Source organism: Lawsonibacter celer, from assembly GCF_014281125.1.
Classification (GTDB): Bacteria; Bacillota; Clostridia; order Oscillospirales; family Oscillospiraceae; genus Lawsonibacter_B; species Lawsonibacter_B celer.
The window spans coordinates 1-327,120 of the sequence record NZ_JACOEA010000003.1; the positions used below are offsets into that span (position 1 = coordinate 1).

Genomic DNA, 327,120 nt, shown 5'->3' on the forward strand with positions numbered 1-327,120 from the left:
GGCCTTCTCAGAGGCCAGCCGGATGTCGCAGGACATGGCCAGCTCGCAGCCGCCGCCCAGGGCAAAGCCGTTCACCGCCGCAATCACGGGCTTGCTCATATTCTCCAGCTTGAGGAACACCTCGCCGCCGTGCACTCCGAACTTCTTGCCCTCGATGGAGGAAAAGCCCTTCATCTCACCGATGTCGGCGCCAGCCACAAAGGAGCGCCCCGCGCCCGTCAGAATGACCACATAGATCTCCTGGTCCGCTTCCACTGCGTCCACGGCCGCTCCCAAGTCCGCCAGTACCTGGCTGTTCAGCGCGTTCAGGGCCTCCGGACGGTTCACCGTCAGAATCCCCACGTGCCCCTGCTTTTCCAGTTCCACAAATGCCATGCCTGTTTGCCTCCTTATATTTTGGCTTTATTTTGATCGCTCAAAGCAGCGCGGTCACTTTGTTATTTTTTTAACATTTTTCCTCCTGAAAAAGCGCAACTGCCCGCGAAAATGCCTTTGCAGTTGCGTTTCCAGCTAAGTTTTCCCTGTCAAATACGCTATTTCCAAAGACAAGTATACCTCGTTTTCTCCCCCCGTGCAACCCTTTTTTCTTGGCGGCCTTCGTATATATTTCCAGCGGCTCAGGCGTGCTTTCTTGTCTGTTTTACACAAACCCTCTCCCTGTTTTTCCCTGCCCGTACGCAACATATCAACAACGGTCTCCAACCGGCGTATTTTCACCAAAATTTCATGGGACCCGGTCCCTCTGCGGCGGCAGGGGGCCTGCGTGCAAAAGGGATTCCCGGCCAAATTGCATTTGGCCGGGAATCCCTTTCTTCTTTGGCCTGCGGTGCAGCACGCCGCCCCGCTGCGCGGGGCCCCGTGGGCAATATGCCCTAGCCCATTAGTCCGCTCAGCCACTGGGACAGCGGCAGGTACAGCAGCGGCAGGAAAATCGCGGGCAGCATATTGCCCACACGGATTTTTTCTTTGGTCATGCCCAGCATATTGATGCCGATACCCACGATGATGGTACCGCCCACGGCGCTCATCTCCGCCACTACCGCAGGGGCGATCCCCTGCCCCACTACAGAGAAGAGAAGGGTCATCCCCCCCTCGTAGATCAGGATTGGAATCACAGAAAACGCTACCCCCACACCCATGGCCGCGGCAAAGGTGATGGAGGTCACCCCGTCGATCACCGCCTTGGAGATCAGGATATCATACTTCTGGCTCATACCCGCCTCCAGGGAACCGTTGATGGCCATGGCCCCCACGCAGAACAGGACCGAAGCGGTCACAAACCCCTCCACAAAGCGGTTGTTTCCCTCGCCTTTGATCATCTTCCGGCGGAGTACTTCCCCGATCCCGTCCATGCGGCGCTCAATGTTCAGCGCCTCTCCCGCCAAGGTCCCTACCACCATGCACACAATCACGCAGAGGGTGTCGTTGGTCTTGATCATGCTGGAAATTCCGATGCCCAGCACACATAGTCCAAGGGCGTAATTCAGGCCCGAGGCAAAGCGCGTGCTGATGCGGTTTTTGAAAATCAGCCCCAATATGCTGCCCGCCAAGACCAGAACCACATTTATGATCGTACCAAGCACAGCGACCACAACCTCCCTGCCAAACCGTTTTCACCACTGCAAAAACGCGCTAATGGAAACATGATACTTCTTTCGACCTGTTTTGTCAAAGGCTTCTTATGTATGCCGGCCCCTCTCCCCGAATAGATTGGAAATAGACGCGAAGGGGGGCGCTGTTTTGAAATTTGACCGCACATCCATGCTCTACGGTACAATTGTCCTCACCGGCACCAGTATCGTGTCCCAGCTGCTGGGTTTCGTATACCGCATCCTGCTCTCCCGCCTGATCGGTGCGGAGGTGATGGGGCTTTACCAGCTGATTATGCCGGTCTACTCCGTCATTATGTCCATCACCGCGGTGGGTCTGACCGTGGCTGTGTCCACGCTCTCCTCCAGCTATCACGCACAGGGCAATCACACCGCCATTGTGCAGGTGCTCCGCCGCTGCCTGGCGCTCTTTTTCCTTCTCTTTGCCTTGGCGGCGGGAGCGACCCTGTTTTTTTATGACCCCATCTCGGTCTCCCTTCTGGGGGACGCCCGTACCCAACTAGGGCTGCTGCTCCTGCTGCCGTGCATTCTGCTCACCGGGGTGGAAAATCTGCACAAGCATTTTTTCTATGGCACGGGCCGCATCCGCCCGCCCGCCGCGGTGGAGCTGTGCGAGCAGTTTATCCGCACCGGGCTGGTTCTGGGTCTGCTGGTCTGCTTTCTCCCCCAGAACCCAGAGCGCACCGTGGGGCTGATCGTGCTGGGTATGACCGGGTGCGAAATTTTTTCCGCCGTCACCCTCGCCCTTCTCTTTCGCCGGCAGGTCCGTCGGGACGGACTCCGGTCCGGCGCGCCGATGGAGCCCAGACAGCTGGACCGGCGGATTTTTTCCATCGCGCTTCCCATCGGCTGTACCTCTCTGCTGGGCAATCTGATGGGCTCCGCCACCGCAGTACTGATTCCCCGTCGCCTGGTATCCGCCGGAGCGGCTGTCTCCGAAGCCATGAGCGCGTTCGGAATCCTGTGCGGCATGACCGTACCGATGCTGTTCATGCCCACCGCCTTTATTGGCGCGCTGGGCCTGGTTCTGGTCCCCAAGCTGGCCCAGAGCGTGGCACTGGGCCGAAAAGGAGAAATCCAGCGGCGAGTGGACCGGGTCATGTTGGCCACCTCGGTCATTCTACTGCCCGCCATGGCCTTTTGGGTGGTGCTCGGCCCCTCGATCGGAGAGGCCCTCTTCCGTGAGCCTACCGTAGGCGACTTTATGCTTCCCCTGTCCATTGGTGTGGTCCTCTCCTGTTATCAGTCCGTGCTCTCCTGCACTCTCAACGGGGTGGGCAAACCCAGCGCCGCCGCCCGCAGCGCCATTGTCAGCGACGCAGTGCAGTTGGGGTGCACCTGGTTTCTGATGGGCCTGCCCGGTGTGGGGCTCAAGGGCTATGTGGTCGGCTTTGTGGCCAGCGCCGGAGTGGGCGCTCTTCTGAACTGGCGCGCCGTGCGCCGGGCCACCGGGCTGGTCCCCCGTGTGTTCCAGTGGTGCACTGCCCCCGCCCTTTCCGCCCTGTTGATGGGCCTGGTCATCAACCTGCTCTTCCAGGTCCTGCAGGATGCGGGTCTGGGTGCTCTGCCGGCCATTCTGGCCTGTCTGACCTTTGGCATAGTGCTCTACCTGGCCGCCCTCTCCGCCCAGGGGATCTGGCCCGGGCGCCTGTTCCGTCTGCGGAAGCGCTGAGCCGGCGCCATCCTCCTTTCCGCCAAAACCGGCTTCCATCCATTTTAACATCGGTCTCATTCTTTTTCACTTTCGTTGTTAAAACAACGGAAGTGTTGCTTTTATTGTATTATAGTGAGGCCATAGCCCATCCAAAACCGAATGACTGGGACATCGCGCTCCCACGCAGAGCGCTTCCCGGAGAGCCTATAAGGAGGAAACAAAAATGGAACCGAAGATGTTTTGCTACCAGTGCCAGGAGACCGCTGGGTGCACCGGCTGCACCCAGGCGGGCGTGTGCGGAAAAAAGCCGGATGTGGCGGCAATGCAGGATCTACTGGTCTATGTGACCCGAGCCCTCTCCGCCGTGACCACCCGGCTGCGGGCGGAAGGTCGGGAGATATCCCCAGAGGTAAACCACCTAATTACGCTGAATCTGTTTACCACCATTACCAACGCCAACTTTGACAAGGAGGCCATCACCGCCCGCGTCCGTGACACCCTGGCGATCAAGGCGGAGTTGCTTGCCCAGGTGGCCCAGCCCGAATCGCTGCCCGAGGCGGCCCGCTGGGCCGGAGGCGAGGCGGAATTTGAATCCAAGGCCGCTCAGGTGGGCGTCCTCTCCACCAAGGACGAGGATATCCGTTCCCTGCGGGAACTCATCACCTACGGTCTGAAAGGTCTGTCCGCCTACTCCAAGCACGCCAACGCCCTGCTCCAGGAGGACACCGAGGTGGACGCTTTTTTGCAGCGCGCCCTGGCTGCCACTCTGGACGACCGCCTGACGGCGGACGATCTGGTGGCCCTGACTCTGGAGACCGGAAAATACGGCGTCAGCGGCATGGCGCTGCTGGACAAGGCCAACACCGGGGCCTACGGGAATCCCTCTGTTACCCGCGTTCCGATCGGCGTGGGCAAAAACCCCGGCATTCTGGTCTCCGGCCACGATCTGAGGGATCTGGAGATGCTGCTGAAGCAGACCCAGGGCACCGGAGTAGACATATACACTCACTCGGAGATGCTGCCGGCCCACTACTATCCCGCCTTTCAGAAGTACCCCAACTTCGTGGGCAACTACGGCAACGCCTGGTGGAAGCAGAAGGAGGAGTTTGAGACCTTCAACGGTCCCATTCTCATGACCACCAACTGCATCGTGCCCCCGAAGGACAGCTACAGGGACCGGCTGTACACCACCGGCGCCGCTGGCTACCCCGGCTGCAGACACATCCCCGGCGGAATCGGTGAGGAGAAGGACTTTTCCGCTCTGATCCGGCATGCCAAGGCCTGTCAGCCGCCTCAGGAAATCGAGCGCGGCGAGATTGTGGGCGGCTTTGCCCACGCCCAGGTGCTGGCGCTGGCCGACCAGATTGTGGAGGCCGTAACCTCCGGCGCCATCCGGAAGTTCGTGGTCATGGCCGGCTGCGACGGCCGGGCCAAAAGCCGGAACTACTATACGGAATTTGCCAAGGCGCTCCCCCGGGACGCCGTCATTCTCACCGCCGGCTGCGCCAAGTATAAGTACAACAAGCTGGATCTGGGAGACATCAACGGCATCCCCAGGGTGCTGGACGCGGGTCAATGCAACGACTCCTACTCGCTTGCCGTCATCGCCCTGAAGCTCAAGGAGGTCTTTGGTCTGGAGGACATCAACGACCTGCCCATTGTCTACAATATCGCCTGGTACGAGCAGAAGGCGGTCATCGTGCTGCTGGCCCTGCTGTACCTGGGCGTAAAGAACATTCATCTGGGTCCCACCCTGCCCGCCTTCCTCAGCCCCAATGTATCCAAGGTTCTGGTAGACCGCTTTGGCATCGCCGGTATCGGTACTGTGGAGGACGATCTGGAGCTCTTCTTCGGCCCGGAGCGCTCCGCCGGCTGAGCACCGCCGCCCAGGTACACATAAAAAATCCCCGCTCTCCCAATCGGGAGAGCGGGGATTTTCTTTTTTATCTTACAACAGGCAGATGATAAACGTGATTACCATAAAGCCGATGGCCACCCACTTGGTCATCTTGGCCAGCCTGGCGTCCCAGCTCTTGGCCTTGTTCTTGGCCAGGAAGGTGTCGGCTCCGCCGGCGATGGCGCCCGACAGGCCGGCGCTCTTGCCGGACTGAAGCAGCACCACGGCGATGAGAAATACAGCGGCGATCACATCAATAATACTCAAAACCAGCTTGGCAATTTCCACGCTACATCGTTCCTTTCGATCCCTTGGTTCGGGGCATAATCTCTATCAAATGGGCGCAAGACACCCTGCGCACTTCAAACGTGGAGTTTACTATAGCATACTTGCCGGCCGATTTCAAGGCTTTTTTCAAGATTTCTCCCCCAAGGCCTTACCTTCCCCGCACAATCCGGCGGCTGCCCGCACAGGTGGCCAGGAAATACGCCCCATAGACCACCAGGATAAAGGCCGCCGTGGCAACGCTGGAGGACACTGAGTCCACATGTCCCACCTCGGCAATAGCCGCGTTGGCCGCAGTCATTCCCACAATGGAGTGCACCACCGCCAGGGCCAGGGGCAGGAAGAAGTAGAGGAAAATCTGCACATAGATGGACCGGTCCCGCATGGACTCCTCCACCCCCAGCCGGGCCAGAATGCGGTAGCGCCCCGCGTTGTCCGCCGCCTGGGAAAGCTGCTGGAGCGCCAGCACCGCCGCGCTGGTCAAAAGGAAAATAATCCCCAGATAGATGCCGATAAAGAGGACGAGGATCTTGCTGCCCATGGTGTCCATATACACCCCAAGCCGGGTATCCCAGCCGTAACCGTAGCCGCCGTCCCCGCTCTCGTAGTCCCGGGGGACCAGGCTGTGCATGGCCTCCTCCAGGCGCGCGTCGGCGGCCTGCACGTCCGCCCCGGCGGGGTAATTGCCCACCAGCACCACGCTGTCGGCAGGCCTGCCCTCCAGGAACTGGTCGGGAAGGATCAGCATGCTCTCATACCGGCTGGTTCCGGTTCGGATAATGGCGCTGGTCTCCGCGCCGGGCTGGGGCGTCAGAGTGGTCCCCGCCACGCTCAGGGTGGGCTGGTCCTCCCACAGGGCCTTGACCAGGCTGTAATCCGCCTCATAGGTGCCCCACAGCAGGCCGTACTCATCTTCCCCCAGCTCCAGAGGCGGCAGCCCCTGGAGGGCCAGCAGGGCGTTGCAGTCGGACAGGGAGAGTGCGCTCAGACTGCTCAGCGGGACCTCCCGGCCGCCCAGCTCATAGCGGACCGGTTCAAACTCCACTTGGGCGGTCTCGTAGACCATGCGTTCCTCCAGCTCCTCTTCCGGATCAAAGCCGCCCGCGGCCAGCCACTGCTCCAGCTCCGCCGGGGCCCCGCCCTCGCTGGGCCAGAAATAGACGCTCACATCATAGGGAGACTTCCCGCTGCTTAGGCCCTCCACCGTGTTGTTCAGCCCCAGGGAGGTGGCGGTGATTCCAATGGCCAGCAGCAGCATCAGGCAGATCACCGTCATGGAGACATAGGTGGTGTTGATTTTGGAGTTGAACTGCCGGAGGATAAACATGTTCAGGCCCCGGTAATAAAGCTTTTTGTTCCGCTGGCACACCCGTAGCAGGAAGCCGGACAGGGAGCGGAAAAACAGCAGCGTCCCCAGCGATCCCAGCCCCAGCATCAGCCAAAACAGGCCGTCCACCCGGAAGAGGCCCCGCTGGAGCAGCATGGCATAAGCGATGATCAGCAGCGCCACGCCCACCAGGAACATCACCACGGATGCCCCCACGCTCTTCAGCTTCAGGTCCTGATTGGACCGCTCGGCCTGCATCAGGTCCAGCAGCCTGCAGCGGGATACGGACAGGGAGTTGAACATCATCACCAGTACAAAGATGACTCCAAAGTACAGGCAGGTTTTCCCCACCGCTTTGGGTGAAAACACAAAATGCCACTCGGTCATGTGGATGGAGAACAGCCCCGCAGTGAACACCGAGATAAACTGGGAGAGGAACACTCCCAGCAGCAGCCCTGCCGCCAGAGCCAGAAGGCCGATGCACAGGGTCTCCAGAAACAGGAGGATGGACACCTTCCCCCGCTCCATCCCCAGCAGCAGGTAGGTCCCCAGCTCCCGCTTGCGCCGGCGGATCATAAAGGTGTTGGCGTAGAGAATCAAAAAGGCCAGCACCACGGACACAAAGACCGAGATGACGTCAATCAGCATCAGAATGGTCTGCACATAGGGGGACGTCCCGCCGCCCAGGTACCCCATAACCGTCTGGGACTCCATGGAGTTGAACACGTAAAAGACGCACACGCCGAAGAGCAGGGTAATGAAGTAGACCGAGTAATCCCTTACGCTGCGCACGACGTTTTTGACGGCCAGCTTAGAGAACATCGTCGCACGCTCCTCCCAGCAGGGTGACCACCTCAATAATCTTGCCGAAAAAAGCCTTCCGGCTGTCATTGCCCCGCACCAGCTCGGTAAAGGACTTGCCGTCCCGCAGGAACAGGATACGCCGGCAGTAGCTGGCGGTAAAGGCATCGTGGGTCACCATGAGGATGGTGGTCCCCCGGGCCTCATTCAGGGCCTCAAAGCGCTCCAGCAGCAGCCGGGCGGATTTGGAGTCCAGGGCGCCGGTGGGCTCGTCCGCCAGCACCAGCGCCGGGTCTGTGATGATGGCCCGGGCCGCCGCGGTTCTCTGGCGCTGCCCTCCGGAGAGCTGATAGGGATATTTGTTCAGGCAGTCGGCAATCCCCAGCAGTCCGGCGGTTTTCTGCACCCGGCCCTCAATCTCGCCCGCCGGGGTCTTGAGAATCGTCAGAGCCAGGGCGATGTTCTCAAAGGCGGTGAGGGTGTCCAGCAGGTTGCAGTCCTGGAACACAAAGCCCAGCCGTTCCCTCCGAAAGCGGGAGAGCTCCCTGCTCTTCAGGGTGGTAATGTCCCTGCCCTCCACGAAAATCCGCCCTGAGGTGGGGGCGTCGATGGTGGAGATGCAGTTGAGCAGGGTGGTCTTGCCGCTGCCCGACGCCCCCATGATGCCCACAAACTCCCCCGGCTCCACCCGCAGGTTCACGTCGTCGATGGCCCGGGTCACGCTGCCCCGGCTGCCGTAATATTTTTGCAGATGCTCTACTGTTAAAATCGCGTCCATTTGCCGTTCCTCCTTTTCCCACCCTATTTTATCAGGCGTTTCTGTCCGCTGCCATAAGAAGGCCTTACGCTTTTCTTACACTTTTGTAAGAATCGGGTTCAAAAAATTTTTTAGTTTTCCTTGCATTTTGTTTGGCATTCGCTATAATGGATGCCAGAACAACCGCCATTTTCAATTCATCAGGAGGAATTGCCATGAATCAGACCATTTCCGCCCCCAACGCCCCCGCCGCTGTTGGGCCCTACTGCCACGCCAAGCTGGCGGGCAATACCCTGTATACCTCTGGCCAGCTGGGCCTGATCCCCGCCACCGGCGAACTGCCCCAGGGGGTAGAGGCTCAGGCCCGCCAGGCCCTGACCAATCTGGGCGCCGTGCTCCAGGCCGGCGGCATGGGCTTTGCCGACGTGGTAAAGACCACCGTATTCCTGGCCGACATGGGCGACTTTGCCGCCATCAACGCTATCTACGCCGAATTCTTTACCGGCGAGGCGCCCGCCCGCTCCTGTGTGCAGGCCGGCGCGCTGCCCAAGGGCGCGCTCTTTGAGATTGAGGCGGTCGCCGTCAAATAATCGCCCCAACCGGACACAGATTTTTGTAAAAAGCCGCCGGATTTGAAAAATCCGGCGGCTTTTTACATGGTTTATTGTTATTTTGCACAAAAATCAACTCTATTATTTTACATTCCGGCGGCATGTTTCTCTTGCAGTCCGCCTCAAAAAGGATTATAGTTTCATTGTGCTAAAAATTTTTTGATATAAAAATTTTTTGTGAGGTTTTGCCATGAGTCACTTTTCCGTCAGCGGCAGCGCCGCCGTGTTCCAGTGGAATGGAATCCCTCCCGCCGGGCAGCTGCTCCCCCTGGGCCTCCAGCATGTGGTGGCTGCAGTCGTCGGCATCATCACGCCCGCCATTCTCATCGCCAACACCTGCGGTCTGTCCGAGGCGGAGAAGACTCTGATGATTCAGGTCTCCCTGATCCTCACCGCCGTGGCCACCCTGCTGCAGCTCTTTCCCATCTTCCGCCGCATCGGCTCCGGCCTGCCGGTGGTTATGGGTATCAGCTTTGCCTACATCCCCACCCTCACCGCCATCGGCGAGCAGTTCGACCTGGGCACCATCCTGGGCGCGGAGATCATCGGCGGCATTGTGGCCATTGTATTCGGCGTATTCGTCAAATGGATCCGCCCGCTCTTTCCACCCCTGGTCACCGGCACCGTGATTTTTACCATCGGACTGTCCCTCTATCCCACCGCTGTGCGCTACATGGCGGGGGGCAGCGCCTCCAGCCCCTGGTTCGGCAATCCCCGCAGCTGGCTGGTGGCCCTCATTACCCTGGCGGTGGTGGTGTTTCTCACCAACTTCACCAAGGGCATCTTCAAGCTGGGCTCCATTCTCATCGGCATGATCGTTGGATACGCGGTGGCCTATTGCTTTGGGATCGTGGATCTGTCCGGCGTGGGAACGGCGGCTTGGTTTTCCCTGCCCCGGGTCATGCCCTTCCAGATCAAATTTGTCCCCGCCGCCTGCGTGTCCCTGGGGATCGTGTACGTGGTCAACGCGGTACAGACCATCGGCGACCTCTCCTCCACCACCATGGGCGGCATGGACCGGATGCCCACCGACCGGGAGCTCTCCGGAGGCATCATCGGTCAGGGCGTCATGAGCGTGGTCGGCGCCTTCTTCGGCGGGCTGCCCACCGCCTCCTACAGCCAGAACGTGGGCATTGTCACCGTCAACCGGGTGATCAACCGGGCGGTCTTTGCCCTGGCCGCCCTGATTCTGCTGGTGGCCGGCCTGGTGCCCAAATTTGCCGCTGTCCTGACCACCATTCCCCAGTGTGTCATCGGCGGCGCCACCATCTCAGTGTTTGCCACCATTACCATGACCGGCGTCCGCATGATCACCGAGGGCGGCTTCTCCGCCCGCAAGAGCTCGGTGGTGGGCCTGTCCGTGGCCCTGGGCGTGGGCATCACCCAGGTGAGCGGCTGCCTGTCCGGCAGCGGCTTCCCCGATTGGGTGGCCACGGTGTTCGGCTCCTCCTCCGTGGTGGTCGCCACCATTATGGCGATCCTGCTCAATCTGATTCTTCCGAAGGAAAAGCCGTCCCCGGACTGCTGATATGCAAAACGGGCGGCGCGGAACTGCCCGCGCCGCCCGTCTGATCAAACCGGCTTACTCCTTGGCCTCATCAATATAGCTGTACAGGGTATATTTGGAGATCCCAAAATATTTGCAGACCTTATCCCCGCTCTTGGTAATCAGGAACGCACCTGTCTCATTGAGGAACTGGATGGCCTTCACCTTGTCCTCCTTGTTCATCAGGGCCACCGGCTTGCCCACCAGCTTGACGCTCTGCTCAATCAGCTCGTCCAGCAGGTCGGAGACATTACGGGAAATCGGCTCCGGCTCGCTGGTCTCCTTCTCCGTGGCGGTAAACTGCCTGAGGGTCTCCTCCATGGCCAGCATCAGGGTAATGTCGTAGTTGATGCCGAAAATGCCGATGGTCGCCCCGTCATCATCGCGGATGTAAATGGTCGTGGACTTAAGAATCTTGCCGTCCTTGGTCTTGGTGAGATAGCACATGTGGTCCCGCAGCTTCTCCGGCGCGCCGTTCAGGGCCTCCAGCACCACATGGGAAGGGCCGTCCCCCACCTTGCGGCCGGTGACATGGCCGTTCTCGATGGCCACAATGGAACGCTCCGGGTCATTGGTGCCCAGATCGTGCACCACCACCTCGCAGTTGGGCCCGAATTGTTGTGAAATTCCTTTGGCCAGTTGAAATAAGAACTGCAGCTTGTATGCGCTGAGCATGGCTGTTCCCTCCCGGTATCGCTCTTTTTGCATCGCTCTTATCATACCATAAATCCCGGGGATTTCAAGAAAAATTGTATGACCTAAAAATTTTTCTGTTTATCACAAGAATGGTTGCATCCCTGTTTTTCTTATGATAAAATAAAAAAAACAAATGATCCTGACGGCATGGGCCGCAAGGGTTACAACCACATATACACGATAGCTGCAACGGAGTGCTCCGCGCACGGGCTGAATGGACCGTACCGACGGCCTGCTCCGCTGTATCCTGCAGGCCGCGTCCATTCGAAGGAATGGGCGTTTTTATTTTTGAAAACCGATTCCCCCCATCATCCCAATATTTATCAAGGAGGTCAATGCCATGCTGCTGGTTGGAAACGGAAGACTGATTACCCGCGACGCCGCCCTCCCCTACCTGCCCGACGGGGCAGTGGTCCTGGACGGGGACGCTGTCCGGGAGGTGGGGACCCTGGCCGACATGAGGACCAAATACCCCCAGGCGGAATTTGTGGACGCCCGGGGCGGGGTCATTATGCCGGGACTGATCAACGCCCACACCCATATTTACTCCGGTCTGGCCCGGGGTCTGGCCATTGAGGGCAACAACCCCACCAATTTTCTGGAGGTGCTGGAGGGCATGTGGTGGAACATCGACCGCCATCTGACCCTGGACGGCACCCGGGCCAGCGCCTACGCCACCGTGCTGGACTGCATCCGGGACGGGGTGACCACCATCTTCGACCACCACGCCTCCTTCCGCCAGATCCCTGGCTCCCTCTTCGCTATCAAAGACGTGTGTCAGGAGCTGGGCATCCGGGCCAGCCTGTGCTATGAGGTGTCCGAGCGGGACGGCGCGGAAAAAACCGCCCAGGCCATTCAGGAGAACGCCGACTTTGCCAAGTGGTGCAGAGAGCGGGATGACGACATGATCCGCGCTATGTTCGGCGGCCACGCCCTGTTCACCATCTCGGATCAGACCTTTGAGGCCATGGTCAAGGCCAACGACGGCATGACCGGCTTCCACATCCACGTGGCCGAGGGCATGAACGACGTGTACGACTCCCTGCGTAATTACGGCTGCCGCCCCGTCAACCGCCTGCTATACAACGGTATTCTGGGGGAGCGCACCCTGCTGGGCCACTGCATCCACGTCTCCCCGGCGGAGCTGGACATTATCAAGGAGACCGGCACCATGGTGGTCAACAACCCGGAGTCCAACATGGGCAACGCCGTTGGCTGCTCCCCGGTGCTCCAGATGTTCCGGAAGGGCATTCTGGTTGGCATGGGCACCGACGCCTACACCCACGACATGCTGGAGAGCCTGAAGGTGTTCCTCATCATCCAGCGGCACAACGCCGCCCTGCCCAATGTGGGTTGGTGCGAGGCCATGGACATGCTCTTCAAAAACAACGCCGCTATCGCCGCCAGATTCTTCAAAAAGCCCCTGGGCGTGCTCAGGCCCGGCGCGGCGGCCGACGTGATCGTGATGGACTACAAGCCCTTCACCCCCCTCTCAGAGGAGAACATCGACGGGCACATGCTCTTCGGCATGATGGGCAAAAACTGCCGCACCACCATCATCAACGGCAGGGTGCTCTACAAGGACCGGGAATTCGTGGGTATCGACGAGGAGCGCATCAACGCATGGACCATGGAGCAGTCCAAAAAACTCTGGGGAGAATTAAATCACCGGACCTATTGAAAGCACAGCGCCCCACAGGCGTTGACGCGCTCTTCTCCAAGCGTTTTGCCGCAGGCAAACCCTTGACGCCGAGGCAATTCACTTGCCCCGCGCAGATCAAAGCCCTGGGGGCCCCGCACGGCGTAAGCCGGGTGGGGCGCGCATCAACACCTGGACTATGGAGCAGTCCAAAAAGCTCTGGGGCGAGCTGAATCACCGGAGCTACTGAGAAACTCCTTTCCCGGCCGCGCCCGCTCGGGCGCGCAGCCGGTCCCGCCGCGGGGCGCCCCCGCACAACTCTTTTATATCGGGAGGTCACAAATAATGAGCGACATCATGCGTCCCATTCCCTTTGCCCAGCTGATGGACTGGGCGCTGACCGAATACCGCACCCAGGGCAGCATCTTCGGCGTGTCTAAGCTGGTACGCCATAAGAACGGCCAGGCCATGCCCATGTTCCGGGAGAAGATTGAGTCCCCCTTCGGCCCCGCCGCCGGTCCCCACACCCAGCTGGCCCAAAACCTGATCGCCGCCTACGCCGCCGGCTGCCGCTTCTTTGAGCTGAAAACGGTGCAGATCATGGACGGCGAGGAGCTCTCCAAATGCGTGCCCAAGCCCTGCATCACCGCCGCGGACGAGTGCTACAACTGCGAGTGGTCCACCGAGCTGACGGTGCCCCAGGCCTATGACGAGTATGTGAAGGCGTGGTTTGCCTGCAAGCTGCTGGCAAGGGAGCTGGAGCTGGGCGACCCGGAGGGCTTTGTGTTCAACATGTCCGTGGGCTACGACCTGGCGGGAATTCAGAGTGAGAAAATCGACCGCTATATCGAGAGCATGAAGGACGCCTCGGGCAGCGCCATCTGGGCGCAGTGCACCGCCTGGGCCCAGGACAACCTGGGCCGCTTCCAGCATGTGGACGGGGACTATGTGAAGTCCATCTCCCCCAAGGTGTCCGCCTCCATTACCGAGTCCACTCTCCACGGCTGCCCGCCGGACGAGATCGAGCGCATCGCCTCCTACCTCATCACGGAGAAGGGCCTGCACACCTACATCAAGTGCAACCCCACCCTGCTGGGGTACGAGTACGCCCGCAGGACCCTGGACGGCCTGGGCTTCGACTATATCGCCTTTGACGACCACCACTTCAAAGAGGATCTGCAGATGGAGGACGCCCTGCCCATGCTGCGCCGCCTGCAGGCGCTGGCGGATGAACATGGCGTGGACTTCGGCGTGAAGCTGACCAACACCTTCCCGGTGGACGTGGCCGCCGGGGAGCTGCCCAGCCAGGAGATGTATATGTCCGGCCGGTCCCTGTACCCCCTGACCCTCTCCGTGGCCTCCCGCCTCTCCCACGAGTTCGGTGGCAGGCTGCGCATCTCCTACTCCGGCGGCGCGGATATTTTTTCCGTAAAGGACCTGTTCAGCGCGGGCATCTGGCCCATCACCATGGCCACCACCGTGCTCAAGCCCGGCGGGTATGAGCGCTTTTCCCAGATGGGCGAGGCCCTGATGGACTGCGGCTGCGCCCCCTGGGGCAGTGTGGACCCGGCGGCGGTGGACACGCTGCTCTCCCAGGCCCTGGAGGGCGAGCGCTGCCGCAAGCCCATCAAACCCATGCCCTCCAGAAAGCTGAACGCCCCGGTGCCCCTGGCGGACTGCTTCACCGCCCCCTGCCGGGAGGGCTGCCCCATCCACCAGGACATCCCCGCCTACCTGTCTCTGGTGGGGGCTGGTAAATATGAGGAGGCCCTGGAGGTTATCCTTCAGCGCAATCCCCTGCCCTTTATCACCGGCACCATCTGCCCCCACCACTGCGCGGACAAGTGCATGCGGGGCGCCTATGAGGAGAGCGTACATATCCGTGACCAGAAGCTCACCGCCGCCCAGGGGGGCTATGACACCCTGCTGCCCAGGCTCCGGCCCAAGGCGCGGCGTGACGACCGGAACGTGGCCGTGGTGGGCGGCGGCCCTGCCGGTATGGCGGCCGCCTTCCTGCTGGGCCGGGAGGGGGTCCCGGTCACCATCTTCGAGGCCACCGGCAAGCTGGGCGGCGTGGTGCGCCATCTGATCCCCGAGTTCCGCATTCCCTCCTCCGCCATCGACAGGGATGAGGCCCTGGTGCGCGCCATGGGGGCGAAGGTGGAGCTGAACCACCCGATCTCCTCCGCGCAGGAGCTGGAGGGCATGGGCTTCACCCATGTCATCTTCGCCACCGGCGCCCAGAAGGCGGGGAATCCCCGGCTGAAATACGGGGACTATGTCAACTTTACCGAGGTGCTCTCCGCCATCAAGGCGGGCGCGGCCCCCAATTTGGGGACCGACGTGGCGGTCATCGGCGGCGGCAACTCCGCCATGGACACCGCCCGGGCGGTGCGCCGCCTGCCCGGGGTGGAACATGTGAGGCTGGTCTACCGTCGCACCAAGCGCTACATGCCCGCCGAGGAGGAGGAGCTGCGCCTGGCCCTGGATGAGGGCGTGGAATTCCTGGAGCTGCTGGCCCCCATCGGGGTGAAGGACGGGGTGCTCACCTGCTCGGTGATGGAGCTGGGCGCCCCCGACGCCTCTGGCCGCCGCAGCCCGGTGGACACGGGCAAGACCCTGGAGCTGCCCTGCACCACGCTTATCGCCGCCGTGGGCGAGGGCATTGACGAATCCGTAGACGTGGGCGGCTGGCCGGTCATCGGCGACCGGAAGCGGGGCCCGGCCACGGTGGTGGAGGCCATCGCCGACGCCGCGGAGGCTGCAAACGCTATTGTGGCCTTGAATTGCGACGCCTTCGCGGACAGAAACCGCCGCCCGGAGCGCTATGAGGCCCTCCTGTCCAAGCGGGGCGACCTTTGCGCAGACTGCGGCAGCTGCGCCGACAACCGCTGCTTGGGCTGTGCCACGGTGTGCGAGACCTGCGTGTCGGTCTGTCCCAACCGGGCCAACATCGCTGTGAAGGTACCTGGCATGGCCATGCGGCAGATCGTCCATATGGACGGCATGTGCAACGAGTGTGGCAACTGCGCCGAGTTCTGCCCCTACGACTCCCGCCCCTATCAGGACAAGTTCACCCTGTTCTGGAGCCGGGAGGACTTTGACCACAGCTCCAACGCTGGCTGGCTTCCTCAGGGGGACGGCAGCGGCGTGTGCCTGGTCCGCCTGGGCGATCAGGTGCGGGAATACGACGTCACCAACCCCTCCTGCGGCCTGTATGAGCCTCTGCGTCAGATCATTCTGGCGGTCCGAACCGACTACGGCTATCTTGTGAAGCCGTGCTGACAAGGAAGTGAGTGCCATGACCTGCGGTGAGACTGCCCGGCGATACGGCGTCTTTGCCGCAGGGGCGCTGGTGTGCGCCACCGGAATCGCCTTCATTACCCGGGCTGGGCTGGGGACCTCCCCCATCTCCAGCATCCCCTTTGTTCTCAGCCTCTTCACGCCCCTGTCCATGGGGGTGTACACCTTTGCCTTCAACCTGCTTTTCCTGCTGTGCGAGGCGCTGCTGCGCCGGCGGTTCACCCCGGCGCTGAAGGGGCTGCGCCGGTGGATGGAGGGAGCGGCGGACGCCACGGCGCCCCAATAACAAAAAGGATGCCGGAACGGGCAAACCCGTTCCGGCATCCTTTTTGTTCGGAGAATATCCCCTCAGTCCGCGGCCTTCTCAAAAACCAGATCCATCTGCACAATCTCCCCACGGCTGATGTGGGTGGGCACAAAGCCCACATACCGCCATCCCTCGGCGGCGTAACGGTCGATCAGCTCCCGGTGTTCCCGGAACTTTGTGACTGATACGCCCTCCCCGATCACGGTTACGTATTGATACTGGTACATTGTACGGCCTCCTTTCTCCGTTGCGAGCCTCTTACCGCTTCTTTCTGCTGTAAGGCGTGTTCTCCAGGGGCAGCGAGGTGCGGAAGGTTCCGTCATAGTTGTAATAGGCCAGCTGGACCGCGGGCGGGGTGGGGATGGAGCAGATCTCCCCGATTCCCTTGGCCCCGCAGGCCAGCTCACTGTCGTTCTTCTCCACGATCAGGGCCTGCACGTCCGGGGTCTGGTCGGCGCGGAACAGGCCCAAGGTGGCGTACCTGGCCGTGGGCCGGCCGTCGGCCAGGGGAAAGTCCTCGGTGAGGGCGTAGCCCAGGCTCATGACCACGCCGCCCTCGATCTGGCCCTCCACGCTCACCGGATTGACAGCCCTACCCACATCGTGGGCGGCCACCACCCGGCGGACGCGCCCCTCCTCGTCCAGCTCCACCAGATGGGTGGCGTAGCCGTAGGCGATGTGGCTGACCGGGTTGGGCACGTCCGCGCCCATCTTGTCGGTGATCCCGGTGTACTCCTGGTGGAAGTCCACCCCCTCCACGGCGGACAGGTCCCGCCCCTCCAGGGCGCTGCGCAGCTCCACGGCCGCCCGGCGGGCCGCCTCCCCGGTGAAGAGAGTCTGGCGGGAGGCGGTGGTATTGCCCGAGTTGGGGGCGATGGAGGTATCCGGTGCGTCCCACACCACTTGGTCAGGCCGCAGGCCGGTGACCTGGCAGACGATCTGCACCGTGACGGTACCCATGCCCTGGCCGATGCAGGCGGCGGAGGTGCGCACATGCACGCGCCCGCCCTCCACGTGGAGGGTGACCCGCCCGGTATCCGGGATGCCAACCCCCAGGCCGGAGTTCTTCATGGCGCAGGCAATACCCGCCTTCGGGTTGGCCTCATAATAGGGCCGCACCGCCTCCAGGGTCTCCGCCAGGGCGGTGTCCGGCCCGGCAATCTGGCCGTTGGGGAGCACCTGGCCGGGGCGGATGGCGTTGCGCCAGCGGATCTCAAAGGGGGAGATGCCCACCTTTTCAGCCAGCAGGTTCAGATTGCACTCGGCGGCAAAGCAGCTCTGGGTCACGCCGAAGCCCCGGAACGCGCCGCAGGGCGGGTTATTGGTGTAGTAGGCCCTGCCGTCAATGTCGATGTCCTGGAAGTTGTAGGGCCCGGCGGCGTGGGTGCACGCCCGCTGGAGCACCGGCCCGCCCAGGGAGGCGAAGGCCCCGGAGTCGGTGAGCAGGGTGGCCTTCATCGCGGTGAGATACCCGTTCTCGTCACAGCCGGTGGTGACCTCCATCTCAAAGCCGTGGCGTTTGGGGTGGCAGAGCATGGACTCCGCCCGGGTCATGGCCACCTTCACCGGCCGGCCGGTGAGCTGGGACAGCACGGCGGCGTGGTGCTGGACGGACATGTCCTCCTTGCCGCCGAAGCCGCCGCCCACGCTCTTGGCCGCCACCCGTACCAGCTCCTGGGGCAGGCCGGTGGCGTCGGCGCACTCCCGGCGGGTCTGATAGATGCCCTGGTCGGCGGAGTAGACCACCAGCCCCTCCCCCTCCGGAGCGGCCACCGCGCACTCCGGCTCCAGGAAGGCGTGCTCGGTGGGCGGGGTGTGGTATTTGGTGGTAACCACGTACCTGGACTGCCGGAGCTTTTCCTCCGCATTGCCCCGGACTAGGTGCTCATGGGAGAGGAGGTTGCCGTCCTCCTGGATCTGAGGGGCGTCCGGAGCCATGGCCTCCCACACGGAGAGGACGGGCTTCAGAGGCTCATACTCGATCTTCACCAGGGCCTTGGCTTGGTGAAGGGTCTCCGGGTCCTCGGCCGCGATCAGGACAATGGCGTCCCCCCGGTAGTGGACCTCGCCCCCCACGGGCACCAGCACCCACTGGTCCCGCTTCAGGTGGCCCACCTTGGCTGTGCCCCGCAGGTCGGCGGCAGTCACCACCCGTACCACGCCGGGCAGGGCAGCCGCCTCGCTTACATCGACGCCCCGGACGATGGCCCGGGGATAGTCGGAGCGCACCGCGCCGCCGAAGAGCATCCCCTCCATCCGGATATCGTCGGTGTACTCCGCCGCACCCACCGCCTTGGCCGGGGCATCCACCCGGGGCAGGTTCTCCCCCACCCGGCCGGTGAACTCCTCCCGGGGCGCCGGTGCATTCTCCCGGAACAGCCGGGCGGCCAGCAGCACCGCGTCCTCGATCTTCTTGTAGCCCGTGCAGCGGCAGATGTTGTTGCGCAGGGCAAATTTGACCTCCTCCCGGGTGGGGTCGGGTTTGGCGTCCAGCAACCCTTTGGCTGAGACGACCATGCCCGGCGTGCAGAAGCCGCACTGGACCGCTCCGCAGTGGGTGAAGGCGTAGGCATACACGTCCTTCTCCCGTCGGGTGAGCCCCTCACAGGTGAGCACGCTTTTGCCCTCCATCTTGGAGGTCTTCTGCACGCAGGCCTTGACGGCCTTTCCGTCCACCAGAATCATGCAGGTGCCGCAGGCCCCCTCAGAACAGCCGTTTTTCACCGAGGTCAGCCCCAGGTCCTCCCGCAGAAAGGTGATCAGCCTCACATCCCGCTGTGTGGAAACCGCCTTGCCATTTACTTGAAAGGTAAACATACGCCTGCGCTCCTTTTCCCGGTCCGTCTGCGCGGATCGCACCGTCTTTCTTACAGAATATCATCAATTCTCAGGAAAGGCAATCAAATAAACACCGTCACTTTTCACAAATATCTAAAAAATTTTTAGGCAGTAGAAAAATTTTTAAGGAAACCCCTTGACTTGTTGCAAACCCGTGCTATGATGGGTGCAGAACAAAGAAAATCGGAGGCGCAGCGCGATGAAAGAGGCGATCAAATGGGTGGCCAACACTATGCCGAAGAGCGAGGACCGACGTTTGTCCGTCATGTCCCTCTCCAGCGTGGCCAAGGCCCGCTTTTTCCACAGCACCTTCCCCCAGTATTCCATCACCCCGCTGGACCGGCTGGACGGTATGGCCCAATACCTGGGTCTGGCCGGGCTGTATGTGAAAAACGAGTCCTTCCGCTTCGGTCTGAACGCCTTCAAGGTATTGGGCGGCTCCTTCGCCATGGCCCAGTATATTGCCAAGGAGATGGGCCGGGACGTGTCTGAGATGACCTACGACTACCTGACCAGCGAGGCCTTCCGCAAGGAGTTCGGCCAGGCCACCTTCTTCACCGCCACCGACGGCAACCACGGCCGCGGCGTGGCGTGGGCGGCCAACAAGCTGGGCCAGAAAGCCGTGGTACATATGCCCAAGGGCAGCTCCAAGCCCCGGTACGACAACATCGCCAAGGAGGGCGCCGCCGTCACCATCGAGGAGGTCAACTACGATGACTGCGTCCGTATGGCCGCCGCCGAGGCCGCCCGGACCGAGCACGGTGTGATCGTCCAGGACACCGCCTGGGACGGCTACGAGGAGATCCCCTCCTGGATCATGCAGGGCTACGGCACCATGGCCAGTGAGGCCGCCGAGCAGCTCCGCCAGATCGGCGTCAACCGCCCTTCCCACGTGTTCGTGCAGGCGGGCGTGGGCTCCCTGGCCGGCGCGGTGGTGGGCTACTTCACCAACCTCTTCCCCAATGACCCGCCCAAATTCATCGTGATGGAGGCCCAGGCGGCTGACTGCCTCTACCGCAGCGCCCGGGCCGGGGACGGCAGCCCCCGCACCGTGGACGGCGATCTGCAGACCATTATGGCGGGCCTCGCCTGCGGCGAGCCCAACACCATCGCCTGGGACATTCTGCGCAACCATGTCAGCGCCTTTGTCTCCTGCCCCGACTGGGTGAGCGCCCGGGGCATGCGGATGCTGGGGGTCCCCGTGAAGGGCGACCCGGTGGTCATTTCCGGCGAGTCCGGCGCGGTTGGCATGGGTCTCATCGCTGCTCTGATGGAGACCGACGAATACAAGGATCTGCGGGATGCTGTCGGCCTGGATCGCTTCAGCCAGATTCTTATGTTTTCCACCGAGGGCAACACTGACCCGATGAAATTTCGTAAAGTTTTGTGGGATGGGGAATATCCCACCATATAAAAATGTGATAGAATAAGCGACGGACTGATTGAGGAGGATATTACAATGGATTTTGAACGGATCAAAGGCACCGCCGAGCGCTACCGAGGAGACATGAGCCGCTTTCTGCGGGAAATGATCTCCCACCCCAGCGAGAGCTGCGAGGAAAAAGAGGTCGTCATGTGCATCAAGGCCGAGATGGAACGTCTGGGCTATGACAAGGTGGAGATCGACGGCCTGGGCAATATCATCGGCTGGATGGGCGAGGGGGACAGGATCATCGCCATTGACTCCCATATCGACACCGTGGGGGTGGGCAACCGGGCCAACTGGACCGCCGACCCTTATCAGGGATGGGAGGACGAAGCCGTCATCTATGGCCGGGGCGGCTCCGACCAGGAGGGCGGCATGGCCTCCGCAGTCTACGGCGCCAAAATCATGAAGGATCTGGGCCTCATCCCCGAGGGCTACAGGATCATGGTGGTGGGCTCCGTGCAGGAAGAGGACTGCGACGGCATGTGCTGGCAGTACATCGTCAACAAGTATTTCCCCGCCAATGGCATCCGGAAGGAGCAGGTGGAATTCGTCATCTCCACCGAGCCCACCGACGGCGGCATCTACCGGGGCCACCGGGGCCGCATGGAGATCCGTGTGGACGTGAAGGGCGTCTCCTGCCACGGCTCCGCCCCCGAGCGCGGCGACAACGCCATCTACAAAATGGCCGACATCCTCCAGGACGTGCGCGCCCTGAACGAGAATCCCGCCGATGACAGCGTGGAGATCAAGGGTCTGGTGAAGATGCTGGATCCCAAGTACAACCCAGAGCACTATGAGGACGCCCGTTTCCTGGGGCGGGGCACCTGCACTACCTCCCAGATCTTCTACACCTCCCCCAGCCGCTGCGCCGTGGCCGACTCCTGCGCCATCTCCATCGACCGCCGCATGACCGCCGGCGAGACCTACAAATCCTGCCTGAAGGAGATCGAGGACCTGCCCAGCGTGAAGAAGTACGGGGACGATGTGAAGGTGTCCATGTATATGTACGACCGGCCCGCCTGGACCGGCGAGGTGTACGAGACCGAGTGCTACTTCCCCACCTGGATCAACAGGGAGTCCGCCGCTCACGTGCAGGCCCTGATCGACGCCCACCACGCCCTCTTCGGGGACGAGCGCCAGGGCTACAGCGACGCCGACTCCTACCGGGACGCCATGCACCTGCGCACCGGCCGCCCCCTGACCGACAAGTGGACCTTCTCCACCAACGGCGTGGCCATCCAGGGCCGCTACGGCATCCCCTGCGTGGGCTTCGGCCCCGGCGCCGAGAGCTGGGCCCACGCCCCCAACGAGATCACCTGGAAGGACGACCTGGTCCGCTGTGCCGCCCTGTACGCCGCGGTGCCCGGCCTGTACAAGAGCGAGAACAAGACCGCCGACGTGACCCAGTTCCGCGCTGAGCTGACCGACAACGATATTAAATAAAAAGGAGAACGCAGACCATGGACAAGACGCTGCAGATGTATATTGACAAGCTCAACAAGCTGAACTTCAAGGAGATGTATGAGGGCGACTTCTTCCTGACCTGGGAGAAGTCCGACGACGAGATCGAGGCCGTGTTCACCGTGGCCGACGCCCTGCGCTACATGCGGGAGAACAACATCTCCACCAAGATCTTCGAGTCCGGCCTGGGCATCTCCCTGTTCCGGGACAACTCCACCCGCACCCGCTTCTCCTTCGCCTCCGCCTGCAATCTGCTGGGCCTGGAGGTCCAGGACCTGGACGAGGGCAAGAGCCAGATCGCCCACGGCGAGACCGTCCGCGAGACTGCCAACATGATCTCCTTCATGGCCGACGTCATTGGCATCCGGGACGACATGTACATCGGCAAGGGCAACAGGTACATGCACGACGTGGTGGACGCTGTGACCCAGGGCCACAAGGACGGTGTGCTGGAGCAGAAGCCCACCCTGGTCAACCTGCAGTGCGACATTGACCACCCCACCCAGTGCATGGCCGATATGCTGCACATCATCCACCAGTTCGGCGGCGTGGAAAACCTGAAGGGCAAGAAGGTCGCCATGACCTGGGCCTACTCCCCCTCCTACGGCAAGCCCCTCTCCGTGCCCCAGGGCGTCATCGGCCTGATGACCCGCTTCGGCATGGACGTGGTGCTGGCCCACCCTGAGGGCTATGAGGTCATGCCCGAGGTGGAGGAGGTGGCCCGCGCCAACGCCGCAAAGTCCGGCGGCACCTTTACCAAGACCAACTCCATGGCCGAGGCCTTCCAGGACGCTGACATCGTCTATCCCAAGTCCTGGGCGCCCTTCGCCGCCATGGAGAAACGCACCGACCTGTATGGCAAGGGCGACAGCGAGGGCATCAAGGCCCTGGAGAAGGAGCTGCTGGCCCAGAACGCCGAGCACAAGGACTGGTGCTGCACCGAGGAGCTGATGAAGACCACCAGGGACGGCAAGGCCCTGTACCTGCACTGCCTGCCCGCCGACATCAACGGCGTGTCCTGCGTGGACGGCGAGGTGGAGGCCAGCGTGTTTGACCGCTACCGCGATCCCCTGTACAAGGAGGCCTCCTTCAAGCCCTACATCATCGCCGCCATGATCTTCCTGGCCAAGTGCAGGGATCCCCAGTCCGTTCTGAAGGCCCTGGAGGAGCGGGGCGAGAAGCGCCAATTTGCCAAATAACATACCCTTCCGTCTTTCGCGTGGGGCGCGACGATTCGCCGCGCCCCACATTTCTTTTCCCTTTCGCCTCACCTTTTGAATCCAGGAGGTATTTTTGATCAATGGGTAAACGAATTGTAATTGCCCTGGGCGGCAATGCCCTGGGGAACAATCTGCCGGAGCAGATGATTGCTGTGAAGCAAACCGCCCGCGCGATTGTGGATCTGATCCAGGAGGGCCATCAGGTCATCATCGCCCACGGCAACGGCCCCCAGGTAGGCATGATCCAGAAAGCCATGGCCGAGCTCACCCGCTCAGACCCGGACAAGTACATCCCCTGCCCCCTGTCGGTCTGCGTGGCCATGAGCCAGGGCTATATCGGCTATGACCTGCAGAACGGCCTGCGGGAGGAACTGCTGGACCGGGGCATCGCCAAGGGGGTGGCCACCGTGCTCACCCAAGTGGAGGTGGACCCCAACGATCCCGCCTTCGCCCACCCCTCCAAGCCCATCGGCGCCTTTATGACCCGCGAGGAGGCCGACAAGATGGTGGCCGAGCGCGGCTATGACGTGATTGAGGACGCCGGCCGTGGCTACCGCCGGGTGGTGGCCTCTCCCCGGCCCGTGTCCATTGTGGAGATAGAGTCCATCCGGGATATGGTGGAGGCCGGTCTGGTGGTGGTGGCCTGCGGTGGCGGCGGCATCCCGGTCTTCAAAACCGACGGCCATCACCTGAAGGGTGCGGCCGCTGTCATTGACAAGGACTTTGCCGCCGGTCTGCTGGCCCAGCAGGTGCAGGCCGACACCCTTATCATCCTCACCGCCGTGGAGAAGGTGGCCATCCGCTTCGGAAAGCCCGACGTGCAGTGGCTGGACAGCCTGACCCCCAAGCAGGCGGAGGGCTACATCGCCGCCGGGGAGTTTGCCCCCGGCTCCATGCTGCCCAAGGTGCAGGCGGCGGTGGAATTTGCCCGTTCCGCGCCCGGCCGCACCGCGCTCATCACCCTGCTGGAAAAGGCCAAGGACGGCGTGCAGGGCAAAACTGGCACCCTGATCCGCCAATAAGCAGAGAGCGCCCGACGCAATGCGTTGGGCGCTCTCTGCTTCAGCACAGCGTGTGCTCCTTTTGGAAATAGGCCCTGGTCTCCCGCGCTACCACGCCGGAGAGGGCAAGAAGAGCAATGATATTGGGAAACGCCATCAGTCCGTTGACAATATCCGCAATGGTCCACACCGCCTTAACGGTCAGGTAGGGCCCTACAAACACAGCCGCAATATACACCCAGCGGTACGCCTTCACCAGGCCCATCCTCCCGCCGCTGAGATACTCCAGGCAGCGCTCCGAATAGTAATCCCAGCCCAGAATTGTGGTAAAGGCGAAGAACACCAGGCAGAGCATCAGCAGAAAGGCGCTCACCTGACTGGGAAATGGCAGCGCCGTCTGGAAGGCATACATGGTAATGGCCGCGCCCTCCAGGCCCAGGGCGGGCTCCCATGCGCCGGTAATCACAATGGCTAGGCCTGTCATGGTGCAGATGATGATGGTATCAATAAAGGTGCCTGTCATGGTCACCAGCCCCTGCCGTACCGGCTCCTTAGTCTGTGCGGCGGCCGCTGCGATGGGGGCGGAGCCCAGTCCCGCCTCGTTGGAGAAAATGCCCCTGGCCATTCCCTTTTGAATGGCGTCCTTAATGGTGATGCCCACAATTCCACCGGCCACCGCCTGGGGATGAACCGCCCCGCAGACAATTTGGTACACAGCGCCCGGAATACGGGGCAGGTTAAGCAGGAGAATCAAAACGCCGCAGGCCACGTATATCACGGCCATAAAGGGCACCACCACCTCGGACACCTTGGATATGCGCTGAATGCCGCCGATGACGACCAGCGCCACAAAAAAGGTGACGGCGAGCCCCGCGATCACGGTGGTCACGGTAATCGGAACAGCGCTCTCGCCAGAACCGATGGTAAACACCACATAGGCCCGTTCGGGGTCGAAAAAGTTCTGCACCGCAGAGGCAATTCCGTTGACCTGCGTGATAGTGCCGATGCCCATTAGGCCTACCAGCACGCCGAACAGGGCAAAGAGTTTGGCCAGCCATTTCCAGCTTCGCCCCATCCCCTTCTCAATGTAATAGAAGGGCCCGCCCAGCACATGGCCGTCCGGCTCAATGGTCCGGTATCGAATGGCCAGCAGGCCTTCGGCATACTTGGTTGCCATGCCGAAAAATGCGGCCAGCTCCATCCACAGCAGCGCCCCCGGCCCGCCGGAGGCAATGGCGGAGGCTACGCCCACAATATTGCCCGTTCCGATGGTGGCGGACAGGGCAGTGCACAGGGCGCCGAAGGAAGTCACTTCGCCGCGACCTCCCTCTTCATTTTTTACCATAAAGCGCAGGGCCTTGCCCAGGTGTCTCACCTGCAGCAGACCGGTGCGTATGGTCAGCCATACGCCGCAGGCCAGGATCAGCACAATCAGGGGCACGCCCCACACCATGTCGTCCACTTTGACTAGAAATTCTGTAATCATTCGCTGCTCTTCCTCTCCATAGCGCGGTTTCACAGGGTGGCTCAACAGACAAAAGCGGACGCAGCCTTAGGCTGCGTCCGCTTTTTGCAATAGGACAAAAACTCCCCTCCGCCCGCCGCTTCCTTTGGGGGAGTGAAATCAAAAACCCTGTCCTTTTGCCTGAGAGATTGCTTTCGCTTGCACCTTCGGCCCCCGCGCAGTACGCGGGCTTCTCCAGAGCGCCATCCATCCACAGTCTTTCTGCCTGAGAGCGTTACACCTTCGGCGGGCCGCATGGGCCGCTTTCCTGCGGATATCGTCTGGCGTAATTCAATTGTCTGTTCAGCTTCCCTGCTGTACGGACTATTATACGCAGACAGCGTACAAAATGCAAGTGTTTTTTCCAGAGGAAGTCCCGTCCGGATTTTCTCAGCACTCTCCTGCCAAGTGAAACCGGCCCCTGGGAAAGATAATGGAGACCTGGGTCCCCTCCCCTTCCCGGGAGGCAATCTCCAGTCCCAGGCCCAGCTGGGTGCACAGCTTTTTGCACAGATAGAGGCCCAGGCCGGTGGAGCGGGTGGACAGCCGCCGGCCGTTTGCTCCGGTAAAGCCCTTGTCCCACACCCGGGGCAGGTCGGCGGCGGGGATGCCCACGCCGTTGTCCTCCACCGTCAGGACAACGGATTGCTCCTCCAGGCGCTGAACAAACGCCAATGTGGGCGGCCGGTCGCCGCGATACTTCATCGCGTTGGACACCAGCTGCCCCAGAATAAATTGCACCCACTTCTTGTCCGAATACACCACCGCGTCCAGCCCGGACAGGTCGATCCGAAAGCCCGCCTCAATGAGGGGGCGGGCATACTGCTTCACAGTATCGGCCGCCGCATCCCGCACCGGCATGGCCCGCACCAGGTAGTCCCGGTCCACCGCACCGCTGCGGGCGTAGTAGAGCGCCTGCTCCACATAGCGGTCGATCTGGAACAGGTCCTCCTCCAACCGGGCGGACAGGGGACCGGGCCGGTTCTCCAGGGCCAGCCGGGCGGAGGCGATGGGGAGCTTGACCTCATGGACCCAGGCTTCGATAAACTCCCGGTATTCCCCCATGTCCCGCCGGGCCTCGGCCACCGCGTCGTTCATCGCCTTGGCTGTGACCGCCAGGGCGTCGCAGAAGAGCGCCCCCTCTAAAAAGCCGGGCCGCTCCAGCAGCTCGGGCAGCAGATACTTCTCTCCCAGATGTTCCAGCACCTCGTCCACTTGCCGGTAAAAGGCCCGCCGGCGCAGATATTCCGCCGCCAAAGGCCCCAGGCCGCATACCAGGAGCACCAGGCACAAAAAGGCCACCGCCCCGGCTGGCGCGCCCAGGACAGCCGCCAGAGCCGCGGCAAATCCGGTCCCCAGCGCCGTCCCCAGCAGCTGGGGCAGTCGGTCCCGGCAGAAGCGTCCCCAGCTCACAACTGGTACCCCTGCCCCCGGCGGACCGTGAGCACCCCGACACACCCCAGCCGCTCCAGCTTCCGACGCAGGCGGGCCACGTTGACGGTAAGGGTATTGTCGTCCACAAACTCGTCTGACTGCCAAAGGGCATCCATCAGCTCGCTGCGGGTGACAATACGCCCCGGATTCTTAAGCATCACCTGGAGCAGACGGGCCTCGTTTCGGGTGAGCTCCTCTTCCCCACCCTTGGCCTGCACGACGCTCCGGCCCAGATCCAGAGTGATGCCCTTGGCCGACAGGGTGGGGTTGGGGGCGGATGGATAGGCCCGCTGCAGCAGGCGGGTAATACGTGCCAGGAGGATCTGCGTATGATAGGGCTTGGTCAGAAAATCGTCCGCCCCCAGGTTCATGCTCATCAGCTCATCCAGCTCAGCGGCCCGGCTGGTAACCACGATGATCGGCACATCGCTGCGCCGGCGCAGCTCCCGGCAGACATGGTAACCATCGTATCGCGGCAGGTTCAGATCCAGCAGCACCAGATGCGCGCCGGAGGCCAGCACCTGCCCGGCCACATCTTCGTAGTCGTCGGTGGTAGTCCAGGCATACCCGTACCGGGTCAGCAGGGTGCCCAGCTCTTCCCGCAACCCCTGGTCGTCTTCCACCAGAAAAACGGTATGTGCCATGCGATCCCCTCCTTTCCCTCTATCATAACAGAAAAAGGCGGCTCGTCCAAGTATCCGGACGAGCCGCCTTCCCTTTTTTCCGATACAGGCGGACTATGTCTCCGCAGCCTTCCGCTCCTCTTCGGCCGCCAGCCCCATCAGATGGAGGATTTTTGAAAAATAGCGGCCCCCTTCCTTCTCTAAGTCAAAGGTGTTCTTGTACATGCACCAGTCATAGATCAGCCCCCGGGCCGAGCGCATGAGCAGCTCCACCATCTCCTTGGAGTCCTCTCCCTTTGGAAACTCGCCGCTGACTTTCCCCCGCTCCACACAGTCCTCCAGGATGCGGTAAACCACCCGGTCGTTGTTGTTGAGAATCCGCACCGCGTCGGGAGAGGTAATCTGGTTTGCGTAGATAATCTGCAGGGGGACCATTCCTACAATATTTGCGCAGTAATCACACATGGCGCTGATTAAAATCAGCACTCGTTCCGAGGCGGAGGCACGCTCCTCCACCGCCTGAAAGACCTGCTCATAATGCGTATCAATCATCCGGAAATGCTCCAAAAAAACCGATTCCTTTGAGGGGAAATAGGCATAAAAGGTGCCCTTGGAAAAGCCCGCCTCCCGGGTAATCTCTTCCACGGTAACGGTATTGTAGCCGTGCTGCGCAAACATCATCAGTGCCGTCCAAAACAGTTTGTTTTTGGTCTCCTGCGCGTTAAGCGCCCTCTGGGACAGTTTTCTCTTTGCAGCCGCCATAGTTACCTCCAAACGCAACTATTTCTGGTTTATGCGTATCATATCACATCTTCTCGCCGCAAATCAACTTCAAAAGAAACATTTTAGGCAACAAAATCTCCTCTTTGTCCCTTTCATTGCGGCCTTCGGCTGGCCGTACCCACACACCGGCTGCAAAAAGAGGTTCCAGCCCCATAAGGGCTGGAACCTCTTTTACCCCTGCTCCAGCAGCAGGCGGTACACTGCGTCCTGCACGTAGTCAAGCTCTTCAAAGGTGGTAAACGGTCCGACCGAAAAGCGCACCGCGCCCTGGGGAAAGGTCCCAAGCGTTCTGTGGGCCATGGGGGCACAGTGAAGGCCGCAGCGGGTCTGCACGCCGTATTCCCGTTCCAGCCGGAAAGCCAACTCTCCGTTATCTCCGTTGAGCCAGTCCACCGAGACCACGCCGGTACGGCGGGCCGGGTCGCGCGCGCCCAGTACCCGTAGGCCGTCCTCCTCCAGCTCCATCAGCCGGGCCCACAGGTGGCCGGCCAGCCTGTGTTCCCGCCGGCGAATCGCCTCCCCTTCCCGATCCAGGTACTCCAGGGCGGCGCCCAGGCCATAGATGCCTGGCAGGTTCAGGGTGCCCGCCTCCAGGCGGTCGGGCAGCAGGGCGGGCATGTCCAGGGAATCGGACGCGCTCCCTGTGCCGCCGGACACCAGAGGCTCCAGCTGCCCGGCCAGAGCCTCGCGCACCACCAGGCCGCCGATTCCCTGGGGGCCCAGCAGGCCCTTGTGCCCGGGGAAGGCAAGGGCGTCAATACCCATTTTCTCCATGTCCACCGACACCGCGCCCAGGGTCTGGGCCGCGTCCACCAGCAGGAGAGCCCCCCGCTCCCGGCAGAGCCGGCCCACCGGCTCCAGCGGCTGTATGGTGCCCGCCACGTTTGAGGCATGGGCAAGCACCACCGCCCGCACACCGGGGACGATGAGGCGCTCCGCCTCCTCCAGCTGGAGGGCCCCTTCATTGTCACAGGGCAGAAAGTCCACCGCCACCCCCTGCCGCTCCAGCTGCCTCAGCGGACGCATGACCGCGTTGTGCTCCACCTGGGAGGTCAGCACCCGATCCCCCGGTCTGAGCAGCCCTTTGAGCAGGAAATTGAGGGAATAGGTGGCCCCCGGCGTAAAGCCGACGCAGCGCGGGCCAGGGCCGCCCACCAGGGCGTTGAGCCTCTCCCGCACCTCCAGCACCCGGCCGGCGGCATCATAGGCCTGGGGATACCCTCCCCGGGCGATGTTGCAGCCCACGCGCTCGATATAATCCGCCATGGCCCTTCCCACACCGGGCGCCTTGGGAAAGGAGGTGGCGGCGTTGTCCAGATAGACGCTTGACATAAAAGACACCTTCTTAAAGCTCCGTCTCCACCGGCAGTCGGATCCGGTAGCGATCCGCTCCAAACTGGGGCAGCAGGCGGGAGAGCGCCCCGGCGGAAACCGCGCTGTCATCCATGGTAATCATGGCCAGGCTGCGCTTGGCATCGGTGGCCTCCAAAATAGTCTGTGCCAGCCCCGCCGCGCTGCGGCCGCTGCTGGAGACCTCCACATTGGGCGTCCACAGCGCCCAGCCCTGTTCCTCCAGGCCCAGCCCGGACAGGCCCTGCCCGCTCTCCTCCGCCATCAGGATATGGGGCCGCAGATGGGCGATGCGGGAGAGCAGCCGCTCCCCCTCCGCCAGATACTCCCCTGCCGTCTGCTCCTCCACATATGAGGGCACCAGCAGTCCCACCGTATGACCGCTGCCCACAATGCGGCGGATCTGATCGTCGTGCTCCGCCAGGTCCTCCGTCCGGAAGCAGAACAGGGCGTGTACGCCGTATTGTTCCAGCGTGTCCAGCACCGTGTCCAGGCTCTCCCCCGTGCCGCACCGGAAGGACAGATAAAGCCGCACATCCCGTTTGTCCGGCTCCTCCGATCCTGCGGGGCTGGTGGGCGATACACTGGGCGATGGGGACGGGCTGGGGCTAGCGGGTGTGACCACCGGGGCCGGGGTCAGGCTGCGGACGTACTCGTTGTACCGCTGTTTCATCAGGCTGGTGGCCGCGTCCACAAAGCGCTCGGTGCTCAGCACGGCCTGACTGCTGGTGACGCGCACCAGAGTGCCGTAGGGGGTCGCGGTATAAGACGCCTTGAGGCCAAAGAAGCTGCATACCCCGCTGACGGGCACATAGACCTTGCCGTTGCGCAGGATCGCCCTCAGGTTTCGGCTGACGCCGCTGCCGTCGGTACAGGTGCCCGCGTTGACGTCAAAGGTCAGCAGCCCACTCAGGCTGTAGATGGTGAGGGTGTGCGCCGTATCGGTCTTCCACTGGCCGTAGGACACGCCCAGGTTGACCCCGGTGACATCCCGGTCAAAGACGGTATAGGGCACATAATAGCTGCCGCCCACCAGGGCGGGCATGGTTTCGCTGTTCAGATCCAGGAGCTTGTCGTTCACTGCGGTCTGATAGACAACCACCTCATCCGCCGATGCCGCCACGCCGGGCAGCAGCAGTCCCGCCACCAGCGCCACGGCGCACAGCAGGGCAAGGATTCGCCTGTGCTTCATTTCATCACCCTCCCTTTCGTCTTTTCACAGTGCTTCCGCTTCAGACGAGGGTATTGTATCACGAAACAACTGCCCGGTAAAGGGGCGGAATCCACCCCTTGCGCCGGGGGCGCGGGCCATTGTATAATCAGTTTAATGGGATTTTAACAAAGGCTAAATGCCCTTTTGACGGCAGGCGGCTATACTGAAAAAAGAAAAGAAGGGCGGTGATGGAATGCAGATCACACAGGAGCAGGTGGAGCGGCTGCGGGCGCGCACCGGTCTGTCCTATGAGCGTGCCCGCGCGCTGCTGGAGCAGGCCGGCGGCGACCTTCTGGAGGCATTGATCCTGCTGGAGCGGCAGGGCGGGACCGGGCAGGCGGCCGGCAGCTTCTACTCCACCCGGCCGGACAGCGGGGCGGAGGCTCCGCCCGCTTCGGCGGCCTCCGGCGGCCTGCAGAAGACCCGGGAGAGCCGCCCCGGCTTCTGGGACTGGCTGACCCAGCTTCTGGACGCCGTGTGGGATCTCCTGCGCCACAGCGTGGTAAACCGCCTTGAGATCTGGCGCAGGGGGGAGATGATGAGCTCCATGCCGGTGCTCATTCTCGTCCTGCTGGTGATCGTGGCCTTCTGGCTGACTGCCGCGCTGCTTCTGTTCGGCCTGCTGTTTGGCTGCACCTACCGTTTTTCCGGCCCCGACCTGAACCGCGACGTTCTCCGGCAGGCATCCTCGGCGGTCCACCGCGCTGTGGATCGCCTTTGCCGGGAGGTGCACCGCGCCGTCGAAAAGGGAAAAAATAAAAAGCATTAGGAGGCCTGCCCTTATGGATACTAAAATTCTTCTGGTGGAAGACGAGGAAAAGCTGGCCCGCATGGTGGAGCTGGAGCTGCAGTACGAGGGCTATCAGGTGGAAAAGGCCTTTGACGGCCGCAGCGGGCTGGAAAAGGCCCTGGGCGGAGGCTTTGACCTGATCCTGTTGGACATTATGCTCCCCGCCCTCTCCGGCATGGAGGTGCTGCGCCGCCTGCGGAAGGAGAGCCAGGTGCCGGTGATTATGCTCACCGCCCGGGACACGGTGGTGGACAAGGTGTCCGGCCTGGACTCTGGGGCGGACGACTATATTACCAAGCCCTTCGCCATTGAAGAACTTCTGGCCCGCATCCGGGCCGCCCTGCGCAAGCGGCCGGGCCAGGAGGGTCCCGGCCAGGGCGTGCTCACCGCCGGGGTGCTGAGCATGGACACCCAGCGGCATGAGGTGAGTGTCTCCGGCGAGAGCGTGGAGCTCACTCGCCGGGAGTTTGACCTGCTTCGCTATCTGCTGGAGAACAAGGAAAAGGTCATCTCCCGGGAGTCCCTGCTGGACCATGTGTGGGGCTTTGACTTTGTGGGAGAGACCAACGCGGTGGACGTGTACATCCGTTTTCTGCGTGCCAAGATTGATGAGCGCTTCGGCGTTAAGCTGATCCACACCGTGCGCGGCGTTGGCTATGTCATTCGGGAGGAGTGAGCGTATGAAATCAATTTCCGCCATTGTCTACACCAGCAATACAGGCTATACCCAGCGCTACGCCGCCATGCTGGGGCGCGCAGCCGGACTGCCTGTCCACCGCCTGGGCGACGCCGCTCTGCCCCGGGGCACGGCGGTCGTTTACCTGGGCTGGCTGTGCGCCGGTGGGATCAAGGGTCTGAAAAAAGCCCGCAGCCACTACAACGTGCAGGCGGTGTGCGCGGTGGGAATGGCCCCTGCCTCGCCGGAGTATGCCTCCAAGCTCTCCGGGCAGAACCGTCTGAAGGGCGCGCCCCTTTTCTACCTGCAGGGCGGCTACTCGCCCGCCCGGCTGACCGGCATATACAGGCCCATGATGGCCCTCATGGGAAAAGTGGTCTCGAGAGCCCCCGCAGAGTCGGAGCGCGAGCGGGCCATGCAGGAGGCCTTTTCCAAGGGCGGGGACTGGGTAAGCGAGGCTCAGCTCGCCCCCGTGCTGGAGTGGCTGCAGGTATGACGTGAAGCGGCCCGCAAAGGCGGGCCGCTGGTACCGCGCGGGCACAGGCCGCAAGGAGGGATACGATGTCTCAACCAAACAACCACCCGCCCGGCCGCATCAAATCCTCCATCGTGGCCCGGCTGAACACCCAGCTTTTCTTTCGCCTGCTGGGCATCTATTTCTGCACCGATCTGCTGCTCACCCTGCTGTTCTGGGGCGGCGTATTCCTCTGGTCAGAGGGCCGGGCGGCAGAGATCTGCCAGCTGGTGGCCGACCGGGGCGTGCCAACGGCAGAGGCCACGGAGTGGATGACGGCGGGCGACTATGTGGTCTCCGCAGGCCCCGCAGGGGAGGAGGCCGGTCTCGCTCTGCCCGATTGGCTGCCCGCCCCGGCGGAGACCGACCAAGCGCGCCGCTGGTTTCATCCGGGTGATCTGGATCTATTTTTTCTGGTCACGTTCCGTACAGGGGGCTCCACCGAATATACGTTGGAGCTGCCCAATCAGGGCGAGCCATATACCATTCGTCTGGACCTGTCCGCCCAGGCCGCCTTTTTTGTGTACGCCTCCCGTATTCTGGTGGTCTGCCAGGTCATCAGCCTGATCTCCAATTTATTTAAAAACGCCGGGGCGATCCGTAAGGTACTCCGCCCCATTCAGGATCTGGCGGCCGCAGCCGCGCAGCTCAATCAGATGGAGCACATGTCCCCGGAGGAGCTGAAGATCCTGGCGGGCAAGCTGGATCAGATCAACGCCACCCATCTGGACCAGCGCATCTCCGTGCCGGGCACGCAGAAGGAGCTGCAGGCCCTGGCCGCGGCCATCAACGCCATGCTGGACCGCATCAACGAGGCCTATCGTTCCCAGATGCGCTTTGTCTCCGACGCCAGCCATGAACTGCGCACCCCCATTGCGGTCATTCAGGGATACGCCAATCTGCTCAACCGCTGGGGGAAGGACGACCCAGCCACCCGTCAGGAGGCCATCGACGCCATCCGGCAGGAGGCCGACTCCATGAAGGAACTGGTGGAGCAGCTTCTCTTCCTGGCCCGGGGGGACAACGACTCCATGCAGATCGACATGCGGGACCTGGACCTGACTCAGATTGCCGCCGAGGTCCTGCGGGAGACCGAGATGATCGACCAAACCCACGCCTTTGCCGCACGGTGGGACGGCGCGGTCTGGGTCTATGCGGACGACGGACTGATGAAGCAGGCTCTGCGCGTGCTTGTGGACAACGCCATCAAATACAGCCCCTCCGGTGGGCGCATCACGCTCTCCGCAGAGATTCTGGGCGGACGAGCCCACCTGTCGGTACAGGACGAGGGCCAGGGCATTGCCCCGGAGAGCCTGCCCCACATCTTTGACCGCTTTTACCGCACAGATGAGAGCCGGGCCCGGGAGACCGGCGGCACCGGCCTGGGGCTGGCCATTGCCAAGTGGATTGTGGAACGCCATGGGGGCTGGTTTGAGGTGCGCTCCTTCGTAGGAGTGGGCACCCGCATGACCATCGTCCTCCCTCTGGCTCCGGCGGCCGCGGCACACATACAGGAGGACTCGCCCTCCGTCTGAGTTTCAGTCGGGCAAAAATTTTGCTTTCCCGCGGAACTTTTTCCTTCCTCCCTCCGTCAAAAGCAGCAGTAACCCCCCAAAACAGAAAAAGGAGTACTGCTATGACTCGTCATTTTCTCGCCCTGGCCCTGGCCGGGACGCTGGCCCTAAGCCTGCTGGCTGGCTGCTCCGGCGGCAATTCCGAGCCCGCACCTGAGACCTCCACCCCGCCCGCCACGGAGTCTGTCACCCCCTCGCTGCCCGGCTCCACCGAAACCCCCGCCCCAGGCGTTGAAGAGACCGACACGCCTGACGACACCCCCGCCCCGGAGGAGAGCGATGTGCCGGATACCACAACGCCTGCACAGAAGCCTTCCCCCACTCCCTCCGCCCAGCCCTCCCAGACGCCGGCGCCCAAGCCCACCCCCGCGCCCTCCGCAAAGCCCACTCCCGCGCCGACGCCCACCCCTCAGTCCAATGTGGTTCAGTCCGTCTGGAATGAGATCTCCGCTCTGGACATCCCGTCCCTGTCCGACGTGGACGCTGATACCTTCTCCACCCTGTATGGCATTGACACCGGCGACCTGACCAGATTTGTCTGCAAGATGCCTATGATGAATGTCCAGGCCACCGAGTTCTTCATTGCCGAGGTAAAGGAAGGCAAGATGGATGCGGTCAAGGCCGGGGTTGAGGCCCGCCAGGCCGACCTGGAGGAGCAGTGGAGCCAGTATCTCCCTGAGCAATTAGAATTAGTGCAGAACTATAAGCTGGTCACTAACGGCAATTACATCCTTTTTGCCATCTCCGACCAGGCAGACAAAGCGGTCGAACTCTTTAACAGATATACAAAATAAGGCGAATCGGGTATAATACCGTAGCAGGACGCCCGGCGGGTGTGCCCCGCCGGGCGCCTTTCTGACTGCGAAACAAGAAGAAGGTGACTTTTTGGTTTTTTCCAGCCTGTATTTTCTATTTTTGTATCTCCCCATTGTATTAATTGCATACTATATTACTCCTCTCAAATGGCGCAACCTTGTGCTTCTGGTATTTAACCTGATCTTTTATGCCTGGGGCGAACCAGTTTACATCCTCATCATGTTTGTCTCGATCGGCATTGACTATACGCACGGCATGCTGGTGGACCGCTGCAAGCGCAGCGGAAATGACAGGGGCGCCCGGATGGCAGTGGCCTCGTCGGTGATTTTTAATCTGGCGCTTCTGTTTTTCTTCAAGTACTGGGACTTTATTGCGGGCAGTCTAGCCGCTGTCGGCCTGAACATCATGCCCAAGCTGGGGCTGAGCCTGCCCATCGGCATCTCCTTTTACACCTTTCAGACCATGAGCTATACCATCGACGTATACCGGGGGGATGCCAGAGTACAGAAAAATATCGTCAATTTTGGCACCTTTGTGACCCTGTTTCCCCAGTTGATCGCGGGTCCTATCATCAAGTACAAGGACCTGGACGAACAGATTGACTTCCGTACCCATTCCCCGGAGCAGTTTGCCTCCGGGGTGCAGGTATTTGTGGTGGGCCTGGCCAAGAAAGTGCTGCTGGCCAACAATCTGGGGATGTTGTGGGACGCCTACAAGGCCCTCCCGGTGGAACAGCTCACCACCGCCGGTGCGTGGCTGGGGGTGGCGGCGTTCTCCCTGCAGCTCTATTTTGACTTCTCCGGCTACTCGGATATGGCCGTTGGCCTGGGCCGCATGCTCGGCTTTGAGTTTATGCGCAACTTTGACTACCCCTATATCGCCAAATCCATCACGGAATTCTGGCGTCGCTGGCATATCTCTCTGGGCACCTGGTTCCGGGAGTATATGTATATCCCCCTGGGCGGCAACCGAGTGAGCAAGCCCCGTCTCTTCTTTAATCTGCTGCTGGTCTGGGCTGCCACCGGCATCTGGCACGGGGCCAGCTGGAATTTTCTCCTCTGGGGCCTCTATTTCGCCGCCCTTCTGATTCTGGAAAAGGCCTTTCTGCTCAAAGCCCTGCAGAAGCTGCCCGCCCTTCTCCAGCACCTGTATACCCTCTTTCTGGTGGTGGTCAGCTGGGCCATCTTCGCAGTGGAGGACTTCGGCCACATGGGCGGCTATCTGAAGGCCATGTTCGGAATGGCCGGCGGCGGGGCCGCAAACGATAACTTTCTGTATTATCTTCTTTCCTATCTCCCCATGCTTATCATCTCCTGCGTGGCCTGCACCCCCCTGGCCGCCAGATTGTGGAGGCGCCTGCCGGAGCGGTCCATGCGGCTGATCCTGCCCGTTTTACTGCTGGCCGGGCTGATTTTCTCCACCGCCTATCTGGTAGACGCCACCTACAATCCCTTCCTCTATTTTCGTTTTTAAGGAGGTCCAACTATGAGCAAACGCTACTGCATCTTCATTACCGCCCTGTTCTGCGCCTTTATCGGGGTATTCCTGGTGGCCAACGCCGTCTCCCCGGATCGGGAATTTTCCCAGATGGAAAATCGGACGCTGGCTCAACTCCCCGTGCCGTCTGTGAAAACCCTGGTCAACGGCAGCTTTATGTCTGACTTTGAGACCTATGTCACCGACCAGTTTGTGGGCCGGGACGGCTGGATCGCACTCAAGTCCTCCACCGAGCGCGCCCTGGGCAAGAAGGAAAACAACAACGTCTATTTTTGTGACCAGGATACCCTCATCACCAGATTTGACGAGCCAGACGGGACCAAGGTGACTAATAACCTGAATTATGTGAACAAGTTTGTGGAAAATGTGGATATCCCGGTGTACTTCTCCCTGATCCCGACCCAGGCCTGCATCTGGGCCGACCGTCTGCCCGCCGGTGCCCCCAACGCCGACCAGACCGCGATTCTGGAGCAGGCGGCGGGCGCAACCGCCGCCCAGTGGTATGACTCCTATTCCTCCCTGTTCGCCCACAAGGATGAGGATATCTTCTACCGGACCGACCACCATTGGACGAGCCTAGGCGCCTATTACGGCTATACCGCCCTGTGCCAGGCCATGGGGCTCACCCCCGTCCCCCTGGAGCAGTACGACAAGACCACCGTCAGCGAGTCCTTCTACGGAACGGTGTTCTCCTCCTCCGGCGTGCGCTGGGTGCGCCCCGACCGCATCGACACCTATGTGCCCGAGGACGGGATCACCGTGGTCTCCCACACCTATGACGCCAAGGGCAATCCGGTGGAGGAGCCCCGGCAGCTCTATGACGAGTCCTATCTGACGGTCAAGGACCAGTACTCCATGTTCCTGGGGGGCAACCAATCCTTGGGCGTGGTGACCAATACCAATAACCCGGACGCGCCCAAGCTTCTCATCATCCGGGACTCCTACGCGGATTCCTTGGTACCCTTCCTCACCCCCCACTTCTCCGAGATTCATCTGATCGACCTGCGCTACTACAAGCTCTCGGTCTCTGAGTATGTCCAGCGCAACGGCATTGACGAGGCCCTGGTGCTCTACAGCGTGCCCAACTTTACCTCCGACTCCAACCTGGTATGGCTGAAGTGACCGGAATACAAAAGGCCCCGCCCGTATGGGCGGGGCTTCCAATCCGGAATTGTAGGGAGGCAGCAGGATGAAGCAGGACGAGTTCTTTATGAAAGAGGCCATCCGCCTCTCCCGGGAGGCGGCGCGCCACGGAAACGAACCTTTCGGCGCGGTGCTGGTCAGGGACGGCCAGATTGTCCACACAAATGAAAATCAGATTTACAGCCGGCACGATTTTACCGCTCATGCAGAGCTGGGATTGATCCAAGCCTTCTGTGCGGAGACGGGCGTCACCGATCTGCATGAATACACTTTATATTCCAGCTGCGAGCCCTGCTTTATGTGCAGCGGCGCCATGGTATGGGCCAGGCTGGGCCGGCTGGTCTACGGCGCAAGCGATCTGGAGCTGTGTAGCCTCCTCTCCTCCAGAGGCAGCCCATGCAGCAGAATCGTATTTGAGCATTCCCATTACAGTCCCCAGGTCACCCCCGGCGTGCTGCGGGCGGAGAGCCTGGAGGTCCTCAGGGAGTATTTTTCCGCCCATGGGAAGCACTGATCGGAGCATCCATAGAACCCAAAAAAGCTTCGGGGCTGAGAACCGCTCAGTCCCGAAGCTTTTTTGCTTTTATGCGCCCCCTAGCGGGCAAAGGGGCTTTCTGTCTCAGCCCGCCCGTCCGGGTGCGGCGCGGCCGGACGCCTTCTTCAGGATCAGCAGAACTGCCGCCATCAGCACCACGCCGATGGCCAGGTTTACAAACACATTCTGGATAAATCCGGCAAACAGATAGGACACAAAGCACACTGCCGCCACGGTAAGCACATAGGGGAGCTGTGTGGCCACATGGTCCAAATGGCTGCACTGGGCACCGGTGGAGGACATAATTGTGGTGTCGGAAATGGGGGAGCAGTGGTCGCCCATGACCGCCCCCGCCATGCACGCGGAGATCCCGATGACCTGGATGGTGGAGCCGTTGGGGAACACCTCCACAATGATGGGGATGAGGATGCCGAAGGTCCCCCAGGATGTGCCGGTGGCAAAGGCCAGGCCGCAGGCAATGAGGAAAATAATGGCGGGCAGGAAGCTGCTCAGCCCTCTGGCATAGGTGTAGATGAAGCCGGCGACAAAGTCGGCCGCACCCAGGGAGCTGGTGATGCCGCTGATCGTCCAGGCAAAGGTCAGGATCAGGATGGCTGGCACCATGGCCTTGAAGCCCGCCGGCACAGAATCCGCAAAGGACTCAAAGGAGATATTGCGCCGGATCAGTACAAAGTAGACAAAGGCGAACAGAATGGCGACAAAGCCCCCGTACATCAGTCCGCTGGTGGCCGAGCAGTTGGCGAAGGACTGCACCAGGTCCATATAATACTCGCTGGCTGGATCAAAGAAGCCGCCGGTATAGATCAGCCCCAGAATACAGGCCGCGATCAGCACCACCACCGGCAGAATCAGGTCCATCACCCTGCCCCGGGAGGAGACCTCCTCCTCCTCTGAGTCCGCATAGGGCCGCTCAGGCGTGGTGTACAGGTCATCTTTATACCGTGCGTTGTACTCAAAGGTACGCATGGGGCCGAAGTCAATGTTGAGGGCCGAGATCAATACCACGGTGAGCAAGGTCAGCAGGGCATAATAGTTGAAGGGGATGGCCCGGATAAACAGAGCCAGGCCGTCGGTGCCCTCCACCATGCCGGCCACTGCGGCTGCCCAGGAGCTGATGGGCGCGATGATGCACACAGGCGCGGCCGTGGAGTCAATGATATAGGCCAGCTTGGCCCGGGAGATCTGATGGGCATCGGTGACAGGCCGCATCACGTTTCCCACGGTCAGGCAGTTGAAGTAGTCGTCCACAAAGATGACACAGCCCAGCAAGAAGGTGGACAGCTGCGCCCCCCGGCGGGTCTTGATGGCCTTTCTGGCCCACTCGCCATAGGCACGGGAGCCTCCGGACTTGTTCATCAGTGCCACAATGATCCCCAGGATCACCAGGAAAATGACAATGCCCAGGTTATCGCTCACCTTCCCGATCATGGTGTCAAACAGATGGACCGTGGCGTCCACCGGCTGCCCCAGGCCGTAATAGAGCGCGCCCACGGCGCAGCCAAAGAACAGGGAAACATATACTTCCTTGGTAATCAGCGCCAGGCCGATGGCCAAAATGGGCGGCAGCAGTGCCCAGGCCGTCCCCACCAGCCCCAGCGCCTCGCCGGTGGCGGGGTCCACATTGCCGCGGCCCCAGGAGATTCCCGCCGCGAGCAGGGCCACTGCGGCGATCAGAAATACGCCCAGCACGATCCGTGTGAGCTTACTCTTTTTCTTCGCTTTCATTTCTTCCTCCCATTTTTCTTTCTGGAACAGACACACATTCGGTCGAAACCTGTTCTAGTATAATATATTCGGGAGAAAAGCTCAACACTTTATTCCGCAGTGCCCCTTTTACGGCATATGGAACAGAAAGCCCTCCCGCTCGAGGGCCTGGATCACTCTGCGGCAGGCCGCCTCGTCCGGCGTGCGGATCGTATGCAGATGAACCCCGCCGGTCAAATTGGACAGGGGCTTGGCTCTGTTTTCGGCCACCCGGCGGATAAACTGCGCCACGTCGGACCGGCTGCGGACGTGCAGCGCGCCAGTGAGCTGGCCATAGACCGGGTGCTCCACCACCACGTCCACCGCCTCGCCGCCCGCGTCCACAATGGCGTTGAGCTCCCGCTCCATATCCTCCGGGGCGTGGACGCAGGCCACGGTGCGCTCCACCATACCCCGCTTCCGGTTGACTAGATAGCCCCGGGGCGTGGCGGAGATATCCGCCCCCGCCGCCCGCAGCAGCGCCACGTCTCCCACAATGATCTGTCTGCTCACGGAGAACTTTGCCGCCAAAGCCGAGGCGCTCACCGGCCCCTGCGCCGCCTCCAGCAGGCGGGCCACCGCCGCCCTGCGCTCCGCCGCGCTCAATGCCTGCATATCCATTCCTCCCATTTCCCTTGTATTCACTAAGCTATTGTACCATATGTGCGCACAATTTGCCTTGCTTTTTTCCCTCTGACAAGGTAAAATTTTTTAACAGCAGCGTTTCTTTTATCATTGGCACAGAAAGGGGCATGTCCGCCATGACGCGCGCAGAGGCTTTTGAATTTTTGGACCGCACCGCCCGTGGGATCGCCGAGATGTTCGGCTCCTCCTGTGAGACACTGGTCCACGACATGGAGGACCCCCGGCACCCGATTCTGTCCATCTACAACGGACATGTCTCCGGCCGTGAGGTGGGCTCCACCATGGACATCCTGGGCACGGCCCGGGAGCTGGACGAGAACGCCCTGGTCACCGACTTTGTGAATCTCTACGCCACCACCCCCTCCGGTCAGCAGATCAAAAGCAGCACCTTCCATCTGATCGGCGAGGCGTACAACCTGGCCTTGGGCATCAACTTTGACTACACCTCCCTGGTGTATGCCAACCGCATCCTGGTGGACCTGATGAGCGCGGAGGCCGACCTGCAGAGCGCCATGTGGCAGGGCGGCGGGGAGCAACTGCTCGCCGAGCTTTTCGACAAATGCCTGGCCGCTGTGGGCAAGCCGGTGGCCAGCCTGAACAAGCGGGACCGGCTGAAGATCATCGCCCTGTTGGACCAGAACAGTGCATTTTCCTACCGCAAATCTGTGCCCTTTGTGGCCAAGCGGCTGCAGGTCTCCCGGTACACCGTGTACAAGTACCTGGGTGAGCTGGAGCGTGGCGAGAAGGGCGACGAGGAACTGGAGTGACGTTTGATGTACGAACACGAGATTGACGCCTATTTTGACGACCCCGCCCGCCGCGCAGAGCTGGTGGAGCACATCTCCCGCCTGGTGCGCATCCGCAGCGTCCGGGAGGAGGCCCGGCCCGGCATGCCCTTCGGCCCCGGCCCCGCCGCCGCCCTGGCGGAGGCGCTGAAGCTGGCCGGTGAGCTGGGCATGGACGTGCGCAATTATGAAAACTACGTGGGCACGGCGGATCTGAACGATCAGGAGACCGCCTTGCACATTCTCTGCCACCTGGACGTGGTGGGCGAGGGCACGGGCTGGACCGTCACCGCGCCCTATGAGCCCAGGCTGGTGGACGGGATGCTCTACGGCCGCGGCACTGACGACGATAAGGGCCCCGCCGTGGCCGCGCTGCTGGCCATGAAGGCCCTCCGGGACCTAGCCATCCCCCTGAGCAAAAACGCCCGCTTGATCCTGGGTACCGACGAGGAGAGCGGCTCGTCCGACATCGCCTACTATTACGCCCGGGAGCCCTATGCTCCCTATACCTTCTCCCCGGACGCGGAGTTCCCCCTCATCAACACGGAGAAGGGCAGCTACAAGCCCACCTTCACCAAGACCTGGCCGGCGGAGACTGCCACCCCCCGGGTGAAGGAGCTCCACGGCGGCTTCCGCATCAATGTGCTGCCTCCCGAGGCAGAGGCCCTGGTGGCCGGCCTGTCCGCCCAGGCCGCCCGGCCCTATTGCGACCGGGCCGCCGCCGATACCGGCGCCGCCTATGAGCTGCGGGAGGAGGGGGATGACCTGCGCATCTTGTGCCACGGCAAGGGTTCCCACGCCTCCCTGCCCGAGGGTGGCAACAACGCCGTCACCGCCCTGCTGCACCTGCTGCGGGCCCTGCCCCTGGCCAAGACGGGCAGCACGGCGGCCATCTGGTCCCTGAACACCCTCTTCCCCCACGGGGACTGCACCGGCGCGGCCCTTGGGATCGCCCAGGCGGACGCGGTTTCCGGCGCGCTCTCCCTGGCCTTCTCCCTGCTGGAGGTGGGCGAGACCGGCCTGGAGGGCCGCTTCGACAGCCGGGTCCCCCTCTGCGCGGACGAGGCCAACTGCAAGGCCGTGGCCGAGGCCGCCTTTGCCCGCCTGGGCTTTACCGTGCAGGGCGAGATGGAGCCACCCCACCATACCCCGGCCGACTCCCCTCTGGTCCAGACTCTGCTGGCCTGCTACGAGCAGTATAGCGGCCGGAAGGGCGCGTGCCTGGCCATCGGCGGCGGCACCTATGTGCACCATATCCCCGGCGGTGTGGCCTTTGGCTGCGGCATGCCCGGTTTTGACGGCAACATGCATGGCGCGGATGAGCACACCTGCGTGGACGACCTGCTCACCGCCTGCAAAATCTTTGCCCTGGCCATCGCGCGCCTGTGTGCGTGAGCGCCCGCTTATTCAGTCGGTTTTCTCTTCGGAGTGAATCAATAATAAAGAAAGGGAGAATAGTGAGACCCATGAGACGATTGTTCAAACGCGCCTGCGCCCTGATTCCGGCGCTGGCCCTGGTGCTGAGCCTGACCGCCTGCGGCGGCGGAGGGGTCAGCGCCTTTGACGCCACCAAATACATTCAGGGACTGCTGAACAAGACCTACCTGGGCGAATTTGACGAGTACATGAATGTGGTGGACATCACCGAGAACGAGTGCGAGGACGACTACATCTCCGGCCTGGAGTCCGAGGCGGAGTATTTCGCCAGCGTGTTCCAGATCGACAATCTGACCGACGACATCAAGGCCGATATTGTGGACCTCTATAAGGAGATCTACTCCTATTCCAAGTACACCGTCTCCGCCGCCACCAAGCAGGACGACAAGACCTACAGTGTCAAGGTGACGGTGGAGCCCATCGACATCTTCCACCTGGTGGCCGACGCTCTCAACGGCGGGGCTGCGGACGACTTCAACGCCCAGTATGACGACGTTGACGTGGCGAGCATGTCTGACGACGAGTATGATACCTTCTACGCGGCCTACGACGCGGCCTGGGCGCAGCTGATTATTGATCTGACCCGGGAGAAGCTGCCCGAGCTGGGCTATCTGGACAGCTCGTCCCTCCTGGTCCAGGTGGCCGAGGACGAGGACGGCCTCTGGGGCATTCCCCAGTCCGACTTTGACAACCTGGATTGGCTGATTATTGACTATAATTTCTGAGAAAAGCAACCTGCGCGGGCCCAAATCTGAAGATTTGGGCCCGCGCACTTTTTTGCGGTTTAATCCGGCGTGTGTCCGGAGGCCGCCGCCGCGAGAATGGAGACAAACTCAGCGGTGGTGGGCCTGTCCTGGAGCGGCCGGTCGGCCAGCTCGGAGAGCAGCCCCGGGTTGCACAGCCAGGCGCGGCTTACCGCGGTGCGGATGTTGCGTTCAACCGCCTGCCAGGTGGTCCTGTAGTGCTTCGCCACATCCGGATAGAGCCATTTTGTGACCAAAAGCAGGCGCTCCGGCCGGCCCATGACCAGTTCAGCCGCGTGGGTAGCGTGGAAAAAGCCGGTATAGTTCGGCGTAACGCCGAGGCGGAACAAAAGCGTGTGGATTTTTCCCTCGGCGGACACTTCGTTAGTCAAGTTCATCTTCTTCATCCTCCAGTGCAGCCAGTTCTCTTAATCTCTCCTGCATTCCAAACAATTCCTCCCGTGTTAAAAGGATGATAAGGAAGATCAGGGATGTTCCGGAAAAGCAGCTTTTCTCCCGTTCCAGGTCGGAGTAAGAACGCGTGGTAATACGCAGCTGCTCCGCCATCCGTTCTTGAGTACTGCGGCGTCTGGTCCGGAACTCTTTAGTAAAGGGCGCCAGATAGGACTGAAACCGAAGTTTCTACTTTTTCATCATGTAAACCTCCCTATATTCGACAGAAGATAGGAAAAGTTTACCGGCCCGACAGGCGTCCTTCCATGAGGCGCGCTTCGGATCACCGTGTGAGAGAAACAAAATACTTTATTATTGTGTGTAGGTGCTCGGCCGGCTAAGCCGGCAGGGGCGGCGCCGATCAGGGCCGCCAAAGCCTTTCCCTCCCCTCTGTCCTCAAATTTCTTACAAGAGAAGCGGCGCCCACCCGGGCGCCGCTTCGGGGCCTTTACCGGTTACGCGGTCACGTAGACCACTCTCAGTCTGGAGTCATACCCAGAGGAGTTCTCGGCAAACAGGGTGACTTCGATCATATATTCTGTTCCAGAAGTACCATTGTGATAGAGTGTTGCAGCATGTACAAATGCATTGCTGGATGTCATTCCGGAATCATCACGGTCGTAGGTCTCTACAACTCTCCATACGCTTCCGGATTTCTCACGTATCACAATACTTTCTGCACCAAGACAGGTCATCTTTCCGGTTCCATATACGTTAAAATAAACCTCAAATGCGCCTCCTCCTGTTGCAACAGCCTCTACGTTATGAGAACTTATCTGATCACTGGCTCTATAAGTATTGGCCAACGCGGGGACAGAGAGTACAATCGAGAGTGCCACCAACAGGGCACAGATTCTGGAACAAGATTTACGCATACTTTCACTTACCTTTCGTACATAGAGTCAATTATTTTCTCCATGTCGCTCATCGGCAAGTCAGCCCGTATAGTACATTCAAATGAATCATATGTCCAGGCCGCAACGTACTGCTTATTATTTTCGAAAAGGTAATGCACTACGTCGCCAACTCTATAAAACTGAACTGGTACTCCATCCTTCTCATAAACAGGAGCATTTTCTCTATCCCGGTACCAAATGTAGGTAATAGAAATTGTCGCATCACCATTCAAGTAAAACGCATCAAATTCTACCTTTTCTAGGCTAGAGAGTTCCCGAACTAATATAGAATTCAGTTCAAAGCCTTCAGGAACCCACCTAGGCGCACTTACAACTTTAATGTTATATGTGTCTAGAGCTTCCTGCAGACTGTCATATGTACCATCTGTTAACATCGGTTCAACTTTATTCGTATGAGCGACAGGATTTTGAGAGGGGATCCCGTTGGGTCCGAATTGAAACGAGTCGTCAGTCCATACGCCGATCATAGTCAAAAAGTTTTCATGGCCCGTTGCCGCGGGAAGCGCAAATACAACCAGGCAGGCCACCACGGCCGCGATAACCAAAATACGGCGCAGCGTGGGGCGGCCGCGGCGGGCTGCGGCGGACGGCTTGTCCTCCCGCACTTCCGGGGCCTCCGTGGAATAGAGAGACAGATTCTCCCCTTCCGGTGTGTTGTATAGCGTCTGGAATTCCTCCCAGGCCTGTTTGGTGTCCGGCAAACGGCCGTCGGCCCGTGCCTTCTCCCGCTTTTCCATCACCTCCAATATTGCCAGAATCATTTCTTCATTTTCGTTTTCATGTTCCATTAATTCCATGTCCGTACGCAGCAGCTCTACCAGCTCCTGCGTACTCAATTGGTTCAGATAGGCGTATTCCTTCGACGCGTCGTTCCGGGCCATACGCTGAACCCCCCTCACTTTATATATTGTCGTTCAGGACGAATCCTGACATAAAAATCAAAATTTTTTCAAAAAAATTTTTTCACGCCCCGGGTGCGGCTCTATTCTTCCTCTTCCCGCTCCCGGAAATAACCTTTCAGCTTTTCGCGGATGCGTTGGAGCCGCTTATAGCTGGTCCACAGCGTGATCCCCCATTCTTCGGCGACCTCCGCATGGCCCCTGCCCTCCAAGGTCAGCTGTTTTAGAAACCGAAATTCTTCCGGCGTCAACGCCCGCTGTGTGCGTTCCATCACGCCGGGGGATTCTCCACAGGTCAGGCGCTCATCCATGGACGCCTCCGGCGAGGCGATTGCTTCCTCCATCTCCCGGTTCAGTTCGATACAGCGCTTGAGGTCGCGCAGGTATTTTCTCTTGCAGTCCCTCGCCTTGTTGCGCGCGGTAGTATACAGCCACGCGGGCGGGTTGGGATGATGGATGACTTCGTCGATTTTCCGGACCGCTTCATGAAACGTGTCCTGTGCAACCTCATGTGCTCGCTCCTCATTGGGAATCACGCTTTCGGCATAGAGCCTGATTTTGTTGAAATATTTCGAGTACAGCTCTTCGAAAAATTCTTCTTGTTCTACTGTCACTGGCGCATCCCTCTTCCTACTAATCCGCTCTGTATGCTCCCGATTTCCTGTGTTTTGGTTCTTTCTGTGTACCGCTTTGCCTCCGTTCTGCGTTTGGGCAAGATTATATGGCCGAACTTTGCCGATATAGAAGCAACAATTGCTTCATTCTGCTCTACTACCGCTTGTTGGAGGGCATGCGCCCTGCAGCATGCAAAATACCCCCGGCGTCTGCTTCCGAACGCCGGGGGTACTGCTCCGCCGGGCCTTGCCCCGGCTTACTGTCCACTGTACTTTTTTGCTGCGCCGATAAAATCTCGGAACAAGGGGTGAGCCTTGTTGGGACGGCTCTTGAACTCGGGGTGAAACTGCACGCCCACAAACCAGGGGTGCCCGGGCAGCTCCACAATCTCCACCAGCCGCCCGTCCGGGGACAGGCCCGCCAGCTGGAGGCCCTTCTCGGTCAGGGCCTCCCGGTAGTCGTTGTTGAACTCATAGCGGTGGCGGTGCCGCTCACTGATGTCATCCGTGCCGTAGGCACGCCTTGCGGGGCCGTCGGCCGCCATATGGCAGGGATAGGCCCCCAGACGCATGGTGCCGCCCTTGGCGGTAATGCCCCGCTGGTCGCTCATCAGATCGATGACCGGATGAGCGGTGGTCTGGCTGAGCTCGCTGGAGTGGGCGTCCGGCATGCCGGCCACGTGGCGGGCGTATTCGATGACCGCCATCTGCATGCCCAGACAGATACCGAAGAAGGGCACCCCATTCTCCCGGGCGTACCGGACGGCGGAAATCATGCCCTCAATGCCCCGATCCCCGAAGCCCCCGGGCACCAATATGCCGTGGGCTCCGGCCAGGCGCTCGGCGGCGTTCCCATCGGTGACCGTCTCGGAATCCACCCAGCGGATTTTTACCTTCACGTCGTTCTCAATGCCGCCGTGGGTCAGCGCTTCCACCACGCTGAGGTACGCGTCGTGCAGACCCACATATTTGCCCACCAGGGCGATCTCCACCTCACCATGGGGGTGCTTGGCCCGGTGGACCATGGTAGCCCACTCGGTCAGGTCCGGCATGTGGCAGATCAGCCCCAGGCGTCGCACCGCCACGTCGGCCAGGCCCTCCCTCTCCAGCATCAGGGGCACCTCATAGAGGATGTCCGCCGTCAGGTTGGGAATGGCGTTTTCCTTCGGAATGTTGCAGAACAGGGAGATTTTATCCAGAATCTCCTGGGACAGTGGGTAGTCGGAGCGGCACATGATCACGTCCGGCTGGATGCCCAGGCTCAGCAGCTCCTTGGCGGAGTGCTGGGTGGGCTTGCTTTTGAGCTCCCCGCTGCCGGGGATGGAGACGATCAGGGACACGTGGATGAACATCACATTCTGGCGGCCCCGCTCGGCGGCCACCTGCCGAATGGACTCCAGGAAGGGCTGGGACTCAATGTCGCCCACGGTGCCGCCGATCTCCACAATGGCCACGTCGGTGTCCGGCGTATCCAGGGAGTAGATGTTGCGCTTGATCTCCCCAGTGATGTGGGGGATGATCTGCACGGTGCCCCCCAGGTAGTCCCCGGCCCGCTCCCGATTGAGCACGTTCCAGTACACCTTTCCGGAGGATACCGAGGAATTGAAGGTGAGATTCTCGTCAATAAAGCGCTCGTAATGCCCCAGGTCCAGGTCAGTCTCCGCGCCGTCGTCGGTGACGAACACCTCGCCGTGCTGATAGGGGCTCATGGTGCCCGGGTCCACGTTGAGATAGGGGTCCAGCTTCTGCACCTTTACCCTCAGGCCGCGCTGCTTCAGAAGCCGCCCCAGGGATGCCGCCGTAATGCCCTTGCCCAGCCCGGAGACCACGCCGCCGGTGACGAAAATATACTTCACTGCCATCCGTATTTCCCTCCCATAACACATGGGACGCCATTGTCCGGGGACGTCTTTGCCCCTTTTTGTTCCTTCTTCCAAAAATCTTCCTTATTTTACGGCGATCCCCCGCCGCCGTCAAGGGGCTTTTGCAGGTTTTTTCCCGCCTGCGGCAAAAAACGGCGCGGCCCTCCACCGGGCCGCGCCGCAACGCTTTATTTGTGGTAAAGCTTATTGGTCTCGTACTGGGGCTCACAGGTCAGGCGCAGCCCCAGCTTGCTATAAGTGCCCGAGTCCGCCGGTGAGAGGATGACGCTGGAGTGGGCCTCGCACCCGCGCAGGCGGTCCAGCTGCGCCAGGGCCCGGGCCGCCAGCGGGTTGGCCGTGGCCGAGCTGGCCAGGGCGATCAGGGTCTCGTCACTGTGCAGGCGGGGGTTCGTGGAGCCCAGGTGCTTTACCTTGACCGTCTGGATGGGCTCCAGCGCCTCCGGGGAGATCAGGTGCAGCCCGTGGTCGATGCCCGCCAGGCGTTTGAGGGCGTTGAGCAGCGTGGCGGAGGAGGCCCCCATAAGGGCGGTGGTCTTGCCGGTGACAATCTCCCCATCGGGCAGCTGGATGGCCGAGGCCGGGTTGCCCGTCTCCTCCGCCACCCGCTGGGCCGCGGCGGCCACCGTGCGGATAGAGGTGTCCACCTTGGCCTGCTGCATCAGCAGCTCCAGCTTATACACCAGCTCATCGTCCGCCAGGCCCACCCGGCGGTCGCACAGAGCCGCGTAGTACCGCCGGACGATCTCCTGCCGCGCGGCGGCGCATACCGCCTCGTCGTCCACGATGCAGTATCCGGCCATGTTCACCCCCATATCCGTGGGGGATTTATAGGGGCACTGCCCCATAATCTTCTCAAACATGGCGGAGAGCACCGGGAACACCTCCACATCCCGGTTGTAGTTCACCGTGGTGGCTCCGTAGGCGGCCAGATGGAAGGGGTCGATCATATTCATATCCCCCAGGTCCGCGGTGGCGGCCTCGTAGGCGAGATTCACCGGGTGCTGAAGGGGCAGGTTCCAGATGGGAAAGGTCTCAAACTTGGCGTAGCCCGCCTTCACCCCCCGCTTGTACTCGTGGTAGAGCTGGCTCAGGCACACGGCCATTTTGCCGCTGCCCGGGCCGGGGGCCGTGACCACCACCAGGGGACGGGTGGTCTCCACATAGTCGTTTTTCCCATAGCCCTCGTCGCTGACAATCAGGGGAATGTTGTTGGGGTAGCCGGCAATGGGATAGTGCAGAGCCACCTTCATGCCCAGGCTCTCCATCCGGCGCTTGAACGCGTCGGCGGCGGGCTGCCCGGCGTAGCGGGTGATGACCACGCTGCCCACATACAACCCATGGCTGCGGAAGGCGTCAATCAGGCGCAGCACCTCCACGTCGTAGGTGATGCCCAGGTCGCCCCGGATCTTATTCTTCTCAATGTCACTGGCACAGATGGCGATGACGATCTCCGCCTTGTCAGCCAGCTCCTGCAGCATACATATCTTGCTGTCGGGCGCAAAGCCGGGCAGTACCCGGGAAGCATGGTGGTCGTCAAAGAGCTTGCCGCCAAACTCCAGGTAGAGCTTGTTGTCAAACTGGCCAATCCGCTCCTGGATATGGCTGGACTGAAATTCTCTGTATCTCCCGCTGTCAAAGCCGATCTTGTCCATATAGTCCCATGCTCCTTTGCACACAACAATCCATGTCAGTATAGCACAAAATCAGGCGCTTGCAAAGGGGGCACAGACAAACGGCACATCTACCCCTGGCCGGCCGATTTCGCAGCCGGAGCGCGCTTTCTCCTCCTGGGGAGCGCCAGTCCATACTTCTGCAGGCGGCGGATCACCTGGGACTGGTCCACCTTCAGCGCCCCGGCAATCTGGTAAGAGTTCCCGTAGGTCTGCAGCATGGACTCCAATATCTCCTTTTCAATGGAGGATAAGTATCCTTTCAGGGAAAATTCCTGCTCACTGTAGCACATCAGGCTGCCGCCGTGATTAATAAAGATAAACCGCCCATCTTGACGGGCGGGGCCGCCGGCGGCCCCAACCTGGTTTCCCCTGAGAATGTGCTCCGGCAGAGAGGTAATTTCAAGGGAGTCGCCCACCGTGGTAATCAGGATCCGCTCCACACAGTTTCGTAGCTCACGCACATTGCCGGGCCATCGGTATTCCAGCAGCTGCCGGCAGCACAGGGGGGAAAACACCCGATTTTTCCCGTATTTGGTGCAGTACTTCTGTAAAAAGAAGTTGGCCAGGGGGATGATGTCCTTGACCCGCTCCCGCAGGGGCGGGATACAGATGGGCATTAGATTGAGCCGGTAATACAGATCGGTTCGAAACTCTTTGTTCAGGCACATGGTATACAGGTCCTGATTGGTGGCCGCGACGGCCCGGAAGTCCACCGTCTTCTCCTGACTCCCGCCCAGGCGCTTGACTGACTTGGTTTCCAGCACCCGCAGCAGCTTTCCCTGAAGCGCCAGAGGAAGGGAGTTGATTTCGTCCAGAAAAAGCGTGCCTCCCTCAGCCGCCTCCACGCTGCCGGTCTTGCCCCCCCGCTGTCCGCCGGTAAAGGTCCCCGGTTCATAGCCGAACAGCTCACTTTCCATCAGATTCTCCGGAATGGAGGCGCAGTTGACTACCACAAAGGGGCCCCCGGCTCTGGGGCTGTGGTCGTGAATATAGCGGGCCACCACCTCTTTTCCGGTACCGGACTCACCTGTGAGCAGACAGGTGGCGTCCGTAGACGCCGCCTGCCTGGCCTGGGTGAGCACATCCCGCATCTGCGGACTGGCGTTGACCACCATACGATCCTTCGGGTGGTCGGCGGCTGCGGCAGGTGTTGAGGTGAGTTTGGAGATTTCGTTGTTCCGCGCGGTCTGCAGCTTGCGTTCAATGGTCTCGATGGCGGAGATGGTAACCACAATGTAGCTCACCTCACCCTGTGTGTCAAACACAGGCGTGGCGGTTACCAGCTGCCGGAAGGTCTTCTGAGCCGCATTGATGATGTCCTGAAACATAATCACCTCGCCCTTGGTCTCTAGCACCTTTTCCGAAACGCAGGGCTTGAAGGTGTGCTTGATCTCGTGGATATTCTTCCGCAGGAGAATATGCCTGGGGGTCGCGGTGTAGCGCACAAATGCGCTGTTCACATAGATAAACCTCCCTGTGCGGTCCAGCACATAAATACACTGGGCCAGGCTGTCCAGCAGTGAGATGATCAGTTCGGCCGGAACCGATTCCGCCCCCTCCTCACCCGGATGGAGGCCTGCGTCAAAATCACTCATACGGATCCCCCTTTTAATGCAACATCACATGAACATTTTTTTACAGACGGCGGTTTGCCCCCCTGAACAAGCTGGAATCCTGTCGTATTTTGCTCAAAAAGAGACAAAGCCCATCCTGTCATACAGCCGCTTTTGCCGCTACGCTTTTGGTTAATGTGATTTTACATGAAGGGTTCTGTCAATTGCAAGCTCTTTTGGTTTTTTCTTAATGTGAAATTGCATTTTTGTTTTATGGAGCCCGTTCTGATTCTATTTTCCCACCCCCGCTCCAGGAGCGGCATCACCCTGATGTGGGGGAAAAGGACGGTTTAAGAAAATAATTTCTCGGAAAGGGGGGAAATTTTTTCTCAATTTTTGATCTTGGCACGCGGTATGCATAGCAATTGGGTTGTCAACGTGCAGATATGCAAGGCGTGATCCATCCGATGCAAATTTAGAAAGGAGAACTGACATGAAAACGATCACCGTCATCGGGTCCGGCGTCATCGGAGCCAGCTGGGCCACCAACTTTGCCTTTCGGGAGTGTGAGGTCCGCCTCTACGACACCGCAGAGGACGCCCTGGCCAACGGCAAAAACGCGGTCCTGCGCAATCTGAACAACTTTGTCCAGTATGGAGTCATCCGCCAGGACGACGTGGCTCCCATCGCGGCGCGCATCACCTACACAACGGATATTGCCCAGGCCCTGGAGGGCGCTTATCTGGTCCAGGAGGCCGGTCCGGATCAATACCCCATCAAACAGGCTATTCTGGCTCAGGTGGATGAATATGCGCCTGACGCGCTGTTTCTGAGCAGCACTTCCGGCTTGTCCATTACCGAGATTGCCAAACATTCAGCGCATCCGGATCGCTGCATGGGCGGTCATCCCTTCAACCCTCCCCACCTGATCCCCCTGGTGGAGATCTCCAAGGGTGAAAAGACCAGCCAGGAGGCGGTGGACAAGGCTGTCGCCTTCTTTGAGAGCATCAACAAGGTGCCCGTGGTCTGCAAAAAGGAGAAGCTGGGCTTTATCGCCAACCGTATCCAGTGGGCCCTCTATCGGGAGGCCATCGACCTGGTCATCACCGGCACCTGCACCATTGAGGATGTGGATAAGGCTGTCACCTATGGCCCCGGCCTGCGCTGGGCCATCCTGGGGCCCAATATGATTTACGAGCTGGGCGGCGGCAAGGACGGCATACGGGGCATGAACAAGCTCTCCGGCACCACGGCCAAAGGCTATGCCGACCTGTGCACCTGGGGTGCCAAGCCGGACGACTGGTTTGACAACGCCCAGGCCGGCGTGGACGAGGAAAAGGCCAAGCTGCCCGATTTCATCGGCCACACGAATGAGGAAATCGCAAAGTTCCGGGATTCCATGCTCATTGAACTGCTGCGCCTGCACCACAAGCTTTAATCGCCCCTTCAACAATTGAACAAGCGGCATAGGTCCGCATATTTTGAGGAGGAATTTTTAATGGGTAAGAAGTTAATTGTACAGGTCTGTGTCTGCGGCGCTGGCACCACTAAGAAACAGACCCCTCACGTCCCTATTACTCCGGATGAGATTGCCAGGGATGTGGTGGCCTGCGCCAAGGCGGGCGCCGCCATTGCCCACATCCACGTGCGCGACAAGGACGGGGTCAACTGCATGGATACGGCGGTCTTTGAGGAGACCTGCGCCAAGACCCGGGAGGCCCTGGCCAGAGAAAATCTGGATATCGTACTGAACCTGACCACCTCCGGCTCCAAGTTCTCTGACGATCTGCGACTGGCGCAGCTGCACTCCTGCCTGCCGGAGATGTGCTCCTATGACCCAGGCACCTTGAACTGGGGATATAAATCCGTCTTTCTGAACACCCCCGTCTTTCTGGAGCGTCTGGGCCGGGAAGCCCAGGAGCTGGAGATCAAGCCGGAGGTGGAGATTTTTGACGGCGGCATGATGGGTGCGGTGGACTACTATGTCAAAAACGGCTTCCTGAAGGCCCCAGTCCACTATCAGTTCGTGCTTGGCGTGGCGGCCGGCATACCGGGCGACATCAGCAGCCTGTCCTATCTGCTGCCCAGGATGCAGCCGGGCTCCACCTGGTCCATTACCGGCATCGGCAAAGCCCACATGCCCATGATGCTGGCCGGTCTGGCTGAGGGTGCTGACGGCCTGCGCGTGGGGCTGGAGGACAACATCTACTATGAAAAAGGCGTGCTGGCCACCAACCCGCAGCTGGTGGAACGTGCCGTACGCCTGGGTGAGATGGCCGGCCGCAGCATAGCCACCGCCCAGGAGGCCCGCGAGATCCTGGGGCTGAAAAAGCATGTCGCCTTTTGACCGTTCCCCCGGCGCGGTCCGGCAATCGAGAGAGTGGATTTGATTCAGACAGAAAGGACGGAGTCTATGAGCCCTGAAGTGTTAAGTTTGATCGGTATCCTGCTGGGCCTGGTGATCCTGATCGGCCTGGCCTATAAAAACTGGCCCATTCTGATTGTGGCACCTATCGCAGTTGTGGTGGTGGCAGTTTTCTCCGGCGTGAATCCCTTTACCACCCTGACCAGCACCTACATGGAGAAATTTGTAGTCTTTGCAAAGAACTATTTTCTGATTCTGTTTTTCGGTGCGGTCTTTGGAAAGCTGATGGGAGAGTGCGGCGCGGCACGCACCATTGCCATCAAGGTCTCCAAGCTGGTACGCAAATTCCCCGGCAAGGAAAAACCCATGGCCGTAATTTCCCTTATCCTGATCTGTGCCATTCTGACCTATGGCGGCGTCAGCTCCTTCGTGGTGGTGTTTACCCTGGTGGCTATTGCCAAGGATCTGTTTCAGGAGCTGGATATTCCCTGGCACATGTACACCTGCAGCGTGGCCGGCTCAGGGCTGTGGACCATGACCATGCTCCCCGGCACCCCCTCGGTGCAGAACCAGGTGCCCATCACCTATCTGGGCACCACGGCCATGGCCGCTCCCGCCCTGAGCATGTTCGCGGTCGCTGTCTCCGCCGTGATGGTATTCGGCTATGTCTTTTGGATGTGCGCCCGCTGTACCCGCAGGGGAGAGCACTTTGAGCCCTCGGGCACGGAAATTCTGAAGGTACAGCTGGGTGAGGATCTGTCCTCCGACCACCTGCCCAATCTCTTTCTCTGCCTGCTGCCCTGCATCATCCTGTTTGTGGTTATGAACTTCTTGAATCAGGGCGCCGTGGTGGGACTGATTGCCGGCTGTGTCTCCTGTATTGTCATCTTCCACAAAAAATTCAACATTGTCAAGCTGAAAAGCTGCATCGGCGCCGGTGGCACCAACGCCACCAGCGCGGTGATGGCCGCCTGTGCGGCCTCCGGCTTCGGCGGCGTAGTGGCCACGGTTTCCGGTTACACCATGGTGCTCAATTCCCTCGCCAGCATTCCGGGCCCCGAGATTTTCCAGCTGATTGTTGCGGTCAACGTGGCTGCCGGTATCACCGGTTCCGCCTCCTCCGGGCTGAACATCGCCTTTGCCAGTCTGACCGACCGCTTTCTGGCCAGCGGACTCAATCCGGAAATCATCCACCGCATGGCCTGCATCTCTTCCGGTGGCCTGGACACGCTACCCCACTGCTCCACTGTGGTCAATACCCTGAACGTGACCAAGCTGACCTACGCCCAGGGCTATAAGCACTACGGCGTAATGACGGTCATTATCCCCCTGATTACTGTGGTTATCTGCGGCGTCTTTGTGGGCATAGGTGTCTTTACCTAAAATTTAGAACTCCACGGGAGACCCGGCAAAACGAAAGGCAAGGTGTTTTTTTGGCAACGTCTAAAATAGTCTCTCTGGAAGAGGCGCTGGCCAGGTTCCACGATGGCCAAACCGTCATGATCGGCGGCTTCACCAACGTGGGCTCTCCCAACCAGTTCTGCCGCGCTCTGGCCGACACGGGTATCCGCCGGCTGCACATCATCGCCAATGATGCCGGCAACGACTGGCAGGACGGAATTGGCACCTTTATCGTGGAGCGGCGGGCCGTCCGTCTGACCGCCTCCCACGTTGGCCTCAACCCTGTGGTGGGCCAGCTGATGAACGAGGGCGTGCTGGAGGTAACACTGGTTCCCCAAGGCACCCTAGTTGAGCGAATCCGGTGCGGAGGCATGGGGCTAGGTGGTGTCCTCACCCCTACCGGCGTGGGCACGCTGGCAGCCCAGGGCAAGCAGGTGATCTCGGTGGGCGGCCGGGACTATCTGCTGGAACTGCCTTTGCGGGCGGAGATCGCCCTGATCAAGGCATGGCGGGCGGACACCGCCGGAAATCTGGTCTATCGCCGCACAGCAAAGAACTTCAACCCCGTCATGGCCATGGCTGCCGACCTGGTAATCGTCCAGGCGGAGGAGGTTGTGGAAGTGGGCGAGCTGGACCCGGACCAGGTGTGTACGCCGGCGGCCTGCGTGGACATGGTCGTCCCGCTGTAAGGAGGTAGCGGCAAATGGAACACAGAGAACGAATTGCCCGGCGGGCAGCCCGCTTTTTTCGGGACGGGGGCCTGGTAAATCTGGGCATAGGCCTGCCCACTCAAGTGGTCAATTATATCCCAGAAGGGATCCATGTCCAGCTCCAGTCAGAAAATGGCTTTATCGGCATTGGGCCTATACCCGATGCCGATGGGTGGGATCACGACGTGGTCAACGCCGGCGGCCGCCCCGCCTCCATCCTGCCCGGCGGCTGTACCTTCGACAGCGCGATGAGCTTCGGCTTAATCCGCGGCGGCCATGTGGACGCCACGGTGCTGGGCGCCCTTGAGGTGGACCAGGAGGGCAACCTGGCCAACTGGATCATTCCCGGCCGAAAAGTGCCCGGCATGGGCGGTGGAATGGACCTGGTGGTGGGTGCCAGGCTGGTAATTGTCGCCATGGAGCACTGCACCAAGGCAGGTGCACCCAAAATTCTCCGCCGCTGCACCCTGCCGCTGACAGCCCCCCACAGCGTGGACTATATCGTCACCGAGCTGTGTGTGCTTCACTACAATGGAGCGGGTCTCATTCTGGAGGAACTGGCTCCGGGTATTACGGTGGAAGAGGTGCGCACTAAAACGCAGGCGGAACTCATTCTTCCGGAACAGATTGGGCGCATGGAGTGAACATAGCCCTCGAAGGGAAGTGGCAAATATGGCAAAACAGCCGGGGGAATCCGGACGGCGCACCCTGCTGTGTGAACAGTTTTGGGTCTACGCGCTCCTGATGATAGTAGGCGGCTATTACGGAGGGTATACCTACAGCGTTCGGGGCGGCGTTTTCTGCAACGCACAAACGGCTAACTTTGTACTCCTGTCCCTGGCTTTGGGGCACGCGCAGTGGCGGCAGGCACTCTATTACATTATCCCCATCACCGCCTACCTCATGGGCTCCGTGGTCTCAGAGCAGCTGCCCCCCACTCTGCGGCGGCTGGGCGTGCGCTGGGAGACCGTCCAGGTCCTTCTGGAGGCCGCCGTTGTGCTTCTCCTGGGACTGCTGCCCGATTCTGCGCCCCACCCGATCGCTCAGGTAAGTATCAACTTCGTGTGCTCTATGCGTTATAACACCTTCCGTTCCACCCGCGGGATCTCCATGGCCACTACCTTCTGCACCAACCACGTCCGGCAGACCGGGATCGCGTTGGTGGGGGCGCGGCGATGTCCGGAAAATCCCTTCTATCTGCGCAAGCTGCTCACCCATCTGCCTATGCTGGCGCTGTTTGTTGTGGGTGGCGTGGCGGCCACGGTGCTCAGCGGCCGCTTGGCGGGCCGCGCCATCTGGGCTGTGCTTCCCATACTGATTTTTCTCTTTCTCCGTCTGCTCCACGCGGACCTGTTCATCGAACGGGACTTGCGGGACCAGACACCCGCCGGACACTAGACCTGCGCTATACCATTACAGAAATGAGGCCTGAAACATGGAACGAACACTCAAAGAGGCGGTCGTGGTCGCCTATGGCCGCACCGGGATTGCCAAGGCGAAAAAGGGCGGTCTCCGCTTTACCCATCCTGTGGACTTCGCCGGCCAGCTGTTGGAAGGCGTGCTACAGAAAATCCCCCAGCTGAATCCAATGGAGATCGACGACGTTATCGTGGGCTGTGCCCGTCCGCAGGAGATTCAATGCTCCAACATCGGGCGGCTCATCGCCCTGCGTGCGGGGTTGAACCCCTGTGTCCCGGGATACACCCTGACGCGGCTTTGCTCCTCCGGTCTGCAGGCAATTGCAGACGCGGCCCACGCCATTATGGTGGGCGAGATAGACGCGGCGGTGGCCGGCGGTGTGGAGTATCTGACCGCGATTTTTTCCGGTACGCCGGAACAGTACCAATGTATTGAGCTGCAGGGATTGGCCCCCGGCGCGTATATGCCCATGGGTCTAACCGCGGAAATTGTAGCCCGGTACTATGGCGTCACCCGGGAGGAAATGGACCGTCTGGCCGTGCTCAGCCATCAGCGGGCCGCCAAGGCCCATGCGGAGGGCGTTTTTGACCGGGAAATCCTTCCCATCTGGGCGAAGCAGGAGGACGGAAGCCGCTTCTGTTTTCAGACCGACGAGGGCATCCGGCCGGGCACCGATCTGGAAAAGCTCTCCTCATTGAAGCCCTGCTTCCAGGAGGATGGCTTAGTGACAGCCGGGACCTCCTCCCAGTTGAGCGACGGGGCCGCCATGGTGGTGCTGATGAGCCTGGAAAAGGCCCGACAGCTTGGTTTGAGGCCCATTGCCCGCTTTGTGGGCTTCGCCGTGGCCGGTGTGGCGCCCGAGGTCATGGGGCTCGGCCCCATCCACGCCGTTCCCAAGGTCCTGTCGAAAGCGGGTCTGACTATGGCGGATATGGACGTCATAGAGCTCAACGAGGCCTTCATGGCTCAGGCGATTCCTTGTATCCGGGAGCTGGGCATGGACCTGGAAAAGGTCAATCCCAACGGAGGTGCAGTGGCCCTGGGCCATCCCCTGGGCGCCACAGGCGGCATTCTGACCTGCAAGCTGCTCAATCAGCTGGAGCGCAGCGGCGGTACCTACGGTATGGTGACCATGTGTGTGGGCGGCGGAATGGGCGCAGCCGGTCTTTTCGAGATGTGCCGATAACACCTTTCAGGCAGGGAGAGCGGGGCGCCGAATCCGGCGCCCCGCTCTCCCTGTTTCTGTTTCACCTTTTATCTCCGGCTGCGCAGGTTGAAAAAGGCATCCCTGCCCAGGTACTGCGCCGCGCCGCCCAGGTTCTCCTCCACGCGCAGCAGCTGGTTGTACTTGGCCACCCGGTCGGTACGGCTGGGCGCGCCGGTCTTGATCTGCCCGGCGTTGACGGCCACACACAGGTCGGCGATGGTGGTGTCCTCCGTCTCACCGGAGCGGTGGGACACGATGGCGGTATAGCCGGCCCGGTTGGCCATCTGGATGGCGTCCAGCGTCTCGGTCAGGGTGCCGATCTGGTTGACCTTGATGAGGATGGAGTTGGCCACGCCTTGCTCAATGCCGGTCTTGAGCCGCTGCGTATTGGTGACAAACAGGTCGTCCCCCACCAGCTGTACCCGGCCGCCGAGGGCTTTGGTGAGCATCTGCCAGCCCTCCCAGTCGGTCTCGGCCATGCCGTCCTCCAGGGAGAGAATGGGGTACGTGTCCGCGAATCTTTTCCACAGGTTTACCAGCTGCTGCCGGGTCATGCGCCTGCCGGACTTGGGCTGGATATAGAGCTTCTGCTCCTCATCCCACCACTCGGAGGAGGCAACGTCAATGGCGATCACAAAATCCCCGCCGGGCTGAAAGCCGGCTTCCTCGATGGCTCTGACAATGAGCTTCAGGGCATCCTCGTCCCGCTTCAGATTGGGGGCGTAGCCTCCCTCGTCCCCTACGCCGGCGGCAGGGGTGCCGTTCTCCTTCAGGGTGTCCTTCAGCACGTGAAATACCTCGGCGCACATGCGCAGCGCCTCCCGGAAGCTGGCGGCACCCACGGGCATAATCATAAACTCCTGAATCTCCACATTGTTGGCCGCATGGGCGCCGCCGTTGAGGATGTTCATCATGGGCACGGGAAGCACCTTGGCGTTGACCCCGCCGATATAGCGGTAGAGGCTGACGCCCAGATGCCCGGCCGCCGCCTTGGCACAAGCCAGAGAGGCACCTAGGATGGCATTTGCTCCCAGGCGGGTTTTGTTGGGTGTGCCGTCCAGCTCAATCATGGCCCGGTCAATGGCGGTCTGCTCCAGGGCGGTCCTGCCGGTCAGACATGGGGCAAGTTCTGTGTTGATATTGCGCACCGCCTTTTCCACCCCCTTGCCCCGGTAGCGCGCCTGGTCGCCGTCCCGGAGCTCACAGGCCTCGTAGATCCCCGTGGAGGCCCCTGATGGCACTGCTGCCCGGCCCATGGTCCCGTCGGCCAGGGTTACCTCCACCTCTACCGTGGGGTTCCCTCTGGAATCCAGAACCTCCCGGCCGGAGACCTGTACAATCTGACTGTTTTCTCTCATGCTGTTCTCCTTTCACGCTGCGGGCGGCCCGCACCCATCTCTGGAAAAAGTTTGCCCAATCTCCAGGTAAAAAAATCAGCACAGGCCCGCTGTTGCAGGCCTGTGCTGTCAAATTCACAGGATCAGGGTCTCCCCGTCCATCTCCTCCGGCTTGTTCAGCCCCATCAAGTCCAGCATGGTGGGGGCGATATCGGCCAGGCGGCCGTCCCGGAGCTTCACGTCCGCGCCCACGATGCAGAAGGGTACCAAATTGGTGGTATGGGCGGTAAAAGGAGAGCCGTCCGGCTCGGTCATCTGCTCGGCATTGCCGTGGTCCGCGGTAATGAGCGCCACCCCGCCCATCCGGGCCGTAGCCTCCACCACCTGACCCACGCAGGCGTCCACCGCTTCCACCGCCTGGACCGCGGCCTCATACACACCGGTATGCCCCACCATGTCGCAGTTGGCAAAGTTGAGGATAATCACATCGTAACTGCCGCTTTCAATGCGCTTGACGGCCTCGGCCGCCACCTCAAACGCGCTCATCTCCGGCTGGAGGTCGTAGGTGGCCACCTTGGGGGAGGGGATCAGGCAGCGGTCCTCCCCCTCAAAGACCTTCTCCTCGCCGCCGTTGAAGAAAAAGGTCACATGGGCGTACTTCTCCGTCTCCGCGATGCGAAGCTGGGTCAGGCCCAGGCGGGAGATATACTCGCCGAAGATATTTTTCAGCTCCCGGTGGGGGAAGGCTACCAGCACGTTGGGCATGGTGGCGTCATACTCGGTGGTGCACACATAGGTGACCCCAAGGAAGCCCTTCTTGCGCTCCACATCGGCGAAAGCGGGGTCCACAAAGCACCGGGTGATCTCCCTGGCCCGGTCGGGGCGGAAGTTGATAAAGATAATCGAGTCGCCCTCCCGCACCATGCCGTGCCGGTCGCACACCACGGGCTCCACAAATTCATCTGTCACGCCCGCGTCGTAGGACTGCTGCACCGCGTCCGCTGGGTCGGGGTTCTGCACCCCCTCGCCGCAGGTCATGGCGTCATAGGCCCGCTGTACCCGGTCCCAGCGCTTATCCCGGTCCATGGCGTAGTAGCGGCCCATGACCGTGGCGATGCTTCCCACGCCCAGCTCCCTGCATTTGGCGGCCAGGGCCTCCACAAAGCCCTTTCCAGAGGTGGGGGGCACGTCGCGCCCGTCCAGGAAGCAGTGCACATATACCTTCTCCAGCCCCTGCTCCTTTGCCATTTTCAGCAGAGCATACAGGTGGTTGATGTGGCTGTGCACGCCGCCGTCCGACAAAAGCCCCATCAGGTGCAGAGCGCCCCCCCGCTCCCGGCAGTCGTCCATGGCCTCCAGATAGGCCTCATTGCGGAAGAAGTCCCCGTCCGCGATGGACTTGGAGATCCGGGGCAGGTCCTGGAACACCACCCGTCCGGCGCCGATGTTGGTGTGCCCTACCTCAGAGTTGCCCATCTGCCCCTCGGGCAGGCCCACGTCCAGCCCGGAGGCGGACAGCCTGCACTTGGGGTTGTGTGCAAAGAGCCGGTCCAGATTGGGGGTACGCGCGTTTTTGATGGCATTGCCCACCACGTCGTCTCTCAGGCCAAAGCCATCCATGATGATCAGGGTGGTTGGTGTCTTACTCATAAAAAACCTCGATCCTATCCGTTTGGAAAATCAGTTACTCCTGATTGGCCGCGTTCACGATCTGCACAAAATCCGGGGCTTTCAGGCTCGCCCCGCCGATCAGGCCGCCGTCCACGTCGGGCTGGGCCAGCAGCTCTGCGGCGTTCCTGGCGTTCATAGAGCCCCCATACTGGATGGTGACGGAACGGGCCACACGGGCGCCGTACAGCTTGCGGACCACCGCGCGGATGGCCTCGCACACCTCTCCCGCCTGTTCGGCGGTGGCGGTCTTGCCAGTGCCGATGGCCCAGAGGGGCTCATAGGCGATCACCACATGGCGCATCTTGTCCGCGGGCACGCCGGCCAGAGCCACCTTCACCTGATAGGTAATCAGCTCCATGGTCACACCCAATTCCCGCTGCTCCAGGCTCTCCCCCACGCACACGATGGGATACAGGCCGGCGTCCAGGGCGGCGCGCACCTTCTTGTTGACGGTAAAGTCAGTCTCATTGTAGTACTGGCGCCGCTCGGAGTGGCCGATAATCACATACTTGACCCCCGCCTCCTTGAGCATTTCCACCGTCACCTCGCCGGTATAGGCCCCATGGGATTCAGAGTGACAGTTCTCCGCGCCAATCGCCACACGGCTGTCCTTAAAAGCGCGCACAGCGGCGGGAATGTTCACATAGGGCACGCACAAAACCACTTCGCACCACTTGGGCTTGCCCAGCAGAGGCTTGAGCTCCTCGGCAAAGGCCTTGGTCTCTGAAATGGTCTTGTTCATTTTCCAGTTTCCAGCAATAATGGTCTTTCTATAGCGGCGATTCATCGCAATTCAATCCTTTCGATTCTTCTCTTCTTTCGCAGGTGGGAGATCTTGCTGCGCCGGGCCCCCGGTCTTACCGGTCCAGCAGACAGGCCACTCCGGGGAGTTCTTTACCTTCCATAAACTCCAGAGAGGCGCCGCCGCCGGTGGAGATGTGAGTCATCTTGTCGGCATAGCCCAGCTGCTGCACGGCGGCCGCGCTGTCTCCGCCGCCGATGATGGTAATGGCGGCGGTCCCGCTCAGAGCCTTGGCCACAGCCTCGGTGCCCTTGGCAAAGGCGGGGAACTCAAACACGCCCATGGGCCCGTTCCAGATGATGGTGCCGGCATCCTTCACGGCCTCGCTGTAGGCGGCGATCGCCTTGGGGCCGATATCCATGCCCATGCAGTCATCGGGAATATTCATGCTGTCCACGGTAATGGGCTCGGCGTCGGCGGAAAACTCCTTGGCACATACGGTGTCCTCGGGCAGCAGCAGCTTGACGCCCTTGTCCGCGGCCTTCTTCATCATTTCGTTGCAGTAATCCAGCCAGTCGGCCTCCAGCAGGGACTTGCCCACGGAGCCGCCCTGGGCCTTCAGGAACGTATAGGTCATGCCGCCGCCGATGATGATGGTATCGGCGATCTCCAGCAGGTTGTTGATCACGCCGATCTTGGAGGACACCTTGGAGCCTCCCAGGATAGCCACCAGGGGCCGCTTGGGATTGGCCAGGGCGCCGCCGATGATCTCCAGCTCCTTCTGGATGAGGAAGCCGGACACGGCCGGCAGATAATCGGCCACGCCGGCGGTGGAGGCGTGGGCGCGGTGCACAGCCCCGAAGGCGTCGGACACGTAGACCTGGGCCATAGAGGCCATCTTCTTGGCCAGCTCAGGGTCGTTCTTGGTCTCCCCCTTCTCAAAGCGGGTGTTCTCCAGCAGCAGAATCTCCCCGGGCTTCAGCGCGGCGGCCTTGGCGGTGGCGTCGGGGCCCACCACATCGGCGGCCATAATGACCTCCCGGCCCAGCAGCTCACCCAGGCGCTTGGCCACAGGGGCCAGGGAGAGCTTCTTCAGGGACTTTTTCCACTCCTCCTCCGTAAGGGAAGCAGGGTCCTTCCCCTTCTCCGCCTGCTTCTTCACGTAGGACTCAAAGGTGGCGTTGGGCTTGCCCAGATGGGAGCAGGCAATGACAGCCGCACCCTGGTCCAGCAGATACTGGATGGTGGGCAGGGCGGCGCGGATACGCTTGTCGTCGGTAATGGCGCCGGTGGCCTTGTCCTGAGGGACGTTGAAGTCGCAGCGCAGCAGGACCTTCTTGCCCTTCACGTCCACGTCCTTGACAGTCTTTTTGTTGTAATTCATACAGATACCTCTCCTTTCGCCTGTGCCCCGCAGGATGGCTCCGCCATCTCGCCCACCCCGGTCAGGCCGGGGAAATCCAGCTGCCGCAGGGCCTCGTATGCTAAAATAGCCGCAGAATTCGACAGGTTTAAACACCGGGCCTCCGCCCGGATGGGAATGCGGATACAGCGCTGGCGGTGCTGCTCCCGAAAGGCCTGGGGCAGACCGGCGGTCTCCTTGCCGAAGATCAGGTAGCAGTTGTCCCGGAACCGGGCCTGGGTATAGTCCCTGGGAGCCTTGGTGGTAGCCAGCCAGATGTCCTGGGCGCCGGTTTTCTGGAAAAAGTCCTCCAGATCTTCGTACACATGCAGGTCCACCAGGTGCCAGTAGTCCAGGCCGGCCCGCTTCACCGCCTTGTCGCTGATATCAAAGCCCAGGGGTTTGATCAGGTGCAGCCGGCTGCCGGTGACCGCGCAGGTGCGGGCGATATTGCCGGTATTCTGGGGGATCTCCGGCTCAAAGAGCACGATATTGATCATCTTCCCTGCACCTTCCCTTCTCTCCCATAGTCAGCGCAGGCTATTGTACTCCAAATTTAAGAGAATTTCAACACCAAAACGGTGAAAAAGAGCTAAAATGCTCAGTTTTCTTTCGTCAAAGGGTTGAAATATCAGGATTTCCAAAGTTTTATTTTCTTACTTTCCCAGCGGCGAAAAATGTGCTATGATAGGCACGGCTAAAGAAAAGCGTCCGCGCCCAGCGCGGGTGCGGACAGGAGCGTGAGTCAGTTGCATCAGGAAACCCAGTGCCGCCGCATTGTGGTCAAGGTGGGCACCTCCACCCTGACCCGGGACAGCGGCAGCTTGAATCTGCACAACATGGACCATTTGGCGCGGGTCTTATCCGACCTGCAGGGCACTGGCCATGAAATCGTCCTGGTATCCTCCGGCGCCATCGCCATCGGCACCAAAAAGCTGCGTCTGCCGGAGCGCCCCACCGAACTGCGCGCCAAACAGGCCACCGCCGCCGTAGGGCAGTGCATGATGATGCATGTCTACGACAAGCTGTTCTCCGAGTATAACCGCACGGTGGCCCAGATCCTGCTCACCGGAGAGGATGTGGACGCCCCGGTCCGGTCGGAGCACCTGCATAACACCTTTGAAGCCCTGCTGGAGCTGGGGGTCATCCCGGTGGTCAACGAAAACGACTCCGTCTCCTCCGCCGAGATTGAGACCGGCCACTGCAAGGTGCTGGGTGACAACGACACCCTCTCCGCCATTGTGGCCCGCCTGTGCGGCGCGGATCTGCTGATCCTGCTCTCCGACATCGACGGCCTTTACGACGCCGACCCCCACAAGGACCCCAATGCCAGGCTGATCCGCCGGGTGAGCGCGGTCACACCCGAGCTGCGGGCCATGGCCGGCGGGGCGGGTACCTGGCGGGGGACCGGCGGCATGGCCACCAAGCTCAACGCCGCGGAGACCGCTCTGGCCGCCGGCATTGAGATGGTCATTGCAAACGGCAACAATATGGACGCCATCTATGACATCGTAGCCGGAAAAGACGTGGGAACACGCTTTGCACTGGAAGAACGCCGCTGAGAACAGGAGGGACTGACATGACTATTTTGGAAACCCAGGGGCTGAGCGCCAAAAATGCGGAGCGAACCCTCTGCGTCGCGGGCAGCGCCAAAAAGGACGCCGCGCTGGAGGCCATCGCCGCGGCCATTGAGACCCGGCAGGAGGAAATCCTCGCCGCCAACGCCCAGGATGTGGCCGCCGCCCAGGAGGCTGGCATGCGCGCGTCTCTGGTGGACCGCCTGTCCCTGGACGCCGGGCGCATCGCCGGCATTGTGGAGGGGGTCCGCCAGGTCAAGGCCCTGCCCGACCCCATCGGCCAGGTCATCCGGGAGAGCCGTCGGCCCAACGGGCTGATCATCGGCAAGCGCCGGGTCCCCCTGGGCGTCATCGGCATGATCTATGAGGCCCGGCCCAATGTGACCGTGGACGCCGCCGTTCTCTGCCTGAAGGCTGGCAACGTGGTCATCCTCCGGGGCGGCAAGGAAGCTTTCCGCTCCAACAAGGCCTTTGTGGCCATTATGCGGGACGCGCTGGAGTCCGCGGGCCTGCCCCGGGACTGCATCTCTCTGGTGGAGGACACCAGCCGGGAGAGCGCCCGGGAGCTGATGAACCTGACCGGGTATCTGGACGTGCTCATCCCCCGTGGTGGCGCAGGCCTGATCCGCACGGTGGTGGAAAACGCCAAGGTGCCGGTCATTGAGACCGGCGTAGGGGTGTGCCACATCTATGTGCACGGCGAGGCCGACCTGGACATGGCCGCCCGCATTCTGTTCAACGCCAAATGCTCCCGCCCGTCGGTGTGCAACGCCGCCGAATGCCTGCTGGTGGACCGGGCAGTGGCCCGGGACTTCCTGCCCATGGTCTGGCAGCTGCTCAAGTCCAAGGATGTGGAGCTGCGGGGCTGCCCCCTCGCCCGGGATATTCTGGGCCAGGCCGTCAGGCCCGCCGCCACCGAGGACTGGGACACGGAGTTCGGCGACTATATTCTGGCCGTCAAGGTGGTCTCCGGCTATGAGGAGGCGGTGGACTTCATCCGGGAGCACGGCACCGGGCACTCGGAGGCTATCGTCACCAACAGCTATTTTACTGCCCAGCGCTTTCTGGATGAGGTGGACGCGGCGGCGGTCTACGTCAACGCCTCCACCCGCTTCACCGACGGCTTTGAGTTTGGTCTGGGCGCGGAGATCGGCATCTCCACCCAGAAGATGCACGCCCGGGGCCCTATGGGCCTGGAAGAGCTGACCTCCAGCAAATTCGTCGTTTACGGCACCGGCCAGGTGCGGTGAGCATAGGATAGAGCGGCTCCCCCCTTCCTCACCCCGGTACATACGGCGGGCCGGTCGGCCCGCCGTATTTTTTGATGGGAGGCGCCAGTGATGGAATGGATGCAGGAATTGACGCTGGACAGCGGCGGCCTTTTGGTCTGCCGCCCTGCAGCGCTGACACCGGGTGACGGCGGCCAGGTGGTGGATGTGTTCCTCTGCCTGAAAGACGTCCAGCCTGAGCGGCGGGTGGCCGCAGCCGTCAGCCTGGACGAACTGGATGCGGCCGGAGAGGCCCACCCCAGGGGGCTGCGGGTTTTAGCCCTTCCCGCCCGTCATGGGCGGGAGCCGGGGGAATTGACCGCCCCGCCGGTGCGTTTTGTCCTTCCCGACGAGTGGAGCGAGAGCGGCGGCGGCCCCCGGCGGCTGGTTCTCCGGATCGACGCCCACTACATGGACCGCGGCGAGCGCTGCCCCCTGCCGGAAGCATAAGAAAAGGACCTGCCGCAGAATGTACGATTCTGCGGCAGGTCCTTTTCTCACAGTAATCAATATATACAAAATTTAAAAACATAGAATCTGTTGATATTTGTAAAATGGCATGATAGATTAATTTGAAGAGACAGCCGCAATGACCGCCGAATCACGGCATTGAGAGAGGAGAAAGCCCCTAGGCTAAATTCGTTTTAAACGCTGTTTTGGAACATAATAACACTTATTCTATAGCAGGGGGCAAACATTATGCTAAAAAAGTATTCGCCTTGATTTTGTACTTATCTATGATAAACGGACTGTTTTCCAGCACAGATATTACAGCCAGAGGTTTAGATACTTTCTGCTGAGAAAGATAATTACGGGCAAATTATAAAGGAAGTTACCGTCCTTGGAGATACCATCTTTTCGTATGAATACTCAGATGAAAGTATTTTAGACTCATTGGACAGAGGGATGCCTTATGAAGAAGCGATATGAGGTTTCCATGGCATTATCCGCAGTGGGGATTTTTCTGATGCTCGGGGGGATCATTTACAGTCTTGTTTTTCAGATCGGCCGCGATATTATTCCATTGTACATCATTCTGCTGGTGGGCCTGATTGCTAACTATGTGTCCGTCCACTCCAAATCAAAATAAGCAATGAAAAAGCAGGCGCCCACACTTTTGTGGGTGCCTGCTTGTCATGTAAATTTGTTCCCGTATGTCCTTACAGCTTGAACACAATGCCCGCCACGGCGGACAGAGCGATAAAAACGATGGGGTGGACCTTCTTCAGGGGCTTGAGCTGCAGGCAAATGAACACCACGCAAGCCAGGGCGATGGCGGGCCAGTAAAACAGCTGCGTCTTGGGGACAACCGACCCCGGCGCCATCTCCGGGCCCGCCGTCTCATGGAACATCAGGGCGATTGAGCACACCTGAGCCAGGGCGGCGGCGATCAGGGCCGTGGAGGCCGGACGAAGGCCGTAGAACACCGCGTCCACCGCCCGGCTCTCCCGAAACTTTTTCAGGAAGCCCGCGATGATGGCAATGACGATAATGGCGGGACAGATCAGCCCCAGGGTGGCGACGATTCCCCCAAGCACGCCGCTGGTGTGAAAGCCCACATAGGTGGCCATATTCACCCCCATAGGGCCAGGAGTGGACTCGGAAATGGCGATCATATTGGCTAGATTGCCCGCAGTAAACCAGCCCGTCCGCGCCCCCATGTCACTAAGGAAGGGGATGGTGGCCAGGCCGCCGCCGACGGAAAAAAGCCCCACCTTGAAGAATTCGAAAAACAGCCGCAGGTAAATCATTTCCTCAGCGCCCCCTTTGCCCCACGGATACAGAGCCCAGCCACGCCGGAGGCCACCACCAGCACCACCGGGGACAGGAGGAAGTTGAGGACCCGGCCCCAGAGCGTCCCGGCGTCAAAGGCAACAAAATTCCCGATAACGGCCAGCACCAGAACGATGGCAAAGATGATCACTGTCGGCTTATCCACCAGAGCGTTTTTGCGCAGCTTAAGCACACTGGAGAGAATCAGGGCGCACACGCAGGCCCGCACCCCGGCAAACGCGTGAACCACCACCGGCAGGTCCGCAAAATTCTGCAGGAAGGCCGCGATAACCATAATAATGATAATGGACGGGAATACCAGCCCCAGGGTGGCCGCAATCCCGCCGGGAATGCCCTTAAGCTTCTGCCCCACAAAGGTGGCGGTATTGACGGCAATGACGCCGGGCGTACACTGGCCGATGGCAAAGTAGTCGGTCAGCTCCCCGTCCGTTGCCCAGCCCCTTTTCTCCACAATCTCACGCTGGAGAATGGGCAGCATGGCGTAACCGCCGCCGAAGGTGCACACCCCGATTTTGGCGAAGGTAAAAAACAAATCTAGATAGAGATTCATACGCTTACTCCAGCCCCTCCAATTCCTCCAGCCAGAGGGCGGCCGCCGCATCGCTGGGCATTCTCCAGTCGCCCCGCGGGGAGAGGGTCACAGAGCCCACCTTGGGCCCGTCGGGCAGGCAGGAGCGCTTAAACTGCTGCGCAAAGAAACGGCGGTAGAAGGTGCGCTCCCACTTGAGTATGGCGGCCCGGTCGTAGGAGCGGCCGAAGGCGTGCTCCGCCAGACGGAGCACCTTCCGGGGTGGAAAGGCCCAGCGGATCGCGTAGTAGAGGAAGAAGTCGTGCAGCTCGTAGGGCCCCACCAAATCCTCGGTTTTCTGGCTGATCTTGCCCTCGATGGCAGGCAGCAGCTCCGGGGAAACGGGGGTGTCCAGAATGTCCTCCAGCACCAGAGAAAGCTGCTTGTCCTCCTCCGCCTTGTCCCCGGCCACGAAGGAGACCAGGTGGCGCACCAGGGTTTTGGGGATGGAGGCATTGACGCCGTACATGCTCATGTGGTCGCCGTTGTAAGTGGCCCAGCCCAGGGCCAGCTCGGACAGATCGCCGGTGCCCACCACAAGGCCCCCGGTCTGGTTGGCGATGTCCATGAGCACCTGGGTGCGCTCCCGGGCCTGCCCGTTTTCAAAGGTCACGTCGTGGTTGTCCATGGACTGGCCGATGTCCCGGAAATGGCTCTTCACGGACGCGCCGATGTCAATGCGCTTTAGGGTCGCGCCCAGCCGCCCGGCCAGCTCCACGGCGTTGTCCCGGGTGCGGTCGGTGGTACCGAAGCAGGGCATGGTGACCGCGATGATGTCACTGGCGGGCCGGTCCAGCAGGCGCATGGCGATACCGGTAATCAGAATCGCCAGGGTGGAGTCCAGCCCGCCGGACAGGCCCACCACGGCGGTCTGGGCTCCGGTGTGCTCCAGCCGCTTTTTCAGGCCCAGGGCGGCGATTTTCAAAATCTCGTCGCACCGCTCCGCCCGGTCGCCCGCGTCCTCGGGCACAAAGGGGGTGGGCGAGATGTAGCGGGTCAGGGTGGTGGTGGCCGGCTCCAGGGCAAAGGAGAGCTCCATCACCCTGCCGCCGGTGTCGGAGCGGAAGGTGGTCAGGCGCCGCCGTTCATAGCACAGCTTTTCCAGGTCCAGCTCGCTGACGGTCAGTCCGCAGGCAAAACGCCGCTCGGCCAGCAGGGCGCCGTTTTCCGCAATCATATTGTGCCCTGTGAACACCAGGTCCGTGGTGGATTCCCCCTCGCCCGCGTCCGCGTACACATAGCCGCAGACCAGCCGGGCGGACTGACCGCAGACCAGCTGGCGGCGATAGCCGGACTTGCCCACCACCTCGTTGCTGGCGGACAGGTTAAGGAGCACCGTGGCCCCCGCCTCGGCCAGAGCCACCGACGGCGGCGTGCTGGCCCACAAATCCTCGCACAGCTCCACGCCCAGGATCAGTCCGGGCATGCTCTCACAGGCGAAGATCACGTCGGGGCCGAAAAGGGTCTCCTGTCCGCAGAAGAAGAACAGCCGGTCCGCCGGGGCACCGGGCTCAAACCAACGCTTCTCGTAAAACTCGCCGTAGTTGGGCAGGTAAGTCTTGGGCACCAGGGCCAACAGCTCCCCTTTATGAATCACGGCCGCGCAGTTGTAGAGCTTGTTCTGATACCGCACGGGCAGGCCCAGGGCGGTCACCATGTCCAGGTGCTTGGTGGCCGCCAGGATGGTGCCCAGGGCCTCCTCCGCCCCCCGCAGCAGGGTGTCCTGCAAAAACAGATCCCCGCAGGTGTAGCCTGTCACGCACAGCTCCGGCAGGGCCAGCACCCGCACCCCCTGGTCCGCCGCCTGGCGCATCAGGGTAAAAATCTGCTCGGCGTTGTACCGGCAGTCGGCCACACGGATCTTGGGCGTGCCCGCAGCCACCTTAATCAATCCATCGCGCATCGCTTTTCGCCTCCTTTGGAAAAGTCCGGGTCATTGTTCAGATACAGCAGGAATATGATACCCCAATCCGCCCGGAATTGCAACGTGCCAAAAGGCCCAAAAAACCCCGGCCTTCCGGTCGGGGTTTTTTGGGTGTGTGTTGTGTGTTCTGCAAAGGTGTTGGAGAGGGATAAGAGAGGAATTGGTTTGGGAGGATGGATTCAGATTCATCTCTGAATCTGTCTGTATCATAAAAGATAAATAAGGCTAAATCGTGAAGGCTTTATGAATAAACTGTTAATTCTAGTTTTTTTCAAAAATTCTCCTGTTCCCGCAGCCAGGTCAGAAAGCTCTGCGCCAGCTCCAGCCGTCTGCCCTCCATCCCGCGCAGCAGTTCCGCCGTGTTTTTCCACGCCTCGCCCCCCTCCCGCCGGATGGTTCCCACCAGGAACTCGTCCGGGGTCGTATCCAGAATAGCAGCCAATCGCATAATGACTTCCGTGGAGGGAATCGAAACCGCCCGCTCGATGTTGGAAATATACTGTTCGGAAACATTGCATAATTCCGCCAGCTTTTCCTGCGTCATCTGACATTGGTTTCTGCGCCGTTTAATCCGTTTACCAATTGTATGATAATCCAATGTCATGCTCTTCCCTCCTGTCTTGGATTATCATACCCGCCTTCCCCTCCAAACTTAATGTATTATAAATTTGAATTACAACTTGACATTCTATTTCCTTATATTTATAGTTTATTTATATCTTTATAGTTGAAAATGAGGTGCTTTTTATGTATCAAAAAATGTATACCGTGCTCTTCAACGCTATCACCGACAGCCTGGAGCAGATGGGGGAGCTCAATTTTGGCGCCGCCCAGCATATCCTGCGGGAGGCCCAGAAAGCGGCGGAAGAGCTGTACATGGAGACCGAGTCGGAATAAGCCCGCCTCTTGACACCCGGACGGTTTGGTGATACACTACCTCTGTTCAAAATGGCTTTGACGGAGAGCAAACCGTTGGGCGGCGCACAGAGAGGGGCATCACGGCTGGAAGTGCCCTGCGTCCGCGGCGGGGAGACCGCTCCCGAGCCGCCCGGCCAAAACCGGGACGGGCCCTCCCGTTACAGAGGAAACACGAGCGGCAGCGGCTTTGTATCCCGTTGCAAGCAGGGTGGAACCGTGGGACGCATGCTTGCGCCTCACCCCTGAATCTGGTCAGGGGTGAGGCGTTTTTTCATTCTCCCCCAACTACAAGGAGGAATTTTTATGGCAGAAGAAAACAATCAGTATACCTTTGAGAACGAAAGCTACCGCAAAACCTATTGGCACACCTGCTCCCATATTCTGGCCCAGGCGGTCAAGCGCCTGTACCCGGAGGTGAAGCTGGCCATCGGCCCCTCCATTGACGAGGGCTTTTATTACGACATGGACTCCCCCTTCGCCTTTACTCCGGAGATTCTGGAGAAGATCGAGGCGGAGATGCGCAAGATCTGCAAGGAGAAGCTGAAGCTGGAGCGCTTCGAACTGCCCCGGGAAGAGGCGCTGAAGTTTATGGAGGAGAAGGGCGAGCCCTTCAAGGTGGAGCTCATTCAGGACCTGCCTGAGGACGCGCACATTTCCTTCTACAAGCAGGGGGAGTTTACCGATCTGTGCGCCGGGCCCCACCTGGACTCCACCGGTCGGGTGAAGGGCAACGGCATCAAGCTCACCGCCTGCAACGCCGCCTACTGGCGGGGGGACTCCAACCGGGAGACCCTGCAGCGCATCTACGGCATCGCCTTCCCCAAGAAGGAGGAGCTGGACGCGTACCTGGCGCGCATTGAGGAGGCCAAGCGCCGGGACCACCGCAAGCTGGGCAAGGAACTGGGATTGTTCATGCTCACCGACGAGGGCCCCGGATTCCCCTTCTTCCTGCCCAAGGGCATGGTTTTGAAAAACACCCTCATCGACTACTGGCGGCAGGTGCACAAGAAGTACGGCTACGTGGAGATCGCCACCCCCATCATCCTCAACCGCCGGCTGTGGGAGCGCTCCGGCCACTGGGACCACTACAAGGAAAATATGTACACCACCGTCATCGACGGGGAGGATTACGCCATCAAGCCCATGAACTGCCCCGGCGGCATGCTGGTCTACGCCAGCGAGCCCCACTCCTACCGGGACCTGCCCCTGCGGGTGGGCGAGTTGGGCCTGGTCCACCGGCATGAGCTCTCCGGCGCGCTCCACGGCCTGTTCCGGGTGCGCTGCTTCACCCAGGACGACGCCCATATCTTCATGACCTGGGACCAGATGAAGGACGAGATCAAGAACGTGGTCAAGCTCTTTGACGAGGTATACTCCGTCTTTGGCCTGAGCTATCAGATCGAAGTCTCCACCATGCCCGAGGACCACATGGGCGACAAGAAGGACTGGGATTTCGCCACCGAGACCCTGGAGGCCGCCATTCAGGAGCTGGGCAAGGACTATATCATCAACGAGGGCGACGGCGCCTTCTACGGGCCCAAGCTGGACTTCCACCTGGCCGACTCCCTGGGCCGCACCTGGCAATGCGGCACCATCCAGCTGGACATGCAGCTGCCCGAGCGCTTCGAGCTGGAGTACACCGGCGAGGACGGCCAGAAGCACCGCCCCGTTATGATCCACCGGGTGGTGCTGGGCTCCATCGAGCGGTTCATCGGCGTGATTACCGAGCACTTTGCCGGTGCCTTCCCCGCCTGGCTGGCCCCGGTGCAGGTGAAAGTGCTGCCCATCACCGACCGCGCCGCCGAATACGCCAAAGAGGTGGCCGCCCGGCTGGATGGGGACGGCTTCCGTGTGGAGACTGACCTTCGCAATGAGAAGATCGGCAAAAAGATCCGCGAGGCCCAGCTGCAGAAGATCCCCTATATGCTGGTGGTGGGCGACAAGGAGGCCGAGGACGGCACCGTGGCGGTCCGCACCCGCGCCGGCGGGGACCAGGGTGCCATGTCTCTGGCCGAGTTCTCCGAGATTCTCCGCGCCGAGGTGGACAGCAAGATCATTAAATAACCTGTCCCGGGCAGACGTGGCGGCGGTTTGAGCTTTTCCGTTCAAACCGCCGCTCTTTTTCGGCCGCCCCAGGCCGTGGGAAGAAGGGAATGGACCAATGAACTACAAGCTTACCATCCAATATGACGGCACCCGCTATGACGGCTGGCAGCGCCAGGGCAATACCACCAACACCATCCAGGGCAGGCTGGAGGAGACTCTCTCCCGCCTGACCGGGGAGACGGCGCAGGTCCACGGCGCGGGCCGGACGGACGCGGGGGTACACGCCCTGGGACAGGTGGCCAGCGTGCGCCTCTCCGGCGGCTGGGCCCCCGGGGAGTTGATGGACCAGCTCAACCGCTACCTCCCCCAGGATATCGCCGTGGTGGACGCCCGGGAGGCGGACGGCCGCTTCCACGCCCGGCTGAGCGCCGTTGGCAAGACCTACCGCTACTCCATCCGCCTGGGCTGCGTGCCCGACGTATTCCGCCGCCGCTATCAGCTCCCGGTGGAGGAGCCCCTAGACCTGCCCGCCATGGAAGAGGCCGCCCGGCTGCTCACCGGCCGGCACGACTACCGCTCCTTCTGCTCCAACCGGCGCTATAAAAAGTCGACAGTGCGCACCGTGGATACCATCGCCCTGCGCCGGGAAGGGGCTGTGCTGACCATTACCTACCATGGGGACGGCTTTCTGTACCATATGGTGCGCATACTCACCGGCACCCTGCTGGAGGTGGGCCTGGGCCTGCGCCCGGCGGGCTCCATGCCGGACATCCTGGCCGCCCTGGACCGGCAGGCGGCGGGCCCTACCGCCCCCGCCCAGGGCCTCACCCTGGTCTCAGTGGACTACCCCGCCCTGTGACCCGACAAAAATAAAAGGAAGCGCCCGGACTTTTGTCCGGGCGCTTTTGCCTGTCAACTGGGTCCCCGCAGCCCTTTGGGCGGAGCGTCACGCTTTCTTCTCTTTTTCCTCGGGCTCCTCCGTCTTGGGGAGCACCACAACCTTAATCTCCAGCACGCGCCGGTGGTCCACCTTGGTGACCGTCACGTCCAGCCCGTCCGCCTGGAAGTGGTCCCCCTCCACCGGGATACGGCCGATCTGCTCCATCACCCAGCCGGAGACCGTGTTGGCATCGCACTCGTCCTCCATGGAAAACAGATCGAACAGGTCCGTGAGGTCGGCATTGCAGGAGATCAGATAGCTGCCGTCCTCCTGCTTTTTGAACTCCTCAATGACCTCGTCGTGTTCATCCCAGATTTCGCCCACCAGCTCCTCCACGATGTCCTCCAGGGTCACCAGTCCCTCAGTTCCCCCGTACTCGTCCACCACGACCACCATATGGGCCTTTTCCCGCTGAAGAATCCGCAGCAGATCGGAGATCTTGGTGTTCCCCGTGGTGTAAAGCATGGGGCTGATGATACTCTTTACATCGCTTTTTCCGCGGTAGCGGGCGGCGTGGAAATCCTTTTCGTGGATAACGCCCACCACATCGTCAATGTCCTCATGGTACACCGGCAGCCTTGAATAACCGCTCTCGGCAAAAGTCCTGGCGATCTCCTCCATGGAGTCAGTGTCCTCCACCGCCACAATGTCCACCCGGGGCGTGAGGATCTCGTCCACCTCCATGTCGTTGAACTCAATGGCAGAGCGGATCAGCTCACTCTCGTGCTGGTTGAGGCCTCCCTCGTCCTCCGCCTGGTCCACCATGGTGATCAGCTCCTCCTCTGTGATGCCGTCGTCTTCATCCCCGTGGAACACCTTGGAGAGCAGCTTCTTCAGCTGCCGGAAGAGCAGGTTCAGCGGCGTGAGAACGGTCACCAGCACCCGCATGATGGGGGCGGAGAACATGGCGAAAGTCTCCGGGAATTCCTTGGCCAGGCTCTTGGGGGAGACCTCGCCGAAGATCAGCACCACCACCGTGATTACCACAGTGGAGATTACCGCGCCATTGCGCAACTTCAGCCCCTCTGTAAAAAGAATCGTGGCCAAGGAGGAGGCAGACAGGTTGACAATATTGTTCCCCACCAGGATGGTAGATAGCAGGTTGTCGTAGTCATCCACCATGCGCAGAGCCAGGGCCGCGCGCTTATTCCCCCCGTCCGCCTTGCTTTTGAGGCGGATGCGGTTCAGAGAGGTAAAGGCGGTCTCGGTTGCCGAGAAAAAGGCGGACAGGATCACCAGAACGACTAACACTGCGATCATCACAATACTGGAACTCTCCATAACGGAATCCATCAACTCCAAAATCAAAAATTCCCACGCATTTTACGCGCAAAAGGACAGCCCTACACCACCTCGGCTAAGGCTGCCCATCCTTTTTTCCCTTTATGTAATTTCTAGGCGGAGGTTCGTCCACGCGGGCTCACCGTCTCCCTCATCATAGATAGTTGGCTGGATTATATCACAGCTTCCCCCAAAAAGCAAGCACCAGAAATCTCCGAATTGTACAGCTGACAAAAAGGCCCCTGCCCGGCGGGCAGGGGCCTTTTTTCAGTGTTTTACACCAGCTGAACGATGGCCATCTCGGCGGCGTCGCCGCGGCGGGGGCCAATCTTGACCACGCGGGTGTAGCCGCCGTCGCGGGTGGCATACTTGGGCCCGATCTGGTCAAAGAGCTTCTTGGCCACATCCTCCTTGGTCAGGAAGGAGAGCGCCTGGCGGTAGGCGGCCAGGTTATTCTTCTTGGCCAGGGTGATCATCTTCTCAGCCAGAGGAGCGACCTCTTTGGCCCGAGTGACGGTGGTCTTGATCTGGCCGTTCTCCAGCAGATAGGTGGTCATGGCGCGGAGCATCGCCCTGCGCTGATCGCTGGGCCGGCCCAGCTTACGGTATCCGGACATGTGACACAACTCCTATTTCGGGAGGTCGCCTCTGCGAACTCCACTGTTCAATTCGTCCTGGGGACCGGGGTCCCCTGAAAGACGGCCCGCCGGAGCGGGCGTCGGCCTCAGCCGGGTCCGGGAGGGGACGTTACATGCCCCCGGACCGTCTTTCGCAGATGCTTGGGCGCTCAGCCGTTGTCGTCGTCGGCCAGGTGCAGTCCCATCATAGCCAGCTTGTTGATGACCTCTTCCAGACTCTTGCGGCCCAAGTTGCGTACCTTCATCATCTCATCCTCGGTCTTGGAAATCAGATCCTCCACCGTGTTGATGTTGGCACGCTTGAGGCAGTTGAAGGAACGGACGGACAGGTCCAGCTCCTCGATGGTCAGCTCCAGCACCTTGTCCCGCTGGGCCTCCGCCTTCTCCACCACCGTGGACTTGGAGCCCATGGTCTCAGAGAGATCGGTGAAGAGGACGAAGTGGTCGCAGAGGATGCGGGCGCCCAGGCTGACTGCGTCCCGGGCGGTAATGGTACCGTTGGTCCAAACCTCCAGGGTCAACTTGTCATAGTCGGTGGCGTCGCCCACACGGGTGTTTTCCACCGTATAGTTGACCTTGCGCACCGGTGTATAGATGGAATCCACCGGGATCACCCCGATGATGGTCTGGGCAGGCTTGTTCCGGTCAGCCGGCACATAGCCCCGGCCGTGGGACAGCGTCAGCTCCATATTCAGGCTGGCGTCCGGGCCCAGGGTGGCAATGTGCAGATCGGGGTTGAGCACCTCAACCTCACCGTCTGCCTTGATATCGCCGGCGGTGACTTCGCACTCCCCATTGGCCTCAATATAGACGGTCTTAACTCCCTCGCAGTGAAGCTTGGCAATGATACTCTTCACATTGAGGACGATCTCCGTTACGTCTTCTTTGACACCGGGGATCGTGGAAAACTCGTGCTGCACGCCGGCGATCTTAATCGAGGTGACCGCCGTACCGGGCAGGGACGAGAGCAGAATCCGGCGCAGAGAATTGCCCAGAGTGGTGCCGTAACCCCGCTCCAGAGGCTCGACCACGTACTTGCCGTAGGAGCCGTCCCCGGGATTCTCTACACATTCGATGCGCGGCTTCTCAATTTCTACCATGTGTTACCCTCCTTTTCGCGGCCGCGGGCAGTTGCGCCCGCGGCCCTATACAGCTCACCAATAATCGAGGGCACGCTATAATTACTTGGAGTACAACTCGACGATCAGGTGTTCCGCCACGTCGAAGTCAATATCGTCGCGGACGGGCTTGGCGACAATCTTGCCCTCAAAGGGGGTATTGCCGGCCTTCTCGATCCACTTGGGAACGGAGTGGGGGCCCGCCTCGTTGAGCTGCTTGAACCGGGTGGTGGAGCGGCTCTTCTCACTGACGGAAATGACCTCGCCCGGCTTAACCAGGTAGGAGGGAATGTTCACGCGCTTGCCGTTGACGGTAAAGTGGCCGTGGCTCACCAGCTGACGGGCCTCGCGGCGGGTATTGGCAAAGCCCAGGCGGAAGACCACGTTGTCCAGGCGGCGCTCCAGCAGGGAGAGCAGCTCCTCGCCGGTGTTGCCGCTGGAACGGGCGGCCTTCTCATAGTAGGCGCGGAACTGCTTCTCCAGCATGCCGTAGACAAACTTAACCTTCTGCTTCTCGGCCAGCTGCATGGCATACTCGCTTTTCTTGCCCCGGCGCTGAGGGCCGGGATTGCGGATGGAGTCCCGCTTGCTGTTTTCGGTGTAACCCATGACGGCGGGAGAAAGGCCCAGAGCGCGGCAGCGCTTGACAATGGGCTGCATGTTTTTAGCCATAGTTTCTCAAATCCTCCTTCTTCGATTACACGCGGCGGCGCTTCGGCGGACGGCAGCCGTTGTGGGGAATGGGGGTCACGTCCTTGATCAGGGTGACCTCCAGACCTACGGCCTGCAGGGCGCGGATGGCGGCCTCACGGCCGGCGCCGGGGCCCTTCACGTACACCTCGACGGTCTTCAGGCCGTGCTCCATGGCCGCCTTGGCAGCGGTCTCAGCGGCGGTCTGCGCGGCGAAGGGGGTGGACTTGCGGGAACCGCGGAAGCCCAGGCCGCCGGAGGAGGCCCAGGACAGGGCGTTGCCGCCCATGTCGGTCACAGTGACCATGGTGTTGTTGAAGGAGGAGCGGATATGCACCTGGCCCTTTTCAACGTTCTTGCGCTCACGGCGCTTGCGGATAACCTTTTTGCCTTTGGTAGCAGTAGCCATGTGAATCTCCCTCCCTTACTTCTTCTTATTGGCGACGGTGCGCTTGGGACCCTTGCGGGTGCGCGCATTGGTCTTGGAACGCTGGCCGCGGACAGGCAGGCCCTTGCGGTGCCGCATGCCGCGGTAGCAGCCGATCTCGGTCAGACGCTTGATGTCCATCGCCACGTCACGGCGGAGGTCGCCCTCCACAGTGTAGCTGTGGCCGATGATCTCACGCAGCTTCGCCTCGTCAGCCTCGGTCAGGTCCTTTACGCGGGTGTCGGGGTTGATACCGGCCTCGGCCAGGATCTTGTTGGCGCTGGTGCGCCCAATGCCGTAAATATAGGTCAGGCCGATCTCAATCCGCTTGTCCTTCGGCAAATCAATGCCAGCAATACGTGCCATACTGTTTCAGCACCTCCTGTTAACCTTGTCTCTGTTTATGCTTGGGGTTTTCGCAGATAACCATGACCTTGCCCTTGCGCTTGATGATCTTGCACTTCTCGCACATGGGCTTCACGGACGGTCTTACTTTCATGATAAACCTCCTTGAATGCCTTTATGGCCCCGGCGTGGACGGGGGCAAGGCCCCGCATCCCCATGCCGGTCGTTTTTACTTGCTGCGCCAGGTAATCCTGCCGCGTGTCACATCGTAGGGAGACATCTGCACCGTAACCTTGTCGCCGGGCAGAATACGGATGAAGTTCATCCGCAGCTTGCCGGAGATGTGGGCCAAAATAATATGGCCGTTGCCGATGTCTACGTGGAACGTGGTATTGGGAAGGGACTCTGTTACGACGCCCTCCACCTCAATCATATCGTCCTTTGCCAAAGCGTCATACCCTCCTAGACTGCGCCCGGAATGCGGCCAGCGCCTTCCGGATCTCACTATCAGACACTTCTTCTCCTGCCTGGATTTTCTCCAAAACCGGATGCTGAAACTCCCCCGCGCCGGCCACATGTATGGCCTTTTTCCGCTTGGGGCGAGCCGTCCGTCTCCGCTTGCCGTCACACAGCAGCAGGCATCCTCCCTCCGCGTCCAGGACACAGAAGAAGTCACCCTTGTCGTGCCCCGCCAGGGATTGGACAATCTGGGCCTTTGCGTACTCCATCCTATTCACCCGTTACGGTGAGGATTTCAGGCACACCCTCGGTGATCAGAATGGTGTTTTCGTAGTGGGCTGCCAGACTTCCGTCGGCAGTTACCGTGGTCCATCCATCCTTCAGGACGCGGACATGCCAGTCTCCGGCGCACACCATCGGCTCCACCGCCAGGGTCATGCCGGGCTGGAGCCGGGGACCGTGGCCCGCAGGGCCAAAATTGGGGACCTCGGGTGCTTCGTGGAGCTTATGCCCCACGCCATGCCCTACGAAATCCCGCACCACAGAGCAGCCATGGGCTTCCACATACTGCTGTACGGCATGGGAGATGTCGTAGACCCGGTTACCGGCGCGGGCCAGCTTGATGCCCTCCCAGAAGCTCTGCTCCGTCACCTGGATGAGTGCCATGGCCTCCTCGCTGACCTGTCCGCAGGGGAATGTGGCGGCGCAGTCGCCGTGGACGCCGTCGATAAACGCGCCCACGTCCACGCTGACAATGTCCCCCTCTTTCAGCACACGGTGGTCGGGGATGCCATGGATGACGATCTCGTTGACTGAGATACAGGCGGAGCCGGGATATCCGTTGTAGTTCAGGAAGGACGGAACCGCTCCCTGCCCCTCAATGAATTTGCGTACTTGAGTGTCGATTTCTAGGGTGGTCACGCCGGGGCGGACCAGTTTTCCGGCCAATGTCCGGGCCTGGGCCGTAATTCGCCCAGCCCGGCGCATCAGCTCAATCTCTCGGGAAGATTTCAGTGAGATCATTTCCATTGGCTCACAATCCCAGCGCTTCCATAACCGCCTTGCTGGTCGCCTCGATGGTGGGCTGATTGTCCACCGGTTTGAGAATACCGCGGGCAGCATAGAAGTCCTTCAGGGGCTCGGTCTCCGCGTGGTAGACCTCGAGGCGGTGCTTGACGGTCTCGGGCTTGTCGTCCTCGCGCAGCAGCAGCTCGCCGCCGCACTTGTCGCACTTGCCCTCCACTCTGGGGGGTGCGGCAACCACATGATAGGTGGCTCCGCAGTCATGGCAGGCGCGCCGACCGCCCATGCGGGTGACGATCTCCTCGTCACTGATCTCCAGAGAGAGCACCACGTCAAAATTCACGCCGTCCTTCTCCAGAAATTCCGCCTGAGCGATGGTGCGGGGCACCCCGTCCAGAATGTAGCCTTCCTCGCAGTCGCTCTGTGCCAGCCGCTCCTCGACGATGCCAAGAATGACATCGTCGGGGACCAGCTTGCCTGCGTCCATGAAGGCCTTGGCCTTCATGCCCACGGGCGTGCCGTTCTTGACGGCCGCCCGGAGAATATTTCCGGTGGAAATCGTGGGGATGCCCAGTCTGCTGCTGATAATATCCGCCTGTGTGCCTTTTCCGGCGCCAGGCGCCCCTAAGAAAATGATCTTCATTCGCCAGCCCTCACTTACTCCAGGAAGCCCTTGTAATGCCGCATGAGCATCTGGGCCTCCATGGCTTTTGTGGTCTCCAGAGCGACGCCCACCACAATGATGATGGAGGTCCCGCCCACGGCCAGATTGCTGGCGCCGATCACGTTGCCCGTGATGATGGGCGCGATGGCGATCACAGCCAGATACAGCGCGCCGAACATGGTGATCTTATTGAGCACCTTGTGGATGAAGTCCGCGGTGGGCTTGCCCGGGCGGAAGCCGGGGACGAAGCCGCCGTTCTTTTTCAGGTTGTTGGCCACCTCCACCGGATTGAACTGCATGGTGGAGTAGAAGTAGCTGAAGCCCACAATCAGGAGGAAGTACACCACGATATACAGGATGCTGCTGGTGTCAAACACCTTGAGCACGGTACCCCAGGCACCTTCGCTCTGCGCGCTCTTGCCGAAGAACATGCCCACGGTGGCGGGCAGGGAGGCGATGGCCTGGGCAAAGATAATGGGCATCACGCCGGCCATGTTCACCTTCATGGGGATGTGGCTGGATTGACCGCCGTACATTTTGCGGCCCACCACGCGCTTGGCGTACTGGACGGGAATGCGGCGCTCGGCGTTGGTGATAAACACAATGAACACCACGATGGCCAGCATACCCACGATGATCAGAGGCACACCCCAGGCGGGGAGCACGAAATAGGCGTTCTGCTGGGCCTCGGTCCAGGTGGCGAAGACGTCCGCATCCACGGGGTTGAGCCAATGGCTCACGCCGTCAATCATGGTCTTGACCATGGCCGGGCCGCGGGACAGGATGCCCGCGAAGAGGATGATGGAAATGCCGTTGCCAATGCCGAACTCGGTGATCTGCTCACCCAGCCACATGACAAAGGCGGAACCGGCGGTGAAGCAGAGCACGATCACGATACCGGCCCAAATTCCGCTGATGGAGCCGATGTCCAGCAGGCCATAGCTCTTGATCAGCGTGTAGTAGCCAAAGCCCTGCAGCAGGGCAATGGCCACGGTGACGTAACGGGTAATGGCCGCAATCTTCTTCCGGCCTTCCTCGCCGCCGTCCCGCTGCAGCCGCTCCAGCGCGGGAATGGCCACGGTGAGCAGCTGGATGATGATGGAGCTGTTGATATACGGCTGTACACCCAGGGCAAAGACGGCGGCCATGGAGAAGGCGGTTCCGTTCATGGTGCCCATCAGCGCAAAGATGCCGCCCAATCCGTTCAGCGTCGCGCCCAGCGCGTCACTGTTGATATAGGGGACCGGGACAGCCGAACCAAGCCGGAAGATGAGCAGCGCAAAGACCGTAAAGAGGATCTTCTTGCGCAGCTCGGGGAGCTTCCAAGCGTTACGGATGGTCTCGATCACTTAGACCACCTCGTACTTTCCACCTGCCGCAACAATTTTCTCCTTAGCGGAGGCGGAGAAAGCGGAGGCACGCACGGTGAGCTTCTTGGTCAGAGTGCCGTTGCCCAGCACCTTGCAGCCGTACTCACACTTGGAGAGGATTCCCTTTTCCAGCAGGTCGCACACATTCACTGTGGCGCCGTCCTCAAACTTCTCGAGTGCGGAGACGTTGATGGTCTCCAGGGGCTTTGCAAAGATATTGTTGAAGCCGCGCTTGGGGATGCGGCGGGCCAGAGGCATCTGGCCGCCCTCAAAGCCCACGCGCACGCCGCCGCCGGAGCGGGCCTTCTGGCCCTTGTGGCCGCGGCCGCCGGTCTTGCCGTTGCCGCTGCCGTGGCCGCGGCCCTTCCGGAACGCCTCCTTGGTGGAGCCGGGGGCGGGAGAGAGTTCATGCAGATTCATTTCGCGCACCTCCTTACTGCTGTTCGGTGACCTGGAGCAGATAGCCGATGTGGGCAATCTTGCCGCGGGTCGCCTCGTTGTCGGGCTGTACGGTGGTGTCGCCGATCTTGCGCAGCCCCAGGGCCTCGGCGGTCGCCTTGTGCTTGGCGATACGGCCGTTCAGGCTCTTGACCAGTTTAATGTTCAGATTCGCCATGTTCAACGGCCTCCTTAACCTACGATCTCGCTGACGCTCTTGCCGCGGGTACGGGCGACCTCCTCAGGGCCACGGAGGGACTTCAGGCCCTCGAAGGTGGCGGAGACCACGTTCTGCGGATTGTTGGAGCGCAGGCACTTGGCGCGGATGTCACGGATGCCGGCGGCCTCCATGACGGCGCGGACAGGGCCGCCGGCGATGATACCGGTACCGGGGGCGGCGGGCTTGAGCAGCACGCGGCCGGCGCCGAACTCGCCGATGACCTCATGGGGAATGGTGGTGCCGGAGCGGGTGATGGTCACCAGGTTCTTCTTGGCGTCCTCGATGCCCTTACGGATGGCCTCGGGGACCTCGGCGGCCTTGCCGGTACCAAAGCCCACACGGCCCTTCTCGTCGCCCACCACCATCAGGGCGGCAAACTTCATGACGCGGCCGCCTTTTACGGTTTTGGAAACGCGGTTCAGAGAGACAAGCTTCTCAGTGAACTCGCTGGGTTCTCTTTCAAAACGAGCCATTTATCTTTTCCTCCTCCCTTAGAACTGCAGGCCGCCCTCGCGGGCGCCCTCGGCCAGAGCGGCGACGCGGCCATGGTACACATAGCCGCCGCGGTCGAACACGACATTCTCGATGCCGGCGGCCTTGGCGCGCTCGGCGACCGCCTGGCCAACCTTCTTGGCGGCCTCGCAGTCGGAGCCCTTGCCCTCGAAGCCCTTCTCCAGGGAGGAAGCAGACACCAGGGTCTTGCCGGTCACATCGTCAATGATCTGGGCATAGATGTTGGTGTTGCTGCGGAACACGTTCAGACGGGGACGCTCGGGCGTGCCGGAAATCTTGCCGCGCACTCTCTTGTGGCGCTTAAGCCGCTGAGCGTTGGTATTGGGTCTGTTGATCATAGTGGCACACCTCCTTATTTCTTCTTGACGCCGGTCTTGCCTTCCTTGCGGCGGATGACCTCGTCAGTGTATTTGATACCCTTGCCCTTGTAAGGCTCAGGCGGACGTTTCTCTCTCACTTCAGCGGCAAACTGGCCCACCTTCTGCTTGTCCAGGCCGCTGATGACGATCTTATTGGGGGTAGGCACATCAATGGTGATGTTCTCAGGCTCTTCCACCGTCACCTGATGAGAGAAGCCCAGGTTCATGACCAGCTTCTTGCCCTCCTTAGCCACACGGTAGCCTACGCCGTTCACGTCCAGCTCCTTCTTGAAGCCCTCGGTGACGCCCACCACCATGTTGTGCAGCAGGGTGCGGGTCAGGCCGTGCAGGCTGCGGTTGGTCTTTTCGTCGTTGGGGCGGGTCACAAGCAGCTCGTCGCCCTCACGGGTGATCGCCATATTGGGATGCAGCTGCTGGGTCAGCGTGCCCTTGGGGCCCTTCACGGTAACCAGGTTACCGGCTTCGATCTTCACGTCCACACCGGCGGGGATGGAGATCGGCATTCTTCCGATACGAGACATTTTCTATTCTCCCTCCTTACCAGACAAACGCCAGGACCTCGCCGCCGACATGGGCCTCACGGGCCTTCTTGTCGGTCATGACGCCCTTGGACGTGGACACGATTGCGATACCCAGGCCGCGCAGAACGCGGGGCAGCTCGTCAGCGCCGGCGTAAACACGCAGGCCGGGCTTGGACACGCGGCGCAGGCCGGTGATGACCTTCTCTTTGCCGGAGTTGTACTTCAGGGTAATGCGGATGACGCCCTGAGTGCCGTCGTCAATCAGCTGGAAGTTCTTGATATAGCCCTCATCCAGCAGGATCTGCGCGATGGACTTCTTCATGTTGGACGCGGGGACGTCCACGGTGTCATGCTTGGCGCTGTTCGCGTTGCGGATACGGGTGAGCATATCCGCAATAGGATCGGTGATATGCATGATGTTTACCTCCTTTTAGAATTACGGGCTTTGCCCGTATCAGCGGCAAGGTATCGCAGTTAGGCAGCTGCGACCTATTGCACGCCGGCTGGGGAAATTTATCAAATTACCGGCCAAGAGGCGGGCTGGTTTTACCAGCTCGCCTTCTTGACGCCGGGAATCTGACCCTTGTAAGCCAGCTCGCGGAAGCAGATACGGCAGATGCCGTAGTCCCGCAGGTAGGCGTGGGGGCGGCCGCAGATCTTGCAGCGGTTGTAGCGGCGGGTGGAGAACTTGGGCTCCGCCTGCTGCTTCAGGATCATAGACTTCTTAGCCATTTCGTTCTCCTCCTTTAGCGGGCAAAGGGAGCGCCGATCTGAGTCAGCAGTTCCTTGGCCTCTTCGTCGGTCTTGGCGGTGGTGCAGATGACCACGTCCAGGCCGCGGATCTTGTCGATCTTGTCGTACTCAATCTCGGGGAAGATCAGCTGCTCTTTGATGCCCAGGGCGTAGTTGCCGCGGCCGTCAAAGGCGTTGGGGTTGATGCCCCGGAAGTCGCGCACGCGGGGCAGGGCCACGTTGAACAGGCGGTCCAGGAACTCCCACATGCGGTCGGCGCGCAGGGTGACCTTGGCGCCGATGGGCATGCCCTCACGCAGCTTGAAGTTGGCCACGGACTTCTTGGCCTTGGTAATGATGGCCTTCTGACCGGTGATCTTGGTCAGATCGCCCACGACGGCCTCCAGCACCTTGGCGTTGTCCCGGGCCTCGCCGCAGCCGCAGTTCACGACCACCTTGACGATGCGGGGGATCTCCATGGAGCTTTTGTAGCCGAACTTCTGCATGAGAGCAGGAGCGACCTCGGCCTGGTACTTTTCCTTCAGGTTGGGCACTTTCTTATCAGCCATTGGTTTCGTTCCTCCTCTCGTTAGATTTCAGCGCCGCACTTCTTGCAGACGCGGACCTTCTTGCCGTCGGCCAGCAGCTTGTGGGCGGGCCGGGTGGGCTTGTTGCACTTGGGGCAGACGCGCTGCACCTTGCTGGCATACAGGGGGGCCTCCTTCTGGAGAATGCCGCCCTCCTCACCCTGCTTGCGGGGCTTGGTGTGGCGGGAGACCACGTTGATCTTCTCCACGATGACCTTGCCGTCCTTGGGCATGACGGCAAGGACCTTGCCCTGCTTGCCCTTGTCCTTGCCGGACAGGACGATCACAGTGTCATCCTTACGAATGCTCATCTTATTCATGTCTTCTCCTACCCCCTTACAGCACTTCGGGAGCCAAGGACAGGATCTTCATGTAATCCTTGTCGCGCAGCTCGCGGGCCACTGGCCCAAAGATACGGGTACCGCGGGGATTCTTGTCGTCCTTAATGAGAACGGCGGCATTGTCGTCAAAACGGACATAGCTGCCGTCGGCGCGGCGGACACCCTTGGCGGAGCGGACGATAACGGCCTTCACGACCTCGCCCTTCTTCACGGTGCCGCCGGGCTGAGCCTTGCGGACGGAGGCCACGATCACGTCGCCGATGTTGCCGAACTTGCGGCTGGAGCCGCCCAGCACGCGGATGGTCTTGATCTCCTTGGCGCCGGTGTTGTCGGCCACCTTCAGATAAGTTTCCTGCTGAATCATACCGACACCTCCTTACTTCGCCTTCTCGAGAATCTCAACGACGCGCCAGCGCTTGTCCTTGGACAGGGGGCGGGTCTCCATGACCTTGACGCGGTCGCCCACGCCGCAGGCGTTGAGCTCGTCGTGAGCCTTGAGCTTATAGGTCCTCTTCACGATCTTCTTATACAGAGGGTGGGCCACACGGTCGGCGATGGCCACCACCACGGTCTTATCCATCTTGTCGGAGACCACCAGGCCGACTCTGGTTTTCCGGGAAGAAGTTCTGTTTTCCATGTTCTATTTCCTCCTTCTTATCGGCCTGCGAGCTGCTGCTCACGGATAATGGTCTTGACGCGGGCGATGTCCCGCTTGACCTCGGCGATCTTCACGGGATTGTCCAGCTGATTCGTGGCGTGCTGAAGACGCAGCTGGAAGAGATCCTTCTTCAGGTCGCCCAGCTTGCTCTCCAGCTCGCTGGCGCTCATCTTACGGATTTCAGTAGCCTTCATCTTCATTCACCACCATTCTCGGTCTCGGCGGTCTCTTTCGCCACAATCTTGCACTTGACAGGCAGCTTGTGGGAGGCGAGACGCAGGGCCTCGCGGGCGATCTCCTCGGAGACGCCGGCGATCTCGAACATCACGCGGCCGGGCTTGACCACGGCCACCCAGTACTCGGGGGAGCCCTTACCGGAGCCCATGCGGGTCTCGGCGGGCTTCTCGGTCACAGGCTTGTCGGGGAAGATCTTGATCCACACCTTACCGCCGCGCTTGGTGTAGCGGGTCATGGCGATACGGGCGGCCTCGATCTGGTTGCTGGTGATCCAGCTGGGCTCGGTGGCCTGCAGGCCCCAATCACCATAGGTGACGGTGTTGCCGCGCATGGCCTTGCCCTTCATGCGGCCGCGGTGGACACGGCGGTATTTCACTCTCTTAGGCAGCAGCATTAGTTGGAGCCTCCTTCCTTGGGAGCAGCGGGCGCGGCAGGACGGGGCGCGCCGCCGGCGGGACGGTTAAAGCCGCCCTGGGGACGATTGTTGTTGAAACCACCCTGAGGGCGATTGTTGTTAAAGCCGCCCTGACGGTTGTTGTTGAAGCCACCGGGACGACGGTCGCCGCCCTGGCGATTGAATCCGCCCTGACGGCGGTCGCCGTCGCGGCGGCGGGGGCGCTGCTCGCGCTCCTTAAAGTTCTTGGTGTCCAGGGTGCGGGGGGTGGTGCGCAGGGTCTGGGTGAGCACCTCGCCCTTGTAGATCCAAACCTTCACGCCGATGCGGCCATAGGTGGTGGCGGCCTCCGCGAAACCGTAGTCGATGTCGGCGCGCAGGGTCTGCAGGGGAATGGTGCCGTCGTGGTAGTGCTCCACACGGGCAATCTCAGCGCCGCCCAGGCGGCCGGAGCAGCAGGTCTTGATACCACGGGCGCCCATGCGCATGGCGCGGCCCATGGCGTTCTTCATGGCCCGGCGGAAGCCGATGCGCTTCTCCAGCTGCTGGGCAATGTTCTCAGCCACCAGCTGGGCGTTCATGTCGGGGCTCTTCACCTCAACGATGTTCAGGGCCACGGACTTGCCGATCATCTTCTCCAGCTTGACGCGCAGGGCCTCGATGGCCTCGCCGCCCTTGCCGATGACCACGCCGGGACGGGCGCAGTGCAGGTAGATGCGCACCTTGGCGTTGTCGCGCTCAATCTCAATCTTGGGGATACCGGCGGAGTACAGGGTCTTCTTCAGGTACTCGCGCAGCATGTGGTCCTCCACCAGCAGATCGCCCACCTTCTCGTTGCGGGCATACCAGCGGGAGTCCCAATCCTTAATGACGCCCACGCGCAGGCCGTGGGGATTTACTTTCTGTCCCATATACTTCCTCCTCCCTTAGCGCTCGCTCACGCAGATGGTGATGTGAGAGGTACGCTTGTTGATCCGGTAGGCGCGACCCTGAGCCCGGGGCATCATCCGCTTGATGATGGGGCCGGGGTTGGCGTAGGTGGCGGACACATACAGCTTCTCGGGGTCCATCTGGTGGTTGTTCTCCGCGTTGGCCGCAGCGCTCTTGAGGAGCTTGAGCAACAGCTCGGAGGCCGCCTTGGGGGTGGCCATCAGGATCGCGGTGGCCTGGGGCACACTCTTGCCGCGGATCAGGTCGCACACGATCTGAACCTTACGGGGAGAGATACGGGCATATCTCAGATGTGCTTTTGCTTCCATGTTCTCTCTCCTCCTTACTTACCAGTCTTGCTGCCGGCGTGGCCGCGGAAGGTGCGGGTGGGGGCGAACTCGCCCAGCTTATGACCCACCATGTCCTCGGTCACGTAGACGGGCACATGCTTGCGGCCGTCATGCACGGCAAAGGTGTGGCCGACGAAGGAGGGGAAGATGGTGGAGGCGCGGCTCCAGGTCTTCAGGACCTTCTTGTCGCCTTTCTGATTCATTTCGTCGACCCGCTTGAGCAGCTCGGGGGCGCAAAACGGGCCTTTCTTGATGCTTCTAGACATGTTTTACTACCTCCTTACTTGCTGTTGCGATGCTTGACGATGAACTTCTCAGTGCGGTTCTTCGTCTTGCGGGTCTTGTAGCCCATGGCCGGCTTGCCCCAGGGGGTGACCGGGCCGGGACGGCCGACCGGGCTCTTGCCCTCGCCGCCGCCGTGGGGGTGGTCATTGGGGTTCATGACGGAGCCGCGGACGGTGGGCCGCCAGCCCATGTGGCGCTTGCGGCCAGCCTTGCCCAGCTGGATGTTGGCCCAGTCGGTGTTACCCACCTGGCCGATGGTTGCCTTGCACTCCTCGCGGATATAGCGCACCTCGCCGGAGGGCAGACGGACCTGAGCCATACCGTTCTCCTTGGCCATCAGCTGCGCAGCCTCGCCGGCGGCGCGCACCAGCTGTGCGCCCTTGCCGGGGTAGAGCTCCACACAGTGGATCATCTCGCCCACGGGAATCTTGCTGATGGGCAGGCAGTTGCCGGGCAGGATGTCGGCATCGGGGCCGGTCATGATCTTGTGGCCGGCCTTCAGGTTCACGGGGGCCAGGATATAGCGCTTCTCGCCGTCCTCATACTGGATGAGGGCAATGTTGGCGGAGCGGTTGGGGTCGTACTGCAGGTTGATGACCGTGGCAGTTCCCTCTTTGTCCCGCTTGAAGTCGATGATGCGGTACTTCTTCTTGTTGCCGCCGCCGCGGTGGCGGACGGTGATGCGGCCGTAGCTGTTGCGGCCGGCATTCTTCTTCAGGTTTTCCAGCAGGCTGCGCTCGGGCTTGGCCTTCTTGTCGATGCCCTCGAAGGCGCTCACCGTCATGTGGCGGCGGGAGGGCGTCGTGGGCTTATAAGTCTTAATCGCCATTTCTCGTTATCCTCCTTACACCATGCCTTCGAAGAACTCGATGCTCTTGGAATCCCCGGTCAGAGTAACCATGGCCTTCTTCCAGGAGGGGCGGCGGCCGGCGGGATAGCGGCCGGTGCGCTTCTCCTTGCCCTGCATGTTCAGGGTGTTGACCTTGGCGACCTTGACTCCGAAGATCTCCTCGACCGCCTTGGCGATCTCGATCTTGTTCGCGTCCTTGGCCACCTCGAAGGTGTACTTCTTGTGCTCGGTCTCAGCCATGGACTGCTCGGTGATGATGGGGCGCTTAATGATGTCGTAAGCGGTGGTAGCCATTACGCGAACACCTCCTCGATGACGGCCAGGGCCGCCTTGTCTACAATAAACTGCTTGGCGTTCACGATGTCGTAAACGCTCAGGATCTTGGCGGTGGTGGTTACCACGCCGGGGATGTTCCGGGCGGACTTGATCACATTGTCGTTCACCTCAGGGGTGACCACGACCGCCTTGCCGGCTCCCACGGAATCCAGGAAGCCCTTCATGGCCTTGGTCTTGATCTCGGGCAGCTCCAGGCCGTCCACCACAATGACGTTCCCCTCGGCCGCCTTGGCGGACAGAGCGGACTTCAGGGCCAGGCGCTTGAGCTTCTTGTTCAGGGTGTAGCTGTAGTCCCGGGGCTTGGGAGCGAACACGATGCCGCCGTGGGTCCACTGGGGGGCGCGGGTGGAACCCTGACGGGCGTGGCCGGTGCCCTTCTGGCGCCAGGGCTTTTTGCCGCCGCCGGAGACCTCGGCGCGGGTCAGGGCGCTCTGGGTGCCCTGACGGCAGTTGGCCAGGTGATTCTTAACCACGGAGTGCACCGCAGTCTGATTGGGCTCGATCCCGAACACAGCTTCGGAGAGCTCAATCTCGCCGACCTGCTGGCCGGCCATGTTGAATACATTTGCTTTAGGCATGATCTATACTCTCCTTTCCTTACTTGTTGCGGGCGGAAGCCTTCTGGGGATTGACGCGGGCGGAGGCCTTCTGCGGGTTGATGCTCGCGTTGGCGGCGGCGCCCTTCTCCTTGACATTGATCACGCTGTTGCGCAGGTACACAATGCCGCCCTTGGGGCCGGGGATCGCGCCGCATACGGCGATCAGGTTGAGCTCCGGATCCACGCTCACCACATCCAGATTGAGCACGGTAACCTGGTCGGAGCCCATGTGGCCGGCACCGTCGCGGCCCTTAAAGATGCGGCCGGGATAGGTGCCGGCTGCCAGGGCGCCCTGGTGACGATGGACCGGGCCGCCGCCGTGGGTCATTCTCTTGATCGCGGCGCCATGGCGCTTGACCACGCCCTGGAAGCCTTTGCCCTTGCTCACGCCGGTCACGTCCACGCGGTCGCCGGCGGCGAACACGTCAGCCTTGACCTCGTCGCCCACATTCAGGGCGTCGGCATTGTTCAGTTTGAACTCCTTGAGCACCTTCTTGAAGGCGACCTCAGCCTTTTTCAGGTGGCCCGCCTCGGGCTTGGTGAGCTTCTTCTCGGCTACGTCCTGGTAGCCCAGCTGAACGGCAGTGTAACCGTCCTTTTCCTCGGTCTTCTTCTGCACCACGGTGCAGGGGCCCGCCTCGATGACGGTGACCGGGATGACCTTGCCGGCTTCGTCGAAGATCTGCGTCATGCCGACCTTCTTGCCGATGATGGCCTTTTCCATGTGTTTTCCTCCTTAATAAGGTTATTGGTTGACGTAGGTGGGCATTGGCTCCCATTGCTCCGCCAACTTGACCCGCCTATCTCAAAAACGCGATAGGCTGCGGTACTGACTTCGTCACAAAGTCCGCTTCGTTCCGTTTCCGCCTGCGGCGAAAACTGCACTGCGCTGCCTTGTTCCTCGTCTCCAAATCAAACCCGCTGCGCTGGGCTTTGATTTGGCAGGACGGGGGATGGGGATGCGAAAGACTTACAATTTGATCTCGATCTCTACGCCCGCCGGCAGCTCCAGGCTCATCAGGGCCTCCACGGTCTTGGGGGAAGGCTTGAGGATGTCGATCAGGCGCTTGTGGGTGCGGCGCTCAAACTGCTCGCGGGAATCCTTATACTTGTGGACGGCGCGCAGGATGGTGACGACTTCCTTCTTGGTGGGCAGGGGGATGGGGCCGGACACGGAAGCGCCGGTGCGCTTGGCGGTCTCCACGATCTTCTCCGCGCTCTGGTCGATGAGCTGGTGATCGTAGGCCTTCAGCCGGATACGAATCATTTCTTTCTGTGCTGCCATGGTTTTTCCTCCTTAAAACATACGAAGTGGGGTTTGGGTCTCCTCGCACGCTTCGTACGGTGAGAAATCTTCAGCACACGTTTCCGTGCGTATCACTCCGTGACATGAAGAAAACCGGCACAAGCAGGCCGGTTTTATCCACACGCGGCGATATACGCCGTGTACAGATTCCTCAGCCGCCCGATTCTAGCTCGGACATACTCCGCGGAAGTTACCTCATTGCTGAGCAATCTCCCGCATCATCGCAGACTGCGCCCATACAGGCGCTTGACTATGATATAGCAAAAAAAGCCCTGTGTCAAGGCTTTTTTTGCTTTTTATCCGCTTTTCCCCCCAAGGCCCGGGCAATCACCGGCTTCATCGCCCCGGCGTCCAGCCCAACGCCGGTAAAGTGCTCCAGGGAGAGCACCGCCTGATGGACCAAAAGACCCATTCCATTGGCTGTCCGGTGTCCCCGCGCCCTGGCCTCCGCCAGCAGCCGGGTCTCCTCCGGGGCATAGATCAGGTCCACCACGCTCACGCCCTCTTTCAGCCCGTCCAGGAAGGAGAAATCCTCAAACTGCCCGGCTGTACCGCTCATGCCCAGTGAGGTGCAGTTGATCAGCAGATCGCATCCCTCCGCCGCCCGGCGCAGCTGTGCCGGGGTAAAGCCCGCAGTGCGGATCTGTTTCGGTCTGTACCGGTGCAAAAGCCTGGCCTTCTCCTCCGTCCGGTTGCACACGGTGACCTCGGCTCCGTGCGCCATCAATTTGAGCACCACCGCTTTCGCCGCACCGCCCGCGCCCAGCACCACAACCCGTCGGCCCTCCGGAAAAATCTCCTCGTCGGCCAGCGCGCGGAGGAAGCCCTCCCCGTCGGTGTTATGGCCGTAAGCTCTGCCATCCCGGAGGCAGACCGTATTCACAGCGCCGAAGAGCCTGGCGTCCTCATCCAGCTCATCCATCAACGCCACCAGCTCCTGCTTGTGGGGCATGGTGGCGTTAAATCCGGCATAGCCTGCAAAAGCCGCCAGCTCCAGCCACTGCCGGCACGCCCCCCGGGGGACCGGCTGACAAAGATAGATATAGTCCAGCCCCAGCGCCTGAATCATGGCGTTCTGAATGACCGGCGACTTGGAGTGGAGCACCGGCTCGCCAATGACGCACAGCTTTTTTGTGGTGTTTTTCAGCTCAACCTGCATGGCTCCTCCTCGTGCATCAAGCGCACAAATTCCTCCGCCACCCGCTCGGGGGCATATACCCCCTCCAGCATCAACCCGTAGTAGTCCTCAAAATGAGCCCATTCCCATAGCGTGTCATCGGTCTTTGGCCGTCCCAGTCCACACTGACGGGTCAGAAGGGACATCCGAACAATCGCGCGCTCCATGGTCGTCTCCCCGCTCTGCCACTGTGCCCGAAGCTTCCGCCGCAGCGCCCAATAGATATCCATCGAGATGGGCGCGCCATCCACCCAGCCCACTCCCAGGTCCAGCAGGCTCTCCCGCAGCACCGCCGCCAGAGGGGTCTCCCCCTTGGTCGCAGCCAGCGCTGCGTCCAGAATGGCATTGGGTAGATCAGCCCCCGCTGTCAGAATAATACCGTCCAGTTCCGCCGAAATCCCGTCCGCCGTCAGTGCGCCGCACCGCAGTCCGGCCAGCCAGTATTCCAGAAGCTCCGACTGCTCCTCTCGAGTCACGGCTCAGCCTGCTCCAGGAAATAGTCCATGGCCATGGTATAGCCCCTGAGCCCTTGGCCGTAAATCTGGCCCACACAGGCGGGCCGGGTCACCGACACGGCCCGAAAGGACTCCCGGCTGGTAATGTCGGAAATATGTACCTCGTAGGCCGGCACGGAGACGCTCTTCAGCGCGTCGTGGATGGCGTAGCTGTAATGGGTATAGGCGCCCGGATTGATCACAATGGCGTCGTATACGCCGTCGGCGGCCTGGATAGCGTCGATGATGGCCCCCTCGTGGTTGGACTGGAAGCAGTCGGCCGTACTCCCATGCTCGGAGGCATGCTCCTCCACCATCCGGCAGAGCGCCTCATAGTTCTCTGTGCCGTAAATGCCCGGCTCCCGTTTCCCCAGCAGGTTCAGGTTGGGGCCATTCAGAATCAGAAATTTCATGTGTTCAGCACCTCCAGTATCCCCCGGGCGGTCTCCGCGGGGGTGGGCTGTACGTCCACCACCCGGTCGGCCCACTCCAAGTAAATCGGCTCCCGGCCGGCGTACCGCTCCAGAAAGGCCTCCCGGCCCTGCTGTCCCAGAGGCCGCCCGCCCATGGAGACGTGGTCAAAGATCTCCCCCGGGTCCCGGCGGAGAAAGACCACCGTGCCGCTGCGCTTCAGGCAGGCTATGGAGTCCCTCCGGGTGGGCAGGCCGCCGCCGCAGGCCACGACCAGCCCCTTCCGCCCGGCCAGCTCCCGGGCCGCGGCCAGTTCCTGCGCCCGGAAAAAGTCCTCCCCCTCCCTGGCAAAGAGCTCGGGGATAGAGCGGCCCAGGGCCGCCTCAATATATTGGTCCGTATCCACGAAGGAGAAGCCCATCGCCCGTGCCAGAAGCCCGCCCACGGTGGTCTTACCACAGCCCATCATGCCGATGAGCACCACATTTTCCTTCATCCCTCGTACCCCTTGAAGTTGCCCAGCACCCGGAACTGGGAGGCCAGCTGGCTCAGCTCATGGAGCACACCGTCCATGCCCGGGGCGGTCAGGTCGCCGGAAAACTCCAGAAAAAAGAGATACTCCCAGTTCTTCCCCGGAATAGGCCGGGACTCCAGCTTCAGCAGGTTCAGCCCCTGGACGGCGAAGATGGTTAGGATCTCATGGAGGGAACCGCTCTGGTGGGGCAGGTGAAAAAGGGCGCTGATCTTGTTGCGCCCCTCCCGTAGCTCCACCACCGGTGAGACCACCACAAAGCGGGTGCGGTTGGCGGCGTTGTGGTTGGTGCCCTCCACCAGAATCTGCAGGCCATAGAGCTCCGCCGCCCGCTTGGAGCAGATGGCCGCCGCCGTCCGGTCCCCCGACCGGGCCACCTCCCGGGCGGCGCCGGCGGTGTCCAGCGTCGGCACCTGCCGCCAGTCCCGATGGCTCTCCAGGAATTTGTCGCTCTGCATCAGCCCCTGCTCATGGGAGTAGACCGTTTGAATGTCCTCCATCCGCACGCCGGGCAGGGCCATCAGGCAGTGGCGCACCTCCACATCGTACTCCCCCACCACATAGCAGTCGTACTGGGCCATCAGATCATACACCTGGCGGATGGAGCCGGTGGAGCTGTTCTCAATGGGGAGCACGGCGTAGTCGCCCTCCCCCCGGCTGAGGGCGGCAAACACGTCGGTGAACCAGGGCAGGCCCCTGGCCTGCACGTCCGCCCCAAAGAAGCCGATGGCCGCGCTCTCACTGTACGCCCCCGGCTCCCCCTGATAGACCACCCGGGGGCGGTCCACCGGCTGCCGGTCGCGCTCCACGGCGCGCGCCCAGGCGGCGTAGCCCGGATCCTCCTCCCCCTCCCGCACCAGCTGCCGCTGCTGCCGGCGGGAGATGGCCATAATGGACTCATACAGGGCCGCCAGATCGGCCCGCCGGGCCGGGTCGTCCGTCCGGGCGGTCTTGGCCGCGATCACCTGCCGCTCCCGCTGGGCGTCCAGGACGGGGAGCCCCCTGGCCTGCTTGTAGCGCCCCACCCGGCCGGTAATTTCCATCCGCTGCAAAAACAGGTCCGTCAGCTGGGCGTCGATGGCGTCGATCTGCCGGCGGTATTCTTCCAATTCGGTCATGGCGATCTCTCCTAAATCGTTTTTGGGGAATCTCCCCGCCAGGAGAACGGCGACTCCTTCGGCGGCTCAGCCGCCTTCCCTGGCGGTGAATCAGGCTTGGTAAACCCCACATCCCCCGGCAGGGGACACCCCCCATCCCCAGCGAAAAAAGGCCGCGGAGTGACGCTCAGATCCCCAGCACCTCACAGGCCGCCAGCGCAGCAGCCGCCTCAATCACCGGAACAGCCCGGTGGACGATGCAGGGGTCGTGGCGGCCCTTGATCTCGATCTCCACTTCCTCCCCGGTGCGCAGATCCACGCTCTCCTGGGGCAGGGCGATGGAGGGCGTTGGCCGCATGATGACCTCAAAGAGCACGGGCATCCCGTTGGTAATGCCGCCGTTGACCCCTCCGGAGCAGTTGGTCCTGGTGACCACCCTTCCGTCCCGGACGGCAAAGGGGTCGTTGGCCTCGCTCCCCCGCATGAGGGAGAAAGCACTCCCCGCGCCGAACTCCACCCCCTTGACGGCGGGCACGGCAAAGAGGTGCTGGGCAAAAATCCCCTCCACATTGCATCCGAAGTCCGGCGCCCCCAGCCCGGCGGGCAGGCCCACCACCGCACACTCGATGGCGCCGCCCACGGAGTCCTGCGCCTGCCTGGCCTCCAGGATGGCGGCCTTCATCGCCGCGCCGCGCCCATCGTCCAGAACGGGAAATTCCTTCTCCGCCACGGGCCGCAGCGCCTCCACATCCTCCAGCGCCGCGTCGGTGATCCCGTAGATAGAGCTGATGTGGGCCCCTGCCCATATCCCTCTCCCGGCCAGGATCTGCTTGGCCACCGCACCGGCGGCCACCAGAGGGGCGGTCAGCCGCCCGGAGAAATGCCCGCCGCCCCGGTAGTCCAAGCACCCCTTGCTGGCCACAAATCCGGCATAGTCCCCATGGCCGGGCCGCGGGGTGTAGCGGATGGCCTCATAGTCGGAGGAGTGCTGGTCGGCGTTGGCGATGACCATGGCCAGCGGGGCGCCGGTGGTCTTTCCCTCAAAAAGCCCGGAGAGCACCTCCACCCGGTCCGCCTCCTTCCGGGCGGTGGACAGGGCGCTTTTCCCCCCGGCCCGGCGGGCCAGCTGCTTCTGCACCTGCTCCAGGTCCAGTGCCAGCCCGGCGGGCACCCCCTCCAGCACCACGCCGATGGCCGGTCCGTGGGACTCTCCAAAAATCATGTGCCGCATGTTATCCCTCCCGGCGGATCACACCGCCCAGCGCTTCATAATCCTCCCAGAAATTGGGGTAGGACTTGGCCACGCACTCCGCTCCGGTAATCGTCACCGCCTCCTGGCAGCGGGTGGCGGCAATGGCCGCCATCATGGCGATACGGTGGTCGTTGTGGCTGTCCACTGTCACGCCGCCGGGCAAGCCATTGGGTTTTCCAATGATGACCAGCCGGTCCGGCTCCTCGTGGACTTCCGCCCCCAAGGTGCCCAGCACATCGGCCACGGCAGCCAGCCGGTCGCTCTCCTTCATCCGCAGCCGGGCGGCATTTTCCAGATAGAGCGCCCCGTTCATCAGCGCTCCCCAGGCCGCCAAGGGTGGCACCAGATCGGGGGCCTGGGACACGTCCAGGCTGACAGAACAGGCTCTGGAATCTGGCGCGATCGGTGCCGCCTTCTCCCGCGCCGCTTCCTCAGATACTTCCTTCCATACAAGCACGGTAATTCCGTCGGTCCACGGCTCGTTATTGATCATCCGCCCCCACTCCAGGATCACCCGGTCCCCCTGGACGGACTTCAGGTTCATGCCAGTCACTTCCACATCGCTGCCGGTGCCGGCGGCCGCATACCAAAAGGCGGCCTGGGACCAGTCGGCCTCCACCGCCGCATCGCAGGCCCGGTAGCTCTGTCCGCCGGGGACATACCAGCCCTCGCCAGTGCGCCTCACATCGACACCGAAGCGCTTCAGCACGTCGATGGTGAGATACACATAGTCCCGGCTCTCCAAAGGCGTGGTCAGCACAATCTCCGAATCCCCCTCCAGCAACGGCAGGGCATAGAGCAGACCGGTGATGAACTGGGAGGACACATCCCCCCGCAGGGCGTACCTGCCGGGCATCAGCCGTCCGGAGACGGTGAGCACGCCGTCCTTCTGCTCATAGAAGATGCCCTTTTCTGCAAAGAGGTCAAAATAAGGCTTCTGGGGCCGCTCCATCAGCCGCCCCCGTCCGGTAAACCGCCCGCCGCCCCGCAGCGCCAGAGCCACGGGTATGAGAAAGCGCAGGGTGGAGCCGCTTTCCCCGCAGTCCAGCAGGGGCAGTTCCTCCCCGCTCTCCCGAAGGGCCGCCATGCAGCGCCGCGTGGCCTGGATGTCCTGGGAGTCAGCCAGGTTGGAAATGCTCCCTCCCCCGGCCAGCTCGGCGGCGATGATCAGCCGGTGAGACTGGGATTTGGAGGGGGGCGGCGTGATGGCGCCCTTCAGCAGGGTGGGTGTAATGGTCACATTCATACTCTGGTCACATTCCTTTACAACAGGGCCATCAAGGCGTTCTTCCCCATGGGGTGGGGGACGGCACGGCCCAGACGCTCCAAGAGAATCAGCGAAATGCAATCCCCCGCCCCCTTCTTGTCCAACCCCACGGCGGCCGCATAGTCCCTGTGGGCGCAGGGGATGGACAGGGGCAGGCCGAAGCATCCCAGAAGCGCGCCGATGCGCTCCGCCGTCCCTGCGGGGGTGATCCCCAGGGCGGTCCCCAGCTGGGCGGCCTTTACCATGCCGGCGGCCACCGCCTGGCCGTGGGTCCAGGTCTCGTAGCGCCCCGCCAGCTCATAGGCGTGACCCAGGGTGTGGCCGAAGTTGAGAAGCATCCGCAGCCCGGTGTCCCGCTCGTCCTGTGTCACAACTCCGCGTTTTAAATCGCAGCAGGTATACAAGACGTGTTCGATATCCGCCATAATCTCTCCCCGGGAGGGGCGCTGCTCCAGAAAGGTGTAGAACTCCGCATCCAAAATACAGCCGTATTTGATGACCTCCGCCATGCCGTCGGCAAAGGTCCGGTCCCCCAGCGTGCCCAGGACCTGGGGGTCCATCAGCACCAGGCGGGGCTGCCAAAAGGCGCCCGCCAGGTTTTTGCCGTGCTCCAGATCCACGGCTACCTTGCCCCCCACGGAGGAGTCCACCTGGGCCAGAAGGGTGGTGGGAATCTGGACAAAGTCCACCCCCCGCAGGATGGTGGCGGCGGCAAAGCCCGCCAGGTCCCCCACCACGCCGCCGCCCAGGGCGGCCACCGCGTCGGTCCGGGTCAGGCCGAAGTCCATCATGCTCTCCCATAGCCGGGCCAGCTCCCCCGGCGATTTGGAGGCCTCCCCGGCCGGGACTGTGTGGAATACCGTCCGGAATCCGGCCTCTGTCAGGCTGTTCCGGACCCGGTCTTGATACAGCGGCCCCACGGTGGAGTCGGTCACCACAAAAAGGCGGACCGCTTTGGGGCAGGCCGCCTTCACCCGCGCCCCGGCGTCGTCCAGGATCCCCCGCTGAATCAGGATGTCGTATTCCCGCCCGGGCAGGCGGACTGTAAGCTGTTTCATCCCTTGGCCTCCATTCCATCGGCGCTCGCCGCGGCAGGGTCCGCGGCTTTTTGTCTTTTATTTTACCAGCTTCTTCCCCATCAGGTCAACCAGAGCGCCCACTTTCCCCATCAGGCGGTCGAAGTTCTCCGGCGTAAGGGACTGCTGGCCGTCGCATTTGGCGTGGGGCGGGTCGTTGTGCACCTCGATGATCAGTCCGTCCGCGCCGGCGGCAATGGCCGCCATGGCCAGCGGTTCCACCATCCAGTACATGCCCGCAGAGTGGGAGGGGTCCACAATAATGGGCAGGTGGCTCATGCGCTTGACCGCCGGAATGGCGGACACGTCCAGGGTGTTTCGGGTATAGGTCTCAAACGTGCGGATGCCCCGCTCGCACAAAATCACGTTTTCATTGCCCCCGGCCATGATGTATTCGGCAGACATAATCCACTCCTCATAGGTGTTGGACAACCCCCGCTTGAGCAGGACGGGCTTGGACATCTTGCCCACCTCTTTGAGCAGTTCAAAGTTCTGCATATTGCGGGCGCCTACCTGCACCACGTCCACCTCCCGCTCAAACAGGTCGGCCAGGCGGGGGTCCATAATCTCGGTCACAATGGGCAGTCCCGTCTTTTCCCGGGCCTCCATTAGCAGATCCAGGCCCGCGGACCCCATGCCCTGGAAGGAGTAGGGCGAGGTGCGCGGCTTGAAGGCGCCGCCACGGAGCATGGCCGCGCCGGAGCGCTTCACGTCCTCGGCCACGGCGCAGATCTGCGCCTCGCTCTCCACGGAGCAGGGGCCGGCGATGACGGCAAAATTCCCACCGCCGATGGGAACGCCGCCCACCTCCACAACGGTATCCTCCGGGTGGAATTTGCGGTTGGCCTTCTTATAGGGCTCCTGGACCCGCATCACCCGCTCCACATGCGGATTGATGGAAATTTTGTCCATGTCCACCGCCGTGGTGTCGCCCACCAGGCCCAAGATGGTGCAGCCCACGCCGTTGGTAATGCCCACAGACAGGTCCATCTCCTGGAGCTTTGCCACCAGCTGGTCGATATCCTTCTGCAGGGTGCCAGGTTTCATCACTACTACCATATTTTATCTTCCTTTCTGAAAACAAAAAGGGCGCCCATTGATGAAATCAATGAGCGCCCCCCCTAAATACGGATACGCTGGGCCCCCTTCGGCCCGATCATTCATTCCATCCCTCTGTTTACCCCAACCCAAAATAGCCGGCGCCCATAAATCGAGCCCAGCCAAAGGTAAAAAAGAAGGATGCAGTTGTGAGGGAAAAACGTCTCATGGTACACCCCACAAATTATATTGGCCTTATTGTACCCTTCTCCTCTCGAAAATGCAAGCGCAATTTACAGCTCCAGGCGACATTTTTCTGCAAATTTCCCCTTCTTCACCGGCTTATAATGATTCAAACGACAAAATTATAATAAAGGGAGGGGCTCGCCAATGACGAACTCAAGGAAACGAATCCTGGCGGCTGTGGTCGCGGCAGTCATCCTGGCTGCCGCGGCTGCGCTTTACGCGCTTCGTCCACCGGCTGTGCAGGCGGCGGATTTCACGCTGCCCGCACTCAGCGGAGAGACCGTCCGCCTCTCCGATTACGAAGGGGAAAGCCCCGTGGTGGTGACCTTCTGGGCCAGCTGGTGCCCTGATTGCCGGGAGGAGCTGCCCGCCGTGTACCAGGTAGCCTCCGAGTACGATGAAGCCGATGTAACCTTCCTTATGGTGAACTCCACCAGTGGAGTAAAGGAGAGCCGGGAGGCCGCGGTCGCATATCTGGACCGTACGGGAATGGATTTTCAGACCGTCCTCTTCGATGAAAAGGGTGAGGCCGCAGAGGCCTATGGCCTCTTTTTCATCCCCTGTACGCTTTTGATCGACCGGAACGGAACCATCATCAAGCGGTATGACGACATCATCACCGAGGCGGAACTGCGCCGCGAAGTGGAATCCCTGCTGCTGCGGGACCGGTATTTTACATAGCCGGAGGGCGCATCGGCTTCCTCCAGAAATGGAATGGACGGGGTGGCGCATCCGCCGTGGGAGACAGGCGCCGCCCGTTACATAATCAGTGAGGAAGGAGGATCGTGTCCCCGCATACGGAAGAAATCAACCGTATGGTCCCATCAGAAAAGGAGGAACGAAATTGAGCAGAACTCATTTCCGCAGATCCATCACCGCGGCCGCCCTGGCGGTCATCATGGTCTTTGCTTTTGCTGTTTCCGCTCTGGCACCGAAGGCGGCGGCGGCCGGCACCTTTACACAGCACTCCTCCGGCGGTCTTACTTACAAGCTCTATGTTCCCAGCAGCTATTCCTCCAGCAAGGCGGCACCCCTGGTGGTAATGCTCCACGGCTGCACCCAGGACGCGGATCAATTTGCCGCAGGCACGCAGATGAACGCTCTGGCCGAGCAGGAGGGCTTTCTGGTGCTCTACCCCCAGCAGTCCTCCGCCCGCAATCAAAACAAATGCTGGAACTTCTTTGAGACCTCCAATCAAAGCCGCGGCTCCGGAGAGCCCGCCATCATCGTGGGCATGGTGGACCAGGTGAAGGGAAGCTACCACATTGATGACGAACAGGTCTTTGTCACCGGTCTCTCCGCAGGCGGCGCTATGACAGCCATTCTGGGCGCTACCTACCCCGATGTGTTTCAGGCGATCTCCGTAGGCTCCGGCTTGGAGTACAAAGCGGCTACCAGCATGATGGGCGCCTTTACCGCCATGAGCAGCGGCGGCGCCGATCCGGTAAACTGCGGCCAGGCGGCCTATCAGGCCATGGGGAGCAATGCGCGGGTCGTACCCACCCTGATCTTCCACGGCTCCAGCGACGCCACCGTGGTGCCTAAAAATGCGGAGCAGCTGGTTACCCAGTGGCTCACCACCAACGACTATGCCGATAACGGTAAAAAGGACGGCTCCATCAGCTCCAGTCCGGCCTCCACGCAGCAGGGCCAGGTAAGCGGAGGCCGGGCCTATACGGTTACCACCTATCTGGACTCCGAAGGTCAGGTCTGCGTTCAGAAGTATTTGGTGACCTCCATGGGGCATGCCTGGTCCGGCGGCAGCACGGCGGGCAGCTACACCGATCCCAATGGTCCGAACCAGAGCGCCATTACCTGGGCCTTCTTCCAGGCCGCCGCCGGCGTAACAGACCCGGATCCTGATCCCGATCCTGATCCCACGCCCACCCCGGACCCCGATCCTGATCCTGATCCGGTTCCGCAGTACCAAAGCGTAACTGCCACTGCGACCGAACACTATCTGGCCGGACGGCTGGATGCCACAGGCTATAACACGCTTGGCCTCAAGTATGGCTTTACCACTCCATTCACCCTTTATCTGGTGGAAGGCTCCTCTGTCTGGACCGACGTGAACCCCGACCCCAATCCAGACCCGGATCCCGACCCAGATCCTGATCCCGACCCAGACCCGGATCCCGACCCAGATCCTGATCCCGACCCAGACCCGGATCCCGACCCAGATCCTGATCCCGACCCAGACCCGGAGCCTGATCCAACTCCGACCCCCGACCCCGATCCAGAGCCCCAATACGAGACCATTACCGCGACCGCCACAGAGCACTATGTGGCAGGTCGGCTCAACGTCACCCAGTATAACGCCATGGGCGTCAAATACGGCTACAACACCCCATTCCCTCTTTATCGGGTAACAGGCTCCAGCACCTGGACCGATGTAAAGCCGGAATGAAAATCAAAAACCGTCCCCCTGCCAATGCAGGGGGACGGTTTTTGATTTTCATATATTAATAAGCCACGCCCCAGTAGATCATGTGCCTGGCGGGCTTTCCGCAGATGGGACACACGTCCCCAAGGTGCTCCTGTGCGAAGGGAATGCATCGGGAGGACATCCCCGCCTCCTCCTTCATCTTCAGCTCACACTCCAGCTCGCCGCACCACATGGTCTTGATAAAGCCGCCCTTTTCCTGCTGAATGGCCTTGGCCTCCTCCAGAGAGAAGGCGGGATAGGTGTGCTCCTCCAGATTCTTCTTGGCCTTTGCATACAGCCCGTCATGAATGGCATCCAGCATGCGGGCCACGGTCTCCTCAATGCCGTCCAGGGAGACAAAGCTCTTCTCCCCGGAGTCCCGGCGTACCAGGACACATTGGTTCTTCTCCATGTCCTTGGGTCCCAGCTCCAGGCGCAGGGGCACGCCCTTCATCTCATATTCCGCGAACTTCCAGCCCGGGGACTGCTCAGAATCGTCCATCTTCACCCGGAAGCCGGCGGCGCACAGCCGCTCCAGCACGGCGCGGTTGGCCTCCAGCACGCCCTCCTTGTGCTGGGCCACGGGGATCACAATCACCTGGATGGGGGCCACACGGGGGGGCAGCACCAGGCCGTTGTTGTCCCCATGGGTCATGATGATGCCGCCGATCATGCGGGTGGACACGCCCCAGGAGGTCTGGTGGGGATAGTGAAGCTGGTTGTCCTTCCCGGTAAAGGTGATGTCAAAGGCCCTGGCAAAGCCGTCCCCAAAGTAATGGCTGGTGCCGGCCTGGAGCGCCTTCTTGTCGTGCATCATGCACTCCACGGTATAGGTCTCCTCCGCGCCGTTGAACTTCTCCTTCTCCGTCTTTTGGCCCTTGACCACAGGCATGGCCAGCACATTCTCCATAAAATCCGCATAAATGCTGAGCATGCGCTGGGTCTCTTCCCGCGCCTCCTCGGCGGTGGCGTGCATGGTATGGCCCTCCTGCCACAGGAACTCCCGGTGGCGCAGGAAGGGGCGGGAGGTCTTTTCCCAGCGCAGGACAGAGCACCACTGGTTGTACAGCTTGGGCAGGTCCCGGTGGGAGTGGATCACACTTTTATAGTGCTCGCAGAACAGGGTCTCAGAGGTGGGACGGATGCAGTAGCGCTCCTCCAGCTTGTCGCTGCCGCCATAGGTCACCCAGGCGCACTCAGGGGCGAAGCCCTCCACATGGTCCTTCTCCTTCTGGAGCAGGGACTCAGGGATGAGCATGGGCAGATACACGTTCTCATGGCCGGTCTTTTTAAACGCGGCGTCCATAATGCGCTGAATGTTCTCCCAAATCGCGTAGCCGTAGGGGCGGTAAATAAACATGCCCTTGATGCTGGAGTAGTCGATCAGCTCCGCCTTTTTGCATACGTCGGTGAACCACTGGGCAAAGTCCACTTCCATATCGGTGATCTGCTCCACCTGCTTCTTATCCTGTGCCATATGGTATCTCAATCCTTTTCCTCTGGTTTTGTTTCTTTGACGGTATAACAGAAGTATTTTATGCATTCATGGGGCAAAAGTCAAGGGCTGCCGCTCGGCCTTTGCCCCTATCCTGCATAAAATGCCAGGTTGCGCACAAACTGGCATTGTAAGGTGGTGCTTTTTGTTGGTGTGTGTGGGTATCTGGGAGCGAGGGGAAGGCATTCTCTCCGCCGTAGCCGCCGGAGCGGACGGAATCGACCTGAAACTGATCGGCGGGCGCCATCCGGCGGAACTTGCGTCGCAGCCCCTGGATCTGCTGGTGGTCTCCCCCGGGGCCGCGGGATGGGCCGGGGCCGGGGCGGTGGACTGCCGCTCGGTCCTGCTGCCGGGGCGGGCCGGCCCTCTTTCCCAACTGCTTCGGGGGGAATATGCCGTCAGCTATGGCACCTCCCCCAAAGACACGCTTACCCTCTCCAGTCTGGAGGGAGATCAGCTCTGCCTGTCCCTCCAGCGAGAGCTGGTCACCCTGGAGGGCGCAGTGGTAGACCGGCAGGAGCTTGTTCTCGCCCTGCCGCCCCAGGTCTCTCCCTTGCCGGTGCTGGCCGCCGCCGGTGCCCTGCTGATGCTGGGGGTGCCGCCGGAGCGGCTTATGGAGCGCTGGTCTTTCCAGCCCTGACGCAGGGTGTTCGGCCCCAAAAACCGGGGGGCAGATGCCGTGCATCTGCCCCCCGGTCTGTTCCGGTTCTCTGTCATCTGTCCAACCGCCGGACCGATCATGTGCGCACCACCAGAGTGGCCTTAAACTTGGCCCCCGAGTAGCTGCCGTACACTGTCACAGCGTCGTCGCCGGACAGTCTGCTCAGGGAGAGGGAGCCGCCCGCCGCGTCCACAAAGCTCGCGGAAGAGACGTCCACAGTCACCACATTCCCGTCGCTGAGCAAAATCATCAGGGTCCTTTCCGTAGTATTCTTGGTAAAGACCGTGCCGGTAAGGACCGTGCCGGAGGCAGAGGACTTGGAGACCTCAATGGAGATCACCTCTCCACCGCTGACCACCAGCCCCACCTTATCGTTGACCCGCAGGGCCCACACGTTGCTCACGGTGCCCTCCTGGGTGACCGACACTCCCTCGGAGACGGTGTAAGTAACGCTCTCCCCGGTGATAAGCATCAGTTCCAGGGTTACGCCTGTGCTGCTGTCCTGCACCACTTTTGTGATGGTCCCGGTGACATTGGCGCTCTGGGAGGTGGCCTCAATCTGGCTCACCTGGTTGTAGCGGACTGTTACCTCCACCGTATCGCCGCTCTTGAGCTTATCAACGGAACTTGTCTTTCCGTCCCGGTAGATGGTGGGCAGGTTGTCCAGCGGCAGCTCATAGGACAGCACGCTGTTGTCCGCCTGACGCACATAGAGCAGGGTGGGCGAAGCATAGGTGATGCTTTCAATGGTGCCCTGCGCAGTGGTGGAGCCAGGATAGGCGTCCACCAGCGCAATTTCTCCAGAGGAAAGCCGCAGCGTTGCAAAGGTGTTCTTCTCCAGCTTGGACAGGGCAATGGTCTCCCCGTTAAACCGAATCACCGCGCTGGAGAGCAGGTTATAGGTGGTGCTCCTTCCGCTGGTCAGGTCCTCCAGCACCAGGGTATTGGTGGCCTTCGCGGTTGTGTAAGAACGCACAGACCCCTGCACATACTGCGTGACGGTGTCCACATTCATGGAATAAACCTTGCTGCTGTCGTCGTTGGATACACGCAGGCTCACATAGTCGCCGGCATGACTGGTCTGAAGCGTGCCTACCAGGCCGTTGACGGTAATACCTGCGCCGGCAGGCACCGTATAGCGGGTGGTCACGCCATTAAAGGAAGCGACCTGAATGGTCTGTCCCCCGCTGGCCGAAGTAACACTCACCAGAATTCCCTCTTCCGCCCGGGTGCCGCCGGTCAGCTGCACCGCGGCCAGATGGCCCAGCTCATCCACCTGACACACGGCCGTGGTGTAGCCCGCCTCCACGTCGATCAGGCTGGCGTCCCCTACCGTCTTGCCCACCTGAACCTGGGTAAAGCGGTCAATCTCCCACCGCTTGGACGTTCCGTTGACGCTGATCGCCAGGGCATCCTCCCTGATGTCCGTGACGCTCCCGGTGTAAGACTGCAGCGTGCCGCCCAGCCGGACCGACTCGGCCGCGCCCTTGCTGTTGAGATTGACTCTGGCGTATTTTCCGACCTTAAGGGCGTCACTGTCGGCCAGCATGTTGCTCTCATAGATCTCCACGTCCGCGGGCAGGGACACGGAGAGCGCGCCGCTCATCGCATTGTCCAGAGTCAGCAGGATAATGCCGCTGCTGCTGGTGGTAACGGCTGCGATGGTGCCGCCTGTCCAGTCGTAGGAGGTGTAGGCGGGCAGCTCGGCATAGATGCCCCGCTCGTCCATAAAATCAATCGTCCGGCGAAGCATGGTGGTCATCTCCGCCCGGCTGAGGGTGCCCTGGGGCATAAATTGGTTGCTCTCGTTGCCCTTGACCACGCCGTACATATTCAGCAGATATACATAGGGCTGCATGGCGGCGGAGACGGCGTCCGCATCCGCAAAGGTCAGGGGATAGGTGGTCAGATTCTTGGCCAGAGCGTCCAGCTGCATGGCGCGCACCAGGTACATGGTCAGATTCTCCCGGGTAATAGTCTTTTTCAGGGCGCCTGACTCATTCAGGGCGGCCAGCTCCGTGGCAGAGATGATCCCCGTCTCCAGACAGACCGCCATCTCCTTACATGCCCAGGAATACATATCCTCGGGCAGCAGAGTCTTCAGTTCCTCCGCCCAGGCCTCGGCAATCTTGGCCTTATCGCCGGAGGACACCCCCGTGGTACGGGAGCAGAAGAGCAGGGCCTCACAGGCCGTCATCTTCCGGTCGGGCGCAAATTTGTTGTCGCCCACACCATTGACCACGCCGTCGGTGGCCAGCGTCTCAATGTCGGATTTTGCCCAGTGCCTGGTGATGTCGCTGAAGGTGACGGCCGACGCCGAGACCGTCAGCAGGGACAGGGCCATCGCCAGCGTCAGTGCCAGTGCCGCAAATCGCTTGCCTCTCATAAAAGGTGCCTCCATTCGCGTAAATTGGTTTCCATAACTCGCTTAAATTATACTGGTATTCCAGGCAAAAAGCAACAGGAATTGTGTCTGGCCCCGGTCAAAAAGGCAAAAAGGCCGCACGGCAGTGCCGTGCGGCCTTGAAAGCGGATTACTGCTCCACCTTGACCACGGGGAAGCGGTCGGGCAGCTTGATGCCGGCCCGGTCGTAGATGGCCGCGCCACGCTCGCAGGCCTCCTTGAGGATGGCCTCCTCGTCCAGCACCAGAATCTTCCGATCCCGCATGAGCCACTTGCCGTCGCACATGGTGGACTGCACATTGGCAGAGTGCATGGCGGTGACCAGAGCGGCGATCTTGTCGTTCACCGGCATCATGGAGGGGCCGTGGGGGTCAATGACGATCAGGTCGGCCTTCTTGCCAGCCTCCAGGGAGCCGTACAGCTTCTCGTCCATCAGAGCCCGGGCGCCCCACTTGGTGGCCATCCGCAGGATGTCCTGAGCGGGCACCACGGTGGGATCCAGCCGCCAGCCCTTGTGGATCAGGGAGGTGAGCCACATCTCATCCACCATGTCCATGTGGTTGGAGGAAGAAGCGCCGTCGGTGCCGATGGACACGCAGATGCCCATGTTCAGCATCTTGGGGATGCGGGCGAAGCCCAGCACCCGCATGGCGGAGGCGGGGTTGTGGGACACCTTCACGTCCCGCTTCTTAAAGAGCTCCAGCTCTTCGTCGTTGAGCCACACGGTGTGGACGGCCAGCAGGTTCTTGTCCAGCACACCCAGGTTCTCCAGGTGCTTGACGGTACCCTCACCCCAACGGGCGTAGGTGTACTCCTTCTCCTCCTTGGCCTCGGCCACGTGCATGTGGATGCCAACGCCGTACTTGTCGGCCAGCTCCTTGGTGCGCACGCACAGCTCGTCGGTGTTGTTGAAGATGGTACGCAGGCCGAACCACACCTGGACGCGGCCGTCAGCGGTGTTGTGGTACTTCTCCAGGTCGACCACCTGCTGCTCCAGCTCCTGCTCCATGGTGCGCTGCCAGATCTTGGGCAGGCCCTCGCCGCAGTCCATGACGGACTTGGCCAGCTTGCCCCGCAGGCCGGACTCCTTGGTGGCCCGGGCCATGCCGGAGACGAACTGTCCGCCGGGCTCGGCAAAGGAGGTGACGCCGGAGCGGATGAGCTCCAGGGAGGTCATCAGGGTGGAGACGTAGGAGTCCTCCTCGGTCATGTTGCTCTCATAGGGCCACATCCGGTCGTGGAGCCAGGTGATGAAGTCCACATCGTCACCCACCCCCCGGCTGATCTGCTGGGAGGTGTGGACGTGGGTGTTGACAAAGCCGGGCAGGACGTACTTGCCGTTCAGTTCGATGACCTCAGCGTCGGGCTTCACCAGGGCGGGATCCACCTTGCCCACGGCCACGATCTTGTCGTCCTCTACCAGCACGCCGCCGCCGTCGTATACGGTATCGTTTGCGTCCATGGACAGGACGTAGCCGTTTTTCAGATAGGTCTGTGCCATGTACTTCTCCTCCTCAGTTGAGTTCGACCACTGGGTCGATGATCTGGAAGCTGGCCACGTCAAAGAGCCCCTGGTCGGAGATGGCCAGCGCGGGAATGAAGATCAGGGTAATGAAGGACAGGGTCACGTTGGGGGAGGGCACGGTGCAGCCCCGCTGGGCCATGGCGGCGATGAGGGCGCGCAGCTTCTCTGCCACCACCTCGCCCTCCTCGTCGGCCAGCAGGCCGCAGATGGGCAGGGCGATCTCCTCAACCACCTTGCCACCGTCCACGAACACCAAGCCGCCCTGAAGCTCCTGGATGCGGCTGACCGCCAGGGCCATGTCCGCCGGGTCAATCCCCACCACGCTGACGTTGTGGTGGTCATGGCCCACGGAGATGGCGATGGCGCCGGACTTCAGGCCGAAATTCTTGATAAATGCCTTGCCGATGGAGCCGTTCTTGCCGTAGCGCTCCACACAGGCGATGCGCAGAATGTCGTTTTCCACGTCGGGCTGCACCACGCCGCCGGACACGGGCAGGTCCACGATCAGGTCCTCGGTGAGCAGGGACACAGGGGAGGCGCCGATCACGTGGACCTTGGCGGACTTGGCAGAGGGATCCACCTTGAGTACCAGGTCATCCCCGGTCACGGCGGGCAGGTGCACGGTGCCCCGCAGGCGGCCGCTGTACTTGGGCTCTGGCAGCTCGCGGGTGAGCTTGCCGCCGTCCACGATCAGCTCGCCCTTGGACACCACTTGCTCCACGGCACACTTCTCCAGGGAGGAGAGGAGCACCACGTCGGCGTACTTGCCCGGGGCGATGGACCCGCATTCCCCGTCGATGCGGAAGCTCTCGGCGGGGTTGAGGGTGACCATCTGGATGGCGGTCACCGGGTCCACGCCCTCGGCCACGGCGATGCGCACCTTGTGATCCAGGTGGCCGCAGTCCTTGATGTGCAGGGCGTCGATGTCGTCTGAAACCATGGAGCAGTGGCGGGCGTCCACCTTGTTCTCGGTGAGGATTTTCAGGCAGGGGCGCAGGTCGGCGGAGGCGGAGCCCTCCCGCATGAGTACCCGCAGGCCGGCGCGCAGCTTCTGGAGGGCCTCTTCCTGGTTGGTGGACTCGTGGTCGGAGTTGACGCCGGTGGAGGCATAGGCGTTCAGGGGGCCGTCGTACATGGCGGGGGCGTGGCCCTCAGCGGTCTTGTGGTACTTCTTTGCCAGCTCCAGCATGTGGGCGGAGGCGGGGCTGCCCGCCAGGATGGGGGGCGCCAGCACCTCGGCCAGGCCCACCGCCTGGGGCAGCTGGATCAGCTCGTCCATCATCTCGGCGTGGAGGGTGGAGCCGGTGGTCTGCAGGCCATTCTCCTCCATAAAGGCGGGGACGGGGTAGTAGAGCTTCACCGGGGTGTGCTCAGACTCGTCAAGCACTTCCTTCATGCCCTCCACCCCGGAGACAATGGTGATCTCCATCAGGTCGCTGGCCACGGCGGTGGTGCCGTGCTTGACCACCATCTTGGCGAATTCGGTGTAGGTGAGCATGCTGCTCTCAATGTGGATGTGAGCGTCGATAAAGCCGGGGGCCAGGTATTTTCCGGCCGCGTCGATGACCTTGGTGTCCGGGCCGACCACCCCCTCGGGCAGTTCGCCCACGGCGGCGATACGGTCTCCGGCGACGGCCACGTCGGCTTGGTAGACCTCGGCGGTGTGGACGTTGACCAGCTGGCCGTTGCGGATGACCAGGTCGGCCGGTTCCTTCCCCAGCGCCACTGCGATGAGCCTGTTATCCATCATAGCGTTTTCTCCTTTACAAGCAGGTTGCGGACAACCAAAATAGTTCCTTGTCTCATTATACAACGCCTCCGGCGGCAAAGTCTACCTCCACTTTGGCCGGAACGCGCAGATTATCCAGCACCGGGCAGCGGAGCAGCACCTGCTCCCGCCAGCGCGCCTGCAGCTCCTCCGGGGCGTCGGTGTCCGCGGTGACGGCGGCCCGGATGGTCTGGAAACCCGCCCGCTCTTCAAAGGACTTGCCGAAAAAGCAGTCGGCATTGCACTCTCCCTCGATCTGGATGTCCAGGCCCCGCAGGGGCATGGACATCTCCTTTGCCGTATACTGACCGATGGCATTGAGCGCCCCGGCCAGGGCGGCCAGCAGCATCTCCACCGGGCTGGGGGCCCCGTCCTCCCCGCCAAAGAGCACTGGCTCGTCAATGAGGAATTCGTGCTTTCCCGCCTGGATATGGGTTTTGGTGGAGGCGCCCGCCCGGGCGTGTACCTTCAGCGTGGCCATTTATTTCCCTCCCAGCCGGGCTGCCAGGATGGACGCCAGCAGGCCCGCGCCGAAGCGCAGCCCCTCCTCGTCCATCCGGTAGGCCGGGTTGTGGTGGGGCTTGTCCGTCCCCTTGGCCGCGTCCCGGGTACCGATCTCCACAAAGCAGGCGGGGCAGTCCTTCTGCAGGGCGGAGAAGTCCTCCCCGGGCATCACCGGCTCGATATGGAGTATGCTCTCCGGGCCGAACCAGCCGGCGAGGCCCTCCTCCACGCCCCGGGTCAGGGCCTCATCATTGACCACGGTGGCGTAGCCGTATTCGTAGGAGAACGCACAATCCGCCCCATTGGCGGCACAGACGCCCCGGGCGATCCGCTCGGCCAGCACGGGGATCTCCCGCCGCACCTGCTCGGAGAAGGTGCGCACGGAGCCGGTGATGGTCATCTCCTGGGGGATAATGTTGTAGGCGTCCCCGGCGGACACCTGGCACACCGTCAGCACCGCCGGGTCCAGGGCCCGGATGTTGCGGGCGATCACGGTCTGCAGGCCGGTGATGATCTCCGCGCCGGTGACGATGGGGTCCACGCACAGCTCCGGCATGGAGGAGTGCCCGCCCTTGCCCAGCACTTTGATGTCAAAGCGGTCGGTGGCAGCGGTGAGGGCCCCGGCGCGCACCCCAAAGGTACCGGTGGGGAAATTGCTGGACAGGTGGCAGCCGTACAGCTCGTCCACCCCCTCCATGACCCCAGCCTCATAGAGCTCGGCGGCCCCGCCAGGGGGCAGCTCCTCCGCGTGCTGGAAGATGCACACCAGCTCCCCCCACAGCTCCTCCCGGTGGCGGGAGGCCAGGGTCACCAAGGCCATCTGCATGGCCGTGTGCCCGTCGTGCCCGCAGGCGTGCATGACGCCCGGGGTGTCGGAGACAAACTCCAGGTCGTTGCACTCGGTGATGGGCAGTGCGTCGATGTCCGCCCGGAAGGCCACCCGGCGGCCGGGATGTCCCCCCTTAATGCGGACCACCAGCCCGGTTTTGGTGGGTCGGGAGAGCTCCACCCCCGGAAGATCCTTCAGCTGCGCCTCAATATAGGCGGTGGTGGCCGTCTCCTGGAAGGAGAGCTCCGGATGGCGGTGGAGATGCCGCCGCCACTGGACGATCTGGGGGAAAAGCTGGTCTGTCTCCTGCTTGAGCGCCTGAATATTCAAACTGCACACTCCTGTCTCCGGCGGGTTCCCGTTGCGCCCCGCGGAATTTTATTTTATAATGGCTGTAGCTATTTTGTACGTGTGGAGGGTTTCTTATGGATGTGAACGTGACCGCACTCATTGAAAATCGCTCGGCAAACCCGGAGCTGGCCTTTGAATTCGGCCTGTCCCTGTTGGTGGAGGCCGGGGGCCGCCGCATTCTCTTTGACGCGGGCAGCTCCGGCGCCTTTGCGGATAACGCCGCCCGACTGGGGGTGAATCTGGAGGGCGTGGACGCCGCCGTGCTCTCCCACGGGCACTACGACCACTGTCTGGGCCTGTGCCGTCTGGTAGAGGCGGGCGGACTGAAGGCCCCCCTGTATGTCCACCGGGACTTTTTCACCGACCGCTGGTGGGACAAGGGCGACAGCGACGGCTATTACTACCCCACCTCCAGCGGGCTGGACGCGCCCTATCTGCTGCGCCACGGCGTACTGCTGCGGGCCCTGGCCCAGCCTGTGTTCCAGCCCTTCCCCGGGGAGGAGCTCTACCTGCTCAGCGGCTTCCGGCGGGCCTGCCGGTTCGAGCCCATGGACCCCGCGGACCTGGTCTTTACCGGCTCCGGCTTCCGGGTGGACGACTACCGGGACGAGCTGGCCCTGGTAGTTAGGGGGGAGACGGGCCTAGCGGTCTTTACCGGGTGTGCCCACAGCGGGCTGGTCAACATCTGCACCCACGCTGAGGCGCTGCTGGGCCTGCCGGTTCTGGCCTATGTGGGGGGCACCCATCTGGCCCCCTCGCCCCTGACCCGGGCGGAGCGCACCGCGGAGTACGTAAACGCCTCCTCCATCCGCACCCTGGCCGCCTGCCACTGCACCGGCCCCAGCGCCATGGAGCTGTTCGCACGCGCCTGTCCGGCCTACACGCCCTTTTCCACCGGGGACCGGCTCACCCTCACAGTATAGCACAAGTTTCCCTGTCAAAAAAGAGCCGCCCGGAGCCGGGCGGGCTCCATCCCCCACGACCTAAAGAGGGCTGCCGGTCTCCCGGCAGCCCTCTTTTGCGCTGCAAATGGATCAGCCGGTGGTGACGTTCTTCTGGAACAGCTCGATCCAGTCGGCCTTGACGGAGTTGATATAGCTGAAATCAAAGGTCTTCAGGTTGGCCACCTCGTCCTCGCCGTACACCATGTAGGCGTCCTGCTCCTCGGTGATGGTGGCGTTCTTGTTCACGGGCGCCTCGCTGACCTTCTCGGCCACCAGGGCCTGGGTCTCGGGCTCAAGCATATACTTGACCAGCTTCTGGGCCAGCTCCGGATGGGCGCAGCCCTCCACCACGTTGATGGTGGTCATGTTGGAGAAGTTACCCTCCTCGGCGTCCACCCACTGGACGTTGACGCCGGAGGCCTGCAGAATGGGCAGGAACATATCCATAAACACGGCGATGTCGCACTCGCCGGTGGTAAAGCCGTTGATCACGTCGGAGCCGCTGGCGTAGAACAGGCCGATGTTCTTCTTGTTGGCGGCCATAAAGTCAATGGCCGGGGTGATGTCCTCCTGGGTGCCGCCCAGATCCTCCACCAGGGCCACGGCAATCATGGGGCCGGCGGTGCCGGTCATGTCGGGCATCATCACGCGGCCCTCATAGTCGCCCTCAAAGAGCTCCTTGTAGCTCTTGGGGGGATTCTCCACCGTGTCGGCGTTGTACATGATGCCGTAAGAGGTGACAGAATAGGCGGGGCCGTAGCCCTCGTCCACAATGGCGAAGTCGTACAGCTGGTCCAGGTTGTCCACAATGGAGGTGTCGATTTCCGCGAACAGCCCTTCCTCGTTGCCAATGACGGCAAAGCTGTCGTTCAGAAAGGCCACGTCGATCTCGGGGGCGTCCTTCTGGGCGCGGATCTTGTTGAGGCGGTCGGAGTTGCCGGCGGTTTCGTCAATGATGATGGTGCAGTTGTTTTCCTCCTCAAAGGGGGCGACGATCTCCTTCAGAGCGGCGCCGGTAGTGCCGCCCCAGGTGGCCACAACCAGCTCAGTGGGCTCGCCAGCGGGTGCGCCGGAGCTGGGCGCGGGGGTATTGCTGGAGCCGGCGGGCTCCTTGCTGTCGCTGGAGCAGCCGGTCAGCAGCATGGCGGCCATGGCGGCCGCCAGAATCAGAGAGAGCAGCTTTTTCATATTCTTTCCTCCTAAAAATACGTTCGTTTTGCCTGTCAGTTCTTATATATGAGCAGCTTGTCCGCAGGCAGCTTCGCATCCATGCGTGCGCCCGCCTTCCCGCTGTCATAATTGTGGATATTGATATGGAGCAGCGCGTCTTTTAAAACGCCTTCCACGTCAATGCGGCTGACCACGCCCTTATAGGTCACGTTCTGGATGGTGCCCGTGACCACATTCTCCCCAGGGCCGTCCGCCGGAAGGATGTTGTCGGGCCGGATGGCCAGCTGCACCGCGTCCCCGGCGGCAAAGCCGGTATGGAAGCGGTCATGCGCCCGGAACTGGTTCCCGTTGGTGTCCGTCACGGTAACGGTCTCCCCGTCCACGGCGGCCACCGTGCCGTCAAAGAGGTTGGTAAAGCCCATGAAGTCGGCCACATAGGGGTTCTCCGGGTAGTCAAACACCCCGTCGGGGGTACCGATCTGCATAATATGTCCGGCGTTCATCACCACCACCCGGTCCGCCAGGGAGACCGCCTCCTCGTGGTCGTGGGTGACGATAATGGTGGTCACTCCCAGCTCCCGCTGGATACGCTTGATCTCCACCTGCATCTCCACCCGCAGCTTGGCGTCCAGATTGCTCAGCGGCTCGTCCAGCAGCAGCAGGGCGGGCTCCATCACCAGGGCGCGGGCCAGGGCCACCCGCTGCTGCTGTCCTCCGGACAGCTCACGGGGGAAGCGCTTCTCCATGCCGGTCAGGCGCACCAGCTCCAGCATGCCGTTGACCTTGGCCGAGATCTGCTCCCTGGGCAGCTTCTGCAGCTTCAGGGAAAAGGCCACGTTGTCAAACACCGTCATATGGGGGAACAGCGCGTAGTTCTGGAAAAAGATACCCACGTTGCGCTTGTGGGCAGGGATGCCCGCCATGGATTTCCCGTCAATGGCGATGGAGCCGGAGAAGGGCGCCGTAAACCCGGCGATCATCCGCAGAATCGTGGTCTTGCCGCAGCCGCTGCCCCCCAGCAGGGCAATCATCTCGCCCCGCTCCACATCCAGGGTGACGTCATGGACCGCGGTAAAGTCGCCGAATTTTTTGGTCAGATTTCGTATTTCAAGATAAGCCATGCTCTTGTGCCTCCAGCGTCAGGTTTTCAGGAACATATCCAGGCCTACTACCCGTTCCATAATCAGCATCAGCGCCAGAGAGCCCAGAATCAGAATGGTGGAAATGGCGGCGATGGTGGGATCAAAGGAGAACTCCATATAGTTCAGGATCCGCACAGGCAGGGTGGAGAATTTGGCGTTGGTGAGGAAGGAGCTGACCACCGCCTCGTCAAAGGAGTAGAGGAAGGCCAGCAGGGCCCCCGCCATGACGCCGGGCTTGATCACCGGCAGGGTCACCTTGAAAAAGGTGGTCACCGGGCCCGCGCCCAGACTGGCCGCCGCGTCCTCCAGCGTCCAGTCGAAGCTGGAGAGGATGGCCAGTGTGTTGCGCACAATATAGGGCAGGATAATCACAATATGGCCGATGAGAATCTTGCTCCAAGCGGGCATTCCCTTGATGCCGGAGAACAACTGCAGCAGTACAAAGGCGAAGGTGATGGAGGGAATGAACATGGGCGAGGTAAAAAAGTTGACCAAGACGTTTTTGAGCTTGAAATTGTATTTGCTCACGCTCAGGCATGCAGTCACACCCAGAAATATATCAATCACCGTGGCCACCAGGGCGATGACAATGCTGTTGACAAACCCGCTGACAAATTTCCCTGAGGTGCTGAAAATATTGGCATACCACTTAAATGAGATCTCCTCCGGCGGGAATTTGAGCACCGGCGTGGGGCTGAAGGAGGCCAGGATGACCACCACTAGGGGGAGCAGGATAAAGAAATAGGCCAGCACGGTGACCACCACGGGCAGCGGGCTCACCCGCCCTTTTTCTTTCTTACGCATTCTTGGCACCTCCCAGGCGCTTGAGGGTCCCGCTGGTGGCCATGGTGGCCACAATCTGGAATACCAGGATGCAGAACAGCAGGATATAGCTGATGGCTGAGGCAAAGCCCCAGTTAAAGTTGACGTTGACCTCCTGGTTGACCATGGTGCTCATCATGCGGAACTTGACGCCGCCCAGCAGCTTAGGGGTGACATAGGAGGTCATGGACAGAGTAAACACCAAGATACAGCCGGAGACAATGCCTGGGGTACTCAGGGGCAGCGTCACCTTCAGGAAGGTCTGCACCGGGCTGGCCCCCAGGGAATTGGCGGCATACTCAATATTCTCGTCAATGCTCTGAATCACGCTGGTGATGGAGAGGATCATATAGGGCAGCAGCAGGTGCACCACGCCGATGAGCACCGCCTTGTAGGTGTACATGATCTCCAGGGGCTTGTCGATCAGCCCGACGGCCTGGAGAAACTGGTTGAGCAGCCCGTTCTGCCCCAGCACCACCATCCAGCCGTAGGCACGCACCACGGCGCTGACCAGAAAGGGAAACACAGTGGCGATCAGCAGAAGATTTTTGATCTTCGATTTGGTACGGGCCAGGAAATAGGCCACCGGATAGCCCACCAGCAGGCAGATCGCCGTGGCCTCCACGGAGATCAAAATGGTGTCCCACAGGATCTTCAGATAAAAGGTATCGGTCAGAAATTTGACAAAATATTTCAGGCCATCCTCCCGCAGCGTACTCACCAGCACGTAGACCATTGGGATGATGAACAGGACCAGCAGCACAATGGCACACGGCGCCGCCAGAAGTAAAATTCCCTTTTTCCGCTGCACGTTTTTAACCTCCCGCGGGCAAATGTCCCCTTCTCACATACACATTACTTGCAGCAAATATTGTATGCCATCCGTCTCTCCCAAGTCAATGCCTTCATTCTACAATTTTTACTTTGGAAACCAAGAGCGACACTGCCATTCTGTCAAATCCGGCAAAGTTCGGATCTCCGGCCGGAGTTCCGACGTCATTTTACGGAAAGCAGGGTCTGCCCTCACGAGGCAGGCCCTGCTGTTTTATCCTATCTCTCCTCCCGGGACGGCTGTCCTTCCCCCTGCTCCTCCGGGGGCAGCCTGGAAACCAGCGCCCACTCTACCCGGTGATCGGCCAGTGTCTCCACCCGAATGTGCAGGCCGTAGGCGTCCACCTCCGGGTGGCTCCCGTTCTCCGGAATCATGGGCAGCTGGGCCAGAACCAGGCCGCTGAGGGTTTCGCTCTCCTCGTCCTCCGGAAATTCCAGCTCCAGCGCCTCCGCCACGTCCTCCAGCTCGGCGGAACCGGCAATGCGCCACAGGTTTTCCCCCGCAGGGATGATCTCCTGATCCTCCTGAGGGTCAAACTCGTCGTAGATATTGCCCACGATTTCCTCCAGCAGGTCCTCCATGGTCACCAGTCCGGCGGTTCCGCCATATTCATCCACCACAATGGACAGATGCACCTTTCGGCTCTGCATATCCCGGAACAGCACGTCCGTGCGCACCGATTCGGGCACAAAATAGGCCGGACGCAGCAACTCCCGAAGGGGCTTGGGGGCGCTGGCGCGTTCATTCAGCAGCCAGTCCCGCGTGTTTAAAATGCCGATAATATCGTCCGCGTCTTCCTCATAGACCGGGAACCGGGAGAGGCCGGAGGCCTCAATGGTCCTGGCAATCTCCTCCGCTGAGTCCTCCGCCCAGAGCATGACCATGTCGGTGCGATGGACCATAACATCCTCTGCGTTCATATTGTTGAACTCGAAGATGTTTTCAATCATCTCCTTTTCCTCTGTCTCAATCGCGCCCCGCTCCTCGCCGATGTCCACCATCATACGGATGCCCTCTTCCGATACCTTATCGTCCTGTGCGTTTGGATCGATATGTATCAGGCGCAGCACGCCGTTTGTGGAGATGGTCAGCAGCCAGATCAGCGGGCGCATGGCCGCAGCAAGGATATTTACCACGCCGCTGGCAAAGCGGGCCACCTGCTCCGCCTTCTGCATGGCCACCCGCTTGGGCACCAGCTCGCCAAAGACCAGGGTAAAGTAGGAGAGAATGATGGTGATCAGGATCACGGAAAGAGTATGCACAGCGGATTCTGCCGGGGCTGCAAGCTCATACCGCCCAGCCGCCCACGCAGTAATCCGGCCGGCAAAGTTGTCCGCCGCAAAGGCGGAGCCCAGAAATCCAGCCAAGGTAATGCCGATCTGAATCGTGGACAGGAATCGGGTGGGCGCCTGCGCAATCCTCACCAGCCGGGCGGCCACCCGGTCTCCCTCCTCTGCCTGACGGCGTACTGCCGCCTCGTTCAGGGAGAGCACGGCGATCTCTGCGGCAGCAAAAAAGGCATTAAGCGCAATGAGCACCACCTGTAAGAGCAGCTGCGGCCATAATGGGGGTTGCAAAAAAATTCCTCCTTAAAATAAAAATACGGAATTTGGAAATTAGTAATTAGTATATCACAGCGCAGGAAAAAATCTACCAAAATGCAGAAAAAAGTTTTTAGGTATGCTATAATATCCATGCTTGTCCCATGCCCTGCAGGTATTTTACAATGGAGTGTGTCAAAGCAATGGATACGACCCAAGAACGAAACAGCCGGCTGCGCGCCCTGCTGGCCCATCCGGGCACCTTTTTGAAATGGCTGCTCTTCGCCGCTGTTATCGGCCTGGTGGTCGGCTGTGTGGGCACCGGTTTCTCTTATGCCCTTACCGCTGTCACTAATCTGCGCACAGCCCGCCCCTGGCTACTCGGTCTGCTGCCCCTGGGCGGCGTCTCCATTGTGCTGCTCTACCGGGTATGCGGCATGGAGAAGGACCGGGGCACCAATTTTGTCCTAGCGGCGGTGCGGGAAAACGCAGCCCTCCCGCTGCGCACAGCGCCGCTGGTCTTTCTCTCCACAGTCATCACCCACCTGGTGGGCGGCTCCTCCGGCCGGGAAGGCGCCATTCTCCAGATCGGCGGCTCTATCTCCTCCTCCATCGGCCGGTGGATGCGCCTGGACGACAAGGACAGCCGAATTATTACCATGTGCGGCATGGCCGCCGGTTTTGCCGCTCTGTTTGGCACCCCCCTTACCGCCGCCATGTTTGCCATGGAGGTGGTAAGCGTGGGCGTGCTCTATTATGCGGCCATCGTCCCCTGCGTGCTCTCTGCCGTCATCGGCGTCTGGGTGGCCCAGCTGTTCGGCGTGGCGCCCACGGTCTTTACGCTGAGCGGCATCCCCGGCCTCAGCCCCCTGACGCTGCTGCAGGCGCTTGCGATGGGGGTCCTGTTCGCGCTGCTGTCTATTCTGTTCTGCCGGATCATGCACGCCGCCCCCAGGCTCTATGACCGCTTCCTCCCCCACCCCCTGGTGCGCGCCGCCGTAGGCGGGGGCCTGGTCATCGCCCTGACGGCGCTGGTCTGGCTGTGGAACCCGGGCACCTTTGATTACAACGGTGCGGGGGCCGGTGTGATCCACACCGCTGTGGCCGGCCAGGCCCGGCCCGAGGCCTTTGTGCTGAAAATGCTTTTCACCGCCGTCACCCTGGGCGCGGGCTTCAAGGGGGGCGAGATTGTCCCCGTGTTCTTTACCGGGGCCACCTTCGGCTGTACCGCCGCCCCCCTGCTGGGGCTCTCCCCCTCCTTTGGGGCGGGTCTGGGCATGGTAAGCGTGTTCTGCGGCGTGACCAACTGTCCCCTCACCTCTCTGCTGCTGGCCCTGGAGCTCTTCGGTGGGAGCAGCAGCGGCATGCTCTCCGGACAGAGCCTGTGTCTCTTCGCCGTGTCAATCGCCGTATCCTACATGCTCTCGGGCTACTATGGCCTCTACAGCGAGCAGAAGATCGTCTACTCCAAGCTCCGCCCCGAGTTTATCGACCAGAAGGCCAACCAGCACAGGGAGCCCTAGCCAGGTCCCGCCGGGGCGCGGTCCCCCGGGGAACACCTTTTTAAGGAGGTCGGCATGAACATTTTTGACATTATGGGTCCCGTTATGGTGGGCCCCTCCTCCTCCCACACGGCGGGGGCGGCACGGATCGGGCTGATTACCCGCCGGCTGCTTGGCGTTCAGCCGGTGGCGGCCCAGCTGCTGCTCCACGGCTCCTTTGCCGCCACCGGCGCGGGGCACGGCACCGACCGGGCTCTGGTGGCGGGACTGCTTGGCATGGGGCCCGACGACCCCCGTCTGCCCGCCAGCTTTGAGCTGGCGCAGGAGGCCGGCCTCTCCCTGGAGCTGGGCAAGACGGTTCTGCGGGGCGTCCACCCCAACACGGTGCTTTTGCGGGTGACCGCCCCGGACGGTCGGGCTCTGGAAGTGGTGGCCTCCTCCCTGGGGGGCGGCCGGGTGAAGGTTTGCTCCATTGACGGGTTGGAGGCCTCCTTTACCGGCGACCTTCCCACCCTCATCATCCGCAATGAGGACCGCCCCGGCCATGTGGCCGAGGTGGCCAACCTGCTCAGCCACCACGGGGTCAACATCGCGGCCATGCAGCTCTACCGGGACCGCCGAGGCGGGCTGGCGGTCATGGTGATTGAGAGCGACCAGCCCATCCCCGCCGCCCTGGTGGACTGGCTGCGCCGCTGCCCGGGGATTGTCCGGGTGGTTTATCTGAACATGGGAGAGGAGAGCTGAGTCATGGCCTTTCAATCTGTGGAGAGCCTGTTGCTGGCCGCCCGGGACGCGCCGGTGTGGCAGGTGGTGCTGGAGGACGACTGCCGGGACCGCGGCTCGGAGCGGGAGGAGAGCTGGGCAAGAATGGCCGGCCTGTGGTCGGCCATGCAGTCCGCCGCCGCTGACTACGATCCCGCCCGGCGCTCGCCCAGCGGCCTGTCCGGAGGCAACGCCGCCAGGCTGGAGGGCCCCGGTCCCGGCCTGTGCGGCCCCTTTGTGCGGGAGATCATCGCCGCCGCGGTCCGGAACGGGGAGTGCAATGCCTGTATGCGCCGCATTGTGGCCGCCCCCACGGCGGGGGCCAGCGGTGTGCTGCCCGCCGTGCTTCTCCCGCTCCAACGCAGGGACGTACTGCCGGATGAAGTGATCGTTCAGGCCCTCTATGTGGCCGCCGGCTTCGGGCAGGTTATTGCCACCCGGGCCTCCATCGCCGGGGCGGAGGGGGGGTGTCAGGCCGAGGTAGGCTCCGCCTCCGCCATGGCCGCCGCAGCCCTGGTCCACATCATGGGCGGCACGGGTGAACAGATGGCCCATGCCTGTGCCATTGCCCTGTCCAATACCCTTGGACTGGTGTGCGACCCGGTGGCCGGTCTGGTGGAAGTCCCTTGCGTCAACCGCAACGTCATGGGCGCGGTCAATGCCCTCTCCTGTGCGGAGCTGGCCCTCTCCGGCATCAAAAGCGCCATCCCCTGCGACGAGGTTATCGACGCCATGCGTGCCGTAGGCGACGCCATGCCCGCCGCGCTCCGGGAGACAGGCAACGGCGGATTGGCCGCCACCCCCACCGGCCGCAGAATCGCAGAATCCATGTAGGCGGGCAGGGGGACGCCCCGCGCCAGGTGGCGCGTCCAAGGTTTTTGCCCGCAAAACCTTGGCGCAAGGCGGAATTTATTTCCGCCGCGCAGGTCAAAAGAAAAAGGGGCCCCGCGGAATGGTGCACTCCATGGAGAACGACACCCCGCGCCAAACGCAATTGGAAGCCGCAGGCCTCCTCGTTTGCGGGGGCTTGCCTGGGCCCCGGAGCGCATGGTATACTCACGGAGAGTATTGATGAGGTGATCTTATGCTGCGTTTCAACCATTTTAATTTCAACGTGCTGGACCTGTCCCGCTCGCTGGCGTTCTACCGGGACGCTTTAGGCCTGCAGGTGGTCCGGGAGAAGGAGGCCGGGGACGGCTCCTTCCGGCTGGTGTATCTGGGCGACGGGGAGAGTGGCTTCTCCCTGGAGCTGACCTGGCTGCGGGACCGGACCGAGCCCTACGACCTGGGCGACGAGGAGTTCCACCTGGCCTTTGCCGCGAACGACTTTGAGGCCGTCCACGCCCGGCACCGGGACATGGGCTGCATCTGCTTTGAAAACCCGGACATGGGCATTTATTTTATCCAGGACCCGGACGGCTATTGGATCGAGATCGTCCCCGCAGAGAAGTAAGCCATGGCCAAAACCATTGACGGCCGTCTGGCCTATGCCGACCTGCTGCGCTCCGTCGCTGTCATCGCGGTGATCGTTGTCCACATCGCCGGCTCTCAGATGGAGAGCGTGGGCGTCACCTCCTCCGCGTTCCGGGTGTTCACCGTATATGACGGGCTGGCCCATTGGTGTGTGCCGGTGTTTATCATGCTCTCCGGCATGTTTCTGCTGGACCCCAAGCGGGAGCTGACTCTGGGCAAGCTGTTTTTCCACCATATCCTGCGTATTTTTGTAGCTCTGGTGGTATGGGCGGTGATCTATGCCCTAGTGGCGGCCGTGGCCGCCGGCGGTCCTCTGGACTGGCCGGCCGTCAAGGCCGCCCTATACCGCGTTCTGCTGGGCAACACCCACTACCACCTGTGGTTTCTCTACATGATTATCGGGCTGTATCTGGTTACGCCCATTCTCCGCGCCTTTGTCCGGGGAGCCAGCCGGTCGGATTTCCGCTATTTTTTCCTGGTGGTGTTCGTATTTGCCAGCCTTATCCCTACGATTCTGCGCATCCGGCCCAGCCAGACCCTCTCCACCTATGTAGGCTACCTCAACATCCATCTGGTGCTGGGCTATGTGGGCTATTATGTGCTGGGCTATTATCTCAAGGCCTACACCCTCAGCCGCCCGGCGGAATTTCTGATCTACCTGCTGGGGATCGCCGGTGCGGCGGTCACCGTGGGGGGCACCCTGGTGCGCTCTCAGCTTCAGGGACGGCTGGCCCATACCTTTTATAATTACGACAGCCCCAATGTAGCCCTCATGTCTGTGGCGGTCTTTGTGCTTTTCCGCTATGTGCTGGGCGTCAGTGACGAGCGCTCCCGGCGGCAGCGGATGTCCGGCGTCGCCCGGATCTCCTTCGGCATCTATCTGGTCCATGACCTGTTTATCATGCTCCTGCGCCATTTTGGCATTACCCCCCTGTCCTTTTCCCCCATTCTCTCCGTGCCCGTGCTCACCGCCGTGGTGTTTCTGTGTTCCTTTGCCGTGGCGTGGGCTCTGTCCAAGATCCCGTTTCTGGGTCGCTATCTAACCTGATGACCGAGGAGTGTTTGACCCTATGCTGTTCTCCAGTTCCATTTTCCTCTTTGCATTTCTCCCTCTGGTGCTGCTGATTTACTATCTGCCTCTGCGCCGCTGGCGTCAGGGGCAGAACGTCTTTCTGCTGGCCGCCTCCCTGTTCTTTTACGCGTGGGGGGAGCCCTGGTTTGTGCTGGTGATGATAGGCTCCATTTTGATCAACTACGTCTTTGGTCTGTGGGTGGCCCGCGCGAAACGTGCGGGCCGGGGCGCCCGGGCGCCCGTGACTGCCGCCGTGGCGGTCAATCTGGGGCTACTGTTTGTGTTTAAATACCTGGTCTTTGTGCTGGGCATCGCCAATCAGCTGGGCGCCGGGCTGACCGTCCCTGTGATCGAGTTGCCCATCGGGATCTCCTTTTTTACCTTTCAGGCCCTGTCCTATGTACTGGACGTGGCCCGGGGCCGGGGGCAGGCCCAGCGCTTTCCCCTGAAGGTGGGGCTGTACATCTCTTTCTTTCCCCAGCTCATTGCCGGCCCCATCGTCCGCTATGAGACTGTGGCCGGGGAGATCGACGACCGCCGGGAGAATTGGGCGGATTTCTCCGCCGGCGTCTGCCGCTTCGCGGCGGGCCTGGGGAAAAAGGTGCTCATCGCCAACCAGATGGCCGTGGTGGCCGACCGGGCCTTCGCGCTGGAGCCGGGACAGCTCTCTGTCGGCCTGGCCTGGCTGGGCGCAGTGTGCTACACCCTTCAGATCTACTTCGACTTCTCCGGCTATTCCGATATGGCCATTGGCCTGGGCCGTATGTTCGGCTTTCACTTCCTGGAGAACTTCGAATACCCCTACATCTCCCGCTCCATCACCGAGTTTTGGCGGCGGTGGCACATCTCCCTGTCTACTTGGTTCCGGGACTACGTGTACTTCCCTCTGGGGGGCAGCCGGGTCTCCTCGGCGGGCAGGCATATCCGCAATCTGTTCGTGGTGTGGCTGCTCACCGGCATCTGGCACGGCGCCAATTGGACCTTCCTGGCCTGGGGGCTGTTCTACTTCGCGCTGCTGGTGCTGGAGAAATACGCCCATCTGGGCCGGGGCTGGCCGACGGGCCTCCGGTGGCTGTTCACCATGGCCATGGTCAATTTCGGCTGGGTCTTGTTCCGTGCGGACAGCCTGGGGGCGGCGGGTCGCTACCTGGGGGCTATGCTCGGCCTGGGCGGCGGTCTTTGGGATGAGCGGGCCTGCTTCTACCTGCTGGAAAATCTGCCGGTGCTGGCCGCAGCGGTGCTTTTCTCCGCCCCTGTGGCGCTCCGGCTGCGGGACAAGCTGTACGGCGGCGGCCTGAAGCGGCTCTCCCCCCTGTGGGACGCGTGCTATGCCGTGCTGCTGCTCCTGGTGGTCATCGTCTCGGCCAGCTACGTGGTCAAGGGCACCTACAATCCCTTTATCTATTTTAATTTCTAGGAGGAGGCGACGGATTATGAAACGCAGAAACACGCTGACCGCCGTGCTCTTTCTGGCCTTTCTGGCCGTGGGCTTCTGGCTGCTGGCCTCCGCCTTTATCCAGGGCGGGGCGCTGCGGGAGCAGTTTGGCCTGGTCCGCCGGGACCTGTCCCAGCTGCCCGCCTTCCTGGACGGAGGCGCCGAGACGGCTGCCAATGAGGACCTGGACCGGGATCACGGCTTTATCCAGCTCTTCGGCGGCTTTCAGCGCCTGCTGGGCCGCCGGGTGGTGGAGGACGTGAGCGGCAGCAACCACGTCGCCCTTCTGGACGACGGCGCGCTGAATTTTGTCGCCCTGGGCGCCCAGCCGGCCGACTGCAGCGGCAATGGGGAAAAAACCGCGGCCTTCCAGCAGACCCTGACGGCGCGGGGCATCCCCTCCCTCTACGTAGTGGCCCCCCAGAAGCTCCGGCGGAATACCGACCTGCTCCCCATAGGGATGTACAACTACGGCAACGAGGCGGCCGACAGCCTGCTGGCCGCCCTGGATGCGGCGGGCACAGACTATCTGGACCTGCGCCCCTTCTTCGAGGCCACGGAGGACTACGCCTCCTGGTTCTTCCGCACCGACCATCACTGGAAGCCGGAGGCCGGCTTCTTCACCTGGCAGATTCTTGCCCAGGAGCTGGAGGAGCGCCTGGGCTATGCCACCCCGGCGGAGCTCACTGCCCCGGAGAGCTGGGACACCCAGGTGCTGGAGGACTTCTTCCTGGGCAGCCAGGGCAAGCGGGTGGGCACCCTTTACGCCGGGACGGACGATTTTACCCTCTACACCCCCCGTTTTGACACAGACCTGACCTACTCCTGTCCCTCCTATCCCTTCGAGCGCACCGGACCCTTCTCCACGTCGGTCTGCTTTCCGGAGCGGGTGGCGCAACGGGATCTCTTTGGCGGCAATCCCTACACCTACTACTCGGGCGGCGACTATCCCCTGGCTGCTGTGACCAACCACAAAAATCCGGACGGGCCAAGCATTCTGCTCCTGCGGGAATCCTTTTCCTGCGCCGTGGCCCCCTTTCTGGCCCTGTCGTGCAGCCAGCTGACTACGGTGGATCTGCGCTACTTCCAGGGGGACCTGATGGAGACGGTGGAGCAGCTGCAGCCAGATCTGGTGCTCATTCTGTACAATGCCAGCTCCTCCGGGGTGGAAAGCCTATTCCGCTTCGGGGGCAGCGTGGAGGAATAGCCCGCTCCTTCCCTCCCAAAACGCAGTTTAGACTTGACTTAATATTTTAATTTATTTTAAAAATATTTTTCTTTTCAATTTTGTCCGATTGTAGTATGATAACTCCATCCTTAACAGATATATCTATATAAACTGCAGGCCTAACGGAGGTATTGTATATGAGAAAAACAAAAATCATCTGCACACTTGGTCCCTCGGTCGACAGTGAGGAGATCCTCCGCCAGCTGGTGCTGTCCGGCATGAACGCCGCCCGTTTCAACTTCTCCCATGGAACCCACGAGAGCCATCAGGCTCTGCTGACTAAGCTCAAACACGTGAGGGACGAGCTGGGCGCGCCCGTAGCTACCATTTTGGACACCAAGGGGCCGGAAATCCGTATCAAGAGCTTTCCGGCGGGGCCGATCACGCTGACCAAGGGCCAAAGCTTTACGCTGACCACCCAGGATGTGCCCGGCGACAACACCCGGGTATCCGTAACCTATGAAAACCTGCACAATGAGGTGGAGCCCGGCTGCCGTATTCTGGTGGACGACGGGTTGGTGGAGCTGCGGGTCCGGGAGATCCGCGGCCGGGACATCCTCTGTGAGGTGGAAAACGGCGGCGCCCTGTCCAGCAACAAGTCCATCAATATCCCCGATGTGCACATTCTGCTCCCCTCCCTCACCGACAAGGACCGTGAGGACATCGCCTTCGCTGTGGAGAACGATTTTGACTTCATCGCCGCTTCCTTTGTGCGCAAGGCCAGCGATGTGGAGGACATCCGCTCCGAGCTGCACAAGCACGGGGGCGACGACATCCGCATCATCGCCAAAATCGAGAACCGGGAGGGCGTAACCAATCTGGATGACATCATTGCCGCCTCAGACGGCGTAATGGTGGCCCGGGGCGACCTCGGGGTGGAGATCCCCGCCTATGAGGTCCCGATCCTGCAAAAGCGCATGATCAAATCCACCATCCGGCAGGGCAAACCGGTTATTACCGCAACCCAGATGCTGGACTCCATGATCCGCAACCCCCGACCCACCCGGGCGGAGGTCTCCGACGTGGCCAACGCGGTCTTTGACGGCACCTCCTGCGTGATGCTCTCCGGCGAGACCGCCTCCGGCAAATACCCCCTGGAGGCTCTTAAAACCATGGTGAACACCGTGGTGGCCGCAGAAGATGCCATCGACTACTGGGGCCGCTTCCGCGACACCAATCTGCTGCCCCACATTTCCTCCATCAACGACGCCATCACCCACTCCTGCTGCCTGACCGCCATGGACCTGAAGGCCGTGGCCATCCTGGCCGCCACCCAGAGCGGCTACACCGCCAAGGTGATTTCCCGCTTCCGCCCCGCCTGCCCCATCGTGGCTCTGTGTCAGTCGGAGGCGGCGCGGCGGCAGCTCGCCATCTCCTGGGGCGTTCACCCCTATCTGTGCGGCTATGTGGACTCCACGGACCGGCTGTTCTCCCTGGTCATCGACGTGGCCCGCAGCGAGGGCGCCGTCAAGCCCGGAGACACAGTGGTCATCACTGCCGGCGTGCCCATCGGTGAGATCGGCAGCACCAACCTGATCAAAGCCCAGGTGGTGGGCGAAAAATACAAGCCCTGATCTGCAAAAAAAGCCCCCGGCGGACAGCCGAGGGCTTTTTTATGCGCTGTTGTACGAATGGTGGGACCGTTTCCCGGAGGAACTCCACCAGTTCCGAATCGGACGGAGCGCCGACAAGGACGTACCGTCTCCCCCCCATAGTCAAAATACCCGTTGTCGTATATCTGTGCCCCGGCGGAGCCGCCTTCCCAGTAAAAGTACACCCGCCAGCCCCGGATCTCCAGCGAGGAGTTGATGGACAGATCCGTGCCCAGGTACTTCACCTGTTCTGTCTCCGCCATTCGGAGCAGCTCTTTCAGCTCCTCCCCGGTGAAATCCGTGCTCGCCCCCGATCCTCTATCTGGAAGCACACTGCACAGGGCGGTCTCTTCCGGCTCTAGCCCCATGATTGAAACAATAGACCGGGGCTGCGCCCGGTACCGCAAAAACAGGACCGCGAGCAGGAGCAGCACCGCAGTGCCGCCCCAGAGCAGCCCCCTTCCCAGCCAGGGCCGCCGGGCGCACTCCCAAGTATTCGTTCCCCTCAAATCCATTTCACACTCCTTTCTGTTCGCCCGTGTTGTTCACAGGCAGCGCCTGTACCGGGCAGGTCTACCGGTCCAGAATATCTCGGGTCATCCGCTTTGCCGTCAGCTTGTATTCGATCTGCCGCGCTATACCTTCGGTTCTTTTTTTTATTTTACCATGTCAAGCGCCAGAGGCACAAGGCCTGTAGCTGCGCCCCGCTGGCTCCGGTATTTACACCGGTGCGTTTTGGGGGTACAATGTCAATATAGAAAAACAAGGAGGTGCCCTATGAAATTGACGTTTTTCGGCGCGGCCAGAGCGGTCACCGGAAGCTGTCACTGCGTGGAGTGCGGCGGAAAAAAGATTCTCATCGACTGCGGCCTGCAGCAGGGCCGGGATGAGCGGGATAACAGCCAGCTGGACTTCGTCCCCGGCCAGGTCGACCACGTCATTGTCACCCACGCCCACATCGATCACTCCGGGCGGATCCCCCTGCTCTACAAGCAGGGTTACACCGGAGATATCTACTGCACCCGTCTGACGGGGCAGCTTCTGTCCATTATGCTGCGGGACTCCGCCCACATTCAGGAGAGCGACGCCCAGTGGATGAACCAGAAGGGCAAGCGGGCCGGCCGCGCGCCGGTGGAGCCCCTCTACACCGTGGCCGACGCGGAGGAGGCCCTCAAGCATCTGGTCACCTGCGAATATGGCCAGGAGCTGGAGATTGAGCCCGGCATCCGCCTCCGCTTCGTGGACGCAGGGCACCTGCTGGGCTCTTCCAGCGCGGAGCTCTGGCTCACCGAGGGGGAGGAAACCCGAAAGATTGTCTTTTCCGGGGATATCGGCAACCGGGATCAGCCCATCATCCGGGACCCCCAATACATTCACGAGGCCGACTATGTGGTTACCGAGAGCACCTACGGTGATCGGCTCCACGCCATGGACGAGAAGCCCGACTATGCCGGCGACCTGGCCGCCATCATTGACGAGACACTGGGTAACGGCGGCAATGTAATCATCCCCTCCTTCGCCGTGGGCCGCACCCAGGAGCTGCTCTACTTCATCCGCGAGATTAAGGAGCAGGGGCTGGTGAAGCGGGTGCCCAACTTCACCGTGGTGGTGGACTCCCCCTTGGCGGGCGAGGCCACCCGCATCTTCTCCGGGGACCTGCACGGCTATCTGGACGAGGACGCCATCGCGGCCCTCAAGGGCGGCGCCCTGTTCCAATTCCCCGGCCTGACCATCACTGAGAGCAGCGAGGAATCCAAGGCCCTGAACCTGGACAAGGCTCCCAAGGTCATCATCTCCGCCTCCGGCATGTGCGACGCGGGCCGCATCCGCCACCACCTGAAACACAACCTCTGGCGGACGGAATCCACAGTGCTCTTTGTGGGCTTCCAGGCGGAGGGCTCCCTGGGCCGCCGCCTGATCAACGGAGCGGAGTCAGTCAAGCTCTTCGGCGAGGAGATCGCCGTGCGGGCCAAAATCGTCAACTTCCACGGTCTGAGCTCCCACGCCGACCGGGACGGCCTCCTGCGCTGGATTGACGCCTATCAGCCCAAACCCCGGCAGGTGTTTGTGGTCCATGGCGACAGCGCGGTCACCGAGCTTTACGCCCAGACGCTGCGGGAGCGGGGCATCCCCGCCCACGCCCCCGACTATGAGGAGGTCTACGATCTGCTGGCCAACCGGATGCTGGCCGTGGGCATTCCGCCTCAGCCCAAGCCGGCCGCCGCGCCGCCGGTCTCTCCCGCCTACCGCCGCCTGGAGGAGGAGGGGGACAGGCTCCTCCAGCTCATCGCCCGCAGCCGGGGCGGTGCCAACAAAGATCTGGCCAAGTTTACCGATCAGCTGCACGCGCTCATCGAAAAGTGGGACCGCTAGTCTCCATACGCCGCCCGCGCCTCAGGGGTGCGGGCGGCTTCTTTTTCGGCCTGCCCCATAATTTTTCCATTTTCCCCTAGGAAATCGGGCGGTTTCGGTGTATACTGGCATTGAGACAAGCCCTGACGCAAGGAGGTTTTTCCATGTTCAAACTGGACTGTTCCAATCTCTCCCCGTTTCTCCCCGCCGACTGGCTGGACAGCCGGGCAGACGCTCTGGCCCATGCCCGGGCCCTGTTGGAGACCGGCAGCGGCGCGGGCGGCAATTTCACCGGCTGGGTCCACCTTCCCCGGGATTACGACAAGGCCGAGTTCGCCCGCATCCAGGCGGCAGCCCAAAAGATCCGCTCCGACTCCCAGGCCCTGGTGGTGGTGGGCATCGGCGGCTCCTACCTGGGCGCCCGCGCCGTGGTGGAGCTAATCCACTCCCCCAACTATAACCTGCGCAAAAAGGACAGCCCCGACATTTTCTTCGCCGGCAACGGCCTGTCCACCGATGCCCTGGCCGAGGTGATCGAGCTGGTAAAGGACCGGGACTTCTCCGTTAATGTCATCTCCAAGTCGGGCACCACTACTGAGCCCGCCGTGGCCTTCCGCATCTTTAAGGCCCTCCTGGAGGAAAAGTACGGTAAGGAGGGCGCTCAGGGGCGCATCTACGCAACCACCGACGCCCGGAAGGGCGCGCTCAAGGGTCTGGCCGATGCCGAGGGCTATGAGACCTTTGTGGTCCCAGACGACGTGGGCGGCCGCTTCTCCGTCCTCACCGCCGTGGGTCTGCTGCCCATCGCCGCGGCCGGAATTGACATCCAGGCGCTGATGGCGGGCGCCCGGCAGGCTATGGATGACCTGGCTCTCCCCGGTACGGACAATCCCGCCTGGCAGTATGCCGCCGCCCGGCACGCCCTCTATCAGTCGGGCAAGTCCACTGAGATTCTGGCCTGCTATGAGCCGTCCTTCCGCTTCTTCGCCGAGTGGTGGAAGCAGCTCTACGGCGAGAGCGAGGGCAAGGAGGGCAAGGGGCTCTTCCCCGCCAGCGTAGAATTTACCGCCGACCTGCACTCCATGGGGCAGTATATTCAGCAGGGGGAACGGCTCATGTTTGAGACCGTGGTGGGTTTTGCCCAGCCCCGCGCTGCAATTTCCATCCCCCATGACCCGGACAATGTGGACGGGCTGAACTTCCTCTCCGGCAAGGCCCTGGAATTTGTCAACCGGCAGGCCATGCGGGGTGTGACTCTGGCCCATGTAGACGGCGGGGTGCCCAATCTCTCCCTCACCGTTCCCGCCCGGGACGCCGAGAGCGTGGGCGCTCTGATCTACTTCTTCGAATACGCCTGCGGCCTGTCCGGCTATCTGCTGGGTGTCAATCCCTTCGATCAGCCGGGCGTGGAGGCCTACAAAAACAATATGTACGCCCTGCTGGGCAAGCCCGGCTACGAGGAGCTCAAGGCTCAGCTGGAAGCCCGGCTGGATTGAGGCATACAGCACAGCCCCAGCGGCCTGCGACCATGAATTTTTGGTGAACCTTTCGCAAATCGGTTGCAATCCGGCTGTAAAAATGGTAACATGAAGCTACACAGGCCGGAGGTCCTCCGGCGGACAAAGTAAGGAGTGATAACTATGGTGAGAGTGATCATGGGTGTCAAGGGTACCGGTAAAACCAAGCAGATGATCGAACTCATTAATTCCGCTGTCCACAGCGAGAACGGCAACGTGGTGTGCATCGAGCGTGGCAATAAATTAACCTATGACATCCATTCCAAGATCCGTCTTGTGGAAGCCGGCCACTATGATATGAGCAATTATGACTTCCTGAAGGGCTTCATCAGCGGGCTGTACGCCGGCAACTACGACATTACCCATGTGTTTATCGACAGCCTGACCAAGATCGTCCCCTCTGACGTCAGCGACTGTGCCACGGAGGACTTCCTGGACTGGCTGAACGCCTTCTCCGAAAAGGAACACATTAAATTTACCGTCACCATCAGCGCCGATACCGCCCTGGCCACCGAGGGCATTAAAAAATATTTTTGATCTTATTCATAAAAAGAGGTCCAGCCTTGCGGCTGGACCTCTTTTCTGTGTGTCCATTCACTCGATGGCCCCAAAATTCTGAAACGGCAGAAGGATAAACAGGGCCCTGCCCAGCACGTAGCGCTCATCCACCAGGCCCAGGCGCGGGTCCCGGCTGTCGGAGGAATTATTGCGGTTGTCACCCATGACAAAAATGGATCCCTCGGGCACCTCCACGGACGTGATGGACTCAAAATAGGGCTCCTGCATGGCCTCGTTGATATACGGCTCGTCCAGGACCACCCCGTCCACCGTTACGGTTCCCGCGCGGTAGTCAATCTCCACGGTCTGCCCGCCGGTGGCGATCACCCGCTTGACAATGGGCTGGGGCAGGAAGGAATCCTTGGTCAGCACCACCACATCCCCCTGCTTGGGCTCGTATCCCAGGCTCTGGAGCAGCAGCATGTCGTGGTCATGGAGGGTAGGCACCATGGAACTGCCGTCCACGCCGATGATACGCCCCACCATGGTAAAGATCAGGATCAGGGCCACCAGCGCCATCACCAGGGCCTGAAGCCAAAAGTACAGATCCAGCTTGAGAGAGTCTCCGCTGGATAGCTCCTCCTGGGTCTCTTTTTCCTTCGCCAATGGCATCAGCCCCCATAAATTCGTATGAATATGCCTATTATATGACCTCTTGCTCAGGATTGCAAGGGAATGATGGCGGCGTCCCTTCGATTCGCCGCCCAATCGGCCTCCCGGCCATGGCAGGTAAACAGCAGGATCTGTCGTCTGGCTCCCTCTGCCGCCAAGACCTCCAGGGCCCGGGCCATTCGGGCGTCGTCAAAGCTCAACAGCGCGTCGTCCAGCACCAGGGGCGCCGGGTCCTCCGCCGGGAGGGCCAGCTCGCACACTGCCAGGCGCACCGCCAGATAGAGCTGGTCCGCCGTCCCCTGGGACAGGGCAATGGCCCGCCGGGGGGTAATGGCTCCCGCCTCCTCCCCCAGCGCCTCAAACTGCCGGGTGAGGGTCACCCGGTCGTATTTCCCGCCGGTGAGAGCGGCAAAGAGCTCCCCTGCCCGCCGGTTCAAGGCAGGGGAAAAGCGCTCCTGCAGGCGGCTGTTGGCCTGCTCCAATCCTGCCAGGGCCAGATCCAGGGCCTGATATTCCGCCCGGCGGCGGGCGAGCTCCTCTCCCAGCTCCTCCCGCCGGGCCTGAAACAGGACCGGGTCTCCCAGGCTGTTGCGCTCTCCCTGAGCCATGGCCTGCGCGCTGCGCAGACGGGCGATCTCCTGCTCCGCCGCCGCCAGACGGGCGGCGGTCTCCGCCGGATCAAAGCGGGGCTCCAGCCCCTCCGCATTCCCGCCGTCCCCCTCGGGTGCGGGCAGACTCTCCGCCAGACGGCGGGCTCCCTCCAGCCTGGCCTGGGCCACCGCCCATTTTTCCTCCAGTCTCAGGGTGCGGGAGATGGCGGCCGAAATCCCAAACACGTCGGTGACCGCAGGGGCAAAGGTGCGGGCAAAGACCAGCAGCTGCCCGGCCAACTCCTCCCGCTGGGCATTGAGTCCCTCCAGAGAGGCCCGCACAGTCTCGGTCTGCTTCTGCGCCTGGGCGGCCAGCACCCACCGCTCCCGGTAGTCGTTGGCCTGTCTGAGAATATCGTCCGGGCTCTCAGCCCCATAGGATTTCAGCAGAGCCTCCCTCACATTGCGCTGTGTCTTTTTGCGGACAGCGGCCACCGCAAACACTACAGCGCCCGCTGCGGCGCACACGCCGGCCAGACCCAGGCCCGCAGGCAGCGGCAGGACCCGAGCGATCCCCAGGCCCGCCAGCAGGGCGGCGGCCGCCAGAAACAGCACGGCGGCCGCATATTTTCCGCCCGAGCTGGTGCGCCTTCCCGCCTCCTCCGCATCCTGGGAGGCCTGCCGCCACGCCCCATCCGGGTCCAGGCCGATAAAATGCTCATCCGCGGCGGCTGCGCGCGCCTTTTGCTCCGCCTCCTCCGCCTCTCCCAGCTGCCGCTGGGCCAGCTGGGCGTTGGACTTCAGTGTGTTCAGGTAGTTCAGGTCCTCCTGGGCCTGGCGCAGCCGCTCCCGGTTCGGGGGCGGTCCGTGGCGGGTCAGCTCCGCCCGCAGGGCATCCGTCTCCGCCTGGGCCTGCTCCAGGGCTGCCTGAGCCGCCTCATACTTCTGCCGCCGGAGGGCCTTCTGCCGGGCCAGGTGCACGCTCTGCTCCCGCAGCAACAGGTCCCGCTCCCGCCCCAGCTCGTCCAGCTCCCGCCGGGCCTCCTCGCTCAGGCGGTGAGCCCTGGCCTGTCGGGCCAGGGTGTCCTCCAGCACGGCCAGCTCGTCCTCCCCTCTGGGAATGAGGCCGGTTTTGTTGTGCTGCCGCCGGTTGCGCCAGTCCTTCAGCCGCCGCTCCACCTGGGAGAAGGACACGTCCTCCTCCCCGCTGGAGACCAGCGCAGCGATGCGGGCCTCTAGGGCCGGGGCTGCGTCGATGGCTGCCCTGCCCTGTCCCACAAAGGCGGAGCGCTCAAAGACCTCCCGGGGGGCGCCGACCAGCAGCTCCCCGGCATTCTCTGCCGTCAGTTCCGCCACCGGCTCCCCGGTGGCGGTGTATACCCCCTCGAAGGAGCCGAAGGGCGTGTTCCCCCTGGGGCCCCGGCGCAGGGTGATCTCCCGCCCCCGCCATACCAGATCCGCCGCGCCCTCCATGGCCGCACCGCTCCAGGGCTGATAGCGGTTCTTCTCCGCAAGATAGCCCTGCCTGTCCCGCTCCTTGGTGGGCACGCCGTAGAGCATGGCCCGGAGAAAGGCCGACCAGGTGGACTTGCCCCCCTCGTTGGGGGCCTGGATGATGTTCAGCCCGTCCTTCAGGGTCAGGGTCTGATGGTCCAGCCCGCCGAAGCAGGCCCGCAGTTCCTTGATTTTCATAGGCAGGGGTCCTCCCCATTCTCCAGTGCGGCCAGACCGAATCGGGCCGCCTGCTCCAGGAGCGCGCGCTCCTGTCCGTCCGCCGCCCCTTCCCACTGCTCCCGCAGCTGCCGCAGGAAGAGCCCGGTGAGGTTGTCCTCCCCGGCGCGCGCCCACAGGTCACGCCGGGGGCGGCTCTCGTCCCGCAGCTCCACATGGTAGAACCGCGCCTTCAACCCCTCCTCCAGGGCGGCCAGGTCGGGCGCCTCCTCCCGCTGTCCCGTAAGCACCACCCGGTACACGTCCCGCTCCGTCCCACCGGGCAGGGCGGCGCGCACCGCCTCCTCCGGGGAGGCCGCTCCGGTCAGGTCCACCGGCAGCACGCCGTACCGGCGGCCGGCCAGGGGGACAAACTCCCCGCTCACCTGTCCGCCGTCGACGGTGACCGCCAGCACGCCCTTGTCCCCCAGCTCGTCAAAGCCGCGTCCCTGCGGGCAGCCGGGGTAGGCCCACCAGGTCTCTCCGGCCTTCTGCAGGCCGGAGCAGGTGTGAACATGGCCCAGGGCCAGGTAGGTCAGGCCGCTGGCGGCGATGTCCTCCCGGGAGAGAGGACCGTAGCGGCCCGCGTTGTCCACATCCCCGTGGAGGACCATCACATGGATTTTTCCGTCCGCCGGGGCACGGAACCCCAGCAGGGGGGAGCGGTCGGCCCTGGGGGTGGTGAAGGCCGCGCCGTGTACCACGCAGCCGAGCCCCGGCAGCTCCACCGACTCCACGGCCACCGAGGTGAAGATATGTACGTTATCCGGCCACAGCTTCCCGGCGTAGAGGGAACGGGCCTGATAGAAATCGTGGTTGCCCGGCGCGATGAACACCAGGGCCGGAATACGGCCCAGGGCCCTGGAGAGGGCCTGGGCCGTCTCATAATAGGTCTCCCCGGAGTCCAGCAGATCGCCGGAGAGCAGCACCAGGTCGGCCCTGCGCTCCACAGCCAGGTCGGCCAGTCGGTCCAGCAGCTGCCGCTGCTCCGCCCGGCGCTGGGCGGCCTGCTCCGGGGGGAGGGCCGCAAATGGGGCGTCCAGATGGAAGTCCGCCCCGTGGATGATCTTCAGCATAGTCGTTCCTCTCTCTGGTTGATTGGCTCCCCTTGGGGAGACGGCGGGTCACTCCCCCAGATCCACCCGCTCCACGCCGACGCAGCGCCGCCGGTCGGTGTCAATGGAGAATACCACACTCTCCAGCTTGCAGGGACCGGGGGCGGGCTCAAACCGCTGGGGCAGGCCGCCCAGGAAGCGGTTGATGGCCTGCTCCGGCTTAATCCCCAGCACGGAGCGCACCGGCCCGGTCATGCCCAGGTCGGTGATAAAGCCCAGCCCCTTTTCCAGCACCTGGGCGTCCGCCGTTGGCACATGGGTGTGGGTGCCCCAGAGCGCCTGAGCCCGCCCGTCTAGGTAGTAGGCCATGGCCCCCTTCTCGCTGGTGGCCTCGGCGTGGAAATCCACCAGCACCACATCCGCGTCCATGTCCCGCAGGATCCGGCTGGCCACGGTAAAGGGATTGTCAAAATTGCTGTCCATCTCACACCGGCCGATGAGGTTGATGACGCCGATGCGCAGGCCGTTGGGGCCGTCGTACACCCCCCAGCCGCGGCCGGGCACCCGGCTGGTGTAATTGGCCGGGCGTAGGATATCCCGGTTGTCCTCCAGGAAATCCGCGATCTGGATGCGGTTCCAGGTGTGGTTGCCCAGGGTGATCACGTCGGCGCCGGCGTCGAAAATCGCCCTGGCCTGCCGGGGCAGGATCCCCACGCCCGAGGCGTTCTCCCCGTTGACCACGGCAAAATGGATGTCCTTGAGCTTTTTTAATGCCCGCAGGTGGCGGTCCAGATACTCCACCCCGGCGTCGCCCACTACGTCGCCCACGGCCAGCACGTTCAAAATCATGGCAGTTCCCTCTCTTTCACGGGTTTTATTATATGCGATTTTCTTCAAAAGGGCAATCGTAACCTTCTGTCACTCTTTGCCTCCGCATCTTTACCGCTCTGCAACCCCTTGTTTCCGGCCCTTCTGGTATACTATGGCTGAAAAGAGGTCTTTTTCATGCGCAGAACAGGCCTGCTAGGCGTGCTGTGCGCCCTGGCGCTGGCATTCTCTCTCTCCGCCTGTACCCGGGAGGCCCCACCCCCGGTGCAGACCACCCCGCTCCCGGAGGACGCCCCCCGCGTCCTCACCCAGGAGGAGCTTGACCGGATCAACGAGGCCTTCTCCCCCCAGGTGGAGCGGGACGGGGAGGACTGGCACATCCGCTCGCACCGGGACACCGCCGATGACTTTCTGCTGGAGCTGCTGGCCGAGCTGGAAGGGGAGGACATCGGTTCCGTGAGCTGGTACGGTTCCAGTGCACCCCCAGAGGCGGACGAGCTGGCCGCCCTCATCCGGGCCGCAGCGTCCCACCCGATGGACCACCCCGACCTCACCCTCAATGGCTCGGACACCGATGTGGTGTGGTCCCTGGATTGCTACCTGGCTCCCAAGGGGCAGGATGTCTATTCCGATGTGGACGCGCTCTATCTCTGGGCCGGTCTGGAGGAAAATGTGGTAGAGGTCTTTGGCGGAGCCAATCTGCCCAACGGCAGGGTTCATCTGGAGGACGAGACCCTCTACCAGCTTCTCCGCACCAGCTGCGACAGCGATACCGTCATCAACGAAACCTATTATGAGAAGTACCGGGACATGGTGGACGGCTACTACGACAGCCGGCTGGAGCATTTGAAGGAGACGGGCTATGTCTCCTGGGAGCTGACGGAGTTCCTCGGTGTGCTGGGCACCACCAAGGAGTCGGGCAAGGGGGCCGTGGCCTTCCGCATGAACGCCGCTTTCCGCACCGACCCGCCGGAGCTGGCCCCCAACCGGATCGCCGGGGGCGCCTATGTGGACAGCCAGCTGCGCGTCCACGCCCTGGACTGGCAGAACGTCTATCTGGTAACTCTGGATGACGAGCCGGTGGGCATCGCCTTCGGGGACGATATCATCGACTACATCACAGACCACTGGGGCGAGGAGGTGGACCCTGCCGAGCTCCGGGCGGCGGTGGAGGCCGCCGGGCGCGGGGGATAAATTTGTAAACATTTCTTGAACCCCCTTGAAAATTCCCATACGAAGTATCATAATAGCGTTAGCACTCAAAACTTTTGAGTGCTAACGCTATTGTTTTTACAAATGATTTTTATATAGGAGGCCCATACCATGGCAAAAAAGCAGTTTAAAACCGAATCCAAGCGCATCCTGGACCTGATGATCAACTCCATCTACACCCATAAGGAGATTTTCCTGCGGGAGATCATCTCCAACGCCAGCGACGCCATCGACAAGCTGGCCTATAAGGCCCTGACCGACGGGGACGGCAGCTTCGACCGCTCCAAGCTGGCCATCACCCTGATCCCCGACGAGGCCGGGCGCACTCTCACCGTGCGGGACAACGGCGTGGGCATGACCAAGGAGGAGCTGGAGACCAACCTGGGCACCATCGCCAAGAGCGGCTCCCTCCAGTTCAAGAAAGACATGGCCCAGGCCGAGGGCGTGGGCGAAAACGACCTGGACATCATCGGCCAGTTCGGCGTTGGCTTCTACTCCGCCTTCATGGTGGCCGACAGGCTGACCGTCACCTCCAGGGCCTACGGCAGCGACGAGGCCTGGCGCTGGGAATCCTCCGGTGCGGACGGGTACACCATCACCCCCTGTGAGAAGGCGGAGGTGGGCACGGAAATCGTCATGTCCATCAAGCCCGACGCCGACGAGGAGGACTACAGCCAGTACCTGCGCACCGCCACCCTGGAGCGGCTGGTGAAGAAGTATTCCGACTATATCCACTATCCCATCCGCATGGAGGTGGAGCGCACCCACATGAAGGAGCGCCCGGCCGACGCGGGGGAGGACTACAAGCCCGAGTACGAGACCGTGAAGGAGTGGGCCACCCTCAACTCCATGGTGCCCCTCTGGCAGCGGCCCAAGAGCGAGGTCAAGAGCGAGGAATACAACGACTTCTACAAGGAGAAGTACGGCGACTGGGAGGACCCGCTGAGCGTCATCCACATCTCCGCCGAGGGTGCGGTGGAGTACAAGGCCCTGCTCTATCTCCCCGCCCACGCCCCCTTTGACTTCCACACCCGGGACTACCAGAAGGGCCTGCAGCTCTACTCCTCCGGCGTGATGATCATGGACAAGTGCGCCGATCTGCTGCCAGAGCATTTCCGCTTTGTTAAGGGCGTGGTGGATTCCTCTGACTTTTCCCTGAACATCAGCCGCGAGGTGCTGCAGCACACCCGGCAGCTGAAGGTCATCGCCGCCAACCTGGAGAAGAAGATCAAGGCCGAGCTGCTGCGCATCCAGAAGGAGGACCGGCCCAAGTACGAGCAGTTCTGGAAGGCCTTCGGCCTGCAGCTGAAGGTGGGCGTGGTGTCCGACTACGGCGCCCACAAGGACCTGCTGAAGGACCTGCTGCTCTTCTGGTCCACCAAGGAGGACAAGCTGACCACCCTGGCCGAGTACACCGGACGCATGCCCCAGGCGCAGAAGTATATCTACTACGCCTGCGGAGAGGACGCGGCCAAGCTGTCCAAGCTGCCCCAGGCGGAGCGCATTCTGGACCAGGGCTATGAGATCCTCTGCCTCACCGAGGAGCCCGACGAGTTCGTCATCAACGCCTTGGGCGAGGCAGACGGCAAGTCCTTTAAATCCATCAATGACGAGGACGCCCTCCCCGAGACCGACGAGGCCAAAGCGGCCCTGGAAAAGAAGACCGAGGAAAACAAGGACGTGCTGGACTTTGTCCAGGAGACCCTGGGGGACAAGATCCACGCGGCCCGGCTGTCCAAGCTGCTCAAGAGCGGGGCGGTGTGCATGACCACCGACGGCCCCATCTCCCTGGAGATGGAGAAGTACTTCCAGCGCATGGAGCCGGAGGCTGCCGGCCAGATGAAGGCCCAGCGGGTGCTGGAGCTCAACCCCGACTCCGGGGCCTTCGCCGCCCTGCGGGACGCCATGGAGAACGACAAGGAGCTGGCCAAAAAGTACGCCGAGCTGCTGTACAGCCAGGCCCTGCTCATTGCCGGCCTGCCTCTGGAGGACCCCGCCGCCTACACCGAGCTGGTGTGCTCCCTGATGAAATAAAAAAACAAACAAGACCGCGCCCGGAGTGCTTTCCGGGCGCGGCTTTTTGTCTTACAGAAAGACCTGGTTTTGTTTGGGGTGGGCGAAGCTCTGCTCCAGCATGGCCACATGGGAGAGGAAGGCCGGGTCTTCAAAATACTTGGCCTGGCGGGTGCACCGCCGGATGCAGGCCTGGCACTTGATGCAGGTGCCGGGCACGCTGGACACGTCGTCCCGGTCGATGGCCCCCATGGGGCACACCCGGGCGCACACGCCGCAGTTGCAGCAGCGGTCCGGCCGGGTCCTGGGCTTGGCCTTGAGGAATTTGGCGGGCTGGCCGTCCGTCCCCTTGGGGACGTAATAGGGGGCCGCCGCGTCCCCGGGCACAGTCACAGGGCCGGGGAGCTCCGTCAGCCCCTTCACCTTCTCCGCCGTCCGCTTGGCAAAGTCCGCCATCTCCCGCCGATCCCCCCAGTCGGGCCGGCCATCGGCCAGTTTGTCCGTAAAGGCGTGCCGGCCCACAAACGCGCCGGCGGCCACAGTGCAGAAGCCCCCAGCCTCCAGCACGGCGCACAGCTCCGCCAGGGAGTTGTCAAAGCTGCGGTTGCCGAAGGTGACCACCCCCACCGCCAGGGCACCGTTCCCCCGCAGCTTGGTCTGAAATTCAGGCAGAATTTTGTTGGGCAGCTTGCCCGCGTAGGTGGGACTGCCCACCACCGCCAGCTCCCCCGGGGCGAAATCCAGGGTCCGCGCCCGCTTGCCCGGCGGCGTGATGTCCTCCAGCCGGCAGGGGCAGCCCATCGCCTCCGCCAGGGCCTGGGCGATGTTCTCCACGGTCCTGCGGGTGTTCCCGGTGGCGCTCCAATACACGCCGCAAACCTGTGTGATCTCCATGGTCCGCTCCTTTCCCGCCGGAGGGCCCGGCGAAGCCGTTCGTTGCCGTACCGATCAGCCGCTTTGCGGCCATCCTTCCGACAATATGATACCATGGCCCTTATCAGAACGCAACGCCCGCCGGGAACTTCACTTCCTCCGCCGCCGCAGGGACACCGCCAGCCCCGCCGCCAGGCAGGCCAGACCCGCCCCGCCCAGGGCCAGGGTGACGATGGTATTCACGTTTTCATTGAGCACCCACGGATCGGCCCAGTTGGAAAAATCGAACCGGAAGCCCAGGCCGTGGACCCGCCCCGGCACGGCGGGGCCCGCCAGCCGGTCCAGGAGGGCGTTGACCGTAAGCATCAGCGCCACCCCCAGCCCCAGGCAGAGGGCCGCCCGCAGCCAGCCGCTGAGCCGGGCATAGCGGATCAGCAGGGCCATGCCCCACGCGAAGGCCGCGCCGTAGAGCACGCCGGGCAGCACGGGCAGCGGGAACCAGCCCGCCCCGCTCCAGCGGGCCGCCAGCCACAGCAACAGGACCAGCAGCCCGGTCTCGATCCCCAGGCAAAAAACCGCCTTGTGCCGGCACAGGGGCTCGGGCAGCACCCGTAATGCAAAGGGCAGGAACACCGCCCCCAGGCCGAAGGCCACGCTCACCCCGACCAAGAGGAACCAGTCTCCCCCCCCCCCCCGGAGTACAGGCAGCTCACCAGCAAAAGCAGCTCCAGGGCGGTGGTGAAGCCCCCCATGGTCCACAGGACCTTGTGCCGGGGGACCAGCACGGGGAGCAGGGTGAGGGAGGCCCCCAGCAGCTCCCCGGCCAGCACCACCCAGAACCAGGACAGGGTGTGGTCCACCGCCAGGTTGCAGATCAGGCAGATGGCCGCCGTCCCCCCATATAAAATATACTGCATCAGGCGCACGTTGCGCAGCAGCTGCAGGTATTTTTTCGCCAGGGTCTCGGCGTTGCGGGTCTCCACATCCTTGCTGGCGGTGAGCAGCTCGTGCTCACTGACCTGCAGAATGGCACAGATGTCCCGAATCAGGGTGATGTCCGGGTAGGACAGCCCTCGTTCCCACTTGGACACCGCCGACTCGGTGACATAGAGCTTGTCGGCAAATTCCCGCTGGGTGAGTCCCAGCTCCTTTCTCCGACGGCAGATGTACGCGCCGAACGTCTTTTTGCTTTCCATGTTGATCCTTCCTTGTTCGCGGATTGCCTTGCAGGGCCGTCTCCACCATACGGCGGGCCGGGCAAAATAGCAAGCCTTTGGGGGCATTTTGCCCCTCGACTGTTAGGAAAGTCCCCGTTTTTCAGGGCTTTCCGGACAGTCGGGGGGGCAGGGGCTTGCCAACCGTCCGCCGGGTCGGTATGGTAATGGAGTCTTGCAGGGCACGCTTCAAAAAAGGATGTCTGCCCGATGAAATATCTGTGCGTAGTGCTCACCAATACCCCGGCTGTTTCTCCCGGCTGCTCGCCTCCTCCGGGGCCCTTCCTCTGGGAAAGGACTCCAGCCTCTGCCTGCCCAACCACCTCCCGGCCGAATTGGAACAGGCCGTCCTGCCGGCCCCGGTCCGGTGTGACCAGCTTATTCCTCCTCGGGCAGGGGCAGCCTCCTGTGCTCCCGGGGCCCCCACTCGGGCAGGGGCAGGTGCTGCATGGCCCCCAGCACCCGGCTTTTCAGGCCGGGGTACTGCTGGTCCAGCGACCGGATCAGCTCCTTGATCTCCTGCCGCTTGGTGTTGCCATCCGCCGGACAGGGGTTGAACACCACGGGCAAGCGATTGCGCTGGGCGGCATTGCGGATCATCCCCTCCCCGCAGTAGAGCAGGGGGCGGATCTGGGTGATCCCCGTGCGGTCCAGATAGGTCACAGGCTGAAAACAGCTCAGCCGCCCCTCATAAAAGAGGGAGAGGAAAAAGGTCTCCACGGCGTCGTCAAAGTGGTGGCCCAGGGCGATTTTTGTAATGCCCCGCTCCGCCAGGGCATTGTGAAGTGCCCCCCGGCGCATTTTCGCGCACATGGAGCAGGGGTTCTTCTCCCTGCGCAGGTCGAAGATAATATGGTGGATCTCCGAGCTGAGCAGGGTATAGGGCACCCCCAATTCCCGGCAGTAGTCCGCCACGCCCCGGAAATCCATCCCCTCTCCCCCATCCACATGGCCCATGTCCAGGGTGATCGCCTCCACGGTAAAACGCTTGGGATAGAAGGCGCTCAGCCTGGCCATGGCGGTCAGCAGCACCAGGGAATCCTTGCCGCCGGACACCCCCACGGCGATGCAGTCCCCCTCCTGAATCATGTCGTAATCCTCCACGCAGCGGCGGGCGTAGCTCAATATCTTATTCATAGGCACCTCAAAAAATGAAAATTAAAACCGAGTATTCAGGAGATTTTCAGAGAAAACAAGAGAAAACAAAAGCTTTCCTTTTTCTAAATTAAAAAACTCAAAAAACGTGTTGACACCCGAATCTGGCCGTATTATAATACAAAACGCTCCAATCGTCCAGATTGGGGCACCTGTTGTGTTTTAACATTTTTTCAAGATAGAAAGCGAAATTGGAGGTTTCACCATGTCCACTTTTATGGCCAACAAGGGGAACATCGTCCGCAAGTGGTATATCCTCGATGCGGCGGGCAAGCCCCTGGGCAAGACCGCTGCCGCCGCCGCCGTGCTGCTGCGGGGCAAGCATAAGCCCGAGTTCACTCCCCACGCCGACTGCGGCGACAGTGTCGTGATCGTCAACGCCGAGAAGGCCATTCTGACCGGCAAGAAGCTGGAGCAGAAGTACTACCGCCGTCATTCCGGCTGGGTGGGCGGCCTCAAGGAGACCAAGTACCGCCTGCTGATGCAGCAGAAGCCCGAGCTGGCCATGCAGCTGGCCGTGCGCGGCATGCTGCCCAAGAACGACCTTTCCCGGACCGCTCTGACCCGCCTGCACATCTACCGCGGCGCTGAGCATCCCCACACCGCCCAGAAGCCCGAAGCCTGGGCGGCCAACTAAGCAGGAGGTACGAAACTGATGTATAAGAGCAAGAAGCCTTATCTGTACGGCACCGGCCGCCGCAAGTCCTCCGTGGCCCGGGTGCATCTCTTCCCCAACGGCACCGGCTCCATCACCATCAACGGCCGTGATATTGACGACTACTTCGGTCTGGAGACCCTGAAGCTGCTGGTTCGTCAGCCTCTGGAGACCACTGGCCTCACCGGCAAGGTGGACATTGTGGCCACCGTCACCGGCGGCGGCGTGACCGGCCAGGCCGGCGCCATCCGCCACGGCCTCTCCCGCGCCCTGCTGGAGGTCAACCCCGAGTTCCGCGCCCCCCTGAAGGCCGCCGGCTTCCTGACCCGCGACCCCCGTATGAAGGAGCGCAAGAAGTACGGTCTGAAAGCGGCAAGACGTGCGCCCCAGTTCTCCAAGCGTTAAAAAGTTGCTTTTTCCCCGGAAAACTTCGGTTTTCCGGGGTTTTTCTTTTCTAAAAGTTGATAGCATGGATTCCGGTATGTCTATTTGTGCCTGGAACTCCGTTGCTATATATAGTGGTTTAGATGAATTTTAGACACAATATTTGGGGCCATTTTGAGGTTACGGACCCGTTTGAGGTTACAAATGAGGTTACAGAGATTTTCGATTTTCAGAACTTTTCGAGGCAATTTGCGCACTTCTGCTCCAGTTACGAAAAGGCTTCAAAATGTTATGAAAAAATTGAAATGTGGAATTCCGGCTTTTGAGAGATAGAATTGATTATCAAACCGTTTCATGTTGTGTTGTGATATCTTTTCCACAAGGTCAAGTGATAAAATCTCGTGTGTTTGAACCGAAGCATTGGCCGTTATGTGTGAAAAAGCAAACGCACTTCCGTGCAGGCTGTCCGCCTGTTGGAAGTGCGTTTGCTCGATGAAAAACTTGTTCTGCTTTCAGCAGCTCATATTTCAAAAGATCAAGGGAGGCCCTGCCAGCATCTGCTCCCAGGCCATAGACCACTTGCAGCTTAACGGGGTCTTTCTCCACCCGCCCGATTTGGAGCGATTCTGCGAGAAGGACAACGAGTAGCTTTTTACTTGCCTTTCCATTTCGATGATGTCCCCCACTTGCCGGTTGTAGACCTCCCATAGCCGGTTGAAGGAGCGCAGCCAAGGGATGGGACTCTACTTTCGATATTCCAGAGGCAGGGTAAGCATAAGACGATATGGCGCTCTACCATTGCTCGAAGACAAGATACAGCAAATGTAAAGGAGATTGGCTCTGGAACATTTCACTCTCGGCCCGTTGTCCTTGTGCCAGTCAGGTAATTTATAGTCCGGTACAAACCGCGAATTTGAGGCTTTGTTGTGCTATGGGGGGTGAACTTTACCCTCTGTTTTCTACTGTTATAATGAGGGGCAATTTTCTGCAAAGAAGGATGTGAACACCATGGAATTATACTCCCGAAGTGAGGCTGCCGCTATGCTTGGCATTACAGTTCGAAAGCTGGATGAACTGCGCGCCAGAAGATTGATAGGATACTATCAACGATGCCCGGGCGGGAAAGTACAGTTTTCTATTGCTCACTTGGAAAAGTATCTGCAACGCATCGAGAAGTCACCAAGACCAGTCACCAAGTCAAGATGAAGAACTAAGGATACAAGTGTTGTTGGAACGGCTGGATAGTCACGTCGATTAAGTGCTGAATTCCAGAATGCAAAACGGCACCTGCTCGATACTTAATTACTGAGCCGTCGCCTCTTCGTAGTTCAAAAGAGTTCCCACCAGTAGTCAAATACCTTACGATACTGGTTCCCTTTCTTTGGTAGACAGCGATATTTCCGGACTTTTCGATTCCCTTTCCGCTTCAGATACTGCTGCCGGTTGCTGGACTTCATATACTGAATGTGCAGTCCCGAGTGGAGCAAGGTCGTTATTCTCTCATAGTCCCCTATTATATAACCCATATTCGGCGCGTAACCGCTGTGCTGAATGAGAAACAGAAGGCGATCTGAATGCCTGATACTCTGTGAACGTCGGTATTGGCGGCCGGTACGACGCCCGCAGCCATTCTCCGCTTTAGTCGATTCCAGAATCTCGGCGATCCGATTGTTTAACTCTTGCTCTGTCATAGGCCTTTCTACTCTGAACGATCCGGGTGACAGGATTGACTCCGTTCCAAGATCCTCGCTGTTTTGCGTGATATTCCCGTTTGGCCTTCTTACTGCGCTTGTCCAATGGTATCAACTGTTTCACGGGAATTCGCCTCCTCTTTTCTCTGCTGTTGACATTCGCCCCAAAGCGCACGGCATACATCCAAATAGTCTATATAGCCCAGCAACATCATCTTTTTCGGCAACTCTTCCAGCGCTACCTGGAACCTCGCCCGATCCCGTTTCCGCACATGGCAGAAGATCACACGGTACGGAGAGTCACCCCGTACATATTCCTCGCGGAAGTGCACCCGCACCTGATGCTTGATGAAAAGCTGATCAGCCAGATAAGCATTCGTGTCCAGGAATGCGAAATAGTTATAGAACAGAGATAGCCTGTCAATGTGCTGGTAGAAAAGTGTATCTCCCAATAGTGCTCTCCTTTATGACAATCTCATTACAAATGCAGAGGATCGCTTGCTATTCCAGAGTATATCGGTTATATTTTAATATTCCGCTGCGGCGGAAATCATCCTACTGAATGGAGGCGATCCATATGTCCGTGATTCGGTTTCCTGTGATCGATCCTGTGGCTACCGGAGCAAATATCTGCCGACTTCGAAAAGACCGTGGCCTGACGGTCCGAGATCTCCAGCAGTATTTCGGATTCGAGGAGCCACAGGCCATCTACAAATGGCAGCGGGGGCAGAGCCTGCCCAGTGTAGATAACCTCTACGCGCTGAGTGCCTTGCTCCAGGTCCCGATGAATGAGATCATCATCTCCACTTCTCATATTGTTCCGTTTGAGCAGCAGGCTTCCGCCTGCTGCTCAGGTCATTTTATACTGGGATTATTTCCGGCACAGTGGGCGTGGCAGAATTTCAAAACCGCTTAGACCCTTGTCCGCTTGCTCTCCACGGGCTTGCCCCGGCCAAACTGGACCGCTGCCTACCCAAGGTTGAGCCAGCGACTTGAAATATAGATTATCATGCCATTTTATCTGGCAACAGGTGGGCGTAAGGTTGAATTCTGCGTTTGACAACGAATGTGTTGTAGAATGGCGGCTTTACGGCGAACGTAGAAGGAGGCGCCTGACGATCCAATCATCATGAGTTATGAGCTCATTTTGCATTCATCAGATGCAGTCCTTTGTATCGCGGGGGTTGCGCAGCCTCATAATTCATCTGCGCCTGAACCGATCATCACTGCCTATCCACTCTGCCACGCCCACCACACCGGAAGGTGTGGCGTAGAGGTCAAGCAACCGTAGCCTTCTCAATGTAATCGCTGAGGATCACCTCAAAGCTATCGTTCATGTCAAAGGGCGGTTCATATGCGACCTCGGTATTGACCAGGCACTTGTCAAGGGACATGGAGATCTCATCTGCCTTTTTGCTCAGAGCCGTTGCCATTCCCCGGATCTTATTCCGATCGAAGTCAATAGTGGTGACCTGCGTGGCATCGCAGCGGTAGGAGACCTGATTGCCCTCACCGTTAAACCGGAAGCCAGAGCCCCCACCGGCGATTGTCTTTTCACTGTTACGGAGCGTGGTCATATGACGGAAGACTTCAGCCAACTCCTGGCGTTGCCGATTCAGGCCCACCTCGCTGTCCATATCCAGATCCAGTCCGCCCTTGGCGGTATGGATGGCTCGACACAGTTTCTCCCGTTCTTCCAGGATGGACATGAGGAAGGCAGCCACTTCGTTTGCATGGCCAGCGTACTCACTGGGAGCGACTTCCTCCACCACCGCGTCTTGGGCATCACCCATGACCTTGCTCCTCAGGTGCGTGGTCTTGACCTTGACGATGTTCCGCCGATCTTGAAGGATCTCAGTGGCTTCGACCATCAGATCTTTGAGTTTATTCTGGAAGCGAAAAGCGTCTTTCATATTCATAGTTCATACCTCCTTTGATCTCGTCAAAATAAATCCAGTCTAAAGTTTCGCTGGAAACGGTCCTTTGATGTGTTCATCATACCGCTTACTCACCTCGCTGTCATTGAACTGCTGGTTTAATTAGAGTCAACGAGTTTTTCTTGCCATATGATGACCCTCCAGGATCAGCGACAACTCCTTAAGCCTTCTGGTAGCCAAATCGATGGATTCAAATAAGTTTTTTATGAGGGCTACATCGAAGCATAAGAGGAAACTGCCATGTTATCTTCTGCGATTGAAAAAGGGAAATCCCAAGTATTGAGCCACTGTGCTGTTGTCATGACGACTCACACTATGTTATGATATTCTTATCAAACTATGGGAGGTGCCTTATGCCGCTTCAAATCGTCCGAAACGACATCACGAAAATGCGGGTGGATGCCATTGTAAACGCCGCCAACGAGACTCTGTTGGGCGGTAGCGGCGTAGACGGCGCCATCCACCAGGCCGCCGGGCCGGAGCTGATGGCAGAGTGCCGCACGCTTCACGGCTGTAAGACGGGGCAAGCCAAGATCACCAAGGGATACCGTCTACCCGCCAAATTCGTGATCCATACCGTGGGCCCTGTCTGGGAGGGTGGCAGCTACGGAGAACGAGATCTGCTTGCCTCCGCCTATCGTTCATCTCTGGAACTGGCCTTGGAACACAGATGCGAGACTGTGGCATTCCCCCTGATATCCTCCGGGGTGTTTGGCTATCCTAAGGATCAGGCCCTGAAAGTAGCGGTGGACACGATTGGGGATTTTCTGCTCCAACACGACATGACGGTATACCTGGTGATCTTTGACAAGGCTGCGTATACCATCGGCGGTAAACTCTTTTCAGATATTGCCGCCTATATTGATGACCGCTATGTAGAAGAACACACGGACAGCGATGTGGAGCAACGGCGTCGGCGGTTCCGGATTCTGGCGTCTGCTCCTATGCCAGAGGCCGAGTCGGCGCCGGCGGCCACCCCCAGCAGTCTGAATGAAGCTTTGGAAATGGTGGATGAGAGCTTCTCCCAGATGCTCCTGCGGAAAATCGACGAGGCAGGACTCACTGATGCGGAGTGCTACAAACGCGCGAATGTAGACCGGCGTTTATTCTCCAAAATCCGCTCAGACATCCACTACAAGCCATCCAAGCCTACCGCCATGGCCTTTTGCTGTCGCTTTAGAGTTGCCCTTGGAGGAGGCCCGGGAGATGCTCCAGAAGGCGGGATTTGCCTTCTCCCATGCCAGTAAATTTGACATCATTGTGGAGTACTTCATCGCCCATCGGAACTACAACATCTTTGAAATCAATGAGGCCCTGTTCGCCTTCGACCAGAGCCTGCTGGGAGGTTGACCTGAATGCCCAGGATGGATGTGACGGAAATGCTCTTCGCCAAGCTGTATCCTCTTCTGGTGGCCAAGGCTGTGAAAAAGGGCCGCACACGGGAAGAAGTGGATCAGGTCACTGGCTGGCTCACCGGTTATACCAGCGAAGACATCGCCCAGCTGGAGCTGTCCGACATCACCTACGGTGATTTCTTCCGAAATGCCCCAACTATGAATCCTGACCGTGCCCTGATCACCGGCAAAGTGTGCGGTGTTCGGGTGGAGGAGATCCAGGACCCGTTGATGCGGGAGATTCGATACCTCGACAAGTTGGTGGACGAACTGGCCAAAGGGAAGACCATGGAGCAGATCCTGCGGATGTAATTGTCGCCTGCAAGGCGACCAAAAGGTAAGAGAAGCCCTCTATACTGTATTCACAAGCCAGCCAAGTACAGTTTAGGGGGTTTTATCATGAAAAAAGATCTGACGGAACTGGTATTCATCCTGGACCGTAGCGGTTCCATGCAGGGACTGGAGGAAGACACCATCGGCGGCTTCAATTCCATGCTGGAAAAGCAGAAGCGGGAGTCGGGCGAGGCATTTGTCTCCACGATCCTCTTTGATGACCGGGCGGTAGTACTCCATGACCGTATACCGATTCAGGAAGTTGCGCCCATAACTGGACGGGATTATTGGGTCCGGGGCTGCACGGCACTGCTGGACGCGCTCGGCGGGGCCATCCAGCACATCAGGAACATCCACAAGTACGCGCGGAGCGAAGACATACCTGAGCACACGCTGTTCGTCATCACCACAGACGGCATGGAGAATGCCAGCCGCCGCTATTCTGTGTACCAAGTACGGGAGATGATCTGCCATCAGCAGAAGAAATATGGGTGGGAGTTCCTCTTTCTTGGGGCCAACATTGACGCGGTGGAGATAGCCGGCCGTCTGGGAATTGCTCCTGAACGAGCCGTGAACTACCATAGCGACAGCCAGGGCACTCGCCTCAACTACGAGGCGGTGAGCCGTGCCGCTTCCTCCGTGCGTGCCAGCGCCCCGCTGGGAGCAGATTGGAAGGCGGAAATCGAGAAGGATTACCGGAATCGTGGTAAGTGAGCAATCAGTCAAGACGGGCCTGCGTTACTTTTGTGACGCAGGCTTTTTTTGTAAATCTATAGGTAGTCCGTCTTTTTGTACTCCATTTAATGGATAATACACTTGCTTTAACGGTCCCTATAAATTACAATGAGTGGGTAGAGAGTTGATTGATCACTGTTGAGAAATTGCATTGAGGAGGATAGCTATGGTACCTTACCGAATCGAAGGAATAGACGCACCGATTTACGCCAAACGGTATGTTATACAGGGCCCTCACTTTGCTGAGAGTTCTGTTGAGATCATTGCTGAATGTTCAAAGAATGAAAAAGCGACAGGAAATAATGATTGCTATTTTTTAGAGCTATTTCTCTAAGTGTTGAGGATTACGGCACACGTGAACCTATTGTCGGACTCTATTTCGGATCTCAGAACATGAATCAAGAGGAAATCGATACTGAAGTTAGAGCCTATATTTTGAGCCAGCTTGATGATACATTCCATCTTTTAGTCAGGAAATACCTTATGAAAGAGCAACTCATAGAAGACTGGCTGAATGAGCAAGGAGACGAGATGGGGTAATTGTAAAGGCCTTTACTAAACCCTTCTTTTCCCGTTCTTTCAATCTAACAGTTTGTTCATTCCATCAACTATGGCAGATTTCCAAGCTTCATATGCCGCCGGCTTCAATCCGACATAGTCATTCGCCATCTTCAGCAGAGCCTGCCTTTGTTGGTCTATGTTGATAAGTGTGTCGAAGCTGTAGTTCTCATCTTCAGTTATGATTTCTATTTCAGGAGTCATGCTAAAAACGAATTTGATGAGATAGCAGAATTCCTGAGTGTTTGCCGCCAGATATGCCTGAGTCTGCGTCGCTATGCAGTCGATCTTGCCTAAGGTGCAGTCTCGTAAAAGGCGGAGCATCTCCGGCCGATGAGCTATTTCCTTTCTCCCAGTAATGTCAATATATAAGTCAACCAACTTCAAATTGGGATCATCGGCAAATTTCTCTCGGTATGACAGAAAGAGAGAGATTAAGATGTTTTTAGACAATCTATCCTCCTCCGTCCTCAGATTATGCGATGCTCGCAAGCTCAGCTATGAAGCCGCCTCGGAACGATGTGCCCTCAGTTCCAGATATTTTGGCGATATTGCCAGAGGCAAAACCGCCCCAACGATCCTGACCTTGGAAAAACTCTGTGTCGGGTTTGACCTGACGCCCAATGACCTGCTGCTCCCCTCGACCATTTGGAGGGAGATGTCCTTCCGCAAGCCCATGCCGGTGATGCAGATCCGCTGCTTTCACTTCCTTCATGACCTTACTGGTTTCCGTGTCTGCCCTCAGTGCGGACGGACTATGGAACGGGAATACCAGCCTTACTGCGACCACTGCGGGCAATGCCTGGATTGGAATGCCTTCTCCAAAGCAACTATTATCCTGCCTCAGCAATAACTCCATCGGTTACATATTTTCCCATCCGGCCAGCGCTCTCTACCCGCTGGCCGCTTTTGCTATGTCTTTTTCCCCTCCTCAATTTTTCTTCATCTCCCTATTGACTTTTTATTTGCAGACTCAATTTAATAAATTTCAAGAAGTGTGTAAGTTTAAATTCTGTCGCTTTTCACAAAATCGAATATACCGTTTTGCCTTTTTGTCCAAATTATAATCGCGTAGCAACTTTTCTATTGCTATTTCGCACAGATATATGTATAATTGAGTATGTCAAGATTGGAAACGTTTCCAGAAACGTTTCCAACAGAGCATCCAAGAACAGACAATTATTTAGGAGGTCAAGGTAATGAAGAAGTTTCTTGCATTAGGACTCGCCGCCGCACTGTCGCTGTCTCTGTTGGCTGGTTGCGGCACACCCTCTGATCCGTCCGGCAGTTCTGATCCCGGGGGCAGTGACCCGGGAACCGCGGCCAATGGCTCCGTTTACTACCTGAACTTCAAACCTGAGCAGGATGCTCAGTGGCAGGAGCTGGCCCAGATCTACACCGAGGAGACCGGCGTGCCCGTCAAGGTGGTCACCGCCGCCTCCGGCACCTATGAGACCATGCTAACCAGCGAGATGGCCAAGGACGACGCCCCCACCATGTTCCAGGTCAACGGCCCTGTGGGCCTAAACAGCTGGAAGGACTACTGCTATGACCTGTCCGGCTCTGATCTCTACGGAGAACTGACCAGCACAGACTACGCCCTGATGAACGGGGGTGAGGTGGCCGGCATCGCCTACGTCATCGAGTCCTACGGCATCATTGTCAACCAGACTCTGCTGGAGCAGGCCGGCTACACCGTGGAGGACATCCAGTCCTTTGATGACCTGAAGACCGTGGCCGAGGACATCACCGCCCGCAGGGACGAACTGGGCTTCTCCGCCTTTACCTCCGCCGGTATGGACAGCTCCTCCGACTGGCGTTTCAAGACCCACCTGGCCAACCTGCCCATCTACTTCGAGTACCAGGACAAGGGCATCAATGCCACCGACGCCATCGAGGGCACCTACCTGGACAACTACCGCAACATCTGGGATCTATACATCAACAACGCGACCTGCGACCCCGCTGAGCTTACCGCCAAGACCGCCAATGATGCTCTGAATGATTTTGTCTCCGGTCAGGCTGTGTTCTATCAGAATGGCTCCTGGGAGTACACTAACGTGGTGGGCGAGGGCAAGCTTAGCGAGGATGAGGTGACTATGATCCCCATCTACTTTGGCGTGGGCGACGAGGCCAACCAGGGCCTGTGCACCGGCTCTGAGAACTACTGGTGTGTCAACAAGAACGCCCCTGAGGAGAACATCCAGGCCACGCTGGACTTCATGTACTGGTGCGTCACGGACGAGACCGCTCTGCAGGCTATCACCGGCGGTACCGGCGCCATGCCCTCCGGCGAGGACGGTATGGCTTTCGCCATCCCCTTCAAAGCCGCTCCCGAGTCCAGCAACCCCTTCGTAGCTCTGGACGCCCAGATGACCGCCGACGGCAAGACCCCCATCAGCTGGAACTTCACCACCATGCCCTCTGAGGAGTGGAAGAATATGGTCGGTTCCGCTCTGGCTGTCTACGCCGCTGACCAGACCGACACCAACTGGGACGCCGTGGTCTCTGCCTTCGTGGACGGCTGGGCAAGCGAGTACGCCCTGGCCAACGGCTAATAGAAAATTCCTGTCAGAACGTGTCGAATGGCCTTCCGGGGCCGCCGGAATGGACTCCGGCGGCCCCGGTTTTTTAAAAAAGAGCCCCGTCACAATTATTTTAAGGGCGATCATTCAACGCTATTACACCAAAGGGGGGATTGGTTTTGGATAAAGCCATCCGCAAATATTGGCCGATATTTGTGCTGCCTACACTTGTCGCCTTTATCATTGGTTTCATCATTCCGTTTATCCAGGGAGCTTACCTGGCATTCTGTCAGTTCACCACGGTGAAAGATGCCACCTTCATTGGCATTTCCAATTTTACCCGCGCAATCAGCGACACCACCTTTACCCATGCGTTCTGGTATAACTGCGCTTTTGTGGTAGTAAGCACTGTGGCCATTAACGTAGGGGGCCTTGCAGTAGCCCTGATCCTCACGCGCGCGATCCGGGGGACCAACGTCTTTCGCACCGTATTCTTCATGCCAAACCTGATTGGCGGCATCGTGCTGGGCTACATCTGGCAGATCCTGCTGAACTGTGTACTCAGCCTGCTGGAGAGGCCCCTGCTACAGTTAGACGCTACGGCAGGCTTTTGGGGCCTGGTGATCCTCATGTGCTGGCAGCAGATTGGCTATATGATGATCATTTACGTGGCGGGGCTCCAAAGCGTGCCTGACACCTTGATCGAGGCCGCGGAGATCGACGGTGCCTCTCGCTGGCAGACCTTCTGGAAAGTAAAGCTCCCCATGCTCATGCCTTCCATCACCATCTGCCTGTTCCTGACGATTACCAACAGTTTCAAACTTTTTGATCAGAACATGGCCCTCACCGGCGGCCAGCCTGCCCACCAAAGCGAACTGCTGGCATACAACATCTATTATACCTTCTATGGCCGGTCTGGACCCCAGTGGCGTGGGATCGGTCAGGCCAAGGCGGTCATCTTCTGCGTGATCGTAGTGGCCATCGCCCTGATCCAGTTGCGGATGACCCGAAAGAGGGAGGTACAGCAGTAATGAATCAGAGAATGAAACTGTCCAACCGAATTTGGAGCATCGTGATGACCATTGTCTGCGTCATCTATATGTATCCCATCTTCATGGTGCTTACAAACTCCTTGAAGGTGGAGAGCGCTATCAGTACAGGTACCGCCTTTGAATTGCCCAATGCGGAGACCTTCGCTGGCCTCGCAAATTATGAGAACGCGATCAATGCCCAGGGGTTCCTGTCCAGTTTCTTCTATACCACATTTATTACAGTTTCTTCCGTGTTAGCCATTTTGCTGTTCTGCTCCATGTTCGCATGGTACATCACAAGGGTAAACAACCTGTTCACCAGAATCCTTTATTTGTTGTGTGCATTCTCCATGGTGGTACCGTTCCAGATGGTCATGTTTACTCTGTCAAATATGGCGGACACATTGCATTTGGACACGCCGTGGGTACTGTGGGTCATCTATCTGGGTTTTGGCGCAGGCCTGGCGGTGTTTATGTTCTGTGGGTTTATGCGAAGCGTGCCGATCGACATGGAGGAGGCTTCCATGATAGATGGTTGCAACCCCATCCAGACTTACTTCTATATTGTGTTTCCCCTATTGCGCCCCACCATGATCTCCGTGGCGATCCTGGAGGCCATGTGGATCTGGAACGACTACCTGCTTCCCACCCTGATTCTGGATATTCAGGACTACCGTACCATCTCCATGCTGATCCAGTTCTTTAAGGGCAGCTATGGCCGCGTGGAAATGGGGCCTATGATGGCCTGCATCATGCTCGCCATCCTTCCTATTATCGTGATCTATCTCTTCGCGCAGAAGTATATCATCAAAGGAGTGGTAGCGGGCGCGGTGAAAGGATAATACTTTCCAAAAGGTTCGTGATTCAACATGACGATCAGAGATATTGCCCGGCTCTCCGGATATAGTCTGGGCACTGTGTCCAGGGTACTCAACAACCATCCGGACGTAAGTGAAAAAGCAAAAGAGAAAGTGCTTGCGGTCGTAGAGGAATACGGGTTTCAACCAAACGCCAATGCAAAGCATCTGAAAATGCAGACGCTGTCTGCAATCGCTGTTCTGGTCAAAGGAACACAAAACCTGCTGTTCGCTGATATTTTGGAACAGGTACAATCCCTGCTGCAGAGCAGCGGCGAGGATGTCTATGCGGCCTACCTGGACGAGGACGCGGATGAAGTGCAGTATGCCCTGCAGCTTACTCAGCTTCGCCACCCCAAGGGATTCCTTTTTCTCGGCGGCGATTTGGAATACTTCAAAGAGGAATTCTCCGGCATCACCGTGCCCGCTGTCCTGCTGACGAACAACGCCCGGAACCTTGGATTCAAAAACCTGTCAAGTTTCACAACGCATGACGTAAACGCTGCTGAGCAGGTGATCGACTACCTGTACCAACGCGGCCATCGACGCATTTACGTACTCGGCGGCAACCGCTCCAGTACACAGATCAGCGCCAAGCGGCTGTTAGGGGTGCAGCAGGCTATGGAGCGCCACGGGCTTCCATGTGATTTGGAACAGATACACGAGCCGTGCCGGTACTCGATGGAAGATGGATATCAGGGCGCAAGACGGCTGCTGGAGCGCGCCCCTGATCTTACGGCGCTCTATGCGTTAGGTGATGTAATTGCACTGGGGGCGGTTCGGGCGATTCGGGATCTTGGGCTACGGGTCCCAGAAGATATTTCCGTCGTCGGGTACGACGGCACCGCGTTCAGCCGCTATTCTGTCCCAAGACTGACCACCATCCGGCAGGACACAGCGCAGCTCGCCCAGCGGGGGGTACAGGCGCTTTTGGACAGTATTCAAAGGTCTGCCCCGCCGGTTCACGACTTTATCCCCCATGAACTGCTGGAGCAGGAAAGCGTCTGTCCCCCGGGGCAGTAGTTTCCCATGTAGAAAGGATATATGCCTATGCGACAGGCTGGAATTTTAATGGCGATCACCTCCCTGCCATCCCCGTGGGGAGTGGGCACACTGGGGGGAGAGGCTCGAAAGTTCCTGGATTTCTTAGTTCAGGCGGGACAGTCTTATTGGCAGGTGCTCCCAATCGGCCCTACCAGTTTCGGCGACTCCCCCTATCAGTCTTTCTCCACATTTGCCGGCAACCCGTATCTCATAGATCTGGACGACCTTTGTGCCGATGGGCTGCTCAAGCCTGAAGAATATCAACAGAAAGACTGGGGAGATGACCCTCTTCGGGTAGACTATGGTCTCTTGTATCAAAACCGCTTCTCTGTTTTGGAGAAAGCCGTTCAGCGGCTGCGGGGTGGTCGGCCTGATGAACTGACACTCTTCTGCGAGAGAGAAGCAGAGTGGCTGGAGAACTATGCGTTGTTTATGGCTCTGAAGGGACGCTTTAACGGGGCCCCCTGGAGTCGCTGGCCCGATCCCCTGCGGCGGCGGGAGCCGTCTGCGCTGGCCGAAGCAGCTCGGGAGCTGGATGAGGCGGTCTGGTTTTGGAAAGGCGTCCAATATCTGTTCTTTTCGCAATGGAGCCGCTTGAAACAGCAGGCAAAGGAGCAGGGTATCTCCATCATAGGAGACCTCCCTATCTATGTTGCGGAGGATAGTGCTGATGTATGGGCTCACCCGGAACAGTTCCAAATGGATGGCAACCTGCACTGTGCTGCCGTGGCCGGCTGTCCGCCAGATGGTTTTTCAGCCGATGGCCAGCGGTGGGGGAATCCCCTGTTCGACTGGAACAGGATGAAAGCAGATGGCTATCAATGGTGGATACGCCGCATTTCTTTTCAGTTTCAGCTATACGATGTGGTCCGCATCGACCATTTCCGGGGATTTGAGTCCTACTATGCGATCCCAGCTGATGCGGAAACCGCGCAGACTGGATGCTGGATGCCCGGTCCGGGACTGGATTTTTTCTACGCGCTGGAAGGCGCGATCGGAAAGCAGCCGATCATCGCGGAAGATCTCGGATTCCTCACCCCTTCAGTCTACAAGCTGTTGGATGACACTGGCTTCCCGGGCATGAAAGTGCTTGAATTCGCCTTTGACAGTCGGGACGGCAGCGGCAGAGTGTACCAGCCGCACAACTATCCGCAAAACTGTGTTGCATATGTGGGCACACACGACAACGATACCGCCTTGGGCTGGCTGGCCGAAGCTGATCCGGCGGATACAGCCTTTGCCCGTGAGTATCTCCACTTGGATAAGGCGGAAGGAGAAAACTGGGGGATGATGCGTGCGATTTGGGCCAGCACAGCAAATTGCGCTATCGTGCAGATGCAGGACCTGCTGGGGCTTGGGAGCGATGGACGGATGAACATCCCTTCCACCATAGGAAACAACTGGAGGTGGCGCGCACGGGCCGGGTTTGACAGTCCCGAACTGGCCCTGCGGCTCCGGCGGCAGATGGAACTCTATGAACGGCTGCCTCAGGGCGGGAAGGGAGAAACGGGATGAGCATTCAGACAAATTTGGAGACACTTTTGACGCACCGCGGCATCCGTTTGGACACCTGTTCCGATCAGGAACTGATGTATGCCCTGACCGCTGCGGTGCGGGAACTGCAAAAGCCCATGCCCCATGCTCCGGGAGAACGCAAACTGTATTACTTCTCTGCGGAATTTTTGGTGGGGCGTCTGCTCCGTGCCAATTTGATCAACCTTGGGCTGTTGGAAGAAGTGGAAACGTTACTGGCCGCCCACGGCCGTTCCCTGGCTCAGATTGAAGATCAGGAGCCGGAGCCCTCTTTGGGAAACGGTGGCCTGGGCCGGCTGGCCGCCTGTTTCCTGGATTCCATCGCCTCCCTGGGCCTCAATGGGGACGGCGTGGGCCTCAACTATCACTACGGTCTTTTCCACCAGCGGCTGACCACCGGACGTCAGACGGAGGAACCAGATCCATGGATTGCCCCGGAGTCCTGGCTGCTGGATACAGGCTTCTCCTACCAAGTGGACTTTGGCGGGTTCTCCTTGATGGCCAAACAGTACGACCTGGAGATCCCCGGCTATGAGAACGGTATGTGCAACCGGCTGCATCTTTTTGACGTGGAGCATCCGGCAGGAGCACCAACAGATGGCATCCGATTCGATAAAACCGATATTGCCGGCCATCTAACTTCCTTCTTATATCCTGATGACAGCGATGAGGCCGGCCGTCTGCTGCGGCTCTATCAGCAGTATTTTATGGTCTCAGCCGGTGCTCAGCTGATCCTGCGGGAGTTGGAGGAGCGTGGGCATTCTCTGCTGGAACTGGACAAATATGCCGTGGTCCACATCAACGACACCCATCCTTCCATGGTGATCCCTGAACTGCTCCGCCTGCTGACTGGACGGGGCGTGGAGCTGGAGCATGCCATGGATCTGGTGGAGCGCACCTGTGCCTACACCAACCATACCATTCTGGCAGAAGCCCTGGAAAAGTGGCCCGCCGCCTACTTGGAACAGGTCGCTCCGCAGCTGATCCCCTTCATTCGCGCGCTGGATCAGCGGGCGCGGCAGCGCTGTGACGATCCGGATACGGTTATCTGGGATGAACAGGATGTGATCCATATGGCCCGCATGGACATCCACAGCAGCGCGAAGGTCAACGGCGTGGCGGAACTGCACACAGATATCCTGAAAAACACTGAACTCCACCCCTTCTATGTTCTGTATCCGGAGAAATTCAATAACAAGACCAACGGCATCACCTTCCGCCGGTGGCTGATGGGCTGCAACCCCTCTTTGGCCGGCCTGATCACGCAGGCTATTGGTCCTGACTGGAAACAGGATGCCAAGCATCTGGAAGGATTGCTGGACTATAAGGATGACAGCGCTTTCCTGGAGAAACTACTCGCTGTCAAAGAGGAAAACAAGTCCGCGCTTGCCCTATGGCTGGCCGGGCAGGGAACCGCCATTGATCCCCACAGCATATTGGATATACAAATCAAGCGGCTGCACCAGTATAAGCGGCAGCAGATGAACGCACTGTATACTATTTGGAAGTATCTTCAAATCAAGGAGGGACACATCCCGCCCCGACCGGTGACCATGGTATTTGGCGCTAAGGCGGCCCCGGCCTACACCCTGGCCAAGGACACCATCCATCTGCTCCTGTGCCTGAGCAAGCTGATCGAACAGGACCCACAGGTTTCCCCCTGGCTGAAGCTGGTGATGGTGGAGAACTACAACGTCTCTGCTGCCGAGCGGCTGGTCCCGGCATGCGACATCTCAGAGCAGATCTCTCTTGCCTCCAAGGAGGCCAGTGGCACCGGCAATATGAAACTGATGGCAAACGGCGCCGTCACCCTGGGTACCCTTGACGGGGCCAATGTGGAGATCTCCCGGCTGGTGGGAAAGGGAAACATTTACTTGTTCGGCCGATCCGCCGACGAGGTCATCTCCCTCTACCAAAAGGATGCCTATCGCAGCAGTGATTACTGGCAGAAGCCGGAGTTGGAGCGACTGATGGATTTCATTCTCAGCCCGGAATTGCTTGCCATCGGTGATGCAGATAGCCTAAGCCGGCTCTATAAGGATTTTATCGCCAAGGACTATTTTATGGCGTTGTTGGATCTGGAGGACTACATTGCGGTGAAGGAGCGGTGCCTGGCCGATTATGAAGATCGGACTGCCTGGAGCCGCCGAATGCTATTCAACGTTGCCCGCTCCGGCTTCTTCTCCTCTGACCGCACTATCGCGGAATATGACCGGGACATCTGGCATTTGAAATGAGTGCCATATCAGAAAGGTGTGATCATCATGTCTGAAGTCAGCTTACAGCATATTGAAAAAGTGTATCCGCACAGCGGCAAAAAGAAAAGCAATCTCAAGGTGACGGATGAAGGCGTCCTGGCCGTACAGGACTTCAACCTGAATATCCGCGACCGGGAATTTATCGTGCTGGTCGGTCCCTCCGGCTGCGGAAAATCCACTACCCTGCGGATGGTAGCCGGTCTGGAGGAGATCACTCGGGGTGAACTCTATATCGATGGGAAGTTGGTCAACGATGTGGAGCCCAAGGATCGAGATATCGCCATGGTGTTCCAGAGCTACGCACTCTATCCCCACATGACGGTGCGGGGCAATATGGAGTTCCCCTTGAAACTCCGCAAGATGCCGAAAGAAGAAATTGAACGCAGGGTGAACCAGGCGGCGGAGATCCTGGGAATCACAGAATATCTGGACCGCAAGCCCAAGGCGCTATCCGGCGGACAGCGGCAGCGTGTGGCCATTGGCCGTGCAATTGTCCGGGAGCCAAAGATACTGTTAATGGACGAGCCACTCAGTAATCTGGATGCTAAACTGCGCAATCAGATGCGCGCAGAGATCATTAAGCTCCGCCAGCGCATCAACACGACATTTCTCTATGTAACACACGATCAAACAGAGGCAATGACGCTCGGGGATCGTATTGTCATTATGAAAGACGGCGTGATCCAGCAGATCGGGACGCCGCAGGAGGTCTTCGACCACCCATCTAATTTGTTTGTCGCAGGCTTCATTGGAGTACCCCAAATGAATTTCTACGACGCGGAACTGGCCCTTGATCGCGATGGCCGCTATGTTGTTCACATGGAGAATGTGCAAATCATTCCTTCAGAAGAAAAACAGGAGCGGCTTCGCAGTGCTGGAGCCACATCTCAGTCCATTACGTTGGGTGTACGCCCAGAGCACATCGCTTTGTTGGGGGACGGCGACAACATGTTCCATGGCGTAGTAGAAGTAACAGAAATGATGGGGAGCGTCGTCCATCTTCATGTCAATGCTTGTGGGCGGGACAGCATAATTGTTGCCCAGACCGCTAACCTGGAGGGACCGACACCTGTAACCGTCAAAGTCGGGAATACAATCTCTTTTATTTTTGGCGGTAATGTGATCCACCTCTTTTCCAAGGAAACGGGTCGAAACTTGGAATATTCTGAGCACGCATAAAATTTGCACGCGGCATCTGCTTTGCTCTGGATTGAGCTGCAGATGCCGCATTTCTACAATTATACAGCTATTGGTTTTTCACATTGAAAATGCTCTTCGACTGTCGTCTCTACGACAGGTCGGCGATGATCTTCTCCATAGCTTCGTAGCTGGGCATGGCCACAACCTGGTTGATCTCCGCGGCCAGATGGGGTGCCTGAAAGTGTTCCGCATCTGACTGGGTGCCGGACGCCTCGATGCGGAAGCCGTGGTTTTCCCATGCCAGGCGCTGGATACGCCATTGCGCATGGCATTACGGAAACACTGGTTCTTTACTGTGCCCAGGGTTTTGCCATAAGCCGTATAGTCGTATAACAAAACGGGTGGGGAGAACATTGCCAGTTCTCCCCACCCACTCTATAAAATCAAATCATTCTTACCCCATACACGGCATTAAGCCCCATAGGTTCACATTGTGTACCTATGGGGCTTAACACTAGGGATTGTGGGGTGCCTGTTTTAGTCTTTATTTTCAACCAGAGCCTGTATGTAATCCGCTACGATTTCAGACAGAAGTTCTGACCGATTGATCCGGCCTGCCAGGGACCTTGCTCCGTTATGATTCGTGATGTAGGTCGGATCGCCCGTTAGCAGGAAACCGACGATTTGATTGATAGGGGCATAACCCCGCTCTTGGAGCGCCGAGTATATTAGCCGTAGCCTTTCCGCATCCGTCATTTCCATATATGCCCCCTGGTTACTGTACCCGATAGCCACGCTCCACCGTGGAAAGTACATAATCCAACATGCTCTCATGTGATGGGAATGTCTTTGGCTCCAGGCCCTCGACTTCATGAAAAGAGATGATCCGGTCAATCGAATCCTGCCAACAAACACAATTCGTATCTATCCTCATTCTTGGCACCTCAAAGGTATCTTCCGTTCCACAAACCAGCGGCCGATGATATTGCCAGTTAAATTGGCTGTCCTCTCAAAATAAAGGAAGCGCCGCTGTCCACGCATCATGACAGTATAGCGATCCCCTTGCCCGCCGGCCTTCGCCGCATATGACGGCCGGATGTCGAGGACTCGGTCTATTTCATATGTTATCCCATTCTCCCAGGTAAGCGCACGAGGCAGCATGACGCCATCCTCATTGAACTGGACGGAAACTGCCACATACGCTTTATACTCCGCCCCCGCGTCCATGGCTTTCAGCAGAGCGGCTTACTGATGTCTCGCCGCAGGAAATCAGACTGCGCAAGATATGGGGCCTGGAACCGGCCATCACGCTTTTCAAGAAGCCGCAGTTTGAAGTCCAGCAGTTCCGGCGGGACATTCAGCGAACTGGCTACAGAGAAGAAGTCTGTATGGCTCTGGAGCGTGTCAAACAAATCTGTGTCATCGACCAGGAACTCCGCTGCGAAAATATTGGCTTCCCGCTCCATAAAGTCTCTGTCATCCAGATAGGACAACTCGTGGAACGTGCGGATCTTACTATCCACATGTAAGACACCATGCGCCAGTTCGTGGGCGAGGATGACCCGCTGCACCAGGTCTTCCAACTCGCTGTTGACCACGGCGATTTTACATCTGCTGTGGATCAGAAAGAAGCCCTTACATGACCCAGCATGACAGCCCATCGGTTGCCTGGAAACGCGGATTCCCATAAGGTATTGTACCCAGAGGCAGACAGCCTTGATTAACGCGATCCGCAAGTTAAGGTATTGAACACCAAATTTGTTATTGCAACGTTAGATACAGCATTGCTTCCATCTCTTCGTCCCGGCGAAACCGTCACCCTTGACGAGATCATCGGAGGTGTGGCCAATGCCCAAACCTAACGCCATACTTGCCCGCATTGAAGCCGCCGCTAAAGCACGCTATCAGGCCCGCCTTCATACTTCTATGAACATGCTCCTTCAGCTGGGACAGGATGCTGCCGCTATCACTGCCCATGAAGTCTTTCAACTTGGCCCAGGCAGAGCAGAGAAGTTTTTGTGGCCTACCGAGAAGCTATCAACGATATGGCCCGCCGTGTTGTAGATTCGGAACCAAAAAACGATTTGGGAAAAACTGTTTGGCCGAAGTTTGAGGTTACAAATGAGGTTACAGACGAAAAAATCGAAAAAAATCCAGTGTTTTCAAGGGTTTCCGACGTCAGGGCGTAAAAAGTACGGCCTGAAAGCCGCCCGCCGCGCCCCCCAGTTCAGCAAGCGCTGATCTTATTCTCAACCCATTCAAAGGGATGCCGTTTTCGCGGCATCCCTTTTTGTATTGACGCCAAACGCGCCAAATCCCTATTGACATCCCGTCAGAGCTGTCATATGCTATTTTTGCTGACACAGTGTCAGATAATTGTATGCCCCAGTTTTCTATTCCATTTCTGATGGGCGTAAGGTGCACACCATACCGAAGGGATCGCCGGAGCTGACCCAAGCCAGGCGGGATGAGATTGTCCGCGCCTGTGAGACGCTCTACCAGAGCATGAGCTTTCGGGAAATCACCATCAAGGAGATCGCTTGCTTTACCTCCCTCACCCGCCCATCCATTTACAATTACTTTCAGACTAAGGAAGAGATTTTTCTGGCTCTGCTTCAGCAGGAGTACGAGCGCTGGCGTACCGATCTGGAGGTGTTGGCGCAGTCAGACGCACCTCCCTCCCGGCAGGTCCTCGCCCAGGGTCTGGCCTGCACGCTGGAACGCCGTCCCAATATGCTCCGGCCGCTCTCCACCAGTCTGAACGACATGGAAGAGAAGAGCCGGCCGGAAAAGCTGGTGGAATTCAAAACCGCCTGCGGCGCCTCGATTGAGGCGGTTTGCGGCTGCCTGTCCTGCTTTTGCCCGGATATGGGGCGGCGGGAGCAGAATGCGTTTATTGCCGCCTTTTCCCCGCTTTTACCATTTATGAGATCGCCCTCGCGGGCTCAAAAAACTCCTGGGCATACCGCCCCGGAGACCGGATGACAGACAGGAGGAAGATCAGATGGAATTTTTAGACCTGGTTAAAGCGCGCTATTCGTGCAAACAATTCGACGGCCGTCCGGTGGCTCCGGCACAGCTGGACGCCATTCTGGAGGCCGGACGCGCCGCGCCCACCGCCAAAAACCTGCAGGAACAGCGCGTCTATGTGGTGCAGTCTCAGGAGGGTCTGGACAAAATCGACCGCATCAGCCCCTGCCGCTACGGGGCGGCCACCGTGGTGGTGGTGGCCTTTGACCGGGAAAACGTGTTCACCTATCCCGGCGGCAAACGTGACTCCGGGGTAGAGGACGCCACCATTGTGGCCACCCACATGTTGCTGGCCGCCAAGGCTGTTGGGGTGGACAGCTGCTGGATCAACTTCTTTGACCCGGAGGTCGCGGCCAAGGAGCTGGGTCTGCCAGAAAACGAGGAGGTTCTCATGCTGCTGGATCTGGGCTATCCCGCGGAGGGGGGCGGTCCATTGGAGAAGCACAGTAGCCGCAAGCCTCTGGCTGAAACGGTTGTTTATCTGTAATTCTCGTCCAAAACGGAGGAATTTATTGATGAGCAGCGTTCTGGTCACGTACTCTTCCGCCAGCGGGGTAACCGCCCAGCTGGCGAACACCCTGGCCGGTGCCATTGGTGCGGACCTTCGGGAGGGCAGGCGCTTTTCCGCCCGCACCGGTGTGGCGGAGCTGAAGGCCTGGGCCGAGCATTTTTGAAAGCTCCCGCCACAGCCCCATGGATCCACTGAACCGGGTATTCCATCTGGGTAAGGCCATGCGCCTTGATAGGTTTTCTATCTTGTTGTGTTCCCACAGCTGTTTAAGATCTTTTGCCTTCACAAAAAACAGAAAGCCTCACGAAAAGCCAGGTATCCCCTCCCTAAGCAGGAAGGGGACGCCTGGCTTTCTACCTTGTTTTATTGATCCCGTTTTGTCCGGTTTAGGTGCGCGCATCCAGCTGAAGGATTGCGCGGGCCTCCTCGGGCGTGGCCACCTCCATCTCCAATTCGTGGATAATGCGCACCATGCGCTCCACAAACTGGGCGTTGGACTTGGCCAGTTCACCCTTGCGGTAGTAGATGTTGTCCTCCATGCCTACGCGTACGTGCCCGCCCTTGAGCAGGGAATAGACGTTTCCGTCCAACTGGCTGGCGCCGATGGCCATAACCGTGAAGATGGCCTTTTCCTGGGGCGGAATCATACTCAGCATCATGTCGACATTTTTCTGGCTATAAGCAATGGAGCCCTGGCTGATGCGGTCCATTCCCATGACAAAGGTCAGTCCTACGTCCTCGGGCAGCACTCCGGCGGGTTTGAGGTGCTTAAATACCTCGTCCACAGTAACTGGGTTAAAGCACTCCAGCTCCGGTCGGATCCCCAGGTCCTTCATCTTTTGGGCGCTCTCCTTCAGCCATTTGCGGGTCCACATATAGATCCAGGTCAGGTCCTGCCATGAGGTGGTGATAAGGGAGCAGTCCAGAGAGCACATATCGGGCAGCGATTCCTTGGGCAGATTCAGGCAGGCCAGCCCGTCGTCCGCCGTGGATCCAGGGGCAGACGCAGGGGCGGTGGAATTCTGGATAATCAGCGGACATTTGGCCCGAATACCGGTGTTGATTTCTCCAAAGGTATTGGTGTCACAGGTGGACTTGCCCTCCTTGTCCCTGGTATGGACATGTACAATGGCTGCGCCGGCGTTATAGCAATCATAGGCGGAGGCGATGATCTCGTCTGGCTGCTCGGGTAGATTGGGGTTGGACGCCTTGCCCTGGAACGCACCCGTTTGGGCTACCGTAATGATAACTTTTCTTTTTGCCATGGTTGTTTCTCCTTTCAATGCTTCCATGCTTGCCGCTCAGCGGCTGCCGACCTGCTCGGCGAGATACTCCTTTGTGCCCTCCTGGTACATGGAGCCGTACAGCTCTCGATATCCAGGGGTACGGAAAAACGCGGGGCGTTTATCCACCAGACAGTTCACCACGATGGTCACGATGGTGACAATGCTCATCAGCCAGATGGGATGGACAAAAATGGGGGTCAGCTTGGCGCTGAACAGAACCCAGACCACCATGGTGATATAGGCGGCAATCATAATAGACATCGCCGTGGTCTTACGGCACAGCTTGGGGCAGTACAGGGTGAGAAAGATAATGGCGAAGAAGGGAACCGACATCGCCAAGCCGGCGCCCACGAAATTCAGCAGCATCTTGACAAAGAATGAGCAAAACAGCGCGGCCATGGTAAAGATAATGATACCCAGCACACTGATGTTCTTCTCCCGCTTGCCGCTCATGCTCACCCCACGGCGCTCCATACCAGGCTTGACCAAATCGTTCATAATCAGAGTCGTGGCGGAGATGGGCAGGTTGGTGGCGGTAGACACGCAGGCCGCCCACATGCCGGCCAGGCAGAATCCTGCCAGCGCCTTGGGCATGGCGTTGATGACCATAGGCATGACGGCGGCAGTATTCTCCAGATTGGGATAGAGCACATGCCCCGCCATACCGATGGAGGCACAGATATATCCCATGGGGGCTACCAGCAGGCCGCCGATAATGAAGGCCCAGCGGGCGGTCTTTTCACTCTTGGCCGTGGTGATGCACTGAACCTGGGACTGCTGCCCGCCCACGTTGGTGATCATCATCACCGGATAGGCCAGCCAATAGGCCCATCCCATCCCTTTGACGGGGCTGAGGTAGGTGTCGACGCCGGGGTCAGCCGGCAGGTTTGCCACCACATTATCCCAGCCGCCCACGCTGGGGTTGGCAAACACCGAGACGAAGGCAATGATAACAGCGGCCCAGCACATAATCATGTTGAGCACATTGACCGAGCCGCAACTCATCCAGCCGCCGAAGATGGCAATCAGCAGATAAATTACGGCGGAGACCAGCATGCCGGTGGTCATGGAGAAGTACTCCGGCAGCAGGGTGCTCAGAATTGTGCCTCCGCCGATAAACTGGCTGACCATGATGACAAAATTCATGAACACCTGCCCCACCACAGACACCTTACGGGTCGCTCCGCCGTATGCGTCACCATAGAGCTGAGAAACGGTGTTCATCCGCACGCGGCGGTATTTGCCTGCAAAGAAAATTCCGATAATGGTCACGCCTAGGCCCAGCCAGAAGGGATGTGTGCCTCCGGCAAAGCCATAGACATATCCGCTCTGGGCCGCGCCGGTCGTGGCGTTGGCGCCAATGGCCACACCCATAATGGAACACATTACCATGGGAAATGTCATGGACTTGCTGGCCAGCAGGAAGCTGTCCGCACCTCCGGACCCCAGCTTTTTTGCCTTTTTTTCCTGTATCTTATTGGAGACGGCAGCAATGACAAAGAGCGCGACAAAGTAGATCAGCACAATGGCAAGGGCTACGAAGTTATTTTGCATACTTTTTATCCCTCCACACAAAATTTTGAGTGGGCACCCAACAGTCATGTTCCCTTTGCAATTGTCATGCCAATTTTTTAATCTTTTTTCTCAAATGCCCGTATTGACGGGATTTTTAAATTTTTTGCCCTTTTTGATCTCCCTTGTTTCCCCGTGTCTTTTGATCGAATTACGCACTTTTGCCCATTTTAAGCTTTCAAATAGGCATTGCTGCATTTTCCCTCTATTCCTGCGTTTTTCTTCCCGTTTCTTTTCCCTCCGAAATTTAAATTACGCATTTTTGCCTATTTCAAAAAAATCTAAAAAGGCCTTCCGCCCCCTCAATCTCTTTGTCTGCGGGCCTTTCGGCACTCCGCCCCCTACTTTGGCACACTGCTTGCTTTTTAAAGAAATAGACTTTAAAATGTTTAGGAGTGATCAAAGCATGGTTCAATTCGTATCTGCTCAAGAGGCAGTAAGCCGCTTAAAAGACGGCATGACGGTTGGAATCGGCGGATTTGGGGCCTACGGTCCCTCGGACGAGCTGCTCTCCGCCCTGGAGCGTCGCTATGCCCAGGAGGGGCATCCCGTCAACCTCACGGTGGTGGCCGGAATCAGCGGCGGCGACAATTCGGAACAGGATATCGCTTTTAACCGCCTCAAAGCCCCCGGTCTGCTGGGCACGATCATTGCCGGGCATTTCGGCAACGCGCCCTGTATTGCCAAAATGGTGAGCAGAAATGAGGTTGCGGCCTTTGCGGTCCCGCTGGGCGTGGTGATGCACCTGCTCCGGGCCATTGCCGGACATAAGCCCGGCGTTCTTACCCATATCGGCCTGGGCACCTTTGCCGATCCCCGTGAGGATGGCTGCCGGGCGAACGGCCGGGCCAGGGAGTCGGGCCGGGAGGTGGTCTCCCTGGTCGAGCTGGACGGACGGGATTATCTGTTTTACCCCTCATTCCCCATAGATTTCTGCCTGATCCGCGGCACCTATGCGGATGAGGACGGTAACATCTCCCTGAAGCACGAGGCACTCACTGAAGCCCAGCTGGAAATGGCCGCGGCCGTCCACAACAGCGGCGGAACCGTTGTGGTTCAGGTGGAGGAGATCGTCAAACGCGGCACGCTGCCCCCCAAGGAGGTGCGCATCCACAACTCCCTGGTGGACTTTGTGGTGAAATCCCAGCCGCTCAACCACGCCCAGTCTTATGCCTGCGGCCGTTACCGCCCGGAGCTGACTGGGGAGACCCAGGTGCCCACCACCGCGATCCCCCCCATGCCTCTGGATATCCGCAAGGTCATTGCCCGCCGGGCCGCCATGGAGCTGCGTCCCGGCTGTCTGGTAAATCTTGGCATCGGCATTCCCTCCGGCGTGGCCAATGTGGCCAACGAAGAGGGAATTGCCGCCCAGATGACGCTCTCGCTGGAGTCCGGCCCTTTGGGCGGCGTCCCCGTGGACGGCGTCGGCTTCGGTGCGGCGGTCAATTCAGAGGCCATCTACAGCGTGTGCGACACCTTTGACCTGTACGACGGCGGCGTTTTGGACATGGCCTTTCTGGGCGCGGCGGAAATTGACCGGCAGGGCAATGTAAACGTATCCAAATTCGGAACCCGCTGCACTGGTCCGGGCGGTTTTATCAACATCTCCCAAAACGCCCGCAAGGTGTTCTATGTGGGCGCCTTCACCTCAGGCAAGCTGTTGGCTGAGATCTCCAGGGGACAGCTTAAAATCATCCAGGAGGGACCGGGTGTTAAATTTGTGGATCACGTCCAGCAGATCACGTTCTCAGCCGCTTATGCCGCCCAGAGCGGGCAGGAGGTCATGTACATCACCGAGCGGGCGGTATTCCGCCTGACCCCCGACGGCTTGGTGCTGACCGAAATTGCGCCGGGCATTGACCTGGAGGGGGACGTTCTTGCCCACATGCTTTTCCGTCCCGCCGTGGCGCCGGACTTGAAGCAGATGGACCCGCGTATTTTCCGGGACGCGCCCATGGGGCTGCAGCTGTGAGTGCCCGGCCGGCCGCAAGCCCTCCCGCGGGAGGCGCCAAGCGCGCGGTGAAAAAATCCCTGCTGATCCTTTTCACCCTGCTGCCTCCCCTGATTCTCCTGCTTCTGCGGCCCTTCGGCATGGATGGGCGGCAGAGCGCAATCCTGGCCGCTCTGATTTTGACCATCCTCTGGTGGGTCTCTGGCGCGGTGGAACGCACGGCTGCCTCGGTCTTTCTGCTGGCCGTCTTTTTTCTCTTCAGCGGCGCTCCGGCGGCCACGGTGTTCACCTTCCCCCGCTCAGAGAATTTTCTGATGATTCTCTTTTCCTTTTTGTTCTCTCAGGGAATCTCCAACAGCGGCCTGGCGGACCGGCTGCTTCAGCCTCTGCTGGGCCGGGCCGCCCGCTCCATTCCCCGCCTGCTCCTGTCCATGGTGTGCTGCAGTCTGGCCATGATTTTTGTCATTCCGCAGCCCTTCTCCCGCATCATCATTCTGTCCGCCATCTATTCCAGCTTTTTTGACCGTCTCCCCTGTGTCCTGGAACGCCGGAGCTTGAAGCCGGTGCTGATGCTGGGGCTCTTTCTGAGTGCTGTGCTGGCGGATATGCTGCTGCTCCGGGGTGACATCATTCTCAACGGCGCGCTGGTGTCCATGGGCGGAGTGGCTATGGACGAGGGGACATGGATACGCTATATGTTTGTTCCCACGGCGGTTCTCCTTTTGCTGGCGCTTGTACTGTTTGCTCTGGTGTTCCGGCGTGAGCTACGCGGGTACCGGTGCAGCCCGGCCGACCTCCCCTCCGCCCCGAAGGCCCCCCTTACCCGCCGGGAAAAGGGCTGCCTGGTATTCATTGTGTGCATTGTGGTCCTCTGGGCCACCGAGGATCTCCACGGGATCAGCGGCACCCTTACGGTCATTGCGGGCACCGCCCTTATGTTTCTGCCGGGCCTGGGTCTCTTAGGACTCCACGACCTCAAATCCGTCAATCTGAAGCTGCTGGTCTTTCTCACCGCCGCCTTTGCCATCGGCGGGGTTCTAAAAAGCTGCGGCGTGGCGGACATTCTTTTCTCCCGATTTATGTTCCTCTTTCCGGAGACGTTCTCCCTAGGCTATATTGCGGTGGTCCTGCTCACCTGTATTGTGCTGCACATGGTGCTGGGCAGCAATGTGACCACCATGTCCGTCGTCGTGCCGGGCCTGATGACCATCGGCGCAGGTGTGGCTCCGCCCCTTATCCTGCTGTTTCTCATTTACATTGCCATCTGCGGCCACTTTATTCTCCCCTTTCACCATGTAATGCTCCTTTTGGGGGAGGGAAAGGGCTATTACGGCACCAGCCACATGGTGCGTTTGGGCATCCCCCTGACCGTTTTAATCCTGCTGTGCGCCATTCTCGTCTATATGGGCTGGTGGCAGCTGCTGGGCCTTCTATAAAAAGACGTGCATCAGAAAGGTGTGAGTCATTGTGCAGAGCGACAATTTCAAGGAGCTCCTGGATACCGGCCTGCTGCAGATTATTCTGGATACCTCTCCCGACGGCTTCACCTACACCGACAAGACCGGCTACATTACCTACATCAACAAGACCTATTCCAAGCTCACCGGTCTTTCCGAGGAGCTGATTCTGGGAAACAATGTCCACCAGCTGATGGAGCAGGGATATCCCGTCTCCCGCATGATGCTGGAGGTTTTCGAAACCCGTCAGCCTAAGTCCGAACTGATTCAGTACAGTATGGATACCGACCGGCAGATTATGGTCTCCATCGCTCCGGTCTATGACGAGGCCCGAAATTTCTGCGGAGTCGTGGGGAGCTTCCGGGACATGACCGAGCTGATGGATCTGCGCCGGAAAATGGAGACCACCTATCTGGAATTTGACCGGGAGCTCAAGGCCCGCTCAGAGGCCAACAAGGTCCTGCGCCACCGGATTTACGAAATGCTTCATCTGATGGAGGACTACGACCTGGTGGGCAAAAGCCCGCAGATGCGGCGCCTGGCCGAGCTGGCCTATCGGATCTGCAATGTAAACTCCACCGTGCTTATTACAGGTGAATCCGGCGTGGGCAAAGACGTGTTCTGCCAAATGATTCACAAATTCGGCGGCGCCGACCGGGCCTACATCAAGATCTCCTGCGGAGCAATTCCGGAAAACCTGCTGGAATCAGAGCTTTTCGGCTACGAGCCGGGCTCCTTCACCGGGGCGAGCCGCAGCGGGAAGCCCGGCATTTTCGAACTGGCCGGGGACGGCACCGTCTTTTTGGACGAGATCGGCGAAATGCCGCTTCAGCTCCAGGTCAAGCTGCTGACCGTGCTTCAGGACCGGAAATTCTTCCGCATCGGCGGGACCAGGGCGCTGCCCATGAACGCCCGCGTCATCGCCGCCACCAATCGGAACCTGAAGCAGGAGGTGGAGCAGGGCCGCTTCCGCCAGGATCTCTATTACCGGCTCAACGTGATTCCCGTGCAGATTCCCCCTCTGCGGGAACGCAAGGAGGATATTCTGCCCCTGGCCGACCACATGCTGGAGGTTCTCAATCAAAAAAACGGCACCCGCAAGCTGCTCAACGCGGAACTGCGCGGGGTGCTCACCGCATATCACTGGCCTGGCAACATCCGCGAACTCAATAATCTCATCGAGCGCATGTATGTCCTCTCCAACGGCGATCTGCTGGGGGTGGAGGTGCTGCCGGATGAGCTGGCCGCTCTGCTGCCGCGGGAGGGCAGCGTATTGCTCCGAAAGGAGGACACGCTCCGCGACGCCATGGCCCGGGTGGAGGCGGAGCTGATCCGCCAGAGCCTTCGGGACGACCGCAGCCTTCAGGAGATTGCCGAGGGGCTGGGGATTGATCTGTCCACCCTGGTGCGGAAGATCCGCAAGTACCATCTGCCCTACCGCTATAAGCGCGGAACGTCCGGCCCGTAGCCGCCCGGCGGTTCCGTCTCTCCCAAAATCCGCCGCCGCCCAAAGGGGCGGCGGCGGATCCTTTTTTGCCATTCCGGCCGGATGTCTGTCTAATTCAATTGCTTTTTTCCCTATCCAGGTGTAAAATACCTTTGCTTATTTTTCCGCAATCAAACGGAGGTGCTTTTATGGACTACACCTTTGCACAATATCAGGAGAGCGCACAGGCCATCCGTGCCAGAATTGGGGACTTTGTCCCCAAAGTGGCCATGATTCTGGGCTCCGGCCTGGGCTATCTGGGCGATCAGGTGGAACAGCCGATTGCGGTCCCCTATGGGGACATCCCCCACTTTAAGGCGTCCACCGCCCCCGGCCACAAGGGCCGTCTGGTATTCGGCACGCTGGAGGGCCGGAGCGTGGCCGTGATGCAGGGCCGGATGCACCACTACGAGGGCTACTCCTATGAGGAGGTGGCCTACGCCGTGCGGGTGCTGCGCCTGCTGGGGTGCGGCACTCTGATCGTCACCAATGCCGCCGGGTGCATCAACACCGCCTGGAAGGCGGGGGATCTGATGCTGATCTCTGACCACATCAAATTCTTTATGGAGTCCCCTCTCCGGGGCCCCAACCTGCCGGAGTTCGGGGTGCGTTTTCCCGACGCCTCCCACCTGTACACCCCCGCCCTGCGGACTATGGCCAAAGAGACCGCCCGGGCGCTGGGCATTGACCTGAAGGAGGGCGTGTACATGTACTTCCCCGGGCCCCAGTACGAGACGCCTGCGGAGATCCGGGCTGCCCGCATTCTGGGCGGAGACGCGGCCGGCATGTCTACCGCGCCCGAGGTAATTGCCGCCGGCCACTGCGGCATGCAGGTGCTGGGCTTCACCCTGCTGAGCAATATGGCGGCTGGTATTCTGGACCAGCCCCTCACCGAGCAGGAGGTACTGGACGCGGCCGAGGCCTGCAGGGACAAATTTTCCCGGCTGGTGCTGGCCTGCCTGAAAAATCTGTAAGCTTACCAACGCGCCGCCAACGGGAAAGGAGCTGGCATGATTCACTTGTTTAACCGGAGAGAGCTGCTCGTCACCTATGACACAGCCCGCTTCAACGCCGTCCGGGACGCCCTGGCCGCCGCCGGGATCGACTATCAATACCGGGTCAAGGACCTGACCGCCCCCGGTTTGACCGCCCGGGGCAGGCGCGGCACCCTGGGCATTGATCACACCGCCAGCCTGGAATATAGGCTTTACGTCCATAAGGCGGACCACCCCAAGGCGGCGAGGTACCTGTAAGCTCTGATACCAGGGCCGCTCTAGGGCAAATTCTCACTTCCCGCATACTATTTGGAGGTTTCTATGACCACTCTTTTTAAAAATGTCACCGCCGTCCTGATGGACGGGGCCGACACGGTCCTCCCGGGCGCATACGTGGCTGTGGAGGGCGGCAGGATTTCCTCTGTGGGCGCCGTCCGCCCCCAGGGCCCCTTTGACCGGGAGATCGACGGGGCGGGCTGCGTGCTCATGCCCGGTCTGGTCAACGCCCACACCCACGTCCCCATGACCGCCATGCGCGGCTATGGGGACGGCAACAATCTGCAGGACTGGCTGCACAACTATATCTTCCCTGTGGAGGCCAAATGGGACGACCGGGCCATCCGCTCCTGCGCGGCATTGGGGCTGGCGGAGATGATCGCCGCGGGCACCACCTGCATCGCGGATATGTATATGCACACCGGCGCCATCGCCCAGGAGGTGGCTGCCGCTGGCATCAGCGCCAACCTCTCTGTGGGCGGCGTGTACTTCGGCGCGCCGGAGGACTTTTCCCCCGACGCCTGCGGCGACTGCGCCAACCAGAGGCGGCTCACCGAGGAGTGGCACGGCTACAACAACGGCCAGATCCTGGTGGACGCCTCCATTCATGGGGAGTACACCTCCTCCGCCCCCCTGTGGCAGTGGATGGCGGACTATGCCCATGAAAAGGGATTGGGCCTGCACATCCATGTGTCCGAGACCCAGGCGGAGCACGCCGAGTGCATCGCCCGCCACGGAAAGACCCCGGTACAGATTCTGGATGAATACGGCGTCTGGGACGGCCGGGCCATTGCCGCCCACTGTGTCTACACCACCCCGGAGGATTGGGCCATTATGGCCGCCAAGGGGGTCTCCGCCATTCACAACCCGGTCTCCAATCTGAAGCTGGGCAGCGGCGTGGCCCCCGTGCCCGCCATGCTCCGGGCCGGGGTGAACGTGGCCCTGGGCACCGACGGGGTCTCCTCCAACAATAATCACGACCTGTTTGAGGAGCTGAAATTTGCCGCTGTGCTCCACAATGGGGTGGCCCGCGACCCTCTGGCCCTTCTCCCGGCCGACGCGCTGCGCCTGGCCACGGTCAACGGCGGCAGGGCGCTGGGCCGCCGGACCGGGCGAATTGAGGCTGGATATGACGCCGACCTGATCCTGGTGGATTTTTCCCATTTGAACCTGACCCCCTGCCACAGTGTGATCTCCAACCTGGCCTATGCCGCCCATGGCGGCGATGTGGTCATGAATATGGCCCGGGGCCAAGTCATATACCAGGATGGGGAGTTCTTTACCATTGACATTGAGCGGGTAAAGCGGGAGGTGGCTGACTACGCCCTGCCCCGCCTGTTTGGAAATCAGTAAGGGGGAGCTGCAGTTTGTCCAGTCAACAGAGAAAAAACACCTTCTACGGCGCGGCCGCCATTCTGGCGGTGGGCACCATTATCGTAAAGATCATCGGCGCGATCTACAAAATCCCGCTGACCGCCCTTCTGCCCGACGAGGCCTACGGCGACTTTAACGCCGCCTATAATATCTATACCTTCTTTTTGACCATCTCCACGGCCGGCCTGCCCGTGGCCCTGTCCAAGACCGTGTCTGAGACCAATGCTCTGGGCCGCTACAATCAGAAGGATCGGGTCTTCCGGGTGGCTTTCGGCGCGTTTTTGGTGATGGGCCTGTTCAGCTTTGTGTGCATGTCGGTCTTTGGCCAGCAGGTGGCCACCTATATCCTGCAGAACTCCAAGGCGGTCTATGCTGTTCAGGTGCTCTCCCTGGCCGTGCTGTGCACCTGCTGCTGCTCCGCCTTCCGGGGCTATGCCCAGGGTCACATGAACATGATCCCCACCGCCATCTCCCAGATTATCGAGGCCCTGAGCAAGCTCCTGCTGGGTCTTGGGCTGGCCCTGCTGATTCTGAAGTCAGCCATCCAGCCCGATGATCTGCGGGACCGCCTCTCCGCCGTAGGGGCCCTGGCGGGCGTGTCCATCGGCAGCGTGCTCTCGGTGGCCTATCTGGCGTGGAACCACTTCCGCACCAAGAGGCGGGAGCGCCAGCCCTCCAACGACGTGCCCGATTCCAAGGGGGATATCCTCAGCCGCATCCTGACCCTGGCCATCCCCATCACCCTGAGCTCCTGTACCCTGTCCATTGTCAACCTGATCGACACCGGCCTGGTCAGCAGTCAGCTGCAGAGCGTGTTCGCCGCCATTCAGGGCGGCCTGTCCGGCATTGAAAACAGCGTGCTGGATATCTTCCCCAAGGCGGTGCAGATCTTTGAGGAAAATGTGGCCCTGGCCGCGGACCCCAGCCTGAATATTGACCCCATTCTGGACTCTGCCCGGGGCCTATACGGCATCTACAGCAAAACCATGAGCATCTATAACCTGCCTTTCAACCTGATGGTCCCCCTGACCGCCTGCATCGTGCCCGGCGTATCGGCCTGCATTGCCCGGCGGGACCGTCTGGGCGCCAAGCGCGTCACGGAATCCGCTATGCGCATTGCCGCCATGATTGCTCTGCCCTGCGGCTTCGGCCTTTTCGCTCTGGGCGGCCCCATCATTCAGCTGCTCACGGTGGGTCGGGTGGACGTGTCCATCGCGGGGCCTCTGCTCTCCATCCTGGGCATCGCCGCGATTTTTGTGTGTCTCCAAGTGGTGGCCGCCTCTATTCTCCAGGCCAACGGCATCGTCAATCTGCCCATCCTCACCATGATCATCGGCGGTGCGGCCAAGGTGTGGGTAAGCTACACCCTGGTTGGCAATCCTAAGATCATGATCTTTGGCGCGCCGGTGGGTACCCTCACCTGCTTTGTTGTGGTGTCTGTGCTCAATCTGGGCATTATAAAGCGTATGGTTCCCCATCCCCCGACCTATACCAAGGTGTTTCTCAAGCCCCTGGCGGCGTCTGTGCTGATGGCCGCCGCCGCCTGGGCCAGCCATGGGCTTCTCTCCCGTTTCCTGTCCGGCAGTTTTGTTAAAGAGGCTGCTGCTACCGCCGGCGCTATCCTGGTGGCCGTCCTTGTCTATGCGGTTTTGGTGGTTGTTCTGCGTGTTCTCTCCAAAGAAGACCTGGAGCTGATGCCAAAGGGTGAAAAAATCGCAAAAATTTTGCATATTCAGTAAGAAAATTGGAAATATGGGTTGCAGGAGGCCTTGAAATATGGTAGATTTTCAGTATAAGGATGCTTATGGCGTCAAGGATCTGGAGGAGATTGTTCGGATCCTCCGCGCGCCCGGCGGCTGCCCCTGGGACGCCGAGCAAACCCACCAGTCCATCCGCCGCAATTTCCTGGAAGAGGCCTATGAGGCGGTGGAGGCCATTGACGAGGAGAATCCGGATCACCTGCGTGAGGAACTGGGGGACGTGCTGCTGCAAATCGTCCTCCACGCCCGCATGGAGCAGGAGGCCGGCCGCTTCGATCTGGACGGCGTAGCCGACGGCATCTGCAAAAAGCTCATTTTCCGCCACCCCCATGTCTTTGGAGAGGTGGAGGTCTCCGGCACCGGCGAAGTCCTCTCCAACTGGGAGGCGCTCAAGCGCCAGGAGAAGGGCCAGGCCACCCACACGGACGCCCTTGCGTCGGTCGCCCGTTCTCTGCCCGCCCTATGGCGGGCGGAGAAGGTGCAGAAGAAGGCGAAAAAGGCCGGTTTTGACTGGCCGGATGCAGCCGGTGCGCTGGACAAGCTGTCGGAGGAGATCAGGGAGCTGCGTCAGGCGGTGGCTGACGGCACCAATGTCACCGAGGAGCTGGGCGATCTGCTTTTTTCCGCAGTCAATGCCGCCCGCTTTCTCAAGGCCGATCCGGAGGACGCCCTCAACGCCGCCACGGACAAGTTTATCCGCCGTTTCCAGCAGGTGGAGGCCCAAGCCGCTCAGGCCGGCCGCGCCATGGAGGATATGACCCTGGCTGAGCTGGACAAGCTGTGGGAAAACGCCAAACGAACTTAAATAGCGGAGACGCTTTTAAGTATAAACGCCGACGCGGCTGCGGTCGCGGACGCAGAAAACATAGGAGGAATTATCACGATGAACAAGGCTGAACTGATTAGCGCTGCCGCCGAGAAGGCCGGTCTGTCCAAGAAGGATACCGAGACTGCTGTGAACGCCGCGATTGAAGTCATCTCTGAGGCCCTGGCCGCCGGCGACAAGGTGCAGTTGGTGGGCTTCGGTGCTTTTGAAGTGAAGAGCCGTGCCGAGCGCATTGGCCGCAACCCCAAGACCAAGGAGAGCATCAAGATTCCGGCCTCCAAGGTTCCCGTGTTCAAGCCCGGCAAGGCTCTGAAGGACACCGTGGCGAAGTAAGCACATTTTTCTGCTGCGTAAATCAAAGCGGTTTCGGGGTTTCCCGAAGCCGCTTTTTTCTGGAAGCAGAGGCCCCCGGCGGGCCCGTTGAGAAAGGAAGCTGGAAGCGATGCGACTGGATAAATGGCTCAAGGTCTCCCGGTTGATGAAGCGCCGCACCGTGGCCAACGAGGCCTGTGACAACCAGCGGGTCATGGCCAACGGCCGGAGCGTCAAGGCCAGTTATGACGTCAAGGCTGGCGACGTGCTGGAACTGCGCTTTGGCGAGCGCACACTGCGTGTGGAGGTTCTGGCCGTCAGCGAACATGTGGGCAAGGCGGACGCGCCCGCCATGTACAGGGAACTGTCTTGACGCCGCCCCTATGCCGTAAAAAAAGCCCGTCCGGATACCGGACGGGCTTTTTGGGACTTTTTTATTTGCGGCCGCCGCGGCGGGAATTTCTCCGCTCCGCCTGACGCATTTCAGACAGCTTGCTGTCTGAGGCGGCCATAAACTGCTTGAGACGGTCCTCAAAGGTGGCGGGTTCCGCCGGGGCGCTTTTGCCCCGGAATCCCTGGCTGCCGCCGGGCCGGCCCATGGGCCTACCCTGACCTGCGGGGCGCGGGGGAGGATCCATTGCCTTCTTAATGGAGAGGTTGATGCGGCCGTTCTCATCAATGCCGATGACCTTTACCTTGACCTCTTGCCCTTCCTTGAGATGATCTTTTACATCGTTTACGTAGGAATAGGCAATCTCAGAGATGTGCACCAGTCCCGACTTGCCCTCCGGCAAGGCGACAAAAGCGCCGAACTTTGTGATGCCTGTGACCTTCCCCTCTACAACCGAACCAACACCAAACTCCATACTGACCGACATATCCTCCTTCAAATTTTGCGCCTACTGCTAGTTGGTGAAATAGAAGACCCGTTCGCCCGGAGCCACCAAGCCAAGCTTACTGCGCGCGATGTCGGCCTGCCGCTCTGGGTCGTCGCTGTTTTCCACCGCGTCGGCCAGATCGGCGTTTACCTGTGTCTGCGCCGCCACCTGGGCCTGAGCCTCCGCCAGGTCCTTCTGGGCGGTCAGAATCTGGCTGCGCAGGTTGAGCAGCGCGGTGGCGGCGGCGATGAGCAGCGCCAGCACCACCAGTTTGGTCAGAATACCTGCCTTTTTGGTTTTCATGAGCTGCTCCTCCCCCTGCCGGACTGCCGCTGCGGCGCACAGTCTCTTCCATTTCCTTAGGTATCTGCTTTATTCTATACCACTTTTTCCGATAATGGAAGCATTTTTTTGCAGTTTTTATCATTTTTTTCAGCAGCAGGAGAGCACCGCGGACCGGCGCGGTGCCGATTTTCCACAACAGACCCAAAAAATCGGCAAGGAGATAGCCCAGCTTCAGCGCCCAGCGGCTGAGCAGCAGGAAGTAGAGCACCGCACCGCCCAAGATGCTCAGCAGCATATAGATGCGCACCTCGCCGTTTCCGGCCGCCACTGCGTAGACGAAGATCGCCGCGGTCACGGCCAGCCAGAAAAGTAGGTCCAGTACGCTCCCCAGCAGCGGCAGCCGGAGCCGTACCCGGAGTATGCGGAAAAAGTCATAGAGCAGGCCGATCGCCGCCCCCAGCGCCAAGGCGCCCCCCAGTGCGGCCGCCTGCCCGGAGATGGAGATCCCCATCTCAGCGGAAGAGCCGGGCGAACAGGCCGCCCTTCTCCCTGTGGTCGTCCTCGTAGGTCAGGGAGTCAATGTCTCCCTCTACCTTCAAATCGCCTCCATCCAAGCTCAGCCGCTCAATGTGCAGCCCCTCGCCCCGCACCACCAGGGTGCCCCGGGCGGTGTACATGACGATGGTGTTCTCGTCAAAGCTCTCCACTTCCTCCACACCAGAGACGGCCAGCTGTTCCCGCTCCTCCAAAATCACATGGTGCGCCGACTCCGGCCGCGTTTTGTTCTCTTCATACGGCATGGCACTTCCCGCCCTTTCCCATAGTCTAGTGCATATATATGGGACAACACTGCGGGATATGCCGCCCTCATGCGTTCCGGCTGGCAGGGCTGAGACGGGAGAGCGCGGGGACCAGCGGCCGGGCCAGCAGAGTGACCGCCACGATCTTCAAGGCGTCGCCGGGCAGATAGACGGCCATGCCAGCCCACAGCACCTGGCTCAGCGGCATCCCCTTTCCCAGATAGACGTTCAAAATCAGGTACATATAAGGCACCCCCACAGCATAGAGGATCAAATCCCCAGCAATGCAGGCGGGAATCACCCGCTTGGCCGCGCCCGATCCCTGGGCAATCGCCCCCGTCAGCCAGGCTGCGGGAATCAGGCCCAGCAGGAATCCAAAGGAGGGCTGCAGCAGATAGGTGGGACCGCCGCCCATGGTGAAAATGGGCAGGCCCGCCAGTCCCAGCGCCACATAGACAGCCTGGGACGCAGCCCCCCACTTAGGCCCCAGCAGTACCCCGGCCATAGCGGTGAAAAAAAACTGCAGGGTTATGGAGGTAAGGCCCAGCGGGATTTTTAAAAATGCCCCGATCGCGGTCAGGCCGGCAAACAGGGCGGTCAGAATCATCCTTTGGGTATGGTTTCGCATGGTGGTTCCCCCTATTGTCAACTTCTTTTTTATTTTAGTTTACAATTCTTTATTTGTAAACTGTCATACTGCATAAGTTGACAATTCATTTCTGTTTCGCTACAATACAGAAAAACGAAGGGAGGCAGTTCCATGCTTCAGGATGAAGTGCTGGCCCTGCTGAAGTCCAGCGGGGCGGGATTTCTGTCCGGGGAGGAGATGAGCCGGACCCTGCAGGTCAGCCGGGCGGCGGTTTGGAAGGCCATGGAGGCCCTGCGCCGGGAGGGGTATCAGATCGCCTCCGCGCCCCGGCGGGGCTACCGGCTGGAGGGCTCCCCCGACCGGCTCAGCGCCGGGGAGCTGGCCGGGGAACTGGCCGGGCGGACCGTGGGAGGCGCCCTGGTGTGTCTGGACTGTGTGGACTCCACCAACAGTGAGGTGAAGCGCCGGGCTCTGGAGGGCGCGCCTGACGGCCTGGCCGTCATCGCCGGGCGGCAGACCGGCGGCCGGGGCCGCCGGGGCCGCTGCTTTGTGTCCCCGGCGGACAAGGGGCTGTATCTGTCCGTGCTGCTGCGTCCCCGCTGCACGCTGGAGCAGGTGACCACCCTCACCGCCTGGACCGCAGTGGCGGTGTGTAACGCCATCCAAGGGGTATGCGGCGTGCGCCCCGGCATCAAATGGACCAACGACCTGATACTGGACGGCCGCAAGGTCTGCGGCATTCTCACCGAGCTGGGCCTGGAGGGGGAAACTGGGGCTTTGGAGTATGTGGTGGTGGGCGTGGGTGTCAACCTGACCCAGACGGAGGAGGATTTCGGCCCGGAGGTGGCCCCGGTGGCCATCTCCCTTGCCCAGGCCCTGGGCAAGGCGCCCCGCCGGGCGGAGCTGGCCGCCGCGCTTCTCATTGCCCTGGATGAGCTGTATACCGCCTTCCCCCTCCGGGCGGCAGACTATCTCGCCCGCTACCAGGCGGACTGTGTGACCACGGGAAAGCAGGTGCGGCTGATCCGCCCCGGCGGCGAGCAGGAGGCCTTTGCCGAGGCCGTGGACGACCAGTTCGCCTTGGTGGTCCGCCTGCCTGACGGCCGCCGGGAGACCGTCTCCTCCGGCGAAGTGAGCGTAAGAGGTCTGCTGGGTTACACGGATTAACCGACCCGCAGAGGGGAAAATTTTTTCTTGACATTTCCCCTTTCTCCGCTATAATAGGACAAGGTGTCAAGACACCTTATTTTTCCTGTTTTACAGATTTTAAGAGGAGAGAGGGACGCCCCCCATGGGTAAATGTAAGGAATTTCTCCAGCGCAAGAATATCGTGATCTCTGCCAGGCGGTATGGTATCGACGCCTTGGGCGCCATGGCGCAGGGGCTCTTTGCCTCCCTGCTGATCGGCACCATCCTCAACACTGTGGGCGCGCAGTTCCACATCACATTTCTCACCGCTCAGGTGATTACCATCAACGACGTAGGCTACACCATTGGCGGGTTGTGCTCCTTTATGAGCGGCCCGGCCATGGCGGTGGCCATTGGCTATGCCCTGCAGGCGCCCCCGCTGGTCCTCTTCTCCCTGGTGACCGCCGGCTACGCCTGCAACGCCCTGGGTGGGGCGGGCGGGCCGCTGGCTGTGCTCTTTGTGGCCATCATTGCCGCGGAATGCGGCAAGGCGGTCAGCAAGGAGACCAAGGTGGATATTCTGGTCACCCCCATTGTCACCATTCTGGTGGGGATCGGCGTGGCGTGGCTCATTGCCCCGCCCATCGGAAAGGCGGCCAGCGCCTTCGGCCTTTTGATCATGAAGGCCACTGTGCTTCAGCCCTTCTGGATGGGCATGCTGGTATCCATTCTGGTGGGAATCGCCCTGACCCTGCCCATCTCCTCCGCGGCGATCTGTTCGGTGCTCGGCCTGACTGGTCTGGCCGGAGGGGCGGCGGTGGCGGGCTGCTGCGCCCAGATGGTGGGCTTTGCGGTCATGTCCTTCCGGGAGAACCGCTGGGGCGGGCTGGTCAGTCAGGGGCTGGGTACCTCCATGCTCCAGATGGGCAACATCGTCAAAAACCCCCGCATCTGGATCCCCCCCATTTTGACCTCCGCCATTACCGGCCCCATCGCCACCTGCCTGTTCCGTCTGGAGATGAACGGCGCGCCCATCAATTCCGGCATGGGCACCTGCGGTCTGTGCGGCCAGCTGGGCGTCTGGACCGGCTGGCTTTCCCCCAGTGAAAAGGCCCTGGAAAACGGCGCCGCCGCCATTGTGCCCGGCGCTGGGGACTGGCTGGGCCTGATCCTGATTTCGTTCGTCCTCCCCGCCGTACTCACCTGGCTGTTCGGCCTGTTTTTCCGGCGGATCGGCTGGATCAAAGAGGGCGATCTGACCCTGAGCTGAAGCGCTTTTGATACAGCGGCAGCCCCGGCCAAAGGCCGGGGCTGCCGTTTCTTTCTCTGTTCCGCCGATAGACAAACCGGAACCACCGGGCTATAATGAAACAACCGAACCGAGAGAATGGAGTGGATGCAATGGGTCCGGAACACAACGCAGACTGGGAGTCCTCCGGCGCGCAGGAGGTTATTTTTGTGGATACCCCCCTCATTCAGCGGGCGCTGGATGAGTTAAACCGCTCCAAGGAGGAGTTCCGCGCTCTTTTGGAGCAGGCTGAATCCGGCGATCCGGCGGTCTGGTACGACTTGGCCATCCGGTACTTAGAGGGCGACGGTGTGGAACGGGACCCGGCGCAGGCCGTCCACTGGCTGGAGCAGGCCGCCGAGGACGGAGACCTGCGGGCCATGGACGTGCTGGGCCGTTGCTATCTGCTGGGCAGCAGCGGGGAAAAGGACCCCGCCCGCGCCATAGAGCTCTATCGGCAGGCCGCCGACCAGGGCCATCTGCCCGCTCTGTGCGACCTTGGCCTATGTTATGAAAACGGCGACGGGGTGGACGCCGACCCCGCCCGCGCCGCAGAGCTCTATCAGCAGGCCGCCGAGGGTGGCTATGCCCCGGCCATGTGCAATCTGGCGGTGTGCTACCTCAACGGCATCGGGGTGGAGAAGGACCTTACCCAGACCGTCCTCTGGCTGGAAAGGGCCGCGGAGCAGGACTTTCCCCGGGCCCTGGGCATCCTGGGGGACTGCTGTCGGGAGGGGCTTGGCATGCCCCAGGACCTGGCCCGGGCAGCGGCCCTCTACCAGCGGGCCGCCGACCGGAACTACCCTCCCGCCATGTGCAATCTGGGTCTGTGCTATGAAAACGGAGACGGGGTGGACGCCGACCCGGTGAAAGCCGCCCAGCTCTATCGTCAGGCCGCCGACAACGACGACCGGGCCGCCATGTGCAACCTGGCGGTCTGCTACCTCAACGGCATCGGGGTGGAGAACGACCCCAGCCAGGCCATCCCCTGGCTGGAGCGCTCCGCCCAGTTGGGGCATCTGCGGGCCATGGACATCCTGGGCGACTGCTATTGGTCGGGCCGGGGGGTGGAAAGGGACCACAGCCGATCGGCCCAACTCTACCAGCAGGCGGCGGAGCAGGACTACCCCCCCTCGGTGTGCAGCCTGGGCCTGTGCTATGAGGGTGGGGACGGGGTGCCGCAGGACCAGGACAGGGCCGCCGCGCTCTATCAGCAGGCGGCGGAGCGAAGCTACCCGCCCGCCATGTGCAACTTGGCGGTGTGCTATATGAACGGCATCGGCGTGGAGCGGGATCTCTCCCAGGCCATCACCTGGCTGGAGTGCTCCGCCGAGTATGGCCACGTGCGGGCCATGGACATTCTGGGCGACTGCTGCTGGTCGGGCCGGGGGATGGAGAAAGACCAGGCCCGGGCCGCCCAGCTCTATGAAAAGGCCGCCGGGCAACAGTATCCCCCCTCCCTGTGCAGCCTGGGCCTGTGCTATGAGACAGGGGGCGGAGTGGCGGAGGACCAGGCCCGGGCCGCCGCGCTCTACCGACAGGCCGCGGACCGGGACTATGCCCCGGCCATGTGCAACCTGGCGGTCTGCTATCTCAACGGCATCGGGGTGGAGAAGGATCTCCCCCAGGCCATCACCTGGCTGGAGCGCTCCGCCCAGCTGGGCCATGGGCGGGCCCAGAACATCCTGGGCAACTGCTATCAGGACGGGGACGGCGTGGAAGCCGACCAGGGCAGGGCCGCGCAGCTCTACCGGCAGGCCGCAGACCAGGGCTATCCGCCCGCCATGTGCAGCCTGGGCTACTGCTACGAGGCGGGCCAGGGTGTGGAGCGGGACGCTGTCAAGGCAGTGGAGTGGTACCGTCGCTCCGCCGAGGCGGGCTACGCCACCGCCATGTGTAATCTGGCCTACTGTCTGGAGTACGGCATCGGCGCAGAGAAGGATCAGGTTCAGGCCGTGGAGTGGTACCGCCGCTCCGCGGAACTGGGACATCCCCGGGCCCTGTGCAACCTGGGCCTGTGCTATGAGTGCGGTGACGGCGTGGCGGAGGACCCCGTCCAGGCCGCGCAGCTCTACCGGCAGGCCGCAGACGCGGGCTACGCACCGGCCATGTGCAATCTGGCGGTCTGCTATCTCAGCGGCATCGGGGTGGAGACCGATCCCAGCCAGGCCATCCCCTGGCTGGAGCACTCCGCCCAGCTGGGCCACGCCAGGGCGCAGAGCATTCTGGGCGACTGCTGCCGTCGGGGCAATGGATTGGACCAGGACCCCGCCCGGGCGATCCGGCTCTATCACCAGGCCATTGACCAGGGTTACCCCGGTGCCATGTGCAATTTGGGCCTGTGCTATGAACTAGGCGAGGGTGTGGAAAAAAATCTGCCCCGAGCGGTGGAGCTCTACCGGCGGGCCGCAGACCTGGGCGACCGGGCGGCCAGATGCAATCTGGGCTACTGTCTGCTGGAGGGTATCGGCATCCAGCGGGACCCCGCCCAGGCGGTGGAGTGGTTCCGCAAGGCTGCGGAGCAGGGGCTGCCCCGGGCCTACTGCCTGCTGGGCGAGTGCTACCTGGAGGGCAAAGGCGTCGCTCCGGACCGGGAAAAGGCCCTCTCCCTGTACCGCAAGTCCGCCCAGCAGGGGTATCAGCCGGCCAAGGAGGAGCTGGAAAAGCTGGAGGCCAAGTCCATCCCCTCCACCCCCAAGGCGGAGAAAAAATCCCTGTTCAAGCGCATTTTTGGAAAATAAGCGGAGCAGGGCGTCCCCCTCGGGGGCGCCCTGCTCCGCTTATTACGTCATTGAATCCGTCCGAAATTCCGGAAGGGAAAAAACACCAGCTCCGCCCGGCCCAGAATGTACCGCTCGTCCACCGTGCCCAGGGTCACGTCCCGGCTGTCGTTGGAGTTGTTGCGGTTGTCCCCCATGACAAAGACCGAGCCCTCAGGCACTGTCACCGACGTCAATCCCCCATACCAAGGCGGACGCATGACCTCCTTCAGATACGGCTCGTCCAGGGCCGCGCCGTCCATGTATACCGTGCCTGTACCGTAGTCGATATCCACCTGCTGTCCCCCCACGGCGATCACCCGCTTGACAATGGGGCCCTCCGTGAGGTCAAAGGGCTTGGTGAGCACCACCACATCCCCCTGCCGGGGCCGGTATCCAATGCTGCGCACCAGCATCAAGTCGCCGGTGTGTAGGGTGGGCTCCATGGACACCCCGTCCACCGGGGTAATGCGCCCCAGGAAAGTAAAGACCAGAATGATCGCGGTCAGCACCGCCGTAATGGTCTGCAGCCAGCCGTACAGGCTTTGCCCCAGCGTTTGTTTTGACACGATCTTCCCCCCTGTAGAAAAGCGCCCCGGCCACCGCCGGGGCGCTTTTCGCCTCTTATTTCGCGTACTCGATCACTTTCGTCTCCCGGATCATGTTGACCTTGATCTGACCGGGGTACTCCAGCTCTTCCTCAATCTTCTTGGCAATGTCCCGGGCCAGGAGCACCATCTGGTCCTCGCTGACCTTGTCCGGGGCGACCATGATGCGGACCTCACGGCCGGCCTGGATGGCAAAGGACTTCTCCACGCCAGGGAAGGAGGAGGTGACCTCCTCCAACTTCTCCAGGCGCTTGATATAGTTCTCCAGATTCTCCCGCCGGGCGCCGGGCCGGGCGGCGGAGACAGCGTCGGCCGCCTGAACGAGGCAGGCCACAATGGTGCGGGGCTCCACATCGTTGTGGTGGGCCTCGATGGCGTGGACAATGTCCTCATTCTCCTTATACTTGCGGGCCAACTCCACGCCAATCTGCACGTGGGAGCCCTCCACCTCGTGGTCGATGGACTTGCCCAGGTCGTGGAGCAGTCCGGCCCGCTTGGCCTGGGTCACGTCGGCGCCGATCTCGGCGGCCAGCAGTCCCGCCAGGTGGGAGACCTCGATGGAGTGGTTGAGTACATTCTGGCCGTAGCTGGTACGATAGCGCATGCGGCCCAGGAGCTTGACCAGCTCCGGGTGCAGACCGTGGACATTGGTCTCAAACACGGCGCGCTCGCCCTCGGCCTTGATGGTGGCGTCCACCTCCCGCTTGGCCTTCTCCACCATCTCCTCAATGCGGGCGGGATGGATGCGGCCGTCCTGAATCAGCTTCTCCAGGGCGATGCGGGCGATCTCCCGGCGGACCGGGTCGAAGCAGGAGACTGTGATGGCCTCCGGCGTGTCGTCGATAATCAGGTCCACGCCGGTCATGGTCTCCAGCGTGCGGATGTTGCGACCTTCCCGGCCGATGATACGGCCCTTCATCTCGTCATTGGGCAGGGGTACCACAGAGACGGTGGCTTCCGCCACATGGTCGGCGGCACAGCGCTGGATGGCCAGGGAGAGGATCTCCCGGGCGCGGGTATCCGCCTCGTCCTTGAACTGGGCTTCAATCTCCCGGACCTTCATGGCGGATTCGTGGGTGACCTCCTCCGCCAGCTGGTCAATCAGGTAGCGCTTGGCCTCTTCAGCGGTAAAGCCGGAGATCCGCTCCAGCACCTCCATCTGAGTTTTCTTGACCGTGGCCACCTCTTCCCGGGCCTCTTCCAGATCTGCCAGCCTGTGCTGCAGGTTCTCTTCCTTCTTCTCGATGTTCTCGGTCTTTCGGTCCAGGTTCTCCTCTTTCTGCTGCAGACGGCGCTCCTGCTTCTGCAGGTCCGCCCGGCGCTCCTTCACCTCGCGCTCGTGTTCCGTGCGCGCCTGGAGAATCTCCTCCTTGGCTTCCACCAGGGCCTCGCGCTTCTTGCTCTCAGCGCTTTTAATGGCTTCGTTGATGATGCGCTTGGCCTCTTCTTCCGCGCTGGAAATCTCTTTTTCCGCCACGTTTCTGCGATACTGGTAGCCGACCAGGAAAAACAATACAGCCGCAATCACAAAACAAATTACGCCTGTTAAGATATAGGGCAGCATAAGTGCGATCCACACCTCCATTTCTTAGATTTTCAAAAATCACTTGTTTATCAGATGATGCACACGGTCCGGACACCTGGGTTGTCCAAACCGCACAAAATTTGAAGAGCTAACCCCTCGTTCTTCAAAAAACTACACCTAATCTATTTTAAGTCGGCAAAGCATTTCTGTCAAGAAATTTCCGTTCTCCGAACAGCAAAAGCGGGAAGGGGCTCCTTCCCGCTTTTGTCGGCTCTGTATTCTTCACAGGGCTTACATCCTGTGAACCACCACGCCGCCGGTTTTCCAGATGCAGTCCTCCGGCACCACGCCCCGCACGCAGGACACCGGGTATACGCTGGCCCGTCGCCCCAAAATGGTACCCGGGTTGAGCACGCTGTTGCAGCCCACCTCTACCCCGTCTCCCAGGATAGCGCCGAACTTTTTCCGGCCGGTCTCAAGGCGCTCCTCCCCGCTGCGGACCGTCACAAGGGTCTTATCCGACTTTACATTGGATGTAATGGATCCCGCCCCCATATGGCTCCTATAGCCCAGAATGGAATCGCCCACATAATTGTAGTGGGGGGTCTGCACTCGGTCGAAGAGAATGACATTCTTCAGCTCCACAGAGTTTCCCACCACGCATTGGGCCCCCACCAGTGCCGAGCCCCGGATAAACGCCCCGTGCCGCACTTCAGTCTCCGGTCCGATGATGCACGGCTCCCCCAGGAACGCCGTCGGCGCGACCTTGGCGGTCCGGTGCACCCACACATGAGGCGCACGCTGCTCATATTCTCCCGGGTCTAGCTCAGGCCCGTGGGAAAGAATCCACTTCTCAATGCCGTCCAGGGCCTGCCAGGGATATTGGAATTGCTCCAGGTACTCTCCAGCCAGCGTATGGGACAGGTCCAGCAGCTGTTTGGTCTCAATCAACATAAGACAATCGCCCTTTCTACTCGCTTATGATCCGCATGCGGCCTGGTATATGGCCGCTTTTTGCCTATTATAGCACAGGTCTGTTGTTCATGGAAGGAGCTGCCCTCCTCATTTTTTGTTTTGTGAAACAGAATAAGGCATTTTGACTATTTTTGAAACTTTTGGATTGACAGTTTTCCAAAAGAATGATACCTTTGAATATAGAAATATACAGGAAAGGAATGGTGTCTCATGGAGAAACTGATTTTAGGTGTTGACATCGGCACAACCTCGCTGAAAGCGGCGGTTTTTGACCTTCAGGGGGTACAGCTGGCCTCCGCCGTGGTGGAGTACACCCTTCTGACCCCTGAGCTTAACGTAGTGGAGGCCCCCTGCGGCGTCTACCTGGACTCGCTGAAAAAATGTCTGGATATCATCCGCGGCAAGGGTACGGTGGACACCCAGAATATCTGCGTGATCGGCTTCTCGGTTCAGGGCGAGACCCTGTGCTTTCTGGACCATGATGGCGCGCCGCTGAGGAATGCCATTGTCTGGATGGACAACCGTGCCTCCGATCAGGCGGAGCAGCTGCGGGCCCAGTTCGGGGACGAGCTGTGCTATCAGGTCACCGGACAGGTGAGCTTTGAAGCCTGCTGGCCTGCGGCTAAGATTCTGTGGGTCCGGGAGCATGAGCCCGAGCTCTTTGCCAGAACCGCCCATTTTGCCCTTCTGGAGGACTACTTTATCTATCAGCTCACCGGCAGGCTGGTGGCCGAGGGCTCTCTGCTCACCTCCACGGAGTACTGGGACATTCGCACCAAGCGCTATTGGCCGGAGATGCTCGCCTTCCTGGGCATTGACGAGAGCCGTCTGCCTGAGATCCGTGAGTCCGGCGAGCTGGTGGGAACCATTCTGCCCCAGATGGCGGCCGAGCTGGGCATCTCTCCCCAGGCCCAGGTGACCACCGGCTGTCTGGACCAGGCGGCGGGCGCCATCGGCGTGGGTAACATCCGCCCCGGCATTTTCTCCGAGAACATCGGCGCGGCACTGGCCATCTGTGTGCCCACCAAAACCCTGACCTATGACCCCAACCGGCAGATGCCGGTACACTATTTCGCCCTGCCTGACACCTACATGATGCACACCTTTACCACGGGCGGCATGTGCCTGCGCTGGTTCCGGGACGCCTTCTGCCAGTCGGAGATCGGCCTGCAGGACGCCACAGGTCTGGACTCTTACTATCTGATGGACCGGGAGGCTGAGCGGATCCCCGCCGGCTCCGACGGGCTGATTACCCTTCCCCACCTGCAGGGCTCCATGGCACCCGATGTAAACCTGAACGCCAAGGGCATTTTCTACGGCGCCACCCTTAAGCACGGCAAGGCCCACTTTATCCGCAGCATTATGGAGAGCCTGGGCTATCTGATCTGCCGTAATCTGGAGGCCATTGATGCCATGGGGCTGGAGGTGGCGCAGATCCGGACCATGGGCGGCGGCTCCAAGTCGGACCTGTGGAACCAGATCAAGGCGGACATCACAGGTAAAACACTGCACGTCACCTATTCCTCCCAGGACACCGCCTGCCTGGGCGCGGCCATCCTCGCCGGCACGGCCGTTGGCAGCTTCGAGAGCGTGGAGGCTGCGGTGGACGCCATGGTGCGTGTCAAAAAGACCTTTGAACCGGATCCGGTCAAACACGCAATCTATGAGAAACAATACCGGAAGTTTAAGCTGCTCTTTCAGTCCGTGCAGGAACTTTACCGCCTGGATGCGGAGGACTGAGGGACGCGCCCGACAGATTTTACAGGGGAGAGAGCACGGATGATTCGTGAACAGCGTATTGACTATATCTTAGGTGAGCTGAAGAACAAGGGCGTGGTCTCCGTCTCCGAGCTGACCCGGGTGCTGGAAACCTCCCGCTCCACCATTCACCGGGACTTGGATGACCTGGCGGCCCAGAATCTGCTTCAGTGTGTCCGCGGCGGCGCAGTGGCCGTCACGCCCAAGGCTTCCTTTGAGCCGTCTTTCAAGGCCAGAAAAAGCCGCTTCTTGGAGGAAAAGCAGCGCATTGCTCGGGCGGCCCTCCAGTTCATTCAGGATGATGAGACCATCATTCTGGACTCCGGCACCACGGTGCATGAGCTGGCCAAACTGCTCTCCGAGGCTAGAAACCTGTACATTGCCACCAACGACCTGCACAGTGCCATGTCCCTGTCGGATAACCCCAACATCTCTGTCATCGTACTGGGCGGGATTCTCCGCACCAGCCATTTCTCCCTCAACGGGCTCTTTACAGAGGATATTTTGCGGCAGATTCATGCGGACACCACTTTCCTGAGCATTGACGCTATGGATTTTGACGTAGGACCCATGAATTTTTCCATGGAGGAAATCCCCACCAAACGGCTGATGCTTCAGGCCTCTCAGCGGACCATTATCCTATGCGACCACTCCAAATTTGAAAGTGTGGCTTTTGTAAATATCTGCCCTCTGACCCAGGTGGATATGATTATCACCGGCAGGGAAACTGCGCCCGAGCACCTGAAACGACTGGAAGAGGCCGGCATAAAAGTCCTGACCGTATAACAAAAGCCCCCGCTGCTTCCCCAGCGTTTCATAGGGAAACATTTTGAACCTACCTAAAAGTTAATATTGTTTTCCTACAGGACGGCTGTGTTACCGCACAGCCGTCCTGTTCTTTTGTTCATGCCACATCGTCGGGGTATTCCTCGTAGAGTGCCGAGATGTCCATCGTTTCGGGGATATCATCGACGATGCCGATGTCCCTGTAGTAGATGCGGATCTCCTGCGGCGCTGTTCGGGAGTATCGCTCCGCGCGTTCTCCAACCTCGACCCGCTGAATGAAAGTATGTAGAATCTCCGAAGTCAGTTCCGTTATCTCCGTGTATTTACGGGCGTTCTCTATGAACCGGAGGGCATTGCCTTCGGAATCTTTCAGTTCTGTCAGTCTGGCCTCCGCCTCGGGCAGTTCCTCCTGAATAGATTTCTGCTCCGTAATGTACTCAGTAGAAAGTATCCTGTACTGTTCATCGGGGATGCGACCAAGAACGCTGTCCTCATACAGCCTCTTGAACAAGGCGGATAGCTCAGACTGGCGCTTGGTCATGGCATCGACTTTCTTTTGAAGAGCTGTGATCTCCCGCTGTGCTTCTTTACCCAGCTTGATGCCGATGTAGGCGGCAAAACGCATCTCGTTCTGACGGGCGAAGTGTGTGATCCGTCGAATATCGTCCAGCAATATCTGCTCCAGTTCTATTTCCCGAATGTAGTGACCGGAACAGACATCCTTGCCCTTCTTCTTGTAGGTGGAACACATGAAGTTGTTCTTTACCGCGTCCATGGTATGCGCTCTGTGCAGTACCATGGTACCGCCGCAGTCCATGCAGTACACCAGGCCGGAAAAGATGTTCTGTTCTGCGAAGTTTGCCCTGCGCCGCTTGTGTTTTCTGACATCTCGAACGATATCCCACGTCTGCTTATCCACCAGCGCTTCATGCGTATTCTCGAAGCGGAGCTGCTCCGACTCAGGTCGCTCGATGCGCTTCTTGTTTTTGAAAGATAACGTGGTGGATTTCAGACTGATGGTATGTCCGAGATAGGTTTCATCCTCCAGGATATTGCCTACAGTGGTATCCGACCACTTATACGGTTCTGCCAGATTCAGTCCTGTCAGTGCGACACCGTACTTTTGGTAGTAATAATATGCAGGCGTCGGGATCTGCTCCTTCTCCAATCGTTTGGATATCTGCGTAGGACCATTGCCATCAACACAGAGGGCAAAGATGTACTTTACCACCCAGGCTGTTTCCGGGTCAGGAACCATGTGCCGTTTGGGATCGGCAGGATCTTTCATGTAGCCGTAGCGGGGACGGGACGCAACTCTTGCGCCGGTTTCTGCTTTAAGCCGAACCACCGAGCGGCCTTTCTTGCTGCAGTCCTTGGCATAGAACTCATTCATGATGTTGCGGAAAGGTGTGAAGTCGTTGGTGGACTCGTAGAGACTGTCCACACCGTCATTGACAGCGATGAAGCGAACACCGTAGCTGGGGAGGATCAGTTCCGTGTACTGTCCTACCTGCAAATGCTCACGACCCAGTCTGGACATGTCTTTAACAATGAGCGTTTCTACAAGGCCTTCTTCCATCAGCTCTACGAATTCTTTCCAGCCTGGACGATTGAAGTTGGTACCGGAGTAGCCATCGTCATAGATAAATTTGGTATTAGGGAACCCGTGGTCTGCAGCATACTTTTCCAACAGAAGCCTTTGATTCTGAATGCTGTTGGAATCGTCTGTGGCATTTATCTTTTTGTTGTCCTCCTGACTGAGGCGCCCGTAGAGAATTGTATATTTTTCCTGGTTTGCCATTTGGCCTCCTTTCCGGGCAAACCGATACGGTACACCAAACATACCGTATCAGTTTCCCAAAGTCTATGGTTAATTTCCGTTCTTTTTCAAGTCGTTGTCGATGACCTGAAGAAGACGTTTTGTGGGTGTATCGCCGCCTGCGGGAGACAGCACGGAACTGATGATGAAACGCCTGCCTTCCACAAACATCTGCCGTCGAATCTCGAGCCCGTGTTCCGTGGTGCAAGCATCTGTACCGCTGAAAACAGGATAGAGTTCGCCGTTCTCTATGGCGGCAACAACATCACGCGGTCTGTACTGACCCTCGTATCCGGTACACAGATAATCCATAAGTATGTCTTTCATATTTAACCTCCTCGTTTGTTTACATCATCATGGTCATTCCGAAACCATGGTACTGTTGATACTCTTCTTCCTCATCCTCATCATCGACGGCGTACTCAACTGTGCGGTCGATCTTGCCGCCGTGGCGGAGGATGCGCTCGATCTCCTCTTCGCTGTGATGGACGGTCTCCATGTGGAAACGGTCATTGTCACCAATGGCCAGCGCGTCGAAGATAGCAACCAGACCACTGACCGCATCATCAACCGTGGGAAGCAGTTCACCATCAGGCGTGGCCTCCTCACGGCTTTCCAGATACTCACAGCCTCCCATGGCAAAGTAGAGTTCCATGTTCTCGCGCCGTAGGGTTTGGTCGAACAGTTTTTTATCGCGGCACTTGAGATTGTTGGGTGTGGTGTAGGTGATGTACTTCGTATCGCTCTGCCAGTCCACACCGTAGCCGAGCCATTCCATATAGTCGATGAACTCTTTCTTTGTCACAGCGTTCTCCATGGCTTCGCGGATATCTTTCTGGAGCTTTTTCTTCCATGCAGGAATATGAAACGGGTCAGCCTTGGACTCTGTGACGGACAATCCGTACTGCATACAGAGCTCGTTGGAGTAGTCCTTGACCTGCTTCAGTTCCCGTGCAGTCTGGTGAAACTTTTTGCCGGTCTCGTAGCTGACTGAGTTCATCACAATGTGGTTGTGAATGTGCCTGGTGTTCATGTGCGTGGCTACTACGCACTGGTAGCCAGCGAACTGCTCCGCAAACTTCAGGCCGATCTCGTGAGCGGTATCGAAGTCCAACTCATCGTCAGGTGAGAACGCCTGGACAATGTGATAGTAGCTGCGTCCGTCGGTTTTGTGGAACTGCTTTTTGACAGTTTCAAACTCATGGAGCGCTGACTGAGCAACACAGTTGACGCCGGTGATGAGCCGGTCGGTGGTTTTCTCACGGTTGGTGATGTAGTCGAGGATGCCGCTCAGATTACACGAGACACCGACGAATTTAACGCTTGCCATGTTTTTTCATACACCTCCATGAACGGTTCGAAGTTGACGAACTGGATTCGTCCCTGGCGAGCCATGACGGTCAGCTGATTTAAGTTGTTGCCCTGGCGTCGGAGCTCCTGCAGCACTTCTTCATCGGTGCCGCTGAGCACATTGACCTTCTGATGCATCGCCGCTCTGCGGACGAATTCAGAGAGCGTAAGATTTGCGCTTTGGGCTTTACGCTGGATGTAGTCTTTCTCCCAGTCTGCAACACGCAGACGGATGAAATTATCTTTTGCCATTTAGGTTATCCTTTCGAAAAATCAAAATAGGGGTGTGGGCTTAGCCCGCAACTGCCGAAGGGGGCGGAACGGGGCAATCGCCCGATTCCGTACCACGAAGGCGAAACTTGTCACTCCCGTTGGGAGTAATCCTACGTGGGTGGAGTTTTCAACCGTGGTGAAACGGCGTGGTCTGCGCTGGGGTGGGGTATGTACTCTACCGTTGGCGCAAAAGCCGCACACAGCGGCTCCTGTGGCCTCAAACGGCGGAGATTTCAGCGCAGAGAGAAAAGGTTGCAAGGGTGCAAAGTCCTTAGAACTCTACATCCTTACATCCTTCATCCGGCAGTTTCCAGAACCACCGGTCACCAACTTTCTCGGAAACGATGCCGAGATTTTTCTTGGCGATATCCAGTGTGCGTTTGGAGATGCCCATGGCATCTGTACGTTTCTGCACTTCCTCCGCGGGAACTCTGCCGCTGAGCACACGCTTGAGTTCTTCTTCCATCAGCATGGTTTTTGTCTGCACTTTACCGGTGCCGTTGAGGACATCGTCGACGGTTGCTTCGCAGGCGCCCTTCCAGCAGAAACCAGTCTGCTCGTTCAGTTCAAATGCAATGGAGCTGCCCTCGGGAGCAAGACTGTTTTTGTCCTGAGCGACGATGCGGATGCGCTCGTTGTCTTTCAGACGACCGACCACCAACACGCTGCGAGCTGCCGCACGGAAGTCGATGGAGCCGAGACCGCGGTAACTGGATTTCTGACCCTGCGCTTTGTTCATGTGTCCTACCAGAAGAACAGCGCAGTGCGTGCGTTCTGCCATAGCTGCAACACGTTTCAGCACAGGACGCACTTCGTTGGCGCGGTGCATATCCACTTCTTCACCGAGGTACGCCTGGATCGGATCGAGGACTATGAGACGAGCGCCGGTTTCTTTGATGGCCTCTTCCAACCGCTCATCAATAAGAGTGAGTTCCTTGTTGGTTTCGTCGATGACCAGAACACGAGAGCAATCGGCACCTGCAGTAACGAGCCGAGGCTTGATGGTATCGGCCAGACCATCCTCAGCTGTCTGGTAGATGACGTTCATAGGTTCCATGGCATCTTCGCATTCCGGCAGAGGTTCACCTTGCGTCAGCGCGGCAATGACGGCGAGAGCGAAAGTCGTTTTGCCGTCGCCAGGATCGCCTTGTACGATGGTAATCTTGCCCAGCGGGATGTAGGGATACCATAGCCACTGGACATTTTCAGCTTCCACGGTGTCCATGGAAATGAGTTTCAGTTCATTTTTCATTTGTGTTTCCTCCTTGTGGTTTTTGGGATTTGTGTTTTCGGGAGCAGTGTTCACATTTGATTTCCTCCTTTCTCGATAGTTCAGAGGGCAAAAAAGCGTAGACTACCCCCTGGGAATCTTTCACTGTTTTCAAAAAAGTGTTGGCCGAACATCGTACACCTTCCTACAGCAGAGACTGAATTGACCGAGCTGCGTTGTCATCTCCTTTGGCACGCTCACCTCATACGAGGGTCGTGGCATGCTTCGCCGGGAGAGTATGAACTCCGATGACGGGTATTCAATTGTCAAGGTGCAGACGACGGAGATTCCTTTTCATTGTCAGAATAACGCAATTTGATATTGCAGTCAGCTTTTCAAGGTGATAAGCTATAACAAGAATAATAGTTTTATCCTATATAGCTTTAGGAGGCGTAGAGATGGACTTTTCTACACACCCTTTTTCTCTGTGCATAGAGGAGGAGCGTTGCGATTTGGTAATGCAGCTCTTCGGCTTTGACCCCGTAGTTGTCAGTAAATTCGAGAGTGTCGGCGATCTGCTGAGCGTGTTCCTCAACCGCCGTTACTATCCCGATCTGGTTTCGTTGGAGCAGATACGAAAGTTGGGAACAAGAACTGCTTTCCCCGACAAGCTCCCGTGGCATTCTGTTATGGATTACTGGGACCACGAAAAAGTCGAAACCATCATCCGCGATATATATCTGTCAGAGGATGATGCCATCAATGCGTTGAAGCCCAGCCAGCGGTTTCGAATTCATCTGGCATTTCAAAAAGATATGTTCGCTTGTGAGTACGTCGAGCAGCCGTACTCCTACCCGCATCCTGTACTGGAAGCCAATGACGATATAGGTAGGACATTCTCGGATCTGTCCGACCATATCAGAGTGAAAGAAAAAGTAAAGCAGGAGCAGGCGATGTATAAAGCTGGCTGCCGCATTGCCGATGCGCAAAATGTATATATGCCGAAGCAGGCGCAGTACTGGTTTACTGAGCCGCAGGATCTGATCATGTGGCTTCTCCGCTATGTTATGGAGCACGACAAGTACATCAAGAAGTGTGAGTTCTGCGGTCGGTACTTCGTTCCCAAACGGAACACAAAGAAATACTGCTCCGAAGCTTGCGCCAACACACAGAGAGATCTGGACAGCTTCTGCGGTGTGCAGGAGGCGAAGCAGTTATATAAGCGTATCGTTTCCAACCTGCGGGATAAAGGGCAGAGGATGAAAGACCTCCAACTGCCTTATCATAGACCGGATGCACCGGGCGATTGGATCAAACCACAGGAAGTGCTGAAGGCGTTTTATGCTGAGAATGCAGAATACATGAATGACCTGCGTAATGCATATGAGTCGGCAAAAAAAGCTCCTGCACCAACGGAGGATCAGGTGAGAGCGTTCGAGACGGCAAAGGCCACCTATGTAGACTGGCTGCAGGTTCAATACGAATATGCCACCAGTCTGGAGCTGGACCGGGACGCATATTTCCGACCGGATTAAGCATAAGCGCAAAAGTGGGGGCAGTATTCTTGTTGCAGAATGCTGCCCCCACTCATAGCAAGAGCATCCTACTCAACGAAGTCACTCGTTGAAATAGGATGCTCTTTTTCGTAAATATTCAGTTCGTTGCTCATCTTCCACGCCAACCGGAAACCGGCAATGAAGCTGTCGATGGACAAGTCCTCGGCGATCTGATCTTTGCAGTCAATGATTTGCAGCACCAGTTTTCTCTCTGGCTTCTCCAGCTTTTCAATGAGTTCCTGGTGGCATCGCTCAATCTCGGCTTTGAGCTGCGTTGAAGGTAGTTTTTCATAGAAGCTGTCGTATAGTTCTTTCAGCATTTCGTTCATGTGCTATCCCTCCTGTAGCAACACAACCTACCACAGAAGAGGAAGAAAAGCTATCCCTAAAAACAGAAAAAGGCGGAGAACCGAAGCTCTCCGCCTTTGCTGTGTGATTTACTTTTCCGCCACATTCTCGCAGAAGCGCTGGAAGAGTGCCGCCGCCTGTGCGCGGGTGGCGTCTGCCTTGGGAGTCAGGTTCACGCCGTCGCCCTGCATCAGACCAGCACCGCAAGCCCACTGCATAGCGGGGATGGCGTACTCGCTGATGGAGAAAGCATCCTCATAACTGAGGATATTGGTGTCCTCGCCAACACTGACATCGTAACCCTTGTACTTGGCGTAGCGCCAGAGGATGGTGGCAAACTGCTCACGGGTGATAGGATCGGTGGAGCCGAATGCGGTATCGCTGTAGCCCTCCACGATGCCCTCGCTGGCTGCCCAGCGGACAGCTTCGGTATACCAGGTTTCAGCAGGAACATCCTCAAACTGCATCAGATAATTGACCACAGGCTCGCCCTCCAGTCGCCACAGAATGGTGACGATCATGGCGCGGCTGGTGGTACCATTGATGTCAAAGAGGTTGTTGCCAACACCCTCCATCATCTTGCGATGGTAAACGTACTCAATCGCCTCGGTGTACCACTTGCCCTCAGCCACGTCAGTGAAGTTCATGCCCAGCAGTCGGCACTTGTCCTTGCATGCACTCTCGGCACAAGCTGCATCCTCGCAACCGCCGCACACATCGCACTTGCTGGTGCAGCTGTGAGCAACGGGATAATAAGGAATCACATCAGTATAGCCAATGGCATAGAGGGAGAAGAACTTTGCGTGAATGGTGACACTGCCGGTACCGACTTCGATATACTCTCCGTCAGCATTTGCTGTGGTGGTGAGGATATCGACTTCGTCCTCGTCCACGTTGTCGTTTTCATTATCGTCATGGAAACGGTAAACCTTGAAGTTCTGCTTACGGGTGGTGTCGAACGGGACGACAATCTCAATGGTGCTGCTGGTTTCAGTGATGGACTCTTCGGGATTGGTGTCAACCTTCTTTACAATGCCGATCTCGAGGAAGGTCAGTTTGCTCTTCTGCGCGCCGGCCTCGGTCATCAGAGCGCTGTGCTCCTGATCGTTGTCGTCGGATTCCTCGTGGGTGACGGTGAGCGTAACGGTGACATTTGAACCTTCAGTGTTTTTGGCGATAGTGTCAATGCCGCCGACGATGGGGGCATAATCCCCTGCCGCGGTGCTGTCCACGATGGAGTTCTTGTTGCCCGTCGGCATGGTCATGGTGATCGTTTCTTTGGTCTTATCTTCGGACAAATCTTCCTTCGCCGTGACGGTCACGCCACCGTCTCTCGTGTCCTTCACGATGAGCTGATACTCACCCTCGGGCACGGTCACCGTGTAGTGATAGAGGCTGGCATTGCCGGTTACGGAGGCCGGATACTTGGTGCCGTCAAGTCCTACGAGTACGACCTCAAGTTTTTCTGCGTTGGGAACATTCGGTGCGACGACCGTACCGCTGAGGATGATGTCGCGGGTCCATACGGCGTAGAGGGTGACCTCGCCGTCGGGCTCTGCGGTCAGGTTTTGGACGTTCTGTTCATCAACGAAGTTGACCGCGGTGCCGCCGGAGGAGAGCGACCAGCCAACGAACTTATAGCCCTCACGGGTGAATGCGTTATCGCTGAGTGCCTGTGCGGCGTCATAGGTGAAGCTCTGGTCAGCCATCTCGCCCTCGCCGCCGTTGGCGTTGAAGACCACTTTGTAGGAGTTTGCAGTCCATGTGGCAGTCAGGGTGATATCAGCGGTATAGCCATCGCCGGCCAATGTCAGAGCAGTCTGAGCCTCGCCGCCGTTGACCTTCCAGCCGGCAAAGGTGTAGCCTGTCTTGGTGGGATTGGAAACCGCGGTGGGAGTATCGTAGGTGTGCTTGACGGGGTTATTTTCGCCGTATGCCGCGCCATCCATGCCTTCGTAAGTGATGGTATACTCGTTTGCCGTCCAGTTGGCGGTGTAGGTACGGTCGCCGACAGAGCCTGCGGCGATGGTTACGTTGAGGTTGGTGTCGCCCTCAAGTCCGGTGCCGCTCCAACCCTTGAAGGTGTAGCCTTCCCGGGTGGGGTTGGTCAGGGTGATCGTTTCAGACTCGATGGTGTAGGTGGCGGGGTTGGTTTCCTCGCCGCCGTTCAGCGTGTAGCTGATATCGTAGGTGATGGGCGTCCAGTTGGCGGTATAGCTGCGGTCGCCGGTGGAACCGGTGGCGATGGTTACGTTGAGGTTGGTGTCGCCCTCAAGTCCGGTGCTGCTCCAGCCCTTAAAGGTGTAGCCTTCCCGGGTGGGATTTACCAGTGTGATGGCCTCAGACTCGATGGTATAGCCTGCGGGATTTGTGGCCGTGCCGCCGTTCAGCGTGTAAGCAATATCATAGGGGATCGGCGTCCACTTGGCGTACAGAGTCACGGTCTGATTCATCTCAGCAAGGTCTTTAACGCTTTGCTGATTCTCGTAGACCATATTGCCGTCCGCAGTAGTCGCCCAGCCTGCGAAGGTGTAGCCGGTGCGGGTAAAGGTATTTGCGGTCAGAGCTGCAACGGTGTCACGGTACATGGTCTGTTCGTTCATGTGGCCCTCGCCGCCGTTGGCATTGAACACGATGGTGTATGGCTGACGCTTCTTTACCGTGATGCTGTTGGAAGTCTCGCCGGTATTGCCGGCGTTATCCATGGCACGGAAGATATAAGTTACGCCGCTTTCGCCGGTGCTGGCGGTGTGGGTATAGGTGTCGCCGACGATATCCGTCCAGTTCTCGCCGTTATCGGTGCTGTACTGATACTTCCGGATTCCGGAGGTAGTGTCGGTTGCAGACAGAGTGACTTTCACATTTCCGGTGGTCCACTCGCCGGACACATAATCAGACTCACCTACCTTGGCGGTCACGCTGACGCTGCCGGGAGCGGTGGTGTCGACTTTTACCTGAGCAATAGTAGTGACAGTTTCGTTTCCGGCCATATCCACTGCCTTGATTTTTACAGTCTGGTTGTAATCGCCGTCAGCGCTGATCACAAAGCTTCCGTTGCTGCCTTCCGTCCAGTTGGTGCCGCCGTTCAGGGAATAGTACCATTTGTCCAGACCGGATTCACCATCGCCGTCCCCGGCAGTAACAGGAACAGTTACCGCAGAGGTAAACCAGCCATCGTTTCCGCTGGTACCGGTCGGGACACCAATTTGGAGGCTCGGCACCGCCTTATCAATCTTGCTCACCGTAACCGTTTCGCTTACCTCATTACCGGCCTTGTCGGTGACAGTGATGGTATAAGTGCCGTTGCGGTCAGCGGTGAAGCTGTCAGCATCATAGGTCACATTTTCTCCATCATCGCAGGTAACGACTACGGTATCAACACCGGACAGGCCGTCCGCCGCAGTAAAGCCGATCTCTGCGTTCTCCTTCGTCCACTCGGTGGGGTTGCCGCTGACACCTGTGATGGATGGATACTGCACGTCAGATTGATGGCTGATGGCTACCTGATAAATCATGCCGGTCTCGGTGTGCTTGACATACAGGACATTGACCGGTTCGGTGCCCAATTCAATAGAATTGCCGAAATTGTTGGGGACTTCGCTGACCTCATAGCCGGTTTTTGCCTTGTAGGTCGGCCATTTTTCCCTATTGAACCATCCGGTATCGGCAAGCTCCCAGTCCAGCACCTCGTCTGCTTCCTTGGTGGCGTAGACGATATTGAAATACACGGTCTTGGAATTAAGGTAGTTTCCGGTACCGTTGATTAAGATAGATGCTTCGGTACCGACTTCCACATTCTCGTGGTACGCATTGATTATATAGTCAATATCCTCCACCAGCGTCATGCCGTTGTACTTGATGACCGGCTTGGGCTGAACCTCGCTGCCGGTGTAATACTGGTCGGGGATGGCCTCAAAGGTGACGTCATTGGCGGAAATGTCCTTCGGAGCGATGTCAAAGCTTCCGATATTAAGGCCGTTTATCGCGTTATACCACTCAGACCCCTCCACATTGACCTTCACGGTGTAGGTGCCGGCATTGACGGGTTTGCCGTTTACAAGTCCCTCTCCCTCGTAGTAAACAGTGACGAGATGTGTCGCATCGCCCCACGTGGAAAAAGTAACTTCCTTGGCTCTGCCGGAATAAATCCTGTCAACAGGCGGAATTAAGGTAATGTCCGTTGCCGTCAGCGTGCCCTTCTGGAGGGTGAAGGGAACTGTGCCATTGGTCACATCTGCTTCGCCGACTTTCAGCGTGGCGGTGCCTTCCAGTGGGTCTTCGCCCAGGCGGTAATTCTTTACCTCGGGATAAAGCAGTCCTGCCTGCACCCAGTCACTGCTATCGCTGGGTGTATCAACAATGACCGGACAGGCGTAGTCGACGTATTTGTACTCGAAGTCGCTGTGGATGATGACATTGCACGTTGCCGTGCCGCTGCCGCCGTTCAGCGGACAGCCCTCATTGCCGCAGGTGGCGGTGATGATGCCGTAACCATTCCCATTGGCATCATACCTGAAAGTCCAGTCGCCGTGGGTGTGCTCGACCAGCTGCAGCTCGCCGCTATTTACCTTTGCAGCAACATAGCCAGCTGAATAGGTGGTAGCTGCAAAGTAATCGCCAGGAGCCGCCGTCGACATATAGTCGCTCCAGCCTTGGGTAAACTCGAAGTAGGTGAGATAAGTAGACGAGTTCGCAGTATAGATCGTGTACGGCGCGGAGGGCTTATCAAGCGCGCCCGCGATCACAATGGGATTGGTCACCTGAATGCCGATGGGTGCGCTGATCTCAACATCACCGGACATGGTCAGCTTAGTGGTGCCTCTTCTTACACAGACCGCCGTTGCGGATGTACTGCTTTCTTTCGTGTTCGTGACGCTGCCGCCGAAGAGGTTGTACGCTCCAGCACCATCCTGTACACAAACAGTCATTGAATAGCTGGAGGTGATAGAGCCGCCGTACTGGTTAAACTCGTTTCCGTACTGGTCGCGATAAGCATATCCGTTGCTGCTGATTGTACCGTTATACAAGTTAAATACGGCTCCGGAAGTACTTAATCGGGTATCAACTGTATAGCACTCAGAAGAATAGGCATGGCTGATTCTACCGGTGCCCCGGCAGTCGGTAACGGTAAACTCAACACCAGCGCCGAGTCTGATCATATAAAGTCCAGAACCGCTGAGTGTCTTTCCGTTCAGGTCAAGGACTACACCGTCAACAGGATCCCAAAAGTCGTATTCGAGATCGATGGACGTGGTCAGATAGTAGTAGCCGGCCTCGTTGATGTCGGTAAGCTCGCCCTTTGTGCCGATGGGCTTCCACTGCTCGTCTCCATGTGCAGTGCTATGTCCGCAGGTTCCGCCGCAGATGGGATGTTCGTGTGCTGCCAACACCGTCACAACGCATGTGTCGGTCTTGCTGCCGTCAGTAGTGGTGACGGTGATGGTAGCCGTGCCTTCGCCTACTGCGGTGACAACGCCGTTTTCAACTGTCGCCACAGACTCGTCATTGGAACTCCAAGTCACAGCCTTGTTGGTGGCGTCATCGGGTTCTACCGCCGCGGTCAGGGTTTCGGTGCCGCCAACACCAAGGGTGACGCTGTTCTTATCAAGCGTCACGCCGGTGACAGCCACGAGCGCAGACACCAAACTCAGATCAGTGTCATCCTCCGCGGGCTTATAGTTCGTGTCGTCACTTGTAAAGAAACTCACATAGTCAGCCAGATTTTTAACATTATCATCGTCGGGCTTTGCAAAGACCCCGGGCTCGTCCATTTTGACGCCGATATTCGTGCCAGCCTCCAAAACCTGGTTTACAGTGATGGCCTTGCCGCTGGGCAGGTAGACGTTGTTTGCCTTGCCGCTTACTGTATTGCCAGTGATCACGGGACTGCCGGAAACAGTAAAGGTGCCGTTATAGACATACACACCACCGCCATTGTTGGCAGCTGTATTACTGCTGATGCTGCCGTCAGTCATGGTGAAGGCGGAAGTGGTATCGAGCATATAAACTCCGCCGCCAAATGTGGCCTCGTTGTCGGTGATGTCGCCGCCGTACATCTTGAAGGCAGCATTGTTGCGCACATACACACCGCCGCCACTTGAAGCCGTGTTGCCGGATATGGTACCGCCGTACATATTAAAGGTCTTTGAATAGTAGATGTATACACCACCACCATTGTACCCCGAGGGGGCCTTGTTGTTGGTAATACTGCCGCCGTACATATTGAACGTGCCGGAGTTCACCTTCACACCACCACCATTGTACTCCGAGGGGGCCTTGTTGTTGGTAATGCTGCCGCCGTACATATTGAATGTGCCGCCGCCGGTCACCTTCACACCGCTGCCTTCTGCGTCGGATGAATGAGTGATCTCACCTTGGGTAGTCCGGCAATCGGTGAGGGTAAAGTTTTTAGCCTCGATCACATCGCCACTGCCGGTCATCTTGATTTTACAGCCGTTCAGACAGAGGAATGTGCCGTCTGCAGGCTTCCAAGTGGAAGCTATCTCCACGTCTGCCGTGAGGTAATAATGGCCCGGACTGTTGGGCAGCTCGTTTGTTGCGATCCATACCTGAGAGGGATCGTGTCCGTCGCCGCTGCATTTGTCATCACCGCAAACACAGTGGCTGTGGGGAGGTTCAGATACGACCTTGACGTATTTGTATGTGGTGAGGCCTGTGGTGTTATCCCACGCGCCTGCGTTTGCATCGTCACCGGCGTTGACGGTGAAAGTGCCGGTAAGTGTCGGCTCTGCAGAAAAAGCTTGTGTTTCGCCGTTTGTGGTCACCGTGCCGCCGGTGACCGTAGCATTGCCAAGGATGCCGTAGCTGTTGTTACCGTCAGCCGCCGTGCCGCCGGTTGCGGTGAGTTCACCGCTGCTGACAGTGACCGTTGCATTGACGCCGTAGCTGCCGCCGGAGTAGGTGGGATTGCCGCCGGTGGCGGTTACTGTACCTCCGGTCACATTCAAAGTAGTAGCTCTGATACCGTAGCTGGACTTATCTGAATCACCACCGGTGGCGGTAACTACGCCGTTGTTCATATTAAAAGTACTTACACTGATGCCAAAGCTTTCGCCATAGTTGTCACCCGTAGCTCCGCCGGTAGCAATCACTGTACCGCCGTTCATGGTCAAATCACCGTTCGCATAGATAGCGCAGGTTTGATAACCGTCTGTTTTGCCGCCGCTAACGTTCAGTGTGCCGGTTCCCGAGAAGGTCAGTGCGTTCAGGGTGAAAATGCCATAGCTATCCTTCCCCACTGTGTCTGCCGCTTTGACGGTATTCTCTCCTTCCAGTACGATCGTCAAGTCGGCGTTTGCATGGATGCCATATTGAGAGGTACTGGTCAGATCCAGCCCGTTGAGGGTCAGAGTCAGTACATCGCCATTCTTCCACAGTTTGGCGTTGTAGTCATTCTCCGACCCGGTAAGTGTACCGGTGTCGCCGTTCTTGTAATAGGTCGATATGTTGCCGTCGCCCATGTAGACGTCGTCGATATAGACGGAGACCGACTCCATCGCCAACGCTGTTGTCGGCAGCAGGCTGATGAGCATGACGATGCTCAATACAATACTCAAAATCCGTTTCTTCATAACATCTTTCCTCCGTGCTTATGTCTTGAAAGAAGCATTGGCTTTAGGGGGACCCTAAAGCTATGGGGAGCCTGCTCCCCATAAAGACCTTTTCCCGTCATTTACTCCAACTGCACCTCCGGCCAGCAGCAGATGCCGACCTCCAGCGCCACAGGCTCGGTCAGGCGGAAATCCGCGTACCGGCAAAACCAGCACTCCGCCTGTTTTTGCGATGCGCTCCGCCTTGGCGTAAAGGCCGGACATCGCTGGCGGGGCCAGACGCTGCCGTTTCGCTTCGGCTCCGGCATAACATCCCGCAAAATCTGTACGGTCACAGGCCGACACCTCCTCGTTTTCTTTTTTATCATTATAGCAAAAACAAACGGCATTGAGAGCGCGTTACGAAGATTTGGTATGATTTTACGCAGAATTGGTTTTCCCGCGCCGTCGAAATATGGTAAAATACAAGAAGACAACTATGGGAAGGGGGTGTTTGTGTGTTTCGTATTGCTCTGTGTGATGACGATGTAAAGCAGCGGCAGCTTACGCACAAGCTGTTGGACAGCTATTTTTCCCTGCGCAGTACTGCGGCGAAAATATGGGAGTATTCCAGTGGTCAGGCTCTGCTGAACGCCATGTTTGACGAAACCTTTGATCTCTACCTCCTGGATATCGTGATGCCGGAGATGGACGGCATCGATCTCGGCGCGGAACTTCGCAAGTCCGATGAAAGCGGCGTGATCATCTACCTTACCACCTCGCCGGATTTTGCGTTGCAAGGATATTCGGTCAAAGCGGCCTCCTATCTGCTCAAGCCTGTGCAAGAGGACGAACTGTTTCGCGCGCTGGATGACGCATTCAAAGCGATCACGAACCGCCGCGAACAGAGCATTATGGTAAAGACGGCAGACGGTATGAGCCGGCTGCTTTTGGATCACATCCTCTATGTGGAACAGACGGAGCGTGCGCCCCGTTATTATATGAAAGATGGAAGCTGTGTAGCAGGTGTTACCATACAGACCTCTTTTCAGGATACGATACGACCGCTTTTAGCGGATAAACGTTTTTATCTCTGCGGCGCGAGCTTCGTGCTGAATCTCCACTGCATCAAAAGCATTAACAAGGCCGATGTCCTCTTTGTCGGAGGACAGCAGACAACTGTGCCGAGAAGAGCCGCCGCCGAGCTAAATACGGCGTGGATACACTACTGGCTGGAGGGAGGGCATCAACTGTGACTTTACTGGATTGGTCAACTGTGTGGTCATTGATCCACGTATTTGTGCTGAACGCACTTTTATATGAGCCCCGTCTGCCAAAGAAAAAGGCTGTCATTCTGACCGTCTGTCTGATGGGACCGCTGTCCGCTTACAACGCATGGTTTTTCGTGCACTTCGGCAACGAACTGGCGGGACAGTTGGTACTGTTTAACTGCACCATCCCCAGCCTCATTTTCTTTATGCTTATGGCAAAGCACCGCAACGGACGGCTGCTGTTCACCTTCTGCCTGTCGGACACGATCTCTCTGGAGATCATCTGCATCACCCGCCTGATCGACGATGCCATTGGACTGCCCGATTTTTGGGTGCTATTCATCCTGCGGCTGATCGTCTGGCCGGTGCTGGAGTTCGTAGTTATCAAATGGCTTCGTAAGCCCTATCTCGTCCTTCAGAATGCGGTGCAGAAAGGTTGGGGCGGGTTCGCCGCCATCACATTGCTGTTTTATGTGATCCTGGTGGTCATGTCCAGCTATCCCACTGTCATTCAGAACCGTTTGGAGGAGTTGCCTGCTCTACTGCTGGTCATGGCTCTGATGCCGCTGATCTACTGGAATATCCTGACAACATTGTTCCGGCAGCAGGAACTCCACGAAACAAAGCAGAAGGAACAGCTTTTACAGGTGCAAACTGCAATGCTGAAGCAACGTATCGAACAAACCTTGGAAGCGGAAAATCAAATCTCTATCCATCGCCATGACCTGCACCATCAGTTGCAAGTCATCAAGACGATGCTGGAGAGCGGCGAGATCCATGAGGCGCAGGATTATATTGAGGCATCGCAGGAAACGCTGAACGGTACGAAAAGCAGACATTGGTGCCTGCATCCGGTATTGGATGCCGTATTTTCCGCCTATTTCCAGCAGGCAGATTCGAAAGGGATCAAAGTCGAGGCAGACATAGACATTCCTGCCGATATTCCGGTCAATGCTGTTGAACTGTCCACGGTCTTTGCCAATGCACTGGAAAATGCGATCCATGCGGTCAGCGATCTCCCGCAGGAGCACCGGGTGATCCGTTGCCGGTGCATCTGGCAGCCGCAGCTTATGTTCTATGTCTCCAATCCATACGCCGGCGAAGTGCGGTTTGACGAAAATGACCGGCCCGTTGCGGAAAGCACGATGCACGGCATCGGCACACGCTCCATCGCCGCCTACTGTGAAAAGTACGGCGCGGTCTGCCGATACAGCGCAGAGGATGGGTGGTTTAGCATCAAAATTGCGCAAACGATATGGACGGAGTAAAACCAATATATTTTTCGACGGCGCACCGGAATGGTGCGCCGTTGTTTCTTATGGTGTATCTGGCTTTTCCAGCCGCGCAAGATTTGTAACGGAAATCAATCCTCTGGCTTCCCGCTTTCGGGCATACTCCACGATCTGACCGGAGCCGCCGAGGTAATGCCATGCGTAGGTGATCAGATAGTCGCAGTCGTTGACGCCGAAGGCGTCCAGCGCGTGCTCTTTTGATGTAGAGAAAAAGATGATGCGGCTTTTATCGCCCTGCTCACGAAGCCACCGGGCAAGGTCGATGCCGTTTAAGCGCTCCATATAGATGTTGAGAAACACGAGGTCGTATTCCGCAATACGCGCCAGCACCGCAAGAATGGCCTGGGCCTCGGAGTATGCGTCAATTTCAACGCGCAGACTTTTCTCCCGCGCATAACGTTCGATATGGTTCTTCAGCGTGTTTGCTTCTGTGGTCAGATCATCACAAATGGCAAATTTCAGCACAGCGGACGGCCTCCTTTCGGCGTGGAATACCTTTAGAAGAATTATAGCATGATTGTTGGCGTATTTCTGCAAGTTTCAATCGCTGACGTTGATGCACGAATCACAAAAACCATCCTCGGACAAAATATACACACAAAAACAGACACGAGTCATCATTTCTGATAACTCGTGTCTATTTCGTTCCGTACCGATTGCCCTTGGTTCACATTGTTTCCCTATGCGACCGTGGACTTTGCAGCGGGGGCTTTTGTTATATATATGGATTTACTTTGCCATGTACTCCACAACCTTGGTAATCTGCTCGGCAAAGGTGCCGTCAAACTTGTTCTCAAAGAACGCACCGCCGATGGTAAAGGTCCAGGCGCCGGTGGCCTTCACCTCGTCCAGGCGCTGGTAATTGGAGATGCTGCCCGCCAGGCACACCGGGGCTTTCACACCAGCCACGAAGGCTCGGTTGAGCTCCGCCGCGTCACCGGTATAGCGGTATCCCAGAAGGTCAATGCCATACACACCCTTGGCCAGGTAGGAGTTGGCCTCTTCAATCATCCCCTCAATGGTGCCTTCCAGCACGGAGGGACGGCCGGTGATCTTGCCTACAAAGGGCATGTACTTCAGGCCATTGGCCTTGCAGTAGTCGTTGATGGAGTCAAAGAACAGGGTCCCCATAAGTACGTCCACGCCGCATGCCACAGCCATCTTGGCGCCCTCCATGCACTCCTCTTCAGTATAAGCCACTACCTCCAGGAAGGTGCGCTTGCCACACTGCTTCATATAGGAGAACAGCTGTTTCATCTCCTCCAGAGGCAGGCCCACCTCTTTAAAGCCCCAGTTGACGGCAGGCGCGTCCTTGCACGCCTCAAAAATTTCAGCCGCATTGGAGACTGTCCGGTCGTTGTGGGTGAGCATGACAATCAGTTCGGGATTCATGTTACATACGCTCCATTCTAAATTCAAAATTTTCTGTCTGCGTTTTTCTGCTTCCCATCAGGGATGCGGCGCGCAGCTCCAGGTGACCACCGCGGGCTCATCGCCAATGTTGAACAGCTTATGTCCGGTCGCCGGAGGGATCACCAGGGCATCTCCCTGCTCCAGCTCATAGTAAGTGTCGTCCTCCGGGAAGTAGCACAGCACATGGCCCTCGGCGCAGTAAAAAATTTCATCTGCCTCCGTGTGCCCGGGGTCCAGCGCACCCACAGCGCCCGGCATCAGCCTGGATACGCCAAAGGTAATTTTGTCAGTACGTACATACTCGCGCACCAGCTCCTGGTCCTCCATGGCCACCTTTGCGTCCTTCGGGTGAATAATACGCCCTCGTTTCTCCATGAAACAGCCCTCCTTTTCCGTTTGGTTTCTTTTTCTATTATACCCCTGTGCCATCCCAGCGTCAAGGCAATTTTGATACATTATGAATAATTTTGATTCATTTTGATTTATCCCCTTGTCAGCCTCTTCTGGTTGTGATATGCTATTTTTAATCCAAAACTGGACTGATAAAAGCAGGCCCGGACCGATAGAAAAGGAGTGCGGCATTATGAAGAATATTCTCTGTTTTGGCGATTCCAACACCTGGGGGTATGATTACACCACTTACGATCCCGCGCTGGGCGCCGGGCAGCGGCTGCCCTTTGAAGAGCGCTGGCCGGGCATTGTCCAGAACGCGCTGGGCAGCGGGTACCGCATCATCGAGGACGCGCTCAACGCCCGCACCAACATGGTGGAGGATCCCTACTTTCCCCACCGTCTGGGCATTGCCAGCCTGGAGACCGCGCTGGACGCCCAGGCCCCCCTGGATCTGGTCATCATCCAGATGGGCGTCAACGAGCTCAAGCACATGTTTAACCTGACCGCCGGCATGATCGCCTTTGGTGTGGAAAAGCTGGTCACTGCGGCGCAGCAGTCCTACTATAACTATCCGGTTCCCAAGGTACTGCTCATCGCCCCTGCTCCGGTGAAGGAGCACATTGCCGACATGATCTTCGGCTTCAGCTATGGTCCCCTGGCCTATGAGAAGAGCATGCAGCTGGGCGCCCTCTACCGAGATGTGGCAGAGCGCCACGGATGCGGCTTTATTGACTGCGGGGAGATGGACTTCAAGATCAACGAGCTGGACGGTCTGCACTATGACCGGGAGGACCACGCCAAGCTGGGCAGGGCCGTGACTGCAAAAATCAAGGAGATGCTGGGCTGATCTGCCCGCAGTTTTCCCTGTGTGCGAAAAAAGCGCACCCGATCGGTTCGGGTGCGCTTTTCCCTATTTTGCGCCGAAACTTTTGATCCAGCGCAGCAGTTCCAGCATGGTCTCATCATCTCCCAGGGTGGACAGGTCCACCTCTTCCGCCCGGGCCCGGTCGTATAAAAGCGTACCGTACTCGACGATCAGGGGCTCGACCGCCTTGTTTTCTTCCACCACCGCTTGGTAACACAGCACCTTCAGCAATTCTACCAGATCTTCACTGCTTTGGCTCTCCTCAAAGGCCTTCTGTTTTTCTTCCACTGAGACGCCGCTGAAGTCGCCCAGCTGAAATTCCGGCTGTGTCCCCTTGCCGGCCCGAACAGCAAAGATGCTCAGGCCCATGCACAGGACTGCTACCACCAGGGAGAGAAGTCTCGTAAGATTGCGGCGGGCTTGCTGCGACATAATCGGTATTCCTTTCCGTCCTATTGTTTTTCATCCACGCCGCACCAGTCCATAATCATCGCGGCATAGATTTTCGTGGCCTTGATCAGGTCGTCAATATAGATGAACTCGTTGTCCCCGTGGACGTTGTTGTTCAGCGCGCCCGGACCCAGCACCACCGCTGGCACCCCCTGGCGGTTAAGGTAGTATGCGTCACATACCGCCCGGAAACCTGAGATAATGGCGGGACGCCCCAGCGCCTCTCCCACCGCTCCGCAGAGGGTCTGCACGCCCGGGTGCTCCCGCTCCACCGCGAAGCCGGGCCAGTCCTGGATCACCGGCGCCTCCACCACCGGCGGGTGCTCCCGCAGCCAGTCGTCCGTGCTGGCAATGGCCGCCACGCCCCGGCGAATCTCGTCCAGAATCTCATCCCGGCTGACCAGCTGATCCGGGTACCAGATGCTATAGGTGTACTCCATGTGGGAGGGGACTGTGCCCAGGTACTCGCCGCCCTGGATAAAGCAGGGGTTCATGGTAAACACGCCCACGCCCTGCTGATCATGGCCGCCAATGCCGCCCACACCCATGATCTTATCGCGGTAGCGGTGATTCCACTCCACCTCCAGCCGATTAAAATACTCCACAAAGGGCAGAGATTTGCGGAAGGCGTCCACGGCGATGTCATTGCCGCTGGCCAAGCCGTCCGCCTGGGGGAAAAGCATCTGGTTGCGGGCGGAGACATGCACGCCCTTGCCCTCCACAATCAGCTTAAAGAACACCAGCGCGGAGGAGGCGATCTGCACCTCCAGATTGCTGGGCTCGCAGACAATGGCGAAGTCGGTATGGTAGTGGTCCTTTACCGCCCGCTCGGCACCAATGGTCTCGGCGGACTGGGACTCCTCCCCCACCGAGGAGTGGAACACTACATCGCCCTTGAGCTTCAGACCGCTGTCCCGGATGGCTTTTATAGCGAAATAGGCGGCGGCCAGGCCGCCCTTCATGTCGCTGGTGCCGCGGCCGTACAGCTTGCCGTCCACCTCCGTTGGAGTAAAGGGTTCACACAGCCACCGCTCCGGATAGCTGATGGGCACCACATCGCTGTGCCCGTTAAATGCCAGAGAGCGGCCTCCGCCCGTACCCTTGCGGGTGGCCACCACGTTGGGCCGGCGCCCCTCCTCGTCGTAAGCGGCCGTCACCACCCGGTCAAACTGCTCTTCCTTCAGCTTTTCCGCCAGGAAATTCTGCAGCGGCAGTTCATTGCCGTCGCTGTCCCCGTCATTTATGGTGGGGAAGGACACCATCTGCTTTAAAAAATCTACAATTTCCCGCCGGTGGCTGTCGATATAGCCGAATACCTTCTGCTGGTTGTCCATTACACTCAGATCCTTTCCTTATAAAACCAAGGCAGCCGCGCCGCCGGTGGGCGCGGCTGCCGCTTTGAGCTGCCGGTTGAATCACTCCTGCCAGTTGACAATCTTCTTCTGGATGATGGAGATCAGGGCATACATAATCAGGCCGATGATGGTCACATAGAAAATGCACGCAAAGGACTCAGGCGTCTTCATGTACTGGGAGTACTTGATGATCTGGGACCCAAGGCCGGTGTTGCCGGCGTTGTACTCCACGCTGATACAGGTGGTGGTGGCAAAGATGGCCGCCAGACGCAGGCCGGTGATAATATCCGTGGCCGCAGAGGGCAGGATCATCTTCCAGTAGGTCTGCAGCCGGCTGGCGCCCACGGACTGCATCAGCTCCCGGCGGATGGTCGGCACATTGTTGAAGCCGGTACAGGCGTTCATATTGATGACGGCAAAGGCCTGAATCACCACCACAGTGATACGCATGCTCATGCCATAGCCCATGGCCAGCATCAGCAGGGGGATCAGGGAAATCAGCGGCGTGGTAACCAGAAAGGTAATGTACGGGGACATGGCCGCATTCAGCAGGGGGAAGCTGGTAATCAGGGTGGATACGATCAGGCCTACAGGGATGGCGATCAAAAAGCCGATGAGCACACACTGAAGGGTGACCAGAATGTGGGGCAGATAGACCTGGAAGTCCACCACCATGGAGTGGAAAATCTCCGAGGGCTTGGGGACAAACCAGGAGGGCACGCCAGTGACCCGGCAGGCAATCTCCCACGCCACAAAAATCAGCACAAAGGTCACCACAGGCGCCACGATGCTGGTAATTCTACTCTTTGTTTTCATGCTGCCGCGCCTCCTCACTTAATCTTGCTCAGGTCGATCTCACCGATGTAGCCCTCCAGCAGCTGGCGGTACTCGATGAATTTTTCCTGAGTGATCATGGACAACGTACGGGGGCGGGGCAGGTCCAGGGTAACGGTCTCCACCAGCCGTCCGGGATTGGTTCCCATGACGTACACACGGGAGGAGAGCAGCACGGACTCCTCAATGTTATGGGTGATGAAGATAATGGTCTTGCCGGTTTTGCTCCAGATATCCAGCAGCTCCATGTTCATCTGCTCGCGGGTAAGCTCATCCAGCGCGCCGAAGGGCTCGTCCATGAGCAGGATCTCAGGGTCGTGAACCATGGCGCGGATTACGCCGGCCCGCTGGAGCATGCCGCCGGAGATCTCATTGGGGCGGGCGTTGGCATACTCCGTCAGGCCCACCATCTCCAGCAGTTCGTCCACGCGCTTTTCCCACTCAGGCCCCTTCAGGCCGAATACTTCCAGCGGCAGGGCCACGTTCTGACGCACGGTGCGCCAGGGCAGCATATTGGGCTGCTGGAAGATAAAGCCCATCTTCCGAAGTACCTCGGCGGGCATCTTCTTCCCCTTGTGGTTGACTTTTACGCCGTCAATGAAGATGTCGCCCTCAGTGGTGTCGATGATACCGTCCAGCATCCGGATCAAGGTGGATTTGCCGCAGCCGGACGGACCCAGAATGGAGATGAACTCGCCGGGCTGGATCTCCATAGAGTAGTCCTTGACAGCCAGAATGGTCTGGCTGCGGGTCTCAAACTGTTTGGTCACATGGGAAAACTTAATTTTAGGTTCCTGCACAGCTGCTCACCTCCTTACTTCTTCCAGAGCACGACACGCTTCTCAATCATGCTGACAATGGTATACAGGCCGATGCCGATCAGCGCGATGAGAATGATGCAGCCGTAGCTCTCCTCAAAGTTGCTGTATTTCATGAACTTGATAATGCGGTCGCCCAGGCCGCGGCCGCGGCTAACGAAGTCCGCGCTGACCGCGCCGATGGTGGAGAAGATACAGCCCAACTTGATGCCGGTAAATACCTGAGGCATGGCGTTCATAAAGGTAATGCTCAAAAAGGTCTGCAGCTTGGTGGCGCCCACGGAGCGGGCCAGCTCCAGCTTCTCCCGCTCCACATGGGTAAAGCCGTTCAGGGTGTTCAGGCAGATGATGGGTGTGGCCTGGATAATCACGATGATCACGCGCAGGTTGGGGTCGGTACCCAGCCAAAGAGTCATCAGCGGAATCAGGGTAATCATGGGGGTAATGACCAGCCAGATGACCACGGGCTGCATGGCCTTCACCAGCAGATCAAACTGGGAAAAGAGCGCCGCCAGCAGGATCCCCGCGGGGATGGCGATACAGAAGCCGATGCAGATAATCTTCAATGTGAAGAGAAAGTCGGGCAGAATAATATGGAAGCTTTTGATCGTGCCCTGAATGATGTGGGTGGGGGTGGGCATGACGTACTCCGATACGTTGAATACCCGCAGGAAAATTTCCAGGCCCACATAGATGATGGCCAGAACCACCAGCGGGGCGATGACGTTTATGGGGTTGAATTCTTTTTTCTTTTTCACCCGTTTGACCGGATTGCTCTGTGTCATAGTTGCGACCTCCCTTACAGCGTTGCCCGCACGATCTCATTGATCTGCTCTCGCAGCTCATTGAATCTCTTGTCGTTGGCGATCTCATGATTTCGGTGCTCCAGCGGAATGTCCACCGGGATCTCGTGGGTGATGGTGGCGGGCTTGTTGGAGAACACAAAAATACGGTTGGCCAGGAGGATCGCCTCATCCACGTTGTTGGTCACCATGACGACGGTCTTTTGGGTCTTCTTCCAGATATTCAGGATCTCATAGGACAGCATCTTGCGGGTAATGGCATCCAGGGCCCCCAGAGGCTGGTCCAGGATCAGGATGTCGGGGTCGTGCACCAGGGCGCGGGCAATGCCGACGCGCTGCCTCATGCCGCCGGACAACTCATGGGGATAGACCTTTTTATAGTCCAGCAACCCGACGATGTCCAGCATCTCGTCCACCCGTTTGTCCCACTCGGGGCCCTTCAGCTTCATAGTATTCAGATTGAAGCGCAGGTTCCCCTCCGCGGTCCGCCAGGGCAGCAGGTTGTTGCTCTGAAACACAAAGCCGAATTTTTTCAGCTCCTCACGGGGGATCTCTCGGCCGATATCCTTGCCGTGCAGCTCCATGGAGCCATCCGTGGCGCTGTCGATGCCGCCCAGGATCTTCAGGAACGTGGACTTGCCGCAGCCGGAGTTACCCAGAATCACGATAAACTCCTTCTCGTAAATGTCCATGCTGATGTCCTTAAGCACCTGGATGTAGTTGCCATCCTTCTCGTTTCCGAAAGCCTTGGCAATGTGCTGGATGCTGAATACTTTATTTTGCATACTGTTTCCTTCTTTCGGCGATTCCGGGACGTTACAGTTCCAAACCGGGATCCAGAATGTTGTCCATGCTCAGCTCGATGGGCTTGCCCACCTGCTTGGCCATATAGGCCACATAGGCGCCGTGCTCCAGGAAGTCGGAGACGATAAAGGCCTCTTCCAAATCCTTCCCCAGCACCACCGCGCCATGGTTACGCAGCAGCGCGGCCTTTCTGCCGCCCTCCAGGGCAGCCACAATCTTCTCGCCCAGATCGGTGGAGCCCACCAGGCCATACTCGGCGCAGCGGGTGCTGCCGCCCAGGAACAGCCCCTGCTCCGCCAGGAGGAAGGGGATGTCCTCTCCCGTCACCGCAAACGCGGAAGAGTACAAGGGATGACTATGTACGATGGCGTTGACCTCTGGCCGCGCTTTATAGATGGCCAGATGCATGGGCAGCTCCACCGTGGGAAGGAAGCCGTTGTCCTCCACCAGATTGCCCTCGCCGTCGCACACACAGATGTGCTCGGCCTTGATGACCCGCCAGTCCGGGCGAATGTCAAAAGAGGCGTTGGGCCTGGGACAGATATAGATGAGTCCCGTCTCGCTGTCGCGCATGCTCCAATCGCCGGAATCCATACCGGGCGTAAATTTTTTCTCCACAAATTCCTTCGCGTAGGAGGCCGTAAGCAGCTTGAACTCATAGCGTACGTTTGTGTTCATTTTTTCTCGTCCCTTCGTTGAAAATTCCGATTGCGGCTGTAATGACATAATAGCACCTTTTGGAGACTAATGCAACATAATGCGCCAATTTAGTTCAAATTATGTCAAAATGTTTCGCATATGCAAATCAGTTTTCCTTCCGGCGGAGAATACAGTCCATGGCTGCAGACGCATTGTAGATCATCTGATTGGTATAGAGCCTGTAGGTGGGGCACATCTCAGCGCTTGCCCAGCCCTCGTAGCCTATGGCCTCAAAGGCGTCGACCACCTTCACCCAGTCCACGTCGCCGGCCAGCAGGTCTACGAAGCCAGCCAGACCTTTGGCGTCCCGGCGATAGTCCTTGAAGTGGACCTTCTTGATCCGCTTGCCCAGGATCTTGATCCAGTGCTCTGGGTAGCCGTAGAGCACCATATTGCCCACGTCCAAAAACGCGCCCACATAGTCGGAACCGATCTCGTCCAGGAACGTGCGGAACTCCATGGGGCTGAGCAGGAATTTGTTCCAGATGTTTTCAATCCCGATGATGACGCCCTTCTCCTGGGCATAGGGGGCCAACTCCTTCAGCGCGGCCTGGGAACGATCATAGGCCACGTCGTAATCAATGACTTCGCTGCCGGCAAAGAATGTCACATCATTGGCGTCAGGCACCACATCCTCCGGACGGAAATCCACGCCCACCGTACCCGGACAGACCAGGATGCAGTCCACACCCAGCAGAGCGGCCATGTCGATCTGGCGGCGGACCACCTGCTTAGCCTGCTCCCGAATCTCCGGCGGGTTTGCCGTCAGCGAATACTGCCAATACAGGCCTGTGGCCAGGCTGCAGATCTGGATGCCAATGTCGTCGGCCAGCTTTTTGACGGCCAGGATCTCTTCATCACTGCTGTGCAGGCCCAGAGGCCCGTCCTTTGCCATGGCCAGCTCGATACCCTCGAACCCGGCATCCTTGGCCAAGCGCATACAGGTCTCCAGGGGCTGGCTTTGATCGAAGGACCAGATGTTGATCCCCTTGTGTAGCTTGGAACGCATACCTTACTCCTCCTTGTGTGTTGGGTCTATTTCTTTTTCTGCGCCTGGATCACCTGAATTCCAGCCTCCCGGAGCACCTTCAGGTCGGCCGGGTCCGCCTCCGCGTTGGTCACCACGCCTTGGACGGTGCTGAGGGGGCAGACATTCACAAACGCAGAATTTTTAAATTTAGTGGCGTCGCACAGCATAATGCAGCGCTTGGCGTTGTGAAGCACCAGCCGCTTTTGGCTGACCTCGTCCACGCCGTAATCCATAAATCCGTTGCCCACATCCACTGCGTCTACAATCATAAAAGCTGTATCCACCTGGAGCTCCTGGAGCATCTGCTCGGTAAAAAAGCCGTAAAGGGTCCAGCTGTTCTTTTTCAGCTGTCCGCCGGCCACGATCAGCGTATTGTCCGTGGCGGCGACCGCGCGGGCCACATCCAGATCATTGGTCAATACCGTCAGCCGATGAAAATTCCCCAGCTTGGATGCCAGAGCCCTTCCGGTGGTGCCGGCCCCGATATAGATCGTGGTCTCCTCCCGAATCAGGGAGACCGCGGCCTCCGCCACCAGCTCCTTGGCCTCCCGGTGCATCTGTCCGCGCACCTCGATCGGGAGTTCCTCTGCGGGAATCTGGCGGTAGACCACAGCGCCGCCGTGGGTACGCAGAAGCGCCCGTTCCTGCGCCAGCTGTACCAGGTCCCGCCGAATGGTCGCCTTGGAAACCTGTGTCACCTCCGCCAGCCGGTCCACGGTCGCTGCCCCACATTCATTGACAAAGTCAACAATCTTTTTGTAGCGCTCCGCCTTCAGCATGTTCCCTCTCCACCTTGTTTTAATACTCGCCCATCAGATCCTTCGTCTGCAGGTACAGCCGCTGATACCGCCTGCGATAGGGGGCGTAAGCCGCATAGTTGTCCATATTGGGCTCAATGGTGCGCTTTATGCGGATCTGCTCCGCCACCTGGGCGGAGTCCCGATAGAATCCGGTGGCCAGGGCGGCGATCAGCGCGTCGCCATAGGCCGCGCCGGTCTCCACCTGGGCCACATGCTGACGCTTGCCGCTGATGTCGGACACGGCCTGGAGCCAGGCGGGGTTCTTGGTGCCGCCGCCCACCGCCATCACCTTCCTGGTGCCCATCTGCAGGGCGTCGAAGATCTCAAAATGCTGGTTGATCCCGTAACCCACGCCCTCCAAAAGCGCCTTGTAGATATGGGCCCGGGTGTGCTGCAGGTTCAGGCCAAAGATCATGCCCTTGGCCTTGGGGTCGTTGATGGGGGTGCGCTCTCCGGAGAAGTAGGGCAGGATGACCAGCCCCTCCGACCCGGCGGGCACACCCTCGGCCAGCTTGGCGATCTCCCCGAACACATTGGCGCCGCTCTCCCGGGCCTTGGCGTCCAGGTCCAGGGCAAAATTGTCCCGGAACCAGTGGGTCAGGGTGCCCGCGCAGCTCATGCCTGCGGCCACGGAGTAGGTCCCCGGGAAAAGGTAGGGCCCCGCCCACAGTCGGTCGTCCACCGTGAGCTTCTCCACCACGTGGATGATAAAGATGGAGGAGCCGTACATGAGCATCATGTCCCCCGGGTTGAGCACCCCCACGCTGAAGGCCTCGGCCGAGGCGTCGGCCGTGCCGGTGGTCACCTTGGTGCCCACCGCCAGACCGGTCTCTTTCGACGCCTGCTCATGGACCGTGCCGGCCACCTCATTGCTCCACAAACACTTGGCCAGCTGGTCCCGGCGGCAAAAGAGCGAGGTGTCGTCCACCCAGTCCAGCTTCTCCATATCGTAGAGAGGGACCCAGGTGGCTGCAGTGTAGTGGTCGATGACATACTCCCCGGTGAGCTTGGCCACCAGATAGGTGCTGCCGGTGACAAACTTGGCCGCCCTGGCATAGACCTCCGGCTCCCGGTTTTTGATCCAGAGCACCTTGGCCGCTGCGGACTGGGTGGTCAGCGGCGTGCCGCAGCGGCGGAAAATATTCTCCTTGCCGTACAGCTCCTCCAGGTAGGTGATCTCAGCCACCGCCCGGCAGTCGATGCCGTAGAGGATGGCCTTGCGGAGGGAATTGAGGCTTTCATCCACCGGCAGGCAGCAGGGGCCGATGGTGCTGCAGCCCAGCCCCTCGATGTCCTTGGGGTCCACGCCGGACTCCCGGATGAGGGTCTTGCTGATGGTACACAGCTCCCCCCACCAGGTCTGTTCCGCATCGTGCTCGGCATAGCCGGGTTGGGGAATCTCCATCTCGTGGCTGACGCTGTGCTCGGCCACAATGCGGGCCTGCTCATCCACCAGGGTGCCCTTGCTGCCGAAGGTACCGATGTCAATGCCCATAAAATATTTCATCGTTCCGCCCTCCCGGTTGGTTTTTTAATAGCGGCCCACGTGGAAACTCTCGTCCACCCGGCGCATCATGCCCGCGCACAGGGTGGCCAGCGCGTCGATGTCCTGCACGTCGCACACCTCCACAGGAGTGTGGGTGTAGCGGGCGGGGAAGCCCATCTCCAGGCAGGCCACGCCCTCGCCCTCCAGCTGGATATAGGCCGAGTCGGTGAGGATGCCCAGAGAGGCAAAGCGCTGCAGGGGCTTGCCCATCTCCTGGGCGGTGCGCTTGGCCAGCTTGAACATGGGCTCGTGGGGCAAAGTGCCGTTGAGGGTCCCCCGGCCGTGGAAGCTGTAGAGATGGACGCAGGGGCCCTCGCCCATCTTATCCTCAAACTTGGTGGCCAGATCCTTGGTGTCTCCCGCCAGTGTCACATCCAGGGAGATGGCCAGATCGGGCTTCACCGTACGGGCGGCCATCATGGCACCGCGCAGATTGAACTCCTCCCACACCGTGCCCACCAGGTACACGTCGCAGGCGGGGGGCTCTTCCTTGAACTGCCGGGCCATCTCCACCAGGGCGGTACAGGCGCCCCGGTTGTCCACGGCGGTGCCAGCGACCTTGGAGCCGCACAGCTCCTGGAAGGCGGGCTTGTAAACCACGGGGCAGCCCACATAAATGCCCATGTCGTGGACCTCCTGGGCGCTGGAGGCGCCCACATCAATAAACAGGGAGGTCACCAGGTCCACTTTGTATTTCTCCTCCGCCGGGGTGGCGTGGTGGGCCTTGGGCCCGAATACGCCGGGGTGCCACTTGCCGTCCTCGCTGCGGATGACCAGCTGCAGGCCGGGGAGCACCTTCTCTGGAATGCCGCCCAGGCGGTCCACCTGGATAAAGCCGTCCTCCTCCACCTTGCGGACGATAAAGCCCAGCTGATCCATGTGGCCGAACACCATGGCCCGGGGCAGGGCGGGATTCCTGCCGGGCACCTTGGCGATGACGTTGCCCACCCGGTCGATGGTCACGTCGTCGCAGTACTGCTCCAAATGGGTCTTGAGCTTATAGGCCATCTCGCTCTCATATCCGCTGGGGGCGGAGGTGAGCATAAACTCTTTTAAAATTTCCTTACTGGACATATGATGCACACTCCTTTTATTCTGCAAGGATCTGAAGCAGCACCTGCTCCATTTCCCTGTGATTGTACACGTCGTAGTCGGCGCCCAGAGCGTCCCGCGCGCCGAAGTCGTTCTGCATGGCCACAGTGATGCAGCCGTTAGCCTTGCCGGAGGACACATCCTCCGCACGGTCGCCCACCATCACCGCCCGGTCCACGCCCAGTAGCTCCTTGAGCCTGGGGATCGCGGCCTTTTTGTCATAGCCGGGGGTCCGGTGCCAGATGTAGGAGAAGCAGTCCCGGACGCCGAACTTCTCCAGCAGGGCGGTGAGATAACTCTCCTCCGCATTGGAGCAGATGGCCAGGGGCGCTTTGGAGGAGAGGGTGCGGAGCATATGCACGCACTCCGGCTCCACCTGGGCGTAGCGCTCCACCGCCTCGGGCGCGTGGTCAATGATCCCCTGGAGCAGGCGATCGCACAGGGTCTGGTCGTCTGTCTGCAGGATCCGGCGGCAGGCGTCCTCCAGCTTATCGCCCACGGTGGAGTTGGCCTCCTCCCGGGTGATGGGGGGGCGCCCCATATCCGCCAGCGTCAGGTTGATCACCTGAAAGTTGATATCTGTTGTGCCATAGAACAGGGTGCCGTCAAAATCAAAAAAAATGCCCGTCTTCTTCATCGCGGTATCCTCTCCTTAATAGCCCAGGCGTTCTTCGTAGATCTCCACAGACGCCTCCTGCCGCCACTGGGCCTGAATCTGACTCCACGCCTGGCTCCCGCTCTGCTTGGCCAGCTGTGCGGCAATGGCGTCGTATACCTCCTCCAGGGGACGCACGCCCGGCTCCAGCGTATCGGCCCAGTAGAGCACCGCATAGCCGTACTCCAGCTTGACTTCCCCCTCGGAGACCTGTCCGGGGGCGGAGATGGACAGCGCCGCGTCCTTATACTCCTGGGACAGGCGGGTGGTATTTTCGCTGACGTAATTGTAGGTGGAGCTGCTGCCCGGCTTGACCTCCTCCATCAGGGAGGCGAAAGAAGTCCCATCCTCCAGCCGTCTGCGCAGTTCGGGCAGCGCGCCCTCCCGCAGGCGCTGGTATTCCAATGCCAGCATCTCCTCATAGGAGTCGCTCTCCTCGTCGTCATACTGCTTCATCTGCTCCAGCAGCTGGATCACCTCATCATCAAAGCGCAGGTAAATCTCCTGAAGCACCCGGTAGCGCTGGGGCACATAGGCCAGCGGTCCGCCCCCCAGCGCCTGGGATTCAAAGGCGGTAGGGCTCTCGTCAAAGGAGCTCTTCTGCTCCTCCAGCAGCTGCTGGTAGGACGCCTCCACCTCAGCCTTGGACGGAGCGGGCTGCTGGGCCGCCACCTGCTCCTTCAGCTTGTTTACCAGGGCGGACTGGACGGCGCTGGCCACCACGGTCTCCTCCTGCAGGCCGCTGCCCTCCAGAGCGATCTGGACCATGGCGTCCAGGTCGTCGCCCTCCAGATCCGGGTAAGTGCTTTGGACCGATTGGGTCATCGAGGCAAGGGTCTGCTCCCAGACCGCCTCGGCCGCGCTCTGCTCCTCCTGGGTGAGCGTCAGTCCATATTCATCTATCTTTGTGCGTAGGATCTGCTCGGCAATCAGATTTTCTAGGCTGCTCAGCGCAGCGGTATGGAGCTTTTCCTGTAGCTCCTCCTTGGTCAATTGATCGGACAGACCGCTATACATTGCTTCCAACATCACCATCTGCTCAGCCAGCTGGCTGTACAGAATATCAACGCCATCCACCCGGGCCACCACCTCGTCTGCGGCGGGAGCCGGGGATGCGGAGGCCTCCGGCGTCGGGGAGGCGGTTCCAGTGGGATCCGGATCATTCTGCTCCCCACGGCAGCCTGCCAGCAGGGAAAAAACTATTGCGGTGCAAAGGATTGTGACAAATATGCGTTTCATAGAAGTCCTCTTTTAAGAAACGCGGGGTCCGAAGACCCCGCGTTTTCAATTGCCGACGGTTTATTCAGATTGAGATCAGCCGGCCTCATAACGGGCGGCAGTGGCCTCCCAGTCATAGGCGTCGGCGTCAGCCTCGACCTGAGAGCGGTCCCAGGTGGTATCCACGAAGTCGTTGGTGAAGATATCCTCGACCGGAATTTCGGTGGAGATGACGCCGGACTCCAGCATGGAATCCACATTCAGCTGCCACTTGTCCTCCCAGGAAATGCCGATGTTTTCCAGCAGCTTGGTCTCTTCCTCGCCGCCCTCGGGACCGAACATCTGGTAGTTACGGCCTTCCTGCACATACACGGCTGCCTTCCAGGTAATGTCGATGTTGGGCCACTGGTCGCAGGACACGGCAGCGGCGGCCTCAGGATTGTACTTGGTGAAGTAGATACCCTTGCACAGAGCGCGCACATAACCTTCTACGACCTCAGGCTCGTTGGCGATCAGGTTGGTGTTGGTGATGATGGAGTTGGAGTTGGTCTTCAGAACGTCGTTGCCGTCGATGTACTTGAAGTCATAGCCCTGGCCGATCAGCTGATAAGCCTCGCCGGGCCAGGTGAACAGGATGTCCAGAGCGCCCTCGGCGACCTGCACGTAACGGTTGTCGCCAGCGACCACGAACTCCAGATCCTCAGCGGGATCGATGCCAGCAGCCACCAGGGTGGGGGTAACCAGGGACTCCCAGGAGGCGTCTCCCAGAGCCACGGTCAGCTTGTGGCCGTACTTGGAGACGGCGTCCTTCATGTCCTCAAAGGTCTGATAGGGGCTGTCGTTGAGCACGCACAGGCCCCAGATGTTGATGGCGTCGTAGGCGCAGACCACCTTGATGGGCAGGCCCTGCTCAATGGACTGGAGGATCAGGGAGGGGCCGGGGACCGCGAAGTCCGCCTGGCCGGTGGCGACCATCTTACAGTCGGTGGTGCCGATGGTCTCGATCATTTCCAGCTTCAGGCCTTCCTCGGCCAGGTAGCCCAGGTTCTCAGCAACCCAGAAGGGGGTATCCTCCAGCACCTCAGCGGTACGGGTCAGGCACATCTTGACGGTGCGCAACTCGCCGGAGGGCTCGCCGGTCGCAGGAGCAGGAGTGTCAGTGCCGACGGGCGCGCTGCTCGAGGGCGCGGGGGAGTTGCCAGCGCCGCTGTTGCCGCAAGCTGCAAGGCTCACTGCAAGAGCGCCGGCCAGAAGGGTCGCCAGTAGCTTTTTCATGTCATTTCCTCCTAATTGTTTGATCTTGTCCGCAGCGCCGCCGCGGACAGCCTCATAGCAAGGCCGCGTGATCGCCTTGCCTTCCTGTCTTTTATCTTACATAGTTTTCTCGCCCCCGTCAAGAAAATATTGCGCATTTTGCTGCAAAAATTTTTCATTTGCGATCACGTTTCTACGTTTTGCACATTTTTTACCCCTAAAATAAGACAAATTGCCCAAAATACTCAGACTCGCGCAGAAATGCGCAAAACGGTTTGACAAACCGCTCACGCCATGATAAGATGCACTTGGTGACCGAAGCAATCAGGGGGATACTGCGCGCTGCGGGCGGTATCCCCTGGGCCGCTTGCCGATCCAAGCATCAAGCTGTCCCTGTTTTTTGCAATACATTTACATTATCATGTCTTAATTCAAGGAGGAATTAGCAATGGACTGGATTAAAGAGACCTTTGGGACCCATAAGCCCATCGTTGCCATGTGTCATGTGCGTGCACTGCCCGGCGATCCCTATTTTGACGCCGACGGCGGCATGGAGAAAGTGGTGGACATGGCCCGTGCGGAGTTCCTCGCCCTGCAGGAGGGCGGCGTGGACGCCGTGATGTTCTCCAACGAATTCAGCCTGCCCTACCTGACCAAGGTGGAGCCCGTGACCACCGCCTGCATGGCCCGCGTCATCGGCGAGCTGAAGAGCGAGATCAAGATCCCCTTTGGCGTCAATATGCTGTGGGATCCCTATGCCTCCCTGGATCTGGCCGCCGCGACCGGCGCCAAGTTCATCCGCGAGATCATGTCCGGCGTATACGCCTCTGACTATGGCCTGTGGGACACCGATCCCGGCGCCATTGTCCGCCATCAGATGCGGCTGGGCCTGAAGGACGTAAAGCTGCTCTGGAACATTGTGCCCGAGGCCGCCAAGTATCTGGCCGACCGCCCCATTGAGCAGATTGCCAAGACCACTGTGTTCAACAACAAGCCCGACGTCATCTGCGTCTCCGGCATTACCGCCGGCGCCGCCACCGACACCGACGTGCTGGCCCGGGTGAAGAATACCATCCCCGAGACCGCCGTGTTCGCCAACACCGGCTGCAAGGTCAACACGATTGAGAAGATTCTGGCCATTGCCGACGGCGCGGTGGTGGGCACTACCTTCAAGAAGGACGGCCTGTTCGACAACCACGTGGAGCTGGACCGGGTCAAGGAGTTTATGGACAAGGTACACAGCGTCCGCTGACCACCAAAGGAACAGAGAGGGGCAAGTTTGCCCCTCTCTTTCTTTCAAATGAGAAAATGGAGGCATTCTTATGAAACGGTTTCAGATTGCTGTCATCGGCTGCGGCATGATCTCCAAGAGTCATTTTAAGGCGATTGCCCAGCTTCCCAACGCCCAGGTGGCCGCTGTGGCGGAGATTCTGCCGGATCGCGCAAAGGAGACCGGCGAGCGGCTGGGCTGTCCCTGGTACACGGATGCAGAGGAGCTGCTGAAAAATCAGCCCCAGGTGGATGTGTGCCTGCTCTGCCTGCCCACCTACCTCCACTCCAAATACATCGCCCTTTGCGCCTCCTATGGAAAGGCTGTCCTGTGCGAGAAGCCCTTCACCATGACGGTGGCCCAGGCCCAGGCCGCCGTGGACGCCGTGGCCCGGGCAAAGGTGCCCTATATGACCGCCCAGGTGGTCCGGTTCTGGACTGGCTACCGGGAGATCAAGCAGATGCTGGACGCAGGGGAGCTAGGCGAGCTCTATCTGGCGTACTTCTCCCGCTGCTCTGAGCGGCAGGTGTGGGACAACACCTGGCTCTATGATCCGGAAAACGGCGGCGGCGCCATGTACGACATGATGGTCCACGACGTGGACTATATGAACTATCTCTTCGGCCCCGCCAAAAGCGTCTATACCCTGGCCAGCAAGGACGACACCCATTGCTACAACAATGTGTTCGCCAACATCACCTATGAAAGCGGCGTCAAGGCCGTGGCGGAGACCGCCTTCAACATGCACACCGGCTTCCCCTTCTCCATGTACGCCAAGGTGATGGGCGCCAGGGCTGCGGTGGAGCTGACCTACTGCGCCGGCTATGACATCAACCAGCGGGACGGCGCCCTGGCCCAGCTGAAGATCTACCGGGAGGGGCAAGCCCCTGAGATCCGTGATCTGGAGCAGTATGACCCCTATGCCGCTGAAATCGCCTACTTCCTCCAGTGCATCGAGGAGGGCCGCGCGCCCCAGGTCGTTACCATTGACCAGAGCCTGGACGTCATCCGCACCGTCAACGCCATCCGTCAATCCGCGGACACCGGCACAGTGGTGGAGATCTGTCGATGACAAAGCCCTGGCTCTTTCTCTCGGACATCGACGGCACCCTGGTGCGGGGCGAGATCGGTCTGGCCCCCGGGGTAATCGCGGCAGCCCGGGCCTATACCGCGGCGGGCGGCCTGCTGGCGGTGTGCACCGGTCGCGCGCCAGTCTCCGCCCTGCCGGTGGCCCAGGCGCTGGGGACCAACGCCCCCTGCGTCCTCTACGGCGGGGCCGCCCTCTTCGACCGCGCCCAAAACGCCGTTTTATGGTCCCGCCCCTTCGCCCCGGAGGTGCGCAGCGGGATCGCCGGGGTCCTCTCCGCGCTTCCCGGCGTAAGCGTGCAGGCATTTACTCAGCGGGAGATCTATGTGCTGCGCCGCAACCGCCGCTTCAACGAACGGGGTGTGAGGGAGGAGAACACAGGGCCCATCCGCACCCTGGACCAGGTAGAGGGGCCCATCCTCAAGTTGGTCCTGTGCAGCGACAACCGTGCGGAGCTGGAGGCATGCCGGCCCTTTTTCCCGGAGGAAACCTGCCAATTCGCCTTTTCCAGCCGGAATTTTGTGGACATTGTCGCCGCAGGTGCGGGTAAGGAGGCGGCCATGGCCGCCCTCTCCCGTCAGCTGGATATTCCGCTCTCCCGCTTTTTCTGCGCCGGGGACGGTATGACCGACCTGCCCATGCTGCAGCTGGCCGGATACTCCTACGCGCCGGCCAACGCGCTGGAGCCAGTGCGGCAGGCCGTGGACCGGGTGGTTCCCGATGTGGCGGACGGCGGCATGGAGCAGGCCTTCCGCCACGCAGCTGATTTTATGAATAATGAGGTGTAAAAAATGGAACTGATTTCAATCGGCGCGGCCCAGAAGCTGACCTCCCCCAACCCCTTTGGGTTGGTCACCGCGCGCAAGCCGGACGGCTCCACCAACGTGATGGCCCTGTCCTGGTGGACCTATGTATCCAATCACCCCGCCACGCTGGCAGTCTGTTTGAGCAACAAGGGCTATACCGGCTCCTGCATCGCTGCGGACGGTGCCTTCGGCCTGTCCATTGTGGGCAGTGCCCTGAAGGACGCCGCCCTGAAGGCCGGGACCTGCTCCGGCCGGGACCGGGACAAGGCCGCTGAACTGGGCATCCCGCTGATGCAGCTGGACGGCTTCGGCCCCCAGCTGGTGGAGGGCAGCCGGCTGTGCTTTGCCTGCACGCTGAAGGCCAGCTATCCCATGGAGGATCACACCCTCTATGTAGGGCGCATCGACCAGATTTGGGCCGATCCCTCGGTGGAGGGCCTGTACGCCTTCCAGGGCTACGGCGCTCTGGATACCATCTGACGGGCTTTCTCAGGACCCGGATTCCGACGAATCCGGGTCCTGTTTCATTCTCCCGCTTGCGGCGCAGCGCCGCAAGCGGTATAATGTCAGGGACAAAGCTCCGCTTTCCTGCAGACGGGAGGGATCGCCGTGGAAGACCTGTATCTTCTCGCCGAGATTTTCGACAACATCAATGAGGGCATCTATATTCTCAACCGCCAAGGCGACTACATCTACTGCAACAACTCCTTTGTCAAGATGGTGGGCGCCACACGTGAGGATGTTCTGGCCCTCAACGCCTTCCGCCTGATTCCTGAGGGGCAGGTCTCGGTCAGCGTGGCCGTGATGGCCTTTGAACAGAAGAAGAAGCTTTCCATTGTCAACAACGTGGTCACCCCCAAGGGGTACCGCTACCGCCAGATGGCCACCGCCACGCCGATCTTTGACAGCGCCGGCGAGGTGGAGTATATGCTGGTGGAGATGGTGCGGCTGGACCTGTTTAAAAAGCGCTACCAGCAGGCCCTTCTGCTTGAGGACGAGCACAGTGTGGAGCCCCCCGACCTGTCCCCGGCCACGGACGAGCGGCCGGACGGCTTTATCGCGGAGAGCGCGGCCATGAAAGCTCTGACCCAGACGGCCGCCCAGGTGGCCCAGACCGATTCCACCGTGCTGATCACCGGAGAGACCGGCACGGGCAAGGAGGTGCTGGCCGACTTCATCCACCGGAGCAGCCGGCGGGCCGATAGGCCAATGGTGGAGATCAACTGTGCCGCGCTGCCGGAAAACCTGCTGGAGGCCGAGCTCTTTGGCTATGAGCGGGGCGCCTTTACCGGGGCGCTCAACGCCGGCAAGCCCGGCCTGGTGGAGAGCGCCAACGGCGGCACCCTCTTTCTGGACGAGATCAACTCGCTTCCCCTTGCCCTGCAGGGCAAGCTGCTCCGGGTGCTGGAAACCCACAAGAGCAAGCGCCTGGGTGCGGTAAAGGAGGAGGAGATCGACTTCCGCCTGCTGGCCGCCACCAATCAGGACCTTAAGGCCTGCATGATTCACGGCACGTTTCGGGCGGATCTGTACTACCGCCTGAACGTAATCCCGTTGGAAATCCCACCCCTGCGGCAGCGGCGGGCCGACATCATACCTCTGTCCACCTTCTTCCTGGACTATTTCTGCAAAAAATACAGCCGCACCAAGGTTTTTACCCGTCCGGTGCTGGAGCAGCTGGAGCACTACGACTGGCCGGGTAATGTGCGGGAGCTGAAAAATGTGGTGGAGCGCCTGCTGGTCACCAGCTCGCTGGGGTCGATGGAGATCTACCAGATCCCAGACCAGCTGCTGGGGGAGACCCCGCCGACCCCCGCCGCCTCCGAGGTCTACCCCGCCGACTGGGAAAGCTTCTACCGGTACGACCCGGAGCGTTTCTCCCTGAAGGGCTATATGGACTTCTGCGAGCGGCAGGTGGTGGCCGACGCGCTCAAGCGGTGCGGCAGCAGCTACAAGGCCGCCGCTCTTCTCAAGACTGATCAGTCCACCATTGTGCGGAAACGGCAGAAATACCATCTATAATTAACTGATAGAAACGCAAGTAATGCAGCGCTGCATTACTTGCGTTTTTGCATTGCCCATTTTTCTCACTGGTAATGCGTTTCTGCATTGCTTGTACCCTTTTCACACAGATGATCTCACGCTTTTCTCCCGCCATTTCAGCTTTTTCCGCGTTTTTTAAAAAGTTGGCACACATATTGCTTACATTTTAAATGTCATTCACCGATCCGGAGCGGTGAGCAGAGAGAAGAAAAATTTTTTAAGGAGGAACTTTTGTATGAGCCCAGAAGTCCTGAGCATCATTGGTATCCTGCTCGGCCTGGCAATCCTGATTGTCTTTGCCCTAAAGGGGGTACCTTTGTATGTGCTGGCCCCTCTGGCCGCCCTGGTGGTGGCCATCTTTGCCGGCGGCAACATCCTGACCACCATGACCGACACCTACATGACCGGCTTTGCCAACTTCATGAAGAGCTACTTCCTCATGTTCGCCTTGAGTTCCATCTTCGCCAAAATCATGAGCGACTCGGGTGCGGCCAAGGTCATCGCCCTGAAAGTGGCCCGTCTGGTCCGTCTGGCTCCCGTCAAGTATCAACGCCTGCTGGCCGTGCTGTCCGTAGGCATTATGACCGCCATCCTCACCGTAGGCGGCATCAACCTGTACTGCTGCGTGTTTGTTCTGGTCTCCATCGGCAAGGACCTGTTTGAGGAATTCGACGTGCCCTGGCACCTGTATATGACCAGCTCCCTGGGTTCTGGCTCCTTCACCATGAGCATGATCCCCGGCACCCCCGCCATTCAAAACCTGATTCCCATGGAGGTGCTGGGCACCGAAGCCACCGCAGCCCCAGTACTGGGTGTCATTTCCACCATCCTGTGCATTGTGCTCAGCGTCATCTACTGTAAATACGCCCTCACCAAGTGCGACAAAAAGGGCGAGCACTTCCTGCCCACCGGCGCGAAGGTGAAAGCCTCCTCTCCCGCTGAAAACAGCAGCGAAATGCCCAAAATCAATCTAATTGTCTGCCTAATCCCCTCTATCGCTCTGCTGGTGGCCCTGAACGGCTTCAAGCTGAATGCCGTCGTCTCCCTGGTAGTGGCCGTGGTGGTCGCTCTGATCCTGTTTGGGCCCAGCCTTGTCAAGAGCAAGGCCAGCATCGCCAACTGCTTCGGTGACGGCATCCGCAACGCCATCATGGTGCTGCTCAACGTCTGCGTCATTGTGGGCTTTGGCAGTGTTGTCTCCTCCACCGCCGGCTATACCGCCATTATGGCCGCTCTGGACAAGATCCCCGGGCCTCCCATCTTCCAGTTGTTTGTGGCCGTAAACATCGCCGCCGGCGTGGCTGGCTCTGCCTCTTCCGCTCTGGGTATCGGCCTTGGTATGTTTGCCGAAAAATTCCTGGCCATGGGCATCTCTCCCGACATCATTCACCGCATCTCCGTCATGGCCTCCGGCGGTCTGGATACCCTACCCCACTCCAGTGGTACCGCTTCCGCCCTGGGTGTGGCCCAGCTGTCCCATAAAGAGGGCTATATGCATGTGTTCTGGTTGAACACCGTCATCCCCATCATCGTTACCGCCTTCGCCTGTGTGCTGGCCAGCCTGGGCGTGTGCTGATTGCAAAAAGATTGTCAAGCATCTCAAAAAGGAGTATCTTTTATTATGAGCAACCTGAAAAACAAGACCATCATTACCGCCGCCCTGACCGGCGCTATGACCCCTCCTGGCTACAATATTCCGGAGACCCCGGAGCAGATCGTTCAGGCCGCCTACGAGTGCTGGAAGCTGGGCGCCGCCGTGGTCCACATCCACACCCGCGCCGAGGACGGCCTGGGTGCCATGAATACTGCAGCTTTTAAAGAAATCGTGGAGGGCATCCGCGCCCACAGGGACTGCGACGTCATCATCAACTGCACCTCCTCCGGCGCCTCCCCCGCCCATCCCGCCACCGACGAGGAGCGCTGGCTCCACCACAAGACTGTACCCGGCATTGAGATGGGCTCCTATGACGCGGGCTCCTTCAACTGGATGCCCGGCGGTGTGTTCCTGAACACCCCCCAGTTCCTGGAGCAGCTGGGCGACCTGTACATGGAGAAGGGCATCAAGCCGGAAATTGAGATCTTTGACGCCGGCATGCTGGGCATCACCGACTACTTTGTGAAGAAGGGCCACCTGCCCGCCCCCTGCCACTACCAGTTCTGTCTGGGCGTGCTGGGCGGCATGCCCGCCACTGTGGAGAACCTGCTCTATCTGAAGAGCAAGATCCCCGAGGGCTCCACCTGGTCCGCCTTCGGCGTGGGCGCCAGCCACCTACCCATCATGTACGCGGCCCTGGCCTTGGGCGGCCACATCCGCGTGGGCCTGGAGGACAACGTGGTCTATGGCTTTGACGCGGACGGCAGGAAGATTATGGCCACCAATCAGATGCTGGTGGAGCGCGCGGTTCAGGCGGTGAAGGTGTTCGGCAGGGAGCCCGCCACCCCGGCTGAGGCCCGCGAGATTCTGGGCATCAAGCCCCTGGCGCGGTAAGGGGGGCTGAACGATGAAGGCTTCTGAGATTCGGAATGTCGCCTGTGTGGGCGGCGGCGTGATCGGCTCCAGCTGGGCTATTCAGTACGCCATGAAGGGCTTGAACGTGACCCTGTACGACATCAATGACGAGCAGCTGGCCAAGAGCCACGCCCAGATGGTGAAGAGCCTGGACGCGCTGGTGGGCCATGAGGCCATCGCAGCGGAACAGAAGGCGGAGATTGTCGCCCGGGTTCACCCCACCACCTCCATGGAGGAGGCGGTGAAAAACGCCCAGTTTATCCAGGAGAGCGGCCCGGAGCGCCTGGAGATCAAGCAGTCCATTCTGGCCCAGGTGGAGCAGTTTGCCTCTGCCGATGCGCTGTACGCCAGCAGCACCTCTGGCCTGCTGATTACCAAGATTGTGGAGAACGCCGCCCATCCTGAGCGCTGTGTGGGCGCCCACCCCTACAATCCCCCCCATCTGATTCCGCTGGTGGAGATAACCCAGGGAGAAAAGAGCTCCGACGAGACGGTCAGGACCGTCTACGACTTCTATCAGTCCATCGGCAAGGAGGCCGTCCTCCTGCGCCGGGAGTGCCCTGGTTTTATTGCCAACCGCCTGCAGCTGGCCCTGTACCGTGAGGTTCAGGACCTGGTGGTGCGCGGCGTGTGCTCCGTGGAGGACGTGGATAAAGCCCTGGTCTATGGCCCCGGCATCCGCTGGGCCATCTTCGGCCACAATATGATCATGCAGATGGGCAATCCCGGCGGTCTGACCGGCATGGTCAAAATGCTGGGCAATTCCGGCGATGTGTGGCTGGCGGATATGGCCAGCTGGACCCATCAGCCGGACAATTGGAGCGAGATCGCCCAGCCCGGCGTAGACGAGGAGATGGCGCACTTCCCCGACTACGTGGGCCATACCAATGAGGAATGCATCGCCTACCGGGATAAGATGCTGATTGAGATTCTGAAACTACATAAGAAGTTGTGATGTGAATGCAGGAATTTGAAAAAAGGCGCTGGCTGTGTCTCATTGCCAGTCTGGTGATCTGTGTATGCGCGGGCTTCGGCTATGCCTGGAGCGTGCTGCAGACCCCCATTATTTCCACCCACGGCTGGCCGGGCAGCCAGGTCTCCCTGGCCTACACCATTACCGTGGTGTGCTCCACCATGGCCCCCATCCTCTTTGCCCCGCTGATCCGCAGGCTGGGCACCCGGCGCTGCATCGCCCTGGGCGCCGTGCTCTTCGGCGCCGGGCTGATTCTGACTGGGTCCATGGCCTCGGTATGGCAGCTGTATGTTTTCTACGGCGTGCTCTCCGGGCTGGGATGCGGCTTTATCTACCCTAGTATGATGGCCTATGTGGTGCGCCTGTTCCCGGACAAGTCCGGCCTGGCCTCGGGTCTGGGGACTGCGGCCTATGGATCGGGGGCCATTTTCTGGGCGCCCACCGCAGTGGCGCTCACCACCTCCCTGTCCCTGGCTGCGGCGTTCCGCATTCTGGGCAGCGTCTTTTTGATTGTGATCCTGCTGGGCTCTGTGCTGTTAAAGGATCCACCGGAGGAATTCACGCGGCGCTTCCGCGCTCCCGCTGAGCGCGGGAGCGCCGGCTCCGCTTCCGACCTGCGCCGCGGGCAGATGGTGCGCACGCCCGCCTTTTACCTGATGGTCGCGGTGTTCACCTGCGCTCTGGTGGCTGGTACCATCGTCATCAGCCAGGCCTCCCCCATTCTTCAGCAGACGCTGGGCTTCACCGCCGCCCAGGCGGCCGCCTTTGTCAGTGTCTTTTCCGCGTGCAACATGGCCGGCCGCTTCCTGTGGGGCGGCCTGTCCGATCGGCTGGGCATACGCCGGGTCCTAGTCCTGGTCTTTGCGCTGTGCATCCTCTCCATGGTCCTTCTGGCCTTTACCGCCCAAAGCGCCCTTGTCCTGTGCGCCATGGGACTGGCCGCCTCTTGCTACGGCGGCTTTGCCTCGGTGCTCACCCCGCTGACCGCCCGGATGTTCGGCCCCCGCTATATCACGGAGAATTACGGCGTGATGTATGTGGTCTTCGGTATTGCCAGCCTCATCGGCCCCAGCCTGGCGGTCCGCTTTCAGGCCGCCGCGGGCGGCAGCTACTCCGGGGCCTTCCTCACCGCGGCCGTGCTGGCCGCCGCGGGCCTGATCGGCTCCCGCTTCCTCAAACCCAAAGTGCAGTAAGGAGAAGCCTATGGAAAGCAAAGTTACCACAAGAGAAGCCATCATCTCTCAGTTTCGGGACGGCCAGATCATCGCCATCGGCGGGCAGACCGGACGGTATATGCCGGAACGCCTGATTGGGTGTATCCTGGACAGCGGCGCCCGGCACCTGACTATCTATTCGATTGATACCAGCGACCCCGGTGTAGGCGTGGGTCGGCTCATCGACGCCGGTGTGGTGGACCGTATCATCACCACCCATGTGGGCACCAACCCCGTGACCAATGCCCAGATCCAGGCCGGCACGCTGGAGGCGGAGCTCAGCCCCATGGGCAACTTCATTGAACGGATCCGCTGCGGCGGCCTGGGCCTGGGGGGCGTGCTTACCAAAACCGGCCTGGGCACGGTGGTGGAGCAGTCCAAGCAGGTTGTGCGGGTCAATGGGGAGCGCTATCTGCTGGAGCCAGCCCTGCGGGCCGACGTGGCCATCACCCGCTGCCGCAGGGCCGACCCCATCGGAAACCTGACCTACCAGGGGGCCTCCGGCAGGGCCTCCCACCCCGTCATCGCCACCTGCGGCGCCCTGTCCATCGTGGAGTGCGACCACTTCTGCGACCTGGGCGAAATCGCTCCGGACCAGGTTGAGGTGCCTGGGATGTTCATCGACATGATCCTGGTATAAGGAGGCGCAGTATGGATCACAGACATTTGATTGCAAAGCGGGCCGCGGCCTACTTCAAGTCCGGCGACGTGGTGAATCTGGGCATCGGCATCCCCAGCCTGTGCGGAAACTACGCCGAGCCCGGCGTGCTCTTTCAGGCGGAAAACGGCTACATCGGCGTGGGTCCCATCGCGGAGGGCCTGATGGTGAACGAACGCATGGTCAACGCGGGCGGGATCCCCTTTGTCCCCGTCCCCGGCGCCTCCGCCTTTGATGTGGCCATGTCCTTCGGCGTGATCCGCTCCGGACGTATGGCGGCCACTGTGCTGGGCGCGCTGCAGGTCTCCGAAGGGGGCGATCTGGCCAACTGGGCTTCCCCGGGCCGCGCCTTCGGCATGGGCGGCGCCATGGATCTGTGCAACGGGGCCAGGAAGGTGATTGTAGCAATGGAACACTGCACCCGGGAGGGTGCGCCCAAAATTGTGAACGAGTGCAGCCTGCCCTATACCGGGCGGGCCTGCGTCAACCATATTGTGACCGAGCTTTGCGTCATTGACGTGACGGAAAACGGCCTGCTCCTGCGGGAGCTGGCCCCCGGTCACACCGTGGAGGAGGTTCAGGCCAAGACGGAGCCCGTCCTCCTGATTGCGGACGATTTAAAAGAAATGGCGTTTTAACCAGGAAAGGAATATCAGAATGATGGAACAACATCGCCAGGCGGTGGTCGTGGCTTACGGCCGCTCCGCCGTGGCTAAATCCGGGAAAAAGGGTGCCCTTCGGAACATGCACCCGGTCACTTTAGGTGGTCTGACCCTCAAGGGCGTGCTGGCCAAGCTTCCCCAGCTGGAGCCCGTGCAGGTGGAGGACCTGATCGTGGGCTGTGCCATTCCGGAGCGTAAGCAGGGGTATAACATGGCCCGTCTGGTGGCCGCCCGGGCCGGTCTGCCGGACAGCGTGTGCGGCATGACAATCAACCGCTTCTGCTCTTCCGGTCTGCAGGCCATCGCTCTGGCCGCCGGCCAGATTGCCTGCGGCGTGGCGGACATAATTGTGGCGGGCGGCATTGAGTCCATGACCGCCTGCCCGGTAAACCTGGACATCTCCGACACCTTTGACCCTGAGCTGCTGTCCATGCGGGAGGAGGAGTACATTCCCATGGGTCTGACCGCGGAGAACGTGGCCACCCGCTATGGCGTCAGCCGCCGGGAGATGGACGAGATGGCGGTGGAGAGCCACCGCCGCGCCGCGGCCGCCCAGGACGCCGGGCTGTTTGACGAGGAAATTGTCCCCCTCCCCGGCGTGGACGCCGAGGGCAACACCATCGTCTTTGACAAGGACCAGGGCATCCGCCGGGACACCACCCTGGAGAAGCTGGCCGGGCTGAAGCCCTGTTTTCGGGAGGGCGGCGTGGTGACTGCCGCCACCTCCTCTCAGACCAGCGACGCCGCCGCCTTTGTGGTGCTCATGACCCGCGAAAAGGCGGAGGAGCTGGGTGTAAAGCCCATCGCGGTTCTGGAAAGCTTTGCGGTGGCCGGCTGCGCGCCCGACTATATGGGCCTGGGCCCCATTTATGCGGCCCCCAAGGCGCTGAAGAAGGCCAGTCTTACGGTGGCCGATCTGGACGTGGTGGAGCTCAACGAGGCCTTTGCGGCCCAGGCCATCCCCTGCATCAAAGAGCTGGGACTGGACCCGGCCAAAACCAACCCCAACGGCGGCGCCATGGCGCTGGGCCATCCCCAGGGCGCCACCGGCGCGTTCCTCACCTGCAAGCTGCTCAGCCAGCTGCGACGCACCGGCGGCAGGTACGGCATGGTAACCATGTGCATCGGCGGCGGCATGGGCGCGGCCGGCATCTACCGTATGTGCTGATACCGATCACTCTGCACACTCCTTCTCTCTATCACAGGAAGAGGCCCCGGCAGCGGATGCTGCCGGGGCCTCTTGTGCCATATTCCGTTAAGGATGCGAGGCGCTCCCCCGCGCCCGCTCAGGCAGCAGGCAGAGCTCTCCCGTCCGCCGGGTAGCGTTCAGATCGATGAGCCGCTGATTGGAGCTGCCACGAAAGCGCAGGGAGATGTCTTTCAGTTCCTCCACATAGCGCCCGTCCACCAGCACGTCCAGCAGAGAGAGCATCTCCTCCGTCACCTCGCAGTGGGGATGGCTGCCCTCTGCCCGTAGCTGTTCATAGGTAAAGCCGGAGAATCCCCAGATGTTTTTTCCCGGATAGGCGCGCCGCACCCGGCGCAGGAAGGGCACCAAGGCGCGCTGGTTGACCGGCTCAAAGGGCTCCCCCCCCAGCAGGGTCAGGCCGTTGATGTAGCCGGGGGCAAGCAGCCTTAGAATCTCTTCCTCCGTCTGGGCCGTAAAGGGCTGGCCATAGCAGAAGTCCCAGGTCTGGGGCTGAAAGCAGTGGGGGCAGCGGTTGGTACAGCCGGAGACAAACAGGGTCACCCGCACGCCCTCTCCGTTGGCAATATCACAGTTTTTGATCTCACCGTAGTACATAGCGAGCCTCTCAGCCTTTCCGCCTGCGGCGGAAAGCAATTGAAAATCCGTGCGGAGCAGGACATACGCCTGCGCAGCACACCATTGCCTGCCCGCCAGTGCGGGCAGCCGTCCGCTCACGGAGCGGACGAGGGGGGATCACAAGCATTGTGCCGCGCAGCGGCGCGGTGCTTGTGTATCTAGGGGGGAACGTCCCCCCTAGAGCCTTTTTACAGGTGCAGCACCCGGTCACGGATCTCCTGGGTTCTCCCCTGGTTCCAGAACTGGGTTCCAATGTAGCCACAGGTGCGGCGGGCCACGTTCATCTTATCCTGGTCAGTGTTGCCGCATTTGGGGCAGCGCCAGATGAGCTTTCCGTTCTCCTCCACGATCTCGATCTCGCCATCCCAGCCGCACTCCTGACAGTAGTCGGACTTGGTGTTCAGCTCGGCATAGATGATGTTGTCGTAGATAAACTTCATCACCTGGAGCACTGCCTCCAGATTATTCTGCATGTCCGGCACCTCCACATAGCTGATGGCGCCGCCGGGGGACAGGTGCTGGAACTGCGCCTCGAACTTCAGCTTCTCAAAGGCGTTGATGGGCTCGGACACGTGGACGTGATAGCTGTTAGTGATATAGCCCTTGTCGGTGATGCCCTCGATAATCCCGAACCGGCGCTGGAGGCACTTTGCGAACTTGTAGGTGGTGGACTCCAGAGGCGTGCCGTAGAGGGAGTAGTCGATGTTCTCCGCCGTCTTCCACTCCTTGCATTTGTCGTTCATCTTCTGCATGATCTGCAGGGCAAAGGGGGTGGCGGCGGGGTCGGTGTGGCTCTTGCCCGTCATATATTTCACACACTCATACAGTCCCGCATAGCCCAGGGAAATGGTGGAATAGCCGTTATAGAGCAGCGCGTCAATGGGCTCGCCCTTTTTCAGCCGGGCCAGAGCGCCGTACTGCCACAGAATGGGGGCCACATCGGACAGGGTGCCCTTGAGCCGCTCGTGACGGCATCGCAGCGCCCGGTGGCACAGCTCCAGCCGCTCCTCAAAGATCTGCCAGAACTTCTCCAGGTTCCCGCCCGAGGACAGGGCCGCGTCCGGCAGGTTGATAGTGACCACGCCCTGATTAAAGCGGCCATAGTACTTGTGCTTGCCCGGCTCATAGTTGCCCGCGTTGGCGATGTTGCCGATTCCGGCGTCGGTAAAGCGGTCCGGCGTCAGGAAAGAGCGGCAGCCCATGCAGGTATACACATCGCCCTTGAGCTCCAGCATCTTCTTTTCAGAGATGTAGTCGGGCACCATGCGCTTGGCGGTGCATTTGGCGGCGAGCTCAGTCAGATACCAATAGGGGGAGTCCTCATGGATATTGTCCTCCTCCAGCACGTAAATCAGCTTGGGGAAGGCGGGGGTAATCCACACCCCGTCCTCATTCTTCACACCCTGATAGCGCTGCTCCAGGGTCTCCTCAATAATCATGGCCAAATCCCGCTTCTCCTGCTCATTTTTGGCCTCGTTGAGGTACATGAACACGGTGACAAAGGGCGCCTGTCCGTTGGTGGTCAGCAGGGTGAGCACCTGGTACTGGATGGTCTGCACCCCCCGGCGCACTTCGTCCCGCAGGCGCGCCTCCACCAGGTTGGAGAGCTTCTCCTCGCCGGGTTGCACGCCGATGGCCTCCATCTCCTGCTCCACCACCCGGCGCAGCTTTTTCCGGCTCACATCCACAAAAGGGGCCAGATGGGTCAGGGAGATGGACTGCCCGCCATACTGGTTGCTGGCCACCTGAGCAATGATCTGGGTGGCGATATTGCAGGCGGTGGAAAAGCTGTGGGGCCGCTCAATCTTGGTGCCGGTGATGACCGTGCCGTTTTGCAGCATATCCTCCAGATTGACCAGGTCGCAGTTGTGCATGTGCTGGGCATAGTAGTCGGTGTCGTGGAAATGGATCACGCCCTCCCGGTGGGCCTCCACAATATCCTGGGGCAGCAGCAGCCGTTCGCTGATGTCCCGGGAGACCTCGCCCGCCATGTAATCCCGCTGCGTGGAGTTGACCACCGGGTTCTTGTTGGCGTTCTCCTGCTTGGCCTCCTCATTGCAGCACTCAATGAGGGAGAGAATCTTCTCATCGGTGGTGTTGCTCTTACGCACCAGGGAGCGGATATAGCGGTAGGTCACGTAGTTCTTGGCCACCTCGTAGGCGCCGTGGGCCATAATCTGGTATTCCACCAGATCCTGTATCTCCTCTACTGAGGGGGCACGGTTCATCTTTTCACAGGAGAGCTCCACAAAATCTGCAATTCGGCGGATCTGCATGGGCGTCATGCGGATGCTCTCCTCCACACTCTCGTTGGCTTTGGTGATAGCGGCAATGATCTTTGTAATGTCAAAGCCCACTTCGGTCCCGTTTCTCTTGATGACTGTCATAACGATCCCCCACGCTTTCTATCGCTGTATCTTTTGGTAAAACAATCGTGATATTTTGTACGCCAAAGCATCCTAAACACAATATCTTGTGTCTGCACAGCCTATTATGGCAGAAAACGCCCTGCTTGTCTATTGTGAGTTTTGGATAAAATCCAGCCCCATTTTTTGATAGGTTGGCAAATCGCTCTGAAAATCACAGGCTCAATCAGCCCCGCAGGCGAAAACGGTCCGCCCTCAGGCGGCAAAATGACGCGGGATATGGACACGCCCCCTCTTGCCTGGCGGCTGTGTGTGTTGTATACTAGGAGTAATGGGCCTGTCGCTCCCAGGCGGACAGGTCATATGTGGAAAGGGATGAATCACATGAATTTAACCAGAGCGGCCGGCGCCGGCACCGACAAGTCCGGCGACGTGCTGGTGTGGGCGGAGCCAGGGGGCTCCCCGGTACAGATTGAGGTGGAGTCCTCTGTGGCCGATCTGTTTGGAGGCGCCATTCTGGCCGCAGTGCAGGAGACCGCCGCCGCCTGCGGCGTGACCGCGGGCCGCATCCGCATACAGGACAAGGGGGCGCTGGACTATGTGATCCGCGCCCGGGTGGAGACGGCGCTGCGCCGGAGCGGAGGTGAGGCGTGATGATGCGATCCCTGCTCTTCCTGCCCGGAAACAGCCCCAGCATGCTCATCAACGGCGACCTGCTGGGGAGCGACAGTATTATTATCGACCTGGAGGACGCGGTCTCGCCTGACGACAAGGATGCCGCCCGCATCCTTGTGCGCAACGCCCTTGGCTTCTTTCGCTACCGCACCACGGTGGTGGTGCGCATCAACGGGCTGGACACCGGCTACTGGCGGAAGGATCTGGAGGAAATTGTCCCTCTGGCCCCCCAATTCATTCTGCTGCCCAAGGCGGGCTGCGCCCAGGACATGCTCACCCTGGACCAGGCCCTTCTGGCGCTGGAACAGGCCAACAGCCTGACTCCCGGAGGTATCCGGGTGATCGCTCTGGTGGAGACCGCCGTGGGCGTGGAGCACGCCTACGAGATCGCCTCCGCCTGCCCCCGTGTGGCCGCCCTGGCTCTGGGGGCGGAAGACCTGACCGCCGACCTGCAGTGCAAGCGCACCAAGGAGGGCGCCGAGATCGCCTACAGCCGGGGCCGGCTGGTGGCCGCCGCCCGGGCGGCGGGGGTGGAGTGCTTCGACACCCCCTTTACCGACACCGACGACCTGGAGGGGCTGGAGCAGGATGCCCGTCTGGCCAAGGGCCTGGGCTTTTCCGGCAAGCTGGTCATCAACCCCCGGCATGTGGGGATCGTCAATCAGGCCTTCTCCCCCAGCGCGGCGGACATCGCCTACGCCCGGGAGGTCATGCGTGTGATTGAGGAGGGGCGCGCCCAGGGCAAGGGCGCGGTGGCCCTCCACGGAAAAATGATCGACAAGCCCATCGTGGCCCGGGCCCGTCAGGTCCTGGACGCGGCGGAGCAGATGGGGGTGAAGGCATGAACAAGCTGGTGAGCAGTCTGGAGGAGGCCGTCCGCCTGAGCGGGCTGAAGGACGGCATGACCATCTCCTTCCACCACCATCTGCGCAACGGAGACCACGTGCTCAATCTGGTGCTGGACGCGATCGCCCAAATGGGCATTAAGGACCTGACCATCAACGCCAGCTCCATTTTTGACGTGCACATGCCCCTGCTGGACCACATCAAAAACGGTGTGGTCACCGGGCTGGAGACCGCGTACATCGGCGCCAAGATCGGCAGGGAGCTTTCCAGGGGGCTTCTGCCCAGGCCCATCGTATTCCGCACCCACGGCGGCCGCCCCAGCGATATTATCTCCGGCCGCTCCAGGATTGATGTGGCCTTCCTGGCCGCCCCCACCGCCGACGACCACGGCAACTTCACCGGCAAGGCCGGCAAGAGCGCCTGCGGCAGCCTGGGCTATGCCTTTGCCGACGCGGAGCACGCGGGCAAGACGGTGGTCATCACCGACAACCTGGTGCCCTATCCCCTGGCCGGGGCCTCCATCCGGGAGACCTGCGTGGACTATGTGGTGCAGGTGGACAGCATCGGCGACCCGGCGGGCATTGTCTCCGGCACCACTCAGATCACCAGGAGCCCGGTGCGCCTCCAGATCGCGGACACCGCCGTGGCCTGCATTGAGGCCTCCGGCCTGCTGGAGGATGGCTTCGCCTTCCAGACCGGCGCGGGGGGCATCAGCCTGGCCGTGGCCAAGGGCCTCAAGGACAAAATGCTTGCCCGGGGCGTAGTGGGCAGCTACTGCATGGGCGGCATCACAAGCTACATTGTGGACATGCTCCAGGCGGGCTGCTTCCGGGCTTTGGTGGACTGCCAGTGCTTCGACCTGACCGCGGTGGAGTCCATCCGTACCGATCCCCGCCACTGGGAGGTGAGTGCGGCCCAGTACGCCAGCCCCACGGCCAAGAGCTGTCTGGTGGACGGGCTGGACGTGGTGGTGCTGGGCGCCACCGAGATGGACTTTGATTTCAACGTGAACGTCCACACCGACTCCAAGGGCAATATCATGGGCGGCAGCGGCGGCCACAGCGACGCCGCCGCCGGGGCCAAGATGACCATGATTGTGGCCCCCCTTCTGCGCAACCGCATCCCCCTGATTATGCCCCGGGTCACCTGCATCACCACCCCGGGCAACACAGTGGACGTGCTGGTCACCCAGTACGGTGTGGCGGTCAACCCCGCCCGTGCCGACCTGCGCTCGCGCTTTGAGGCCGCCGGTCTGCCTGTGAAAGATATCCGGGCGCTTTATCAGACCGCCATCGCCCTGACCGGTGAGCCCACCTACCCCCAGCGCAGGGAGGGCAAGGTGCTGGCCCAGGTATTTTACCGGGACGGCTCCCTCATCGACACCCTCTACTGTGTGGAATAAACGTGATACCCAAAAAGGCGCGCGGCCGGGCCGCGCGCCTTTTCTTTTTGGTTCACTCCCCCAGGATACCCCGCTCCTCCTTCAGGGTCAGGATGCGCAGGACGCTCTCGTCCAGGTGCGCCCGGGAGATCTCCCCGTTCTCCACTGCCTGGAGCAGGGCATTAGCCGCCTGATCCAGGTCCTTGGGGCACAGGAGCAGGTCCACCCCCGCCTGGACGGCCTTGACGGCGATCTCGCCGCTGTCGTAATAGTCGGTCATGGCCTTCATCTGCAGGCCGTCGGTCATCACCACGCCCTCAAATCCCAGTTTCTCCCGCAGCAGACCGGTGACCAGCACGTGGGAGAAGAGGGCGGGCTGGTCGTCCACCTCCTCCACAATCAGGTGTCCCATCATCACCGCGTCCGCCCCGGCCGCGATGCCCGCCTGAAAGGGGATCAGCTCCGCCTGCCGCAGCTCCTCCAGGGATTTGTACACATACACCGCGCCGTAGTGGCTGTCGGCGGAGGTATCCCCGTGGCCGGGGAAGTGCTTGAGGGCGCAAGCCGTACCCCCCGCGTGGAATCCCTCCACCGCCGCGGCCACCAGCTGGGCCGCCTGGCCGAAGTCGTCGCTGTAGGCCCGGTCCCCGATGACGGTGTTGGCCGGGTTGGACCACACGTCGGCCACCGGGGCCAGGTCCATGTTGAAGCCCAGCTCCCTCAGGTCGGCGGCAATGGTCCGGGCGTTCTCCCGGGCCTTCTCCGGCCCCTGGTCCTTATAGTCCAGCATGGGGCCGATCCGGGTGGTGCCGATGGTGTCCATCAAGCGGTTCACCCGTCCCCCCTCCTCGTCGCAGGTGAGGATCAGAGGAATCCTGGAATAGGACTGCACGCCGGAGAGCATCTTCCTCACCTGCTCCCAGGTGACGAGGTTGCTCTTGTCATACAGCAGTCCGCCCACTGGATACTCCGCCAGTGCCGCCCGGGTGGTCTCCCCCGCCGCAGTCACCTTTGCTACTCCGGTCAGGTCCGAGGGATAGACGATAAAGAGCTGGCAAATCTTCTCCCACAGGGTCATGTCCGAAAGGGTCCGCTCCGCCAGACTGGCCGCGGGCGTAGGTTCCGGCTCCGAGACGGGCGTAGGGACCGGGGTGGGGGTGGGGGTGGGAGCCGGTGCTGTAACAGCTGGCGGGCTGCTCTTCGCCGGGTCAGGCTCAGGCCGCTCCAGCCCGCAGCCTGCCAGCAGCCCTGCCGCCAGCATAACCGCAAGGATTGCCGGACCGAACCGGCCCGCCCTCTTTCCCCTTTTGCTGTACATGCTGCGCCTTCCTTTCCCATCTGCTTGTCCCATCGTTTCGTTTCTTTTATTTTATTCCATTGCGTCATGCCGCGCAATCCCCATCTTTTCCGCCGGGTCGGCGGCTTTCTCCGGCCAAAACGGCCCGATTCGCCGCAGCAGATCAGGCCGATGTGTAGATGTTCAGCTCCAGTCCCAGCAGCCAGTCAATAGCAGCCTGGGATCTGACTGTAGAGGAAACTGCCACACCGAATCCGATGATCGCCATACCGCAGACGACAATCAGCGCAATGATTGGGATAAAGGATTCAGCGCACGGGGTAGTTTATCGCGGCTCCTCAGCACAACCTTTTCCCCTTGTAGTTGAATTCTGCAGTCGCATATTTCACCATATCTTTTGTAGAAAACAACCTCGAGGCGTTCCCTCCAGCGTCTTCTTTTGTTCGATTGCACGGACCACGAGGCTCTTTCCCTCTACCGTGAAACGAACATTAAGCCCGGCAAATTCCAGGCCGTATACCCGCGACGGGTCCTGCTGATAGGAGGGCCGCGGGTCCCGGGCCAGGACTCCCCTCAAAGCGGCCTGCTTCTCGGGCGGCACCCGCTCCAGCAGATCCGGCGGAAACTCCACCGCCAAAGTCGCTCCGCCGTCTCCCCCGGTGAAGCCGCCGGCCGCCTCCGGATGGCTGTCGGCATAGGGCACGTAAGGCTTCACATCTAGAATCGGGGTGCCGTCCATCAGGTCCGCGCCCCCCAGACGGAGCACCGTCCCCACTCCGCTCTGCCGCCCCATCCCCAGCAGTCTGACGCAGGAGAGCCCAATGGGGTTGGGCCGGAAGGGGGAGCGGGTGGCAAACACCCCCATGCGGGCGTTGCCTCCCAGGCGGGGCGGCCGCACCGTGGGGGACCAGTCCGGCCGGATTGCCTGGTCAAACACCCAAATCAGCCACAGGTGGGAAAACCCCTCCAGCCCCCGCAGGGCGTCCGGATTCCGGTATTCCGGTTCAAAAACCAGGGTGGACTCCAGCTCCTCTACCAGCCCGCTCTGCCGGGGCACGCCGAATTTGCTGGCAAAATCGCTGTGGACACGGGCAATGATTTTCATCTCAGGCAATTCCATGGTTCCCTCTCCTTGCATGTTTTCTCTATTTTATTCCAGCCGTGGGCCGCTGGCAAGCAAAAAAGCGGGGCGCGCCAAAGGGCGCGCCCCGCTTTTTGTCTCCCGACCCGCTCACATCAATCCAGCCGCTCAAAGACGACCGCCATGGCGGGCCCGCCGCCGGCGCACAGGGAGCCGCAGCCATACCTGGCGCCCCGACGCTTGAGCTCATAGTAGCCGCTGATCATCAGCCTCAGGCCGGTCATGCCTACCGGATGCCCCAAGGCGATGCCGGAGCCGTTGGCGTTAACCTTGTCCAGGGGGATGTTCAGCTCCCGCAAGCAGGGCAGAACCTGGGCGGCAAACGCCTCGTTGATCTCGTAGTAGTCAATGTCCTCCTGCTTCAGGCCGGCATATTCGACGGCCTTGGGGATGGCATAGATGGGCCCCACGCCCATGATCTCCGGGGCCACGCCCACCGTGGCGGTAGAGAGAATACGTACCAGGGGCTTCAGACCCAGAGCGGCGGCCTTGTCGGCGGCCATAATCACCGCCGCGCTGGCGCCGTCGTTAATGCCCGAGGCATTGCCGGCGGTGACGGTGCCGTCCTTCATAAACGCGGGGCGCAGCTTGGCCAGCTCCTCCACAGTGGTATGGCGGGGGTGCTCATCGGTGTCCACCACCACGGTGCCCTTGCGGGTCTTGACTTCAATGGGGACAATCTCCTCCTTGAACCGGCCGGAGGCGATGGCATCGGCGGCCCGCTGCTGGCTCAGGCAGGCGTACTCGTCCTGCTCTGCCCGGGAGACATGCCAGCGCTCCGCCACGTTTTCGGCGGTGCGCATGATGCTCTCCCCGCTGAACACATCGATGAGCGCGTCGTACTGCAGCGCATCCTCCAGCTTCGCGGGGCCCATCTTTACCCCCTTGCGCAGCCCCATCATCATGTGGGGCACATTGGACATGCTCTCCACACCGCACACCAGCGCCGCGTCGGTCTTGCCCAATTGGATCTGCTGCACCGCGATCTCCAGGGCCCGCAGGCTGGAGGCACACTGCTGCTCCACCGTACAGGCGGCTCCGGTCTCTGGGATCCCCAGGGCGATCTGAACCTGGCGGGCCGGATTGCCCTTCATGCCGTGCTTATAGACCGTGCCCAGAGTGACCTCGTCGATCTCCCCGGGGGCCACGCCGGCTCGGTCCATGGCGGCCTTGGCCACGGTCTTGGCCAGCTCCACCGCGGGAACGGTGGACAGCGCGCCGCCGAAATCCCCGATGGGGCTGCGGGCCATGCCCACAACCACGACCTCTCGAAACTGCTTAGAAGACATAACATTTCCTCCTCATTCTAGGTATATCATCCCGCATCTGCAGGTATGCTTTACGTTCCATCTTTGACGCGGCGGTGATACCAGCGCTCAAATTCCTCCTCCAGCCAGGCCCGGAAGTCCGGATGGGCGATGGAAATGAGCGCCTTGGCCCGCTGCGGCAGGGTCAGTCCCCGCAGGCACACCGCGCCGTATTCGGTGGCCACAAAATGGGTGTTGGCCCGGGTAAGGGTCACCGGCGTGCCCTGGGGCAGCACCGGCAGGATGCGGGACTGGAGGCGCTTCTCCCCGGTGTGCTTGTCCCGGCTCTCGTAAGTAGAGTGCACGATGATTACGGATTTTCCCCCGGGGGACATCTGGGCGCCCACGGCGGTATCCACTTGACCGCCGCTGCCGGAGATCTGGCGGGTACCCAGGCTCTCCGAGGCACACTGGCCGGTCAGGTCCACCTGGAGGGCAGCGTTGATGGAGGCCATGCCCCGGTTAGCGGCAATTACATTTGGGTCGTTGGTGTAGGACAACGCCTTATGCACGATCGCGGGGTTGTCGTCAATAAAGTCATAGAGGGCCTTGGTGCCCATGGAAAAGCTGGTCACCGTGCGGCCCCGCTCGCTGGTTTTTCGGGAGTTGTCCACCGCGCCGCATTGCATCAGCTCCATGGCGGAGTCGGAAAACATCTCCGTGTGAATCCCCAGGTGCTTCTTCTCCCGCAGCTCCACGGCCAGGGCGTCAATGGTCCCGCCGATGCCCAGCTGAATCGTGTCGCCGTCCTCCACCAGGTCAGCTACCACCTTACCCAGGCGGCGGTCCACCTCGTCCGGCGTGCGGCGGGGCAGCTGGGCGGGATAGCGGTCGGACTCCAGAATGGCGTCCACCTGAGAGATATGGATCATCACATCGCCGAACACCCGGGGTGCTCTGGAGGCCACCTCCACCACCAGGCGCCTGGCATGGGAGAGCAGGTCGCTCTCCAGCAGAGAGGCCCCAGCCAGGGAGAAGTAGCCATGCTTGTCCATGGGAGAGACACATACCGCCATCACGTCGTATTCCGGCACCGCAAAGGCCCAGTCCCGGGCGGCGTTGCGCAGGTTGTTGGGAATAAAACTGCACCGGCCCAAGGCGTCCGCCCCGGTAAGCAGCCCATTGTAGAACACGGACTGGAACTGAAAGGTATCCTGACACGCGGGATCGCGGAACGCGGAAATGTCCTCCAGCGGCTGGTAGTGAAGCACCCGCACATCCCTGACCCGTCCGGCCAGCTGGCCAAGCCCTTTGGCAAAATCCACCGGCATCAGAGACGCGCCGCCCATATAAATTGTGTCCCCGGAGCGGATGCGGGCGATCTCATCCGCCACAGTAGTGCGTTTGCGGAGATATTCGGTTTGATACATGGAGAAAACTCCCTTCAAACAGACTATGGCGGAGCGGTCATTGCCGCTCCGCCATAGCTTTCTGGAACTGGATTTGGTTCGTGGAGGCGTCGATCAGGCGTACTTCTGAACCGCTGCGGAACCCTTGTCGGTAATGCGCAGCTTACGCTTGAACAGACCACCCTCAATGATGTAGCCCTGACGGGTCAGGTGAGAAGAGATAGCGGCCATCTGCATGGAGCGAATGTCATGCTTCTTCACAAACTCAGCCTGCTTGTCGGGGTTGTTCTTCACGATGGAGAGCAGCTCCACGTACAGGGGGGACAGGCCCTCCTTGGCCATGTCGGCCTCAGCGCCGGACAGGGGCGCCAGAGCAGCCAGGCCCTTCTCAGTGATAGAATAGGTGTAGAACTTGGTGCCGATCATACCCTCGCGCATGAGCAAACCACCCTGGTCCAGCTTCTCAATGGAAGCGGCGGTACGGGAGGAGTCCACGCCCATGTAGTCGGTGATGTCGGCCTGATAGCAGTGGCCCAGACGGAGCAGGCTCAGGACCTGCTTGTCAAAGTCGTCCAGCTTCACGTCAATGCGGTTGGTGGCAGTGGGGACACGCTCCCAGCCGGCCTTGCCGTAGTACTTGGGCTTACCGAAAAAGTTGCCGATGACAGCGGCCACCAGGGTAATCAGGAAGCCGGCGGTAGCCATGTAGATGTAGTTGTCAATGACAAAAATCTTCAGCACGGTGCCCAGCAGGGTAAACAGGCACATGGAAATCATGCCCACGAGGGCGCCCACAAAGGCTCCGGTGTTGTTGAAGCGGGGCCAGATCGCGCCCAGCATCAGCAGGATCGCGGGGGGCACCAGCCAGCAGTTGGCGAAGGCAAACAGGTAGGTGGCGCCGCCGGGGAACTGGCAGAGGATCCAGGTGATGACGCCCAGGAAGATCATGATGATCTTGGACATCTTCAGCACCTTCTTGGCGTCAGCCTTGGGGTTGATCAGACGCTGATAGATATCGCGGCTGGCAACAGCGGAGGCACCCAGAGCGGAGGTGGAAGCGGTGGAGATGGAAGCTGCGCAGGCACCCACCACGAAGAAGGAGCCCAGCAGAGGCACGAAGGTGCTGGCCAGGAAGCCGTACGCGCCGGTGGCGGCCAGCTTGCCGCCGCCCTGCACGAAGACCTCGGGATGATGCGCGCCGGCATACAGGCCGATGATAGCGAAGGGAACGGTGAAGATGATGGTCAGCAGGATTGCGGCGAGAACGAAGGACTTCTTCGCCACCTTCTCACTGCGGCAGGAGGCGATCTTCATCCAGTAGTAGTTGTTGCCCCACACCAGAGCGGCGGCAAACAGGATGATGAAGTTCAGCCAGGAGGGGTAGGTCAGCGCCAGCACGGGGGCGCCGGCGGCGCCATTGATGCCGAAATTCACAAAGTCGTTGTTGGCCCAGTTTGCGGCAATAGCGTCAAAGCCGCCGAACTTGTTGGCCAGCAGGGTGAGCATCAGAGGCACGGCAACGACACCCAGGCAGACCTGGAAGAAGTCGGTGATGGTGGCGGCCCACAGACCGGAGATAAAGGTAAAGGCAATGATGACGATAAAGATCACCAGGGTCACAACGGTGGTGTTCCAGCCGGTGTAGCCCACGATGGAGGACACACAGGAGACGATGTTGTTGGCCAGGATGCCGCACATGCCGATGACGGAGGTAATGGCGATAACGGGACGAATCTTGGCGGAGTAACGCATCTCCAGGTACTCAGGCAGGGTCTGGGCGCCGTTGAGACGGACGAACTTGCCCCACAGCACACCGTAGAGCAGCAGACCGGCGATGCCGTAGATCAGGCCCCAAGCCAAAGAAGTTTTCAGGCCGTACATGACGGTGAAGCCAGGGGCCAGGGCCACAGTGGTGCCCGCAAAGCCGATGGCGATAACGCCCATCATGTTGATGAAGGTGGAAACCTCACGGCCAGCCAGCACGTAGTCGGCGGCCTCGGATACCCAGCGCTTAGCATACAGGCCACAGCCGACCAGGATGCCGATAAACACGACGAACATGATTACGAATACGGTATTACCCATAAAACGAAACCTCTCCTTCTCTCTATTTCCTAGAGGGCATCCATGCCCTCAGGTACGATGAATCTTACTCCTCGTCCAGAATGGCAATGACGCGGCACCAGCCGGCGCTGCCGCCCTTGACGGGGATGGGCAGGGCATACACGGTGTAGCCGTCGTCGGGCAGCTGCTCCAGGTTGGCCAGCTTCTCAATGTGGCAGTAAGCGCGGTTGCGGCCGGCGCGGTGGCCTTCCCAGATGATGGACTTGTCGTGGGTCTTCTCAAACTCCTTGGCCTCCAGAGGCAGGGGCACGTCCCAGCTCCAGCCGTCGGTGCCCACTACGTGGACGCCCTGCTCGGCCATCCACAGGGTGGCCTCGGCGCTCATGCCGGCGCCGGCAACCAGATACTCCTGGGTACCCCAGCGGTCTCCAGCGGTATTGCTGCCGGTGCCGCCCCGTGCGCCGCTGCGCAGCAGAACAATATCGCCGGCCTTCAGCTCGTGGCCAATCTTGGCCAGGTAGTCCTGGACGTCCTGCTTGCTGATCTTGTAGCCGTCAGGCTTGTCGGAGAAGTCCAGCTTCACGCCGCGGCCGATGCACCAGTCCAGAGGCACCTGGTCAATGGTCCAGGCCTTCTCGCCGCCGGGGATGATATCCTCGTTCTGGGTGGGATAATAGTGCCAGGGGGCGTCCAGATGGGTGCCGGAATGGGTGCACATCTGCACAAAGTCGATGGCCCAGCCGTTGCCACCGGGCAGGTCATCCACCGTGGTGCCGGGGAAAAAGCTAGGCATCTCCGGTGCAGTGTCCTTGTGGTCGCGCCGCTGGATCTTGGGGATCTGAATCGGGGGATCGCAAGGCAGATCTTCCTCCAGGGTCACTGTCAGGTCGATAATCTTCATGGTTACACACACGCTCCTTTATGATAGAATGGTTTTGCTGGCTCCGCCGGCCTCTGGTTCGGTGCCGACTTCGCACTAAAAATATATAGCAAATTCCATGCCAAGTTTTTAGTATTCCCTCAATCCATTGCAGCGCAATGGATTTTTTAGATTTCTAAAAACGTCCCTTTTTTATTTGTCCGATTTTCCGTACGCTTCTTTTTCTCTTTCAGAAAAAAATTTTCAAAAACCCCTGATAAATCAGCTTTTTTCTGTAGTGTTCCGTTTTCTTTACATGTTCTATTTTCCTTACATATTTTTGCGTTTTCTTTCGTTAAATTACCTATTTTTTATAAAAATCTCATTTAGTTTTGTATTTTCTACCTTTTGTCTAAAGGAAAGTTCTAAATTTTGTTTGGAATCCCCCTTGAAACCGGCCTTTTGGCCTGTTATAGTTTTTTTGATATTGTCCGTATGGTGGTGGTGTTATTTTGGAGCCGAATAACAAGCTGGACCGGGAGTCCATGCTGGAGTTTATCGAGAGTCTGGATGGCGCCGCCGTTCTGGACGCGGAGGGCACCTATATTTATGTCAGCCACAGTTGGGAGCGGTATACCGGCCACACAGCGGAGCAATCCCTAGGCCGCAAGGTCTGGGAGCTGGTCCCCGACACCCACGCCAGAGAAGTGTATCAAACCGGCAAGTCCGTGATCGCCAAGGTGGTGCGTGCCCAGGGCGTGCCAGCAGTTACCAACTATATTCCCCGGCTGGACGCCAACGGAAAGGTCATCGGTGTATTTCTCTATGTCATCATCACCGGGCAGGATGATATGCAGGATGTCTCCAAGCGTCTGATGCGGCTGTCCAACGAGGCCGAATTTTATAAAGAGGAGCTCTCCCGCATCCGCGGGGCGCGCTACAGCCTAGACAATATCATCGGCAGGAGCGAGGCCATTCAGCACTTGAAGGAGCAGATCTACCAGGCCAGCCGCTCCACCTCCACTGTGCTCATTGAGGGTGAGACTGGCAGCGGCAAGGAACTGATCGCCCACTCCATCCACTCCACCAGCGCCCGCAGGTCCGCCAACTTCGTGCGCGTCAACTGCTCCGCCATCCCGGCCGAGCTGATGGAGTCGGAATTCTTCGGCTATGCCGCCGGCGCGTTCACCGGCGCCTCCAAAAAGGGGCGGGTGGGCCGATTTGAGCTGGCGGATAAGGGCTCCATCTTCCTGGATGAGATCAACCTGCTCTCCCCCACCATGCAGCCCAAATTCCTGCGCGTGCTGCAGGAACGGGAGATCGACCCGGTCGGCGGAGATAAGAGCATTCCAATCGACGTACGGGTGATCGCCGCCTCCAACATTCCGCTGGAGACCCTGGTGGAGCGAGGGGAATTCCGCAGCGACCTCTATTTCCGCCTGAATGTCATCCGCATCCAGGCCCCTCCCCTGCGGGAGCGCAAGGAGGACATCCCCCTGCTGGTAGATGATTTTATCCGCCGGCTGAACTATCAGCTGGGCATGATGATTGAGAGCGTGGCCCCAAGCGCCATGGATCTGCTGATGGAATACGACTGGCCCGGCAATGTGCGCGAGCTGCAGAACGCCGTGGAGCGGGCCATGAATCTGGCCGACGGCTCCATCCTGCGCCGGAAGGACTTCCAGCAGCTGGAGGGCCGCCTTCAGGGGCGGCGGCACCGGGCCATGGCGGAACCGGAGGATTACCGCCTAAAGCCCGCGCGCCAGGCGTTTGAGCGGGAATTCATTCGGGACGCCCTGGCCTGCGTTGGCGGGAACCGGGTGAAGGCCGCCGAGCTGCTGGGCATTTCCCGCACCGTGCTCTATGAAAAAATGGACCAATATAAACTAAAATAAAAATTTATTGGTAAGTTAAGAAAGGAACGATATTTATGATGCAACAGCTCCACGAAGCAGTGGTTGTGGCCTATGGCCGCTCTCCGCTGTGCAAGGCCCGCAAGGGCTCTTTTGCCAACGTCCACCCGGTGGAATTTGGCGCCCAGACCCTCAAGGGCGTGCTGGCCAAGGTACCCCAGCTCAAGCCCGAGGAGATCGGGGATGTGATCGTGGGCTGCGCCCAGCCCAAGGGCGTGCAGGACACCAACATAGCCCGGCTAATTGTCCAGCGGGCGCAGCTGCCCGACTGTGTGACCGCCATGACGGTCAATCGCTTCTGCTCCTCCGGCCTGCAGACCATTGCCACCGCCGCCAACGCCATCCGCTGCGGCGAGGAGGACGTGATGGTCGCCGGCGGCGTGGAGAGCATGTCCATGGTCTCCATGATTCCCGATCCCGAGACCTTTGACCCCTGGCTGAACGAGCACTATCCCGACGCCTACATCTCCATGGGCATGACCGCGGAAAACGTGGCCGCCCAGTACCATGTCTCCCGTGAGGACATGGACGCCATGGCGGTGGAGAGCCACCGCCGCGCCATCGCCGCCTGGGACGCCGGAAAATTCAACGATGAGATTATCCCCGTCACGGTCCCCGGTCCTGACGGCAAGGAGATCACTGTCACCCGCGACGAGGGCATGCGCCCCACCACCCTGGAGAGCCTGGCGGGCCTGAAGCCCTGCTTTAAGCCCGACGGTGTGGTCACCGCCGCCACCTCCTCCCAGATGACCGACGGCGCCGGCTTTGTGGTGCTCATGTCCCGGGAGAAGGCCGAGGCCCTTGGCGTGAAGCCCATCGCCCGCTTTGTCAGCTTTGCCACCGGCGGCGTGCCCGCCGAGGTCATGGGCATCGGCCCCATCGCCGCTATCCCCAAGGTGCTCAAAAAGACCGGCCTGACCGCGGACGACATGGACGTGATCGAGCTCAACGAGGCGTTTGCCGCACAGGCTCTGGCCGTGATCCGCACGCTGGGCCTGAACATGGACAAGGTGAACCCCTGGGGCGGCGCTATGGCTCTGGGCCACCCCCTGGGCGCCACCGGCGCGATCCTCACCTGCAAAATGCTGGATTACCTGAAGCAGAACAACGGCCGCCGCGGCATGGTCACCATGTGCATCGGCGGCGGCATGGGTGCCGCCGGCATCTACGAGATGCTGTAACTGCCCATCCAGGCGCAAACAGAAGGGACCGGTCTGACGGACCGGTCCCTTTTTGCCCAAAGGGCCCCATCCCTGGTGCCCGGCTCCCTTTTTCCCCAATATCTTCTGTATTGACTCGTACAAAAGTTCGATATATAATAGAGGGGTACATTAGTTCGATTTGGGGGAGCTGTGCTGTGGAACTGCTGGATAAGCTAACCATCCTTACCGACGCGGCGAAATACGACGCCGCCTGCACCTCCAGCGGCCTGGACCGGAACGGCCGCCCCGGCGGACTGGGGAGCACCATGGCCGCCGGGTGCTGTCACACCTTTTCCGCCGACGGCCGGTGCGTTACCCTGCTGAAGGTGCTGATGACCAACCGCTGTATCTACGACTGCCAGTACTGTGTCAACCGCCGCTCCAACGACGTGCCACGCACAGCGTTCACGCCCCAGGAGCTGGCCGAACTGACCATCGGCTTCTACCGCCGCAACTACATCGAGGGTCTCTTTCTCTCCTCCGCCGTGTGGGGCAGCCCCGATCACACCACGGAACGCATGATTGAGGCTCTGCGCCTGCTGCGGGAGGAGCACCATTTCTGGGGCTATATCCACGCCAAGGCCATTCCGGGGGCTGATCCGCTGCTCACCCGGCGGCTGGGGGAGCTGGCCGACCGCCTCAGCGTCAACATCGAACTGCCCAGCGAACAGTCTCTCCGCCGGCTGGCCCCGGACAAAAGCAAGGCCTCCATCCTGGCCCCCATGGCCCAGATTCGGGACAGCATTCAGGTCTCCCGGCAGGAGCTGGCCAAATACCGCCACGCCCCGCGCTTTGCCCCGGCGGGGCAGTCCACCCAGATGATTATCGGGGCCACGCCGGAGGATGACCGCCATATCCTTTTGCTCACCCAGGGCCTGTACGATCAATATGGGCTCAAACGGGTCTTTTTCTCGGCCTATATGCCCGTCTCGGACAGCCGTCTGCTCCCCGCCCGGCAGGGCTTCAAGCCCCCTCTGCTGCGGGAGCACCGGCTCTACCAGGCCGACTGGCTGCTGCGCTACTACCACTTCCGGGCGGAGGAGCTGCTGGACGAGGCCCACCCCAATTTTAACCCCCTGGTGGACCCCAAGTGTTCCTGGGCACTCAATCACCCGGATTTTTTCCCGGTGGACATCAACCGGGCTGACTATGAGGCCCTGCTGCGGGTGCCCGGCGTGGGCGTGCGCTCCGCTCGGCGCATCCTCACCGCCCGCCGGTGCGGTCCTTTAAACTTCGAGGGCCTCAAGCGGCTGGGCGTGGTACTCAAGCGCGCCCAGTACTTTATTACCTGCTCAGGCGCCTTTTTGGAGGGCCTGCGTGTCAGCCCGGACGGAGTGCTCCGCCATCTGGTGGCCCAGGAGCGTCCCCTGCTGGCCCAGGGTGCGCCGCAACAGCTCTCTCTTTTCGAAGCGGGCGCATAAAAAGGGGGGATTTTCCATGCCAAACTGGACCCCGGTGTCTTATACCTATGACGGCAGCTTTGCCGGCTTCCTCACCTGTGTGTTTGAGGCATACCTCCACCGTGAGGAGCCTGCCTGCTTTTTTGCCCCCGAGGACTCCCAGGTATCCCTCTGGCCGGAGCGCCCGGTGGTCACCCACCAGGCGCACGCCCAGCGGGTCTACCGCTCCCTCTCCCTCAGGATCTCCCCGGACGCCCAGGCGTTGCTGCGCTGTGGCTTTCTCACCTGTCTGGAGGACCGGGAGCTCCACCTGTGGCATTTTCTCCGGCTTGGCTATGCCGTGGGCGGCAGGGTGATGGGAATGCTCACCGATTCTCGGGTGGACGCTGTGCGCCGGGCAGTCCTGCATCTGGAGCACGAGGCCCACCAGTACAAGGGCTTTCTGCGCTTTTCTGATCAGGAGGGGGTGCTGATCGCGGAGATTGATCCGAAAAATCGGGTGCTCCCCCTGCTGCGGCCCCACTTTTGCACCCGTTTTTCCGCCGAGCGCTTTCTGATTTATGACCGCACCCACCGGGAGGCGCTGTTTTACCAGCCCCGGCAGTGGGCCATCCTGCCCCTGGAGGACGTTCAGCTCAGCGCGCCCGACGAGACGGAGCGGCGCTTCCGCGCCCTCTGGCGGCGCTTTTACCAGACCATTGCCATTGAGGACCGGTACAACCCCAAATGCCGCATGACTCACATGCCCAAGCGCTATTGGTCGGCCATGACGGAATTTCGAGCGGATACGCCGCCCAATACCCTTCCCTGAAGCGCTGCCCCGGTGGTTCTGGCCGTGTGGGCCTACACTTGGCGGCGGCCGGACAAACAGACCGCCTCCACACAGGGACAGTCGGCAAAAAACAGCGCCGGGTGACAGTCAAGGAACTGCCGCCCGGCGCTGTTTCTCTTTTCAGTGCTGATGTACCGCCTCGCCCAAGCAGGGCTCCGGACGCTCGGGGAGATTGCCTTTAAAATCCCGGTCAAACCATTTGGGAATCGGAATGCCCTGTTCCACGGCCGCGAAAAAGCCCCCAATCTGGCGCGCCGACTCTGGAACCGCCCCCTCCAGCCGCCGCAGCAACTCAGCATTGCTCTCCTCAGCGGCCGGGTGGGGCGCCTGTTTCAGTGTGATCCCCCGAATGGATCCGCACCCGGGCAGATGGGACACCGCCTCCACTGCCACAGCCCGGCGCCTGCCGTGGCAGCGGGCCAGCATCCCCGTATACCGCACCATGGCCCGGTAGGCCATCTCCATCTTATGGGGGGAGACATGCTCATAGACCGCGGCGGCCGCCGTCCAGACGGCCGGGTCGTCCACCCGGGGCAGATAGGAGCGCCCCAAAGGCTTCAGTCCGTCCCGCTCCATAAGCATCCGGTCAAATTCCCCCTCCATGGCCATATGGGTCACCACGCCGTCCTCCAGCTTTCGATAGACGTAGGCGTGGCAGGCGCTGTCCAGCGCCAGGTGGCAGAGGAAGCCCGCCCCATAGCCCCCGGCCATGGGCACCCCCTCCTCCACGGAGGCCCGCAGCCTGGCGCACACCTCCAGAGCGGAGCGGCTGTGGAGCTCCAGCCCCTCCCTTCGCACGGCGCTTGGGTGCAGAATATGGTAAAAAAACAGCGGGTCGGGGCCCAGACAACCCAGATCAAAGGCCGTCCGCTCCGCCGCCAGGACCTCCGCCAGCCCGGCGGGCAGCAGGGCGAGCACCTTACCGCCGAATTTCAGATGCGCATAGTAATTGGGCATGATTCAGACAGACTCCTTTGCGCCATAGACTATCTCTATTATAGCACCCGCGTCAACACCCGGCGCCTCCTCTCGGTATAAAACCGCATGCGCCCCATGGCGCCGCCGCGAAACTGCATAAATGCGGCGGGACAGCTGTCCCGCCGCACTCAAATCCCATTCGATCAGCCGCCCAGGTAGGCCTTCTTGACCCCCTCGTCCTCCAGCAGCTGCGCGCCGGGCCCGGAGAGGGTAATCCGCCCGGTCTCCAGCACATAGCCCCGATTGGCCACAGACAGGGCCATGCGGGCGTTTTGCTCCACCAGCAGGATGGTGGTGCCCGCCTGATGAAGCTGCTGAATGATCTCAAAAATCTGCTCCACCAGGATGGGGGCCAGGCCCATGGAGGGCTCATCCAGCATCAGCAGCTTGGGGTTGGACATGAGCGCCCGGCCCATGGCCAGCATCTGCTGCTCACCGCCGGAGAGGGTTCCGGCCGTCTGCTTCCGGCGCTCCTTCAAGCGGGGGAACTGCCCGTAAACCCGCTCCAGCCCCGGGGCGATGGTGCTCTTGGGCTGGGTATAGGCGCCCATTTCCAGGTTTTCCTCCACGGTCATCTGCAAGAATACCCGCCGCCCTTCCGGGACCTGGGCCATGCCCCGGGAGACCAGCTTCGCAGCCGGCACGCCGCCGATGGGCTCCCCCATAAAGTGAATGGAGCCGGTCTTGGAGTGGAGCAGGCCGGAGACGGTCTGCAGGGTCGTGGTCTTGCCCGCGCCGTTGGCGCCAATGAGGGTGACGATCTCCCCCTCGTCCACGTGAAAGGAAATGCCCTTGACGGCGTGGATGGCGCCATAATAGACATTCATATTCTCAACTTGCAGCAAAGCCCCCATGCCGTTACGCCTCCTTCCCGCTGCCCAGATAGGCCCTGATGACCTCCGGGTTGTTCTGGATCTCCTCCGGGGTGCCCTTGGCGATGATCTCACCGAAGTTGAGCACACAAATCCCCTCGCAGATGCCCATGACCAGGCTCATATCGTGCTCAATGAGCAAAATAGCGATCTGGAAGGTATCCCGAATTTTTACAATATTGTCCATCAGCTCGGCGGTCTCAGAGGGATTCATGCCTGCCGCCGGCTCGTCCAGCAGCAGCAGGGACGGGTTGGTCCCCAGGGCGCGGACAATCTCCAGCCGGCGCTGAGCGCCGTAGGGCAGCGCGCCCGCCTTGACGCCCGCCAGGTCCTGCATGTCAAAAATGCTCAGCAGCTCCATGGCCCGCTCGTGGGCGGCCTTCTCCCCCCGCCAGTAGGCGGGCAGACGGAACAGCCCGCTGAAGGTCCCATATTTCATCTGATTGTGCAGGCCGATCTTGACGTTGTCCTCCACACTCAGCTTGTCAAACAGGCGGATATTCTGGAAGGTGCGGGCAATGCCCGCCTTGTTCACCTGGACGGTGTTCATATTGTGGGTGTCCTTTCCGTCCAGCAGGACGGTGCCCCGGGTGGGCTGGTACACCTTGGTCAGCAGGTTGAACACCGTGGTCTTGCCCGCGCCGTTGGGGCCGATCAGGCCGGCGATCTCCGTGCGGCCAATGGCCATATTGAACTCATTGACCGCAGTAAGGCCGCCGAAGTCGATGCCCAGATGCTGGGCCTCCAGAATGGGCGACTTATCCACGTCCCGCTCAGGAATCAGGTTGGGGCTGGGCACGGGCACCAGCTTTGTCTTCTGCCGCTCAGGCATGGGTGCTCTCCTCCTCTCCCTCTTGCTTCCGCTTTCCGCGGATGCGGTCTAGAAAGCCCCGCAGCTGCGGATTGTTGGTGGCCAGCATCACCAGGATCAGGACCACGGCGTACACCAGCATGCGCCATTTATCCAGGTTGAAGCTGCGCAGCAGCTCGGGCAGGAAGGTGAGGAAGGCCGCCGCGATGATGGAGCCGCGGATATTGCCGATACCCCCCAGCACCACAAACACCAGGATCAGGATGGAGGTGTTGAAGTCGAATTTCTTGGGCAGCACAGAGGAGTAGTTGAGGGCGTAAAGGGCGCCCGCCGCGCCGGCCAGCACCGCGGAGGTGACAAAGGCCATCAGCTTGTATTTGGTGGCGCCGATCCCCACGCTCTCAGCCGCGATGCGGTTGTCCCGCAGCGCCATGATGGCCCTGCCGGAGCGGCTGTTGACCAGATTCAGCACCACGGTCAGGGCAATGAGCACCAGGATAAATCCCGCCGTGAAGGTGGCCAGCTTTGTGATGCCCGTGGCCCCCATGGGCCCCTTGATGATGGCCCTGCCTCCTTCTGCCAGCTGGAGCGCGGCCTCTCCCTTTGTGGAGAAGTGCAGACCGGCTTCGTCCACGCCCACGTAGAGGACCTGGAGCACGTTTCGAATGATCTCTCCGAAGGCCAGCGTAACGATGGCCAGATAGTCGCCACGCAGGCGGAGCACCGGCACACCAACGATCACGCCGGCCACTCCGGCGAGGAGCGCGCCCACGATCATGGCGATCACCAGCCGCACGGGGGCGAAGGGGACCGCCTGCTGAAGGGCGGCGGCGGCGATGACGCCGGAGAAGGCACCCACACTCATAAACCCGGCGTGGCCCAGGCTCAGCTCACCGGAGATGCCCACCACCAGATTCAGGGAAAGGGCCATGACGATGTAGGAGCAGATGGGGATCAGCTGCCCCTGGAAGGAGCTGCTCAGACCCACCGTGGCGCCCAACACCTGGACAATCACAAAGGCCGCCACCACGATGCCGTAGGTGATCAGATTGCTGGTCAGGCGCTTGTGCGAGGATTTTTCTTTCATTTCCGCCACCTCACACTTTCTCTCGGATTTGCTTGCCCAGCAGGCCCGTGGGCTTGACCAGCAGCACGATGATAAGCACCGCGAACACCACCGCGTTGGACAGCTCGGTGGAGAAGGTCATGGCAAAGATCTCGATCACGCCCAACAGCAGGCCGCCCAGCAGGGCCCCGGGGATAGAGCCGATCCCGCCGAACACGGCGGCGGTAAACGCCTTGATGCCCGGCAGAGAGCCCGTGGTAGGGGTCAGCTGGGGATAGGCCGAGCAGAGCAGCACCCCCGCGATGGCGGCCAAAGCGGAGCCGATGGCAAAGGTCATGGAGATGGTGCGGTTGACGTCAATTCCCATCAGCTGAGCCGCCGCCTTGTCCTCCGAGCAGGCCCGCATGGCTTTGCCCATCTTGGTCATTCCGGTAAAGGCGGTCAGCGCCACCATGATGATCACGCAGGCCAGCACGGTCACCACAGTGGTGCCGGTAATGCTCCGGCCCAAAAATGTAATCCCCTTGTCCCCAAAGATTCCGTTGAGGAACGTGGGAAAATTCTTGGGGTCGGACTGCCACAGCAGCAGAGCCGCGTTCTGCAGAAAATAGCTCACGCCAATCGCGGTAATCAGCACCGCCAAGGAGGCGGACTGACGCAGGGGCTTATAGGCCAGGCGTTCAATTACAACGCCCAGGACGGTACACACCGCCATGGCCAGCAGAATGCCCACCAGGGGGGGCAGCTGGTATTTGGATACCGCGTAAAAGCAGATGTAGGCGCCCACCATAATCACGTCGCCATGGGCAAAGTTCAACATCTTGGCGATGCCGTACACCATTGTATAGCCCAGCGCGATAATGGCGTAGACGCTTCCCAGGCTGATCCCGTTGATCAGGTTCTGGAGGATGTCCAAACCGCTCACCTCTCTCGTTTTCTCTCTTCGGATCACGGCAGAGCACGCGGCGGCCGAAGGAGCCGCCGTCTGCTCCGCCATATCCGTCTGGTTCCATTGCAGCGGCCAAAAAAGCAGGGGCAGAGGGCTGCCGGACACACCGGCAACCCTCTGCGGACACTGCTCTCATTGTGCCAGTCACTTACTGAGCCACGTATACGCCGTTCTCTACCTTAAAGACCTGGGGGTCCTTGGTGATCTCGCCGCTGGCGGACCAGCTCATGCCGGAACCGGTCAGACCGTCCACGGTAAAGTCGCTGCTGGTAAAGGTCTCAATCAGCTTGTCGCACACCGTCTCATGGTCCATATCGGCGGTAATGCCGGCCTTCTGCACCGCCTCATAAATGGCGTACATACAGTCATAGCCGTCCGCGGCAAACTGGTTGGGGAGGTTGCCGTAGGCCTCCTGATACTTGGCCACGAAATTGGCGGTGCGCTCCTCAGTGGAGGACGCGTTGAAGGGGGTCATCAGCAGCAGTCCCTCCGCCAGCGAGGTGTCAAATCCGTCGATGTCCAGGATGCCGTCCATCCCGTCGCCGCCCATGAAGATGGGGGAATAGCCCATGCCCTTGGCCTGGTTGAGCACCAGGGAAGCGGGGCCGTAGTAGATGGGCATGAACACCAGCTCGGCGCCGGCGCTCTGGGCGTTGCCCAGCTGCACGGAGAAGTCGGTGTTGGTGTCGTCCGGGAAGGTCTCCTCGGCCACCAGCTCCAGGCCGATCTCCTTGGCCTGGGCGATAAAGCCCTGGGCAATGCCCGAGGAATAGGCATCGCCGTTGTTGTAGATCACAGCCACCTTGTTGGCCAGGCCGTTCTCCTGGATGTAGTTGGCCGCGGTCACACCCTGATCCGGGTCGGTGAAGCACATCTGGAATACATTGTCCTTGCCCTCCGTCACATCGGTGGAGGAGGCCGAGGGGGTCAGCTGGAAGTAACGGTCGGCGTAGGTCTCACTGGACACGGCCACGCAGGGCTGCGTGGTGGTGCAGCCGTAGAGGATCTGCATGCCGTCGTCTTTTAGCTTGTTGTAGGCGTTCAGGGCCTTCTCAAAATCGCCTTCGTCATCCTGGAAGTCCAGGGAAAGCTGTACGCCGCCCAGGGCGTTGATCTCGGCCACGGCGATCTCAGCGCCCTGCTTGGTGGCCACGCCATAAGTAGCGGCGCCGCCGGTCAGAGGGCCGATGCCGCCGATCTTGATCGCGCCGGAAGCGTCGCCCGAGGGCTCAGCGCTGCCACCGGCCGGGGTCTCAGTATTGCCGCCTGTGGGCGTGTTGGCCGTCCCTCCGTTGCTGCTGCCGCATCCGGCCAGCACGGAGAAACAAAGCGCGCCTGCCAGTGCAAGAGACAGGATACGAAGTTTCTTCATCATTCATTACCTCCATCTAGCTTATCCTTGGCCCTCGCCTCCTTCGTTCCGAGGCGAGGGAAAAGGCCATGGCCTTTCCAAGAAGTTGTTGACAATTATATCTTCCCCACCATTGGTTGTCAACCACAAAAATGCACAATGGAGCCAATCAGAACATGCCGATCTGCGGTAAAGGCCACAAATATTTAAACGTGCCGGTTTAAATTACCAGTCCGCCGTTGGGCGCAATCACCTGCCCGGTTATAAACTGCGCCGCCTCCGAGGCCAAAAAGCAGATGCTTTCCGCCGCATCTCTGGGCGTTCCGATCGCCCCCAGGGGCGTCTCCTCCCGCAGCGTCTCCAGCGCCGATGCGTCCAGATGGGCGTTCATCTCCGTGGCAATCACCCCCGGCGCCACACAGTTTACCGTGATACCGGACGGCCCCAGCTCCTTGGCCAGCGCCCGGGTCAGGCCGATGACCGCCGCCTTGGAGGCGGAATAGGCCACCTCGCAGGAGGCCCCCACCTGTCCCCACATGGAGGAGACCGTAATGATGCGCCCGGCCTTGTTGTGAATAAAGTGGGGCAGCACGGCGCGGATGGTGTAAAACATCCCGTCCACATTCACGCCGAACATATGCCGCCAATCCGCATCAGTCAAATCGCCAAATAATTTCTGCTGGGCAATTCCGGCGTTGCATACCAAAATGTCAAGTTGACAAAATTTCTCCAACACATTGTCAACCATTTTCTGCACCTGTGCCGCGTCGGATACATCTGCCTGCACGGCAATTCCACCCAACTCGCCGGCCAGGGCCTCCGCCTCCCTCCGGGAGCGGTGATAGTTGACCGCCACCCGGTATCCTCTGTTGGCAAAAAGCTGGGCCGCCGCCGCGCCGATGCCCCGGCTGGCACCGGTAATGAGTACTGTTTTCATATTTTACAGTCCTTTCAGCCATTGAATGCACAGCGGAAACCAAGTGGCTACATGGGGATCCTGCTGCTCCGGCCACCCCCGGGTCCGCTCATCCGCCAGTGCCATGGCGTGGGGTCCCTTGGGGTAGACGTGCAGCTCAAAGGGCACCCCTGCCCGCCGAAGCGCGCCGGCGTATATCAGGGTATTTTCCATGGGAACGCTATCGTCCTCGCCCGTAACCCACAGAAAGGCGGGCGGCGTGTCCGGCCCCACCGAGTCCTCCAGGGAAAGCGGCGGCGGCACAGCGCGCCCCTCCCCCACCAGGTGCAGAAAGCTGCCCGGATGTCCATAGGGGGGCTTGGCGGTGATAACCGGGTAGCACAGAATCGCGGCGTCCGGCCGGGCCAGTTCTTCTTCCAGCCCCAGCTGCGCGGCAATCACGCCGCTGTGCCACAGGTTGGCCAGGCTCCCAGCCAGGTGTCCACCGGCCGAGAAGCCGCACACCGCCACACAGCGCGCTCCCCGCTGCCGGAGCAGCGCCACAGCGGCCGCCGCTTCCAGCATGGCCTGGGGCCAGCGGTCCGGAGACACGCTGTACTCCAGAACCGCAGCCCTGAAGCCCGCCTCAGCAAAGGCCTCCGCCACAGGCACACCCTCCCGGGGCGCGGTCATGTGATAGCCGCCGCCAGGCAGCACCAGTACCGCCCAAGGCGAATGCGCCTCTCCCAACAGCGTCAGGCAAATATCCCGATTTCCGGCCCTCAGCCGCGGGTTTAAGCTCTCCCGGCCTATTTGCTCCTGTTTCATACTGTATCTCCCCCTTTTCTATAGTATACCAGCCGAGCCTTTTCCTGAAAAGAGGAAAGCAGGAAAATGACAAAACCTATTGACAAAGCACGCTTATTTGGATATAATAATTTATGCTGTTTGGACGATTAGCTCAGCTGGTAGAGCATCCGCTTGACGTGCGGGAGGTCACAGGTTCAAGTCCTGTATCGTCCACCAAAAAACTCCCTGTGCCTCCAATGGCTGCAGGGAGTTTTTATATTGAAAGAAGCGGCGGCGGGCCTTTTCCCGCCGCCGCTTCTTTATTCAGGAATCCAAAGCAGAGAGGTCTCTATCTGCTATTGGGTCTGACCGGGAGAAATAGCGTCTCCGGCATAATTCTTTCGAGTGGAAGGCGCGATAGTGCATACCGATTCATCGGCAGCCTGTATCCGCCCGCCTCTGTGCAGGCCCATGCGTCTTCCCAGCCAAACAATTGGGCCGGATACGGCAATTTCTCCCATGCTCTTTCAAGCAAATTTGGCGTTCAGGGATTACGTAATGGGCTGTGTTTGCGTGTCTCCAGCCTTTCCGGCACCATGCGGGACACCCCTTTTGCCTTGGATAAGCACTACACCACGATCCCCAGCTGGATCAGGATCATCACAACGATAAACACAGGCAGCCCGCCGATATAGGACAGGCGCTGCCAGTTCATAAACGCCTTCTTATAGGGAACCTTCAGGATGTTGCAGGTATTCACAATTCCCGCCGACTGCGGCGGCACGCTGGTCAGGGCGCACAGGGTCATCAGGCGATGGGAGGTGGCAGGCGTCAGTCCGCCCGCGGTAAAGAGCGCAAACGCATCGGCGCCGACCGGATTCAAACCGCCGGTAGAGGAGGCCGCGCAGAAGCTCATAACGAGGATCATCAATGTGCCGCCCAGAACGCTGGGCAGAGTGGCCAAGCCGCTCATGATGACCGTGTAGCCGGCAGCTGCCTTCAGGCAGGTACCTACGGCACTGGCGGAAGCTACGCCCATAATCTGGCCGATGCTGTTGGTGATGCCAACAGTGATGGTCTCCATAGGATTCTTGATACGGCCGGGCATCACCACAAAGCACAGAATGATGCCGACTGCCAGGCAGATGACAATATGGAGCTTAACCACGGCGGCCAGGACAATCATGACCACCAGAGGAATCACAGCCTGAACCAGGCTGGGCAGGCTGCTGGTGTCAGTATCCAGCTCGCTGTCCGCGTCAGGATCACTGGCGACAAAAGCGGCGCCTGTATCCATAAAGCCCTCGCCGTTCTTCTCAGAGCGCTTGGCATCCCAGAAAATCACCAGGAAATCGATGACGATCAGGGCGGCGGCGCAGCAGAGACCCAGCAGAGGCGCTGCGGTGACGGTAGTCCCGCAGAAGCCGGCCGCGGCAATGTTGTTCAGCTGCAGGTTGCCGGGAAGCACCATGGTAACCAGGAAGGTGGCGCCGCCATAAGTAAACATTCTCCAAGGCACATCGTTCTTTCGGTACACGTGCTTGGCAATGTCCAGCACAGTATACACGACCACGAAGCCGCTGACCCCCACATAGCTCATAATCATGTACATAATGGGCACAAATAGAGCGGTCTTGAAGCGCTTATTTTTGCTGCCCATATGCTCAATCACATGATATACCGCCAGCGCAATGCGGCGGGAACCGCCGCAGGCGGCCAGGCACTTTCCAAACAGGGCCCCCAGGGCAAACAGCAGGAAGTAAGACTTGATAAACCCGGACAGTCCGGCCAGATAGGTACCGGTGACCCCCTCAAGGATATTTCCGCCGGAGGTCAGGATAATCACAAAAGACCCGATAAAGCCGGCAATCAGCGTATTTACGCCCTTAACACAGCAGAGGATAAATACGATGAGGCCAACCACGATGCCAACCAAACTAATGATTTCCATCTATGTTTCTCCCTCCAAAAGTATAGTGTTTACTTGCTGTAGTCGTACCAGCCCTTTCCGCTCTTTTTGCCGAACTCGCCGCGTTTTACCTTTTCTTCCAGCAAGTCGTATCCGATCGGTTTGACGCCGGTCTTTTCATACTCTCTCTTCCTGGTGTCATATGCGATGTCGATACCGGTAAAATCCTGCATGCGGAAAGGCCCAAGCGGGTAGTTTAGGCCGTTTTCCACAGCAATGTCGATCTCCTGGGGGGTAGCAATCCCTTGTTCCGCAATGTACATGGCCTCGGTTCCCACCGCGCGGAGGATCCGGTTTGCTACAAACCCCTCCGCCTCTTTTCGCACCCAGATAGGGGTCTTCCCGTTGCGGCGGGCAAAGTCCATCAGCGCCTGGACGGTGTCCTCACTGGTGTGGGGTCCCTGCACCACTTCTACCAGCTTCATGACCAGAGCTGGATTAAAAAAGTGGAGATTGGCCAAGCGGGCGGGATTGTCAAGGCAGTCTGCGAAGATAGAGGAAACCATAAAGCTGGAGTTGGTTCCAATAATGGCGTCCTTTGGTGCAAGTGTGTTGAGGTCCTTGAAGAGCCGCTCCTTAACCTCTTTGTTCTCAATAATGGCTTCGACAACCAGGTCGGCGTCCGCCGCCGCATCGGCCAGGCTGGAAGTTACGGAAAAATGCTCCAGGGCGGCTTTGCAGTCCCCTTCTGCCATCTTTCCTTTGGCGATGCGTCCAGTCAGATATTCTGCCACCCAGGGCTGAAGGGCTTCACAGACGGCAGGAATGGCGTCTGTAATTTTTACCTTAAACCCATGGATCGCCGCATTCAGGGCAATTTGCTTCCCCATCTGACCGCCGCCGATTACACAAACTTTCTCAATCTTTTTCATCTTAAATCTACTTCCTTGTTTCGGATGGTTGAACTGCAGGCTGACGCATGACTTCCGCTCACTCCACGGCCCCGTCGTCATTTACAATCTCGACCGCCTGGGAGGGACAGCATTCTTTGCACAGGCCGCATGAGCTGCACAGCTCGGGGTTGATGGTCCATGCCCCGTATTGACTGATCGCCTCCACGGGGCAGACGTCCGCGCACAGGCCGCATGCAGAACACTTGGCTTTTATAATCTGATACATAATACCTCGGTCCTTACTCGCAGGTTGTGATGTCTATGCCGCTCATTGGACACAGGCGGTTTCCATGCGTCTCACATTATTTGGCGTACTTCTCGTTCCACTCCTTCTGGAGGGCATGAATCTCGTCCATGTTGAAACCGAATGTCTGGAACACCTCGTCGTTGTGCTGGCCCAGCATGGGCGGACGGCCGATATGGCCAGGCGTCTTAGACATATGGACGACCACACCGCGGCCCTTCATGTCGGTGACGGAGGTAACGTCTGCAGGAGGCTGGAAGTCAGCAATCATTCCGCGGGCCACCAGCGCGGGATCATCGCACAAGTCAGCGCCCGTCATGACCTTGGAGCAGGGAATTCCGGCCTTTTCCATGGCATCCACGGCATCTTGGATGTTGTCAAAGGTCTTGAGCCACCCCTCAATAATATCGATTACACGGCTGCGGTGGGCACAGCGCTGTGCGCCGGAGCTCAGCGCTGGATCACTCTTCAGCTCCGGTTTCCCGGCAAGGTCGAGAATGATGCCCCACAGACGATCGTTGGGTGCACAAATCACCACGCTATCGTTTTTTCCCGAAAATACGCCGTAGGGGCAGACCTGGTTATGATGGGCACCGCTGCGTTTGAACGACTTCTTGAGGGCGCTGTAGCCCTCCACATTGTTGTTGAGGGAAACCAGCGCATCCACCAGGGAGAGATCAAGGTACTGTCCCTCGCCGGTCTTTTCACGGTAATACAGGGCCTGTGCAATGGCATAAGCGCCATAGACGCCTCCCAGCAGATCCCCAAACACAAAAGAGGTCTGGCAGGGTGGCATATCCGGGAATCCGTTGTAATCCATAATGCCCGCCTTCGCCTGAGCGATCAGGTCATAGCCAGGCTTCTTCGCGTTGGGGCCGGTCTGTCCGTAAGCAGATACCGAGCAATAGACCACATTGGGGTTCAGCGCCTGAGCACTCTCGTAATCAAGGCCGAATTTTTTCATCACGCCGGGGCGGAAGCTCTCCACGATGACGTCCACCTTGGGGATCATCTGCTTGAGAAGATCAAGTCCCCTAGGGTCATTCATATCCACGGTAATGGACTTCTTTCCGCGGTTATACCACCAGTATACAAAGCCCGAGCCGTCAATCTGAGGCGCGAAGCCCCTTGTATCATCTCCGCGCACCGGGCGCTCTACCTTAATAATATTGGCGCCGAAGTCACCCAGCATGCCGGTGGCATAGGGACCCGCTACGTTATTGGTAAAATCCAGAATGGTAATATTGTCATAAACTGAGCTCATATCAAATCCTCCTTTTCACACGTGTTATGAAAAACGCCCGACCGGTACTTAGGGGGCAGTGTAGTCACAGTACCGGCCGGGCGTCCTAGCGGTGGATTACTCCGCTGCGGAAGCGTGTCCGAAGGTCAGATTAGTCGCCGTAATCCTTCTCGCTCTCGCCCTCAATGGCGCTGACACAATCGTACTCGCAGTTGCGGGTCAGTCCGGCGGCAAGGGCGGCTTTGCGCTCGTTATACCACTGCTTCTGGCAGATCATGGACATGACCTCGTTGCTGCCGGTCCAGATGGTGGCCAGAGCCAGATCGCGGATGATCTTTTCAACAGGATACACATCGGTGTAAGCAATACCACCCATGACCTGCATACAGTCGTTGGCGATTTTCTTACAGGTCTCGGTAACAAATTTTTTGGCCTGAGAGCAGAGGCGGCGCACATACTGGCCGTCCAGCTGGTCAGCAGCCTGCACCGCACGGGCGGTGGTGTAGATGTAGGAGCGGCACACGTCCAACATCTGGGCACACTCGGCCACCTTGAAGCTCACGCCCTGATAGCGGTTGATTACCTGGCCGAACGCCTTGCGTTTGGCGGTGTAGTCGGTGGCAACTTCCAGAGCAGGACGCACGGCGCCAATAGTCATGGCCGCGGTACCAAAACGTTCAGGAATCATCATCTCTTCGTAGACGTCATAGGCGCCGTTGACCTCGCCCAGCACGGCGGAGTCAGGGACCCAAATGTTGTCAAACACGACGCGGGCAGTCCCGCCGCCGTGGCAGCCCATCAGGTTGTACAGATAGTCGGTCTTGACGCCCATTTCACGCTCCACAATAAACACCGTCAGACGCTTCTTGGGACCGGCTGTAGGATCCGTGCAGGCATAAACCAGCATAATGTCGGCAGCATCACCGCCCACGATGAAGCGTTTTTGACCGTTCAGCCTCCAGCCGTCGCCATCCCTGACCGCGGAGGTGGTGGCGCCGAACAGGTTGGAACCGCCGCGGGGCTCGGTCAGGCACTCCGCTCCGAAAATCTCACCGGTGGCCAGCCGGGGCAGGTACTTACGCTTCTGCTCCTCGGTACCAAAGGAGTTGATGCAGTGGGGAACCAGGCAACCAGTCACGCCAGTGGCACACATCACGATGTAGCCCAAAGTAGCGATCTCCTCCTGGATGATAATATCATCCTCCCACTTCAGTCCCTGGCCGCCATACTCCTTGGGAATCATGGTACAAATCAGGCCATGCTTGGCAAAGTGGCGGATCAGCTCCTTCGGATACTTAATCTTCTCCTGATCCATATCCTTGATATACTGCGGATCCACCGCCTTCACTGCCTCGCGGGCGATATCACGGTATTTTTTCCCAGTCTCGCTCATCAAAAAATCATATGCCATGGTTTGTCCTTCCTTTCCTTTTCTGGTTTGGTTTGTTTTCTCTCTACCTGCAGGGCTGCGTTATTGCTTGTTCGCATCCCCTCCTTTCCGTCTATTGAAGGATTCTATCCGATCTGACCGTCGGAATCCGCCGGTCAGTGGGCGCGCTCAGCGGCTGCCTCTTCTTCCATCTCACGCACCGCCTCCTGATAGCGCAGGTAGCCGGGGGACACCTTCTCTTTGCTCATCAGCGTCATGGGGATAAGAATCACAAGGCACACAACAGCGGCTGGCCAAAGCGGCTCAATGTCGAAGGGTTTTCCTCCGAAGAACCAGGCCATTGCAACCACGCCGCCGCCCAGCATGGACCAAAAGGCGGCGTTTGCACTGACCCGCTTCCAAACAATTGCCGCGACCAAGACAATGCCGACCACCGAGCGGATCTGAAGCGCGCCCAGCAGTTGGTTAAGAATCGAAGTGGCATTCAAGCCCAGCAGAGTGGCCACGGCCGCAGCAATCAGAACCACAGTCCGTGAGCACCAGACTTGCTGTTTTTCCGTCGCCTTTGGGTTTATAAACGGCACATAGAGATCCTTTGCCACACAGCCGCCGACGATCAGCAGCAGTGCCGGACCGGAGGACCAGATTGCGGCCAGGACCGCCAGGGAAATGATGGTGGAAAACGCCGGCCCAAGATATTCTGCCATAGATACCAGCGCAGTGGAGGATGTAATATTTGGCATAACCAGCTTTGCGCAAATACCGGTGATGGCGGGCATCAGCGCAAAGGGAAACACGAGAATGCCAGCCAGCAGCGTCCCCTTAGTCGCCGCACCGCTGCTCTTGGCACTGAAAGACGCGTTGGTAATGTTAGCCGCCGCGAGGAAGGAAATGGCAGTTCCCAGCGCATTGGCCAGCGTGGTCGCCAGGGAGGGCTGTGCAAGGCTGAAGTATGTAGTGGGGAGTGCACTCTGTAGCTCCGCCCAGCCGCCGACACGGTGCACGGCCAGTATGGCAATCACCGCGGAGCCAACAAACATAATGGCACTATGGAGGATACCGACGGCGGCAATGCCGTACATACCGCCCACCATTGCCACAATCACGAAAATCGCTGTGACAATCCACGCGATCAGGGTGGTATTTTCCGTCCCCAGCAGCGGGGCCAGAATTCCAGCTGCCGCCACGGGCTGGGAGGAATAGAAAATGATATAGACAACCGCCACCACGAAGATCATCAGCACCCGGGAGCGCTGGTCAAACATGTAGCCAAAGCAGTTCGGAATGGTCATGAGGCCCCTGCGCTCACGGAAGGCACGGTAAAACTTCCGCACCAAGAGCAGAAACAGGAAGCAGCCGATGCCCATACCCCACTGGGCCCAGACGGAGGAAAGCCCTCTGTTAAAGGCTGTCTGTGCGTTGCCCACTGTGCCGGACCCGGCAACGATTTCAGAGAAGATTAGGGCGGCGATCATCATTGTGCCCAGGCTCTTATCCGCAGTCAGGTACTTTCCGGAGTCCTTGTTCCGTTTGGCAAACAAGGCGCTGATAACGGTTGTCCCAACGATATATACTAGGATTACGGCCAACGATATTATCTGCACAAAACTCACTCCAACACAATTTTTGGGGGATCTTAATTCCGCAGTTTCTGACCGGTCTTCAGGAACATCTCAATGCGTTCCTGCGTCTTGGGGTGCCGGAGCAGGTCGATAAAGCACGCCCGCTCGGTATCCAAGATCTGCTGCTCCGTGTATTCCGACGGGCCCGAGGTATCGCTGCCCGCCAGGATCCGCGCAATATGCCGGCCAATATACAGATCGTGAGGCGCAATTCTGCCCTCCTCCAGAAGCTGTTCTGCATGCGCAGCCATTTGGATGTAGGCAGCCCGGCCGGGCAGGGTCACCCGAACCTGTTCCCTGCCCGCAGGGGGACGCCCAACCATATGCCGGCACAGATCCTTGGCCGTATCTAACTGCCCGGAGGCCTCCGCGACCACCTTGTCGGCAGCGTTCAGGTACCCCAGCCTGGCGGCGTTGGCGGCATTTTGGGAGACCGTACCGAGCAGGAGCCGATCGTAGAGCGCGCAGATTTTTTCGCTGTCCTGCTCCGGGTCCAGGCCTTCCATACACAGCGCAGTCTCCTTGGTGCCGCCGCCGCTTGGGAGGAGGCCGACGCCCACCTCCACAAGACCCATATAGCTCTTCTCCCGCGCCACACGGGCATGGGCGTGAAGCGCGATTTCCAGCCCGCCCCCCAGCGTCATGCCATAGGGCGCGGCCACAATCGGCTTGCCGTAGCGCTTTACCTGGACATTCATCTGCTGGAAGTAATTCACGCTGTCCTCAAACAGATCGAACCGGTTCCTTTTAATCTTGTCCAGCATGGCACTCAGATCGGCACCGGCGGAAAAGTGCTTGCTCTCAGAGCCGATTACCATTCCGTCAAACCCGAGGAGATCCCTTTCCATCAGATCCAGAAGAAACTCCTTAATGGCAGGCGTGATGCTGTTGCCCTTGGACCGGAACTCCAGACAGCAGATGCCGCCGCCCAGATCGTGCAGCGCGGCATCCCTGATGGAAGCTGTAATTTCTGTCTCACTCAGATGGAGCATCCTGTTCCCCCCCTTTTCTCACAGCAGTTCAAACACTCCGGCAGCGCCCATACCGCCGCCGATGCACATGCTGACCAGGCCATACCTGCCGCCGTTGTCCTGCAGGTAGGACAGCGCCTTGCACACCAGGATCGCGCCTGTTGCGCCCAAGGGATGCCCCAGCGCCATAGCGCCGCCGCGGGGATTTACAATCTGCGGATTAAGCCCCAGCTCCTTCTGGCACGGGATTGCCTGAGCAGCAAAAGCCTCGTTCAGCTCAATCACATCCATGTCATTTACCGTCAGGCCAACCTGCTTCATCACCTTGGGAATAGCTTTCATGGGGCCGATGCCCATCACGCGGGCGGGCACACCGGCCACCGCGTAGCCCAGGAATCTGGCAATCGGGTGCACTCCAAGCTCAGCGGCCTTTTCTTCGGACATCAGCACTACAAAGCCGGCGCCGTCGCTGGTCTGGGAGGAGGTCGCGGCGGTCACAACACCGCCCTCCTGAAAGCAGGGCTTCAGGCCGGCCAGGCCCTCCGCAGTGGTCCCCCTCCGTATACCCTCGTCTTTGTCAAAAACCCGCTCTGTCCCGTTTCCATCCACGTAATGAACCGGGATAATTTCCCGTTCAAATGCGCCGGAATCCTGGGCCAGTTCAGCTCTTGTATGACTTATGGCCGCAGCCTCGTCCATCTCAGCCCGGGTGACGTGGTAATCCGCGGCCACGTTCTCAGCCGTAATCCCCATCGGCATATAAACCGCGCTTCCGTGTTCCACCAGCCAGGGATTGCGGAAGCTGGGGTCGGTCACCATGGGAATACTGCTCATGGACTCCACACCGCCGGCCACGATAACCTCCGCCTGTCCGGCCATAATGGCGTTTGCCGCGGTCGCAATCGCCTGAAGCCCGGAAGAGCAAAATCGGTTGACCGTTTGCCCAGGCACCTCGTCCGGCAGCTGGGCCCGCTGGGCGATGACCCGGCCCACATTGGTGCCCTGCGTTTGCTCCGGCTTGGCGCATCCGACGATCACATCGTCAATCTGCCGGCGGTCCAGCTGGGGAATCCGGTCAAGTACGCCGGACAAGACCTCAGCGGCGTAATCGACTGGATGCACTTGGCTCAGCGCGCCCTTTTTTGCCTTTCCCACTGCGGAGCGGCCATAGGCTACAATGACGGCGGTTTTCCCTTTTCTGTTCTCCAAAAATATCACTCCCAAATTTTTCGACGTTCCCTTACATATTTTTTCAAACGAAAAAATTCCTGTCGTTCTGACTACCAAGCAACTTCTGTGCCAACTTCCCCAATTCCTGTGGATCCGACCGCGCAATCCACTGGAGTTTCAACAGAAAATTCAGGATGGCCTGTGGCCAATCGGCCCGCCTGACCGGGTGCCGCCCTTCCAGAAAATTTCATCCGTGCAATTCACACAATTTCAAATTTGTAATCGAGCGCACATGCATGCAGTTTGACATTTTTCCTCGTATCTGGTAAGTTCAAAAGAAAGGTCGCCAGCGGCTGAGTCTGTCATTCAGGGGGGCATTCAGAAATGTATCGGATCGGTATCTTATCTCACTACTCAAGCATGGAAAAGGATTTTATGCATTTGCAGGGTTGGGAGGGCTGCCAGCTTATTTTTAAAATGGGTGTGCTGGATCTCGCAATTGAGGTGGCCCGCAAGATGATTGAGCAGGAACGGGTGGAGGCCATCATTGCCAACAGCAAGACGGCCGCCTTTATTCGTCCGTATCTTTCCGTACCCGTGATTCCCCTCTATCTGAAAACGTACAATCTGATCCGGGCATTTCATCTTGCAAAGACCGTGGGCAATAAGATCGCCTTTGTGGAATACGATAATGAAACACAAAAGGACGCCAGCGTCTATGATCTGGATATTGTTCAGCAAATACTGAATATCAAGGTCAATCGCTATCAGGCCGCGGATCTGTCCTTAATGCCGGAGGTCCTGGAAATCCTCATCCGCGACGGCTGCGATACAGTGGTCAGCTCAGCCAGCTGTATGATCGCTCGGGCCTCCAGGAGCGGACTGCATACCTTTTTGATGAAAACCGAAGAGGGTGATATGCAGGAAGCCATTCTCAATGCCGCCAATATGCTGAAAATACAGGCCAAGGATGCCGAGCGCCGTGATTGGCTGACCTCCATTGTGGAGAACTCCGACAGCGGATATCTGATTTTAAGCCGCACCGGACTGGTCAATCTTGTCAATGAACGTGCCACAGAGCTGCTGGAGCTTCCCGCCTCCAAGCTGGAGGGGCACCACTTTCAGTCCCTTGCGGAAAAGTATCCTGTGATTGAACAGCTGAGCCGGTGCACCAAAAAGATGGAGCTGATTAAGTATCTCGACCAGGAGCTTCTGGTTCAATATCTTCCCGTACAGTCCCAAAACTCCAATTTCATGGGCACGCTCTATGTCCTGAACAAGCTGAAAAACATTCAGGATACCGAACTGCAGGCGCGGCGTCTGCTGCTCAAGAAGGGGTTTATTGCAAAATATCAATTTCATGACATTGTCAGAGAGAGCACTCACATCAAATCTCTGATTCAAAAAGCCAAACTCTTTGCAAGGACCAACGCCCCGGTGCTCATTCACGGGGAGAGTGGGACCGGAAAAGAGCTGTTTGCACAGAGCATTCACAATGCCAGCCCTCGGGCCCGAAAGCCCTTCCTTGCAATCAACTGCGCAACGCTTCCGCCCCAGCTGCTGGAGTCTGAGCTGTTCGGCTATGAAGGGGGCGCTTTTACCGATGCGCGGAAAGATGGAAAGCTGGGCCTGTTTGAGGTTGCAAACGGCGGCACCGTCTTTTTGGACGAAATCGGCGAAATGCCGCCTGAGCTCCAGGCCAGGCTGCTGCGCGTCCTGCAGGAGAAGGAGATTCGCCGGGTGGGTGGCGACAGCAACATCGCCATTGATGTGCGCATTATCTCCGCCACACACCGGAACCTTCGGAAAGCAGTGGCAGAGCGCCAGTTCAGAGGGGATCTCTACTACCGTCTCAACATTCTCCCTTTGGAGCTTCCACCCCTCAGAAGCCGGCCGGACGATATCGCTCCGCTGATCAGTTCCTATCTGCAAAATATCTCCCTGCCCTATCCGAAACGCTTTAAAATGCCTGCGCAGTGCTTGTCTGAAATGGAACATTATGCATGGCCCGGAAACGTCCGGGAGTTGTACGCCTTCATGGAACGGCTGGTTGCCACTGCCCAAAGCGACGCCATCACAGTGCAGGCCTTTCATGATGCCTTCCGCGATTTGACTCAGCCCTCCGACGCTGCGGACCATGGGGCAGACGACAATACGATCTCCGTCCCCATTGGGACTTATCAAGAAATGAACCGCGATATTGTACTCCTGCTCCTGGAGCATTTTCACGGCGATCGCAGGGCGGTAGAGCAGACCCTGAATATCAGCCCCACAACCCTCTGGCGGCGGATTAAAGAAAAATAGTCTTTTCCACAGCAAAAGCCCCCGCAGTCTCGGGACTGCGGGGGCTTTTGCTGTGGAAAAGACGCTCTCTTCTCTGGACCGCGGGCTGCTTTTATGGTACGATATTTCCTATCAGCAAACACTCAAATTTTGGATTGAGAAGGCAGGAGTAAGAGAATGAACCCACAAGAGCTTTATCAGAAAAAGCAAATGACCGCGGATCAGCTGGCTGCCTGTATTCCGGACAACAGCGCGATCAGAACCGATCTGTTCCTGGCGCAGCCCAAAACCATCTTTGAAGCCTTAAACCGCCGCTGCCAGGCCAACAACATCCACGGCTGCTCTATCACCACCGGTCTGGAGCTCTACCCTCTTCTGTGCTACCAGGACCCCAAATATGCAGAGAATCTGCGCCCCATCTGCCAGTTCTGTTCCGGTCTCAGCCGCAAGGCCGTTAACGGCGGTCTGGCCGATTTTCTGCCCTTTACTTATTGGGACCAGCCCGCCTTGGTGCGCAACTATCTCGACACCGATGTGTTTATGGTCTCTGTCTCTCCCATGGACGCCCACGGCTACTTCAGCATGGGCGTAACCGGCTCCGCCTGTGGGGCCTATATTGAGACAGCCCGCATGATCCTGGTGGAGGTCAACCAGAAGATGCCCTACTGCGCCGCCGCACCCAAGGTTCACATCTCCCAGGTGGCGGGCGTGTGTGAGGCTGACTACCCCCTGTCCGCCCTCCCCACCGCCGAGCTGGATGAGGCCAGCCTGACCATCGGCGGTCTGATTGCCGAAGAAATCCCGGACGGTGCCTGTCTGCAGTTGGGAATCGGCGCCATTCCCGATGCGGTGGGCATGGCTTTGAAGGACAAGCACCACCTGGGCATCCACACCGAGATGCTCACCGATAGCATGATCGAGCTGCTGGAGTGCGGCGCGGCGGACAATTCCCAAAAGGAGACCTACCGGGGACAGACCGTGGCCACCTTTGCCTTTGGCTCCCAGCGCATTTACGACTATGTAAATCACAACCCGTCCCTGATGATCCTGCCGGTGGATGTAGTAAACAACCCCTACAACATTGCCAAAAACAGCAATTTCGTCTCCGTCAACGCTGCGCTGGAGGTAGACTTCCTGGGACAGGTGTGTGCCGAGACCATGGGGATCAAAATCTACTCCGGCTCAGGCGGCCAGCTTGATTTTGTGCGGGGTGCCACCATGAGTCGGGGCGGCCAGAGCTTCATCGCCTTCTCCTCCACTGCCAAGGGGGGCACGCTCTCCAAAATCAAACCCATACTGACGCCCGGCTCAGCGGTCACCACCGGCAAAAACGAGGTGGACATGATCGTCACGGAGTATGGCATCGCACGCCTGCGGGGCCGTTCCATGTCCCAGCGGGTAAAGGCCCTCATCTCCATTGCCCATCCCAAATTCCGGGATGAGCTGACCTTTGAGGCCAAACAGCGTAGCATGATCATTTGACCCCATATGCGAAGAGCCCCTGACGGCAGCTGCCGTCAGGGGCTCTTTTCCATTTAATACCCGTTGACAATAGCGTCCAGCACCTGGGCGGCCACAGTGCCCGCCACATCGGAGCCGCCGCCGCCGTTTTCCACCAGCACCACGAAGGCGTAGGGGGTGTCCTCCCCCCGCAGGAAGCCGGCAAACCAGGCGTTGGGGGCCTTCCCTCCTCCCACCTCGGCCGTGCCCGACTTGGCGCAGAGATCCATATTGGGGAAACGGCCCGTGCCGTAGGTCTCGGCCACATTTCGGGCCATCATCTCCGCCAGGGCGCCGGCGGTGTCGGCCTCCACCAGGGTCTTGGTGTGTTTGGTAAGCGATGGGAGGGACGGCAGGCCCAGAGGGCTCTGCGTCCTGAGCACCAGGCGGGGCACAGCGGCCTTTCCGCCGTTGGCAATGGCCCCCATGTACACCATCAGGGCGCAGGGATTGACCAGGTCGTCGTCCTGGCCCACCCCCGCCCAGCCCAGCTGGTGTTCTGTGGCGCTGGAGAAATCGAACTGACCGGCGGCGGTGCGGATGCCGTCCACGGTATAGCGGCTGGTCAGCCCGGCCTTTTCAGTATACTGTTCCAGGGCAGCCGCCCCCAGCTCGGCGGCCAGCTGGGCAAACACCCCGTTGCAGGAGTTGGCCAGGGCGTCGTAAATGTCCTGCTCCCCATGGGCATGGGGGCAGGTGACCGCCCCGTCCCCCACCACAGTGGAGCCGGTGCAGGTCCACCGCCGCTCATACAGGTCTGGAATTTGCTCCAGAGCCGCGGCCAGGGTGACCGTTTTATACACCGAGCCGGGCACAAAGGCGCCGGAGAGAAAGCGGTTGAGGTACACGCCGTCATAGCGCTCGTCCCCCTCTGCAATCTCCGGCGGGCTCTCCGGATCAAAGGTCGGGGAGGAGACCATGCACAGCACCTCGCCGGTCTGGTAGTTGTACACCCCCACCGCGCCCTTTTTGCCGCCCAGGGCGTTGTAGGCGATGTAGTTATAGCGGGCGTCAATGGTCAGGTACAGGTCGTTGCCCTCCCCCAGGGGGGAATAGGCGCCGGTGAGCAGGTTGTACCCGGAGAGCCGGTCGGCAAAGGCCACCAGGGCGCTGGTGCCGATATAGCCGTTGGGGTCGCCCACCGCGTGGAGGGTGGCCTTGCGCACGGTCTCCCCGTCGTACCAGCGGCGGGAGCCGTCCTTCTCCGGCCAGGAGAGCACATCTCCGTCCCGGTCCAGAACCCGCCCCACGGAGAGCTGGCCCTTGCTGTTGTACAGGTGCCGGTTCCCGGAAAAGGAGGCCCACCGCCCGCCCCGCAGGACGAAGCGGAAGGAAAACACGCACAGCCCCAGCACCAGGGCCGCGGAGAGCAGCAGGCAGAACAGCGCCCGGCGTTCAATCTTCTTCACAGCCGTCCTCCTCTCCTGTCTCCGGCCTGCGGCGTTGAGCCAGCTGGGCGCCCCGCCGGTCCTCCCCCCGGGTGGGCAGGCGGATGGCGAAGCTGGCGTTGGGCCGGGTGTCCGTGGCCTTCAGAAAGGCCAACAGCCCCCAGGAGGCCAGCATGGCCGTCCCCCCGTTGGACACAAAGGGGAAGGTGACCCCGGTGAGGGGCAGCAGATCCACTGCTCCGAACACATTCAGGCAGGTCTGAAACACCATCATGGAGGTGGCGGCACAGGCGGCGATGATATAAAAGCTGGACCGCCCGGCACGGCACGCACGCACGGCGAACACCGCCAGGGTGACGATGGACAGCACCGCCAGAATGGCGATGATCAGCCCCCACTCCTCGCACAGCATCCCGAACACCAGGTCCGTGTCCCCGGCGGCCACATTGTGGAGCCAGCCCTCCCCGGGGCCCACCCCCACCAGGCCGCCCGAGGCGGCTGCGGACATGGTGCGGGCCTGCTGATAGCCCGCGCCCCAGGTGGTGTTCTCCCAGGCGTGGCCCCAGGTGGAAAATCGCCGCAGGATATAGGGCTTCAGGGAGAGCATGGTGAGCACGGCGAACACCCCGCCGCCGCAGATGAGGGCCAGGGTGGCAAAGTCGCCGGAGCGCAGGTAGGCGATCACCAGGAATGTAATAAAGAAGATGGCCGCGGTGCCAAAATCGCTCATCAGGGCCAGACAGCCCAGACACGCGCCGGTGAGCACGATGAACAGCCCCAGGTTCCGCTTGCGGAACAGCCGCTCCAGGGTGGCCGCCCCGGCGAAGATGTAGCAGATCTTGGCCAGCTCCGAGGGCTGGACGGACACCCCGCCGATGGTGATCCAGTTGGCGGCCCCGTATTTGATCTGTCCCAGCACCAGAGAGATCCCGCACAATCCGATGGCCGCCGCGGCCATGAGCCAGCGGATCTTCTTGGCCCGCTCCAGATCCCGCAGAAAAACGCCCAGCACCAGAAAGGCCAGTATCCCCAGCACCACGCACAAAAACTGCTTGAACAGGGCGGCCGTATTGGAGGAGGCCGTGACCCCCAGAGACAGTGTGGAGAGAAAAAAGGCGATGGTCTCCATCTCAAAGCCCACCCGCCGCAGGGCGCGCAGGGTGAGAAAGTAGAGCCACATCACCGCCGTCAGGCACAGGAAGGTCAGGGGGATCATCACCGTGGCCCGCTCCCCCTCGCTGATGACCAGTTGAATGGCCGTGAGTACCTGGAACAGGGTGAGCAGCAGCAGGCCCAGCCAGGGGGACACCGGCCGCTCCTCCCTCCGGCGGCGCTGGCGGCGCTCCTGCTTTTCCTCCGGGGAGAGGGGCAGCAGCACCGTCTCCACCCCGCCCAGGGAGAGTACGTCGCCGTAATTCACCGGGGCCTCCCCCTCCACCCTCTGGCCGTTGACCGACACGCCCCCTTTGGACTCCAGGTCGTACACGGTCCAGGTGTCATCCTCGGCACGGATCAGGGCGGCGTGCTGCCGGGAGACCACCGGGTAGTTGAGGGGCACGTCGCAGGACCCGGCCCGGCCCAGAATATTCTCCCAGTGGGTCAGCGGCTCGCTGGCCCCATTGGGCAGAGTCAGATAGGCCCACACCTCAGGCACATGGGGCACCGTCAGCAGGGAGCGGATGGTCCGGATCAAAATCAGCAGCGCCAGAACGGGAAACACAAAGCGCACAATCGTGGTATACCAGGCGCCGAACATAGGGTTGGCGGCCAGCAGGCCGGAGAGGTGATCCATCAGCGTCTGTGGCAGTGAGAGCAAATTCACCAAGCGCTCACCTCCTTTCCGGGCAGTATAGCATATTTCCCCGGAGAAAAAAAGCGCACATCCCCTGTCAAAGGCCGATTTCAGGAAAGTTTTAGAGAATCTTTACATTTTTCGCCCCGTTCCCAGGCCATTGAGGGCCTGTACATGATGGGCACTCATGCAATCCTTTTTGTGTCTTTTTGGCGCATTTTCTGCTTCTCTTTGTCACATGTGCCCATAATTTTTGCCCCAGATGCTCTTTTGCCACAGCGTTATCCCGCCATCTATTTGTGCCAATTTTTCTCCATATTACATATTTTTCTGAATCTTTTGCAGCGTTTTATCGTTTTACCACTCTTTTTCCCATGTTGGCATTATTCTTGCTTTATTAAAATGCGAGAGCTCCATTTGCCTGGATTACCCACCCCCTCCTATAAACAAGTGACCATAAGGCTTATCAAAGAAGCTGTACAGCTTCTTTGCGTTTCCGGCGCCGGAAACGCGGTTGTTTTTTGCCAGCCTGGAACCGATACAGGCACCCGTCTCACCGGGACGGCCCACATCGCATAAACGCACTGCCGCTTCATGATCAACTGGAGAGGAGGTATCAATCGTTCAGCCGCTCTCACCTTTACAAGCATGAAAAAGGAGGAGGATAACATGGAAGTTCTAAACAAGTACGGCATTGAGCACGTCGGTTTCCTTGTGCGCAATCTGGACCCGGTGGTCAAACATCTGCAAGAACAGTTTCCCACGATTGAATTTCAGTTTTACGACTACCGCCCTCTGCACGCCTGGTCCTATGGCAGGCGCGTTGAAAACTACCATCTGAAGATCGCCATGGGCTCCATTCCAGGCCACGATACCGGTCTGGAAATCATCCAATGGGTCTCCGGCGACGGCGTCCACCGCGATTTTGTCGGGAGTGGAACCGGCGGAATGCACCACATCGCCTATCGGGTGGACAATTACGATTATTGGAAAGACCACTTTTCCAAGTCCGGTGTCCCTTTTATTTTTGAAGCGGAGACTGAGGACGAAAAAAATGGGTATCGGCGCTGTTTCTATGCCTGGGACGAAGTCGCAGGCATGGTTTACGAAATCAAAGAGCAGGCCCACTTCCGTCATAAAACATGAAAAAAGATTTAATATAGGAGGAATCGATAAGATGAAAAAGCGCTCTTTTTCCATCCTCGCACTGGTTCTGGCCATGGTTATGAGCCTGGCCGCCTGCGGCAGCAGCGGCAACACCCCTTCTGGCAACAAGGAAACCTCCAAGCCCGCGCCCTCCAGTGACGGTACTGTCTATGAGTTCAATATTTCCCATATTGCCTCTGAGAGCGACCCCATCCATATGGGCTGGACCCTGCTGAAGGAGACGTTGGAGGAGAAGTCCGGCGGCCGGATTGTGGTCAATATCTTTGGTAACAAGCAGCTGTCAAATTCTAACAATGAAGACGCCGAGAAGGTTCAGCAGAATATCGTACAGGCCACATCCGTTCCCACTTCTTCCCTGTATGCCATGGGCAACATCAAGGAATATCAGGTATTTGACTATCCCTACCTGTTCGAAAACGACGACGAGCTGTACACCGTATGCGACAGCGATTTTATGGACGGCCTGTCCGAGAAGCTGGCCAGTGCCTGCGGCGTGCGCGCCTACGGCGGCTATAATCTGGGCTGGTGCCAGATTTCCACCAACAAAGGCCCCATCAATACGCCCAATGATCTGTTCAACCAGAAAATCCGCACCATGAGCTCCGACCTGCAGATGGCTATTGTCAACTCCACCGGCGCCGGCGCCACCATTGTCAACTACGGCGAGCTCTTTACCGCCTGCCAGCAGGGCACCGTGGATGGCATGATGACCTCCACCGGCCTGTATGTCTCCGACCGCTTCTATGAGTGCCAGAAGTACATGGGCGTGGTGCATGTCATCCCCCTGCTCCATGTCCCCATCGTGAATAACAGCTGGTACGAGGCCCTCCCCGACGACCTCAAGCAGATTTTTGACGAGAGCATGGAGATCTATCTGGACGGCGTGCGGCAATACGAGAAGGACTTTGAGGCCGAGGCGCTTCAGAACCTCGCCGAGCTGGGCATGGAAATCCGGGAATACACCGACGAAGAGCTGCAGGCCTTTAAAGGCGCGACCTCCGTGGTATACACCGACTACGCCGACGTGGCCGGCCAGGAGACGATTGACACCGTAAAGAGTATTCTCGGCAAGTAAGTCAACCGCCCTGTTTTGCTGACAAAGGATGGAGTTGGAAATGCAAACAAAAAAAGAAAAATTCTACAACATGATTGAAGAAAACGTGGGCGCCGTCGTGATGGCGATTATCCTCATCGTCCTCACCCTGCAGGTCATTCTGCGTTTTCTGCCCTGGCTGCCGCCCAATTCCTGGTCGGAGGAGCTCTCCCGCTATCTGTTTGTATGGTTTGTGTACTTAACCGCCTGTGTAGCCATCTACCACAACGCCCATATCAAGATTGACGCGGCCCTTAATCTCTTCCCCAAGAAAGCACGCATCTACGTTATGGTTTTGAGCAATCTTATTTTCCTGCTGTATGCATTGGGCATCACCTATTATGGCTTCCATTACACAGTGGATATCTGGCGCTCCGGCCAGATATCCATGGGCCTGCATATCAAGATGGCCTATGTGTATGCCTCCATTCCCGTGTGCCACTTCATCATGGCGCTGCGGCTGATCCAGTTGTCGGTCAAAATGCTGCGCCATCCGGATCAGTATCTCAACCAGGGCGCGCTGGAAATTTAAAAAAGTCAGAATAGTAAGGGTGGTGAACCTATGCAAGGCCTTTTGGTTATCCTAATTTTTGCGGTGATGCTGGTTCTGAACGTCCCGGTGGCAATCTCCTTGGGTGTGGCCAGCTTTGCCTACCTGTTCTTCATGTCCCCCCTGCCGGTGGACATCGTGGTACAGTCCTTTGTCAGCGGCGTGGACTCCTTCACCCTGCTTGCCGTTCCCTTCTTTATCCTGGCCGGCGACGTAATGATGGAGGGCGGCATTTCCAAGCGGCTGATCATGTTTTGCCGTGTCTGCATGGGCAAGAAGATTGGTGCTCTTGGCATGGTAACCGTATTCGCAAGCATGATTTTCGCGGCCATCTCCGGCTCCGGCCCAGCCACTGTAGCCTGTATCGGCGGCATTATGATTCCCGCCATGATCAAAGAGCGGTATGACCGCTCCTACTCCTGTACACTGGCCTCCTGCGCCGGCGCTCTGGGGCCGATTATCCCTCCCAGTCTCTCCTTTATTATGTACGGCGTCAGCGCACAGTTGTCGATTACAGAGCTATTCCTGGCCGGTATTGTACCCGGAATTCTCATGGGCGTAGCGCTGATGGTCTACAACCGTTTCATTGCCAAACGCCATGGCTTCGGGCCAGGCACCCCAGGCTATGAGCAGGCCATGCTGGCCGAGGGCGGCGGTGACCAGGAGGAATTACCCAGCCTGGGCAAGGCGACCAAAGAAGCCATCTGGTCCCTGATGGTCCCCGTCATCATCCTGGGCGGTATCTATGGCGGCATCTTTACTCCCACCGAAGCTGCCGTGGTCGCCTCGGTCTACGCCATTCTAATCGGTCTGTTTGTCTACAGGGAGATCAAATTCAAGGATCTAGCCGGTATTTTCCGCAAATCGGTCCTTACCTCCGGTACGGTCATGATTCTGGTCGCCTGTGCAACCGCTTTTGGCCGGGTACTCACCATGGAGCACGTTCCCACCGCGGTGGCTCAGATTATCCTTGGCCTGTCCACGAATAAGTATGTCGTGCTACTGCTGATCAACGTTTTCCTTTTCATTGTGGGTATGCTTATGGAAACCCTGGCCGCCATTATCATCCTCACCCCCATTCTGCTGCCCGTTGTGACCCAGCTGGGCGTCGACCCCGTTCACTTCGGCGTCATTATGGTGGTCAACCTGGTTATTGGCATGTGTACGCCTCCCGTTGGCGTCAACCTTTTCGTAGGCGCCCGCCTGGGCGGCATCAAGGTGGAAAAAATGTTCAAGTGGCTTGTCCCTATGATTGGAGTCCTTCTGATCGTCCTGATGGCCGTTACATATATCGAGCCCATATCCACCTTCCTGCCGAATCTGGTAAAGACCCTATCCGCCTGGGGAAGCTGACTGGCTCAGGTTGTTCCCTGTTGATCCCGCCCCCCTATCTCTACCTTTCACATATCCCCTGTGGAAGAAACCGGGCTGAAATGCCCGGTTTCTTCCTTTTCTGTTTTATCTGTTCATCCCGGTTTTACGCTTGACCATGGGGATTCCACGTGATAAAGTAAATATTAAATTCTATACTCGCACTGTTTTATACAGCACACATTAAAATGGAGGCATATGATAATGGACCCAGAATCCATTCCACAGGAAGTATTATTTGAGAAACTGCTGCGCCACTCGCTGAAGGACGGCTATGCCGGCCACAACGACATTCGGGTCACCGCTCTGCGGGAGGGCTTTGCCCAAGGGGAGCTTCTGGCGTCGGACCAGGCGCTCAATCCTCTGAAGATGGTACACGGCGGGGCGCTGACCGGCCTGGCCGATACGATTGCCGGCTTTGCCGTGTGCACCCTCGGTGTGCAGAGCGTCACCAACGACTGCCTGATGACCTTTCTCCGCCCGGCCCGGCCTGGCCGGCTGGTCTGCACCGCCCAGGTGCGCAAGGCGGGCAAAAAGGTCTGTATTGTCCACGCCACGGTCTGTGACGAGGCCGGTACGGAGCTGGCCATCGGCACCTTTAACTTTTCCATCATCGGCGAGCTGAAGTTCCGGCATCCCTGATTGTTCCACACACCAAGGTACCCCCGGCGGTTTAACCCGCCGGGGGTACCTTTTCATTATTTAAAGTAGGCCGCACCGCTGTCAAAAATGGGCTGGTGCTTTTCACCGGGGATATTGCGCCCCACAAAGGGGCCGCAGCGCTCGGAGTGGCCCATCTTGCCAAACACCCGGCCGTCGGGGGAGAAGATGCCCTCGATGGCCAGCAGGGAGCCGTTGGGGTTCACGTCCATGTCCATGGAGGGCACGCCGTCCTCGTCCACGTACTGGGTGGCCACCTGGCCGCCCGCGATCAGCTGCTCCAGCACGGCCTGAGGGGCCACGAACCGGCCCTCGCCGTGGGAGATGGGGATGGCGTGGAGGTCGCCCACGTTGGATTTCAGCATCCAGGGGGAGTTGACGCTGGCCACCCGGGTGGTGACGTACTTGCTCTGGTGGCGGCCGATGGTGTTGTGGGTCAGGGTGGGGCAGTTCTCGTCCATGTCCCGGATCTCGCCGTAGGGCACCAGACCCAGCTTGATGAGGGCCTGGAAACCGTTGCAGATGCCCAGCATCAGACCGTCCCGGTTTTTCAGCAGGTCGTGGACGGCGTCGGTGATGCGGCTGTTGCGGAAGAAGGAGCAGATGAACTTGGCGGAGCCGTCGGGCTCGTCTCCGCCGGAGAAACCGCCGGGGATAAAGACGATCTGGGCGTTGCGGATGGCCCCCTCCAGCTCCACGGCGGACTGGAGCAGGTCGTCGGCGGTCAGGTTGCGGATATTCACCGTCTCGGCGGTCATGCCCGCCCGCAGGCAGGCCCGCACGGAATCGTACTCGCAGTTGGTGCCGGGGAACACGGGGATCACCACCCGGGGCCGGGCGATCTTGGACTTGCACACCGCCGGGGAGCGCTCTGCCCAGGAAATGGCCTCCACCGCCCCGGTCTCAGCGGTGTTGGTGGGGTACACGTCCTCCAGCACATTCTCGTTGAGGGAGAGCAGCTCGTCAATGGAGGCGGTGTCCTCCCCGAAGGTAAGCACCGGCTGGGCGGTGGTATGGCCCACCAGCACGGCACCCTCCACGGCCCCGTCGCACTCGGCCAGGATCATGCCCTGGCAGGCGGGGCCGGTGAAACCTTCGTCCATGGTGAAGCCGATGCCGTTGCCGAAGGACATCTGCATGGCGGCCTCTTTCACTCCGCCGGGCTCCAGCACCCGGGCGGCCTTCACCTTGCCGGTCTGGCACAGGGCGTGGAAGGCTTCCCAGGCCGCCTTCTGGCCCGCGAAGTCGCCCAGATGGGGCACGCCGAAGAGGTAGACCGGATGGCCTGCCTCCTTGAACTCGGGAGAGAGCACCTCGCCCGCCCTGGCGGGGGCGATGGCGAAGGAAATCAGCGTGGGGGGCACGTCCAGATCCAGGAAGGAGCCGGACATGGAGTCCTTGCCGCCGATGGCGGCGCAGCCCAGGCCGATCTGGGCATCCATGGCGCCCAGCAGGGCCTGGAAGGGCTTGCTCCAGCGCTGGGGCTCCTCCCGCAGCTTTTCAAAGAACTCCTGGAGGGTGAGGTATACCTTCTTGTAATCGCCGCCTGCGGCCACCACCTTGGCCACCGAAGTGACCACAGCCTGCACCGCGCCGTAGTAGGGGTCCCGGCTGAGCTGCTTGGGGTCGCAGCCCCAGGCCATGATGGAGGCCTGGTCGGTCTCCTGGCCCGGCTCCACGGGGAACAGGGCGGCCATGGCCTGGGCGGGGGTGCGCTGAGTCTTGCCGCCGAAGGGCATCAGCACGCTGCCGGCGCCGATGGAGCCGTCAAACCGCTCGGTGAGGCCCCGGCGGGAGGCGTAGTCCAGCTCCCGGGCCAGCTCCCACAGGGAGCGTTCGGTCCAGGTCTGGGGGGCGGGCCGCTGGGCCACCTGCACGGCGGCGTGCTTCACCGCGCCGTTGGTGTTCAGGAAAGCGCGGGACAGGTTTGCCACGGTCTGGCCCCGCCAGGTCATCACCATCCGGGGGCTCTCGGTGACGGTGGCCACCTGGTAGGCCTCCAAATTCTCGAAGGAGGCAAAGTTCATCAAAGTCTGGGCGTCCTCAGGGGCCACCACCACCGCCATCCGCTCCTGGGATTCGGAGATGGCGATTTCGGTGCCGTCCAGGCCGTCATATTTCTTGCGCACGGCGTCCAGGTCGATGGCAAGGCCGTCGGCCAGCTCGCCGATGGCCACCGATACGCCGCCGGCGCCGAAGTCGTTGCACCGCTTGATCAGCCGGGTCACATTGGGGTTGCGGAACAGCCGCTGGAGCTTGCGCTCCTCGGGGGCGTTGCCCTTCTGCACCTCGCTGGCCATGGTGTCCAGGCTCTTCAGGTTGTGGCTCTTGGAGGAGCCGGTGGCGCCGCCGATGCCGTCCCGGCCGGTGCGGCCGCCCAGCAGGATGACCACGTCGCCGGGGGCGGGCACCTCGCGGCGGACATGGTCGGCGGGAGCGGCACCCACCACCGCGCCGCACTCCAGGTGCTTGGCGATATAGCCCTCGTGGTACAGCTCGGCCACGTGGCCGGTGGCCAGACCGATCTGGTTGCCGTAGGAGGAGTAGCCCGCCGCCGCGGTCTGGGCGATCTTCCGCTGGGGCAGACGGCCCTCCAGGGTCTGGTCCACCGGGGTGCGGGGGTCGCCGCAGCCGGTGAGGCGCATGGCCTGGTGGACATAAACCCGGCCGGACAGGGGGTCGCGGATGCAGCCGCCGATGCAGGTGGCCGCGCCGCCGAAGGGCTCGATCTCGGTGGGGTGGTTGTGGGTCTCGTTCTTGAACATCAGCAGCCAGTCCTGCTCCTTGCCGTCCACCGTGGCGGGGACATGGATGGAGCAGGCGTTGATCTCCTCGCTCTCGTCCAGCTCAGGCAGTTCGCCCCGCTTTTTCAGCACCTTGGTACCGATGGTAGCCAGGTCCATCAGGGTCTGGGGGCGCTTGGCGGCCTTTTCCGACCCGTACACCTCGTCCCGGGCGGACAGATAGCGGAGATAGGCACCGTTGATGGTGGGGTCCTGGATGTCCACCCGGTCCAGGTGGGTGGAGAAGGTGGTGTGGCGGCAGTGGTCGGACCAGTAGGTGTCCACCACCCGCACCTCGGTGAGGGTGGGATCCCGCTGCTCCTCGTCCTTGAAGTAGCTCTGGAGGAAGGTCAGGTCCGCCAGGTCCATGGCCAGGCCGTACTGCTCCAGCAGGGCGGCAAGACCTTCCTGGTCCAGCTCCCGGAAGCCCGTCAGCACCGGCACATCCGCCGGTTCGGGGTACTGCTGGATCAGGGTCTCGGGCTTGTCCAGGGAGGCCTCCCGGCTCTCCACCGGGTTGATGAGGTAGCTCCTGGCCTTGTCCATGTCCGCCTCAGACAGTTCCCCCGCCAGTAAGTACAGGGTGGCGGAGCGCACCACAGGCCGCTCCCCGCCGGTGAGCATCTGGATGCACTGGGCGCAGGAGTCCGCCCGCTGGTCATACTGGCCAGGTAGGGCCTCCACCGCCAGGAGGGTATGGGCCCCCTGGACCGGCGGCAGATCCTCCTCATATACGTTGTCCACCTGGGGTTCGGACAGGACGGTGGTGCGGGCGGCCTCATAGGCACCCCAGTCCACCCCCTCCACGTCGTACCGACGGAGGATGCGCACGCCGGCCAGCCCGGTCAGGCCCAGCGCGCCCCGGAGCTCCTGCAGCAGATGCGCCCCCTCCACGGCGAAAGGCGGCCTTTTCTCCACATAGCAGCGAAATACGTTTCCCATTCCAAACTCCCCTGTTCTCTCTATGGGCCGACGGCCCAGTCTGCAAAGCCGTAAAACACATTCTGCTGGGTGGGCGTCAGGCCGGAAACCTGTCTCCACTGGGTCAGCACCGACCAATTCTTAAAGCAGAGCACCGCAAAGGCCGGCTGCTCCGCCAGCCGCTGATAGAGGGCCTGCGCGGCCGCAGACCGCTCCTCTCCCCGGGCAGCACGGAGTGCGGCCAGCCGCTGCACAGCCGTCTGGTCCGAATAGCCGCCGTAGTTCAGCGCCCCGTCCGGGGAGAGAAGCGCTGTTGGGTCAAAATCCGCGGTCATGCGCACCTCCCCCAGGTAGAGATCAAACGCCCCCTGCCCCAGGGCCGTCAGATACTCCTCCCAGGGCAGCTGCTCCAGCGTCACGGCAAAGCCGGCCTGGGTCAGGCTCCGGGCCAGGTACTCGGCCACGGCCAGCTTGTCCACATTGTCCGTGGATGTCAGCAGGGTAAGCTGCATGCTCTGGTGCCCCTTGGTATAAATCCCATCCGCCTTGCTCCATCCCGCCGCCGCCAGCGTCTCTTCCGCCGCCTGGGGGGAGTAGCTCAGTGTATCCGCCAGAGCGGCGTCGTAGAGCGCGCTCTCTGGCGCGACGGGCAGATCAGCCGGCCGTGCGTGCCGGGAGAGCAGCGCGGTGGAGACTGCGGAGCGGTCCATGCTCCGCTGGAGGGCCTGGCGTACGCTCTGGTCCCGGCACAGCCCGGATGTGCAGTTAAAGCCCACATACAGCATCACGCTGGTGGGGTAGTCCGTCGTCTCATAGGAACCGGAAAAGCCCAGGGTATTGGTGCCGGTGAGATCCGTGGCCACCAGTGTGATCTCCCGGGTGTCAAAGGCGTGAATCAGATCTCCCGCCGCCTGGATCGCCCGCAGGGGAATCACATCGACCGGCAGGCTCCGCCCCTGCCACCAGCCGGAGCGGGCCGTAAGGGAGAGGCTTTCCCCCGCGCCGCTGAGCACATATGGGCCGGTCCCCAGGGGCAGGCTTCCTCCGCCGTCCTTGACAATGGGTATGTCCAGCAGTGCTGGCAGGCCGCCGTTCGGGGTGTTCAGGACAAGCGTCACCGCCCCGTCGGAGGCCGCAACGCTCCGGATGCCGGCCAGCCGGGCGGAATAGAGGGCGCTGTTCCGGGCCGCGTTCAGGGAGGCGGCCGCCTCCGCGGCGGTCAGCGGGCTGCCGTCGGAAAAGGTTACCCCGCCGCGCAGGGCAAACGTCCAGGTGAGCCCGTCCTCAGACACCGTGTAGCTACTGCACAGCAGGTTCTGGGGCTCAAAGCTGCCGTCCAGCTCAAAGAGCCCCTCATAGATCAGCCCGCCCAGGGACAGATTGGTGCGGTTGGAGCCGGTAAACGGGTGAAACCCCGCCTCCGGATAACAGGGCAGGGTAAACGCCGTCTGCTCCGGCTCAGCCGTGGGAAGGGGCGTGGCCGTTGGGGAGGGCGCGGGCGTGGCCTCAATCCGGGGCGCGTCTGAGCCGCATCCGGCCAGGGCGCAGCACAGTCCCAGAGCCAAAACTCCGGCGGTCAGCCGCAGCAGCGCCGCGCGCTTCATACCGGGTCAGTCAGGGCAATCACGGCAGCCTGGCTGCCCCGTTGCCCCTGAGTCACCCGGTGGGACCAGTAGCGCTCAGGCAGACAGGCGGTACAGTCCTGCGAAACAGCAATATGCTCAGGCAGAACCCCCGCGTTCTCCAGCCGCTCGGCGTTGAGGCCCTTCAGATCCACCCGGAATTTGCCGGTGGGCAGCACCTCGATGCTGTGCAGGGCGCAGGCACCCATGGCCTCGGTCATGGCGTTGGGCACGTCCTCATGGGTCTCAAAACAACACTTGGAGATACCGGGGCCGATGGCGGCCAGCAAGTCCGCCGGGTCGGTGCCATAGCAGTCCCGCATCTTCTCCACCGCCCGGGTGACAATGCCAGAGGCAGTCCCCCGCCAGCCCGCGTGGACGGCGGCCACCGCCCGGCGCACCGGGTCGTAGAGCAGGATAGGCAGACAGTCCGCAGAAAATACCGTGAGTGCCACACCGGGCACATCGGTCATCAGGCCATCGGCCTCATATTCCACCACCGCATTCAGCCCCTCCCGGGCGTCTGCAGCAGTGACGGTGCGCACAATGTCTCCGTGGACCTGATTGGTAAACACCAGCTTGGCCGGGTCCACCCCGATGGCAGCGCAGAAAATGCGGTAATTCTCCGCCACATGTTTGGGGTCGTCCCCCCGGCGAAAGCCCAGATTCAGGGAGGAATAAATCCCCTGGGACACACCGCCCAGCCGGGTGGAAAAGCCGTGGGCCACACCGCCGGCGGCCTCAAAGCCGTCGGCGGTGAGATACACCACGCCATTTACATTGCGTTCGGTGATATTCATAAAAAATCCTCTTACAGAAAATCGTAACTGCCGGAAGGAAATCGGGAAAACAGGGTTGCCCGCATTGGCCCCTTAATCGGGATGGTACTCTTTACAGGTGCACTTCTTGAACTTCTTCCCGCTCCCGCACGGACAGGGTTCGTTGGGGCCGATTTTATGGGCCTTCTTTACGGGCTGCTTTTTCACTGTGCCGTCGCTGCCTGCACTCTCTCCGGTCACCTTGGCTACCCGCTCGCGCTTGACGGCTCCGCCCACCTGCACCCGGGCCAGGAACACCCGGCGGATGGTCTCGGCCTGGATGGCCGCGATCATCTCCTCGAACATCTCATAGCCCTCGCGCTTATACTCCACCACCGGGTCGCTCTGGCCATAGGCCCGCAGGCCGATGCCCTGGCGCAGCTCGGTCATGTTGTCCAGGTGGTCCATCCAGTACTCGTCCACCACGCGGAGCATCATGACCCGCTCCAGCTCCCGCATCAGCGGCTCGCCCAGCTCCGTCTCTTTTCTGGCGTAGATGTCCGCGGCCCGCTGGTGGAGCAGCTCCACCAGGCCGTCGGCGTCATACCCGGCCAGCTCCTCACCGCTCAGGTTCAGCTCGCCCGGACGCAGGAACTGACCCTGGAACTGGGCGCGCGTCTCGCGCCAGCCCTCCTCGTCCATATGCCCCTCGCCCATGTGGGCGTTTACTTCGTTGGAGATCACGGTGGTGAGCATGTTCTGCATGGAGTCCTTCAGGTTCTCCCCGTCCAGCACCTGGCGGCGCTGCTTGTAAATGACCTCCCGCTGGGTGTTCATCACGTCGTCGTATTCCAGCACGGTCTTGCGGGTCTGGAAGTTGCGGGACTCCACCTGCTTCTGGGCGTTCTCAATGGCGCCGGAGAGGATCTTGGCGTCGATGGGGGTGTCCTCGTCCACGCCCAGCCGCTCCATCATGCCCTTCACCCGCTCGGAGCCGAACAGGCGCATAATGTCGTCCTCCAGGGACAGGTAGAAGCGGGTCTCGCCCGGGTCGCCCTGCCGGCCGGCGCGGCCGCGCAGCTGGTTGTCGATGCGGCGGGACTCGTGCCGCTCGGTGCCCAGGATGAACAGGCCCCCGGCGGCGCGCACCTTGTCGGCCTCCTCCTTGATCTCGTCCTTATATTTGGCCTCCGCCTCGGAGAACATCCGCCGGGCCTCCAGAATTTCCTGGTTGTCCGTCTCGGCGAAGCCGGTGGCCTCGGCGATGAGCTCGTCCGTCAGCCCGGCTTTCTTCAGGTCTGCCTTTGCCAGGAACTCCGCATTGCCGCCCAGCATGATGTCGGTGCCTCGGCCGGCCATGTTGGTGGCCACAGTGACGGCGTTGAGCTTGCCCGCCTGGGCCACAATTTCGGCTTCCTTCTCATGGTTTTTCGCGTTGAGGACGTTGTGTTTGATGCCCTTCTTTTTCAGCAGGCCGGACAGGTACTCCGATTTCTCGATGGAAATGGTTCCCACCAGCACGGGCTGCCCCTTGGTGTGGCACTCCTCAATCTGGTTGACAATGGCCCGGAATTTCCCCGCCTCGGTCTTGTACACCACGTCCGGATGGTCCACACGGGCCAGGGGCTTGTTGGTGGGGATTTCCACAATGTCCAGGGCATAGATGGTGCCGAACTCCTCCTCCTCGGTCATGGCGGTACCGGTCATGCCGGAGAGCTTGGTGTACAGGCGGAAATAATTCTGGAAGGTGATGGTGGCCAGCGTCTTGGACTCCCGGGCCACCTCCACGTGCTCCTTGGCCTCGATGGCCTGGTGCAGGCCCTCGTTGTAGCGCCGGCCGAACATCAGTCGGCCGGTAAACTCGTCCACGATGATGACCTCGCCGTCCTTCACCACGTAGTCGATGTCCCGCTTCATGATGCCGTGGGCCTTGATGGCCTGGTTAATGTGGTGGGAGAGGGTGGTGTTCTCCGGGTCGGCCAGGTTCTCCAGCTGGAACTGCTGCTCCGCCTTGGCGATGCCCCGGGCGGTGAGGGTGGCGGTCTTGGCCTTCTCATCTACGATGTAGTCGGCCTCCTCGTTTTCGTCCTCCTCCTCCTTGGTGTCCACACTGGTGACCTTCTTGCACTTCAGGCGGGAGACAAAGGAATCCACAATGGTGTAGAGCTGGGTGGACTTATCCCCCTGGCCGGAGATGATGAGTGGGGTGCGGGCCTCGTCGATGAGGATGGAGTCCACCTCGTCCACAATGGCGAAATTGTGGCCCCGCTGCACCATCTCCGTCTTATAGATGGCCATGTTGTCCCGCAGGTAGTCGAAGCCGAACTCATTGTTGGTGCCGTAGGTAATGTCCGCGTCATAGGCGGCTTTGCGCTCGCCGGGCTTCACGTCGTGGATCACCAGGCCCACGGTGAGGCCCATAAAGCGGTAGACCTTGCCCATCCACTCGCTGTCGCGCTTGGCCAGGTAGTCGTTCACCGTGACGATGTGCACCCCCTCGCCGGACAGGGCGTTGAGGTAGGCGGGCAGGGTGGCCACCAGGGTCTTGCCCTCGCCGGTTTTCATCTCGGCGATGCGCCCCTGGTGGAGGATGATGCCGCCGATGAGCTGCACCCGGTAGGGCCGCATGCCCAGCACGCGCCAGGCGGCCTCCCGGCAGGCGGCAAAGGCCTCGGGCAGGATGTCGTCCAGGGTCTCGCCATTGGCCAGGCGCGCCTTGAATTCCGGAGTCTTGGCCTGGAGCTGCTGATCGGTCAGCCCCTTGTATTCCTCTTCCAGCGCCTCGATCTTGTTCACCAGGGGCAGAATGGCCTTGACCTGCTTTTCCGAGGTGGTGCCGAAAAGTTTTTTCAGAAGTCCCATAGGTCGATTCACCTTTCTTATCTGTCATCGCCCGCCTGCGCGGGCAGCGCGATCCTTTGGCATGTGGTTTTAACGATTAAGTATACCACATCCACCTCTTATAAATAAAGAGAAAATTGTAAACAAACGCCGGGCCGCCCCGGCCGGTTTCCAGGCAAAACATACAGCACCCATCCGGCAGGGAATCTCTTTTTTCCCATTTACGCCGAGCCGCCGGGATGGTAAAATAAAGGCACACCTTCTGCCTATGAAAAAGGAGCTTATTATGAAACGAATGATTCTTCCGCTGGCGCTGGCTCTCCTGCTGGGCCTGTCCGCCTGTTCCAAGCGGCCCCCTCAGCCCACGCCCACCCCCACGCCGGAACCCACCCCCGTGGCCACGCCCACACCCACGCCGGAGCCCACGCCCAAGCCCATCCCCGCCCCCACGGCCGATCCCGACTGGAGCGAGCAGGTATTTGCCAAGGACTATACCGCCGGGGATGGCAACCTGGTCCTCTCCGTCTCCTATCAGCTGCCCCTGGTGCGCAACACCGACGAATACCCTGCCGGCGAGGCCATCAACCAGTGGTACAAGACGGAGGGCGCCGCCCGCATGGCCGAGGCCGAGGAGCTCTACGAGCTGTCGGTGGCCGACTATGAGGTGTCCACCTCCTCCAATCTACCCTTCCAGGCCACGGTGCAGGAGATGACCTACAAGGTCACCCGTCAGGACGACACAGTGGTGAGCGTCTGCCGGGAGTGGTATGTGAACAGCGGCGGGGCCCATCCCAATGTATTCCGCCTGTCCGAGCAGTTTGACCCCCTCACCGGGCAGAAGCTGGGCTTTGCCGACTTCTTTACCGACGCCGACGCGGTATCCGACGCCGCCATCGACGCCCTGGCCGCGGCCTACGATCTGGAGCGCACCGGCGTGGCGGCCAACTTCCAGCCGGAGAGCTTTTACTTTACCGACGAGGGCTGCACCTTCTGGATTCAGGGGGGGCAGGTCCCTGGCCTGAACAGCCCTGCGGAGGCCACTGTTTCCTATGATGACCTGTCCGCCTGGATGCGAAATGGATAAGCGCCCAGCGGAAAACGAGATTTATCCTCTGGCCATCACCGGCTATGCCGGTGATGGCGCCGGGGTGGCCCGGCTGGACGGCATGGTGGTCTTTGTCCAGGGGGGCATCCGGGGCGAGGTGTGTGAGGTAAAGCTCACCAAGGTGGGGCGCAGCGCCATCTGGGGCCGGGCAGTCCGGCCCATCTCCCCCTCCCCCGCCCGGCAGACACCGGACTGCCCCCTCTACGGCCGATGCGGCGGCTGCGCCTACCGCCACATGACCTATACCGAGGAGCTGGAGGCCAAGCGCGCAAAGGTGGAGGACGCCCTGCGCCGCATCGGCGGGACGGAGCTGGCCGTGCCCGTCATTCTGGGGGCCCCGCAGCCGGAGCGCTACCGCAACAAGGTGCAGTTCCCCGTGTCCGCTGGGCCGAGGATCGGCTTCTATCAGGCCCGCTCCCATAGGGTCATCGACGCCCCGGACTGCCTGCTGCAGCCCCTCCCCGCCGCCCGCCTGCGCGCCGCAGCGGCGGACTGGATGCGCCGTTATCACATCAGCGCCTATGACGAGCGCACCGGCAAGGGCCTGGTGCGCCATGTATATGTCCGTACCAACCGGGCGGGCCAGTCCCTGTTCTGCCTGCTGGTCAACGGGCAGGCCGTCCCCCACGAGGCGGATCTGGTCTGCGCTCTGCGCGCCGCCGAGCCCGGTCTGGCCGGGGTGGTGCTGGGGATCAATGAGAAGAAGAACAACGTAATCCTGGGGGACGCCTACCGTACCCTCTGGGGGGAGGACGCGCTGACAGATACCCTGTGCGGCCTGGAGTTCCGCCTGTCGGTGCCCTCCTTCTATCAGGTCAACGCCGACCAGGCGGAGGTGCTCTACGGCCGGGCTCTGGAGCTGGCCGGGCTCACCGGACGGGAGACCGTGCTGGACCTGTACTGCGGCATCGGCACCATCAGCCTGTGCATGGCCCGCCGGGCGGGCCGGGTTTACGGGGTGGAGGTGATCCCCCAGGCGGTGGAGGACGCTAGGGCCAACGCCGCCCGCAACGGCGTGTCCAACGCGGAATTTTTCTGCGCTGACGCCGGTCAGGCGGCCCGCCGCTTGGCCGCGGAGGGAGTGCGCCCCGACGTGGTCTGTGTGGATCCGCCTAGGAAGGGCCTCGCCCCCGACGTGGTGGAGACCGTGGCGGGCATGGCCCCCCGCCGGGTGGTCTATGTCTCCTGTGATCCGGGCACCCTGGCCCGGGACGTGGCCCGCTTCGCCGCTCTGGGCTACGTCGCCCGGGAGGCCGTGGCGGTGGACCTCTTTCCCCGCACCGCCCATGTAGAAACGGTAGTTCTCTTGTCTCGTACCTAGGTTGAAACTACAGAACTATTGTCGGAGCTGCTAGTGTTTTTTCTATTGGTCCAAATAAAGTTAAGCACCGCGCAGAGTTTGGTATAGCGATTGATAAGGACTACTGGGGTATCGGCATAGGAGAGGCTTTGACAGCAGCTTGTGTTGAATTTTCAAAAAGTGCTGGATATTCTCAATTGGAATTAGAGGTTGTGAGCGATAATACGGGTGCAATCACGCTGTATAGAAAAATGGGATTTATTGAATTTGGAAGAAATCCCAGAGGTTTTATTTCTCGTTTCCAAGGCTGGCAAGAACTAGTTTCTATGAGGCGGGAATTAAACTGATAAATCCCGGTTTGTCGGGTCGATATGTTCCCGCGTACTGTGGGTGGTAGATTAGTTTCCGAGTTGTTTCGACATTCACGGCATCGTCTCGACCCACGTGGAGACCGTCTGCGTTCTGGACCGGGCCTGAGCCCGCAGCTTTTGTACGGAAAGGAGCCGATTGGCTGTGAAACTGCTGTTTCGTCAGCGCTTTTTCTCCTGGTTTGACAGCTATGACATCTATGACGAGGCCGGCCGCACCGTGTACACGGTGGAGGGGAAGCTCTCCTGGGGGCACCGGCTGGAGATCTACGGCCCTGCCGGGGACCATCTGGGCACCGTAAAGGAGGAGGTGCTCACCTTCCTCCCCCGCTTTGCCCTGTACATCGGAGAGGAATACCTGGGCTGCATCCGAAAGGAATTTACCTTCTTCCGCCCCCGCTTTCAGCTGGACTGCAGCGGCTGGCAGGTGGAGGGCAATTTTCTGGAGTGGGACTACACCGTTGTGGACCGCGCAGGCGGCCTGGTCATGCAGGCCTCCAAGGAACTGTTTCACTGGACGGACACCTATACACTGGATATTGTGCGCCCGGAGGATGCGCTGCTGTGCCTGATGATTGTGCTGGCCATTGACGCGGCCAAATGCTCCGCCGGAAATTGACGAGCTCCCGCCTTGATTTCTCTCCTTCCGGCGGGTATAATAAATCATTCTTTCTGATTGCGAGGTAGTTCCATGCTCCGGACTGTGATTCCTCAGGGGTACGCCCCCTGCCTGAACCTGTATGACACCCAGAAGGCTATCGGCCTGCTCAAGCGCCTGTTTGAGGACACCCTGGGTGGCGCCCTCCATCTGCGCCGGGTCTCCGCCCCCCTGTTTGTGGAGGCCTCCACCGGCCTGAACGACGATCTGAACGGCGTGGAGCGGGCGGTTTCCTTTGACATCCCCTTTGCCGGGCGGGAGGCCCAGGTGGTCCACTCCCTGGCCAAGTGGAAGCGCATGGCCCTCTACCGCTACCAGTTCTCCGTAGGCGAGGGGCTGTACACGGACATGAACGCCATCCGCCGGGACGAGGAGCTGGACAACCTCCATTCGGTCTATGTGGACCAGTGGGACTGGGAGAAGGTCATCGCCCCCCGGGACCGGAATGTGGACTATCTGAAGGACACGGTGCGCGCCATCGTCAGGGCCATGGGCGAGACCCAGGCCACCCTGCGGGCGGTATTCCCCCAGCTGACCGCCCTGCCCCAGCTGGAGAGCGAGGTGTCCTTTGTCACCACCCAGGAGCTGGAGGACCGCTGGCCCGCCCTCTCCCCCAAGGAGCGGGAAGACGCCTGGGTGAAGGAGTACCCCGTCACCTTCCTGATGGGCATCGGCGGGGCCCTGAAGTCCGGAGCCCCCCACGATGGCCGCGCCCCCGACTACGACGACTGGACCCTCAACGGGGATATCCTGCTGTGGAACCCGGTGCTGGAGCGGGCCTTTGAGGTGTCCTCCATGGGCATCCGGGTGGACCCGGCGGCCCTGGACCGGCAACTGACCATCGCCGGGTGCGACGAGCGGCGGGCGCTGCCCTTCCACCGGATGCTGCTGGAGGGAAAGCTCCCTCTGACCATCGGCGGCGGTATCGGCCAGTCCCGCCTGTGCATGCTCCTTCTGGGCAAGGCCCATATCGGCGAGGTGCAGGCCAGCGTCTGGGACCCGGAGACCATACAGGTCTGCCAGGACGCCGGAGTCGTACTGCTGTAACGCCGGTCTGCCCTATCATGTAAGAAAAGCCGGGCGGTCTGAGATCGCCTGGCTCTTTCTATGTGTTTTCCCGGATCTCCTTCAGAAACGCCGCGCCATAGCGCTCCAGCTTGGTCCTTCCCACGCCGGAGACCTCCAGCAGCTCCGCCTCGCTCCCCGGGCGCTTGGCGCACATGTCCCGGAGCGTGGCGTCGGAGAATACCATGTAGGGCGGGATCTTCTGGCCCCGGGCCAAAACGGACCGCAGGGCGCGCAGCCGCTGGAAGAGCCGCTCGTCCCCGGCCTTGTCGGCCGCCGGCGCCCGCTTTTTCTCCGGCTCCGCCCGCCGCTCCACAGTGATGGTCACCGCGCTCTCCCCGTCCAGCACCCAGCGGGCCCGCTCCCCCAGGCGCAGCGTGGGATACTGCCCCCCCAGCTGGAGCAGGTACTCCTGCTCCTCCAGGGCCCGAAGCCATCCGTCCACCTGCTCCCGCCGCGCCCCTTTCAGCGCGCCGTAACTCTCCAGGCGCTTCAGCCCCCACTGGCGGAGCTTTTGACTCTCCGAGCCCCGCAGCACGTCCGCGATCACGCCCCGGCCGAAGCGCTGCCCGCTCTCGGCCACGCAGCGCAGAATGGCCTGGGCCTGGCGGGTGATATCCTCCTCCTCCGTGACCCGGCAGCAGTTACCGCAGTTCCCGCAGCGGCCCGCGGCCCCCTCGCCGAAGTAGTCCAGGATGTACTGGCGCAGACAGCCCTGGGTATGGCAGTAGGCCGTCATCTGCTTCAGGCGGGCGTAGTCCCGCTCCCGCACCTGCTCCAGGGCGGCCGGGTCCAGGGCGTCGTTCTCCCGGTCCTGCCGGATGAGAAAGCGGGCCGTGGCCTCATCCCTGGGACCGTAAAGCAGAATACACCGGGCCGGCTCGCCGTCCCGCCCGGCGCGCCCCGCCTCCTGGTAATAGCTCTCCATGTCCTTGGGCATGTTGTAGTGGACCACGTAGCGCACATCAGACTTGTCAATGCCCATGCCGAAGGCGTTGGTGGCCACCATCACCCGCACCCGGTCATAGAGAAAATCCTCCTGGCTCTCCCGCCGCTCCTCCTGCTCCAGGCCCGCGTGGTAGCGGGCGGCGGACACCCCTTGGGCCTGAAGGTCCCGGCATACCTGCTCCACCCCCTTGCGGGTGGCACAGTATACGATGCCGCTCTCCCCTGGGTGGGCGGCCACAATTTCCCGCAGCCAGCCCGGTTTGTCCCTCTCCCGGCCCCGTCGCACCTCAAAACAGAGGTTGGGCCGGTCAAAGCCGGTGACCAGCTGGAAGGGATCCCGCAGCTTCAGCAGCGTCCGGATGTCCCGCCGCACGGTCTGGGTGGCGGTGGCCGTAAATGCGGCCACCACCGGCCGCCGGGGCAGCCTGTCCACAAAATCCGGAATGGCCAGATAATGGGGGCGGAAATCCTGCCCCCACTGGGAGACGCAGTGGGCCTCGTCCACCGCCACCAGGGAGATAGGAGCACGGAGGGCAAAATCCAAAAACCGCTCGGTCTCCAGCCGCTCCGGCGCCACGTAGATCAGCTTATACTGCCCTGCCCGGGCACGCTCCAGGGCCAGGGCATACTGCCGCTCGGTCAGGGCGCTGTTGAGGAAGGCGGCGGGTATGCCTGCCTGGACCAGGGCAGCCACCTGGTCCCGCATCAGGGAAATAAGCGGGGAAACCACCAGCGTAACGCCCTCCATCATCAGGGCGGGCAGCTGAAAGCACAGGGATTTGCCCGCCCCGGTGGGCATCACCGCCGCCACGTCCCGACCGGAGAGGAGGGCGGAGACGATCTCCTCCTGTCCCTCCCGGAAGTGCGAATAGCCGAAGTAGGTTTTCAATGCGTTCTGCAATTCCATGGCGCGCGGCTCCTTTATCCTGTGTTTGTTCCATTATACCGCGCCCACCGGGTCTTTTTCAATGGCAAGGGGAGGGCCTGCGGGCCCTCCCCTCGGTCACCCGGCCGGTCCCAGCAGGAGCGGCTGGAGCTGCTTTCCCGCCAGAGCGGCCTCAATCGTCTGCGTCACCTGGCCGAAATCCGCCACCACGGAGGTGGGCTTCCTCACCGGGTCATCCTGGCGGAACGGGACAAAATACACGTTCTTTTTGTCCAGCAAAGCCCCGATGTTTTTGGCAGAGCCGGCCAGGGCATCATTGGTGGATACGGCGATAACCAGGGGCCTGCCGTTGCGCAGGTGGGCCTTGGCCGCCATAGTCACCGCCGTGTCCGTAATCCCGCAGGCCAGCTTGGCCAGGGTGTTTCCCGTACAGGGACAGATGACCAGCACATCCAGCAGCCCCTGGGGACCGATGGGCTCTGCCTTTGCAATGGTGTCCACCACCCGTCTGCCGCAGATGCGCTCCATCTCCCGGAGGAAATCATGGGCGTTGCCGAAACGGGTGTCCGTGGCGGCGCTGGTTTCCGAGACAATAGGGACCACATCCTCAAACCTGGCGCGCACCTGTTCCAAGGCCGCCATGGCCCGGTCGTAAGTACAGAAGGACCCGCAGAAGGCGTATCCCACTCTGATTGCTTCCATAGTTACACTCCCAACTCGTGCAGAATGTTATAAATGGTGTTTTTGATGCTTCTGCCCGCCGTCACCGGAGCCACCTTGCCGGGCAGGGACAGAGCCCAGATGACTCGTGTGCCCAGTCGGGCGGCGGCATCAAAGTCCACCCCGGCTGGTGTGGGAAATGGCCGGACCGGCGACAAAAACAGCGTGGACGGGATCCCGTCCACGCTGTTTTCCCCTTATCCCTCCTGTGCCCGAAACCGAAACACCAACTCCAGCTCTCCCCGCTCCCCCACCAGGACGCGCTCCACCAGGGTAACCAGAGTCCTCCGCTCCGGCGGGTCAAAGGCGAGCAGCCGGCGGGCGGCCTGGACGGCGCGCTGGGGCTCCTCCGCTTTCTTTCGGCGGTTCGGGGCACAGACGAGCGCCTCCGGCCCGATTTCCGCACTCAGGCGGCGCAGCTGGTCGGTCAGCGCCTGCAGGACCGCCGCCTCCCGCACCCGGTGGGGCGTACACAGGCCCAGCCGTCCGGAGCGGCGGTACCGGCTACACACCAGCACCGCGCCGCCCGCGGTCCGCACACAGGCCATGGGCGCGCCGCAGCAGGCACAGAACACAAGGCCGGTGAGCAGCCGGCGCGCCCCGGCCGCCGGGGTATAGCTGTGGGTGCGCAGCAGTCGCTGCGCCTGGTCAAAATCCGCCTGGCTGACCAGGGGCGCGTGGGTGTTGGGGATGGTGACCCACTCCTCCGCGGACAACGTCCGCCGACGGTTCACCTTATACCCCAGCTTTTCCGTGCGCCGCTGGGTCAGGTGCCCGGCGTAGGTGGGGTTGGTGAGGATCCGGCGCACCATGGTGTCGCTCCACACCCCGCCCCCCGCGCCGCTCCGGCAGGCCGCCGGGGTGGGCACCCCGGCCCGGGTAAGGGCCTTCGCGGTCCCCAGCACAGACTCCAGAGCCAGATAGGTCTGAAACACCCGTACCGCCACCCAGGCGGCGGTGGGGTCGGGCAGCAGATGTCCCTTTTGCGCCGGGTCCTTTTGGTAGCCCAGCGGAGGTGCGGACCCGATAAACAGCCCCTCCCGTCTGCGGGTGTCCAGGGCGGTGCGCACCTTGCGGGAGATATCCGCAGTATAAAAATCGTTTGCTGCGGCCAGGAAGGGCAGCGCCAGGCTGTTCCCAAGGCCGGACGCCGTATCCACCCCCTCGTTGACTGCGATGTAGCGCACCCCGTGGGTGGGGAAATAGACCTGATAATAGTAGAGGGTTCCGATCTGATCCCTGCCCAGGCGAGACAGATCCTTGGTGACCACCGTATCGATGCGCCGTGCCTCAATGTCCGCCAGCAGCCGCTGAAAAGCGGGCCGCTGGAAGGTTGTGCCCGACCACCCGTCGTCGGCGTACTCCGCCGCCGCCGTCCACCCCCGCTCTCGCACATAGCCCAGCAGAAAGGCCCGCTGGTTGGAGATACTCATGGATTCCTCCCGCCCATTCTCGTCGTCTCGGGACAGGCGGAGGTAAAGACCTACCCGCGGGGCGGCCAAGGCTGCTCCCGTTCCCCGTTTTCCAGCGCCAGCAGCTGCCGCAGCAGCTGTTCCAGCGTCTCCCCCTGCTCGGAAAAACGGCACGTCACCGGCACGTCGCGTTCCATTCCCCATCGCCCCCTTCTCCTGCTATGCTATTCTGCGGCGGGGACGGGTATGCCCGGCCGGCCCGGACACAAAAAAGGGACCCCGGCCTGGCGGCCGGGGTCCCTTTTTTCAAAATTCAGATGTCCATGTTCAGCAGGTAAGAGCTCAGGCCCTTGCCGTGCATATCCACAGACAGGGAGCGGGTCACGCCGCCGCCCAGGGCGGCGTACATGACGAAATTGAGGGCGTGGATGTTGGGTAGCTCATAGCGGACCACCTCGCCCTTGACCATGCCCTTGAAGTGCTCTTTTACCTTCTCGGCGGTGACCTTCTCCTTCAGGAGCTCAAAATCCTTGGGATCATAGGCGATGAGGGAGATATTGGAAATGTTGCCCTTGTCTCCGGTGCGGGAGTGGGCGATATCCCAGAGTTTCATAGTGAAAAACCTCCTTAGACTTCAAAAATCTCAGCTTCGGGATGCACATCGTCGCGGTTGACCAGGATGGAGGCCACCGAGACGATGTCCCGGGTGCGCTTGACCGCGCCGCAGCCGCCGGCGGGGCCGTTGGTGTACAGGGCCTCCACCTCGTTGGCGATAATGTCGGCCTCGGCCTTGGTCTTGGCGCGGCCGGCCACCCGGACGCGCACCTCGCTGGGCTCTTCACTATACTTGAAGTCGGGGTTCCAGTACAGGCTGTTGCAGCCGATGATATCGAACTTCAGCTCGTCAAACACGTTGGGCGCAACCAGCTCCAGGCGCTCCTTCAGGATCTCCAGGGCCAGCTTGGCGCGGTTGACGCAGCCGGGGCCGCCGTAGCTGATTTCGCCGTCACCGATAAAGCAGTCGCGGTAGCCGATGGAACACTTGAAGGTCTGGGTCTTTTCCTTGCCGGTGGCGCCCTCTACCTTGACCACATCCTTGGCGGTCTGGGTGAACTTGACCTGCTTGAAGTTGGCCACCACGTCGGGGGTGAAGTAATTCTCCGGGTCGTGAATCTCGTAGACGATCTGCTCGGAGCAGGTCTCCACGGTGACCATGCCGCCCGCCTCGGGAACCTTGGTCACAAAGAAGGAGCCGTCCTCGCTGATCTCAATGATGGGGAAGCCCAGGTGGCCCACGCCGGGCACATCCTTTTTGCCGGGCTCGGCAAAGTAGCCGCCGGTGACCTGTCCGCCGCACTCCAGCAGGTGGCCCACCATGGTGCCCTTGCCCAGCTTATCCCAGTCGTCCAGAGACCAGCCGAACTCATGGATGATGGGGGCCATGAAGATGGCCGGGTCGGACACGCGGCCGGTGATGACCACGTCGGCGCCCAGATCCAGGGCCTTTAGAATGCCCTCCACACCCATGTAGGCGTTGGCGGAGACAATCTCGCCGGGCAGCTTGGACAGCGGCTCATGGGTCTCCCACACCTCAGTGTCCATATACTTGTCGATGACAGGCAACAGGTCGTCGCCGGTGACGCAGGCGATCTTCATGCCGCTGAGACCGTGCTTGCGGGCGATCTCCACGCACTTCTTGGCCGCGGCCTGGGGATTGGCGGAGCCCATGTTGGTGATGAGCTTCACCTTGTGCTCCCAGCACAGGGGTAGAGCCTTCTCCATGCGGTGCTCCAGCAGGCCGTTATAGCCCTTGGTGGGGTCCTTCAGCTTGGCCTGCTGGCCGATGGCAATGGTGCGCTCAGCCAAGCACTCATAGCTGATGTAATCCAGGTTGCCCTTTTCAATGAGCTCCAGGGAGGGCTCCAGGCGGTCACCAGCGTAGCCCGCGCCGCTGCCGATACGGATGCTTCTCATAATAAGACTTCCTTTCTCAAACGAAACCTAGATGTATGGTCAGATGGTGATCCCACCGGTAATGACGCCCACCACCAGCATAATGATGGTCAGCAGGAAAGCCGCGGGGATGGTCTTTTTCTGGTGCTCGCCCAGGTCCACACCGGCCAGGCCCACCAGCAGGAAGGTGGAGGCAGTCAGCGGAGAGACCGGGAAGCCCGTGGTCATCTGGCCCAGGATGGCGGCCTGACCCACGTTGACGCCGGCCACGCCGAAGCCCTCGGCGGTCTGTGCCAGCACGGGCAGTACGCCGTAGTAGAAGGAATCGGGGTCAAAGAGCAGAGAGGCGGGCATGGCAATCACGCCGGTGATAATGGGGAAGAAGCGGCCCAGAGACGCGGGAATCAGGGCGGTGAGGGCAGTGGCCATCTCGGTGATCATGCCGGTGCCCTTCATAATGCCGGTAAAGCAGCCGGCGGCAAAGAGCACGGAGCACATCATCAGGCACTCCTTGGCATGGGCGTCCACACGGGCCTTGGACTCCTTGACGCTGGGGTAGTTAATGACAGTGGCCAGCACATAGAACACCATAAAGACCACGGCCGGGGCAAAGCCGGAGAACAGCAGGGACAGAATCGCAGCAAGAATGAGAATAATGTTCACAGGGAACAGCTTGGGCCGCAGCAGGGCCTTCTGCTCATCGGTGAGCTCAGCGGCGGTGACGTTGGCGCTGGCCAGAGCCACAGCACCGATACGCGCCTTCTCACGCTTGCCCATAAAGGCGGCGAACACAACCACACAGACCAGACCCACGATGACCGCGGGCAGCACGGGCATAAACAGATCCTTTACCACATCCACCTGCAGGGCGGTGGCGGCGCGAATGGTGGGGCCGCCCCAGGGGAGGATATTCATGGTGCCGGCGGCCAGGGCCACAATGGTGGCCAAGGTGGTGCGCTTCATGCCCACCGCGTCGTACAGAGGCACCAGCGGAGGGATGCAGATCAGGAAGGTAACGGCGCCGGAGCCATCCAGATGGACGCACATGGCCAGAATGGCAGTGCCGATGGCGATCTTTACCGGATCGGTGCCCATAAACTTGGTAATGCCGCCGATGATGGGGCGGAAGGTACCCGCGTCGGTCAGAACACCGAAGAACAGGATGGAGAAGATGAACATGACGCCGGTGGCGGCCACAGAGCCGATGCCGGAGGAGCCGGTGATCATCTTACCCAGGCTCTTGAAGTTGGCGACAAAGTCAATGACGCCGGGGGTCCCCTCTGCGGCCCCCTCCGGGACCACTGCGATGAAGAAGCAGGCGATAATGCCGGTAATGACGGGGACTGCGATCAGGGCCACCAGGGGTGACGCCTTTTTGGTCATAATGAGCACGAGCATCACGATGACCGTTACAAATCCGAGTATTGCGAGTGCTGACATGTTGGTATTCCTCCTCTTAACAAATTGCAACCAATTCCCAAAGCTGCGTACAGCCAAATTAATTGCAATTTTCGTGCCAACTTTTAAGCAGCCGCTCTGTTTTCCCCGCAATCCGCTGCGCCCCAGCTGGTTTATCTTCCTTTTCCCACAAAGGATAAGGCCGCTCCAATTTCCAGTTTTTTAGAAATTGGGGCGGCCGATTTTCCCGAAAAAGGTCGGTGGTTCCTTGCCGTATCTGGTCTTTCTAAAATTCAAGAATACAATTCCAGTTTTTTAGAATCATTTTTCATTTAATTTATTGTAGAGGCTGGCCAGGGAAATCCCCAGCTCGGCGGCCGCTTTGCGCTTGCCCTCAGTGGTGGCTCCGTGACGGGCCAGGGCCTTGTCAATCTCCCGGCGTTCAAATTCCCGTACCCGCTGGGCCAGTGAGGCGGCCGCCGGCTTTTCTCCAAGACGGCTCAGGTCATCGGGCAGATTGTCCAGTCCAATCACCCCCTCCTGGGTCAGATAGGAGGAGAACTCCAGCACGTTGCGCAGCTCCCGCACGTTCCCCGGCCAGGTGTGGCGGCACAGTGCCTGCATGGCCTCATCGGTAATCCGGAGGGTACGGTGCAGCTTCCGTGAGAGTCCGGCGAGCAGATCTCTAGCCAGAACAGGAATATCCTCCACCCGCTCCCGCAGCGGCGGGATCCGGATCGGGAAGGTATTCAGCCGGTAATACAGGTCGCTGCGGAATTTTCCGGCTGCCGCATAGGCGCCCAGGTCCGCGTTACAGGCGGCAATCACCCGCACATCCACCTCCGCCTCCTTTACCGCGCCCACCGGGCGGATCCTCCGCTCCTGCAGTGCGCGCAGCAGCTTGGACTGCAGCGCCACGTCCATCTCCGAAATCTCGTCCAGGAAGAGCGTGCCACCGTCGGCGGCCTCAAACAGGCCCATTTTCCCGCCCTTTTTTGCGCCGGTAAAGGCCCCCTCCGCATAGCCGAACAGCTCTGATTCCAAAATATTGGCGTTGAAGTTGGAGCAGTTGATGGCCACAAATACGCTGTCCCGCCGGGGGCTGGCGTTGTGAATCGCCTGGGCATAGAGCTCTTTGCCTGTTCCGCTCTCCGACTCCAGCAGGACCGTGGCGTCCGTGGCGGCAATCCTCTCCGCCCGCTGCTTAACCTGCCGGGAGGCGGGGCTGACCGCCGTAATGTCGTCAAAGGTATATCGGGCACCATTCGCTTTGCTGATCGACCGCAGCACCTGGCGGCTGCGCAGCTCGATGGCCTCCAGCTCCTCCCGCGCTCGGTACGCGTCCTCCAGGAATGTGACCACCGAAAGGCCGCCCACCAGGGTCCCCTCCTGATAGATCGGGTACATGTTGACAAAGTAAAAGTCCTGGATCTCTTTCCGGGTTAGGTGGAGAATAGGCTTCCCCTCCTCCAGCACGTCAGGCAGACGGGCGCCCGGGCGCAGGTCCCGCAGGCGGTAGCCCTCAATCGGCCCCACGTCCCCGCCGGCCTCATTGTTGAGGAATTCCCGATAGGCCTTATTGCCGAAGACAATTGTGCCCTCGGTGTCGATGATGGTAATCCCCTCCCGCATGGCGTCAAAAGCGCTGCGGGCATCCTGGCCGAGCTGCATAGGACCCTCTCCTCTCTGTGCCTCCTATTGTATCGGAGTGGGCAGCCAAGTGCAATCCTTTTATCATAAATCCCACACCAGCCCCGCCCGGCTTTGATGCCAGGTCGATGACCAGGCTCCCTGGGCGCAGGTCCTCCAGTTCCTCTTCCCCCAGCAGGCGGACGGGCGCGGTGTTGATGACCAGGTCGCTGCGGCACAGACGGCCCGCCAGCTCCCCCATGGGCACGCTCTCATAGCCAAAGGCCTCCGCCCAGGCCAGATCCGAGCACTTCCTGGCAGCCACCGCCACCCGCGCCCCCAGGGCGGCAAACCGGTTGGCGAGCACCTTTCCCAGCCGGCCATAGCCCAGGATGAGCACGTTGGCCTCCTGCAGGGTGATGGGCAGCTCTTCCATGGCGATCTGAACGGCCCCCTCTGCGGTAGGTACCGCCTTAGCGATAACAGCCCGGCCTGGGGAGCACGATCGGATCCCGCCGCCCCCAAAGCCGGAGCTCCAGGCGGTCCGGGTAGACCACCGCCCGCTCCACCGCCGCGGCCAGCTCCCGCTCTCCGGCCGCCGGGGCGGCGGAGGTCTGCGCCGCCCGCTTGTCCAGGCGGGTCAGCTCCCGCTCGTACTTTTCCCGCGCCAGCGCCAGCTCCTCCCGGGTAATGGCCCCCGCCAGATAGGCGTCCACCGCCCGGGTGCGGCGTGCCACCAGACGGGCCCGCCGCTCCGCCAGATGGCCGGCGGCGTCCTCCTCCGGTGGCGCGGGCCGTTCCCCCAGCGCCTGCGCCGCGCAGGCGGTCAGCATTTCGTGCTCCACCGGGGCCAGAGTGCAGCGCTCCTCCCCGGTCCGGCCGCCGCAGGTCCAGGTGTGGACGGCGCTGCCGTCCCTCCGGCGGCGGATACGGGAGGTCAGGCGGCCGCCGCACAGGCCGCAAGTCAGCTTGCCGGAGCACCAGTAGCGGCCGGAATAGCGGCTGCCCTCTCCCCGCGCCGCCGCCCGCCGGGCCAGCTCGGCCTGAACCGCCTCCCAGACGGGCCGCTCCACAATGGCCGGGTGGTGGTCCCGCAGATAGATCTGTTCCTCCATGCCCCGGTTTTCCACCTTCCGGTGGGTGAGATAGTCGGTAGTAATGTACTTCTTCTGCAGCAGATCGCCCACATACTTCTCGTTGCGCAGCAACCGCAGCACCATGGTGGAGGACCAGGCAGCCGCCCGGGGGGGCTGCACCCCCTCCTCATTCAGCTCCCGGGCAATGACATAGGTCCCCTTGCCCTCCTGAAGAAACCGCCGGTAGACCTCCCGCACCACTCCGGCCTCCCCCTCCCGGATGGACAGCCGTCCCTTTTGAGTGGCATAGCCGTAGGTGCTGTCGTTGCCGAAGGCCACCCCCGCCTCCATCCGCCGCAGCTGCCCCCACTTTACCCGCTGGGAGGTCTTGCGTGACTCCTCCTGTGCCATGCTGGCCATGATGGTCAGCCGCAGCTCCCCGTCGTTGTCCCTGGTGTCGATATGGTCGGAGAGGAAGCGTACGCCCACTCCTATCTGTAATAATTTTCTGGTATATTCCAATGTGTCAACGGTATTTCGGGCAAAACGGGAGACCTCCTTGGTCAGGATCAGGTCCAGCCGGCCGTTTTCCGCATCCCGGAGCAGCCGCTGAAACGCCTGCCTGCGGCGGGTGCTGGTGCCCGAAACCCCCTCGTCCGCATAGACCCCCGCCAGGCTCCATCCCGGGTGTGCGTCAATGTAGTCCTGAAAATACCGCTGCTGGCTGCGCAGGGAATTGGCCTGGTCCTCCCGGTCGGTGGACACCCGGCAGTAGGCCGCCACCCGCAGCTTTGCCTGTTCCACGGCGCATACCCCCTTTCCACTCCAGAACCTATGCGCCCAGGGGAAAGGAATTGCCTCCGGGGACAAAAAACGGTATAATACGATATCATACGCTTCACACAGAGGAGGAGGACGGGGACTTATGGCAAGGAAATCCGCCCGCAATACCCGGGGCAAGATTGTCAGCGCTGCCTGGAAGCTCTTTTATGAGCAGGGGTACGAGCACACCACGGTGGAGGAAATCATCGATCTGTCTCGCACCTCCAAGGGTTCCTTCTACCACTATTTTGACGGCAAGGACGCCCTGCTGAGCACCCTGAGCGACCTGTTCGACGAAAAGTATGAGGCCCTGCGGGAGACCATGGACCCAGCTATGCCCGCCATGGAGCAGCTTCTTTTTCTCAACAGTGAGCTTTTCGGCATGATCGAGGACAGCGTCTCCTTGGAGCTGCTCTCCCGGCTGCTCTCCACCCAGCTGGTGACCAGCGGTGAAAAGCACCTATTGGACCACAAGCGCACCTACTACCGCCTGCTGCGCCGCATTATTGCCGACGGGCAGTCCTCCGGACAGTTCTCCTCCAAACGGAGTGTCAATGAGCTGGTTAAGCTCTACGCCCTGTGCGAGCGCGCCCTTCTGTATGACTGGTGCCTGTGCGGCGGGGAATATAACCTGCGGGATTACGCCGCTCAGGTTCTGCCCCATTTTTTGAGCGGTTTCCTTCCAGGCTAGCCTCCTAAAATCCGTCTTGTCTTTATCCCTTCCTTTTTCTTATATTTTCTTCCATAATACAGAACAGTGTATAGACTATAGTCTATACACTGTTCTGTATTGCGTTCTATTTTTTGTCGTGATATGATAACGGATAATTCCGATTTCCCGCCGTCTGCGCTTTGTGTGGGGCGCATCCGGTCAGAGAAATCTGTCTTTGGGGAGGTTCTCTATATGACCACAGCACAAATCTGTATCCTTGCGGCCATTGTGATCTATCTGGTGGCAATGGTCCTTGTCGGCGTCTATTTCAGCCGGAAAGGCAGCGGCGACTCCTCCGACCAGTTCTATCTGGGCGGGCGCGGCCTGGGCCCCATCGTGACCGCCATGAGCGCGGAGGCCTCCGATATGAGCAGCTATCTGCTGATGGGGCTGCCCGGCCTGGCCTATCTGTGCGGTGTGGCCGAGGTGGGCTGGACCGCCATCGGCCTTGCGGTAGGTACTTATCTCAACTGGCTGATTGTGGCCAAGCGTCTGCGCCGCTACTCCGACCGTCTGGGCGCCATTACTCTCCCGGACTTCTTCTCCCGCCGATACCGGGACAACCGCCGGGCGCTCTCCTGCATCGCCGCCCTGATTATCCTAATTTTCTTTGTCCCCTATACCGCCTCGGGCTTCAAGGCGGTGGGCACGCTGTTCAACAGTCTGTTCGGCTGGGAGTATCACACCTCTATGATCATCGGCGCCATTGTCATCATCGGCTACACGGTGCTGGGCGGCTTCCTGGCCGTATCCACCACGGATCTGATCCAGAGCGTTGTGATGACCATCGCCCTGATCGTCATCGTGATCTTCGGCGTGCAGCAGGCGGGCGGCTGGGACGTGGTGGCGGAAAACGCCAAGTCCCTGCCCGGCTATCTGAATATGACCCAGGGGTATAACGCGGCGGCCGGGACGGCCTCCTCCTTCGGCGGGCTGAGCATTGTTTCCACCCTGGCCTGGGGTCTGGGCTACTTCGGCATGCCCCACATCCTCCTGCGCTTTATGGCCATCCGCCACGAGGATGAGCTCAAGACCTCCCGCCGCATTGCCTCCATCTGGGTGGTCATCTCCATGCTCATTGCGATTTTGATCGGCATCATCGGCTACAGCGTCTCTGCCGCCGGAAAAATCCCCTTCCTCTCCTCCAGCGCCGAGTCTGAGACCATTATTGTCCGCCTGTCTGACCTGATGAGCCAGCACGGCGTGCTCCTTGCTCTCATGGCCGGCGTGGTGCTGGCCGGCATTCTGGCCAGTACCATGTCCACTGCGGACTCCCAGCTGCTGGCAGCCGCCTCCAGCGTGTCCCAGGACCTGATGCAGGACTTTTTCCATGTAAAGCTCAGCGCCAAGGCCGCCATGCTGGCTGCCCGCGCCACAGTAATTATTATCGCCGTCATCGGCATTCTTCTGGCCTGGGATCCCAACAGCTCGGTCTTCAAAATCGTCTCCTTTGCCTGGGCGGGTTTCGGCGCCGCCTTTGGCCCGGTCATGCTCATGTCTCTGTTCTGGAAGCGGAGCAACAAGTGGGGCGCCCTGGCCGGCATGGTCTCCGGCGGCGCCATGGTGTTTATCTGGAAGTACGGCGTCGCCCGCCTCGGTGGAGCCTGGGCCATTTATGAGCTGCTGCCCGCTTTTCTGGTTGCCTGCGCAGCGATCGTGGTGGTCTCCCTCCTCACCGCACCCCCGTCGAAAGAGGTCGTCCGCGAATTCGAGTCTGTGCGGCGCTGATATATCTGCAAAAAGCCTCCCGGTGCGGACAATCGCCGCACCGGGGGGCTTTTACGCTATTTTTCGCCCTGCTCTCCCAGCCATGGGTCACGCGCTTTCTGTACAATGCAGACCACCTCGTAGCGCATGGCCCGGCGCATCCGGGTACGCCGAGTAGTGAGCCAGATCAACAAAAAGCCCAGCAGGGCCAGGATTCCGCCGGAGAGCAGGCGCTCTGCCCCCGCGCCACCCCGCTCCAGGAGCATACCGATCACAAAGAACAGTGGCACCACCAGATAGGGCAGCCACTCGCCGCGGGCTTTTTTCCAGGGCTTGGCGGGTTTGAGCTCCACCACATCGCCCCGCTTGGCCTTTTCCAAGTTTTCCGCAACGCAGCGCTCCTTACCGGGCTCCCCGTTTTCCCAGAGGACAGCCTCGGCGTAGCCCTGAGTGATAACCCGGGTAATTGTTGCCATAACAACAGCGGGCATAAGCGCGCTCCTTTCTTTCGGTGCGTCAAAGGGAGAACCAAACGGTTCTCCCTTTGATAGTTTTACTTTGATTCAGAGAGGTGCTCAGATAAACATGGGGATAAAATACAGGCCCAGGCAGACAATCACTACCCAGAATACACAGATAAAGGCCATAAAGCCCCACACATCCTTGAGCTTCATACCGACTACGGACAGAGCCGGGATGACATACAGAGGCTGGAGCAGGTTGGTACACTCGTCGCCATAGACAAAGGCGTTCAGGCAGTTGACCAAGTTAGTACCAGGGATAGCCTTGGCAGCCTCCACAATAAGGGGGCCCTGGACGGTGAACTGACCGCCTTGAGAGGGGATGAACAGATTTACGACACAGGCGGACAGGAAGGAGAAGATGGGCATAGTCTGGGCGTTGGCCACGGAGATCATGGCGTTGATCAGCACAGAGCCCAAGCCGCCGTCAATGTACATCATACCCATGATGGCGCCGTAGAAGGGGAACTGGAGCATGACGTCGGTGGCCAGGTGCATGGAGTTTTTGTGGGCCTCAATCCACTGATGAGGCTCGGGGAACAGGAAGCAGTTAATGCCTACAAACAGGAAGATAACCAGGTTCATGTTCAGCGCGCCCAGCAGGCCCTTGGTTGCCACAGAGTACACAATGTAGACGAAGATGAAAGCGCCGGTAATCCACATAAAGGGCTTAAAGGCATTCATGTGCTCGGCAGCGTTTTCGGGCTTCTTGGTGCTCTTGTAGGACTCCGGCACCACATCGGCTTCGGTGGCAATGTCGCCCAGCTCCACCAGCTCATCCTTGCCGGGCTGAGTGAAAAGCACCAGCAGGATGAATACCACGGCCAGGACAACCCAGAGGATAATGCTCATGTACGGTAAGGAAGCAAGCAACCGAAAACAAGAGATAGACCGCCAGCACTACACTATTCCGAACCAAAGACCAAAAGATAAGCATTGTGGGAAAATCTAAACTTTTGGATTTTCCTACAATGCCAACTACGGCGGAATCCCTCCCACTCCTTATATCTTTCTGTATACATTGAATTTGTATTTAGTAAAATGCAGACAACACCACGGATCGGCTTTTGGTTGGACAATTCCAACCAAACACCACAGCAGACAGCAGAAAACATTCTGAACGCTAGGAAGCCGGTATGATTGTTACATATAAGGGGAAGAAAAATTTCTTTTAGGTACTTGCTTTCCTAAAACTGATGTGATACAATGATTTAATCCAGAAAAGGAGTAAAAAATATGCGGCAAGGTATTCTTAAATAAAACTATAATCAAATAGTGGGAACAAAGGATTATGATAGCTCCTTTTGTAGGGGCTTAGTTTTTTGTACCCAATTTAAGAATACTTTTGCCTTATCAATTTTGACATATCCCCAAAAACAGCAATCACAAACAGGTGTATGCTGTATATGTGTATGTCCGCAACTTATAATCCCCAGTGGTAAAAGTATTTTACTGCTGGGGATTTTTATGCCCTTTGGGGCTGTAAAGGGAGGACAATCACATGAAAATAATCAATATTGGAATTCTTGCCCATGTAGACGCTGGAAAGACGACCTTGACGGAGAGCCTGCTATATGCCAGCGGAGCCATTTCAGAACCGGGGAGCGTCGAAAAAGGGACAACGAGGACGGACACCATGTTTTTGGAGCGGCAGCGTGGGATTACCATTCAAGCGGCAGTCACTTCCTTCCAGTGGCACAGATGTAAAGTTAACATTGTGGATACGCCCGGCCACATGGATTTTTTGGCGGAGGTGTACCGCTCTTTGGCTGTTTTAGATGGGGCCATCTTGGTGATCTCCGCTAAAGATGGCGTGCAGGCCCAGACCCGTATTCTGTTCCATGCCCTGCGGAAAATGAACATTCCCACCGTTATCTTTATCAACAAGATCGACCAGGCTGGCGTTGATTTGCAGAGCGTGGTTCAGTCTGTTCGGGATAAGCTCTCCGCCGATATTATCATCAAGCAGACGGTGTCGCTGTCCCCGGAAATAGTCCTGGAGGAAAATACCGACATAGAAGCATGGGATGCGGTCATCGAAAATAACGATGAATTATTGGAAAAGTATATCGCAGGAGAACCAATCAGCCGGGAAAAACTTGCGCGGGAGGAACAGCAGCGGGTTCAAGACGCCTCCCTGTTCCCAGTCTATCATGGCAGCGCCAAAAATGGCCTTGGCATTCAACCGTTGATGGATGCGGTGACAGGGCTGTTCCAACCGATTGGGGAACAGGGGGGCGCCGCCCTATGCGGCAGCGTTTTCAAGGTTGAGTACACCGATTGCGGCCAGCGGCGTGTCTATCTACGGTTATACAGCGGAACGCTGCGCCTGCGGGATACGGTGGCCCTGGCCGGGAGAGAAAAGCTGAAAATCACAGAGATGCGTATTCCATCCAAAGGGGAAATTGTTCGGACAGACACCGCTTATCAGGGTGAAATTGTTATCCTTCCCAGCGACAGCGTGAGGTTAAACGATGTATTAGGGGACCAAACCCGGCTCCCTCGTAAAAGGTGGCGCGAGGACCCCCTCCCCATGCTGCGGACGACGATTGCGCCGAAAACGGCAGCGCAAAGAGAACGGCTGCTGGACGCTCTTACGCAACTTGCGGATACTGACCCGCTTTTGCGTTGCGAAGTGGATTCCATCACCCATGAGATCATTCTTTCTTTTTTGGGCCGGGTGCAGTTGGAGGTTGTTTCCGCTTTGCTGTCGGAAAAATACAAGCTTGAAACAGTGGTAAAGGAACCCTCCGTCATTTATATGGAGCGGCCGCTCAAAGCAGCCAGCCACACCATCCATATCGAGGTGCCGCCCAACCCGTTTTGGGCATCCATAGGACTGTCTGTTACACCACTCTCGCTTGGCTCCGGTGTACAATACGAGAGCCGGGTTTCGCTGGGATACTTGAACCAGAGTTTTCAAAACGCTGTCAGGGATGGTATCCGTTACGGGCTGGAGCAGGGCTTGTTCGGCTGGAACGTAACGGACTGTAAGATTTGCTTTGAATACGGGCTTTATTACAGTCCGGTCAGCACGCCGGCGGACTTCCGCTCATTGGCCCCGATTGTATTGGAACAGGCATTGAAGGAATCGGGGACGCAGCTGCTGGAACCTTATCTCTCCTTCATCCTCTATGCGCCCCAGGAATACCTTTCCAGGGCTTATCATGATGCACCGAAATACTGTGCCACCATCGAAACGGCCCAGGTAAAAAAGGATGAAGTTGTCTTTACTGGCGAGATTCCCGCCCGCTGTATACAGGCATACCGTACTGATCTGGCCTTTTACACCAACGGGCGGAGCGTATGCCTTACAGAGCTGAAAGGATATCAGGCCGCTGTCGGTCAGCCGGTCATCCAGCCCCGCCGTCCAAACAGCCGCCTGGACAAGGTGCGCCATATGTTTCAGAAGGTAATGTAAAGATACATAATCGTCAAGACGGCAACAATCAGAAGTTATGGAGGGTAACAATGGAATATAGTAAGGAAGATTTAATGGAAGCAAAAAAGCAAATTTGGGGAGTGGGAGAGAACATGGGAACAGAGGAAAGTAAAAAAATCTGGGAGGAGAACGCACAATTTTGGGATAATGCAATGGGTGACGAATCTAATGAATTTCACAGAGAGGTAGTGCGTCCCAAAGTAACGGAACTTCTATCTCCTAATCCTGCGGATTACATTTTGGATATTGCGTGTGGCAATGGAAATTATTCTTCGTATCTTGCACAAAGAGGCGCTTCGGTTGTCGCTTTTGATTACAGCAAAAAAATGATAGAATTGGCTAAAAGACGGCAATCACAATATGCAAAACAAATTGAATTTTGTGTGGCGGATGCGACCGATAGAAAAAGTATATTAGAATTAAAAAGAAATCGAGCCTTTACGAAAGCAGTTTCTAATATGGCAATTATGGATATTACGGATATTGAACCACTTCTTATGGCTGTTTATGAACTGTTGCAGGAAAGCGGAATTTTTGTCTTTGCAACGCAACACCCTTGTTTTGTCACGTTGACTGAAAAATATATGACACCGCACAGTTACTATGATATAGCGATTGAAGGGCAACCGAAAGAGCAGATTTATTATCATCGTTCCATACAAGATATTTTTAACCTTTGTTTTAGAGCTGGATTTGTCATTGATGGATTTTATGAAGAATGTTTTAAAACCAACAAAGAAATTCCTATGGTAATGATAGTAAGGCTTAAGAAGGTAAAACGTGATAGCTTAAAATAAATTCAAGTTTGTCGGGTAAATAGCAAACCCAGCCGAGCCAGTCAACGGTCAAGATGAACGGCGCATATGCGCAGCCGTTGACAGCCCCGCCCGCCTTTGCTGGTAGGCAATCAAGGGGCGACAGCAAGAAGTGCCACCGCCCCGCACTATTATTCAGAAAGGGGAATTTCCATGACCGACCAGATAGCCTATCAAGAATATATCCAGCGCAGGTACAACGCCTTTTGCAAGACTGTTATCCGCTGTGCCGCCTTGGACAAGATTTTGAAGCTTAAACGGCAATGGGAACGGCAAGTTTCCCTTGACTATCTGATGAACGAGAAGTTTGTCCAGTTTGCCGCGTCGGAGCCGGACGAGGAATACCCATTTACCGTCTGCGGTCAGACCGTCCTGCTCTGCAACGCCGCCCTTGCCGACGCGATCTCTGTTTTGCCGGAGCAGACGCGGGAAGAAATCCTGCGCTATTACTTTCTGCGCCAGCCGCAGCGCGTGATCGGCGCGTGTATTGGCCGGTCACGCAGCACAGCGGGGCGGCATATCCAGCTTGCCTTGCAGCGGCTACGCGAAGAAATGGGGGTGAGCCGGTATGAGTAGACTTCTCCCCTATGAAACAATCCTCAAAGCCCGTGAGGGCGACCCAGAAGCCGTGAACGCTGTCCTGCTCCACTACGCCGGATATATCCGCTATTTCTCAAAAGTGAACGGGCAGGTCAACGCCGAGGTGGAGGACTATGTAAAGCAGCGGTTAATTGACTGTCAATTCAAGTTCCGGCTTGACGAACCACCGGACAAGTCATAAAAACTGAATACCAGCCGCCACCGACGCGGCCAGCGAAAGCAGTAAGTCTTGAAAAAGATTTACTGCTTTTTTTGTTGTCCGGCTCCGCTCCCGGCCATTTTGCCCCCTGCCGGTTGTAGTAGTAAGCGAGGAGGGAATTTTTCTGCCCTGGTGTTTGGCATTTGGAGCATTTACCCGTAGTAGAGGGCAAAGAGAAAGGATTTCTCCAACACCGGGTAGAAACCACTGCGTCCGGTGTCATTTTAGCGAAAGCGGGCAGGAATGCCCTTTACAGGATTAGTAGTAGCAGAAAAAGAGAAACAAACTTTTGTGGTTGCAGTTTTCCAAAAAAGTGGCGGACGGAAGTGAGAGAAAGTTTGCAGTCACGGAGAGCAAGATTCTACCGCAGTACCAAAATTCGCTTTTCGCTCATTTTGCTCCTGCGGGAATCTTGTTGGGGAGTGCCTTCCCCAAACCCTGCTTATGCGGCTTACGCCGCTTATCCCGCCGCAGCCATGCGGCAGCCGAAAGGAGGTTTTTACCATGCGAAAACGATACAACACGCCGCACCGCAGCCGGGTAGTCAAGACACGCATGACCGAGGAAGAATACGCCGAGTTTGCGGAAAGGCTTTCTGCCTGCAACATGAGCCAAGCCGAGTTTATCCGGCAAGCCATAACCGGGGCAGCCATACGCCCCATCATAACCGTTTCCCCCGTCAATGACGAGCTGCTTGCCGCTGTCGGGAAGCTGACCGCCGAATACGGCAGGATCGGCGGCAACTTAAACCAGATAGCCCGGACGCTGAACGAGTGGCACAGTCCCTACCCGCAGCTTGCCGGGGAAGTACGGGCGGCGGTTTCCGACCTTGCTGCCCTAAAGTTTGAAGTCTTGCAGAAAGTGGGTGATGCTGTTGGCAACATTCAAACATATCAGCTCTAAAAATGCCGACTATGGCGCAGCGGAAGCCTACCTCACATTTGAGCATGACGAGTTTACCATGAAGCCCACCCTTGATGAAAACGGGCGGCTGATACCGAGGGAGGACTACCGCATTTCTTCCCTTAACTGCGGGGGCGAGGATTTCGCCGTTGCCTGTATGCGAGCCAATCTCCGCTATGAGAAAAACCAAAAACGGGAAGATGTGAAAAGCCACCACTATATCATCAGCTTTGACCCACGGGACGGGACAGACAACGGCTTGACCGTAGACCGGGCGCAGGAGCTGGGCGAGCAGTTCTGTAAAGAGCATTTCCCAGGACACCAAGCCCTTGTATGCACCCACCCGGACGGGCATAACCACAGCGGGAATATCCATGTGCATATCGTCCTCAACTCCCTGCGGATTTATGAAGTCCCGCTTCTGCCCTACATGGACAGACCAGCCGACACACGGGAGGGCTGCAAGCACCGCTGTACCAACGCCGCTATGGAATATTTCAAGAGTGAAGTTATGGAGATGTGCCACCGGGAGGGGCTTTACCAAATCGACCTCTTGAACGGCAGCAAGGAACGGATAACAGAACGGGAATACTGGGCGGCAAAGAAAGGGCAGCTTGCCCTTGATAAAGAGAACGCCGCCAGAGAAGCCGCCGGACAACCGACCAAGCCCACCAAGTTTGAAACGGACAAGGCGAAGCTGCGCCGGACGATACGGCAGGCACTTTCCCAAGCTACCAGCTTTGACGAGTTTTCTTCCCTTTTGCTGCGGGAGGGCGTGACCGTCAAGGAGAGCCGGGGGCGGCTTTCCTACCTCACGCCGGACAGAACAAAGCCTATCACAGCCCGGAAGCTGGGGGACGATTTTGACAAGGCTGCTGTCCTTGCCCTGCTCACGCAGAATGCCCACAGAGCCGCCGAAAAGCCTAAAGCCATACCGGAATACCCACATACCCAAAAGGGACGCTTGCAGGAGGAAAAAACCGCAAAAACCGCCCCGGCAGACAACACCTTGCAGCGCATGGTTGACCGGGAAGCCAAGCGAGCCGAGGGCAAGGGCGTGGGCTATGACCGCTGGGCGGCAAAGCACAACCTAAAGCAGATGGCGGCTACCGTTACCGCCTACCAGCAGTACGGCTTTTCCTCCCCGGAGGAACTGGACGAAGCCTGTTCTGCCGCCTATGCCGCCATGCAGGAAAGCCTTACAGAGCTGAAGCAGGTGGAAAAGACGCTGAACAGGAAAAAGGAGCTGCAACGGCAGGTACTTGCCTATTCCAAGACCCGCCCTGTCCGGGACGGGCTGAAACAGCAGAAAAACGCCAAAGCAAAAGCAGCCTACCGACAGAAGCACGAAAGCGACTTTATCATAGCAGACGCAGCCGCCCGTTATTTCAGGGAGAACGGCATTTCCAAGCTGCCGGGCTATAAAGCCTTGCAAGCAGAGATTGAAAGCCTTATCAAAGAGAAAAACAGCGGCTACAACGATTACCGGGCAAAACGGGAGGAATACCGCCGCTTACAGACTGTCAAGGGCAATATCGACCAGATTTTACGCCGGGAGCGCAAGCCTGTGAAAAGGCAGGAACAGGAACGATAAAAACCACCCCAAAATGTACCCGAACCCATACAGAACAAGGGGGCTGCCCCGTACTCTACCCGCAATACCAAAGAATTTTTTAACGGGCTTACAGGGCAGAAAACCCCGAAAATGATACCGAGATGATACAGAATTACCGTCGATACCGCCACACCAGCGGAAACGGCAGAAAGGAGCGCACCCATGCCAAGAATGAGCAAGAAACGGCGGCTGGAATGGTCTTTTTTCCTGCGGCAAGTAAAAGTCGGGAATACCACCTGCGACCGTATCACATACAACGACCTCTGCCGGGGCTGTACCCATAGCTGTAAGCAGAGCTTCCGGGCGGTTATCATACTTTGCCCCCGCTACTACTCCAAACGCCGGAAAAAGGAGGACAGGGACAATGGCAGATAACCGCAAGTATTACTACCTCAAGCTGAAAGAGAATTTTTTTGACAGCGACTCCATTGTGCTGCTGGAAGATATGAAAGACGGGATTTTATATTCCAATATCCTCTTGAAGCTGTACTTAAAATCTCTGAAAAACGGCGGGAAGTTGCAGCTTGACGAGCATATCCCCTACACAGCGCAGATGATAGCGACACTGACCCGCCACCAGATAGGGACGGTTGAAAGGGCTTTAGAGATTTTTCGGCAGTTGGGGCTTGTGGAGCAGCTTGACAGCGGGGCTTTTTATATGACCGATATTGAGCTGATGATAGGACAGTCCTCTACCGAAGCCGAGAGAAAACGGGCTGCAAGGCTGGAAAACAAGGCACTTTTACCGCCCCGGACAAAAGGCGGACATTTGTCCGACATTCGTCCACCAGAGATAGAGATAGAGTTAGAGAAAGAGATAGAAAAAGAGAGAGAGGGAGAAACGGGACACCCCGCCCCCGCCGCTTATGGCAGATACAACAATGTGATACTGACCGATACAGAGCTTTCCGGGCTGAAAACAGAGCTGCCCGACAAGTGGGAGTATTATATTGACCGGCTTTCCTGCCATATCGCTTCCACCGGGAAGCAGTACCAGAGCCATGCAGCCACCATTTACAAGTGGGCGCAGGAGGACGCTGCCAAAGGCAAGGCTGCCCCGAAACAGGGCATACCCGATTATTCATGTAAGGAGGGCGAGAGCTTATGAAAAACGAGATTGAAGCTATGATTACGGATATTACAACCACTACCGCCGAAGCGGAGGACTACACAGGCGAGGACGGGCTTTTATACTGCGGCAAGTGCCATACGCCCAAAGAAGCCTACTTTTCAAAAGAAACCGCCCAATGGTTAGGGCATGACCGACACCCAACAGACTGCGACTGCCAGCGGGCAGCCCGTGAAAAGCAGCAAGCCGCCGAAAGCCGACAGAAGCACCTTGAAACAGTGGAGGACTTGAAACGCCGGGGCTTTGCCGACCCCGCTATGCGGAACTGGACATTTGAGCATGACAACGGCAGAAACCCACAGACCGAAACCGCCCGCTTTTATGTGGAGAGCTGGGAAACCATGCAGGCTGAAAATATCGGCTACCTGTTTTGGGGAGGCGTGGGGACAGGAAAAAGCTACCTTGCCGCCTGTATCGCCAACGCCCTTATGGAAAAAGAGGTTGCCGTCTGCATGACAAACTTTGCAACGATACTGGGTGACCTTGCCGCCAGCTTTGAGGGCAGGAACGAATATATTTCCCGCCTTTGCAGCTACCCTCTGCTGATACTTGATGATTTCGGTATGGAGCGAGGAACAGAATACGGGCTGGAACAGGTTTACAGCGTGATTGACAGCCGTTACCGAAGCGGCAAGCCGCTGATCGCCACGACCAACCTCACGCTGGAGGAATTGCAGCACCCGCAGGACACGCCCCACGCCCGTATCTATGACAGGCTGACTTCCATGTGCGCCCCCGTCCGCTTCACGGGCAGCAACTTCCGAAAGGAAACCGCACAGGAAAAGCTGGAACGCTTAAAGCAACTGATGAAGCAGCGAAAGGAGAGCCTATGACAGAAACGAAACAGACAAGCACCACCAAAACAGACCGCCGCCCGGACTGTGTGACGGAAATCCGCATGGGCAACTCCGTCCTTACCGTTTCCGGCTTCTTCAAGCAGGGCGCAACCGACACCGCAGCCGACAAGATGATGAAAGTGCTGGAAGCGGAAGCTGCTACACAAAAAACGGCGATTTGACCGACCATAAAGAAGCAGATTTGACGCTTTTGCCGCTATACAGACAGCCGCCCCATGTGGTACAATCAAGGTACGGAATAGTGGGGCTGGCTGTCGGAAACGGAGGATTTTATGTTAAGACAGACCAACCAACAACCAATTACCGCCCTTTACCCAAGACTATCCCATGAGGACGAGCTGCAAGGCGAAAGCAATTCCATTTCCAATCAGAAGCGTATCCTTGAAACCTATGCAAAGCAGAATGGCTTTTCCAATCTGCGCTGGTACACGGACGACGGTTATTCTGGTGCGAACTTTCAAAGACCCGGTTTTCAAGCCATGCTTGCGGACATTGAAGCCGGAAAAGTCGGGACAGTTATCGTAAAGGATATGTCGAGGTTAGGGCGAAACTACCTGCAAGTGGGAATGTACACGGAAATGATTTTCCCACAGAAAGGTGTCCGCTTCATCGCTATCAATGACGGAGTGGACAGCGCACAGGGCGACAATGACTTTGCCCCGCTGCGGAATATCTTTAACGAATGGCTGGTGAGAGATACGAGCAAGAAAATCAAAGCAGTAAAACGCTCAAAAGGCATGAATGGCAAGCCCATCACAAGCAAGCCTGTGTATGGCTACCTCATGGACGAGGACGAAAATTTCATTATTGACGAGGAAGCTGCACCCGTAGTCAAGCAGATATACAACCTCTGTCTTGCCGGGAATGGTCCGACCAAGATAGCCCGTATGCTCACAGAGCAGCAAATCCCCACGCCGGGAACGCTTGAATACCGCAGGACGGGCAGCACCCGCCGCTACCACCCCGGCTATGAGTGCAAGTGGGCGACCAATACCGTAGTGCATATCCTTGAAAACCGGGAATACACAGGCTGTCTGGTAAATTTCAAGACAGAAAAACTTTCTTACAAAGTCAAGCACAGTGTAGAAAATCCCCCGGAAAAGCAAGTGATTTTCGAGAACCACCACGAGCCTATCATAGACACCCAAACATGGGAACGGGTGCAGGAGCTTCGCAAACAGCGCAAACGCCCAAACCGCTATGATGAAGTGGGTTTGTTCTCCGGCATACTGTTCTGTGCGGACTGCGGCAGCGTGATGTATCAGCAGCGATACCAGACGGACAAGCGCAAGCAGGACTGTTATATCTGCGGCAACTACAAGAAACGCACCCATGACTGTACGGCGCACTTTATCCGCACCGACCTCTTGACCGCTGGTGTACTCTCCAATCTGCGGAAAGTGACCAGCTATGCGGCAAAGCATGAAGCCCGGTTTATGAAACTCTTGATTGAGCAGAACGAGGACGGGGGCAAACGCAGGAACGCCGCCAAGAAAAAGGAACTGGAAGCCTCCGAGAAACGCATAGCCGAGTTATCCGCTATCTTCAAGCGGCTGTATGAGGACAGCGTGACCGGGCGCATATCAGACGAGCGTTTCACAGAGCTGTCGGCAGACTATGAAGCAGAGCAACGGGAGCTGAAAGAAAGAGCCGCTGCTATTCAAGCGGAGCTTTCCAAAGCACAGGAAGCCACCGTGAACGCAGAAAAGTTTATGAATGTTGTCCGGCGGCATACCAGCTTTGAAGAACTTACCCCTACTCTGCTGCGGGAGTTTGTAGAGAAAATCGTTGTGCATGAGTGCAGCTATGACGAGAACAAGACCCGCAGACAGGACATTGAGATTTATTATTCTTTTGTTGGCAAGGTGGACTTGCCCGAATAACCGCCCGACCTATCCGACACAATGCGCAAGTGCCGGATAGGAACGGCAAAATTTTTTACACTTCTATTACTTCTTTATCGCACATCAGTAAATATTCATGGGATTGTAGCAGGTCTCGGCTACGCTCATGGTTTTTCCCACAATCTGGGCATAGGAGCTGCCCTCGGTCGCCAGATTGGAATACAGCGTGGCGGAGGGCCCAAGGCACTGGCCCAAAATCATACAGGCGTAGCCGCCGGCGACCATCATGGGGAAGTGCAGGCCCTTGATGCGCTTGGCAAGGTGCATGGCCAGGATGGGGGTGACGATGGTGCAGAATGCCCAGTTCAGCATGGAGGTGACGTAGCCGAAGGCCATCAGCAGGATCAGGGCGGCAGTGCGGTTGTTCACCAATTTGGCCAGCTTGTTCAGCATTCTAGCGGCCTGGGGGCTGCGGGCGCATGTGGAGGTGACGATGACCATCAGCCCCATCTGGAACGCCAGGGTAAATTGACTGCTCAGGCCGTCCCACCATGCGGTAAGCAGCTCCAGGGGGCCTTTCCCGATGCACAGGGACAGGACAAAGACCACCAGCATCAGGATGACACAGAACACAAAGGAGTCTGGAATGATCTTCTCTGCGGCAAAGCTAAACTTCTTGCTCGCTCTCCACAGAGGCGTGCCCTTCGAACGGGCTGTGGCGTTGCTTGACATAGGGTTTCGCTTCCTCTCTCTTATATTCTCCAGCGCCGCACGGTCCGGCGCTCAGAGTCAGACATTATTTCCCGTAGAGCGCCTTGACCAGATAGTCATTCAGACCATCCTTGGACTGCTGAATCTGCTCGGGGGTCCATTTCTGAAAGCCCTCGCCGGTCTTAAACCCAATTTTGCCCTCATCACGCAGCCGCTTGAGCAGCGGGGAGGGCTCATGGGTGTCTTCCAAATCCTTGAGTATGTACTCGTGAATATTGTAGGTCAGGTCGGTCCCCACCAGGTCGGCGTTCTCCATGGGACCCAGCTGGGGCAGACGAAGGCCAAAGGAATAGCGCACCGCCTTGTCCACCGTCTCGGCGTCGGCAATCCCCCGCTCCACAATGGAGATGGCCTCCCGCCACAGGGCGTGCTGCATCCGGTTGGCAATGAAGCCGGGCACGTCCTTCCTGCACAACACCGGCTCCTTGCCGGCGGAGGCGAGCACCTCCATCACGGTCCGGGCGGTCTCATCGCTGGAGGCGTCGGACTTGACCACCTCCACCAGTGGAATCAGATGGCCGGGGTTCCAGAAATGGGTGCCCACAAACCGCTCCCGGTGCTTCAGATCGCGGCTGATTTCGCTGGGGCTCATGACGGAGGAATTGGTGCAGAAGATGGTGTCGGGACGGCAGCGCGCCTCCAGCTTGGCAAACGTCTCGCGCTTGATGTCCATATCCTCAAACACGGCCTCAATCACCAGATCAGCGCGGCTGATTAGCTCGCTGTCCATATTGGTGGTGAAGGAAATACGGGACAGACGGCTGGCAAGCTCCTCCTCCGTAATCGCACCGGCGGCGACGAGCTCCTTGGTGTTGTTTCGGATGCCCGCGGCCACATCGGTGTCGTACAGGTCGTAGACCCCCACCTCATAGGACGGATTGGAGGCCATCACAAAGGCGATGTTCTTCCCCATCATGCCGGCGCCGCAGATGAGGATATACTTGATGTTTTTCATGGTATTTTACTCCTTAAGCCCGCATCCAGTTTATTTTTTCAGTCCGAGGATCTGACGGGCTTCATCCGGGGTGGCGACCTCACAGCCATACTCGCGGATGACGCGGGCGGCGCGCTCCACAAACTGGCGGTTGTTCTTGGCCAGCACGCCCTTGGAGTACATCA

Annotated in this window: 312 protein-coding genes, 1 tRNA gene, 2 pseudogenes and 2 riboswitches; of the genes and pseudogenes, 135 read left to right on the forward strand and 180 right to left on the reverse strand. The window is 59.9% G+C overall.

The genetic code is table 11. The features are described from left to right. Positions 1–375: enoyl-CoA hydratase-related protein (locus H9Q75_RS06635; RefSeq protein WP_186565411.1), on the reverse strand; the 375-nt coding region annotated here is incomplete at its 3' end. Positions 376–872: 497 nt separating this feature from the next. Beyond that, entirely contained in the window at positions 873–1,583 is a 711-nt protein-coding gene (locus H9Q75_RS06640; RefSeq protein ID WP_186565413.1) for a DUF554 family protein, read from the reverse strand. Between the two features lie 157 nt (positions 1,584–1,740). On the opposite strand from H9Q75_RS06640, the gene H9Q75_RS06645 reads away from it, so the two are divergent. Both H9Q75_RS06645 and hcp read left to right on the forward strand, forming a co-directional pair. Continuing rightward, a complete protein-coding gene (locus H9Q75_RS06645) occupies positions 1,741–3,282 on the forward strand; it encodes a putative polysaccharide biosynthesis protein (RefSeq protein WP_243200733.1) in 1,542 nt (513 codons plus the stop codon). A 205-nt stretch (positions 3,283–3,487) separates the two neighbouring features. After that, positions 3,488–5,140, forward strand: a complete 1,653-nt coding sequence (gene hcp, locus H9Q75_RS06650; protein WP_186565415.1) for a hydroxylamine reductase — start codon at positions 3,488–3,490, stop codon at positions 5,138–5,140. Between the two features lie 72 nt (positions 5,141–5,212). Here the strand turns inward: hcp and secG are convergent, their stop codons facing one another. The 3 genes from secG to H9Q75_RS06665 form a co-directional block, all read right to left on the reverse strand. After that, positions 5,213–5,449 carry a preprotein translocase subunit SecG gene (gene secG, locus H9Q75_RS06655; RefSeq protein ID WP_186565417.1) on the reverse strand — a complete coding sequence of 79 codons (237 nt, stop codon included), beginning with the start codon at positions 5,447–5,449 and terminating at the stop codon, positions 5,213–5,215. Between the two features lie 148 nt (positions 5,450–5,597). Continuing rightward, entirely contained in the window at positions 5,598–7,595 is a 1,998-nt protein-coding gene (locus tag H9Q75_RS12650; protein WP_243200734.1) for an ABC transporter permease, read from the reverse strand. Further along, on the reverse strand, positions 7,585–8,352 hold the full coding sequence (locus tag H9Q75_RS06665) for an ABC transporter ATP-binding protein (protein ID WP_186565419.1): 768 nt from the start codon (positions 8,350–8,352) through the stop codon (positions 7,585–7,587). Before H9Q75_RS06665 ends, H9Q75_RS12650 begins: the two co-directional genes overlap by 11 nt. 194 nt (positions 8,353–8,546) lie before the next feature. On the opposite strand from H9Q75_RS06665, the gene H9Q75_RS06670 reads away from it, so the two are divergent. Then, positions 8,547–8,921, forward strand: coding sequence for a RidA family protein (locus H9Q75_RS06670; RefSeq protein ID WP_186565421.1), 375 nt, complete (start codon positions 8,547–8,549; stop codon positions 8,919–8,921). A 211-nt stretch (positions 8,922–9,132) separates the two neighbouring features. Further along, a complete protein-coding gene (locus tag H9Q75_RS06675) occupies positions 9,133–10,470 on the forward strand; it encodes a uracil-xanthine permease family protein (protein WP_186565423.1) in 1,338 nt (445 codons plus the stop codon). Between the two features lie 54 nt (positions 10,471–10,524). Here the strand turns inward: H9Q75_RS06675 and H9Q75_RS06680 are convergent, their stop codons facing one another. Beyond that, the gene (locus tag H9Q75_RS06680) at positions 10,525–11,163 is read right to left on the reverse strand and encodes a helix-turn-helix transcriptional regulator (protein WP_186565425.1); all 639 of its coding nucleotides are present in this window, start codon (positions 11,161–11,163) and stop codon (positions 10,525–10,527) included. 361 nt (positions 11,164–11,524) lie between these two features. On the opposite strand from H9Q75_RS06680, the gene ssnA reads away from it, so the two are divergent. The 3 genes from ssnA to H9Q75_RS06695 all read left to right on the forward strand — a co-directional run bounded on the left by ssnA (position 11,525) and on the right by H9Q75_RS06695 (position 16,412). Beyond that, positions 11,525–12,865 carry a putative aminohydrolase SsnA gene (ssnA, locus tag H9Q75_RS06685; protein ID WP_186565427.1) on the forward strand — a complete coding sequence of 447 codons (1,341 nt, stop codon included), beginning with the start codon at positions 11,525–11,527 and terminating at the stop codon, positions 12,863–12,865. Positions 12,866–13,168: 303 nt separating this feature from the next. After that, positions 13,169–16,108 carry a putative selenate reductase subunit YgfK gene (gene ygfK, locus H9Q75_RS06690; RefSeq protein ID WP_186565429.1) on the forward strand — a complete coding sequence of 980 codons (2,940 nt, stop codon included), beginning with the start codon at positions 13,169–13,171 and terminating at the stop codon, positions 16,106–16,108. A gap of 16 nt (positions 16,109–16,124) precedes the next feature. Next, on the forward strand, positions 16,125–16,412 hold the full coding sequence (locus H9Q75_RS06695) for a DUF6198 family protein (RefSeq protein WP_186565431.1): 288 nt from the start codon (positions 16,125–16,127) through the stop codon (positions 16,410–16,412). Between the two features lie 62 nt (positions 16,413–16,474). On the opposite strand, the gene H9Q75_RS06700 is transcribed toward H9Q75_RS06695, so the two are convergent. Both H9Q75_RS06700 and xdh read right to left on the reverse strand, forming a co-directional pair. Next, positions 16,475–16,660: a DUF4177 domain-containing protein gene (locus tag H9Q75_RS06700; protein ID WP_186565433.1), complete on the reverse strand. Its 186-nt coding sequence runs from the start codon at positions 16,658–16,660 to the stop codon at positions 16,475–16,477. Positions 16,661–16,691: 31 nt separating this feature from the next. Further along, positions 16,692–19,292: a selenium-dependent xanthine dehydrogenase gene (gene xdh / locus H9Q75_RS06705; protein WP_423788634.1), complete on the reverse strand. Its 2,601-nt coding sequence runs from the start codon at positions 19,290–19,292 to the stop codon at positions 16,692–16,694. 178 nt (positions 19,293–19,470) lie between these two features. Here xdh and dpaL point away from each other — a divergent pair, with 178 nt between their 5' ends. The 4 genes from dpaL (at position 19,471) to arcC (ending at position 24,403) form a co-directional block, all read left to right on the forward strand. After that, positions 19,471–20,685: a diaminopropionate ammonia-lyase gene (dpaL, locus tag H9Q75_RS06710; RefSeq protein ID WP_186565437.1), complete on the forward strand. Its 1,215-nt coding sequence runs from the start codon at positions 19,471–19,473 to the stop codon at positions 20,683–20,685. A gap of 45 nt (positions 20,686–20,730) precedes the next feature. Further along, the gene (locus tag H9Q75_RS06715; protein ID WP_186565439.1) at positions 20,731–22,143 is read left to right on the forward strand and encodes a YgeY family selenium metabolism-linked hydrolase; all 1,413 of its coding nucleotides are present in this window, start codon (positions 20,731–20,733) and stop codon (positions 22,141–22,143) included. 17 nt (positions 22,144–22,160) lie between these two features. Continuing rightward, positions 22,161–23,360 carry a knotted carbamoyltransferase YgeW gene (gene ygeW / locus H9Q75_RS06720; protein WP_186565441.1) on the forward strand — a complete coding sequence of 400 codons (1,200 nt, stop codon included), beginning with the start codon at positions 22,161–22,163 and terminating at the stop codon, positions 23,358–23,360. A gap of 101 nt (positions 23,361–23,461) precedes the next feature. Next, the gene (gene arcC / locus H9Q75_RS06725; protein ID WP_186565444.1) at positions 23,462–24,403 is read left to right on the forward strand and encodes a carbamate kinase; all 942 of its coding nucleotides are present in this window, start codon (positions 23,462–23,464) and stop codon (positions 24,401–24,403) included. A 40-nt stretch (positions 24,404–24,443) separates the two neighbouring features. Here the strand turns inward: arcC and H9Q75_RS06730 are convergent, their stop codons facing one another. The 7 genes from H9Q75_RS06730 to H9Q75_RS06755 all read right to left on the reverse strand — a co-directional run bounded on the left by H9Q75_RS06730 (position 24,444) and on the right by H9Q75_RS06755 (position 31,268). Further along, complete coding sequence (locus tag H9Q75_RS06730; RefSeq protein WP_186565446.1) at positions 24,444–25,868, reverse strand: alanine/glycine:cation symporter family protein; 1,425 nt, start codon at positions 25,866–25,868, stop codon at positions 24,444–24,446. A gap of 145 nt (positions 25,869–26,013) precedes the next feature. Continuing rightward, a riboswitch (glycine riboswitch) is annotated at positions 26,014–26,087 on the reverse strand. Positions 26,088–26,090: 3 nt separating this feature from the next. Continuing rightward, positions 26,091–26,167, reverse strand: a riboswitch (glycine riboswitch). 109 nt (positions 26,168–26,276) lie between these two features. Beyond that, entirely contained in the window at positions 26,277–27,299 is a 1,023-nt protein-coding gene (locus tag H9Q75_RS12870; protein ID WP_186565448.1) for an ATP-binding protein, read from the reverse strand. Continuing rightward, positions 27,296–27,964 (reverse strand): response regulator transcription factor, encoded by a 669-nt coding sequence (locus H9Q75_RS06740; protein WP_186565450.1) that lies wholly within the window; start codon positions 27,962–27,964, stop codon positions 27,296–27,298. Before H9Q75_RS06740 ends, H9Q75_RS12870 begins: the two co-directional genes overlap by 4 nt. Before the next feature lie 93 nt (positions 27,965–28,057). Next, positions 28,058–28,705, reverse strand: a complete 648-nt coding sequence (locus tag H9Q75_RS06745; RefSeq protein ID WP_186565452.1) for a TetR/AcrR family transcriptional regulator — start codon at positions 28,703–28,705, stop codon at positions 28,058–28,060. Positions 28,706–28,748: 43 nt separating this feature from the next. Beyond that, complete coding sequence (locus H9Q75_RS12775; protein WP_279287650.1) at positions 28,749–28,880, reverse strand: hypothetical protein; 132 nt, start codon at positions 28,878–28,880, stop codon at positions 28,749–28,751. Between the two features lie 17 nt (positions 28,881–28,897). Then, entirely contained in the window at positions 28,898–30,058 is a 1,161-nt protein-coding gene (locus H9Q75_RS06750) for an aminotransferase class V-fold PLP-dependent enzyme (RefSeq protein WP_186565454.1), read from the reverse strand. Between the two features lie 13 nt (positions 30,059–30,071). Continuing rightward, positions 30,072–31,268 (reverse strand): polysaccharide deacetylase family protein, encoded by a 1,197-nt coding sequence (locus tag H9Q75_RS06755; protein WP_186565456.1) that lies wholly within the window; start codon positions 31,266–31,268, stop codon positions 30,072–30,074. A gap of 214 nt (positions 31,269–31,482) precedes the next feature. On the opposite strand from H9Q75_RS06755, the gene H9Q75_RS06760 reads away from it, so the two are divergent. The 8 genes from H9Q75_RS06760 to H9Q75_RS06795 all read left to right on the forward strand — a co-directional run bounded on the left by H9Q75_RS06760 (position 31,483) and on the right by H9Q75_RS06795 (position 38,813). Further along, on the forward strand, positions 31,483–32,058 hold the full coding sequence (locus tag H9Q75_RS06760) for a UBA domain-containing protein (protein ID WP_186565458.1): 576 nt from the start codon (positions 31,483–31,485) through the stop codon (positions 32,056–32,058). A gap of 13 nt (positions 32,059–32,071) precedes the next feature. Continuing rightward, the gene (locus H9Q75_RS06765) at positions 32,072–32,755 is read left to right on the forward strand and encodes a response regulator transcription factor (protein WP_186565460.1); all 684 of its coding nucleotides are present in this window, start codon (positions 32,072–32,074) and stop codon (positions 32,753–32,755) included. A gap of 4 nt (positions 32,756–32,759) precedes the next feature. Then, positions 32,760–33,251: a hypothetical protein gene (locus H9Q75_RS06770; protein ID WP_186565462.1), complete on the forward strand. Its 492-nt coding sequence runs from the start codon at positions 32,760–32,762 to the stop codon at positions 33,249–33,251. Between the two features lie 65 nt (positions 33,252–33,316). Continuing rightward, positions 33,317–34,804, forward strand: a complete 1,488-nt coding sequence (locus H9Q75_RS06775) for a sensor histidine kinase (protein ID WP_186565464.1) — start codon at positions 33,317–33,319, stop codon at positions 34,802–34,804. Between the two features lie 101 nt (positions 34,805–34,905). Continuing rightward, positions 34,906–35,637, forward strand: coding sequence for a DUF4358 domain-containing protein (locus H9Q75_RS12780; protein ID WP_186565466.1), 732 nt, complete (start codon positions 34,906–34,908; stop codon positions 35,635–35,637). Positions 35,638–35,728: 91 nt separating this feature from the next. Continuing rightward, positions 35,729–37,132, forward strand: a complete 1,404-nt coding sequence (locus H9Q75_RS06785; protein WP_186565469.1) for an MBOAT family O-acyltransferase — start codon at positions 35,729–35,731, stop codon at positions 37,130–37,132. A gap of 12 nt (positions 37,133–37,144) precedes the next feature. Then, positions 37,145–38,278 carry a DHHW family protein gene (locus tag H9Q75_RS06790; protein WP_186565471.1) on the forward strand — a complete coding sequence of 378 codons (1,134 nt, stop codon included), beginning with the start codon at positions 37,145–37,147 and terminating at the stop codon, positions 38,276–38,278. A gap of 67 nt (positions 38,279–38,345) precedes the next feature. Continuing rightward, positions 38,346–38,813: a nucleoside deaminase gene (locus H9Q75_RS06795; RefSeq protein WP_186565473.1), complete on the forward strand. Its 468-nt coding sequence runs from the start codon at positions 38,346–38,348 to the stop codon at positions 38,811–38,813. Between the two features lie 105 nt (positions 38,814–38,918). Here the strand turns inward: H9Q75_RS06795 and H9Q75_RS06800 are convergent, their stop codons facing one another. After that, a complete protein-coding gene (locus H9Q75_RS06800) occupies positions 38,919–40,580 on the reverse strand; it encodes a Na+/H+ antiporter NhaC family protein (protein ID WP_186565475.1) in 1,662 nt (553 codons plus the stop codon). 108 nt (positions 40,581–40,688) lie between these two features. Continuing rightward, complete coding sequence (locus H9Q75_RS06805; RefSeq protein WP_186565477.1) at positions 40,689–41,213, reverse strand: transcription repressor NadR; 525 nt, start codon at positions 41,211–41,213, stop codon at positions 40,689–40,691. Positions 41,214–41,359: 146 nt separating this feature from the next. Between H9Q75_RS06805 and H9Q75_RS06810 the strand changes: the two genes are divergently transcribed. The 3 genes from H9Q75_RS06810 to H9Q75_RS06820 all read left to right on the forward strand — a co-directional run bounded on the left by H9Q75_RS06810 (position 41,360) and on the right by H9Q75_RS06820 (position 44,190). Continuing rightward, positions 41,360–42,010 (forward strand): helix-turn-helix transcriptional regulator, encoded by a 651-nt coding sequence (locus H9Q75_RS06810; protein ID WP_186565479.1) that lies wholly within the window; start codon positions 41,360–41,362, stop codon positions 42,008–42,010. Positions 42,011–42,016: 6 nt separating this feature from the next. Further along, positions 42,017–43,423: a Sapep family Mn(2+)-dependent dipeptidase gene (locus tag H9Q75_RS06815; RefSeq protein WP_186565481.1), complete on the forward strand. Its 1,407-nt coding sequence runs from the start codon at positions 42,017–42,019 to the stop codon at positions 43,421–43,423. A 71-nt stretch (positions 43,424–43,494) separates the two neighbouring features. After that, positions 43,495–44,190 carry a hypothetical protein gene (locus H9Q75_RS06820; RefSeq protein WP_186565483.1) on the forward strand — a complete coding sequence of 232 codons (696 nt, stop codon included), beginning with the start codon at positions 43,495–43,497 and terminating at the stop codon, positions 44,188–44,190. Positions 44,191–44,249: 59 nt separating this feature from the next. Here H9Q75_RS06820 and H9Q75_RS06825 read toward each other — a convergent pair whose 3' ends face one another. The 6 genes from H9Q75_RS06825 to H9Q75_RS06850 all read right to left on the reverse strand — a co-directional run bounded on the left by H9Q75_RS06825 (position 44,250) and on the right by H9Q75_RS06850 (position 52,242). Beyond that, the gene (locus H9Q75_RS06825; RefSeq protein ID WP_186565485.1) at positions 44,250–44,606 is read right to left on the reverse strand and encodes a sporulation initiation factor Spo0A C-terminal domain-containing protein; all 357 of its coding nucleotides are present in this window, start codon (positions 44,604–44,606) and stop codon (positions 44,250–44,252) included. Between the two features lie 938 nt (positions 44,607–45,544). Beyond that, entirely contained in the window at positions 45,545–46,459 is a 915-nt protein-coding gene (locus H9Q75_RS06830) for a DUF4367 domain-containing protein (RefSeq protein WP_186565487.1), read from the reverse strand. A gap of 101 nt (positions 46,460–46,560) precedes the next feature. Next, a complete protein-coding gene (locus H9Q75_RS06835) occupies positions 46,561–47,091 on the reverse strand; it encodes a sigma-70 family RNA polymerase sigma factor (RefSeq protein ID WP_186565489.1) in 531 nt (176 codons plus the stop codon). A gap of 257 nt (positions 47,092–47,348) precedes the next feature. After that, positions 47,349–48,953, reverse strand: coding sequence for a CTP synthase (locus H9Q75_RS06840; RefSeq protein ID WP_186565491.1), 1,605 nt, complete (start codon positions 48,951–48,953; stop codon positions 47,349–47,351). Between the two features lie 188 nt (positions 48,954–49,141). Beyond that, positions 49,142–50,626, reverse strand: coding sequence for a DUF1846 domain-containing protein (locus tag H9Q75_RS06845; RefSeq protein WP_186565493.1), 1,485 nt, complete (start codon positions 50,624–50,626; stop codon positions 49,142–49,144). Positions 50,627–50,715: 89 nt separating this feature from the next. After that, a complete protein-coding gene (locus H9Q75_RS06850) occupies positions 50,716–52,242 on the reverse strand; it encodes a sigma-54 interaction domain-containing protein (protein ID WP_186565495.1) in 1,527 nt (508 codons plus the stop codon). Positions 52,243–52,693: 451 nt separating this feature from the next. On the opposite strand from H9Q75_RS06850, the gene H9Q75_RS06855 reads away from it, so the two are divergent. The 7 genes from H9Q75_RS06855 to H9Q75_RS06885 all read left to right on the forward strand — a co-directional run bounded on the left by H9Q75_RS06855 (position 52,694) and on the right by H9Q75_RS06885 (position 59,281). Next, positions 52,694–53,638, forward strand: a complete 945-nt coding sequence (locus tag H9Q75_RS06855) for a 3-hydroxyacyl-CoA dehydrogenase family protein (protein ID WP_186565497.1) — start codon at positions 52,694–52,696, stop codon at positions 53,636–53,638. Between the two features lie 60 nt (positions 53,639–53,698). Further along, on the forward strand, positions 53,699–54,547 hold the full coding sequence (locus H9Q75_RS06860) for a beta-keto acid cleavage family enzyme (RefSeq protein ID WP_186565498.1): 849 nt from the start codon (positions 53,699–53,701) through the stop codon (positions 54,545–54,547). Between the two features lie 66 nt (positions 54,548–54,613). Further along, entirely contained in the window at positions 54,614–55,948 is a 1,335-nt protein-coding gene (locus tag H9Q75_RS06865) for a GntP family permease (protein WP_186565500.1), read from the forward strand. A gap of 50 nt (positions 55,949–55,998) precedes the next feature. Beyond that, positions 55,999–56,655 carry a CoA transferase subunit A gene (locus H9Q75_RS06870; protein ID WP_186565503.1) on the forward strand — a complete coding sequence of 219 codons (657 nt, stop codon included), beginning with the start codon at positions 55,999–56,001 and terminating at the stop codon, positions 56,653–56,655. Between the two features lie 14 nt (positions 56,656–56,669). Continuing rightward, complete coding sequence (locus tag H9Q75_RS06875; protein ID WP_186565505.1) at positions 56,670–57,320, forward strand: 3-oxoacid CoA-transferase subunit B; 651 nt, start codon at positions 56,670–56,672, stop codon at positions 57,318–57,320. A gap of 28 nt (positions 57,321–57,348) precedes the next feature. Then, positions 57,349–58,074, forward strand: a complete 726-nt coding sequence (locus H9Q75_RS06880) for a YoaK family protein (RefSeq protein WP_186565507.1) — start codon at positions 57,349–57,351, stop codon at positions 58,072–58,074. 37 nt (positions 58,075–58,111) lie between these two features. Then, positions 58,112–59,281, forward strand: coding sequence for a thiolase family protein (locus H9Q75_RS06885; protein WP_186565509.1), 1,170 nt, complete (start codon positions 58,112–58,114; stop codon positions 59,279–59,281). A gap of 68 nt (positions 59,282–59,349) precedes the next feature. Here H9Q75_RS06885 and eno read toward each other — a convergent pair whose 3' ends face one another. The 5 genes from eno to trmL all read right to left on the reverse strand — a co-directional run bounded on the left by eno (position 59,350) and on the right by trmL (position 64,954). Continuing rightward, complete coding sequence (gene eno / locus H9Q75_RS06890; RefSeq protein WP_186565511.1) at positions 59,350–60,660, reverse strand: phosphopyruvate hydratase; 1,311 nt, start codon at positions 60,658–60,660, stop codon at positions 59,350–59,352. A gap of 114 nt (positions 60,661–60,774) precedes the next feature. Then, complete coding sequence (gene gpmI / locus H9Q75_RS06895) at positions 60,775–62,289, reverse strand: 2,3-bisphosphoglycerate-independent phosphoglycerate mutase (protein ID WP_186565513.1); 1,515 nt, start codon at positions 62,287–62,289, stop codon at positions 60,775–60,777. A 34-nt stretch (positions 62,290–62,323) separates the two neighbouring features. Continuing rightward, a complete protein-coding gene (gene tpiA / locus H9Q75_RS06900; protein WP_186565515.1) occupies positions 62,324–63,097 on the reverse strand; it encodes a triose-phosphate isomerase in 774 nt (257 codons plus the stop codon). Positions 63,098–63,167: 70 nt separating this feature from the next. Further along, positions 63,168–64,436 (reverse strand): phosphoglycerate kinase, encoded by a 1,269-nt coding sequence (locus tag H9Q75_RS06905; RefSeq protein ID WP_186565517.1) that lies wholly within the window; start codon positions 64,434–64,436, stop codon positions 63,168–63,170. Then, positions 64,433–64,954, reverse strand: a complete 522-nt coding sequence (gene trmL / locus H9Q75_RS06910; RefSeq protein ID WP_186565519.1) for a tRNA (uridine(34)/cytosine(34)/5-carboxymethylaminomethyluridine(34)-2'-O)-methyltransferase TrmL — start codon at positions 64,952–64,954, stop codon at positions 64,433–64,435. Before trmL ends, H9Q75_RS06905 begins: the two co-directional genes overlap by 4 nt. Before the next feature lie 249 nt (positions 64,955–65,203). Here trmL and proB point away from each other — a divergent pair, with 249 nt between their 5' ends. The 4 genes from proB (at position 65,204) to H9Q75_RS06930 (ending at position 68,389) form a co-directional block, all read left to right on the forward strand. Further along, positions 65,204–66,016: a glutamate 5-kinase gene (proB, locus tag H9Q75_RS06915; RefSeq protein WP_207720798.1), complete on the forward strand. Its 813-nt coding sequence runs from the start codon at positions 65,204–65,206 to the stop codon at positions 66,014–66,016. 17 nt (positions 66,017–66,033) lie between these two features. After that, positions 66,034–67,281, forward strand: a complete 1,248-nt coding sequence (locus tag H9Q75_RS06920) for a glutamate-5-semialdehyde dehydrogenase (RefSeq protein ID WP_186565523.1) — start codon at positions 66,034–66,036, stop codon at positions 67,279–67,281. Between the two features lie 90 nt (positions 67,282–67,371). After that, positions 67,372–67,749: a hypothetical protein gene (locus tag H9Q75_RS06925; protein WP_243200735.1), complete on the forward strand. Its 378-nt coding sequence runs from the start codon at positions 67,372–67,374 to the stop codon at positions 67,747–67,749. Between the two features lie 463 nt (positions 67,750–68,212). Further along, positions 68,213–68,389, forward strand: coding sequence for a hypothetical protein (locus tag H9Q75_RS06930; protein ID WP_186565525.1), 177 nt, complete (start codon positions 68,213–68,215; stop codon positions 68,387–68,389). A 70-nt stretch (positions 68,390–68,459) separates the two neighbouring features. Here H9Q75_RS06930 and H9Q75_RS06935 read toward each other — a convergent pair whose 3' ends face one another. The 4 genes from H9Q75_RS06935 to H9Q75_RS06950 form a co-directional block, all read right to left on the reverse strand. Beyond that, a complete protein-coding gene (locus H9Q75_RS06935) occupies positions 68,460–69,050 on the reverse strand; it encodes a chromate transporter (protein ID WP_186565527.1) in 591 nt (196 codons plus the stop codon). Further along, positions 69,047–69,643: a chromate transporter gene (locus tag H9Q75_RS06940; protein ID WP_186565529.1), complete on the reverse strand. Its 597-nt coding sequence runs from the start codon at positions 69,641–69,643 to the stop codon at positions 69,047–69,049. The genes H9Q75_RS06935 and H9Q75_RS06940 overlap by 4 nt, the downstream gene beginning before the upstream one ends. A gap of 4 nt (positions 69,644–69,647) precedes the next feature. Continuing rightward, on the reverse strand, positions 69,648–71,564 hold the full coding sequence (locus tag H9Q75_RS06945) for an NAD(+) synthase (RefSeq protein ID WP_186565531.1): 1,917 nt from the start codon (positions 71,562–71,564) through the stop codon (positions 69,648–69,650). 292 nt (positions 71,565–71,856) lie between these two features. Beyond that, positions 71,857–72,189, reverse strand: a complete 333-nt coding sequence (locus tag H9Q75_RS06950) for a helix-turn-helix domain-containing protein (RefSeq protein ID WP_186565533.1) — start codon at positions 72,187–72,189, stop codon at positions 71,857–71,859. A gap of 143 nt (positions 72,190–72,332) precedes the next feature. Here H9Q75_RS06950 and H9Q75_RS06955 point away from each other — a divergent pair, with 143 nt between their 5' ends. The 3 genes from H9Q75_RS06955 to truA all read left to right on the forward strand — a co-directional run bounded on the left by H9Q75_RS06955 (position 72,333) and on the right by truA (position 75,408). Continuing rightward, positions 72,333–72,482: a hypothetical protein gene (locus H9Q75_RS06955; protein WP_186565535.1), complete on the forward strand. Its 150-nt coding sequence runs from the start codon at positions 72,333–72,335 to the stop codon at positions 72,480–72,482. A 324-nt stretch (positions 72,483–72,806) separates the two neighbouring features. Then, complete coding sequence (thrS, locus tag H9Q75_RS06960) at positions 72,807–74,567, forward strand: threonine--tRNA ligase (RefSeq protein WP_186565537.1); 1,761 nt, start codon at positions 72,807–72,809, stop codon at positions 74,565–74,567. A 97-nt stretch (positions 74,568–74,664) separates the two neighbouring features. After that, entirely contained in the window at positions 74,665–75,408 is a 744-nt protein-coding gene (gene truA / locus H9Q75_RS06965; RefSeq protein WP_186565539.1) for a tRNA pseudouridine(38-40) synthase TruA, read from the forward strand. 87 nt (positions 75,409–75,495) lie between these two features. Here the strand turns inward: truA and H9Q75_RS06970 are convergent, their stop codons facing one another. The 42 genes from H9Q75_RS06970 to aroF all read right to left on the reverse strand — a co-directional run bounded on the left by H9Q75_RS06970 (position 75,496) and on the right by aroF (position 101,546). Next, positions 75,496–76,770, reverse strand: coding sequence for an HlyC/CorC family transporter (locus tag H9Q75_RS06970; RefSeq protein WP_186565541.1), 1,275 nt, complete (start codon positions 76,768–76,770; stop codon positions 75,496–75,498). A 275-nt stretch (positions 76,771–77,045) separates the two neighbouring features. Then, a complete protein-coding gene (rplQ, locus tag H9Q75_RS06975; RefSeq protein ID WP_186565543.1) occupies positions 77,046–77,387 on the reverse strand; it encodes a 50S ribosomal protein L17 in 342 nt (113 codons plus the stop codon). Between the two features lie 170 nt (positions 77,388–77,557). Beyond that, positions 77,558–78,508: a DNA-directed RNA polymerase subunit alpha gene (locus H9Q75_RS06980; protein WP_186565545.1), complete on the reverse strand. Its 951-nt coding sequence runs from the start codon at positions 78,506–78,508 to the stop codon at positions 77,558–77,560. 81 nt (positions 78,509–78,589) lie between these two features. Beyond that, positions 78,590–79,198, reverse strand: a complete 609-nt coding sequence (gene rpsD / locus H9Q75_RS06985) for a 30S ribosomal protein S4 (protein ID WP_186565547.1) — start codon at positions 79,196–79,198, stop codon at positions 78,590–78,592. Between the two features lie 25 nt (positions 79,199–79,223). Continuing rightward, entirely contained in the window at positions 79,224–79,625 is a 402-nt protein-coding gene (rpsK, locus tag H9Q75_RS06990) for a 30S ribosomal protein S11 (protein ID WP_007494608.1), read from the reverse strand. A gap of 15 nt (positions 79,626–79,640) precedes the next feature. Further along, positions 79,641–80,009, reverse strand: a complete 369-nt coding sequence (gene rpsM / locus H9Q75_RS06995; RefSeq protein ID WP_186565549.1) for a 30S ribosomal protein S13 — start codon at positions 80,007–80,009, stop codon at positions 79,641–79,643. A 19-nt stretch (positions 80,010–80,028) separates the two neighbouring features. Further along, positions 80,029–80,142 (reverse strand): 50S ribosomal protein L36, encoded by a 114-nt coding sequence (rpmJ, locus tag H9Q75_RS07000; protein ID WP_006573428.1) that lies wholly within the window; start codon positions 80,140–80,142, stop codon positions 80,029–80,031. Between the two features lie 75 nt (positions 80,143–80,217). Then, positions 80,218–80,436: a translation initiation factor IF-1 gene (gene infA / locus H9Q75_RS07005; RefSeq protein ID WP_009258089.1), complete on the reverse strand. Its 219-nt coding sequence runs from the start codon at positions 80,434–80,436 to the stop codon at positions 80,218–80,220. 4 nt (positions 80,437–80,440) lie between these two features. Continuing rightward, positions 80,441–80,716 carry a KOW domain-containing RNA-binding protein gene (locus H9Q75_RS07010; protein ID WP_186565551.1) on the reverse strand — a complete coding sequence of 92 codons (276 nt, stop codon included), beginning with the start codon at positions 80,714–80,716 and terminating at the stop codon, positions 80,441–80,443. A gap of 1 nt (position 80,717) precedes the next feature. Continuing rightward, entirely contained in the window at positions 80,718–81,470 is a 753-nt protein-coding gene (gene map, locus H9Q75_RS07015) for a type I methionyl aminopeptidase (RefSeq protein ID WP_186565955.1), read from the reverse strand. A 10-nt stretch (positions 81,471–81,480) separates the two neighbouring features. Beyond that, the gene (locus tag H9Q75_RS07020; RefSeq protein WP_186565553.1) at positions 81,481–82,113 is read right to left on the reverse strand and encodes an adenylate kinase; all 633 of its coding nucleotides are present in this window, start codon (positions 82,111–82,113) and stop codon (positions 81,481–81,483) included. Between the two features lie 14 nt (positions 82,114–82,127). Next, positions 82,128–83,483: a preprotein translocase subunit SecY gene (gene secY, locus H9Q75_RS07025; RefSeq protein ID WP_186565555.1), complete on the reverse strand. Its 1,356-nt coding sequence runs from the start codon at positions 83,481–83,483 to the stop codon at positions 82,128–82,130. Further along, positions 83,484–83,924, reverse strand: coding sequence for a 50S ribosomal protein L15 (rplO, locus tag H9Q75_RS07030; RefSeq protein ID WP_186565556.1), 441 nt, complete (start codon positions 83,922–83,924; stop codon positions 83,484–83,486). A 13-nt stretch (positions 83,925–83,937) separates the two neighbouring features. Then, positions 83,938–84,120, reverse strand: coding sequence for a 50S ribosomal protein L30 (rpmD, locus tag H9Q75_RS07035; protein ID WP_186565558.1), 183 nt, complete (start codon positions 84,118–84,120; stop codon positions 83,938–83,940). A 14-nt stretch (positions 84,121–84,134) separates the two neighbouring features. After that, positions 84,135–84,635, reverse strand: coding sequence for a 30S ribosomal protein S5 (gene rpsE / locus H9Q75_RS07040; RefSeq protein WP_186565560.1), 501 nt, complete (start codon positions 84,633–84,635; stop codon positions 84,135–84,137). 18 nt (positions 84,636–84,653) lie between these two features. After that, the gene (rplR, locus tag H9Q75_RS07045) at positions 84,654–85,013 is read right to left on the reverse strand and encodes a 50S ribosomal protein L18 (RefSeq protein ID WP_186565562.1); all 360 of its coding nucleotides are present in this window, start codon (positions 85,011–85,013) and stop codon (positions 84,654–84,656) included. A 14-nt stretch (positions 85,014–85,027) separates the two neighbouring features. Then, the gene (gene rplF / locus H9Q75_RS07050) at positions 85,028–85,576 is read right to left on the reverse strand and encodes a 50S ribosomal protein L6 (protein WP_186565564.1); all 549 of its coding nucleotides are present in this window, start codon (positions 85,574–85,576) and stop codon (positions 85,028–85,030) included. 16 nt (positions 85,577–85,592) lie between these two features. Further along, entirely contained in the window at positions 85,593–85,991 is a 399-nt protein-coding gene (rpsH, locus tag H9Q75_RS07055; RefSeq protein WP_186565566.1) for a 30S ribosomal protein S8, read from the reverse strand. 131 nt (positions 85,992–86,122) lie between these two features. Beyond that, positions 86,123–86,308: a type Z 30S ribosomal protein S14 gene (locus tag H9Q75_RS07060; RefSeq protein WP_006573415.1), complete on the reverse strand. Its 186-nt coding sequence runs from the start codon at positions 86,306–86,308 to the stop codon at positions 86,123–86,125. Positions 86,309–86,322: 14 nt separating this feature from the next. Then, a complete protein-coding gene (gene rplE, locus H9Q75_RS07065; protein WP_186565957.1) occupies positions 86,323–86,862 on the reverse strand; it encodes a 50S ribosomal protein L5 in 540 nt (179 codons plus the stop codon). A 35-nt stretch (positions 86,863–86,897) separates the two neighbouring features. Next, positions 86,898–87,215: a 50S ribosomal protein L24 gene (gene rplX, locus H9Q75_RS07070; RefSeq protein ID WP_186565568.1), complete on the reverse strand. Its 318-nt coding sequence runs from the start codon at positions 87,213–87,215 to the stop codon at positions 86,898–86,900. A gap of 16 nt (positions 87,216–87,231) precedes the next feature. Next, the gene (rplN, locus tag H9Q75_RS07075; RefSeq protein WP_186565570.1) at positions 87,232–87,600 is read right to left on the reverse strand and encodes a 50S ribosomal protein L14; all 369 of its coding nucleotides are present in this window, start codon (positions 87,598–87,600) and stop codon (positions 87,232–87,234) included. A gap of 12 nt (positions 87,601–87,612) precedes the next feature. After that, positions 87,613–87,873, reverse strand: a complete 261-nt coding sequence (gene rpsQ, locus H9Q75_RS07080) for a 30S ribosomal protein S17 (protein WP_186565572.1) — start codon at positions 87,871–87,873, stop codon at positions 87,613–87,615. Between the two features lie 17 nt (positions 87,874–87,890). Beyond that, on the reverse strand, positions 87,891–88,094 hold the full coding sequence (gene rpmC, locus H9Q75_RS07085; RefSeq protein WP_423788635.1) for a 50S ribosomal protein L29: 204 nt from the start codon (positions 88,092–88,094) through the stop codon (positions 87,891–87,893). Then, the gene (gene rplP / locus H9Q75_RS07090; RefSeq protein ID WP_186565576.1) at positions 88,091–88,525 is read right to left on the reverse strand and encodes a 50S ribosomal protein L16; all 435 of its coding nucleotides are present in this window, start codon (positions 88,523–88,525) and stop codon (positions 88,091–88,093) included. The genes rpmC and rplP overlap by 4 nt, the downstream gene beginning before the upstream one ends. After that, a complete protein-coding gene (rpsC, locus tag H9Q75_RS07095) occupies positions 88,525–89,436 on the reverse strand; it encodes a 30S ribosomal protein S3 (protein ID WP_186565578.1) in 912 nt (303 codons plus the stop codon). Before rpsC ends, rplP begins: the two co-directional genes overlap by 1 nt. 15 nt (positions 89,437–89,451) lie before the next feature. Next, complete coding sequence (gene rplV / locus H9Q75_RS07100) at positions 89,452–89,784, reverse strand: 50S ribosomal protein L22 (RefSeq protein ID WP_186565580.1); 333 nt, start codon at positions 89,782–89,784, stop codon at positions 89,452–89,454. Positions 89,785–89,798: 14 nt separating this feature from the next. Next, positions 89,799–90,071, reverse strand: coding sequence for a 30S ribosomal protein S19 (gene rpsS, locus H9Q75_RS07105; protein WP_186565582.1), 273 nt, complete (start codon positions 90,069–90,071; stop codon positions 89,799–89,801). A 14-nt stretch (positions 90,072–90,085) separates the two neighbouring features. Then, positions 90,086–90,919 (reverse strand): 50S ribosomal protein L2, encoded by an 834-nt coding sequence (gene rplB / locus H9Q75_RS07110; protein WP_186565583.1) that lies wholly within the window; start codon positions 90,917–90,919, stop codon positions 90,086–90,088. Positions 90,920–90,934: 15 nt separating this feature from the next. Then, positions 90,935–91,234 (reverse strand): 50S ribosomal protein L23, encoded by a 300-nt coding sequence (rplW, locus tag H9Q75_RS07115; protein WP_186565585.1) that lies wholly within the window; start codon positions 91,232–91,234, stop codon positions 90,935–90,937. Further along, on the reverse strand, positions 91,234–91,854 hold the full coding sequence (gene rplD / locus H9Q75_RS07120; protein ID WP_186565587.1) for a 50S ribosomal protein L4: 621 nt from the start codon (positions 91,852–91,854) through the stop codon (positions 91,234–91,236). Before rplD ends, rplW begins: the two co-directional genes overlap by 1 nt. Before the next feature lie 19 nt (positions 91,855–91,873). Next, entirely contained in the window at positions 91,874–92,599 is a 726-nt protein-coding gene (rplC, locus tag H9Q75_RS07125) for a 50S ribosomal protein L3 (protein WP_186565588.1), read from the reverse strand. 246 nt (positions 92,600–92,845) lie between these two features. After that, positions 92,846–93,160 carry a 30S ribosomal protein S10 gene (rpsJ, locus tag H9Q75_RS07130; protein ID WP_006573401.1) on the reverse strand — a complete coding sequence of 105 codons (315 nt, stop codon included), beginning with the start codon at positions 93,158–93,160 and terminating at the stop codon, positions 92,846–92,848. A gap of 298 nt (positions 93,161–93,458) precedes the next feature. Beyond that, the gene (gene aroE / locus H9Q75_RS07135; protein WP_186565590.1) at positions 93,459–94,340 is read right to left on the reverse strand and encodes a shikimate dehydrogenase; all 882 of its coding nucleotides are present in this window, start codon (positions 94,338–94,340) and stop codon (positions 93,459–93,461) included. Next, positions 94,325–94,834 (reverse strand): hypothetical protein, encoded by a 510-nt coding sequence (locus H9Q75_RS07140; protein WP_186565592.1) that lies wholly within the window; start codon positions 94,832–94,834, stop codon positions 94,325–94,327. The genes aroE and H9Q75_RS07140 overlap by 16 nt, the downstream gene beginning before the upstream one ends. Beyond that, the gene (gene aroQ, locus H9Q75_RS07145; RefSeq protein ID WP_186565594.1) at positions 94,831–95,265 is read right to left on the reverse strand and encodes a type II 3-dehydroquinate dehydratase; all 435 of its coding nucleotides are present in this window, start codon (positions 95,263–95,265) and stop codon (positions 94,831–94,833) included. Before aroQ ends, H9Q75_RS07140 begins: the two co-directional genes overlap by 4 nt. Further along, on the reverse strand, positions 95,262–95,759 hold the full coding sequence (locus tag H9Q75_RS07150; protein WP_186565596.1) for a shikimate kinase: 498 nt from the start codon (positions 95,757–95,759) through the stop codon (positions 95,262–95,264). The genes aroQ and H9Q75_RS07150 overlap by 4 nt, the downstream gene beginning before the upstream one ends. Then, positions 95,756–96,913 (reverse strand): bifunctional chorismate mutase/prephenate dehydratase, encoded by a 1,158-nt coding sequence (locus H9Q75_RS07155; RefSeq protein ID WP_186565599.1) that lies wholly within the window; start codon positions 96,911–96,913, stop codon positions 95,756–95,758. Before H9Q75_RS07155 ends, H9Q75_RS07150 begins: the two co-directional genes overlap by 4 nt. A 166-nt stretch (positions 96,914–97,079) precedes the next feature. After that, entirely contained in the window at positions 97,080–98,114 is a 1,035-nt protein-coding gene (aroC, locus tag H9Q75_RS07160) for a chorismate synthase (protein ID WP_341480923.1), read from the reverse strand. A 10-nt stretch (positions 98,115–98,124) separates the two neighbouring features. Beyond that, the gene (locus H9Q75_RS07165) at positions 98,125–99,390 is read right to left on the reverse strand and encodes a 3-phosphoshikimate 1-carboxyvinyltransferase (RefSeq protein ID WP_186565603.1); all 1,266 of its coding nucleotides are present in this window, start codon (positions 99,388–99,390) and stop codon (positions 98,125–98,127) included. A gap of 17 nt (positions 99,391–99,407) precedes the next feature. Continuing rightward, on the reverse strand, positions 99,408–100,469 hold the full coding sequence (gene aroB / locus H9Q75_RS07170) for a 3-dehydroquinate synthase (RefSeq protein WP_186565605.1): 1,062 nt from the start codon (positions 100,467–100,469) through the stop codon (positions 99,408–99,410). A 57-nt stretch (positions 100,470–100,526) separates the two neighbouring features. Then, complete coding sequence (aroF, locus tag H9Q75_RS07175; protein ID WP_186565607.1) at positions 100,527–101,546, reverse strand: 3-deoxy-7-phosphoheptulonate synthase; 1,020 nt, start codon at positions 101,544–101,546, stop codon at positions 100,527–100,529. Between the two features lie 369 nt (positions 101,547–101,915). On the opposite strand from aroF, the gene H9Q75_RS07180 reads away from it, so the two are divergent. Both H9Q75_RS07180 and H9Q75_RS07185 read left to right on the forward strand, forming a co-directional pair. Continuing rightward, positions 101,916–102,452, forward strand: coding sequence for a TlpA family protein disulfide reductase (locus tag H9Q75_RS07180; RefSeq protein ID WP_186565609.1), 537 nt, complete (start codon positions 101,916–101,918; stop codon positions 102,450–102,452). A 163-nt stretch (positions 102,453–102,615) separates the two neighbouring features. Then, a complete protein-coding gene (locus H9Q75_RS07185; protein ID WP_207720800.1) occupies positions 102,616–104,178 on the forward strand; it encodes an extracellular catalytic domain type 1 short-chain-length polyhydroxyalkanoate depolymerase in 1,563 nt (520 codons plus the stop codon). 55 nt (positions 104,179–104,233) lie between these two features. Here the strand turns inward: H9Q75_RS07185 and proS are convergent, their stop codons facing one another. After that, complete coding sequence (gene proS, locus H9Q75_RS07190; RefSeq protein WP_186565611.1) at positions 104,234–105,673, reverse strand: proline--tRNA ligase; 1,440 nt, start codon at positions 105,671–105,673, stop codon at positions 104,234–104,236. Between the two features lie 169 nt (positions 105,674–105,842). On the opposite strand from proS, the gene H9Q75_RS07195 reads away from it, so the two are divergent. After that, on the forward strand, positions 105,843–106,331 hold the full coding sequence (locus H9Q75_RS07195) for a hypothetical protein (protein WP_341480924.1): 489 nt from the start codon (positions 105,843–105,845) through the stop codon (positions 106,329–106,331). A 97-nt stretch (positions 106,332–106,428) separates the two neighbouring features. On the opposite strand, the gene H9Q75_RS07200 is transcribed toward H9Q75_RS07195, so the two are convergent. From H9Q75_RS07200 to H9Q75_RS07220, 5 genes are all read right to left on the reverse strand, one after another. Continuing rightward, positions 106,429–108,738 (reverse strand): S-layer homology domain-containing protein, encoded by a 2,310-nt coding sequence (locus H9Q75_RS07200; protein ID WP_186565613.1) that lies wholly within the window; start codon positions 108,736–108,738, stop codon positions 106,429–106,431. A gap of 148 nt (positions 108,739–108,886) precedes the next feature. Beyond that, on the reverse strand, positions 108,887–110,257 hold the full coding sequence (locus H9Q75_RS07205) for an amidohydrolase (protein ID WP_186565615.1): 1,371 nt from the start codon (positions 110,255–110,257) through the stop codon (positions 108,887–108,889). Between the two features lie 13 nt (positions 110,258–110,270). Then, positions 110,271–112,031 carry an adenine deaminase gene (ade, locus tag H9Q75_RS07210; RefSeq protein ID WP_186565617.1) on the reverse strand — a complete coding sequence of 587 codons (1,761 nt, stop codon included), beginning with the start codon at positions 112,029–112,031 and terminating at the stop codon, positions 110,271–110,273. 55 nt (positions 112,032–112,086) lie between these two features. Further along, positions 112,087–112,530: an OsmC family protein gene (locus H9Q75_RS07215; protein ID WP_186565619.1), complete on the reverse strand. Its 444-nt coding sequence runs from the start codon at positions 112,528–112,530 to the stop codon at positions 112,087–112,089. Next, complete coding sequence (locus tag H9Q75_RS07220) at positions 112,531–113,712, reverse strand: M20 metallopeptidase family protein (RefSeq protein ID WP_186565621.1); 1,182 nt, start codon at positions 113,710–113,712, stop codon at positions 112,531–112,533. A gap of 95 nt (positions 113,713–113,807) precedes the next feature. Between H9Q75_RS07220 and H9Q75_RS07225 the strand changes: the two genes are divergently transcribed. Next, positions 113,808–114,656, forward strand: coding sequence for an MBL fold metallo-hydrolase (locus H9Q75_RS07225; RefSeq protein ID WP_186565623.1), 849 nt, complete (start codon positions 113,808–113,810; stop codon positions 114,654–114,656). A gap of 111 nt (positions 114,657–114,767) precedes the next feature. Here the strand turns inward: H9Q75_RS07225 and H9Q75_RS07230 are convergent, their stop codons facing one another. The 5 genes from H9Q75_RS07230 to H9Q75_RS07250 form a co-directional block, all read right to left on the reverse strand. Then, positions 114,768–115,865, reverse strand: coding sequence for an ABC transporter substrate-binding protein (locus H9Q75_RS07230; protein ID WP_186565625.1), 1,098 nt, complete (start codon positions 115,863–115,865; stop codon positions 114,768–114,770). 35 nt (positions 115,866–115,900) lie between these two features. After that, positions 115,901–116,968 (reverse strand): ABC transporter ATP-binding protein, encoded by a 1,068-nt coding sequence (locus H9Q75_RS07235; protein ID WP_186565627.1) that lies wholly within the window; start codon positions 116,966–116,968, stop codon positions 115,901–115,903. Between the two features lie 18 nt (positions 116,969–116,986). Continuing rightward, a complete protein-coding gene (locus H9Q75_RS07240) occupies positions 116,987–117,793 on the reverse strand; it encodes an ABC transporter permease (RefSeq protein WP_186565629.1) in 807 nt (268 codons plus the stop codon). Next, on the reverse strand, positions 117,786–118,622 hold the full coding sequence (locus H9Q75_RS07245) for an ABC transporter permease subunit (protein ID WP_186565631.1): 837 nt from the start codon (positions 118,620–118,622) through the stop codon (positions 117,786–117,788). Before H9Q75_RS07245 ends, H9Q75_RS07240 begins: the two co-directional genes overlap by 8 nt. A 239-nt stretch (positions 118,623–118,861) precedes the next feature. Then, a complete protein-coding gene (locus tag H9Q75_RS07250; RefSeq protein WP_243200737.1) occupies positions 118,862–120,220 on the reverse strand; it encodes a hemolysin family protein in 1,359 nt (452 codons plus the stop codon). Positions 120,221–120,387: 167 nt separating this feature from the next. On the opposite strand from H9Q75_RS07250, the gene H9Q75_RS07255 reads away from it, so the two are divergent. The 11 genes from H9Q75_RS07255 (at position 120,388) to H9Q75_RS07305 (ending at position 133,654) form a co-directional block, all read left to right on the forward strand. Further along, complete coding sequence (locus H9Q75_RS07255; protein WP_186565633.1) at positions 120,388–121,707, forward strand: chloride channel protein; 1,320 nt, start codon at positions 120,388–120,390, stop codon at positions 121,705–121,707. A gap of 54 nt (positions 121,708–121,761) precedes the next feature. Next, complete coding sequence (sdaAB, locus tag H9Q75_RS07260; RefSeq protein WP_186565635.1) at positions 121,762–122,430, forward strand: L-serine ammonia-lyase, iron-sulfur-dependent subunit beta; 669 nt, start codon at positions 121,762–121,764, stop codon at positions 122,428–122,430. A 3-nt stretch (positions 122,431–122,433) separates the two neighbouring features. Continuing rightward, complete coding sequence (gene sdaAA, locus H9Q75_RS07265; RefSeq protein WP_186565637.1) at positions 122,434–123,282, forward strand: L-serine ammonia-lyase, iron-sulfur-dependent, subunit alpha; 849 nt, start codon at positions 122,434–122,436, stop codon at positions 123,280–123,282. A 250-nt stretch (positions 123,283–123,532) separates the two neighbouring features. Beyond that, positions 123,533–123,901 carry a VOC family protein gene (locus H9Q75_RS07270; RefSeq protein WP_186565639.1) on the forward strand — a complete coding sequence of 123 codons (369 nt, stop codon included), beginning with the start codon at positions 123,533–123,535 and terminating at the stop codon, positions 123,899–123,901. A gap of 3 nt (positions 123,902–123,904) precedes the next feature. Beyond that, the gene (locus tag H9Q75_RS07275; RefSeq protein ID WP_186565641.1) at positions 123,905–124,969 is read left to right on the forward strand and encodes an acyltransferase; all 1,065 of its coding nucleotides are present in this window, start codon (positions 123,905–123,907) and stop codon (positions 124,967–124,969) included. Positions 124,970–124,991: 22 nt separating this feature from the next. Beyond that, a complete protein-coding gene (locus H9Q75_RS07280) occupies positions 124,992–126,410 on the forward strand; it encodes an MBOAT family O-acyltransferase (protein ID WP_186565643.1) in 1,419 nt (472 codons plus the stop codon). A gap of 16 nt (positions 126,411–126,426) precedes the next feature. Next, the gene (locus tag H9Q75_RS07285) at positions 126,427–127,635 is read left to right on the forward strand and encodes an alginate O-acetyltransferase AlgX-related protein (protein ID WP_186565645.1); all 1,209 of its coding nucleotides are present in this window, start codon (positions 126,427–126,429) and stop codon (positions 127,633–127,635) included. A 158-nt stretch (positions 127,636–127,793) separates the two neighbouring features. Further along, on the forward strand, positions 127,794–129,230 hold the full coding sequence (pyk, locus tag H9Q75_RS07290; RefSeq protein WP_243200738.1) for a pyruvate kinase: 1,437 nt from the start codon (positions 127,794–127,796) through the stop codon (positions 129,228–129,230). 795 nt (positions 129,231–130,025) lie between these two features. Continuing rightward, positions 130,026–131,621 carry an MBL fold metallo-hydrolase RNA specificity domain-containing protein gene (locus H9Q75_RS07295; RefSeq protein ID WP_186565649.1) on the forward strand — a complete coding sequence of 532 codons (1,596 nt, stop codon included), beginning with the start codon at positions 130,026–130,028 and terminating at the stop codon, positions 131,619–131,621. 143 nt (positions 131,622–131,764) lie between these two features. Then, positions 131,765–133,096, forward strand: a complete 1,332-nt coding sequence (locus H9Q75_RS07300) for a glucose-6-phosphate isomerase (protein ID WP_186565651.1) — start codon at positions 131,765–131,767, stop codon at positions 133,094–133,096. Between the two features lie 144 nt (positions 133,097–133,240). Then, the gene (locus H9Q75_RS07305; protein WP_186565653.1) at positions 133,241–133,654 is read left to right on the forward strand and encodes a hypothetical protein; all 414 of its coding nucleotides are present in this window, start codon (positions 133,241–133,243) and stop codon (positions 133,652–133,654) included. Between the two features lie 57 nt (positions 133,655–133,711). On the opposite strand, the gene lepB (H9Q75_RS07310) is transcribed toward H9Q75_RS07305, so the two are convergent. Genes lepB (H9Q75_RS07310) through H9Q75_RS07325 form a run of 4 tightly spaced genes read right to left on the reverse strand, consistent with a single transcriptional unit; the run spans position 133,712 to position 138,491 of the window. Further along, a complete protein-coding gene (gene lepB, locus H9Q75_RS07310; RefSeq protein ID WP_186565655.1) occupies positions 133,712–134,287 on the reverse strand; it encodes a signal peptidase I in 576 nt (191 codons plus the stop codon). 47 nt (positions 134,288–134,334) lie between these two features. Further along, positions 134,335–136,569, reverse strand: coding sequence for an ATP-binding protein (locus H9Q75_RS07315; protein WP_186565657.1), 2,235 nt, complete (start codon positions 136,567–136,569; stop codon positions 134,335–134,337). Continuing rightward, positions 136,566–137,663, reverse strand: coding sequence for a metallophosphoesterase family protein (locus H9Q75_RS07320; RefSeq protein ID WP_186565659.1), 1,098 nt, complete (start codon positions 137,661–137,663; stop codon positions 136,566–136,568). The genes H9Q75_RS07315 and H9Q75_RS07320 overlap by 4 nt, the downstream gene beginning before the upstream one ends. A gap of 48 nt (positions 137,664–137,711) precedes the next feature. Next, on the reverse strand, positions 137,712–138,491 hold the full coding sequence (locus tag H9Q75_RS07325; protein WP_186565661.1) for a TIGR00282 family metallophosphoesterase: 780 nt from the start codon (positions 138,489–138,491) through the stop codon (positions 137,712–137,714). Between the two features lie 156 nt (positions 138,492–138,647). Between H9Q75_RS07325 and H9Q75_RS07330 the strand changes: the two genes are divergently transcribed. Together H9Q75_RS07330 and htpG are read left to right on the forward strand one after the other, a co-directional pair. Next, positions 138,648–139,664 (forward strand): hypothetical protein, encoded by a 1,017-nt coding sequence (locus H9Q75_RS07330; RefSeq protein WP_186565663.1) that lies wholly within the window; start codon positions 138,648–138,650, stop codon positions 139,662–139,664. A 129-nt stretch (positions 139,665–139,793) separates the two neighbouring features. After that, positions 139,794–141,716 (forward strand): molecular chaperone HtpG, encoded by a 1,923-nt coding sequence (gene htpG, locus H9Q75_RS07335; protein WP_186565665.1) that lies wholly within the window; start codon positions 139,794–139,796, stop codon positions 141,714–141,716. 51 nt (positions 141,717–141,767) lie between these two features. Here the strand turns inward: htpG and H9Q75_RS07340 are convergent, their stop codons facing one another. From H9Q75_RS07340 to H9Q75_RS07355, 4 genes are all read right to left on the reverse strand, one after another. Next, the gene (locus H9Q75_RS07340) at positions 141,768–142,589 is read right to left on the reverse strand and encodes a 4Fe-4S binding protein (protein WP_186565667.1); all 822 of its coding nucleotides are present in this window, start codon (positions 142,587–142,589) and stop codon (positions 141,768–141,770) included. A 129-nt stretch (positions 142,590–142,718) separates the two neighbouring features. Further along, entirely contained in the window at positions 142,719–143,237 is a 519-nt protein-coding gene (locus H9Q75_RS07345; RefSeq protein WP_186565669.1) for a hypothetical protein, read from the reverse strand. After that, positions 143,225–143,764, reverse strand: coding sequence for a helix-turn-helix domain-containing protein (locus H9Q75_RS07350; RefSeq protein WP_186565671.1), 540 nt, complete (start codon positions 143,762–143,764; stop codon positions 143,225–143,227). Before H9Q75_RS07350 ends, H9Q75_RS07345 begins: the two co-directional genes overlap by 13 nt. A 396-nt stretch (positions 143,765–144,160) precedes the next feature. Next, positions 144,161–144,919, reverse strand: a complete 759-nt coding sequence (locus tag H9Q75_RS07355; RefSeq protein ID WP_186565673.1) for a tRNA lysidine(34) synthetase — start codon at positions 144,917–144,919, stop codon at positions 144,161–144,163. Positions 144,920–145,142: 223 nt separating this feature from the next. On the opposite strand from H9Q75_RS07355, the gene rplM reads away from it, so the two are divergent. From rplM to H9Q75_RS12965, 3 genes are all read left to right on the forward strand, one after another. Further along, a complete protein-coding gene (rplM, locus tag H9Q75_RS07360) occupies positions 145,143–145,574 on the forward strand; it encodes a 50S ribosomal protein L13 (RefSeq protein ID WP_186565675.1) in 432 nt (143 codons plus the stop codon). 18 nt (positions 145,575–145,592) lie between these two features. Then, entirely contained in the window at positions 145,593–145,997 is a 405-nt protein-coding gene (gene rpsI, locus H9Q75_RS07365) for a 30S ribosomal protein S9 (RefSeq protein WP_186565677.1), read from the forward strand. 987 nt (positions 145,998–146,984) lie between these two features. Then, positions 146,985–147,182, forward strand: a complete 198-nt coding sequence (locus H9Q75_RS12965) for a helix-turn-helix domain-containing protein (protein ID WP_423788637.1) — start codon at positions 146,985–146,987, stop codon at positions 147,180–147,182. Positions 147,183–147,756: 574 nt separating this feature from the next. On the opposite strand, the gene H9Q75_RS07370 is transcribed toward H9Q75_RS12965, so the two are convergent. After that, positions 147,757–148,119, reverse strand: a complete 363-nt coding sequence (locus H9Q75_RS07370) for a hypothetical protein (RefSeq protein WP_186565679.1) — start codon at positions 148,117–148,119, stop codon at positions 147,757–147,759. 125 nt (positions 148,120–148,244) lie between these two features. Here H9Q75_RS07370 and H9Q75_RS07375 point away from each other — a divergent pair, with 125 nt between their 5' ends. Beyond that, on the forward strand, positions 148,245–148,583 hold the full coding sequence (locus H9Q75_RS07375; RefSeq protein ID WP_335342166.1) for a helix-turn-helix domain-containing protein: 339 nt from the start codon (positions 148,245–148,247) through the stop codon (positions 148,581–148,583). A gap of 361 nt (positions 148,584–148,944) precedes the next feature. On the opposite strand, the gene H9Q75_RS07380 is transcribed toward H9Q75_RS07375, so the two are convergent. Beyond that, the gene (locus H9Q75_RS07380; protein ID WP_186565681.1) at positions 148,945–149,586 is read right to left on the reverse strand and encodes a hypothetical protein; all 642 of its coding nucleotides are present in this window, start codon (positions 149,584–149,586) and stop codon (positions 148,945–148,947) included. Positions 149,587–149,957: 371 nt separating this feature from the next. Between H9Q75_RS07380 and H9Q75_RS07385 the strand changes: the two are divergent. The 4 genes and pseudogenes from H9Q75_RS07385 (at position 149,958) to H9Q75_RS07400 (ending at position 152,606) form a co-directional block, all read left to right on the forward strand. Then, positions 149,958–150,954: pseudogene (locus H9Q75_RS07385) on the forward strand (O-acetyl-ADP-ribose deacetylase). 5 nt (positions 150,955–150,959) lie between these two features. After that, positions 150,960–151,310, forward strand: a complete 351-nt coding sequence (locus H9Q75_RS07390; protein ID WP_186565683.1) for a DUF2200 domain-containing protein — start codon at positions 150,960–150,962, stop codon at positions 151,308–151,310. Between the two features lie 87 nt (positions 151,311–151,397). After that, the gene (locus tag H9Q75_RS07395; RefSeq protein WP_186565685.1) at positions 151,398–152,045 is read left to right on the forward strand and encodes a vWA domain-containing protein; all 648 of its coding nucleotides are present in this window, start codon (positions 151,398–151,400) and stop codon (positions 152,043–152,045) included. Between the two features lie 414 nt (positions 152,046–152,459). Then, positions 152,460–152,606 carry a hypothetical protein gene (locus H9Q75_RS07400; RefSeq protein ID WP_186565687.1) on the forward strand — a complete coding sequence of 49 codons (147 nt, stop codon included), beginning with the start codon at positions 152,460–152,462 and terminating at the stop codon, positions 152,604–152,606. A gap of 39 nt (positions 152,607–152,645) precedes the next feature. On the opposite strand, the gene H9Q75_RS07405 is transcribed toward H9Q75_RS07400, so the two are convergent. Both H9Q75_RS07405 and H9Q75_RS12575 read right to left on the reverse strand, forming a co-directional pair. Then, the gene (locus H9Q75_RS07405) at positions 152,646–153,077 is read right to left on the reverse strand and encodes a serine integrase family protein (protein ID WP_186565689.1); all 432 of its coding nucleotides are present in this window, start codon (positions 153,075–153,077) and stop codon (positions 152,646–152,648) included. 22 nt (positions 153,078–153,099) lie between these two features. Continuing rightward, positions 153,100–153,483: a hypothetical protein gene (locus H9Q75_RS12575; protein WP_207720803.1), complete on the reverse strand. Its 384-nt coding sequence runs from the start codon at positions 153,481–153,483 to the stop codon at positions 153,100–153,102. A 340-nt stretch (positions 153,484–153,823) separates the two neighbouring features. Between H9Q75_RS12575 and H9Q75_RS07415 the strand changes: the two genes are divergently transcribed. The 7 genes from H9Q75_RS07415 (at position 153,824) to H9Q75_RS07445 (ending at position 163,051) form a co-directional block, all read left to right on the forward strand. Further along, positions 153,824–155,182 (forward strand): ABC transporter substrate-binding protein, encoded by a 1,359-nt coding sequence (locus H9Q75_RS07415; RefSeq protein WP_186565693.1) that lies wholly within the window; start codon positions 153,824–153,826, stop codon positions 155,180–155,182. A 146-nt stretch (positions 155,183–155,328) separates the two neighbouring features. Then, positions 155,329–156,180, forward strand: coding sequence for a carbohydrate ABC transporter permease (locus tag H9Q75_RS07420; protein WP_186565695.1), 852 nt, complete (start codon positions 155,329–155,331; stop codon positions 156,178–156,180). Continuing rightward, positions 156,180–157,022 (forward strand): carbohydrate ABC transporter permease, encoded by an 843-nt coding sequence (locus H9Q75_RS07425; RefSeq protein ID WP_186565697.1) that lies wholly within the window; start codon positions 156,180–156,182, stop codon positions 157,020–157,022. Before H9Q75_RS07420 ends, H9Q75_RS07425 begins: the two co-directional genes overlap by 1 nt. A 27-nt stretch (positions 157,023–157,049) precedes the next feature. Then, positions 157,050–158,060: a LacI family DNA-binding transcriptional regulator gene (locus tag H9Q75_RS07430; RefSeq protein ID WP_186565699.1), complete on the forward strand. Its 1,011-nt coding sequence runs from the start codon at positions 157,050–157,052 to the stop codon at positions 158,058–158,060. 27 nt (positions 158,061–158,087) lie between these two features. After that, positions 158,088–159,596, forward strand: coding sequence for a 4-alpha-glucanotransferase (gene malQ / locus H9Q75_RS07435; RefSeq protein WP_186565701.1), 1,509 nt, complete (start codon positions 158,088–158,090; stop codon positions 159,594–159,596). After that, positions 159,593–161,851, forward strand: coding sequence for a glycogen/starch/alpha-glucan phosphorylase (locus H9Q75_RS07440; RefSeq protein ID WP_186565703.1), 2,259 nt, complete (start codon positions 159,593–159,595; stop codon positions 161,849–161,851). The genes malQ and H9Q75_RS07440 overlap by 4 nt, the downstream gene beginning before the upstream one ends. A 27-nt stretch (positions 161,852–161,878) precedes the next feature. Then, entirely contained in the window at positions 161,879–163,051 is a 1,173-nt protein-coding gene (locus H9Q75_RS07445) for an ABC transporter ATP-binding protein (protein ID WP_186565705.1), read from the forward strand. Between the two features lie 498 nt (positions 163,052–163,549). Here H9Q75_RS07445 and H9Q75_RS07450 read toward each other — a convergent pair whose 3' ends face one another. Both H9Q75_RS07450 and H9Q75_RS07455 read right to left on the reverse strand, forming a co-directional pair. Then, positions 163,550–163,828 carry an IreB family regulatory phosphoprotein gene (locus H9Q75_RS07450; protein ID WP_480175507.1) on the reverse strand — a complete coding sequence of 93 codons (279 nt, stop codon included), beginning with the start codon at positions 163,826–163,828 and terminating at the stop codon, positions 163,550–163,552. 416 nt (positions 163,829–164,244) lie between these two features. Next, the gene (locus H9Q75_RS07455; RefSeq protein ID WP_341480919.1) at positions 164,245–164,700 is read right to left on the reverse strand and encodes an ImmA/IrrE family metallo-endopeptidase; all 456 of its coding nucleotides are present in this window, start codon (positions 164,698–164,700) and stop codon (positions 164,245–164,247) included. 730 nt (positions 164,701–165,430) lie between these two features. On the opposite strand from H9Q75_RS07455, the gene H9Q75_RS07460 reads away from it, so the two are divergent. From H9Q75_RS07460 to H9Q75_RS12970, 3 genes are read left to right on the forward strand one after another with little or no spacing between them, the layout of a single operon-like run. After that, positions 165,431–165,997: a TetR family transcriptional regulator gene (locus H9Q75_RS07460; protein ID WP_186565709.1), complete on the forward strand. Its 567-nt coding sequence runs from the start codon at positions 165,431–165,433 to the stop codon at positions 165,995–165,997. A 19-nt stretch (positions 165,998–166,016) separates the two neighbouring features. Further along, entirely contained in the window at positions 166,017–166,529 is a 513-nt protein-coding gene (locus tag H9Q75_RS07465) for a nitroreductase family protein (protein WP_186565711.1), read from the forward strand. Between the two features lie 28 nt (positions 166,530–166,557). Further along, a complete protein-coding gene (locus H9Q75_RS12970; RefSeq protein WP_423788638.1) occupies positions 166,558–166,716 on the forward strand; it encodes a flavodoxin in 159 nt (52 codons plus the stop codon). A 223-nt stretch (positions 166,717–166,939) separates the two neighbouring features. Here H9Q75_RS12970 and H9Q75_RS07475 read toward each other — a convergent pair whose 3' ends face one another. Next, complete coding sequence (locus H9Q75_RS07475) at positions 166,940–167,818, reverse strand: beta-keto acid cleavage family enzyme (protein ID WP_186565713.1); 879 nt, start codon at positions 167,816–167,818, stop codon at positions 166,940–166,942. A 36-nt stretch (positions 167,819–167,854) separates the two neighbouring features. Beyond that, a complete protein-coding gene (locus H9Q75_RS07480; protein WP_186565715.1) occupies positions 167,855–169,393 on the reverse strand; it encodes a sodium:solute symporter family protein in 1,539 nt (512 codons plus the stop codon). Between the two features lie 424 nt (positions 169,394–169,817). Here H9Q75_RS07480 and H9Q75_RS07485 point away from each other — a divergent pair, with 424 nt between their 5' ends. The 10 genes from H9Q75_RS07485 (at position 169,818) to H9Q75_RS07530 (ending at position 180,221) form a co-directional block, all read left to right on the forward strand. Continuing rightward, positions 169,818–171,383, forward strand: coding sequence for an acyl CoA:acetate/3-ketoacid CoA transferase (locus H9Q75_RS07485; RefSeq protein WP_186565716.1), 1,566 nt, complete (start codon positions 169,818–169,820; stop codon positions 171,381–171,383). 47 nt (positions 171,384–171,430) lie between these two features. After that, positions 171,431–172,798 carry an SLC13 family permease gene (locus tag H9Q75_RS07490; protein ID WP_186565718.1) on the forward strand — a complete coding sequence of 456 codons (1,368 nt, stop codon included), beginning with the start codon at positions 171,431–171,433 and terminating at the stop codon, positions 172,796–172,798. Positions 172,799–172,829: 31 nt separating this feature from the next. After that, the gene (locus H9Q75_RS07495; protein WP_186565721.1) at positions 172,830–174,287 is read left to right on the forward strand and encodes a sigma 54-interacting transcriptional regulator; all 1,458 of its coding nucleotides are present in this window, start codon (positions 172,830–172,832) and stop codon (positions 174,285–174,287) included. A gap of 167 nt (positions 174,288–174,454) precedes the next feature. Next, positions 174,455–175,279, forward strand: a complete 825-nt coding sequence (locus H9Q75_RS07500) for a purine-nucleoside phosphorylase (RefSeq protein WP_186565723.1) — start codon at positions 174,455–174,457, stop codon at positions 175,277–175,279. A gap of 36 nt (positions 175,280–175,315) precedes the next feature. Then, positions 175,316–175,558 (forward strand): hypothetical protein, encoded by a 243-nt coding sequence (locus H9Q75_RS07505; protein WP_186565725.1) that lies wholly within the window; start codon positions 175,316–175,318, stop codon positions 175,556–175,558. Positions 175,559–175,621: 63 nt separating this feature from the next. Then, positions 175,622–176,929 (forward strand): amidohydrolase family protein, encoded by a 1,308-nt coding sequence (locus H9Q75_RS07510; protein ID WP_186565727.1) that lies wholly within the window; start codon positions 175,622–175,624, stop codon positions 176,927–176,929. A 14-nt stretch (positions 176,930–176,943) separates the two neighbouring features. Further along, positions 176,944–178,689, forward strand: coding sequence for a putative polysaccharide biosynthesis protein (locus H9Q75_RS07515; RefSeq protein ID WP_186565729.1), 1,746 nt, complete (start codon positions 176,944–176,946; stop codon positions 178,687–178,689). A gap of 37 nt (positions 178,690–178,726) precedes the next feature. Continuing rightward, the gene (gene mazG, locus H9Q75_RS07520) at positions 178,727–179,515 is read left to right on the forward strand and encodes a nucleoside triphosphate pyrophosphohydrolase (protein ID WP_186565731.1); all 789 of its coding nucleotides are present in this window, start codon (positions 178,727–178,729) and stop codon (positions 179,513–179,515) included. 78 nt (positions 179,516–179,593) lie between these two features. Then, the gene (locus H9Q75_RS07525; protein WP_186565733.1) at positions 179,594–179,869 is read left to right on the forward strand and encodes an HU family DNA-binding protein; all 276 of its coding nucleotides are present in this window, start codon (positions 179,594–179,596) and stop codon (positions 179,867–179,869) included. 109 nt (positions 179,870–179,978) lie between these two features. Then, complete coding sequence (locus H9Q75_RS07530; protein ID WP_186565735.1) at positions 179,979–180,221, forward strand: RNA-binding S4 domain-containing protein; 243 nt, start codon at positions 179,979–179,981, stop codon at positions 180,219–180,221. Between the two features lie 61 nt (positions 180,222–180,282). On the opposite strand, the gene H9Q75_RS07535 is transcribed toward H9Q75_RS07530, so the two are convergent. The 5 genes and pseudogenes from H9Q75_RS07535 to H9Q75_RS07550 all read right to left on the reverse strand — a co-directional run bounded on the left by H9Q75_RS07535 (position 180,283) and on the right by H9Q75_RS07550 (position 182,439). Then, entirely contained in the window at positions 180,283–180,714 is a 432-nt protein-coding gene (locus H9Q75_RS07535) for a S1 RNA-binding domain-containing protein (protein ID WP_186565968.1), read from the reverse strand. Between the two features lie 39 nt (positions 180,715–180,753). Then, complete coding sequence (locus H9Q75_RS07540; RefSeq protein WP_186565737.1) at positions 180,754–181,029, reverse strand: septum formation initiator family protein; 276 nt, start codon at positions 181,027–181,029, stop codon at positions 180,754–180,756. 232 nt (positions 181,030–181,261) lie between these two features. Further along, positions 181,262–181,522 (reverse strand): annotated as a pseudogene (gene yabQ, locus H9Q75_RS12975) (spore cortex biosynthesis protein YabQ); the annotation flags it as partial. Position 181,523: 1 nt separating this feature from the next. Continuing rightward, the gene (gene yabP / locus H9Q75_RS07545) at positions 181,524–181,811 is read right to left on the reverse strand and encodes a sporulation protein YabP (RefSeq protein WP_186565739.1); all 288 of its coding nucleotides are present in this window, start codon (positions 181,809–181,811) and stop codon (positions 181,524–181,526) included. Between the two features lie 67 nt (positions 181,812–181,878). Next, positions 181,879–182,439 carry a biotin transporter BioY gene (locus tag H9Q75_RS07550; RefSeq protein ID WP_186565741.1) on the reverse strand — a complete coding sequence of 187 codons (561 nt, stop codon included), beginning with the start codon at positions 182,437–182,439 and terminating at the stop codon, positions 181,879–181,881. Positions 182,440–182,571: 132 nt separating this feature from the next. Here H9Q75_RS07550 and H9Q75_RS07555 point away from each other — a divergent pair, with 132 nt between their 5' ends. The 3 genes from H9Q75_RS07555 (at position 182,572) to H9Q75_RS07565 (ending at position 187,557) form a co-directional block, all read left to right on the forward strand. Then, positions 182,572–183,567, forward strand: coding sequence for a biotin--[acetyl-CoA-carboxylase] ligase (locus tag H9Q75_RS07555; RefSeq protein ID WP_186565743.1), 996 nt, complete (start codon positions 182,572–182,574; stop codon positions 183,565–183,567). A 124-nt stretch (positions 183,568–183,691) separates the two neighbouring features. Continuing rightward, positions 183,692–184,798, forward strand: coding sequence for a PTS sugar transporter subunit IIC (locus H9Q75_RS07560; protein WP_186565745.1), 1,107 nt, complete (start codon positions 183,692–183,694; stop codon positions 184,796–184,798). A 131-nt stretch (positions 184,799–184,929) separates the two neighbouring features. Then, on the forward strand, positions 184,930–187,557 hold the full coding sequence (locus tag H9Q75_RS07565) for an SEL1-like repeat protein (protein ID WP_186565746.1): 2,628 nt from the start codon (positions 184,930–184,932) through the stop codon (positions 187,555–187,557). A 47-nt stretch (positions 187,558–187,604) separates the two neighbouring features. Here H9Q75_RS07565 and lepB (H9Q75_RS07570) read toward each other — a convergent pair whose 3' ends face one another. From lepB (H9Q75_RS07570) to H9Q75_RS07580, 3 genes are all read right to left on the reverse strand, one after another. Beyond that, positions 187,605–188,144 (reverse strand): signal peptidase I, encoded by a 540-nt coding sequence (gene lepB, locus H9Q75_RS07570; RefSeq protein ID WP_423788639.1) that lies wholly within the window; start codon positions 188,142–188,144, stop codon positions 187,605–187,607. 55 nt (positions 188,145–188,199) lie between these two features. Further along, positions 188,200–189,747 (reverse strand): ribonuclease Y, encoded by a 1,548-nt coding sequence (rny, locus tag H9Q75_RS07575; RefSeq protein ID WP_186565748.1) that lies wholly within the window; start codon positions 189,745–189,747, stop codon positions 188,200–188,202. A 252-nt stretch (positions 189,748–189,999) separates the two neighbouring features. Then, the gene (locus H9Q75_RS07580) at positions 190,000–190,662 is read right to left on the reverse strand and encodes an acyltransferase (protein ID WP_186565750.1); all 663 of its coding nucleotides are present in this window, start codon (positions 190,660–190,662) and stop codon (positions 190,000–190,002) included. Positions 190,663–190,893: 231 nt separating this feature from the next. Between H9Q75_RS07580 and H9Q75_RS07585 the strand changes: the two genes are divergently transcribed. Both H9Q75_RS07585 and H9Q75_RS07590 read left to right on the forward strand, forming a co-directional pair. Beyond that, positions 190,894–192,423, forward strand: coding sequence for a xylulokinase (locus tag H9Q75_RS07585; protein ID WP_186565752.1), 1,530 nt, complete (start codon positions 190,894–190,896; stop codon positions 192,421–192,423). Between the two features lie 39 nt (positions 192,424–192,462). Then, positions 192,463–193,227 (forward strand): DeoR/GlpR family DNA-binding transcription regulator, encoded by a 765-nt coding sequence (locus H9Q75_RS07590; protein WP_186565754.1) that lies wholly within the window; start codon positions 192,463–192,465, stop codon positions 193,225–193,227. A 118-nt stretch (positions 193,228–193,345) separates the two neighbouring features. On the opposite strand, the gene H9Q75_RS07595 is transcribed toward H9Q75_RS07590, so the two are convergent. The 5 genes from H9Q75_RS07595 to H9Q75_RS07615 form a co-directional block, all read right to left on the reverse strand. Then, positions 193,346–195,028 carry a recombinase family protein gene (locus tag H9Q75_RS07595; protein ID WP_186565757.1) on the reverse strand — a complete coding sequence of 561 codons (1,683 nt, stop codon included), beginning with the start codon at positions 195,026–195,028 and terminating at the stop codon, positions 193,346–193,348. Between the two features lie 69 nt (positions 195,029–195,097). Then, the gene (locus tag H9Q75_RS07600) at positions 195,098–195,373 is read right to left on the reverse strand and encodes a hypothetical protein (RefSeq protein ID WP_186565759.1); all 276 of its coding nucleotides are present in this window, start codon (positions 195,371–195,373) and stop codon (positions 195,098–195,100) included. A gap of 19 nt (positions 195,374–195,392) precedes the next feature. Further along, on the reverse strand, positions 195,393–196,376 hold the full coding sequence (locus H9Q75_RS07605; protein ID WP_186565760.1) for a relaxase/mobilization nuclease domain-containing protein: 984 nt from the start codon (positions 196,374–196,376) through the stop codon (positions 195,393–195,395). Continuing rightward, on the reverse strand, positions 196,337–196,648 hold the full coding sequence (locus H9Q75_RS07610; protein ID WP_186565762.1) for a plasmid mobilization protein: 312 nt from the start codon (positions 196,646–196,648) through the stop codon (positions 196,337–196,339). Before H9Q75_RS07610 ends, H9Q75_RS07605 begins: the two co-directional genes overlap by 40 nt. A gap of 292 nt (positions 196,649–196,940) precedes the next feature. Then, the gene (locus H9Q75_RS07615) at positions 196,941–197,921 is read right to left on the reverse strand and encodes an AAA family ATPase (RefSeq protein ID WP_186565764.1); all 981 of its coding nucleotides are present in this window, start codon (positions 197,919–197,921) and stop codon (positions 196,941–196,943) included. Between the two features lie 416 nt (positions 197,922–198,337). Here H9Q75_RS07615 and H9Q75_RS07620 point away from each other — a divergent pair, with 416 nt between their 5' ends. Continuing rightward, entirely contained in the window at positions 198,338–199,414 is a 1,077-nt protein-coding gene (locus tag H9Q75_RS07620) for a hypothetical protein (RefSeq protein ID WP_186565766.1), read from the forward strand. A gap of 68 nt (positions 199,415–199,482) precedes the next feature. Here the strand turns inward: H9Q75_RS07620 and H9Q75_RS07625 are convergent, their stop codons facing one another. From H9Q75_RS07625 to H9Q75_RS07635, 3 genes are all read right to left on the reverse strand, one after another. Next, the gene (locus tag H9Q75_RS07625; RefSeq protein ID WP_186565768.1) at positions 199,483–199,764 is read right to left on the reverse strand and encodes a DUF6809 family protein; all 282 of its coding nucleotides are present in this window, start codon (positions 199,762–199,764) and stop codon (positions 199,483–199,485) included. Positions 199,765–199,872: 108 nt separating this feature from the next. Next, positions 199,873–207,375 (reverse strand): InlB B-repeat-containing protein, encoded by a 7,503-nt coding sequence (locus tag H9Q75_RS07630; RefSeq protein ID WP_186565770.1) that lies wholly within the window; start codon positions 207,373–207,375, stop codon positions 199,873–199,875. A 101-nt stretch (positions 207,376–207,476) separates the two neighbouring features. Then, the gene (locus H9Q75_RS07635) at positions 207,477–207,689 is read right to left on the reverse strand and encodes a hypothetical protein (protein WP_341480920.1); all 213 of its coding nucleotides are present in this window, start codon (positions 207,687–207,689) and stop codon (positions 207,477–207,479) included. Positions 207,690–207,851: 162 nt separating this feature from the next. Between H9Q75_RS07635 and H9Q75_RS07640 the strand changes: the two genes are divergently transcribed. Together H9Q75_RS07640 and H9Q75_RS07645 are read left to right on the forward strand one after the other, a co-directional pair. After that, positions 207,852–208,589, forward strand: coding sequence for a response regulator (locus H9Q75_RS07640; RefSeq protein WP_186565772.1), 738 nt, complete (start codon positions 207,852–207,854; stop codon positions 208,587–208,589). Further along, positions 208,586–209,872 carry a GHKL domain-containing protein gene (locus H9Q75_RS07645; RefSeq protein WP_186565774.1) on the forward strand — a complete coding sequence of 429 codons (1,287 nt, stop codon included), beginning with the start codon at positions 208,586–208,588 and terminating at the stop codon, positions 209,870–209,872. The genes H9Q75_RS07640 and H9Q75_RS07645 overlap by 4 nt, the downstream gene beginning before the upstream one ends. A gap of 48 nt (positions 209,873–209,920) precedes the next feature. Here the strand turns inward: H9Q75_RS07645 and H9Q75_RS07650 are convergent, their stop codons facing one another. The 3 genes from H9Q75_RS07650 to H9Q75_RS07660 form a co-directional block, all read right to left on the reverse strand. Further along, positions 209,921–210,361 carry a response regulator gene (locus H9Q75_RS07650; RefSeq protein ID WP_186565776.1) on the reverse strand — a complete coding sequence of 147 codons (441 nt, stop codon included), beginning with the start codon at positions 210,359–210,361 and terminating at the stop codon, positions 209,921–209,923. Between the two features lie 264 nt (positions 210,362–210,625). Beyond that, a complete protein-coding gene (locus tag H9Q75_RS07655) occupies positions 210,626–211,288 on the reverse strand; it encodes a hypothetical protein (protein WP_186565778.1) in 663 nt (220 codons plus the stop codon). Positions 211,289–211,345: 57 nt separating this feature from the next. After that, positions 211,346–211,684 carry a cupin domain-containing protein gene (locus H9Q75_RS07660; RefSeq protein ID WP_186565780.1) on the reverse strand — a complete coding sequence of 113 codons (339 nt, stop codon included), beginning with the start codon at positions 211,682–211,684 and terminating at the stop codon, positions 211,346–211,348. Positions 211,685–211,892: 208 nt separating this feature from the next. Here H9Q75_RS07660 and H9Q75_RS07665 point away from each other — a divergent pair, with 208 nt between their 5' ends. Next, positions 211,893–212,549 (forward strand): GDSL-type esterase/lipase family protein, encoded by a 657-nt coding sequence (locus tag H9Q75_RS07665; protein WP_186565782.1) that lies wholly within the window; start codon positions 211,893–211,895, stop codon positions 212,547–212,549. Between the two features lie 63 nt (positions 212,550–212,612). On the opposite strand, the gene H9Q75_RS07670 is transcribed toward H9Q75_RS07665, so the two are convergent. The 14 genes from H9Q75_RS07670 to H9Q75_RS07735 all read right to left on the reverse strand — a co-directional run bounded on the left by H9Q75_RS07670 (position 212,613) and on the right by H9Q75_RS07735 (position 225,946). Beyond that, positions 212,613–212,999, reverse strand: coding sequence for a hypothetical protein (locus H9Q75_RS07670; protein ID WP_186565784.1), 387 nt, complete (start codon positions 212,997–212,999; stop codon positions 212,613–212,615). 20 nt (positions 213,000–213,019) lie between these two features. After that, a complete protein-coding gene (locus H9Q75_RS07675; protein WP_186565786.1) occupies positions 213,020–214,351 on the reverse strand; it encodes a M20 family metallopeptidase in 1,332 nt (443 codons plus the stop codon). An 81-nt stretch (positions 214,352–214,432) separates the two neighbouring features. Further along, entirely contained in the window at positions 214,433–215,188 is a 756-nt protein-coding gene (locus H9Q75_RS07680; RefSeq protein WP_186565788.1) for an ABC transporter permease, read from the reverse strand. A 14-nt stretch (positions 215,189–215,202) separates the two neighbouring features. Further along, entirely contained in the window at positions 215,203–216,006 is an 804-nt protein-coding gene (locus tag H9Q75_RS07685) for an ATP-binding cassette domain-containing protein (protein ID WP_186565790.1), read from the reverse strand. A 14-nt stretch (positions 216,007–216,020) separates the two neighbouring features. Then, positions 216,021–216,809 carry an ABC transporter permease gene (locus tag H9Q75_RS07690; RefSeq protein WP_186565791.1) on the reverse strand — a complete coding sequence of 263 codons (789 nt, stop codon included), beginning with the start codon at positions 216,807–216,809 and terminating at the stop codon, positions 216,021–216,023. 14 nt (positions 216,810–216,823) lie between these two features. After that, complete coding sequence (locus H9Q75_RS07695) at positions 216,824–217,612, reverse strand: ABC transporter ATP-binding protein (protein WP_186565793.1); 789 nt, start codon at positions 217,610–217,612, stop codon at positions 216,824–216,826. Positions 217,613–217,643: 31 nt separating this feature from the next. Then, positions 217,644–218,309, reverse strand: a complete 666-nt coding sequence (locus H9Q75_RS07700; protein WP_186565795.1) for a class II aldolase/adducin family protein — start codon at positions 218,307–218,309, stop codon at positions 217,644–217,646. Between the two features lie 127 nt (positions 218,310–218,436). Further along, the gene (locus tag H9Q75_RS07705) at positions 218,437–219,339 is read right to left on the reverse strand and encodes a sugar phosphate isomerase/epimerase family protein (protein WP_186565797.1); all 903 of its coding nucleotides are present in this window, start codon (positions 219,337–219,339) and stop codon (positions 218,437–218,439) included. Positions 219,340–219,365: 26 nt separating this feature from the next. Further along, the gene (locus tag H9Q75_RS07710) at positions 219,366–220,139 is read right to left on the reverse strand and encodes a DeoR/GlpR family DNA-binding transcription regulator (RefSeq protein ID WP_186565799.1); all 774 of its coding nucleotides are present in this window, start codon (positions 220,137–220,139) and stop codon (positions 219,366–219,368) included. Between the two features lie 19 nt (positions 220,140–220,158). Then, positions 220,159–221,667: an FGGY-family carbohydrate kinase gene (locus H9Q75_RS07715; RefSeq protein ID WP_186565801.1), complete on the reverse strand. Its 1,509-nt coding sequence runs from the start codon at positions 221,665–221,667 to the stop codon at positions 220,159–220,161. Between the two features lie 24 nt (positions 221,668–221,691). Beyond that, on the reverse strand, positions 221,692–222,780 hold the full coding sequence (locus H9Q75_RS07720) for a M42 family metallopeptidase (protein ID WP_186565803.1): 1,089 nt from the start codon (positions 222,778–222,780) through the stop codon (positions 221,692–221,694). A gap of 16 nt (positions 222,781–222,796) precedes the next feature. After that, positions 222,797–223,435 carry an HAD family hydrolase gene (locus H9Q75_RS07725; protein WP_186565805.1) on the reverse strand — a complete coding sequence of 213 codons (639 nt, stop codon included), beginning with the start codon at positions 223,433–223,435 and terminating at the stop codon, positions 222,797–222,799. Positions 223,436–223,450: 15 nt separating this feature from the next. Beyond that, positions 223,451–224,692 carry a hypothetical protein gene (locus H9Q75_RS07730; protein ID WP_186565807.1) on the reverse strand — a complete coding sequence of 414 codons (1,242 nt, stop codon included), beginning with the start codon at positions 224,690–224,692 and terminating at the stop codon, positions 223,451–223,453. Between the two features lie 75 nt (positions 224,693–224,767). Further along, positions 224,768–225,946, reverse strand: coding sequence for an ABC transporter substrate-binding protein (locus tag H9Q75_RS07735; protein ID WP_186565809.1), 1,179 nt, complete (start codon positions 225,944–225,946; stop codon positions 224,768–224,770). A 427-nt stretch (positions 225,947–226,373) separates the two neighbouring features. Here H9Q75_RS07735 and H9Q75_RS07740 point away from each other — a divergent pair, with 427 nt between their 5' ends. The 12 genes from H9Q75_RS07740 to H9Q75_RS07795 all read left to right on the forward strand — a co-directional run bounded on the left by H9Q75_RS07740 (position 226,374) and on the right by H9Q75_RS07795 (position 238,315). Next, positions 226,374–227,177, forward strand: a complete 804-nt coding sequence (locus tag H9Q75_RS07740) for a BtpA/SgcQ family protein (RefSeq protein ID WP_186565811.1) — start codon at positions 226,374–226,376, stop codon at positions 227,175–227,177. 70 nt (positions 227,178–227,247) lie between these two features. Continuing rightward, positions 227,248–228,267: a Gfo/Idh/MocA family protein gene (locus H9Q75_RS07745; RefSeq protein ID WP_186565813.1), complete on the forward strand. Its 1,020-nt coding sequence runs from the start codon at positions 227,248–227,250 to the stop codon at positions 228,265–228,267. After that, the gene (locus H9Q75_RS07750) at positions 228,264–229,070 is read left to right on the forward strand and encodes an HAD family hydrolase (RefSeq protein ID WP_186565815.1); all 807 of its coding nucleotides are present in this window, start codon (positions 228,264–228,266) and stop codon (positions 229,068–229,070) included. Before H9Q75_RS07745 ends, H9Q75_RS07750 begins: the two co-directional genes overlap by 4 nt. Positions 229,071–229,073: 3 nt before the next feature. Then, entirely contained in the window at positions 229,074–229,568 is a 495-nt protein-coding gene (locus tag H9Q75_RS07755; protein ID WP_186565817.1) for a flavin reductase family protein, read from the forward strand. Between the two features lie 129 nt (positions 229,569–229,697). Continuing rightward, entirely contained in the window at positions 229,698–231,110 is a 1,413-nt protein-coding gene (locus tag H9Q75_RS07760; RefSeq protein WP_186565819.1) for a sigma 54-interacting transcriptional regulator, read from the forward strand. A gap of 256 nt (positions 231,111–231,366) precedes the next feature. Then, entirely contained in the window at positions 231,367–232,707 is a 1,341-nt protein-coding gene (locus H9Q75_RS07765; RefSeq protein ID WP_186565821.1) for a GntP family permease, read from the forward strand. A gap of 45 nt (positions 232,708–232,752) precedes the next feature. Continuing rightward, complete coding sequence (locus tag H9Q75_RS07770; protein WP_186565822.1) at positions 232,753–233,619, forward strand: beta-keto acid cleavage family enzyme; 867 nt, start codon at positions 232,753–232,755, stop codon at positions 233,617–233,619. A 13-nt stretch (positions 233,620–233,632) separates the two neighbouring features. Continuing rightward, positions 233,633–234,595 carry a 3-hydroxyacyl-CoA dehydrogenase family protein gene (locus tag H9Q75_RS07775; RefSeq protein WP_186565824.1) on the forward strand — a complete coding sequence of 321 codons (963 nt, stop codon included), beginning with the start codon at positions 233,633–233,635 and terminating at the stop codon, positions 234,593–234,595. A 5-nt stretch (positions 234,596–234,600) separates the two neighbouring features. Next, the gene (locus tag H9Q75_RS07780) at positions 234,601–235,806 is read left to right on the forward strand and encodes an L-lactate MFS transporter (protein WP_186565826.1); all 1,206 of its coding nucleotides are present in this window, start codon (positions 234,601–234,603) and stop codon (positions 235,804–235,806) included. 10 nt (positions 235,807–235,816) lie between these two features. Continuing rightward, a complete protein-coding gene (locus H9Q75_RS07785; RefSeq protein ID WP_186565828.1) occupies positions 235,817–236,467 on the forward strand; it encodes a CoA transferase subunit A in 651 nt (216 codons plus the stop codon). An 11-nt stretch (positions 236,468–236,478) separates the two neighbouring features. Beyond that, on the forward strand, positions 236,479–237,123 hold the full coding sequence (locus tag H9Q75_RS07790) for a 3-oxoacid CoA-transferase subunit B (protein WP_186565830.1): 645 nt from the start codon (positions 236,479–236,481) through the stop codon (positions 237,121–237,123). A gap of 19 nt (positions 237,124–237,142) precedes the next feature. Next, positions 237,143–238,315, forward strand: a complete 1,173-nt coding sequence (locus H9Q75_RS07795; protein ID WP_186565832.1) for a thiolase family protein — start codon at positions 237,143–237,145, stop codon at positions 238,313–238,315. Between the two features lie 87 nt (positions 238,316–238,402). Here the strand turns inward: H9Q75_RS07795 and nrdG are convergent, their stop codons facing one another. Together nrdG and nrdD are read right to left on the reverse strand one after the other, a co-directional pair. Next, a complete protein-coding gene (gene nrdG, locus H9Q75_RS07800) occupies positions 238,403–238,951 on the reverse strand; it encodes an anaerobic ribonucleoside-triphosphate reductase activating protein (protein ID WP_186565834.1) in 549 nt (182 codons plus the stop codon). A 209-nt stretch (positions 238,952–239,160) separates the two neighbouring features. Then, a complete protein-coding gene (gene nrdD, locus H9Q75_RS07805; RefSeq protein ID WP_186565836.1) occupies positions 239,161–241,359 on the reverse strand; it encodes an anaerobic ribonucleoside-triphosphate reductase in 2,199 nt (732 codons plus the stop codon). A 363-nt stretch (positions 241,360–241,722) separates the two neighbouring features. On the opposite strand from nrdD, the gene citD reads away from it, so the two are divergent. The 3 genes from citD to citF are packed head-to-tail and all read left to right on the forward strand — an operon-like array spanning position 241,723 to position 244,261. Beyond that, a complete protein-coding gene (citD, locus tag H9Q75_RS07810; protein WP_186565838.1) occupies positions 241,723–241,992 on the forward strand; it encodes a citrate lyase acyl carrier protein in 270 nt (89 codons plus the stop codon). After that, the gene (locus H9Q75_RS07815; RefSeq protein WP_186565974.1) at positions 241,992–242,858 is read left to right on the forward strand and encodes an HpcH/HpaI aldolase/citrate lyase family protein; all 867 of its coding nucleotides are present in this window, start codon (positions 241,992–241,994) and stop codon (positions 242,856–242,858) included. Before citD ends, H9Q75_RS07815 begins: the two co-directional genes overlap by 1 nt. Next, positions 242,855–244,261: a citrate lyase subunit alpha gene (gene citF, locus H9Q75_RS07820; protein WP_186565840.1), complete on the forward strand. Its 1,407-nt coding sequence runs from the start codon at positions 242,855–242,857 to the stop codon at positions 244,259–244,261. Before H9Q75_RS07815 ends, citF begins: the two co-directional genes overlap by 4 nt. A 52-nt stretch (positions 244,262–244,313) precedes the next feature. On the opposite strand, the gene H9Q75_RS07825 is transcribed toward citF, so the two are convergent. The 6 genes from H9Q75_RS07825 to H9Q75_RS07850 all read right to left on the reverse strand — a co-directional run bounded on the left by H9Q75_RS07825 (position 244,314) and on the right by H9Q75_RS07850 (position 252,299). Next, complete coding sequence (locus tag H9Q75_RS07825; protein WP_243200740.1) at positions 244,314–245,558, reverse strand: glycoside hydrolase family 3 protein; 1,245 nt, start codon at positions 245,556–245,558, stop codon at positions 244,314–244,316. A gap of 364 nt (positions 245,559–245,922) precedes the next feature. After that, a complete protein-coding gene (gene tsaA, locus H9Q75_RS07830) occupies positions 245,923–246,657 on the reverse strand; it encodes a tRNA (N6-threonylcarbamoyladenosine(37)-N6)-methyltransferase TrmO (RefSeq protein WP_243200741.1) in 735 nt (244 codons plus the stop codon). A 116-nt stretch (positions 246,658–246,773) separates the two neighbouring features. Further along, entirely contained in the window at positions 246,774–247,967 is a 1,194-nt protein-coding gene (locus H9Q75_RS07835; protein ID WP_186565842.1) for a thiolase family protein, read from the reverse strand. A 50-nt stretch (positions 247,968–248,017) separates the two neighbouring features. Then, positions 248,018–249,355, reverse strand: a complete 1,338-nt coding sequence (locus H9Q75_RS07840; RefSeq protein WP_186565844.1) for an acetyl-CoA hydrolase/transferase family protein — start codon at positions 249,353–249,355, stop codon at positions 248,018–248,020. Positions 249,356–249,448: 93 nt separating this feature from the next. Beyond that, positions 249,449–251,419, reverse strand: coding sequence for a sodium:solute symporter family transporter (locus tag H9Q75_RS07845; protein WP_186565846.1), 1,971 nt, complete (start codon positions 251,417–251,419; stop codon positions 249,449–249,451). Between the two features lie 64 nt (positions 251,420–251,483). Further along, positions 251,484–252,299 carry a cyclase family protein gene (locus tag H9Q75_RS07850; RefSeq protein ID WP_186565848.1) on the reverse strand — a complete coding sequence of 272 codons (816 nt, stop codon included), beginning with the start codon at positions 252,297–252,299 and terminating at the stop codon, positions 251,484–251,486. A gap of 470 nt (positions 252,300–252,769) precedes the next feature. Here H9Q75_RS07850 and H9Q75_RS07855 point away from each other — a divergent pair, with 470 nt between their 5' ends. From H9Q75_RS07855 to H9Q75_RS07870, 4 genes are all read left to right on the forward strand, one after another. Continuing rightward, positions 252,770–254,152: a sigma-54 interaction domain-containing protein gene (locus tag H9Q75_RS07855; RefSeq protein WP_243200742.1), complete on the forward strand. Its 1,383-nt coding sequence runs from the start codon at positions 252,770–252,772 to the stop codon at positions 254,150–254,152. 35 nt (positions 254,153–254,187) lie between these two features. After that, positions 254,188–255,351 (forward strand): thiolase family protein, encoded by a 1,164-nt coding sequence (locus H9Q75_RS07860; protein ID WP_186565850.1) that lies wholly within the window; start codon positions 254,188–254,190, stop codon positions 255,349–255,351. 176 nt (positions 255,352–255,527) lie between these two features. Next, on the forward strand, positions 255,528–256,793 hold the full coding sequence (locus H9Q75_RS07865; protein ID WP_186565852.1) for a putative DNA modification/repair radical SAM protein: 1,266 nt from the start codon (positions 255,528–255,530) through the stop codon (positions 256,791–256,793). A 16-nt stretch (positions 256,794–256,809) separates the two neighbouring features. Further along, on the forward strand, positions 256,810–257,583 hold the full coding sequence (locus H9Q75_RS07870; RefSeq protein WP_186565854.1) for a TIGR03915 family putative DNA repair protein: 774 nt from the start codon (positions 256,810–256,812) through the stop codon (positions 257,581–257,583). A gap of 141 nt (positions 257,584–257,724) precedes the next feature. On the opposite strand, the gene H9Q75_RS07875 is transcribed toward H9Q75_RS07870, so the two are convergent. The 8 genes from H9Q75_RS07875 to H9Q75_RS07910 all read right to left on the reverse strand — a co-directional run bounded on the left by H9Q75_RS07875 (position 257,725) and on the right by H9Q75_RS07910 (position 265,354). After that, positions 257,725–258,561, reverse strand: coding sequence for a hypothetical protein (locus tag H9Q75_RS07875; RefSeq protein ID WP_186565856.1), 837 nt, complete (start codon positions 258,559–258,561; stop codon positions 257,725–257,727). A 164-nt stretch (positions 258,562–258,725) separates the two neighbouring features. Then, complete coding sequence (locus H9Q75_RS07880) at positions 258,726–259,427, reverse strand: ABC transporter ATP-binding protein (protein ID WP_423788642.1); 702 nt, start codon at positions 259,425–259,427, stop codon at positions 258,726–258,728. A 13-nt stretch (positions 259,428–259,440) separates the two neighbouring features. Beyond that, positions 259,441–260,286 carry an ABC transporter ATP-binding protein gene (locus H9Q75_RS07885; protein WP_186565860.1) on the reverse strand — a complete coding sequence of 282 codons (846 nt, stop codon included), beginning with the start codon at positions 260,284–260,286 and terminating at the stop codon, positions 259,441–259,443. After that, the gene (locus tag H9Q75_RS07890; RefSeq protein ID WP_186565862.1) at positions 260,279–261,352 is read right to left on the reverse strand and encodes a branched-chain amino acid ABC transporter permease; all 1,074 of its coding nucleotides are present in this window, start codon (positions 261,350–261,352) and stop codon (positions 260,279–260,281) included. Before H9Q75_RS07890 ends, H9Q75_RS07885 begins: the two co-directional genes overlap by 8 nt. Positions 261,353–261,362: 10 nt before the next feature. Beyond that, positions 261,363–262,247, reverse strand: coding sequence for a branched-chain amino acid ABC transporter permease (locus H9Q75_RS07895; protein ID WP_243200762.1), 885 nt, complete (start codon positions 262,245–262,247; stop codon positions 261,363–261,365). A 181-nt stretch (positions 262,248–262,428) separates the two neighbouring features. Then, positions 262,429–263,652 carry an ABC transporter substrate-binding protein gene (locus H9Q75_RS07900; protein ID WP_186565983.1) on the reverse strand — a complete coding sequence of 408 codons (1,224 nt, stop codon included), beginning with the start codon at positions 263,650–263,652 and terminating at the stop codon, positions 262,429–262,431. Positions 263,653–263,851: 199 nt separating this feature from the next. Beyond that, the gene (gene ymfI / locus H9Q75_RS07905; RefSeq protein WP_186565866.1) at positions 263,852–264,568 is read right to left on the reverse strand and encodes an elongation factor P 5-aminopentanone reductase; all 717 of its coding nucleotides are present in this window, start codon (positions 264,566–264,568) and stop codon (positions 263,852–263,854) included. Between the two features lie 3 nt (positions 264,569–264,571). Further along, on the reverse strand, positions 264,572–265,354 hold the full coding sequence (locus H9Q75_RS07910) for an alpha/beta hydrolase (RefSeq protein ID WP_186565868.1): 783 nt from the start codon (positions 265,352–265,354) through the stop codon (positions 264,572–264,574). A gap of 122 nt (positions 265,355–265,476) precedes the next feature. Here H9Q75_RS07910 and H9Q75_RS07915 point away from each other — a divergent pair. Next, positions 265,477–265,552 (forward strand) — tRNA-Val (locus H9Q75_RS07915). A gap of 391 nt (positions 265,553–265,943) precedes the next feature. Here H9Q75_RS07915 and H9Q75_RS07920 read toward each other — a convergent pair. The 8 genes from H9Q75_RS07920 to H9Q75_RS07955 form a co-directional block, all read right to left on the reverse strand. Then, positions 265,944–267,266 (reverse strand): GntP family permease, encoded by a 1,323-nt coding sequence (locus tag H9Q75_RS07920; RefSeq protein ID WP_186565870.1) that lies wholly within the window; start codon positions 267,264–267,266, stop codon positions 265,944–265,946. 29 nt (positions 267,267–267,295) lie between these two features. Beyond that, the gene (locus tag H9Q75_RS07925; RefSeq protein ID WP_186565872.1) at positions 267,296–268,156 is read right to left on the reverse strand and encodes a 3-hydroxyacyl-CoA dehydrogenase family protein; all 861 of its coding nucleotides are present in this window, start codon (positions 268,154–268,156) and stop codon (positions 267,296–267,298) included. 58 nt (positions 268,157–268,214) lie between these two features. Further along, positions 268,215–268,403, reverse strand: coding sequence for a DUF362 domain-containing protein (locus tag H9Q75_RS07930; RefSeq protein ID WP_186565874.1), 189 nt, complete (start codon positions 268,401–268,403; stop codon positions 268,215–268,217). 76 nt (positions 268,404–268,479) lie between these two features. Then, complete coding sequence (locus H9Q75_RS07935) at positions 268,480–269,685, reverse strand: CaiB/BaiF CoA transferase family protein (protein ID WP_186565876.1); 1,206 nt, start codon at positions 269,683–269,685, stop codon at positions 268,480–268,482. Between the two features lie 130 nt (positions 269,686–269,815). Then, positions 269,816–271,075 carry an acyl-CoA dehydrogenase family protein gene (locus H9Q75_RS07940; RefSeq protein WP_186565878.1) on the reverse strand — a complete coding sequence of 420 codons (1,260 nt, stop codon included), beginning with the start codon at positions 271,073–271,075 and terminating at the stop codon, positions 269,816–269,818. 134 nt (positions 271,076–271,209) lie between these two features. Further along, positions 271,210–272,658 carry a sodium:solute symporter family transporter gene (locus tag H9Q75_RS07945; protein WP_186565880.1) on the reverse strand — a complete coding sequence of 483 codons (1,449 nt, stop codon included), beginning with the start codon at positions 272,656–272,658 and terminating at the stop codon, positions 271,210–271,212. 32 nt (positions 272,659–272,690) lie between these two features. Continuing rightward, positions 272,691–273,668, reverse strand: a complete 978-nt coding sequence (locus H9Q75_RS07950; RefSeq protein WP_186565882.1) for an enoyl-CoA hydratase/isomerase family protein — start codon at positions 273,666–273,668, stop codon at positions 272,691–272,693. Positions 273,669–273,686: 18 nt separating this feature from the next. Further along, on the reverse strand, positions 273,687–274,856 hold the full coding sequence (locus H9Q75_RS07955; protein ID WP_186565884.1) for a thiolase family protein: 1,170 nt from the start codon (positions 274,854–274,856) through the stop codon (positions 273,687–273,689). Positions 274,857–275,252: 396 nt separating this feature from the next. Between H9Q75_RS07955 and H9Q75_RS12785 the strand changes: the two genes are divergently transcribed. Together H9Q75_RS12785 and H9Q75_RS07965 are read left to right on the forward strand one after the other, a co-directional pair. After that, positions 275,253–277,121: a sigma 54-interacting transcriptional regulator gene (locus tag H9Q75_RS12785; protein WP_186565886.1), complete on the forward strand. Its 1,869-nt coding sequence runs from the start codon at positions 275,253–275,255 to the stop codon at positions 277,119–277,121. A gap of 156 nt (positions 277,122–277,277) precedes the next feature. Continuing rightward, positions 277,278–278,582, forward strand: coding sequence for an acetyl-CoA hydrolase/transferase family protein (locus H9Q75_RS07965; RefSeq protein ID WP_186565887.1), 1,305 nt, complete (start codon positions 277,278–277,280; stop codon positions 278,580–278,582). Between the two features lie 53 nt (positions 278,583–278,635). Here the strand turns inward: H9Q75_RS07965 and H9Q75_RS07970 are convergent, their stop codons facing one another. Together H9Q75_RS07970 and H9Q75_RS07975 are read right to left on the reverse strand one after the other, a co-directional pair. After that, positions 278,636–280,009 (reverse strand): penicillin-binding transpeptidase domain-containing protein, encoded by a 1,374-nt coding sequence (locus tag H9Q75_RS07970; RefSeq protein WP_186565889.1) that lies wholly within the window; start codon positions 280,007–280,009, stop codon positions 278,636–278,638. Continuing rightward, positions 279,996–281,810 carry an FtsW/RodA/SpoVE family cell cycle protein gene (locus H9Q75_RS07975; protein ID WP_341480921.1) on the reverse strand — a complete coding sequence of 605 codons (1,815 nt, stop codon included), beginning with the start codon at positions 281,808–281,810 and terminating at the stop codon, positions 279,996–279,998. The genes H9Q75_RS07970 and H9Q75_RS07975 overlap by 14 nt, the downstream gene beginning before the upstream one ends. 639 nt (positions 281,811–282,449) lie before the next feature. Here H9Q75_RS07975 and H9Q75_RS07985 point away from each other — a divergent pair. From H9Q75_RS07985 to H9Q75_RS08005, 5 genes are all read left to right on the forward strand, one after another. Further along, positions 282,450–282,926, forward strand: coding sequence for a VOC family protein (locus H9Q75_RS07985; protein WP_186565893.1), 477 nt, complete (start codon positions 282,450–282,452; stop codon positions 282,924–282,926). A 31-nt stretch (positions 282,927–282,957) separates the two neighbouring features. Further along, positions 282,958–284,022 (forward strand): TRAP transporter substrate-binding protein, encoded by a 1,065-nt coding sequence (locus tag H9Q75_RS07990; protein WP_186565895.1) that lies wholly within the window; start codon positions 282,958–282,960, stop codon positions 284,020–284,022. 40 nt (positions 284,023–284,062) lie between these two features. Continuing rightward, positions 284,063–284,572, forward strand: coding sequence for a TRAP transporter small permease (locus tag H9Q75_RS07995; RefSeq protein ID WP_186565897.1), 510 nt, complete (start codon positions 284,063–284,065; stop codon positions 284,570–284,572). Positions 284,573–284,602: 30 nt separating this feature from the next. Next, positions 284,603–285,943, forward strand: coding sequence for a TRAP transporter large permease (locus H9Q75_RS08000; RefSeq protein ID WP_186565899.1), 1,341 nt, complete (start codon positions 284,603–284,605; stop codon positions 285,941–285,943). A gap of 222 nt (positions 285,944–286,165) precedes the next feature. Next, entirely contained in the window at positions 286,166–286,603 is a 438-nt protein-coding gene (locus H9Q75_RS08005; RefSeq protein ID WP_186565901.1) for a PaaI family thioesterase, read from the forward strand. A 56-nt stretch (positions 286,604–286,659) separates the two neighbouring features. Here the strand turns inward: H9Q75_RS08005 and H9Q75_RS08010 are convergent, their stop codons facing one another. The 4 genes from H9Q75_RS08010 to secA all read right to left on the reverse strand — a co-directional run bounded on the left by H9Q75_RS08010 (position 286,660) and on the right by secA (position 295,567). Then, positions 286,660–290,346 (reverse strand): phosphoribosylformylglycinamidine synthase, encoded by a 3,687-nt coding sequence (locus H9Q75_RS08010; protein WP_186565903.1) that lies wholly within the window; start codon positions 290,344–290,346, stop codon positions 286,660–286,662. 20 nt (positions 290,347–290,366) lie between these two features. Continuing rightward, a complete protein-coding gene (locus tag H9Q75_RS08015) occupies positions 290,367–291,929 on the reverse strand; it encodes an ABC transporter substrate-binding protein (RefSeq protein WP_186565905.1) in 1,563 nt (520 codons plus the stop codon). Continuing rightward, complete coding sequence (pgeF, locus tag H9Q75_RS08020) at positions 291,926–292,747, reverse strand: peptidoglycan editing factor PgeF (RefSeq protein WP_186565907.1); 822 nt, start codon at positions 292,745–292,747, stop codon at positions 291,926–291,928. Before pgeF ends, H9Q75_RS08015 begins: the two co-directional genes overlap by 4 nt. Before the next feature lie 72 nt (positions 292,748–292,819). Then, positions 292,820–295,567: a preprotein translocase subunit SecA gene (gene secA / locus H9Q75_RS08025; protein WP_186565909.1), complete on the reverse strand. Its 2,748-nt coding sequence runs from the start codon at positions 295,565–295,567 to the stop codon at positions 292,820–292,822. A gap of 265 nt (positions 295,568–295,832) precedes the next feature. On the opposite strand from secA, the gene H9Q75_RS08030 reads away from it, so the two are divergent. The 5 genes from H9Q75_RS08030 to asnA all read left to right on the forward strand — a co-directional run bounded on the left by H9Q75_RS08030 (position 295,833) and on the right by asnA (position 300,024). Further along, complete coding sequence (locus H9Q75_RS08030; RefSeq protein ID WP_243200743.1) at positions 295,833–296,630, forward strand: PdaC/SigV domain-containing protein; 798 nt, start codon at positions 295,833–295,835, stop codon at positions 296,628–296,630. Next, complete coding sequence (gene rlmD / locus H9Q75_RS08035; protein ID WP_186565913.1) at positions 296,623–297,972, forward strand: 23S rRNA (uracil(1939)-C(5))-methyltransferase RlmD; 1,350 nt, start codon at positions 296,623–296,625, stop codon at positions 297,970–297,972. The genes H9Q75_RS08030 and rlmD overlap by 8 nt, the downstream gene beginning before the upstream one ends. 17 nt (positions 297,973–297,989) lie before the next feature. After that, positions 297,990–298,298: a GNAT family N-acetyltransferase gene (locus H9Q75_RS08040; protein ID WP_186565987.1), complete on the forward strand. Its 309-nt coding sequence runs from the start codon at positions 297,990–297,992 to the stop codon at positions 298,296–298,298. 166 nt (positions 298,299–298,464) lie between these two features. Further along, positions 298,465–298,938 (forward strand): LURP-one-related family protein, encoded by a 474-nt coding sequence (locus H9Q75_RS08045; RefSeq protein WP_186565915.1) that lies wholly within the window; start codon positions 298,465–298,467, stop codon positions 298,936–298,938. A 72-nt stretch (positions 298,939–299,010) separates the two neighbouring features. Next, positions 299,011–300,024: an aspartate--ammonia ligase gene (gene asnA / locus H9Q75_RS08050; protein ID WP_186565917.1), complete on the forward strand. Its 1,014-nt coding sequence runs from the start codon at positions 299,011–299,013 to the stop codon at positions 300,022–300,024. Between the two features lie 58 nt (positions 300,025–300,082). Here asnA and recQ read toward each other — a convergent pair whose 3' ends face one another. The 11 genes from recQ to H9Q75_RS08100 form a co-directional block, all read right to left on the reverse strand. Further along, positions 300,083–301,897 (reverse strand): DNA helicase RecQ, encoded by a 1,815-nt coding sequence (gene recQ, locus H9Q75_RS08055; RefSeq protein WP_186565919.1) that lies wholly within the window; start codon positions 301,895–301,897, stop codon positions 300,083–300,085. A gap of 96 nt (positions 301,898–301,993) precedes the next feature. Next, the gene (locus tag H9Q75_RS08060) at positions 301,994–302,578 is read right to left on the reverse strand and encodes a dipicolinate synthase subunit B (RefSeq protein ID WP_186565921.1); all 585 of its coding nucleotides are present in this window, start codon (positions 302,576–302,578) and stop codon (positions 301,994–301,996) included. 2 nt (positions 302,579–302,580) lie between these two features. Then, complete coding sequence (locus tag H9Q75_RS08065) at positions 302,581–302,781, reverse strand: hypothetical protein (RefSeq protein WP_423788640.1); 201 nt, start codon at positions 302,779–302,781, stop codon at positions 302,581–302,583. 12 nt (positions 302,782–302,793) lie between these two features. After that, positions 302,794–304,098, reverse strand: coding sequence for a recombinase family protein (locus H9Q75_RS08070; RefSeq protein ID WP_186565923.1), 1,305 nt, complete (start codon positions 304,096–304,098; stop codon positions 302,794–302,796). After that, positions 304,080–304,205 (reverse strand): hypothetical protein, encoded by a 126-nt coding sequence (locus tag H9Q75_RS12790; RefSeq protein WP_279287653.1) that lies wholly within the window; start codon positions 304,203–304,205, stop codon positions 304,080–304,082. The genes H9Q75_RS08070 and H9Q75_RS12790 overlap by 19 nt, the downstream gene beginning before the upstream one ends. Before the next feature lie 116 nt (positions 304,206–304,321). Continuing rightward, positions 304,322–304,621 carry an AtuA-related protein gene (locus tag H9Q75_RS08075; protein WP_186565925.1) on the reverse strand — a complete coding sequence of 100 codons (300 nt, stop codon included), beginning with the start codon at positions 304,619–304,621 and terminating at the stop codon, positions 304,322–304,324. 14 nt (positions 304,622–304,635) lie between these two features. Further along, complete coding sequence (locus H9Q75_RS08080) at positions 304,636–305,982, reverse strand: acyclic terpene utilization AtuA family protein (protein ID WP_186565927.1); 1,347 nt, start codon at positions 305,980–305,982, stop codon at positions 304,636–304,638. Between the two features lie 39 nt (positions 305,983–306,021). After that, positions 306,022–307,401 carry a CitMHS family transporter gene (locus H9Q75_RS08085; protein ID WP_186565929.1) on the reverse strand — a complete coding sequence of 460 codons (1,380 nt, stop codon included), beginning with the start codon at positions 307,399–307,401 and terminating at the stop codon, positions 306,022–306,024. Between the two features lie 279 nt (positions 307,402–307,680). Beyond that, positions 307,681–309,030 (reverse strand): sigma-54 interaction domain-containing protein, encoded by a 1,350-nt coding sequence (locus H9Q75_RS08090; protein ID WP_186565931.1) that lies wholly within the window; start codon positions 309,028–309,030, stop codon positions 307,681–307,683. Next, positions 308,996–309,424 (reverse strand): NAD(P)-dependent oxidoreductase, encoded by a 429-nt coding sequence (locus H9Q75_RS08095; RefSeq protein WP_186565933.1) that lies wholly within the window; start codon positions 309,422–309,424, stop codon positions 308,996–308,998. The genes H9Q75_RS08090 and H9Q75_RS08095 overlap by 35 nt, the downstream gene beginning before the upstream one ends. 37 nt (positions 309,425–309,461) lie before the next feature. Beyond that, complete coding sequence (locus tag H9Q75_RS08100) at positions 309,462–310,868, reverse strand: recombinase family protein (protein WP_186565935.1); 1,407 nt, start codon at positions 310,866–310,868, stop codon at positions 309,462–309,464. Between the two features lie 121 nt (positions 310,869–310,989). On the opposite strand from H9Q75_RS08100, the gene H9Q75_RS08105 reads away from it, so the two are divergent. After that, positions 310,990–311,577, forward strand: coding sequence for a TetR/AcrR family transcriptional regulator (locus H9Q75_RS08105; protein ID WP_186565937.1), 588 nt, complete (start codon positions 310,990–310,992; stop codon positions 311,575–311,577). 213 nt (positions 311,578–311,790) lie between these two features. After that, the gene (locus H9Q75_RS08110; protein ID WP_186565939.1) at positions 311,791–313,326 is read left to right on the forward strand and encodes a sodium/proline symporter; all 1,536 of its coding nucleotides are present in this window, start codon (positions 311,791–311,793) and stop codon (positions 313,324–313,326) included. 56 nt (positions 313,327–313,382) lie between these two features. Here H9Q75_RS08110 and H9Q75_RS08115 read toward each other — a convergent pair whose 3' ends face one another. Together H9Q75_RS08115 and H9Q75_RS08120 are read right to left on the reverse strand one after the other, a co-directional pair. Then, the gene (locus H9Q75_RS08115; protein ID WP_186565941.1) at positions 313,383–313,796 is read right to left on the reverse strand and encodes a hypothetical protein; all 414 of its coding nucleotides are present in this window, start codon (positions 313,794–313,796) and stop codon (positions 313,383–313,385) included. A gap of 84 nt (positions 313,797–313,880) precedes the next feature. Further along, positions 313,881–314,648 carry a TIGR00366 family protein gene (locus H9Q75_RS08120; RefSeq protein WP_341480922.1) on the reverse strand — a complete coding sequence of 256 codons (768 nt, stop codon included), beginning with the start codon at positions 314,646–314,648 and terminating at the stop codon, positions 313,881–313,883. Between the two features lie 679 nt (positions 314,649–315,327). On the opposite strand from H9Q75_RS08120, the gene tet(W) reads away from it, so the two are divergent. From tet(W) to H9Q75_RS08175, 11 genes are all read left to right on the forward strand, one after another. Then, entirely contained in the window at positions 315,328–317,247 is a 1,920-nt protein-coding gene (gene tet(W) / locus H9Q75_RS08125; RefSeq protein WP_002586627.1) for a tetracycline resistance ribosomal protection protein Tet(W), read from the forward strand. 50 nt (positions 317,248–317,297) lie between these two features. Beyond that, on the forward strand, positions 317,298–318,065 hold the full coding sequence (locus H9Q75_RS08130; protein WP_002586626.1) for a class I SAM-dependent methyltransferase: 768 nt from the start codon (positions 317,298–317,300) through the stop codon (positions 318,063–318,065). A 171-nt stretch (positions 318,066–318,236) separates the two neighbouring features. Further along, positions 318,237–318,659 (forward strand): sigma-70 RNA polymerase sigma factor region 4 domain-containing protein, encoded by a 423-nt coding sequence (locus H9Q75_RS08135; protein ID WP_002586616.1) that lies wholly within the window; start codon positions 318,237–318,239, stop codon positions 318,657–318,659. Then, positions 318,652–318,864, forward strand: a complete 213-nt coding sequence (locus H9Q75_RS08140) for a helix-turn-helix domain-containing protein (protein ID WP_002586615.1) — start codon at positions 318,652–318,654, stop codon at positions 318,862–318,864. The genes H9Q75_RS08135 and H9Q75_RS08140 overlap by 8 nt, the downstream gene beginning before the upstream one ends. Before the next feature lie 522 nt (positions 318,865–319,386). Continuing rightward, on the forward strand, positions 319,387–319,785 hold the full coding sequence (locus H9Q75_RS08145) for a plasmid mobilization protein (protein ID WP_034479871.1): 399 nt from the start codon (positions 319,387–319,389) through the stop codon (positions 319,783–319,785). Beyond that, complete coding sequence (locus H9Q75_RS08150; protein WP_118021152.1) at positions 319,757–321,379, forward strand: relaxase/mobilization nuclease domain-containing protein; 1,623 nt, start codon at positions 319,757–319,759, stop codon at positions 321,377–321,379. Before H9Q75_RS08145 ends, H9Q75_RS08150 begins: the two co-directional genes overlap by 29 nt. 183 nt (positions 321,380–321,562) lie before the next feature. Continuing rightward, positions 321,563–321,775, forward strand: a complete 213-nt coding sequence (locus H9Q75_RS08155; RefSeq protein ID WP_005927784.1) for a hypothetical protein — start codon at positions 321,563–321,565, stop codon at positions 321,773–321,775. Then, the gene (locus H9Q75_RS08160) at positions 321,765–322,508 is read left to right on the forward strand and encodes a phage replisome organizer N-terminal domain-containing protein (protein WP_109215853.1); all 744 of its coding nucleotides are present in this window, start codon (positions 321,765–321,767) and stop codon (positions 322,506–322,508) included. Before H9Q75_RS08155 ends, H9Q75_RS08160 begins: the two co-directional genes overlap by 11 nt. Further along, entirely contained in the window at positions 322,505–323,362 is an 858-nt protein-coding gene (locus H9Q75_RS08165) for an ATP-binding protein (RefSeq protein WP_186565943.1), read from the forward strand. Before H9Q75_RS08160 ends, H9Q75_RS08165 begins: the two co-directional genes overlap by 4 nt. Further along, a complete protein-coding gene (locus H9Q75_RS08170) occupies positions 323,359–323,547 on the forward strand; it encodes a transposon-encoded TnpW family protein (protein WP_002569233.1) in 189 nt (62 codons plus the stop codon). The genes H9Q75_RS08165 and H9Q75_RS08170 overlap by 4 nt, the downstream gene beginning before the upstream one ends. A 111-nt stretch (positions 323,548–323,658) precedes the next feature. Continuing rightward, positions 323,659–325,269, forward strand: a complete 1,611-nt coding sequence (locus tag H9Q75_RS08175; RefSeq protein WP_002569232.1) for a recombinase family protein — start codon at positions 323,659–323,661, stop codon at positions 325,267–325,269. Between the two features lie 84 nt (positions 325,270–325,353). Here H9Q75_RS08175 and H9Q75_RS08180 read toward each other — a convergent pair whose 3' ends face one another. From H9Q75_RS08180 to H9Q75_RS08190, 3 genes are all read right to left on the reverse strand, one after another. Then, entirely contained in the window at positions 325,354–325,962 is a 609-nt protein-coding gene (locus H9Q75_RS08180) for a TIGR00366 family protein (protein ID WP_186565945.1), read from the reverse strand. Positions 325,963–326,026: 64 nt separating this feature from the next. Beyond that, positions 326,027–326,956 carry a 3-hydroxyacyl-CoA dehydrogenase family protein gene (locus tag H9Q75_RS08185; protein WP_186565947.1) on the reverse strand — a complete coding sequence of 310 codons (930 nt, stop codon included), beginning with the start codon at positions 326,954–326,956 and terminating at the stop codon, positions 326,027–326,029. Between the two features lie 30 nt (positions 326,957–326,986). Continuing rightward, positions 326,987–327,118 carry a 3-keto-5-aminohexanoate cleavage protein gene (locus tag H9Q75_RS08190; RefSeq protein WP_186565949.1) on the reverse strand — a complete coding sequence of 44 codons (132 nt, stop codon included), beginning with the start codon at positions 327,116–327,118 and terminating at the stop codon, positions 326,987–326,989. Between the last annotated feature and the right edge of the window lie 2 nt (positions 327,119–327,120).

What these genes read in the sequence shown, in the direction of transcription:
- H9Q75_RS07745 (WP_186565813.1), top strand. Translation starts at nt 227,248, where the DNA reads ATGAAACGGTTTCAGATTGCTGTCATCGGCTGCGGCATGATCTCCAAG.
- mazG (WP_186565731.1), top strand. Translation starts at nt 178,727, where the DNA reads ATGGTAGATTTTCAGTATAAGGATGCTTATGGCGTCAAGGATCTGGAG.
- rpmC (WP_423788635.1), bottom strand. Translation starts at nt 88,094, where the DNA reads ATGAAGATGAAGGCTACTGAAATCCGTAAGATGAGCGCCAGCGAGCTG.
- H9Q75_RS06885 (WP_186565509.1), top strand. Translation starts at nt 58,112, where the DNA reads ATGGAACGAACACTCAAAGAGGCGGTCGTGGTCGCCTATGGCCGCACC.
- H9Q75_RS06790 (WP_186565471.1), top strand. Translation starts at nt 37,145, where the DNA reads ATGAGCAAACGCTACTGCATCTTCATTACCGCCCTGTTCTGCGCCTTT.
- rpsM (WP_186565549.1), bottom strand. Translation starts at nt 80,009, where the DNA reads ATGGCACGTATTGCTGGCATTGATTTGCCGAAGGACAAGCGGATTGAG.
- H9Q75_RS07735 (WP_186565809.1), bottom strand. Translation starts at nt 225,946, where the DNA reads ATGAAAAAGCTACTGGCGACCCTTCTGGCCGGCGCTCTTGCAGTGAGC.
- aroF (WP_186565607.1), bottom strand. Translation starts at nt 101,546, where the DNA reads ATGGTAGTAGTGATGAAACCTGGCACCCTGCAGAAGGATATCGACCAG.
- H9Q75_RS06815 (WP_186565481.1), top strand. Translation starts at nt 42,017, where the DNA reads ATGTACGAACACGAGATTGACGCCTATTTTGACGACCCCGCCCGCCGC.
- H9Q75_RS07325 (WP_186565661.1), bottom strand. Translation starts at nt 138,491, where the DNA reads ATGATTTTGAACGTGCTGGCCGTGGGCGACGTAGTGGGCGACGCCGGG.
- H9Q75_RS06855 (WP_186565497.1), top strand. Translation starts at nt 52,694, where the DNA reads ATGAAAACGATCACCGTCATCGGGTCCGGCGTCATCGGAGCCAGCTGG.
- H9Q75_RS07180 (WP_186565609.1), top strand. Translation starts at nt 101,916, where the DNA reads ATGACGAACTCAAGGAAACGAATCCTGGCGGCTGTGGTCGCGGCAGTC.
- H9Q75_RS07680 (WP_186565788.1), bottom strand. Translation starts at nt 215,188, where the DNA reads ATGAAAACAAAGAGTAGAATTACCAGCATCGTGGCGCCTGTGGTGACC.
- H9Q75_RS07010 (WP_186565551.1), bottom strand. Translation starts at nt 80,716, where the DNA reads ATGGAGTACGCAAAGGCCCAGATTGTCCAATCCCTGGCGGGGCACGAC.
- rplR (WP_186565562.1), bottom strand. Translation starts at nt 85,013, where the DNA reads ATGATCAACAGACCCAATACCAACGCTCAGCGGCTTAAGCGCCACAAG.
- secA (WP_186565909.1), bottom strand. Translation starts at nt 295,567, where the DNA reads ATGGGACTTCTGAAAAAACTTTTCGGCACCACCTCGGAAAAGCAGGTC.
- aroE (WP_186565590.1), bottom strand. Translation starts at nt 94,340, where the DNA reads ATGCAGGTTGAGCTGAAAAACACCACAAAAAAGCTGTGCGTCATTGGC.
- H9Q75_RS07535 (WP_186565968.1), bottom strand. Translation starts at nt 180,714, where the DNA reads ATGGAGTTTGGTGTTGGTTCGGTTGTAGAGGGGAAGGTCACAGGCATC.
- H9Q75_RS07525 (WP_186565733.1), top strand. Translation starts at nt 179,594, where the DNA reads ATGAACAAGGCTGAACTGATTAGCGCTGCCGCCGAGAAGGCCGGTCTG.
- H9Q75_RS06715 (WP_186565439.1), top strand. Translation starts at nt 20,731, where the DNA reads ATGGATTTTGAACGGATCAAAGGCACCGCCGAGCGCTACCGAGGAGAC.
- H9Q75_RS07950 (WP_186565882.1), bottom strand. Translation starts at nt 273,668, where the DNA reads ATGCTCCATCTGAGTGAGACAGAAATTACAGCTTCCATCAGGGATGCC.
- H9Q75_RS08110 (WP_186565939.1), top strand. Translation starts at nt 311,791, where the DNA reads ATGACCACAGCACAAATCTGTATCCTTGCGGCCATTGTGATCTATCTG.
- H9Q75_RS06675 (WP_186565423.1), top strand. Translation starts at nt 9,133, where the DNA reads ATGAGTCACTTTTCCGTCAGCGGCAGCGCCGCCGTGTTCCAGTGGAAT.
- H9Q75_RS06875 (WP_186565505.1), top strand. Translation starts at nt 56,670, where the DNA reads ATGGAACACAGAGAACGAATTGCCCGGCGGGCAGCCCGCTTTTTTCGG.
- H9Q75_RS12575 (WP_207720803.1), bottom strand. Translation starts at nt 153,483, where the DNA reads ATGGAGTTATTGCTGAGGCAGGATAATAGTTGCTTTGGAGAAGGCATT.
- H9Q75_RS12790 (WP_279287653.1), bottom strand. Translation starts at nt 304,205, where the DNA reads ATGGAACGCGACGTGCCGGTGACGTGCCGTTTTTCCGAGCAGGGGGAG.
- H9Q75_RS07205 (WP_186565615.1), bottom strand. Translation starts at nt 110,257, where the DNA reads ATGGCACAGACCTATCTGAAAAACGGCTACGTCCTGTCCATGGACGCA.
- H9Q75_RS07775 (WP_186565824.1), top strand. Translation starts at nt 233,633, where the DNA reads ATGAAGGCTTCTGAGATTCGGAATGTCGCCTGTGTGGGCGGCGGCGTG.
- H9Q75_RS06930 (WP_186565525.1), top strand. Translation starts at nt 68,213, where the DNA reads ATGAAGAAGCGATATGAGGTTTCCATGGCATTATCCGCAGTGGGGATT.
- H9Q75_RS07235 (WP_186565627.1), bottom strand. Translation starts at nt 116,968, where the DNA reads ATGGCTTATCTTGAAATACGAAATCTGACCAAAAAATTCGGCGACTTT.
- H9Q75_RS07300 (WP_186565651.1), top strand. Translation starts at nt 131,765, where the DNA reads ATGTTCAAACTGGACTGTTCCAATCTCTCCCCGTTTCTCCCCGCCGAC.
- H9Q75_RS07925 (WP_186565872.1), bottom strand. Translation starts at nt 268,156, where the DNA reads ATGAAAAAGATTGAGAAAGTTTGTGTAATCGGCGGCGGTCAGATGGGG.
- H9Q75_RS07785 (WP_186565828.1), top strand. Translation starts at nt 235,817, where the DNA reads ATGGAAAGCAAAGTTACCACAAGAGAAGCCATCATCTCTCAGTTTCGG.
- H9Q75_RS06800 (WP_186565475.1), bottom strand. Translation starts at nt 40,580, where the DNA reads ATGAAAGCGAAGAAAAAGAGTAAGCTCACACGGATCGTGCTGGGCGTA.
- H9Q75_RS06980 (WP_186565545.1), bottom strand. Translation starts at nt 78,508, where the DNA reads ATGGTAGAAATTGAGAAGCCGCGCATCGAATGTGTAGAGAATCCCGGG.
- H9Q75_RS07430 (WP_186565699.1), top strand. Translation starts at nt 157,050, where the DNA reads ATGACGATCAGAGATATTGCCCGGCTCTCCGGATATAGTCTGGGCACT.
- H9Q75_RS06760 (WP_186565458.1), top strand. Translation starts at nt 31,483, where the DNA reads ATGCAGATCACACAGGAGCAGGTGGAGCGGCTGCGGGCGCGCACCGGT.
- H9Q75_RS07555 (WP_186565743.1), top strand. Translation starts at nt 182,572, where the DNA reads ATGCTTCAGGATGAAGTGCTGGCCCTGCTGAAGTCCAGCGGGGCGGGA.
- H9Q75_RS08115 (WP_186565941.1), bottom strand. Translation starts at nt 313,796, where the DNA reads ATGCCCGCTGTTGTTATGGCAACAATTACCCGGGTTATCACTCAGGGC.
- citF (WP_186565840.1), top strand. Translation starts at nt 242,855, where the DNA reads ATGAACAAGCTGGTGAGCAGTCTGGAGGAGGCCGTCCGCCTGAGCGGG.
- hcp (WP_186565415.1), top strand. Translation starts at nt 3,488, where the DNA reads ATGGAACCGAAGATGTTTTGCTACCAGTGCCAGGAGACCGCTGGGTGC.
- H9Q75_RS12780 (WP_186565466.1), top strand. Translation starts at nt 34,906, where the DNA reads ATGACTCGTCATTTTCTCGCCCTGGCCCTGGCCGGGACGCTGGCCCTA.
- H9Q75_RS08060 (WP_186565921.1), bottom strand. Translation starts at nt 302,578, where the DNA reads ATGGAAGCAATCAGAGTGGGATACGCCTTCTGCGGGTCCTTCTGTACT.
- H9Q75_RS07720 (WP_186565803.1), bottom strand. Translation starts at nt 222,780, where the DNA reads ATGTCCAGTAAGGAAATTTTAAAAGAGTTTATGCTCACCTCCGCCCCC.
- H9Q75_RS08170 (WP_002569233.1), top strand. Translation starts at nt 323,359, where the DNA reads ATGACAGAAACGAAACAGACAAGCACCACCAAAACAGACCGCCGCCCG.
- H9Q75_RS07825 (WP_243200740.1), bottom strand. Translation starts at nt 245,558, where the DNA reads ATGTACAGCAAAAGGGGAAAGAGGGCGGGCCGGTTCGGTCCGGCAATC.
- H9Q75_RS07660 (WP_186565780.1), bottom strand. Translation starts at nt 211,684, where the DNA reads ATGGAGAAACGAGGGCGTATTATTCACCCGAAGGACGCAAAGGTGGCC.
- H9Q75_RS07580 (WP_186565750.1), bottom strand. Translation starts at nt 190,662, where the DNA reads ATGTTGATTGAGACCAAACAGCTGCTGGACCTGTCCCATACGCTGGCT.
- H9Q75_RS07590 (WP_186565754.1), top strand. Translation starts at nt 192,463, where the DNA reads ATGATTCGTGAACAGCGTATTGACTATATCTTAGGTGAGCTGAAGAAC.
- H9Q75_RS12785 (WP_186565886.1), top strand. Translation starts at nt 275,253, where the DNA reads ATGCATTTGCAGGGTTGGGAGGGCTGCCAGCTTATTTTTAAAATGGGT.
- H9Q75_RS06905 (WP_186565517.1), bottom strand. Translation starts at nt 64,436, where the DNA reads ATGAATTACAACAAAAAGACTGTCAAGGACGTGGACGTGAAGGGCAAG.
- H9Q75_RS08175 (WP_002569232.1), top strand. Translation starts at nt 323,659, where the DNA reads ATGTTAAGACAGACCAACCAACAACCAATTACCGCCCTTTACCCAAGA.
- rpsD (WP_186565547.1), bottom strand. Translation starts at nt 79,198, where the DNA reads ATGGCTAAAAACATGCAGCCCATTGTCAAGCGCTGCCGCGCTCTGGGC.
- eno (WP_186565511.1), bottom strand. Translation starts at nt 60,660, where the DNA reads ATGAGAGAAAACAGTCAGATTGTACAGGTCTCCGGCCGGGAGGTTCTG.
- H9Q75_RS08080 (WP_186565927.1), bottom strand. Translation starts at nt 305,982, where the DNA reads ATGAGAAGCATCCGTATCGGCAGCGGCGCGGGCTACGCTGGTGACCGC.
- H9Q75_RS07750 (WP_186565815.1), top strand. Translation starts at nt 228,264, where the DNA reads ATGACAAAGCCCTGGCTCTTTCTCTCGGACATCGACGGCACCCTGGTG.
- H9Q75_RS06880 (WP_186565507.1), top strand. Translation starts at nt 57,349, where the DNA reads ATGGCAAAACAGCCGGGGGAATCCGGACGGCGCACCCTGCTGTGTGAA.
- H9Q75_RS06950 (WP_186565533.1), bottom strand. Translation starts at nt 72,189, where the DNA reads ATGACATTGGATTATCATACAATTGGTAAACGGATTAAACGGCGCAGA.
- tpiA (WP_186565515.1), bottom strand. Translation starts at nt 63,097, where the DNA reads ATGAATCGCCGCTATAGAAAGACCATTATTGCTGGAAACTGGAAAATG.
- H9Q75_RS07985 (WP_186565893.1), top strand. Translation starts at nt 282,450, where the DNA reads ATGGAAGTTCTAAACAAGTACGGCATTGAGCACGTCGGTTTCCTTGTG.
- H9Q75_RS07900 (WP_186565983.1), bottom strand. Translation starts at nt 263,652, where the DNA reads ATGAAGAAACTTCGTATCCTGTCTCTTGCACTGGCAGGCGCGCTTTGT.
- H9Q75_RS07510 (WP_186565727.1), top strand. Translation starts at nt 175,622, where the DNA reads ATGACCACTCTTTTTAAAAATGTCACCGCCGTCCTGATGGACGGGGCC.
- sdaAB (WP_186565635.1), top strand. Translation starts at nt 121,762, where the DNA reads ATGAACATTTTTGACATTATGGGTCCCGTTATGGTGGGCCCCTCCTCC.
- asnA (WP_186565917.1), top strand. Translation starts at nt 299,011, where the DNA reads ATGCTCCGGACTGTGATTCCTCAGGGGTACGCCCCCTGCCTGAACCTG.
- H9Q75_RS07275 (WP_186565641.1), top strand. Translation starts at nt 123,905, where the DNA reads ATGGCCAAAACCATTGACGGCCGTCTGGCCTATGCCGACCTGCTGCGC.
- H9Q75_RS07565 (WP_186565746.1), top strand. Translation starts at nt 184,930, where the DNA reads ATGGGTCCGGAACACAACGCAGACTGGGAGTCCTCCGGCGCGCAGGAG.
- H9Q75_RS07255 (WP_186565633.1), top strand. Translation starts at nt 120,388, where the DNA reads ATGGATACGACCCAAGAACGAAACAGCCGGCTGCGCGCCCTGCTGGCC.
- pgeF (WP_186565907.1), bottom strand. Translation starts at nt 292,747, where the DNA reads ATGAATATCACCGAACGCAATGTAAATGGCGTGGTGTATCTCACCGCC.
- H9Q75_RS07930 (WP_186565874.1), bottom strand. Translation starts at nt 268,403, where the DNA reads ATGTATCAGATTATAAAAGCCAAGTGTTCTGCATGCGGCCTGTGCGCG.
- rny (WP_186565748.1), bottom strand. Translation starts at nt 189,747, where the DNA reads ATGCTGCCCTATATCTTAACAGGCGTAATTTGTTTTGTGATTGCGGCT.
- ymfI (WP_186565866.1), bottom strand. Translation starts at nt 264,568, where the DNA reads ATGAAAACAGTACTCATTACCGGTGCCAGCCGGGGCATCGGCGCGGCG.
- H9Q75_RS07215 (WP_186565619.1), bottom strand. Translation starts at nt 112,530, where the DNA reads ATGGCCACGCTGAAGGTACACGCCCGGGCGGGCGCCTCCACCAAAACC.
- H9Q75_RS07500 (WP_186565723.1), top strand. Translation starts at nt 174,455, where the DNA reads ATGGACTACACCTTTGCACAATATCAGGAGAGCGCACAGGCCATCCGT.
- proS (WP_186565611.1), bottom strand. Translation starts at nt 105,673, where the DNA reads ATGGCACAGGATAAGAAGCAGGTGGAGCAGATCACCGATATGGAAGTG.
- H9Q75_RS07845 (WP_186565846.1), bottom strand. Translation starts at nt 251,419, where the DNA reads ATGGGTAATACCGTATTCGTAATCATGTTCGTCGTGTTTATCGGCATC.
- H9Q75_RS07780 (WP_186565826.1), top strand. Translation starts at nt 234,601, where the DNA reads ATGCAGGAATTTGAAAAAAGGCGCTGGCTGTGTCTCATTGCCAGTCTG.
- H9Q75_RS07455 (WP_341480919.1), bottom strand. Translation starts at nt 164,700, where the DNA reads ATGGGAATCCGCGTTTCCAGGCAACCGATGGGCTGTCATGCTGGGTCA.
- ade (WP_186565617.1), bottom strand. Translation starts at nt 112,031, where the DNA reads ATGATGGATAACAGGCTCATCGCAGTGGCGCTGGGGAAGGAACCGGCC.
- H9Q75_RS12965 (WP_423788637.1), top strand. Translation starts at nt 146,985, where the DNA reads ATGGAATTATACTCCCGAAGTGAGGCTGCCGCTATGCTTGGCATTACA.
- H9Q75_RS07020 (WP_186565553.1), bottom strand. Translation starts at nt 82,113, where the DNA reads ATGAAGATCATTTTCTTAGGGGCGCCTGGCGCCGGAAAAGGCACACAG.
- H9Q75_RS07995 (WP_186565897.1), top strand. Translation starts at nt 284,063, where the DNA reads ATGCAAACAAAAAAAGAAAAATTCTACAACATGATTGAAGAAAACGTG.
- H9Q75_RS07875 (WP_186565856.1), bottom strand. Translation starts at nt 258,561, where the DNA reads ATGCCCAATTACTATGCGCATCTGAAATTCGGCGGTAAGGTGCTCGCC.
- H9Q75_RS08135 (WP_002586616.1), top strand. Translation starts at nt 318,237, where the DNA reads ATGACCGACCAGATAGCCTATCAAGAATATATCCAGCGCAGGTACAAC.
- dpaL (WP_186565437.1), top strand. Translation starts at nt 19,471, where the DNA reads ATGAAAGAGGCGATCAAATGGGTGGCCAACACTATGCCGAAGAGCGAG.
- yabP (WP_186565739.1), bottom strand. Translation starts at nt 181,811, where the DNA reads ATGCCGTATGAAGAGAACAAAACGCGGCCGGAGTCGGCGCACCATGTG.
- H9Q75_RS07795 (WP_186565832.1), top strand. Translation starts at nt 237,143, where the DNA reads ATGATGGAACAACATCGCCAGGCGGTGGTCGTGGCTTACGGCCGCTCC.
- arcC (WP_186565444.1), top strand. Translation starts at nt 23,462, where the DNA reads ATGGGTAAACGAATTGTAATTGCCCTGGGCGGCAATGCCCTGGGGAAC.
- H9Q75_RS07670 (WP_186565784.1), bottom strand. Translation starts at nt 212,999, where the DNA reads ATGTCGCAGCAAGCCCGCCGCAATCTTACGAGACTTCTCTCCCTGGTG.
- H9Q75_RS07740 (WP_186565811.1), top strand. Translation starts at nt 226,374, where the DNA reads ATGGACTGGATTAAAGAGACCTTTGGGACCCATAAGCCCATCGTTGCC.
- H9Q75_RS06810 (WP_186565479.1), top strand. Translation starts at nt 41,360, where the DNA reads ATGACGCGCGCAGAGGCTTTTGAATTTTTGGACCGCACCGCCCGTGGG.
- H9Q75_RS07285 (WP_186565645.1), top strand. Translation starts at nt 126,427, where the DNA reads ATGAAACGCAGAAACACGCTGACCGCCGTGCTCTTTCTGGCCTTTCTG.
- H9Q75_RS06700 (WP_186565433.1), bottom strand. Translation starts at nt 16,660, where the DNA reads ATGTACCAGTATCAATACGTAACCGTGATCGGGGAGGGCGTATCAGTC.
- H9Q75_RS07465 (WP_186565711.1), top strand. Translation starts at nt 166,017, where the DNA reads ATGGAATTTTTAGACCTGGTTAAAGCGCGCTATTCGTGCAAACAATTC.
- H9Q75_RS07710 (WP_186565799.1), bottom strand. Translation starts at nt 220,139, where the DNA reads ATGCTGAAGGCGGAGCGCTACAAAAAGATTGTTGACTTTGTCAATGAA.
- H9Q75_RS07675 (WP_186565786.1), bottom strand. Translation starts at nt 214,351, where the DNA reads ATGGACAACCAGCAGAAGGTATTCGGCTATATCGACAGCCACCGGCGG.
- H9Q75_RS07885 (WP_186565860.1), bottom strand. Translation starts at nt 260,286, where the DNA reads ATGCCTGAGCGGCAGAAGACAAAGCTGGTGCCCGTGCCCAGCCCCAAC.
- H9Q75_RS07380 (WP_186565681.1), bottom strand. Translation starts at nt 149,586, where the DNA reads ATGAATATGAAAGACGCTTTTCGCTTCCAGAATAAACTCAAAGATCTG.
- H9Q75_RS07610 (WP_186565762.1), bottom strand. Translation starts at nt 196,648, where the DNA reads ATGGCAAAAGATAATTTCATCCGTCTGCGTGTTGCAGACTGGGAGAAA.
- H9Q75_RS06970 (WP_186565541.1), bottom strand. Translation starts at nt 76,770, where the DNA reads ATGGAGAGTTCCAGTATTGTGATGATCGCAGTGTTAGTCGTTCTGGTG.
- rplP (WP_186565576.1), bottom strand. Translation starts at nt 88,525, where the DNA reads ATGCTGCTGCCTAAGAGAGTGAAATACCGCCGTGTCCACCGCGGCCGC.
- H9Q75_RS07280 (WP_186565643.1), top strand. Translation starts at nt 124,992, where the DNA reads ATGCTGTTCTCCAGTTCCATTTTCCTCTTTGCATTTCTCCCTCTGGTG.
- H9Q75_RS07850 (WP_186565848.1), bottom strand. Translation starts at nt 252,299, where the DNA reads ATGAAGATTATCGACCTGACAGTGACCCTGGAGGAAGATCTGCCTTGC.
- H9Q75_RS12650 (WP_243200734.1), bottom strand. Translation starts at nt 7,595, where the DNA reads ATGTTCTCTAAGCTGGCCGTCAAAAACGTCGTGCGCAGCGTAAGGGAT.
- H9Q75_RS07910 (WP_186565868.1), bottom strand. Translation starts at nt 265,354, where the DNA reads ATGAAACAGGAGCAAATAGGCCGGGAGAGCTTAAACCCGCGGCTGAGG.
- H9Q75_RS07755 (WP_186565817.1), top strand. Translation starts at nt 229,074, where the DNA reads ATGGAACTGATTTCAATCGGCGCGGCCCAGAAGCTGACCTCCCCCAAC.
- H9Q75_RS06695 (WP_186565431.1), top strand. Translation starts at nt 16,125, where the DNA reads ATGACCTGCGGTGAGACTGCCCGGCGATACGGCGTCTTTGCCGCAGGG.
- H9Q75_RS07730 (WP_186565807.1), bottom strand. Translation starts at nt 224,692, where the DNA reads ATGAAACGCATATTTGTCACAATCCTTTGCACCGCAATAGTTTTTTCC.
- H9Q75_RS08005 (WP_186565901.1), top strand. Translation starts at nt 286,166, where the DNA reads ATGGACCCAGAATCCATTCCACAGGAAGTATTATTTGAGAAACTGCTG.
- H9Q75_RS08155 (WP_005927784.1), top strand. Translation starts at nt 321,563, where the DNA reads ATGCCAAGAATGAGCAAGAAACGGCGGCTGGAATGGTCTTTTTTCCTG.
- H9Q75_RS07315 (WP_186565657.1), bottom strand. Translation starts at nt 136,569, where the DNA reads ATGAAAATCAAGGAACTGCGGGCCTGCTTCGGCGGGCTGGACCATCAG.
- nrdG (WP_186565834.1), bottom strand. Translation starts at nt 238,951, where the DNA reads ATGTACTACGGTGAGATCAAAAACTGTGATATTGCCAACGGAGAGGGC.
- H9Q75_RS07940 (WP_186565878.1), bottom strand. Translation starts at nt 271,075, where the DNA reads ATGGCATATGATTTTTTGATGAGCGAGACTGGGAAAAAATACCGTGAT.
- rpsH (WP_186565566.1), bottom strand. Translation starts at nt 85,991, where the DNA reads ATGCATATCACCGATCCTATTGCGGATATGCTCACCCGTATCCGCAAC.
- H9Q75_RS07270 (WP_186565639.1), top strand. Translation starts at nt 123,533, where the DNA reads ATGCTGCGTTTCAACCATTTTAATTTCAACGTGCTGGACCTGTCCCGC.
- H9Q75_RS07835 (WP_186565842.1), bottom strand. Translation starts at nt 247,967, where the DNA reads ATGTCTTCTAAGCAGTTTCGAGAGGTCGTGGTTGTGGGCATGGCCCGC.
- H9Q75_RS07840 (WP_186565844.1), bottom strand. Translation starts at nt 249,355, where the DNA reads ATGTATCAAACCGAATATCTCCGCAAACGCACTACTGTGGCGGATGAG.
- H9Q75_RS06955 (WP_186565535.1), top strand. Translation starts at nt 72,333, where the DNA reads ATGTATCAAAAAATGTATACCGTGCTCTTCAACGCTATCACCGACAGC.
- H9Q75_RS06775 (WP_186565464.1), top strand. Translation starts at nt 33,317, where the DNA reads ATGTCTCAACCAAACAACCACCCGCCCGGCCGCATCAAATCCTCCATC.
- H9Q75_RS07560 (WP_186565745.1), top strand. Translation starts at nt 183,692, where the DNA reads ATGGGTAAATGTAAGGAATTTCTCCAGCGCAAGAATATCGTGATCTCT.
- H9Q75_RS06750 (WP_186565454.1), bottom strand. Translation starts at nt 30,058, where the DNA reads ATGTCAAGCGTCTATCTGGACAACGCCGCCACCTCCTTTCCCAAGGCG.
- H9Q75_RS06825 (WP_186565485.1), bottom strand. Translation starts at nt 44,606, where the DNA reads ATGAACTTGACTAACGAAGTGTCCGCCGAGGGAAAAATCCACACGCTT.
- H9Q75_RS06845 (WP_186565493.1), bottom strand. Translation starts at nt 50,626, where the DNA reads ATGGACAAGATCGGCTTTGACAGCGGGAGATACAGAGAATTTCAGTCC.
- H9Q75_RS06850 (WP_186565495.1), bottom strand. Translation starts at nt 52,242, where the DNA reads ATGAGTGATTTTGACGCAGGCCTCCATCCGGGTGAGGAGGGGGCGGAA.
- H9Q75_RS07935 (WP_186565876.1), bottom strand. Translation starts at nt 269,685, where the DNA reads ATGAGCTCAGTTTATGACAATATTACCATTCTGGATTTTACCAATAAC.
- H9Q75_RS07480 (WP_186565715.1), bottom strand. Translation starts at nt 169,393, where the DNA reads ATGCAAAATAACTTCGTAGCCCTTGCCATTGTGCTGATCTACTTTGTC.
- H9Q75_RS07320 (WP_186565659.1), bottom strand. Translation starts at nt 137,663, where the DNA reads ATGCTGAAGATCATCCACGGGGCGGACTTCCATCTGGACGCCCCATTT.
- nrdD (WP_186565836.1), bottom strand. Translation starts at nt 241,359, where the DNA reads ATGACAGTCATCAAGAGAAACGGGACCGAAGTGGGCTTTGACATTACA.
- H9Q75_RS07770 (WP_186565822.1), top strand. Translation starts at nt 232,753, where the DNA reads ATGAGCAACCTGAAAAACAAGACCATCATTACCGCCGCCCTGACCGGC.
- H9Q75_RS06765 (WP_186565460.1), top strand. Translation starts at nt 32,072, where the DNA reads ATGGATACTAAAATTCTTCTGGTGGAAGACGAGGAAAAGCTGGCCCGC.
- rpsK (WP_007494608.1), bottom strand. Translation starts at nt 79,625, where the DNA reads ATGGCTACTGCTACCAAAGGCAAAAAGGTTATCCGCAAGCGCCGTGAG.
- H9Q75_RS06755 (WP_186565456.1), bottom strand. Translation starts at nt 31,268, where the DNA reads ATGAAGCACAGGCGAATCCTTGCCCTGCTGTGCGCCGTGGCGCTGGTG.
- H9Q75_RS07595 (WP_186565757.1), bottom strand. Translation starts at nt 195,028, where the DNA reads ATGGCAAACCAGGAAAAATATACAATTCTCTACGGGCGCCTCAGTCAG.
- H9Q75_RS07725 (WP_186565805.1), bottom strand. Translation starts at nt 223,435, where the DNA reads ATGAAGAAGACGGGCATTTTTTTTGATTTTGACGGCACCCTGTTCTAT.
- H9Q75_RS08105 (WP_186565937.1), top strand. Translation starts at nt 310,990, where the DNA reads ATGGCAAGGAAATCCGCCCGCAATACCCGGGGCAAGATTGTCAGCGCT.
- H9Q75_RS08030 (WP_243200743.1), top strand. Translation starts at nt 295,833, where the DNA reads ATGAAACGAATGATTCTTCCGCTGGCGCTGGCTCTCCTGCTGGGCCTG.
- ygeW (WP_186565441.1), top strand. Translation starts at nt 22,161, where the DNA reads ATGGACAAGACGCTGCAGATGTATATTGACAAGCTCAACAAGCTGAAC.
- citD (WP_186565838.1), top strand. Translation starts at nt 241,723, where the DNA reads ATGAATTTAACCAGAGCGGCCGGCGCCGGCACCGACAAGTCCGGCGAC.
- rplW (WP_186565585.1), bottom strand. Translation starts at nt 91,234, where the DNA reads ATGGCTACCACCGCTTACGACATCATTAAGCGCCCCATCATCACCGAG.
- H9Q75_RS06820 (WP_186565483.1), top strand. Translation starts at nt 43,495, where the DNA reads ATGAGACGATTGTTCAAACGCGCCTGCGCCCTGATTCCGGCGCTGGCC.
- H9Q75_RS06840 (WP_186565491.1), bottom strand. Translation starts at nt 48,953, where the DNA reads ATGGCAGTGAAGTATATTTTCGTCACCGGCGGCGTGGTCTCCGGGCTG.
- ygfK (WP_186565429.1), top strand. Translation starts at nt 13,169, where the DNA reads ATGAGCGACATCATGCGTCCCATTCCCTTTGCCCAGCTGATGGACTGG.
- H9Q75_RS07390 (WP_186565683.1), top strand. Translation starts at nt 150,960, where the DNA reads ATGCCCAGGATGGATGTGACGGAAATGCTCTTCGCCAAGCTGTATCCT.
- H9Q75_RS07475 (WP_186565713.1), bottom strand. Translation starts at nt 167,818, where the DNA reads ATGGCAAAAAGAAAAGTTATCATTACGGTAGCCCAAACGGGTGCGTTC.
- H9Q75_RS08075 (WP_186565925.1), bottom strand. Translation starts at nt 304,621, where the DNA reads ATGAAACTCTGGGATATCGCCCACTCCCGCACCGGAGACAAGGGCAAC.
- trmL (WP_186565519.1), bottom strand. Translation starts at nt 64,954, where the DNA reads ATGATCAATATCGTGCTCTTTGAGCCGGAGATCCCCCAGAATACCGGC.
- H9Q75_RS07620 (WP_186565766.1), top strand. Translation starts at nt 198,338, where the DNA reads ATGGACTTTTCTACACACCCTTTTTCTCTGTGCATAGAGGAGGAGCGT.
- H9Q75_RS06925 (WP_243200735.1), top strand. Translation starts at nt 67,372, where the DNA reads ATGGAATGGATGCAGGAATTGACGCTGGACAGCGGCGGCCTTTTGGTC.
- pyk (WP_243200738.1), top strand. Translation starts at nt 127,794, where the DNA reads ATGAGAAAAACAAAAATCATCTGCACACTTGGTCCCTCGGTCGACAGT.
- H9Q75_RS07445 (WP_186565705.1), top strand. Translation starts at nt 161,879, where the DNA reads ATGTCTGAAGTCAGCTTACAGCATATTGAAAAAGTGTATCCGCACAGC.
- H9Q75_RS06795 (WP_186565473.1), top strand. Translation starts at nt 38,346, where the DNA reads ATGAAGCAGGACGAGTTCTTTATGAAAGAGGCCATCCGCCTCTCCCGG.
- H9Q75_RS07655 (WP_186565778.1), bottom strand. Translation starts at nt 211,288, where the DNA reads ATGAATCCCGAACTGATTGTCATGCTCACCCACAACGACCGGACAGTC.
- rplV (WP_186565580.1), bottom strand. Translation starts at nt 89,784, where the DNA reads ATGGAAGCAAAAGCACATCTGAGATATGCCCGTATCTCTCCCCGTAAG.
- H9Q75_RS08085 (WP_186565929.1), bottom strand. Translation starts at nt 307,401, where the DNA reads ATGTCAGCACTCGCAATACTCGGATTTGTAACGGTCATCGTGATGCTC.
- map (WP_186565955.1), bottom strand. Translation starts at nt 81,470, where the DNA reads ATGATCTCACTGAAATCTTCCCGAGAGATTGAGCTGATGCGCCGGGCT.
- H9Q75_RS07305 (WP_186565653.1), top strand. Translation starts at nt 133,241, where the DNA reads ATGGTGAGAGTGATCATGGGTGTCAAGGGTACCGGTAAAACCAAGCAG.
- rplM (WP_186565675.1), top strand. Translation starts at nt 145,143, where the DNA reads ATGTCCACTTTTATGGCCAACAAGGGGAACATCGTCCGCAAGTGGTAT.
- H9Q75_RS08095 (WP_186565933.1), bottom strand. Translation starts at nt 309,424, where the DNA reads ATGGAAGAGCTGCCCATCACCCTGCAGGAGGCCAACGTGCTCATCCTG.
- H9Q75_RS07630 (WP_186565770.1), bottom strand. Translation starts at nt 207,375, where the DNA reads ATGAAGAAACGGATTTTGAGTATTGTATTGAGCATCGTCATGCTCATC.
- H9Q75_RS07355 (WP_186565673.1), bottom strand. Translation starts at nt 144,919, where the DNA reads ATGAATAAGATATTGAGCTACGCCCGCCGCTGCGTGGAGGATTACGAC.
- rpsQ (WP_186565572.1), bottom strand. Translation starts at nt 87,873, where the DNA reads ATGGAAAACAGAACTTCTTCCCGGAAAACCAGAGTCGGCCTGGTGGTC.
- H9Q75_RS07920 (WP_186565870.1), bottom strand. Translation starts at nt 267,266, where the DNA reads ATGGAAATCATTAGTTTGGTTGGCATCGTGGTTGGCCTCATCGTATTT.
- H9Q75_RS07890 (WP_186565862.1), bottom strand. Translation starts at nt 261,352, where the DNA reads ATGAAAGAAAAATCCTCGCACAAGCGCCTGACCAGCAATCTGATCACC.
- gpmI (WP_186565513.1), bottom strand. Translation starts at nt 62,289, where the DNA reads ATGAGTAAGACACCAACCACCCTGATCATCATGGATGGCTTTGGCCTG.
- H9Q75_RS07485 (WP_186565716.1), top strand. Translation starts at nt 169,818, where the DNA reads ATGGTTCAATTCGTATCTGCTCAAGAGGCAGTAAGCCGCTTAAAAGAC.
- H9Q75_RS06740 (WP_186565450.1), bottom strand. Translation starts at nt 27,964, where the DNA reads ATGGCACATACCGTTTTTCTGGTGGAAGACGACCAGGGGTTGCGGGAA.
- H9Q75_RS08000 (WP_186565899.1), top strand. Translation starts at nt 284,603, where the DNA reads ATGCAAGGCCTTTTGGTTATCCTAATTTTTGCGGTGATGCTGGTTCTG.
- H9Q75_RS08165 (WP_186565943.1), top strand. Translation starts at nt 322,505, where the DNA reads ATGAAAAACGAGATTGAAGCTATGATTACGGATATTACAACCACTACC.
- H9Q75_RS06665 (WP_186565419.1), bottom strand. Translation starts at nt 8,352, where the DNA reads ATGGACGCGATTTTAACAGTAGAGCATCTGCAAAAATATTACGGCAGC.
- H9Q75_RS07060 (WP_006573415.1), bottom strand. Translation starts at nt 86,308, where the DNA reads ATGGCTAAGAAGTCTATGATCCTGAAGCAGCAGGCGGAGCCCAAGTTC.
- rpmJ (WP_006573428.1), bottom strand. Translation starts at nt 80,142, where the DNA reads ATGAAAGTAAGACCGTCCGTGAAGCCCATGTGCGAGAAGTGCAAGATC.
- H9Q75_RS07715 (WP_186565801.1), bottom strand. Translation starts at nt 221,667, where the DNA reads ATGAAATATTTTATGGGCATTGACATCGGTACCTTCGGCAGCAAGGGC.
- rpsC (WP_186565578.1), bottom strand. Translation starts at nt 89,436, where the DNA reads ATGGGACAGAAAGTAAATCCCCACGGCCTGCGCGTGGGCGTCATTAAG.
- H9Q75_RS07150 (WP_186565596.1), bottom strand. Translation starts at nt 95,759, where the DNA reads ATGAAGGAAAATGTGGTGCTCATCGGCATGATGGGCTGTGGTAAGACC.
- H9Q75_RS06940 (WP_186565529.1), bottom strand. Translation starts at nt 69,643, where the DNA reads ATGAATCTCTATCTAGATTTGTTTTTTACCTTCGCCAAAATCGGGGTG.
- H9Q75_RS07550 (WP_186565741.1), bottom strand. Translation starts at nt 182,439, where the DNA reads ATGCGAAACCATACCCAAAGGATGATTCTGACCGCCCTGTTTGCCGGC.
- H9Q75_RS07860 (WP_186565850.1), top strand. Translation starts at nt 254,188, where the DNA reads ATGATGCAACAGCTCCACGAAGCAGTGGTTGTGGCCTATGGCCGCTCT.
- H9Q75_RS08010 (WP_186565903.1), bottom strand. Translation starts at nt 290,346, where the DNA reads ATGGGAAACGTATTTCGCTGCTATGTGGAGAAAAGGCCGCCTTTCGCC.
- rplC (WP_186565588.1), bottom strand. Translation starts at nt 92,599, where the DNA reads ATGGAAAAGGCCATCATCGGCAAGAAGGTCGGCATGACGCAGATCTTC.
- H9Q75_RS12970 (WP_423788638.1), top strand. Translation starts at nt 166,558, where the DNA reads ATGAGCAGCGTTCTGGTCACGTACTCTTCCGCCAGCGGGGTAACCGCC.
- rpsE (WP_186565560.1), bottom strand. Translation starts at nt 84,635, where the DNA reads ATGGCTCGTTTTGAAAGAGAACCCAGCGAGTTCACTGAGAAGCTTGTC.
- H9Q75_RS06830 (WP_186565487.1), bottom strand. Translation starts at nt 46,459, where the DNA reads ATGGCCCGGAACGACGCGTCGAAGGAATACGCCTATCTGAACCAATTG.
- tsaA (WP_243200741.1), bottom strand. Translation starts at nt 246,657, where the DNA reads ATGGAATTGCCTGAGATGAAAATCATTGCCCGTGTCCACAGCGATTTT.
- rpsI (WP_186565677.1), top strand. Translation starts at nt 145,593, where the DNA reads ATGTATAAGAGCAAGAAGCCTTATCTGTACGGCACCGGCCGCCGCAAG.
- H9Q75_RS07340 (WP_186565667.1), bottom strand. Translation starts at nt 142,589, where the DNA reads ATGGAGATCACACAGGTTTGCGGCGTGTATTGGAGCGCCACCGGGAAC.
- H9Q75_RS08015 (WP_186565905.1), bottom strand. Translation starts at nt 291,929, where the DNA reads ATGAAGCGCGCGGCGCTGCTGCGGCTGACCGCCGGAGTTTTGGCTCTG.
- rplN (WP_186565570.1), bottom strand. Translation starts at nt 87,600, where the DNA reads ATGATTCAGCAGGAAACTTATCTGAAGGTGGCCGACAACACCGGCGCC.
- H9Q75_RS08140 (WP_002586615.1), top strand. Translation starts at nt 318,652, where the DNA reads ATGAGTAGACTTCTCCCCTATGAAACAATCCTCAAAGCCCGTGAGGGC.
- truA (WP_186565539.1), top strand. Translation starts at nt 74,665, where the DNA reads ATGAACTACAAGCTTACCATCCAATATGACGGCACCCGCTATGACGGC.
- H9Q75_RS07990 (WP_186565895.1), top strand. Translation starts at nt 282,958, where the DNA reads ATGAAAAAGCGCTCTTTTTCCATCCTCGCACTGGTTCTGGCCATGGTT.
- H9Q75_RS08185 (WP_186565947.1), bottom strand. Translation starts at nt 326,956, where the DNA reads ATGAAAAACATCAAGTATATCCTCATCTGCGGCGCCGGCATGATGGGG.
- H9Q75_RS07615 (WP_186565764.1), bottom strand. Translation starts at nt 197,921, where the DNA reads ATGAAAAATGAACTGAAACTCATTTCCATGGACACCGTGGAAGCTGAA.
- H9Q75_RS07400 (WP_186565687.1), top strand. Translation starts at nt 152,460, where the DNA reads ATGAATCAAGAGGAAATCGATACTGAAGTTAGAGCCTATATTTTGAGC.
- H9Q75_RS07230 (WP_186565625.1), bottom strand. Translation starts at nt 115,865, where the DNA reads ATGAAAAAGCTGCTCTCTCTGATTCTGGCGGCCGCCATGGCCGCCATG.
- H9Q75_RS06805 (WP_186565477.1), bottom strand. Translation starts at nt 41,213, where the DNA reads ATGCAGGCATTGAGCGCGGCGGAGCGCAGGGCGGCGGTGGCCCGCCTG.
- rpmD (WP_186565558.1), bottom strand. Translation starts at nt 84,120, where the DNA reads ATGGCGAATCTGAACATTAAACTGGTCAAGAGCCTGAACGGCCGTATC.
- htpG (WP_186565665.1), top strand. Translation starts at nt 139,794, where the DNA reads ATGGCAAAAAAGCAGTTTAAAACCGAATCCAAGCGCATCCTGGACCTG.
- H9Q75_RS07540 (WP_186565737.1), bottom strand. Translation starts at nt 181,029, where the DNA reads ATGAAAACCAAAAAGGCAGGTATTCTGACCAAACTGGTGGTGCTGGCG.
- rplB (WP_186565583.1), bottom strand. Translation starts at nt 90,919, where the DNA reads ATGGCGATTAAGACTTATAAGCCCACGACGCCCTCCCGCCGCCACATG.
- sdaAA (WP_186565637.1), top strand. Translation starts at nt 122,434, where the DNA reads ATGGCCTTTCAATCTGTGGAGAGCCTGTTGCTGGCCGCCCGGGACGCG.
- H9Q75_RS07440 (WP_186565703.1), top strand. Translation starts at nt 159,593, where the DNA reads ATGAGCATTCAGACAAATTTGGAGACACTTTTGACGCACCGCGGCATC.
- H9Q75_RS07700 (WP_186565795.1), bottom strand. Translation starts at nt 218,309, where the DNA reads ATGAACACAAACGTACGCTATGAGTTCAAGCTGCTTACGGCCTCCTAC.
- rplX (WP_186565568.1), bottom strand. Translation starts at nt 87,215, where the DNA reads ATGAATAAGATGAGCATTCGTAAGGATGACACTGTGATCGTCCTGTCC.
- ssnA (WP_186565427.1), top strand. Translation starts at nt 11,525, where the DNA reads ATGCTGCTGGTTGGAAACGGAAGACTGATTACCCGCGACGCCGCCCTC.
- H9Q75_RS07815 (WP_186565974.1), top strand. Translation starts at nt 241,992, where the DNA reads ATGATGCGATCCCTGCTCTTCCTGCCCGGAAACAGCCCCAGCATGCTC.
- aroB (WP_186565605.1), bottom strand. Translation starts at nt 100,469, where the DNA reads ATGAAACAGCTTACAGTCCGCCTGCCCGGGCGGGAATACGACATCCTG.
- H9Q75_RS07690 (WP_186565791.1), bottom strand. Translation starts at nt 216,809, where the DNA reads ATGACACAGAGCAATCCGGTCAAACGGGTGAAAAAGAAAAAAGAATTC.
- H9Q75_RS07450 (WP_480175507.1), bottom strand. Translation starts at nt 163,828, where the DNA reads ATGTACTTTCCACGGTGGAGCGTGGCTATCGGGTACAGTAACCAGGGG.
- H9Q75_RS08180 (WP_186565945.1), bottom strand. Translation starts at nt 325,962, where the DNA reads ATGTCAAGCAACGCCACAGCCCGTTCGAAGGGCACGCCTCTGTGGAGA.
- H9Q75_RS07295 (WP_186565649.1), top strand. Translation starts at nt 130,026, where the DNA reads ATGAAATTGACGTTTTTCGGCGCGGCCAGAGCGGTCACCGGAAGCTGT.
- H9Q75_RS07415 (WP_186565693.1), top strand. Translation starts at nt 153,824, where the DNA reads ATGAAGAAGTTTCTTGCATTAGGACTCGCCGCCGCACTGTCGCTGTCT.
- H9Q75_RS08190 (WP_186565949.1), bottom strand. Translation starts at nt 327,118, where the DNA reads ATGTACTCCAAGGGCGTGCTGGCCAAGAACAACCGCCAGTTTGTGGAG.
- H9Q75_RS07240 (WP_186565629.1), bottom strand. Translation starts at nt 117,793, where the DNA reads ATGCGTAAGAAAGAAAAAGGGCGGGTGAGCCCGCTGCCCGTGGTGGTC.
- H9Q75_RS08130 (WP_002586626.1), top strand. Translation starts at nt 317,298, where the DNA reads ATGGAATATAGTAAGGAAGATTTAATGGAAGCAAAAAAGCAAATTTGG.
- aroQ (WP_186565594.1), bottom strand. Translation starts at nt 95,265, where the DNA reads ATGAAATTTCTGATTCTGAATGGCCCCAACCTGAACCTGCTGGGGAAA.
- H9Q75_RS06670 (WP_186565421.1), top strand. Translation starts at nt 8,547, where the DNA reads ATGAATCAGACCATTTCCGCCCCCAACGCCCCCGCCGCTGTTGGGCCC.
- H9Q75_RS08160 (WP_109215853.1), top strand. Translation starts at nt 321,765, where the DNA reads ATGGCAGATAACCGCAAGTATTACTACCTCAAGCTGAAAGAGAATTTT.
- H9Q75_RS07330 (WP_186565663.1), top strand. Translation starts at nt 138,648, where the DNA reads ATGCGCAGAACAGGCCTGCTAGGCGTGCTGTGCGCCCTGGCGCTGGCA.
- rpsS (WP_186565582.1), bottom strand. Translation starts at nt 90,071, where the DNA reads ATGTCTAGAAGCATCAAGAAAGGCCCGTTTTGCGCCCCCGAGCTGCTC.
- rplQ (WP_186565543.1), bottom strand. Translation starts at nt 77,387, where the DNA reads ATGTCCGGATACCGTAAGCTGGGCCGGCCCAGCGATCAGCGCAGGGCG.
- H9Q75_RS07425 (WP_186565697.1), top strand. Translation starts at nt 156,180, where the DNA reads ATGAATCAGAGAATGAAACTGTCCAACCGAATTTGGAGCATCGTGATG.
- H9Q75_RS07605 (WP_186565760.1), bottom strand. Translation starts at nt 196,376, where the DNA reads ATGGCAAGCGTTAAATTCGTCGGTGTCTCGTGTAATCTGAGCGGCATC.
- H9Q75_RS07790 (WP_186565830.1), top strand. Translation starts at nt 236,479, where the DNA reads ATGGATCACAGACATTTGATTGCAAAGCGGGCCGCGGCCTACTTCAAG.
- H9Q75_RS07625 (WP_186565768.1), bottom strand. Translation starts at nt 199,764, where the DNA reads ATGAACGAAATGCTGAAAGAACTATACGACAGCTTCTATGAAAAACTA.
- rlmD (WP_186565913.1), top strand. Translation starts at nt 296,623, where the DNA reads ATGGATAAGCGCCCAGCGGAAAACGAGATTTATCCTCTGGCCATCACC.
- H9Q75_RS07505 (WP_186565725.1), top strand. Translation starts at nt 175,316, where the DNA reads ATGATTCACTTGTTTAACCGGAGAGAGCTGCTCGTCACCTATGACACA.
- thrS (WP_186565537.1), top strand. Translation starts at nt 72,807, where the DNA reads ATGGCAGAAGAAAACAATCAGTATACCTTTGAGAACGAAAGCTACCGC.
- H9Q75_RS06745 (WP_186565452.1), bottom strand. Translation starts at nt 28,705, where the DNA reads ATGGCGGCTGCAAAGAGAAAACTGTCCCAGAGGGCGCTTAACGCGCAG.
- rpsJ (WP_006573401.1), bottom strand. Translation starts at nt 93,160, where the DNA reads ATGGCAGCACAGAAAGAAATGATTCGTATCCGGCTGAAGGCCTACGAT.
- H9Q75_RS07165 (WP_186565603.1), bottom strand. Translation starts at nt 99,390, where the DNA reads ATGAATGTGACCATTACACCCACCCTGCTGAAGGGCGCCATCACGCCG.
- H9Q75_RS07585 (WP_186565752.1), top strand. Translation starts at nt 190,894, where the DNA reads ATGGAGAAACTGATTTTAGGTGTTGACATCGGCACAACCTCGCTGAAA.
- H9Q75_RS08145 (WP_034479871.1), top strand. Translation starts at nt 319,387, where the DNA reads ATGCGAAAACGATACAACACGCCGCACCGCAGCCGGGTAGTCAAGACA.
- H9Q75_RS07225 (WP_186565623.1), top strand. Translation starts at nt 113,808, where the DNA reads ATGGATGTGAACGTGACCGCACTCATTGAAAATCGCTCGGCAAACCCG.
- H9Q75_RS07375 (WP_335342166.1), top strand. Translation starts at nt 148,245, where the DNA reads ATGTCCGTGATTCGGTTTCCTGTGATCGATCCTGTGGCTACCGGAGCA.
- H9Q75_RS07870 (WP_186565854.1), top strand. Translation starts at nt 256,810, where the DNA reads ATGCCAAACTGGACCCCGGTGTCTTATACCTATGACGGCAGCTTTGCC.
- H9Q75_RS07705 (WP_186565797.1), bottom strand. Translation starts at nt 219,339, where the DNA reads ATGCGTTCCAAGCTACACAAGGGGATCAACATCTGGTCCTTCGATCAA.
- aroC (WP_341480923.1), bottom strand. Translation starts at nt 98,114, where the DNA reads ATGATTTTTGGAGAGTCCCACGGACCGGCCATCGGCGTGGTGCTGGAG.
- H9Q75_RS12775 (WP_279287650.1), bottom strand. Translation starts at nt 28,880, where the DNA reads ATGGGGCTGGAACCTCTTTTTGCAGCCGGTGTGTGGGTACGGCCAGCC.
- H9Q75_RS08090 (WP_186565931.1), bottom strand. Translation starts at nt 309,030, where the DNA reads ATGCAGCTCGGCCAGGATGCCCGCAGCGCTTTTGACGCCATGCGGGAG.
- rplO (WP_186565556.1), bottom strand. Translation starts at nt 83,924, where the DNA reads ATGAATCTGCATGAACTCTCTCCCGCCCCCGGCTCCACCAAGGAGGCG.
- H9Q75_RS06680 (WP_186565425.1), bottom strand. Translation starts at nt 11,163, where the DNA reads ATGCTCAGCGCATACAAGCTGCAGTTCTTATTTCAACTGGCCAAAGGA.
- H9Q75_RS07155 (WP_186565599.1), bottom strand. Translation starts at nt 96,913, where the DNA reads ATGACCGAATTGGAAGAATACCGCCGGCAGATCGACGCCATCGACGCC.
- H9Q75_RS07695 (WP_186565793.1), bottom strand. Translation starts at nt 217,612, where the DNA reads ATGCAAAATAAAGTATTCAGCATCCAGCACATTGCCAAGGCTTTCGGA.
- rplD (WP_186565587.1), bottom strand. Translation starts at nt 91,854, where the DNA reads ATGCCTAAAGCAAATGTATTCAACATGGCCGGCCAGCAGGTCGGCGAG.
- H9Q75_RS06730 (WP_186565446.1), bottom strand. Translation starts at nt 25,868, where the DNA reads ATGATTACAGAATTTCTAGTCAAAGTGGACGACATGGTGTGGGGCGTG.
- malQ (WP_186565701.1), top strand. Translation starts at nt 158,088, where the DNA reads ATGCGACAGGCTGGAATTTTAATGGCGATCACCTCCCTGCCATCCCCG.
- H9Q75_RS07200 (WP_186565613.1), bottom strand. Translation starts at nt 108,738, where the DNA reads ATGAGAGGCAAGCGATTTGCGGCACTGGCACTGACGCTGGCGATGGCC.
- H9Q75_RS06935 (WP_186565527.1), bottom strand. Translation starts at nt 69,050, where the DNA reads ATGATTTACCTGCGGCTGTTTTTCGAATTCTTCAAGGTGGGGCTTTTT.
- recQ (WP_186565919.1), bottom strand. Translation starts at nt 301,897, where the DNA reads ATGGAATTGCAGAACGCATTGAAAACCTACTTCGGCTATTCGCACTTC.
- H9Q75_RS07965 (WP_186565887.1), top strand. Translation starts at nt 277,278, where the DNA reads ATGAACCCACAAGAGCTTTATCAGAAAAAGCAAATGACCGCGGATCAG.
- H9Q75_RS07350 (WP_186565671.1), bottom strand. Translation starts at nt 143,764, where the DNA reads ATGGAAAGCAAAAAGACGTTCGGCGCGTACATCTGCCGTCGGAGAAAG.
- H9Q75_RS06770 (WP_186565462.1), top strand. Translation starts at nt 32,760, where the DNA reads ATGAAATCAATTTCCGCCATTGTCTACACCAGCAATACAGGCTATACC.
- H9Q75_RS06860 (WP_186565498.1), top strand. Translation starts at nt 53,699, where the DNA reads ATGGGTAAGAAGTTAATTGTACAGGTCTGTGTCTGCGGCGCTGGCACC.
- rplF (WP_186565564.1), bottom strand. Translation starts at nt 85,576, where the DNA reads ATGTCTCGTATCGGAAGAATGCCGATCTCCATCCCCGCCGGTGTGGAC.
- H9Q75_RS06920 (WP_186565523.1), top strand. Translation starts at nt 66,034, where the DNA reads ATGACTATTTTGGAAACCCAGGGGCTGAGCGCCAAAAATGCGGAGCGA.
- H9Q75_RS06945 (WP_186565531.1), bottom strand. Translation starts at nt 71,564, where the DNA reads ATGCGCGATGGATTGATTAAGGTGGCTGCGGGCACGCCCAAGATCCGT.
- H9Q75_RS07665 (WP_186565782.1), top strand. Translation starts at nt 211,893, where the DNA reads ATGAAGAATATTCTCTGTTTTGGCGATTCCAACACCTGGGGGTATGAT.
- H9Q75_RS07530 (WP_186565735.1), top strand. Translation starts at nt 179,979, where the DNA reads ATGCGACTGGATAAATGGCTCAAGGTCTCCCGGTTGATGAAGCGCCGC.
- lepB (WP_186565655.1), bottom strand. Translation starts at nt 134,287, where the DNA reads ATGCCATTGGCGAAGGAAAAAGAGACCCAGGAGGAGCTATCCAGCGGA.
- H9Q75_RS07600 (WP_186565759.1), bottom strand. Translation starts at nt 195,373, where the DNA reads ATGAAAGACATACTTATGGATTATCTGTGTACCGGATACGAGGGTCAG.
- H9Q75_RS07395 (WP_186565685.1), top strand. Translation starts at nt 151,398, where the DNA reads ATGAAAAAAGATCTGACGGAACTGGTATTCATCCTGGACCGTAGCGGT.
- H9Q75_RS06865 (WP_186565500.1), top strand. Translation starts at nt 54,614, where the DNA reads ATGAGCCCTGAAGTGTTAAGTTTGATCGGTATCCTGCTGGGCCTGGTG.
- H9Q75_RS07765 (WP_186565821.1), top strand. Translation starts at nt 231,367, where the DNA reads ATGAGCCCAGAAGTCCTGAGCATCATTGGTATCCTGCTCGGCCTGGCA.